The organism is Candidatus Accumulibacter similis (assembly GCA_013347225.1).
Taxonomy (GTDB): Bacteria; Pseudomonadota; Gammaproteobacteria; order Burkholderiales; family Rhodocyclaceae; genus Accumulibacter; species Accumulibacter similis.
This window is the reverse complement of record CP054595.1, coordinates 2,764,703-3,226,075: the sequence shown is the minus strand read 5'-3', so window position 1 is coordinate 3,226,075 and position 461,373 is coordinate 2,764,703. Positions and strand designations below refer to the sequence as shown.

Below are 461,373 nucleotides of genomic sequence, written 5' to 3'. Positions count from 1 at the left end.
TCGCGGCGATGTCGTCGGCGAGGTCGGCGACGAAATCCGCCGGCAACTCGTAGGCGACGAACTTCGCCACGACCGCCGGGTCGGCGAGTTCGCGCGCAAAGGCATCGGCGGCGGTGAGCAGCGCCTGCTGGGTCGGGGTGGGGGGGTTGCGGAAGCGGTCGGCGAAGCCGGGTTCGCCCGCGTCGATGGCGCGCGCCGTGCGGGCGATTGCCTGCAGATCGAGGCGCAGCGAATCGAACAGGACCTCCTTCGCCGTCGCGGAACCGCCGTTCTGTCGCGCCTTCTCGACATCGAGATCCGCGACGATCTGCGCCAAGCGCGCAAAATGCCCGGCCGCCTTGCTGCCGGCGGCAAAGTCCGCGGCATTCGCGTTGCCGAAAGTCTGCACACGGCCGAACATGTCGTGACGGCGAGCTTCCCGGTCATTCATGGTTGAATCTCCTGTAAAGGGTCATTGGCACGATTGCGGAATGGAAATTAGCGCGCCGCAGGCTTTCTGGCAAGACGAAAGAGCCAAGAAAAGCGCGGGCTCGGGTCGGGATGGTCCTGGTCACGGTGCCGACAGCGACGCGCACGCAGAATGACGGCTGCCGCCTGCGGTGGAAGCCCGCGGCGCAGCGCAAACGCCAGGGCTCGACTCCCGTGCCGAGTCACAACAGGACGCCGGAACTCTGGCCGCGCTCGGCAACCGCTCCGGCCCTCGCTCGGCTTCACCGACCGCGCGTATTCACGTGCGGAGCTTCGACATCCCTCTACCGCCAACCGAGCTGGTCGGCATCGGGGCGGGTGTGTTGCATCCGGATGCTGGTCCGGCCCTCAGACAACTTGCCCGATGTCTTGAGGCGCTGGCGCAGTTTGAACCGGTACCGGTCAAACGCCCCGCCCGGAAACATTGAGTCGCGTAGCGCGTGGAGATCACTGAATCACAGGCCTGTACAGGGCCAGAGTGCCGCTCGATGCGCTCTTCGGGCACACTCCGTTGTCGCCGCGGTCCCCTCCTGGTGGCGAAGCCTGCACATGGGAGTGTCAGCAAATTGCCGGAATCAATCCGACGATACCTGACGTGAGAGTGGCGACAGCCCCTCTGGTTGCGGCTCTTTGCGGGGCTGAGCTATAGTGTCGTCATTGGCGCTCGCCGGGCTGATTGCTCAGCCAAGGGGATTGCGAAGCGGGGAGGGCGCTGACGCAATTGCCGGAATTCTTAGTGGAGGGGCGCATGGCTTACCGCATTGTTCTGTCGAGTAATTTCGCTGTTTTTGTGCATGCGGGCAGAATGCCGATGCAAAGCTTTGCGTCGAATAGGCCTGCTACATCAGGTTAGAGCGAATCATGCACGATGACCCAGCGCTGACTACGCCGATTGGCCTTGCTCGATACGCCCATGATTTCTTTGATTCGTCGCGTGCCGTTGATGACCACTTTGCGAAGAAAGATGGTTTTGAGCTCGTTTCGCCAATGCCTGCTCTATATCTCATCGGGCATTCAATTGAGTTAGCGTTTAAGTCCTATTTGCTTCATCGCGGCGTAACTCTTCGCGAGCTTCGATCTAAGAGGTTTGGTCACGATCTGCACGCCTGTCAGAGAAAAGCAAGAGAGCTTCAACTTTTGAGCTTGGTGTCTTTCCACTCGGCGGAAGAGGCCGCGGTAGAGATACTCAACGATCTTTACTCAACCAAGCAGTTGAATTACATAGTTACGGGCATGAAAACCATTCCCGCATATGGCCTGCTAGAGTCGTTCTCCGAGAAATTGATCCGCGCTGTATCTAAAGAGGTTGGTTACACGGGGTTCAACAGATGATGGGTCGGCTTCGCTCTAACAATTCCGTCGAGAGGGACCGCCGACAAGCTGCGCTTGTGGGTTCCCTTCGCGGCTTCGCCGCTACGGCGGCCCCTCACGTCAAACGTTCGGCGTCTTGGCAGCAAAGGGGCAACCGATGACAGCAAGTGAATTTCTGGCTGACGCCAAAAAGCTGATTCTGATGTCTTGCGGGGACATCAATGCTCAAATGAATGAGCGGGAGGTTATTCACGCAACGACGTTTTTTTCTCTCGGTGTTGAGCGGCTGTTGAAGTTTGTCCTAGCCGAAGTGAACCCGGTTTTTGTCTTAACGAGCGGAGATTTCAAGAACGCTGCCCCGTGTCTCTACAAGCACCAGTTCGTAAATGGCGATCAGCATGGTGTGACATCAAGCAAACCAGATACCGACGTTGTGTCTTTTAGGGTTGCAATGCAGCGTGCGCTGATTTTTTCCGCTGGCGTAAAGGAAAACAGCCAGCTGTTGTTTTCGCTTGCAAACTATCGAGACATTCTTGCCCATCGCCCGCTGTCCGAACTAGACATCGTCAAGGCTAACCGCCTCTTAGCCAAGGACGGTTACAAGTTGCTGAACGACATTTGCTCTGAGCGGTCGTTATCGGTTCAAGAATTTTTTGGAACAGACCATGACCGACTTCGTGATCTAAGTCGGAAGATACAAAGCGAAGAAGATTTTTCGAGAGCGATGGCAAGTCGTATCGAGCAGCATAAAGCGCTTTGGCTTGGGAGAGAGTCGCAGCCAGAGTTCATAAAGCAAGCGAACGACATAACACGGTCCTTACTTGCCAGCTCTGGCCACGATTTCAGTTACGTTCCGTTTACATGCCCCGCATGTGCTCAAGAGGCCGTCGCCAGGATTGAGCCAGACTACGACTACGACCCTGCCGAAAAGACGTCTTACGTCACGGGAGTCTTCGTGGATAGCATCAACTGCTATTTCTGCGGCCTCAAACTGCAGGACTACGAGGAGTTGAACTACGTCGACGCCAATTCAATTTTTGAGGATGGCCGTGACCTCGTTTAGTTGTCGTAGACGCCGAACCCATCATTCCACCGGACCTACGCGAAAAGCCGCGCAGGCCGGTGAATTCAGACGTGTGCGCCGGGCATGGCGCGTTACTTCATAGGTGCAAGTCCTATGGCCAGGTTTTCGCAGAGCCGAAGGCAAGGAGAAGGGCAAGTGCGTCGCCGCGAGGCGGGGTGCGGAGGAAGCCCAATCCAAAGCTGCGGGGCGATGAACAAAAACCGGATATGAGGCGTGATGCATCCGGGGCGAGCGGGCACGTGACCGCGAAGCCCTCCATCTGCGGCTGGGGTGCATTTTGTAAATCCGGCGTCCATGCAGCGAAGGTAACGAGTCTTACCCCGGGAGGTCTCCCCGGTGCCTCAGAGCAACGAGGCTGGGCGTTGGGTGACTGGCGCTGAATGCCGTGGAGAAGTCAGCAGAGGGCATAGTAGGTGGCGCTTCCCACCGAAGGCCCGAACGATGAAAGACGAAGGACCGTGACGAAGAGAGACGGGATCGCATCTGACCACCTGCCCCTGCAGGCTGCGGCTACCCCGCAGGATGAACTCGTCGCTGGTTTGTCAGGGAAACCCGAGTCGATTCCTTCCCAAGCGTTGCTGGCCCAGGTACTGGATCGGGCCAATTTGCGACGCGCCCTGAAGCAAGTGCGCCAGAACAAGGGTGCGCCGGGTCTCGACGGCATGACCGTTGAGGCACTTCCGGACTACCTCCGACACCACTGGCCGGAAATCCGCGAGCAACTGGAAGCGGGCCGCTACCGTCCGCAACCGGTCAAGCGCGTGGAAATCGACAAGGCCGACGGGAAGAAACGCCCGCTGGGCATCCCGACGGTGTTGGACCGTTTCATACAGCAAGCCATCGCGCAAGTTATCTCGGCGCTATGGGAACCGCACTTTCACCCCCAGAGCTACGGATTTGTGCGGCTGCGCCGCATTCCGCTGCGCGGAACCAGCCTTCGGCTGTCCTGCGCCCTTCGGGCTGGTCGCCCGAAGCGCTCGGCCCACCAAGCCGTCCGCATCGTGCAGGCGAACATCCGTGGTGGCTTCAACTGGGTGGTGGATATGGACCTGCAAGCCTTCTTTGACCGGGTGAATCATGACCGGCTGATGACGCGCCTGAAGAGCCGCTGTCCGGACGCCGACCTGCTCCGCCTGATCAATCGCTTCCTGAAGGCTGGCGTGAGCATCGAGGGTCAGATACACCCCACGACGCTTGGCGTGCCGCAAGGCGGCCCGCTCTCGCCGGTGCTGGCTAACGCGGTGCTGGATGAACTGGATTGGGAACTGGAGCGGCGCGGCCACCGCTTTGCCCGTTACGCCGACGACTGCAACATCCTCGTCAAGAGCAAGCGTGCGGGTGAGCGGGTGATGGCCAGCGTGACACGCTTTGTCAGTGACTCGCTGCGGCTCACAGTGAATCCGCTGAAGAGCGCGGTCGATCGGCCCATGAACCGCAAGTTCCTGGGCTTCACGGTCAGTCGCAACGGTGCCAAGCTCAAGGTGGCCGACAAGGCCCTCGACAAGCTCAAGGACCGCGTGCGGGAACTGACCCGTCGGACGAGAGGCACCACCTTCGCCGCCGTCGTCGCAGAGCTTAGAGAAACCCTGCTTGGTTGGAAAGCGTACTTCGGAATCGCCGAAGTGCTGAGCCCTCTGCGCGACCTCGACAAGTGGGTACGACGCAAGTTACGCTGCTATCTCTGGAAGCAATGGGGTCGAGCGGGCTATCGGGAACTGCGCAAACGCGGCGTGTCTGTGCGTGAAGCGTGGCATACCAGCAAGTCCGCACACGGTCCATGGCGGGTGTCGCAGACGCCGGCCCTGTCGATCGCGCTCCCGTTGCGCTTCTTCGAACAAATGGGACTACCGAGCCTTGCGCCGCGGTAGGAATTTGCTTCATCGAACCGCCGGATACGTGACCCGTTCGTCCGGTGGTGTGGGAGGGGGAGGCCGCGAGGCTTTCTCCTATCCCGATTAAGCCGCACAAGGAATACCATGGCACGCCTCCCCTGCTTCGAGTCCTCCCACCTGGAGGCGGCTTGTCGAGTCCTCGCGGACACAACGCAAGGACTGACAGGCGGCGATATCGAACGCATCTTGCAGGAGATCGGTGTCGCTGATCCAACACCCTCCATGACCAAGTGGAAGCGCTTGTTCAATGCGCTGGCTCAAGCGCAGAACGAACATCAAGTTGGAAATTATCTGATCCAATTCATAAACAAGGCACTCTCACCCGCGCGCTACACGTCGAAGCCTGAACAGTTCCTCTGGCTTCAGGACGGGCTCAATGTTGCCCTCGCCTTTGCTGGCTACGGCGTCAACGATAAGGGTCAAGTCATTCGCACTACGCCAGAGGCCACGGTTGATGGCGCGCGGGCGAGAGCAACCCGCCTACACGCTTCCCTTGCGAAACGAGGAACGCACCCAGAAGTCTTCAAGTACTGCAGGGCCGAACTTCTCGAAGAGAACTACTTTCACGCGGTGCTCGAAGCGGTCAAGGGAGTAGCGGAGCGGCTTCGGCAGCTTTCCGGTCTCGCCACCGACGGGGCGGAGCTGGTCAACACAGCGCTTTCAACTAAGACTCCAATACTCGCGCTGAACTCCCTCAGCTCCGAAACCGAGATTAGCGAGCAAAAGGGCATTGCCAACCTCCTCGTTGGAGTGTTTGGCGCCATCCGTAACCCCACGGCCCACGCGCCCAAGGTCGTGTGGGCCATGCCGGAGCAAGACGCTCTCGACGTTTTCGCCATGCTTTCATATGTGCATCGCAAATTGGACGTCGCAACTAAAGTGTGAGAGTGCGGCCTAACCCACGCTTACACTGGACCGCCAACGGCGTGCTTCGCCCGCCGTCGTCGTCCGGTGAAGCTCCTCGTTATGCGTCATACCCCATTTGACGGTGAGTACGGCAAATTGCGCAAACCCGAGATAGGCGAAATGAATCAAGTAACAACAGAACAAGGCGAAAGAGAAGTACTGCGCGTACTGACACTCGACGGCGGTGGTGCCAAGGGTTTCTACACGCTCGGTGTGCTAAAAGAAGTCGAGGCCATGATCGGGTGCCCGCTGTACCAAAAGTTCGACCTGGTTTTCGGCACGAGCACCGGTGCCATTATCGCGTCACTGATTGCGCTCGGCCACAGCGTCGACTCCATCCTAGAGCTGTACCGCAAGCATGTGCCCACCGTGATGTCGCAGAAGACCGCTCCAGCCAGGTCGGCGGCGTTGAAGAAGTTGGCAAGCGAGGTCTTTGGCGATGCGGCCTTCAGCGATGTCAGGACCGGCATCGGGATCGTTACCGCCAAGTGGCTCACTGAGCGCCCGATGATCTTCAAGGGCAGCGTCGCCCAGGCGCACGGTCGGCTCGGAACATTTGTGCCGGGCTTCGGCGTGAGCATCGCTGATGCCGTCAAGGCGTCTTGCTCGGCCTATCCCTTCTTCGAGCGCACGATCGTCCGGACCTCCATGGGCGAGGAGATCGAGCTAATCGACGGCGGCTACTGCGCGAACAACCCGACGTTATATGCGATTGCGGATGCCGTGCAGGCCCTGAAGCGCGAGCGCAACGACATGCGGCTGGTGAGCGTCGGCGTGGGGATCTACCCGGACCCAAAGCCGAGCCTACTGATGTGGCTGGCAAAGAAGTACCTCGTCAGCGTCCAGTTACTGCAGAAGACCCTAGAGATCAACACGCAATCGATGGACCAGTTGCGTCAGATTCTGTTCCATGACGTGCCCACCATCCGGATCAGCGACTCCTACGTCACGCCAGAGATGGCCACCGATCTGCTTGAGCACGACCTCAAGAAGCTGGGCGTCCTGTTCCAGCGCGGACGGGAGTCGTTTGCTTCGCGCGAGAAGCAGCTTCGCGAGTATTTGATGTAGCCAAGGAGAGAAGATGGCAATACCAGAGTCGCAACTCGAAGCGTGGTCACACCAAGGGTCGATCACCCAGTCGAGCAACACTTACAACACGATCAAGAACGTCCTGGAGGCGAACACCACGCCCTACGCCGGCAAGAACTTCAAAGTGTTCCTCCAAGGCTCGTACGGCAACGACACGAACATCTATGCAGAGAGCGATGTGGACATCGTCATCCGGCTTGATGACTGCTTCCAGAGCGACCTGACCCAACTGACCGAAGAGGAGAAGGTAGCGTACAAGTCGGCGTTTCGTGACGCAACCTACACGCACGTCGACTTCAAGAAGGATGTCCTGTCAGTGCTCACACAGCAGTACGGGGATGCTGTCACGGCCGGCGACAAGGCCATTGCTATCGATGCGAATGGTTCGCGCCGCAAAGCAGACGTTATTGTGGCCATCCAGTTTCGCCGTTACTTCAAGTTTCGCTCATCGAACGACTCCGAGTACGTCGAAGGCATCTGTTTTTGGAACGGCAAGGGCGAACGGATCGCGAACTATCCGAAGCAGCACTCGGCCAACCTTACGACGAAGCACCAGAACACTTCGAAGTGGTTCAAGCCGATGGCACGTGTGTTCAAGAACATGCGCAGCCGAATGGTCAACGATGGCTTGATCAAGTCGGGCATCGCGCCTTCGTACTACATTGAAGGCCTGCTCTACAACCTGCCGAACGAGAAGCTCACGTCCAGCTACCAGGACTGCGTGGCAAACGCTTTGAACTGGTATAGGCAGGACGCGTCGAAGTCCGATCTCGTGTGTGCCAACGAGCAGTATTACCTTCTGCGCGATGGCCACCACACTTGCTGGACGCAGGCGAACTGCGATGCATTTGTCGAGGCCTCGATTAAGCTGTGGAATGAGTGGTAAGCAATCAGAGCTACCACTGTCTATGCGTCCGTTCCCTATGCCGCATAACAAGTCATTCCAGCCGACCATCAAAAAGCTGCGCTTTTTGCCGTCGGCTGAATTCCAACGTTGGGCATCAAAAGGAGTACGCATTGCTTAGTCTCGAAAGTTCACGATGGTCTGAGTTACAGCATGCCTATGGGGAAGCCTCCGACATTCCTGCTTTGCTGAAGCAACTCGCCAGTGTCCCTGACTCATCGGATGACAAAGAGCCTTGGTTCACCTTGTGGAGTTCTCTCGCTCATCAAGGCGATGTTTACCCAGCCTCATTCGCTGCGGTTCCGCATGTAGTTCAGGCGCTTGCTTCTTCCCCCATAAAAGCCGACTTCACCTATTTTCAGTTTCCCGCATGGGTAGAGATATGCCGCAAAAAGAATGGCGTGCCCCTTCCAGAAGATATTGCACCTTCGTACTTCGAGGCGCTGTCGCGGCTGCCTGCTTTAGTTGCAGCCGCCTCTGCCCGTGAATGGGATGCAACCTTTTTGTCTTGTGCACTTTCGGCCATCGCTGCATCAAAAGGTCAAGTCGCAGTTGCTGAGGCAGTTCAGGAGTTATCGCCGGAAGTCGCCGAGGAGTTTATGCAATGGTTCTTCGAGCAATAAGCCTCCCAACCCGACAGTTGAGTGGGACGCTCCGCCTATCGGCGTCGCGCCCCTCACTTTTACGTTGGGCATCTCTGGCGCGATGACACTCGTTGTGACTACCGCATCAGCAGTCGGGATCACTGTTGTTGGTGATCGCGCAGTCACTCGCCGATCAGTTCGTGGTGTCGAAATACTTGCGGCAAAGAAGGTTTGGTACGCGCCACAAGCGAATGTGGCTCTCGCCTTCTGGGGTAATGCAAACCTCCCCGGCGATGAATCACTTGAGGACTGGGCACGTCGCTTTGTTGCGAAAATCCAGCCCCACGACTCGGTTGCCGCAGTTTGTGAACGTTTGGTCAGCACTCTCAACCCTGAACTCGAATCGCTCGGAAAGCCATGGTCGTATCTGCGGCGAGGAATTCACGTGTCAGGGTACGAAAATGATTTACCAGTCATCTTTCACGTGCATACCGGCGATCCGCGTGCATTTTATCATTCACTCGAAGTACATCGCGATTACCCAGACCTCCATGGGGGCGGACCTGAGAAGTACCGCCATCACCTCGATAGCGGCGGTCTAGTTCAGCTTCGAAACGGTTACTACGATCTGTTCGCCACACTCGCTCAAGCGGTTTTTGAGTCGCGCGCAGACCTCTCGGCCCTCCTTGAACGACAAGTCCCTGCACCCTCGCTTAACGGACAGGCTGCGTTCGACGAGGCGTTAGTGCGGTTAGCGGCGGGAATCCTGAAGTCGGCCCAGCTACCTCAGAGTGTCAGCATAGACCTTGACGTCGTATCCTTTACGTCACGAGGATTGGCGTTCCAGTGACAAAGGTGCCCAACAACGCCATCGAGGGGACGTGCCCGCATAGAGCCGCGGCCCGCCCCTCATGCCGAACGTGTGCGCCGGGCATGGCGCGTTACTTCATAGGTGCAAGTCCTATGGCCAGGTTTTCGCAGAGCCGAAGGCAAGGAGAAGGGCAAGTGCGTCGTCGTGAGGCGAGGTGCGGAGGAAGCCCAATCCAAAGCTGCGGGGCGATGAACAAAAACCGGATATGAGGCGTGATGCATCCGGGGCGAGCGGGCACGTGACCGCGAAGCCCTCCATCTGCGGCTGGGGTGCATTTTGTAAATCCGGCGTCCATGCAGCGAAGGTAACGAGTCTTACCCCGGGAGGTCTCCCCGGTGCCTCAGAGCAACGAGGCTGGGCGTTGGGTGACTGGCGCTGAATGCCGTGGAGAAGTCAGCAGAGGGCATAGTAGGTGGCGCTTCCCACCGAAGGCCCGAACGATGAAAGACGAAGGACCGTGACGAAGAGAGACGGGATCGCATCTGACCACCTGCCCCTGCAGGCTGCGGCTACCCCGCAGGATGAACTCGCCGCTGGGTTGTCAGGGAGTCCCGAGTCGATTCCTTCCCAAGCGTTGCTGGCCCAAGTGCTGGATCGGGCCAATTTGCGACGCGCCCTGAAGCAAGTGCGCTAGAACAAGGGCGCGCCGGGTCTCGACGGCATGACCGTTGAGGCACTTCCGGACTACCTCCGACACCACTGGCCGGAAATCCGCGAGCAACTGGAAGCGGGCCGCTACCGTCCGCAACCGGTCAAGCGCGTGGAAATCGACAAGGCCGACGGGAAGAAACGCCCGCTGGGCATCCCGACGGTGTTGGACCGTTTCATACAGCAAGCCATCGCGCAAGTTATCTCGGCGCTATGGGAACCGCACTTTCACCCCCAGAGCTACGGATTCCGCCCGAAGCGCTCGGCCCACCAAGCCGTCCGCATCGTGCAGGCGAACATCCGTGGTGGCTTCAACTGGGTGGTGGATATGGACCTGCAAGCCTTCTTTGACCGGGTGAATCATGACCGGCTGATGACGCGCCTGAAAAGTCGCTGCCCGGACGCTGACCTGCTGCGCCTGATCAATCGCTTCCTGAAGGCTGGCGTGAGCATCGAGGGTCAGATACACCCCACGACGCTTGGCGTGCCGCAAGGCGGCCCGCTCTCGCCGGTGCTGGCTAACGCGGTGCTGGATGAACTGGATTGGGAACTGGAGCGGCGCGGCCACCGCTTTGCCCGTTACGCCGACGACTGCAACATCCTCGTCAAGAGCAAGCGTGCGGGTGAGCGGGTGATGGCCAGCGTGACACGCTTTGTCAGTGACTCGCTGCGGCTCACAGTGAATCCGCTGAAGAGCGCGGTCGATCGGCCCATGAACCGCAAGTTCCTGGGCTTCACGGTCAGTCGCAACGGTGCCAAGCTCAAGGTGGCCGACAAGGCCCTCGACAAGCTCAAGGACCGCGTGCGGGAACTGACCCGTCGGACGAGAGGCACCACCGTCGCCGCCGTCGTCGCAGAGCTTAGAGAAACCCTGCTTGGTTGGAAAGCGTACTTCGGAATCGCCGAAGTGCTGAGCCCTCTGCGCGACCTCGACAAGTGGGTACGACGCAAGTTACGCTGCTATCTCTGGAAGCAATGGGGTCGAGCGGGCTATCGGGAACTGCGCAAACGCGGCGTGTCTGTGCGTGAAGCGTGGCATACCAGCAAGTCCGCACACGGTCCATGGCGGGTGTCGCAGACGCCGGCCCTGTCGATCGCGCTCCCGTTGCGCTTCTTCGAACAAATGGGACTACCGAGCCTTGCGCCGCGGTAGGAATTTGCTTCATCGAACCGCCGGATACGTGACCCGTTCGTCCGGTGGTGTGGGAGGGGGAGGCCGCGAGGCTTTCTCCTATCCCGATTGGGCGTCTCAGTCCGAAGGCTACTTGGCGCCTTGCTTTTTCAACGCAGTGCCTGACTCTACGCTTACCATCACTATGGAGAATAACAATGGCTGATCAGCTCTACCGTGTCTATTTGCATACACAGGGCGATGAAAGTGTTCGGGAATATATTGTTACCGCCACCAGCGAACAGCAGGCGAAGGATAGGGCATTGAATCATGTCAAGGCCGCCAACTTAGGAAAGGGAGAGCGGAGCCAAGCAACCTCCAAGAGCTTGACGGAGATATTGGCGATTACTCCAACCAGTAAGCCCCACTGCCTAATGATCCATAGCATCCCTGCAACGGTCATCGCTCATCTATGACCGGTTGAGGCTAAATCATGACCCTGCGCTGTTGCGGCCGAAGGCCTTGCGCGCAAGCTGGCGCGTTGCCGGGCGCGGCGAACCAATAGGGGACAGACCACGGTTTTCTGAACGAGGGTTGAAGTCATGAAGCGAAAGGTATACGTTGAAACCTCGGTCATCAGCTACCTGACGGCTCGTCCCAGCAAGACCATTCTCGGGGCAGCTCATCAGCAAATTACTCTTGCTTGGTGGGAAACCCGCAGTCAGTACGAACTGCTGGTGTCGGAGGCGGTATTGCGTGAGTGCGGCGCTGGTGACCCAGATGCAGCCGAGAAACGGCTGGCTGTGTTGACTGATGTGCCTTTGCTCTTGATCACTGAGCAGGCACTCCATATCGCGGAGTCGTTGGTAGGACATGGAATTCTGCCGGTCAAGGCTGCCGAAGATGCGCTGCACATCGCGGTCGCCACGGTCAGCGGTATGGATTATCTGCTGACATGGAACTGTCGGCATATCGCAAACCCTGAGATACAAAGATGCATTGCGGAGTACTTTGAGCAGATTGGGCTATTTCTACCCTTCATTTGTACACCGGAAGAACTTCTTGGAGAAGCCAATGCTGAATGACGAAGTGATCGATGAAGTGCGGGCCATTCGTGACGCCCATGCCGCTCGGTTTGCTTACGACCTGCGCGCGATTTATGCAGACCTGAAAAGGTCGGAGGCTGAGCGTATTGCCGCCGGCCACCCCTTTGTTTCTCCTCCATCTGAAGTCCCTACGCCTAACTCTGCTTTGCAGCGGACTCGCTTCGCGCACCGTTGAATTTGAACGTTCGGCGTCATATTCCGCGCAGCCATCACAAGGTCACTTAACCATGCCCAATCTCAGCTGGCGCGACGCAATAACGGCAGTACTCGGCAGCAGCATCGAGGCAATGCACTATACGGAAGACAATAGGGTGCAAGACAATAGAAAGGGCTGGTTGCTTCAGGCATCGTGCCGATCAAGGCGAGCGAGGATGCCATGCATATTTCGATCGCCACAGTTCATTTCGTGGACTGTCTGCTGACGTGGAACTGCCGGCACATTGCCAACCCGGAAGTTCAAGCGCGAATCGCCGAGCATTTCCGACCGCTGGGCTTGTTGTTGCCTTTCATTTGTACACTTGACGAACTCTTGGGAGATGAAGATGACTAATAGCATCATCCACGAAGTACGAGCGATTCGCGAACAACACGCCGCTAGTTTTGGCTTCGATCTCGATCGCATTTTTGCCGATCTCCAGGCGCGCCAAAACAAACACGCAGCCGAGGGGTGGACGGTCATTCCTGCCCCTGTCAGCCCACCACCGGAGACTGACTTGGCATTGCAGCGGACTCGCTTCGCTCACCGCTGAATTTCAACTTTGGGCAACACACGAAGGTAGGCGTCCAGGAGCCGTTTGAACGGAGGTATCACCAGCATGAAGCACCCCCTTGAAGAGACCATTGCGGCTTACGAAGCGGCATGGAATAGCCACGACGTGGAGGCCATTCTCGCGATGCACACAGAGGATTCGGTCTTTGAGAACCACACGAGCGGAGGAAGAGGCGTCGGCAAGAGCGCCATACGCGAGATCGTGAAAGGGGTCTTCGCGGCGTTCCCGGATATCCACTTTCATGCTCGTCGCACGTATGTGCGTGATGATTTCGTCACGCAGGAGTGGACGGCGACGGGTACGTTGGCGATTCCTTACACCCGGGGCTCCATCACCGTGCAACCAACTGGAAAGAAGGTTTCATGGAACGGTGTCGATGTAATTCCCTTCATTGGCGGCCTCGTGGCACGCAAGGACGTCTATGTCGACTCGATTGGCTTGTTGCGGGCGCTGGGCTTCACGCAGATCGCGCTCTGACAGGAGTGTCGCCCCAAAATCGGTTCGAGCGGACGCACCGCCTTCGCCGGTGCGTCCGATCGACCTGAACGTTGGACCGCCAACCACCGAGGCCTTGGCACCGCGCGAGGATGGCTCAATTCAAAGTCTAGATGGACTAGCACCATGACACCCGTCGCAAAGAACACGATTTGCATCTGGTACGACCGTGAGGCCGAGGAAGCCGCACGCTTCTATGCTTCGGCCTTTCCCGACAGCGAGGTGACGGCGGTGCTCCGCTCGCCGACGGACAGTCCCGGCAACAAGGCAGGCGACGTACTGGTTGTCCATTTCACCGTCTTCGGCATTCCCTGCATCGGGCTGAACGGCGGGCCACTCTTCCCGCAAACGGAGGCCTTCTCATTCCAGATCGCCACCGACACGCAGGAGGAGACCGACCGCTACTGGAACACCATTGTCGGCAACGGCGGACGGGAGAGCGAATGCGGCTGGTGCAAGGACCGCTGGGGCGTCAACTGGCAGATCACCCCGCGCACCCTGACCGAGGCCCTCGCCGCCGGCGGCGACCAAGCGCGTCGCGCCTTCGCGGCGATGATGACGATGCGCAAAATCGACGTCGCCGCCATCGATGCCGCGCGGCGGGGGTGAGAAGGTGGCGGTCCAACAACCGGTTGCAGCGGACGGTCGGCTACGCGGCCCGCGGCTCGACCCAAACGTGTGCGCCGGGCGTGGCGCGTTACTTCATGGGTGCAAGTCCCGTGGCCAGGTTTTGCCGCACCTGCGGTGCGTCCAACCCCACTGCGCCGAGCCGAAGGCAAGGAGAAGGGCAACTTGATGCTGAAACGGTCACGAACTCGTCATCCACACGCGGCAGGATGACGGCGCCGGTTTCAAGCAAGCCTCGCCGGTCGCTCTGACGCTGGCCAGGCGAGTCCGCCAGCCGGCGTCCTCCGAACTCACGAAGGGATAGTTGATATGATGATCAGAAAAGGATATCTCGCCATCGCCCTGATGGTGGTCGGCAACGTCCACGCCGCCGACCTCACTCGGTTCGACAACTTTACGCCGCTGAGCGGCAATCCGGCTGCCGGAAGCCTGCCGGAGAGCGCGCCGTTCAGGCTGTCGTCACCGGCTTTCAGCCAGGTCGTCCTGGCCAATCGCAGCAACCAGAACCGGTTGGTTCCGGGTTCGAACTCCGGCAGCTGGGACATGATCACGACCAACGAAACCGGCGCCAATGCCGGCCGCTATCTGTTCATGCCCTTCGAAGCCGGATCCGCCGGCGTACAGCGGGTCGACCTGCGCGACGGCAATTACGACACCCGCACGGTGACCATCATCGCTCCGGGGACACAGGGTTTCGCGTCTGGCGATGCTTCCCGGTGGACCCCCTGGGGCAGCTATCTGACTGCCGAGGAATCGTGGGGAACCGGCAGCAGCAAGGGTCGCCTGTTCGAGGTGACCAACGCGACCACCGCCGGGGCGAATGGCGGCAACCTCGTCCAGCGCTCGATCATCCCCCGCGTCTCGCATGAAGGCCTGGCCTTTGACAAGGACAACAACCTGTACTTCATCGACGAGTTGAACGGAGGCTCCCTGTACAAGTACGTTTCCGCCAAACCCGGTGCCGCCACCGGCGCCGACTTCTTCGCCAAAGGCCAGACCTTCGTCCTGAAGGTCGGCGCGGGCGGCCAGTCCGAGGGCAACAACGGCCCTGCGATTACCGGTAGCGCCAGTTGGGTGGCGATCACCGACGCGAATGGAGGCCCGCTGGCGGGCATTTCCACCGTTCTGGCCGACGGTACCATCGATGGCCGGGCGACCGCCGACCATGCTGCCGTCTTGGGCACCGGCTACAATCGCCCAGAGGATCTGGAGATTCAAACGGCACCCAGCGGTAGGCAGATTCTCTACTTCACCACCACCGACTCCGACAGCGACGGCAACAGCGCCAATGGGCGCGGTCGGATCTATTCGCTCGATCTGGCCTCGAACGACGTCAGGCTGGCTGCTGATGGCGGCACTCCGGACATGGCGACCGGGCTCGCGGTCGGCGGCACGTGGAGCAATCCGGACAACCTTGCCATCGATGCCAACGGCAACATCTACGGCATCGAGGACCAGGACGGCGGCCGAGCGGACATCTGGTTCCTGCAGGACATCGACAGGGATGGGGTCGCCGAGGCAGTCGGCAAGTGGGCCTCGCTGAGCACCCCCGGCGCCGAGCCGACCGGGCTGTACTTCGACCCCTTCAACCCCGACGTGGCGTACGTGAATGTCCAGCACCCGACAAGTGGCAACGACCTGCTGGTCCGGATCACTGCCGTTCCGGAGCCGGAGACCAGCAGCATGGTGCTGGCAGGTCTGGGCCTGCTGGGTGCGACGGCACGACGCCGCAGGCGCGCCTGAGCGGCCTTCCGCAAACCGCATGGCGTTGAGCTCGATCGTGTACGAGGAGCTGTTGTTCCGCGGCGTGCTGTATGGCTGCGTGGAGCGGTGGTTCGGGAGTTGGACAGCGCTGGTGATGTCTTCGCCCGTGTTCGGCCTGACCCACCTGTTGAACCCGCAGGGCACGCTTGAGGGAGCGCTGTTCATCGCCGTGGAGGCCGGCATCCTGCTGGCTGCGGCTTACATGCCGACGCGCCGGCTCTGGTTGTGCATCGGCTTCCATCTGGCGTGGAACTGCACGCAGTCGGCCGTTTTCTCAGGCATTGTCTCCGGCAACGATGCCCAGCAGGGCCTGATCCGGTCCACCATCAACGGCCCCGACTGGCTGACTGGCGGCCGCTTCGGTGTTGAATCGTCCGTGCTCGCACTGCTTTCATCCACCACTGCCGGCATCGTGATGTTGGTCATGGCGGCAAGGCGCGGACGCGTAGTCCCCCCTGTTTGGCAGCGCCCGGGCTGATTGGTGATGGCGATCCAGATGGATGAGGCCCGGCCCGCCGCTGTCAACCGATCGGCGAACGACGACCGACTGCTGAGACTGGCAGGCGGGCCGGGCCAGCGGCTGTGGAAGGCGCCTGGATCCCTGCCCGGAAGACCCTGACCAGATCCCTGCGGTTGAACGGATGGCCGCCCCTGACCTTGCCTGGTCGCTTCGTCTGCCGCTGCCGGCGCACGGCATCGCTCGCGGCGGCCGAGTGTGGTTGTTGAGCTGGAACGCTGGTACCATCGGGCGCTGCACCCTGACGGATTGCGGTGGGTCGGCCGGGCGCAGGGCGGGCGGCGCCTGCCGGCTGCAGCCGCGGCCGGGTTTCCGCGAACGATTTTCGTCGAGGTGGCTGCACGATGCGCGATCGCTGGTTGTTTCGTTTTTCTCTCATCCTTTCCCGTTCGCATTGACGCGACTCGTTCGGCGGTCGGCAATTCGGCCCTCATGCACCGTTTCCTCTCCCTCGCAGCGATGCTGCTCTCCCTGCCTGCTCTGGCTGTCGTGCCCACCTTGCGCGCACCGGAGGACGTACGTGCGCTGCTCGAGACCCACCTCGAGATCGGCGACGTCACCGATCAGCCGGCCGAGGTGGCTTTCGCGCGCCGCATGCAGCGCGAGGTGGAGAAGCTGCTGGCCACCGAGGGTTACTTCTCGCCGCGCGTCAACCTGCGCCGCGATGGCGACGAGCTTCTGCTCGAGGTCGATCCCGGAGCACGGGCGCTGATCGGCAGCGTGCGTATCGACATCAGCGATGAGGTCGACGCGGCACGGCGGCAGGAACTGGTCGACGGCTGGAAGCTGACGGTTGGACGGCCCTTCCGCCAGGCCGACTGGGACGAAGCCAAGGATTCGCTGCTCGCCGGCCTGCTGGCGGTCGACCATGCCGGTGCGCGCCTGCAGCAGACCCGTGCCGACGTCGATCCGGAGGCGCTGCGCGTCGACCTGCTGGTGGTCGCCGAAGCGGGACCGCGCTATCGCTTCGGCGAGCTGCAGATCAGCGGCCTGCAGCGCTACCGGCCCGAGCTGGTGGCGCGCTTCAACCGCAGTGTCAGGCCGGGCGATGCGTATCGCGAGGATCAGTTGCTGGCGCTGCAGGCTGCGCTGCAGAGCACGCCGTACTTCTCGTCGGTCAGCGTCGCGCTGCAGCGCAGCGAGGCCGATGGCGAAACCGCCGCCGCGAACGATGGCTGGGTCAGCGCTCCGGTACTCGTGCGGGTGCGCGAGCGCGCGCCGTACCAGATCACCCTCGGCGTCGGTTACAGCACCAACACCGGTGCGCGCGTCGAGGCCGGCTACCGCAGCAGCGATTTCCTCGGCCGTGCCTGGCAGTTGCAGACCGGGGTCCGCATCGAGCAGTTGCGGCAGTCCGCCTTCGCTGACGTCTTCTTCCCGCCGGACGAGCAGCAGCGGCGGGACGGCGTCGGCACGGTCATCGAGCACTCGGACATCGAGAACCTCGATATCGACCGCTTTGCCGTCGGCGTGATGCGCTTGCAGAAGCTGGGCAGCATCGAGCAGCAGCTCGGCATCAACTGGCAGAACGAACGCCAGGCGCCGCAGGGCGCCGTCGCGACGACCAACCGGGCACTGACGGCGCAGGCCGGCTGGACCTGGCGGCATGCCGTCGATCCGCTCGACCCGGCCGAGGGACTGTCGCTGCAGTTCCAGATCGGCGGTGGCAGCAAGCATCTCCTGTCCGACCAGAGCTTCGTGCGCACCTATCTGCGCTACAGCCAGGGCGTACCGCTCGGGGCCAGCGATGCGCTGCTGTTTCGTGGCGAGCTCGGGGTGACCTTCGCCGAGTCGTCGCAGGGGATTCCGCAGGATTTCCTCTTCCGCACCGGTGGCAGCAACTCGGTGCGCGGCTACCCGTACCTCAGCCTCGGTGTGCCGCAGGGGTCGGCGATCGTCGGCGGCCGCTACCTGGTGACGCTGAGTGGCGAGTACACGCACTGGCTAACGCCCACCTGGGGGGCGGCCGTCTTCGTCGATGCCGGCAACGCCGTCGACGATCTGCAGGAGATGAGCCTGGCGGTCGGCTACGGGGTCGGTGCGCGCTGGCGCAGCCCGGCCGGCCCGCTCGGCATCGATGTCGCCTACGGCCAGCGTGACGGCACGCTGCGACTCGATTTTTCGCTGGCGATCCCGTTTTGAACGGCCGCTGCGAGGAGATGCGCCGATGAACCGGGACAGCAGCCCGCCGCCGCCTGCCGCGGCGGCAGCGACGGACGCACTGCCGCCGCGCCGGCGGCGGCGCTGGCTGGCGCTGCTGGCCGTGTCGCTGCTCGTGCTGACGGCGGGCGGCGCCGCGCTGCTGGGCAGCGAGGGCGGGCTGCGCTTGGGCTGCCTGCTGCTCGAGCGGCTCGCTGCCGGGCAGCTCGTCATCGCCGCGCCCAGCGGCACCCTGGCTTCATCGTTCTCGCTGCAGTCGCTGCATTGGCGCAGCGCGACGCTCGATGTCCAGGTGCATGAACTGCAGTTCGACTGGCGCCCGGCCGAGTTGCTGCGGGGTCGTCTGGCGGTCGGCCGCATCGCGGCCGACCGGCTGCGCGTCTCGCAGGTGGCGAACGATGAGCCGGTGGTCCTGCCGGAGAGCCTCGATCTGCCGCTGGCGGTGGCCATCGAGCGACTCGAGATCGCTGTCGTCGAGGTTGGCGACCATGCCCATCCCGATGGCGCGGCGGCAACGATCGCCGAGTCGCTGGCGGCCGGGCTGGCGAGCGACGGTGCGCTGCATCGTCTGCTCGAGCTGCGTGCCCGGGTCGGCGGTTTGGCGCTGAGCGGCGACGCTTCGCTGGCGGCGGCGAAACCGTTCGCACTCGTCGCCCGGGCGGCGATCGAGGGTGAAGCGGGCGGCCGCGCCCTCGCTTTCGACCTCGTCGCCGAGGGCCGGCTGGAGGAGATTGCCGTGCACGGCGGGGCGCGGCCGCTGGCAGCGGCGCCGGCCGACGGCTTCGTCGGCGAAGTCGATGCCCGCATCCTGCCCTTCGCGCGGCAGGTGCTCGGCGAGGCGGTGGCGCGGCTGTCCGGCGTCGATCCGGCGGCGTGGGTGGCGGGCGCGCCGCGTGCCGACCTCGAGCTGCGTCTCGAACTGCGGCCGCTGGGCGACTCGCCGGCCGCGCTGAGCGGCCGCCTGCAGGCGGTGAACCATCGCCCGGGGACGATCGATCGCCAGCTGCTGCCGGTCGAGTCGCTGACCGCCGGCCTGGCACTGGCTGCCGACACACTGGAACTTGGCGACATCGATCTGCACCTCGCTGGCGGCGGCCGCCTGCGCGGCAGCGGCGCGCTGCGTGCGTCCGAGCTTTCGCTGCGACTCGCGGCCAGCGCGGTCGATGCCGGCGCGTTGTACGCCGGCCTGCAGCGAACGCGCCTGGCCGGTCCGTTGCGTGCCACGCTCGGGCTGCACCGGCAGGTGCTCGAGGGCGAGCTGCGCGATCCGCGCTTCGTGCTCGAGAGCAGCCTGGCGATCGACCCCGGGCAGGTGGCCGTCGATCGGCTGCGCCTCGCCAGCGGCGACGCAGAGCTCGTTGCCAGCGGCAAGCTGGCGCTCACCGGCAATGGCAGGTTCGAACTCAAGGGGCAGCTCAGGGACTTCGATCCCCACCGCTTCCTCACCAGCCTGCCGGCTGCCCGTCTCAATGCCGAAGTCTCTGCCAACGGCAGCAGCAGGCCGCAGCTGAGCCTCGGGCTTGCCTTCCAGTTGCGCAACAGTCGCCTGGCCGGCGAGTCGCTGGCCGGCGGCGGCGAGATCGACCTGGCGCCGGACCACCTGCGCCGGGCCGATGTCGAGCTGAGTGCCGGTGGCAACCGGCTGCTGGCGAAGGGCGCTTTCGGGGCGCCGGGCGAGCGCCTGCGGCTGAGCATCGCGGCGCCGCGGCTCGATCCGCTGGGTCCGACCGGCGACCTTGCGGGCGAGATCGTCGTCGGCGGCAGCTTTCGCGCGCCGGAAGTCGCCGCGACGCTGCAGTCGACGCGCCTGGCGCTGCGCGGTTTCGGCCAGTTGCGCGGGCTCGACCTCGCTGCCCGCGTCGCCGGCGGCGACCAGGGTGCCGTCAACGCGAAGCTGCGACTGGCCGGCCTCGACCTCGCCGGCGGCGACACCGTCATCACCGCGCTGCAGCTCGAGGCCGACGGTGTGCGCAGCCGGCATCAGCTGCGCGGAGGTTTCGAGCTTGCCGGCCGGCGCACCGTCGAGCTGTTGCTCGCCGGCGGCTTCAAGCCGCAGAGCCCGCTACCGGTATGGGTCGGCGCGCTGCAGGAGGCCAGCCTGTCGCAGGCGGCCGGCCGGCAGCCGCCCTTCGTCCGTCTCGCTGCGGCGATGCCGTTGCAGCTCGCGGCGGGCCGCGTCGCTGCCGGGCCGGCCGATTTCGTCGGCGCCGACTGGTCGGCACGGCTGCAGCGCGCGAGCTACGACGCTGGCGTCTGGCAGACAGCCGGCAGCCTGCGGGCCCTGCCAGTGGCGGCGACGCTGGCCGAGTTCCCGGAGCTGTTTGCCGCCGTGGCGGCGGTGCTCAAGGGCAACGGCGAGCCGCTGCGGATCAACGGCGAGTGGGATCTCGGCAACGCCGGTCGTGCGCCGACTGCGTCGGCGACGGGCAGGCGCCTGCCGGGCGGCAGCCTGCGCTTGTGGCGCGACCGCGGCGACCTCGCGGTCGGCACCCTGCCGCTCGGCCTCGAGGAGGGCAGCCTCAGCCTGCAGGCGGCTGACGGCAAGCTGGACGGGCGCCTGCAACTGCGCGGCAAGCGGTTGGGCGAGGTGAGTGGCGAACTCAGCGCGACGAGTTCCGCCGACACGCTGATCAGCCGGCTGGCGCCCTGGCGCGGCCGTCTGCGCCTGAACATGCCGGATGTGGCGTGGGCGGGCCCGCTGCTCGGCGCCGGCTGGCAGCTCGGCGGCCGGTTGGCGGGCGAGGCGCGGCTCGACGGCAGCCCGGCGCAGCCGCGCGTCAGCGGTGACTGGCGTGGCGACGGCCTGGCGGTGCGGGCGCTCGACCAGGGAATGCGTCTCGAGCGCGGCAAGCTGTGGCTCGAGCTGGCGGTCGGTGCCGATGGCGAGCAGCGGTTCCTGCTCCGGGAACTGGGCTTCGACAGCGAGTTTCAGCCGCTGCCGCGCGTGCTGGCCGTCGCCCCGGGGACCGACATCGCGGCCCTGGTCGGCCGGCCGGGACGGCTCGAGGCCAGCGGCGAACTGCGCTTCGGCAGCAATTCCGGCGTCCTCGAGGTCCGCGCCGAGCGCCTCGGCGTGACGCAGCGCGCCGACCAGTGGACCCTGCTGTCGGGTACCGCCGAGATGAAGCTGGCTGCCGGCGTGCTCGACATCGTCGGCAGCCTCCGTTTCGACGCCGGCTACTGGCAACTGGCGAAGACCGGCACGCCGCAGCTGTCCGACGACGTCGTCATCCGGCGCGGCGGTGCCCCGGCCAGGAAGGACGAGGCGGCAATCCGGCTGCTGTCGGTCGACGTCGAGGCCGACCTCGGGCGCAACTTCCATTTTCGCGGTGCGGGTGTCGAGAGCCGGCTGGTCGGCGCCGTGCGGATTCGCTCGGATGGCACGGGGATGCCGCGCGCGACCGGGTCGATCCGCACCCGCGACGGGCTTTTCGACGCCTACGGGCAGAAGCTCGAGATCGAGCGCGGCATCCTCAACTTCCACGGCCTGATCGACAACCCCGGCCTCAACATCCGCGCGGTGCGGGCCAACCTGCCGGTCGAGGCCGGCGTCGAGGTGACCGGCACCGCCAGGCGACCGATCGTCCGCCTGGTTTCCGACCCGGAGGTGCCGGACGCCGAGAAGCTCTCCTGGCTGGTCCTCGGCCAGGGTCCGGACCAGCAGGGAGGCAAGGATTCGTCGGTCCTGCTGGCGGCGGCGCAGACCATCCTCGGTGGGCAGGACGGCGGACCGCTGAAGGCGCTGCAGCGCGAACTGGGAATCGACGAGTTCGGCATCAGTTCGGGGACGCTGAGTGGCTCGGGGCGTCCGCTGAACAGCCGCATCGCCAGCAACTCCGGCTTCAGCGCCAGCGACACGACCACCGACCAGATCGTCAGCATCGGCAAGCGGCTGTCGTCGACGATGATGATCAGCTACGACCAGTCGTTGAGCAACGCTGGCAGCGTCGTCAAGCTGACCGTAAACCTGGGGAGGAACCTGTCGCTGGTCGGCCGTGCCGGTACCGACACCGGCCTCGACCTGCTCTGGAACTATCGCTTCGGGCATTAGCCGCCGCCATCTCCCGCTCGCCGCGCCGCCGGCGGTCGGCGATGCCCCCCCCAGGCTGGGTGTCGGCCCAGTGGCCGTGGCCGGCAGTCGGGAGAGAGACCGTCAAGCCGGGTCCGGGCGCTCGCCGAGGTGTCGGAAATCTTTACACGCGTCCTTTACCGGCTCGTGTCGTGCAGCTGGCAGTCCAGCCGAGTGGACTGAAAAGTCGACCAAAAAAACCTGCTGCCCGGTTGATGGTACGGAACTTGCTCGGTGCGCCGGCGCGTTCGCGCAGACGGTCGGCACGATTGGCGTTCTCGACCCCGGGCGAGCGAAACTGTCATCAACAGGATGGGAAAGGGTTTTCGGTGAAAAAGAGTTCATGGGCCGCCGTCGCGCGCGGGGCAGCGGCAGCGACACTTCTGTGGTCTTCGGCCGCCAGCGCGGTGCTGGTCATCAACTCCGGCGTCGATACGGTCAGCAAGCGCTACTCCATCACTTCGGGCAGCAGCGTGAGTTATCTGGCCGGTTTCTTTGGTGGCGGTGACGTGGGGCCATTGCCGATTTCCGGTCAGTTCGATGCGGTGTATTCCCGCCACTGGTGGACGTACTACCAGGACTTCGATCCGCAGGGACTGCAGGGAACCTTTCTTGCGGAGTCCGATTGGGTCCAGTTCACGAACGTCGATCTCGTGCTGGACGGTTCGCTGGGCGGTTTCGTCTTCCCCGGCTACTTCCTGCGGCGGACCGGCGACCAGTTGTCGGGCGACGACCATCCGTGCAGCTTTCCCTTCGGGCCGGACACTTTCTGCAGCGGTACCGTGCTTGGAGCGCTATCCTCTTTGGGGGGGCAGATTGCCCCCGATGGCCGATTGGCGTTCGGTGGCTTCCAGCCAACGGGTTTCTTCTTCGAGGGATTCAGTTACCAGGTGAACGCCGCGGAGGTGAACGCCGCGGCAGTTCCGTTGCCGGCCAGCCCCTGGCTCCTCGCAGCTGGACTCGGGCTGCTCTGGCGGCAACAGGCCCGGCGGCGTACTCGCTCGTCATCCTGAGTTGCGACCCGGCGCCGAACAGCGGACGGCGCCCGTGCTCTGGCGGGCAGGTTCGAGCGACGGGCTCTTCGCGCTGCCGCCGGCACCGCTGGCGGCGCGCTGCAGGCGGTCGGCGATCGCCGACCAGGCAGCGGTCGCTGGCACGTCCTCGACGAGGATCAGGTCGGCACTCGACTGGTCGAGCTCGCGCAGGGCAGCGTAGAGTTCGTGCGCGTAGTGCGCGGGGTCGGCCGGCAGGCGGCGAACGAGCAGCACCGCCTCTGCGGCCGCCATCTGGCTGTGGCAGAGCACGGCGTGGCACCGGCCAGCCGCCGGCGTGCCGGCGAGGCGGGCGATCTCGGTCGCCGGCAGCAGCCGCATCGGCGTCGCTGGTGCATAGTGTGCCGCCAGCGCGCCGGGTACGCGCGGCACGGCCTCGGCGCCCGCGCCCCGCGGCTCGCAGCCGACCGCGGGCAGCCGGCCGATGACGGTGGCGATCTGCTCCGGCGTGATCGCTCCCGGGCGCAGCAGGCGCGGCGCTTCGCCCGCGCCGCGGCTGAGGTCGATGATCGTCGACTCGATGCCGACCGCACAGCGGCCGCCGTCGAGGATGAGTCGCACCGACTCGCCGAGTTCGGCGCGCACGTGCGCCGCCTCGGTGGGGCTGATGCGCCCGAAGCGGTTGGCCGACGGCGCGGCGACGCCGCAGAGGCCGCCAAGGCCGCCGCCGGCTTCGGCAAAGGCCCGCAGCAGCGTGAGCGCCAGCGGGTGCGCCGGCACCCGCAGACCGATCGTCTCCTGGCCGCCCGTGACGACGCCCGGTACGCCGCGGCCGCGCCTGAGAATCAGCGTCAGCGGCCCGGGCCAGAAGGCTTCGGTCAGCTCCCAGGCCTGTCGCGGGATGTCGCTTGCCCAGTTGTCGAGGTAGCCGTCGGCCGGTAGATGGACGATCAGCGGGTGGTCGGCGGGGCGCCCCTTGGCAGCGAAGATGCGGCCGACGGCGGCCGGGTTGGCTGCATCGGCACCGAGGCCGTAGACCGTCTCGGTCGGGAAGGCCACCAGTTCGCCGGCCTGCAGCAGCGCGACGGCGTGGTCGATGACCGTGGCTTCAGGCGGCATCGCCGATGCCGATCGCTGCCCGCGCCGCCATGGCGATGCTGCGGGCACTTTCCGCGTCGCTGCCGAGCACGGTGAAGTGGCCCATCTTGCGCCCGGGCCGGGCGTGATGCTTGCCGTAGAGGTGCAGCTTGAGGCCCGGGCAGGCGTACAGCGGCGACCAGTCGGGCTCGCGGTAGTGCTGGCCGGCGAAGCCGTTCTCGTACCAGAGGTCGCCGAGCAGGTTGACCATCGCCGCCGCCGAATGCGCGCGCGGGTCGCCGAGCGGCAGGCCGCAGAGCGCGCGCACCTGCTGCTCGAACTGGCTGGTGATGCAGGCGTCGAGCGTGTAGTGACCGCTGTTGTGGGGGCGGGGCGCCATCTCGTTGATCAGCAGTTCGCCGCCGACGACGAAGAACTCGACCGCCAGCGTGCCGACGTAGCCCAGACGATCGGCGATCGTCGCCGCCAGCGCGGCGGCACGCGCGTGCAGGGCAGCGGCGGCGCGTGCCGGCACCAGCGTGACGTCGAGGATGCCGTGGCGGTGGCTGTTCTCGGCGGTCGGGAAGCTTTGCACCAGCCCGGCCTCGTCGCGCGCCAGCACCACCGACACCTCGCAGTCGAGCGACAGCCTTTCTTCCAGCACACAGCTCTCGCCGTGGAAACGCTGGAAGGCGGCGATCGCCTGCTGGCGGTCGGCGACGACCGCCTGCCCCTTGCCGTCATAGCCGAAGCGGGCGACCTTGAGGATTCCCGGGAACAGCTCGTCGCCCACCTGCCGCAACTGCTGCTCGTTGTGCACCGTCACGCAGCGCGCGTGCGGCAGTCCGTTGTCGCGCAGGAAGTCCTTTTCGGCGCTGCGGTTCTGGCAGACGCCGACCGCTGCCGCCGACGGGCGGACGACGACGAACTTGTCGAGGTAGTCGAGCGTGCCCGCGGGGACGTTCTCGAATTCGGTGCTGACGGCGGCACAGCCCTGCGCCAACTCGTCGAGCGCGGCATAGTCGTCGTAGGCGGTGCACAGGTGGCGGTCGGCGAGCAGTGCCGCCGGGCTGTGCGCGTCGGGGTCGAGAACCCAGACGCGGTAGCCCATTTCGTGCGCCGCAGCGACGAAAAAGCGGCCGAGCTGGCCGCCACCGAGCATGCCGAGCGTTGCGGGCGGGAGAATCATCGTCGGGGAAGCGGGCCGCGGCAGCGGCTCACACCTCCGGCAGTTTCATTGCCATGACCTTGTCGGCCTGGGCGCGGCGGAAGTCGGCGAGGCGCTGCGCCAGCGCGGCGTCGCCGGTGGCCAGCATGGCGACGGCGAACAGGGCGGCGTTGGCGGCGCCGGCCTCGCCGATGGCGAAGGTGGCGACCGGGACGCCTTTCGGCATCTGCACGATCGACAGCAGCGAATCCTGTCCCGACAGTGCCTTCGACTGCACCGGCACGCCGAGCACGGGAACCGTCGTTTTCGCGGCCAGCATGCCGGGCAGGTGGGCGGCGCCGCCGGCGCCGGCGATGATCGCCCGCAGGCCGCGTGCTGCCGCCGCGGCGGCGTACTCGAAGAGCATGTCGGGGGTGCGGTGCGCCGAAACGACGCGCGCCTCGAAAGGCACGGCGAATTCCTTGAGCAGCACGGCGGCCGCCTGCATCGTCGGCCAGTCGGAATCGGAGCCCATGACGACGCCGACGAGGGGCTCGCGGTCGGGCATCAGCGGAGCTCCCGCTCGGCCGCCTCGAGGGTGTTGGCGAGCAGCATGGTGATCGTCATCGGGCCGACGCCGCCGGGTACCGGGGTGATCGCCGAGGCGACCTCGCTGACCGCGGCAAAATCGACATCGCCGCAGAGCTTGCCGTCCGGCAGGCGGTTGATGCCGACATCGATGACCACCGCGCCCGGCTTGACCATGTCGGCGGTGACGAAACGGGCCTTGCCGAGCGCGGCGACGAGGATGTCGGCGCGGCGGGTGTGGAAGGCGAGGTCGCGCGTCTGCGAGTGACAGACGGTGACCGTGGCGCTGGCCTGCAGCAGCAGCATCGCCATCGGCTTGCCGACGATGTTCGAGCGGCCGAGGATCACCGCTTCCTTGCCACGCGGGTCGATGCCGGCATCGGCGAAGAACTTCATGACGCCATAGGGGGTGCACGGGATGAAGCGCGGATGACCCTGCATCAGGGCGCCGACGTTCTCGGCGTGGAAGCCATCGACGTCCTTGGCGGGGGCGATCGCCTTCAGCACGGCGTCGCTGTCGAAGTGCTTCGGCAGCGGCAACTGCACCAGGATGCCATGGATCGCCGGGTCGGCATTGAGTTCGGCCAGCTTGTCGAAGACCACCTGCGGTGCGACGTCCGGCGGGTAGCTGATCCTCTCCGAGTGGAAGCCGGCCTGCGCACAGGCGTTGACCTTGTTGCGCACGTAGACCTGCGACGCCGGGTCTTCGCCGACGAGGATCACCGCCAGTCCCGGGCGGGTACCGCGCGCCGCCAGCGCTTCGGCACGGGTCTTGAAATCGGCGCGCAGCCTTTGCGCCAGCGCGTTGCCGTCGAGGATTGTTGCGGTCACGTGGATTCTTCCGATGAGGCCGGGGAACGGGGGGAGGGGGCGCGAAACGGAACGGCTGCGATTCTAGCGCAAATCAGGCGGCATCAGGCGCGGTACGCAGCGCGGCGGCGGCAGCCGCGCGGCCGGCGGCGAAGGCGCGCCGGTTCAGGTCGACGATCTCCGGCTTCTTGCGCGCGAAGCGCTGCAGGATGCAGCTCTCGAGCACCTCGGCGGGGAAGGGCAGGTGATCGGCGATGGCGCCGAGCATGACGGTGTTGCCGAGCCGCATGTCGCCGAGTTCGAGGGCGATCGCCGAGGCGTCGAAGGACACCACCTGCGTGCCGGCAGCACGCATCTCCGCCACCGGGTCGTCGGGGTAGTCGTAGAGGCCGAGTTCGACGATCGGCGGCACGAGGCGGCCGGTGTTCATCAGCACCAGGCCGTCGGGCCGCAACATGTGGCGCCAGCGCATCGCCTCGGCGGCCTCGAAGCCGAGCAGCAGATCGGCCGAACCCGGGCTGATCTGCGGCGACAGCACCTTCTGGCCGAAGCGCAGGTGCGACGAGACGACGCCGCCGCGTTGCGCCATGCCGGCGACCTCGGTCTTCTTGGCGTCGTGGCCGAGGGCGATCGCCGCCTCGGCGAGGATCTCGGTGGCGGTCATGACGCCCTGGCCACCGGTGCCGACGACTAGAATGTTGGTGGTGTCATACTTGCATCTGGCAGGCATCGGATTCGGAACCTCTCGGCAGGGGCGGGCAGGCGGCCGCCGGCGGCATGGCCCGGCGTGGCCGATGACTGCGCCGTCTAGGCGTTCTGGACGGGCGCGGTGTTCTTGCGGACGACCTTGATCGGCATCGCCAGCGTGTCGACATGGACGATCGCGTCGGGCGCGCAGGGTTTCAGGCACAGCCCGCAGCCGGTGCAGGCGGCGCTCTCGATGCGCACGAAGGCGAGGTCGACCTCGCGGCCGCTGGCCTTGGTCACGCGGTCGCGGCGCGTGACGTGGATCGCCGGACAGCCGACGTCGATGCAGTTGCCGCAGCCGGTGCAGCGCTCGTCGATCACCATGTAGGGCTTCAGCGCATGGTAGTCCGGGATCAGGACGCAGGGCTGGCTGGTGATGATCACCGACGGTTCGGGGATCTTCGTTTCCTCGCGCAGGGTCTTCAGCAACACCGGCAGTTCATAGGCGTTGACCAGGTGCACGCGTTCGTCGCGCACACCGAGGGCCTTGACGAGGCGGACGAAATCGACCCGCGGCGCCTCGTTGCCGTGGATGTCGCGACCGCTGCCGGGATTGTCCTGGCCGCCGGTCATGCCGACCGCGCGATTGTCGAGCAGCAGGACGGTGACGTTGCCCTGGTTGTACACGATGTCGAGCAGGCCCTGCATGCCCATGTGCAGGAAGGTCGAGTCGCCGATCACGGCGACGATCTTGCGCTCCTTCTCGTTGTCGCCGCGGCCCTTGTCGAGACCGAGCGCCATGCCCATCGAGGCGCCCATCGAGATGCAGGCGTCGAGGGCGTTCCAGGGCTGGCCGAAGCCGAGGGTGTAGCAGCCGATGTCGCCCGAGATGGTGACGTTGCGCAACTGCGAGAGCGTGTAGTAGACCCCCAGGTGCGGGCAGGCGACGCACATCGTCGGCGGCCGCGGAAAGACCTTCATCGGTCCGGCCGTGCTGTCCTCCGGCACCGGTTCGCCGAGCAGACGGGCGATCGCCGGCCGCAGCACCTGCGGCGACAACTCGCCCGACAGCGGCAGGATCTGCTTGCCGGTGACGGCGATTCCCTGTGCCTGCATCTCGGTCTCGATCAGCGGCTCGACTTCCTCGACGACAACGACCCGCTCGCAGCCGGCGGCGAAGCTGCGCAGGCTGTCGAAGGGCAGCGGGAAAGAAAGGCCGAGCTTGAACACCGGCGCCTCCGGAAAGCTCTCGCGGACGTGCATGTAGGTGGGGCCCGAGGTGATGAAGCCGACCCGCCGGTCGCTGCCCGGTTCGGCAAAGTTCAGGGGCGAGACCTCGGCTTCGGCGCGCAGCCGGCGCTCCCGGTCGAACATCATCGGCAGCCGGCGGCCGGCGGCATTCGGCACCATCACCCAGCGTCCGACGTCCTTGGTGAAGCCGGCGGCGCCGTGGGCGCTGCGTTCGCCGGTCCGGACAACGCCCTTGACGTGGCAGATGCGGGTCGTCAGGCGCAGGATCACCGGCACCTCGAAACGCTCGGAGAGCTCGAAGGCGGCGAGCGTCAGGTCGTGCGCTTCCTGCGAGTCGGCCGGTTCGAGCACGGGCACATGCGCGAAGCGGCCCCAGTAGCGCGAGTCCTGCTCGTTCTGCGACGAGGAGAGGCCGACATCGTCGGCGACGGCGATCACCAGGCCACCCCGGACGCCGGTCAGCGTCATCGTCATCAGTGCGTCGGAGGCGACGTTCAGGCCGACATGCTTCATCGCGCAGAAGCTGCGCGAACCCGCCATGGCGGCGCCGAACGCGACTTCGAGCGAGACCTTCTCATTCACCGACCACTCGCTGTAGAGGTCCGGATAGCCTGCCAGGCACTCGAGGATCTCGGTCGATGGCGTGCCGGGGTAGGCCGCCGCGACGCGTGTTCCGGCCTCCCAGACGGCGCGGGCGACCGCCTCGTTGCCCGACATCAGGAGCCTGCTGCCGGCTGCAGCCGGCGGCGTCGACATCACTGCGTGTGCGCTCATTGCCTCTCCTGCGGATAAGGGTTTCCTGCGACAAAGGCAGAACCTTAGCGGCCACCGGCGCTTTCGTGGTTGACGCAGGTCAACTTCTCCCGGTCGGCGCTGTCAACCGAAGACGGCGCCGGCAACGCCGACCTTGCATTGCAACGAGCCGTGTTGCACGATGTAAAAGAACGTTTTACAATCCGGGATGATGTCATTGCTGCGCTGCGGTACCGCGCGGTCGCGCAAGGTATTACATTCATCGTCGTCGTCGCTTCCGGCGTGCAGACACGCATCATTCATTCCACGATTCCGTAAATCAGGAGACATATTCATGGCAGCTCTGCCCGAAAACGCGCTGTCGGCCAGCTCCGGCGATGCCGACCCGCAGGAAACCCAGGAGTGGCAAGACGCGCTGCGCGGCGTCATCGAGCAGGAGGGGCCCGAGCGTGCCCACTTCCTGATCCAGGGCCTGATTGCCCAGGCGCGTCAGGAAGGGATCGACATCCCCTACAGCGCGACCACCGAATACGTGAACACGATTCCCGTAGACCGGCAGCCGAAGTACCCGGGCAACGCCGACCTGGAGATCCGCATCCACAACTACATCCGCTGGAATTCGATGGCGATGGTGGTGCGCGCCAACCGGCACAGCAACGTCGGTGGCCATATCGCTTCGTTCGCCTCGGCGGCGGCGCTGTACGACGTCGGCTTCTCGTGGTTCTGGCACGCCCCCTCGGAAACGCACGGCGGCGACCTGATCTTCTTCCAGGGCCATTCGGTTCCCGGCGTCTACGCGCGCGCGCACCTGCTCGGCCGGCTGACCGACGAACAGATGGACTGCTTCCGGCAGGAAGTCGATGGCAAGGGCGTCTCGTCGTATCCGCACCCGTGGCTGATGCCGGGCTTCTGGCAGTTCCCGACGGTGTCGATGGGCCTCGGGCCGATCCAGGCGATCTATCAGGCGCGCTTCATGAAGTATCTCGACAGCCGTGGCTTCATCAAGGCTGCCGATCGCAAGGTCTGGGCCTTCCTCGGCGACGGCGAGACCGACGAGGTCGAATCGCTCGGCGCCATCGGCCTGGCGGCGCGCGAGCGGCTCGACAACCTGATCTTCGTCATCAACTGCAACCTGCAGCGGCTCGATGGGCCTGTGCGCGGCAACGGCAAGATCATCCAGGAACTGGAGGGCACCTTCCGCGGTGCCGGCTGGAACGTCATCAAGCTGATCTGGGGAACCAACTGGGACGCGCTGTTCCTGCGCGACCGGAAGGGCATCCTGAAGAAGCGGATGATGGAGATCGTCGACGGCGAATACCAGACCTTCAAGGCAAAGAACGGTGCCTACGTCCGCGAGCACTTCTTCAACACGCCGGAGCTGAAGGAACTGGTCGCCGACTGGACCGACGACCAGGTCTGGGCGCTCAACCGCGGTGGCCACGACATCTTCAAGATCTACAGCGCCTACAAGGCGGCCGTCGAGCACCAGGGGCAGCCGACACTGATCCTCGCCAAGACGATCAAGGGTTACGGCATGGGGCAGGCGGGCGAGGGGATGAACATCTCGCACCAGCAGAAGAAGCTCGACTTCGACGCGATCAAGCGCTTCCGCGACCGCTTCAGCCTGCCGGTCAGCGACGACCAGCTCTACGAGCTGCCGTACCTCAAGTTCGCCGAGGGATCGGCCGAACTCAGCTACATGCGGCAGCGCCGCATGGATCTCGGCGGTTACCTGCCGAAGCGCCGCGGCAGCGCGGCGCCGCTCGAAATTCCCGACCTCGCGGCGTTCGACGCCCTGCTCAAGGCATCCGGCGAAGGGCGTGAGGTGTCGACGACGATGGCCATCGTCCGTCTGCTCAACATCCTCCTCAAGGACAAGAAGGTCGGCCGGCACGTCGTCCCGATCGTCCCCGACGAGTCGCGCACCTTCGGCATGGAGGGGCTCTTCCGCCAGGTCGGCATCTGGAACCAGGAAGGACAGAAATACGTTCCCGAAGACCACGACCAGCTGATGTTCTACAAGGAGTCGAAGGACGGTCAGGTATTGCAGGAAGGCATCAACGAGGCCGGCGCGATGAGCGACTGGATCGCCGCCGCGACCGCGTACTCGGTGCACGGCGTGCAGATGATCCCGTTCTACATCTGCTACTCGATGTTCGGGCTGCAACGCACCATGGACCTCTGCTGGGCGGCGGCCGACCAGCGCGCGCGTGGCTTCCTGATCGGCGGGACCGCCGGCCGCACGACGCTCAACGGCGAAGGCCTGCAACACGAGGACGGCCATTCGCTGGTGCTCTCGAGCCTGATCCCGAACTGCCTCAGCTACGACCCGACCTTCTCCTTCGAGATCGCCGTCATCATGCGCGAAGGCCTGCGGCGGATGTACCAGGAGCAGCAAGACATCTTCTACTACATCACGGTGATGAACGAGAACTACGAGCATCCCGAGATGCCCGCCGGCGCCGAGGCCGACATCCTCAAGGGAATGTACCTGCTGCGTCGCGGCCAGTCGTCGGACACCCGCCCGGTGACGCCGCGCGTGCAACTCCTCGGCTCGGGAACGATCTTCCGCGAAGTCATCGCCGCCGCCGAGCTGCTGAAGACCGACTGGGGAGTCGATGCCGACCTCTGGGGTTGCCCGAGCTTCACCGAGCTGGCACGCGACGGCGTCGACGTGCAGCGCTGGAACATGCTCAACCCGCTGGCGAAGCCGCGCGTCTCGCACGTCGAGAGCTGCCTCGGCGATACCCGTGGCCCGATCGTCGCCGCCACCGACTATGTGCGCATGTTCGCCGAGCAGATCCGCCCGTTCATCAACCGCCGCTACGTGACCCTCGGTACCGATGGCTTCGGCCGCTCCGACACGCGCGAGAAGCTGCGCCATTTCTTCGAGGTCGATCGTCGCTGGGTCACCGTGGCGGCGCTCAAGGCGCTGGCTGACGACGGCACCATCGAGCGCGACAAGGTCGCGCATGCGATCGCCCGCTATGGCATCGACCTCAACAAACCCAACCCGACGACGGTCTAAGGGAGCCAGCGATGAGTCAACTGATCGAAGTAAGAGTCCCCGACATCGGCGACTACCATGATGTGCCGGTGATCGACCTCTGCGTCATCGTCGGCGACGTCGTCAAGGTCGACGATGCGCTGGTGACCCTCGAATCCGACAAGGCGACGATGGACGTTCCATCGCCGGTGGCCGGCGTCGTGCGCGAGATGCGCGTCGCGCTCGGCGAGAAGGTTTCGGAGGGTGCCGTGGTCGCGCTGCTCGAGGCGGTGGAAGTGGCCACCACGACTGCCGCGACCGCCAGTCCGGCCGCTCCTGCAGCTCCTCCGGCGGCGGCCGCCGCGGCGCCTGCCGCCGCCGTCGCCACCGCCGCGGCGCCGGTCGAGGTGCAGGTGCCGGACATCGGCGACTATCACGACGTGCCGGTGATCGACGTCTGCGTCAAGGTCGGCGACACGATCAAGGTCGATGATCCGCTGGTGACGCTCGAGTCCGACAAGGCGACGATGGATGTTCCGTCGCCGGTTGCCGGCGTCGTGCGCGCGATCCGCGTCGCCCTTGGCGACAAGGTCTCGGCCGGCAGCGTCGTCGCCCTGGTCGACCCGGGCAGCCCGGCTGTCGCTGGCGCAGCCGCGGCGGCCGTGGCCGCTGCTCCGGCCGCCGCGAGTGTGGCCGCCGCTGCCGCACCGACACCGGTCGCCGCGGTGGCCGCGCCTGCCGCTGCGCCGCTGCCCGGTCTGGCCCTCGGTTCACGGTCGCACGCGAGCCCGTCGGTGCGCCTGCTGGCGCGCGAACTCGGCGTCGATCTGACGAAGGTCACGCCCAGCGGTCCGAAATCGCGCATCCTCAAGGAAGACGTCACCGCCTACGTCAAGGGCGTCCTGACGGCGCCGGCACGGGCAGCGGCGGCCGCTGCCCCGCTCGGCGGCGGCCTCGACCTGCTGCCGTGGCCGAAGGTCGATTTCGCCAAGTTCGGCGCCATCGAAGTCAAGCCGCTGTCGCGCATCAAGAAGATCTCGGCGCAGAACCTGGCCCGCAACTGGGTGATGATCCCGGCGGTGACCTACCACGAGGACGCCGACATCACCGACCTCGAAGCCTTCCGGGTCGCCATCAACCGCGAGAACGAGAAGTCGGGACTGAAGATCACCATGCTCGCCTTCCTGATCAAGGCCTGCGCGGTGGCCCTGAAGAAGTACCCGGAGTTCAACAGCTCGCTCGACGGCGACAACCTCGTTCTCAAGCAGTACTGCCACATCGCTTTCGCCGCCGACACGCCGAATGGCCTCGTCGTGCCGGTGATCCGCAATGCCGACCAGAAATCGGTCGCCGAACTCGCCAGCGAGAGCGGCGAGCTGGCGAAGAAGGCGCGCGACGGGAAGCTCACTCCGGGCGAGATGTCCGGCGCCTGTTTCACCATCTCCAGCCTCGGCGGCATCGGCGGCACGATGTTCTCGCCGATCATCAACGCGCCCGAGGTGGCGATCCTCGGCGTCAACAAATCGGTCATGAAGCCGGTCTGGAACGGCCGCGAGTTTGCTCCCCGGCTCATCCTGCCGATGTCGCTGACCGCCGACCACCGCGTCATCGATGGCGCCGCGGCGACGCGCTTCAACGTCCATCTCGCCCGGCTGCTCGCCGACATGCGGCGCGTGCTGCTCTGACCGGGGAGATGACGATGAGCCAGATCATTGAAGCGACAGTCCCCGACATCGGCGATTACCACGACGTGCCGGTCATCGACGTCTGCGTCGCCATCGGCGACACGGTCCGGGTCGACGACGCGCTCGTCACCCTCGAATCCGACAAGGCGACGATGGACGTGCCGAGCAGCGTCGCCGGCACGATCCGCGAAATCCGCGTCGCCGTCGGCGACAAGGTCTCGGCCGGCGCGCTGGTGGCGCTGATCGAGACCTCCGCCGCGCCGGCGACGACATCGCCGCCGGCGGAGGCGGCGCCGGCGGCGACCGTCACCCCGGCGCCACAGGCGGCGCCGCCGGTCAGCGGCAAGGCCGACCTCGAATGCGAGATGCTGGTCCTGGGCGCCGGACCGGGCGGCTATTCGGCGGCCTTTCGCAGCGCCGACCTCGGCATGCGGACCGTCCTCGTCGAGCGCTACCCGACGCTTGGCGGCGTCTGTCTCAACGTCGGCTGCATCCCGTCGAAAGCGCTGCTGCATGTCGCCGCGGTCATGGACGAGGCGCAGCACATGGGCGACTGCGGCGTCAGCTTCGGCGCGCCGAGCATCGACCTCGACCGGCTGCGCGCGCACAAGGACAAGGTCGTCGGCAAGCTGACCGGCGGTCTTGCCGGCATGGCGAAGGGGCGCAAGGTCGAGGTCGTGCAGGGCGTCGGCCAGTTCGTCGACGCCAACCATCTCGAGGTCGCGCTGGCCGCCGGCGGCAGCAGGCTGATCCGCTTCCAGAAGGCGATCATCGCTGCCGGTTCGCAGCCGATCGCGCTGCCCTTCATGCCCGACGACCCGCGCGTCGTCGACTCGACCGGCGCCCTGGAACTGCGGCAGATTCCGCAACGCATGCTGGTCGTCGGCGGCGGCATCATCGGCCTGGAAATGGCGAGCGTCTATTCCGCGCTCGGGTCGCGCATCACCGTCGTCGAGCTTGGCGGCGTGCTGATGCCCGGGGCCGACCGGGATCTGGTCAAGGTCTGGGAGAAGAGGAACGCCCACCGCTTCGACCGCATCCTGCTCAATACCGGCGTCGTCGCCGCCGCAGCGACCCCCGAAGGCATCGATGTCAGCTACAGCAGCGGCGAAAGCGAGCGCTTCGACCTCGTCCTCGTCGCCGTCGGCCGCGCGCCGAACGGCCGCAAGCTCGCCGCCGAGAAGGCCGGCGTCGCCGTCAGTGACCGTGGTTTCATCCCGGTCGACGCGCAGCAGCGGACCAACGTCGCCCACATCTTCGCCATCGGCGACATCGTCGGCCAACCGATGCTGGCGCACAAGGGCGTGCACGAAGGGCACGTCGCCGCCGAGGCCGCGCACGGCAGCAAGCGCTGTTTCGATGCGCTGCAGATCCCGTCGGTCGCGTACACCGATCCCGAGATCGCCTGGGCCGGCAAGACCGAGGAGCAATGCCGCGTCGAAGGGATCACTTACGGCAAGAGCGTGTTCCCGTGGGCGGCGTCCGGGCGCGCGCTGGCGAACGGCCGCGAGGAGGGTTTCACCAAGCTGATCTTCGACGAGGCGACGCACCGCATCATCGGCGGCAGCATCGTCGGCACCGAAGCCGGCGACATGATCGGCGAAGTCTGCCTTGCCATCGAGATGGGCTGCGACGCCGCCGACATCGCGCACACGATCCACCCGCACCCGACGCTGGGCGAATCGATCGGCATGGCGGCAGAAGTCCATGAGGGCGTGTGCACCGATCTGCCCGCGGTGAAGAAGAGGTAGGGGCAACGGGTTCCTGAAGGATGATCGGGCCGCCGCACGACACTGCGGCGGCCCGGTGCCTTCGTGTCCGGTTGCTCGCCGACCGGCGGCGCGTGCGGCTCTGGCCGGAAGGGGACGGTGAGCCGGAACATTGAAGCGACAGCGCCGGGCATCAGCGACGGACCGGCCGGCCGTCCGACAGACTTTCCAGTACTGTCACCGAGAGTGGCAGCAGAGGAAGCTGTACCCGGACTCGCGTGCTGACAAGCGGGAGCACCGACAGCGCAGCCGTCGCACCGGCAGCATGGTTGCCCAACTGCGGGGCCGGGGCCTGATTGCCCAGGTCGGGAATTCTCGTATCCATCGCATCACCCACCACGGCGCAACAACCATCGGCGCTGCCGTCGGTGTCCGCTGCATGGATTTTCCCTCTTCCTTCAACATTCCGAAGGCCTTTGCGCAACAGAGACGAATCTTGTGGAGGAATTTCATCGGGTTTCGCCGGAATCGCTTGATTTCCCACGTTCCCTGCAGGTTCTTCATGCCCTACAATGCGCGCTACCGTTGGCTCCACGGCAGCCCACCGCTGCCCGACGAGCTGACGGGGTGCTGCAGATCCGCCCAACCTGTTGCCCCGAGGTCAGCTCAATGTTCAAACACCTTTCCGTCGCCGGGCGGATGACCGTGTCGTTCGCATTCCTGCTGGGCCTGTTGATCATGGTCTCCCTCGCCGCGACGCTGTCGATCCGCGGCCTTGGACGCGACCTCCAGAACGTCGCTGAGCGCGACATGCAGATCCTGCAACGCGCCGGCGTGCTCCAGGTCGCGGTCCTGCAGATCGGCACGGGGATTCGTGACGTCGTCGGACAGGAAAGCCTGAAGGTCCAGAGGGCATCGCTCAAGCTGATCGCGGAGAACCGCAAGGTCGCGGAAACGGCGCAGGCGGACCTGCTCAAGCTGGTCGACTCAGGCAAGGCGGAGGACGCAGCGGCATTGCAGGCGACGGCAAGGGACCTCCCGGTGTTTGTCCAGGAGGTCGCCAAGGGCGCCGAACTGATCGACGTCGCCGATTACGATGGCGCGCGGCGGCACATCCTGGAGGCGATCCGGCCGGTCCAGCTGCGGCTCGATACCGGTATTGCAGAGTTCTTCCGCAGCAAGACGGAGGCTGCGAACGCTACGGCGACGGCCGCCGGGAAGTACGTCGCGTCCACGCAGACGATTCTGCTGGCCCTGACGCTGATCGGTGTCGCCGCGGGCGTCGCGATGGCCTGGTTGATCCTCCGCAGCGTCGTCGTCCCGCTCAGGTCGGCGCTGGAATTTGCGCGCCGGGTCGCTGACGGCGACCTGTCCGGCTCGATCCGTGCCAGCGGCCAGGACGAGGTCGGCACGCTGGTCGTGGCCCTGGAGTCCATGCGCCAGAGCCTGGCCGAACTGATCGGCCGGATTCGCGCCGAGGGCGACCGGGTGTCGCAACTCGCGGTCGACCTGTCGAGCCGGACGGCAGCGGCGACCGAACACGCCAACGTCCAGAATGAACGCATCGTGTCGGTCAGCGCAGCGATGGAGGAGATTTCGGTGTCGGTCAGTGCCGTATCCGAAAACGCCGAGGGCGTCAGCCAGGCGTCGCGCCAGGCGCAGTCCCTGACCCGAGCAGGCAACGAGGTCATGCAGAGCACGTTGCACGAACTCGACTCGTTGCTGGGGGCAGTCGGCCAGTCGGATGCGCTGATCCGCGAATTGGCGTCGTCGGTCGAGAACATTCGTGGCATAGCCCATGTCATCAAGGAGATTGCCGACCAGACCAACCTGCTGGCACTCAACGCGGCCATTGAAGCGGCGCGTGCCGGTGAACAGGGCCGCGGTTTCGCGGTGGTGGCCGACGAGGTCAGGAAGCTGGCCGAGCGCACCGCGATGAGCACGGCCGACATCGCGAGCAAGGTAAGCGAGATCAGTCATCGTACGACCGGCGCGGTGAGCGCGATGGAAAGCGTTCGCGTGGGTATGGAGGCGGACGCGGAACATTCGCGTCAGGTCGGCGAGCAGTTGCGGCAGATCCTGGGTGCCGCCGAGGCGGTGACTTCGCTGGCGAAGCAAATCGCCGATGCGTCGCGCGAGCAGGCCACCGGCAGTCAGCAGGTGGCCCACAACATCGAGGACATCGCTCGGATCTCGGAAGAGACGCGTGATGCCGTCGTCGAGGCGGGGAACTCCGCCACGCGGATGTCGCAGACGGCCGAGACACTGCAGCAACTGGTTGCACGCTTCCGTTTGAGTTGACCCGACCGGGCGGCGGTTGCCGTTCGCCGTGTGTCGGGTCGCCCGTTTTTCCACTGACCGCTGGAGGATTTTCGTGAAACAAGACCTGCTTGCCCTGACCCTTGCCACCGCCGTCGCCGGCCTGATCGCAGCACCTGCGTTTGCCGTCGAACTCATCATTTCGGGCTCGACCACGGTCCAGAAGCGCATCGTCGAGCCAGGTGCCGTGAAGCTGAAGGAAGTCACGGGCATCGACGCCAAGTTCCAGGGTGTCGGAACGGGCAAGGGCATGATGGCGCTCGCCGATGGCAAGGTCACCGTCGCCGCGGCGTCGGAAACACTCGCCGAAGCGATCGATAGCGCCAAGAAGCAGGCGGCCGACGCGGGCGCCACGTTCACCGCTCCGGCCGACCTGAAGTTCTACGAACTGGCCAGGGACTCGATCGTCGTCATCGTCCACAAGGACAACCCAGTCGCCAGCCTGAGCAAGGAGCAACTGAAGGCGATCCACACCGGCAAAGCCAAGAACTGGAAGGACGTCGGCGGACCCGATCTGCCGGTCAAGGTGGTGACCAGTCATGCCGGCAGCGCGACGCGCAACGTCTTTGCTAAACAGATGATGGACGGCGCTGATTACGTCGGCGACGCCGTCGAAGTGCGGACGACCCGAGAGGAGATCAACGAGGTTTCGAAGGACAAGGGAGCGATCGGCGCGGTCAGTGGCGGCTTCTTTGCGCAGAACAGGGGTAATGCGAAGACGGTCAAGGCGCCGCAGATCTCGCGCCCCCTCGGGCTGATCACCAAAGGTGACGCCTCGCCCGACGTGCAAAAAGTCGTCGAGTTCTTCACCAAGGGCCCGGGCAAGGAACTGATCCAGTAAGCAGGCCATTGCGGCAGGTCTGAGCGCCTCGGCCAGGCAAACTGCGCCCTCCGGAGGGGCACTTTTCCGGCGCCTCGGCCCGTACCCCGGGCATGCGTCCGTTCGTGCCCTGCGGGCAAGGTCTGCCGGCACGCCATGCGGTGCGCACGAGTGCGAAGCGGTCGGGGGCCGCAGGGCGTCCCCGCGGCCGCAACTTGTGACGTCCGGAAGGCGATCATCGCCGCCGGTTCCCAGCCGATCGCGCTGCCCTTCATGCCCGACGACCCCGCGCGTCGTCGACTCGACCGGCGCCGTGGAACTGCGGCATCGAGATGGGCTGCGACGCCGCCGACATCGCGCACACCATCCAGCCGCATTCCACCTGGGCGAGTCGCCCGGCATGGCGGCCGAGGTCCATGAGGGCGTCTGCAGCGATCTGCCGGCGGCGAAGAAGAGGCAGGTGGCACGTTCCAGGCAGAGTACTGCGCCTGCGTGCCGTCCGACCCGCGTGCTGGCCTGGGGAGAGCAGATCAGCTCTTCGCAGCGGATTTGCGCAGCGTACGCGCGGCGATCAGCGACGTGCTCGTGGCGTAGCATCGGGCATGGAGACCAGCAGGCAAAGGCTCATTGAACAGCACCGCGAAGAAGTTGTCGCTCTTTGCCGCCGCGCCGGTGTGCGCCGACTCGACGCCTTGGGCTCGGCGATTCGCGTTGATCTCGCCCCTGCCAGCAGCGACGTCGATTTCTTGAGGCCCGCTGTCGTGTCGTCGATATTGCCACTCTCGAAGCGTTCTAGAGCACGCGGGATCATGCCTGTCAATCCCGTCGGCCTGGTCTGCTGGTTGGCAGGACGCTCGTCGCGCCGCACGGCGAAGTGGAGAGACTGGCGCGTCGCCATCGGATCCGCCGCCTGGCGCTGTTCGGTCCTGCGGCACGGGGCAAACGGGGGCCGGACAGTGAATTGACCTGCTGCTGGAATTCGGGCCCGGCAAGGCTGTTTCGCCGTGGGCGGAGCAGAACCCGGAGCGAAGCTCCTGCCGCCGGTTCGGCGGTCGGCGCAGCGACATCGCGCCGACCGGGATCCTGCGGAATCCATACCGCCGACAGCCAATCGAGGTGGAGATGAGGGCGTTGCATGAAGCCGCCTGTTATGGGGACAGTGTGTGCAATTTCCGGTGCTGCCCGTCCAGGCCGGCCAACTTTGCCTCCGCGACGTTCCAGGACGTGAAGTCTGGTTTGCCGTCACCCAGAATCACGCCCTGCCGACGCAACGGCCGCCCGACGCAACCAACCGTGACGTCGTCCGCAGCAGGCGCTTGCCATGTTGCCTATAATGTCGTGCGGGATTTTCGTGGCGGCAGCCGCAATCCCGCATCCTTGCCGGTGCACCTCCATCCATCCTTCCTGCCTGTCCATTCGAGGAATTGACAATGCCCACCAGTTCAGGTGTCCGATCCTACAGCCTGGTCACCGCTCCCGCCTACGGCGTCACAGGAACCGGTCTCGACCAGATCGTTGAATACATCCATCGTGACCCCGGTCTGGCAGGGGCGACCGATGGGAAGGACATCAAGGCGGGCGCCCAGGCAGCCAACAGCTTGAACCAACTGATCGTGCAGGCGGCGAAGGCGACGGGTGCTGCGGCCGACAAGGTGTTCACGGCTGCCGAAGTCAGCGCGATGAACGCCTACCTGCGGAGCAATTTCCAGATGCAATGGACGTTGCTGCACGGCGATGACGAGGCGGGTTCGGAGACCGGTTTTCACCGGGTTCAGGACGATGGTGGAAGCACCCGGTATCGCGGCGAGAAACTGATCGACACGGTAGCCGACGGCCTCTACCACATGGGTTTCGAAATTCGCGATGCTCGTTTCCTCAACGAGGACGGCGATCCGAATGCCTCGGTCGGGCAGGTGGCGGAATGGCTGACGCAGTTCTTCACCGATCACTCGACGAGTGCTACCGGCCTCGACAGGATCACCGACCTGATCATGGCCGATGCCGGACTCGATCGCCGGATCAGCGACGCGCAGATCGCTGCCGGCGCCGATGCGGCCAATGGCCTCAACCTGATGCTGCGTGACGCCCTGTCAGCGACCGGCGTCGCCCGCGATGAGTGGATTTCCGTTCAGGATGTCGTCGCCCTGAACAGGTACCTGCGGGCGGACGCCGGGCGTCTCGCCGACTGGACGCGCCTGCACGGGGACGACGAGAAGTGCCTGGAGACCGGTTTCCACAAGGTTCAGAACGATGGCGCGACGACGACCTTTTTTGGCGAGAACCTGGCGAACACCGTTGCCGACGGCATCTATCACCTCGGCTTCAAGATCCGGGACGGCCATCTCCTCAACGAGGACGGCGATCGCAACGCTTCGCTTTCGGATGTCGCCGACTGGCTCAACTATTTCCTCACGGACGCATCCACTACGGGCACCGGCCTCGACCGCATCGTCGACCTGATCAAGAGCGATCGGGGCCTCGCGCGCCAAACCGAGGCGGGCGACATCAACCAGGGGGCGAAGGCCGCCGACGCGATGAACAAAATCATCGTCGACCTGATCGGTCGAACCGGCGCCCATGCCGACGGCTGGATCACGGTCGAAGAGCTGTCCGAGATCAACCGCCTGCTTCGGGGCAACACGGCCCTGCTCAAGCGCTGGACCGATCTGCACGGCGATGACGAAGGCGATCAGGTGAGCGGCTATCACTTTGTCCAGGGCAATGGCGCCACGACCAACTTCTTCGGCCGCAACCTCGTCGATACCGTTGGCGACGGCATCTACCACCTGGGTTTCGAGATCCGCGACGGTCGCTTCCTGAACGAGGATGGGGATGCCAATGCCTCGCTGTCGGATGTCGCCACCTGGCTCAATTTCTTCTACGGGCAGGCGCCGATCATACTTGGTGACGAGGCAGCCAACACGATCGATGGCGACGAGCGCGGTGAGCAGATCAACGCCGGCGGCGGCAACGACAGCATCTCCGCTGGCGCCGGCAACGATCTCGTCTACGGCGGCTGGGGAAGCGACCGCGTCCGGGGCGGTGACGGCAACGACCTCATCTACGGCGGTTCGGGTAACGACAGCCTGGAGGGTGGCTCTGGTGAAGACATCTTTCGGGTCACCGGATCCGCCGGCTGTGGTCTTGAAGGCTACGACCGCTACGATGGTGGCGCCGGCACGGACCGCATCGTCGCCTACGGCGGCAAGGTCGATATCGGTCTGGCGGCGTTCGGGCCGGCAAACGGTGTCGAGATCGTCGATGCCTCGGGCGCGAGCGGCGCGGTGCGCCTGCTCGGCGACTGGAACGACAACCTGCTCGACTTCAGTGCCACGTCCTTCGTCGGCAAGCTGAGCATCGACGGCGGCGGCGGCCGGGACACGATCATCGGCAGTGCCGGCGACGACCGCATCGACGGCGGCAGTTGGGGTGACCAGACGCTGTCGGGCGGCGAAGGCAACGACGTCCTGCACGGCGGGACGGGCACCGACAGGCTCTCGGGCGGTGGCGGCGGCGACACCTTCCAGGTCACCGGCAACGTCGGCAGCGGTTTCGAAGGCTACGACCGCTACGATGGTGGCGCCGGCACGGACCGCATCGTCGCCTACGGCGGCAAGGTCGATATCGGTCTGGCGGCGTTCGGGCCGGCAAACGGTGTCGAGATCGTCGATGCCTCGGGCGCGAGCGGCGCGGTGCGCCTGCTCGGCGACTGGAACGACAACCTGCTCGACTTCAGTGCCACGTCCTTCGTCGGCAAGCTGAGCATCGACGGCGGCGGCGGCCGGGACACGATCATCGGCAGTGCCGGCGACGACCGCATCGACGGCGGCAGTTGGGGTGACCAGACGCTGTCGGGCGGCGAAGGCAACGACGTCCTGCACGGCGGGACGGGCACCGACAGGCTCTCGGGCGGTGGCGGCGGCGACACCTTCCAGGTCACCGGCAACGTCGGCAGCGGTTTCGAAGGTTACGACCGCTACGATGGTGGCGCCGGCACGGACCGCATCGTCGCCTACGGCGGCAAGGTCGATATCGGTCTGGCGGCGTTCGGGCCGGCAAACGGTGTCGAGATCGTCGATGCCTCGGGCGCGAGCGGCGCGGTGCGCCTGCTCGGCGACTGGAACGACAACCTGCTCGACTTCAGTGCCACGTCCTTCGTCGGCAAGCTGAGCATCGACGGCGGCGGCGGCCGGGACACGATCATCGGCAGTGCCGGCGACGACCGTATCGACGGCGGCAGTTGGGGTGACCAGACGCTGTCGGGCGGCGAAGGCAACGACGTCCTGCGCGGCGGGACAGGCACCGACAGGCTCTCGGGCGGTGGCGGCGGAGACACATTCCAGGTCACCGGCAACGTCGGCAGCGGTTTTGAAGGTTACGACCGCTACGATGGTGGCGCCGGCACGGACCGCATCGTCGCCTACGGCGGCAAGGTCGATATCGGTCTGGCAGCGTTCGCGCCGGCAAACGGTGTCGAGATCGTCGATGCCTCGGGCGCGAGCGGTGCGGTGCGCCTGCTCGGCGACTGGAACGACAACCTGCTCGACTTCAGTGCCACGTCCTTCGTCGGCAAGCTGAGCATCGACGGCGGCGGCGGCCGGGACACGATCGTCGGCACGGCTGCCGGTGATGTGATCTTCGGCGGTCATGGCGCGGACGTTGTCGACGGTCGAGGTGGCAACGACACGATCACCGGCGGCAGTGGGGCGGATACCTTCGTCTTCGGAAGCGCCTGGGGTCGTGATGTCGTCAACGACTTCCAGGACGGGCTCGACCGCCTCGACTTTCGCGGTACGGTTCCTGGCGGTTTCAAGAGCCTGAAGATCGTCGCCACGGACCATGGTGCGTCTATCAGCTGGGCTGGCAACGAGGTGTTGCTGGTGGGAGTCAAGGCCGCCGACGTGGGCGCCGCCGATTTCATCTTCTGATTCCATCGAGCCGGGGCGCATGCGGCGTCGCCATGAACCGGATGGCCGGAAACTGCCGGCGAGCAGTGCATCGGTCGCATCCGCTCTTCCCCGCTACCTTTTTCGGCGACCACTGAATCTGGAGATCACATCATGGACATGAGCATCACCTCGAGTGCATTTGCACACAACGGATCGATTCCGAAACTCCATACCTGCGAGGGCAGGAACGTTTCCCCGCCGCTGGCCTGGAACGGCGTACCGGGGGGAACGAAGAGCCTCGTCCTGATCGTCGACGATCCGGATGCGCCGGATCCGGCTGCGCCGCGCAGGACCTGGGTCCACTGGCTGCTGTACAACCTGCCGGCAAGCACCTCCGGCTTGCCGGAAGCCGTGGAATCGCTCCCTGCCGGGACTCTGGACGGGCTGAACGACTGGCAGCGCGCCGGCTACGGTGGCCCCTGTCCGCCGATCGGACGGCACCGCTACTTCCATAAGCTGTACGCGCTGGACGTCGTACTGCCCGACTTGCAGAGACCGAACAGGAAGAGCCTGGAGCAGGCGATGCAGGGGCATGTTCTGGCAGAAGCACAGTTGGTCGGCACCTATGAGAAGGGGCGTTGATCGGCTTGCGCACGGGCAGCGAGGCGCTCCTTCCGGCGGGTGACGCGGCACCACGCTCGGGCCTTTGCGAGCCAGGGCCAAGAGCTGCTGCAAGGGGTGCTGTTGCCACCTTTCTTGACGAACTCATGGTAGAGGCGCTCGTTGAGCAGGGGCAAATCGCGAGACCGCTGTGACCCTGCGGTCTGGATGATGCGATTCGCGTCGGCGTCGCGTGGCACGTCATCGCCAGAGACTTCGATGAGCCCGGGCATCACGGCAGGGACCACGCGCCTTCTTCAGATTCGGTGCTGATTCGGTGGCAGTACATTAAACTTCAGCGCGCGCCCGGTCCCCGCGCTGCAGGCACACTCACAGGAGAGGATGTTGCACGAACTCGTGAAGGACTATTACGGCAAGCAACTGTCAGGCTCTGCCGACCTGAAGACCTCTGCCTGCTGCGATGCTTCCAGCGTGCCGGCGTGGCTCAGGCCATTGCTGGCAAACATTCAGCCGGAGGTGCTGCAGCGCTATTACGGCTGCGGCCTGGTCAGTCCGCCGCTGCTTGAAAGCTGCCGCGTGCTCGATCTCGGCTGCGGCTCCGGGCGCGATGTCTATACGCTGGCGCAGCTCGTCGGAGCTCGGGGCGAGGTGGTCGGTGTGGACATGACCGAGGAACAGCTTGCCGTCGCCGAGCAGCATCGCGCCTGGCATGCCGAGCGCTTCGGTTTTGCCAATGTGCGTTTTCTGCACGGCTACATCGAGCGCCTCGACGAACTCGATCTGGAACCGGACAGCTTCGACGTCATCGTCTCCAATTGTGTCGTCAACCTGTCGCCCGACAAGGCGGCTGTGCTGCGTGGCGTCCGTCGTCTGCTCAAAGCGGGCGGCGAGTTCTACTTTTCCGACGTCTATGCCGACCGGCGCGTGCCCGAATCCGTCCGGAACGACCCGGTGCTGTACGGCGAATGCCTGGGCGGCGCGCTTTACTGGAACGATTTCCTGCGCCTTGCCCACGCGAGGGGTTTCAATGATCCCCGGCTGGTCGAGGATCGGCCGCTCGCGGTCACCGATCCGGAACTCCTGTCGCGCACGCAGGGGGTGCGATTCTTCTCGGCGACCTATCGGCTGTTCAGACTCGAAGGGCTGGAAAGCGCCTGCGAGGACTACGGTCAGGCGGTGGTCTATCGCGGCACGATCGACGCGCATCCGCACCGCTTTGTTCTGGACAAGCATCACGACATCGGCACGGGAAGGGTGTTCCCCGTCTGCGGCAACACCTGGCGCATGCTGAACGAGACCCGGTTCGCGCCGCATTTCGACTTCATCGGCAACTTTGACCGCCACTTCGGCCTGTTCGAAGGGTGCGGCGGCAACCTGCCCTTTGGCGCAGGCGCCCAGACCGCGGCATGCTGCTGATGCATAGGGACGGTACATGAAATTCAGTGTAGCCAACTGGCTGGCGGCGCCGGACGGCCCGATCCATCTCGTGATGCGCCCGTACTGGCCGAAGACCGAGGCGCCGATCCTGCCCGCGGGTGAAGGGACGGGGAACCCGCCGGCGCCGGTCAAGGCGGACTGAGCGCCGTGCAGCCAGCCAGCGCCTGATTTTCGGCAAGCGCTTACCGGGAAAGGTCCTGGCCCTGTCTTCCTGGCTTGCCGGGCCGGCGTTGGCGGCCCGAAGCCGGAAACGCGCTGTTGGGTGCTTCCGCGTGATGAGCGCGTGCGCTGGCGACGTCGGGAAATTCCCTTCGACCGCGTTGCACGGCGAGGGGCAGATCCGGCCCAGCCTGAAGGCGAAGCTCGGGAAGCTACCTGGCCAGCATCGCGACACGACGCTAGGCGCCGTCGCCGCCGCGGGCGGCGCGAGAGACGGCGCAGGTGTCGGCCAAATCCGCGGGAAACCGCAACCGTCCCCCGCGGCCGGCACTGCCGGCCGTCAGCGCGGCGGGCCGGTGTGTTACGATCACCGGCGTCATGGATTCGCTTCTGGCTGGGGGGGGCGTGGGGCAGGCAGAACAGGATGCACGGCGCCGGATCGACGCGCTGCTCGTCGCCGCCGGTTGGCAGGTCTGCGACGCTTCCGCCGCCGACATTCGCGCGGCGCGCGGGGTGGCGATCCGCGAGTTCCCGCTGGCATCCGGCCACGGCTTCGCCGACTACCTGCTGTACCTCGACGGCAGGGCCGGCGGCGTGATTGAAGCCAAGAAGCAGTGCGCGACGCTCAGCGGCGTCGAGGCCCAATCGGCACGCTACGCACAGGGTCTGCCCGCGGCGCTGCCAGCATGGCGGCGGCCAATGCCTTTCCTCTACGAATCGACCGGGCTGGAAACGCACTTCACCAACGGCCTCGACCCGGAGCCGCGCGCCCGTGGCGTGTTCGCGTTCCACCGACCCGAGACGCTGGCCGAGTTCCTCGACGCTGCCCCGGCGGAAGGCGGCACCCCCAGCGGTGTTGCCGAAGCCCCGGCGGGCTACGACCTCGGCACCTTCCGCGCCCGCGTCCGCGCCATGCCCGAACTCGTCACCGAGTGGTCCGACTGCAAACTCTGGCCGGCGCAGATCACCGCCATCCGCAACCTGGAGAAGAGCCTCGCGCAGAACAAGCCGCGCGCGCTGATCCAGATGGCGACAGGCTCCGGCAAGACCTTCACCGCCATCAGCTTCATCTACCGGCTGATCAAGTTCGCGGGCGCGCGGCGCGTGCTGTTCCTGGTGGACCGCGGCAACCTTGGCCGGCAGACCAAGAAGGAGTTCGACCAGTACGTCTCGCCCGTCAACAACTACAAGTTCGGCGAGGAGTTCATCGTCCAGCACCTCACCAGCAACAACCTCGACAAGACCGCCCGTGTCTGCATCAGCACGATCCAGCGCATGTTCTCGATGCTCAAGGGCCGCGAGCTCCCGGAAGAAGCCGACGAGGAATCCACCGAGCGCGTGGAAAGCCTGTTCAAGGAACCGGAGCCCATCGACTACAACCCCGCGTTCCCGATCGAGACCTTCGACGTCATCGTCACCGACGAGGCGCACCGCTCCATCTACAACCTGTGGCGCCAGGTGCTGGAGTACTTCGACGCCTCGCTGATCGGCCTGACCGCCACGCCCAACAAGCAGACCTTCGGCTTCTTCAACCAGAACCTGGTCATGGAGTACGGCCACCCGCAGGCAGTGGCCGACGGCGTGAACGTCAACTACGACGTCTACCGCATCAGGACCGAGGTCACCGAGGCCGGCAGCAAGGTGGAGGCCGGCTACTGGCTGCAGGTGCTGGACAAGCCCACTCGCGCCCGGCGCGACTGGCAGCTGGACGACGACTTCGAGTACGCGCCCGAGGAGCTGGACCGCAGCGTGCAGACGCCCGACCAGATCCGCACCATCGCCCGCACGCTGCGCGACCGCTGGCAGACCGACCTTTTTCCGCAGCGGCAGGAACTGCCCAAGACGCTGGTCTTCGCCAGGGACGACAACCACGCCGAGGCCATCGTCGGCATCCTGCGCGAGGAGTGGGGCCGCGGCAACGAGTTCGCGCAGAAGATCACCTACCGCACCACCGGCGACACGCCCGAGAACCTGATCAAGGCCTTCCGCACCAGCTACTACCCGCGCATTGCCGTCACGGTGGACATGATCGCCACCGGTACCGACATCAAGCCGGTGGAGATCGTGGTCTTCATGCGCAGCGTGAAGAGCCGCAGCTTCTTCGAGCAGATGAAGGGCCGCGGCGTACGCGTCATCAGGGACGATGACCTGCGCGGCGTGAACCCCGGCGAGCACGTGCACAAGGACCACTTCGTCATCGTCGACTGCGTGGGCGTGTGCGAGCGCGACAAGACCGACAGCCGGCCGATGGACCAGAAGAAGAGCGTGCCGCTGGCGGCGCTGCTGCAGGCCGTGAGCCTGGGCAACGTGGAGCCCGAGGTGCTCTCCAGCGTGGCCGTGCGCCTGGCGCGGCTGGACGCGCAGCTCAGCGACGCCGAGCGCGCCAGGGTGGTGAGCGAAGCCGGCGGGCTGGGCCTGAAGGAACTCTCGCGCGGCATCGTGCAGGCGCTGGACCCGCGCGAGGACCGCTCGCCGCAGGAGACCGAGGCCGCGCTGCGTCATGCCGTCGAGTCGCTCTCCAACCCCGCGCTGCGCACGCTGATCCTGACGCTGAAGCAGCAGAAGGAGCTGGTGATCGACACCGTCACCCAGGACCGCGTGCTCGAAGCCGGCTTCTCCGAGGCCGCGCGCGAGCGCGCGCAGGGCATCGTGCAGAGCTTCGAAGCCTTCATTGAGCTTCATCGCGACGAGATCACCGCGCTGCAGATCCTCTACAAGCGCCCCACCAAGGCGCCGCTGAAGTTCGAAGACCTGCAGGCGCTGGCCGATACGCTGCAGGCCCCGCCGCACCTGTGGACCGAAAGCCAGCTCTGGCAGGCCTATGCCGCGCTGGACCAGAGCACGGGAGAGGGGAAAGTGCGGGGCGCGAGCCGCCGCCGCATCCTGACCGACCTCGTCTCACTGGTGCGCTACGCCATGCACCAGGAGAACGAGCTGGTGCCGTACCCGGAACGGGTGGCCGCCAACTTCAGGGCCTGGCTGGCGCAACAGCAAGCGGCGGGCAAAGCCTTCACCGACGAGCAGCGCTGGTGGCTGGAGAAGATGGCCGAGCACATCGCCGGCAACCTCGGCATCGAGGCCGAGGATTTCGGCTATGCGCCGTTCGACCAGCGTGGCGGGCTGGGGCGGGTGCATCAGCTCTTCGGGGCGAAGTTGCCGCGAGTGATCGATGAGTTGAATCGGGAGTGCGCCGCATGAGCTACCCGGCGAGGGGCTCCGGCTTGCCAGGGATCGACGGCAAACCGAATGCGAGCGAGCCCAGAGGGCTGGTGACGTACCCATGGCGCTGACCGTATCAGTGGACGAGATCGTCCACGGCAGCCGCAACTCGCTGCTGGGTGTTCGCCCGCACTGGAAGCGCATCCGCCTGCGCGAGATCGCTTCCGTGTTGAATGGCGGCGCCTTTAAGTCCACGCAATTCACCAAAGGCGACGGCGTGCCCTTGATCCGCATTCGCGACGTCGGCAGCGACGTGACCGATACGAACTACGTTGGTGAGTTTGACGAGCGATACATCGTCGAGCCAGGTGACCTGTTAATTGGCATGGACGGTGACTTCAACTGCGCCCGTTGGCGTGGTCCGCGAGGGTTGCTGAATCAGCGGGTCTGCAAGGTCACACTGCACGGCGACCAGTACCACCCGCGCTACCTGGATTTCGCGCTCCCGGGCTACTTGAAGGCGATCAACGACGCGACATCGTCGGTGACAGTCAAGCATCTCTCCTCGCGTACGGTCGAGGACATTCCGCTACCGTTCCCGTCGCTGCACGAGCAGGACGAGATCGTCGCCGAACTCGAAAAGCAGTTCTCCCGCCTCGATGAAGCCGTCGCCAACCTCAAGCGGGTCAAGGCCAACCTCAAGCGTCAAGCCGCCGCGATCCTTTCGGCTGCGATAGGCGGGGAACTACTCGAGCGCACCGTTCTCCCGGCCAACACGGAGCGACCGGAGTTCGCACCGGCCATCGACTTGCCCTCCGGTTGGTCGTGGGCGTCTACCGCGGAGGTTTGCGAAGTCGTTGCCAGTGGTTCCACGCCGAAGCCAGAAGAGATGGCGAGCGGAGCCGGCGAGGTTCCGTTCATCAAGGTCTACAACCTCGGTTTCGACGGGTCGCTGGACTTCACCTTGAAGCCCACGTTCATCCGCCGAGCGATCCATGACGGACAACTTGCCCGCTCACGTTGCCTGGCGGGCGATGTGCTGATGAACATCGTCGGCCCGCCGCTCGGGAAGGTGTCGCTCGTCCCCGATTCCTTCCCGGAATGGAACATCAATCAGGCCATAGTGACCTTCCGAGTCGGCCCACGCATCCTGAACCACCTGCTCGCGTACTGGCTGATGGCCCCGCCTGTCCAGCGCCGGATCGAGAGAACTTCCAAAGCAACGGCAGGCCAGTTCAATGTCCAGGTCTCAACCTGCCGCAAGCTTGTCTTGCCTCTTCCGCCACTCGGTGAACAGGCACGCATCGTTGCCGAAGTCGACCGCCGCCTCTCCATCGTCCGCGAGGTCGAGGCCGAGGTCGACGCGAACCTCAAGCGCGCGCAGGCGCTGCGGCAGGCGGTGCTGACGCGCGCGTTTTCGGGTGCGCCGCCGGATGGCAGTGGAACAACAGGCCCACGAGCGATGGCGACTGCGGGCGCCGCCTAGAATTACCAGAGGAAGCACCAGATGGCCGGCACCACGTTCCAGACCAACCCCTACGACCTGCACAAGCTGCTGGAGGACTGCCACCGCGGCGCGCTGCAGTTGCCCGACTTCCAGCGCAGCTGGGTGTGGGACGAAGACCGCATCAAGAGCCTGATCGCCTCGGTGTCGCGTGCGTTCCCGGTGGGCGCGCTGATGACGCTGGACAGCGGCGGCCAGGTGAACTTCAAGCCCCGGCCGGTCGAAGGGGCGCCGCCAGAGGCGCGGCAGGCCACGCCGCAGTCGCTGCTGCTGGACGGCCAGCAGCGCATGACCTCGCTCTACCAGGTCACGCTGCGGGGCAAGGTGGTCGAGACGGTCACGCCCAAGAACAAGAAAGTCAGGCGCTGGTTCTACATCGACATCCGCAAGGCGCTGGACGCCGCGGTCGACCGCGAGGAGTGCATCGTCGGCGTGCCCGAGGACCGTGTGATCCGCACGGACTTCGGCCGCGAGGTGGTGACCGACCTCTCGTCGCCCGAGAAGGAGTACGCCGAGCTGATGTACCCGGTGTCACAGGTGTTCGACTGGGACCGCTGGCAGGACGGTTTCGACAAGTACTGGCGCGGCGACGAGAACGAGGCAGTGCGCGAGACCTTCCGCAGCTTCAAGCGTCAGGTGCTGGAGAACTTCAAGTACTACCGCGTGCCGTTGATCTCGCTCGACCGCTCGACGTCCAAGGAGGCGGTGTGCGTGGTGTTCGAGAAGGTCAACACCGGCGGCAAGCCGCTCGACGCGTTCGAGTTGGTGACGGCCATGTACGCGGCCGACGGGCACGAACTGCGCAAGGACTGGTACGGCGACGAAACCGCCAAAGGGCGGCACCGCCGATTCGTGGACACGATGCGGCCCGCGGACTCCGAGGCCGGCATCATCGCCGGCGTCGGCAACACGGATTTCCTGCAGGCTATCTCGCTCTTCCATACGCGCGAACGGCGGCGCGAGGCAGAGCAGGCGGGCAAGCAGGGCAAGGAGCTGCCGGCCGTCACCGGTAACCGGCAGGCGCTGCTGAACCTGCCGCTGGCGGCCTACAAGCAGTACGAGAAGCAGGTGGAGCACGGCTTCGTGCAGGCGGCGAAGTTCCTGCACATGTTGCACATCTACCGCATCTTCGACGTGCCCTACCAGTCGCAGATCGTGCCGCTAGCGATTGTCATTGCCGACATCGGCGATGCCTGGGAACACGATGCGTACCGGGCCAAGCTCGTGCGCTGGTACTGGAACGGCGTGTTCGGCGAGCTTTACGGCGCAGCGGTGGAGTCGCGCATCGCGCGCGACTTCATGGAAGTGCCTGCGTGGTTGAAGGGCGGCCCCGAGCCCTCGACCGTGAGCGAGACCATCTTCCGCGCCGACCGGCTGAAGACGATGCGCATGCGCCTCTCAGCCGCCTATAAGGGCATCAACGCGCTGTTGATGAAGGAAGGGGCGCAGGACTTCCGATCCGGCCAGAAGTTCGACCACACGGTGTTTTTCGGCGAAAACGTCGACATTCACCACATCTTTCCGCAGGACTGGTGCAAGAAGGAAGGCATCAAGCCGGCGGTGTACGACTCGATCATCAACAAGACGCCGCTGTCGTTCCGCACGAACCGGATCATTGGTGGTGTGGCGCCGTCCCAGTACCTGGCGAAGCTGGAAAAGGGCGACAGCGCGACGCCGGCCATCGACCCCACGAGGCTGGACGGTTTTCTGCGCTCACATCTCATAGACCCGGCTACCGTGCGACGCAATCGCTTCGATGCCTTCATGGCCGATCGGCAGAAGCAGCTGCTGCGCCTGATCGAGCAGGCGACTGGCAAGCCCGCGTATGCCGGCGAGGTGGCCGAAGAAGGCGAGGACGTCCAGGGCGATGAGGAATCGGTCGAGGCCGAGATGACGATCGCCAGATGAGCAGCACTTTGCTCGTCCAGAAACTCTGGAACTACTGCAACGTCCTGCGCGACGACGGCATGAGCTACGGCGACTACGTCGAGCAGCTCACCTACCTGCTGTTCCTGAAGATGGCGGACGAGCGCAGCAGCCCGCCGTACCACCAGCCGAGCCCCATCCCCGCGGCTTACTCCTGGCCCGCGCTGCTCGCCAGGGACGGCGATGCGCTGTTTGACCACGACCGCCACACGCTGGAAGAGCTGGGCAGGCAGCCGGGCACGCTGGCGCTGATCTTCGGCAAGGCGCAGAACAAGCTCCAGGACCCGGCCAAGCTGCGGCGCGTGGGGCCGCCTGGGGCCGGTGCCTCGTATTTCGGGAGCCTGATCGGATGGTGACTCGGAAGGCTACTAGCAGCAAGTCCGCCAAGGCTGACTCGGTCGGCAATGCGCTGATCGCCGATATCCGCCGCCTCGTCGCCGATGCGCGATCGCATGTGGCCGCAACGGCCAATGCGACGCTGACGCTGCTCTACTGGCGCATCGGCCGCCGTATTCATGCCGATGTGCTGACCGGAGACCGCGCCGCCTACGGCGAGCACATTGTCGTATCGCTGTCGCGACAATTGGAGACTGAGTATGGCAGCAGCTTTGGCGAGAAGAACCTGCGCCGGATGATCCAGTTTGCGCAGGTCTTCCCAGACGAGAAGATGGTCGTATCGCTGATACGAGAATTGAGCTGGTCGCACTTCCTCGCGCTGCTGCCGCTGAAGGAGCCGCTGCAACGCGAGTTCTACGCCGAGATGTGCCGCGCCCAGCGCTGGAGCGTGCGCACGCTGCGCGACAAGATCGGCGGCATGCTCTACGAGCGCACGGCGCTGTCGCGCAAGCCAGCCGATCTGGCGCGCATGGAGCTGGCCGCGCTGCGCGACGAAGACCGTGTCTCCACCGATCTGGTGCTGCGCGATCCCTACCTGCTCGACTTCCTCGGCCTGAAGGACACCTACCAGGAGAAGGATCTCGAGGCCGCCATCCTGCGTGAGATGGAGCGCTTCATCCTGGAGCTGGGCAGCGGCTTCGCGTTTCTGGCTCGGCAGAAGCGCATCACGGTCGACGACGAGGACTTCTACCTCGACCTGCTGTTCTACCAGCGCGACCTTAGGCGGTTGGTGGTGGTGGAACTGAAGCTCGATCGCTTTCGCCCCGAACACAAGGGACAGATGGAGCTGTACCTGCGCTGGCTGGACAAGTACGAACGCAAGGCGGGCGAGGAGCCTCCCATCGGCATCATCCTGTGCACCGGGAAGGACCGCGGACGCATCGAGCTTCTGGAACTCGACAAGACCGGCATCCACGTTGCCGAATACCTGACCGTGCTGCCGCCCAAGGAGGTGCTGCAACGCAAGCTGCGGGAAGCCGCAGCGGTATCACGGGCGCACCTCGAGAACCAGCGCACCGAAGACGAATGAACACTTCCACCCTCGTCCAGAAGCTCTGGAACCACTGCAACGGCCCACGGCTCGGACAGAGCATCGCCGGTGCGACGGCACGCGAGCAAGCAGGTGCTCGCGAGCAATCCCGGCTCACCCTGCGCCGCGACGACAAATGAACTCCGCGACTCTGGTTCAGAAACTGTGGAACTACTGCAACGTCCTGCGCGACGACGGGATGAGCTATGGCGACTACGTCGAGCAGCTCACCTACCTGCTGTTCCTCAAGATGGCAGACGAGCGTAGCCGTTCGCCGTACCACCAGCCCAGCCCCATCCCCACGCCCTACGCCTGGCCCGCGCTGCTGGCCCGCGACGGCGATGCGTTGTTCGACCACTACCGCCACACGCTGGAAGAGCTAAGCAGGCAGCCGGGGACGCTGGCACTGATCTTCGGCAAGGCGCAGAACAAGTTCCAGGATCCGGCCAAGCTGCGGCGGGTGATCGTCGACCTGATCGACGCCGAGGACTGGTCGGCGATGGGGGCCGACGTGAAGGGCGACGCCTACGAGGGCCTGCTGGAGAAGAACGCGCAGGACACCAAGTCCGGCGCCGGCCAGTACTTCACGCCGCGCGCGCTGATCCAGGCGATGGTGGACTGCATCGCGCCCAGGCCCGGCGAGCTGATCTGCGACCCGGCCTGCGGCACCGGCGGCTTTCTGTTCACCGCGCACCAGTACCTCGCGCACCATTACCCCAACCTCACCCGCGACGAGAAGCGCCATCTCAAGGAAGGCGCCTTCCGCGGCTGGGAGCTGGTGCAGGCGACCGCGCGCGTGTGTGCGATGAACCTGATGCTGCACGGCATCGGCTCGGAGAAGAGTGTCCCCGTCAGGGTGGCCGACGCGCTGGCGGCCGACCCCGGCGAGCGCTTCGACGTGGTGCTGGCCAACCCACCCTTCGGCAAGAAGTCCAGCACGATGATCGTCGGCGAGGACGGCAGGACCTCCACCGAGAAGGACATCGTCGAGCGCGATGACTTCTGGGCCACCACCAGCAACAAGCAGCTCAACTTCGTGCAGCACATCAAGACGCTGCTCAAGCCCCACGGCCGCGCCGCCGTGGTGGTGCCCGACAACGTGCTGTTCGAAGGCGGCGCCGGCGAGACCATCCGCCGCAAGCTGATGCACGAGTGCGATGTGCACACCCTGCTGCGCCTGCCCACGGGCCTGTTCTACGCGCAGGGCGTGAAGGCCAACGTGATCTTCTTCGACAAGAAGCCGGCCAGCGAGACGCCGTGGACCCGAAAGCTCTGGATCTACGACCTGCGCACCAACAAGCACTTCACGCTGAAGACCAACCCGCTGAAGCGGGCGGATCTCGACGAGTTCGTGGCGCTCTACAACCCGGCCAACCGGCACCGGCGCCAGGCGACGTGGAGTGCCGAGAACCCGGCCGGGCGCTGGCGCGTGTACGAGCACGACGAGCTGGTGGCGCGCGACAAGGTGAGCCTCGACATCTTCTGGCTCAAGGACGAGAGCCTCGCCGACAGCGACAACCTGCCGCCGCCGGAGGTCATCGCGCAGGAGATCGTGGACGATCTGGAGGCTGCGCTGGAGCAGTTCCGGCTGATCGCCGCCGACCTGAACGGGGCTCGCCCGGAGGAGCAATGATCGGCTTCGAAGCCGGCTACTTCAGTCCACCGCTCACTTCCGCCGAAATGAAGCTAGCTTCGCGCGAGGGATGGATACTCGGGGTGCGCTGAGGGGGAACCTTGCTGGCCGATATGCGAGGATAGCGGTGCTGATGCCGGGGAACAACACAGAAAAATGAACATCCGCCTGCTTCTCTTGCCGCTCTTCGCCTGCCTCGTCCCGGCGGCCGGTGGCACGTGGGCGACCCCGGTGCCGGTGCCCGAAGCGCGCACGCCGCATGCCAGCGTGGCCCTCGTCGCCGAACAGGTGACGGCGGCCCGTGGCATGACGACTTGGGTGGGCCTGCGCTTCCGCCTGCAGCCGCGCTGGCACATCTACTGGCAAGACCCCGGCGATTCGGGATGCCCGCCGAGCATTGCCCGGGAACTCCCCGGTGGTGTTGGCGCCGGCGACATCCGCTGGCCGACCCCCAAGCGTCTGCCCGTCGGTCCGCTGACCAACTTCGGCCATACGGGCGAGGTGACGCTGGCGGTACCGATCAGCGTTCCCGCGGCCTTCGCGGCCGGCGAACTGCGGCTGCTGGCGCGCGCGCTGGCTGGTCTGCGAGGAAGTGTGCATTCTCGAATCGGCGACGCTCGCGCTCCCGCTGCCGGTGTCGGCCGTCCCCCGCCCCGACCCGGCGCGGGTCGCCGCCTCTTCGCCGAAGCGCGGGCGCGCTGGCCGGCGGTCGCAGCGCCCGCCGGCTGGCGGCTGTCGGCGGCGCGACACAACAGCGGCGTCAGCCTGCGCCTCGAGACGCCGTCGGCGGTCGTCATCGACGCGGCGAGCTTCTTTCCCTTCGACGAAGAACTGATGGATGCGGCAGCGGAGCAGACGCTGCAGCGGCAGGGCCAGGCGCAGGTGCTCGAGCTGCGCGCGGCCGCCGTGCCGGTCGCGCCCTGGACCCGCCTTGCGGGCGTGCTGGTCGTGCAGGCTGCGGGAGCAGGCAGCGGCGGGCCTGGCCAGTCGTTCGTCGTCGAGCTGCCGCTGGCCGCCGCGGTGACGGCCCGCTCATCTCCGGCCTTGTCGGCCGGTCAGGCGCCCGCCGGGGTTGAACGGGCTTCGCCAGCGGGCCGGTCGAAGCCGGGGTCGATACAAACCTGAAGCGCGCGCAGGCGCTGCGGCAGGGCGTTCTGGCCATGGCGTTCAGGGTCCCATGACGCCCGTGCCGCGGCTGGCCAGGGAACCGGCACGCGAATGCCCAATTCGGGTATGATCATGCCCATTATGGGTATGAGCAAGAAGGCGGCGACGCCCCCGGGAAATCTGCGCTCGACCAGCCTCGCCGACGCACTGTTCTCCGGCACGCAGCAGCGCGTGCTGGCGTGGCTGTTCGGCCAGCCCGAGCGCAGCTTCTACGCCACCGAGTTGATCGGCCTGGCGGGCGCCGGCTCCGGTGCCGTGCAGCGCGAGTTGGCACGTCTGGCGCAGAGCGGTCTCGTGACCGTGCGCACCGTGGGCAACCAGAAGCACTACCAGGCCAATTCCAAGGCGCCGATCTACGCCGAGTTGTGCGGCATCGTGAAGAAGACGGTGGGACTGGCCGGGCCCCTGGGCGATGCGCTGGCGCCGATCGCCGCGCGCATCCGGGCAGCCTTCGTGTACGGGTCGATCGCCAGGCGCGAAGACACGGCGTCCAGCGACATCGACCTGATGTTGGTCAGCGACGACCTTGCCTACTCCGACCTGTACGCGGAGTTGGAGGCCGTGGGTAGCCGGCTCGGCCGCACCGTCAACCCGACGATCTACACGCCGCAGGAACTGGCCAGGCGCGTCGAGCGCAAGGATGCGTTCGTGACGCGTGTGCTCGCGCAACCCAAGTTGTGGCTGATCGGAGGCGAAGATGCCCTCGGCCGTTGAAAGCCTCTGCGGTCCCGGCAAGCCGCTGAAGGCGGAGCCGCCCGACGCCAACGAGTTTGCCGGCCTCAAGCGCTCGGGTCTGGCGCGGCTGAGGGACGCGGGCATCCCCACGCTATCGCTCGAGAGCCGCTTCGACCTCGGCTACAACGCGGCGCATGCGTTGTGGTCGGCCGCGCTGCGCTGGCACGGCTATCGCTCCAGCAACCGTTACATCGTCTTCCAGTTGCTGCCACACGCGCTGGAGCTGGGCCCGGAGGTCTGGCGCGTGCTCTCCAAGTGCCACGAACTGCGCAACCTGGGCGAGTACGAAGGCGATCTCAACATCGACGAGCGCATCGTGACCGACCTGCTCGCCGCGTGCCGGATCGTGGCGGAGAAGGTCAAGGCCCTGTCGCCGATTGCCGCGCCATGAATGCGGCCATCCTCGCCCGCCAGCTCTGGAACGACTACCACGGCCCACGGCCCGGACGGCGCCTCGCCGGTTCGCCGGCACGCGAGCACGCAGGTGCCCGCGTCAAACGCCCGGCACCGGGAACCTGCTGACCGACCCGCTCGCCGATGGAACCACGGCGACGACCCGATGGTCGATCGGCAACGCTGCACCGAACAAGACAGGAAAATGACCCTCCGCCTGCTTCTCTTGCTGCTCTTCGCCTGTCTCGTCCCGCCGGCTGGCGGCGCGTGGGCGACCACGGCGCCGGCGGCCGAAGCGCGCACGCCGCATGCCAGCGTGGTCCTCGTCGCCGAACAGGCGACGGCGGCCCGTGGTGCGACGACATGGGTGGGCCTGCGTTTCCGCCTGCAGCCGAACTGGCACATCTATTGGCAAAACCCCGGCGATTCCGGGTACCCGCCGAGCATTGCCTGGGAACTGCCCCGCGGTGTCAGCGCCGGCGACATCCGCTGGCCGACCCCCGAGCGTCTGCCCGTCGGTCCGCTGACCAACTTCGGGCATACGGGTGAGGTGACGCTGGCCGTACCGATCAGCGTTCCCGCAGCCTACGCGGCCGGCGAGCTGCCGTTGCTGGCGCGCGTGCGCTGGCTGGTCTGCGAGGACGTGTGCATTCCCGAGTCGGCGACGCTCGCGCTCACGCTGCCGGTGTCGGCCGTCGCCCGCCCCGACCCGGCGCGGGTCGCCGCCTTCGCCGAAGCGCGGGCGCGCTGGCCGGCGGTCGCAGCGCCCGCCGGCTGGCGGCTGTCGGCGGCGCGACACGACAGCGGCGCCAGCCTGCGCCTCGAGACGCCGTCGGCGGTCGTCATCGACGCGGCGAGCTTCTTTCCCTTCGACGAAGGCCTGATGGACGCGGCAGCGGAACAGAAACTGCATCGGCAGGGGGAGGAGCAGGTGCTCGAGCTGCGCGCGGCGGCCGTGCCGGTCGCGCCCTGGAGTCGCCTTGCGGGCGTGCTGGTCGTGCAGGCTGCGGGAGCAGGCACCGGGCCCCGCCAGTCGTTCGTCGTCGACCTGCCGCTGGCCACGGCGGCGGCGTCCCGCTCATCTCCGGCCTCGGCGGCCGGGCGGGCGCCCGCCGGGGTTGGCACGGCCTCGGCAGCGGACGGGTCGCTGCCGTTTCTCGTCGTCGTCCTGCTGGCGCTTGCCGGCGGCGCTCTGCTCAACCTGATGCCGTGCGTCTTCCCGGTGCTGTCGATCAAGCTGCTGGCGCTGATGCAGCACGAGGACGAGCCGTTTCCGGCGCGCCAGCATGCGCTGCTGTACAGCGCGGGAGTCGTTGGCTCGTTCCTCGCGCTCGCCGCACTGCTGCTCGCGCTGCGTGCCGCCGGTGCGTCGCTGGGTTGGGGGTTCCAGTTGCAGTCGCCGGTCGTCATCGGCCTGCTGGCGATGCTGTTCTTCGCTCTTGGCCTGTCGCTGTCCGGAGCGCTGCCGATCGGCAGCATCGCGGCAGACGTTCCGGGCACCTGGCGCCGCCGCCATCCGAAGGTCGACGCCCTGGCCTCGGGCGGCCTGGCGGTGCTCGTCGCCTCGCCGTGTACCGGGCCGTTCATGGGCGCGGCGCTCGGCGCCGCACTGACGCTGCCGGCGGCGCAGACGCTGCTCGTCTTCGCCGCGCTCGGAATCGGCATGGCGCTGCCTTTCGCGCTGCTCGTCCGCCATCCGGCGCTGCGTCGCTGGCTGCCTCGACCCGGGCCGTGGATGGAGCGGCTGAAGGAGTTTCTCGCGCTGCCGCTCTACGCCACCGTCGTCTGGCTCGGCTGGGTGCTCGCCGAGCAGATCGGCACGACGGCCGTGCTCACCCTGGGTTGCGGGCTGCTCGCCGTCGGCTTGCTCGCCTGGTCGCTGCGGCTTGCCGGCTGGCGGCGCCGCGGCGTCGCGACGCTGGCGCTGCTGGCGGCGCTGGCCGCCGCCTTGTGGCCGGCATTGCCGGTTGGCGACGGCGTTGCGCCGGGCGCCCGCCAGACGCATACGGGCGACACCTGGCAGCCGTGGACGCCAGCGGCCCTGGCGACCGCGCGGGCCAGCCAGCGACCGGTGTTCGTCGATTTCACCGCCGCCTGGTGCGTCACCTGTCAGCTCAACAAGCGGCTCGTCCTCGAGCGCAGCGAGGTGCTCGCCGCCTTCGCCAGCGCCGATGCCGTGCTGCTGCGCGCCGACTGGACCCGTCAGGATCCGGCGATCACCGCCGAACTCGCCCGCCTGGAGCGAGGTGGCGTTCCCGTCTATGCCCTGTACCCGCCGTCGGGCGAGGTCACGCTGATGCCGGAGATCCTCTCACCGACAATGGTGATCGACGCCCTCCGACCGTATCGCCGACCAGCCGGCGACACCTGAGATGCGCGGAGAACTGGCGAGGAAGACGTGGCGGGTGGATGCGGATGCACGGCGCGGGCGGGCAAGGTGCAGAGCGGCCGCGCCGACGATATATCATGTGCAACCCCTGACCCTCTGGAGACCTCGATGAAAACACGCGCGTTTCTCCCCCTTCTCGGACTGGGCTTCGCGCTCGCCGCGCACGCCGTCGCTCCCGGCGACACGGCGCCCGGCTTCACGGTCGTCGAGCTTGGCGGCAAGACGCTGACGCTCGATTCGCTCAAGGGTCGCTGGGTCGTCCTCGAGTGGACCAACCCCGAGTGCCCGTTCGTCCAGAAGCACTACGGATCCGGCAACATGCAGGCGACCCAGAAGTTCGCCGCCGACAACCGGATCGTCTGGGTGCAGCTCAACTCGACCAGCCCGCGGCACAAGGATCACCATTCGCCAGCGCGGATGCGCGACTGGAACGTGGCGATGAAGGCGGTGCCCGCGAGCGCGGCGCTCGACGAGAGCGGTTCCGCCGGACAGGCCTACGGTGCGAAGACGACACCGCATCTGTACCTGATCGATCCGGCCGGCAAGGTGGTCTACAACGGCGCCATCGACGACCGGCGCTCGGCCGACCCGGCGGACATTCCCGGTGCACGCAACCACATCCGCATGGCGATGGCCGAGGTACTCGCCGGCAAACCGGTGTCGGTCGCCGCGACGACGCCGTACGGTTGTTCGATCAAGTACTGAGCGCCCCGCGGCATGCACTCGCGGTTCCCGGGATCAGCGCGAGACGCGATGGGCCGATTCGCATGCGGCTCCCCCTGTGGTCAGAACACGCTGTCGAAAAATCTTACACCGCGCCTGTTCGAGTCAATGCAAGCGATTGAAGCGTAAAGGAAACGATTTGTGGCATGAAATGTGCTTTTCGACAGTTACGAAACCAACCATCCGGAGCTTTTCATGAAACTGAACCGCATTTTGCTTGCCGCCATGCTGGCTCTCAGCGCCACGGCCACCCAGGCCAGCGTCCTCCTGTACTCGCAGAATTTCGAGAACCCGGACCTGGTCGCTTTCAATGCCAATACCGGGTTCGGCGGCAAGGATGCCAGCTTCTCCAGCGTCAACGACATTTACGCCAACCAGCCAGCCGGCTTCACCTTCGCGCAGCAGTGGACGGTGGAGACCCTGCGTGTCGGTGGCAGCCAGGCTTGGGGCGGCGCGGGCTTCCAGGATCCACAGAGCAGGGCAGGCAGCTACGTGATTGGCATGCTCTCGAGCGCCAACGATGATCGTCTGGGCCTGTCCTTCAACATCGGAGCTTACAAGTTCTTCAACTTCCAGCTCGACATTTCGTCGATCGACCTGGACTTCTGGGGTGGCCCTTTCGTGCCGACGGGTGGGCTGGCGCCTTCCTTCCGCCTGTCGCTGTATGACAATCCGACCGGCGTTGCCAATGTGGGCACCGCGACCCTGCTCGATTCCGTCGACATCACCGGCGTGCTGTCCTCGGCACCGAACGTGTTCAACTGGACCAACCACATCGTCGGCCTGAATACGACCGGCAACACCAACGGCAACGTCACCCTGGTCATCGACGAACTGGTTGGCGGCTACTCCGCGCTCGACAACTTCAGGATCGTCGCCTCCGATACGCAGGGCGATGTCGGGCAGGTGCCGGAACCGGCTGCTCTGGCGTTGCTCGGTATGGGTATGGCCGCTCTCGGGCTTTCCCGCCGCCGTCGCCACGCCTGACAAGCGCTCCCGTCCAACGACGACGGCGACCTTGGTCGCCGTCGTCGCTTCAGGACCTGGTTTCACGCGTGATCCGGATTGCCGGCAAGTGGCGGTGGCGAGACGGAGATCCAGCGCGCGAAGGAGCAGGAAGGTCTCGCTGAAACGCGCGAGGGTGAAGGCGGCGCCGGGCGCGACGATGTCACCCGCCGGGCGGGCGACCCGCGTCGGTGGCATTGGCCAGCGGGCCGTCAGGCGCTGGCCGACCTGTCGACTCAGGGATCGATGCGCGTTCCCAGCACCTGCACGACCATGAGGGTCTCCTTGGTTGGGGTGGCGCCGCTGTGATCGGGCGCTGCGGCGGGACCCGGCGCAGTCCGGCTGCGAGGCCCCGCGCGATCGATCGTTGCGGCCTGGCCAAGCATAAAGGATAGTCGCGAGGCGGTCGACGGCCCGACGACAATGTGCCGCTCATGCGCCGTGCAAGCCGGCGACTGCCGGCGATGTCGCCGCCTTGGTCATCGCCGGGACCTGCAGATGCTCGCTGCACGGTTCGCCAGGGAAACGCCTGCGGAACGGCACCAGACCGTCGTGATCGGGATGGATTCCGGTGGCGACATGGCGCACGGCAAGGGCATCGGTGCTCATGCGCGTCCGCTTCGACAGGCCAAGGCGGCCAATCACCTCGACGGATCGCCGTCGTTGCCGGCTGAATCGCGCCGGAAGTGGCGCGAGGCCATCCATGCCGGGCAAGCGGGAGTTGATCGGCAGCAGGTCCGACACGGCCGGCCCGGCGGAAGTTGCCGGCGCACGCCACCACATCCGCACGGCGATGACCGATGTGCCCGCCGGCAAACCGGTGTCAATCGCCGCGGCGACGCCGTACGGTTGCTCGCTCAAGTACTGGGTGTCGACGGCAGCACTACGCGGGTCCGGCGGCGGCAGAGCCCTGCGGACGGTAGAGCAGCACCCCGAGCGCCGCTACGGCGGCGAACGCGCCGCCGGCGCTGAAGGTTGCCGCGGCACCGAAGGTGCTCCACAGCCATCCGGCGACGACGCTCGCCAGCAGCAGTGCGCCGCCCGTCACCATATTGAAGATGCCGAACGCCGTTGCCCGCAGTGACTCGGGCGCCGCATCGGCGACGAGTTTGGCGAGCAGCCCCTGCGTCAGCGCCATGTGCAGTCCCCAGAGCGCCGCGCCGACGAAAACGGTGGCGGGCGATTCGGCGAGCGCCAGAACGACGTCGGCGGCCACCAGGACGCCGAGTCCCGGCACGAGCAGCGTGCGCGCCGGCAGCCGGTCGGCGATGTCGCCGGCCGGGTAGGCAAGCGCGGCGTAGACGGCGTTCATCGCGATCAGGATTGCCGGCACGTGGGCGGCGGCGAGACCGAGATCATGCGCGCGGAGAAGCAGGAAGGCCTCGCTGAAGCGCGCGAGGGTGAAGACCGCGCCGAGCGTGACGATCAGCCAGAAGTGCCGGGGCAGGCTCCTGCCGAGTTGCAGCCGCAGGCGGTCGCGGGGCGCGCTCGTGGCGGGTGGCGATCGTGGCTCGCGCAGCGCGAGCGCCAGCAGCACCGCGACGAACGCGGGTACGACCGCCATCCAGAGCACGCGACGGATGTCGCTTGCCAGCGAGAGCATGAAGACGATCGCGAGCAGCGGACCGAGAAAGGCACCGGCGGAGTCGAGGGCCTGGCGCAGGCCGTAGGCGGCGCCCCTTTGCCGTGCCGGCACGAGATCGGCGACGAGCGCGTCGCGCGGAGCGCCCCGGATTCCCTTGCCGATGCGATCGACGAAGCGCGCCGCGAAGACCAGGTCGATCGTCGAGGCGAGCGGGAACGCCGGTTTGCTGACGGCACCGAGGCCGTAGCCGAGCACGACGAGCAGCTTGCGCTTGCGGAAACGGTCACTGATGGCGCCCGAAAAGACCTTGGCGATTGCCGCCGTCGCTTCGGCGATGCCTTCGACGATGCCGATCGCCAGCATCGACGTGCCGAGGACGCCTGCCATGAAGATCGGCAGCAGACAATGGACCAGCTCGGACGAGATGTCCATGAACATCGAAACCATCCCGAGCAGCCAGATGCTCTTCGGCAACGAGCGATAGCGGCCGCCGGTGGCTGCAGCCGCCGCGGGCTTGCTGGCGTCCGGTCCGGTCATGACTCCGCTCCCTGCGGTTCGCCTGCCGGCAGCCCGGCGATCAATGCTTGCCGGGCGCAGCCGGCGGCTCTGCTGCGAGCGCCGGTTGCGGTCTCCTGACCGGAACCTCCAGCTGCTGCGTGCTGCCGTCGTCGAAGCGCAGCGTCAGCGGCACGTGTTCTCCCTCCCGCAGCGGCTGCCTGAGGCCGATCAGCATGACGTGCTGGCCGCCGGAGCGGAGCTCGGCGCGACCGCCGGCCGGGATGTCGATCGCCGCGATCTGCCGCATGCGCATGACGCCGTGGTCGTCGATGTGGGTGTGCAGCTCGACCGTCCGCGCCATCGGGCTTGCCGCCTGCAGCAGCCGGCGGTCACTGCCGCTGCGGTTGCTGATGCTCATGAAGGCCAGCGAGTTGGGTGTGCCCGGCGGCATCAGCCGGACGTGGGCGTCGCTGACGACGAGGCCGCTGTCGGCGGCAGTGGCGCCGACGGGCAACAGCAGCAGCGCGGCGAGGGCGAGGACTGCAGGGTGCGAAGGCATTTGCGGCATCTCCTGTCGATCGTGCGGGCGGTGCTGCCGACGGCGGCGGCCGATGGGGCGGTTTCAGCGGGCGTCGCCTGCCGACAGTTGCTGGCGGACGAAAGCGACGATCTGCGCCGGCGACGAGGCGTGCGGCAGGCTGCCGGCGAGCCGCCCCCGCTGGTCGACGACGTAGGTCGCCGACGAATGGTCGACGGCGTAGTTGCCCTCGGCGTGCGCCGGCTGCTTCTGGTAGCTCGAGCCGTAGGCGGTGGCGACGGCGGCGATCTGCTCGCGTGAGCCGCTGAGGCCGATCAGCGCCGGGTGGAAGAAGGGCGCGTATTCCTTGAGCCGCGCCGGCGTGTCGCGCTCCGGGTCAACCGAGATGAAGATCGCCTGCACGCGCTCGCGCTCGGCCGCTTCGAGATCGGCGAGCGCCTGCGCCAGCAACGACAGCGAGGTCGGGCAGACGTCGGGGCACCAGGTGTAGCCGAAGTAGATCAGCACCACCTTGCCGCGGTAGTCGGCGAGCGCCACCGGCCCCTGGGGCCCCTGCAGGACGAAATCGCCGCCCGTCGGTGCGATGGCGGGCGGCAGCTGCCCGTGCGGCACGATCTTCTCGACCGGGCGCTGCGGTACCGGCTCCCAGAACACGGCGAGATACAGCAGGGCGGCGGCGAGCAGCGCGATGAGGGCGATCAGGAATCCTCTGGTCCGCATGCCCGCTGCGACTCCTTCAGTTGCCGCTGACGAAGCGGAAGGGGACGGCGACCAGCGCCTTGCCGTCATCGACGAGGACGGTCGCCTCCCACTCCATGCTGCCGGTGATGCACACCGGCAGGCTGGCCTGGCCGGTGAAGCGGGCGCTGTTGCCAGCCTGCGCTGCGAGCAGCGGCCGGTTGTAGCCCATCTTCATCGCGGTACCCGCGAGATCGACCTCGACGCGGCGCACAGCGATGCCGCGGAAGCTCGCCTGCAGTTGCAGCGGCCGCAACGCCGGAATCGGCCGTGGCTCGATCGAGAACTCCATCTGGCCGCCGTCGGGCAGCGTCGCGACGCAGGGGTTGTGGTTGAGGTTGCAGCTCGACAGCGGCAGCACGATGTCGGTCTTCGGCTGCAGCAGTGGCGCCAGCTTGTAGGCGACGACGCCGAGAACGGCGAGGGCGAGCAGGATGGCGATGTCGAGCAGCAGGTTCTTGGTCATCAGCAGCGGGCAGGGTGGGGCATGCGGCCGGGTCGCGGGCGGGGCTGCATTATCGCTCACCGGCGGGCATCGGGGTGCGCAGTACGCGCTCGACGTTCGATGCTGCCACGCGGCAGGATGGTCGAAATTTAACCCAGCTCAAATTATCGGGCGGCGCCAGTGGCCACAATGTGCGACATATTGCCGCAGCGGCAGCCGGACGCACGACGGTCGATGTGGGCAAGAGTGGCACCCATCTGATCAAAGGGAGAGTGATAATGAAAATGCGTACCAGGCAAGTCGCGCCGATGCTGATCGCAGCGGGGCTCGGCTGTGCGGCGGTCGGCAGCCTGCAGGCGGCCGAGTCGCTGCAGGATGTGATGAAGCGTCGCAGCCTTTCGCAGCAGGACATCCTGGCTGCGGCCAAGACCTACGTACCCACCGGCAAGCGCGACGAGTTCGTCGCCTTCTCGTCCGGCGGCCAGTCCGGGCAGGTGATCGTCTATGGCATCCCCTCGATGCGCATTCTCAAGTACATCGGTGTGTTCACTCCCGAGCCCTGGCAGGGCTACGGCTTCGACGAAAGCTCGAAAGCCATCCTGGCGCAGGGCCGGATCGACGGCAAGGAAATCACCTGGGGCGACACGCACCACCCGGCGATCTCGGAGACGCAGGGCAAGTACGACGGCCAGTTCCTGTTCATCAACGACAAGGCGAACCCGCGGCTGGCGGTGATCGACCTGCGCGACTTCGAGACCAAGCAGATCGTCGTCAACCCGATCTTCAAGTCCGAACACGGTGGTGCCTTCGTCACGCCGAACACCGAGTACGTGATCGAGGCGGCGCAGTATGCGGCACCGCTGGAGAACAAGAAGTTCTTCCCGCTCGAGGAGTTCAACGAGAAGTACCGCGGCGGCGTCACCTACTGGAAGTTCGACCGCAAGGAGGGCCGCATCAATCCGAAGCAGTCGTTCTCGATCGAACTGCCGCCCTACAGCCAGGACCTGTCCGACGCCGGCAAGGGGCCGTCCGACGGCTGGTCGTTCACCAACTCGTTCTGCAGCGAGCGTTACGTCGGCGGCATCGAGAAGGGCCGGCCGCCCTATGAAGCCGGCTGCTCGGCGAAGGACACCGACTACCTGCATGTGATCAACTGGAAGAAGGCTGCCGAGCTGGTTGCCGCCGGCAGGGCGAAGAAGATCAACGGTCACGACGTGTTGATGATGGACACGGCGGTGAAGGAGGGCGTGCTCTTCCTGGTGCCCGAACCGAAGTCGCCGCACGGCGTCGATGTCACTCCCGACGGCAAGTTCATCACCGTTTCCGGCAAGCTCGACACGCACGTCTCGGTCTACTCGTTCGAGAAGATCCAGGCGGCGATCAAGGCCGGCAAGTTCGAATCGACGGATCCCTACGGCATCCCGGTGATCGGCATGAAGGATGCGCTGCACACGCAGGTACAGCTCGGCCTCGGCCCGCTGCACACGCAGTACGACGCGAAACCGTGCGTCGCCTACACTTCGCTCTACGTCGACTCGCAGGTCGTCAAGTGGAACTTCTGCGAAGGCAAGGTGCTCGACAAGATCAGCGTGCACTACAACATCGGCCACCTGATGACGATGGAGGGTGACTCGGTCGATCCCAAGGGCCGTTACCTGGTGGCGCTGAACAAGCTGGCGATCGACCGCTTCGTGCCGGTCGGCCCGCTGCATCCGCAGAACCACCAGCTGATCGACATCAGCGAAGACAAGATGCAACTCCTCTACGACATGCCGCTGCCGCTCGGCGAGCCGCACTACGTCGTCGCCATCGAAGCCAGCAAGCTGAAGCCCGGCGTTCGCTACAAGGTCGGTACCGACAGCCGTACCGACAAGCCGCACCCGGGTGCCGTCCGTGCCGGCGAGGAGAAGATCGTCAAGAAGGGCAACAGGGTCGAAGTCTTCGGTACGTTGATCCGCTCGCACATCACGCCGGAAACGATCGAGGTGGACGTCGGTGACGAGGTGATCATCAACCTCACCAACCTCGAACGGGCGCAGGACGAGACGCACGGCTTCACGGTATCGACCTACAACGTCCATGCCTCGGTCGAGCCGGGCAAGACCGTGCAGGTGAAGTTCAAGGCCGACAAGGAAGGCGTCTATCCGTACTACTGCACCGAGTTCTGCTCGGCGCTGCACCTCGAGATGCAGGGTTACCTGCTGGTCAAGCCGAAGGGCTGGAAGCCGACCAAGACCTCGACCGCGGCCGGCGCGAACTACACCGAGGCGGACTACAAGACGCAGTTGAAGAAGGTTGCCGACACGCAGGCGGTGATCGACTCGGTGGTCGGCTACATCACCAGCGTCAACTACAAGGACTTCCCGGACGTCGTCGCGATGATGGATGATGCGGTCGACCAACTCGGGAAGATCAAGGAAGCCAAGGCGAAGGCCGACGAGGCGGCGGCGAAGAAGGACTGGAACAACGCCGCGTTGTGGACCGAGCAGATCTGGCAGTACCAGGTCAAGGCGGCCGACCTCGGGCTGCGGGCGAAGACCTACCTCGAGCAGAACGGCGCCAAGAAGATCAAGTAGTCGGCCTCGTTGATCGGACTCAAGGCAACTCGACGGGGAGCAGGCTTGGGCTGTTCCCCGTTTTCACATCAGGAAGGAACCATCATGAAGAATGCGATGCCTCTGCTGCTGCTGGCCGTTCTGGCAACGCCGGCGATGGCGGCCGACGGCGCCAAGCTGTACACCGAGAAGACCTGCAACGCCTGCCACGGTCCGGCCGGCAACAAGCCGCTGATGCCCGACTACCCGAAGATCGCCGGGCAGAACGCGAAGTACGCCGAACGGCAGATGCTCGACATCAAGAGCGGTGCGCGCGCCAACGGCAATTCGGCGGCGATGAAGGGCGTCATGCATCTGGTCAACGACGAGGAGATCAAGGCGCTGGCCGAGTACATCTCGAAGCTGAAGCCCTGATCCGCGACGCCGGCCCGACTTGACAATTATCAACGCCAGGGCGCGGGCCGGTTGCTAGATTGGCGGCATCGTTTCGCAACCAACAGGGAGTTCGCAATGAAGAAGCTGATCCTGGCAGTGTCACTGGCGGTGGTCGCCACGGCTGCCGTGCATGCCGGCCCGCCGGCGCCGAAGACGCAGGGTATCGAGAGCAAGGACTACAAGTGGAACGCCCAGGAAGGCGAAAAGATCGAGGCGCTGAAGCTCAAGGGCGACCGCAAGCGTGGCGAGGAAGCCTACGAGGTCTGTGGTGCGTGCCATCTTCCTTCCGGTGCCGGTCGTCCGGACGGCACCTTCCCGCAACTCGCCGGCCAGCACACCACCGTGCTGATCAAGCAGATGGCGGACATCCGCGCCGGCCTGCGCGACAACCCGACGATGTATCCGTTCGCGGCGACGCTCACCGATCCACAGGAGCTGGCCGACGTCGCCGCCTACATCGAGCAGCTCTGCATTCCGCTCGAGCACGGCAAGTACGACGGCAAGGATCTCGACAAGCAGCTGGCGACCGGCAAGGAACTCTACGAGAAGGAGTGCAAGGAGTGCCACGGAGCCAATGGCGAGGGAGTCAAGGACAAGTTCTACCCGGTGATCGCCGGCCAGCATTACAAGTATCTGCTGCGCCAGATGACCGAGATCCGCGACGGGCACCGGCGCAACGCCAACCCGGACATGGTGCGGATCATCAAGAAGTACAGCAACGACCAGCTCGTCGCCATCTCGGCCTATCAGGCAAGCCTGGTGATGCCGGGCAACATGTGCAAGGCCAAGGCAGCGCCGGCGAAGAAGAAGTAGCCCTGGCGCCGGGCGCTTGTGGCGGACTTGCCCGCGCAAGCGACCCCCGGCCTGCCGACAGCACATGCGGCGGGCCGGGCTGCGACGGGCAGACCAGCAACGAATCACATGCTGCGGGCGGCCGGCTGGTGTCCGCCGGCCGCAGCCGGGACCGTGTCCCCGCACGAGGATGGAGAGCATGTCGGCAGTACCAGGCAGCAGGCAGAATCTGATCGTCGCGGCGCTGACGGCGCTGGCGACGGCGCTGATGATCGTCGCCTATTTCGCGCCGATCTGGTGGGTGTCGCTGACGGCACCAAACTATCCGCCGGATGCCTTTCCCGACGGCATCCGCATCCATTTCCACTTCAATGGCGTCTTCAACGGCTGCAAGGCGGCCGGCAGGGGGACGCGGATGGCGAGCGAGATCATCCAGAAGGATCTCTCGCACGAGGACGAGCGCTACAACCCGATCACCGACCAGGGGAAGGACATCGACAGGGGCGCGCAGGGTCTCGACTGCGTGCATGAGATGAACACCATCAACCACTATGTCGGCATGTTCCCGATCGCCACCGGCGCGCCGGTCGAGAAGCCGCTGGCGAAGTTCTTCTTCGCCTTCTTTGCCGTCATGCTGCTCGCCTTCATGCTGCCGCGGCGCAAGCCGCGGGTGATCGTGCTGGCGATCGGTTGCACCCTCGTCGCCGGCTGGATGCTGCTCGACCAGTACGTCTTCGGCGCCCTGGCGGCGCATGTCGCGAATTACGTCAGCGAGACGGCGACCTTCTTCAACGAACCGGAGAAGATCCAGGTCTGGGGCGACAACGTCACGCGCATCACGCACCTCGTGATCGCCGGCACGATCGTCGCCATGGTCGTCCTCGTCCTCGGCGTCGCCCGGCTGCGCATCTTCTCGCTGCTGCTGGCGCTGGTGCCGGCGCTGCTGCCGGTCTACTTCGTCATCACCTATGCCGGCTGGCTGTGGTTCTTCGGCCACAACCTGCATCCGTGGGGTGCCTTCACCGTCAAGCCCTTCATGCCGACGGTTTTTGGCGAAGGCAAGGTGGCGCAGTTCTCGACCTATTCCTACCCCTACTGGGGTTACGCGCTGCTGCTCGGCGTCATGCTCTGCCTCCTGCTGGCGCTGCTGATCCGCCGCAAGCAGGTGCGCGAAGGAACGGCGGAGTAGCGGATGTTCGGCCGCCTGCTCGCCGCCGGCCTGGCCTGCGGCCTGCTCCTGGTCGTCGTGCCGACGCCCGGTGGTGCCGAGGATGCGCTGACGGCGCTGCGGCGCAGCGGCGCCGGTCGCGCCGAGACGGGCGATGCCGGCGAGCGGCGCTTCGGCGACATGGCGGCGCCGGTGGCAGCCGGTTGGGGCAGCATCGACGAAAGGATCACGCTGCCGACCACCGGTCGCGTTGCCGGTCTGCAGTTCCTGCAGGAACTCGTCAATGCCGCGCCGGCCGGTTCGGTCCTGCGACCGCCTCCGGGCATCTACTCGGGGCCGCTGGTGGTCGACAAGCCGCTGACGATCGATGGCGGCGGCGCGGTGACGATCGACGGCGGCGGCAAGGGGACCGTCGCCATGCTGGCTGCCAGCGATTCCGTCCTGCGTGGCCTGCGGCTCGTCAATTCGGGTTCCTCGCACGATTCCGACGACGCCTGCCTGAACGTCCGCGGCGACCGCAACCGCATCGAGAACCTGCAGATCGACGACTGCCTGTTCGGCATCGATCTCAAGAAGGCCAACGACAACCTCGTGCGCGGCAACCGCATCCGCTCCAAGCCCTTCGATCTCGGCACGCGGGGCGACAGCCTGCGCCTCTGGTACAGCCACCGCAACCTGATCGCCGACAACCTGATCGAGGATGCGCGCGACATGGTCGCCTGGTACTCGAACGACAACCGCTACCTCGACAACGTGGCGCGGCGCAGCCGCTACTCGATCCACTTCATGTTCGCCAGCAACAACCTGGTCGAGGGCAACCGCTTCTACGACAACGCCGTCGGCGTCTACGTCATGTACTCGGGCGGCGGCGCCATCCGCAACAACCTCTTCTCGCGCGCCAACGGGCCGACCGGCATGGCGGTCGGCTTCAAGGAGGCCTCGGACGTGGTCGTCGAGGGCAACGAGATCATCTACTGCGCAATCGGCGTCGGCCTCGACATGTCACCTTTCGAACCCGACAGCACGATCAGCATCCGCGGCAACCGCATTGCCTACAACGGTGTCGGCATCAGCTTTCTTGCCGACAGGGAAGGCACCCTCGTCGACGGCAACATCTTTGAGGGCAACCTGTCGCAGGTGGCGATGGGTGATGCCGGCAGCGCACGCAACAACGTCTGGCGCGGCAACTACTGGGACGACTACCAGGGTTTCGACCGCGACGACGACGGGCAGGGCGACCGGCCGCACGAGCTGCATGCCTATGCCGACCAACTCTGGATGGCCGTCCCCTACGCGCGCTTCTTCCGCAATGCGCCGGTGATGGAGATGCTCGACTTCCTCGAGCGCCTGGCACCGTTCTCGGCCCCCGTCCTGCTGCTGCGTGACCAGCAGCCGGTTTTCGACAGGTCGCGGATGAACGAACGGAAGCCTGCTGCCTGAAGGCGAAGCCAGGCGCCTGCAGCGTCGCGCCGGCGCCAGAGCCGCCTGCGTCCGTTCTCAGGCAGCGCGAGACACCGCCCGCTGAAGTCGGCGTGGCGCGCACAGCCGTGCCAGAGCAAGCCCGACGAGGGGCAGCGAGGCGGGCGAGGGGATGCTTGCTGCCTGGCTGGACTTCGACGCGGGCGCTGCCTGGCGTCCCACTCGGTGGCTTCTTGATCAGCGAGGCCAGCAGGGTGATCGCGTAGGGAGGCAGTCCCAACTCGGGTTCATCGACCAGAATGACCGACGGTAGACAACTCTCCGGCTGCAGGAAGAGCGTCGCCAGGGCGATGAAGCGGAGGTGCCATCGGACAGCGAAGATGCATCGAAATACGCGTCCGATCCCTGGTGGCGCCACTCCAGGCGAATCTTGCCCGGGTTCAGTTCCTGAGGCGCCAACGGGAAATCGTCAAAGAACGTCGCCATCCGCTGCGCCGTCCGACGGATCAGGCTATGCGAGGCCTCATGCCTGTCGCGCAGGAAGTAGGGAAAGGCCTCCAGATTCGAAGCGTCGGGTCGCAGATAGCGATTGTCATTGACGTCCGCCGTCCTCTTCATGGGCGACGTGGAACTGGTGTCGTGGAAGTGATACAGACGCCAGCGTTCAAGGTGGTCGCGCACGTAACCCGCCACCTGGGTGCCTTTCGGCGCCCCGATGCCGGCCTCCTTGCCGGCCCGCTCGATCACCTCGTCATAGGGCTGCGAGTTTTCGACCTGTCCCAAAAGTAAACGACTTCCAGGCTGGGAACGAGTTCGTCGCCATCGGTCGGTTCAAGGTCGATGGCGTACTGGTTGCGCTCGTTCCGGAAGACGATCCCGATCTCTATCTTCCGAGCCTGCTTGGCGCCGAAATGCAGCACGCTGTCGGCGCCGCCCGCCTTGCGAGTTCAGGCATGGGTCGATTCCTGCTGGGCAACGCCGCTGGATCCAGCCACCCGGACGACCAGGCGCTCGTTGGCGACAGACAAGATGCCGCCGCTCCCGCAGGCCGGGTCGTAGATGAAATGTGCCTGACCGGGGCCGGGATGGCGAGCCCTTCGATCATCGGTCGGATCGCTTCGGCGCCAGCTCGGCCTTGCCGCTCCCGGGTGGCTTCGCCAGCACCGCGGCGCTCCCGGCCTGACGCCAGGCCACCAGCACACGTTCGTCCGGGAATGTACCGTAAAGGTCGGCGGATGCCAAACGAACCGGGGGCGCCCCCGGTATTTCACCAGGCTGCTGCAGCGGCAAGCATGTTGCCCCGCAGCACGATCACGGGAATTTAATCCAGCTCAAAACATCGTTCTGCGCATGTGCCGACAATGTGCGACGGGTTGCCGCAATGCTCCTCGGGAGCGAAGGCGTCGGCGTGGAACCCGGTTCAAGGAGATTCGGGACGAACGGATGGGGATGGTGTTGCAACTGCCGGGCTGTTGTCGCGCATCGCCGGTCGAACTGCGGGCGGCGGCGTCGGCGCTGAACCAGCGGCTTTGCGGCCTGCGGCCGCGTGCCGGCGGGTCGCGCGGCATCGCGGGCAGGGAGCCTGCCGGATGAGCGGGAAGACCGGCGAAGAACGCCCTGCGGCAACACCGCAGCCGCCGGCCGAGGCAGGCCTGCCTGCGGCCGCTGGCGGCCGGCCAAAGGCGCCGGTGCGCCGGCAGTCGAGCCGGCGCCGCTTCCTGCGCTCGGCGTTCCTCGTCGGCGGCGTGCTCGGCCTGGCGATGCTCGGCTACGTTCCCGTTGCCGGTGCCCGGCGCACCCGCCTGCGGCCGCCCGGTGCGCTCGAGGAGAACGATTTCCTCTCGTCGTGCATCAAGTGCGGGCAGTGCGTGCAGGTCTGCCCGGTGGCGGCGATCCGGCTCGACGACATCGACAGCGGCTTCGGCATCGGCGTCCCCTTGATCGACGCCCGCGCACAGGCCTGCGACTTTTCGTGCGATGCGGTGCAGTGCATCCTCGCCTGCCCGACGGGATCGCTGACCTACCGCAAGCCGGCCTCGCTGGCCACCCGCCCGGGGATGCCGTTGGCGCGGGCGCCGCTGCTCAAGGCGAAGGAGAAGGACGCCGAGCCGACGCTGAATCTCGCCGAGCGCATGGGGATTGCCCGCCTGGCGCGGCCCGACTCCTGTCTGGCGGTGCTCGGCAAGGGTTTTCGCGGCCAGGCGCGCGGCGCCGATTTCCGCGGCAGGCTGCGCTACGTCGAACGCGACCGCTGGCGCCCGGTCGCCGTTCGCGACCACCCCTACGAGCGCGATCTGTGCAACCTGTGCGTCACCGAGTGCCCGATCGGCGACGCCATCACCATGCAGGTCAGGGTGGCTGCCGACGGCAGCCGGCAGCACCGGCCGCAGGTACTCGAGCAGTGTGTCGGTTGCGGCGTCTGCGAGATGATCTGCCCGGTCGATCCGGCAGCGATCGTCATCGCGGCCCGCCAGCCGTGGGCGATCTGATGAGCGCCAGCGAACGCCTGCGCGTCATGTTCGGCGCCGCGCCGCTGAAACCGGAGCGGATCACGCCGGAAGCGCAGCAGGTGCACAGGCTGAAGCGGATGAGCAAGGCCGACTTCGCAGCCCTGAAGCAGCATGCGCGCGACCATCAACTGGTCAACCACAAGTGGCGCAACCGCCGCTGGGCGGTGCTGATCCTCGTCAACCTCCTGTTCACCTTCTCCTTCTGGCTCGACATCCAGATGCTCGAGGGGTCGCTGACCGCGTCGCGCTTCGTCGGCTTCCACCTGATCGACCTCAACTCGGCGCTGCAGGTGATGCTGGCGCACCGGCACGTGATCGTCAATCTGTTCATCGGCACGGCGACGGTCTTCGTCCTCTGGGTGGCGCTCGGCGGCCGCTCGTTCTGTTCCTGGGTCTGCCCCTATCACCTCGTCGCCGAATGGTTCGAGTGGCTGCACCTGCGGCTGGTGGCGAAGCGGCTGGTCAGCGATCACGAGTTCCATCGTGGCGCACGCAGCATCTTCTGGCTCACCTTTGCCCTGCTTGCCGTGCTCAGCGGCTACACCGTCTTCGAGACCATCTCGCCGACCGGCATCCTGTCGCGGGCGCTGATCTACGGCCCGTCGCTGGCGCTTGGATGGGTCCTGCTGCTGCTGCTCTTCGAGGTGCTCTACTCGCGCCGTGCGTGGTGCCGCTACGTCTGCCCGATCGGTCTGACCTATGGTATGGTGGGCGCCATTTCGCCGCTGCGCGTCGAGTACCGACTCGAGCACTGCTTCCACGAAGGCGATTGCCGCAAGGTCTGCATGGTGCCGCATGTCCTCGATGTCGTCATCAAGGGTCGCGCCGCCGACCTGAAAACGCCGATCGGACCGGACTGTACCCGCTGTGGGCTGTGTGTCGATGTCTGCCCGAGCGGTGCTCTGGTCTTCGACATCAAGGGCCTCGACAGGCTGCTCTGAACAGGGTTGCGAATGATCCGTTTCAGCGACGTCGGCAAGGACTTCCGGAAGCACCGCGTGCTCGACGCGGTCAACCTGGAGATCGTTCCCGGCGAGCGGCTCGCCCTGATCGGATCGAACGGTGCCGGCAAGACGACGCTGATCCGCTGCCTGCTCGGCGAATACACGCATCAGGGTGCGGTGACGATCGGCGGGCTGGCGCCGCGCAGCGCACGCACACAGGTGCTCGGCAAGGTCGGTTTCGTGCCGCAACTGCCGCCGCCGCTGAAGATGCCGGTCGGCCAGTTGCTCGCCTTCGCCGCTGCCGTCTGCAGCAGCGACGCCGAGCGCATGCACGCACTGTCGCGGCGTCTCGGCCTGGACGTCGGCAGCATCCTGGCGCGACCGTTCAATCGCCTCTCCGGCGGCATGAAGCAGAAACTGCTGATCGCCATCGCCCTCGGCCGCGATACCGAGCTGCTGGTGATGGACGAGCCGGCGGCGAATCTCGACCCCGAGGCGCGCCACATCTTCTTCAACCTGCTCGCCGAACGACTCGGCAGCACGACGATGATCATCTCCAGCCACCGCCTCGACGAAGTCGCGCCGCTGGTGAATCGGGTCGTCGAGATGGATACCGGGCGCATCGTCCTCGACGACCGCGTCGCCGAGGAGTCCCGCTTCTCCACCCTGTTCGAGGTGCATCTGACGCTCGCTCGCGCCGACGCGGCGATCGCCCGCACCCTCGGCAGCTGGCAGTTCGCCGACCGGCGGGCGGGCGTCGAATGGCACGGAACGGTGTCCGGAGCCGATCGTCTGCGTTTTCTCGGCATGGTCGCGCGCTACGTCGGCCTGCTGTCGCGCATCGAGATGCACGAAGTCGACGCCGCGGTCGTCCTGCAATGAGGCTGCCGGCGCGATGAAGCGACGCCGCTTCCTCGAGATCGCCCGGCTCGCCGTCGCCGGCGGCTGTTGCCGGGTGGCGCTCGGCGGCGGCCTGGCGGCAGCGCTCGGCGGCTGCATCGGCGAGTCGACCAGCGGCCCGGTCGACATCAGGTGGGACCGCGACGTCGACGCGCGCTGCGGCATGGTGATCAGCGACCGGCGCTTCGCAGCGCAGATCCGCGCGCCCGGCGGCAAGGTGGCGAAGTTCGACGACATCGGCTGCGCCATCTTCTGGCTGGCGCAGCAGGCGTTCACCGAGGAGACGCCGCAGCTCGAGTACTGGGTCGCCGACTACCGCGGCGGCGCCTGGATCGATGCGCGGCACGCGCACTACCTGGCGGGCAGGAAGAGTCCGATGGGCTATCATTTCGCGGCGCTCGCCGCCGCCGAGGACGGGACGATCGCCTACCCCGAGCTGAAGGCGCGCATCGTCGCGCGCGGCAAGTGACGGACCGGCGATGAAGCCGCTCCTCCTCACCGCCCGCCTCGACATCGTCGAGTCGCTGCGTGCGCGCTGGTTCCTGATCTACAGCCTGGTTTTCGGCGGCATCGTCGCGCTGCTCTTCGCCTTCGGGCTGACCGAATCGCGCGTCCTCGGCTTCATCGGCCTGTCGCGACTGCTGGTGACCTATATCCAGCTGACGATGGCGATCCTGCCGGTCTTCGTCCTCATCACCACCGTCCGATCGGTTGCCGGCGACCGCGAGGCCGGCGTCTTCGAATACCTGCTGTCGCTGCCGGTCTCGCTGTCGGCGTGGTTCTGGGGCAAGATCCTCGGACGCTACGTGACCATCTTCCTGCCGGTGTTCGTCGCCATGCTGGCCGCCGTCCTCTGGTCGCTGTTGCGCTCGATCGAGGTGCCGTGGTCGATGTTCTTCTACTACACCGGACTGCTGGCAGCGATGGCGTGGTGCTTCCTGGGGATCGGCATGCTCATCTCGACGCTGGCGCGCGGCACCGACGTCGCCCAGGGAGCGGCGTTCATGGTCTGGCTGACGATGCTGCTGTTCCTCGACCTGATCCTCCTCGGGGTGATGATCCAGGGGCGGGTGACGCCCGAGGTGGCGGTCGGCATCGCCCTGCTGAACCCGCTGCAGGTCTTCCGCACCGCGGCGCTGGCGATGTTCGACCCGCAACTGATCGTCCTCGGTCCTTCGGCCTACGTCATCCTCGATCTCTTCGGCAGCAGCGGTTACCGCGTCTATGCGCTGCTCTATCCGCTCGCCGTCGGCACGCTCGCTGCCGTTGCCGGGTACCTCAGCTTCCGTCGCAGTGACCTGCCGTAGCACCATCTTGCGCCCGCTGTTGCGCCTCCTCATCGCCGCCCTCGTCGTGCTGCCCCTGGCGGCGGCGAGCGCCGCCGAGCCGCCGTCGACGGCGGCGCTCTTCGCGCTGACGCTCGCCGACGCCGACGATCGGCCACTGTCACTGGAGTCGCTGCGCGGCCGGCCGCTGCTGGTCAATTTCTGGGCCCGCTGGTGCGCGCCGTGTCGCAAGGAGATTCCCGAACTGGCCGCGCTGCAGAGACGCCACGCCGGCCGCGGGCTGGTCGTCGTCGGCATTGCCGTCGAGGAGGCGGACAGGCGCGCGGCGCTGGCCGACTTCGCGCGTGCGCATGACCTGGACTATCGCTGGCTGGTCGGTGGCACCGAGCGCAGCATCGAACTGATGCGGGCACTCGGCAACGCGAAGTCCGGGCTGCCGTTCACCGTTTTCGTCGACCGTGACGGCCGCCTGCGGCAGGCGAAACTGGGAGCCATGAGCGGGGCCGAGATGGACGCCGCCGTGCGCGCGCTGTTCTGAGCGGCGGCCATGGCGACAACTGCCGCGAGGGGCTCCCGCGCTCGTTGCCAGAGGCTGCCCGCTCTGGCGATAATGGACGACCGCGGCCGTGGACCGGCGTTCCCGGGCGCGGCCGCGGCAGCACCCCGTGAAGGATGAAGATGAGAAGAATGCTGTTCCTGCTGTCGCTCCTGCTGCTCGCCGGCTGTGCGGCGCCGAACCTGCGCGGCACCGGCGACCTCGGTGTCGTCATCGAGCGCGGCAGCGGCCACGTGACCCTGGTCGATACCACGCGGCGGCAGCCTTATGCGCGCATCGGCGGCCTCGGCGACCTGTCGCACGCATCGGTGGTGTTCTCGCGCGACGGCCGTCATGCCTACGTCTTCGGCCGTGACGGCGGTCTGACGAAGATCGACCTGCTGCAGGCGACGATCGTCCGCCGCGTCCTGCAGTCGGGCAACGCCATCGGCGGTTCGATCTCGCAGGACGGACGCATCGTCGTCGCGCAGAACTACGCCCCGGGCGGCATCAAGGCCTTCGACGCCGGCACGCTCGAGCTGCTGTCGGAGGTTCCCGCCGAGTACGCACCGGGCAGCTTCTCGAAGGTTGTCGGCCTCGTCGACCTCAGCGGCAACCGCTTCGCGTATGCGCTGTTCGAGGGCGGCGAGATCTGGGTCAGCGATCTCTCCGACCCGCACAGGCCGCAGACGCAGCGCTTTCCCGCCGGCCTGCAGCCCTACGATGGGCTGGTGACGCCCGACGGCCGCTTCTACCTCGCCGGGCTGTTCGGCGAGGACGGCGTCGCGCTGCTCGATACCTGGCTGCCGGAGCAGGGCAGTCGCCGCATCCTGCAGGGCTACGGTCGCGGCCAGGAGAAGCTGCCGGTGTTCAAGATGCCGCACCTGCGCGGCTGGTCGATGGCGCAGGGTCGCGCCTACCTGCCGGCGATCGGCCGGCACGAGGTGCTGGTGGTCGATGGCAGCAACTGGCAGGAGGTCGGCCGCATCCCGGTCAAGGGGCAGCCGGTGTTCGTCATGGCACGCCCCGACGGGCGCCAGGTCTGGGTCAACTACGCCTTCCCCGACAATGGCTGGGTGGAGGTGATCGACACGCTGAGCGGCAAGGTGGTGCAGACCCTCGAGCCCGGCCGGGCGATCCTGCACATGGAGTTCACGCCGCGCGGTGAACATGTCTGGATCTCCGCGCGCGACGACGACAAGGTGGTGATCTACGATACCGCGCGCTTCGAGAAGATCGCCGAGTTCCCGGCGCAGGCGCCGAGCGGCATCTTCTTCACCAGCCGTGCCGCGCGCACCGGATTCTGACCGCGATGATCGACAGCGGCGCCCTCGACTTCCGCCTGCTCAACGAGTTCCAGCGCGATTTCCCGCTCTGTCCGGCACCCTTTGCCGAACTGGCGTCGCGTCTCGGCGTCGCCGAAGCGAAGGTGCTGCAGGGACTCGAAGCGCTGCGTCGCGAGGGCAAGGTCGCGCGCGTCGGCGCGGTCTTCGCTCCGAAGCGGATCGGTGCCAGCACGCTGGCGGCACTGGCGGTCCCGCCGGCGCAACTGGCGGCGGTGGCCGAGGCGGTGAATCGCTTTCCCGAGGTCAATCACAACTACGAGCGCGAGCACCGCTACAACCTCTGGTTCGTCGTCACCGCCGGTTCCGAAGGGCGGCTGCAGGCCACCCTGGGAGCGATCGAGCAACTGGCCGGAGTGCCGTTGCTGCGGCTGCCGATGCTGCAGGAGTACCACATCGACCTCGGCTTCGCGCTCGGCGGCGACGCCGCGGCGACGCGCCGGTGCGTGCCGGTGCGGCAAGCCCTGGTGCCGCCGCGGGCGCTCGACGAGCAGGAGCGGCGGCTGGTCATCGCCCTGCAGGAGGGCTTGCCACTCTTCATCCGGCCGTTCTGGATCCTCGCCAGCCGCATCGGCTGCGACGAGGGCGAAGTGCTCGAGCGGATCCGGCGCTGGTGCGCCGAAGGCATCATCAAGCGCTTCGGGGTCATTGTCCGGCACCACGAACTCGGCTATACCGCCAACGCGATGCTGGTGCACGACGTTCCCGACAGCGATGTCGACGAGGTCGGCGAACGGCTGGCGTGCGCCGACGGCGTCAATCTGTGCTATCGCCGGCCGCGGGTCCCGCCGCAGTGGCGCTACAACCTGTTCTGCATGATCCATGGCCAGGCCCGCAGCGAAGTGGCGGCGAGCATCGCCAGCCTGCGGCAGCGGCTCGGGCTCGCCGACTACGCGCACGAGGTCCTCTTCTCGCTGACCCGCTTCAAGCAGAGCGGTGCGCGCTATGCATGAGCCGGCAGTGATCGATGCCGTCGATCGGGCGCTGATCGACCGCCTGCAGGGCGGTTTTCCGATCTGCGAACGACCCTATGCCGAGGTCGCCGGCTGGCTGGGAATCGACGAGGCGGAACTGCTCGAGCGTCTCGGGCGCCTGCTCGCGACGCGCGTCCTGACCCGCTTCGGGCCGATGTTCCAGGTCGAGCAGATGGGTGGCGCCTTCGTCCTGGCGGCGATGGCGGTGCCCGAGGCCGACTGGCAGCGGGTGCGCGCGCTCGTCGATGCGCTGCCCGAAGTCGCCCACAACTACCGCCGCGAGAGCGACCGGCACTCGGCCTTCAACATGTGGTTCGTCCTCGCCACCGAGAGCGAGGCGGGAATCGCCGCCGCCATCCGCCGCATCGAGGAGGGCAGTGGCCTGCCGGTCTTCGCCTTCCCGAAGCTCAGGGAATACTTCGTCGAGATGAAGCTGGCGGTGCGCACATGAGCCTGCGGCTCGACGACATCGATCGGCGCCTGGTGCTGGCGACGCAGGACGGCCTGCCGCTGGTGCCGCGCCCGTATCACCAACTGGCGACACAGCTCGGCATCGGCCCGTCCGAGGTGATGGAGCGGCTTCTGCGGATGCTCGCACGCGGAGTCATCCGGCGCATCGGCGCCGTCCCCAACCACTACGCGATCGGCTACACTGCCAACGGCATGAGCGTCTGGGACGTACCGGACGAGGCGATCGACGAACTCGGCGTGCGCGTCGGCGAGCTCGAGTTCGTCACCCACTGCTACCACCGGCCGCGCCGGCTGCCGGAGTGGCCGTACAATCTGTTCGCCATGGTGCATGGGGGTTCGCGTGACGAGGTGCTGCACAAGGTGTCGGAGATTGCCCGCCTGCTCGGCCCTGCCTGCCGCGCGCACGACGTGCTCTTCTCGACCGAAATCCTGAAGAAGACCGGCTTGCGCATCGGCGGCTGAGGCGGCGCGCCCGCCGCCATCCGGCTGCTGCAGGCGATTGACCGCGCGGTGCGCCGGCGTTGGACTTGCCGCCGGCTGGTCGCTGGCGGCAGAGGAGGGAGGCATGACGTCGATAGAGACGCGCAGGCGCAGCATCATCCGTCATCCGGCGGACATCCCGGTCGATATCGCCGTCGGCGGTGTGAATCGCCGTGTGGCGCCGCGGACGAAGGAAGTCAGCGTGGGCGGTGTGGCCTGCCTTGGCCGACGGCCGCTGCGCGTCGGGGCGACGGTGGTGCTGTCGATTCCGCTCGTGCGGCCGCCGTTTCGCGCCGCCGGGGTGGTGGTCTGGTGCCAACGGCAGCGGACCGCCTACGAGATCGGCATCCGTTTCGCCGACGCCGCCGACCTCTTCGCCGCCCGCATGGTCGAGCAGATGTGGCAGATCGAGCATTACCGGCAGCGGGTCCGGCGCGAAGAGGGGAGGGTGCTCGACGCCGAGGCCGCCGCCCGCGAATGGATCGACCGGCACGCGGCGAGCTTCCCCGTCTTCGGCAACGGCAGTACCCACTGACGGACGGGTGGAGCGAATGGCGAGCAACCGCCTGCCCGTGTCGCCGGCGATCCGCTTCCTGCGCGCTGCCGGCGTCACCTTCTCCGATCATCCCTACCCCTGGGAGCAGCACGGCGGAACGGCCGCCAGCAGCCGCGAACTCGGGGTCGACGAACACGCGGTGATCAAGACGCTGATCATGGAGGACGAGCGCCGGCAGCCGCTGATCGTCCTCATGCACGGCGACCGCGAGGTGTCGACGCAGAAGCTCGCGCGCCGGCTGGGGGTGAAGTCAATCGTGCCCTGCCGGCCAGAGGTCGCCAACCGTCACTCTGGCTATCTCGTCGGCGGCACCAGTCCCTTCGCCACACGCCGGGCGATGCCCGTGTACCTCGAGCGCAGCGTTCTCGAGCTCGAACGAATCTTCATCAACGCCGGCAGGCGGGGTTACCTCGTCGGCATCGCGCCGTCGGTGCTCGTCGACCTGTTGCACCCCGAACTGGTCGAGGTTGCTGCCTGAGGCTGTCCGGTCGCAACCGGTACACAGGCGGCGCGGCCTGCGCTCAGAGGTTGTGAATAAATCTACTGCGCGACCGATCTGCGGCGTTGCCCACTCGCTCACTCCTCGCCTATCTATCTGATATGTCTCGTCGTTCGCTCGCTCGCGCCTTGCATCTCGGCCTGCTCGCGACGACTTCTTCACAACCTCTCAGGCCGCGCCGGGATTGCCGGGCGCTTCCCTCTGCGGCGCGATGCTGACGGCCAGCGGTCGCGAGGTATCGAGGTGCAGGTCCCGCTGCGGGAACGGGATGGCGATGCCGGCGGCTCCCAGTCGTTTCTCGATCGCGTAACGCAGGTCGCTGTCGACCCGGCGTCCCGGCGGCCGCTGTGCTCCGAGTTCGACCCAGAAGACGAGCACGAGCAGCAGCGCGCTGTCGGAGAAGTCCTCGAAGAAGACCTCCGGCGGTGGATCCCTGAGCACCTCGCCGTGATCCGCGGCGCAGCCGGCGATGATCTCGGCGGCACGGTGGATCGGCGAGCCGTAGGCGATGCCGATGCGGATCTCGCGCCGGATGCGCGGGTTCGAGTAGGTCCAGTTGACCACCTGGTTCTCGAGAAAACTGGAATTCGGAATCAGTGCCTCGACACCGTCGAAGCCGCGCACCGTCGACGCGCGCAGGTCGACGGCGACGACGTGGCCGGTCATGCCGCCGAGCTGGATGATGTCACCGACGCGGACCTTGCGCTCGAAGAGGACGATGATGCCGCTGATGACGTTCTTGATGATCGTCTGCGTGCCGAAACCGACACCGATCGCCAGCGCGCCGCCGAGAAAGGCGAAGACCGTCAGCGGGATGCGCGCCAGGTTGAGGATGAAGACCACCAGCAACACGCCGAGCGCGATCATCGCCCAGCGGCGGATGACGCTGGCGAGCTGCTGGTCGACGCCGAAACGCTGCACCATCACCCGCTGCAAGCGCCGCGACAGCGCCGCGAACAGCCAGTAACCGAGCAGGAACAGAAGGATTGCGCCGATGCTCTTGCCGACGGTGACGCCGTAGCTGACGGTGACGCTCTTGCCGTCGATCAACGTCGATTCGTCGACGGCGAACATCTCGAAGTTCCAGATCCCCTTCAGCGTTTCGGTCACCTGCGCGGTGGCGAACTTCCAGTCGCCGGAGCGAGCACCGCTGCCGCTGAAACCGAAGTCAGCCAGCCAGCGCTCGATCTGCCGCAGCAGTCCGGTCCCCATCCGCTCGACGCGCTCGAAGGCCTGGCTCCGCTCGCGCAGCGCAGCGAGCATCTCCGCCTGCTGCGCCGCCGTTGCGGCACCGGCAGTGCCTGCCGCGATGCGCGCTTCCTCCTCCCGGACCTCGGCGCGCGCTTCCTGCGCGAGCTGCTGCACGAGCTGGCGGCGGCTCGCGAGTTCGTCGCGGGTACGCGTCAGCCAGGCGACGACGCCCTGCCGGGTCGTCGCGTCCTGTGACTGGAAGCCGACGTAACGCTGCGCCCAGGCGTCGATGCTCGCCTGTGCCAGCGTCTGGGCCCAGTTCAGCGCCAGCAGGCGTACACGGTCGCTCTCCAGTCGCGCATCGAGCAGCTGCAGGCGCCCTGCCGACTGTGCGTTGCCACGGCCGGCCTCGGCATCGGCGAGAAGGCGTTCGCGCTCCGCCGCGCGGCGGCTGTTGTCGACGATCAGCCGCTCGGCTTCCGAGTTGAGCTGCTTCAGTTCCCGGCGCAGCAGCGCCTGCTGCTGCTCGAGTTCGTCCTTGCTCAGTTCCTGGGCCGGCAGGACCCGTGTCAGAAGCCGTTCCATCTCGGTGTCGCGCGCCTGCAGCGCCCTCGTCTCGGCGGCGATCCTCTCCTTCGCCAGGCTGATGTTGAAGAGCTGTGTTTCCGCCAGCTTCCGGCGCAGCAGGGTCGCGTCACGGTTGTCCCGTTCCCGCTCGGTCTCCTCCTTGCCGCGCGCGCGGCTCAGCCGGTCATCGGCGAGACGAACCGCCTCGCTCGCCTTGCGTTGCTCATCGAGCTGCCCAGTCTGCAGGGTGTCGAGGGCGCGGTCGGCGGCCGCCAGTCGCTGCATGAGGTTGCGCACGGCCTGCTGCGCGTCGCGCAGCGCATCGACGCGCAAGGCCGAGTACGGTCCGGGGCCGCCGAAGCCGGCGAGCAGCTCCTGCTGCTGCAGGTCGGGCGGGCGCGGCCGGTCGAGGTTCTCGAGGTCGTCGATGAGCTTGATCTGCTCGCCGTAGGCGACGACGAGGCGGTCCAGCAGCCGACGCCTCTCGCTGACCAGCGGATCCTCGGTTGGCCGCGCAACGCCTTCCTCGACCCTGAACGCCTCCTGCTGCCGGCGCGCCTCGGCGAGGTTGCGCGCCGCCTTTTCGCGCGGCTTCTCCGCCGGCTCGGCGCTCGCCGCGGGTGGCGCGCTCTTCTCCTTCGACCAGGGGAACTGCGCCGCTGCCGGCGTGCCGAGCAGCAGCAGGAGCAGGGCGAGCAACGCTCGCCAGGCGAGCGACCGGCTCCGCCGGGCAGCAACTGCGGCAGGCACGGGGAGGCGGCGGAGCCCGTTGCTACCGGACAGGGGGACAGGTCGGCGGTCTGCGAATGTTCTCATCATGGTGCGGCCGATGGTAGCGCAAAGCGGCCGCTCCGTGCTGGCACGCTGCGCTTGCCGGTGAGTCCTGCGGCTCATCGATCTGGGCCATGCCCAATGGCCGACGCCTCTCGGCTCTTGCCTGCATGGAGCACCGGCGTTGCTGCAGGAAACCGCAGCGATCGGCGCCGATCACTCGCCCGAGCGTCTGGCGAAGGAATGTCGCGATGGCTTGAATTGCCGACCATACGGATGCTTGAATTCTGCAATTCGTCGGATCACCTTGCCGGGAGGCAAGCATGCGAGGCACGCTCACCAAAGGTGCGCAGAGGGTGGTTGCGGCCGAGATTCACCGGCACCACCGCGAACGGTGCGAGGTTTCGGCGGTTGCATCTACCAGCGATTGCCCCGCACCGACTCGCGTATCGGAACGAGGGGAACCAAGTCGGCTGCCATGACTCCCGCCACGCCTGCGACGACGCACCTTTCCGGACGGATGGGCTTGCTTTTCCTCAGAATTATTGCTAAGGATGATGCGAACGACTGTATGATGCTTCCAGAAACAACAAGAAACAAGACGTTCGCAGTGTCCGATCCGCGGAGTGGAGCAACGATCCCAAAAAAAGCCGGCACCCGTCGCGGCGGAAGCCGGTGCAAGGATTGTCCTTCCGTATTGGCTCAACGATGTTGCCAAGAGAAAGAGTCATGATGCTTTCGTTCAGGAAGAAGATCGTTCTCTCGCTTCTCGTCACGTTCGTCGCCATGTTGGTGACGGCGGCCGCGCTGATTTACGTGACCCACGTCAGCCAGTTGCGGGAGGCGCTGGAGGCCCGCATGCGCGGTGACGAGCGGGTCTTTCTGACCCAGATTGCCAGTGACGCCGAGGGCCTGGGGCGCGCGTTGACGGCAACGATACGCATCGACGGTCTGCTCGACGCATTCGAACGTGGCAGTCGCGATGAGCTCCTCCAGCGTGCGAAGCCGCTGTTCGAGGAACTCAAGGCGCAGTCGAGAATCACCCATTTCTACTTCTTCTCGCCGGACGGGACGACCTTCCTGCGTGTCCACAAGCCGCAACAGCACGGCGACCGGAACACGCGCAACAGCTTCCGCATGGCGGCGAGCGCCGACAAACTGGCGACCAGCCTGGACATGGGCAAGAACTTCTTCTCCTTGCGCGCGGTGCGCCCGGTTTACCGTGATGGCAGGAGGATCGGTTACTGGGAGCTTGCCCAGGAGATCGACCACGTTCTGCCGGCGACGAAAGAGATCACCGGCGATGACGTCGCCGTGTTGCTGAACGACGAGTACATGCGCAAGAAGGGCACCGAGATCAAGGGCGAACAGTTCCGCGGACTGACTCTGCTCGACGCAACGAACCGCGAGGGCGTGCTCGACCGACTGCGCGAGTTCGGGGTCGGCGCCGACGCTGCCGATGCCGGTTTGCGCATGGGCAGCAGCCACGCGCTGATGATTTTCCCGTTCAAGGATGGTGCCGGCGAGAACGCCGGAGTGCTCGTGTTCACCCGCGACATCCGGTCGGAGCACCGCGCGGTGCATTCAGGCATGCTGCGCAGCCTGCTGTTCATCGGTGTGATCATGTTGCTTGGTGGGGCAGTCGTCGTTGCCGTGGTCGGCCGTGCGGTTGCGCAACTGGGTGGTGATCCGGCCTATGCCGTCGCCGTGACGAGGGAAATCGCCGCTGGCAACCTGGGCGTCGAGGTCCGTTGCGAAAGGTCGCACCACGACACGCTGCTGGCTGCCGTCAGGGAGATGCAGACGGCGCTACGCGAGATGGTCGGGGAGATTCAGCGCAGTGCGTCATTGCTCGCCGAGGATGCGTCGACCCTCGCCCGGTCGGTCGGCGAGGCAGCAGGCGCCCTGGTTGACGAAGCGGGCTCGGCTCGCGCGATCGCTTCGACGGTTGCCGCAGTGACCGACCGTATTGGCCAGTTGAGCAGCAGCGCGGGTGAGGCACGGGCGACGGCTCTGGAGTCGGGTGAACTTTCGCGGCAGGGCGGACAGGTCATCGACAGCTCTGTGGCCGAGGTGTCGCGGATCGCCGAAACGGTTCAGCGATCGGCCGCAATGATCGACGAACTCGTTCGTCAGTCGGACCGAATCTCTGCAGTGACTGCGGTGATCAAAGAGATCGCCGATCAGACCAACCTGTTGGCGCTGAATGCCGCGATCGAGGCGGCGCGGGCGGGCGAGGCCGGCCGTGGTTTCGCGGTCGTCGCCGACGAGGTGCGCAAACTCGCGGAGCGTACCGGCAAGTCGACCCAGGAGATCAGCAGCATCATCTCTCTGGTGCAGCAGAGCACGCAGTCGGCGCTCGAGTCGATGCACCGGGAGGTTGAACAGGTCGACCGGGGCGTTGCGCTGGCGCACCGGGCAAGCGCCTCGATCCGTCAGATCGAGACCGGGACGGCCCGGGTCGCCGAGGCCATCGCCAGCATTTCCGATCTCCTGCGTGAACAGGCCGCAGCCAGCGACGAGGTCGCTGCCGGCGTGCAGGAGGTGGCGGGGGTGAGCGAACGCAACGGTGAGTCCTTGCGCAAGGTCACGAGCGCTGCCGGCGAGGTCGCCGCCGTCGCCGGCCGGTTGCAGGAAGCGGTCCGGCGCTTCAGGACCTGATTGCCCGCGGGCCGTGGCCTGCGTGGCGGCGGGCGACGACGACAGCGTTCGGGTTACCCTGCCTACTGCCCCGGATTCTGCAGCCGATCGCCGAAGAGGCCGGCGATGCTCTCGTAGTGGCTGAGCACCGTCTTCTCGAAGAGTTCCGGCCGGACCCGGCATTCGTACTCGCTGGTCGCCGAGAAGCCGCCGGTGTAGCCGGTGTTGATCCCGCCGAGGCGCGCCGCCAGGCTGGCGACGTTGAGCGCGACGAGCGCGACGTTCTTCGCCGTGTCGGTCGCCTTGCTGCCGTCGCTGGTGGTATTGACCAGTTCGCCGATCTCGTCGGTGGCGACCGTCTCCTGCAGCGAGATGCGCGCCTTGTTGCCGTCCGGGGTGATGAAGGCGTAGCGGGTGACGGTGTCCACGAAGCTCGCCGCCGCCCGCGTGCTGACCTTGCCGCTGCTCCAGAAACTGTTGTCCGGCGTGAGCTGGCCGCCGAGAACCGTGAGGCGGACCTTGAGAATCGTCGCGCCGAGGCTGGTCGCGATCCGGTTCTCGATCTGCTGCGTCTGCGCGGCGGCAAAACCACCCGAGAAACGCGTGCCGAAGGTGAGGAAGTCGTCCTGCTTCTTCCTGCCGAAGGAGAAGCTCGGCATGAACTGCGTCTCGTCGATCAGGTGCAGCGGCAGTCCCTGCGCCGTGAAGAACAGTCCCTTGCCGGCTTTCGCATCCTGTTCGCTCGGCAGCGGCTTCAGCCCGGAGGCGGCGAGCTCGGCGAACTCGGGCAGCGCAGCGAGTTCGGCGTGCTCGACCACCTCGATCCCGCGCGCGCGCAACTGCGCGACCGTCTGCTCGTAGAAGGCTTCGGTCATCGCCTGGAACTGCTCGTTGCTGCTGCCGACGAGCCGGATCGAGACGTCCGAGTCGGCGCCGATCATCGCCTCGAGGCCGCTCAGCGACTTGCTGTAGCGCAGCTCGCTGACGAAATCGGCCATGAAGCTGGTGATCACGACACGCTTCACCGACGGCAGCACATCTGGATTCTCGACCCGGACGAGTTTCGCCGCCTGCGCCCTGAGCGCGGCCGCCTGGTCTGGCTCGGCCGCGCTGACGGGCGCCAGGGCGAGGAGGAGGGCGGTGGCAACGAACAGATGCTGGCGCAGGCTTTTCACGACGGGACTCCCGGCTGATGGTCAAGGGGCGGCATTCTAGCGTGTCTGCCGCCGCTGCGGCGACTGCCTGTGCCCGCTGCTCCAGTCTTCTAGCAACGCCTGCTGACCGATGGCAAGACCACGCTGGCCGCAGTCCCCGCCACCATGCGCAAAGTCGTCCCCGTCGCCCTCGGAGTCTTCGTTCCGGACAGGCGGTCGACCCCCTCCATCTCGAAAGATCGGCCGCCACAGCCTTCCTGCAGCCCTGGTTGCAACCCCTTCTGCCGACGTTCCTCCGGTAGGTGGCGGAAGCACTTCTCCTGCCACTGGCTGGTCCATTCCTCGCATGCTTCGGCAAGCATGGTGTCGATCTCCCGTAGTTCGCTCTCTTCGAGTATCTGCTGTCCGGGCATCAGGCGCTGCAGGACCACCCGATTGACCGAGACGACGAAGACGCGCCGGTCGCTGGCGCATTCGGTGCCCTGCCGGTGCGCCGCGAGGCGTGACACGGCACGCTGCTGGTTATGAGTTCGCCGTCGGCCAAGGATGGCGACCGTTGTGGAGCACGACCGGGAAGCCGGCCGGCAGGCTCTGGCCGGACCGGACCTCGCCGGTCTTGATCAGAGCCTGACACAGCAGGCCCGTGTTGACCAGAATGCGCAGCGCCGTTCCGGGGCTCGACCTGACTCTGGAATTCGAGCCGCAGGTGGGCGTAGAGCCACGCATCCTGGCGCCGGACCCATCAGATGAGGTCTTCCTTGCGGTCGCGCAGGCAGTCGATGACATGCCTGCCGCCGAACTTCTCGAGGGTGCTGTAGTCCAGGTCGTCGCCCCATTCTTCGCCGACGAAACCGCTCAGCAGGACCTCGACGACCTGGGCGTGCGAGAAGAGAAGCTTGTGGCCCGAGTAGTGGTTCGATGGAGCTTGCGGTGCGGCTTCGGTGATCATCGTCTGCTGGGTGGTCGCCGGCCACCCGAGGCGCGCGGCCCCGCGCTCAGCGAGCCGCCGGTGGTCACCGACCGTCCGCAGCCTGAACGATGACCAGCGGCGCGCTGCGAGCGGCGCCGCCTGGTTGCAGAGGATCGCTCTGCCTCTATACTTCGGTCATCGCCGCTGCAGCCCCGATGTGCCGACCGCCAGGGACGGAGAAGCGGTCGGCGAAGCCACCCCGGCGGGTGCGCCGCCCGCCGGACTTCGCGCCTGGCCGCCCAGATCGTCGAGGAGTCAACTTGATCGCCCTGATCTACGCCCATCCGCATCCGGCGCGCTCGCGCGCCAACCGCGTGCTGCTGGACGCGGCGCGCCGAGTGCCGTCGGTGACGGTTCGCTCGCTCTACGATACGTACCCGGATTTCGCCATCGACGTCGCCGCCGAACGCCAACTGCTGGTCGAGTCGCAGCTGATCGTCTGGCAACACCCGTTGATGTGGTATTCGTCACCGGCGCTGCAGAAGCTCTGGTTCGACACGGTGCTCGGCGACGGCTGGGCCACCGGCGAAGGCGGCACGGCGCTGGTCGGCAAGTCGTGTCTCTGGGTGACGACCACCGGCGCGCCGGCCGCCGGCTACACGCCGGAGGGCGCTCACAGGTTCCCGTTCGCGGCCTTCGTGCCGGTGATGGAGATGACCGCACGCTACTGCGGCATGATCTGGCTGCCGCCGCTGGTGCTGCACGGCGCGCATCAGGTCGATGACGACGTGCTGCACCGGCATGCGGCGGAGTACCGCCAGCGCTTGCTGGCGTTTGCGGCGGATGCGGAGGTGGTACGTGGCTGACCTGTTGGGCAATGCCCTGGTGTACCTCGCGGCCGCCGTGGTCTGCGTGCCGATCGCCAAGCGCAGCGGCCTCGGCTCGGTGTTGGGCTACCTGATTGCCGGTTGGCTGATCGGCCCGTGGGGCCTGAAGCTGGTCGGCGACGTCGAGTCGACGTTGCACTTCGCCGAGTTCGGCGTCGTGCTGATGCTGTTCCTGATCGGCCTCGAACTCGAGCTGAAGCGTCTGATCGAGATGCGTCGCGCCGTGTTCGGTGGCGGCAGCCTGCAGATGGCCGCATGCGGCGCGGTGCTCGCGCTCGGCCTCATCGCCCTCGGCCTGACGTGGCAGGCCGCCGTCGCCGCCGGACTGGCGCTGGCGCTCTCGTCGACGGCCATCGCCGTGCAGACGATGAACGAACGCAACCTGATGACGGCACCTGTCGGCCGCAGCAGCTTTGCGGTGCTGCTGTTCCAGGACATCGCGGCGATACCGTTGATTGCCCTGGTGCCGTTCCTCGGTGCCGCCGGCGGCGAAGCAGGCGACGGCTGGCTGGGTGCGGCAAAGGCGATTGGCGCGATCGTCGGCGTCGTGATCATCGGCCGCTTTCTCACGCGACCGCTGATGCGGCTGATCGCCAAGTCGGAAGTGCGGGAAATCTTCACCGCTTTCGCCCTGCTTCTGGTGATCGGCATCGCCCAATTGATGGCCGGGGCCGGCCTGTCGATGGCGCTGGGAGCCTTCCTGGCCGGCGTGCTGCTGGCCAGCTCGGAATACCGGCACGCGCTGGAAAGCGACATCGCGCCGTTCAAGGGGTTGCTGCTCGGGCTCTTCTTCATCGCCGTGGGCATGTCGATCGACTTCGGCCAGGTGATCGCGCGGCCCGGCCTGCTGGCGGCTCTGGTCATTGGCCTGCTGCTGGTCAAGGGGACGATGCTGGCGTTGATCGCGCCGCGCCTCGAGGTTCCGCGCGCCGAGCGCTGGCTGTTCGCGGCCCTGCTCGCGCAGGCCGGCGAGTTTGCCTTCGTCGTCTTCGGCGTGGCGCGTGCGGCGCAGGTCCTGCCGCGCGACTGGGAAGGCCTGCTGACGGCCGCCGTGGCGCTGTCGATGGCCGCGACGCCGCTGCTGCTGATCGCTTTCGATCGCCTGACGGCGAGCCGCGCCCGCACGCAGCGTGCGGCGGACGCGATCGACGACCAGAATGCGCCGGCGATCATCGCCGGCATGGGGCGTTACGGGCAGATAGTCGGCCGCGTGCTGTTGGCGCAGGGCATCCCGATCACCGTCCTCGATCACGACCCGGACCAGATCGATACGCTGCGCAAGTTCGGCTACCATGTGTTCTATGGTGACGCCACGCGCCTCGATCTGCTGACGGCGGCCGGCGCTGCGCAGGCCAGGCTGCTGGTCGTGGCGATCGACGACGTGGCCGACAGCCTCGCCGTCGTTGACCTGGCGAGAGCGAGCTTTCCGAAGCTCACGATCGTCGCGCGCGCCCGCAATGTGCGGCACTGGCTGGAACTTGCCGATCGCGGCGTGACGGCGATCGAGCGCGAGACCTTCGAGTCGTCGTTGAGGAGCGCCCGCACGGCATTGACCGTCCTGGGCATCGAGCCCTACGAGGCGCGTTCGATCGCCGAGGCCTTTCGCCGCCAGAACATGATCACGCTCAACGCGATGCTGCCGCATTTTCGCGACGAGGCGAAAACCGTGGCGATTGCCAAGAGCGGCCGTGAGGAACTGGAGGAAAACCTGCGCCGCGACCGCGAGGCGCGCGAGCAGGCCGGCGCCGGCGGCTGGCTTTGAGTGCCGCCTACCGGCCCCGCTCCCGCGCCCGTTGCCGCCCGCCCGCACGGCGACAAGCCGGGACGGCCGCCGCACGAAAGCCCGAAACCTCGCTCCGTCCCGCAGCAAGCGATTGAAAAATACAATAAATCAGTATCCTATTGTGCAATGTTCAGAACCGACTCAAAGTATAATGCATAATTCGGATTGATGAATGAGCTGCGCCCGTAGCCGGGAGCGATATCGAAAGCACATGATGTTCAGTGCGCAAGCAATTGTTGCAAAGTACATGCGGCCGTCACGCTTGCTGCCGGATCGGACCCTCGACAGGTTACTGCATAAACGATGCAAATGATGAAGGATGCAGCGCCTGCCGCGCCGCCCGGCCCGGTATCCGAAATCCGTCTGCCAATCAGTCAGTTGCTCGCGCTCGCAGCAATCGTGGCAGCCGCCGTTGCCGGCGCGGAGCGCGTGGCCGCGTCGCAGCGCGCTGCTTTATAAAAAGAATTGGGTTGCGATCGGCTGGCGCACCCAATAGAGTAGGTTCATCCGTTTCCGCATCCGCCGCGTGGACATGTGCCAGCCAGATGGTGGCGGTTGCCCTGCGTGGCAAGGTGGAATCGGCAATCGCTGCAGCGCATGGCCTGCTGTTGGTGGTGCAGGCGCAACGGCTGCTTTTCCGGAGGAGGCTGATGGCAAACGTGTTCGCGGTGCACGCAGTCGGCAGTTCGATCGTGACCTTCCTCCGCAACACCTATCCGACCGAGATCGGCGGCCGCCCCTTGCCCGAGTGCGACTTCGAGCTCGTGAGCGGCGGCCAGATGGCCAGCGAGGGCGAGGAACGCAACCGCATCACGCTGTTCCTCTATCGCCTGACGGTGAACGAACACTCGCGCCAGAGCGCCCACCTGCGCGGCTCCGCCAGCGGCGTCGGGCCACTCGGGCTCGACCTGCACTACCTGATGAGCAGTTGGGGAATGGCGGCACAGGATGAGCAGGTGGCGTTGACCTGGGCGCTGCGCCAACTGCACGAGTACCCGGTGCTCGACGCCTCGTCGCTGACTCCCGATGCCGGCTGGGCGAGCGACGAGGTGATCCAGATCATCCCGGCCGAGCTGGCGACCGAGGACGTGATGCGCATCTGGGATGCGCTGACGCCTTCGTACCGGCTGTCGGTCTCCTACGTCGCGCGACTCGTGCGCATCGATCCCGACAGCGACGCCGCGCAGTTCCGCCCGGTGGTCAGCGGGCGCTTCGCCTACGGCAGCGGGGCGGCGTGAGCAACCAGGAGCTGCACGAACTCGAACGTGTCGAATGGCGCGTCCTCGGCGCGCTGCGGCCGGTCGACGGCACCACCGGCATGGTCCTGCGCGGCCCGATCGAGGTCTCCGCCAGTGGTGCGCGCATCGTTCGCAATCGCAGCGGTCTCTACGTCATCCATGAATGGACGCGGCTCGCCAGCCATGCGGCCGCATTCGCGGCGCCGCCGGCGTTGCCGGCGCCCGGCAGCGAGCGGCTCGAGGTCGCCCTGCGCGACCCCGCGGGACGCTACCTGCCGCGGCTGGCGTCGATCGATCTGCCGCGTGATCCGCTGGCGGTGGGTGCCGATTCGCTCTTCGCCGCGGTCGATGTGCCACTCTACCCCAGCGCGATCGCCGGCCTGGGCACCAACTGGACCGAGCTGCGCGCGCGCGTCAGCGACAACGCCGACGGTGCCGCGCTCGGTGGCGCGTTGCTGCGCGTCGTCGCCGGCGGCACGGTGCTCGCGCGGGGCATGAGCGACTGGCGCGGCGAGGCGCTGGTGCCGGTCGTCGGTGTGCCGGTCACCACCTGGTCGGAGGACGAGAACGCGGTGGTGGTGAGCAGCATCGCTGCCACCGTCGAGGTCCATTTCGATCCGGCACTCGGCAGTCGCACGTCGTCTGCCGAGGTGCGTGTCGGCCGCCAGCCGGCGGTTCGGCGTCTGGTCGATCCGGCCGACATCGAAGCGCGTCGCGCGTCCCTGCCGACGACGCAGCAGAACGTCAGCCTCGCTGCGCGAGGCGCCCTGAATCTCAACCTGGGGCTCGATCTGCCATAGGCAGCGGGTCCGTCATCCGGGCAGTCCATCGCCCGGCACGCTCGATCGAAGGAGACCTGCCATGCCCGAGTACCTAGCTCCCGGCGTCTATGTCGAGGAAACCAGCTTCCGCGCCAAGTCAATCGAGGGCGTCGGTACCAGTACCACCGCGTTCGTCGGGCCGACCCGCAAGGGCCCGTTCCGCGCCACGACCGATGCCCAGGAAGTGCCCGAAATGCTCACCAGCTTCGGTGACTTCGAGCGCATCTACGGCGGCATCTCGGACCTGGCGCTGTCCGGCGCCTCGCCCGATACCAACTACCTGGCGCACGCCGTGCGCGCCTTCTTCAACGAGGGCGGCTCGCGACTCTACGTCTCGCGCGTCGTCGGCGCCGGCGCGGCGGCGGCAAGCGGCGCGATCACTCCCGCCGGTACCGCTGCGGCCGAGGCCGCGGCCTTCGTGGCGCGCTTCCCGGGCAGCCTTGGCAACGGGCTGGTGGTCGTGCGCGAGGTGCTGACGCCGGTCGCCGCGACGGCGATGGCCAACGCCCCGACCGGAACGCTGCTGGTCACCGGCGCCGGTGGCACGACCGCCTTCCACCTGAAGGTCGGCAACGACTGGCACCCTGCGACCGACCCGGCTGCCGCCGCCGAGGTGGCGGCGACGCTCGCCGCCGACACGCCGCGCATCGTCAGCCTGCTGGTGGTGGCGATCGACGCCGACGGCGAGGATCTGAGCTTCGAGGGGCTGGGCTTCGACCGCAGTCATCCGGCCTGGGTCGGTCACGTGATGTCGGCGACGCCGGCACGGCGCGCCGATCACCTGCAGAACATGTTCGCCATCACCATCGGCGGCAACGTCAGCGCACTCGAACTGCACACGGCGCTGTTCACCGGTGCCGTGACCAATGCAGCCGGCCAGCTCGAACGCGCCATCCCGCTTGCCGGCGGCGTCGACGGCGGCGAGCCGGCCGCGACGAACTACGCGCTGGCGCTCGGCGAGCTGTCGGGTCTCGAGGACATCTCGATCGTCGCCGCGCCGGGCTCGTCCGCCTACGCCGAGACGCAGGCGATCAACAACCTGCTGATCGCGCACGCCGAATCCCGTCGCGCCTACCGCATCGCCGTCCTCGACCTGCCGCGCGACCAGACGCCGGGCCAGGCGCGCACGCTGCGCGGCCTGATCGACTCGCGCTACGCTGCCGTGTACTACCCGTGGGTGGTGGTGCCGAACCCGCTGGCGCGGCCCGGTCGCGAGGACATCCCGCGCGAACTCGCGCTGCCGCCGTCGGGCTTCGTCACCGGCATCTACGCCCGCAACGACGTCGAGCGCGGCGTCTGGAAGGCGCCGGCGAACGAAGTGGTGCGCGGTGCGCTGCGCTTCGAACTCGACGTCAACTTCGCGCAGCAGGAGATGCTCAACCCGCTCGGCGTGAACTGCCTGCGCTATCTCTCCGGTCGCGGCTTCCGCGTCTGGGGAGCGCGCCTCGCTTCGTCCGACCCGGAGTGGAAGTACGTCAACGTGCGCCGCTACTTCAACTACCTCGAGTCGTCGATCGACCGCGGCACGCAGTGGGCGGTGTTCGAGCCCAACGGCGAGCGGCTGTGGGCGAACGTGCGGCAGACGATCTCCGACTTCCTCTACAACGAGTGGCGCAACGGCGCGCTCCTCGGCAGCAAGACCGAGGAAGCCTACTTCGTTCGCTGCGACCGCAGCACCATGACCCAGAACGACCTCGACAACGGTCGTCTGGTCTGTCTGATCGGCGTGGCGGTGATCAAGCCGGCCGAATTCGTCATCTTCCGCATCGGCCAGAAGACCGCCGATGCCCGTGCCTGATCGAGAGGGACTGAACCATGGCTGAGCGAATCACACCCTACGGCGCCTTCAACTTCGTCGTCAGTTTCGATGGCGGCGAGGAGTTCGGCGGCTTCTCCGACGTCTCGGGAATCGGCACCGAGGTCACCGTTGCCGAGTACCGTGCCGGCAACGACAAGGAAAACCACGTGCGCAAGGTGGCCGGGGTGCACAAGGTGAGCGACGTGACGCTGAAGCGGGGCATCGTCAACTTCGACAGCCTCTGGGCGTGGATCGACGAGACGCGCACCGCCGGCCCGGCGGCGCAGAAGACGGTCGCCATCGCGCTCCTCGACGAGGCGCACAACCCGGTGCGCACCTGGCTGCTGCGCGGCTGCATCCCGATGAAGTACACCGGGCCGACGCTGGCCGGCAAGGGCGGCGGCGACGTCGCCCTCGAGGAGGTCGTGCTGGCCGCCGAGGGCTTCGAGATCCAGGCCTGAGCCGGACCCGGCACAGACGATGAACGGGCTCTCCTTCGAACTCGCGCCGCCGGCGGTGGCCGCCGACCCGAACCGGGTCGACGTCGCCTGCTTCGTCGGCTACGTCGGGCGGCGGTCGACGCCGCTCCCGGCCAGCGTGCGCGCGGCGCTGGCCGCTGCCGGCTGGATCGGCGGGCCGTGGGCGCGGCCGGCGACGGAGATCGAAGCCTTGTTGCAGGTGCCGGTGGTGGTCGAGAGCTGGAACGCCTTCGCCGCGCTCTACGCTTGGGATATGCGGCCAGTCGGCAGCGGTACTCGCTCGTGCGCCAGCTATCTCGGCGCCGCCGTGCGCAGCTTCTTCGCCAACGGTGGGCGGCGGGCGGTGATCGTCCGCTGCGGCGATCCCTGGCCCTACCTCGAGGCGGCCGGCGTCCGTGCGGCCGGGCGGGCGGCACGGCTGGCGGCACTTCTGGCACCGGCGTCGACACCGCTCGACCCGGCGACCTGGCGCGGCATCGGCCATCTCGCCGGGGTGCCCGAGGTGACCTTCGTCTGCCTGCCGGACCTGGCCGACATCTGCGCAGCCGAGCCGGCGATCGTCGAGGTGGCGGTGGAGCCGCCGGACTCGCCCGAGGTCTTCGTCGAGTGCTCGCTCGATACGGCACCGGCAGTCGAGGAGGACGTCGGGCTGCGCGACCTGGCGCCGCCGCGCGCCGACGACGACGGTTTCAGCGCCTGGCGCGATGCCATCGGCAGCGCCCGCGAGCAACTGGCGCGCCGCCACCGCGAGATGCTGTTGCTGGCGGCGCTGCCGCTGCCGCTTGGCGACGCGCGCAACGCCGGCGCCTGGGCGCAGGCCGACTTCCTGGCCTATCTCGACGCGGCCGGCATCCTCGCCGCGCCCGACAGCAGCAACGGTGGCCGCGCGGTCGGCAGCGCCTTCGTCCAGCTCGTCTGGCCGTGGCTGCGAACCCGCTGCAGCGCCGACCTGCCGGGGACGCTCGAAGCGCCCGAGGGGCTGTTCGCCGGTCTGCTGGCGGCGAACGCGCTCGCCCGCGGCACCTTCCGCTCGGTCGCCGGCAGCCGCCTGGCGGCGGTTCGCGGCAGCGAGCCGGTCCTCTCCTGCAGCGGCCTGGCGGCGACGCCCTCCGACCGCCTGGCACAGCGGGTCTGCCTCGTCGCTCCGTCGCTCGATGGCTGGGTGCTGCATGCCGACGTCAGCGCCAGTAGCGACCCCGCCTGGCGCGCCGGCGGCGTCACCCGCCTGCTCGGCGCGCTGCTGCGCGCGGCGCGGCGGAGTGGCGAGGCGGCGCTCTTCGAGGGCAGCGGACCGCTGCTGTGGCGGCGCGTCGAGCAGAGCCTCGCGCAGTTGCTGACCGCCTTCTGGCGTGAAGGCGGCCTCGGCGGCGCGTCGCCGCAGGAGGCGTTCAGCGTCCGCTGCGATCGCAGCACGATGAGCCAGAACGATCTCGACAACGGCCGCCTGCGCGCCGAAGTCAGCATCCTGCCAGTGGCGGCGGTCGAGCGCATCACGGTGGTCCTCGATCTCACTGGCGGCGGCGTCGCCGCACCGCTGGCCGAGCCCCTGCCGGAGGTGGCGTGATGAACGACCAGCCGCTGCACGTCTTCCGCTTCCATGTCAGCTTCAGCCAGCAGTCGCTGGCCAATCCCAGCGGTGAGGCCGTGCCGCTCTGCCAGGGCGCGTTCTCGGAGTGCACGGGGCTGGAAGCGACGATGGAGCCGAAGGTGATCAAGGTCGGCGGCAGCAACTACGGCGCCGTACAGCGAGCCGGCCCGGTGAGTTTTGCCACCGTCGTCCTGAAGCGCGGCATCAGCGACACGCGCGACCTCTGGAACTGGTTTGCCAAGGTGGGGGCGGGTGCCTACGCCTATCGCCTGCAGGTCGAGATCGAGATGCGCAACAGCGCCGACGAGCCGGTGGTGCGCTGGGCACTGCGCCGCGCCATCCCGGTCAAGTTCAAGGCCGCCGACCTCAATGCCAAGGGCAGCGAGATCGGCATCGAGGAACTGCACCTGGCCCACGAGGGCCTGGTGCTCGTGAGCTGAGGCCAGCGATGCCCGAGTTCCCGAACGACCTCAGCGACACCCCCGCCAGCTTCGAGACGATGACCGGACCGAAGGTTACGGTGCCGGTTCATTTCAACCCGGCGAGCCTGCAGCACACGGTGTCGAACACGCTCAAGGAAGAAGGCCAGGGGGCGAAGAAGAAGCAGTACGTCAGCCAGACGACCGCCAAGCTGACGATGGACGTCGTTTTCGACACCACCGACACCGGCGAGGACGTGCGCATCACGACCAACAAGATGGCGCAGTTGCTGCAGCCCGTGCCCGAAGGACAGAGCAAGAAGGTGCCGCCGCTGGTGAAGTTCAGTTGGGGCGCCTACTCCTTCACCGGCATGGTCGAGCAGTTCAAGGAGACGATCGATTTCTTCGCCGCCGGCGGTCTGCCGCTGCGTTCGTCGATCAACCTGACTCTGTCGAGCCAGGATGTCTCGTTCGAGGGTGGAACGAGCAGCGATCAGGCTTCGGTCGACGGCGACCTCGCCGCCGAGCCGGTCGTCGTGCCGGACGACGAGGGTCCGCTCGGTGGGCCGCAGGGTGCGGCGAACCAGGCCGGTGACCCGCGTGCGGCGCGCGGCATCGCTGCTGCCAACGGCGCCACGAGTCTGCGCTTCGGCGGTGGCGGCGGGCTCGCCATCGGCGCTTCGGCCAGCGTCGGCTTCGCTGCCGGGGCGTCGGTCGGGGTGGGGTTCTCGGCCGGCATCGGCGCATCGGCGGGCGCTGGCTTCTCGGCCGCGGCGACCGCCGGGGCCGGCGGTGGCGTCAGCCTGCTGCCGGCGGCAGCCTTCGCCGCTGGCGGCGGCGCCGGACTCGGTGTCGGTGGCGGCGCCGGTTTGAGCGTCGGCGGCGGTGTCGGACTGGGTGTCGGCGGCGGTGTCGGGCTAGGCGTCGGAGTCGCCGCCGGCGGCGGCCTGGGAATCGGTGCCGGAGCCGGGGTCGGCGTCGGCATCGGCGGTGGCGTCGCCGCCGGCGGCGCTGCGGCCGGCGGTTCCTTTGCCGGGCTGCGGGTCGAGAGCAAACCGACGACGCGGGCGCTGTCGCCGAGCAGGCTGCTGCAGGATTCGGCGAGCATTTCGAGCGCCGGCAAAGTGGCGGTCGGCGGACGTCTGCTCGACGGCGGCGGCAGCGGTCTGAAGGCTGATGTCAGCGGCGACGCCGAGTTCGTCATCGGCGCGCGCCCGTAACGGAGAGCGAAGCGATGCCCATCAGGATCGACGAGATGCAGGCCGAGGTCCAGCCGGAGCGGCAGGAAGCGCCGGCGGACAGCGGCGCGCCGACGGCCGACGCGGCCCGCGAGCGCGCCGTGCTGCCGGGCGTGTTGCGCGAACTGGCGCTGCGCGACGAGCGCCGGCAACGCTGGCTGGCGGATTAGGGGGCCGATCGCGATGCCGGTCGAGACCTCGGTCAGTCGCGCTGCCGTCTATCGTGCCCGGCCGACCCTGCGGCTGGCCGGGCAGGAGGATCTGCGCGTTTCCGAACTGCTGATCGGCATGCGCATCGAGGAGTCCGAGGGTGGCATGACGCGGGCCGAACTGCGTTTCTCGAACTGGGCGAGCACGACCGGTGGCAATGCCGAGCACGCCTTCGAGGACGGCTCGCGGCTGACGCTCGGGACGGCGATCGAGGTCTACAGCGGCGACGAAAGCCAGCCGCGCGAACTCTTCCGCGGTGTCGTCAGCGGCCTCGAAGCGGAGTTCGCGCAGGGTGCCCCGCCGGAACTGGTGGTGCTCGCCGAAGACGCGCTCGGGCGGGCGCGCATGGCGCGCCGCAGCAAGGTTTACAGCGACATGTCGCCGGCTGACGTCGTCAATGCGGTCGCCAGCGAACTGGGGCTGCGGCCGTCGGTGCAGGGACTGGGCACTCCGATCGGTACCTGGGCGCAGCTCAACGAGAGTGATCTCGCCTTCCTGCGACGCCTGCTCGGCCGTTTCGACGGCGATCTGCAGATCGTCGGCGACGAGTTGCAGGTGGCGGCGCGCGGCGACGTCCGTCGCGGCGAACTGAACCTCGAACTGCACGGCCAGCTGGCGCGCGCGCGCGTGGTGGCCGATCTGGCGCAGCAGGTGACGAGCGTCAGCACCGCCGGCTGGGATCCGGTCGGCGGCAGCGCGGTGAGCGGCGCGGCCAGCAGTCTGGCGCATGGCGGGCCGGGCCGTGGCAGCAGCGGCGCCGACTGGCTCGGACGTGCGCTGGAGCCGCGCCACGAGCACATCGCCAACCTGGCGCTGGCGACCGCTGCCGAGGCGCAGGCGGTGGCCGAGGCGGCATTCGATCAGCGGGCGCGGCGCTTCGTCCGTCTCGACGGCGTTGCCGAGGGCAACGCGCAGTTGCGGGTCGGCACGACGGTCACCGTCAGCGGCCTCTCTGGTCGCTGGGACAACAGCTACTACGTCGTCGAGGCGCGCCACCTCTACGACGTGCACGCCGGCTATCGTACCGAGTTCGTCGGCGAGTGCGCCTGGCTCGGAGACGGCTGATGGACCGCGCCTGCCATTTCCAGCCTGCCGCTGGCTGGCTCAACGGGGCGCAGCTGGCGCGCGTCGTCGATCTCTCCGACCCCGAGCGGCGCAACCGGGTGCAGGTCCGACTGCTCGCCTTCGACGGCGTCGAGGGGCAGGACGCGCCGCTCTGGGCGCGGGTCGTCTGTCCCTTTGCCGGCGCCGACCGCGGTGCCTTCCTCATGCCGGACGTCGATGACGAGGTGCTGGTGGTCTTCGTGCAGGGCGACGCGCGCCATCCGCTGGTGCTCGGCGGGCTGTGGAACGGCAGCAGCGCGCCGCCGGCGGATCTCGGCGACGAGGGCAATCGCTACAAGCGCATCCGCTCGAAGAATGGCGTCACGATCACCCTCGACGACCAGCAGGGTCAGGAAAAGCTGCAACTCGAGACGCCCGGTGGGCAGAAATTCACCCTCTCGGACGGGCCCGGCAAGATCACGCTCGAGGACTCGAACGGCAACAAGGTGGTGATGGAGGCGGCGCGGATCAGCATCACCGCCAGCGCCGAGGTCAAGGTCGACGCGCCGCAGGTCAAGGTCAGCGCCGGCATGGTGACGGTCGATGCCGCGCTCGCCAAGTTCTCCGGCATCGTCAAGTGCGAGGTGCTGCAGGCGACCTCGGTCATTTCCACCAGCTACACACCCGGAGCGGGGAACATATGGTGAAGCATCACGAGGTGATCCTGTCGGCGCCGCGAGACCTCGCCGACGGCGGCGCGCCGGCCATCCTGCAGCGCAGCGACGATGACTTCATCGCAGCGGTACTGGCTGGCCTGCGCGATGCCGGCGGGCGCGTCGCACTGCGCGCCAGCCTGGCGCGCGCCGCCAGCGTCGCCAGCGGCATCGACTCGCGGCCGTCCGGCAGGCTGACGAGCGGTCGCGAACTGTTCAACCGGCTGCGCCGTGCGAGCGCCAAGCTGGGGCTCGCCGGTGGCCGGGTCGCGCCCGTGCCGGCAGGCGGTAGCCAGCCGCCTGCGCAGACGCTGCTCGCAGGCGTCCGCAGCGCGGCGACGGGCGAGCCGGTGCTGAAGCTGTTCCAGCCGATCCAGCGCCAGTTCCACCTGGCGGTGATGGAAGCGCGCTGCGACACGCCGGGTCAGCCGCGCATCGATCCGCAACGCGTCGATGGTGCCGGCCTGGTGATCCGTCGCCTGCTGCGCGACGCCGCCGGGCGCGAGCTGAAGCAGGGCTGGATGCGTGCCGGCGACAGCCTCAAGGGCTGGGCGCGCATCGCCGCCACGGCCGACGGCGCAGCCAGCGGCAACCGGCACGACCCCGACGCGCTGCGTCGCCTGAGCCGGCCGACCACCGGCCAGCCGGTGCTCGACGATGAGGTGCGCCTGCTGCTCGCAGCGCAGGCGGATGCGCTGCTCGACGAGGCGGTGGTGCCGATGTTCCTCGCTCCGCCCGACGTCTGCGAGGCTGCCGGCGCGACGCTGTTCTACGGCCTGGTGCCGACCACCAGCAGCGAGAGGGCCGAGGGCGGTGCACCGCTGTTCGACGAGCAGGCCTTCGGGCCGGCCAGCGCCGACTTCAAGGCGCATCTGGTCGGCCCGCTGCGCGGTCTCGCCGACAGCCTGCCGCGCCCCGGGCACTCGCTGACGCCGGACCTGGCGGCGATCGCCGGCAATCCGTCGGACAGCGACCAGAGCAGCATGAAACGCCTGCTGCTGCTGCTGCGCCAGTTGGCGGTGGAATTCGACGCGTTTGGCGACAATGCCGAGGCCGACGCGCTGCTGGCGCTGCTGAACGGCATCGGCCTGCCGCTCGCCGACGCCGACGGCAAGCCGGCCCCGGGCAGCACGCCGGCGGGGGATTTTCTCGCGGCGGCGAGCCGCATCCTGCTCGACGGCGAGTCGATCTCGCCGGCGCCGACGGTTCCGGCCGCCTGGCCGGCACTCGACAACCCGACCAGCGCGGCGCTGGCGACTGCACTGTCGGCCTGCCTGCAGCGGCGCTTCGATGCCGTGTCGGGAGTCGCCGGCCGCTTCGACGACCCGGAAGCCCGCTACGTCCTGCGCGCCTTCGTTCGCCTGAAGCCCGAAGGGCATTGCCCGGAACGCACGGTCTGGAGCGACTACAGCCCGGCGTTCGTCATCGCGCCGTGGTACGAGGGCGGTGGCGCACCGCCGGTACAGGTGCCGCTGCCCGACCCGAGCGACCGCGAGATGTTGAAGAAGCTCGTGCCCAACATCGCATTCACCGTGCCGGCTTCGCTGCAGAGCCTGCTCGCGGGCGATCCGCTCGATCTCATGGAGGGCAAGAAGCCGGCCGACAGCGGCCTCAAACTGGGCTGGATCTGCAGCTTCAACATTCCGATCATCACCATCTGCGCCTTCATCGTGCTGAACATCTTCCTCTCGCTGTTCGACCTCTTCTTCCGCTGGATGATGTTCATCAAGATTTGCATTCCGTTCCCGAAAAAGGGAGGAGGTGAGTGATGGACAGCAACCGGATGCCGCGTCCGCTGCTCGGCTGGCCGCTGTTCCCGCTGCCGGACGAGCATGGACGCCTCGACTGGCCCGATCTGGAAGCCAGCGTGCGCCAGTCGATCCGCGTCATTCTGAGTACCCGACCGGGCGAGCAGCTGATGCGCCCGGAATTCGGTGCCGGGCTCGACCGCCTGCTGCACGCACCGAACAACCTGGCGACGCGGCGCCAGATCCGCGACTGGGTGATGGACTCGCTCGGTCGCTGGGAGCGCCGCATCCTGCTCGATCGGGTCGAGGTCTTCGAAGTACCCCTGCAGCCCGCCGACCTGCGGCTGGAGATCGCCTATCGACTGGCACGCTCCGGCACGCCCGGGGCGCTGGCCGTCACCGTTCGCCTGGAGGAGGGCTGATGCCGATCCTGCCACCCCGTCTCGACGACCGCAGCTTCGACGATCTGCTCGAGGATCTGCTGGCACGCATCCCGGCGCACACGCCGGAGTGGACCAACCCGCGCCTCGGCGATCCCGGCCGCACGCTGCTCGAGCTGTTCGCCTGGCTCGGCGATGCGCTGCTGTATCGCGTCAACCTCATTCCCGAGCGGCAGCGGCTGGTGTTCCTCAAGCTCCTCGGCCAGGGTCTGCGGCCGGCGCGGCCGGCCGCAACGATCGTCAGCCTGGCGTTCGCGCAGCCGAGCGAACTGAGCGCGCTGACCCTCGCTGCAGGCGCCCGCATCAAGGCGCCGCTGCCTTTCGAGACGCTGGCCGAGACGACCCTGCTGCCGGTGGTCGCCGAGGCCTGGTACAAGCAGCCGCTGGCAGACGGCGAGGCGGCGCGCCTGGAGGCGGTGATCGCCGGCCTGCAGAAGGTGCACCGCATCGACACCGTCGCCAAGGGTTACTTGGCGACGCCGCTCTTCGTCGGCGGCCAGGCGGCAAGCGGCGACGGCGTCGATGTCTTTGCCGCGAGCGTCGACCGCGCCCTGTGGCTGGCGCTGCTGGCGCCGGTCGCGCAGCGTCCGGAGCAGCAGGCGGCGACCAACACCGCCGCCCGGGCGGCGCTCGGCGGCGGCGACAGCGGTGCGACGGCGCTGTTGTCGATCGGCGTCGTGCCGGCCATCGCCGCGCCGGCGCTGTTCGAGGAAGTCGGGCCGCGTGCCCGCGTGCCGGTGCTGTGGGAGGTGGTGACGCGCGCTGCCGACGGCATCAACGCCGATTACCTGAGCGTCGAGCCGCTGTCCGGCGAGGCCGGCGACACGACCGCGGGACTGACGCGGCCGGGGGTGCTGCGCCTGCCGATGCCCGACGAGTCGCTGATCTGGGCACCCGCCAACGACGTCGGCGAGAACCCGCGCGCCGGTGTCGGCGACAATCCGCCGCGCATCGACGATCCCGAGAAGGCGGCACGTCTCGTCGGCTGGCTGCGCCTGCGGCCGCAGCCCGGCAGCGGCGTCGCCAGCCTCAGGCTTGCCTGGGTCGGCGTCAATGCCGTCGCCGTCGATCAGCGGAGCACGATCGACGGCCGCGTGCTCGGTGTGTCCACGGGTGCCGCCGACCAGGTCTTCCGGCTGCCGACCGGGTCGGTCGATGTCGACACGCTGCAGATCCAGGTCGAGGAGCCGGGCCGCGGCTACCAGCCGTGGCAGCGCGTCGATGATCTCGCCGCGATCGCTGCTGACCCGGTGGTGGCGCGCGAGGCGACCGTGTTCGAAGTCGATGCGGAAGCCGGCAGCCTGCGTTTTGGCGACGGCGTGCGCGGCCGCGTCCCCGAACGGCAGATGCGGGTCCGTCTCGCGCATGGCCGCTTCGGTGGCGGCCGCGCCGGCAACCTGCCGCCGGCGAGCCTGAGCGAGGTGACGACGGCGCGCCTCGTCGGCACGCAGCGGTCGCTGCCGGCGATCAAGGTCCTGCAGCCGCTCGCCAGCGAGGGCGGCGAAGACGCCGAAACGCTGGCACGGGCCGAACAGCGCATCCCGTCGCTGTTGCGCCATGGCGAGCGGGCGGTCACCGCCGACGACTACCGCCGCCTGGCGCAGGAGGTGCCGGGGACCGACGTCGCGCGCGTCGAGGTGATGCCGCGCTTCAAGCCGCGCGAACGGCGCTTCGGCGTCGCCGGCGTCGTCAGCGTCATGGTCCTGCCGGCGCGGCCCTTCGGCAAGGCGCCGAACCCGCGCCCCGACCGCCCGTTCATCGAGCGCGTGCATGCCCACCTGTCGCTGCGCACGCCGCTCGCCACCGAACTCTACGTCATCGGTTGCGAATACGTGCCGCTGGGTGTCGCGGTCGGGGTGACGATCCGCGACGGCTTCGGTCGTGAGGAGGTGCTGTTCGAAGTGCGCGAGGCCCTGCGCCGACTGCTGTGGCCGCTGCCACCGTATGGCGCTGGCGGCAGCGGCTGGCCGCTCGGGCGCATGGTGCGCGAGCGCGAGCTCGAGGTCGAGGTGTCGCGCGTCGCCGGTGTCGCCGAAGTCGGCGGCATCAACCTCTTCGAACGGGCCGAGATCGATGGTCGCGGCGAATGGCGGCTGCTCAACCGCAACACCGCCGACGGCAGCCAGGCGCTGCCGTTGACGGCGTGGCAGTTGCCCGAGTTGCTGAGCGTCGTCGCGGTCGACAACGCGGCGGCTGGCGGCGGCGCGCCCGCCAACCTGTCGGCGACGGCGAATCCCTTCGCCGACGAGAGCGCCGTGGCGGTGCCGGTCGTTCCCGAGGTGTGCTGATGGACGCCAACGGACAGCGCTTCTGGTTGCTGGCCGACCACCGGCACTGGCCGGGGCGCAGTCACGTCGATTATCGCCTCGGCTGCCGTGCGTTGCGGCTGGCGAGCGAGCGCAGCCTGGGCGCAGGCGTCACCGATGCGGCAACGATCGCCGCCGCAGCGCTCGAACGTCTGCCGCGCGCAGTCGACCGGCACGGCGCCAGCGCGCACTGGGACGAGACGGCGATGGCGATCGTCGCGCGCAGCCACCTGCCGGATGCGGCGACCATGCTGGTGCTCGGCGAGCGGCCGCAGGACTTCGCCGCCGGTGCCGACGATGTGCTCTACGTCGCGCTCGGCGAGCGCCTGCTGCTGCACGACCTGCGCGGCCGCTGGCGCGACGTCGTACTGCCGACGCCCGGCTTCCAGCCTTGGCGGATCGCCGCTGCGGCGGGCGGCGGCGTCTGGCTGCTCGAGCGCGCGAGCGGCCGCATCGGCCGGCTCACCGGCTGCGTGCAGCCGGAGCGACCGGCGGCGGACTATGCGACGACGACCTTTCGGCCGCAACCGGAGAACCCGGCGCCGCCAGCCCTGACCCTGCTCGACGGCGTGGCGTGGCCGGTCGGCGAGCGGCCGCAGGCCTTCGCCGCCGCTGTCGACGGCACGCTCGTCATCCTTTCCTGGGTCGGCGACGGCGAGAGCCGCCTGCGCCTGCTCGACCCGCGGCTTGGCACCCTCGGTGCGGCGCAGACGCTGGCCGGGGCGGCGTTCGCCTATGCCATCGACTGGCTCGCCGACGGCCGCGTGGCGGTGCGGCTGCCGGGCCGGCGCGACGTGCCGGTGTGGGTGCCGGAGCCGACACCGGTCGCCGGCAGCGTCCTCAACCCGACTGGCGACATCTATCCGCTGGCCGCCGATGCCGACGAGGCCGCTTTTGCCCACCGCCTCGACGACCCGCCACGCTACCCGCTGCAGGGTGGCGGTGTCGAGCCGCTGCACCGGTTGTCGGTCGCGAATCTGGCGCGGCGCGGCGAGGCGGCGAACTTCTCCGCCGTCGACCTGCACCTGCTCGACAGCGGCGATCAACAGACCGTCTGGCACCGGCTGTTCGCCGAGGTGCGACTGCCGGCGGGTTGCGGCCTCGTCGTCTGGCTGGCGGCAACCGCCGAACCGAGCCCGACGACGGCGGTCGATTGGCATCCGCACGTCTTCGGCGAGGTGGCGGCAGAGGCGCTGCCCGGCGGGCCGCTGCCGCACGCCGCGTGGGAGCGGCAGCCATCCGAATTGCCCGGTCATCCGGGACTCGGCGCCTGGGGCGCCCCGCAGGCCGGGCGCGCCGGACTGTGGACGGTGCTCGTCCAGTGTGCGCAGCGGCGGGTGCGGGCGCTGTCCGGCCGCTACCTGTGGCTGCGGGTCGAACTGCATGGCGATGGACGCGACTCGCCGGAACTGGCGGCACTGCGCGCCTACGCTTCGCGCTTCTCGTACCGCGACCATTACCTGCCGCGGCTCTACCGCGAAACCGAGTACGGCACGGCAGCCGAGCTTCCCGGGCTGCAGGTGGCGAGCTTCGACACGCTGCTCGCCGCCGACCTCGATGCGGCGGCGCTTCCCGCCGCCCTGCGCGCTGCGCTGGCGCTGGGCGAGGCGGCGCGCGTGGAGGTCGTCGCCGCCGCCAGCCTCTGGCAGCTGCGCGATGGTCCGGCGAGCTGGACGCTGCGCCGCGAGGCGGCGGCGATCGTCGCCTACCGGCCGCAGGCGACGCCGGCGGACTTTCTCGAGCGTCTGCTGGGCAATGTCGAGGGTGTCCTGACGGCACTCGAGGACCGTGTCGCGGCCGCACACCTGTGCAGCGATCCGGCGGTGGTGCCGGAGGGCTCGCTCGAGTGGCTCGCCGGCTGGATGGGTTTGGCCTTCGATGCGGCGCTGCCGCCAGCGCGGCGGCGTGAATGGCTGGCGCGGGCGAGCGAGCTGGCGCGTCATCACGGCACCCGCCGCGGCTTGCGGCTGGCGCTCGACATCGCCAGTGACGGCGGTGTGCGCGGCGGCGAGATCGTTGTCCTCGAGGGCTTTCGCATGCGCCGCCTGATGAGCACGTTGCTCGGCGTGAACCTCGAGGTCGCCGATGATCCGCTGCTGCCCGGGTTGGTCATCAGCGGCAATTCGGTGGTCGGCGACACGCTGGTCCTTGGCGAGGCGGAGCGCGTCGAGCTGCTGTCGCTGTTCCGCGCCGAGGTCGGCTCGCTGGCCGAGCAGGAAGCGGTTCTCGCCTTTTACGACCAGCTTGCGTACCGTGTCCTGGTGCTGGTCCACCAGACGGTCGAGGCACAGGATCTCGGCCTGATCCGCCGCATCGTCGAGCTCGAGTCGCCGGCGCACGTCGAGGTGCAGGTGGCATCGGCCACCTGGCCGCTGCTGCTCGGCATCGCCAGCCTGGTCGGCGTCGACACCTACCTTGGCCCGCCGCCGCAGCGTGTGCCGGCACGGGCCGGGATCAGCAGCCTCGGCAACGGCGATCGCGTTCTCGGTGTCGGCAGCCTCGATCCGCGGCTGTCCGGTGCCACCGGCGAGCTTGCCGGACCCGCTGCCGCGCGACCGGTGGCCGCCGCCGGACCGGACATGACTGTCCCGCACGGCAGTTCCTTCGTTCTCGACGGCGGTGGCTCGACGGCGGCGCCCGGCCGACGGATCACAGAGTATCGCTGGCGCCTCACCGAGTAGGCACCCGGATCGCCGTACCTCAACCTCACCCCAGGAGCCCGACATGGCCGATTTCATCATCAACACAGAAGTCAAGACCGACACCCCGACGGTCGAGGTCACGATTTCACCGAGCAACCCGCTGCCGCTTGGTCGCCACAGCTTTCGCCTGGTGGTGGTCGATGACTCGGGCAACAGCTCGATACCGGACGAGGTCGTCGTCATCGTCGCCGATTCGCAGAATCCGACCGCCGTCCTCTCGGCGCCGCGCAGCGTCGGTTTCGGCAGCAGCTTCAACCTCGACGGCACGCGTTCCTTCGACGCCGGCGGCGGTCGCGTGGTCAGCTACCTGTGGACCTACCTCGGGCAGCCGTGAGTTCCGCTCCGGAGTCGATGCCATGACGACCTTCGTCCGCGGCCGCACGCTCCGGACCAGCGACGCGACCGTGGTCGTCGACGCCGGTCTGGCCGTCGGCACCCACCGCTTCCAGCTCGAAGTCATGACCAGCGACGGGCGCCGCAGCGTGCCGGACATCGTGGACATCGCCATCGCGCGGGTACCCGTCGGTCCCGTTCGGCCGTCGCTGACGGGCGTTGCCGGTGGACTCGTGACGCCGGTCGTCACCCCTGCCGTCACGCCGATCCGTGTGCCCGGTCGACCACGCGCCAGCAAGCCGCGCAAGTCGGCCAAAGACAGGAGCGAAACATGAACAGCCCTCTGCGCCCGCCATCAGACGATGCGCTCTACGCGCTGCCCGACGCGACGCGTCCGCACTACGCCACCGGCATGCTGCTCGACGCGGTCGATTTCGCCGACGAGCAGACCTATCACCGAAACCGCCTGGCGCGGGCGCTGGCCTTTGCCAGCGGCGCAGGGGCGCGGCGGCTGCCACCGGGCGTGGACCCGGCGACCGCCGGCGCCAGCGGCCTCTTCGCCGGCGGTACCCTGGCGGGGCTGCGCGTGCGGCAGGCGCCGGCAACGGCGACGACCGTCGAGGAGATCCGCATTGCCCCGGGTCTCGCGGTGGATCGCCTCGGGCGTCTGGTGGAAGTGCCGCGCGCGGTGTGCCTGCGCGTCGACCGCTGGTTCGCTGGCGAACTGGCGCGCGACGGCGGCGACGCGTTGCGCCTGGCGGCGCTCGACGACCCGGGACGTTTCGCCAGCGCGCGGCTGCTCGCCGACGGACCGGCACTGGCGGCGCGGGCGGTGATCGCCGACGTCTTCGTCCGTTTCGTCACCTGCCGGCAGGCGCTGACGCCGGCCTTCGCCGCCGGCCCCTTCGATGCGCTCGACGCCGTGCAGACGGCGCGCCTGCGCGATGCCTACGAAGTCCATCTCGTGCTGCGCGGCGACGGCCTCGACGACGGCTTCAACGGCCTGCCGCAACAGGACCGTGACCTCTCGGCGCTTGATGCCGCAGCACGTCGTGATGCCCTGCACGACGCAGTCCTCGACGCCTGGCCCGAACTCGGCGGCGGCAGCGCGGTGGCGGGCGAGCTGGCACCACCGCCTGGCCATCCGCCGCGCCTCGATCCGACCGCCGTCTTTCTGGCACGGGTCTTTCTCGCGGTCGCGGCCGGTGATCCGCCGGCGCGCAATGGCGATGCCGTGGTCGACAACGGCGGCCGACGCGTGCTGCCGCACCTCGGCATGCTCGCCGGCGCACTCGGGCTGGGCGGATGAACAGCAATCACACTGGCGCGGCAAGTGGCGCCCTGGAGGACGAGTCATGAACCTGAGCACTGGCGAAAGCCGCGTAAATCTGGCACCCGACCAGGTGGCGTCACTGAGGACTGCCGGCGTGCTGATCGAGGACCCGCGCCGCGAACGGCCACGCTACTTCGACGGCCGCTTCCTGGCGGCACGCGATCTCACCCGCGACCAGGAGTACATCCTCACGCGCGAGGCTGATCTCGGCCAGGCGGCGGGCAGCGGCGTCGCCCGCGGCCTCGATGTCGACCGCGGCAGCGCCGGTGACCGGCTGACCATCGCCGCTGGCCACGGGGTCACGCCGGCTGGCGAGCTGGTCCTGCTGCCGCGCCCGCTCGAGGTGCGCCTGGCCGATGTGCCGCGCGCGCAGCAACTGACGGCGCGCTTCGGTCTCGGCAGGCGGCCGCAGCCGCCGTTGCGCAACCGCACCGGGCTGTTCGTGCTGGCGCTGCGGCCGGTCGAGTTCACCGACAATCCGATCGGTGCCTACCCGACGTCGATCACCGGCCAGCGCACCGTCGAGGATGGCGATGTCGTCGAAGCCACCGCCATCGTCCTCGTTCCGTGGCAGGACGATGGCGCCGCCGATGCCCTGCCGGCCCGTCGCGGGCGGGCAGCAGCGGCGATCTTCGCCGGCGACGGCGTCCGCGGCGTGTCGGCCAACGTCCTGCCGCTGGCCATGCTGGCGCTGATGAACAACGTCCTCGTCTGGGTCGACGAGGCGATGGTGCGACGCGAACTCGGTGCCGACCGTGCCGACCTGCCGGGCCTCGGCTATGCGCCGCGGGCGCTGCGGCTGGCACATCTGGTGCAGCATCAGGTGCACCTGGCAGACATCCTGGCGGCAAGCGGCGGTCGCGGCTTCGCCGCGCGCGAGAACTTCCCGCTGCTGCCGCCGGCGGGACCGATCCCGGCCGGCATGATCGACAGCCGCGATTTCACGCAGCGCTACTTTCCGCCCGAAATGGCGGTCGATTTCTCGATCATTCCGGAAGACGAGCTGCCGGCACTGGTCGAGGAGTCGCTGAGCCTGCCGCCGATCGACCTCGAGGCCTCTGCGGCGACACTCGAATCGACCTCGGTGCTGATCCTGGCGCCGGTTGCGCGGAATGAATGGCGCGCCGTCACGAACCGGCTGAGCAGCCGCATCCTGGCGCTGCGACCGGCAGCGATCAATCTCGTCGCGACGCGCAAGCCGCTCGAGATCCTGCAGCAACTGCGCATTCCGCGGCTGCCGCCGGTGATCTCGCCGGTCGACCCGGCGCAGGCCGAATGGGCGCGGCTGGCGGCGTTGCCGAACCTCTGGTTCGTGCGCCGGCGCAATCTCGCCTATCGCGACGACCTGGCCGGCGAAGCCATCCGTGTCGCCGGTCGCGACACGCTCGACCGGGCAGCGCCGCGGCTCGCGGCGCTGGGGCTCGAGACGGCGCTCGGGCGGCTGCTCGAACGGGCGACGCCGCGCGCCGCGCTGGAGATCGAGAGCCTCCTGGCGAGTCCGCGCTTCGTCGAATCGCCGACTCTGACCGCGGCTGCGCTCGGCGAACTCGGTCAGGCGCAGGCACTCGACCAGGCCGCCGTGCTGCGGGTGGCGGCCGATCTTTCAGCGCCCGGCGTCGGCGATGGCCTCAGTCGCCTCGAGCGTGCGCGGCCGGACACCTTGCCGAGCAAGGCGGCGCTGAAGGAGCTGGCGGAGGGCGGCGACTGGCGCACCGCCGATGCCGATGGCGCGCGGGCGCGCGGCTCGCAACTGGCTGCCATGGCGCGCAGCGTGCTGCGGCCGCAACCGGTACGCGGCGCCGAAGGCGAAGCGCCGGCAGCAGCGCCGGCGGCCGCTCGCCGGCGGCCGCCCGAAGCCGCCACCACGGCGGCCGGCGAGAAGGCCGCAACTACGCCGTCCGGCAAGCGCCGCCAGGCGGCCGCTGCTGCCGGCACGAGCGAGTCGACCGGCAAGACCGATGGCGGCGGGCAATGACTGAAGGAGGTGGACCGTGAGCATCACACCGATTGCCAGGCCCCTGTCGGGCGAGCACCTCGTCGGCCTCGCGCCGGAGGATGGCGCCGACGCCAGCCGCTGGTGGCTGCGCCGGCCGAACCTGTTTGCCGGCCGCACCCTCACCGCTCCGACGCTGTCCGGTCGCCAGGACTGGGCGGCGCGCCACATCGCGCTGCGCGGGCAGGCCTTCACTCCCGGGGTCGTGCGCGGGCTGGAGAGCGCATTGTTCAACACTGCCGGCGGTCTGGCGGGTACCCGCCTGGCGCTGATGCAGGGGCAGGGGCTGGCGGTCGACGGCGAGGATGTGCGCGTGCCGCAGGCGCTCGAGGTGGCGCTCGCCGATCTGCCGGTGGTCGCCGATCCGTCGGTCTTCGCCGGCATGGGCGGGGCGGGCGGCGGCGCGGGCAGCGTCGCCAGCAAGGCCGTTGGTCCGGCGCTCGGTGCAGTCGTCAGTGCGGCGCCGGCGGCGCTGCCGCGGGTCGGCATCCTCATTCTGCAGCCGGTGTCGGCGGACCGCATCGGCGAGTTCGATGCCACCGATCCCTGCGCCCTCGACGGCTGCGGCAACGACAGCGTCGTTGCCTTCGAGGACTGGCGGATCGGCGACGCGGCGCGGCTGCTGTGGTACGCCTGGCCGGAAGAATTCGTCAGCCTGCCGGCGATGCCGGCGGGCATGCCCGGGCGCTGGCGCAACGACCTCGCCTGGCGCGTGTTCGATGCCGAGGCGGCGCTCGCAGCCGACGCGTCGCTGCCGTGGGAGCTTTTCGGGGTGCCGCTCGGGCTGGTCGCCTGCGCTGACGACTGGACGCCACTGTTCCTCGACCGGGCCAGCGTCGTGCGCAGCGGCGGGCACGCGCGCTATGGGCGGATCGCTGGCGCCGCTGGCGGTCTGGCGATCCACTGGCGGTTGCCGGCATTGTGGCAGGCTCGCCTCGAGCAGCTCGCCGAGCAGATTGCCGCCGCGGGTGAGACGGCAGCGGATGCGGCGACGCTGGCGGCGGATTATGCGCGTTTGCCTCCCTTTGGCCTGTTGCCGGCGAACGTGGTCGATCTCAGCACCTTGTCGAGCGGCTTCTTTCCGGGCAGTTTCATCCTCGATGCGGCACCGTTGCCGAGCGAGCAACTCGACGCCGCACTGGCGGAAGCCGCCTCTCTGGCGCCTCTCGACCTCGGGCTCGGCGAGCGCGTCCGCCTGCTGGTACCGGTGCCGCAGTCGGTATTCGAGCCGCGCCTGCTGATCCGCGAAGTGATCGATCCCGAGTTCGCCGCCACCCTCGCCGAGTTCGTCCTGCGGCGCGCGCGTGCGCTCGGCGGCAGGCAGGGGCTGCGCACGCGCGCTTCGGTACTGGCGCGGGCGATCAGCGGCAACGCTCTCGTCGTGCCGGCGATCGGCGAAGATGCCGAAGCCCTCGAGGCCGAGTCGCTGGCGCCGTGGGGGCCGCCGCCGGCCGGCGGCGGCCATCGCTCGTCGCTGCGCGGCGGCACGCACCAGCATTTCTTCGAGGCGGCGACCGAGACCCTGGCGGTGGCAACCGGCGACCGGCTCTTCGCCTGGGTCCATCTCGACCCGGAGAACCCGCCGCGGACGCTGATGCTGCAGTGGCATGCCGGCAACTGGGAGCATCGTGCCTACTGGGGCGAGAACCTGATCGCCTGGGGTGCCGATGGCAGCGCCGGGCGCATGCGCGCCGGTGACCTGCCGACCGCGGGCGAGTGGGTGCAGCTCGCGCTGCCGGCGTCGCTGGTCGCCCTCGAGGGGCAGGTCGTTGACGGCATGGCATTCACCCTGCAGGACGGCCGTGCCGCGTTTGCGATGAGTGGTGCCGTTGCCGCCAGCGGCGCGGTGAAGAAATGGTTCTGCAGCGTCCTGCCGGCGGGGGCGATCCAGAATGGCGACGAGCGCTGGGAGTTCATGACCCACAACGACCTCTGGGCGCCGTTCGAAGTCTCGACAACGGTGCTGCCGGTCGACGGCAGCGGTGCGCCCGCAGGCGGTGGACATGTCGAGCCGCCGATGCCGGGGCTGCACCAGCACTTCTTCGAGAATGCCGGCGCTGCGTTCACCGCTGCGGCCGGTGAGCGGCTCTACGTCTGGGTCTACGTGGACCCGAACAACCCGCCGACACAACTGATGCTGCAGTGGCGCAGCGGCACGAGCTGGGAGCACCGCGCCTACTGGGGTCTCGACCGCATTGCCTGGGGCAGTGCAGGAACGCCGTCACGGCGGCGAATCGGTACGCTGCCACGCCCGGGCCGCTGGGGGAGGCTGGAGGTGCCGGTCGATGCAGGCAGTGGTGTCGACGTCGCAGGCGTTGCCCTCAACGGCATGGCGTTCACCTTCTTCGATGGCACCGCAGCCTTCGGCGCGGCGGGTGCGCTGAGTACGGCCGGAGTCGAACGACCCTGGTTCTCGGGCTCGCTGCCGGCCGGCGCCGCGGCGCGCGGCGTCTGGCGCTTCCTGCAGCCGCGCGACCTGCGCGCGCCGACGACGGCGGGGGTGAACGGGCAGGTTGCGGCAGCGCTCGCACTCTACGACGATCCGGCGCTCGGCCACCTGTCGGCGCAGGAGCGCTACCAGATCTTTGCGCGCGGCCTCGAGGGCTTCATCGCCTACCTCAAGAGTCGCGCGGACCGCGCCGACGATCTCGTCGACTACAGCTTCGTCAAGGTGCAGACCGATATCTACCGCGTCCGCCAGTTGGTGCTCGGCACCACCGCGGCGACCCGGCTGGCGATCTCGCCGGCTCTTGCCAGCATCTCGCGCGCCGAGACGGCAGTCGCCTCGAGCGAGCGCATCGCCGGCTTCTTCGAGGAGCTGAAGGGCGCTTCGCTGCAGCCCCGGGGGGAGATCGCCGGTGCCGGTGGCGGACCGGCGCCGACGGCCGCGTTTGGCGGTGCCGGCGCGTTCGGTTCGACCGGCAGCATCTCGACCGCGACCGCGCCGGGCGGCGACGCCAGGCGACTGGGCGGTCAAGGCTTCAGCCTCGCCGCCGGTGAGGCACAGGAACTGCGTCTCGGTGGTGGCCGCCAGGACATCCTGCTTGGCGGTGGCGGCAGCGAGAACCTGCAACTGGGCGAATCGGCGAACCTGCGCCTGGCCGAGACGACGCAACTGGACAACAACACGATCGCGCGCAAGACGACGCAGGCCGAGCTGTTCTCGAGCGGCAGCAGTTTCATGCCCTACGACATCACGCATGCCGCGCCGCTGGTTGGCAAGGCCGAGGTGCGCACGCTGAGCATCGCCGAACGGCTCGAGGCACCGAAGGCGAACGAGGCCAAGGACTACACGACGTCCACGCGGTACGAGGCGGTGCGCAGCCTGATCGCGCTGGCCGACACGCTCGAGGGCGAGGACGGCGGCGACAGCGCGGGGCTCTTCGACGGCATCCAGTTCAATGGCGTCCGCGGTGACCCGGCGCTGTTCTTCGAAGCGGAAAGCGAGCTGAGTGGCCCGAACGCCCGCCCGCTGCCCATCGTCGACAGCGACGATGCGCAGGAGCAGGCGACGATCAACGGCCTGCGTCGCAGCCTGCCGCTCGCCACCGTCCTGCGCCAGCGCTGGCGGCTGCCGCTGATGCTGCAGGCGCCGCGGCGCAGCAAGATCGACGAATCGGCGTATTTCGCCGACGGCGCCGATCTCTCCGACAACACGGTCGCGCTGATGCGGCAGCTCGAAGGACGCATCAAGCTCTACCGCGACGCCATCGGCCGCAGCCAGGCAGTCCTTGACGGCCTGCGGCTGCAGGCGGTGGCGCTGGAGCAGCGGTTGCAGGCGGTCGGCGAGACGCTTGCCGAGGCGCGCCACGACGTTTCGGTGACGCGGGCGCTGATGGCCGAGGAAGAGGCACGCCTGGCGGCGATCAACGATCGCCGGGCGCAGGTCCTGCGCGAGCACGTCCACTTCATCGCGTACCAGCGGCCGCGTGAGGCCGAGCTGATCGTCCAGGCACCGCTGCGGCAGCTCGACCCCGGCCTGCTCGAAGCGCCCGTGCCGGCCTGCCTCAAGGCGCACCAGGAGGCGCCGGACGAACTCGCCGACCTGCTGGCGCTGGTGCGCGAGGCACCGGCGCGCTGGTTCGTCGCGCTGCCGGCGCTGCTCGACCGGCTCGATCGCGTCGACCTGTTGCTGAAGACCATGCAGTCGGCGCAGTTGCGCAGCCAGATCATGGGACTGCGCGTCGCCGCGCAGCCGCTTGCCGCCACCACGGCGCGCGGCGTCGCCGCCGCGATCGGTGCGCTGCAACGGCGGCAGCTCGCCTCGGTGCAGCAACTGCGGGCGGCGGCAACGCGCATCGACCCGGTGCTGATCGGCCGCATGGGTTGGCAGGGGGCGCGTGCCGAGGCCGAAAAGGTGGTGTCGCTCGGCGACCTGATCGACGGCGAACATGGCAGCGGCGCGGTGGCGAGCCAGGCAGCGACGCTCTTCGAGCAGATTTCGCGCATTGCCGCCTGCCTGCACGAGGCCTTCTCGGAGGTGCTGCCGTCGATCCGTCTCGACTGGGCCGAGCGCCTGTCGCAGTTCGACGCCGCGCCGCGGTTGCGCAACCTCGCCGGCCTGCCGCGCTGGGGCGAACTCGAGTACGAGACGCGGCGGCAACTGCAGGGTTACGCCGACTGGCTCTTCGGTCAGATGAAGCTGGGTGAGCAGGATGGAGAGGGGCTGATCAACGACCTCGTGCACATGTGCCTGCTGCTCGCCAGTCACGCGCCGGTAAACCGCATCATTGCCGGCCGCCTGCCGGCGCCGGTGACGGCCGCGCCCGGGGTGCGGCTGCCGGTGCGCGTCAGCGATGGCCTCAAGCTCCGCGTCGGCATGCAGGCGCTGCTCTACCAGGCCGACCGGGTGGTGGCGCGGGCGCGGGTAGACGACCTCGGCAGCGGCGAGGTGCAGACCACCGTCCTGCAGGTCGATGGCAACCGGCTCGAGCTGGCGGCCGAGACACGGGTGCAGTTCGTCGCCGCCGACAGCCCGGTGGCGATGAGTACGGCGCGCCTCGCCAGTGTCAAGATGAGGTAGGTCGATGCTCGCCGAGCGCAGCGTCCGTCGCCTGTCGATCCGTGCGCCCGACGCTGCGCTGGCACGGCGCGGCGCCTTCCTCATCGAGGACGCGCTGCGCACTGCCAGCCTGCCCGGTGAAGGCGGCGAGCTGGTGCTGCTGCGGCGGCTGCGGCTGCCGCCCTTTGCCGGCACGGCATCACCGCAGCAGGTGGCGGGGCAACTCGCGGCTGCCTGCCGGACGGCGGTGGCGATCGATGGCGCGCTGCTCGGAGATGCCCGTCTGGCGGCGGCAGAGGCCGTTCGTTTTGCCGATGCGCTGACGGCGCATCTGCTGCTGACCCGACTGATCCTGACGCGGGCCGCGCGTGCGGCCTGGTGCTGGCCGCTGCTGGTCAGCGGCTACCGTCCGGCGCTGGACGGTGCTCAGGCCTTGCGGGCAGTGGCGCTGTCGCTGGCGGCGCTGCCCGAAGCCCCGGCTGCCTTGCCGCGCTGGCTGGCGCTGCTGTTGACGCACGACGACGGCGCCTGCGCGCGCCTGCTGCTCGCACTCTCGCCCGGCGACGTCGCGATTCTCGACGCGGCCTGCGGCGAGGCCGTGGCGCCGGCAAGCGACGCGTCGCCGCAGGCCTGGCAGGCGGCGCTCGATTGGTCGCTGCGGCAGCTCGGCAGCGACGATCAACGCCACCTCTGGCTGGCACGATTGGCACGGCGCTGCGGCAGCCCGTCGGCGTCGCGGCCGGCGACGGACGCGCTGCCGGATGCCGGGCAGCGAGCAGCGGCTCCGGGTGTCGCCGCAGCGATCGAGGGCGCCGCGGCACGCCGGGACGCAGATGACGCCGTTGCCGCCACCGTGTGCGGTCTGCCCACCGGCACGAGGAGCGAGACGACCGCCAGCAGCACCGCCGGTGACACCATCGCCGGTAGCGGCGATGATCGCCGGGATGACGGCGACGGCGACGGCGGTGCGGTCGCCCGTCGCGAGCGGCCGCGATCGCCACGCCGGCCGGCAGCAATCGGCGGCGCCGACAGTGGGACTGCGGCTACCGGTGGCGGGCCGGAACGCGCTCGGACCGATCGCGTGCAGCCGCCGCTGGCGGACGCGCCCGGCTTCACCGCGCGTCCGACGAGCGCGGCCGCAATCTCCGCCACGAGCCGGACGCCGGCCGCCAGCCGGCCGGTAGCGTCGCCGCCGGCAGCAGGGCCGTTGGCTCCCGCGGCTGCCGCCTTGATTGCGGGCGGTGAAGGAATCGCCCGCCGACAACCCACTGCCGCCGGTGGCCTGCTGTTCCTGGTGCCCGTGCTGCGCGGTCTCGGTTTCGCCGGCTGGCTGGCGGAGGACGCCGCACGACGCGACATGCCGCAACGGATCTTCGTCCTGCTGCTGCGGCGGCTGTCGGTCGACGGCGACGACCCGATCTGGCTGTTGTTCGGGCAAGCGCTCGATCCGGACGTTGCGGCGGATGGCGAGGCCGCGCGCTGGCTGTGCAATTGCCGCGGGCATCTGCGCCGGCGCGTCGGCATCGGCCTCTGCAGTCTCGTCTGCCGGCCGGCGCGGCTGTCGCTGACGCCGACGCACGCCGATGTCTGGCAGGATCTGGATGCGGTCGACCTGCGCCTGCGGCGCGCCGGTCTCGACCTCGACCCGGGCTGGGTGCCGTGGCTGGGACGCGTGCTCCGCTTCCATTACGGGCGGGACGCCTGGTGAACCGGCCGCCGACAGTGGACAGCGACACGCAGCGGTCACCGACGCTGGCGGAAATCGCCTTCGCGCTGCTCGCCGACGGCGGTGGCGGCGAGGACTCACCGGAGGCCGTCTGGCTGGCGGGCCACGCCGCTGCGCTGGCGATGCGGCAGGGTGTTGGCGAGCCGCGGGCGGCGGTGTCGGCGTGGAACGGCGCGCCGCCCGCCGTGGACCGCCGGCTGCATGCGCTGGCGGTGCAGCAGCGACTGGGCCTTGCCGAGACCCTGGCGCTGGCGCTGGCACGCGAGTCGGAACTGCTGCCGATGGCGGCGCGGGCGCTGATCTGGTTGCAGCATCCGGTTGGCGAGGCGCGTCCGACGGTCGGACTGATCGCCAGCCTGTGCCAGCGAGTCGGCGTGCCGGACGCGCTGTCGGCGCTGGCCGACGGGCCGGCACGCAGGCATGGGTTGCTGCAGTTGCAGCCCGACGAGCGTCCGCTGTGCGAACGCAGCGTGCGCGTCGCGCTGCCGCTGCTGTTTGCGATCGACGGTCGGGACGGACATTTCGACGGCGTCGATACCGATACCGCGGCGCTGCCGCCGTTGCCGCCGTCAGCCGTCGCCGAGGCGCGGCGACACGCGGCCGGACTGATCCGCGACGGGGTGCGGACGCTGTTGATCCGCAGCGGGCAGCCACTCGAGGCGCGCGCTGCGGCGGCGCAGGTGGTCGGCGCGATGGGCGCCCGCGTCGCGTTCTTCGAGGGCGAGGCGGCGCCGGGTTTCGCTGCCTGGCTGTGGCTCGGTGGCCGCCTGCCGGTGTGGTGCGTGTCGCTGGCGCCGGGCGAGCGGCGGCGGGCGCCGCGCATTCCCGGGCACGACGGGCCGCTGCTCGTCGCCTGTGGCGCGGACGGCAGCGTCGAGGCGGGCGCGGCCGTCGCACAGTGGCGACTGCCGGTGCCGGCGGCGGCCGAGCGCAGCCAGCTCTGGCGTGCCGCGCTCGGCACGGGACCGGCAGTGGAGACGATCGCCGCACTCGCCGCGCACCACCGCCACGCTGCCGGGCGCATCGCCGAGCTGGGGCAGGCGGCCCGCTCGGCAGCGGCGCGCCTCGACGAAGAGGTGGCGATCAGCCATGTCACGCAGGTGGCGCGCAGCGGTGTCGGCGCCGACCTCGGCGCACTGGCCGAACTCCTCGCCGACGACATTCCGGACGAGGCGTTGATCCTGACGCCGCTGCTGCGCAACTCGCTCGACGCCCTGCTGGCCCGTTGCCGGCAGCGCGACACGCTTGCCGAAGGTCTCGGCGCGGCGGCACGGACGCGTTACCGGCCTGGGGTGCGGGCGCTGCTGGTCGGACCGTCGGGGACCGGCAAGACGCTCGCCGCGAGCTGGGTGGCGACCCGCCTCGGACTGCCGCTCTACCGCGTCGATCTTGCCTCGGTGACAAGCAAGTACATCGGCGAGACCGAGAAGAACCTGTCCGAACTGTTCGCCCGCGCCGAGCACGCCGAGGTCGTCCTGCTCTTCGACGAAGCGGATTCGCTGTTCGGCAAGCGCACCGACGTCAAGGACGCCAACGACCGCTTCGCCAACCAGCAGACCAACTACCTGCTGCAGCGGATCGAGAGCTTCGAGGGAATCGTCCTGCTGACCAGCAACAGCCGCGCGCGCTTTGACTCGGCATTCACGCGACGGCTCGACGCGATCATCGAGTTCCCCGCGCCCGGTCCCGAGGAGCGGCGCGCGCTGTGGCTGGCGCATCTCGGTGAACAGCACGGGCTCGACGCCGCCACGCTGAATCGTCTCGCCGCCGCCTGTGACCTTGCCGGCGGCCACATCCGCAATGTCGTTCTCGCCGCCGCCGCGCTGGCGCGCCAGCGCGGCACGGCGCTGGATGAGGTGGCATTGCTGGTGGCAGTGGCGGCGGAGTATCGCAAGCTCGGCAAGTCGCTGCCGAGCGCGATGTCGGTGGCAGGATGAACGGCCTGCAGACGGTGCTGCGCAAGGCCGGCAGCGAGTCCGCCGGCGTACTGCCCGGCAGCGGCCGCGAACGCTCGCCTGAGCAGCGCGAGCAGGCGGGAATGCCGCGATTTCTTGCGCATCCCGCGCTGCAGGCGAAACTCGAGGTCGGGCCCGAAGATGATCCGCTCGAGCGCGAGGCGGATGCGGTCGCCGAGTCCGTCCTGCACGACGCGTCGGCGCTGCCCCGTTTTCTCTCGTCGGCGCCAGCGAACACCGGCGCGGCTGCGCAGCCGCTCGGCCAGCCGGCCGTGCGGCGCAAGAGCCTGCGCGCCGACCCGCCGGACGATCGGCCGGGGGAGGCGAGTGCCGACCGGGGCGATAGCGTGCAGCCCCTGCTGCCGTCACTGCAGACCCGCATCGAGGCAACGCTCGGTACGGACCTGGGTGAGGTCCGCGTCCATCAGGGGACGACGGCGGCCGACGCCAGTGCACGGCTCGGCGCCCGTGCCTTCACCCACGGCCGTGACGTCTGGCTGGGGGAGCGGCAGCGCCCGGACGACATCTCCCTGATGGCGCACGAGGCGGCGCACGTCGTGCAGCAGCGGCGAGGCGATACGGCGATACGCCGCGCCCCGGACCAGACCGCCGGTGCCGGCGCGACGCCGGCGCACGCGGCAGGGCAGTCCTTCGCCTTCTCCGAGGACGAGATGGCGTCGCGACTGGCGGCAACGCCGGCGGCAGGTGCCGATGCGGCGGCAACGACCGTCGAGTTGAACCCGGGGACCCGCTCGACGCTGACCGAGGTTGCCGACGCTGGGCAGCGCGACGAGGGCGAACCGGTGCCGGAGGAAGCGGCAGAGGCGGATACGGCCGACGCCGGCGATGGCGACGGGGGCGCAACCGGTAGCGGCGGTGAAGACGCGGGCGCTGCGGGAGACGGCGACGGGGCGCTGCGCGCGGGCGCCGCGATGGCGGACGCCGCGCCGCGCCGGCCTGTCGAGCGGCCCGGTCCGGCGGCCGAGTTCGAGAGCCTCGTCGGCGAAGAGGTCGCCGCCTATCTCGAGGGAAATCTCTCCGACGAGCGCATTGCCGCGCTCGACCCGCAGACGCGCGCGCTGCTCGATGCGACCGACGCGCTCGGCGACCGCCAGCTCACCGACCCCGAGGCAAGTGCCCTGCAGGGACTTGCCGGCGAGGGGCTGCAGGCGGGTCCACCGCGCACGGGCTACGAGGCCGAGCCGTTGTGGTTGCGCACGCTGGCGACGATCCGCGACGTCACCGGCCAGCTTGGCGGCATCGTCGGCATCATCGGGCTGGTCGCCACCGTCAGCGGTTTCATCCTCAGCCTGCTGCTGCCGCCGGTCGGCGCCTTCCTGCTCACCGTCGGCCGCTTCTGCGACGTGGCGGCACTGATTCTCGACGGCATCAGCCTCGTCCTCGGCATCATCCTGACCGGCTACAACTACTATCGGCTGAAGAACGAGACCGATCCCGAGGAGCGCCGGCGCCTCCTCGGGATGGTCCGCCAGGATGCGATGGGGACGGTGATGAGTGCCGTCGCCGTCGCCACCGCAGTGGCACCCGGAGCGGCACGGCTGCTTGGCCGCAGCCGCGTCGGGCGGCTCGTCGGCCGCGCCGCGCGCGGCGCGGGCAGCCGCGTCGCCGGCGCCGCCGGTCGCCTGGCGGCGCAACCCGGCCGCATCGGGCGGGCGGCAGCGGCGGTGGGTCGCGCCGGCAGCGGCGCCGCGGGCGCGGCGCGCCGTGCCGGTGCCGGTGTCTCCGGGCGTTTCCACACCTTCATGGGGCGGACGCGCGATTTCGGGCTGCGCACCGCGCTGTCCACGACCGCCGCCGGGCGGGCGGCGCGGGCAATCGGCCGCACCGGTTTCGGCCGCGTCGCCGGGGGCGCTCTGGGCGCGGTCGGCGCGCGCGCACGGGCACTCCTCGGCAGCGCGCCTGGCCGCCTGCTGGGCGGGGCCGCGACCGCCACTGCCGGCGGGCTGCGTCGTTTCGGTCGCGGCGTCGCCGGTTCCGCCGTCGGACGCTGGGTCGCCGGTTCGCGACTGGGGCGCCACGCCGGTCGCGTTTACGGTGAGAACCTCGATCTGGCACGGCTGTTGTTCGCCCGTTCGGAGCGCGCACACCACGGCTTCGTCGGCGGGCGGCTGCGCGCCGAGCTGGCCGGGGCGCAGAGCACCGGCGCGCTGACCGAGGCCGCCGCCCGCGCCCGTCTCCAGTCGAGCATGCCGGCTGCCGACTTTCCGGAGATCAACTTCAACGATCTGGTGTTGCGTACCGACCCGGCGACCAACCGCCTGCTCTTCGGACGGCCGGGTGACCGCCTGCAGCGCTTCCTCGATGGTCTGCGCCGCAACGAGGCGAGCACGATCAACAACGCGATGGCAGCCAATCCGTCGCTGAGCGACGCCGACCTCGCGCGACAGCTGAATGCGCGACCGAACGCGCCGGCGCAATGGACCGAGGCCGAGATCGCGGCCTTCCGCCAGCAGGCGACACGCAGCACGGTATACAAGACGCCGCATCACACCATCTCGGTCCTCGACGCGCCGCATGTCGCCTACGATCCGCGCTACATCCAGCTCGCCAATGCACCGCTCGTGACGCCGCGCGGTACGACACGGGCGACTTCGCCGTGGACGGAGTTCGGAACACGCTCGGCACGCCGGCCGCCCGGCGGCAGCGGTGCGCCGCTCGACGTTCCGTTCATCCGCACCACCGCCGAGGCCGAGGCGCTCGCCCGCGGCGGCCCGGCTTTCGGTGCCGGCGGCCCGGCGCCGGCACCGCTGACCGGAACTTTCGACCCCGACTATTTCCGCAGCGAGGCCTTCTTCGAAGCGCTGCGCCGCGAAGGCAATACCGGTATCTGGGTGAACCCGAACGATCCCTCGCAGCGTCTCCTGTTCGACGCCCATTTCGTCGCTGGCCATCGCTGGCAGACCGGCGAGGCGGGTGCGCGTGCCGTCTTTGGTCCGACGGTCGACTTCGCCGACCGTTTTGCCGGTGCCGTGCCGCGCACGCTGCTCGACCGCTCGGTCGCCGGCATCGGCAGGCTCGCCGTTCGCGGCTCGGAGGACGTACAGACGCAGAGTCTGGCGGTCGGCGACTGGATGCTGGCGCAACTCGGCTTGCCATCGGCGCCCGGCGCAGCCGGTGAAGAGGCGGCGGCGCGCAGCGCCACCGATTCCGGATCCGCGGGCCGTGAGGAAGCTGCTGCGGCGATCCCCAGTGCCGCCGCCGACGAGGCTCCGGCGGCAGGCAGCGGCGACGGGTCGCCGGTGCTCGACGACTCGCTCGTCGCTGCGGACGGCAGCGGCGGCACCGGGGCGCCCGGCGCAGCGTCAGCATCACCCGCACAACCGCCGGCGCCGGTACCCTGGAGTCCGTCGGCACTGGTGTCGATCCGCGAGCAGCGAACCGACATCGCCAGTGCGATGGAAGCGGTGAACGACTACGTCGCCGAGACCGTTGCCGCCGAGCAGCACAATGTCGCGGCGCGCGCCGCTGCCGCAACGCTGCAGGAGCGCAATGCCGGGCAGGCGGGCTTTGCCGGTGCCGAGCGCGAGACGGTGGCGACGGAGCAGGGCAAGCTCGAGCAGGCTTCGGCCTCGCAGCAGGAGATGTCGGCGCAGGGCGCCGAAGCCTCGGGAGATGCGGCACGCGGCCAGCAGCAGGCGGATGCGGTCCAGTCCGAGGGGCAGGGGGTCAGTGTCGAGGCCAAGCCCGAGGAGCCGCGTTCGCGCAGCTGGCTCGAGCGCGCCTGGGATGCGACCGCCGGTGCGCTCTGGGATGGCCTCGTGGCGCCGGCAGTGCGGGCAGTGCGACGCAAGGTCAATCAGGTGATGCAGTCGATCAACGAGTTCATCATGGGCATGATCAATCAGGCACTCGGCCTGGATGAGATCGAGGCGGAACTCGACGGCGGCGGGCAGGATATCGCTGCGCGGAGCGGCAGCCTCGACGAAACCGATGCCGGTCTGCAGGCGGTCGGCGAGCAGGCGAGCGAGGAACAGGAACGCAATCGCCAGTCGATGGAGCAGGCGGAGGCGAACATCGACGATTCGCGCGCGACGCGCGCCGATGCGCTTGCCCTGCAGGACGATCTGGCCGCCCACGATGGCGTGCTGGAGGCCGAGGAAATGGCGGGACAGGGCTACATCGTCGACTTCGCGGCGACCTACCGGCCGTACTTCGTCGCGACCGGCGAAGGCGTCACGGCGTTGCCGCCGGGCGAAGGGTCGGCCAGCGAGTCCGGTGGCGCAGGCGTGGCCGATGAAGGTGAGCGCGATGAAACAGCCCTCGTCGCCTGATCTCGAGCAGTCGACCGCTCGCCTGCTGGGCGATCGCCTGCTGGACGTGCCGATCACGCGCGCCCGTGGCTCGGCCCGACTCCGCCTGGCGGCCCTGCTGCGAGCGGCATGCGCGCACCCGGTGTTCGCGGGCTGGCCGACGCCGGTCGACGACTGGCTCGACGAGGCCGCGCTGCTGGCGGATGAGGTGGCCGACGCCGATGCCCGCGGCCGCGTCCTGCTGCGCCGCGCGGTCGTCCGCATGCGCCGGCTCGATCTCGATGCCGCGCTCGACCTGGTGCAGCAGGCGAGCGACGCCAGCGACGCGCCTGCCGGCGAACTCGCCGCCTGCTGCGCGATCAGCCGCGTGCGCGTCCTGCTCCGCCAGCAGCGGCTGGACGACGCCTGCCAGGCGCTGCAGGCCATCCCGCTGGCACCGCCGGGTGACGCGTCCGGTGCGCTCAGGCAACTGGCACTGGGCGAGTACCACATCGAGGCAAACGAGGTGGCCGCCGCGCGCGCGCCGCTGACGCAGGCGCTGTCGCGCCTGCCGCCGGAACTCGTCGAAGAGCGCATCCAGGCGAGCCAGTCGCTTGCCTTCGTCTTCATCAGCCTGGTCGATCTGCCGCGTGCCTTGCGGCGCCTGCAAGAGGCGCGGGCGATGCTCAGGGGCGCCGCAGCCTGGCGCGAGGTGATCCAGATGGATGTGACGCTGGCCAGCCTGCTGGCGGCGCGCGGTGAGCACGCCGCCGCGCAGGCGCTGTTCACCGAGGCCGCCGAGCTGTGCCGGGTGCATCCGCAGCCCGAACTCGCCATCCTGATCGATCTCGGCAGGGCGCGATCGAGCGCCGCGCAGCAGCAGGGCGACGAGGCGGTCGCCGCCTGCCTGCGGGCGGCGAGAGGCTATGCCGAACAGGGGAACCTCCTCGGACTGGTGAGCATGGTGCTCTTCATGGCCGGCATCCAGACTGCGGGCCAGGCCTTCCCCGAAGCCTACCGGACGCTGGCGACCGGTCTCGCGATCGCCCGGCACCGCCGCTGGCCGGCGGCCGAGGCGGTGTTCCGTGCGCACATCGATCGCCTGCGCGATGAACTCCTCGGGCCGCAGCGTTTCGACGAGATGGTGGCACGCATGGTGCGCGCGATGAGGGAGCGATAGATGACCAGGACTTACCGCCGCAGCGGTGGCGAGGCGGTCCGGCGGAGCGCGTCCACCGCGGCACCGCCGGCTGTCGTTGCGCCTGCGCGGCAGCCGATGGTGCCGGCGGCGCACGAGGGCGTCCCGCGATTTCTTGCCGCGCGCGGGGTTCCCGTCTCGCAGCCCGGCGACGCGGGCGAGCGGCGGGCCGAGGCACTCGCCGCGGCGGTGATGGCGCCGGCAGGATGTGCCGGCTGTGCGCCGCTCGCGCCTTGCGCCAGTTGCGCCGCGGGCGTGCAGCGCTCGGCCGAGGGCAGCGGCCCGCAGTCGGCGTCGTTGCCCGGCCTGGATGCGGGGCGGCCGCTCGATGGCGCCACGCGCGACTTCTTCGAACCGCGTTTCGGCCGCGATCTCGGCGCGGTGCGCGTACACAGCGGTGCGCCGGCGGCGACGGCGGCACGCGCGCTGTCGGCGCGTGCCTTCAGCTTCGGCAACGATATCGGTTTTGCCGCCGGTCGTTACGAACCCGGGTCGGATTCGGGGCGGCGGCTGCTTGCGCACGAGCTGGCGCATGTGGTGAGTGGCGATGCCACCCGGACCGTTGCCCGTACTCCGGACGCCGGCGCCGCCGCTGCAGCTGCCGCATCCATTCCGGATGCGGCAGCTGCAGCGGCCACGGGCGGACCGACCGATGCCGGCGTGCCGCTGCCGGGCGGCGTACCGGCAGCGCCGACGCCGCTCTTCGATCGCCTGTTCGGCTCCTGCCTGACGCCCGAGGAGGGCGCTCGCCGCGATGCCTTCGCGCTGCGCCGCATGCACCTCGAGCGCTACATTCCCTCGACCACCTTCGGCATGTTCGACGCCGATTACTTCCCGCTGTTCGGACTGATGCCGGTGACGGTGAAGATGAAGTTCAATTTCGTCGCCGCCGACAATGCGCCGGGGGTGTTCGACGTCCTGCGGCGGGCGCTGGCCGGCGAAGACATGAGCCGCTTCTTCTGGAGCGACAGCGAGAAGGCCGATTTCAAGCGCGATTACATCGGCCGCGTCAGCGCGCGCTGGAGCGCGCAGCATGTCCTCTGGTCGAGCAAGCCGTGCTGGGATTTCCGGGCGATCCCGCTGGTGACACCGGTGGAAGTCGATGACGACGCGGCGGCGCACTACGTGACGACGGTGCACAAGAGCCCGGGGCCGGGGATCGACTACAAGTCGGCCACCAGCGACCCCGACCCGGCGCATCCGGAACGGCCGGCGACCGCCGACCTCTACCAGTCCGACGTCCGCGAGGAGCCGGACTTCAACAGCGGCAGCGTCGCCACCACCGAGCGGCAGCGGCTGGAGACGGCGCTGGCGGCAGCGGCAGCGTCGCCGGTGCTCTTCGCCAACGATTCGGACGTCATCGAACCGGCAGTACGCCCGGCGCTGACCGCCTTCGCCAATGCGGCGCGGCAGAAGAACCCGTCGGACCCGCTGATTCCGCTCAAGGTCGACGGCTTCGCCAGTCGCGACGGAGAAGCGACGCACAACCAGGGCCTCTCGGACCGGCGTGCCGCCGCGGTCCGCAGTTTCCTCGCCGGCCTCGGCGTGCCGCAGCCGATCGGTGTTCTTGGCCACGGCGCCGTCGGTAGCGCCGGCGATGCCGGCAACCGTCGTGCGGACATCTCGGTCGACCACAGCTTCGAGACGACCTATGCCGCCAACCGCTACTCGGTCGGCGAGCACGAGTTCGGCCACATGCTCGGCCTGCCCGACGAGTACCAGAACAACACCAGCGGCACGCTCGGCACGCAGCAGACCCTCTATTCCGGCCTGGTCACGGCGGCCGGGGTACCGGGGCCGGCGGTCTGGGGGGTGAGGACCTCGAGCCAGATGTCGAACGGCATCGATGTGCTGCCGCGCCACTACGTCACCCTCTGGGAAGCGCTCGGTCGCATGACGGCGCCCGACATCGCGCAGTCCGAGTGGCGCATCGGATGAACACGACCGCTGTTGACGGCCCGCCGCTGCGTCTCGAGTTCCGGCGCATCCAGGCGATCTCGAGCCGCGGCAACCAGCGCATCCGGGTGACTCCCGCCGGCGAGCTGTTCGCCTATCTGGAGCAGCGCGACTGTCCGTGCGGCGAGGACTGGAGCGCTCCCTGGCCGGACGAACCGCTGCGGCGGCTGTCGCCGGCCGAGCGGCGGCAACTCGCCAGCACGCTCATCGGCAGCGGCTTCCTCGAGTTGCCGCGGCAGATCGTCGCCGCCGGCCGCGACGGCTTTCGCGACGAGATCGATGCCGCTCTCGGCGCGCGGCGCCATTCGGTGAGCATCGAGCGCGCGCCAGCGCCCGCCGCCTTCGCCTGCCTGCGTGCCGCCCTGCTGGCGCTCGCCGGACCGCCCTTCAGCGCCTGAGGGGAGGATAATGGATCATCGCGTCGGGGCCGCGCGGCAGGGTTCGAGGCAGAGAGCGATCGCAACCCCGGCACGGCGGTCGGCGACGCGAGACGAGATTCCATTCCACCCGCAGACTGGAGCATGATCATGAAGACCAAACCTTGTCGCAGGCGTGTCGGCGCCATCCTGATCGCCGCCCTGTTGCCCTTCCAGGTTGCCCAGGCGCAGCTTGGCGATCTCCTCAAACAGGGGCAGGGGAGCGGCCTGCCCGCCGGCGTCGGCAGTGTCGGCGGGATGGGCGGCGTGCTGCCGGGGCAGTCGCTCACTTCGGGCAGCCTCGGCAACGTCGCCGGGCTGCTCGAGTTCTGCATCCGCAACAACTACCTCGGTGGCAAGACGGCGGCGTCCGTCAAGGACTCGCTCACCGGCAGGCTTCCGGGCGGGTCGCCGAAGGCCGACCCGGGTTACGACAGCGGCAGCCGGGGAATCCTCCACAGCAGTGATGGCGGCCAACTCGATCTCGCCGGCGGCGGCTTGAAGAAGCAGGTGACGAAACAGATCTGCGACCAGGTCCTCGCGCAGGGCAAGTCGCTGCTGTGAGCGGCGGTGTCCGGCGTGCCTGTGTATAAGTTGGGGACAGCCGCAGGCTCTCCCCAGCAGTTGCTGACAACCCTGTGGGCAAGGGCTGCACAGCCTGTGGAAAACCGCCGCGCAGCCCCTTCCGGCAAGGAGCTTCGCCGGCTGCTGAAAATCCGGGCGGTTGCCGTGCTCAGCCGGGCTGCGCCGCCAGCCGCCGATCGTGGAACCAGGCCGGTCTGACCCGGAACGGCGACTGCTGCTGTCGGCCGACTGGCGGCGATGTCGCCACATCGTGGACAAGGAGGCGTCATGACTTTCAAATCGCGAGCCAGGGGTCTGACGGGCGTCAAGCCTGTCAGCAGCGATGCGGGCGGTGGCGCGGCACGCAGCGGCATGCCGCGTTTCCTCGCGCGGCAGCGAGGCGCCGAGCGCGGCGTCGCTGCCCCGCAGTCGGTGGCACGGACCGCGATGGGCGGCGTCCCCGCCTGCGTGCCGCGGGCACTGCCCGTGGCGACCGTGCCGCTTGCTGTGCCGGGCGATGATCACGAGCTCGAGGCAGACCGGGCGGCGCAGCAGGTCGCGACGGCGACGACGAGCGCGCCGGTGTCGGCCGCGGGCACGCCGTCGCACCGCGGCGTGGCGCCCGCGCACGGGCCGGCCGCGCTGCTCGGCAACCAGGGGCGGGCGCTCGACGGCGCGACCCGCAGCTTCATGGAGCAGCGCTTCGGCGCCGACTTCGGGCATGTGCGGGTGCATACCGACTGGCAGGCGGCACAACTGAATCGCGACCTGCGGGCCAATGCCTTCACCCAGGGCAGCGACATCTTCTATGGCGCGGGCCGTGGACCGGGACGTGACCAGTTGACCGCGCACGAACTGGCACACGTTGTCCAGCAGTCGGGCGGTTCACGCGCCGGCAGCGCCATTCCGCTGACGGCGCGCACTGGTCCGGCGCCGATCCAGTGCAGCTTCGCCGGCACCTACATGATTCCCGGCAGCAGCAGCCTCTTCGAGATCGATCTGCAGACACGCGAGGGCGCACTGGCTGCCTCGCCGACGAAGAGCGGACTAGACGGCTACCTGCGCTTCGTCCCCGGAATCGGCGAGCCCAACTCGAGCGTGATCGGCATCTGGCAGGTCAACAGCACGATCGACGCCAGTGGCGCCGACGTCAATGCGGCGTCGATGCCGGCGGCGCAGGCGCCGCGCGGCGCGCTCGGCGATCCGGGATTGCGCACCGAGGAGGATCCGCTGCGTGGCATCGAGGGCGGTTTCAAGACCGATGTGCTGCACCGGCCGAACGCAGCCAGTCCGGGGGTGCCGGCGGGATCGGCGCTGTCGCCCCGCTATGCCTGGGGCGCGGCTGCCCCCGGGACGGTCGGCTTCGGCGGCACGACGCAGCAGCCGGCGTCGCGCGGCGGCGGCATCGGCGCGAATCCGCTCGGGCAGGTGCCGGGCTACAAGCGCTCGGACGATCCGGCCGACATCCGCACGGCGTCGCTGTACGATTTTCCGGGCACCAGCAGTCCGACCGACGTCATCACCTGGACCTTCGAGAGCGCTGCGATCGGTGAGGACACGATGGTCACCTACGGCGCGGTGAACTGGGGCTTCACGGTCGATGCCGGGCACGTGACGAACGAGCACCTGCACGTCGATGCCGGGACCTCGGCAACGTTCGACGAGGCGCTCGAGCGCCATCGCGACTTCTACGTCCATGAACCGGTGACCTTCTACTTCGACTTCAACGACGATGTCCTGAACGCGACCGAGCAAGCCAAGATCGACGGCTTCCTGCCCTACCTGACACGCAATCCGGACGTCGAGCTGGCTCTCGAAGGCTTCGCCGACCAGGTCGGCGGCGCCAGCCAGTACAACCGCGACCTGTCGCTGCGGCGCGCGCACGCGGTCGAGGCGGCGCTGCTGGCGAAGGGGATCGCCGCGGCGCGGATCAACGGCATCATCATCGGTCACGGCGCGTCGACGGCCGCCACCGCCGATGCCGGCACCGGCGACGAGGGCGGCGACGCCGCGGTGGGTGCCGACCAGAGCCGCGAGGCCAACCGCTGGGCCAACCGGCGCGTCATCGTGACATTCAGTCATGTCGCCGCGGCCCCCTGACGGGCGCAATGCGCGGGAACTGATCGCCGCCCTGTCGGCGAGCCATTTCAACGACCGGGCGCTGGCGCTGGCCGAACTGGTGCGCCGTGGCCCGGCGAGTACCGCGGCGCTGGTCGACGCGCTGCCGACCGCGGGCGGCGAGCTGCGCGCCCGGATCGCCCAGGGGCTGGCGGAGATCGGCGACCCCGCCAGCGCCGAGGTGTTCGCGGCGATGCTCGGCGACGCCGACGAGCAGGTACGGGCGCGGGGTGCGCAGGGTCTCGCGCGCATCGGCGACGCGCGCGCCGTCGATGCCCTCTTGCAAACCATCGACGCCTATCCGGACATCCTGCGCGAGCCCGACACGCTGTCCACCGACGGCCTGACCGACTTCGGGCCGGCGGTCCTGCCGCGCGTCGTGCCGCTGCTCAAGGCGCCGGGACTGATGACCAGGGCGCGGGCATTCCTCGTCCTGCGGCGGATCTTCCCCCGGCTGGCTGGTGGCGGCGACTGGCAGTCGCTGTGGGTCGAATTCGGGCGCTATCTGCCTGCCGCCGAACAGCCGCAGCGGGATGCGGCGGCCGATCGGTGGATCGCCTGGGTCGAGCGGCAGGCCCTTTGAGCGGCGAGGCAACCCGGCGACGACGCTGCGGGTGCTGGCCAGACTGCGGCCGCTGCTGCGGTGCAGCGCCGGGGTTGCGGCAGGCTGAACTGAAGCGCGGTGAAGGCCGCGGCGGCCCGGCGGTCGCCGCGGCACGTGCCGGCCCCGGCTTTGACCGGGGGCCGGCAGAGTTTCCCCGCGATCCGCTGGAAAGACTGTGGACAAGCGCTGTACAGGCGGTGGACAAGCCCCGCCGAGCGGCTTCCGGCAAGGGACGTGCTACAGTGCCGAACATTTGGGCGGCAGGGTCTGTTGCCGGTGGCGATGCGGCGCGCGGCAACGACTTCGCGGCACGACCGGCACCCGCCGCTGCCGCGATTGCCGTGGAGACTGCCTGATGGATACCGAACTGCTCTTTCGTGACGACGCCTACCTGCAAACGGCCAGCGCGCGGGTCACTGCGGTGCACGCGCAGGGGATCGAGCTCGAGCGGACGATCTTCTACCCACTGGGTGGCGGGCAGGTGGGGGACACCGGTTTCCTGGTGCGCGGCAGTGGCGAGCGCGTCGCCATCGTCGATACCCGCCGCGATGCCGCGCTCGATGCCGTCCTTCACCGGACGGCCGCCGGGGCGCCGTCGCCGGAAGTGGGCGAGCTGCTGACGCTGGCGATCGACTGGCCGCGCCGGCATCGGCTGATGCGCCTGCACACGGCGCTGCACCTGATGTCGTGCGTCGTCGTCGCGCCGGTCACCGGCGGCAACATCGCCCCCGATCGTGCCCGCCTCGACTTCGACATCGACATGAACCTGCTCGACGCGCAGCGCATCGAGCGCGAGATGAACGCGCTGATCGGCCGCGGCATCGATACCGAGACGGTCTGGATCAGCGACGACGAACTCGCTGCGCGGCCCGATCTCGTCAAGACGATGAGCGTGCAGCCGCCACGCGGCAGCGGACGGGTCCGGCTGCTGCGCATTGCCGGCATCGACCTGCAGCCCTGCGGCGGCACGCACGTGCGCAACATCGCCGAGATCGGCGGCATCCGCGTCCTGCGCATCCGCAACGAGGGCCGACGCAACCGGCGCGTCGAGATCGCACTCGCCGACTGAAGGAACCGGCGGGGCAGGGCGGCGTCGGCTGCGGCTGCACCGGACCGCCCGGATCTGCTATCGTCGCACCGATGCAGACCATCATCTCGGTTTCCGGACTGGCCAAGACCTATGCGACGGGGTTCCAGGCGCTGAAGAGCGTCAGCCTGGACATCCGTCGCGGCGAGATCTTCGCCCTGCTGGGCCCCAACGGCGCCGGCAAGACGACGCTGATCAGCATCATCTGCGGCATCGTCAAGGCCAGCGCGGGCAGCGTGCGGGTCGGCGGGCACGACATCGTCGCCGATTACCGCGCCGCCCGCTCGCTGATCGGGCTGGTGCCGCAGGAGCTCACCACCGACGCCTTCGAATCGGTCTGGGCGACGGTATCGTTCAGCCGCGGCCTGTTCGGCAAGCGGGCCAACCCGCAGTACCTCGAGAAGGTGCTGCGCGATCTCTCGCTCTGGGAGCGCCGGGACAGCCGCATCCTCACCCTCTCCGGCGGCATGAAGCGCCGCCTGCTGATCGCCAAGGCGCTGTCGCACGAGCCGCAGGTACTCTTCCTCGACGAGCCGACCGCCGGCGTCGACGTGAACCTGCGGCGTGACATGTGGCAGCTGGTGCGCGGGCTGCAGGCCACCGGCGTCACGATCATCCTCACCACGCACTACATCGACGAGGCCGAGGAAATGGCGGACCGCATCGGCGTCATCAGCAAGGGCGAACTGATCGTCGTCGAGGAGAAGGCCGAGCTGATGCGCCAGCTCGGCAGGAAGCGGCTGACGCTGCAACTGCAGCAGCCGCTGCAGGAGATTCCGGCGGCGCTGGCTGCGCACCGGCTCGACCTGTCGCGCGACGGCAGCGAGCTGACCTATACCTATGACACCCGCGGGGAGGGCAGCGGCATCCTCGCGCTGCTCGAGGATGTGAGCGCTGCCGGCATCGCCTTCCGGGATTTGCAGACGACGCAGAGTTCGCTCGAGGAGATCTTCGTCAGCCTGGTGAAGGACGGACCATGAACCTGCCGGCAATGCGGGCGATCTACCTCTTCGAGATGGCGCGGACCCGCCGCACGCTGCTGCAGAGCATCGTCTCGCCGGTGATCTCGACCTCGCTCTACTTCGTCGTCTTCGGCGCCGCCATCGGCTCGCGCATCGACGAGATCGATGGCGTCAGTTATGGTGCCTTCATCGTTCCCGGGCTGATCATGCTGTCGATCCTGACGCAGAGCGTCGCCAACGCCTCCTTCGGGATTTTCTTCCCGCGTTTCACGGGAACCATCTACGAGTTGCTCTCGGCACCGCTCTCCTATCTCGAGATCGCTGCCAGCTACGTCGGCGCGGCGGCAACGAAGTCGATCTTTCTCGGCCTGATCATCCTCGCGACCGCCGCGCTGTTCGTGCCGCTGCGCATCGAGCATCCATTCTGGATGCTGCTCTTCCTGCTGCTGACGGCGTTGAGCTTCAGCCTGCTCGGCTTCATCATCGGCATCTGGGCGGACAATTTCGAGAAGCTGCAGCTCGTACCGATGCTGATCATCACGCCGCTGACCTTCCTTGGTGGCAGCTTCTACTCGATCGGCATGCTGCCGCCACTGTGGCAGACGATCAGCCTGTTCAACCCCGTCGTCTACCTGGTCAGTGGTTTCCGCTGGAGCTTCCACGGCGTTGCCGACGTCAGTGTCGCGGTCAGCCTGGCGATGACGATCGCCTTCCTGGCGATCTTCCTTGTCATCGTCGCCTGGATCTTCAGGACCGGCTATCGGCTGAAAAGCTAGTCGAGAAAAAAGACTGTACAGATATACAGTCATGCGCTATTCTTCGTTCCGCTGTCGCAGGTTGTGATCGATTCATCCCGACGAAGGAGTGCGCGAACATGAATACCATCCAGAAGTGGTTCGAACAGGTTGCCGGCGTGACACGCAGCGAGCGTGCCCGCTGGGTTCTTGCGCAGCAGGTCTATGGCACGCGTGGGCTCGATGTCGCCGCCCTGCAGAAGCCCGCATGCTGGCGGCGCAAGGCGATCGCCTGCCGGCTGCAGGGTCAGTGAGGGCCAGAGCCGATCGCGCATGGCTCGATCATCGCGTCGCTCGCGGCTCGAGGCTGCTGTCGATGACAGCCTGTGATGGCGCCAGCAACTCTGTGGGCGGGGAGTCCGCCGGGTATCGCCCGCGCCACGGGAGCACCCCTCTGGCGTGGCGATTCGTGGTGCGCGCGATGATCGATCCTGGTGTATGGACGGCGGGGCGTGAGCTGTCATCGTGGTCACCGCCGCGGGCACCAGGGAACTGCCTTCCTGATGTCCGAGACCCAGGCGCAATTCGCCCTGGCCGGTTCGAACTGCCGGTTGAGCAGGTTGTCGGCGATCGGCAGGGCATGGCGGCCATCGGTGGTGTGCACGAACCTGTGCTTCCAGACCGGCCGTAGGCCATTGATTCGCATCAGCGATCGGACAAGACTGGCGGTCGGCGCCGCGCCCACGGCAGCCGTGCAGGGTGCAGCCCGGGCTGACGGCGGTCAGCGGCAGACCGCGCCGACGAAGTCGCAGACTGCGTCAACGGCTTTGCACCAGTTCTCCGCCTGCGTGCGTCCGGATGCGACGCGCGGCGTGAAACCGTGGTCGCCATCCGGCAGCCAGCGCAGTCGGACTTGCGGCGACAGTGGGTAGCCGCCCACTTCGTGCACGCTGCCGAAGGGATCGCGCTCGCCCTGCACGATGAGCGTCGGCGTCCGCATGACCCGCAGGTGGTCGATTCGCAACACATCGGGCTTGCCGACCGGGTGGAACGGGTAGCCCAGGCAGACCAGCCCGGCGACGTCCAACTCGTCGGCAACCAGGCTGGCGACGCGGCCGCCGAGCGACTTGCCGCCGATGAACGGTCTTGCCGCCGCCGTCAACGCCAGCACGTCGAGCCAGGCTTGGCGCAGGACCGCAGGGCGGTCAGGGGGACGGCGCATGCCGCTGCGGCGACTTGCCGCCATGTACGGAAACTCGAAGCGGATGACCCGCAGACCACGCGCCGCGATCCCGAGAGCGACGGCCTGCATGAACGGCGAGTCCATGCCGGCGCCGGCACCGTGCGCGAGGATGAGCGTCGTCGCTGCCTCGTCTGGTCCGTCGATCAGCCGCTGACTGCCTTGTCCGGCTGCGGGGCGAAGCGTGTCCTCGTTCATCGCCTGTCTGGTGTCATCTTCTGGTCCCGCAGCGGCGGGGAGCGGCGCCCGCTCCGCCCTCGGTCGGCCGAGCCGTGGCGCGTGGCGGCACGGTCGCATCCGCCGACCGGTTCCGGACCGTCGCTGCGCACATCACTGCGGACGGGTCAGGTGCGCGGGGACGACGCACCTGATCGTCCACTGGTCGGCGTCGCGGACCAGTCCGACGAGGCAGGCGTAGCGAAAGCCGATCAGCGACCGTTCACTGTCGCCGCTGAGGAGCAGGGCTGCCAGACGCGCGAGGAAGGGCAGGTGGCCGACCAGCATCAGCGAGCCGGCCTCACCGGCCAACGTCTTCGCCACTGGCCGGACGTCGTCGTTGGGCGCCATGCCGCTCTGCGCGACAACGCCGCGCGGGGGCTGCAGCCGGGCGGCGAGGATGCTGGCGGTCTGTTCGGCGCGCAGCTTGCCGCTGTGGCGGACCTGGTCCACGGCCAAGCCGTGCCGGGCTGCCCAGGTGGCAACCTGATCGACGGTGGCGCGGCCCGCTTCGCTCAGCGGCCGCCGGGCATCGACCGACTCGGCGACGGCCTCGCCGTGCTGGACGAGATAGAGGGTGTTCTGGCTGTGGTGATCGGACATGGGCGCACCTCCTGCGTGCTCGATGATGGTCGCTCCGGCTCTGGCGCCAGTTGGCGCGGGCCCGCCATTCCGCCGCGCCCGTTGCGCTGCCGGTGATCGCCGTTGGCCATGGGTTCCGGGCCGGGTGAGCGGCGATCATAGCACCCGGCAGCGCGCCGCCGGATCCACCTTCGTCCCGGCTGGGCCGGACCGGGGCTGGCGGCAGCAGTCCGACTTCAGCCAGGATTCGACAGTTCGTCGGCTTGGCCTGCAAGACGATGCCGGGGTCGGTGGATCGCGGACCGCCAACTCCCGGCTGGGTTGGCCCTGCGCCGTCCCGGCGACGCGTTGATCCGGTGGCTGGGCGGCGGCAGATCCCGGGATCGCTGCGACCCGGAATCACCAGCCGCTGAGTTCGGGGCAGCGGCGATACGGCGGCGCCGGCTGCTGCGTCGGGCTGCACGGCAGCTGGCGCCCATCGTGCCATGGCTCGCTGCGCGGCGGGCGGGACCACGGGTCCTGCCATTCCAGGCGCTGCGAATGGCCGGCGGCGAACGGCAATACGAGCTGCGGCTGCAGGTAGCTGCGCAGCCACCGCTGCTCGCTGCGCGCCCGCTCTCGCTGCGCAAACAGCTCGAGGACCTCGTGCGTCGGTACGCTGCGCGTGGCCGGCTCCGCTGCCACGGCGACGATCGCTTGCAGGAGCATGGCGAAGAGCACTTTGCTGTCGTTGCGGGGCGTTCGCATGGGCGTTGCCGGTGTGGCGGCTACTCGTGCCGAAAGTACTTCCTCGGCGTGCTGCTGGTGATGTATTCGCTGGCCTTTTGCACACAGTCGCGGATCGCGGCTTCCATCGGTGTGTTGCGAAAGCCGCCGAGGCTGACCGGGATGGCGGTGCCGCGGCGCGACAGCGTGCCGCCGATGCTGGTCTGCGAGGCGCTCGCCTTGCCCTCGATCCTCTTCGCACCGAGCACCCGGCCGGTCGCGATGTCGATGACGCGGACATCGATCGCCAGGTGGGCATTGCGGGACTGATGACCGAAGGTGAGCGGGATCTTCGGTACGCCGAGCTCGAGCCCGGAACCTGAGGCTTCGAGCTCGAACTCGGTGACCGCCGCGGAGACCATGATCTCCGCGACATCCATCTGCCGTTCGGCAATCACCGCGTCCGGGCGCGCCAGCGGCGATCGCGAGAGCGCCTGTTCGGCGGCAAGACCCTGCAGATCGAGTCGTTCGACGACGATGAAGCGGCCATTCTCGTGCATCGTGGTCATCATCATTTCACGCAGGCCGTCGCCGACGAACTGCCCCGCGCCCGCTGCCTTCACCATGAATTCGCCGATGGCGATCATCGCCTTCCTGCCCGCCGGCACGGCTTCGGCGGCGGCAGGGCTGTTGGCCTGGACGGCCGGGCGCGCTGCCGGCCCGACCTCGTCCGCCTCGGGCGCTGCCGCCAACCGTGCCGCCGCGGTGCCGGGCCGTGGCGCAGCCGGGTCCGCTGTCGTCGGGCTGATGGGAGCGGCCTCGCCCTGCCGCTGCCGGGCCGCATCGAGCATCTGGCGGTGGCCGCCATTGCCGGGATCACGCTCGAGAGCCAGGCGGTAATATTTCTCGGCCTCGCTCCAGTCCTGGCGTGTGAAGTGGACGCGGGCAAGACCGGCGTAGGGCAGCGGCCACTCCGGGGCAGTCTCGATGGCCTTGAGATAGGCGTCGCGCGCTTGCGCCAGCGCTCCGAGTTCGAAGTACGCGAGGGCCAGATTGTTGAGAGTCTCGGCACGTGGCCCGCCGAGATCGAGAGCCCTTCGGCAGGCACGTACGGCATCCGCATGACGCTGCTGCATCAGCAGGGTGTGACCCAGCCGGGCCCAGCTCTGCACTTCACTGGGGACGCGCGCAAGCGCCTGCCGATAGTAGCGTTCGGCTTCCTGCCATTGGCCACTCTCGTAGCGGGCGTCGGCCACCTCGAGGTCGGCCTTGTAGGTCCGGTAGCTGGCGTCGTCCATCGCCAGCAGTTCGGCGCGCGCCTGCGCCGACACCGGCGGATCGGTGACCGGCACGCCCGCTGCCACGTCTGCCGGCGCCTTGTTCGTTGTGGCGGCGGCAGCCGGCAGCGCAGCCCCTGCCAGTCGATCGGCATCGCTCCACTCGGCGGCGGTGAGCCCGGCCGCCATCGGGCCGGCGCGGAGCAGTACCTCCTTCTCCCAGCCGTCGCGGGTGACGACGAGACGCAAAGGGCGATTGGCAGTGGCGGCCTCCTGGAGTTGACGGACAAGCTGGCTTGCGCCTTCGGGGGACTGTCCGTCGACGCGCGTCACGATGTCGCCCGTCTGCAGGCCGGCGTGGGCGGCCGCCGTGTTGGCGAGGACGGCGGCGATCGCGACGCTGCCGGCGGGGTGGCCAGCTGCAGGCGCATCGCCGAGGCGGAGACCGAATCTCGGCGCTGGCGCGAGTTGCGCCGCGGTCGCCGGCAGCAGGACGTCGCGCTCCCAGCCCTGGCGCGCGATGCGCAGCGTCACGGGTCTGTCGGCAGGCAGTCTGCGGGAAACGAGGGAAAACTGGGCGGCACCGGTGATCGACGTCTGGTCCAGACGGAGGACGATGTCGCCGGGCTGGACGCCGGCTGTCGCGGCGCTGCTGCCATCGGCCACCGCCGAGACCACGGCGCCGCGCGCGTCACCGGCGTCGCGCAGCTGGAGACCGAAATCGGCTGCCGCGGCGAGGGTCGCCGCCGACAGCAGCAGTGCCAGCAAGAGGCCGAGGCAGCGCACCAGGTACGTGCCATGGGCGTCGGTGCCTTGCCTGCCGGTGGTTGCTGTCGCCAGGGGGGGCGGGCACGGCGGAGCCCCCCGACGAGTGGTCGGCGCGTGTGCAGCGGTGTGCATCGTGGTCCTTTCCGGTCGTCGGCTGTCTGCCTTCAGATTGCGTGCGTGATCGCTCGCTCAGCGGCACTCGCAGCGGTGGCGGGCACCGCCGAGGACCGCCACGCCCTTGCGGCCGTCCTCGGTGCAGCGCGCCTGGCATGTCTGCTGCACCCAGGCGTCCCGGCCCTCGTCGAGCTTGCGTTGCGCCCTGCGCTGACATTCGCCGCCCCGTTCGCGTCGTCCGGGTTTGCCGTCACCCAGAAACTGCGTGATGCAGGTGCCGATCTCGTCCACGAAGCTCGTCAGGCCGGCCGTTACCCTGGCTTGGTAGCTGGGGTGCAGGGTGCACCAGGCGATGTAGTTGCCGAAGTAACCGCCGCAGCCCGGACAATCGAGGGCACAGCCGGAGTAGCCACCGCCCGAACAGTTGCGGCGGTTGCAGTCCTCGGACGTCTGACGACAACGCGCTTCCATCTGCTGCCCGACCTGCAGGCAGGGCTGGCCGGTTCCCTTGGGTTCGTAGATTCCGGCCGGTGTGGCCGCCGGCAGACTGCCGCTCGCAGCCGGCTTGATGGCCGCTGTGGGAGACGCTGCGGTGGTCGCGCCGGGGGCCGGACTCGAGACGCTGCCCGATCGGCCGGTGGCGTTGCCAGGCGTCGCGCCGCCCTGCTGCTGACCGTCGCTTGCCGTCGCCGGCAGACAGTGGCCAGCTTCGCAGCGATAACCGGCGGCGCACGCGGAGTCGCTGGAACAGTGGCCCTCCACGGAGTCGGTGCGACCATCGCCGTCGCGCACCGCCGGTTGTGCTTGCGGGTCACGCGCCATCTGCTGCCGCAGCGTGTCCGACGAGAAGCGTCCACCAGGACCCCAGTATGGTCCAAGGTTGCCCGTGCCGGCTCCCTGGCGCGAACTCTCGCGCTGTCCGTAAAGCTCGAGCACGGTGCCCGCCGGCACCTCGACGGGCTGCTGTTGAGCGGCCAGGGCAGCAGCCTGGTTGCCGGGCAGGCAGCGACCATTCCGGTCGCAGCGCTCGCCTGGGCAATTCCTGGCAATCCAGTTGCGGGCGTCGCCGTCGCTCAGCAGATGCTCGACCCAGACCCAGCTGTCGACCAGGTTCGGGTATTCGGTGAAACCGACGCCACCGTGTTGCCGGCTGCAGACGACTGCCCAGCGACCGCCGGTACGAATCGCGCCGGCGCGGCTGCAGGCTCCGCCGGACGTGCAGGTCCACGATGGGCAGTTCTGTTCGATCCACCAGCGGGCACCGGTCTCGCCAACCAGTGCCGGCGACATCAGGGCGTGCCCGGGCAGGCTGCTGGACCGGCCGATGACGACACGCCCGGTCGGATCGCAAAGGGCATGGTAGGTGTTGTCGCCACCGGTCGCCGCCACGGGCGGCTCGCGGGCGCAAAGGCCGCGTGTCCCTTCGATCGTGCACACGGTTCGCGGACAGTTCTCCCGGATCCACTGTTCGGCTCGCCGCGGGCCCATGAACGGGCCATCGATGATGCCGAACAGCGCCGGGCTGGTGTCTTCGCCGTACACGACGCGGCCACTCCGGTCGCAGAGGACATACCACGTCGGACGCCAGGGTTCAGTTCCCGGCTGGCCCGGTCGGCGATCGTCGGCGTGGCTCAGTGGTGGCGTCCACGCGGGTGCCTGCAGGTCGACGGTGGCCTTCCCCTCGCAGTGGTCCCAGCGTGCGGTGACGATGACGCGCTCGTTGAATCGCACCTCGAGCGGCGCGGAGTAGGTGTTCGCCGGCCCCGGCTGCCAGCTCGCCAGGCGCGTCACATCGGTCTCGGAACCGTCGCTGAAGACGGCAATGGCGCTGAAGCCGAGCTGACGGCCCGGGCCGATCTGGACCGCGTCCGGACTCAGCCGCAGGTGGCGGCAGTCCTTGTGATCGGCAGGCTGCGCCGCGTCCGGGCGATTGCTTTCACTCGTTCCGCCCGCTGCCGTGCCCGGCCGGGAACCTCCGGCAAGCGCCTGCCCGGGAGCCGCCGGCGCTGCTCGCTGCAGGTTCACGGTCACCGTTGCAGGGCGGACGATCTGGGCACCACCGGACGGATTGGCCAGCGTGACGGTGAAGCTCGCCGCCGCTCCGACGCCGGACCCGGCAACGATCGGAACGTCGATGCTGCGGATGGCCGTGTCGCTCTCGGCCCAGGTGAGCTTGCCGGCGACCGATGTATAGTCGATCCCCGGTCGCGCGCTGCCAGCCTGCGACTGATACTCGACCGTCACTTCTCCCTTGCTGAAGCCGTCGCGGGTGACGATGAGCCGGACCTGGCGGTCGCCCGGGGCGGCGTTGACCACGTCCTCGACGAAGCTGATCTCGCCGCCCATCTGGTCGCGGTCGCGCCTGGCAGGCGCACGGTTGATCACGAGGGTAGTCTCCGGCCAGCGATCCGGGCGGGCATTGCCGCTCCTGACGGCAACACCGAGCATGAGTCCGAGGTCGCCGGGTTCGGCGTCGCTGTTCAGGATCTCGACTTCGACCGACCGTGTGCCCAGTTCGCCGTCGGCCCAGTTGAGCGTGTCGCTGGCGAGCCGGTAGCTGACACCGGCCGATGCCGTCCCGAAAGGCGGCAAGCCGCCGCGGGAAACGATCTGCACGCTGACGGCACCCTTGCCGCTGCCTGCCCTGCGAACGGCGAGGCTCACCTGCCCGACGTCCTTGGTGACCTGGCCCCAGGACTCGACGAACCCGACCGTGTCGGGCTCGCGCTTGCGCCAGATCTCGATCTGGTCTTCGCGGTAGTTCCGGTGCTCCTTCAGGATGCGTTCGACGGTCCAACCCTTGAGAAAGGTCTTCTGATAGTCGAGGTCGCTTGGATCGACCACCTCGCTCTTGCGTGGCAGGCTGTTGCCGACGAAGCTCTGGAAGTAGTGATCGATCGTTCCCGCCGTGTTGACGAAGCCGGAATGACCGTCGCCGAAGAGGAGCACGTCGCCCGGGCGATAGCGCTGCTTCTCGTCGACCCGGCCGACGGCGGCCGACGCACTGTACCTGTACCGCGTGTAACCCCGCGCGGCGAGGCGGCTGCGCAGTTCGCCGGCACTCAGCATGTTGCCGTCCTCGCCGGTCAGCGCGTAGTAGGTGTAGTCGTGGCAGTTCTGGATGGCGCTCGCGACGCCGGGCCAGGCCATGGCCAGCAGCGACAGGACGAACAGCGCGAGGATGGCGAAAGCGCGCTGTCGCATTTCGTGCCCGCAACGATCCGGTGGCAACCGTTGTCGCGCCAGCGAATTCATGGCAATCCTGTCCCGTCACCTCGTTGGCGAGCGTCGCAGCCGGCTGCGTAGCGCTGACGGCAGGGGGGTAGACGCCCTGCAGCCGATCCGGACGCGACACACCCTGATCCCGCCAGCACTCGCTGCGACGGCTGCCGGCCAGCAGCGGCGCCGCGACCTGAAGGCGCGGGCGGGACCGATCCATGGACAGTATAGGTGAGCGCATGGCGAAAAGTGGCAATAGTTGCCGCTGGGCAACCTGCCTTCGAACAGCCGGTGCACGAGGGCCCAGTCCGGCCGAACGGCGGCGCGGCCGTTGCCGGCCTGGCGCGGACACGGACAATCGTTGCCGGCAGCCGGGCATCCGCCCTCGCTGCGCGCGAGGCCCTGTGGGCGCTGTGCACCGCCCCTGTGGCGGGTTTCCTGGTCGGCCGGCCGCCTGCTGACGCTGCACGCAGGCAACCTGCTCACTGGCTGCTGGCCAGTACCTGCGCCAGCGGCAGCCGCGTCGCCTGGCTCGCGGCCTGCCGGCTGGCGAGGACGGCTGCGGCCAGCGTGCCCGCGGCGCCGGCGAGAAGTGCCAGCCAGGGCAGGTCGAGCGGCATCCGCCAGTGGAAAGCCTGCGGATTGACGACGTGCGTCAGGATGGCGCCGATGGCGATGCCGCAGGCGAGGCCGAGCAGCAGGCCGACGCTGGCGATCAGAGCGCCTTCAAGCATCAGCGCGTGGCGCAGCATGCGCTGGTCGAAGCCAAGCGCCGCCAGGGTTGCCAGCTCGCGCGCCCGCAGCCAGACGCTGGCGGTGAGCGTGACGGCGAGTCCGAAGACGCCGATGACCATCGCCGCCGCCTCGAGGGCGTAGGTGACGGCGAAGCTCTTGTCGAAGATCGACAGGCTCAAACGGCGGATGCTGGCGCTTTCGGCGACTTCCAGCGCGTAGGCGGCGACGTGCGGTGCCAGCCATTGGCCGGCGGCGGCTTCGGCGCCCGGGCGCGGCCAAAGCGCGAGGTCGCTCGGGCGGAATTCGCCACCGAGACGCTGGTAGTCGTCGCGGCTGATCACCAGGGCGCCGAACTGCCGTGCGTAGTCGCGCCAGACGCCGCCGACGAAGGCGTCGACGTCACCGCCGAGCAAGGGCAGGCGCAGTGACTGCCCGGGCACGATGCGGTAGATCTCCTGCATCGCTTCGCTGATCCAGACCACCGGCATCTCCGCCGGCGGGACCAGCACCGCTCCCGTGAAAGGCAGGCGGGCAGCCGGGTCGCGGCGATCGATCTCGCGCACCAGCAAGGCCACTGGCGGTCGCCGCGGGTCGAGCGTCAGGCTGGCGTAGGCGCTCCGCTCGACTCGCAGGAAGGGCGTATCGGCGCGTTCCAGGGAATTCAGCAACTCCTGCGGCAGTGGGCTGGCCTTGCTGCGCAGGTAGAGCGGTGCCGGCAGGACATGGTCGAGCCAGTGGTCCACCGCGACGCGAAAGCTCGACACCATGATCACCATGCTGGCGGTCAGCGCGAAGCTGACGATCAGGCCGCTGGCCGCCACCTGCGCCATCAGCGGTGCCTGCGCGACGTTCTGCAGGGCGATCCGCTGCGTCGCCGGCAGCCGCAGGCGGGCGGCGCGGCCGAAGATCTCCTGCGTCAGCAGCGGCGCGCTGGTGACGCCAATCAGCAGGACGAGGGCGATCGCAGCGTAAGCGGCCAGCGGCAAGCCGGACAGCGGTGGCAACTGCAACAGCCCGCCCGCCAGAAGTGCCAGCGATGCCGGCAGCAGGAGCTGCCGGTGCCGGTTGCGCACGACTTGCGGGCGGGCGGTGAAACCGTTGTTGAGTGCTTCGACCAGGGGCTGCCGCAGGTTGAGACAGGCCGGGTAGGCGGCACCGGCCAGACTGGCGGCGCAGCCGAGGAACAGGAAGCCGGATGCCGGCAGGAACTGCGGCACGATCAGCGGTACCTTGCCGGAGAAGTAGCCGCCACCGAGGTCGCCGCCGAGGAACTGGGTGAAGGCGAGCGCCAGCGCGTAGCCGAGGACGAGGCCAAGCAGCGCTCCCGGCAGCCCGATCGCCAGCCCTTCGAGCAGCACCTGCAGCAGGCGCATGCGCGGCGGCAGGCCGAGAACGCCGAGCAGCGCAAACTGCGTCGAGCGCTGCGCGACGGCGGTCAGCTGCGTCGCGAAGACCAGGAAGGCGCCGGTCAGCAGGGCGACCAGGGCCAGCACGTTGAGGTTTACGCGGTAGGCGCGGGAGAGGTTGGCGGCGCGCTCGCTGTCGTCCTCCGCCACGCGCAGCAGCAGCGCCGGCGGCAGACGCGCCGCGACGCCTGCCCGCCAGCCTGCCGGATCGCTGTCGGGAGCAAGCCGGACGCGGATCTCGCTGACCGCGCCGGCTGGCCCGAAGTGCTCCTGCACCCAGCCAATGTCGGCCACCAGCAGAAGATCGTCGGCTCCGGCGGCGGGCAGGTCACCGCCGATCGTCGCCGACCAGCGCTGGTCGCCGCGCAGCAGCGTCAGCGTCGCGCCGGCCTGCCGGCCGAGTTCGGCGAGCAAGGCTGGCGAGGCGTACAGCGCGCCATCGAGGATGCCTCCCGTCGCCGCTCGCTCGGCGTCGCGCGGCAGCAGTCCGGGCATCATCGCCGCCGCCGTGAACACGTCGATGCCGATCAGGCGAACCGGCGTGCGCAGGTCGCCAATGCGCACGCGGGTTTCGATCACCGCTGCGGCGACGAGGACTGCCGGGTCGCCCGCGATCTCGTCGACCAGTGGCAGCGGCACGCTGCCGGCACTGTCGCGGGCGGCGATGACGGCGTCCGGCTCGCCCTGGACGGTTTTCATCGCCCGCGAGAAGTCGGCGAGCGCCGCGTCGTTGATCAGATGGACCGAGTAGCCCAGCGCCACGCCGAGGGCGATCGCCAGCATCGACAGCAGCGTTGCCGCCCGCCGGCTACGGAACTGGGCACGGATCAGCCAGGCGGCGAGGGTCCTCATTCGAGTCCCTGCGGCGTCAGCGTCAGGATGCGGTCGCACGACTCGGCAACGTGCCGCGAATGGGTGACGATCAGCGCGCTCGCCCGTTGTTCACGGACCCGCTCGAGCAACAGTGTCAGCACCTGGCCGGCGGTTCGCGGGTCGAGGTTGCCGGTCGGCTCATCGGCGAGGATCAGCAGTGGGCGGTGCACCAGCGCGCGCGCGATCGCCACCCGCTGCAGCTCGCCGCCCGACAGCGACGCCGGCCAGCGGTCGCCGAAACCCGGCAGGCCGACGCCGGTCAGCAGCGCCTGCGTGCGCGACGCGTGTTCGGCCGGCGGCACGCCGGCGAGCAGCAGCGGCACGCCGATGTTCTGGGCGACCGTCAGCGTCGGCAGGACGTGAAAGGCCTGGAAGACGAAGCCGATGCTGCGTGCCCGCAGCGCGGCCCGCGCCGCTTCGCCGAGGCGGACGATGTCCACCGCCGGCGAGCCGATCTCGATCGCGCCACCGTCCGGCGTGTCGAGGCCGGCGATGCAGTTGAGCAGGGTGCTCTTGCCGATCCCCGATTCACCGACCAGCGCGACGATCTCGCCGGCCGCGACGGTGAAGGCGAGACCGCTGAACAGGGCCCGGCTGGCCTCGCGGTGTCGCTTGGCCAGGCCGGTGACCGTCAGCATCGTCGCTCTGCCAGGTGCGACCAGCTGATCTTGCGTCGCGGCAGAAGATAGTCGAGTTCCTCCAGGCTTCGTTCCTGCAGACGCAAGGCACGCTCGACGCCAAGGTCGTCGGTCTGTGCCAGATCGAGGATGATCGACTGCTGGCGAGGAACCTCCGGGGCGTACACCATGACCGTCGGCAGGAGCGGCCTGTCGGCCGCTGCCGCGGCGACCACCGCGGCGATCCGGCCATCCGTGAGCCGGACGATCGAGCCTGGTGGGTAGACGCCCATGCCGCGTATGAAGAGCTCAAGCAGTTGCTGGTCGCAGGCCGTGCGCTCGCGGGTCCACAGGACCGACAATGCCTCCGAGGGCGACAGCGCGCGCCGGGGGTCGAGCGGATTGACGAGGTTGTCGAAGCGGTTGGCGATGGCGACGATGCGTGCCGTGAGCGGAATCGCGCTGCCGCTGAGTCGATCCGGGAAGCCGCGCCCGTCGAAGCGCTCGTGGTGGTGCCGAATCGCCTCGAGCACGGGTGGCGAAAGGGTACCGGCGCGCCTTGCGGCAGCGTAGCCGCTCTGGCAGTGTGACTGGTAGAGCGCTTCCTCGTGCCGGTTGCGCTCGCTGCTGCGCAGGATCGACGGACTGATCTGCAGCTTGCCGATGTCGTGCAGCAGAGCGCCGCTGGCGATCGCCGGCAGTGCTGCTGGAGGTAGCTGCGCCTGCTTGCCGATCAGCAGCGCCAGCGTCATCACCGCCAGCGAGTGCGCGGCGAGCCCTTCGTCTTGCGCTTTTTCGGCGATCAGGACGAGCACGCTGTCGGCGTCGCCGAGCACCGCTGCCGTTGACTCTGCGCCGACCCGGAGCACCTCCGCGACCGACGCCTGCGGGCGTGCCGAAAAATTCCGCAGCGCACCCGACATTGCCGTCGCCGCCCCGGCGTAAAGCCTGTGCGCCTTGTGGAGCCCCTCCCGGAGCCGCTGCATGGCGCGGCTCCGTTCCTGCTTCTCGGCCAGGCGTGCCGCCGTCAGGGCGGCAAGGCGGGCCTGCTCGGCATCGCTGTCAACAGTTGTCGCCGGGTCGACTGCGAGATCGGGTCGTCGCGGCAGCGGGGCGACCCGACAGCGCCGCGGATCGCAGAACAGTTCCGGCAGCCGCATGGCGGCAATCAGTCGAACCTGCTCCTCGTCGGCAATCACAAAGGAACTGAACAGGAACTGGTGCTCCATCCAGGGGATCGGCAGGCGCACGTGGACGCCGGGGCGCAACTGTGCCGCCACGATGGCGATCTCGCCCTCCTGAATGTGGCTGTCGCCACGCGCTGGATCGGTCGCCATGTGTCGGCTGTCAGCCGGCAGCCGCGGCGATCGGCGCCCGCGGTGGCCCGGCAGCCATGGCGCTACGGCTCATCGGTTGCCAGTGCCGGAAGGAAGCGCCGCATCCGGTCCGGAAGCCGCCGGCGAACGCAGCGCGCGCAACAGTTTCTGCCCGGCACCACCATCCGCAGGCATGCCGAGGCGCTTCTGCTCGGCCTGGATGGCCTGCCGGGAATTGGCACCGATCATGCCGTCGATCTCGCCGATCGGGTGGCCGCGGGCGGCGAGCAGCGTCTGCAGCTCGCGCCGCTCGCGGCGCGAGAGTCCGGGGTCGTCGGTCGGCCAGGGCGTGACGAAGGGTTTGCCGCCGTTGATGCGGTCGGCAAGGTGGGCGATCGCCAGGGCGTAGCTCTCGGCGGCGTTGTAACCGTAGATGATGTCGAAGTTGCGCAGGACGAGGAAGGCCGGGCCGCGCGGGCCGGCCGGCAGCAGCAGTCCGGCCGGGGTGGCCGCTGCCGTCAGCGGCTGCCCGTCGGCACGGCGCAGCCCGCGCTCGCTCCAGTAGGACAGCGGCCGCTTGTTGGTCCTGCCGGCGACGCCGGCATCGAAGCCGGCTGGCAGGAGGACCTCGTAGCCCCAGGGCTCGCCCTGGCGCCAGCCGGCCTTGTTGAGGAAGTTGGCGGTCGAGGCGAGGGCATCGGGGACGCTGTCGATCAGATCCCGCCTGCCGTCGCCGTCACCATCGACGGCCAGCCGCAGGAAGGTCGAGGGCATGAACTGGGTGTGGCCGAAGGCGCCGGCCCACGAACCGACCAGACGCTCGGGCGCGATGTCGCCGGCGTCGAGGATCTTCAGCGTACTGATGAACTCGCCGCGGAAGAACGCCTGCCGCCTTCCGTAGCAGGAGAGGGTGGCGAGCGAGGTGAGCAACGGCCGCTTGCCGAAGTTGCGTCCGAAGTTGCTCTCGACGCCCCAGACGGCGATCACCGTGTCGGCATCGACGCGGTAGCGCTCGGCCGCCGCGGCGAGCGGCGCCGCCCACTGCTGCCGCATCGCAAGGGCGTCGGCGACCCGCTCATCGTCGACCAGGCCGGCGAGGTAGTCCCAGATCGGTGTCCGGAACTCGGGTTGGTAATCGAGCAGTTCGAGCACGCTCATGTCGGGTGTAAGCCCCTTCGTCAGGCTATCGAAGCTTGCCGTCGGCACGCCTTTCGTCGCTGCGTCGGCGCGCAGTCCCGCGAGGCAGGGGGCGAAGCGGTCGCCGGCAGGGACGGTTTCGGCGGCGATCTGGCCAGCGACGAGGCTGAGGCTGGCGAGGAGGGCAAGGCGAGCAGTCATCATGGCCGGACGGTGGAGCACGAGAGAGGTTGGGGGGAAGGGCAGGGCCGCGGGTGGTCAGCGCGCCCGCTCGCCGCCTGCGCCGTCGCCGGGGCGGTCGTCATCGGGTGCTGGCAGGCGTCCGTCTGCGGGCGTCGCGGCGGGCGGAACGGGACGAGCGTCGTAGTCGGCGCCGCCGAGCACTTCCCCCTCGATCACCCGCCCGTCGCGTTGCTCGCGCTGCCGCATCGCCTCCTGCATCCGCTCTTCGACATGCCGGCGCAGGTGGCGGGTCTTCCAGCGCAGATAGGCATAGACGAGCACACCGCCGAGCACGAGGACGCCGAGCGCGACGAGCGAGAACATGAAGGCGGCGATCAACAGCACGGCGCCGGCGATCATGGTCAGGATGCGGCCGAGCAGCCCGCCACCGGGTGTCGTCTGGGGGGAGCCTGTGGGACTGGGATTCATCGATGTCCTTGTGGTGGTGTCACGACAGTGACCCTGAGCCGGCATTGTAGACGATCCCTGCCGGGCGTCGGGCGGCCAGCACCGGCACCTGGCTTCGTTCCCAGTCCGCCTAGTATCGGACAAGCGTCACCACTTTCCTGGCTCGCGTCATGGCCACGTACTGAAGACGCTGAAGATCATCCGGACGCGCTTTCAGGCCGCGGCAATCCCGGGGGCTCAACAAGACCACTTCATCGAATTCAAGACCCTTGGCACGATGCATCGTCGAAATGCGCACTGACCTCGAATCTGGGTTGTCACGCTCGTCCGGACCCAGGAGCGTTGTCGGTAACTCTGCAGCCCTCAAGGCCCCCTGGACCGCCACGGCATCGTGCCGGGTAGGCACAATCACACAAACGGAACGTGCTTCGGCCAGGCCTGCCTGAACCATCGGGAGCAAGCTGGAGAGCGCGTCTTCCAGATGCTGGAAAGCAAGCGTCCTCGGGATCGGCCCGTGGGAAAGCGACTTGTAGCGCCTGACCTCATCGGAGCCTTCGTCGAGATCATCGACCCCACAACCTTCCAGCGTGGCAACCGCCAGACGACGGATTTCCTCCGTGGTCCGATAGTTGAGGTACAGCTTGCGCGACCGGCCTCGGATATTGATGCCTGAGGCACTCATTGAAGCGCGATTCCGGGGGTAGATGCGCTGATGGCCATCGCCGACAAACAGGAGATCGTTGGGCGCTGCCGGCACCATCGCACGTAGCAGCCGCAGCGCCTGCGGTCCGAAATCCTGCGTTTCATCAGCGATGACCGCAGAGTACGCTGGTGGTTTGTCCCTTAGCAGGGCCGCTGCATCGCGATAGGCGTCATCGACCTCCTTCAGCTTGCGACTGGCCAGTTGCGCCCGGTATTCTTCAAAGACGGGCCAGATCGCATCACGCTTGCCACGCGTCAGCACCACACCTCGCCCCGTCCTCCTGGCCTGGCGATAGTCATCACGCGAGTTGATCCCCTGCGCGAGAACGACGCGCTCAAGCTCATCCTCGTAAAAGTCTGGCGGCAAGGCAAGGCTGGTGTCCTGGAGCGCCAGCGCGCGTTGCCAGGCTTCCGCCGCTTCCCCTTGCTTGCGGTTGTAGATGATTTGATGATCGTACTTGTAGCGTCGAAGAAAGCCATGCACCCAGGCATCGAGATTCTTCACCTCGATCTTCTGCATCACACCAGGACTGCAGAAGGTCTTCAGGTTTTCCTCGATGTCTGCCGCCAGATTGCGCGTGAAGGTCGTGAAGAAGACCTTCTTCTCGGCCGTGGCCCGATTCTCGGCCAGCCATTTCGCCCGATGCATCGCCAGAACCGTCTTGCCGGTCCCCGCGCCGCCCAGTACCCGCATGGGGCCGCCACGATCGCCTTGCGCCAGCTTGCGTTGGGTCGGATGCAGGAAAACCCGCCACTGCGCAAGCGGCGAATTCAACATGGCCGCCATCGTCTCCTCATCCGCGACCACCACGAAGCGGGATTGCGATTCGGCTGTCTCGATGGCCGTTGCGAAGTCCTCCGTATCGATTGGGCGGTCGACACGAGTTTCCCGCGAAATCAGCACATCGGACACGCTATCGCCAGCCGCAATCAGGAACAAACCCTCATAGGCCTCAACCGGCAGCAAGTCTTGCACGGCATCCAGCTCGAACTCGGTGCGAATCGATCTGACTTGCCCGAGGAGTTCCTCCGGAGTGCCGATGCTCAGCAGGTCCGCGTCCGACAGAGCTGCAAACATCGGCGTCTGCGCTTGTTCCAACGGCTGCGCTTGCAGCTCAACGCCCGGTCTGGGCGCCGCTGTCAGACGTGCCTGCTCCAACGCGGGCTCGACCAGGCTTTCGACCGCAAACACCTGCAGCGCACCGGTCGTCGGGTTCACCGCGACGCGTCGTCCCTCCGCCCACCGGTACGCATCGTCATGGTGATCCACGTACATCAGCACGTAAACGTCCCCGGCTGGGGGTTTGAAGACAATGCCGCGCCAGTCCTGGTCGATACGGACAGACTTCAGGTTCCTGTCACGGGCACCGTTGATGGGCTCGTAGTTGATGCCACTGGCCGTGGGATCACTCTGAAAACGCAAGGCCCATTTCAGCACCTTCCCCTGCACGGCGGCGGCCAGCGTGGCCAGATTGGCCAGAAAATCCTGCGCCAGCGCCACCTTTGGTTTGAAAGTCATTCCTGGCTCTCCTGCTGTGTGTCTTCCTGCACGCCATGTTGACCGAGTACATCAGCCAACTGCTGAGGCCACTGACCATCGGCCATCCATGTCTGCCATCCGTTGGCCTGCCAGACGGCTGCACTGTCCGCCTGGGCTGGCATCAAGAGTACCCGCTTCTGCGCAACCCAGGCCAGTTCGGCTTCGGCGACCACATCGCCAGCTTGTTCCAGTTCGTAACCCACCTCGTCAGGGGGTGACAAACCGGCATCCATCAAGACCAGCAATCCCTCGGCCAGCGAACTCATGGCCTGTTCGATGACCGCAGCCCAGGCGGCCGCGTGCGCTGCCCCCTGCGCGCTGGACGCAGGAGAGGCACTCGTGGCAAAGCCGAGCACGCGATGATCAGCGGCGTCCAGCCCCGCCTGTGTGGCGAGCAGAAAACCCGGCAGCGTCTGGAAGATATTGAACAACCACAACCAGCGCCGCCAGACCAGATGCCGCTCCGGCTCATCTTGGAGACGCGAGTCGTCGAAGATGACGAACCCGGGGCTGACCGGAATGGCAACCGACAGGTTCGCCAGCTCACCCGGCCACCAGTAGCGCAGTTTCAAGGAAACATCACTCACATTGCCACAGGGAACACTCCGGGCGGGATGCTCACAGGGCAGGTTATCCAGCCCGTTCCAGAAGTTCAGTAACTGGTTTCGCGCTTCTTCGAGAAGAGCGTCCTGTGGGTGGGGGACCATGCGGAAGGCAGTGGCGCCCGCATGCCGGGCCAATCTGCCGACCTGTTGATCCCCTCCCTCTCCAGCTGGCTTGCCCAACCACTGCATCAGGACAGCCACGGCGTGCCGCGTCCAGAGGTCGTCGTCGAGCAGTGAACGCAGTGGGGGCGGAAGGGCTCCCTTTTCGTTGAAGCACATCGCCTCCAGGCAGTCCGCCAGGCTCGTATCCAGCGTCCCGTCAATCGCGGCCTGGACATCCTCCCAGGTCAGCGACCAGACCCAGAATCTGCCGCTCGCGACCAGGGCACTGCGCTTGTGGGCATCTTCTCGGGTCGAGGCCTGATGGTGGGCCCAGCCGTCACAAAAAACGGCGATCGGGCGCCTCGGCGATTTGCTCTGCGTCGGCCAGAGCACGAAGTCGGGCCGACAGGCCGCCTTGATCCCCTCGTTGGCCCCCAGATCAACCTGCGGCTCGACCCAATAGCGCTGCTCGCCGACCTCGAGCAAATAGCCCGACTTGCCCTGAACAATATCCTGCACCAGCTTCACGAACGGCAGCCCACCCACCCCGCTCAGGCGGCGCAGGCTCTCGATGAAACGCGCCTCGAGTTCCGAGTCAAAGTTGGGATTGATGTAGATGTCGGCAACCGAGGCAACGCGCTCAAGCTGCCCGAGTCTTTCGACCAACTCCTCGAGCAGCAATCGCGCGCGATCGCGCGAGACCAGCGCCATCGCACGCCCCAGCCGGTACTGATACACGCATCGGTAGCAGCCATCCTTCTCGGCATCGGCATTGCAGGAACACGCGGCGAGGTGGGCCAGCGCCAGGCGCAGCAACTCGACCAACGTTTGTGCCTCATTGGCCAGCAATTCGTGCAGGTAGCCCGTTCCGCCCGGCACCGAGTCGTAAAGCAGCACGTACTGCCGATTCGCGGCGCCTTCCTGACCCTTCTCCTCCTGCGTCAACATCCGCAGGTGATCGACCTTGCCGCCAAATCGCTTCCTGAGACCAATCCGCAGGGCTGCCATGAAGGACTGAACGGAGGCTTCATCGACCCCCGAACGGGTGTAGGGTACGAGAATCCGCAACGCTTCCGACGAGAACTCACGGTACAGGTAGAGGCAGTCGATGAGGTTGTCGGGGTCATCGCTACCCCGTTTCTCGCAGTCAAAGGCATGGAACTGAGCCAGCTCGCGTTCGCGGGCATTGCGCGGCGCCCTCTGGATCTGCCCACAATGCTTGCAGAGCTTGAACCCCGGGCGCGGCCTCTGTTGTCCGGCGACGGCGTAAGACTCGCCGGGTTTGGTGGGCTCGCCAAAATTCACATCCCGGAAGACCACCCGCTCGATGAACTCGAAACCGAAAGGCAGGTCCGGCGCAGCCAGCCGATACGCCTCCCTGATATCCCTGATCTCGAAATCGGCCAGCATCTGGCGTACGTAGAACTTCGGCTCACGATCTTCAGCGCTGTCGTCGATCCGCACTTCGGTATCGTTGCTGTTGGCAATCGCCTGCCTGAACCGAAGCAACTGACGTTGCTGGGAAACATTCGCCCACATCGGGTCGCCGCAGCGCGGACACGAGGCATGGCTGTCGGCATGGATCTCCAGATTCTCCATGTGCTGGCAGGTTGGGCACATACGCCACGTCTCGAGCGACGAAAGACCGACGTTGATCTGGTCGATCTCGACCCGGCGCTGGTTGGCATAGAAGACGTTCTCCGGTGCAAATTCCGAGAGTGCCGATTGTGCCGGTCGTTCATAGCGTTCGGCCGGCAATGAAATGTACGTCGTCGAGCCTTCCGGATCGTCGCTTCCCTTCTTCCGCCAAAGTAGCGACTTCAACTCGACCCCTGCCTCGGGGAAAGCGTAGTTCGGGATCAGTCCCGCATCGGTGAGGGTGTTCAGCAAGTCACGCTGATTGATCTCCTTGACCAGTTCCAGGGCTTTCTGCCGCTCGCGCTCGAGATGGGCGATCTCATCCCGGCTGGCCTCATCCTGCGGACGTGCCTTGAGTGACTTGATCTGCTTCCTGATCGACACCCCGCGATCACGGTGCGTCTTGCGTTCCCTGGCCAGCTCCTCGAGCAGCTTGCTCAGGCGAAGACGCAGGGCATCGTCTTCGTCGTTGCCCTGCAGGAAGCCGCGCAGGCGAACCGCGACGCGATCATCGAGGTCTGCCCCGAGCAGCGCCATGAAACCGCTCAGCAGGCGCTCTTCGTGCGCAAGGATGTACTCCAGAAAGGTGTAGGGAAAACGCGTCTGGTCGAGGCTGTCGCGCGCATTGAGCGCGTCCCGGGTCTTGTCTGGCAGCGCGCTATCGGCAATGCCGGAGCCGACCCAGTCATCGAGACAAAAGGCAAACATCTGCCGGCGCAGCACTTCGGCAGCCTTCAGGAAAATACCCGGCGGAGCCACCTCGCCCTGCAACATCTCGTCGGTGTCGGCAAAGAAATACAGGTCGTGCGGACTCGCGCCATCGGCCAGGGTAGCCGTGAAGGCATTGCCATCGCGCCGCCCGGCGCGGCCGATGCGCTGCAGGTAGCTGGCCTGGTTCGGCGGGACGGAACAGAGCAACACCGACGACAGATCGCCGATATCGACCCCCATCTCGAGCGTGGGCGTTGCCGACAACAGGTTTTCGTACCAGGGGAGCGGATGCCTGGCCTTGAACCGGCGTTCCAGGTCCTCGCGTTGCCCCCCTGGCAGCAGGCCGGTATGTTCGGCTGAAAACACCCGGCGCAGGTCACCGCGGCTGAAGTGCCGGGCCAGCCAGCCGCCGGCGTCGAGGCGTTCGGCATAGGTCTCCTGCGCTGCATCCAGGCAGGGCATGCCCAGAAGAGCCGCCGCAGCATCGTCGGGAACGGTCAGCGCACGCTTTCCCTGCGCCGAAACCAGCCGCGCCAGCCGGGTTTCGATCACCAGTGCCGCCGGATTCAGGGCCACCACATCGACGGGTTGTGCCACGATGCGCAGCACGACGCCTTCCTGAACCAGTGCATCGATCGCCCGAGCGTAGATGGCCTCGTCCGCTTTGCCTGGCAGCAACCCGTCCGCCCCCAGGGTGGCCAACAGCCAGGTCTGAAAGAAGGTCGGCGCCTGCGGATTCACCAGGTGGTCAAATCCGCGCTCCCGCCCCAGCGACAGGAAAACCGGGCGCGGCGTACGCTCGCCCATGCCCGGCAGCCACTCGCCACGTCCCTGCGTGCGCGTGAAGGCGAATAGATTGCCGTCGCGTGCATAGGCCATCAATTCCGGCATGGCCACCGCGCCACGCTGTCGCAAGTGACAGACAAAGCCCCAAAGCCACTGCACGACGGTCCGCCGGACGGCATGGCGAATGCCAAAGACTTCCTGCAGAACCGGCAACAGCGCATCGGCTGCCCGATCGATATCGTCGAGACGGGGAGCCAGCGTCGCCTTGCCAATCGCGTCCAGATTGCGTCCCCGCCGACTGAGGTAGGTGAATTCGGCAAACGCCTGCCAGCGCAAACGCTTCCTGACCCGCTCTGGCAAGTGGCTGTCCTTTGGCAAATGGTCATGCGCCTGCATCGATACCGCCCAATCGCGCTGCCACATCATGTTCGGACCGATGAACTCCGCGACGAATCGCTCCACAGGCATCGCCAGTGGTGAGTCCGTCTCCTGCCACAGGCTGGCCGCCCGGTCGAGAAACGTATTCCAGGAACACTGCGGCGTGGCAAGCTGGTCGATGACCTGCGCCAGACCCGTTCGCACCGTGTTGAGGTAGGTGCGCGCAGTGAAGAAGCCCGCCCGATGCGCGGCATCCTGCACCGAATCAGAGAACGCGATCAGCTTCTTGTCGTCATTGAACGGGCTGGCCCAGGTCTGCTCGATCGTCACCGCACCCAGCGTCGCGTTGCGCGCGCCGAGCAGGAGTTGCCGGAACTTGCTGCCACAGGCCGGACACGCCGGATCGTGCCAGGTGTGCGAGACACCCGCCTTCGTCGTCGTCGTCCGACTTGCCGTCACCCGGAAGACCTCCACCAGATCACCGTGGCCGCAGGCAGCGCATTCCCCGGGGCCACCCTGCAGATGGCCGCACTGCGTACAAACGCGCTGCACGATGCCGTCGCACAGGGGCCGGCGCAGGCCCGCAGCGCAATACAGGCGCAAGGCCTCTGGCTGCCCGGAGAACCAGGTGTTGTAAATCTCGTCAAGATCGGTCGACAGCCTGGACTGGCCGTTTGGCAGACGGCTCAACCAGCCGGTGGTGTGGCAATCGGCACATTGCAGCAGTGGCAGATAGAGCTTGCCGGGCTCGCGTCTGACGTCGCTTTCGGCGCGCAGCTCGATCTTGTTCGGGTCACTGCGAAGCTGCGTGACCATGCGCCGCAGTTCGCGCATCCACAGTTGCACGCGCAATGTGACCAGCGGCTGGCCGTCCGGATGGCGGGCCCAGGCGACGAGCACCAGCAGGGCATCGAGCACCCTGCCAATGTGCGGTCGTGCCACCTCGGGCAGGGGACCCTGCATCTGCGCCTGAAGCTCGCTCAGCGAGACGATGCGGCCTCTGATCAGCTTCAGCAGGTTGATGAACAACAGGTGCTTCTTGAGTGCAGCGCCGAGTGCGCTGCGCCAGGCGAGGTCGTTGACGTCGACCGGCGGCGTCACGCCGGGGAAGAACAGGCGGAACCAGGCGTCGACCGCCGCCGCTTGCGATCGATAGCGATCGGCATCGAGCAGCGCAGCAAAGTCGGGGCGGGGATGGAGCACATGCTCGATGACGCTGTTTCCCAGGAACTCGATCTCGTCCAGGCGATTTTCCGTCACCACCGACTCGGGCGGAAAATCCACCCCGAAAATCTGCCGGGCGTACTCGCGCAAGGGCGCGGTATCGGAGTTGCCGCCCAGGGTCGCCGAAGTCCCGGCACAGATCAGATGCCCGGCGGGGGTCTTCAGGCGGGCGCGCAGGCGGCGCAGCAGCAAGGCCAGGTCGGTCCCCTGGGCACCGTCGAAGGTGTGCAGCTCATCGACCACCACATAGCGCAGGGTCTCGGCCGTGTTCCTGGCCCACAGCAGCCGATCCCTGGGCCGAATCAACAGGTAGTCGAGCATCTTGTAGTTGGTCAGCAGGATGTCGGGCGGATCCTGGCGCAGCGTTTCCCGGTCGGTGATGACGCTGGTCGCGGTCATGGCCGGCAGGCCCTGCCCGTCCTTGCCCGGCCGCCCGCCGATGAACAGGCCCACCCGCAGCCCCTTGAATGCCGGTGTGCGGGCAATCACCTGCGCAAAACGCCGCGCCTGGTCAGTCGCCAGCGCGTTCATCGGGTAGATCACCAGTGCCTTGATACCCGCAGCGCCGTCACTGCAGGCACGCGCGCAGTGATCAAGCAACGGGTACAGGAAACACTCGGTCTTGCCGCTGCCGGTGCCGGTGGCGATGAGCGTCCCGGCCGCGTCGAGCCGACTCGCCAGTCGTTGCCACGCCGCTTCCTGATGGACGTGGCCGGGATGCTCCGTCTCGAAACTCCCGAAAAAGCTCCTGCCCCGAGTGCCGGTTCGGAACGGCAGCCCGATCTGGATATAGGGGCCTTTCAGCCAGCGGCTCTCGTCGTCGGTGAATCGCTGCATGATGCCGGCGAAGAGGCGGTCGGAAGGTTCGAACCCTGTCGTCAGGAAGTGCTTCAGGCCATTCTGGATCTCGCGCGCGAGCAGTGAGGGCAACATGGGGGTGACTATCTCTGGCTGGCGGCAAGCACGTTTTCAAGATGGCTGATCAGCGCATCCAGCCGTTCTGATCGGGCGGCGTTCCTGCAGCGGTTGTAGTGATACGACAACTCACCAATGACCTCGGACACCACCAATGGGTTGAAGCGGATCCATTTCTTCCGGGGGTTCCTGAGATCCGCCAGGCTCGTTTCGTCCGTCACCCAAAAACAGGCCAGATCGAGGATGAGCTTCTTCTCGTCGGCGTGCAAATCGATTTCGATGAATTCGGTCTTGACGTTCATGGACATTGCTTCGCTGTATTCGGGAACCCCCCATGCGTGGCGTCAACGCCGGCTGTTACCCCCACTATTGCCCCTACCAGGGAGTAGTTACCCTTTCTTTCACCTGTTACCGAGCCTGAACACGGGTCGGTCACCGCCTGTCCCGCTCGCGCGTTTCGCCCACGGTCGCCCCGATCAGTCGCGCGACGGTGCCGAGCAACTGCTGCACCTCGTCGATCACGGCCCTCCGGTCGATCGGCGCCTCGGTCTCCATCAGGCCAGCTTCGTAGCGGGCCTGCACGGCGAAGACCGTGTACTGAACGAGTGGCCAGAACGTACTGACGTCGCTCCCGTTCTCTTCCAGCAGGCCGAGCAGGCGCGACAGGTCATGGGTCAGCGGGAACGACACCGACCGGGCGGCCAACCACGCCTTGAGCGACTTCTCGATCGCCTGCTGCGCGTGAAAGCCGAAAATCTCGTCGGCGAACAGCGGATGGTCGAGCATGCCGCGCAGGGCATCGAAATCCTTGCGCGCCATGCGCAGCAAGTCCTGCGCGTGATCAGCCGCGTGCATGCAGGACCTTTCCTTCACGTTGGGCACGGCCGACGATGTGGTGCGGAGAATCCTTGAGTCGCTCGAACTCGTCGCGGCTATAGAGCAGCAAGTCCTTGGCGATCGCCAGCCTGCGCACGGCCAGGTACAGGCGCGCCGTTTCCCGGCGGCGACTGCGCTGTGGGCTGAAGGGCTCACGCTCGACGATCAGGAGATCGACGTCGGAACCCGGTCGGGCGTCCCCACGTGCTCGCGAACCAAACAGGATCACGGCATCGGGATCGGCTTCGCGAACGATCGTATCGACCATCTCGCGGATCAGCCTATCCTCTTCGCTTGGCATGCCAAATACCTCCTTCATCCAGCACCGAACCGGTCTGTCCCCGCAGCGCCCCGGGGGATCAGCGAAGACTCGCGCTGACACGATCAGGCCGCGATTCATTGGCGGCTATTGTGCTCGAAAAATGCCCACGCGATGCGGTAATCGGCTTCGCGGCTGGCGAGGGCGAAGGGGGCGGTGTAGCTGCGGGCTCGGGTTTGCGGGCCGCCGGGCTGTGTGTCGTCGAGAAGGCTGGTCGTGACGGTGCTGCCGGCGGGCAGGGTACCGGCTTGCTGCAGGGCGTGGATATCGTCCCAGCCATACTTGCCGGTCTGGCTGCGGCCATCGGGGGTGGTGAATGTGACGTCGGCGGTAGCTCGACCGCCCTTGCGCGGCAGGCCGACGCCGACCAGGCCCTTGCTGTTGGTGAACACGATGCGGCCGGCCAGGTCGTACCAGGTGTCGCGCTCGTAGCCCTGCATCACCGGGAACTGGACGCGGTAGATCAGCAGCAGTTCGTCGAGGGTGAGGCCAAGGGCCTGGGCGACCAGTACGTCGATTTCGACCAGCGCCATGCGGCGGGCGTAGTCGGTACGCAGGGCGCACTGGCGTTGCCATTCGGGTGTGAGCCTGGTGAAGAAATCCTGCGGCAGGCGCGGGTTGTCGGGTTGGCTCCAGCGCTGGGTGCTGAAGGCGGGGGTGAAGACTTCGGCCCAGAGCGGGGCGTAGTGGGTGGTGAGGCAGTTGAGGGCGAGGGCACGAACTTTGATCGAATCAACTTCAAGAAACGGCAACCGATCTAAGGTGGTAGACCACAAATCTGGCAAGCCTGTTGATTTGACGAAAAAATCGAACACGCAACTGGCGGTGAGACCAGCAAGGGTTACCAAGCGCCCAGGATCGCGAAAGGCCAGGGAAATAACAGTATTGATATGTCCAGCATCTGGCGGAATTAGCGTCGAACTGAGCGTTCGCTCCGATGAAGGGCCAATTCGACGCCGATGCATATACCGAAAATACTCCGTCACCCGCTTCTGCCGCCAGCGTTGCACGGCAACCGGTTGGCCTTGCTCGCTGGCGTGTTGGGCTTGTTCTTCCGCAGTGAGTTGATCCCACGGCAAGGTCAGCTTTTCGGCTTCGCTCCAGCTTACGCGAGGAGTGCGGCAGGCGTACTCGGCGCGGTCGGCCATCGGCCGGTAGTTGCTGCGCGGCAGGTAGTCGTCGGGCAGGGTTTCGAGGTCGAGCGGATCGTAGTGGCCGTTGGCGCTGCAAACGGCGCGCGGCGTCTTGTTGAACGGGTTGGCGAGGAAGAAATGTGGACCGGAGAGCACCCATTCTTCTGGCGTCGCGGCAAAGGGTGCGCTGCGGTCGGCATTGCGGATGATGGTGCCGTCGTTCTGCTGCATGGTTTCGTGCCACATTTCAGTCGAGAAATACTCGTCGCCCAAGTCAGCCAAGCGGCGTGGATAGGCCGCAAGCTTGGCGAGCACGCTGGAAAGCTGGCCCGCATGCAGCGCCGGCAATCGCGCGCGGCGCGGCAATGTGCCGGGTTCGTCGTACAGCCGGGCGAAAACCGCCAGTTGCTCGTCGGCGACGCGGACGATGCGATCGGCGTGGCCGGCAGTATTCCATTTGCCCTCTTCGTTCTTGTAGCCACCGACCGCACCGACGCCATCGTGCGCGTAACAGGCATCCACCGTGGCAGGGGAGAACAGATTGGCGAGCTGGTCAAAACGCGGCTGCGCTTGCGGCGGACCATAGACGTTGATGCTGTACTTCGTGTGGTGATCAACTTCAGCGAAAAGCTGCAATTCGTTGGTAAACTGCAAATGCGCCCGCAACCGCGCATACACGGCTTCCCTTAGCGCCCCACCCCGCGGATCGTCATACGGCCCCTCTGGATGCAGGTAGCCCACCACGCCGCGCTGCCCGGCGAGCATCCAGCCAACGGGCAGGAAGCACTTGTAGAGATTGGTCTGCACGCCCTTGAGCAGCGGATAGTTCTGCTGCGCGTTGAGGTAGTTCTGCGTTGCTTCGGCCTCCTCGAGTTCGGCCGTCCACTCCGCCTGCAGGCCGGGAAACTCGTCGAAGGCGGCGCTGCGCTGCTGCGCCAGTTCGGTGGCGCTCAGCTTGCGGATCGCGACCAGCGGGTTGCGCTCGCCGAGTATCCCCGCTTCGTTCCATTCGACCTTGAGCCACGGCGGATTGCCGACGACCAGGTCGAAGCCGCCACGCTTGGCGAAGACATCGGCAAACGTCAGTTCCCAATGCAGAAAGCGCCTTTGCCGGGCAACGGCCTCGACCGTCGCCACCCGCGAAAAATGGGTTCGCAGCCTGCTGATCCGCAGTTGGCCAAATTTGTCGTGCAGTTGAGGCTGCGGCGGCGCGGTTGCCAGCATCGGCTGCACCGCGCCAAACAGCGTCGCCTGGACTTCCGGCAGGAATGGTTTCGCCTCCGGCGCGGCGCTGAAGTCCATCGGGATCTGCGGCGACAGGTCGACGATGTTGCCTTCGAGGATGGCGCCGACCTCCAGCCACCACTGCTCGCGGCTCGGCAGCTCGGCGCTGCGGGTGATCGGCCAGAACCACAGCGCGCACCAGTAATCCATCACCAGCTTGAGGCGGCGGTACGGCGTGGCGTGGTCGTCGTCACGATTGAGCAGGCCTTTGCTGCGAATGGCTTCCTTTTGCGCGCGTGAGGTGAAGGTGCGTTTGCCCTCGCCCCAGCCCTCTCCCGGAGGCTGAGGGCGCGAATCGTGCGGCCAGAGCGCCAGCGGGTCTTCGGTGCGCGCGCGATCCGCCTCGACGAGCTTGACGTGCTCCGACCACAACTGGTCGATGGCTTCGGAAAGCTGCAGCAGGCGCCGGATCTCGTGCGCTTCGAGCGGCTTGTTCATCGCCGTGCGCCAGGTCTTGAGTCGCGCGAAGTCCGCCGGGTAGAGCTGCCTGGCCACCTTGTCGGTGTAACTCGCCATGCCGGGGTCGGGCAGCAGGAAGTGGTAGACCTCGTCGGGGCGGCGAACTTCGCCCTCTCCCCCGGCCCCTCTCCCGCTGGCGGGAGAGGGGAGAAAGGCGCAGCGGCGCGGCGGGGTGTCGTGCCAGGCGGGTTTGCTCCCCTTTTGCAGGAGGGCCGCGGCGAAGACCTCGCGCCTTGCGCCGATCAGGCTGTTGCCGGAAAAGAGCTGGTAGCCGAACCACGGGACGCGGGCGGCCCTGGGCGGCTGGCCGGGCTCGGCCGGTTCGCCGTAGATGGCATTGAGCCAGAGGCTGACTTCGGCGAGTTCGGTGGCGATGGGGTTCAGGTCGACGCCATGGACATTGCGGTCGGCCAGGTACATTCGCGTCTTCTGCAGCTCGACGGTGTATTGCTCGTGCGGGATGCGGCGCTTGAGCTCGGCCTGCTTGCGCTCGAGGTACGCTTCCGCCAACTGATTGACCGCTTCGTTGAGGAACGCGGCGCTGCCCATCGCCGGTTCGACGACGGTGAGGGCAAGGATGTCGTCGGCGGTCTTGTCCTTGAGCAGTTCCTTGAGCGCGTACTTCACCAGGCAACGGGTAAGCGCCTGCGGCGTGTAGTAGCTGGCGCTCTTCTGCCGGTCCCGCCCGGCCAGGCGATAGATGAAGGTGTCGCGCGGGTAGACGCGCAGCTTCCTGTGCCCCCGCTCGTCGAGGTCATGGACGCGTTCGCCGGGTTTGTACTGGTCGATGCGGCTGGCCGGTACGAACCAGGCGCTGTCCATCAGGTCGGTGCTGCCGCCGCCCTGCTGTTCACCCTCACGGTCGCCCTCTTCGTCGTCCTCGTCGCTGGTGCTGGCTGACGCCTTCTTGGGTTCCGGCTGAACCTCGTAGAGGTCTTCCGGGGCAAAGAAGCCGCGATAGGAGAGCAGCGCTTCATAGACGGCGCCCAACTGGTTGATCGACAGCAGTTGATAGCTGACCCGGCCGCTCTTGTGCCCCTTGCCCTTGCCGCTCGACAGCGACATCAGGCGAATGACGCGTTGCCAGACGTGGTTGGGGAAACGCACCTGGTTGAGCAGCGGCGTTGCCTCGGGATCAAACAGCTTGCTGTCGAGCGGCGCCAGCGCAAAGGCTTCCTTGGCGCTGCCGGCGAGGACGCTCTGCTGGGCGACTGCGCCACAGCCCTGGCCGATCAGCGAGAACAGGCGGCGCAGCGTGGCGTCGAAAAAGAGGCCGTCGCGGGCAGCGGCGGTATTGAGCGGCGTCAGTTCGAGATCGCGCAGGGACTCGAGGCTGTAGCCCCGGGCGTAGATCTCGCTCTTCTGGATCGGCACATAGCCGAGGTCGGGACGCGCTTCGATGTAGAACAGGAACAGCAGGCGATACACCAGGCGCAGGCATTCGAGGCTCAGCTCGCCGGCGTCGACGGCGTCCTTTCCTGTGTAGAAGCCTTGCTTGCCGGCCTGCGCCTTTTCGCGCAGTTGTCGCACCGCTTCATTGCCGAGCGCCTCGATCGCTTCGCGCAGCGCGTACTTGAGGTCCTCGCTGACGCCGAAGGCGTGCTTGTGGGCGTTTTCATCGAGGCCATCGAGCAGGCTGGCGCCCTGATTCGGCGCGAGGCTGTCGTGGTGCAGCAGGGCGGCAGCCGCCTGCAGGGTGTGGTTTTCCTTACGGTCGAGGATTTCGCTCCAGTCGAAGCGCAGCAGGCGATTGTTCGGCCACTTGTAGCGGTCGAGCAGCAGCCATTCCCTGAAGCCGACCAGAATGACGTAGCGCGGCGGCTGGTCGGTGCCGAACAGCGCTTCGGTGAGGATCTCCAGCCAGGAGAGTCTGCTGAACGCCGGCGGGATTTCCTGCCCGCCATAGTGGGCCGCAGTCAGACGATGATCGAGCGGGTCTTCGTCTTCGCGACCCGGCTGGTAGGCCGGCACGATCAGCAACTGCGGCGCCTGATGCGCTTCGCCGAAGGCGGCCCAGATGGGCACCGGCATGCCTGCCTGCAACTCGATCTGCCGGGGGTTGAGCGGGTAAGCGAGGGCCTCGATCAAGGGGGCGTGCAGTTGCTGGTGGGCCTGCAGCCGGTCGCGGTCTTCGCGCAGGCGTGCCTGAGTGGCGAGCGCGGCAAACCACTTGCCGCCGAGACCGGCGAGGCGTTTGTGCGGCGCCCGGCTGTCGGCACGAACCTCCGCAGCGGCTTCGCCGGCGGCGGGCGATTGGGCGGCGGCTTCCTCGGCGGCCTGCCAGCTCTCGATCCGGGCGCGGATGTCGCCCTTGAAGACTTCGGCCAGGTAGTGGTGGCCATAGAACTCGTTCTCGTTGGCGATGCCGGCGAAGCTCTGGACGGTCTGGGCGACGGACATGTGGCAATCTCGGCAGGGGTTCAGTCAAACGGCGCGGCTAACTCGCCTCTCCGGCACTCGGGAGAGGAGTTGGGGGAGAGGGCCGCCCTTCATTGCACGGCGGCCGCCAGCACCTGGATGAAGGGCTGTGGCTCGGTGGTCATGCTGTCCTGCACCCACTGCCGGTATTCATCGAAGACCTTGCGGATGTGCTGCGTGCGCTGCTCGCGTCGGGTCTTCTTGAACTGCTCGGCCTGCTGGTTGGCGGCCAGGCGCAATTCAAGCTGCTCGATCTGCCTGGCTTGCAGTCGTTGCAGATCGGCCAGTGTTCCCGACAGGCGGGCGGTCATGTCCGCAGCAAAGCGGCGCTGCAGGGCGACCATGTGATGCCTCATCGCGGCGACCGCACCCGGCAGGTTGGCCTGCAGCGCGCCGGTGTCAAGCCCCCGGTTGCGGTTGGCCAGGGTACCGGCCTTGAGCCGTGTGCGGGCGACGAAATCGGGGAAGGCCTGCAATGTCCAGGCGCCAGCGTTGCATACCGCGACCTGCCACTCGATCAGCAAGGGCTGGCCCTTGCGGTTGGGGATCAGGCCCATGAGCACGAAGGCCTGTTCGCCTTCGATCATTTGCGGACACTGGATGACCGGGGCGCGATGTCGGCCGAAGGCGGTGAGCACCCGGTCCGACAGCCAGTCCATGATCGGATGCTGTTGCCAGAGGTAGTGCAGCGCTGGCCAGCTCTCCTCATCCGCCCTGGCCTGACGGGCCTGCTCGATGGCCTGGGCCATGCGTGTCTTGTGGGCGCACAGGGCATAGCGATGGTGCTCGTCGCGGACTTCCAGCGGCAGGGTGACGCGCAGGCGTTCCTGCAGGTCACGCGGCGCATTCAGCGTGATCGTCTGGCTGGCGTCGTCGTGGCTGAAGGAGGCAATCGGTGTCGGAATGCAGAGTTGCTCCAGCGCCGTCCTGGCAAAGGCGTAGTCGCTGCTGAGTTCGCCATCGCCGAACAGGGAAATGCCCTCACGGATGAAATCGGTGCTGGGCCTGGGCGTGGCCGCCGCCTCGCCTGTTGGTTCGGCCTGGGCGAACAGCTTGAGCAGCCAGTCGCCATTGGCGTCGGCATCATCATCCGCGGCGGCCCGTCCGGTTGACGCCTGCGCCGCATCGATCGCTGCTTCAAATTGCTGCGGACTGGTGCCCGCGGCCATGATCTCTGCGACCTTGGCGGCTTCCCTTTCGGGATCGAACACATGCAGGAACGACGCCGGGTCGCCGAGGTTCCGGTTGGCCTGCTCATCCTTGGTTTGCAGGATTTCGAGAATGCGCAGGTCGCCCTTGATGCGGTCGACGCCGGTTTCCGTGAACAGGTAGACGATGCGCGGTTGCCTCGCCTGGCCGTAACGATCGACCCGGCCATTGCGCTGCTGGAATACCATCAGCGACCACGGCAGATCGAAATGCACCAGTCGATGGCAGAAGTAATGCAGGTTGAGACCTTCCGAGGCGACATCGGAGCACAGCAGGACCCGCACGGAGTCGTCCCGGCGACCGAAGCGATCGACCAGTTCCTGCTGTTCGGTGTCGGTCATGCCGCCGTGCAGGATTTCGAAGTGGGCAGGCTTCAGGCCAGCCACCCCGGTCAGGTTCTCCCGCAACCAGTGCAGCGTTTCGATCCGCTCCGAGAAAATGACCAGACGGTCTGACGGGTCGGCCGCTTGCCAGGTGAACGAGGGGTCCTGGAGACGCTGTACCAGGCGCTGAAACTTGCTGAAACTCGCGGCATCGATCTGGCGCAGGGCGGCGGCAAACTCCTCCAGAGCGGCGACCTCGGCTCGTTCATCGTCGCTGATGGCTGGCTTGTCCCGCAGCAGAGCGATTCGCCGCCCGGTGGAATCGAGCGCGGCGAATGGGCTGGAGAACATGGCTTTCTGCATGCCGACCCGTTGCAACTCCTGCTGCTTTCCGGCATGGTGCTCGCCCTTCTGGGTAAACGGGATCGCCAGCAGAGCTCGGTAGGCCGCTTCTTCCTGCGGGCTGGCAGGCTGTTTCAACTGCTCGGTGATACGTTCCTGGAAATCGGCGCTGACTTGATCGCGAATGTCTTTCTTGAAGCGGCGGACGACCAGCCCCTTGCTGCGAAAATCCTCCGGCGTGTAGTCATCCGGGTCGCTGATGGCTGTGGGGTCGAGCAGGCTCATCAGCGAAGCGAAGCTGCGCGCCGATCCATCGTGTGGGGTGGCCGACAGCAGCATCATGGTATCCGAACGACCGGCGAGCAGGCGGGCCAGCCGGGCACGCCGCGATAGCCCATCCTCGTTGCCGCGCGCCGCGACGTTGTGGCACTCGTCGATGATGATGATGTCCCACCAGGCGTTTTCCAGGAAATTGCGGTACTCGAGATTGTTCTTGAGCGTATCGATCGAGATGATCGTGCGGTCGTAGTAGTTGAACGGGTTGTGATTGCTGGGAATGTTGTTGCGCACCCGCTGCAATCCAACCGAATCCAGGCGCACCAGAGGAATCGAGAAGCGGCTCCAGAACTCCTTCTGGAACTGGGTCAGCATGCTCTTCAGCGTGATGACGAGGATACGCTGCCCGCGCCCGCGCTGGATCAACTCGGATGTGAGAATGCCCGCCTCGAGCGTTTTCCCCAGGCCGACGGCATCGGCAATCAGGATCCGCTGACGCGGCTGTCTGAGGGCCTGCAGCGCGGGATCGAGCTGATAGGGCACGAGATTCATGACCGCGCGATGACCCAGATGGATCTGCTGATCGTTGGGCGTGCTGCGGCGTAGCTGCGCTTCGAGATACAGGAAGGTGCTGTCGAAATGGGAACTCGTATCCGCCACGAGCTCGGTGCGGGCCGGGTCCAGAACCAGGATTTCATCCTCCAGTTGCGTCAGAAACTGGGCAGAACGGCCGCGCACCAGTTCGGATACGCCATCGCAACTGAGCAGGTGTCCGCCATCGCTCGATGGATCGACGCGGCGAACCAGCCACTCTTCATCGCGAACGACGACGCGCGCGCCAGGAGCGTAAGGAAGCATTGATGTCTTTCTCTTGTTGTTCGGGCGCTCCCGGATGAAGCAGACAGCTCCCACTTGCCTGAATCTCCTCAGCCTTGCCAAATCGGGGCTACATGGCATGTGCGCCCTTCCCGCGGGATGGCCACTGCGCCGAAGGTGCTGCAGCAATGCCGTCGAATGGTAACGCAGACGACCGAGGGATTGGCGAGGAATCACCACCCTGCGAATCGAATGCTGCGTTACGCTGGCCCAGCCGACTGCAGCGACGGCGCGATGGACGGAGAGCGGGCCTCGGAATTTCGGACAGCCGGAGAAGTGGTCGCCTTGCCGCATCGAACGGCTGCGGAGGCCGCCCCAACAGGGGCGGAAGCGTGATGAGAAGGGCGAGGCAGAAACACAGGCCGGCATCCAGGAAGCATGACCGGACGCCAATTCCAAACACGTGATTTGATGGGGCGATGTACGGGATTCGAACCCGTGACCACTGGAATCACAATCCAGTGCTCTACCAACTGAGCTAACACCGCCGTCATTCTGGCGCGCCCGGCGAGACTCGAACTCACGACCCCCGGCTTAGAAGGCCGGTGCTCTATCCGGTTGAGCTACGGGCGCGAGAGTGCGAGACCTGCTTGTTGCCTGCATTTTCGCCGGGTACCGCATCCTGCTGCTACTGGCAATTGCTGCCTGTCCAACTGGTCGGGGCGGTGGGATTCGAACTCACGACCCTCTGCTCCCAAAGCAGATGCGCTACCAGGCTGCGCTACGCCCCGAGAAAGGCGGCATTCTACAAGCTGGCCCGAGCACGGTCAATGCGCAGCGGGAGCTTTTCCCCGGTGGGTCCTGGCGCATGCCGCTGTCCGCCTCCTTGCTGCCGCCGGACTGGCATGCCCGGTCGAGGATACGGTCGAGGATACGGGTTGACCGCGGGCGCGGCAGGCGGCATGCTGGCAGTCGACTCGGGAGTCGAGCCCAGCGCCCGGCTGCTGCCGGCGGCAGCCGCGGTCCCGTGATCATCACTTGCGCTGCAGAGGAGAATCAGATGGCGGAAGATCCCCGAAATGAAGAAGTGGCTGTCGCTGGTGACGGCGCAGCCGGTCTGCGTTATTGCTGCCAGCCGATCGTCGAGCCGCGCCAGTTCGATCCGGCGGTGGCGCCGGAGCGGGTGCGGGCGATCGTCGCCGGCGGCAAGAAGTGGGTCAACGGCACGCAGCTGAGCTATCACTGCTTTCAGGCTGGCGACGATGTGGTCGATGGCTGGAAGGGCACGGCCAGTGACATCGAAGCCGTCCGCCAGGCCTTTGCCAACTGGTTCGGGTTGGGGATCGGCATCAGCTTCCGCGAGGTCGCGCAGCTGGCCGACGCCAGCCTGCGGATCGGCTTCGATCAGGCTGGCGGATCGTGGTCCTACGTCGGCCGTGACAATCTGACGATTCGCGATCCGCGGCAGCGGACGATGAACTTCGGCTGGCCGCTCGATACGCCCTACGGCCGCGACACGGCAATGCACGAGATTGGCCATGCGCTCGGCCTCGAGCATGAGCACCAGAACCCGTTTGCCGGCATCACCTGGGATATCGATGCGGTGCGGCGCTACTTCCGGGGTCCGCCAAACAGGTGGGACGACAAGTACATCGACTTCAACATCCTGCGCAAGATCAGCCCGGCGGAGGTCAAGGGAAGCACCTGGGATCCCGATTCGGTGATGGAGTATGCCTTCGGCGCCGGCCTGATCATCGAGCCGGCCGCCTATCGCGCCGGACTGCAGCCGAAGGGAGGGCTGTCTGCGGCCGACCGGGACTGGATCCGGCAGACCTATCCCGGCTCGGCTGCGCAGCCGGCGGCGCCGGCCCTGACGGTCGGGGTGGCGCAGAACCTGGCGCTGGGAAGTGGCGAAACACGCGTCTTCGAGTTCCGGCCGCCGGTGACGCGCAGTTACCGCTTGCAGACCAGCGGCAGCTCGGACACGGTCATGGTGCTGTTCGAGGTGATCGCAGCCGGCAACGTGCAGATCGCCGCCGACGACGACAGCGGTACCGACGTCAACGCGCGCATCGACCGGGTGTTGCAGACCGGGCGCCTCTACCGGGTCGGCGTTCGCCTCTATTACGCCGCTGCCAGCGCGCAGACGTCGCTGATGATCATCTGAGCCGTCGCGGCCGGTCCGGGTTGCCGGCAACTCCTGCCGGCGGGGGCCGAGGTGAAGGCTCAGTTGAGGTCGATCGCGTGCCGCTTGAGGTCGTCGAGGCCGACGATCAGCAGGCAGGCCTCGTTGGTCGCGTTGAGGACGACGCGCGGTGCCTTGCCAGCCTGCAGCGCTTCACGCCAGCGGGCGGCACAGAGGCACCAGCGGTCACCGGCCTTGAGGCCGGGGAAGGCGAACTCGGGCCTTGGTGTCGACAGATCGTTGCCGCGCCGTTTCGAGAACTCGAGGAAGTCGGCGGTCAGCACGACGCAGACGGTGTGGCTGCCGAGGTCCTCGTCACTGGTATTGCAGCAGCCGTCGCGGAAGAAACCCGTCAGCGGCTCTTCGCTGCATGAGCCCAGCGGACCGCCGAGGACGTTGCGCTGGCTGCCGCCGAAGTCGTCCGGTTTCATGCCAGCTCGTCGATCCAGGCCTGCTGGATCGCCTCGAGGATCTTCTCGCCACAGTGGCGCGAGTCGTCCTCGAAGCCGGGCAGGGCGAGCACCCAGTTCATCAGGTCGACGAAGTTGATCCGCAGCGGGTCGACTCCGGGATGTGCTTCGGCCAGTTCGACGGCCACTTCATTGATGTCGGTCCATTTCATCGCTTGCCCTCCTTGACCATGTTGATCGAGTAACGCGGGATCTCGATGACCAGCGGCGTCCGACCGACGATCGCCTGGCACGAGAGGCGCGAGTTGGGTTCGAGTCCCCAGGCCTTGTCGAGGAGGTCGTCCTCCACCTCGTCGGAGGGTTCGAGCGACGCGAAACCTTCGCGAACGATGACGTGGCAGGTCGTGCAGGCGCACGACATCTCGCAGGCGTGCTCGATGGCGATGCCGTTCTCGAGCAGATTCTGGCAGATCGACTCGCCGGCCCGGGCATCGAAAAGCGCCCCGTCGGGACAGAGTTCGACATGCGGCAGGACGATGATCTGGGTCATTGCATGTCCCCACTGTGCGCCGGCAAGGCGGCCTCGATGTCACTGATGTTGCGCCCGGCAAAGGCCTGCCGGATCGACTTGTCCATGCGCCGCGCGGCGAACTCCTTGGTGTCGGCCTCGAGGTCGTCCATCGCCAGCATGATCTGCCGCCGGTTGTCGCCGCCGGCGGCATCCTCGAGCCGAAGAATGTCCGCCTCGACGCGCGCGCGCTCGCCTTCGGACAGCAGTTCGCCGTCGCTCGCCAGCGCCGTTCGCACGGCTTCGAGCAGGCGCTGCGCATCGACCTGCGATTCCTTCAGCGCCCGCACGGCAGCATCTTCGCGCACATGCAGCAGCGAGTCCTTGAGCATCAGGGCGATCTCGTCGTCGGACAGGCCGTACGAGGGCTTGACGACGATGCTCGCTTCAGCGCCCGCGGTCTGCTCGCGCGCGCTGACCGCCAGCAGCCCGTCGGCGTCGACCTGGAAGCTGACGCGAATGCGCGCTGCGCCGGCAACCAGCGGCGGAATTCCATGCAGCTCGAAGCGCGCCAGCGAACGGCAGTCGCTGACCAGTTCGCGCTCGCCCTGGACGACGTGCACGGCGAGTGCGGTCTGGCCGTCGCGAAAGGTCGTGAACTCCTGTGCCCGGGCCGTCGGGATCGTCGAGTTGCGGGGAATGATCTTCTCGACCAGCCCGCCCATCGTCTCGATCCCGAGCGACAGCGGAATCACGTCGAGCAGCAGCCAGTCGTCGCCGGCGCGGCCGTTGCCGGCCAGCAGGTTGGCCTGCATGGCTGCACCGATCGCCACCACCTTGTCCGGGTCGAGGTTGTTCAGCGGCTCCTGACGGAAGAAGTCGCCGACCGCCCGTTGCACCTGCGGCATGCGTGTCGCGCCGCCGACCATCACGACCCCCTTGACATCGCTGATCGACAGGCCGGCGTCGCGCAGCGCCTTCTTGACCGGCTGCATCGTCTTGGCGAGCAGCGTGCGCGTGATCTCGGCAAAGGTTTCGGTGCTGAGCGTCAGATCGACCACCTCGCCGCTGTTCAGGCGGGCGCTGATCGGCGCCATGCCATGGAAGCTCAGATACTCCTTGGCTTCGCGCGCCCGCGTCAGCAGCATGCGCGCATCCTCGACCGAAAGCGGCCGCAGTCCGGCGGTTTCGAGAATCCAGCAGAAGATGCGGTGGTCGAAGTCATCGCCGCCCAGCGCCGAGTCGCCGCCGGTGGCGAGAACCTCGAAGACGCCGCGCGTCAGCCTGAGGATGGAGATGTCGAAGGTGCCGCCGCCCAGGTCATAGACCGCGTAGATGCCTTCGGCGGCGTTGTCGAGTCCGTAGGCGATCGCCGCTGCGGTCGGCTCGTTGAGCAGCCGGATCAGTGGCAGCCCGGCCAGCCGGGCCGCGTCCTTCGTTGCCTGCCGCTGTGCATCGTCGAAGTAGGCAGGCACCGTGATCACCGCAGCGACCAGCGGTCCGGCGAGCGATGTCTCGGCACGTTGCCGCAGGACGCGCAGGATGTCGGCAGAGACCTCGACCGGGCTCTTGCTTCCGGCCACCGTGTGCACACGGAGCATGCCGGGGCGGTCGTCGAAGACGTAGGGCAGGACTTCATGATTGGCGATGTCGCGCAGCCCGCGGCCCATGAAACGCTTGACCGAGACGATCGTGTTGCGCGGATCATCGGCCTGTCTCGCCTGCGCCTCGTAGCCGACCTCGGCGCGTCCGTCGGCCAGGTAGCGGACGACCGAGGGCAGCAGTGGTCGACCCAGTTCATCGCTGAGGACGACCGCCAGGCCGCTGCGGACGGTCGCGACCAGTGAGTTGGTGGTGCCGAGGTCGATGCCGACGGCTAGCCGGTGCTGGTGCGGCAGAGTCGACTCGCCGGGTTCCGCTATCTGTAGCAGTGCCATGAAGAGGGAAGGTCCTGAGGCTGGTTGCGGTTGCCGGCGGCTGCCGACGCGGCTGCGGTCATTCTTCGCCGGCGGCGATCGCGTCGTCGATCTCCGACAGCAGTTTTTCCTGGAACATCAGGCGCCGTACGCGATCCGCCGCCTGTTCGAGGTCGTGCTGGTCGTCGAGCAGCGCGGCGATCTCCTCCTGGCGTGCTGCCAGTTCGCGCTGCAGGCGATGATGCAGATGTTCGAGCTCGTGGTGGTTGCCGGCAGCCCGTGCTTCGGCAACGGCTTCGCGCCATTCCATCTGATCGACGAGAAAATCGGCCGGCATCGCGGTATTGTTCTCGCTGCCGATGTCGTGCTGCGCGAGGTGGAGCAGGTACCTGGCTCGCGGCAGTGGCCTGCGTAGTGTCTGGTAGGCCTCATTGACCCTTGTCGCCCATTGCTGCGACAGACGTCGCGCTGCCTCGCCGGCAGTGGCAAAGCGATCGGGATGAACCTGCGACAGCAACTCGAGATAGCGCCGGTCGAGCAGCGCCGAATCGATCCGGAAGGCAGCCGGCAGGTCGAAGAGCGAAAAATGATCGCCGGCGAAGTCCATCCGTCTGCTCGTCAGGCGTGCCGGAGATCAGCCCTGGCAGCGCCCGCCGGGTATCTCCCGGACGAGCGTGCCGCGGCGGCGCCAGACAACCGGCGTCATACGTTGAAGCTCTCGCCGCAGCCGCAGGCATCCTTGACGTTCGGGTTGTTGAAACGGAATCCTTCGTTGAGCCCCTCACGCGCATAGTCGAGTTCGGTGCCGTCGAGGTAGGGCAGGCTCTTCGGGTCGATCAGGACCTTCACGCCGTGCGATTCGAACTCGATGTCGTCGGGCCGGGCGACATCGGCGAACTCGAGTTTGTAGGCCATCCCCGAGCAACCACTGGTGCGTACGCCGAGGCGCAGCCCGATTCCCTTGCCGCGCTTCACCATGTAGCTCGCGACGTGCGTCGCCGCCCGCTCAGAAAGCGTCACTGCCATGAAAGCCATCTCCTTTCGTAGCTGTCCCAGAACTGTCAGGCCTGCTCGCCGTGCTTCTTCCGGTAATCGGCCACCGCCGCCTTGATCGCATCCTCGGCAAGGATCGAGCAATGAATCTTCACTGGCGGCAGCGCCAGTTCTTCGGCGATCTGTGTATTGCGGATGTCCATCGCCTGGTCGATCGTCCTGCCCTTGACCCATTCGGTGACCAGCGACGACGATGCGATCGCCGAGCCACAGCCATAGGTCTTGAACTTCGCGTCCTCGATGATGCCGCCCTTGCCGACCTTGATCTGCAGCTTCATCACGTCGCCACAGGCGGGAGCTCCGACCATTCCCGTTGCCACGCCTTCCTCGTCCTTGGCGAAGGACCCGACGTTGCGCGGATTCTCGTAGTGATCCAGAACCTTGACACTGTATGCCATCGCGTTGCTCCTTCAGTATTCAATCAATGAGCGGCCCACTGGACCGTACTCAGGTCAACCCCTTCCTGAACCATCTCCCAGAGCGGTGAGAGTTCGCGCAGGCGGCTGATCTTGTCGTGCAGCAGGCGGATTGCGTAGTCCACCTCCTCTTCGGTCGTGAAGCGGCCGAGGGTGAAGCGGATCGAGCTGTGCGCCAGTTCATCGTTGCGACCAAGCGCACGCAGAACATACGAGGGCTCGAGCGAGGCCGAGGTGCAGGCCGATCCCGACGACACCGCCAGTTCCTTGATCGCCATCAGCAGCGACTCGCCTTCGACATAGGCGAAGCTGAGGTTGAGGTTGTGCGGCACGCGGTGATCCATGTCGCCGTTGACGTAGACTTCCTCGATGTCTTCAAGGCCTCGCAGCAGGCGATCGCGCAGCATGCGGATGCGTTCCTTCTCGGCGCCCATTTCCAGCCGCGCGAGGCGAAACGCCTCGCCCATGCCGACGATCTGATGCGTCGGCAGCGTACCGGAGCGAAAACCACGCTCATGCCCGCCGCCATGCATCTGCGCGTTCAGGCGGACGCGCGGCTTGCGCCGCACGTAGAGGGCGCCGACGCCCTTCGGACCATAGGTCTTGTGGGCGGAAAAGCTCATCAGGTCGACTTTCAGCGTCTCCAGATCGATGGCCACCTTGCCGGTGGCCTGCGCCGCGTCGACGTGCAGCAGGATGCCGCGGCTGCGGCAGATCTCGCCAATTTCGGCGATCGGCTGGATGACGCCGATCTCGTTGTTGACGAACATCACCGAGGCGAGGATCGTGTCGGGGCGCAAGGCCGCGGTGAAGGCTTCGAGGTCCAGCAGGCCGTTCTCCTGCACATCGAGGTAGGTGACGGCGAAACCCTGTCGCTCGAGTTCGCGACAGGTGTCGAGGATCGCCTTGTGCTCGGTCTTGACGGTGACCAGGTGCCTGCCCTTGCCGGAGTAGAACTGCGCCGCGCCTTTCAGCGCCAGGTTGTTCGACTCGGTGGCGCCGGAGGTCCAGACGATCTCCTTCGGGTCGGCATGGACCAGTTTCGCCACTTCCTCGCGCGCCTCCTCGACCGCCGCCTCGGCCTCCCAGCCGAATGAATGCGAGCGCGAGGCCGGGTTGCCGAACTTCTCGACCAGATAGGGAATCATCTTTTCCGCCACTCGCGGATCCACCGGTGTGGTGGCCGAGTAGTCGAGGTAGATGGGCAGCTTCAACATTGCTCTTGCTCCGGGTTGTGGAAATCAGCTTGGGGCTTGCAGCCGCTGCAGTCGTCGCTCGGCAGGCTGCGGCAGCCTCACTCGCCGCTCAGACAGCCATCGCCGTCAATCGTTGCAGCCGGTCGACGGTCATTTTCAGGGCGGCGAGAAAGCCTGCGACCTGTTCTTCGGTGTTTCCGCGGCCAAGGCTGACGCGTACCGCGCCGCGCGCCAGTTCGTCGTCAACGCCCATCGCCCGCAGCACATGTGACGGTTCCGGACTGGCGCTCGAGCAGGCGGCGCCGCTTGCCACAGCGTAGCCGGCGCGGTCGAGGTGGCCGACGAGTGTTTCGCCGTCGACGCCGGCGAAGGCGAAGTAAACCGTGTTCGGCAACCGTTCCACCTGCTTCCCGAACAGCGTCGCGCCGAGCGCGAGCAATCCCTGTTCGAGCTGCGTCCGCAGCCGGGTGAGCAGCGCTGCAAGCGCCGCGCGTCGCTCGACCGCCAACTGGCAGGCGACACCGAAGCCGACGATGGCCGCGACGTTCTCGGTTCCCGAGCGCAGGCCGCGCTCGTGGCCGCCACCGGCGATCAGCGGCTCGAGTTCGAGCCGCTTGTCGACGACCAGCGCCGCGGCTCCCTTGGGCCCGCCCATCTTGTGCGCCGACAGCGTCAGCGCGTGCACGCCGGCGCCGTTGAGTCGCCGAAAGTCGACCGGCAGCTTGCCGAAAGCCTGTACCGCATCACTGTGAAACCAGGCACCGGCAGCCCGCGCGCGCTCGGCCAGGGGCTCGATGTCCTCGATGACGCCGGTCTCGTTGTTGGCGAGCAGCAGCGAAACGATCTTTGGCTTGCGCGCCATCACGGCTTCGTACCGCTCGCGAACGATCCGTCCGTCGCCGTCCATCGGCAGTTTCTCGAGTGTCCAGCCGCGCCGCGCAAGCTGTTCGGCCGGTTTGAGGACGCACGGGTGCTCGGCTGCACCGATCGCCAGCAGGCCCGGCCTGAGGCAGGCAGCGCCGCCCTTGAGCAGCAGGTTGTTGGCTTCCGATCCACCGCTGGTGAACACCACTTCCGTGGCATGCGCGCCGACCGCCGCCGCCACTTGGGCGCGCGCATCATCGATTGCCCGTCGCGCCGCACGCCCGTACTCGTGACGGCTCGAGGCATTGCCGAACTGTGTCGAGAAGTAGGGCAGCATCGCCTCGAGCACCGCCGGGTCTGCCGGAGTCGTGGCGTTGTGGTCGAGATAGACGGGCGCGAACATGGTGTTGCGAGCCTTCAGCCGCCCACAGCCATAGCCTTGACGTTGCGGGGCTTGTTCCGGCTGCGCCGGACGTCCTGCAGGATCGCGACGTGGCCGCTCTTGCGGATCTGCTGTTCGACGAGTTCGGCCAGGTTGACCGAGCTGAGATACTCGTACATCTTGTCATTGAGCGTGGACCACAGTTCATGCGTCATGCAGCGCTCATCGTCATGGCAGTTCTCGCGGCCACCGCACTGCGTCGCATCGAGCGGTTCATCGACGGCACGGATGATGTCGGTGACCGTCATCTGGCTGGTGGGGCGAGCGAGGCAGTAGCCGCCGCCCGGGCCGCGCACGCTCTCGACCAGGCCGTGGCGGCGCAGCTTGCCGAAAAGCTGCTCGAGATAGGAGAGCGAGATCTTCTGCCGGTCGCTGATTCCAGCCAGGGAAACCGGGCCTTCGCTGCAGCGCAGCGCGAGATCAATCATCGCGGTGACCGCGAAACGTCCTTTTGTTGTCAGTCGCATGGCTCCTCCTTGGAGAGTGGTTGTTAGGACAGTTGAATCATAGGGGCTGCTTGCCAATTAGTCAACTATTTTACTCAGGTATTGTGGGTCGAACGGGTCGCTGCGCAGCAGTTCGCCATCGATGGCGACCCCCGCTGCCTCGATCCGCTTCAGCAACAGGGCAAAACGGCGGTCCACCTCGACCGCATGGTCGAGCAGACCGTGAATCGCCTTCGCCAGCGGGTCGTCCTGATCGGCGGCGAGGGCATAGGCTGAAAAACCGAGTTGCCCGGCCATCTCCTCGCGCTTCTGCGCCTGCGCCGGGTCGATGATGCGGGCCGGGTTGCCGACTGCAGTGGCGCCCGGGGGAACGCTCTTGACGACCACGGCATTCGAACCCACCTTCGCCGAGGCACCGACCGTGATCGGTCCGAGGACCTTCGCACCGGCGCCAATGACGACGCCACTCTCGAGTGTCGGATGCCGTCTGCCCTTGTTCCACGAGGTCCCGCCGAGGGTCACTCCGTGGTAGAGGGTGACGTCGTCGCCGATCACTGCCGTCTCGCCGATGACGACACCCATGCCGTGATCGATGAACAGGCGGCGCCCGATCACCGCTCCGGGGTGAATCTCGATACCGGTGACGAAGCGTCCGAAATGCGAGACCAGGCGGCCGAGCCAGCGCAGACGATGCACCCACAGCCAGTGCGCCAGACGATGCGAGGCCATGGCATGGACGCCGGGGTAACAGGTCAGCACCTCCCAGAAGGTCCGGGCAGCAGGATCGCGGTCGAATACCGACTGGATGTCTTCGCGCAGGTGGCTGAACATGAGGTGAACGTCCTTGGGCTGGGGGGGGCGGGCGGGAAGACCCAGTGTCATTCTACAATGGTTGACTGATTCAGTCGCCTACGGTTTCGCTGCGGTGGTCGATCTGCCGTCCGGCGCTCTGCCGCTCGATCGCATCGAGCAGGCCGCGCAGGATGTTGATCTCGTCATGCTCCAGTCCGGCGCGCCCGAACAGGCGCCGCAGCTTGGGCAGCAGCCGGCGCGGGCGCTGCGGGTCGAGGAAGCCGCTGCCGATCATCACCCGTTCGAGGTGCTGGTAGAAACGCTCGATATCCTGGTGATTTGCCGGCGGCGAAGCGAAGGCGATGGTCTTGCTGTACAGCGGCGGCTGGCTGTCGAAGGCGGCGAGGCGCAACTCATAGGCCACGATCTGCACCGCCGCCGCGAGGTTGAGCGAACCATAGCCGGGATTCGCCGGGATGAACACCGTCCGCTGGCAGCGTTGCACCTCGGCATTCGACAGGCCCGCGCTCTCGTTGCCAAAAAGCAGCGCCACCTCGCCGTCGCCGGTCCTGGCCAGGATCTCTGCCGCCGCCGCGCGCGCCGCCAGCGGCGGTGGTCCGAGATTCCTCTGTCGCGCCGTGACGGCACAGGCGAACCGTGTATCCGCCAGGGCCTCGTCGACGCTGGAGCATACCCGCGCGTCGGCGAGCAGATCATCGGCGCCGGCCGAGCGGGCGACTGCTTCGTCGTCGGGAAAGCGCTTCGGGTTGACCAGCAGCAGGCGCGTCAGACCCATCGTCTTCATCGCGCGGGCGGCGGCGCCGATGTTGCCCGGATGGCTGGTGTGGGAGAGGACGAAGCGGACGCGGTCGAGCGGCAGGCGCGAACGATCGGCCCCGGCAGCGCGGTTCATATTAGAATCGGGGCTCCTCCACACCAATCGGGCGGCCAAAGCCGCCCGTCAGGTTCGCCAACAAACATGCATCCAGCTCTGAACATCATCGTCAAGGCGGCGCGGCGCGCCAGCCAGATCATCAATCGTGCGTCCCTGGACATCGAGCACCTGCAGGTGACCAGCAAGCGCCAGAACGACTTCGTCACGGAAGTGGACAAGGCGGCCGAGGCAGCGATCATCGACGTCCTGCGCGAGGCCTATCCGGAGTACGGGATTCTAGCAGAAGAGTCGGGTCAGGTCGCCGGCAGCGCTGCCGGCAGCGAGTACCAGTGGATCATCGATCCGCTTGACGGCACGACCAACTTCATCCACGGCTTCCCGCAGTACGCCATTTCGATCGCGCTGGCGCATCGCGGGCAGGTGACGCAGGCGGTCGTCTATGACACGGTGCGCAACGAGATGTTCAGCGCCAGCAGGGGGGGCGGCGCCTTCCTCAACGATCGCCGCATCCGGGTCAGCAAGTGTCTGCGCCTGGAGGACGCCCTGATCGGCACCGGTTTCCCCTATCGGGTGTATGAGCACATCGACGCCTATCTCGCCATCTTCAAGGACCTGGCGCGCAGGTCGGCGGGGATCCGGCGGCCGGGCGCCGCGTCGCTCGATCTCGCGTACGTCGCCTGCGGGCGCTTCGACGGCTTCTGGGAATTCGGGCTGTCGCCCTGGGACATCGCCGGCGGGGCGCTGCTGATCACCGAAGCGGGGGGCCTGATCGGCGATCTGGTCGGCAACGAGACCTACCTGCAGACGGGCAATCTGGTCGCCGGCACGCCGAAGGTCTTCGCCCAGTTGCTGCAGGTGATCGACGCCCATCGGACGCCGGGCCTGCCGGCCTGAGTACTTTGACGCAGGCGTCGCGCGCAGCATGCTGCGCGCTCCAACGTGCCCCGTACGACGCGTCGGTCAGCCCCCGTAACCACCCCAGGTTCCCGGGAACGGTGGCGGGGACCCCGGTTGCTGCGGCGGCGTCATCGGCGGGCGGACATCGGCGGGACGACGGTAATCGTAGGAACGGCGCTGGTCCTCGTATTGCCGCCGCTCGTCCCGCGCCTCGCGCTGCCGGCGCTCCTCCTTGGCGGCGCGCTTGCTTTCGCGCTCCGCTTCCTGTCGGCCACGCTCGTAACCGCGCTCGTACTCATGCCCGCCGTAGCGGTTGTAGCCCTGCTGCCTTTGCGCGTCGCGGTAACCGCGTTCGTAGGCGTCATTGCGATCGTACGACGGCTGTCCGTACGATGGCTGGCGACCGTAGGAGGAACCGTCGTAGGGTCGATCGTATTGATCGTAATGGGAATTGGAGTCGCAGCCGGCGACCAGGAACAGGCTGCCGACCGCGGCGGCCAGTGACAGGCGTCTGAGGCAGGTGTACATGCTGGAGTTCCTCCGGGATCGCGGATCAGTTTTGGGCATTCGGCGCGAGGGAAGGTTCGCCATCGTCGACTCCCGGTGGCCAGTCACGTTCTGCGGCCAACTCGCCAGCAGCAGGCATGGAGCCATGTCGCATGGCTGCAAGCATAAACCATCTGCCGCTTGCGGTGGGGGCGCGGGGAGATGGCAGCCAGCTGCGGCCGGGAATGTTTCGGCGTCGGCGGCGAGCGCTCAGGCGCTGCGCAGCCGGCACAGGCGCGTCAGCCAGATGGCGGCGAACGGCAGCACCAGCCCGAGGACGATCGCAGTCAGGAAAAGGCTGCCGAGCTGGCCATAGTCGGCCGCCACCTTGATGGCGTTGCTCGCCGGGTCGCGTACCTCGCGGCTGACGTGGTACATCTGGTTCAGGTATTTGGTGCCGAGCTGCGAGGCCGACAGCGCGAGGTTGGTGAACGAGGCCATCACCGCGAAGTAGGTCGCCTTGAGTCCGGCCGGCGCCGAATTGGCAATCCATGCCAGCATCGGCACCATCGCGATCTGCCCGAGAGGGGACTCGAGTGCGGTATCGATCAGTGCGATGAAGCGCGCGTCGACGATACCGCCGGTGTGCGCGGCCGTCCATTCGTGCAGTCCATGGTACATTCCGAGCGTCGGCAGGCTGAGCAGCGTCCCGGCGACGGTGAGGAAGGCGACGATGTGGGCGATCGATCGTTCGCCCATGAAGCGGCGGAAAAGGAAGAGCCCGAACAGCGTCAGCACGCTGGAGAGAAGCGACAGCCTGGCGAGGAACGACTGGTCGAAACCAAGAACGTCGATCATCCACCAGGTCGATCCGGCACCGGGACCGGGAATGGCGCGGAAGACGAAGATGATGATCGCCGTCCCGAGCAGCGTCCGTCGCGACTCCTCGTCGAGTTCGCGTAGCAGCCTTGCCATCAGGAAGCTGATGATGGCGAAGGAGCCGACGAAGATGATCTCCTGGCCGAACTCGATCTGCGCCAGCCCGACGCTCAGGCTGAAGGCGACGAAGAGCGCACTGCCACCGAGGATCCACCAGTTCGGTCGCAACGGCAGCAGCGGCGGTTCGAGCAACTCCCGCAACTGCGCTTCAGCGAAGCCGCGTGCGCGCAGCCGTCGCTCCTCACGCCGTCGCAGCAGCGAGGCAAGCAGCACGCCGGCCACCGAGACCAGCGGGATCAGCAGGGCCATGCCATAGACCTGGGCATAGACCGCGACCTTCGCCGCTTGCGGCAGCGTTTCGACGCCCTGGAACATGCCGACGTTGACCACCGACACGAGCACGCCGCCGCCTATGATCGCCACTCGGCCGAGCGTCTGCAGCGTCGTGTTCATCAGCCGCCGCGTCTCGGCGGGCAGCGCCTGTCCGTGCTCGTCGACGCGCGGCACCGCCTCGACGGTCATGGCATCGGCGACCACGTCCTGGATGACATAGCCGACCGGCGACAGCAGTGCCGAGAGGACGAACCATGCTTCGAGCGATATCACGCTGCCCATGCGCAGCGGCTCGCTCACCAGCCCGTACATGATCAGCAGGCTGGCGGCGATCAGCGCCGCGCCGAGCCAGACCAGCGCCGCCTTGCGGCGCCAGGTCAGGTCTACCAGATGGCCGATCGGCATCTTCAGTGCCCATGGGATTCCCGCCCAGAAGCCCAGTGCTGCGAGGAAGGCAGCCGACAGTCCGAGGTGCTCCTTGACGAAGAAGGTGCCGACGATGCCGGTCAGCCCGGACACGCCAGCCGCCAGGTAGACCATCAGCGGCGGCAGGAAGGAAAGCCGCATCTCGCGGCCAAGTTCGAGGATGTTGCGATCGAGCCAGTGGCGGATGGAAGTGAGCAAGGCTGGACTCCGGATAGTCTCGCGCGTCGGGCGACGCAGCAGGCGGCGCTGGGTGGCGGCCCCGCAACGGCGGCGTCCGGCCACCGGGCAGCGCCATTGTGCCCCAAGCCGGCGCCGCGCGGCGCGCGATGCGAACCGCCGGCGGATGGCAGCCGTGTCGCGTCGCCATCCGCCGGCGCCCGGGAGCGGCCTCGATGCTGTGCTTCACCTGCGGTTCGATTGGCCCTAGACTAGGGTGCGCGCGCAGTGCCGACCCCGTCCTGATGCCTGGCGGGGCCGGCTGGACGGCACGAAGCCGGCGCGCAACGGGTGCGGAGGCGCAGATGTGGTTTCTCGGGGCAGTACTCGGTGCGTTGCTGGTCGGCGAGCTTCACTCCGGACTGTGGGTGGCTGGTGCGCTCCTCGGCGGCATCCTCGGGTGGTCCGTCGGCAGTCGCGCGCGACAGCGTCAGGAAGACCGTTACCGCCTGTTCGACGAGCGCCTGCGGCGGCTCGAAGGCGCGCTCGAACGCCTGCAGCAGTCGTCATCGACGCTGCCGCAGGCAGAGCCGCCGCCAGCGGCGGTTCTGCCCGTCCCGGCGGCAGCGCGGCCCGCGGCCGCAGCGACGCGGCTCGCCGGCACCGTCGGCGCGGCCGCGGACGAGCCACCGGCCGTTGCCGCAGCGGAGGTCCCGGCCGCTGCGGACGCGTCGTTGCCGGCAGCGGCGGCAGCACCGTTCGCCGTTGCGCGACCGGCCACAAGCCAGGCAGCGGCGGCGTCGCCACCACCGTCAGGCCCGGCCGGCATGGCATTGCCCGACGGCCAGCCGGCGCCGCCGCGCGGTCGGGCAGCGGCGGTCCTTGACTGGCTGCTGCGCGGCAACCTGATGGCCCGCGCCGGCGTCATCGTCCTCTTCCTCGGCGTTGCCTTCCTGCTCAAGTACAGCTACCAGCACCTGCAGGTGCCGCTCGAGCTGCGCCTGATGGGCGTGGCGCTGGCGGCGGTGGTCCTGCTGCTGCTCGGCTGGCGGCTGCGAATGACCCGCGAGGCCTATGCGCTGGCGCTGCAGGGGTGTGGCATCGGCCTCCTCTACCTGACGATCTTCGGGGCGCTGCGGCTGTTCGGACTGCTCGACGCGGCGCCGGCCTTCGTCATGCTGCTGGCGGTGGCGGCGCTGGCGGCGATCCTGGCGGTGCTGCAGGATGCACTGGTCCTGGCGGTGCTCGGCGCCGCTGGCGGCTTCCTGGCGCCGATCATCGCCGCGACCGGTGCCGGCAGTCACGTGACGCTGTTCGGCTATTACAGCGTCCTCAACTTCGGCATCCTGGCGATCGCCTTCTTCAAGGCCTGGCGGCTGCTCAACCTGGTGGGTTTCGTCTTCACCTTCGCCATCGCGACCTTCTGGGGTGCGCTGCGCTACCGGCCGGAACATTTCGCGTCGACCGAGCCTTTCCTGATCCTCTTCTTCCTCATCTACGCCGCGATGCCAGTGCTGTTCGCGCTGCGCGCTGCCGGACCGCGCGCCAGCCGCCTCGACACGACGCTGGTCTTCGCCCTGCCATTGGTCGCCTTCGGACTGCAGGTCGGGCTGGTGCGCGACTTCGCCTACGGTGCCGCGTGGAGTGCCCTGGCGCTCGGCGCCTTCTACCTGCTGCTGGCGCGTGCCCTGTGGGCGCGTCGCGGCGAGGGGCAGCGGTTGCTGGTGGAAGCCTTCCTCGCTCTCGGCGTCGGCTTCACGACGCTGGCCATCCCGCTTGCCTTCGACGGGCGCTGGACCGCCGCCGCCTGGGCGATCGAGGGGGCGGCATTGGTCTGGGTCGGCGTCCGCCAGCAGCGGCTGCCTGCACGGCTGTTCGGCATCCTGCTGCAGCTGCTCGCCGGCCTGTTCCAGCTCGGCGAGTCGTCGGCCCGGGCGGGCGCCTGGCCGCTGCTCAACAGCGTCTTCCTCGGCGGCCTGCTGCTGACGCTGGCCGGGCTGTTCTGCGCCTGGCTGCTGCAGCGCGAGTGGCGACAGGAGCCGCGGCGACTGCGCTCCGCCGAGCGCCTCCTGGCGCCGCTGCTCTTCGTCTGGGGCGCCGTCTGGTGGACCGGCAGCGGCCTGCACGAGATCGACCGCCACCTGCCGCCGTCGCTGCACGTCAACGCCGCCATCGTCTTCTTCACCGCCTCCTGTCTTCTCTTCTCGTGGCTCGAGCGGCGCCTCGCCTGGCCGGCGGCGCGCCACGCGGCGCTCGCCCTGCTGCCGCTGCTGCTGCTGTCCGGCTTGCTGAGCGTCGGGCGCGTGGCGCATCCCTTCGCCGACCTGGGTTACCTGGCTTGGCCAGCCGCCTTCGCCGCGCACTTCTTCCTCCTGCAGCGGCACGAGGTGGACCGGCCGTGGCAGGGCGACTGGCTGCATGCTGCCGGGCTGTGGCTGCTGGCGGCGATCGGCGCGTGGGAGCTGGCGTGGAGCATCGACCGCTGGGTCGCCGGGCGGGCCGCCTGGCCGCTGCTCGGCTGGGCGCTGTGGCCGGGGGCACTGCTGGCCGTGCTGGCGCTGCGCGGCGAGCGCCTGCGCTGGCCGGTGGCGGCGCACCGTGAGGCGTATTTCGTGCTCGGGGCGACGCCGCTGGCGGTCTTCCTCGCCCTCTGGTTCGCCGCCGGCAACGTCCTTTCCGACGGCAACCCGTGGCCCTTGCCCTATCTGCCGCTGCTCAACCCGCTCGACCTGGCACAGGCCGGCGTCCTCCTGCTGCTCGCCACCTGGTTCAGCGAAGTGCGCCGCCTGCGCCTGCCGCCGTACGCGACGGCGCCGCTGCCGCCGGCCTGGACAATCCTCGGTGCCGCCGCCTTCGTCTGGGCCAACGCCGTCCTCCTGCGTGCGTTGCATCACTGGGCCGGCGTGCCGCTGCAACTGGCGGTGATGCTGCGGTCGGAACTCGTGCAGGCCTCGCTGTCGCTGTTCTGGACGCTGCTGGCGCTGGCGGCGATGGTCGTCGCCACGCGTCGCCGCTGGCGGTCGTTGTGGCTGGCGGGAGCCGGCCTGATGGCGGTCGTCGTCGGCAAGCTGCTGCTGATCGATCTGTCGAACGCCGGCACCATCGAAAGGATCGTCTCGTTCCTCGGCGTCGGCCTGCTGATGCTGGTGATCGGCTATCTCGCGCCGGCGCCACCAAAGGAGGAAGCGTCATGAAGAAGAGCCTCGCCGGCTGGCTGTGGCTGCTGTGGTCCCTTCTGGCGCTGGCCGAGTCGCCGGGCGACTTCGCCTTCGGCATGCTGTTGCGGCCGGACGGGCCGCAGCCGCTTCTTCGTGTCGATCTGCCGGCGGCCGTCCATGCCGGCGTCAGCCGCGCCGATCTCGGCGACCTGCGGGTGTTCAACGCCGCCGGGGAAGCGGTGCCGCATGCCTGGCTGCCGCCGCCGTCGGCGCCCCGTGCCAGGCCGGCGCTTCTGCCGCTGCGGTATTTCGCTTTGCGTGGCGAGGCCGCCGCCGGCGTCGATGGTGTCGAGGTCCGCATCGAAAGGCAGGGCGGCAGGGCGGTGCTGCGGATGAACGATCGGGCAGGGGTGCCGGCGATGCTGCTCGGTTACCTCGTCGACGCCAGCACCGTCGAGCAGCCGTTGCAGGCCTTCGCGCTCGAGTTGCCGGCGACTGCCGATGACCTCGTCGCGCGCGTGCGGGTCGAGGCGAGTGACGATCTCGTCCGCTGGACGACGCTCGTCAGCGAGGCGCCGGTGCTGCGGCTGGCGGCGGGCGGGCAGCGGCTCGAGCGCCTGCGGATCGAGTTCGCCCCGCGGCGGGCGAAATACTTCCGCCTGAGCTGGGCGGCCGGCAGCCCGGCGCTGCAACTGGCAGCGGTCGGCGGCGAGCCGGCAGCGACGCTGCTCGAGGTGCCGCGGCAATGGCAGCAGGTGGCCGGCAGCGCCGAGCGCGACGCGGCCGGCAGCTACCGCTTCGACCTCGGTGGCCAGTTCCCGGCCGACCGCCTGCGTCTCCTGTTGCCGCAGGCCAATAGCGTCGCCGTCGTCGAACTGCTGTCGCGAGCGAACGACAGGGATGCCTGGCGGCGGGTGACGACGGCGACCGTCTACCGGCTCGGCGCTGCCGGGCAGGAAGTCGTCAGTCCGGAGATCGCCATCGTGCCGAACGGCGACCGCTACTGGCTGCTGCGCGTCGACCAGCGCGGCGGTGGTCTCGGCGCCGGCGTTCCCGAACTGGCCGCCGGCTGGCTGACACGCAGCCTCGTCTTTGCCGCGCGCGGGCCGACACCGTTCCAGCTCGCCTTCGGCAGCAGCAGCGCGCAGCCGACTGCCTACCCCATCACGACCCTGGTACCCGGCCATCGCATCGCCGACGACGGGCAGCCGGTTGCCGGCGCGGCGGCCGCCGCCAGCGTGGAGATCGGCCGGGCGACGACCGCTGCCGTGCACACGCTGGCCGGCGAGGGCGCCCGTCGCGCCGGCATCGACTGGCAGCGCTGGGGGCTTTGGGCGAGCCTGCTGCTCGGCGTCGCGTTGCTCGCCTGGATGGCGTGGCGGCTTGCGCGGCAGCTCGCGCGCCCGTCGCAGGACGACGGGCCCGGCGCCTGAGAACCCGCGACAGCGGCAGTCGGCGAGCCGCCGGCAGCCGCTGCCGCGGGCCGGGAACGATCCGCGGCCGCGCCCTGTCGACACCCTGCGTGTGGCGACGATTCGCAAGCGCGGCGGCGATGGCGCATGTGCATGGCACTGACTGGAGGAGAGATGAAAAGGATCATCGTACCGCTGCTGTGCATCGCGGCGCTGCTCGGCAGCGGGAGCGTGCTGGGCAATGCCGACGTCGACCGGGCGGTGCAGGCGCTTGGCGGCCGCGACGCGCTGGCTGCCGTCCGGAGCGTGCAGATCCGTGGCACGGTGAAGCACTGGGAGCCCGACCAGTCGGTGGTGCCGGGTGGCGAGAAACGCTTTGCCGGTGAGTCGGGCTTCACCCTGACACGCGACTTCACCAGCGGCGCCGTACGCATCGACTGGCAGCGGCGGCTGGCATACCCGGCGGCGCGCGAGTATCGCTTCAGCGAAGTGATGGTCGGCGACGCGGGCTACGTCTCCGGCATCGACAGCAGCGCCCGCACGAGCCAGAGCCGGGCTGCCGACCCGCCCCGCCATGCGATGTCGGGCGTGCGGCTGCGGGCGGCGATGCGCGAACTCGAGCGCAGCTCGCTGCTGCTGGCGCTCGACCTGCAGCGCCACGCGACGCAGACCCGGGCGCTGCCGCCGGTCAGGGTCGGCGGGCGGAGCCTGCCGGCGGTCCGCTACGCCGCTGCCGGGCGCGACTTCATCGTCCTCTTCGACCCCGAGAGCGGCCTGCCGGCCCGCGTGCGCAGCCTCGATTACGATTTCGTCCGCGGCGACCTCGATTTCGACCTGGTCCTCTCCGACTGGCGTCCGGTCGGCGGCATCAAGGTCGCGCACCGGCAGGTCTACGAACTGGCGGGAGAGGTCGTCGCCGATACCGCTGTCGCCGCGGTGACGATCGACCCGCCGCCGGTCGCCGGGCAGTTCGACCTGCCGCCCGGCCTGCGGCCGGCAATGTTCGCCGGCGTGCCGGGCATGCCCGCCTACCAGTGGGTGCTGCGCCGGCAGTACATCGGCGTCTTCCTCGATTCCGACATGCTCGCCTGGGACGCCGGCGCTTCCCGTGGCCTGGCGCTGCAGGAGATCGCTCCCGGGGTCCTGCTCGTCCAGGGGGGCTCGCACAACAGCATGGTCGTCGAGCTGCCGGGCTCGCTCGTCGTCTTCGACGCGCCGATCAGCGATGCGCAGGCACAATGGACGCTCGACGCGCTGCGGCAGAAGTTCCCGCACAAGCGCGTTCGCCATCTGGTGCTGACGCACCACCACATGGACCACATCGCCGGCGCGCGCAGCTTCATTGCCGCCGGTGCGACGCTGGTCGTCGGTGCCGGTGCGGGCGATCACTACCGGCGGATGGCGCTGGCGCCGCACCGCCGCAACCCGCTGCTCCCGGGGGCCGTTGGCGAGCCGCGCATCATCGAGGTGCCTGACCGCCTGCTGATCAGCGATGGCGCGCGCGAGGTGCAGGTCCTCGACGCCGAGAACCCGCACGCCACGGCGACGCTCATCGGCTATGTTGCCGATGCCCGGCTGGGCTTCGTCACCGACCTCTGGAGCCCGGGTCGCGAACCGCTCGGCAGCCGGATCGGCGCCGGCCAGGCAGCGGTGGTGGCGGCGGTGGCGCGGCACGGCATCGACCCCGAGCGCTTCGCCGGCGGTCACGGCAGTGTCGCGCCGTATGCGCCGCTGGCGCAACTGGCAGGCAACTGAGCGGTCGTGCGACCGTTGCCCGCCGGCGACGGTCGCTCAGCAGCCGTCCGGCTGTGGCGTTGCTGGCGTGCCGCCGGACCCGGGCAGGCGGAGCGCGTTGCGCAGCTCACCGGCCGCCGGCGCCTGCCGGGCAGCGCTGGAGCGCAGGCGGCGGATCTGCAGGTGGCCGTCGACATGGGCGGCGCTCAGGGCGAAGTCGAAGCGGTCGGCCTGCGCGCATAGCTGGAGATCGCGCGCAGGCAGGTTGGGGTTGTCATCGGCAAGGAACCGGCGGCCGAAATCGGAGTCCCGAACGCGCGCCGCGTAGTGCTCGGGATCCGGCTGCTCGCCTTGCAGCAGGGCATCGATGTAGTCGGCGCAGGCGATGTCCTCGTCGCCGTCCCGGTCCACCCACTCGCCGGTGATGACGAAGCAGACCTCCGCCGGTTGCAGCTCGAGCAGTGCCGTCGCCGTCGCCCGTGCCACCACCAGGCTGCCGGCGAAGAGCGCCCGCGCGTGGCGGAAGCGGGTCAGCCCGCGCACGCCGGCGGCCGTGGTCTGGATCAGTGGCCGGCCCGCCAGGTGGACGTGCTGCAGTTCGGCAGGCGAGTTGCCGAAATCGAAGCCCGGTATCGGGTCGCCGCCGCCGACGGCGCCGGTCGTCACGGCATCGGGCAGTTGCCGCTGCAGGCGGAAGGCACCGGCGATCGTCTCCACCGGGTAGATCGTTCCGGCGCCGGCCACGAAGGCGTAAGCGGCGGTGGTGAAGGAGCGCAGGACGTCGATCACCACCACCGCGTCCACCGGTTCGCGGATCGGATCGAGGCGATTCAGGAAGACGCGGCGGGTACGCATGGCGGCGTGCAATTTCTCTGCTGATTGCGGGTGGGAGCTGGCGCGCGGAGTATCACCGATGTCCGGCGAGCGGTCAAACGTCGCAACGCGGCCACGCCACGGGCGCCACTCAGGGGCTGCGGAGCTCGTTCTCCAACCACCAGCGGAGTTGGGAAACCTTGCCGCTGTCCTGCAGGATCGACTCGATCGCCGTCGCCAGCCGCTCGACCGTCGGCGCGTTCGGCAGCTTGCGGAACCACTTGCGGACGTATGGCTTCGCCGGCTCGATGAAGCACAGGAAACCGTTCTCGTACGCTTCGTAGTTGCCGCAGCCGACCCACAACGGGTAGGCCGGATTCTGCAGGCCGATGCGGACACCCCATTGCTCGACCGTCACCGACTCCACCGGAAAACCGTGCGCCGGCAGCTCCTGCGCCAGCAACTCGGCGAGGCGGATGCCGTAGCGCCCGGGGTTGAGGTCGTGTTCCTCGCCGGGGTAGGGCGGAAAGTCGGCGGAAACGAACTCCACCTGCGTGCGCATCGACAATCGATCGACTCCTTCGGCAACGTTCATGAAAAGCGGCGTCCGGCACGGCGCGCCGGCAGACCGGTCGTCGTCGCGACTCGCCATGCCCGGGCCGGCGGGCAGCAGTCAGTCATGCTGCGCCCGCGCCCTGCCGGCGGGCGGCGGCGCAGCGCCTTCGCTGCCGCTACCCGCCGCCCGCCTGGGCGCCAGCCGCAGCCAGAGTTGCGCATCGTAAGGCAGTGCGCGCCCGCTGTCAGCAGGCGCCGGCGCGATGCCCGCAGGCGGGCCGAGCAGCACCTTCTCGACGGTGATGCCCTCGACCCGGTAGGCGGTGCCCGCGAAGGGCGCATCGAGGCGCGGCAGAAAGTCCGGCGCGGCGAGTACCTGGGCGACGAAGCGGTTGTGTGCGGCGGTCGTTGCGCGCGCCAGGCGCGGCGTCCATTCACTGCTCCGGGCGGCCGCCGCCAGCAGGTGGCGTGCGATCCACGGGTGGTCCATGGCACGGCCGAGGGCGAGCGACGAGAGCGCGGCGGCCGCGTCGTCACGGCTCGCCAGCCACTCGCCGACGACCCGTCGGTAGTCTGCCTCGCCGAGCGTACAGCGCGTCAGGGCCGAGCGGTCGACGCGCAGTGCGGCACGCGCCGGATCGCGCAATTGCTCGACATGCGGTTCGCAGGCCGCTGCCGGCTGCGTCGCGGCGAGCAGCAGCGCCAGCATCCGGCCGCAGCGCCAACTGGACAGCCGACGGCGCTGCGCTTGCCGGCTGGCGGCGAGCCCTTGCCCTTCGCGGGCGAGCTGCCCGATCGGTGCCGGCGCGGCAGCCAGCACCGGCGAGCTGCAGATTCCGCCGATGAGCTGCCGCCGCGCCACGCCGCGCGGACTGCCGCCGGCGCTCCTGGGCCGCGTCGCGCTGCCGTCGGTGACGAGGTGTTGCCCAATCTTCACGCTGACCTTCCGTCTCGCGATTCCGTGTCGCAGGATCCGGTGCTGCTTCCGGACGGGGGGAAGGGCCCTTCTCCGACGGCCCTCGCTGATCGGGATGCCTGCCGCCGGCCCGTTGTCGTCACGGCGAATCGGCTCGCCGCAGCGCGGGCGATGGGCAGGGATTATCGACGGCGCCCTGCAGGCTGTCAAAGCGCTCGCCACGCACCGCGAGCAAACGCCCAGGGGCAGCCGCATCGGCGCCACCTGTCGATGTCGAGCGGCAACGCCGCACGTGCTAACATTGCCGGCGTCACTCTTCCTTCAGGGGCAAAAGATGCAGCGAGCAAAGGTTATTCATGCGGCGGGCCGCCGCCGCATCATCGGGGCGATCACTCTTGCCGGTTGCGCACTCCTTGCGGGTTGCGCCAGCGACGGCAACCTGCTGGGCGGAGGTACGACGGTCGTCGCCTCGGATACGGCGCGGCTGACGCGCAGCGGCTTTCTCTCGGACTACGCGCGTTTGCGGCCGACCGCTTGGGGGCATGGGATCGAGTGCTGGCGCGATCCGAGTCTCGATGCCTCGCGCTACGGCGCGATCCTGGTGTCGCGGATCGACGTCTCGCTCCGGCCCCGCGACGGCGGGCAGCAGACCTTCGATCCGAAGGACCTGGCGACGCTCACCGACTACTTCCACCACGCCCTGGTCAAGGCGCTGCAGCCGCAGATGCAGATCGCCAAACAGCCGGGAGCGGGGGTCATCGTGCTGCGCGTCGCACTCACCGATCTGGTGCCGACGAAGGTCACCGACAGCTTGGCGGGGACGCTGATTCCCTACGCCTTCGTCGCCGAGGCTGGCTCCGGTGTCGCCACCGGCCGGCCGGCCGGGTCGACCCCGTACATGGGCGAGACCGGCATGGAGATGCAGTTCCGCGATGGCGCCACGGGCAGGATCCTCGGCGAGTGCCGCGATACCGAAATCGGCCGCAAGTACGCGGTCGACACCAATTCGTCGGCGGCCGGAGCGGCGCAGACCTGGGCGAACGGCTACCTCAGTTCGTTCGAGGCGTGGACCTATGCCCGCGATGCCTTCGACAAGTGGTCGCTGCTGGTGGCACAACGCATCGCGAAGCTGCGCGCCGGGCAGCCCTAGCGTTCATTCGCGCCGCGGGCGTGTGACGCCGGCTTGGCTCCGGTCGCTGGCGTCGTCGCCAGGCGGCGTCCGCGGTCGGTGACCGCGCAAGCAAGGCGTTGCTTCAGGAGACCATGCCGAAGCCGATCGAGCGGACCCTTTCGCGGAACTTGGCGAGCTGGTTGGTGCGAACCACCAGCGTCCTGGGTCCGGCGCGCAGACACAGCGAGGACGTTTCCGGCCGGGCGGCAATCTGCGCCGCGGTTTCCGCGTCGCGGCGCTCGATCAGCAGGGCGCTGCACAGCGTCTTCAGCGCCTTGCCGTTGTGCTCGCAGAGCGCGATGAACGATTCGATCGGCTCGGGCAGCGGCGAGCCACCGGTGCTTTCGAGAAAGCCCTTCAGTTCGGCGATGTCGTGGCCTCTTTCGATAGCGGCCAGCGAATTCTCGCCTCGTCAACACGGCTGAATTCGTCGAACAGGGTCGTCTTCAGCCACTTCTGCCAAAGCCCGCGCAGCACTTGTGCCGGCGGCATGCCGAGAGCCTTGAGCTGGCGGTGCAGGGGGCGGCACGAACGCCTGCAGGTGGGGCCGCAGGTCGGTCGGCACGTGGCGCCCCTCATCCGGCGCGTACTGGATGAACAGGCACCAGGCAGTCCTCTTGCCTGCCGAATAGCTGTACGATTTCGCCGCGGCGACCTGAAAGGCCGGTGCGCGCTGATACTTGGCGCGAAACCTCCAATCGGAATACTCGCCGAGCGGGTGGTGCGCCGCTTCGGCGACGGCAGCCTGCTGCGTCTCGTCGAGCAGCGTCCAGGCTGTCTCCAGGTCAGATCCGAGCATGGCGACGAGGATTCGCTCGATCCGGTCGTCCTTGCGTGCGCTGCTTGCGCCGCCCCGCAGGTAGCCCACCAGATCCTTCAACTCGGGTACGGTGAGGCATCCCGGCGTTTCTTTCAGAGTCATCGACATGCTCAGTTCTCTGGTAACGGAGACGAGATCCTTGGCTGAGTCACAACCGCGCTGCGGACGAGGCGCGGTGCGCGCGAAGTCGGTAGGTGCCCGGCTGTTGCACAGCCAGGTGTCTCGGCATGAACCGCCGCTTCAGCCGCGGAGGGGCGGAAGCCCCGCGTGGCGTCGGCGCGACGGCACGGCTCGCCAGCCATTCGCCGACGACACGACTCGTCGGAAGTTTGACGCGTTGAGCGTACAACGCGCAAGGGCCGAGCGGTTGGTGCGCAACGCCGCATGCGCCGGATCGCGCAAGTACTCGACACGCGCTTCGCCAGCGGGCGCCGGCTGTGCACGGTCCGCGCAGCTGCGAGCATGGCGCGGACCGTGCCGACCGTCAACGCAGCCGGCATCGGCGGTCGGCTGCGGCTGTGGTGCCGGCGCCTGGCCATTGAACCAAGGGCGGTGGTCAGCGAAGGGCACGCTGCGACCTGTCGGCAGAATTTACAGTTGCCATCAGCGGCAGCCGATTGGACAGCGCCCGACTGCTGAATTGAAAAGCTTTATTCGCATGTGGCACAGTTCTTGCTTTGACGACGGCACGAGCGGGCAAGCGACAAGGAAGGATTGCCCCGGAGTTGCTGTGGCGGACGCTCGCCTTTTTCATTCATCAGGAGGTAGGGAAAATGAAACATTGTCTGCGCAACATGGCGGCAGCCGTTGCCCTGAGCGTTGCCGCTGCCGGCGCGGCGCACGCGGCGAGCGTGAGCGTCCAGTTTCCGACGAGTTCGGCCACTGTCGTGGGGTCGGTTGGCTTTATCAACCCGACGCAGATCGGCTACTTCTGGTCGGTTTCCCGGGGTGACCTCGTCTCGCAGGCGTACTTCGGCACGGGATTGTTCAACCCCAGTTCGCTGTCGATGGATCTCGACGTGGCCTCCAACAACCTGGCGCCGGGGCGGTCTGTGGACTGGGACGTACTGGTGAATAACGTCGATGTCGGTGACTGGAGCTGGTCGTCGACCGACGGCACGGGTCTGACCAATATCGCGCTCGCCTTCGCGCCGATCGCCGGCGAGTTCAGCTCGCTCGCGCTGGTCGTCAAGAATCAGGTTCCCGGCGGCGACGGCTCGATCTCGCTGCGGCTCGGCACGACAACGACCGTGTCGAACGAAGCTCCCGAACCCGGCACGCTGCTGCTGCTGGGCCTGACGCTGGCCGGCCTCGCCAGCACGCGTCGTCGGTAGGGTAGTCTTCGCCAAACGCAGGAAGCGCGCAGGAAGAGGGCGGGTCGCTTGCGGCCCGCCCTCTGCGTTGTGCGCCCAGCATGGGCGCGATCTTGGAGGTGGAAGTCCTCCCGTAAGTTGGCCACAGCAAACGAAGCGAAGCGCAACTGCATGAGGGCGACCGAGTGTGGGGAGGAAGCGTGGAGCGAAACCGCGAGCCGATGGACAAGAACCAGATATGAGGCGTAGCCGAGCAGGGCGAGCGGGCAACGTTCCGCGAAGCTCTTGTGGCCAAGGCTCAGGCGGCGTAAATCTGGCGGCTGTGCGGGGAAGGATCGTGTTCTTACCTGGGGAGACCTCGCCTCATGGCTGAAAGGTCGACGCGGAAACGCGGAGCGAGGAGTCAGCAGAGGCCATAGTAGCTGCCTGCGTGGAGTGAAGGGCCGAACGAGAAGGAGAGCCGACAACCATGTCTCTTGGACGTGCAGTGCATCAGCAGCCTGGGCAACCGGGGCGAACCGAAAGAGGGCTGGGTGAAGCCTTGCCGGGAATCGGACGCGATGAAGCACGGCTGGCGGGACAGGGAAGCGAAGGCTTGGGGCGAAGCGACCTGCTGACGCAGGCGCTCGCGAGAGGGAATATGGTTCTGGCGTGGAAGCGCGTCAGGGCCAATCGCGGCAGTGCTGGGGTAGATGGACTGACGATCGAAGCCACCTCGGAGTACCTCAAGACGCACTGGCTCCGGATCAGGGAAGACCTGCAAACGGGACGCTACCGGCCGCGGCCGGTACGCCGGGTGCAGATACCCAAATCCGGAGGCGGGGTGCGGGAACTGGGGATACCCACCGTGATCGACCGGCTGATCCAGCAAGCCCTGCTGCAAGTTCTGCAACCAGTGATCGATCCGACGTTTTCCGATCACAGCTACGGCTTTCGACCGGGCCGACGTGCGCATGATGCGGTGCGGCAAGCGCAGAGCCATGTGCAAGCAGGCTGGAAGGTGGTGGTAGATGTTGATTTGGAGAAGTTCTTTGATCGGGTCAGTCACGACGTACTCATGGATCGGCTCGCCAAGCGGATCGACGACAAAGCTGTTCTTCGGCTGATTCGGCGCTACCTTGCGGCGGGCATCATGGACGGCGGCGTGGTCATGGAGCGATACGAGGGCACCCCGCAAGGCGGACCGCTATCGCCGCTTCTGGCCAACGTGTTGCTGGACGAAGTGGATCGGGAACTGGTGCGACGTGGCCATCGGTTCGTGCGCTATGCTGACGACTGCAATGTCTATGTGCGCAGTCGGAAAGCGGGCGAGCGAGTGCTGGACGGGCTGCGAAAACTCTATGACCGACTTCACCTGAAGGTGAATGAAGCCAAGACTGCCGTTGCTCGCGCGACGGGCCGCAAGTTCCTCGGATATGCTCTGTGGCGTGCCGCAGGGGGTGAGGTCAAGCGGTCAGTGGCAGCCAAGGCCATCGACACCTTCAAGCAGCGCATCCGGCAAATCACTCGCCGGACGTGCGGACGCAGCCTCGACGAAGTCGCGCAAGAACTGCGGCGTTACCTGCCCGGTTGGAAAGCGTATTTCCAATTGGCGCAGACGCCCGGGGTCTTTCGTGGCCTGGACGAATGGCTGCGACACCGCCTGCGTGCTTTGCAGCTCAAGCATTGGCGACGGGGAACGACGATCTATCGGGAATTGCGGGTATTGGGTGCCAGTTCAGACCAAGCGGCGAGGGTGGCGGGCAATGCCACTCGCTGGTGGCACAACAGCCGGCTTGAGTTGAACAGGCTCATGCCCATCGCCTACTTCGACCGACTCGGCGTACCCCGACTCTCATGACCTCAACTACTCGAACCGCCCGGTGCGGACCCGCATGCCGGGTGGTGTGGGAGGGGTCGGTCAGGAAAACCGACCGCCCCTATCCCGATTACAGTCGTGTGGTGCGCGCCGGCCCCTTCGCCCTGACGCTGCCATGGCGCAGCGTCAGGGCGAAGGGGCGGCAGCGGAACTCAGTCGCCGGCGCCGGCGCGCACGTCGAACTCGACCTTCCAGCGCTGCGCCCCGTCGTGCGGCAGCGCCTCGAGTTCGAGGGTGCCCGCTTCGGTGACGCGCGCGTGCAGGCGGACGCGCACGACTTCGCCGGCGACGCGGCCGTCGGCTGGCAGTGTCGTCTGGATTTCGTCGAGTTCCTGCATTTCGTCGGGCTCCCATTCCTCGAGCAGCGTTCCGACCTGGTCCTGACGGCGCACCGACGAGCCGAAGAAGCGGAAGCGCACCTGCTCGCCGACGACCAGCCCGAACTCCATTGCCGGCAGCGCCGCCTCGCTCCCTTCCTCCATGCCGAATGGCGCCAGGCAGAGTGCCTGCACCGGCGGTTCCATGCCGGGAACGGCGGGCATCACCGATTCGACGGCGACATAGTAGGCGCGTGCCGTGCCGCCGCGGATGCGGACTCCCTGGCCGCGCCGGACGTAGCCGTAGTAGGCGGCGCCGCGGGCGACGGCAAGGTCGAGGTCCGCGCCGGCAAGCAGGCGTGCCGCTGCTGCGCCCTCGGCGGCGAGCCAGGAGTTGATGGTCGCCAGGGTGCGTTCGGCGAGCAGCGCCGACTTGAAGACGCCGCCGTTGAAGAGGACGGCGGTCGGATGCAGGAAGCTGGCATCGGCCGGCAAGCGGCTGCTGAAGCCCTCGAGTTCGGCGGTTGCCGCCACCTGCCGGGCGAGGAAGGCGGCGAGGTGGCGGGTGACGGCGGCATCCTGCGCGTACGGCAGGCCAAGCTGCGTCAGGCCGCCACGGCCGCGACCCTGCGGCCGGTCGCCGATCGCCGCCGGCGGGAAGAAGCCGTCGATCAGGGTGGCCGTCAGCTCGTCCCGCGTCAGCTCGCTGCGCAGCGAACCGCCGATCAGCCGTGCGCCACGGCTGGCGATGACCAGCGGCACCGACGCCAGTTCGGGATCGCCGAGCAGCGCTTCCTTGGCTGCGCGGCAGGCGTGCGTCAGGGCGCGCAACTGCCAGGCGTCGAGCTTGCTGCCCTGTGCCGCCAGCTTGCCGGCAACGGCGTAGGCGAGCGCCAGGTCCATGTTGTCGCCGCCGAGCAGGATGTGTTCGCCGACCGCAACCCGGTGCAGCTCGAGGTTGCCCGCACGCTCGAGGACGGCGATCAGCGAGAAGTCGCTGGTGCCGCCGCCGACATCGACGACGAGGATGATGTCGCCGGGCTGCACCTGCTTGCGCCAGTTGCCGCCGCTCTTCTCGATCCAGCTGTAGAGCGCCGCCTGCGGTTCCTCGAGCAGGATCATCCGCTCGCAGCCGGCGGCGCGGGCCGCTTCGGCAGTCAGCTCGCGGGCTGCGGGATCGAACGAGGCAGGGATGGTGACGACGATCTCCTGCTCGACGAAGGGCGCTTGCGGCTGTGCCGTGTCCCACGCGGCGCGCAGGTGCGAGAGATAGCGCAGAGAGGCTTCGAGCGGCGACAGCCGGGCGACCTCGGGTGGCGCATCGTGCGGCAGGATGGCGGCGCGGCGGTCGACGCCGGCGTGGCACAACCAGCTCTTGGCGCTGGCAACGAGGCGGATCGGCGTCGCCGCGCCGCGGCTGCGCGCCATCTCGCCGACGGCGTAGTCCTGTTCGGTCGTCCACGGCAGGCTGAGATCACCGCTGGCGAGTTCGCTCGCGTGCGGCAGGTAGATGAAGGAGGGCAGCAGTCCGAGTGACTCCACCGAGCCGGGCGCGGTGAGTTGCGGGATCGGCAGCACGTGCTGGCTGACCTGCTCGCCGTCACAGCCTGCGAGGTCCACATAGGACAGGGCGCAGTGGGTGGTGCCGAGGTCGATGCCGATCGAGAAGGCGGGTTCGTTCACAGTTCCACCTCCGCCGCAGCAACGATGTGCAGGTCGTGGCCGCTCGCCAGGCGCGGCAGGCGGGTTTCCCGCACCCGCCAGCCCCGATGCGTCAGGCTGCCGGTGAACGGCGGTTCACCGACGACGTTGCCGGTGACGCGGATCGCCGCGGCGTCGAATCCCGCCGGCAGCGTCAGACGGCTGCCTTCGGGCTCGTCGCGCACCGGCTCGATGCTGAAATTCTCGCGCAGTACCTTGCGGCAGCCTTCATGGACGACGCGTGCGGCGGCGCCGATGTCGGCGTCACCGTAGGCGGCGACATCCTCCTGGATGAAGTCGATGAAGCGCGCTTCGCGCTGCAGCAGTCCGAGGAGTTGCAGCGCACCGTCGGGCGCCGCCGCGAGCAGCGGCGGCGGCGTCGGCCCGGTCGCAGGGGCAGGCGGGGCCGTCGGCGCTGCAGGTTCGCGGCGCTCGTCGCCGTTGCGCAAGGCCTGGATGCGTGCCGCGAGGTCGCCGTCGGCAAGGATGGCGAAGAAGGTGCCGAAGGCAATCGAGATTCTGCTCAACAGGGATGGGTTGGCTGCTTTCATGGATGGTTCCTGGTGTCTGCCGCGCTGGCGGGTGTTCTCGGGTCCGGTCACGGCCTTGCCGTGGCTGCCGGGCGGCTCCGGCGCCGCCCGGCTGACGACGGGGCGGGGTCAGGAGGCCGCAGGCGCGCGCATGGTAGCGATGGCCGGGGTGAGACGCAACGCCGGCCGGCGGGCGGCTGCAAGCCTGGTGGCAAGCCGCCGGTGCTGCGACGGGCGCGTCTGTTGCGGCGCAATATAAACCATTTTGCCGGTTTCCGGTAGCGCGGCAGCGCTCCGGATGGCTGCCGCGCGCACGACGTTGCCGGCACGGTGCGAGCCCGGTAGCGGTGCGTGCGAGTTGGAGCCAAGGGTGTGCGAGTTCGAGCCAGGGGCGTACGGACCGTAGCCAGATGCGCGCGTGTTGCAGCCAGCGGCATGCACGTTGCCGTGAGGGCGTGCCCGCCGGGTCCTGGAGCGCTTCGCCGTGCGACTGGCGGGTATGCGCGAAACCCTGTGCCTTGCGGCCAGCGAGCCAGCACCGAAGTGCCTGGTGCTGTTCCAGGCGCACACCTTGTCGGGGTTGCCGGCGTCCTTGTTGTCCTTGGAAAAGGCAAGCGCGCGTCAAATTGCGAAATGCCATGGCGGTGATGTCCAACCGGAGCATGTCGAGCAGTGTTCCGGTCCCCTTGAGAGCCCCGGACTGCAACCCTCCCGGATCCAGTCGTGCAATTCCGGCAAATGCAGGGATACCTCAGGAAATGCCTATCCGGACAAGGGGAACGGCCGCTACATCCGATGGGGCGGAGAGCTCTGTAGAATGCAGGGTGCAACAATTTTGCATTGGCGCCACATTCGACGCGGACTTCAACGCAAAGGCCGCGCGCTGCGGGTCAATCCGTCGGGTATCAGGTCGGATCCGCCACAGGGGGTGGAAGCTGCCAATTTCCCGAAGGCGCCCATGATGAACGACGACGCTGGCGGTTGGTTCGCATGGGTCGAGGCATCGATTGGGGGGCGATTGACGAAGCCATCAGTGGGGGAGGTCTTTTGGCGCGACGAGCCTCTGGCGAGAGCCCGACGTCAGGCCGCGTTGAGGAAATGGTTGAAGTCGGGATCGTAGGATCTGCCGGGAGAGGAGTCGAGATGGCGGTCGCACTGAGTGACGTGTTTGTCGAAGTGCCTGGTGGCCGAATCTTCGTTCGCCACTGGCAGCCCGATGGCGCCACGAATGCGCCGATCGTCCTGTTGCACGACTCCCTGGGTTCTGTGGAACAGTGGCGCAGCTTCCCGCAGACTCTGGCCATCCGGACCGGTCGCCCCGTCATGGCCTATGACCGTCTCGGATTTGGCCAGTCCAGCAGGCGGACGGCACCTGCAGAGCCGGGGTTCATCGACGACGAGGCACTGGTCTATTGGCCCGCCATCGCCGGCGTTCTTGGGCTCGGCCAGTACGTGCTGTTTGGGCACAGTGTGGGTGGCGGAATGGCGTTGGCCGCTGCCGCCGTCGCCGGAGATCGCTGTCTGGCGGTGATTGCCGAGTCCGCCCAGGCATTCGTCGAGGATCGAACCCTGTCCGGTATCCGGGAGGCGAGGAATTCCTTCGTCGACGGCGCCCAGTTTTCCAGGATCGCCAGGTGGCACGGTGAGCGAGCCAAGTGGGTATTGGATGCCTGGACCGAGGTCTGGCTGTCTGCCCGGTTTCGCGAGTGGTCGCTGGATCCCTACCTAGGGCAGGTGCATTGCCCGGTTCTCGCGATGCACGGGGACTCGGATGAATTCGGATCCTGTGCGTTCCCTCGCCGCATCGTGGAAGGTGTCGCCGGGCCGGCAAGAATGGAGATTCTCGCTGCGTGTGGTCACGTTCCCCACCGCGAGAGGGAAGGCGAGGTACTCAAGCTCGTCGGCTCGTTCCTTGCCGAAAGCGGCGTTCCGTAGGGCGGATGAACGCGCCTCTTCAAGGAGAAGTTCGATGCCAGGGTGGGGTCGAAAGCTCGCGGTTCATAGCTCAGGACTGGATGACGCTGGGTACTCACGAGTCCGGAATCCAAATGCGGCCTTGTTCTTCCTCGCCGTCGTTCCGCAGTTCATCGAACCCTCCGCTCCAGACAAACCGCTCGCTTTCATGTTCCGTGGCACGATCTTCAGGTTCGACGGAACGCTCTGGTGCCTCATCCCGGCGTTGCTGTCGGCGCGCCTCGGGTCACTGGGCATTGGCACGCGGGCTGGGAAGCGGATTGGCCGTCTGGTTGGATCACTGGTGGCCGTCCCGGGAGTCCGTCTTGCCTGTGCGATGGAGGACTGGCTATGATGTGGCTGAAGTGCCGCGACCGTTGCCGTCTTGACGAACATCGAAGTCACGGCGCCGGCCGTCACGTCGGCACTGCCTTCAGGGGAGGAGGAGCATGCGGTTGAATCGTCGCATCCCGTCGTGGGTGCTGCTGTGGGCGGCCATGGCGGTCGCCGGTCTGCCGCCGGTACAGGCGCAGGAGTATCGCCGTGATGGCTCGGTGCGTCCGGACCGGGTGCTGTCGCCCGATGAAAGCGTCGGCGAGCCGGCGCTCTCGCCGGGGGCAGTCCGTCCGGACACGGCATTGGCACCCGATCAGACCGATGCCGGCCCGGTGTGGTCGCCGGGCGCGGTGCGGCCCGACAGGGCGCTCGCGCCCGACGAGACCGACGCATCACCGGTGCTCTCTCCCGACGCGGTGCCGCCGGATCCGGCGTTGCCGCCCGACTAGCCGGCCGCCGGCGTCACGGCCGCGGTTGCCTGGCTGGCGGCCGGCAGGCGGTCGATGAACCAGCGCGCGGTGGCGCGCGCGACCAGCTCGAAAGCCGCTGCCGAAGTGGGCGAGTCGGTTTGGGCGGCCAGGGTTCGCAGCTCGTGCGGGCAGTCCAGTTCGCGCAGCGCGCGGCGGTTGCTCGTCGTGCCGAGTTCGTCGTCTTCATCGACGAGGACCAGCAGCGGTGAGGCCAGCGAGCGCAGATAGAGGACGCCGGCGAGATCGATCAGCCCGCCGCGGCAGACGACTGCGTAGATGTCTTGGTCGCGCAGCGCGGCAACGCGCAACACCACCGGCGAGCAGTCGCCGCCGGCACTGAGGCCGATCGGCAGCGTCGGCAGTTCGCCCAGAAGCATCCGTTGCTTGAGCAGCGCGAGGCCGTCGAGCAGACGATGGGCGAGCAGCGAGACGTTGTGCTGCAGATCCGCGAAGCGCTCCTCCGCCGGCGTCAGCAGATCCAGCGTCAGCGTGCCGATGCCGGCGTGCTGCAGGATCACGGCGAGGGCGTCGTCGCGCGCTGCCGGAGCCGGCCCGGCGTGCGTCAGGACGACCAGCGCCGCCAGCCGCTCCGGCAGCGTCAGCAATCCCTGCAGCGATCCGTGACCGGCGGCAAGCGCAATCGGCGTCTGCCTCGGGAAGGCGAGGGCGCCGGTCAAGGACGCTGCAGCCTGACCGGCACCCGGCGTGGCCCGAACGGCTTGCCGAAGCGGGCAAAGCGACCGGCGATCTGTGTGCCGCAGTGCGGGCAGCGGCCATCGGCGGGCAGATCGTGGTGGCGGATGTGGTACCAGTCGCGCTCGATCAGCGCCGCCTGGCAGCCAGGACAGAAGGTGGTGCCGCCTTCGCTGTCATGGACGTTGCCGGTGTAGACGTAATGCAGGCCGGCATCAATGGCGATCCGCCGCGCCCGCATCAGCGTCGATGCGGGGGTCGGCGGCAGATCGTCCATCTTCCAATCGGGATGGAAGGCGGTGAAATGCAGGGGCACCTGTGGTCCGAGTTCGCGCGCCACCCAGTCGGCGAGGGCCTTGATCTCGGCCGGCGAATCGTTCCTGCCGGGGATCAGCAGCGTCGTGATCTCGAGCCAGCAACTGGTCTCGTGGTGGATGTAGGCGAGGATGTCGAGCACCGGCTGCAGGTGGCCGCCGCAGAGACGGAAATAGAAGTCGTCGGTGAAAGCCTTCAGGTCGACGTTGGCGCCGTCCATGACGGCGAAGAACTCGCGTGCCGGCTCGGCGTGGATGTAGCCGGCGGTGACGGCGACGGTGCGGATGCCGCGCTCGTGGCAGGCGACGGCGGTGTCGATCGCGTACTCGGCAAAGATCACCGGGTCGTTGTAGGTGAACGCGACCGACTGCGCGCCGTAGGCCACCGCCGCGTTGGCAATGCCCTGCGGGCTGGCGGCGTCGAGCAGCCGGTCCATGTCCTTCGACTTCGAGATGTCCCAGTTCTGGCAGAACTTGCACGCCAGGTTGCAACCTGCGGTGCCGAACGAGAGAATCGCCGATCCGGGATGGAAGTGGTTGAGCGGCTTCTTCTCGATCGGGTCGATGCAGAAGCCGGATGAACGGCCGTAGGTCGTCAGGATCATCCGGCCGTCGACGTTCTGGCGGACGAAGCAGGCGCCGCGCTGGCCGGCGTGCAGCCTGCAGTCACGCGGACAGAGGTCGCACTGGATGCGACCGTCTTCGATGGCGTGCCACCAGCGACCGGGGTGAGCCGATTCGGGTACCTTCGGCGAGTGCGTCAGGTCTCTTTCCATTTGCGTACTCCGTAGCGGGCAAGGCGGATGTCCGGATGCCAGAAGTCGGCCGGCAGCCCCGCCTTGAGCTTCAGTTGGGCGAGGAACTGGCGCGGGTCGGGGAGTGACTCCCAGACCTGCGGCAGGAAGGTGGCGCGCCGCTGCCGATAGGCCAGGACGAGGCCATCGACCGCTGGCTGCAGGCGGGCGATCGCGTCAACCTCGTCGACCACCGGGAAGGCTTCGGCGGCCGTCAGCAGCGAGACCTCGACCCGTGTCGTGGCAAACTCGTCGGCGGTCAACGGCGCAAAGCGGTGGTCGCGGAAGGCAGCGGCGAGGGCGTTCTCGCCGACATCGACCAGGAGCGGCCGGTGCGCTTCAAGGCTGCCGATGCAACCGCGCAACTGGCCACTGCGGGTGAGCGTGACGAAGGTGGCGCCCGGTTCGCCGAGTTCGGGCAGTACGCCGAGCGGCCGTGTCGGCAGGCCGAAGTGCTGCGCGATGGCGTTGCGGGCGGCGACCAGCAGCGCCATGCCGAGGCGGTCGCCGACATCACCGGGCACTGGCGTCCTCCTCGCTGAAGCTGAAGGCGCCGTAACCGACGACCCGCGAGCGATCACCGGCGGTGTCGCCGGAGTTGCGCAGGTCGATCAGTTGTGCCTGCAGTCCGTGCCGCCGGGCTGCCAGCAGCAGGCCGTTTACCGGTGTCGCACCACACGCCTGCTGATGGTCGATATGCGCGTCGAGGGCGACGATGTGGCCGGCGGTCTCGCCATCGGTCGCCCGCGCGGCGTCGTAGGGCAGGTAGTGCGACAGATCCGAGCTGATCACGAAGAGCGTCTCGTCGCCGCCCCAGAGGCATTCGAGCACCTCCGCCACCTGAGCCGGTGAGGCGCGGCCGACGGCGAGCGGCAGCAGGCCAAAGTCGCCGAGAACCGTCTGCAGGAACGGCAGTTGCACTTCCAGCGAGTGCTCGGCCGCGTGCGCGGCGTCGCTGACGACGACCTGCGGCAGGTGGGCGATCGCCGCCACCGCCTGCTGGTCGACGGCAACGACGCCGAGTGGGGTGGCAAAGGCGCCGGCGGCCGGCAGTGCCAGACCGTTGACCGCCACCCGGTGCGTCGGCCCGAGCAGGATGACGCGCCGGATGCCCGCGCCCACTTTCGCCAGCGGCGCGTAGACGCTGGCAGCGATCGGCCCGGAGTAGATGTAACCGGCATGGGGGGCGATGATCGCCTTCACGCGCTGGCCGCGGGTCGTCGCCGGCGGTGCGCTGGCGGCCAGCATCTGCCGGATGTCGCGGGCGAGGGCGGTCGCCGAGCCAGGATAGAACATGCCGGCGACCGCTGCCGGGCGGGTATGCGCTGTCGCGTGCATCACGTTGATCCTCCTGCGCGGGTGTCTGGCTGCGCCGGGCCGGCGCGATAGCTTAAAATTAGCCCATGTCAGCTCACTACGCAATCGTTCCCGCCGCCGGCAGCGGTTCCCGCCTCGGCGGCGAGGCGCCAAAACAGTATCAGCTGCTCGCCGGGCTGCCGCTGCTCCATCACAGTCTCGCGACACTCTGCCGCTGTCGCTCGATCGAGCGGGTCTGGGTCGTCCTCGCGCCAGATGACGGCTGGTGGCGCCAGTACGACTGGACGAGTCTCGGCCACAAGCTGGAGACCGTCTTCTGTGGCGGCGCGACGCGTGCCGAGAGCGTCGCCAACGGGCTGCGCGCAGCGGCCACCGTCGCACACGATGACGACTGGGTGCTGGTGCACGACGCTGCGCGGCCGTGCCTGTCGCCGGCGATGCTTACCGCGCTGTGCGACGAACTGGCCGACGATGCCATCGGCGGCCTGCTGGCGGTGCCGGTGGCCGACACGCTGAAGCGTGCCGACGGCGACCAGCGCGTCGCCCGCAGCGAGTGTCGCGACGGCCTCTGGCAGGCGCAGACGCCGCAGATGTTCCGCTACGGTCTGCTGGTCCGGGTCCTCGCCGAACACCCGGGCGGCACCGACGAGGCGTCGGCGGTCGAGGCCGCCGGCCTGCGGCCGCGGCTGGTGCGCGGCGACGCCAGCAACCTCAAGGTGACCTTCGCCGGTGACCTGCGGCTGGCGGAAATGATCCTGCAGGCGCAGGCGAGGTGGGGCGAATGATCCGCGTTGGCCAGGGTTGCGACATCCACGCGCTGGTGCCCGGCCGCCGGTTGCTGCTGGGTGGCGTCGAGATTGCCCATCATTCCGGGCTGCTCGGTCACTCCGACGCCGATGTGCTGCTGCACGCGATCACCGATGCCCTGCTCGGCGCCGCCGCGCTCGGCGACATCGGCCGCCACTTCCCGGACAGCGACGAGCGTCATCGCGGCGCCGACAGCCGGCAACTGCTGCGCGCCACGGCAGCGCTGCTGGCGCAGGCCGGCTGGCGCGTCGGCAACGTCGACGCGACGATCATCGCCCAGCAGCCGCGGCTGGCGCCGTATCTGCCGCAGATGGTCGGCAACATCGCCGCCGATCTGCAGTTGCCGCCCGACTGCGTCAACGTCAAGGCGAAGACGGCCGAGCGTCTCGGTTTCGTCGGTCGCGGCGAGGGCATTGCCGGCGAAGCGGTGGTGCTGATCAGCCGCGAGAGCTGAGACGGTGCCGCGTCGGCCGCCGGACGGCGAACGCGACAGCCGCACTGGCGCGGCCTGCAGGCTGTTCAACCCGAGCTGGCGGTCGACGGGCAATGCGAACGAACCGCGCCGCCCGCTGTGCGAGCGGTCGACCAAGCGGTTCCACGCCGGGTGTGAACATGAGCGTCACGGCGTCTGCGATCTCGTGTTCGAGCCGGTCGGAGCCACGTTGCTCGGGTGATCCCGGGCGCCGCGGACAGACTGTCGGAATTCCTTACAGTTAAAGCCCTGAAGGCCGCCGACGCCCCAATCCATGAATCACCAATGAGCTGAATTCATGCTGTATTTCAGACGTTGTCGATGCCTGGCATCAATTTTGCTTTTTTGTCTTGGGGAGTGAGTCAAGCGTGCACTCGTTCGCCAGTCATCGATCCAGACAGGAGAGTCACATGAAAATCAAGATGCGTTTCGTGGCAGCGTTAGGTGCCGCGGCGACCTGTGCCATCGCACAGGCCGCACCGATCAATCAAGTCGCCTACGCTTCCCTGACCGGGACGCAAGTCGTCACCTTCGACGACGTTGCCGGCGGCGCGGCGCCCGGAACCAATTACAACGGCGTCTTCGTTTCGAGCGGCGCGAGCTTTGCCGAGCGCTTCGCCGGACAGACGAATACGCCGTCAGGCGGCTTCGATGTTCTCAGCGGGGCTCCGACTGCATCGCTGTCACTCGCCGTCGGCGCCCCGAATCAGAACCTGAACGTCTTCATCAACGCTGGAAGTCAAGTCCTCACCGGACTGGGTCCGTCGGGTTTCCCGGACTTCAACGCGATCGGTGAGGGGTCGTTCGCCGTCCTGTTCTCGACCGATCAATCGGAGTTCGGCTTTCAGCTGGTCGGCGGAAACGCTGGGTCGGCCACCATCGACTTCTTCCGCCGCGACGGATCGCTTATCGACCGCATCGTCGTGGGCGGACTGGCTGACGCGTTTTACGGTTTCAGCCGCGATGGCGGCACTTTCGATATCGCCGGCATTTCGATTTTCAACGATGACGGCGCCGGCATTGGCTTCGACAACCTGAAGCACGACGTGAAATCCGATGGAACCGTCCCCGAGCCGGGTACGCTGTTGCTGGTTGGCGCTGCGCTTGCTTCGCTCGCCGGTCGCCGGCGCTTCTTCCCGAGCTGAACTCCATCGGGCGGTCTGCCGTTCTGGCGACCGCACAAGACATCGCGACGCGATTTGCGCGTCGCGATGTTTTTTTTTTCGATGGTTCGCGGCGCAGAGCGTCGCCGGACGCCTGGCGTTTGCAGTTGCCAACCGACTGCGACAACGTCAAGGCGAAAACGCTCGAGCGTCTCGGCTTCGTCGGTCGCGGCGAGGGCATTGCCGGCGCAGCGGTGGTGCTGATCAGCCGCGAGAGCTGAGACGGCGCCGCGTCAGCCGCCCGCCGGCGAACGCGACAGCCGCACTGGCCGCGCGGCCTGCAGGCTGTTCAACCAGAGCTGGCAGTCGAGGAAGGCACCATCGGCGGCGAGCGTGCAACGCAGGTTGCCGCTGTCGATCAGCGTTTCGCCCGGGCTGCTGACCACTTCCAGGGCGATGCCGAACATCGTGCTGCCGTCGGCGCCACGGTGACCGCTGCCGCGGCCGCGGTAGGCGATGGCGTCGAGCGCAGTCGGCGACTGCTCGCGCCAGAACTTGCGATAGTCTTCCCAGTCCGGCCGTCGACGGATGTCGACCGGCGCGCTGGCGAGCGCGACCTCGTTGCCCGACTGGCGCAGCGACAGCGGCAGGCGCTCGCCCGGCACCAGCTCGCCGAGCCAGCTGCCGTCGAGGGCCGGTGCAGCGGGTTCCACGGCGCCGGGCCCCGCGGCGGCGGTCGCGGGCGCCGGCCGACGGGTGGCGTACCAGCCGGCGGCAACGCTCAGCAGCAGGCAGGCGGCGAGCAGCGTCGCGATGGCCAGCGGGCCCCGCTGTCGCCTGCGGCCGCCGGTCGCCGGTGTGGACGTGTTCGCGACGGGCGCTCCTGTCGTCGCCGCGGTGACGCCCAGCGCACGCAGATCGGCGACCAGGCGCTGCAGGTCGTTCTTCCAGTCGTAGGCCCGCAACTGCCGCCAGCTGAACTCGCCGAGGCGGTCGAACGGTGGCGGCAGGTGGCTGCAGTCGGGGGGTACCGGCAGATCGTCGCAGAGCAGGGGAACGATCTGCGCGCCGACCGCCAGTGCGCTCTCGACTTCCTGCCGCACCGGGTCGTCGCTGTCGCCGACGCGCAAGGCACCGTTTTCGTCCGTGGCCGCCAGCAGTTGCGGGGTCAGCAACAGCAGGAGTACCGGCCGCTCGGCGATCGCCGCGCTGATGGCCTCGCGCCAGCGCACACCTCCGCGCAGATCCTCCTTGTCGAGGAACACCTGCGCATCACCGAACAACTCGCCGAGGTCGCGCGCCAGCGCCGTCGCCTTGTCGCGCCCGTCCGCCGCGCGGTAGCTGATGAACAGTCGTGCCACGGCGCGCTAACCCGGCCGCTGCCGGTACCGGGCCGCGACGCTGCGGGCAGCGTCAGGCATCCTTCGCTCGGCGGTGTTTCTTTGCCTGCCGTGCCTTCTTCTCCGCAGGCGCCTCGGTCACTGACCGGGTTGATCGGCTGCTTGCCGGCTCGCCTGTGGTCGCCGCCAACGGGCTGGCCGGGGCCGATCGGGAAGCGGTCAGCGGGGCGATGAAGGAGTTGCTCACCCAGCCCTCGACCTCGGCGTTGCTCACCACCTCGACCAGGCTCCAGCGGTCCCGCGCCTCGAGCAGGAAGACTTCGGTGCCTTTCCTGAGCGCCGCCGCCACCGGCTCGAAGCTGGCGTCCGGCCCCTTGCGGATGTTGAGGTTGCTGGCGGTGACGACGTAACGCGGTGGCGAATCCTCCTCGCGGCCGAGGACGCGGCTCTTCAGCGCGGCGAGCGGGAAGGCGGGACCGGGGTCGCTCTTGCGGCCGGGAGCGATGTCCTCGTGCCCGAGAACGTCCTTCAGTCCGTAGTGCTCGACCAGCAGGTCGGCGAGTTCAATCGCGCGCTCGATCTGCACTTCGCTGTAGCTGTGCCAGGGCGAAACGGGGCCACCATTGCGATGCGCGGCCAGCAGGACTTCATCCTCGGGGTAGGCCTTGCCGAACCAGGCCTGATACTGGCTGCCGACCCGCTTCAGCAAGCCGGCGTTGTCCATCTCGACGCCGATCGAGTGGCTGTTGAGACCGACCAGTCCGGCCCACTGGCTGACGCCGGCGTGCCAGGTGACGATGTTGAAGGGCGCGAGCTGGACGATGCGCCCGTCACGGCCGAGGACGAGGTGCGCCGAAGCGTTGCCCTGCGGCTTCCGGGTGCACAGCGATTCGACCGAGCTTTCGAGCGAGCGGCCGGCGGTGTAGTGCAGTACCAGATAGCTGGGGGTCATGACGCCACCCCGGTTCGGGGTGTCGCGATGGCTGACCTGGTCGCCGACCAGTTTGTGGTTTTCGATTCTCAGGGTCATGGGTGTCTCCTCGGCGGTTTCGATGGGCCGCGATGCCGGGCATCGCGGGGACGCCCGCGGGACGCCAGGCGGGCAGCGGCCAATGCTAGCACCAATGCCGTCGCCGGCCAGCATTCGCGTCGCCCTGGATCTGCTCCGACAGACTGTGGAAGCGCTGCGGGTTGCCCTCCGCACGGACCAGGAAGAGATCGCCGACAGCACGCCCGATGCGGCCGTTGCCATCATCGAACGGCCCGGCGCGAAATCCCGCCGAGTTTCCGTCGCCTTCGGCGATAATGCGCGCGCCGCCGGCTTCGCGGGCAAGGCCGCAACCGCCGGGCGTCGGCGGCACGTCGTGACCGGGCACGGGCGGCAGCCGATTCCTCCGCCACTGGAGCTGCTATGGACCCATTGACGCACGCCCTGCTCGGCGCGACGGCCGCGCAGGCGATACTCGGCCGCCGCCTCGGTCGCCAGGCGTGGCTGCCCGGCGCCGTCGGAGGCCTCCTGCCCGACGCCGACATCCTCATCCGCAGCACCGCCGATCCGCTGCTGGCGATCGAGTATCACCGCCATTTCACGCACGCCTTCGCCTTCATCCCCGTCGGCGGCGTCGTCGCCGCGTCACCCTGGCTCGTGCAGCGGCGCCATCGTTCCGACTGGCGACCGCTGCTGGCCGCAGCGACCATCGGTTGCGCGACGCACGGGCTGCTCGACGCCTGCACGAACTACGGGACGCACCTGCTCTGGCCATTCTCGCCGCTGCGCGTCGCCTGGCACTGGCTGACGACGATCGGGCCCTTGCTGACGCTGGCGCTGCTCGCCGGGCTGTTCGTCGCCGTGCGTCGGCAATCGCGCCTGCCGGCGGTACTGTCGTTGCTGTTCGCTCTCGCCTATGTCGGCGTCGCGGCCTGGCAGCGCGAGCGTGCGTTCGATCTGCAGGCGCTGATCGCTGCCGCGCGCGGCCACCCGGTGACGCGCGCCGAGATGTTTCCCACTGTCGGCAATCCGTTTGTCTGGCGGTCTGTCTATCAGTCGGGGACGACCCTGCACAGCGACCGGCTGCGCGTTCTCGGCAGCGCGGGCAGCCTGTGGAAACCCGGCGGCAAGCTGCAACTGCTGCTCGCCGCCGACCTGCCAGCGGCGGCAGCGGCCGATGCGCGCGTGCGGCGTGACTTCGCCCGCTTCAGCCATTTTTCCGACGGCTGGACCGCACCTTCCGACAGCGATGCGAGCGTGATCGGTGACGCTCGCTACTCGCTCTCGCGCGATTCCTTCGAGCCGATCTGGGGAATCCGTTTCCACCCAGGCACGGCGGCACCGACCGAGTGGGTCGACCAGACGGTGCGCAATCGTGTGCCGGTCGGCGAACTCTGGCGGGAGATCAGCGGCACCGCTGCGGGTTATCGCCGCCTGCCGACGGCGGCGGCGTTGTGACTGCGCAGCAGGACCCGGAGCGCCGGCAGCTGCAGCGTTGGTGGCAGTCCGCAGGGCACGGCGAGGGCCACCGGCACCAGTGGCGGCACCTCTCCTGTCTTCATGGCCCGCCGCGGCGCGTGCGCCATTCGCGCCAGGCGACGATGCCCAGCGTCACCGCCGTCAGCGGCAGGGCGAAGCCAAGCATGACGCTGCCGTAGGTGGCGGTTGCCGCGTGCTGCTGCGCCGCGAGCAACAGCCAGGTGGTGTAGGCGACGTAATAGGCGAGGAAGAGCGCGCCTTCCCAGCGGGCGATCAGGTGGCCGCTGAAGAAGATCGGCAGGCAGGCGAGGGCGACGGCGATCATCACCGGCAGGTCGAAGGCAATCATTGCCGGACCCACCGGCAGCCCCGCCGGCGCCAGCAGGCCCGAAAGTCCGAGGACGCCGAGGAGGTTGAAGGTGTTGCTGCCGATGACGTTGCCGACCGCGATGTCCCGCTCGCCGCGCAGGGTGGCGACGAGCGACGTCGCGACTTCGGGCAACGACGTGCCGGCGGCGACGATGGTCAGGCCGATGACCATTTCGCTCAGACCGAGGATGCGGGCAAAGCTCACCGCGGCATCGACGAGCCAGCCGGCACCCACGACCAGCAGCGCCAGCCCGCCGGCGATCAGCAGCAGTTGCACGCTCCAGTGCCGGTCCCAGTCGGACGCGTCGCCGGCAACCGTCTGCTCGCCGTAGCCCGCCTGCGTCTCGCGACTCTCGCGGCGACTCTGCCGCACCAGGAACACCGTGTACCCCAGCAGCAGGCCGAAGAGCAACCCGCCATCGAGGCGCCCGACCTGGCCGTCGAGCGCCAGCGCCAGGACCAGCAGCGAGGCGCCGATCATGATCGGCACTTCCTGCCGGATCAGTTGCGGCGCAACCACCAGCGGCGTCATCAGCGCCGACACGCCGAGGATGAAGAGGACATTGAAGATGTTGCTGCCGACGACGTTGCCGAGCGCGATGTCCACCTGGCCGGCCAAGGACGAGCGCAGCGATACGGCCAGCTCCGGGGCACTGGTACCGAAGGCGACGACCGTGAGGCCGACGACGAGCGGCGAGATACCGAACGACAGCGCCAGCTTCGAGGCGCCACGGACCAGGAACTGGGCGCCGGCGATCAGCGCCGCAAGGCCGAGGACGAAGAACAGAAGCATCATGTGCGGATTTCCATATTGTTGCGGGTCTGTCGTCGGCCACATGGCCGCGGGCTTCGGTGGCGCTCGCGTCTGCCGCCCAGGTGACGCCGCGAGGCTGCTCGCCGACGAGCGGATGGTACGCACACTGACGGCCTCCGTGAAGCAAGGTTCCGTCTTTCGCGGCCGATCCGCGACCCGCCCCGGCAACGTCGAGTCTGGCGATCAGCCGCTGCGCGCGCAGCATCCGGTACGATCCGGAAGCCGGTCGGGCCGACCCTTTCCGCAATGAATCAGGCCGCGCATTGTAGACTGTGCGCGGGATGGGGTGTCCGGCGCCGATACCAGGGGGCGGCTGCGGCCGTCCGCCGCGACACAACGATCGATGAATCGATATCGGGCTGTGACTTAGCGCACGGCCTTGCAAAGGGGAACCATGGAAGATATGCGGCATTGGATCTACAGGCAGCACCTTTTTGCGAGGGCTTGCCAAGGCCTGATTCCCGGCAGCGTGGACAGGGTGGCGAGCAATCGGTACCGGTCCGGGGAACGTGAGCCCGGCCGCAATCTCGAGAGCCTCTCGCGGAACAGGTGGCATGCATTGATGATGATTTCTTGTGGAAAGCTTCTGACCATGGTTTCCTGCTGCGCCCTGATCCAGCCGTCACTGTCGTGGGCGGATGCGGGCGATGTGTTCAATCTGAGTGCGGGTGTCTCCGTGTTGTCGGATGACAACCTCTTCCGCGTGCCATCGTCGGCCGACCCGAAGTCGGAGACGATCACGACGACGACCGTTGGCCTCAACCTAGACAAGTCGATCGGTCTGCAGCGCGTGCTTGCCAACGTCAAGATGATCGATTATCGCTACAGCCGCAACGATTACCTCGACTTTCTCGCCTTCAACTACGACGCCAAATGGCTGTGGGCCGCGGGCACCCGGTGGACGGGCGAGTTCGCATTCCAGCGCAGCCAGTTGCCGAACGATTACGCCAACGACCGCACGCTGGGCCGGAGAAACGTGCAGACCTACCAGCTCAACCGCTTCGAGGCCAATTACTGGTTCCATTCGAGCTGGGCGGCTCTCGCCGGCGTCTTGCGGACCAGCCTCGACAATCAGGTCCCCACGGGCGTCGACGGGGACTACGAGGCGGATGGCTACAATTTCGGCCTGCGCTATCTGGGCGCCTCCGGCAACTCGCTGACCGCGCGTGCCATCCATCTCGAGGGCAATTACTTGAAGCGGCCTTTCGACAGTTTCTTCCAGTTCGACAACGGTTTCACACAGGACAATTACCAGCTCGATCTTTCGTGGCGTGTCAGCGGCCTCAGCCAGATTCGCGGGCGCATCGAGTATCTCGACCGTGAGTATCAGCATTTTTCGCAACGCGATTACTCAGGAGTGGCGGCCAACCTGCAGTACGCCTATGCGATCAGTGGCAAGACCACCCTGACGCTGGCCTATATCCGGGCTCTCGAGGCTTATCAGCAGCTCACCACCAGCTATTACGTCCTTGACGATGTGGCGTTGTCGGCGCAGTGGCTGGCGACGAACAAGATCACCGTCAATGGTCTGCTCGGTTATGGGCGCCAGGATTATCGTGGTGCGATCATCCCGCTGCCGGCCGGTGTCCCGCAGCGCGAAGACAACACCGCACGACTCGCTGTCGATGTCGCGTACCAGGCAGCGCGCTGGCTCCAGTTCAAGGCCGGTGTGACCCTGCAGAAGCGCGACTCGAATTACGACATCTATGAGTACAGGGACCGCACCGCTTTCGTGTCCGCCACGCTGCAGTATTGAAGCCAGTCGACACCTTCCATCATCAGTTCAGAAAGGATGCACGTGAACGCCCCGAAAACGATCCTCACCCTGCTTGTCTCGGCGCTCGCCATCACTGCCTGCGGCGACGGTTCATCGGAAAAGAAAGCCGCCACCCAGGTCGCGGCCAAGGTCAATGGCGGCGAGGTTTCCGTGCACCAGATCAACTTCGTCCTGCAGCACACGCCGTCGATTCCGGCGGACCAGGTTGACAGCGCCAGACGACAGGTTCTGGAAGGGCTGATCGACCAGGAACTGGCGGTGCAGCAGGCGGTCGAGGCGAAGCTCGATCGCACGCCGAACGTCATGCAGATGCTCGAGGCATCGCGGCGCGAGGTCTTGGCGCGCGCCTATCTCGAGCAGGCTGGCGGGGGTGGGGTCAAGCCTGCGGCAGCGGAAATCCGGGCCTACTACAACGACCATCCCGATCTCTTCGCCAAGCGCAAGGTCTATCGCCTGGAGGAGATCAACTTCGCCGGCACGCCGGAACTCGTCGGCAGGGTGAAGGAACAGCTGGCCAGGGGCAAGACCTCGGCCGAGGTGCTCGCCGCTCTGCGGGCCGACAACGTCGTCGTCAGCGGCGGCGTCGCGGTCAAGGCGGCCGAGCAGATATCCCTGGACGCGCTGCCACGGCTGGCAACGGCGAAGGAGGGGCAGCCGCAGCTCTTCGAGGACGCTGGCAAGGCGGCGATCGTCACGGTGCTGGCGACGAAACCGGAGCCGATGGACGAAACGAAGGCATCGTCCTACATCGAAAGCTACCTCATCAACAAGCAGAAGTCCGAACGTGCAACCGAGGCCATGAAGCAGTTGCGCGCCAAGGCGAAGATCGAGTACGCCGGTGACTTCGCCGGCAGCAAGCCGGCGGCGCCGGTTGCCGAGAAAGCCGCGCCGACCGCCAGCGAAGCGGTCATCAACAAGGGCGTTGCCGGCCTCAAGTGAGAAGTGAGACGACCATGAACCATTGCAAGAAACTGCTGCTGGGAATTCTCTTCACGCTGAACCTGATCATCGCGGTCCAGGCACAGGCGCAGGACAGAGGGGCCGATTATCGCCTGGGCGCTGGCGACGCGATCAAGATCAGCGTCTTCCAGAACCCGGACCTGACCGTCGAGACACGGGTTGCCGACAGCGGCATCATCACCTATCCGCTGATCGGCGCTGTCCAGCTCGGCGGCAACACCATTCCGGAAGCGGAGAAGGCGATCGCCGACAAGCTGCGCGAAGGCGGTTTCGTCCAGAAGCCGCAAGTCAACATCCTGCTGATCCAGGTCCGTGGCAACCAGGTGTCGGTGTTGGGACTGGTGAGCCGCCCCGGACGCTACCCGATCGAGACCGGCAACACGCGTCTGTCCGACATGCTGGCGACCGCCGGCGGGGCGGTGCCGGGTGGTTCCGACGTCGTCATCCTGTCGGGCATCCGCGAAGGCAGGCCGTTTCGCCGCGAGATCGATGTCCCCGCGCTGTTCGGCCCCGACCGGAGCAATGAGGATGTCCTCGTCGCCGGTGGCGACGTCATCTACGTCCATCGTGCACCGGTGTTCTACATCTACGGCGAGGTGCAGCGCCCCGGTCCCTACCGCATCGAGCGCGACATGACGGTGCTGCAGGCGCTGGTCCAGGGCGGTGGCCTGACGGTGCGCGGCACCGAGCGCAGCATGCGCATCCATCGCCGCGGAGCGGACGGCAGGGTGAGCGAGATCACTCCCGAGAAATCCGACCTGGTGCGCGCCGATGACGTCATCCAGGTGCAGGAAAGCCTCTTCTGATCAAATCGGCGACAGAAAGATTACCATGACGCTGCATCAACTCCTCCTGATTCTCTGGGCGCGACGCAAGCCGGCGCTGGCCATTCTGGGTCTGACGGTCCTGGCGACGCTGGTCGTCAGCCTGTTGCTGCCGAAGCAATACAAGGCCTCGACGGCGGTGGTCGTCGATGTCAAGTCGCCGGATCCGATCGCCGGCATGGTGCTGCCGGGAATGATGGCGCCGGGCTACATGGCGACGCAGGTCGACATCGTCAACAGCGACCGGACTGCACAGCGGGTGGTGAAGCTGCTACGCATGGATGAGAGCCCGCTGATCCGGGAGCAGTGGCTGCAGGCGACGGAGGGCAGGGGGGAGATCACCCACTGGCTGGCGGAGCTGCTGCAGAAGAAGCTCAGCGTCCAGCCGTCGCGCGAAAGCAACGTCATCAACATCGCTTTCACCGGTCAGGAGCCGGCCTTCACGGCGGCGGTTGCCAATGCCTTCGCACAGGCGTACATCGACACGACGATCGAGCTGCGTGTCGAACCGGCAAGGCAGTACGCAACTTGGTTCGACAGCCAGGTGAAGGCGCAACGCGAGCGTCTCGAGGCTGCGCAGAAGGCGCTGTCCGATTTTCAGCAGGAAAGCGGCATCATCGCCACCGATGAGCGGCTGGACTACGAAATGCAGAAGTACAACGAGCTTTCGTCACAGCTCACGCAGGCCGAGTCGCAGGGGGCCGATTCCGCCAGCAAGCAGAAGTTCGGCAGCTCGGACACGCTGCAGGAGGTCATGACCAACCCGCTGATCAACCAGCTCAAGGCCGATGTCGCGCGTCTCGAGTCACGTCTCAAGGAGCTTTCGGGCAACCTCGGCGAGAACCATCCGCAGTACCAGCGCACGCTGGCGGAGGTCAACGAACTCAAGGCGCGGCTGAAGAGCGAGACGGTGAAGGTCACCAGCTCCATCGGTACCGCCGGCCGCGTCAGCCAGGCCAAGGAGGTCGAACTCCAGGCGGCCATCGAGGCACAGCGGAAGAAGGTGCTCGACCTGAAGAGACAGCGCGACGAGATCAGCGTGCTGGCACGCGAGGTGGAGACGGCGCAACGCGGTTTCGACGCGATCGGCCAGCGGATGACGCAGAGCACGCTCGAAGCGCAGTCGCTGCAGACCAACGTCTCGGTCTTGACGCCGGCTTTCGAGCCACTCAGTCCGTCCGGCCCGAAGGTCTTCCTCAACGTGCTCGTCGCCTTTGCCGCTGGCCTGGTGCTGGCCGTGGCGGTGGCGCTGGGCATCGAGCTGGCGCAGCCGCGAATCCGTTCGGCTGCTGATCTGGCGCTGGCGATGTCCGTTCCCGTCCTCGCCACACTCGACCCCGCGACCACGCCACAGGCCGACGACAAGTGGCGTCTCTGGCGTCGTCTCCGGGCCCGGCGCAACGGACGGGGTGTGCAACTGAAGGTTTCCGAGGCTTGATGCGCAATGAACGCCATGACCGAAAAACTCCACACCGGTGCCGGGCCGTCGATCGGTGCCATCCTGATCGACAGTGGCCGGCTGACGATCGACGCGGCCGAGCGGATCGTGCGCCTGCAGCAGGAACAGGGCATCCGCTTCGGTGACGCGGCGCTGCAGCTCGGGCTGCTCGGCGAAGACGACATCCAGCAGGTGCTTTCCCGCCAGTATGACTACACCTACCTGATGCCGGACGACGACAGCGTCAGCAAGGAGGTCGTGGCGGCCTTCAAGCCGTTCAGTCCGGTCGTCGAGCAACTGCGCATTCTGCGCAGCCAGTTGCTGCTGCGCTGGTTCGACGTCGACGCCGGCGGCCGCGCGTTGGCGGTACTCAGTCCCGACGCGGGCGAGGGCCGCAGCTTTGTCGCCGCCAACCTGGCGGTGGTCTTCTCCCAGCTCGGCCAGCGCACGCTGCTGGTCGACGCCGATCTGCGCCGTCCCTGCCAGCACCGGCTGTTCCGGACTCCCGACAAGCTCGGCCTCTCGAGCATACTCGCCGGCCGTGCCGAACTGCCCGAGTGCATCAGCCGCATCCCCCGCCTGAACGAGCTTTCGGTCCTGCCGGCCGGCGCCGTGCCGCCCAATCCACAGGAGCTGTTGAGCCGACCGCAGTTCGGCGCGCTGATCGGCATCCTGTGCGGGCGTTACGATGTGGTCATCGTAGACACACCACCGGCCGCCAAGAGCGCTGATCACCAGCCCATCGCCAGCCGGACCCGCGGGGCGATCGTCGTTGCCCGCAAGCATCTCAGCTCGGCGCAGCGCCTGCAGGCACTCCTCCGTTCATTGCAGGACGGCGGCACGGTGGTCGTCGGCTCGGTCCTCAACCAGGGATAGATCAAATGTCTGCCTGGAAATTCCTGCCCAACGGCAGCGACAAGCTTGCACCAGTGCCCACCCGGCTGCGTTGCAGCGGGCTGCGGCCGCAGGCGTACGGGGAGTAGCGCCGGCATGGCCCTTGGCACGCGGGCGATCGCGCCGACGACAGTCCCCTCGACCGGGCAGTGGCTGGCGTGGCTGCCGATCATCGCCGGCCTGCTGGTGCTCTACGTGCCCAGCCTGCTGGACCTGTCTCGCACGACCTGGGCGAGCGACGAGCAGAGGCATGGCCCGATCGTGTTGTCGATCGCCTGCTGGCTCGCCTGGCGGAAATGGCCGGGAATGTGGCAGGCGAGTGAAGGCGCCAGTCCCAGTTCGTGGGGCTGGGGTACCCTGAGTGTTGGCCTGCTGCTCTACATCGTCGGCCGCTCGCAGGACATCGTGCTCTTCGAGATCGCCTCGATCATCTGGCTGCTGGCTGCCATCCTGTTGCTCACGCGTGGGGCGCCAGCTCTCAGGGCACAGTGGTTTCCGCTGTTCTTCATGCTGTTCATGATTCCCCTGCCCGGTTCGATCGTCGAGACGCTGACGATGCCGATGAAGGCGGCTGTTTCCTACGTCGCCGAGCACATTCTCTTCTGGGCCGGCTATCCCATCTCGCGCATGGGCGTGATCCTGCAGATCGGCCAGTACAAGCTGCTCGTGGCTGACGCATGTGCCGGCCTGCACACGCTGTTTACGCTTGAGGCGCTCGGCTTGCTCTATCTCAACATCGTCCGTCGCGACTCGCTGTTGCGCAACGTGACACTGGCCGTGCTGATCGTACCGATCTCCTTTACCGCCAACGTCATTCGCGTCATGGTGCTGACGCTGATCACCTACCATTTCGGTGACGAGGCGGGACAGGGGTTCCTGCACAGCTTCGCCGGCATGGTGTTGTTCCTCTCGGCGCTGCTGCTGATCATTGGCGTCGATTCGCTGATTCACTGGGTTGTGCGCCGAATCGAAGGTGCCGCGGTGCCTACGCCTGGGGTGACGCCATGAAGCCTTGCCTGCGCCATGTCGTTCTGCTGCTGCTCATGCTCGCCGCGTCCGGGCTGGCCATCGCGCTCAAGCCGACACAGCGGATTGCCGACCATGGGCCGCGGATCGATCTCGAAAAGGCGATTCCGCAACGCTTTGGTGACTGGAAGATCGACCCCCTGCTCGTTCCGGTATCGGTAAGCCCTGACGTCCAGCAAAGGTTGGACGCCATCTACGACCAGACCCTGGGGCGGACCTACGTCAACAGCCGCGGGCAGCGCGTCATGCTCTCGATTGCTTATGGGGGAGACCAGGGGAGCGACAAGACGCAGGTTCACCGTCCGGAGTTCTGTTACACCGCGCAGGGTTTTCATCTCTCGAAGAGTTTCGAGAGTGAATTGGCGATGTCCACCGGCGTCCTTCCCGTCCGCCGACTCGTCGCCGCGCAGGGAAGGAGAACCGAGCCGATCACCTACTGGATAACGGTTGGCGACCAGGTCGCCCTGCCGGGGCTCAGCCGCAAGCTGCTGCAACTGCGCTACGGCATCACGGGCAAGGTTCCGGACGGAATGCTCGTGCGCGTGTCGTCGATCAGTGAGCAGGACGCCGGTGCCTACGCACTTCACGACGAGTTCATCAGCGACATGCTCGCGGCAACCACGGCCGAGGACCGGATCCGGCTGGCTGGGCGCACGACACGCTAGCGCTGCCGATCGACCATGAGCATCAGCGCATCCCGAGCAACGATCGCCGGCCAGGGCACTGTCGGCCGGCAGCGGTTGCCTCCCCGGGACGCCGATGGCGCGCAGGACGGGGAGCGGATCTCCGGTCTGCCGCCGGCAACATTCAGCAAAGCCATTGACGCGAGTGATCCATGCCACTGCAGTTCATAACCTATCACCGTACCGAAGCGGTAACCACTGGCAAGGATGTCTACGTGCTGACGCACGACGAATTCGGCCATCAGGTCGACCTCATCGTCCAGTCCGGGCTAGGCGTCCTGCGTTCGCACAGGCTGGATTTCGCCGACGACGGGTACCGGATCGGCATCAGCTTCGACGACGGTTACAGGAGTGACCTCATCAACGCGGAGTGCCTGGCCAGGAAGGGTTTCACCGGCTGGTTCTTCATCTCCACGGCCAACATCGGCAGCACGGGCTATCTCGATCGGCATGAGGTTCGTGAACTCGAGCGCCTCGGGATGAAGGTGGGTTCGCATTCGCACGATCACGTCAAACTGGACATCCTGAGCAGCGACGAATCGCGTCGGCAGATCTTCCGCAGCAAGGAGATTCTCGAAGACATCCTCGGGCATCGCGTCGATGCACTCGCCTTTCCCGGCGGCGGCTATCACCATGAGGTGGTGCGCGCAGCACTTGATGCCCGCTTTGAATACCTGCTGACGACCGACTGGGGCGTCAACCGCCCGCCCTTCCAGGCCTCAAAACTGCTCCGACGCAACAACATTTTGCGTGGAACGTCCGACAAGGATTTTCTTCGGCTGATCCGATCGGATTACGCGCGCCAGATCAAGTTCACCAGGAACCAAGTCGCCAGGGCACTTCTTCCGGAAGCGGCCTACCGCGGCCTCCGGCAATGGCTTCGCTGATGGTGGAGAGAGCATTTGATGAGATACGGGGCGAAAGGGAAGACGTTGAAGGAGAACCAGGAATGAGTACTGCAGTCGCTGCCGATCTTGATCAGGCAGGAAGCGTATCGCCCAGACCAAGCCGCCTTGACGCCGTCCGCAAGCAGATGTTCATCGAGTTCTGTGCTGCACTGGAATCGCATGACATTCCGTACGTGATCCTCGCCGGCCATCGGGATTATCCGGAAAGGATCGCTTCCGATATCGACTTCATGGTCTGCGAGCGTGATTTCGCCAGACTCCCGGCGATCCTCAGCGCGCCGGAGTGCGTCAGCGGTGCGCAGATCGTCCAGATTCTCGAACATGAAATATCGGCACGTTACTTCGTCCTCGCACGCCAGGAGGGCGGGCGGATTGCCTACCTGCACCCGGATTCGGCGGCCAGCTATCGCTTCGACGCCCGGTTGTGGTTGCGCAGCGAGTCTGTTCTCGCGACGCGACGGCGCTCACCCGGGGGTTTCTGGATCCCGGCAGCGGCAGTCGAGTTTGAATACTATCTCTTCAAGCGGGTGGAAAAGAAGTGCGTGGAACTGCGTCACCTGCAGCAGCTTGGCAACCTGTTGAACGAGGATGCCAGCGGTTGCCGCGAGTCGCTGCGGCGAATGTTTCCCGCCGAACTCGTGCAGGAGGTCGCCAGCGCGGTTGCGAGAACGGATGTCGACTGGTTCCGCACGCGGCAGGATGCGCTCGCCAGATGGCTGCGCGCGGGGGTACCGAGGGAGTCGATGCCGTGCCGGATGCGCAGCAGGGCTCAGGAGTGCCTGCGGATCTTCCGGCGCGTTACCAATCCCACCGGCTTCATCGTTGCCATCCTGGGACCCGACGGCAGTGGCAAGACGACGGTGATCGAGCACATCGAGAAGGAGTTTGCATGCGCTTTCCGTGGCGTCAGGCGCTTCCACCTGCGCCCGCACTTCGGGCGAACGGCAGGCGGAACGACGGTCAGCGATCCGCACGCGCAGGAGCCTCGCGGCCGACTCGCCAGTTGCCTGAAGATCGGCATGTTTGTCGCGGATTACTGGTCGAGCTGGCTGCGCCAAGTGATGCCGTCGAAGATCCGCTCAACGCTGATCGTCTTCGACCGCTACTACCATGACCTGCTCGTCGATCGGCGGCGTTACCGGTTGCCCGAACGCTTTGCCCTGCCGCGGTGGATATCGCCTCTGATACCGCAACCGGACCTGTGGCTGGTGCTGGACGCTCCGGCGGAGAAGCTCGTCGCACGCAAGGGCGAGATATCGCTGGAGTCGGCCCGTTCCCTGACCGCGGCCTACGCAGCGCTGGCGCATCGACTGCCGAACGCCGTGATCATCGATTCGGGCACCTCGGTCGAGCAGACCATGCAAGCGGCCGTCTGTGCCGTGCGCGAGCGACTCGGGGTCCGTGCGCAGAGCACCTTGCGGCGGTTGCTCTGATGTGGCATGGGAGCGACCTGCCGCTACGCGAGCCAGCCATGACGCTGCGGCAGCGCCCGGGTGCAGCGACACCGGCACACAGCGGCACCAGGATGTGGCCATGAGCGGCTGGCTGCAGCGACTGCTGCCGCGGACAAGGCATGTGCACTGGGTGCTCGCCGACCAGATCCTGGTCAGCGGCTGCAACTTCGTTCTCGCCATCATCTATGCCCGCACCCTCGGGCCAACGGCTTTCGGCATTTATGCTCTGATCACCGTTGCGCAGCAGTACTTCGTCAGTGTCAGCGTATCGCTGGTCGCCAACCCAATGGTGACCCGGGCACCGCATGTCGAGGACCACGAAGAGAGAGCACGGCTGATCGCGGGCAGCCTGTCGGCCCAGTTCGTAATCAGTGGCGCCCTGGCGCTGGTCGCGGCCGGGGGCCTGTCGCTCTGCTTGGCAAGCGGTGCTGCCGGCATCTCTGGATGGGCCGTACTCGGCTTGGCGGCTTCGTCCTTCGCGCTCCCCCTGCTGGGGTGGTGCCGGCAGCTCTGCTTTCTCAACCGGGACGGCGCGGCCCTGCTCACGTTCGACGCGCTGACCTATCTGCCGATCCTGATCGTGGCCTTCCTGCTGGCGAATTCGGGGTTGATGACGCTCGACCTGGGCGTCCTGCTCTGGGGCGCGGCAAGCGTCCCGGTTGCAATTGGTGCTGCCGTGCGCCTGCGGATGCCCTGCGTGTTCTCCGCTGCGCGTTCGTTCATGACCCAGAACTGGCGACTCGCGCGGGACTTCATTGTGCCATTCCAGGCGCAATGGCTCGGTTCGCAGGGCATGGTCTATCTGGCCGTGCCGGTGGTCGGGGCGGCCGGCGTCGGGGCGTATCGCTCGATCGCCGGCCTGCTCGGTTTCACCAACGCCATCGGCACAACGCTCGACAACATGATGCCGATCCGTTTCGCCGAGGTCTATCGAACGGGGGGCAGCGCCGCGTTGCGCCAGTACGCCGCCCGTCTCTCTGCCGCGGTGCTCGGCATACCGGCCCTGGTGCTGCCGCCGCTGGCCTACTTCGCCGAACCGATCGTTCGCCTCCTGCTGGGAGATGCCTACAGCGCCTACGCAGAGATCCTCTGGGGACAGGCACTCTACGTCTTCGTCCTCTACGCCAGCAGAGTCGCCAACTACCATGAGCGTGCGCGTTTGCAGACAAAGCGCATCGCCGTCTCGGCATTGCTCGGAACCGCTGTCTCGACGCTCCTGGTGATCGTCATGGCGAGCGAGTTCGGGGCCATCGGGCTGGTCTGGAGCACCGTCCTCGGAGCGCTGACCGCGTTGCTCTACCTGGTCTTCGGCATGATTGACGACGTTCGGCGAGGCTGAAATGAAGAACCTTTCCAACATGATCATCAAGCGCCGCGCCTACTTCGGGAGCGGAACGCACGTCAAGCTTGGCCACGGCTCGCAACTTGGGCATGGGTGCCGCATCGACCATGATGTCGAGATTGGTGACGACGTGATGATGGGGCCGGATGTGGTCGTCATGTCGAACTCGCACGAGGTCAGCCGCCTGGACCTTCCGATGATTGCCCAGGGAGCGGCGCCGTGCCGGCCGGTGCGCATCGGCAACGACGTATGGATCGGTACCCGTGCCATCATCCTGCCCGGTGTTCACATCGATGACGGGGCGATCATTGCTGCCGGCAGCGTCGTCACTCGCAGCGTCCCGCAGTACGCCGTGGTCGCCGGTGTTCCGGCGCGCGTCGTCAAGTTTCGCAATGGCCAGCAGGACGATGAACACGGGCCGCGACCCACTTGCCAATGACCTGTCGCATGGAGCACTGATGACCCAGATGTCCTCTTTTCCGACGCGAACTGCTGTTGCGGCAGTGCGCAGGCCGTCGATCGACTTCACCGATGGCTTGTTGGTCTTCGCCATCGCCCTGCAGGTGCTGTGGGCGGTCGATCCCTTCGCCATCGAACTCTGGCGACGCGCGCTCACCCGTCATTTGCCGACCACCCTGGCGATCGCAGCGACGCTTCTGTGCGTTGCGGGTCGCCTGCTGTTCCGGCCCGACCTGCGTCCAGAACTCGGCGCCGTCGTGCGCACCTACCGCGGCTTGCTCCTCTTCGCCGTCTTCGTGACCGGCGGCAGCATGTATGCCAGGTTCGCCCTCGCGATCGACAGTTCCTTCCTCCTCATGGGGATGTCCCTGATTCTCGGCGGCCCGGTCAACCTGTGGCTGATCAGGACATCGCGCGCGCCGGCGATTCTCGTGCGCAACGTCACGATTGCCCTGATCGGTGTTTCATTGCTTGGTGTGCTCATGAACACGATCCATTTTGGCGCCATCATCTATCACGCGATGGAGCATGTGGTCCTGGTCGCCGTTGCCATGCCACTCATTGCTGGCCGCAAGCCTCTTGTCCGCCTGGCCGGTGCACTGTTGTGCATACTGGCAGCGGTGGCGCCAAACAAGATCACTGGATACATCGTCCTGGTGATGGTCTTCGCCTGGGTATTCGTCGACGAACTGATGATCCGGACTGCCAGGGACCCAGACCGCGTTCGCGCCGGCTTGCGGCGGATCCTGGGTGCTCTGCTCGGCATGTGCTGCATACTGGGAGTGGTATTCCTGTATCAGGCGACGAAATCGCACCTGCCCGACGGCAACACGGTCTACCGCCTGCACACTTACCAGATGGCAATCGACCGTTTTCTGGATTCATGGTTATGGGGACGCGCCTTTGCCGCGTCGGCGGTCGACCATTTCGATCTGTTCGTCGTCAATTCAAGTACCCAGTCATTGCCGACGCACTCCGATCCACTGGACATACTGGCCAACGGCGGTTTGCTGGCCGCCATTCCTTTCGTTCTCGGATTGCTTTCGATCCTCCTTGCGGCCTGGAAGGTGCTGGCAAGGAACTGGGTTTCCGGCGAGCAGGAGCCAAGCTTCGCCCGAGCACAGCTGGCCATGTACTTTCTGATCATCACCAGCGGCCTGACGGTCATGGCATTCAATCCCGTCTTGAACAGTGCGAGCAGCAGTTACGTTTACTGGCTCTGTTCCGCATTGATGTGCGCGCTGGTGTGCCCGGAGAAGGAATCTGCAGGGTCGTCCCAGGCGACGGGTTCGCAACTGGTGGGACGAAGCGATGCACGGGCCGACGTCGGCATCGCCTAGTCCGGCTGCGGACGTGGTAGTCAACGAGTACGGCACGGGCGGATTGCCCGCCGCTCCCGGCAGCCCGCCGACATGGAGCATGACCGCGGCGACGGCATGTGCGGGACGAGGAAATGGCATGGGAAAAGAGAAGATCTACATTGATTCGCCACCGGCTTTCATGTCTCGCCCATCTGCGGCAACCTGGCTGCCAGCAGAGCGCCATCTGGTGAGCTTTCACTCGGGTCATCCCTTTTCGCTGGCCGCCGAACGTCTCGGTCGCCAGGCTCGGGCGACGGGCTGGTTCGATACCGTCACCATCCTGCACCCGGCCGCCGATCATCCGGCGATGTCGGCCTTTGCCAGCCAGCAGGCGGAATTTGCGCGCAGCCATCCTCGGGGCTACGGCTACTGGCGATGGAAACCCCTGCTGGTGCAGGCCATGCTCTCTGCACTTCCGGAGGGCGCACACCTTTACTACCTGGATGCCGGCTGCGAACTGTCCAGCATCGGTGCCGAGCGGTTCGCCGCACTGGACCGCGAACTGAGCGCGCGCGGCGTCCTGTGTTTCGAGATTGATTTTCCCGAACTCGGATGGTGCAAGCGCGAGGCCGCCGAGGCGATAATCGGGCATTGGCAGGACCCGGTGATGGCGTCGCGGCAGATCCAGGCCACTTGGTTCGGCCTGCGCAACTCGGCATCCGTGCGTGAGCAAATCGCCGAATGGGCATCGTGGGCAACCGAGGGCGAGTTGATCACTGACGCGCATGTGCCGGAACGGCAGCATGCGCTCTTTCGTGGTCACCGTCACGACCAGGCGTTGTGGAGTCTGGTCCTGAAGAAGCGGGGGATCGTACCCATGCCACAGGAAGACTGCTTCGAACGCTGGCTCTACGTTCCCAACTCGTGGGTCCTGCTGGCTCCGGTGCACGGCCTGCGGTCGCGCGGAAGCCGCTCGAGGATCGATGCGATTGCTGCAACATCGAGCAGGGAAAGCTGCGTGGCCAATCTCGAATCGCCCTCGGTTCAGTTCACGAGTAGACTGGCCGCTTCACGGCTGCAAGCGCGAACCGTCGGCTGGTTGAGCAGGATCCGTTCGCGACTGTATGCCGCATGGCGCTGAGGCGGTGCTCTCCCATTTCGCCCGCGCTGCCATCCGCAGACCTCGCGCCCGCGTCTGCAGCCGATGCCGGACCGGTGGTGCAGCGACGCCCCTTGCACCGGATGCTGCGGGCTGTCGTGTGGAGAGTGATGCTGGGATTGGGTGTTCCTGCCATCTTCCCCAACTCGGGCCTGGCTGCGACTCTGGTGGTCAACCCGCGGCACCCTGATGCTTCCGATGTCGGCGCTGCCAGCAGGTCGCAACCGCTGATGACGATTGCCGAAGCGATGAGGCGCCTGCAACCCGGTGACCATGTCTTCATCGCCGCCGGTGTCTATCGGGAGCCGATGCTCTTTCCGGCCCGGTCATGGGCAGGAAACCCGCGCACAGTGATTGAGGGAGACTCGCAAGGGCGAACCCTGATCAAGGGATCGATCGTCGTGGGCCTTTGGCAGCCAGCGGGTCCGGGTCGCTTCATCGCCCCGATAGGCCACGAACCTGCACAGGTGTTCGTCGATGACCAGCCGCTGCAGCAGATCGGAGGCAGCGTGTTCGACGGCTATCCCGGCCGCCCGGACCACCCGTTGGCGGCCCTGCACGCGAGCAATGGCGGCATCTGGCCCGGGCGCGTCGACGGCAACCGCGCGAGCATGCCCATGAACAGCTTCCACTACGACAGGGCGCTGGGCAACGTGATGATCCGCGTGGCGGTCGACAGCCTCGCCGGTCGTACCGTCGAGGTGGCCTCCCTGCAACGGCTTGTTCTTGCGACGGGTGTCGAGCGCCTATCTTTGAAGAACCTCAGCTTCGAGCATTCGAATACCACCGCCATCACCCGTGGCGGTGCCGTTCAACTTGAAGGCAGGAGCATCCGCATCGAGAACGTTCGCATTCGTCGCGCCGACGGCACCTGCATGGGACTCAATGGAGCCGATCACGAAATCGTCGCCAGCACCTTCAGCGAATGCGGCCAGACCGGACTGGGTGGCAGAGGTTCGGGCTGGAAGATTGTCGACGTGACCGTCAGTCACAACAATACCCGCGGCTTCAACAAATGGTGGGAAGCCGGTGGTGCCAAGTTTGTCGGTGACGGTGGTCTGAACAACTCGATGATCACACGCTTCAAGGCAACGGACAATCAGGGCGATGGTCTCTGGTTTGACTGGAAGAACCGCAACAACCGGGTCACCGACTCGTTGTTGGCGTTCAACTCCGGTTTCGGGTTGCACCTGGAGATGTGCCAGGGCTTCCTGGTGGACAACAACGTGGTCGTTGGCAATCGCCAGCGGGGAATCTACCTGCGCCAGACCTCACTCAGTACCCTGGCGTTCAACCTGGTCGCCAGCAACGGGCTCGACGGCATAGCGATAGTCGATGAGGGACAGCGTGATCCGCGCGGCGAGATGGATTTCTCGGTTAGGAACAACTGGGTGACGGGCAACGTGATCGCGGGGAATGCGATCGCCCTGACGATGCCGGCGCCACTGGCGGACAACCGGAGCGATGGCAACTTGTTCGCCGGCGACGGCGAGGCAAACGCCTTGCGCATCGGCTGGAACCGCAAGCTGGGCACGGCCGAGTGGATCGAGACCGGTCTCGATGCCCACAGCGAATGGCTCGCGCTGCCCACGGGGAAACGTCGCGAGGCCGATGCCCGCCTGCCGCTGGCAGACCAACTCGCATGGTACAGCGCGCTGCGTGGCAGGATGGGCGCTGTCGCAGCGCGCCCGCTGGCTGCACTGGCGCAGCGGGTGCCAGCGTTGAACGTGGGTGCTGGCGCGCGCCCAGGGCCCGCCGCGAGCACCTGGCTGTCGCGATGAACGCCGCCGAGTCGCCGCACTCCTCTACCGCGTTTGGCGGGCAACGGCGCTAGCCGCTGCCGCAAACGCCGGCGACCTGTGACTTAGCACACGCGCCGGGAGAGAAAAAGGATGGATGATCCGTTCGATTGAAACGACCGCCAGGTTTGGCCCGCGATGACCGGCCCCTGGCCTCTCCTCGCAGGTGTCAGCTTGAAGCCCCAACCAATACTGCGCTTCCTGTCCTGCTGCTCCCGGCGCAGCCGGACGCCGTTGCCGGCAGCCCGGCGGACCGCCTTGGTGAACTCAGGCGGCAAGGGGGGGACCGTTGCTCGCTCTCGCAACGTCTCTGACGCGGTCACGCCGTGCATCGATGAGTCGGGTGAGATCAGGAGACGGACTGCACCCAGGACCCGCACGGCGGACGCGACCGGCAGGCAGGGGCGTGGCCCTGGCCCACGAACGCTGCCGCACTGGCCATGAGGATGACCAATGAGGCCATACGACCGGGGCTCCTGGCGCTGGCGGACCAGGTGGTCGTTTCCGGCTGCAATTTCCTGACGGCGTTGTTCCTGGCACGCACGCTGGACAGCGACTCGTTCGGCCACTACAGCCTGGCATTTCTGGTGTGCCTTTTCCTGTCGGGCCTGCATCGAGCGGTGTTCACGCAGCCGATGGCGGTGCTGCAGGATCGGGACAGGCCTTGGCTGCAGCTGGCACGCGCCCGCGCGCTTCTCGAGGCACACTGGGTGGCGATTCCGGTGGCCGGTTCGCTGGTGGCCGTCTGCGGCCTCTTTCTCGATGCCGATGTCTGCCTGGTCGCCTCGGCGATCATCTTCCTGGCCTGCATGTTCCTGCAGGAAACGGCGCGCCGCTTCTTCTATGCGTCCGGTGCCCACGAACTGGCGCTCTGGAATGACATCATCAGCTATATCGGACAACTGGTTGTGCTGCTGCCACTCGGGGTTCTCGGTTACCTGAGCCCGGCGAGCGCATTCCTGGCCATGGCCGCATCGTCGCTGCTTGCCTTCCTGCTGGCGTTGCGCTGGATCGAGCGGACGCACCCGGAGCCGGCAGCCGATTTGTCCGTCACGGAAGTGATCGAGGAGCAGTGGCCGCTGTCCAAATGGCTGCTGGCGACTGTGCTCGCCATCTGGGGAGCCGGGCAGCTGTACCCGTTCCTACTCGTCCCGCTTGGCCCCGTGGCCGTCGCCAGTTTCTCGGTCTGCCTCAACCTGCTGAACCTGTTGGGCCTGATCACCCAGAGCGTGGCGAACTGTGTACCCGGCAATGCGGCGACCATCCTGCAACGGGATGGCAGCGCCGCCTTTCGCCGTGACCTCCTGCGCACGAGCCTGCTTGCCGGATGCGCCGGCGGCCTCTTTGTCGTCGCGGTTCGCTGGTTCGCCGAGCCCGTGCTGCATTTCCTCTACGGCGGTCGCTATGACTCGGCCGCCGACATTCTCGGCACGCTTTCGATCGGCGCTGCGTGTTCGCTCATGGGAACCGTATTCGGGGCCTATGCGCTGGCACTCCACGACTCGCGATCCGGTCTGTTCAGCAATCTGGGGGCGACCGTGATGACGTTCACCGTCGGTCTGTGGCTGATCGGCAACCATGCAATGCAGGGCGCAGCGCTGGGAACATCGCTCAGCCTGGCGACGGCGATGACGCTGCAGGCAATGTTCGTCCTGCATCGACTGCGGAGGATGAACGCATGATGGATGTCAGCGGCTCGCTGGCCGCCAACCGGGTGAGCCAGACCATGCGCGCGGCGGCGCGCATCCTGTTTCCGGAACCCGATGGCCGTCACGGTGGCGGTCGGGGACCCTTTGCGGCGCTGGATGTCCAGTTCAGGCCGATCACTCTTCTGGTCGCAAGTCCATGACTATTTCCATCTCGATCGTCACCTGTTCCTATCAGCAGGGCGCGTACCTCGACGCGACACTGCGCTCGGTCCTCGATCAGCGTTACCCCGGACTCGAATACATCGTCATCGACGGTGGTTCGACCGATGGCAGCGTAGCCGTGATCGAGCGGCATCAGCAGTCGCTCGCCCACTGGGTCAGCGAACGCGACCACGGCCAGACCGACGCGCTGATCAAGGGATTCGCGCACGCACGCGGCGAAGTGCAGGGTTGGTTGTGTTCGGACGATCTGTTGTTGCCCGGCGCCCTGCACCGCGTCGGAGCGTTCTTTGCCACCCATCCGGGCGTGCAGGCGGTGTACGGCGATTCGCTGTGGATTGATGCGAACGGCCACTTCCTGCGGCCGAAGAAGGAGGGCGCCTTTTTCCGCCACGCCTTCCTCTTCGATCACAACTTCATTCCACAACCTTCGATGTTCTGGCGGCGGAGCCTCTACGAGCAGGTGGGCGGCCTCGATCCGCGCTTCAATCTGGCGATGGACAGTGATCTCTGGGAGCGATTCTCACGCCATACGCGGATCGCGCATATACCGCAGTACCTCTCCTGCATGCGCTTCTATCCGCAGCAGAAGACGCGTTCGCTGCGACCGCAGGGACGCCTGGAGGACGAAGAGATTCGCAGCCGCTGCCGATTGGCCGCGTGGCCGGGACTGCAGCCGCTGAACCGACTGACCGGAACGGCACTGCGGGTCGGCGCGAAGCTCGTCGCCGGCGGCTATGGTGCGGTCGTCGATGAATCCGTCGTCGCCGCGCTCAAACCCTACCACCTGGCGTCGGCAGCAGAATGAGCGATGCACGCGAATGGCGCGACTGGCTCGCGCTCTCGCTCCAGCAGCAGCCTGCAGGCCCGCCGGATGGGATGGGCTGGCAGCCGCTGTTGCCCGTCAGTGCCCGGCAGCTCTATTGCCGGGGTGATCTGGAGCATTTGCCCGAGCTGGCTTATCTGCTGCGCTCTCGAGCGCGGCGATGGCTGGCGCGGACCGCCTGGCACGCCGCTCGCTTTGGTCTGGCGTGGCCGCATGGCGCGGTCCTCATGGCTCGCGGAGAGGCCGACCTGCTGCAGCAGGTTCTACCGGCAGACAGCGGCGCATCGCCGGTGCTGATCCAGTTTGGCTCGCCCGGGCCCTTCCAGAAGGTCGTCGTACTCAGCGTCTCGCCGGCGGGCCGGGCCTGGGTGAGCAAGGTCGCGTTCCGTCCGGGGGCGGATGAACTGCTGGCCGGTGAAGCATCGTGGCTGGCCCGCCTCGGGCAGATCGCCGAGTTGAAGGCTTACGTCCCTGAACTTGCACGCGCCGGTTGCCTCACCAGCGGGCGACGCTTCCTGACGATGCCCGCTGCCAGCGTGCTGCCATCGCCAGCTCAACTGGGACCCCGGCATCGCCGATTTCTCGAGCACTTGTGCCGGGCCAGCAGCAGCGAGTGGTTGTGGGATGAGGCGCCGTTGCGCCAGCGCCTGCATGGTCGCTTTCTCCGCCTTTCCGAAAGCGTTGCCTCGCCGCTACTGGCAGGCCCGCTCGAGGCTTGGCAGCGGATCGACTCGGAGTTGCGCGGGCGGGTGATTCCGACCTGCATTGGCCATGGCGACTTCGCACCCTGGAACATCAACCGGGACGCAGGGGCGATCACCGTCTTCGACTGGGAGTACGCGCAGGACAGTGCGACGCCGCTGCACGACTTCTTCCACTTCCACTGCATCCAGCGCGTCCTGGTGCGGCGATCCAGGCTGCGGCCGCGGCCCCTCATGGCCCTGCTGCAGGCTGGGCGCTCCCACCTGCAGGCGGTCCTGCCCGCGGTCGATGCGTCTCTCGCCCAAGTCGCCCAGATGTTCCGGCTCTATCTTCTGGACACCTTGAGCATGTACGTCGAGGCCAGCGGCGGGGTCGACGCCCGCGACCAGGTCGTGGCGGACTGCGCCGACTGCCTGGGCACGCTTCGTCTGCTGCACGAGCCCCTGGCGGAGCGGGCGGCAGGAGTCATCCGGGACAACGGCCGCTGGCCGCTGCGCCGTGCCGCAAACGGCGACGCCACGGTATCGATCAGGCCGCGCTGACATGCCTTCCCCTTCACCCGACAACCATGGTTCCGAGATGCGCATACTGATTGTCCACAACGCCTACCAGCAACGAGGCGGTGAAGATAGCGTGGTCGAGGCGGAAACCGAGTTGCTGCGTGCGTACGGGCACGCGGTCGAGCTTTATCAGAAGGACAACCGCGACATTGCCGGCATCTCGCGCCTGCGCCTGCTGACCGGGACCATCTGGTCGCAGCAGACGATTTCCGAGATGGGCGGGATCCTGGCGCACGCCCGCCCGGATGTCATCCACGTCCACAATACGTTCCCGCTGATTTCCCCGTCGCTCTATTGGGCGGCGGAAAGGGCCGGGATCCCGGTGGTGCAGACGTTGCACAACTTCCGCCTGTTCTGCCCACAGGCCATGTTCCTGCGCCATGAGAGCGTCTGTGAGGACTGTCTCGGGCATGTGCCGTGGCGCGGCGTCACCAGGGCCTGTTATCGCGGGTCCATGGGGCAGAGTGCCGTCCTGGCGGGAATGCTGACGACGCACCGGGCGCTCGGTACGTGGCGCAACAAGGTGGCACGATACATCGCCTTGAACGAGTTCTGCCGCCGGAAGTTTGTCGAAGGTGGTTTGCCAGCCGAGCGGGTTCTGGTCAAACCGAATTTCGTTGACTTCGCACCGCCGCCAGCCGGCGAGCGCAGCGGGTTCCTCTTCGTCGGCCGTCTGTCGGCCGAGAAGGGGATCCGGACCCTCGTCGATGCCGCGTCGAAAGTTCCCGATGCACGCATCGCGGTCGCCGGTTCCGGCCCGGAGGCGAGCCTGCTGACTTCTGTGGCCAACATTGACGGGCTCGGCGCCCTGCAGTCGGCGGCGGTTCGGGAACGGATGGTTGCTGCCAGCGCGCTCGTCCTGCCCAGTATCTGGTACGAGAATTTCCCGCGCACTCTGGTCGAAGCATTCGGCTGCGGATTGCCGGTGATCGCGAGCCGTATCGGAGCACTGGCCGAACTCATCGACGACGGAGTGACCGGCTTCCTTTTCGAACCGCGCGATGCGGATGACCTGGCCAGCAAGCTGCGCTGGGCGAATGCGCACCCGGCAGAAATGGCGCGCATGGGTCGCGCCGCGCGTTCGCATTACGAAGCGCACTTCACTGCAGACGGCAATTACCACCAGTTGATGGCCATCTACAAGGAAGCCATTGCGCAGGCGAAAGGGGACGTCACATGAAAGCAGCAGTTGCGCGCAGGACCGGGCGGGTCCTTGCGGCGACGGTCGACGCCGTCGACTGGGATGAGGCGATCAATCGCATCCAGACTTGGGCTGACGCCAGGGAGAGCCGCTATGTCTGCATAACCAACGTTCACTCGGTGGTCATGACGACCCAGTCGCCGGACTTCGAACGGGTCGTCAGTGGTGCCGACATGGCGACGCCCGATGGCGCGCCAGTGGCGTGGATGTTGCGCCAGACCGGTCATCGCGGCCAGGCACGCATCAACGGGCCGGACCTGATGTGGAAGTATTGCCAGCAGGCAGCACAGCGTGATGAAGCCATCTTCCTCTACGGCGGTACCAACCAAACCCTCGATGCACTGGAGGGGCGCCTGCTCGCCACCTTTCCCGGACTGCGCATTGCGGGCGCGTTCTCGCCCCCGTTCCGGACGCTGTCTGCGACCGAAGACTCGGCGATAGTCGACATGATCAATGCTGCCGGGGCCGGTACCGTATGGGTCAGTCTCGGCTGCCCGAAGCAGGAGCGGTGGATGGCCGCGCACCGCGGCAAGATCAATGCCGTGATGATCGGCGTCGGTGCCGCCTTCGACTACCACGCCGGAACGACCAGGCGCGCACCGCTCTGGATGCAGCGATCGGGTCTCGAGTGGCTGCATCGGCTGCTCTCGGAACCGCGCCGACTGTGGCGGCGTTATCTGGTGACCAATTCGGTCTTCCTCGTGCGTGCATTCTGGCAACTCGCCTGCCACCGCTGACGATCTGCTGCAGCCTGCGGAATTGCTCACGGTCGCCAGCCGGCAGCCGGCCTAAGATGTTCCTATGACGGTCGCAGACGGTGTGGAGGGGAACCTGGTGGTGCAGCACAGATCGGTACAGTCGGGCGCAAGCGCATGAGGTACGCGGCGTGAAGGTCCTCCTTTCCGCTTACGCCTGTGAGCCTGCCAAGGGTTCCGAGCCGGGAGTCGGCTGGAACTGGGCCCTCGCCCTCGTCCGACGCGGGCACGAGGTATGGGTGCTGACGCGGAGCAACAACCGCGCGGCGATCCGCGAAGCGCTTGGCCACGTTGGCGAGCCTTACCTCTCGCGGCTTCACTTTCTCTACTACGATCTGCCGCGCTGGGCGGCGTGGTGGAAACGCGGGGGGCGCGGCGTTCATCTGTACTACGCCTTGTGGCAACGCGGCGTCGTCGGGGTCGCTCGTGCCGCCCATCTGCGGCAACGCTTTGACGTTGCACATCACCTGACCTTCGGCGTCTGGAGACAGCCAACCTTGCTCCATCGCCTGGGCATTCCGTTTATTTTCGGTCCTGTCGGAGGCGGTGAGACGGCTCCCTGGCCGCTGGTTCTCGGAATGCCGAACCTGTGGTCGCGCGTCAGCGAGTTCCTGCGCTACGCGGTGAATCTCGCGTCACTCTGGAATCCGGCGTTGCGCCGCTGTCTCAGGGAGTCGCCCTGGGTCATTGCCAAGACGCGCGAGACGGCCGCCTGGGTCGCCAGGGCTGGCGGCAGCGCGACCGTCTCGCTCGAGATCGGCATCGGTCGCGAGCGCATCGCGAAAGGCTCGCGGCCGCCGGTGTCGGGCCAGCTCAGCTGCCTCTACGCTGGTCGGCTGATCGGTCTGAAAGGGGTTCACCTGGCACTCGCAGCAGTGGCCAGAGCCGCGGCTGCCGGCGTCGACATCCACTTTGCGATCGTTGGCAGCGGGCCGCTTCTCGGGAAGCTGGAGACGATGGCGGCGACGCTCGGCATTGCCTCGCGGGTCACCTTCTGCGGGCAGTTGAGGCAGGCGGAGCTTCTTGCACGGTATCGCGAGCACGACCTGCTCCTCTTTCCCAGCCTGCATGACTCGAGTGGCAACGTCGTTCTCGAGGCCTTTGCCAGCGGTCTGCCGGTGCTGTGCCTGGACCTTGGCGGTCCCGCCGAGATGGTGGATGGGAGTTGTGGTCGGGCGATCGCGGCGCGGGGTGTCGATCAGCAAGGTGTGGTCGAGAAACTTGCCGCCTCCCTGGTCGACTTCTCCAGGTCCCCGGAGTTGCTGGCCCGCTTGCGCGAAGGGGCACGCGACAGGGCGCTTGCGGCCTCGTGGGACGACAGGGTGGAAACCGTGTACGCGCCAGTCGAGGCGCGCATTGGGCGAACAGTGGCGATGAGCCGAGCAGTGTCCCAGGAGCAGGCTCTTTCGTTGGGCAAGTTATCCGGCATGGCGCGTCGCGAGCTTCGCGGAGCGGGTGCCTGCGGACGAACAGTCAGAGGAGATGAATGATGGAGGTCGAAAACCCGGCTGCGGCCAAACTGCTCATCTGGGCCACCAGGGGAAAGAGGAGTCGCCCACGATTGCACCGGCTGGTGTGCGTCTTCCTCAACAGCGACGTTTACTGCGATCTTCCCGACGGCATCATGTTTCCGCATCCGTACGGGATCATGATCCACAGTCAGGCGGTCATCGGCGAGAACACCACCGTCATGCAGCAGGTCACCATCGGCGGCAAGAGCCTGACCGAGCCGGACGGGGCCCCGACTCTCGGGCGGGGCTGCTATGTCGGTGCGGGTGCCAGGATTCTCGGGCCGGTCAGGATAGGCGACAACGTCACGATCGGTGCCAACGCGGTCGTCACCCGCGATGCGCCGGACGGCTGCGTGGTCGTTGGAGCGAACCAGATCCTGATCCGCTGATGATCGCTGCCGTGGCCCACCGCCGGCGTCCCGGCCCAGCTCCTGGCCACGGACATTACGCCAGAAGCGACGGAGTGCAGCCGCTGCAGCACCCCGTCAAGTCATCCGCGCCGGACGGGCGCTGGCCCGGTGCCGTGCATCCTCGCGCGGATTCCGGCGTTGCTCAAGGCCGACGCCGACACTAGCGCTGTCGGCGTCCGTTGAACCCCATCCAGTTGGCCGTCCAGTTGTTGTCCGTTGCCTTTACCTCAGGCGCCTGCTGATCTCCCCGCCCCAGCGCAGTGCCGGCACCTCGACGGCCCGATGGAGGATCGAGGCGAGCAGTAGCGTTGCCGCCCAGACGACGACCAACAGCAACGGCTGGCGCACGATCCAGTCGCGTATCGAGCCCACTCCCAGCAGGGAGTTGATCACGAAGCCGTGCGTCAGGTAGAGCGAATAGGAGATGTCCCCGATCCACGTCAACCCGCCTTGCCACGGAAGCCGCAGGCGGTCATGGCGCTCGAGCCCGATGAGCCCGAGGATCGCCACGGCGGCGGGCAGGCCGAAGCAGTAGACCGCCTGTTCGAGGACAGCGTTGCCCCGCAACTCGGCCACGTCGTGCGCGCTGAGTCCGATCTGGCCAATGAGCGACTGGCTGATCCGGGTTCCCAGCACGGCCGCGACGCCGAAGGCGGCCACGCCGGCTACGGCCAACGTGGCGCTGACAGCCGCCGAGGGAGGACCGAAGCGTCGCAACAGGCCATACACCAGGACGCCGAACGCGAACTCCAGGAGGTGGTTGTTGAACAGGAAACGCGCCGCCTGCTGCAGCGCCGGGCTATCGGCCGGCCCTGCCAGCGACAGCATTGGCAGCACGAGCAGGGCGAGAAGGGGGAGCGCCGCGCAGCGGCGCCACGGCAGCAGAATGCAGCCGAAGAACAGCGTGTAGAAGAGCAGTTCGTACGACAGGGTCCAGGCGACGGTGATGTAGGGCCGTGGCACCGGCACCAGAAGGACGGCGCCCAGGAGCGTAACGAGCGGCACGGTGGCGCCATCCTTGAGCACCTTCATCGCCACCACCAGCCAGTAGACCGGCAGGAGCCGGAAGCTGCGCCGGGCGGCGAAACGAAGCGCACGCTGCGGCCTGCCGATGTCCTGGGCGTGGGCGCAGCAGATCACCACCCCACTGAGCACGAAGAAGACGTCGACGCCGGCGAACCCAGCCCGGAAGGCGTTCTGCCACAGCACTTGGCCGGTATGTACGGCGTAGAGTGTCCCCGTGTGGTAGAGCACCACCAGCAGCGCAGCGATCCCGCGCAGGGCCTGCAGGCTCTGCAGGCGCGCGTACTCCGGAAGCTGGGCAGTCGTGGGAGAAGGAATCAAGTAAGCCGCCCAAGATATTGCTAAATATGATTCTTCATGAATATGCTCAGAATCATCTTTACAGCATAGCGCGCCCACGGGCTGCAATCCGAGAATTATTTGGCAGTTCGCTCATCCATTGGGACTAGTCCGATCGGGCCATTGTCGGGGGAGGAGTGCGCCGGTAGATTGGGAACCGTGGAATAGGGACTGAAGAACCAGTTTCCTGATCACAAGCCATGATTTTATGAATAAATAAGGAAAGGAAACCAACCATGGAACTGAAAAAAATCGCCAGGGGTATTGCCGCCCTGGGCCTGGCAGCCTCGTTTGCTGCTCCAGCCGCCGCGTCAACGGTCTTTATGACTGGTTACACCAATGGCGGACCATCCAGTGTCAGCGTCGTTTCGCCGAGTTATAGCGGTGGAGCCGGACAGTTCTCGGGCACCCTCGACGGCAACGCCTTCACCACCTTCTGCGCCGAACTGACGCAGAGCTTCAGCTTCAATACGAGCTACACGTATTCGATCGTTTCTGGTACCACGGCCTGGACCAACCCCGTTTATCTGGGGCTGAGCCGGCTGCTTACTTGGCTCGCCGCCAACCCCACCTTCAACAACTCGGCAGACAAATCGGCAGCCATGCAATCGGCGGTGTGGGAAGTAATTTACGAGACGGGCGGTACGTACAATCTCGCGAGCGGTACGTTCAAGGCCACCAGTGGAAATGCCGGCACGCAAACCGCCATCAACAACCTGAATGCGCAATGGGGCAACATCAATTCGACCTTGCCGACCCTCTTCGCCGACAAGCTGACCAACGCGAATCATCAGGACTTCCTGCTGACGACTCAGGTTCCGGAGCCCGAGGCCTTTGCGATGATGCTCGCTGGACTTGGTCTGGTGGGAGCGATCGCCCGTCGCCGCAGCCGCTCTGGCGTCTGAGCCGCTGACTGAGTGGTGTTCCGCGTCATCATGCGAGGCGACTCGCAAACATAATGACGCGGATCCGGGCGTTGGATCCGGGCCTTCCTTGCGGTACCGCCTGCGAGCTGGATCAGGATCATTTGGTTCCGACTGGGTCGCTGACTGAACCGGGATCAGGTAGGTACGACTTGATGGCAGAAAGCTTCCTGTGCCGACCACGGAACAGGAAGCTTTTCCGTTGACCCGTGTGGTTTGCGTGCGCGGACGGTGGCGAATTCAGACCTTATTCACCTGCCGCCTTGCCGCTCGCGATGGCGGTTTCTTGTTTCTTGCGTCGGATCGCGAAGGCCGCAATGTCACGCCCCGGCCTCTCAAATCTGGAACCAGCGTCGCCTGACGACTGCAGGCGGCGCGACAGCGCTTCCGGCCCTATGTGGCTGCCACGAGGGATGGTGGCGGAGCGCTGAGCGGTATGCTTGCCTGTGCGGCCGACGACCGTTCAGCCGGTGACGAGGGAGCGGCTGCTGGAAGTGTTCAGCGCTTCAAGCTTGCCCACCGCTTGCGCCCGGTTGCTGACATTGATCTTCTGGAAGATGCTCTTCAGGTGGTTCTTGACCGTGAAGCCACTGATGCCGAGGATCATGCCGATCTCGACATTGGTCTTGCCGCGGCGGACCCATTCCAGGATCTCGCGCTCACGGTTGCTGAGGCTGCTGACACCGAGCGAGTCGAGCACGCTCGTATAGCCGGGACGGCTCCTTGCCAGGACCGGAAGGGCTTCGATCTTGCTGAACGCGGCGTCGACGTGCGGCAACAGCAGCTCGAACAGGCGCCGTTCCTGGCTGCTGAATCCCTCTCGCTGCCGCAGCAGGATGTACAGGTGATCGACCCTGACACGCGTATCCGGGATGGCGTGGCAGAGGGCGTGTTTCATCGTCGCCAGGGCGGCGTGCGGTTCTGCATCCGCAAGGTAGCGTGCGAAGTCACGGGAGAGCGCGGCCGGACCGGCATTGTTCGCGGCCGCAGCCCAGTCCTCGTGAATCCGCTCGGCGAATATCTGCACCGTGCGCGGAGGCACCAGCGAGGTGCGCAGTCCCGGAATCGCCGAAACAATATCGTAGTGATAGGCTTCACTACCGAGCGACCCGTTGCAGGAGACAAGCACGTCGTGCGGAATCATGCGGCGGACGTCCCCCTGCAACCACAGCAGAAGGCTCAGGTGACTTTCCACCGCCAGCGAGGCGCGCATCGTCCTCACCAGCAGGGCGCTGTCGAAGTCGTTTGCCGATGAAGTCAGGATCATCTGGTTTCTCTGTTGGTGAAACTCGCCTGCCTGTCGGTAGCCGCGATCACCGATTATCGTTATCGGCCGCCCTGCGGACGCCCCGGCAGGCCCTCTCGTGCTGCCAAGTGCTCTGCCGCCTTGGCTTGCCAGCAGCTTGTTTCGTCCGCGAGCGCCATCGTCCGATGCGGATGTCTGACCGCGATCGACAGCCTGATGTTGCCTGGCGCCGATTACGTCTTTTCCGCATTTCCGACGCTGCGAAGCTTGCCATGCGGTCGATTTCCCCGGTGAGAACTACGTCACGGTGGCGGCGCTTTCAGTCTATAGAATGGCCGTGTGATGACAGACTCATCGACCCGGCCGGCTGGCGCGGGGCGAAACGCGTCTGGGAGATTAAACAGACGTGCATTTTCTTGCGGGAAGCGATTGCGATGGCCAGAAACAGACCATTTTTCGGCGTCAATAGGGTAGGCGGATCATTGTTCCAGTTCGTCGAGTCGCTGGTTGACCCAGCGGCGCAGATCGTTGCTCTTGTCCTGCTGATGTACTGGTCCGGTGATGATGCCTACAACCATTATCTGGTATTCGGCGTTCTTCTCTTTGCCGTCGGTTTCCCGGGAAAAAGCCTGATTCAGCTGCGGCTGCGGCACGTTGTCCGTGAAGTGTTCCTCAATTGGCTGGCAAACGCTTCGTTGCTCGTTTTCTTCGGCTGGGCGACCAGTCTCTACAAGGTTTTCCCACCGGAAGTCCTGCTTGGCCTGCTGTGGCTGACGCCGCTGTTGCAGCTGAGTGGTCATCTGTTCCTGCGGCAGGTGATGCCCCTGCTGCTGCGCGCCAGCGGGCCGGCGCGGCGGGGAGTCATCGTCGGCTGCAACGGGTTGGGCAAACACCTGGCGGCGCAGATTGCGGCGCATCCGATGTTGGGGATCAAACTGGACGGCTATTTTGATGATCGCGAAGTCGAGCGCCTCGGCATTGCCGCCGATCAGCTCAAGGGGCGCCTTGCCGACGTCGCCGATTACGCGAAGAAGCAGGCCGTCGATGCGATTTACCTGGCGCTGCCGATGGCGACGCAGCCACGCATCCTGTCGTTGCTCGACGCGCTGCGCGACACGACCGCTTCGGTCTACTTCGTTCCCGATGTCTTCGTTACCGACCTCATCCAGGCGCGCATGGACGCGGTCGGGCGCGTACCGGTGATGGTTGTGCGCGACACTCCTTTCGCCGGGCTCAACGGGATCGTCAAGCGGTGCAGCGACATCGTCATCTCGCTGCTGATCCTCGTCCTCATCTCGCCGATCCTTCTCCTGGTGGCGCTGCTGGTGAAGCTCGACTCACCCGGCTCGGTGATCTTCAAGCAGCGCCGCTACGGGCTCGACGGCAAGGAGATCATCGTCTACAAATTCCGCTCGATGTCGGTCTGCGAGGACGGGCCGCTGGTGGCACAGGCGTGCCGCGGCGATCCCCGCGTGACGCGAGCGGGAGCCATCCTGCGCAAGACATCGCTCGACGAGTTGCCGCAGTTCTTCAACGTCCTGCAGGGCAGGATGAGCATCGTCGGCCCACGGCCGCACGCGGTTGCGCACAACGAGACCTACCGCAAGCTGATCAAGGGTTACATGGTGCGGCACAAGGTGAAGCCGGGAATCACCGGCTGGGCGCAGGTCAACGGCTATCGCGGCGAGACGCAGACGCTCGACAAGATGGAAGGGCGAGTCGCCTATGACCTCGAGTACCTGCGCAACTGGTCGCTGAAGCTCGACCTGTACATCATCTTCCGCACCGTCGCCCTCGTCTTCAAGGATGCCGGTGCGTATTGACGGTCGGCGCCTGCGGCTGCGCGCACTCTGGTCGGCGGCGCTGCTGCTCGCGGCGCCGCCGCTGCCGGCTGCGCCGTCAGCTGCCGAGTTGCGACCCCCGGTTCCGTCGGCCAGGGTGGCGAGCGAACCTGGCCCCTTCCGCTTGAGCATCCAGCGCTCGGAGTACGTGCTGCAGGGCACCGCGGGCCGGCCCGTCGGCAGCGGCAGTGGCAGTGGCGCAGCGCAGCGGCTGCGGGTGACGAACCCGTTCTCGCCGCTGATCGAACGGCAGGCGCGCGCCAGGGGCGTCGATCCGGGGCTGGTCCATGCGGTGATCCGCGCCGAGTCGGGCTATCGGCCGGACGCCGTCTCGCCCAAGGGCGCAGTCGGCCTGATGCAACTGATGCCCGCCACCGCCAGTCGCTTCGGCGTCGCCGACCGCGAGCACCCGGAGAGCAATGTCAGTGCCGGTACGGCCTACCTGCGGCTGCTGCTCGACCGCTTCAACAGCGTGCCGCTGGCGCTGGCGGCGTACAACGCCGGCGAAGGGGCCGTCATGCGCCACGGCAACCAGATTCCGCCCTATGCCGAGACCCGCGGCTACGTGGCGCGGGTTCTCCGCGACTACGGCGACGCAGCGATCGCGCCGGCTCCGCTGCCGCCTGTCTATGGCGCGGGGCTGCGGCTGGCCGATAGCGATCTGTCGCCCTATCGGCTCATCTCCGCTGCACCGCCGCATCGCCACGACTTCCGACAGCCTGCACGCTCGATTCCTCGATCTTTCATGGGATTGATGCACGTGCCCTGACTACCTGCGAATGTGCCGTTGGATCTCCCATCCTTCTTGAACCTTTCTAGTGAGCGCAGTGATGACACAGCATCTCCCGAAAAGCCCGCTGAGCGACCGCCCGCCCCAGCGGGTTCGCGACCTGCCCGAGGTCCTTCTTCGGAAGTCTCTCGAGGAGTATTTTCAAGAACCACCGCCTGCGACAGCTGTGGAGTGTGACTACTCGCTTTGGCGCTGTGTCGAAACAGACTTTGAATTTGCCTGGCCGCCAAGGGCGGGTTCGGAGGTGTTCTACCAGTGGATCGGCGGGTTCCCGTTCTATTACCCGGGGACGCGCTGGGAGTATCGCGAGGTGGCGGATCGCTTGCGTGCTGAATCCGCAGGCCGAACCGACGGGTTCACGGTGTTGGATGTGGGGTGCGGATCGGGACGGTTCCTGTCCTCCTTGAACTTTCTTCCCATCAAGGCCCGCCACGCCCTGGATTTCAGCCCATTGGCCATTCGCGAATGCGAGGCGAAGGGGCTGCCCAGCCATTGCGGCAGCATCGAGTCCGCCCTGGGCGCGGGATTCGTGGCTATGCAGTCCTTGGACGCCGTGACCTCTTTCCACTGCTTGGAACATGTCGAGCAGCCGGTGGAGTTCGTGGAGCAGATGCTCTCGCTCTTGAAGCCCGGAGGATCGCTATGGGTCAGCACGCCCAACTCCCCGATGTCGTTCGAGTCGGAGTGGTTCGATGTGCTGAACCATCCACCGCACCACTTGGGCCGGTGGAATCCGACAGCCTACCGCGCGCTGGCCAGGAGGTTGGACTGTGAATGTGATCTGTTTTCGCCCCCGGCCTCGCCGCTGCGCTTTGCCATGGGCGCCTTCAAGCTGGTGTCTTATGGCCCAAGCCGCCGCGTGGGCAGGGTGAAACGCCTCGCGGATCTGGTGGCGGGCGTGGGGCGCTTCGCGGGGATCTGGCGGCGGCAGCGTCGGCGCGTTGCGGCGGCCGGCGTGCTGGCCGGGGACGCGATCCTGGTCCGGCTGACCAAGTGACTGGCTGGTGGTCATCGCCCAGCTCACGACTGGCAGGCGCGAACATTTCTCATGGCAGAGAGCCACGTCGTTGCGGCCCTGATCACCAAACGCGCGGAACTGACGGGGCTGATCGAGCATCACCGGAAGGAAATGGGACGTCTGGCCGATGACTTGGCCCACCTCGACGCGACCCTCAGGCTGTCTTCCCCGGAAATCGACCTGCGGACGATCTGGATCAAGGCCCGTCGGGTGCGAAACCGCTTGTTCCGGCCGGGTGAATGCCGGCGCATGGTCCTCGAGATTTTCGGCGAGGCGCAAGATGCGGCGCTGAGCAGCCGCCAGATCGGCGATGCGCTGACGGCCCGCCGGGGACTGGAGGCGACCACCGTCATGATCAAGCAGATGCGGAACAACGCCATTGACGTGCTGCGTGGCCTGCAGCGTAGCGGGACCTTGGTCCCGGCCGGCCGTGACGGACATGTACGCCCCGTCGACGTGAACCTCACCCGACAGTGCGCATTCGTCCCGGCGCACCAGCAGGCTCTCGCGAATCTTGTGCAGCAGAACGTAATCGGTCTTGTACGATACGCCCAAGTCGCGGCCCACGTGCAGGACAGAAATGCCCTTGACGGGGTTGGTGAACAGGATCGCCGCCGCCAGGTACAGCCGCAGGGACAGCTTGTGGAAGGCGAAGATCGTTCCGGAGTGACCGAGAAATCATCCTGGCAGCCCGCACAGCGCCAGATCTTGCGGGTCGGCCGGAAGTAGTGCCGGTGCGCCATGCCGTAGTGCGGGCAGACCACCTACTCCCCTTTGCCCCAGCGCAGCTGGCGGATCAGGGCCTCATCGTCACTCACGGCCAGAACCCGGACCACGAACAGGCTACGGGCTTCGGCTTTCAGCAGGAAATGCAAACTCGCCGCACAGGCTCATGATGCTGCGTCATGGAGATCAGTGTTGGGCTCTACGGGCTCACAGAATGCGCCCGACAAGAAGGAAAAGTCGTCGCCGGCGCGGCGCCCGGCAGAGGCGTGGGGTGGTTGCTCCACAATGCCGGTCGGCCGTTTGTCGAAGGTCCCGCCTGCAAAGCACGGCAGAAAAAGAAACGGCCCGCCAGGGGGGGACTGAGCGGGCCGGGTGAAGCAGTCGCCGGACCACTTTGGGGGAGGGGGAGGGGAGGGGTGTGCCCCGGCGACAGAACGAATGCTACAGACTTGAACCCGCGGGATCTGTGAAGTAGTTGGCCTTTTGTGTCACAACGTGTAGCGGACGATCAGACGAAGGGATCGGCGACCGCGGCGAACAGCCGCGCGAGCAGCGCACGCTCCTTGCCGTCGATCGATTCGAGGAACTCGTCGGCCCGGCCCATGCAGCGAAAGGCGTTGAAGCCGCGGTCGAGAAAGTCGTGCAGCTCGCCGAGTCCGGCGAGCTGCGCCGGGCCGCGCATCAGCCGCAACATGGTGCTGAGCAGCGGCTTGCGGGCGAGGCGGTCAAGGGCTTCGCCGGTCTGCCGGATCAGCGTCACCTGCCGTTCCCGCTCCGCGCGACAGCCGACGGCGCGGTAGGCGGCGGCATAGGCGTCCTCGTCGATGTGCTCGAGCATCCCGGCACGCTCGAGTTCCGCCACCATCGCCGAGTCCAGCTCCTCGGACAGCGCGTCGACCTCGACCGCCAGGGCGACGGTCCGCAGCGCCGAGACCGGCAGCATGCGGATCAGCAGCGGCAGGATGCGCTCGACCTCTTCGTCGCGGCTGCTGAAATCCTTCGGGCCGTAGAGATCGGAGAGAAAGAATTGCGCCGCGACGCCGAAACGGGGGCTCGCCAGCAGATCGGCATGGGTGCGCGCGAGACGTCCGGCCTGCCACTCGCGCAGGCGCAGGCGCTTCGCCGCGGCTGCCGGCTCGCTGTTCGCCTGCAGTCGCAGCCGCTTGGCCGTCTGCAGGTGCTGCCGGAGCGCTGCTGCGCACTCCTGCTTCTCGGTCGAGACTGTTGCATCGTCCATGGGGGCGGATTATGCGCCGCCCGCTCCGCCCTGTTTAGAGGCCGTCGCCTAACCGGGGGCAGCGGCAGCGTCTACACTGGCTGCTGACCGAACCTCTGCCAGGAGCAGCGCATGCCTCATCCCGAGTCGTTGGCCAACCGCTTTGCCCGCCTGCAGGCGGCGGCACGCAGCGAGCCGAACCCGCCGCGCGCGCTGCGCGAGCGTCGCCTGCAGGCACTCGGCCGCCTGCTGCTCGACAACGAGGCGGCGATCGCCGACGCCCTGCGGCAGGATTTCGGTCACCGCTCGCCGGCCGAGACGCGGCTGCTCGAGATCTTCCCGAGCCACGAGGCCGTTCGCCACGCCCGCCGCCACCTGCGGCGCTGGCTGCGGCCGCGGGCGCGGCCGGTGTCGCTGTGGTTCCAGCCCGGCAGGGCGGAAGTGCGTTACCAGCCGCTCGGCGCGGTCGGCATCATCGTCCCCTGGAACTACCCGATCTTCCTCGCCGCGGCGCCGCTGGCGGCGGCTCTGGCGGCCGGCAACCGGGCGCTGGTGAAGATGTCGGAGATCACGCCGGCAACCGCAGCGCTCTTCGCCACGCTCGTCGGCCGTTACTTCGCCGACGACGAGCTGTCGGTCGTCGAGGGTGACGTGACGGTGGCGCGCGAGTTCGCTGCGCTGCCCTTCGACCACCTGCTGTTCACCGGCTCGACGCCGGTCGGGAGGCAGGTGATGCATGCGGCGGCCGACAACCTGACGCCGGTCACCCTCGAACTCGGCGGCAAGTCGCCGGCGATCATCGGTCCGACGCTGGCCGGCAGCCCCGCCTTCGTGCACGCCGTCGAAAGGATCGTCATCGGCAAGTGCCTGAATGCCGGCCAGACCTGCATAGCGCCCGACTACGTGTTGCTGCCGGCCGGGCTGGAGCACTCCTTCGTGCACCACGCGCGCCAGATTCTCGCCCGCTGCTACCCGGACATCGATCACAACGGCGACTACTCGGCGATCGTCGATCAGCGCCAGTACGCGCGCCTCGTCGGCTACGTCGACGAAGCGCGCGCCGCCGGCGCGAAGGTCGTCGACCTCGTGCCGGGCGCGACCGCCGATCCGCTGCGACGCCACCTGCCGCCGCTGGCGCTGCTCGACCTCGACGACGGATTGCGCGTCATGCATGAGGAGATCTTCGGGCCGCTGCTGCCGGTCATCCCCTACCGCGACCTCGGCCAGGCGATCCGCCGCGTCAACGAGCGGCCGCGGCCACTGGCGCTGTACTACTTCGACAGCGACCAGGGCAACATCGAACGGGTCCTCGACGAAACCGTCTCCGGCGGCGTCACGGTCAATGACACGATCCTGCACATCGCGCAGGAGGAACTGCCCTTCGGTGGTGTCGGTCCGAGCGGCATGGGCTGCTACCACGGCTTCGCCGGCTTCGAGACCTTCTCCGTCCGCAAGGCGGTCTTCCGGCAGTCGCGGCTGTCGGCGATCGGTCTCTTCAAGCCGCCCTACGGTGTGCTCTTCGACCGCCTGACGCGGATCCTGCTGCGATGATCGTCAGCCGCCGCCAGTTCATCCGGACCGGCGTCGCCGGCGGCCTGCTGCTTGCCTTCTCCGGCTGGCTCAACGCCGCCGGCGGACGGCAGCTCAGCGTGGGCGAGCGCGAGATGCTGGCGGCGCTGTGCGGCGCGCTGCTCGACGGCGCGCTGCCGCCCGCCGGCGAGGAAAGGCGCCGGCTGATCGCGCTGACCGTCGATGGGATCGCGACGACGATCGCCGGCCTGTCGCTCGCCAGCCAGCGCGAGATCGGCGAACTGTTCGGGCTGCTGGTCCTTGCGCCCGGGCGGCTGGTCCTCGCCGGCGTCAGCAAGCCGTGGCGCGAGGCGACGCTCGGCGAGGTCAGCGACTTCCTGCAGTCCTGGCGGACGAGCCGCCTCGCCCTGCTGCAGGGGGCCTACGGAGCACTGCACGACCTGACCTTCGGCGCCTGGTACGCGCGTCCCGATACCTGGGAGGCGATTGCCTACCCCGGCCCTCCGCGAGGCTACTTCTGATGCAGGATCCGATCCGCGCCGGTCTCGCTGCCGGCTGGAAGCACATCGACGCTTCGACCCTCGGCAAGGGCCAGACGGTCGAGGCCGATGTCGTCATCGTCGGCAGCGGCGCCGGCGGCGGCGTCACCGCCGACATCCTCAGCGACGCCGGCCTGCGCGTCATCCTCGTCGAGGAAGGCCCGCTGCGCTCGTCGACCGACTTCCGCATGCGCGAGTCCGACGCCTACCCGGAGCTGTACCAGGATTCGGCGGCGCGCAAGACCACCGACAAGGCGATCAACATCCTGCAGGGGCGCTGCGTCGGTGGCTCGACGACCGTCAACTGGACCAGCAGCTTCCGCACGCCGCCGGAGGTCTTCGCCTTCTGGCAGCGTCACTTCGGTCTGCGTCAGCTGAGTGTCGAATCGATGAGTTCGTGGTTCGCGGTGATGGAGCACAAGCTGTGGGTGCGGCCCTGGGAGACGCCGCCGAACCAGAACAACAAGGTTCTCGCCGCCGGCGCGGAAAAGCTCGGCATCCCGATCGGCGCCATCAAGCGCAACGTCAAGGGCTGCTGGAACCTCGGCTATTGCGGCATGGGCTGCCCGACCAATGCCAAGCAGTCGATGTTGCTGACGACCATCCCGGCGGCGCTGAACCGTGGCGCGACGCTGTACACGCGGCTGCGGGCCGAGCGCCTGCGCTTCAGTGGCGGCCGCATCAGCGCCCTCGACTGCCAGGCGCTGCGACCCGACGGCATCCATCCATCGGGCAAGCGCGTGCAACTGCGCGCGCGGCATTTCGTCGTCGCCGCCGGCGCCATCGGCAGCCCGGCGCTGCTGCTGCGCAGCGGCGTTCCCGACCCGCATCGGCTGCTCGGCACGCGCACCTTCCTGCATCCGGTGGTGATCTCTTCGGCCTTGATGCCGGAGCGCGTCGACGCCTATGCCGGCGCGCCGCAGACGCTGTACTCGGACTTCTTCCTGCAGCAGGCGGCGATCGACGGTCCGCTCGGCTTCAAGCTGGAAACGCCGCCGCTGCACCCGGTTCTCTACGCGACGACCCTGCAGGGTTTCGGCGCTGCCCATGTCGCGCTGATGCGCGAGTTCACCCGCGTCAATGTGATCCTGGCGCTGCTGCGCGACGGCTTTCATCCCGACAGCCAGGGCGGCCAGGTGCGTCTCGGTGGCGATGGCCTGCCGCTGCTCGACTACCCGCTCGGCGAGGTGATCTGGGAGGCCGCGCGGCGGGCGCTGCTGGCGATGGCCGAGATCCAGTTCGCTGCCGGCGCGCGCGCGGTGACGCCGGTGCACGAGACCGCCCCGCTCTATTCGAGTTGGGCACAGGCGAAGAAGGGGATCGCCGAACTGCCGCTGAAGCCGCTGCTCTGCCGCATCGTCAGCGCGCACGTGATGGGTGGTTGCGGCATGGCCGACACGCCACAGCGCGGCGTCGTCGATCACCGCGGCCGGCACTTCTGGCTCGGCAACCTGTCGGTGCACGACGGATCGCTGTTTCCGACCAGTCTCGGCGCCAATCCGCAGCTGTCGATCTACGGCCTCGTTGCCCGCAACGCCGCCCTGCTCGCCGCCGAGCTGTCGGGCCGGCCGCCACCGCTGATTCCCTGACCGGGAGTGCCTGCCGTGCTGGCGCGTGCCCTCTGCCTGTCGCTGCTGCTCGAAGCCGCGCTCTATGTCGCCGTCGCGACGCTGGCCTTCGACGCGTCGCCGGCGCGCGCCGCCGCGGCGGCACTGGTGGGCGTCCTCGGGCTGCGCGCCGTGCTCGTCGCGACCAGCTACGCCTGCGCGTTCGCCTGGCGCTCGCCGGCGCCGCGGCTGCGCGCGACGCAGGCGCTGCGCATGGTCCTTGCCGAATACGCCGCCTTCGTCGTCAGCTTCGTCATCATCTTTCCCGTCGAACGCTGCTGGATGGGTGCCGACCGCCTGCCGCGGGTCGCCGGCGGCGCTGCCCGGCGGCGCCTGCCGGTCCTGCTGGTGCACGGCTACGGCTGCTCGCGCGGCGCCTGGTGGTGGCTGCGGCGGCGGCTCGAGGCCGCCGGCTGGACGGTGGCGACGATCAGCCTCGAACCGGTCTGCGCGAGCATCGACGACTACGTCGAACCGCTCGCGCGGCGGATCGACGCCGTGCTGGCGCAAACCGGCGCCGACCGCTTGCTGCTCGTCGGCCACAGCATGGGCGGGCTGGCGGCGCGCCGCTACCTGCAGCGCTGCGGCAGTGCCCGGGTGGCCAGGCTGGTGACGCTCGGCACGCCGCATCAGGGCAGCCGGCTCGCGCACATCGGCGCCGGCGAGAACGCGCGCCAGATGCGGCCGCACAGCGACTGGCTGCGGGCTCTTGCCAACCCGGCGCCGCTGCTCGATACTGTGGTCATCTACAGCCCGCATGACAATTTCGTGATGCCGCAAGCCAACCTCGAGCTGCCCGGAGCCACCGCGCGGGCGATTGACGGTCTCGGTCACCTCGCCATGCTCTTCTCGCCACGCGTCGCCATCGCGCTCCTGGCCGCGCTCGCCGCCGCCGACGGGGCCGCGGACAGCCGGCGATGAAGGCAAGGCTGCTGCTCGCCGGCTGCTGTCTGCTGCTCGCGGCGCCGGCAGCGCTGCCGGCCGACGAGGTCTTCGTGACCCGTGGCGCCGGTGGCCCGGTGTTCTCCGACAAGCCACAGCCGGGCTCGAAGCCGGTGCAGTTGCCGCCGCCCAACGTCATGGACCCGGTACCGGTCGGCCGGCCGCCGACGCCGGCGGGCGGCACGCCCGGCGACGCCGCCGGCCGGGGCGAAGCGGCGGCGGCAAGCTACCGCCGCCTGGCGATCCTCTTCCCCGAGGATGGCGGCGCCGTCGTCGCCAACACCGCGCTGTTCGAGGTCCGCCTGGCGGTCGATCCGCCGCTGCGGCTCGGCGAGGGCCACGCCTTCGTCGTCGCCATCAACGGCCGGCCGGTCGAACAGCGCTTCACCGCCAGCGAGTTCATGATCCCGCCGGAATTCTGGGGCGACACGCTGCCGCCTCCCAACCAGTTCCACCAGCTCGACGCGGCGATCGTCGACGGCGCCGACCGGGTTCTGCTGCGCGCCCGGCCGGTGACCTTCCAGATGCGCCATGCGTTCATCGAGCGGCGCCGGCCCTGGCATCGGCCACCCGCCGCAGTGCCGCCACGGCCACCGGCGGGGCTGCAGCCGTCGCCCGCCGTGCCGTCGCCGGTGGTGCATCCCGGCCTGCCGCAGCCGATGCCGTCAGCGCCGCCGCTCGGTGCCACGCCGGCGCCACCACCGCCAGCGCCGCTGCTGCATCCCGGCCTGCCGCTACCGCTGCCGCAGGCCGGCTCGCAATCGCGATGACCAGCACTGACCAAGCAGCGCGCGACGACTGCGCGCGGGCCGTCAGGGCGGCACTCGCCGGCGACTGGCAGCAGGCGCACGCCATCGTCCAGGAACTCGACGACCCGCTGGCGAGCTGGATCCACGCCATCCTGCACAAGGTCGAGGGCGACCCCTGGAACAGCCGCTACTGGTACCGGCGCAGCGCCGGCCGCCACTACGAGGACTACGCCGACAGCGACGGCGAACTGCTCGCCGCCCTTGCCGAAACCGAGAGGAAATAGCCAGCCGATGGGACCACAGACGCGCTTCATCACTTCCGAGATCTGCCAGGTCGGCGGACCGGGGCAGACCGACCAGAGCGACGCGGCGATCTATCTCGTCCACTTCGCCGATGCCGCCGTGCTCATCGACGCCGGCAGCGGCCGCGCCAGCGACCGCGTGCTGATGAACATCGAAGCCGCCGGCGTGCTGCCGCAACAGATCGAGCACCTGCTGCTGACGCACTGCCACTACGACCACAGCGGTGGCGCGGCAAGCTTCCGGCAGCGCTTCGGCTGGCGGGTGGCGATCCACGAACGCGAGGCCGCCTGGCTGGAAGCCGGCGACAGCCAGGTCAGCGCCGCCTGCTGGTACGGCGACCACCTGAACCCGTGTCCGGTCGACCGGCGCCTCGCCGGTGGCGACCGCATCCCGCTCGCCGGCCGCGAACTGGAGGTGGTCCACATCCCCGGCCACTCGCCCGGATCGGTCGCCTTCGTCGTCGACTCCGACGATCGCCGCGTCGTCTTCGCGCAGGACGTGCACGGTCCGATCCATGCCGCGCTGCGCTCGAACGTCCGCGACTACCGGGCCTCGCTGCGCAAGCTGCTGGCACTCGAGGCCGACATCCTCTGCGAAGGGCATTACGGCATCTTCGTCGGCAAGGCGAGAGTCGCCGCCTTCATCGAACGCTTCATCGATGACTGACCGAGCGTGACGCAGAACCGCCAGATCCTGCTGATCGGGCCGCAGAGCGGCGAGACGATCGTCGTCTCCGCCGCCAGCGGCGCCGTCGGCAGCGTCGTCGGCCAGCTCGCCCGGATGCGCGGTTGCCGCGTCGTCGGCATCGCCGGCGGGCCGGAGAAATGCCGCGCCGTCGTCGAGGAGTTCGGCTTCGACGCCTGCATCGACCACCGGCAGCACGGCGACACCCGCGCGCTCGCCGCTGCCATCGCCGACGCCTGCCCGGATGGCGTCGATGGCCACTTCGAGAACGTCGGCGGCAGAATCCTCGACGCCGTCATGCGGCGCTGCAATGCCTTTGCCCGCATCGCCATCTGCGGCCTGATCGCCGGCTACGACGGCGCGGCGATCCCGCTCCACGAAACGCCGTCGATCCTGCTGCGGCGACTGAAGCTGCAGGGCTTCATCGTCAGCGAGCACATGGAATTCTGGCCGCCGGCGCTGCGCGAACTCGGCGGCCTCGTCGCCAGCGGCCGCCTGCGCTATCGCGAGAGCATCGCGCAGGGACTCGAGAACGCGCCGGCGGCATTCATCGGCCTGCTGCACGGGCAGAATTTCGCCAAGCAACTCGTCCGCCTGGTCTGAGCGCCGCTCGCTGCGGCAGACGCCGTGGCTGGCGCTTCACTGCGCACCTTGGCCCGAGCCGAAGCTGCGGGACGAGCATGGCCGGCAGCAGGAGGACACCGCGGTGACCGGTGCCGTGGATGATCACGAGTGTGGCAAGCCGCGCAACCGCCGCCAGGCGCGCGCGCCATGTTGGCGATCGGACCGCGCCAGCGAAGACACGCAGGTCGACCTTCCCGCAGGCTGGAGTCTGTCGAAAAACTTTACAGGGTGATGCCGAACGGTCGCTCGCTCGCGCCCCGCAGACCGGCGCACAATCCAATTGCAGCAAGCACTTGAAGCTGCTCTGCAGCTACTGGCACGGAAACTGCTTTGGGTCTTGCGCCGCGATCCGGACGCGATCGCCCACTCAACCACCAAGGAGAAGAAAATGATGTCCTTCCGCAAGACCATCCTGGCTGCAGCGCTGCTCACCGTCGCCGGAGCGGCGACCGCGGCGAGTGTAACCGTCCAGTTCCCGACGAGTTCGGCTACGGTCGTGGGCTCGGTTGGCTCCATCAGTGCGACGGAGATCGGCTACTTCTGGTCGGTTGCACGCGGCGACCTCGTCTCGGAGAACTACTTCGCTACGGGCCTGTTCAACCCCAGTTCGCTGTCGATGAATCTCAACGTGACCCAGAATGTGCTGTCGCCGGGTCAGTCGGTAGACTGGGACGTACTGGTGAACAACGTCGACGTCGGTGACTGGAGCTGGTCGTCTGCCGACGGCACGGGCCTGACCAACATCGCACTGGCCTTTGCTCCGATCGCCGGCGAGTTCAGCTCGCTCGCGCTGGTCGTCAAGAACGAGGTTCCCGGCGGCCTGGGATCGATCGCACTCGGCCTCGACACGAGGACGACCGTATCGGGCGAACTCCCCGAGCCCGGCACCATGCTCCTGCTGGGCCTGACGATGGCCGGTCTTGCCGCCACCCGTCGTCGCCAGTAAACGTCCTTCTGCGCCGCGATTGAGCAGGCCGGGTCGGCTTCCGACCCGGCCGCTTTCGTCTTGGGGCGTCCACCGCGAATGGCCGTCGCCGAGGCGGCAGCGCCAGAGCCAGCAATGAGCAATGGGCACGAAGCTGCGCCGGACGCCCGGCCCGCGCCGGCGTCAGCGCGGAAGAATGCCCGTAGCGCGGCCGGTCCGACTGCGCGAGACCGCGCCGCGCAGCCGGCAGCCCGGCGCCGACGAGGATGCCGATGTCGGTCAGCAGGCTGCGCTGGTCGGCGAAATGGCTGTGCCCGAGCCCGGGGACGCTCGTATCGACCGCCGTCGCGTCGATGGTCTCGAGGCCGTCGGTGGTGAAGGGTATGCCGTCGATGGCGCCGACGCGCTCGGCCCGGTGCAGCAGCGCGGAGAAGAAGAGCGCCCGGTCGCGTTGCGAAGCGTAGGAGGCGTCGTTCGCGCCGGCGTCGCGGATGCGCGGAAACTGCTGCCGGAAGAGATCGACCTGGACGTCGGCGGCGACCAAGAGGACCTGTGCCAGCTTGCGGTTCGGCCAGGCGCCGCCGGCCAGCCCGTGCAGCAGGACGCGGTTGCCCCTGCTGTGCGCCAGCAGGTGCACCTGGCTCCAGGGGCCGCCGGCGAGCGACTCGATGAAGCCGCGGAAGGAGACCCGGAACCTCGCCGCCGCCCCTCTGTATCAGACCAGTTGTCGCCTCGGCAGGATCTGAGACGAGGGGGCGAAAGGGAGAAGATACGGATGGCGAGATACGGACAGGCGATGAAGGATCGTGTGTTGGGGAGGCTGCTGCCACCGGAGGGCGCGGCGATCGAAGAGGTGTCGCGAGAGGTTGGCATTTCGGTGGACACGCTCGAGCGTTGGCGAGCAGAGGCGCTGTCCAGGCACGCTCGCGAGCGGGCCTGGACAGCGGCGGCGCGGCTGCAGGTGGTGATTGCGACAGCGGCGATGGACGAGGCGCAGTGCAGCGCCTGGTGCCGGGAGCACGGGTTGTATCCGAGCGAGCTGGCGCGCTGGCGGGATGAGGCGACGCAGGCACTGGCCGATCCGGGAGAGTCGCGCGCACGGCCGGCCGAGACGCGCGCCGACAAGGAGCGCATCAAGGAACTGGAACGGGAACTGAAGCGCAAGGAGAAGGCTCTGGCGGAAACGGCCGCCTTGCTGGTCCTCTGAAAAAAGCTCTCGGCGATCTTCCACGGGGCCGCGGACGAATGATCCGCCAGCAGGATCGCCAGACGCTGATGGCCCAGGTCGAAGCGGTTCTGCAGGCGGGAGCGCGCAAGGCGCCGGCCTGCGTGCTGGCGGGTATCGATGCGCGCAACTACCGGCGCTGGCAGGCCGACGCCGATGGCCGCGGTGACGGCCGACCGCTCGCCGGGCGGCCGAAGCCGGCGCATGCGCTCAGCGAGGTCGAGCACGCCGGGATCCTCGCCGTGGCCAATGAACCGCGCCTTGCCGAACTGCCCCCGGCCCGCATCGTTCCGGCCCTGGCCGACGAGGGCCGATACATTGCCAGCGAATCAGGCTTCTACCGCGTTCTGCGCGCGCATCACCGGCTCCGCCATCGCGGTCGCGCGCTTGCCCCGACGGCAGCGCCAAAGCCCCCGACAACGCAGCAGGCGACGCGACCGCGCCAGGTCTGGTGCTGGGACATGACCCATCTGCCCGCTGCGGTCCCCGGACAATGGTTCCTTCTCCACCTGATCCTCGACATCCACAGCCGCGAGATCGTCGGCTTCACCGTCGAGGCGACCGACCACTCCGACCACGCCGCCGATCTGCTCCGCCGCAGCGCGCTCGCCGAAGGCACCGATGCCCTGGCCAACAAGCCCGTGCTTGATGGCGACAACGGCGCCACCCTGAAAGCCACCCCCGGCACAGCGCCACGATGGCCAGGATCACGCCATTCTCGCTGCGCGCCGACAGCTCTGCCACGCGGCGCGCAACGCCAATCCTGCTCGCTGGAGCGGACACTCTTGCAGCTGGGCCCCCGCCGGCTCTGTCACCCCCAACCCCGACCGGAATCCAGCCAACCCGGATGCCTCCACCTGCACCAAGAGCATGCCGATGGCCGCATGAGTTCACGCGGCAACTGGCTTGACATTCACCGCGGTCTTCAGGGCGGCCGGCTGGGGCGCCGGTGTGGTGACCCGAGCCCGGCGGACAGGTCAAGGCGCTGTTGGTGTGCCCTCCGGCGATTTGCGGAGCGCGACTTCCGCCCAAAGGGCTTTGCCAAACGCCTTCCAGGCTGGACCTCCGTGGCATTCGAATCCCACACCAGCACATTCCTCCATCGTCTTGAGCATGATGCCGGCAAGACCGAAGAGATCAACCTTGGCCATGAGCTTGCGGTCGATCGGGCTGGTAGAGGCAAGTCTGATCTCGGCAGCGGACTGGTCAAGCGCTTCCCTTGCCAGAGCACGCACCTGGACGTCATCCGTCCAGTCGATGCCGAGAATGATTCCCTTCCGTTCAATCTCGAGCTCAATCTCCCTGGTCTGTGCAGTGTAATTCTCGAAACCGGCCATCGTATCCTCCTTCGCTCGTGGTACTCGACTCTACCAGGATAGAGGATAGCCGCAACGAAGGCAGTCGGGCGGGAAGGATGGCATGGACGTCAGCCGGAAGAATGGTTTGATTCGATGATCGGCATCGTGGAGCTGGCGAGCTTGATCTGTGGTCTGTCGAGCCAGGGCGCTGGGTCTTCAACTGGATCGAGAAGAACCGGGATGCCGCGATCGATGAGGTGGCGAAGGAAGTCAAGGAGGTGCTGTGAAGGAGGCGTGACACGGGTGCCGTGGGCCACGACCGTGCCCCGTGCCGAAACCTTTCTGGTTGCTGTCGGTCGGACTGCTGAAGCCTGGGCGGGAGCGCTGCAGGTCCTTCGCCAGGAATCGTGGTTTGACGGCGATTGCCAGGCACGAGGCACTTCCGAAAGTGCCATCGAAGTTCTTGCTGTCATTCTTCAATCTCTTCCGCATGCCGTGGCGGACGTGCCAACGGCGGCGGAGCCCCGACAAGGAGAGCCAGGCATGAGCACAGTGGCGCTGACCATCGACTACAGCAACGGAGCTCACAAGCATTTCTCGAGCATTCCCTGGAAAGAGGGCTTGACGATCCTTGGAGCCATACAGGCGAGCGAGGAAATTGTCCCGGGAGTCAAAATCAGTTTCGGATCCGACCGGGTCGGGCACGTCCTCAAGCTCGTCATCGACGGATCTCCCCGGGAGGACGGACCGGCATCCGAATGGGTGGTCTGGGTCAACGCGAAGCCCTTCCAGGGTCGTCTCGGCACGGAAACGAGCTTCGGCTTCAAGCCCGATGAGCGCGAGGACAACCTGCTCAAACCGGGAGATCACGTCCTGATCAAACAGGTCTTGGTGCCCTGAGACTCGGTGCAAGGCGAAACGGGTGTGCCTGGGCGCTGCTGGTGGCTCGGATCGACGAGGCTCTTCCGCTCGCCTGACCACGGTGCCGCAGCGAGATGCGAATCATCGCCATCACCGCCTTCACTGAAATGTACGTCCATGTTCAGAGGAATGGTCGAGGGGCCCAGCATCTACCATGATCCCCACCGCAATTCGCTGACATTGTCGCCATCTTGCGGTTCGTCGTCCACACGCCCCCCTTGTGGTCGCCAGCGGGCCGTGCGTGCACGCGGCTTCGATCGTCAGAGCAGCGCGTGCCGGAAGTCATCGACCGGCAGACCGCGACCGAGCGACAGCGCGTCGCGCTGGTCTGCCGACGCCAGCACGTAGAGAGCGACGCGGTCGCTGCTGGCGTCGATCGCCGCCGCCAGCCGGGCGCGCAGCGCGCGGCGCTCGCCGCGGTCGAGCCAGCCTTCGAAGACACTCTCCTGCGCGCGGCTGGCGAAGGCTTCGAGAACGCGCACGACACGCCGCCGCCGGCGTGCGTCGGCGATGTCGAAGCAGACGACGGTGAAGCCGGGCGGAGCGTCGTCCATCAGCCGATCCAGTACGCCGCCGGCCGCGGCGCAGGCGGCTGATCGCCGAGCGTCTCGCGCCGCGAACGATCGCGCAGCGCCAGCGGATACGCGCGTACGGCGTCGGCCGCCGGCTCGATGACCGCCGCCACCTCGGCGAGCAGCGCGTGCAGCTCGGCGCCGCTCAGCCAGGCCTCGAAGACGCTCTCCTGCACGCGCTCGGCGCGCCGTCCGAGAACCCCCGCCAGCCGCCGCCGGCGGCGGTCGTCGGCGACGTCGTAGACGAGCACCCAGAGGCGCATCGTCAGCGCGCCATGAACGGGCGATAGGCCGGCGCCTCGCCGCGCAGCACCTCGATCCAGTGCGCCACCTGCGCCCGCATCGCCCGCCGGTAGTCGCCGTCGGGGCCGCCGAGGGGATGCCCGACGGCGCTCTGCAGCTTGGCTTCCAGCGCAGCGATGAAGGCCTTGCGCAGCGGCAGCCCGATGCGGCAACCGGCGTCCACGCCGATGAGAAGACGTCCCACATGCTGCCGGAGGTGCCGACGAGGATCAGCCGCTGCGGATTGAGGTGTTCGGCGAGGGCGAGACCGAACCAGGCGACGCTGCGCGCGAAGTCGGCGCTGAAGCGGTAGGTGGTCTCCTGGTAGCCGGTCCGCTGGGCGTCGAGTCGGCCTTTGCCGAGGAAGCTTATGAGGGTGGTCATGGGGATTCTCCGGTGGTTGCCTCAGTCTTCGGCGTGGGCGCCGGCGGCGTCGATCTCGCCGTAGCCCACCGCCGACGGTGGTAGGGTGAGGCAGTAGCGGGGCGGCCGCTTGCTGCCGTTGCTGATCCGGTAAGGTGCTGCGGCGGGGCCAAGCTGGCGGTTGAGAGTCTCGTTCAACTTCGAGAGCCGGCTCGAGAAATAGCGGCCGTCCATGCCGTCGCGCAGGGCTTTTTCGGTGCGCTCGCTTTCGCCGAGGAGGCCGTTGATCCAGTGCAGCTCGACGCGATAGCGCTTGCGCCATTCGGCGTCGGGAACTTCCTTCGGCGGCGCCGGCAGCGGCGGCTCGCCGCGCAGCGCCCGCCGGGCGAAGACGCTGAGCAGCGCGAGTTCTGCCGGCGGCAGCGCGAAGACCTTGCCGGCGGCGCGGATGCGGCGCCCGGCGAGGTCGATCGTCAGTTGTGGCGGTGCCAGCGCCAGGCGCGCGGCGGCAACCGCCTCGCTGTAGCTGGCGCGGCCGGTCAGCAGCGCTTCCGGCAGCCCGTGGCGCAGGCTGACGATCGGCAGGTCGGCGAGGGTGATCTGCGCGCTGGCGGCGTCGGCGAGGCGGCCGCCGGCGAGTTCGATGACCTGGCTGGCCGGCGTCGGGTAGTAGAAGGCGCTGCTCGACTCGAATGGCTCGGCGACGAGGACGTGTGACAGCCTGTCCTGCGGCCGCCCGTAGAGCGACAGCGCGTAGCCGAGGAAGAAGCCCATCGTCTTGCGGCCACCGGCTATCGAGACGTGCAGCGCGCAGTCGGGATCGGCGGTGAAGTCGCGCACGAGTTCGGTGATGCCGTCGGCGGCGCAGCGGTTGTCGTCGGGCGAGCGGATGTCTTCGAGCGGATCGCCGGCGGCGTCCGTCAGGACGTGGATGTGCCCGGCCGCGAAGTCGATCGGCGGCAGCGCGTAGTCGCGGCAGAGGCGGTGGAACCAGCCCGGCTCGTCCGAGAGCAGCGCCAGGCGCGCCTTCTCGGCGCCGCTGCGGGTGGTGATGAGGTGGATTTCGCTGGGGACGAAGGCGCTGGCGCCCTGCGCGGGGGCGATGGCGAGCGCATACAGGGTCTCGGTGACGATCTGCGGCGACAGGCCGGTGACGGCGACGAGGATTCGTCGCGGGTAGGCGTTGGGGTTGTCGCGGGCGTAGGGCATTTCTTGACGGTGCGGTGACGGGGTGAGCCGCATTGTCGCCGTTTTCTGGCGTCAGCAGGGTCTTTGGCAAGCTTGCGATGCATGCCCTGCAGCCCATCGGCACGCGCCGCTGCGTGCTGCTGCGCGCGGCGATCGATAGGCCCGATTCTTCTCCTCCCCGTGGCGATGACGGCGCCGCCTCCGGACGGCTGCGCCGGACGCCCGGCCGGCGCAGCCGTCAGCGCGGAGAAGAACAGCGCCCGGTCGCGTTGCGAAGCGTAGGAGGTGTAGTTCGCGCCGGCGTCGCGGATGCGCGGAGACTGCTGCCGGAAGAGATCGACCTGGACGTCGGCGGCGACGAAGAGGACCTGTGCCAGCTTGCGGTTCGGCCAGGCGCCGCCGGCCAGCCCGTGCAGCAGGACGCGGTTGCCCATGCTGTGCGCCAGCAGGTGCACCTGGCTCCAGGGGCCGCCGGCGAGCGACTCGAGGAAGCCGCGGAAGGTGTGCGCCGAGAGCAGCGCGCGCTCCTCGTCGGCGCCGTAGCCGAGCAGCGAGCCGCACGATGGCCAACTGAAGAGCACCACGCGGCCGCGAAAGTTGAGATCGAAAGCCAGTTGCGCGGCCCGCCGCGCGGCTTCCTCGAAGCTGACGTTGTAGCCGTGCGTGAACACCGGCATGTGCACGCTGTCCCAGTTGCCGATCAGTGCGTCGCGCAACGCCAGTTGCTGCAGGTCGTCAGCCATTTCTCATTCCCTTCCGTTGAGCGCGCGGTACGCCGCGGCAGCAGCCGGCGGGTCGACCTCTTCCGACAGCGAAGCGTAGCGGCTGCGAAACGCCGCCCAGCGGCGCGGCTCCGCCGCCCGGTCGAGCAGCTGCTCCCCCCCGGCCAGCAACCCGCGCGCCCGCTCCGCGTCGCGCTGCTTGCCGAGCGCCGCCAGCTCGGCAAGCAGCGACTGCAGCCGCCGCTACATCATCCATTCTCTGCCCGCCCCGACAAACAGCGACCCGACACGGCAGGTTCAGCAGGCGCGCATGAATGCTGCGTTTCGGCGCGACCGGAGGAGGCTCACCCTCGAGCGGCAAGAGGAACTGCGGCAAATCCATGCCGGTCGGGTTGCAGCTCTCGCGCCCCTTCTCCGAGGCGCTCATTGTTTACAACATAAGTATCTTAAATTTACAATGAAACTCTCTTGGGTTTACGACCGAGGCAATGGCAAAGCCCTCAAGATTCGCAGATCTGCTCTGGACCGTCACCACGGACGTTGCCGAGCACCCGCGCGACCTCACCCGGCACTACGCCGATCGCCTGGGCGTATCGCGAGTCGCCGCAAACAAGTACATCCAGCGTCTCGAGCGCGAGGGGTGGATCGCTCGCAGCGGGCCGTCGACTCATCCTGTCTTCAGCCCCGGATACAAGCGAAAAGTCGCGCGTAGATACCTGCTCTCGGGTCTCGAGGAACATGTCGTCTGGGAGAAGGATTTCAGACCCCACTTCAGCCTGGCCCGAAACATCCAGAGCATCGCGAGCCACGGGTTCACTGAAATGGTCAACAACGCCATTGATCACTCGGCCGGGAAGTCGGTCTTCATCGGGACCAGCCAGGATGAAAGCACGCTTCGCGTGATCATTTCTGACGATGGCGTCGGAATCTTCGCGAAGATTGCCGCGGCACTGGGTCTGCCTGACATGAGACAGGCGCTCTTCGAGCTGGCGAAGGGGAAGCTGACGACGGATCCAGGCAAACACACCGGCGAAGGGGTCTTCTTCACCTCGCGCATGTTTGACTCGTTCGAGATCAGTGCGAACGGTCTGCAGTTCAATCACGACGCAAGCTCGCGTCACGATTGGCTGCAGGAAGCGCCGGGCGTCTTCGCGAATGGGACGGCGGTTTTCATGCGGATTGCACTCGACTCCAGTCGAACCACCGCGGAAGTCTATTCCCAGTTCACCGCTGCTCCTGAAGACTACGACTTCTCGAAGACCATCGTTCCAATGAGGCTTGCAAGATTCGGTGACGAACAACTGGTGTCACGTTCTCAAGCGAAGCGACTGATCGCCAGATTTGATCGCTTCCGGACGGTGATTCTTGACTTCGCGGATGTCCAGGAGATTGGCCAGGCTTTCGCCGACGAACTGTTCAGAGTCTATGGGGACAGCCATCGAGAAGTTGAGTTGCTGCCACGGAACATGACGGAACAAGTCGAGAAGATGTGGCTTCGTGCTGTTGCACCGCGGAGCAGCTAGCGACGAGGTCCAATGTACAAGGATGGATCGTGCGAAGCCGACGCGTCGGCACGGCACCACGGCTCACCATGCCGTCGCGGATGGCCTCGACAAGTCCGATCTGCTCATCGATGTCGAGCGCGCGCGGCTGCTGCAAGACTTGTGTCTTCATGATCCGGGCCCCATTCGGGACCGGTGCGTTGATTCCAGCGCCAGCGAGTCAAGGCGTCCCCAGGAACAGGTAGAGGTTCTGGTAGCCGCCGACATCGCCGGAACTGGAATAGCCATAGCCGAGGAAGACCGGTCCGAGCGGCGTCTCGCCGCCGAAGTAGATCGCCGTCGAGTTGAGCCAGCCGTTGAGCCGCGTTTCGGTGTACGGCGTGCCGATGCGCGCGGTCTCGAGCAGCAGGCCCATGCGCAGGTCGCCGCGCAGGCCGAGCGGCAGGCGCCCGACGATGCGTTCGGCGCGCAGGTTGCCGTAGGTGATGTCGTCGCCCCTGAGCTGACCGATGCCGAAAGCGGTCATGTTGAACATGCCGCCGAGCGAGCCGGCGTCGTAGATCGGCAGTTGGCCGACGGGCGATCCCTGGTAGGTCGCGCGGCCGCCGAGGACCCAGTCGCCGATGCTGTGATAGATGCCGGCACGGGCGTCGAGGCGGCTGTAGTTCTCGGCCGGCGAGTCGAAGTAGCGCGCGCCGGAATACCAGCCGCTCGTCGGGAAGTAGAGGCGGTCGGTCTGGTCGAGGTCGATCTGGCCGAACCAGCCGCCGTAGATCTTGGATTCCTGCGGCAGGAACGGCGAGCCGATGCTGAGCTTCGGATCCCAGAGGTTGTGTTCCCAACCCGCGCGCATCTGCCCGACGGTACCGAGATTGATGCCGCCGACGAGCTTCGCGTTGCCGCGCATGACGCGGTACTGGGCGATCTGGTTGTTGTCCTGGTAGAGCGTGGTCAACTGGCTGCCGTAGCGCAGGTTGGTCTCGACGAAATAGCGCTGCGCGGGGTCGAGCGGCTGGTAGTAGTCGAAGTCGAGGTAGTTCGCCGAACCGATTTCCGCGCCGAACACGAGTTCGCCGCCAAGCTTGTTGATCAGCGTCTTCTGGTAGGCGGCGCGCAGCGTGTATGTCGAATCGCTCCTGAAGTTGGTGTCGAGGTTGATGCCGTAGCGCAGGTAGTCGGGCCCCCAGCTCTTCTCTTGCGGCGTCAGGCGCAGGATGTTGCGCTCGCGCAGCGTGGTGATCAGCGAGTAATCGACGTTCTCGTAGTAGCCGTCGCCGTAGGCCTTGTTCAGCGAGTCGTTGAGCCTGGCCGTGTCGAGGACCTCGCCTGGCCCGAGGCGCATGTGCTTCTCGAGCATCACCGGGTTGACGCGCTGCAGGCCGACGATCTCGATTTCGTCGACGCGCGGCAGCGGGCCGGGCGCGACCCGCTTCTGCGCCACCCAGGCGGCGTAATCGGCTTCGCTGACCGACAGCCGGCGGAGCTGTGCGGCGACGGCTTCGCCGGCGGCAACGCCGCGATCGGCGGTCTCGGATGTGCGCTTGAAATCGCCGGCGCTGATGCCTTCGAGGTCGGGCTTGATGTAGACGTCGGTGGGCTTCAGTGTCGCCAGCGAGCGGACGACGTTCTGCTCGGTGAGGATGTTGACCATCTGCGCCGCGACGCTGAGCAGGCTGCCGATCTCTTCCGCCTTGAGCAGCGGCGAGCCGACGTTGACGGCGATGACGACATCGGCCTGGCAGCGATCGCGCACTTCGTCGATCGGCACGTTGTCGACGAGGCCGCCATCGACCAGCTTCTGGCCGTCGATGTCGACCGGCGACATCAGCCCGGGGACCGACATGCTGGCGCGCATCGCCGATGACAGCGAGCCGCTGCGGAAGACCACCCGCTTGCCATGCACGATGTCGGTGGCGATGATCGACAGCGGCAGCGAGAGGTGCTCGATGCGTCGCAGGCCACGATCGTCGCCGACGAGCTGATTGAAGAAGAGCTTGATCTTCTGGCCGGTGACGATTCCGGTCTGGTAGCGCAGGCCGCCGGCGCCGACGCCGGTCTCGGATGCCGGCAGGAAGCGTTTGTCCTGCACCTTGTTGCGGAAGTTGCGGTCGGCGAACGGTGGGTCGTCCTGGAAGAGGTCGTCCCAGTCGGCGCGCGCCAGCTCGGCGCGCATCTCTGCCGGCGCCATGCCGCTGGCGTAGACGCCGGCGACGAGTGCGCCCATGCTGGTGCCGGCGACGCAGTCGACGGGCACGCGCAGTCTGTCGAGCACCTCGAGGACGCCGATGTGCGCTGCGCCGCGCGCGCCGCCGCCGCCGAGGACGAGGCCGACGCGCGGCCGCGTCGGCGGCTCGCCGGCGAGGGTGGCGCCGCTGACGGCGAGCAGCACGAGCAGGAACAGTCGTTGCCCGAGCGATCGTTTCATGGTCTGGGTCTTTCTGTCAGCAAGAGGGTGGGCGCACCGCCGCTGGTCACCGGCGCGCGCGGCCGCCCCTCGCGGCGCGCGCGGCCACGCCGCTACGCGCGCGGTCTTCCCCTCAACCGGTGGTCGGTGAGGGCAGCGAGGTGAGGATGGTCAGTGCGGCCTGCACATGCTCGACGGCGTCGCGGCCGAGGCTGGTCAGATAGCCACCATCGACCTGCGTCACCAGGCCCTTGGCATGCAGCCGCCTGGTGGCGGCGATGATCGCCGGATCGGCCGTGCTGTGGATCTTGATTCCCTGCTGGGTGCTGTCGAGGTCGAAATGGATCAGCGTGTTGAGTTCGGCGACGAGGTCGGCGGTGAAGGGCATGGCGGGTCCTTGGCGGCAGGCAACCGTGGTGGGCGACGGCCGCCATTCTAGCGCGCCTGGCGCTGCCGTCACCTTCAGGAGCTGCACGACAGCATCGAACAGCCGGCACGGTGGCGCGCCCAGTCCGGTCGTCTGGCGCTGAAGGCTGCGCACCCGGGTTGCTCGTCGTACGGCCGGCGCAGGACCTCGAGCAGTTGATGGATCATCTGCATGTCGCCCTGCTCGGCGCGGTCGATCGCCTGCTGCGCGAGGTAGTTGCGCAGGACGAAGCGCGGGTTGGCGGCGTTCATGGCGGCGAGGCGCCGTTCGGGCGGCTGGCCGTCGAGTCGCAGGCGGGCGGCATAGCGCTGCAGCCAGCGTTCGAGCCGGGCGGCGTGCCGCTGCCGCAGGTCGGCGCGGTAGAAGGCGTCGTCGAGCGCTTGCGGCTGCGGGCGCTCGCTGTCGAGCAGCGCGAGGGCGCGGAAGAACCCGGTCATGTCGATCTCGGCCGCGTGCATCAGTGCGAAGAGGTCCTCGAGCAGTTCGGCATCGTCGTGCCGCCACTCGCGCAGGCCGAGCTTGGCGGCGTAGGCGGTACAGAAGTCGGCGGCATAGGTCTCGTCGTAGCGTTCGAGGCCGTCGGCCAGCTCGGCGGGTCGCGGCAGCAGCGGCGCCAGGGCATCGGCGAGCCGTTCGAGGTTCCAGCGCGCGATGGCGGGCTGGCGGGCAAAGCAGTAGCGGCGGCTGGAAGCGTCGGTGGTGTTCGGCGTCCAGCCGGGGTCGAAGTTGTCCACCCAACCGTAGGGGCCGTAGTCGATCGTCAGGCCGAGGATCGACATGTTGTCGGTGTTCATCACGCCGTGCACGAAGCCGACGCGCATCCAGTGGGCGATCAGCCGCCCGGTCCGCTCGCAGACCTCGGTGAACCAGGGGACGAGCGTCGCGGCCAGGTCGCCGGCGAAGCCGGGGAAGTCGCGGTCGATGGTGAAGGCGACGAGTTGCCGCAGCAGTCCGAGATCGTTGCGCGCGGCCGGCAGCTCGAAGTGGCCGAAGCGGATGAACGAGGGGGCGACGCGGCAGACGACGGCGCCCGGCTCGGCGACCGGATGGCCGTCGTAGAACATGTCGCGGACGACGGTCTCGCCGGTGCCGACGAGGCTGAGCGCGCGCGTCGTCGGTACGCCGAGGTGGTGCATCGCCTCGCTGCAGAGGAACTCGCGGATCGACGAGCGCAGGACGGCGCGGCCGTCGGCGCGGCGCGCATACGGCGTCGGCCCGGCGCCCTTGAGCTGCAGCTCGTAACGCTCGCCGCGGTGGTTGATCGCCTCGCCAAGCAGGATCGCCCGACCATCGCCGAGCTGCCCGGCCCACTGGCCGAACTGATGCCCGCCATAGCAACTGGCGTAGCCGGCCATCCCCGGCAGAAGGCGGTTGCCGGCGAGGGCTGCGAGCAGCGCCGGCGATGCCATCGCCTCGTCGTCGAGGTCGAGCGCCGCCGCCACCTCGCGCGAATGGGCGAGCAGGCGCGGTGCCGCCACCGGCGTCGGGTCGACCGGCGACCAGAGGGCACCGAAGACCTGCCGCGGCAGCGGGCTGCGCAGCGGCTCGCCGGGCAGTTCGCGGAGGTAGCGGTTGTCGAAGTTCAGCATCGGTCGCGCCGGCAGGCGGGGGGACGCCGGGGCGGGCCGCCGCTGCTGGCGGGGGAACGGGCGATCGGGCTCAGCCGCGCCGCACCAGGTCGACGATCTGCGCCGTGTCGAGGGTTCTCGCCCGCGCCTGGATCTCCGGCAGGTAACGGGTCTGCAGCCCTTTTGCCTCGCCGAGGACGCGGTCGAAGCTGTCGCGCAGCATCTGCGCCGAGAAGCTGCGGCCACCGGCATAGTAGCGCCTGGCGACGTGGCCGAGGGCATAGGTGCTGGCGAAGCTCATTCCCGAGCTGACCGCCTGCTTGCCGATGCTGCCGAGCAGCTTGCCGCCAGCCTTGCCGAGCAGCCCGCCGAGCAGCTTGCGGCCGGCCTGCTCGAGATACTGCGAGGTCAGCCCGACGCCGAGCGTGGCGAGAAAATCCTTGATGTGCGTGCGATCGAGTTCGAAGCCGTAGGACTTGCCGATGCGGTAGACGAGCTTCATCTGCAGCGGGATGATCGCCATCGTCGATAGCGACTCGGGGAGCAGCTCGAGTGCGCCGTTGAGGATCGCCGCGTTGAGGATCGCCCTGTCGATCTCGTCTTCGCTCATCGTCGAGGCGTAGCCGGCAGCGGCCGCCGCCGGCGTTGCCGCCGTGGGCGCTGCCGGCGGCGGGCTCGCCGCTTCGCTGTCGGCGCTGCGGCCCCAGGCCACCGGCAGCGCGGCAATCGCCTCGGCCTGCTGCGAATACGCGACCGACTGCTGCACGTCGAGCGCCAGCGCGTCGCGCAGGTCGGCGAGGAACTGCTTCTCGGGTGGCGACTGGACGCCGTCGGCGTCGCAGACGCAGACCGCCATCTCGAAGGCGAGCTGGCGGGCTTCGGGGCTCGTCAGCATGGCGACGGCCGCGGCCATCGAGACGCGCTTGAGCAGCACGTCCTGGTACAGTGCCGCGAGGTTGATCGATCCTTCGCCGGCCAGCGCGTCGGCGATCCGCCTCACTTCCGCCCGTTCGGATTCGTCCTTGCTGCCATCGGCGAAGGCAGCCATCAGGCTGAGGGTGAGGATGCCCTTCTGTTCCTGCTCATTCATGCTGTACGTCTCCTGTCGTCTGGACCGCCCTTGGTCCGCTGCCGCCGGCGGCAAGTTCCGCAGGATACAGGGCCGCGGGCGACGGGCATAGGACCTCGCACGGCATCTCCGCATGGCCGGCATCGATGCCGCTGCCGCAGGCGGGGCAGGGTCCTCCTGTCGACGGCCGTTGCTGAAATCGCGGGCATCGCAGCATCGGCGCAGCGACGGCCGCTGCCGGCACCCGGAGCCGTGTCCCGCCCAGGGAAGCGGCGGAACCTGCGGATCGCCGGTGCGACGCCCGCATCATGCGGCCGGCAGCCTGACGACGACCAGCAGCCCGCCGCCGGTCGCCTCTTCGAGTCGCAGCTCGCCGCCGCAGCCGGCAGCGATGCGGCGGACGATCGCCAGTCCGAGGCCGCAACTGCCATCGGTGGCGCGCGCCGCCTCGAGCTGTGCGAAGGGTTCGAGCGCGCGCTGGCGGTCGGCTTCGGCGATTCCGGGACCGTGATCGCGCACGCTGAGGATCGCCGCGCCGCCGTCGGTGATCGCCAGTCCCACTTCGACCGGCGGTGCGCCATGCTGCAGTGCGTTGTCGATCAGGTTGTCGAACAGTCGCCGCAGGTTGCCGCTGCTGACCGCGACCTGACAGCGCTCGGCGGCGTCGCTGATCGCCAGCGCCACCGGCCGGCCGAGTTCGCGCTGATGGCCGACCTCCTCGCGCAGCAGGGCAGCCAGGCCGACCGGTAGGCCCGCCGCTTCGCTGTGCTCGCTGCGCAGGAAGGCCAGGCACTGGCCGACGATGCGCTCCATGTCGTCGACGTCGCGCGCGAGTCCGGCACGCTCGCCATCGCTGGCGAGCAGTTCGAGACGCAGGCGCAGGCGGGTCAGCGGTGCGCGCAGGTCGTGCGTCAGGCCGGCGATCATCTCGCGCCGTTCGGCGGCGGCGCTGGCGAGCTGGGCGAGCATCGCGTTGTGGCGCTCGGCCAGCCGCCGCACTTCGCGCGGTCCCTGCGGCGTCACCGTGCGAGCCGTACCGTCGCCGGTCGCGGTGACTGCCTCGCCGAGGCGCGCCAATGGGCCGACGATGTTGCGCACGAAGAGTCCGGCGATGAGCAGGACGGCGGCGAGCGTCGCCGCCAGGAACGGCCAGAGGTCGGTCGGCAGCTCCTGCGGTTCGAAACGCGGCGGTGGCAACACCAGCCACCAGCGTTCGCCGGCGGCGATGAAGCCGACCCAGAGGCCGCTGCGCTGCCCCGGTCCACCGTGGCGCAGCAGTACCGGCTCGGCCAGGCGCTGCGCCAGCTCGACGGCGAGGCGGCGGGCGAAGGGAAAGCGCGGCTCGTGCCGCGGCACGCCGGCACCGTCGGCGCGCAACTGCAGTTCGCCGGCATCGCCCGCCCCGAGCGCTGCGCGGGCGTCGGCGTCGAGTGCCGGCAGGACGACCTGCATCAGACGCACCTGGCCGGCGAGCAGATGCACCGTCTGGTTGACGTGCGCGCCGCGGCGGAAGTGTGCGAGGAGCGAGAAGGTGGCGATCTCGGCAACGGCGATGACGGCGATCACCAGCAGCACGGTCCTGCCGGCGAGCGATGCCGGGAAGAGGCGCAGCTTCATCCGGCCGCTTCGCCAGCCGCTGCGCCGTTCGCGTCGGGAACGAAGACGTAGCCGACACCCCAGACCGTCTGCAGATAACGCGGGTGCGCGGGGTCGACCTCGAGCAGGCGGCGCAGGCGGTGGATCTGGACATCGATCGCGCGGTCGAACGCTTCACTGTTGTCGCCGCGCGTCAGTTCGAGCAGCCGCTCGCGTTTCATCGGCCGGTTGGCGTTCGCCACCAGCGTGTTGAGCAGCGCGAACTCGCCGCTGGTCAGCGGCACCGGCTCGGCTCCCTTCGACAGCTGCCGCGCAGCGCGGTCGAACAGCCAGTCGCCGAAGCGGACGACGCCGCCTTCCGGGTCGGGCGCCGCCGGCGGCCGGACGGCGCGGCGCAGCACCGCCTCGATGCGGGCGACCAGCTCGCGCGGGTCGAACGGCTTGCCGAGGTAATCGTCGGCGCCCATCTCGAGTCCGATGACGCGGTCGACCGGCTCGTCGCGCGCCGTCAGCATGATCACCGGTCGCGCCTCGCCGCGGGCGCGCAGGCGCCGACAGGCGGCCAGCCCGTCCTCACCCGGCAACATCAGGTCGAGGATCAGCAGTTGCGGCTGGAAGCGTTCGATGAAGGCGTCGAGCTGGCGGGTGTCCGGCAGCAGCAGCGTGTCGAAGCCGTGGCGGCCGAGATAGGTGGCGAGCAACTGGCGCAGTTCGGCGTCGTCGTCGATCAGCAGGATCTTCTTCATGGGCGTGGCCGTGGTGGCGATGACAGGCATTCTATGCCAGCGTCGCCGGGCGGCCGTCGGGCGGCAACATTTTGCAACCAACCACCACTGCCGGCGCAATTCTTTGCAACCGGTCGCGCGGCAGAATGGCTCCATCGCCAGCGGGCCGCAGCAGCGTATCCCGCATCCCGGCGATCGATCATCAACCCGAGGAAGAAGGAGTACCGACATGAAATCGAGATTCACACCCCCTCTCATCGTTGCCGCGCTGGTTCTCTCGCTCGGTGCCGCCGGCACCGCGCTGGCGGTCAAGCCCGAGTTCTGCGGCGCCGGCGCCGGCCGCATGGAGCAGCGGATGGGCCAGCACCTGCAGGACATGTCGCGGTTGCACGGTGAACTCAAGCTCGACGCCCGGCAGGAGGCGCTCTGGCAGGAGGCGGAACAGTTCACCCGCAGCAGCATGCGCGAGATGGGCGAGCAGATGCGCCGGCAGCGCGCCGAGATGCTGGCGGCGGTCAGCAAGCCAGGGGCCGATCTGCGCGCGCTGCTGACGCAGATGGACGATCTGCGGGAGGGAGCCCGCAAGCAGCGTGAGGCAGGCCGCGAGCGCTGGTTGACGCTGTACGACAGTCTCGACGCGAGCCAGAAGGAGAAAGCGCGGCTGTTCATCCAGAGCCGGCTCGAGCGGATGGGACCGGGCGGTCGCTTCGGTCCGGGCGGCCCGGGCGGCCCGGGCGGCCCGGGCGGACGCGGCGGGCCGGCTGCCGGCTAGCCTGCCGCGGGTCTTGGCGCCGCTGTGGCCGGCGGCAGCGGCCTGCAGCAGCCGTTGCCGGGCGGTCCGGATGCGTCTTGACCACAATCTCGCCGGACGTGGCACACTGGCGGCCTGGTCAGGGGCCGGACAGGCCGTCCCGGGACGGCGCGCGGCGAAACAGGAAGCCGGCAGCCGGACGGCGGACCGTGCCGCGACCGGCGTCGGCGCGGTCCGCGCGGGCGTGGGCCAGGTGGCCGCCTGGCGCAAACCTGGAGACAATGCCGCTGCGGCGGCGCCTTGCCGACAACACCGCGATGACCGTCCGCAACCTCGAATACCTTTTCCGCCCGGCGTCGGTGGCGGTCGTCGCCGAGCCCGACGAGGCCAGCCGTTACGCCGAAGTGGTGCTGGCCAACCTCGCCGCCGGCGGCTTCAGTGGCCCGGTGATGTCGGTCGTTGCCCGGCAGCGCAGGCTGTTCCTGCTGAGCACCGGGGTGCACCTCGGCAAGCTGGAGGCGGTCCCCGACCTCGCCGTCATCTGTGCGTCGCTCGACAAGGTGCCGTCGATCATCGAACAGCTCGGCAGCCTCGGCACGCGCGCGGTGGTGGTCGGACCGTGGCTGTGGCACCGCATGCGCCACGGCGAGATCGCCGCGGCGCAGCGCGGGATCCTGTTCGCCGCGCGCCCCTTCCTGATGCGCGTTCTCGGACCGGGAAGTGGCGGTCTCGTCGTGCCGGCGCACGGTCTCAATGCCAGTGCCGCGCCGGTGTCGGTGGCGGCGGGCAAGATCGCGCTGGTGACGCACTCGACCGCGGTCACGGCGGCCGTACTCGATCGCGCCTGCAGCAAGGAGATCGGCTTCTCCACCGTCCTGCATCTCGGCTCCGGGCTCGACGTCGATCTCGCCGATGTCCTCGACTGGCTCGCCGGCGACGACGAGACGAAGTCGATCCTGGTGCAGTTCGACACCGTGCCGGCCGGGCGCAAGTTCATGTCGGCGGCGCGCGCGGCCGCGCGCCACAAGCCGGTGGTCGCCATCCGCGGGCGACCGCCGGCTGATGGCGGCGGCGCCGTGTCGTTCTCCGCCGACGAGGTCTATGCGGCGGCGCTGCAGCGCGCCGGCTGGGTGAGCGTCGATACCCTCGGCGGCGTTTTCGAGGCGGTCGAAGGCATGGCCCGCATGCGTCCGCTGCGCGGTGAGCGCCTGACGATCCTCGCCAACGGCCATGGCCTCGGGCGGATCGCCGGCGAGACGCTGCAGCGCGCGGGTGGCAAGCTCGGCAAACTGTCTCTGGAGACGACCAGGCGGCTCGAGGGGCTGTTGCAGACGCGCTCGAGTCTTGCCAATCCGATCGCCCTGCCGGCCGACGTGACGGTGCGGCAATGGGCCGCGGCACTGGCCTGCGTGCTGGCCGACAGTGGCACGCAGAACGTGTTGACCGTCTGTTCGCCGTCGCCCTTTGCGCCGGGTCCGCAGGTGGCCGAGGCGATCTGCGACGTGTCGCGCGAGAGTGGCCGCAACGTGTTCACCTGCTGGGTCGGCGGCAGCTCGATGCTCGAGGCGCAGCGGGTGGCTGCCGGCAAGGGCGTGATCAGCCACGAGTCGCCGGAACGGGCGATCGCGGTCTTTCTCGGAGTGCTGAGCTATCTCCACAACCGCCGCCTGTTGCTGCAGTTGCCACCGTCGCGGGCCGAGAACTTCACGCCCGATCTCGCCGCTGCCCGCAGCGTCATCGCTGCGGCGGTCGCCGCCCGGGCCGACAGCCTGCCGGCAGCGCAGGCAGGCCGGCTGCTCGCCGCCTACGGGATGGCGCTCGCCGCGCACCCGGTGAGCGGCAGCATCGATGCGGCGATCATCGCTGCCGACGCGGTCGGCTACCCGGTTGACCTCAGCCTCGTCACCGCCAGCGGCAGCGACTGCGCCGGGCCGTCCCGGAACCTGCGTTCGCCGGCCGACATCCGGCTCGCCGCGCGTGTGCTGCGCGGCACGCTGCGAACGCAGTCGGCGACCGTGCGCGTCAGCGGTTACCGGGTGCGGCCAAGCGCCGCGCGCAGTGGGGCGCCACCGCTGCGCCTCGGCGTCGCCAGCGATACCGTCTTCGGGCCGCTGATCGTGCTCGGGCCGGCACGTGGCGGCGGCCGCGTCGTCGTCGCGTTGCCGCCGCTCAACCTGGTGCTGGCGCGAGATCTGGTGGCGCGCAGCGGCGTCCTCGCGACACTGGCGGAGGAGTCGCGCGGCGAACTGCAGACGGTGGCGAGCGAAGCGCTGGTCCGGCTGTCGCAACTGCTCACCGACCTCGACGAGGTGGTGGCCGTCGAACTCGATCCGCTGCACGTCGAAACGACGGGCGTCGTCGCCATCGATGCGCAGATCGCCATCGGGTCGCCGGAGTCCAGGGGTGTCGGACACCGCTTTGCCATACGTCCGTACCCCAAGGAACTCGAGCAGCCGCTCGCGTGGCAGGGCCGCCAGCTGCTGCTGCGGCCGATCCGACCGGAGGACGAGACGCTGCTCGGCGAACTGCTCAACTCGCTGGCGCCCGAGGATTCGCGCATGCGCTTCTTCGACTCGATCCGGAACCTGCCGCGAGTGCGCCTGGCGCGCTTCGCGCAGATCGATTACGACCGCGAGATGGCACTGGTGGCGATCGAGACGGACGACGGCGGCGAACGCGTACTGGGCGAGGTGCGTGCCGTCAGCGAGCCGGGCAACGCCTCCGCCGACTTTGCCATCGTCGTTGCCTCCGAGATCAAGGGCATGGGCCTCGGCGCCGCGCTGCTGCAGAGCCTCATTCGCTACTGTCGCAACGAGGGCATCGGCGAATTGCGCGGCGAGACGCTGGATGGCAACCTGCGCATGCAGGGTCTGGCGCGCAAGCTCGGATTCGTCCTCAGCAGCGGCGCCGATCGCGGCACGGTGGATCTCCGACTGGCTCTGGGCAGCCGTGCCGGCGGCTGAGCGGCGGCAGGAGATCGAGTTCGCCCTGTTGCGGGCGTTGCCGGGTGTCGGCCGGGTCGGCAGTGGTCAGCGTGCTGACGCGCACGCCGAGGAGCCGCAGCCGGTCCTCGAGCGCCACGCGACGCAGGCACTCGCGGCTGGCGCGCAGGATGTCGGCTTCCTCGGCGATCGCCTGGGCGATCGTCAGGTCGCGCGTGACGACGCGGAAGTCGGCAAAGCGCAGCTTGACGCCGATCGTCCGGCCGCGGCAGCCCTTGCGCTGCAGATCCTCGGCCAGCCTGCGGCAGAGCCCGACGAGGACGCCGCTGAGCGTCTCACGGTCGTCGCGCGGATGCAGGTCGCGCTCGAAGGTCGTCTCGCGGCTGATCGACTTCGCAGCCGCGGCGGTGACCAGCGGGCGCTCGTCGATGCCGTGTGCGGCGGCGAGCAGCCAGGTGCCGTAGCCGTGTCCGAAGTGCTGCCGCAGCAGCGCGCCATCGGCCCGTGCCAGCTCGCCGATGCTGTGGATGCCGAGCAGCGCCAGTCGCTCGCCCGCCTTCGGGCCGATGCCGTTGATCTTGCGTACCGGCAGCGGCCAGATGCGGATTCGCAGATCGTCGCTGGAGAGGAGCGTCAGCCCGTCCGGCTTGTCGAGGTCGGAGGCGATCTTGGCCAGCAGCTTGTTGGGTGCGACGCCGATCGAACACGACAGACCGGTCGCCTGTCGCACCGCGTCCTTGATGCGTTGCGCGAGCGACCGGGAGTCCTCGGCAAGGCCGCTCAGGTCGAGGTAGATTTCGTCGATGCCGCGGTCTTCGCACTCGGGTGCGATGCGCGCGACGGCGGCCTTGAAGAGCCGCGAGTGATGACGATAGGCGGGGAAATCGACCGGCAGCAGGATCGCGTCAGGCGCCAGGCGAGCCGCCTTCATCAGGCCCATCGCCGACGCAACGCCCAGCGCACGTGCTTCGTAGGTGGCGGTGGTGATGACGCCGCGGCCGACGTAGTCGCGCAGGCGTGCGAACTGCCGGCTGCCGTCGGCCAGCAGCAACGGTTGCTGCGCACTGCTGCCACCGATCACCAGCGGCTGGCCACGCAGTTCCGGGTAGCGCAGAAGATCGACCGAAGCGTAGAAGGCGTCCATGTCGAGATGTGCGATGCGGCGCGGCGGCGTGCCCAAGGTTCTCTCCGTGTCGCGGTTTTCCAGGCGGAATGCCTGCTGGCGGCGATCCGCCAGGATCGGCGGGATTATGAACCATTCTGCCGGCTGGCTTCCTGAGGTAGCATGCGGCAGATCACGTCGTCGCAGGTCGCGCCCTGTTCCGGCGCCGGAATGGAACCGCCATGACCAGTCGCTTGCTCCAGCATGTTGCGCCGGACGGCCACTTCGCCGACTGCCTGCCGCCGGCGCGCCCCGACGTTGCCGCCGGCAGCGCCGCCCGGGGCGGCCGATGACGATGCGTGCGGCCGCCTGGGTCGGGCGTTGCCGGCGACTCGCTGGCTGCCGCGTCGGCGAGGGCAGGGCACTGTTCTGGTCGTTCTGCGGCTTCTTCCTCCTGCTGGCGGGATACTACGTGCTGCGCCCGGTGCGCGAGGAGATGGGGGTGGTGATCGGCCCGGAGAAACTGCAATGGGCCTTCAGCCTGACCTTGGGCGGCATGCTGGCGATCGTCCCGCTGTATGGCTGGGCGGCTGCCCGCCTGTCACGCCACGGGCTGCTGTTGACGGTCTTCGGCTGCACGACGATGGTACTGGCCGCTTTCCAGGCGTGGATCGCCGGCACCGTCTCGTTGCCCGCGGCACTGGCGCTGTTCGTCTGGATCAGCGTTTTCAACCTGGTCGTCGTCTCGCTCTTCTGGACGGTCATGGCCGACAGCTTCGAGCATGGGCAGGCGCGCCGGCTGTTCGGCATGATCGCCGCCGGCGGCAGCACCGGTGCCCTGATCGGGCCGACGATCACCGCCCTTTCCGTCCACGCGGTCGGCGTTCACGGGCTGCTGCTCGTCGCCGCGGCACTGATCCTGTCGTCGCTGCTGTGCGTCCTGCGGGTCAGCGACCCGAAAGCGCACGGCAGCACCGGCCAGCCGGTCGGCGGCAGCGTCCTCGCCGGTCTCGCCGAGGTGGTCGGCTCGCCCTACCTGGCGATGATCGCGCTGCTGGCCATCGTGCAGAGCGTCGTCGGCACCTTCGTCTATTTCGAACAGGCGCGCCTCGTCAAGGCAGCCGCGCTGACGGCCGAGTCGCGCACGCAACTCTTCGCGATGCTCGACCTGGGAGTGAATCTGCTCGCACTCGCGCTGCAGGCGCTGGTCGCCGGCCGGCTGATGCAACGGCTGGGGCTCGGCATCACGCTGGCGGTGGTGCCTCTGCTGCTGACGCTGCCGCTGGCGGCACTGACGGCACTGCCGGCACTGGCCACCGTGCTCTGCATCCAGGTCATCGCCCGGGCGGGTGGCCATGGTCTGCTGCGGCCGGCACGCGAGGCGCTGTTCACGGCGGTCGACCGCGAGCCGCGGTACAAGGCGAAGAACGTCATCGACACGCTGCTCTCGCGCGCCGGCGACGCGCTCGGCGGCTGGCTGTACGCGATCGCCGGCCTTGCCACCACGGGTGTCGCCCTGGCGGCCATTCCCGGCGTCCTGACACTGGCCTGGCTGGGGCTGCAACTGGGCAGTCGCTACCGACGGCTGGTGTCGGCTCCGATTGGCGACGGCGGCACGGGGAGACCGGCGGGCGATTCACCGACCGCGGGTTGAAGGGCCACCAGTCATGCTGTGCGACCCGGACGGGTGGGGCGCGGCAGGACCGGCGAAAGCCCGAGCGAGCCCGTACAATGGGTCAGCGTGGCAACGCGCCGTCCGGACGCAGGCCGGCGGCGCAGCCAACTCGTTGCCGCAGCTTCCGGAAGGAGGAAGTGATGCGTCTGGAACCGACAGAGGTGCCGTGCGATGGCCGGCGCATGGCCTTGAAGATCATTGCCGCGACCGGGCTTGCCCTGGCTGGCGGCGCGCCGCCCACCGCCGCCGACGGCAACGTCCTCAGGAGACGCATCCCGGCGTCGGGCGAGCGGATTGCCGCCATCGGACTCGGCACCTACGAGACCTTCGATGTCGCGGACGCAGCGCTGCCGGCACTGCAGCAGGTGCTGGCACGCTTCGTCGCGCTCGGCGGGCAGGTCGTAGACAGTTCGCCGATGTACGGCCGTGCCGAATCCGTGCTCGGCCATCTCGCCGACACGCTCGGCACGCGCGACAGACTGTTCCTCGCGACCAAGGTGTGGACCAGCGGCGCCGCCGAGGGGATCCGCCAGATGGAGACCTCGTTCATCCGGCTGCGCACCCGGCAACTGGATCTGATGCAGGTGCACAATCTCGTCGACTGGCAGGTCCATCTGGCGACGATGCGTGATTGGCAACGGGAGGGACGGATTCGTTATCTCGGCGTCACGCATTACCATGCCAGCGCCCATCGCCAGGTCGAAACGGTTCTGCGTTCGGCACGGCCGGACTTCGTACAGATCAACTACAGCATGGCCGAACGCGACGCCGAAAGCCGGCTGCTGCCGCTGGCGCAGGATCTGGGGATCGCCGTCGTCATCAACCGACCATTCGCACAGGGGGCCTTGTTCACGCGCGTACGCGGCCGGCCGCTGCCGGCATGGACGGCCGAGTTCGACTGCACCAGCTGGGCGCAGTTCTTCCTCAAGTTCATTCTCGCGCAGCCGACAGTGACCTGCGTCATTCCGGCGACGAACAAGGTGCAGCATCTGGAAGACAATCTCGCCGCGGCGCGGGGCCGCTTGCCGGATGGACGGCAGCGGACGAGGATGGCCGAGCATCTGCGCGATTCATGAGGCGGACGGTCACGCGATGACGACAGCGAGCGCGGCTGCGGCTGCTGATCGCCAGCCATTCAATTGCGTGGCTGTCATCGCGGACTGTCGGAAAATTTTACATTTCGGGTGGACGAAGGCGCACCGGGAAGGAAAGAAAATCACTAAATCGGTGAGATGGGCAACCAGGCACGATTCTTGCTTGTGCTCTGTCGAGCAATGCTCAGGTAGTGGGGGTGGTCGTTCATCGATTTTCGCGAGGAGGAGGTTCCCATGCGCGCTCTGCCGTTGCTTGCGTTTCTGTTGTCCGTTTCCGCACCCGCGTTGGCGGTCGCCAACACCGTTCCCGAGCCGGAGTCGTTGAGCCTGCTCGCGCTGGCGGCTGCCGCCATGTGGCTGGCCCGGGGTCGCAAGCCCTGACCTGTGGTGCGGGAGGTCGGGTGGGCGAAGCCCTGTGGCTCCGCCCACCCGGTCTGCGCTGCGCGTCGGCAAGGTACGGGTCCTGCCGGCGAGGACGGTGCCGGTTCGCTTTGTGACCGTCGTCAGCGCTGCAGCGACCGCTGATCAGCCGCGCGGGCTGCCTGCTCCCGCGCGGCCCGTCAGTCTGCCGTCGCCCAGTCGCGACTGCGCTCGACCGCGCGTCGCCACCCCTTGAGCAGCATCGTGCGCTGGTCGGCGGACATGCCGGGCTCGAAACGCCGGTCGGCCTGCCACAACGCAGCCAGCTCAGCCTCGTCGTGCCAGAACTCGACCGCCAGTCCGGCGAGGTAGGCAGCGCCGAGGGCCGTGGTTTCGATGATGCGTGGGCGGACCACGGGTACGCCGAGCAGGTCGGACTGGAACTGCAGCAACAGGTCGTTGGCAGCCGCCCCACCGTCGACCCGCAGTTCACGCAGCCGTCGACCGCAATCGAGTTCCATCGCGCCGAGGACCTCGGCGCTCTGGAAGGCGATCGCTTCGAGTGCCGCGCGCGCGACATGGGCGCGGCTGGTGCCGCGAGTCATGCCAAGCAGCGCACCGCGCGCGTACGGATCCCAGTACGGCGCACCGAGACCGGTGTGTGCCGGGACGAGGTAGATGCCACCACTGTCGGGGACCGACGACGCCAGCGCTTCGATCTCGTCGGCGCGGGCAATCATCCCGAGACCATCGCGCAGCCACTGCACGACGGCACCGCCCATGAACACGCTGCCTTCGAGGAGATAGGTCGTCTGGTCGCGCAGCCGCCAGCCGACTGTCGCCAGCATGCGGTGGCGCGAGTTCATCGCCTCGCCGCCGGTGTTCAGCAGCAGGAAGCAGCCCGTGCCATAGGTATTCTTTGCCATGCCGTGGGCGAGGCAGGCCTGGCCGAAGGTCGCCGCCTGCTGGTCGCCGGCGATGCCGGCAAGTGGTACCTCGGCGCCGAGAAGGTCGCCGGCGATCATCGTCATGACGCCACTGCTGTCCACCACCTGCGGCAGGACTGCCGGCGGGATGTCGAGCAGGGCGAGAAGCTCGTCATCCCAGCAGCCGCGGCGAATGTCGAAGAGGAGGGTACGCGAGGCGTTCGATGGATCGGTGACGTGCACCCGGCCGGCGGACAGCTTCCACGCCAGCCAGCAGTCGATCGTGCCAAAGGCAAGCTCGCCACGCTCGGCACGCGCGCGGGCACCGGGGATGTGGTCGAGCAGCCATTTCAGCTTGGTGCCGGAAAAATAGGCATCGACCACCAGCCCAGTCCGCTCGCGAAAGGTCTCGGCATGGCCGGCCGCACGCAGCGAATCGCACAGCCCGGCGGTCCGCCGGTCCTGCCAGACGATCGCCCGGTACAGCGGTTCGCCGCTCGCGCGGTCCCAGAGGACGGTCGTCTCGCGCTGGTTGGTGATGCCGACGGCGGCGAGCCGGCTGGCGGCGACGCCGTGCTCGCGCAGGACGCTGCGGGCGACGGCGAGCTGCGTCCGCCAGATGTCGTTGGCGTCGTGCTCGACCCAGCCGGGCTGCGGGTAGTGCTGCGGGTACTCCTGCTGCGCGACGCCGTGGATCGTCGCGTCACGCGCGAAGAGGATCGCGCGTGAGCTGGTCGTTCCCTGGTCGAGCGCGAGGATCAACTGCTGGGTGTTTCTGGCTTGCGGCATCGGGCAACCTCGGGCAACGAAGAATGGCAGGCGGTGTTGTCAGGTGGCGGCGCCAGGCTGTTCCTGCCGCTGGCGAACGATCAGCTCGGCGATCCAGCGCTTGAACTCGGCGATTCGCGGATCATAGTTCTCACAGGCCATCAGGCTCTGCCCGAAAACGTAGGCGTAGAGGAGCAGGCTGCGGCTCTTGGCGACCTCCTCCGACGATCCGAGGGCGACAAAAAGCTTGCGCGTCGCCTCGAGGCGCCAGGTGTCGACCTCGGCGACGATCGCCGCCGCCTGCGCGTCGCGCCGTGCCCATTCACGCACCGCCAGTTCGATCGACATGCCCTTGCGGTTGCGGGTGGCAGAGTAGATCTCGATCAGATGCAGCAGTTGCTGCTCCTCGGCACCCGGAGTGGCGATCGTCTGCTTCTCGATGTCCTGGATGCGGCCATCACGCCAGGCTTGCAGAACGGCCTCGACGAGGTCGTTGCGATCCTTGAAATGCCAGTAGAAACTGCCCTTGGTGACACCAAAGGTCTTCGCCAGGACTTCGACCCGCATGCCGTTGACGCCCTGCTCGGCAAGCTTGTCGATCGCCGCCTGAATCCACTCGTCGCGGCCAAGAGCAGCACGCGGTCGGATGTTCCGGTGCTTCATCGTCATCTGGTCCTTTCCTCAAACGCGCGCCTCAGGCAATATTATCAGCCTGAGCCCCAAGCTGCCGGCCGCAGTCTTGACAGCCTGCCGCCCATACGGTACCGTACGCTCTCCATACGATGCGGTATGGCGCATTGTCTGGTCAGAATTCGGGAATGTCAAATGCCGCCTGCGGGATGACGTCTGACATTGCATTGCATTGCGTGTAGTGATCAAGGAGAAGAAAGTGAAGATCCTCGTTCCAGTCAAACGGGTGGTGGATTACAACGTCAAGGTTCGAGTCAAGCCGGATGGGAGCGACGTCGATCTGGCCAACGTCAAGATGTCCATGAATCCCTTCGACGAGATCGCCGTCGAAGAGGCGGTCCGTCTCAAGGAGGCAGGCATCGCAACCGAAGTCGTGGTGGTTTCGGCAGGCGTTGCCAACTGTCAGGAAACCTTGCGCACGGCGATGGCGATTGGCGCCGATCGCGGCATCCTGATCCAGACGGATGTCGAACTGCAGCCGCTGGCTGTCGCCAAGCTGCTGCAGGCGGTGTGCGCCAAGGAGCAGCCACAGATCGTCCTCTGCGGCAAGCAGGCGATCGACGACGACGCCAACCAGACCGGCCAGATGCTCGCGGGTCTGCTGGGCTGGCCACAGGCGACCTTCGCATCGAAAATCGTCGTCTCCGGCCAGACGGCCACGGTGACGCGGGAAATCGACGGTGGCCTGGAAACCGTCGAGGTCGGCCTGCCGGCTGTCGTCACCAGCGATCTGCGCCTCAACGAACCGCGTTACGCGACCCTGCCGAACATCATGAAGGCCAAGAAGAAGCCGCTCGAGACGACCAACCCGGCAGCGCTGGGGGTCGACGTCGCGCCGCGACTGAAGACCCTCAAGGCGGCGGAGCCGCCCAAGCGGTCCGCCGGCATCAAGGTGGCGGATGCCGCCGATCTGGTACTAAAACTCAAGACTGAAGCAAAGGTGATCTGACCATGGCCATTCTCGTTATTGCTGAGCACGACAATAGCTCGATCAAGGCGGCAACCCTCAATGCCGTGACCGCGGCGACGAAGCTGGGTGGCGAGATCCACCTGCTGGTGGCCGGCAGCAACTGCGCCGATGCGGCCGCGGCAGCGGCGCGGATCAGCGGCGTCGGCAAGGTGCTGGTGGTAGACGCGCCGCATTACGCGACCCAGTCGCCGGAGAACGTCGCGGCACTGGTGGTCGGCATGGCCGCTGCCTACTCGCATCTCCTGGCGGCCGCGACGACGATTGGCAAGAACTGCATGCCGCGCGTCGCGGCATTGCTCGACGTCGCGCAGATCTCGGAGATCTCGGGAATCGAATCGGCTGACACCTTCGTTCGCCCGATCTACGCCGGCAACGTCGTCGCCACCGTGCAGTCGGCCGATCCGGTGAAGGTCGTCACGGTGCGCGCGACGGCTTTCGAGGCGGCAGGCGAGGGCGGCAGCGCGGCCATCGAGACGGTGCCTGCCGGCGCCGATCTCGGTCTCAGCCGGCTCCTGGGGCGCGAATTGACCAAGTCCGAGCGACCCGAACTGACGGCTGCGAAAGTGATCGTATCGGGTGGCCGCGGCATGGGCAACGGCGAGAATTTCCACCGCCTGCTCGAACCGCTGGCGGACAGGCTCGGGGCAGCGCTCGGCGCTTCGCGGGCTGCGGTCGACGCCGGTTTCGTGCCGAACGATTATCAGGTCGGCCAGACGGGCAAGATCGTCGCGCCACAGCTCTACATTGCCGTCGGCATTTCGGGCGCCATCCAGCATCTCGCCGGAATGAAGGACAGCAAGATAATCGTCGCCATCAACAAGGATGCCGAAGCGCCGATCTTCCAGGTTGCCGATTATGGCCTGGTGGCCGATCTCTTCGAAGTCGTGCCGGCACTGCAGGCGGAACTCGGCTGAATGCCGGCAACCAGGGCAGGCAGCATGAACTTGCCGGACGGTCTGCTGGGCACGGCCTGGACGGTCCTCGCCTGGTTCGTCTACGCCGCTGCGGTGGTGCTGGCTGCCCGGCGGGCACCGTGGCGCCTGCTGGCGGACAGTGGGCGTCTGAATGCCTTCCTGGCGATGATCGTCGCGCTCATCCTGCTCTGGCAGCTGCAGGCCGGGGTGAAGCCTGGCCTGTCGCTGCACCTGCTCGGGGCGACGGTGTTCACCCTCTGCTTTGGCTGGCCGCTGGCTTTCTTGGGTCTGAGCGCGGTTCTGCTCGGTGTCACGCTGAACGGTGCAGCCGGCTGGCAGGTTTTCGCGGTCAATGCCCTCCTCATGGCGGGCGTCGGTGTCGCCGTCAGTCACGCTGCCCACCGCCTGGTCGACCGCCTGCTGCCGGGCCACCTTTTCGTCTTCATTTTCTGCAAGGGTTTCTTCACCGCCGCGCTGGCGGTGATCGCCGTCGGCCTGGCATCCAGCCTGCTGTTCGCGCTGGCGGGCTCCTACGCCGGCCACTACCTGGCGGACGAGTACCTGCCGTACTTCCTCCTGCTCGGCTTCTCCGAGGCCTGGCTGTCGGGAATGCTGAGCACCCTCCTGGCTGTCTATCGACCGCACTTGCTTGTGGACAGCGGCGAAGCCCTGTTTCCTGGACGCAAATGAGCCCACCGAACGACGCGTCTCAGTGCCGGTGCGAGCCTTCCTGATGCATGCCGGCATGCGGCGCTTCGCGCCGATTCTCTTCCTGCTGCTGCTTTCCCTCGGTATTCCCGGGGCACGTGCGGTCGTCCTCGGGGAACTGCGCAGTTCGGCGCGCGTTGGCCAGGTGCTGCAGGCCGAGATCGAAGTCAGCGAGCATCCGGCCGAGCGTTTCGACCCCGCGTGCCTGAAGCTCTTCCGGCCGCAAGCTGCGAGCGACGGCCTGCCGTGGATCACAGAGGCGCGCCTGAGTTATCGGCGCGAGGGAGGCCACGGTCGGTTGACCGTTGTCTCCCGGGCAGCGATCGCCGACCCGGCAGTGCATCTGGGTGTTCGTTCCGAATGTGCCGCTGGTGCCAGCAGACAATACACGATCCTGCTTGCCGACCCGGCGGCCGTGGTCGCGTCGCCGCGCGGACCCGGCGCGGCTTCGGCGGCGGCCTTGGACAAGACCGACAGCAGGCCGGCAGCGACCGATGCGCCGCGGCCGCCGGTGGCGGCCGTTCCACCGCCGCAGCGGGCGCCGGCTGCCCTCGCCGAGAGCGTACGCGGCGGCCGCGCGGCAGCGGCGAAGGGAGAAGCCGCGCCGCTGAGCACGAGCGACGAGTTGTCGGAGCCGGCAACGACGAGCGGGCTGGGGCGTGAATTGCTGCGTCTCGAACAAAGGGCGCTCGGGATGCTCAACGACCCGGCCGACGATCAGGAAGCGATGAGCAACAAGCTGGCCTGGCTGGAAGCCAACGTCGCCGAACTCAAGCGAGCGACGGAAAGACTGCAGGGTGGGGCAGCGGCCCTGCCTGGCGGCAATCCGGCCGGCGAGTCGCGGCTGCCGGCAGCAGCCGGCGCGGCGAGTACGCCAGCGGCCGCGGCCGCCCAGGGTGGTGCGCCACTGGCCGTGGCCAACGTGCCGTCGCCGGCGCTGCCGGTGAGCAGCGAGCCGCCTCCCAGCGTGCGCTCGCAGCCGGCAACCCCGGCCGCGGCTGGCGAATCCGGTTCCTGGCTGATTTACGGGGCGGGGGCGGCGGCCCTGCTTCTGCTGCTGTCGCTGTTGCTCGTTCGTCGCCGTCGCGCTGCAGCAGCCATCGAGCCGCTGCAGCCGGCGACGGCGCAAGCGCCTGCGCGGACAGCGTTCGGCGACTCGCAGTTTTCGCTGACGCCGGATGCGGCGGCGGCAGTTCCGATCGAGCAGATGCGACCCCGTGCCAGCGCGTCCTCCATCGTATCCTCCGGCACACCCTCGGGCACACCCGCAGCCGCTGTGCCGTCAGCCGCGGCAGCACGCGAATCGACGCCTTCGGCAGCGGCGGCAACGCCGGCGCCGGTCGATTACGGCGTGGGAGGCGCCGCGCCGGCGATGGAGTTGGCGGAGATCATGCTCTCCTTCGGACGGGTCACCGGTGCAGCGAGAACGCTCGAGGAGTACATCGCGGCCCTGCCGCAGGAATCGGCCAGGCCATGGATCAGACTGCTTCATCTCTACAGGCGCAATGGCATGCGCAAGGAGTTCGAGGCGCTGACAGTGAAGCTCAACCGCAATTTCAACGTCGAGATCCTGGCCTGGGAGACCGGGAAGGCAAGCGGCGAGCTGGAACTGGTACCGCTATCGGGCGCCGCGACCAAAGCCGAAACGCTCGAGGATATCCCGCGCCTGCGCGACGAGATCGTCGCCCTGTGGGGAAAACCCGAGTGCCAGGACTATCTCGAGAAGCTTCTGCGCGACAACCGGCAGGGCAAGCGCAAGGGTTTTCCGTTGGCGATTGCCGAGGAAGTCCTGTTCCTGATCGACCTCGCCGCGGCCCGCGACGCCGCGCGCTGAATACCTCAAACCGCCACGACAGATACCCCAGAAACAGCCATGAAAGGAGAAGCACATGAGTGAATACATTGCCCCGATACGCGACATGCAGTTCGTCCTCAGGGAACTCGCCGGACTCGAACAGGTGGCGCAGCTACCCGGATGTGAGGAAGCGACTCCAGACCTTGTCGACGCGGTCCTCGAGGAAGCAGCGCGTTTTGCCGAGGAGGTTCTGTCGCCGCTGAACTGGTCCGGAGACCAGGAAGGCGCACGCTGGCACGACAAGACGGTGACGATGCCGGCCGGCTTCAAGGAGGCCTACAAACTGTTCGCCGAGAGCGGCTGGACGGCACTTGGCAGCGAGCCCGAGTGGGGAGGGCAGGGGCTGCCCAAGGTCGTCGCCGCCGCCGTCGGCGAGATGTGGAAATCGGCCAATCACTCCTTTTCCCTGTGTCCGTTGCTGACCAGCGGGGCGATCGAGGCTCTGGTCCTTTCCGGCAGCGACGAACTGAAGCAAACCTACGTCGAGAAGATGGTCAGCGGCGTCTGGACCGGGACGATGAACCTGACCGAGCCCAATGCCGGTTCCGACCTCGCTGCCGTCCGCACGCGAGCCGAACCGCAGGCCGACGGCAGCTACCGCATCTTCGGGCAGAAGATCTTCATCACCTACGGCGAGCACGACATGGCGGAGAACATCATCCATCTCGTACTGGCGCGGACACCGACCGCTCCGGAAGGGGTGAAGGGGATATCGCTGTTCGTCGTGCCGAAGTTCATGGTCAACGAGGACGGCAGCCTGGGCGGGCGCAACGATGCGTATTGCGTATCGATCGAGCACAAGCTCGGGATCCATGCCAGCCCGACGGCGATCATGGCCTTTGGCGACCATGCGGGCGCCGTGGGCCATCTGGTCGGGGAGGAGAATCGCGGTCTCGAGTACATGTTCATCATGATGAATGCCGCACGCTTCGGCGTCGGCCTCGAAGGTGTTGCCGCTTGCGAACGAGCCTACCAGCGTGCACGCGATTACGCTCGCGATCGCATCCAGTGCACCGACATCGGTGTCCGTGGCGGAGCGAAAGTGCCGATCATCCGGCATCCTGATGTCCGCCGCATGTTGATGACCATGAAATCGCGTGCCGAGGCGACGCGCGCACTTGCCTATGTGGTGGCGGCAGCGCACGACGCCGCCGTACACCATCCGGATGCCGGTGAGCGCAAGCGCAACCAGGCTTTCGTCGACCTGATGATCCCGGTTGTAAAGGGCTGGAGTACCGAATCCGGGGTCAGCATGGCTTCGATCGGCATCCAGGTACACGGTGGCATGGGCTATGTCGAGGAGACCGGCGCCGCGCAGCACCTGCGCGACGCGCAGATTTCGACGATCTACGAGGGCACTACCGGCATCCAGGCGAACGACCTCATTGGCCGCAAGATGGCGCGTGAGGGCGGTGCGACGCTGCAAGCGGTCATCGGGCTGATGCGTGGCGTTGCCGGCGAACTCGGCGGACGCTCGGGTGACGACTTCGTTGCGCTGCAGCGGCGTTTGTCGGAGGCGATCGATGCCCTCGCCAACGCGGGCGAATGGCTCGTCGCCAACTTCGGCAACGATGTCCGCGCCGCGTCTGCCGGTGCGGTGCCTTTCCTGATGCTGTTTGGTGTCGTTGCCGGGGGCTGGCAGATGGCGCGTGCCGCGCTGGTCGCGCAAGCGAAGATCGACGCCGGTGATGCCGATCCGTTCTACCCGGCGAAAATCGGCACCGCCCGCTTCTATGCCGACCACGTTCTGTCGCAGGCCGCCGCTCTGGCCAGCAGCATTACTGATGGTGCCGCCGGCGTGCTGACGCTGCCGGAAGACATGTTCTGACAGGTTGCGCAGCACGGGGGCGCAGCCAGTCGCCTAGCCGGTGAGCGGCCAGCCACCGGCCAGGCCATCGGAACCCTGGAGAACCAATGATGCAGAGTCAGAGAAAGCTCGTCCAGACGTGCCTGATCCCCATCCGGTGGGGCGACATGGATGCCTACGGGCACGTCAACAACACGATCTATTTTCGCTACATGGAGCAGGCCCGCGTCGAGTTCCTCGAGCGGCTTGGCTTCCGGGTCATGCCGCAGGGCTCGGCACCCGTGATCATCAACGCCGGTTGCACCTTCCTGGTGCCGCTGAACTATCCCGGCGTGGTCGAGGTGAGGATGTACTGCGGGCATCCGGGTCGCAGCAGCGTGCCAACGCACTACGAGATCAGCCTGCAGGGATCGTCGACCATCTACGCCACCGGTGATTCGAAGATCGTCTGGATGGATGTCGCGAGCGGCAAATCGGTACCAATTCCCGAGACCCTGCGGGCCGAGCTGCCGGGCTGAAGGGAGAGGAGGGGGCATGACGGGGGAGACGCCACTCTGGCAGCCGGGCGCCGAGCGGATCGCCAGCGCACGGCTCGCCTCCTTCACCACCGCGGTGCGGCGGCGCTGGCAGGTGGACTGCGGCGACTACGCCAGCCTCTGGCGGTGGTCGGTCGAGCAGCCCGAGGCGTTCTGGACTTCGGTCTGGGAGGAGTGCGGGGTGCTCGGTGAAGCTGGTCCAACGGTCGTCGAAGACAGGGACCGCATGCCCGGAGCACGCTGGTTTCCGCAGGCCCGGCTGAACTACGCGGAAAACCTGCTGCGACGCCGTGACGACGGTGACGCGCTCGTGTTCTGGGGTGAGAACCGGCTTCGTCGCCGCCTCTCGCATGGCGAGCTCTACGCCCAGGTTTCGCGCTGCGCGCAAGCCTTGCGCGCGGCAGGCGTCGGACCCGGTGACCGGGTCGCCGGCTACCTGCCGAACATGCCGGAAGCGCTGATCGCCATGCTCGCCACCGCTTCGCTCGGGGCCGTCTGGTCGTCGGCTTCGCCGGACTTTGGCGTGCAGGGAGTGCTCGACCGCTTCGGACAGATCGAGCCAAAGGTCCTGTTCTGTGTCGACGGCTACTGGTACAACGGCAAGCCGGCAGGCTGCATGACGCGCAACGTCGAGGTCGCGGCGCGCATGCCGAGCCTCGCACAGGCCGTCATAGTCCCCTACGTCGACGCGGAGCCGCGAGCAGACCTGATCCACAACGGCGTCCGCTATGCCGACTTCGTGGCCCCGTTCGTTGCCGGCGAGATCGCCTTTCGACCGCTGCCATTCGATCACCCGTTGTTCATCATGTTTTCGTCCGGCACCACCGGTGTACCGAAGTGCATTGTCCATTGTCACGGCGGCGCCTTGCTGCAGCACCTGAAGGAACACCAGTTGCACGGTGACTTGCGGCCTGACGACCGCATCTTCTACTTCACGACCTGCGGCTGGATGATGTGGAACTGGCTGGTCTCCGCTCTGGCGTCGGGCGCGACGCTGCTGCTGTACGACGGGTCGCCCTTTGCCCGCAATGGCGCCGGCGCGGCCGGGGAGATTCTCTTCGACTATGCCGACGCCGAACGCATGACGCACTTCGGTACATCGGCCAAGTTCATCGACGCGATTGCCAAGGCCGGCCTGCAACCGCGGGCGACGCACTCGCTGCGGGCGCTGCGGACGATGTTCTCGACGGGCAGCCCACTGGCACCGGAAAGCTTCGACTACGTCTACCGCGAGATCAAGCAGGATCTGCTTCTCGCGTCGATTTCGGGTGGCACGGACATCCTCTCGTGCTTTGCCCTTGGCAATCCGCTGCTACCGGTTTACCGTGGCGAGCTGCAATGTCGAGGCCTGGGAATGGCGGTCAGTGTCTTCGACGACGACGGGCGGCCCCTTGCTGCGGGGAGCGGCGAACGCGGCGAGCTGGTGTGTACGGCGCCGTTTCCAGCGATGCCCACCGGCTTTTGGAACGACCCCGACGGCGTCAGGTATCATGCGGCGTACTTCGACCGCTTTCCGAATGTGTGGTGCCACGGAGACTACGTCGAGCTGACGGCACACAACGGCCTGATCATCTACGGCCGTTCGGATGCCGTGCTCAACCCGGGCGGCGTCCGCATCGGTACCGCCGAGATCTACCGCGAGGTGGAGAAGCTGCCGGAGATCGTCGAATCGCTCGTCATCGCGCAGGACTGGCGCGGCGACGTGCGGATCGTGCTCTTTGTCCGGTTGCGCGACGGCCTCGTCCTCGACGGAGCGTTGGTCGACCGTGTCAAGCAGCAGATTCGCGACAACACCACGGCTCGCCATGTCCCCGCCAAGGTGCTGCAGGTGGCCGACATTCCTCGCACCAAGAGCGGCAAGATCGTCGAGCTCGCCGTGCGCCATGTCGTCCACGGCCGGCCGGTCAGGAACATCGAGGCGCTTGCCAATCCGGAAGCACTCGAGTACTTTCGCGACCGGCCGGAACTTCAGCCCTGAGACCAACTGCAGCTTGCCACGGTGGGACGCCCAACGGCAGTCGGGCGTCCGGCAGGAAGGCGCACCGCGGACACAAGGCGGCCACAACGACACCCGGCGCCAAGTAAGTTGGACAACGGTGGAGCAGCCGGCCCAAACGCAGCAAGTAGCGAGATCCGCCGCCAGTGCCCTGATGGATGGAGTTGACATAATACAAATTATACGCAATCACTGACAGCTTCGCATTCGCTGGCGGGTTCGCCGGTTGCGTCGCGTTCCTTGCGCAGTCGGCAGCGACTCGTGCGACACCGTCGTCCCGTGGTCAGCCGGCACTTGCTGCTGCGTCGCCGGCCGTCCGGTTCGCTTCCGTTCGAATCAGTGGTAGATTCGCCTTCCATCGACTTTCTTGCCAGACCCGCTTGCGGGGACTCTTGCCATGCCCACAGTGACTGCCAACAAGCTGCAGATCGAGTACGAATCCTTCGGCAGCGATGCCGCCCCGGTGATCCTGCTGATCATGGGACTGGGTGCCCAACTCAACCGCTGGAACATCGAACTCTGTGATGCACTGGTTGACCGCGGTTTTCGCGTGCTCCGTTTCGACAACCGCGACTGCGGCCTTTCGAGCAAGCTTGACGAGGCAGGAGTTCCGGACATTGGCCGAGCGTTGCGCAGCGGCGTGCCACCGGACGCGCCCTATTCGCTCGAGGACATGGCGGCAGACTGCATCGGCCTGCTCGACGCCCTGGGAATCAAGGCAGCGCACGTGGTCGGCGCGTCGATGGGTGGTGCGATCGCGCAGATCGTCGCGGCCCGCTACCCGGAGCGCAGCCTGTCGCTGACCAGCATCATGTCGACCAGCAGCCATCCGGACCTGCCACCGCCCAGTTCAGGGGCTGCGCAGGCACTCCTCGCACCACTGCCTGCGACGCGTGACAGGGAAAGCCTGATCGAGGATGCGATCAGGCGCCAACTGGCGGTTGCCAGCCCGGAGTATCCGACTTGCCCCAATCGCCTGCGCAATCAGTTTGTCGAAGAGCACGAGCGCAGCTTTCATCCGCGCGGCGTCACCCGGCAGCTGGCGGCCTTTCTTGCCAGCGGCGACCGCCGCGCGCTTCTGGCGACGATCACGATCCCGGCGCTCGTCCTGCACGGTGCTGACGACCCGCTGATCCCGCTTGCCTGCGGTGAGGACGTGGCAGCACACATTCCTGGTGCCGAGTTGCGCGTCATCGAGGGAATGGCGCACGATTTCCCGCTCGCCCTGACCGATGTCTTCGCCGACGCCATTGCCGCGGTCGCCTGCCGCAGCCAGCGCTGAGTGGCCCCTTTGATCCCGGCCGACAACTCCTGTCTTCTCGCGACGGAGCCAATGGTTTTCGTCGATCTCGAGACGAGCGGCGCAAATTTCGCCAACGATAGAATCATCGAGGTCGGCCTGGTCGAGGTCGATTCGAATGGTGTTCGCGAGTGGAGCGTCCTGGTCAATCCGGAGATGCCGCTGTCCCCGTTCATCACCAGCCTTACCGGCATCAATGAAGCCATGTTGCGCCCGGCGCCAACCTTTCGCCAGATCGCCCAGGAACTGCTCGATCGCCTGCGCGGGAAACTCTTCGTCGCGCACAACGCCCGCTTCGATTATGGTTTCCTGAAGGGCGAGTTTGGCCGGCTCGGGGTCGACTTTCGTCTGCCCAGCCTGTGCACCGTCAAGCTGTCGCGCAAGCTGTACCCCGAGCATCACCGGCACAACCTCGATGCCCTCGTCGCGCGGCATGGTTTGACTGCCGCCGACGGGCGTCATCGGGCGCTGGCCGATGCCCGCCTGCTCTGGCGCCTCTGGCAGTGCTGGCACCTTCACCTGCCGGCGGCGACGATACGCGACGCAGTCGGAGCGATCCTCGGCCGTCCGGAACTGCCGCCGCAACTGGACCCGGCCGCGCTCGACGAACTGCCCGAGGAAGCGGGCGCCTACGCATTCTATGCCGAGGACGGCGGCCTCCTGCTCACGCGTCGCAGCGGCAACCTGCGGCGCGAGGTGCTCGGTCACTTCGCTGCCGGCAGCCGGGACAAGGCGCTTCGCCGCGAGACTTGGCGAATAGAATGGCGCGAAGCGGCCGGCGAACTGGGCGCCCGTTTGCACGAACTGCGCTTCAAGCGCTCGGCGCCACCGTCGGCGTCGGCGAAAGGGGCGACACCGGGGCGCCTGCCGGTCGATGAGCTCTGTTCCTGGCAACTGCAGCCGCACGCGCCCGGCGACTACAGACCGCGGCTGGTTTTTGCCGAGGATCTGGACTTCGCCGTCGCCGACGATCTCTTCGGGATATACAGGAACCGCCGCGAGGCGCAGCGCTCGCTGCGCGTTCTGGCCGACGCGCACCAGCTCTGTCACAAGCACCTGGGCATCGAGCAGGCGGTCGCTGCGTGCAGTGCCTACCGGCAGAAGAACTGTCGCGGCGCCTGCATCGGCAAGGAGTTGGCAATGCAGCATGGCGCGCGCCTGTTGAGCGCGCTCGCCCGCGTGAGAATAAGGAGCTGGCCCTACCGGGGCACGGTTGCGGTGATCGAACGCGACGATTTCGGCATGCGCCAGGACATCCACCTGATCGACCGCTGGCGGCTTCTCGGCACGGTGCAGAACGAAGAGAACCTGCACGAGCTGCTTGCTGCCGGACCCAGCCCGGAGGACTTCGATCCCGAGGTTTATCGGATCGTCAGCCGTTTCCTGAACGCGGGCAAGGTGGTCGTCCGCCCCCTGAACGCTTTTTCACTTTGAAGCTGCGTCTGCCGACGGCGTGCCGGCGCGGCCGCCAGCCTTGCGCAGCAGATCGGCGATGTCGGTGTTGTCGGACTTCAGCGCCCAGTCGATTGGCGTTGCCCCGCGGTCATTGGCCAAGTTTGCATCGGCCTTGTTGCGCAGCAGGAGTTCAACGACTTCGAGGTGTCCGAAGCGCGCGGCGAACAACAGCGCCGTTGAGCCGTTCGGGGTCGTCGCGTTGACTTCAGCGCCCTTGGTCAGAAGGTATTCGACGACTGCCGTACGGCCGCCGAACGCCGCGTAGACCAGTGGCGACCAGCCGTAGAGGTTGACATCGGCACCCGCCTCGACGAGACGCTTGACGAAAGGCAGCAGGCCCTTGTATGCGGCCAGGCTGAGGGCGGTCTCACCATTGCGGTTGCGCGTGTTCAGCCGTGCCCTCTTTTGCACGAGATAGTCGAGGAAGTTCAAGTTCTCGCGCTGGACGCACTGCATCAGCAGCGTGTTGCCGGCGGCATCGACCGAATTCACGTCCATGCCGCGGTTGATCAACTGGATGGCCCAAGCCGTATTGCCGGAAATCAGGGCCTCCTCCATGTCTTCGTAGGCACCGGCCGCGGCCATCGTCGGGATCCACAAGGCGAACAACAGGGCAAGGATTTTCATTGGGCAACCTTCGTGCGGGCTTCAGGAAAGAGATTGAAGAAATTGGCCGTCGTGGCGTCGGCGACCTGCTGGTAGCTGAGGCCGCGCAGGCGCGCGACCTCTTCTGCGACATGGCGGACGTAGGCAGGCTGATTGATCCTGCCACGGTAAGGTACCGGCGCCAGATAGGGTGAGTCGGTCTCGATCAGCAAACGATCCAGCGGCACGCGCCCGGCGACCTCCCTGACCGTCAGCGCCTTCTTGAACGTGACGATGCCGGAGAGCGAAATATGGAAGCCGAGGTCGAGTGCCGACTTGGCAACCGGCCAGCTTTCGGTGAAACAGTGCATGACTCCGCCAACTTCCGCGGCACCCTCCTCCACCATCAGCCGCAGCGTGTCGGCGGCCGCCTCGCGGCTGTGGATCACCAGTGGCCTGCGCGTTGCACGGGCAGCCCGGATGTGCGTACGAAAACGCTCACGCTGCCACTCCGGAGAATCCTTGTGCCAGTAATAGTCGAGTCCGGTCTCGCCGATCGCCACCACTCGCGGGTGTGCGGCGAGGTCCACCAGGTCCTCGACCGTTGGCTCGCGAACCCCCGTTTCCTCCGGATGCACGCCGACCGTTGCCAGCAGCATCGGCCAGGTTTCGGCGAGTTGCAGAACCCCGGGCAGGCCTTCCAGGGTGACTCCGATACACAGCGCGCAGCCGACGTCATTGGTCCGCATCAGGGCGATGATCTGCCCGATACCGTCGGCAAGCTGCGGAAAATCGAGATGGCAATGCGAGTCAACCAGCATCAGGCCGCCATCAGATGGTATGCGTTGGACGGCCGGATTGCATGACGCCACCGAGCAGACTCTCGATGCGCCGGCGCGCTTCGGCGCCGCTCTCGTCATTCTTGAACTGCACGCCGATTCCCTGCGCCTTGCTGTTCTGGGCACCTGCCGGAGTGATCCAAACCACCGTACCGGCTATCGGCAGCTTGGCGGGATCATCCATCAGCGACAACAGCATGAAGACATCGTCGCCGATCGAGTAGTTGCGGGTGGTCGGAATCAAGATTCCGCCGTGGCGCAGCAGTGGCATGTACGCAGCATAAAGGGCCGATTTCGAGTTTATGTTCAGCGACAGCACGCTCGGGCGCGGTGGCGCCGCCGGCGCTGGCTTGCCGATGTCTGTCTCTGCCATCTTCAATCGGAACCGATCGATCGCCCAATTGAGCGAAGGCCGTTGCTCACTCGCTGATACCTCACTCGTTCATCACCCAAAATGGGAAGTCACGCCGCCGTACCAGCGACAACCGGTAGCCGGGGCAGTGTGCACGCCCTGCCGCCGCGCACCTCCCCTGCCCTCAGGTGCTCCGGAAAACCCGCGCGTAGCCGAGGAAGAAGTCCTCCAGAAACAAACGGCTGTTCAAGGGCTGCTCACACTGGGCCTTGTATTGTAGCGCCATTCGGCTGAATGCCAAGATCCTGCGGCTGTCGGTCCCTTTCGCGAGTTCCCGCAGCAGCAACGCCTGGCGAAGGAAGTAGCGCGGTGGGAGAGCCTCCGCCGCCAGATGCAGGTCGAACAGCCACTTCTGTGCCCACTCGAGCAGTCTCTTCAGAGGTGCCGGCCGCTTCTCGGCCTTGACGACCCGCTCGAGAGCGGCTGCGGATGCAAGCGGATCAACGCCACCGCCACCGCTCACCTCGGCCAGGAGCGCTTCGAGCAAGGTCCGCTCGCCACTGCTGCTCAGGGCGAGCGCCAGAAGCGGCGCACCAGCAGCCAGGGCCAACCAGTCGTCAGGCTCGGCGACGCCCGCGTCGTGCAGCCAGGTGGTGGCGATTGCTCGCGGCGGCAGCGGCACGCTGACCGTCTGGCAGCGACTCCGAATCGTCGGCAGCAAGCGATGTGGATCACTTGAAACCAATAGGAACAATGTACCTACGATTGGCTCTTCAAGTGACTTGAGAAGAGCGTTCGCCGTTGCGCGATTCATCGCCTCGGCCGGGTTGAGGAGGACGACGCGCGCGCCGTGACGGTGGGTGCCGACGCGCAGGAAGTCGTCGAGTGCCCGTACCTGGTCGATGGTGACCTGCTGGCTCGGCTTTTTCGTTCCTGCCGGGTCGTCTCCATCGCCGGCATCACCGGCCGTGGAGGCGAGAGACTGCGGTTGCAGCAGGCGCAGGTCGGGGTGGTTCCCTTGCCTCAGCCAGCCACAGGCGATGCACTGACCGCAAGCCTCGCCCGCATCCCGGGGCATCTCGCAAAGCAGGGAAGCGGCAAAGGCGAGCGCTAGGTCGAACTTCCCGATCCCCTGCTGGCCACACAGCAGGAGCGCGTGTGGCAGCCGTGTGCGCTGCGCCAGGAGTTGCTGCCAGACCGTGTCGTGCAGCTCAATAGTCTTCATGAACAGAGCCTTGCAACGGCTTCTTGGAGCTGTCTGGAAACTGTCTCCGGGGATTGATCGGCGTCGATGACCGTGATTCGCTGCGGCGCCGACCGCGCCCGCTCGAGGTAGGCGCGTCGGACCCGCTCGTGAAAATCGAGGCGCTCCTGCTCGAAGCGATCGCGCGCGCGCGCCTGGCCAGCAATGCGCCCGGCAGCCACCGCGGCCGGCAGATCGAAGAGCAGGCTCAGGTCGGGTTGCAGCAGGGGGTGCACCCAGCTCTCGAGTTGCGCGAACTTTGCCGGGTCGAGGCCGCGGCCACCGCTCTGGTAGGCGTAGGTTGCGTCGCTGAAGCGGTCGCAGACCACCCAGTCGCCGCGCGCCAGTGCGGGCTCGATGACACGTGCGATGTGCTCGCGGCGGGCAGCGAACATCAGCAGCGCCTCGGTCTCAAGATGCATGGCTTCGTTCAGGAGCAACGTACGCAGCTTCTCACCGAGCGGTGTGCCCCCCGGTTCCCGGGTGCTGACGACAGCCAGTCCGCGTCGGCGCAGAAACTCGCCAATGCCCGCGATGTGGCTGCTCTTGCCAGCGCCGTCGATGCCCTCGCAGGTGATGAAACGGCCGCGCCACCGGGCCTGTTCGTGGTTCAAGGTCGGCCACCTCTCTGGAAACGCAGCACCGCCTGATTGTGTTCCGCCAGCGTGCGCGAGAAGTGGCTGCTGCCGTCGCCGCGAGATACGAAGTAGAGCGCGTCGCTTGCCGCCGGGTGCAGCGCCGCCTGCAGCGATGCGAGCCCGGGCATGGCAATCGGGGTGGGTGGCAGGCCGCGACGCGTATAGGTGTTGTATGGCGTGTCGGCGAGCAGGTCGCGCTTGCGCAGGTTGCCGTCGAACCCGTCACCAAGGCCGTAGATCACAGTGGGATCGGTCTGCAAGGGCATCCCGAGCCGCAGGCGGTTGATGAACACTGCGGCCACTTGCGAGCGGTCCTGATCACGCCCGGTCTCCTTCTCGATGATCGAAGCCAGGATCAGCGCCTGTTGCGCGTCGCGCAACGGCAGACCATCCGCCCTCGCCTGCCATTGCTGCTGCAGGTGTCGCTGCATCGCACGGTGGGCGCGCGCCAGCAGTTCGAGATCGCTGCTGCGCTTGGCAAAGAGATAGGTGTCGGGAAAGAAGGCTCCTTCGGCAGCGACTTCCGGAGAACCGAGCAGGCGCATGATCTCGCCATCCGGCAAAGCGCTCGTCTCGTGACGCAGATCCGGATGGGCATCGATTCGCTGGCGCATCTGGCGGAAGGTCCAGCCTTCGATGAAAGCCAGTTCGGCCTGCGTGAAGTCGCCGCGCGTCAGTTTGCGCAGCAGTTCGAGGGGCGTCGTGCCGCGGCTGATCTGATAGCTTCCGGCCTTGATGGAAGCCTCGACGCCCATCAGTCTCGCCAGAGCGATCAGAACCCACGGCTCGACCCCGACCTCGCTGGCGGCGATCTCGTGAGCCGATGCGCGCAGGCTGCTGCCGGGCGTGAGCGTGAACTCGACCTGCTCGCGCGGCAGGCTGATCGGCACCAGCGCGACGTAGGCTGCGGCAACTGCGACCACAATCAGCGTCAGGAAGGCGAGAGCGAGGAGCAGGCGAAATGTCTTGCGCATTGGGCCTGGGCAGCCGGCGGGCTGCTGGGCGGGCGGTGGATTGGCTGGCAGGTCGGGCGTCGAGTCGTCCTATAATAGCCGAAACTCGCTCCGCCGAGCGGGACCACGAATGCATGGCGCGCCGGCAGCCGCTGCCGACCGTGCTCCGCGGCGAATCGACCGCCGGCCAACCAGATGAGAAGACGATGAACGCGAACTGGCAGGAATTCCTGCGTGCCTCGGGTGCACGAATCGACCAGGATCAGGTCACTGACTTTGGCGACGCCGCGGGCGAACTGGCCGCCGCACGCGACGCGACGATCGTTGCACCGCTGAGCCATCTCGGCCTGCTCGAACTGAACGGGCCCGATGCGGCGAGCTTCCTGCACAATCAACTGACGAGCGATGTCAGGCACCTTGCCGAAGGAAGCGCGCAGCATTCGGCCTGGTGCTCGGCCAAGGGCCGGATGCTGGCGAGCTTCCTGCTCCTTCATTGCGGCCCCGACTACGTCCTGCAGTTGTCTGGCGACCTGTTGCCGTTCATTCACAAGCGCCTGTCGATGTTCGTCCTGCGCAGCAGGCTGAGCATCAACGACCGCTCGGGCGAGCACCAGGTGATCGGTGTCGCGGGTCCGCAGGCCGAAAGCGCGCTGCGCACGGCCGGTCTGCCGGTACCTGCAGCCCCGCTGACCATCGCTGCCACTGGAACCGGCTTGGTCGTTCGCCTCGACGACCGTCGCTTCGAGCTCATCGCCAGCCTTGATGCCACGCCGGATTGGTGGCGGCAGTTGCAGGGGCAGGCGCGTCCGGCCGGAACGGCAGCCTGGCAGTGGCTCGACATCCAGGCCGGCGTGCCACTGATCACCGAGCAGACGAAGGAAGAGTTTGTCCCGCAAATGGCAGGCCTCGAGCAACTCGGGGCAGTCAGTTTCCGCAAGGGCTGCTATCCCGGTCAGGAGATCGTCGCCCGTACCCAATACCTTGGCAAGGTGAAGCGCCATCTCTACCGCGCCCACTGTGCCAGCCCGATGACGGCCGGCCAGACGATCCACTCGGCCGGCAGTCCGCAGCAGCCCTGCGGCATGGTCGCCAACGCGGCGCCCGCACCGGCCGGCGGCCATGATGCCCTGGCCATCATCCAGGAGAGTTTCGCTGCGGCCGGCGGCCTGCGCCTGGGCAACCCGGGTGGCGCAGCGATCGACGTCGAGCCGGTCGTGGCGCCGGCGGCGACCCTCTGACCACGGGCGCCGATGTGCCTGATCCTGCTCGCTTGGCAGGCGCACCCGGACTACCCGCTGATCGTCGCCGCCAACCGTGACGAGTTCTTCACGCGCCCGTCCGCAGCCGCAGCGTTCTGGCCGGATGCACCACAAGTGCTCGCCGGCCGCGATCTGGAAGCGGGCGGCACCTGGCTCGGGGTCAGTCGCGAGCAGCGTTTTGCCGCCTTGACCAACTATCGGGAGGGTGCCGGGCAGCGCCCGGGCGCACGCTCGCGCGGCGCACTGGTGGCCGACTTCCTCGTCGGCCGCGAGACGCCGGAAGCCTACCTGGAGGACGTCGCGGTCCTGGCCAGCGAGTACAACGGCTTCAACCTCTTCGTCGGCGACGCCGACCACCTTGGTTACTGCAGCAACCGTGACCCAGGCGGGATGCGCTGGCTGCAGCCCGGCATCTACGGTCTGTCGAATCACCTGCTCGACACGCCCTGGCCGAAGCTGGCAAGCGCCAGAGCCGCCTTTGCCGCGGCACTGCAGACTCTGCCGCAAGCTGCACCGTTTTTCGACCTGCTTGCCGACCGGGAAGTCGTTCCGGATTCCCACTTGCCGGAGACGGGTGTTCCGCTCGAGTGGGAACGTATCCTCTCGGCCGTCTTCGTCAGCTCCGAGCACTACGGGACGCGTGCCTCGACGCTGCTGGCGCGACGGGGCGACGGCCTGATCACCCTCCACGAACGCAGCTACGGCGCTGGCGCAAAGCCCATCGGCGAGGTTTGCGCGAGTTTTCAGTCCTCGCAGATGTTGACCGGCGTATAAGGGGGCACGAGGTCGAAGAGCTCGATGATGTCCGCATTGTGCATGCGAATGCAGCCGATCGATCCGGGCCGACCCATCGGCGCCGCATCGGGACTGCCGTGGATGTAGATGTAACGACGCATCGTATCGACTTCGCCCAGCCGGTTGTGGCCCGGCTCGCAGCCCGACAACCAGAGGATTCGCGTCAGGATCCAGTCGCGCTGCGGAAAGCGTTCGGCGAGTTCAGGCGAATAGACTTCACCACTCGGCCGGCGGCCGATGAACACCGTGTTCGGTGGCTGCTGCGAACCGATCTTGGCGCGGATCAGATGCCTGCCGCGCGGCGTGCAGAAACTCCCTTTCCGCTCACCCACGCCGCGTGTCGCAGTCGACACCGAATAGCTGCGAACGGTCATCCCCGCATCGTCGAGGAGACTCAGCGTCTGCCTAGCGATCGAGATCTCGATGCGCACGTCCACCCTCCCCAGCAACTGCGCTGCGGCCACGTCGTTCGGCAAAGAAGGCCGACAGCAGTTGTCCGCACTCTGCAGCCAGCACGCCGCCGACCACTTCGGTGTGATGATTCAGCCGCTCGACGGCAAACAGGTCGACGACGCTGCCATGCACGCCGGTCTTCGGATCGCGCGCGCCGTACACCAGGCGGGCAAGACGTGCCTGCAGAACCGCACCTGCACACATCGCACAGGGTTCGAGCGTGACGAACAGTGCGCACCCGGGCAGCCGATAGTTGCGCAGGTTGCGCGCTGCGTCACGCAAGGCCGCGATCTCCGCATGCGCCGTCGGATCATGGTCGCCGATCGGCGAATTGAAGCCGCGCCCAACGATGCTACCCGCCTGCACGACGATCGCGCCGACCGGCACCTCGCCCAGACACTCGGCAGCCAGAGCGAGCGAGATCGCCTCGCGCATGAAAAATTCATCGTTCATCGGCCGCGATTGTACTGCAAGGAGGCCGCCGGCCGGGCCCCGGAACCTGCTGCGTCGTGACCGCCGGACAGCGGCCGGGGCTGCGGAAGAAGCCGCGCGCGAATGGGCACCCGCCCGACGATGATTGCCGCGAACGCACCGGCGAATGTTCTCTTGGCGGTTGAGCGCCTGACGCCAGGCCAATACGGTAACATTCGCACCCCACACGTTTGACTCCCAGGCCCATTGGCGACCAGCAATGCGAATCCTCTTCGTCCACCAGAATTTTCCAGGCCAGTACCGCCACCTGGCGCCTGCCCTCGCCGATTCACCGGCGAACGAGGTCCTCGCCATCGGCGAGGAAGCCAACATCCGGCGCATGCAGGGCTTTCATCCGCGTGTGCGCCTGCTTGGCTACCCGCAGCCGCAGGGTGCCTCGCCGCAAACACACCACTACCTTCGCAGCAGCGAGGCGGCCGTCCGTCGCGGCCAATCGGTCGCGCGGCTGGCACTCGAACTGCGCCGCCAGGGCTTTCTCCCGGACGTGATCTGTGCCCATCCCGCCTGGGGCGAAGCCCTTTTCCTCAAGGACGTCTTCCCCGTCGCACGCCTGTTGCTCTATCTCGAATTCTTCTATCGCGGCAGCGGCTCGGACGTCGGCTTTGACCCCGAGTTCCCCAGTTCCTTCGACGACCGCTGCCGCGTACGCGCCCGGAACACGACACAACTGATCAGCCTCGAAGCGTGCGAGGCGGGCGTCAGCCCGACGCACTGGCAGCGCGAGCAGTACCCGGACGCTTATCGGCAGAGCATCCAGGTGATTCACGACGGCATCCGCAGCGACCTCGCCTGCCCGGGAGAAGTGGCAGGATTCGTCCTTCCCGAGGGCCGCGGCACCTTGCGCTCGGGCGACGAGGTGTTGACCTACGTCGCCCGCAACCTCGAGCCTTATCGTGGCTTTCACACCTTCATGCGGGCGCTGCCGACAGTCCTCGCTGCCAGACCCGGACTGCAGGTGCTGATCGTCGGCGGTGACGAGGTCAGCTACGGGCGCCCGTTGCCCGACGGCGGCACCTACCGCGAGCATTACCTGCGCGAGGTTGGTGGCGGCATCGATGGCGGCCGTGTCCATTTTCTCGGCAGGGTCCCGTACCCACGCTTCATCGATGTCCTGCGCCTGTCGACTGCGCACGTGTACCTCACCTACCCTTTCGTTCTCTCCTGGTCCCTGCTCGAGGCAATGTCCTGCGGCTGTGCGCTGATCGCCTCCGACACCGCGCCGGTGCGCGAAGTGCTGCAGGACGGGCACAACGGACTGCTGGTCGATTTCTTCTCACCCGCCGCACTCGCGGCGACGATCATCGGCGTACTGAGCGACCCGGGGTCGGCGCAGCCCCTGCGCGCGCAGGCACGGCGTGACATCCTCGACCGATTCGATCTCGCCACCCGCAGCCTGCCGCGGCTGGTGACACTGGTCAGCGACCTCGCGGCACAGGGTCCGGACGGCCTCTGACTTCCGAAATGACCGTCGTGGCGTGCCGCTGCCGGCACGCGCTGGCCTCTTCCTTGCCGGCCGGGCGGCGCCCGTGCAAGCGACCCCTGCGGCGTAACTCTTCTGTTCCGCGGTCGGTGGCTGCAAAATACGCTTCCGACTCTTGGCGACGGAGAAAGCAATGGAAACGGTCGGATTCCTGCAGGATCAGCCGCTGTTCGGCGGCGTCAGCGACGCTGCGATGCAGGCGATCATGCGATTGATGCGACCGCAGGAGTTCGCGGCCGGCGCGGTGATCGTGCGCGAGGATGAGGACGGCGACTCGCTCTTTGTCATTTGCAACGGCACGGTCGAAGTGCTCAAGGCGTGCCCGACGACGGCCGATCCCCTCGGCCAGCGAATCGCAATCCTGCACGTCGGGGACGTCTTCGGAGAAATGGAGCTGATCGACATGCAGCGCCGCTCGGCCAGCATCCGCGCGCTCGAACCGGTGCGCGTACTGGCACTCGACAACGGCAGCCTCTTCCACCTGTACGAGTCGGACCTGGCGACCTTCACGCTGATCGTCATGAATCTCGCCCGGGAGTTGAGCCGTCGCCTGCGCTGTATCGATGATGTGGCAGTGCGCTCACCGGGTGTCCCCGCACGCGACACTGCCGCTTGAAGCATGGAAGCGGGGCGCCCATCGCAGCCTGCACGAGGCGAAGTCGCTCGTCGCGCTGTGGTCGCTGCCCGACTGCCGCCGCGTGGACGGCGCCCGGTGTGCGCCAGGTCCGGCTTCAGCCATCACGCTGCAGTGGGAGCTACGCGTCGCGGACCATGTCCTGCAGCAGACACGCCTGCCACGCCCGCATGGCAAGCGCCAGCCGCCCGGACAGCGTCACGTACTCGCCATAGAGCAGGGTGTAGGCCCCCGCAGCCCCACCGGCGGCAGCCCGTTCGACGACATCGGCAGCGAGTTGATGAAATTCCGCATGCAGACGGCGGACTTCCTCGTAACTGTTGGTTGCACGGTCCTCGTCCGACAGGCGCGGGCCATACAACCACTGCCCGAATTCACAGCGGTCATCGGCCCGGATCGCTTCCACGTCCACGCCGGCGCGCGCGTCGAGAATGGCCTGCCGGAGCTCCGACATCCAGCGCGCGTGGGCGCCAATTGCTTCCTCGATGTCCCGCACCCTGTCCATACGACCACCCCCAAGCATCCGCACTGCCGTCGAGCAGCAAATTCTACCTGAACGGCTTTCGTCGTGCCGGCTGCCGACCCACTGCCAATGCCGGGACACGGCATGCAACCCGGCCCGTTTGCCGGCCCGCAACGTACGCGAACCCGCCTTGTTCGGCCATCACCTACGGAATGAACGGCCACTCGATCCGGTCGCTCCGCTCGACGCCAGCGGTCAGCGAGCGGCACAGGCCAACAAACTCGCGCATGCCCGCAGTCTGGAACTTGCGCCGTTGCCAGAGGAAGTGGAAGTGGCGTCGCAGATCGAGTTCCGGGGTGGCGATCGGCACCAGGCTGCCACGGCGGAACGCCTCGAGCAATGCCAGGCGCGAAATGCAGCCGATGCCAAGGCCGAACTCGACCGCGCGCTTGATGGCTTCGGTGTGCTCGAGCTCGAGCCGGATCTGCAGCTTTGAGCAATCGTCGCGCAGCGCACGGTCCAGCGTTTCGCGGGTACCCGACCCGCTTTCGCGCAGGATCCACGGCTGTTGCATCAACTCGGCGATCGTCGCGCTGCCCTGGGCCGCAAGAGGGTGTGCGGGCGAACAGAAGACCACCAGCTCGTCGGCCACCCATGGCTCGACGACCAGGTCGGGATGGCGGCAACTCCCCTCGATCAGTCCGACGTCGAGTTCGTGTTGTGCCAATTGATCGATGATCGTCGCCGTGTTGTGCACCTTCAGTTGCACGCTGCTTTCTGGGTGTCTGCGGAGAAACTCGGTGACGATCAGCGTCGCGAGGTAGTTGCCGATGGTCAGCGTCGCGCCAATCCGCAGCCTGCCGTACCCAGCCCTGCCCTCGAGAACGCTGTCGATCGCCGCCGCCCGCTCGAGCAACTCGACTGACAGGGGCAGCAGCGCCTGCCCGCGTTCGTTGAGCCGCAGGCTCCTGCCGAACCTGTCGAAAAGTTGCGTGTCATAGAGACGTTCGAGCTCGGCGAGCGCCGTACTGGTGGCTGACTGTGACAGGGACACGTCGCTGGCCGCACGCGAAACATTCTCATGCCGGGCCACGGCGACGAAGACCGCAATCTGCCGCAAGGTGAAACGCATATCTATTCAATCGATAACACTTATACAAACAATCTGTTTTACAAATATACCATGACGGAGCACGATGGCTTCGTCACGAACACACGATGGGCAACATGATGAGCACCTACTCCGCACAGCGCGTCCTCTCCGTTCACCACTGGACCGATCGCCTGTTCAGCTTCCGCACCACGCGCGATCCGGCCCTGCGCTTCCTCAACGGTCAGTTCGTCATGCTCGGGCTGCCGCAGGAGGGGCGCCCGCTGACTCGTGCCTACAGCATCGCCAGTGCGAACCACGACGAGTTCCTCGAGTTTTTCAGCATCAAGGTGCCGGACGGGCCGCTGACTTCCAGGCTGCAGCATCTGGCCGTCGGCGACGAGGTCGTCGTCAGCCGCAAGCCGACCGGTACGCTGGTGCTGCGCGACCTGCGTCCGGGCCAGCACCTCTACCTGCTGGCGACTGGCACAGGGCTGGCACCCTTCATCAGCCTGATCCAGGATCCGGAGACCTACGAGCGCTTCGAAAAGGTCGTGCTGATCCATGGCGTGCGCTGGATCGACGACCTCGCCTACAACCAGTTCATCAGCGAGGATCTGCCGCAGCACGAGTTGTTCGGCGAGATGCTGCGCGACAAGCTGATCTATTACCCTGCCGTCACCCGCGAAGCCTTCCACCATCAGGGCCGGATCACGCAGCTGATCGACAGCGGCCGCCTCTTCGCCGACATCGGCCTGCCGCCGCTCGATCCGGCGCGCGACCGCGCGATGGTCTGCGGCAGCCCGGCGATGATCAGGGATTGCTGCGCGCTGCTCGACGCGCGTGGCTTCCGTGTTTCGCCACATATCGGCGCGCAGGGCGACTATGTGATCGAGCGCGCTTTCGTCGACAAGTAGCGCTGCCCGGCTCATTGCCGCAAGCACGGTGCCGGCGGCCGCTCAGGCGCCGCCGGCAGCCGACTGCGCGGCCTCGAGGACACGCAGCAGCGAGGCCGTGTCGCATCGCCCCCAGCCCATCGCCATGAGCGCGTTGAGTTGCTGGCAGACCTGCGTCGAGACCGGCAGCGGCAGGCCCAGACGATGCGCTTCGGCGATCAGCACCGCGTAGTCCTTGTGATGCAGGCGCGCCTCGACGCCGGCAGCGAAATCGCGCGCGACCATCCGGCCGCCCATCAACTGCAGCACGCGACTGCCGGCCGAACCACCGGCCAGAGCCGCGCTCACCCTTGCCGGATCGACACCGGCGGCGCGGCTCAGATGCAGCGCCTCGGCAACCGCCTGGATCGTCGCCACCATCAGCAGCTGGTTGCAGGCCTTGGCAACCTGCCCGGCACCATGATCGCCGACGTGCACGATCGTGCTGCCAAGGAGCCCGAGCAGTGGCCGCACGCGATCCAGGACCGCCGCTTTGCCTCCGACCATTATCGACAGGCTGGCTGCGGTCGCACCCTGCCCGCCACCGGAAACCGGCGCGTCGAGCATCTCCACGCCCAGCGCCGCCAGCCGGCCGGCGATCGAGCGGGCCGTCTGCGGTGCGATGGTGCTCATGTCGACCAGGATCGAGCCGGCAGCGAATCCTTCGCTCAGCCCCCCGGCAGCGAAGGCTATCTGCTCGACATCGGCGTCGGCAGTGACGATTGTGAACACCACATCGGCCGCGGATGCCACTGCCGCCGGGCTGGCGCAGGCCACCGCGCCGGCCGCCAGCAGCGGCTGCGCGGCCTCCTGCCGGCGCGCCCACACGGCGAGCCGGTGACCACCGCGCAGCAGGTGCAGCGCCATCGGTCGCCCCATCACGCCGCAGCCGATGAAGCCGAGCCGCATCAGCCCTCGCCCCCCGACAGGCGTTCCAGCAGTTTGAGAATGGCGATCGAATCCTCCTCGCCAAGCCCCGAGCCGACCATGGCATTGAACATCTGCGCCGTCGCTGCCGATACCGGCAGACACAGGCCCAGTTCGTGCGCACTCTGCATGACGATGTTCATGTCCTTCTGGTGCATCCACGACTTGAAGCCGGGTTTGAAGTTGCGGTCGAGCATCCGCTGTCCGTGGTTCTCGAGGATCTTCGAGTAGGCGAAGCCACCGAGCAGTGCCTCGCGCACACGCGCCGGATCGACACCACTCCGGGCAGCGAAGTTCAGTGCCTCGGCAACGGTCAGGACGCCAACCCCGGTGACGATCTGGTTGGCCGCCTTGGCCACTTGACCGGCACCCGAATCGCCGACATGGACGATGTTGCTTCCCATGCACGCGAAGGCCGGCTGCGCCGTGCCGAACGCGGCGCGGCTGCCGCCGACCATGATCGACAGCGTGCCGGCAACCGCACCGACCTCGCCGCCGGAAACCGGCGCGTCGAGAAAGTCGATTCCGCTTGTCAGCAAGCGGCTGGCGATCGCGCGGGCTGCAGCCGGCCGGATCGTGCTCATGTCGACGGCTACCAGTCCCGTCCGACCGCTGCCTGCGACGCCGTTTTCGCCCAGCATCACCTGCTCGACATCAGGCGCATCGGCCACCATCGAGATCACCAGCTCGGCCTGCGCCGCCAGTGCCGCCGGATTGGCTGCGCCGCTGGCACCGGCATCGAGCAGGGGCTGCATCGATTCCGCCCGGCGCGCCCAGACTGTCAGCTGATGCCCGCCGCGCAGCAGGTTGAGCGCCATCGGACGCCCCATGATGCCGAGGCCGATGAATCCAATTCTCATTGACTTCCCTTCCATGTGTTGGCGGTCTCTGCAGCGACCGGCAGAGCGTCCTCTTCCGCGGGTGGGGCGGGCGCCGGCCGTAGGGGGCAAACGTTGCTGGGGACCGCCGCTTGCCCGTTCCACGCACCACGCCGCCTGACCGCGAACCACCGCGGCGCCGAGTCTAGCAAGAATCCGGCAGCCCTGCTGCCGCCGCTCTCAACATGTCCTCGTCAGCCGACGATGGTGACGACGACCCGCCGTCGATGGGCGATCGTCCGGTGCTCCCAGAAGTAGATTCCCTGCCAGGTTCCCAGGCGCAGTGTGCCGTTGCTCACCGGCACCGTCACCGATACGCCGGCGACGATGCTGCGCCCGTGTGCGGCCATGTCGTCGTCACCCTCGCAATCGTGCTGATACGCCGGATCGGCGTCGGGTGCCCAGCGCGCAGCCAGGGTTTCGAGGTCACGGCGCACCGAGGGATCGGCGTTCTCCGTCAGCACCAGCGAGCAACTCGTGTGCAGCACGAAAACGTGCGCGACGCCGGTCGCCACTGCTGCAGCGCGGGCGATACGCCCCACATCCGCGGTGATCTCGATCGTGCCGCGACCGCGGCTGTGGATGTCGAAGCTGTCCTGATAAGCCATTGACTCTCTCCTGCAGCCGCCTAGAACGAAGACCCGGGTGTCCGGAGGAAATCGATCTCGGCCGCCGTGGACTGTCGACCGAGGATCGCGTTGCGATGCGGATAGCGGCCGAAGCGCTCGATGATGGCCTGATGCCGCAGTTCGAAGTCGAGGTTTGCCTGCATTCCGGGCGCGGCGAACAAGCTGACCGCAAGCGAATGGATCAGCGCTGACTCGCTGTGCATGTAGGGCATGTAGAGAAAGGCGCGCCGAACGGGCTCGAGCTGCTGGTCAATGCCTGCTGCGACCGCCTCCTGGGCCAGGACCAGCGCCATCGCATCGGCGGCAAAGGCCTGCGGGCGATCGCGAAAGATGTTGCGCGAGAACTGGTCGAGGACGATGATCTCCGCCAGCCGTCCGCCGGGTCCGTTGCGCCACCCGTAGAGTTCGCCGCGCACCGCCGCCGCGTGCAGTTGAGCGAAACGCGCTGCGATGTGGCGATCGAAATCGGCCGACTTGGCCCACCATTGCGCCGGCTGCGTCTCTTCAAACCAGAAGTGCAGAATCTCGGCCGCGGTCATCGATGCCTCCACTACCGCTCATCGCTGACCGGCGCGCGCAGCAGCTTCACGAGACCGCGTTGCCGCTTGCTGTCGAGTCGCCGCTTCTGCGAACTCCGAGTGGGCCGCGTGGGCCGCCGCGGCGGCGCAACGGACGCTGCGCGGGCTATCAGCTCGCGCAGACGGCACAGCGCATCCTGCCGATTGCGCTCCAGGCTGCGGTGCTCCTGCGCCTTGATGATCACCACGCCGTCGCCGCTGATCCGCTGGTCGCACCAGAGTCGCAAGCGCTGCTTCAGGTCGTCGGGCAGCGACGAGGCAGCGATGTCGAAACGCAAATGGACCGCATTCGACACCTTGTTCACGTTCTGGCCGCCGGCGCCCTGCGCCCGCACGGCGATGATCTCGACCTCCTCCTCGCGCAGTTCGACGCGTGCCGGCAGCTCGCGCATCGCCCTGTTACTCCTTCACCACCGGCGCGACTGCAGTCTGGAGTGCCCGCCAGCCGTCGTTCCCAAGCTGCCGCAGCGTCCGCAGGTTGCGTTCATAGATCGTCGCCGCGTCGGGGAAAGCCGCCACCGCGCGGTCGAGGCTGGCCTCGCGCAGCAGGTGCAGCGTCGGAAACGGCGAGCGATTGGTGCAGTTGGTGATGTCGTCGGCCGCGCTGTCGGCGAACACGTAGTTGGGGTGGAAGCTGGCTACCTGCAGCACCCCTTGCAGGCGATGCGTTTGCAGGACGACTTCGGCGAGATCGAGAAAGCGCAGGAAGTCGGCGAAATCGGTCAAGGCCCAGGGGTGGATCAGCAACGTCGTATCGACCTGCTCGGCCGGAGTCGAGCGCAACGTCAGCAGTTCGCGCTGCAGATCGTCGAGCAGCGACTCATCGTCGTGCGCCGGACTCACCACGTAGCGGACCTGCCCCTTGGCATGAACCCCCTTGGCAAAAGGGCAGAGGTTGAGCCCGATCACCGCGCGCTCGAGCCAGTGCCGGGTCCTGGCGATGACCTGGTCGTGGCTGGGGCTGGTTTGACCTTGCATGTCTGACGATCCAACGAGGGCGGTTGCAACGCGGATGAGATGATGACCGCCAGTGTAACGAGTGGTGACGAAGGAGGCAAAGCCCCTGTCCGCCCGGGATCTGCCGAAGCCAGCCTGCCAGTGGCGTATAGAATGCGTCTTTTGCCGGCGGGGTGAACATGGAACGGATTGGCGCAGCGGTGATCGGCGCTGGGGTCATCGGCCTCGCCTGCGCCCGGGAGCTGGCGCGGCGAGGAATCGAAACGCTGATTCTCGAACGGAACGAAAACTTCGGATGCGAGATCAGCTCGCGCAACAGCGAGGTGATTCACGCCGGGCTCTACTATCCCGCTGGCTCGCTGAAGGCGACGCTCTGCGTCGCGGGGCGCCACCAGCTTCATGACTTCTGCCGTTCGCACGCCATCCGTCACCGCCGCTGCGGCAAGCTGATCGTCGCCACTGCGAGCGCCGACGAGGAACGGCTGGCAGCGCTGCAGGCGCAGGGCGAGGCGAACGGCGTCGACGACCTGTGCTGGCTCAGCGCCGCGCAGGCCCGCGCTCTCGAGCCCGAACTGGCCTGTACCGCCGCCCTGCTGTCGCCGTCCACCGGCATCATCGACAGTCATGGCCTGATGCTCGCCCTCCTCGGCGATGCCGAGCGCGCCGGTGCCGTTATGGCCCGCCGCAGCCCGCTGCGTGGCGGCGTCATCGCGCCGGGAGGTATCGTCCTCGAATGCGGCGGTGACAACAGCCTGCTCCTGAACTGCGACCTGGTGATCAACGCTGCCGGCCCCTGGGCTGCCGATGTCGCCGCGTCGCTCACCGGCTTTCCGCCGGCGGCGTTGCCGGCGATGCACTACGCCAAAGGCAACTACTGCGCCCTCACGGGCCGCGTTCCGTTCTTGCGGCTGGTCTACCCGCTGCCGGAGGTTGGCGGCCTCGGCATCCATCTGACCCTCGACCTGGCTGGACAGGCACGCTTCGGCCCCGACGTCGAGTGGCTGCCAGACCCGCTGCCCGGAGTGCGGCTCGGCGCCTTCGACTACCGCGTCAGCAACGGGCTGGCGAACGCCTTTGCGAAGGAGATTCGCCGCTACTGGCCTGGGCTGACGGCCGCAAGCCTGCAGCCCGCCTACGCCGGCGTGCGGCCGAAGCTCGCTGGCCCGGCCGAGCCCGCCGCCGATTTCCTCATCCAGGGTCCGGCACAGCACGGCATCCCCGGACTGGTCAACCTGTTCGGTATCGAGTCCCCGGGCCTGACCGCCTGCCTGGCGATTGCCGACCGCGTCGCCAGCGAACTGCAGGTGGATTGAGGCGTGCGGGCAGTCCTCGACACCAACATCGTCCTCGACCTCCTGCACTTCCGGGATCCGCTCCTGCGCCGCCTGCAGCAAGCGATCGACGGCAGCCGGCTGCAGTGCTTCACCGATCGCGACTGCCTGGCGGAACTGCAGCGGGTAACCGCCTATCCTCATTTTCGCCTGACGGCAGCGGCGCAGTCGGCGCTGCTCGACTGCTATCGGCGTTTCGTCGTCGCCTGCGAGATGGAAGGCGGAGTCGACGGCAGCGCGGATGACCCGCCGCTGCCACAATGCCGTGATGCCGATGACCAGAAGTTCCTGCTGCTTGCCCGGCGCTGTCGCGCGGATCTGCTGTTGACGCGCGACCGCCGCCTGTTGCAGCTCGGCCGTCGCTGCGCACGGCACCTGCCGTGCCCGATCCTGACCGGCAGTGCCGCCGCCATTCTGCTTGCCAGCGGGCCACCGCAAGCGGACAACGGCGGTGGCGACGAATACGGGCAGCTCCTTGCGCGCCGACGCTAGGCGCTGGCAGACAGCGCGTGCAACTGCGGTTGCCCATGGGCCAACGGCAGGCGATCCATCAGGTAGCACAGGCAATCCTGGCGAACCACCTTTTCGTCGAGGGTCAACATCGCCGGGGTCGCCGCCCGCAGCAGGGTGATGCGACCGTCGTCACAGGCGAAGAAGTCGTTGGCGACATCGCTGCCGCTTTCGTCGACGACGCCGATCGGCATCGCCAGGCTGGTCTGACCGAAGACGGTCCCGGGTTCGAGCGAGCGGAAGTTCATGTGGTCCAGGTGCGGATCGAAGTCGATGTCTGCCAACGAATTACCGAAGCCGAACGAGACCGAGGTCGGCACGCGGACGGTGGCCAGTGTGTGATAGAGGTCGATGTCGTGCTCGTGCACGCCGTGCGACGGAAACTGCGACAGATGCAGGCAGGCCTCGACGAAGCGTGCCGCGTGTTCGGCATTGGCCTCACTGCCCGGCTTGCCGCATTCCACCGTCAGCGCCGGACAGAGTGACGAAAACGAGGTGGTCTGCGTGCCGGCCAGCCCGCGAAACCAGACTACGGTGCGCGAGAACAGCAGGGCGAGATGCAGGACCGCCTGGTCCAACCGATTGACAACACAATAGTGCGGGTTCAGCCCGGTGTTGTTGTGGATGTCGATGCTGGCGAAGACGCCTCGTTCCTGCATCACGCGATGCACCTCGCCCATGGCTGCGGCTTCCGGCGAATGGCCGTGTCCCTGCCCTCCGGGCCAGACGCGGTTGTAGTCGGGTTGCCCGTCGAGCCGCCGCAATCCGTCGCGCGCCGCAGTGACATTGCCGACGAGGATCGACAGCGCACGCGGCAGCGTTCGCTTGCCATTGCGGCGCAGCAGCCGCTGCAGGGCGACGACGCCACTGTCTTCGTTGCCGTGCAGCAGGACGGAGACGAACACTGCCGGCTGCCGGCGTCCCGAGAGGTGGATCAGTGTCGGGCCGGAAAAGATCTGATGCAGTTCGCGGGCTGGGGTATCGAGGAAGCGTTCGGGCAGGGTTTCGAGAACGGTCAGCATCAGCTTTGCAGCTCAAATCGGCCACTCATGCACCGGCATGAGTTGGCGCTGGTAATCAAGATAGTCGGCGGTCAGCCGGGCGAAGTCGCGGTGTCGGGCATGGTGTGCCAACTGCCAGGCGGCACCGTTGCGCCGGCTGCGCAGCCGGCGGGCGATCACCTCCATGTAACGCGCGACATCGGCAGTGGACAGATCGAGTTGCTCGAGTCCGGCGCGTGCCAGCGGCAGCAACTGCTGCTCGAGCAGTTCGCCCGCCGACACGCGCTGTCCGCCGAACCACCGCAACTGCGCCTCGAGCCCGTAGCGGGCGGCAAGGTAGAAGTTCTCGCGCGCCTGGGCAAAGGAGAGCTGCGCCTCGGGTGCCAGCGTCTGCCTCGTCAGCATGCAGACGCTACCGTAGTAGAAGGCGGCGTTGGCAATCATGTCGATGATGCTCGGGCCGGCGGGCATCACCCGCTGCTCGACGCGCAGGTGCGGCCGAGCACCGTCATCGAAGCCGATGAGCATGCGGTTCCAGCGCCAGATGGTGCCGTTGTGCAGGCGCAGGTGTGCGTAGGATTCGATCGGACCGGGGATCTCGAAGGGCAACAGCACGGCATAGTTGGCGAGATTCTCGGCGAAACAGGCGGTCGGGTCGCCGCTCAGGTAACCGGAGCCGAAGGTGACCCGCATGTGCTGAGGGCAGCCCGGGTCGCAGCAGTCGACGGCCTGTTCGAAGAGCGGCACGCGCGTTTCGTGCCACAGCGCACGCCCGAACAGGAAAGGTGAGTTGGCAGACAGGGCAACCAATGGCGCGGCGAGGATCTGCGAGGCGTTGTAGGCACGCGCGGCCTCGCCTGCAGGCACCTGCAGATGAACCTGGAAGGAGGTCGTCGCCGCTTCCAGCATGACGTCGCTGTGGGTCGTGGAAAGGGTTTCGATGCCGGCGATGTTCAGGCTCAGCGCGCTCCCGCCACGCAGCCGGAAGATCTGCTCGTTGAGCACCGCGTAGCGCCGCGAGGGCGACATGTTGCTCAGCGAAAGATCATCCTCGCGCAGCGTCGGCAGGGTGCCGATGGCAATCAGCGCGCTATCGTCGGCGGCGGCGACGCGCTGGCAACGCTGCCAGGTTGCGGTGAGTTCGCTCTCGAGTCGAGAAAGCGCAGTCCCATGCAGCGGTTGCGGCGTACCATTCAGTTCGACGTTGAAGCGCGACAGTTCGGGCACCACCAGAGGGCTGTCCAGACGCGCCAGGAACGAAACATTGCGCGGCACCGGCAGAAGGTCGCCGCCGAGGAGCCAGGCCTCGAGTTCGAAGCCCGCAACCAGCGCGTCGTTGGCGAAGGCGCCGCGAAAGTATGCTGCCTGCGCGTGCCGGGTCTCCTCTTCCAGCAGCCGCAGAAAACGCTCGAAGTCATCGGCCGTGCAACCGCTGCCTGCCACTTCCTTTCCCATTGGCATCTCCCCCGGAACAGTCAGTCGATCAAATCCGGACAACGTTCGGAGCCCGTGCCGGGCGGCACCCGCCTAGCCGTCGCCGTAGCACTGCGTCGGGCTGACGACCACCGGCACGTAATGACTGCACAGGCGCTGACCTGGCCGCCAGTCGTGCAGCAGAAAAGCACCGGGTTCGAGCGTGTAGGCCAGTTGCCCATCCTGTAGCGCAATCTGGTGCGCCGGCGACGGCGCGACGATCGCCGGCCGGCCGGCGAAAGTGGTGCTGACGAAACGGTGTACGTGCCCGAACAGCAGGGCCTCCACCTGTTCGTGCCGTGCCAGCCAGGCCGCCAGCGGCGCATCGCCGCGGCAGCGAATCCGGTCCATTCCGGCAATGCCGACGCAGAATGGCGGATGGTGCAATGCCAGCAGCACCGGCCGGCGGTGCGGGCACGCGCTCTCGAGCCAGTCGATCTGGCGCGCCGCCACTTCACCCCACTCCTCGCCGGGAACGATGCAGTCGAGCAGCAGCAGCGTGCCCTCGGCGAGGTCTATCCGCTGGCAGCACAGCGGCGGCGGCGCCCACGCCTGCTCGGGAAACGCTGTGCGCAGGTTGTCACGATCGTCATGATTGCCGGGCAGCAGCGCGCACGGCACCGACAACCCGGCGAGCAGCGAGCGCAGCAAGGCGTACTCGTCGCGTCGGCCCGCGCTCGTCAGGTCGCCGCTGAGCAGCAGCAGATCCGGTGCAGGAAGCGTCGCCAGACGCTGCAGCGCCAGCTCGAGCGCGGCCAGCGTATCGACCACCCCGTACAGCGGCTGGCTGCTCAAATGGAGATCCGAGAGCTGGACGATGCGCATCTTGGAAGCTTACCAAAAAACGGGCCGCTCAAACGTTCAGGCTGCCTGCTTCCAGAACCGCATCGGCGGCAGCGCCGACAACCGGGACCCATCGCGAATCAGTTGCCCCTCGCGCATCGCCACGATGACGTTGCGGCATCCGGTCGCTGCCTCCGCCAGCTGGTGATCCGCAGGGTGATCGTCGCCTGGCTCGCTGTAGGCGATGTCGAGTCCGATCGCGGCCGGCCCGGTCCGCACAGAGCAGTCGCAGCAACCGGGTGTGCCGATCTCGCGGCCCCAGCCAACGACTGAACTGATCGAGCCTGTCCTCGTCGATGGCTGCCCGCTCGGGTGCAACACCTGCGCTGCCACGAGCGGCGTTCACACCGGCGCTGCGGAGATTCGGCTTCGGCGGAGCGCCGGGCTCGCCCTGATTTCGCGCTGGCCGCTCTGCAGGCGCAGCCGTGAATCGACCATCAGCCCACCAGCAGGGACGCTGCGAACGTCGAGAACGAGTTGCGAGTTCGCCGAAAGAAGGATCCTGCCAGGCAATCCTCATGACGCAGCCTCCCTAGCTGCATCGCGCGCCGGCGGCCGCCGGGCGCACGCCCGCTGTTCGCCCGCTTGGCGACGCGGGCGACGTCAGTTGCGCCGACTCGCACGCTGGACGTAGAAACGCACCGGCGCAGCGACCAGCAGCGCGTTCCCCGCCCGATCGACGACCGCCACCTCGACCGAATGCTCGACCTGGTCGCGTGCCGCCATCTGCCACTCATCGGCCGTGACATCGAACTGCAGCGTCGTCCGCCTTTGCGCCAGGACGGTCCCGTCGAGGCGGACAGCCACGGCATCACCCCGTTCGAGCTGCAGTGGCGGCTCGAGGACCAGTGCAATGGAAAACTGACCGGTATTCGAATGGACCGTGCCACCGTCTTCGGGCTGCATGATCTGCAGTCTGGCGTAGGCTGACGCTGCTGCCGCCGGCGGCCCGGACGGCGCCGGCGGCAGCGCCGGTGTTCGATCCATCACGTCGACCGGCGGCAAATGCATCTCCCGGGCGCCCGGGCTCGGCGTGTCGGAGAAGACCGGACCGTCCCGGTCACGGCTTTCGTAGACCGGCTGGGCTGCGGCCAGGGTCGCGATCAGCATGATGCCGGGAAGGAAGTGACGTCTGTGCATGATCCGCTTCGCCAGGCTCCAGCCCGTCCGCTTCAGCCCTCGCCACCTGCAGAAGTCTGCGCGTTGTCGAGAACGGCCTGCAGCTTGGTTTCCTCCTCGTGCGTCAGCGAGGTCTTGATGACCTTGCCACCGGTGCCCTGCAATTCTTCGAGGACCTTGTCGGGAGTTGCCTTGCGGACGAGGACGAAGAGCACCGAACTGCCATTCTTGAAGGTGGCAGCCAGATCCTTCATGAAGTCATCGTTGATGCCGACGTCGGCCAAGGCACCGCTGACGGCGCCGGCGCCGGCGCCGACGGCCAGACCCAGCAGCGGATTCATGAAGATGAGACCGACCAGCGTTCCCCAGAAACCACCGCTCAGAGCGCCGCTCGCAGTCAGGTTGTACATCTGGTGCAGCTTGACCTTTCCATTCCCGTCCTTGACCGCCACCACGGCGTCCTCGAGGTCGATCAGGTAGTCCTGCTGCAGCCTGCGCAGCTTCGTGCGGACTTCCTCTGCCTGGAACTGGTCATCATAAGCGACTACGATCAGGTTGCTCATCAGCGTTCTCTCCTGTTTGAGTGTGGTATGAAAATCCTCGGCGGCGCTCGACCCGGTGCCGCAGCGCCGTTGTCTGCGCCGGCAGCGGTGGCTAACCCCCGTGATGCTTGTGACCGTTATGCCCGTGCCCGCCGTGCTCTGCGTGCCCGTCATGTCCCTCGTCGCTGCCGCGGCGGTGATGCTCGGCCGAGGTGTCGTGCGGCGCTTCGAGGGCCAGCATTTCCGCCACGTCGGGCTCGTCCTCGGCAAGGTCGGCGAGCAGTCCTTCGTCCGAGAGATCGAGCGGCCGCGAGTTGTGCCAGTCCCGATCGACCACCTCCCTGAGCCGCTTGACGACCGCCTCGTCGTGCACATCGATGGCCAGTTCGCGGCGGCTGTCGAAGCTGCCGGGAGCCAGGTTGATCGAGCCGATGATCGCCCGCTTGCCATCGGCGAGCATCATCTTCGCATGCAGCTTGAGTCCCTTGAGGCGGTGCACCTTGGCCCCGAGGTCCTCGAGGATGCGCAATCCCTCGACCCCCTCGACCAGTTTGCCGGCCTTCAGAAAATGCATCGGTCGCGCCAGAACATGCAGCTTGACGCCGCGGCGGGTGGCGCGCACCAGCCGCTCGATGATCACCTCGTCCTGATAGCGCTCGTTCTGCAGGAAGAGCGACTCGCTGGCGGCGTCGATGAAACGCGCGATGCGGTTGCGACCGTTGGTGTTGCACCAGATCAGGTGCGACTCCTCGCCCGGATCGAATTTTTCGCGCGCCCAGTCGGCATCGAAGCACTGGGCGATCTCATCCACCTCGTGCCGGTGCGAAGTCACGACGGCGTAGTCGCGCGTCACTGTGAGGTTTTTCGTTTCCCAGTTGAGTGAGTGCACGAAGGCCGTCTCGTCGTCGACGACCAGCGACTTCTCGTGCGTGATGTCGAAGGCGGGATTGCTGTCGGCCACCTCGACGCCAGCGTCCTCGAGCATCTTGCGGCTCGCCTTGTTTTCCGCTTCGCCGCTGCGGCGTGCCGGGTTCAGCATCACCCGTACCCTGACGCCACGCTGCTGCGCAGCGACCACCGCCGCCAGCAGCGACGGGTCTGAAAAGAGGAACATCTTGATTCGAATCGACTGCCGGGCCGCGTCGATGGCGTCAACGATCGGTTGGCCCGTGTCATCCGGCAGAACGATGAGGGCACGATGCATTTGCACTGGGCTCCAGAGGTTGGGCGCCACCGCGGCGGCGCGGGTTGATTGCTGGTTCCGAGAGGACGCAGTTTAGCGACATGCGGCACGATCGCCAAGCGCTGCAGCACCGCACGACGGCCAACAGCGCCAGCAACTCGGGCCCTGCCAGCGGCGAAACCTCCGGGCGGCAAGCCAGCGCACCCGGGTCGTGCGGAGCACGCGCCACCAGCACCCGCCCGCATCGCGGACGGTTTCCCGGCCGGGCTTTGACTGCACCCTCGACACCGTTCGTCGGTCGTCCGCCAGTTGCATCCGCGATTGCTCGCGACGACCGCTGCACCAGTGCTTCAGGCGCCGTGATGGGCAGGAAGTCGCAGCGCGAAAGTCGTCACCCCGTTTTCGGAGGAGACGCCGACGTCTCCCTGGTGTGCCCGCGCGATCGAGCGCGTGATCGCCAGCCCGAGACCGGCGCCTTCCCCCCCATGCTGGCGGGAGCTGTCGACTCGCCAGAAGCGGTCGAACAGACGCGGCAACTGTTCGGCGGCAATCGTCTCGCCGCCATTGACGACGCTGACAACGGCCTCGCCCGCGGCCGCATCTTCGAGACGGACCGTGACCCGCCCACCCGGCGGTGTGTGGCGAACGGCATTGGACAGCAGGTTGCCGATGGCGCGCCGGAGCATCAGCCGGTCGCCACAGACGACGGCCGATCCGGAGACCTGCAGATGCAGCCCCTTGTCCTCCGCCAGAGCCTCATAGAAGTCGAACAGGCTCGCCACTTCGTCAGCGAGATCGATCATTTCGCGATGCGGCACCAACAGATCGTTGTCCGCCCTGGCGAGAAACAGCATGTCGGCGACGGTCCGCGCCAGTCGCTCGAGCTCCTCGGCATTCGACGCCAGGACATCCTGGTACTCGTCTGCCGAGCGCTCCCTCGCCAACGTCACCTGCGTCTGCGTCAGCAGGTTCGAGACCGGTGTGCGCAGTTCGTGTGCGAGGTCTGAAGAGAAGTTGGCAAGGCGGCGAAACGACTCCTCCAGGCGTGCCAGCATCTCGTTGAGCGTCTGCACCACTTCCGCCAGCTCCTGCGGAATCGCCGCCGCCGTCAGCCGCTGATCCAGCCGGTTGGCCGTGATGCCGGCGGCAACGCTGCAGATGTCGCGCAGCGGTGCCAGCCCGCGCCGTGCCACCATCCAGCCGAGGAAGCCGGACAGCAGCGCCGCCAGAGCGACCATCGTCCACAGCGCCCGGCGGAACGAGCGCATGAAGTGTTCATGGTGGCTGAGGTCGATCGCCACCGCCACCGTCGCGCCTGCGTCACCGGCCATCGCCGGCGCAACGACTCCGCTGATGCCCCGATAGCGGCGGCCGTCGGCCGCTTGCCAGCCGAGCGCCTCGGCGCCGTCAGCGCGTGGCGCCAGCAGGAGTGGCGGCACGGCAGCGTCACCCGAGGAATAGAGGAGCGTCCCGTCGCCGCGCCGGACCTCGACGGCCAGATCATGGTGCCCCACCAGCGCGGCGTCGAGGCGCTGGCCGAGGTCGCCGCCGGCAAGCGGCGCAGGCGCGTGCGCGAACGCATGGCGGACCAGTTCGAGTTTGCCCTGCAGCAGCACCAGATCCATCTCGACGAAGTGACGCTCGACGAGGATGCCGACCAGCAGGCCAAGCAGCAGCAGGACCACCGTCGAAACGCTGGCGAACAGCAGCGTCAGCCGGGTGGTCAGGGATCTGCCGGCGAGCTGGATCATGGCGGCGCCTCCAGAACGTAACCCATGCCACGCGCCGTGCGGATCAGCTTCGGCTCGAAACCGTCATCAACCTTCGCCCGCAGACGGCGAATAGCCACCTCGATGACGTTGCTGTCGCTGTCGAAGTTCATGTCCCAGACCTGCGAGGCGATCAGCGACCGGGGAAGCACCTCCCCCTGGCGGCGCAGCAGCAGTTCGAGCAGGGCGAATTCCTTCGCCGTCAGGTCGATCCGCTGACCAGCCCGCGTCACACGGCGGCGCAGCAGGTCAAGTTCGAGGTCGGCGGCACGCAGCGTTTCGGCCTCCTTCGCCTTGCCACCGCGGCGCAACAGGGTACGCACGCGGGCCAGCAGCTCGGCGAAGGCAAAGGGTTTGACGAGATAGTCGTCCGCCCCGAGTTCGAGCCCCTTGACCCGGTCATCCACCGAGTCGCGGGCGCTCAGAAACAGCACCGGCATTTCCATGCCGGCGCGGCGAATTCCCTGCAGTACCTGCCAGCCGTCGATGCCGGGCAGCATGACGTCTATGATGGCCAGATCGTAGTCTTCACTCAGCGCCAAATGCAGCCCATCCACCCCGTCGCGCGCCAGATCGACGACGAAGCCCGCCTCGGTCAGCCCCTGCCGCTGGTAGTTGCCGGTCTTGACCTCGTCCTCGACGATCAGGATCTTCATGGCGCTGCTCAGGGAAACGCGCAGCTGCCATCCCTGGCGACGAAATGGAAGTCGGCGAAGCCGGCGCGCGCGGACTCGCCAGTATTGTCTGTATCACTGGCGATCGCCAGCCCGGTCAGTCTCGCTGGCAGGTCACCGAAGGCGCGACGGAAATCGTCGGCGACGTCGCGCCTTTCGCTGACCCAGCGACCGGCGTGCGCGGCACCGCTTTCGAGCACCAGGATCCGTGCGCGCTCCGTATAGGCGTTGGCTCGCAGCGTGCCGACAGGGTGCTTGTTGTCCCACACATAATTGATCGCGGCATCGGGCACCGAGGCACCCCAGAGCCCGCGCGCGATCGCCAGCTTGCTGCGCGTTGCCAGATCGAGTGCCGCCGGTGGCACGCTGAAGCTGAGGTAGACGCGCGCCGCGTAATCGTCACCTGCCTTGCTGCCGAGATCGGCGGTGAGCAGCGGTGCGTCGATACGCCAGCGCCAGCAGAGGACCGGCGTGCTCTCGAGTTCGACCGTCAGTTGGCGCACGAGCAGGGCCATGCTCTTCACCGCCGTCGTCTCGACCGCGGCAACGCCATCCCACAACCGCTGGCGATACTCGGTCGGCGGCACCCGCGGATTCAGGTGCTCGATCGTCCAGCCGGCGGGCAGGCCTCCGGCACCGCCATCGAAGCGGCCGACCCACAACGGTGTCGCGGCGACGGCAGCACCGGCGAGCAGCAGCAAGGGGAGCATCGCTGGCAGCAACCACCACCGGACAGGTGCCGCCGCCCGAGGCCGCACCGAGCCGCGGTGCCGCGGCAGCTGGTGCCCCGCCAGGCGATTGCCAGCGGGCGCTGGCGGCGTTTTCAGACGCTCCGCCCGGCATGGCAGCTCCGAGGGTGGCAGCTGGCAGCCATCTGCGGCGGCAGCGGCGCGCAGTGGCGCAGTCTCCCGAATGGCGCCGGCGAGGCCGACGGCTTGCCGGTGGCTTCGGCTGGTGGCCACTTCTCAGTCGGCCCCGTCGCCTGCCAGCGGCAGGGTCGCTGCGCGCCAACTGCCGTCGAGGTCGTCGCTGACGACGGCGACGAGATCGCCGTCGAGGACGCCCTGGCGAACGAAGTCGTCTAGGAAACGCGGGATCTCTTCGGCCTGCTGCCGGCCCCGGTACGGGCGCTCCTGCGCCAGCGCCTGAAACACGTCGGCAACCGCAACGATCCGCGCCTCGGTGGACAACCTCCCGGCGTCGCGCCGGAAGGGGTAGCCGTGGCCATTCAACGCCTCGTGGTGAAAGGCCGCCCATTCGGCGACCTGCTCGAGGCCGGGGATATGCCTCAGGATCTGGTAGGTCTCGAAGGCGTGCCTTTCCATGACCGAGAACTCGAGTGGCGTCAGGCTCGTCGGCTTGTCGACGATCTCGTCCGGCACGCAGAGTTTGCCGACATCGTGCATCAGGCCGGCAACCTCGATCTTCGCGAGGACGTCGCCGTCGAAGCCGACCCGCTCGCCGAGGTGGCGTGCGAGTTGCGCGACGCCGACCGAGTGGGCAGCGGTGAACGGACTCTTGGCATCGACGATGCTCGAGATCAACCGCGCAACGTGGCCGAACTGCGGAAAGTCGATGGTCATGTGCCATTCGCTGAGCGCCAGGTCGCCGAGATAGCGCAGGACATGACGTGGCGCCAGCGCGATCCAGAACGCCTCGCGCGCGGCTGCCACGGCGAAGGCCCGCACCACCTCCGGCGACAGGACACTGCCCGCAAGCGCGCTGATCGCATCGATGATGCCAACATTGTTGAACAATGGATTGTCGAGGCCACGCCGCAACAGCATGCCGTCCACCCGGTCGGCGAGCTGGATCAGGTTGCTGTCGAGCGCATCCGACTCAGCGAGTTCGGCCGGCAGTTCGCACCACGGCGTGTGATGGTGGCGCACGGCGTTGGCGAGCCGCGACAGGTGGGCAAAGGGGCGCAGCAGGCGGTAGCCGGTTTCGCAATGCGCGTTGCGATCGTCCCAGTCGGTCTGGCGCAGCAGGCGCCGATGAACGGCCGTCGAAGAGACGCCGAGATCGTGCAGCAGGCCGGCGCAGACGATGCGGTCGAGTCGCTGCTCGGGCAGGCCCAGCACGAGCGCCGTTTCGCGTGCGATCATTGCCACCCGCTTGCCATGCTGGAAATCGTTGACGCCAACCAGGTCGAGTGCGTCGGAAAGCGCCAGGATGGCGCCCTTGAGATCGAACGTCAGCGTCATGGCGGGCAACCCCCGTGGAGGTGGAACGAAATTCCCGACGACAACATCGGAACCGGCCCCAGTGCCAGCCGACCCGGATCAATCCGCATCCAGTGCCGCCACAGCAGCGCGCGGGCCGCGGCGAGAGCCGTTCCAGGCGCCGCTGGTTGCGGCCGCTCGATGGGCGCCACGCCGGCTCGTGGCGTTCCGCTGCCGCCTCGGCGCGGCTGTCGCGAAAAGAGGACGCCCCGCGAGGCGCCACGGCTGCAGACACGCAGCCTGGCGTCGCGCGGGGCGTCCGCTCCGGTCATTTCCGGCCCCCCGGTCAGAGACGGGGGCTCGTGGGGCTCAGGCGCCGCGTTCGCGCATCCAGCTGGCGACCTTGGGTGCCAGGACCTTCTGCGCCAGACCACCGGTGTAGATGCCGATGTGGCCGGTGTTGATGGCGAACTCGGTGTAATCCTCGCTGCCGACATGTTTGCCGAGGGCGACGGTACACGGCGGCGGAACGATGTGGTCCTTCTCGGCGAAGATGTTGAGGATCGGCATCGTCAGCTGCTTGAGGTCCACCTTGCGACCGCCGACCTCCAGCGTTCCCTTGACGAGCTTGTTGCCTTTCAGGAAGTCGCGGATGAACTCCTTGAAGGTCTGGCCGACGGCGTCGGGACCACCGAACAGCCACTTCTCCATGCGCAGGAAGTTCTGCAAGGCCGCCCGGTCGTCGAGGATGTCGATCACGTCGGCATACTTGCCATAGTTCAGGATGAACGGCGAAGCCATCATGAACGATTCGTTCAGCACCGATGCCGGCACGTTGCCATGCACGGCAACCATCTTCTCGACGTCGGCGTCGGCACCCATGGTGAACATCAGGCCCTCGTGCGGCTTGTGGTTGGCCTTGTAGGCGTCGAAGTCGATCGGCGATACGGTCAGCGTGAGGTGGCTGATCTTGTCAGGATTGAGCGCCGAGTAGGTGGTTGACATCGTCCCACCCTGGCAGATGCCGAAGAGGGCGATCTTGTCGACGCCGTGGCGCTTGCGGATGAACTCGACCGTGTCGTCAAGGTAGCCATTGATGTAATCGTCGACCGTGCGGTACTTGTCGACCTGACGCGGGTAGCCCCAGTCGTTGAGGTAGACGTCGAGGCCCTGGTTCAACAGGTTGCGCACCACTGATCGGTCGGGCTGCAGGTCGGCGACCTCGTAGCCGTTGATCAACGGCGGGACGATCAACAACGGCGTCTTCATGATCGTCGACTCATCGACGAGCGGATGATAGTGATAGACCTTGATTCCGTCCTGCGCGAAGGCGACATCCTTCGGCGTGCTGCCGATGTCGATATCGTCGTCGGTCAGGTTGGTGAGATTGCTGATGCCCTTGGCGAGCTTCGCGTTCAAGGCTGCGGCTTCCTCCGCCACGTCGGCGGGGAGAATCTGGATCGGGAATGAAAACATCGGTAGCACCCTCCTAAAGGTCTATTGGCTTATCAGCCGGCAAACAGCTTCGGGCTGCCGGCTCATTCGCTCTTGGCACGCGCTGCCGCAGCCTTGCGCGGCGCAGTGCTGGCCTTGGCCGCTGCCGCCGGTGCTGCTGGAAGCAGTGCCTTCTTGAGAGCCCGGATCTCCATCTTGAGTTCGTGGATGACCTGATAGGCTTCATCGAGCTCGCTGCGGGTCGGCATGTCGAGGCCGCGGAAGATGTCCTCGACGACTGAGCGCTGAGCAAGCTTGAACTGCTGCTGCGACCTCGTGAAGGCGTTCTGCTTGTCGAGGAACTCCTGCGTGTTGAACGTCACCAGCAGCGACTTGTCGGCCGTGCGATACCAGAGGCCCATCACCTGCCGCACCGAACTGATCTTCTCGCCCTTGGCAGCCACCTTGGCGAGTTCCTCGACGGTCGCTTCGACGGCCCTCGCCAGCGCTTCGGCAAAAGCGGTGTGGAAGCTGAGGCTGTCCTTGCGCAGATCAACGACCGCGTCGACCAGACGCAACAGCTTGGCGTTCTTCTCGCGTGACGCGCCAAAAAGCGGAATCTCGCCAACGCCGGCCAGTGCGCTGGTATCGCCTTCCATCGACAGCAGGCGATTGAGCCCGGCGGTGCCGCCGAGCATCGCTTCGCCGACGTGACCGGACGAAGCGGCCTGCATCAGGAAAGACAGCCAGGGCCCAAAGGCCTCCGGCAGATCCTTGCCCAGCGTTCCGCTCAGGGTACCGATGTGCGAACCGAGGCCAAAGCTGCGCTCGAGCATGGCCGTCGACTCCTTGGCCCACTGTTCTGCAAAGCCCTTGAGGTCCGGACGCCAGTCCTTGCCGGCATCCATGTTGGGCGCAACGACCTTCATCGACTTGAAGAAGAAATCCATGACGCGGTTCATCGCCGTCTGGCTGCTGTTCATGCGATCCATCAGCATGCGGGCGGCTTCGTTCGTGCCCTTGGTCGCGGCCGCGACGCCTTTCTTGACCGCTTCGGCTGGGCCGCCCTCGGCGCCCGGGAGATTCTGCAGCAGCGAGGCCCAGTCGCCCCACATCCGCTTCTGCATGTCGGCCCAAGCGTTGACGACGCCGCCCAGTTGGTCATTCGGATTGTTGTTTTCCACTCCTGTGATCTCCTTTCAGTGTGTCGGACACGCCTGCCGGCACGGCAGGCGGATGCCCGGCGGTAGACTGAGTGCACTCTACAACCAAACTGCGGCCGTCTGACGACGGCCGCGATCATGCAGCTTCGCCCGCCCGTGATGTATCAGGCGAGCGCCACCACTGCATCTGCCTTGTGCTTCGCCTCGCCCTGCTCATTGGCGCAGGTCAACTCGAGGCGCACACATTTCTCACCCGCCTGCTCCAGCTTTTCCACCACCTTGCCGGTGCACACGAGACGCTCGCCGACCTGTGTGATGGCAGTGAAACGGACGCCGAAGCTGCGAATCGCCGCCTGCGGCATCCACTGCGTCAGCAGCCGGCCGAGGTAGGCCATGCCGAGCATGCCATGCGCGAAGACGTCAGGGATTCCCTTCGAACGGACATAGTCCTGGTCGAGATGCAGCGGGTGGTGATCACCCGAGCCCGTGGCATACAGCGCGAGGGTCAGCCGCGACACCGGCTCGGTGGTGAACGACGGGATCGCATCGCCAACGTTCAGCGCATCATAATTCGGTTTTGTCATCGACCTTCCCCTATGCCCGAATGACCATCACTGAGTGCACGTCGCACACCAGTTCGCCCTGGCGCAGCACCTTGACATCCTTGACGACGAACTGCAGGGCGCCGTTCTTCTTGTCGTAGATGTCGGTGATCACGCCTTCGAAGTCCAGCTTCTCTCCCGAATGGACCGGCTTGTGGTAGACGAACGATTGCTCGCCGTGCAGCATCTTGCCGAGATCGCAGCCCATCGTCTCGAGGTAGTCGAAAGGATGGTCCTTGTCCATGTCCATGCAGAAGAAGAAGGTCGGTGGTACGAGCACGCCAGGCAGTCCCGCCTGCGCCGCTGCCGCCTCATCGAAGTAGATCGGGTTGGTCTCCCCGGTCGCCTTCGCGAACCACTTGAGTTGCCACGCCGTCGGGGTTACCGAGTGTGGCGGCACTTTCATGCCGATATGTTTCTTGTCGATCAACATCGGATTCACTCCTGGCCCACCCCGGCGCGCGGGGTGGGAGCATGGGTTGGCGACTGGATCAGAGGACTTCGATGGCGATGGCGGTTGCCTCGCCACCGCCGGCGCACAGCCCAGCGATGCCGCGCTTGAGTCCGCGCGCCTGCAGCGCGTAGAGCAGCGTCACCAGAATCCGCGAACCCGTGGCACCGATCGGATGGCCGAGCGCACAGGCGCCGCCATTGACGTTCACCTTGTCGTGCGGCAGACCGAGGTCACGCATCGAGGCCATCGTCACTGCAGCGAACGCCTCGTTGATCTCCCAGAGATCGACGTCGGTGGTCTGCCAGCCGACCTTCTTCAGCAGGTTCTGAAAGGCGAAGACGGGCGCGGTGGTAAACCATGCCGGATCGTGGGCAAAGGTCGCGTGCCCGACGATCCGCGCCAGCGGCGTGATGCCCCGGCTGCGGGCGTCGGATTCGCGCATCAGCACGAAAGCCGCCGCGCCGTCGGAAATCGACGACGAATTGGCCGGCGTCACGGCGCCATCCTTCTTGAAGGCCGGCTTCAGCTTGCTGATCTTCGACGCGTCGCACTTCATCGGTGTCTCGTCGAGCGCGATCACTTCCTCGCCCTTGCGCGTCGTGAGCGTGACCGGGGCGATCTCCGCACTGAAGACGCCCGCGGTGACCGCCTTCTGCGCCCGCGTCACCGATTCGACGGCGAAGGCATCCATCTCCTCACGCGAGAAGCTGTACTTGTCGACACACAGCTCGGCAAAGGCGCCCATCAGCTTGCCCTGCTCGTAGGCATCCTCGAGGCCGTCGAGGAACATGTGGTCGTGCAGGACACCATTGCCCAGCCGGTAACCCGAACGGGCGGTGGTCAATACGTGCGGTGCGTTGGTCATCGACTCCATGCCGCCGGCTACGGCGACGTTGACCGAGCCCGCCAGCAGCTCGTCATGGGCGATCATGACCGACTTCTGCGCCGAGCTGCACATCTTGGTCAACGTGGTGCAGGGTACCGACTTCGGCAGACCGGCCCCGAGCACCGCCTGCCGTGCCGGCGCCTGGCGAACGCCGGCCATCAGGCAGCAGCCCATCAGGGCCTCATCGATATCCTCACCCTTGACACCGGACTGCTCGACGGCGGCCTTGATCGCGACGGCGGCGAGTTGCGGCGCGGTCAGGGCGGCGAACTGGCCCTGAAAGGATCCCACCGGCGTGCGTTTCGCACCAACAATGACAACTGACTCACTCATCAGATACTCCTTGGAAACGGCGGGTCATACCCGCCTGGTTCATCTTGTGCCTGTCCCTGTTACTTCGGCGCCATCCGGATCGAGCCGTCGAGGCGGATGACTTCGCCATTCAGATAGCCGTTCTCGCAGATGTGACGTACCAGCGCCGCGTATTCGGCCGGCTTGCCCAGCCGTGACGGGAACGGCACCATCTTGCCCAGAGAATCCTGTGCCGCCTGCGGCAGGCCCTTGAGCATCGGTGTCTCGAAGATGCCGGGGGCGATGGTGACGACGCGGATGCCATGTGCCGCCAGTTCACGTGCAACCGGCAGCGTCAGACCCACCACGCCAGCCTTCGACGAGGCATAGGCGGCCTGGCCGATCTGGCCATCGTAAGCGGCAACCGATGCCGTGTTGACGATCACGCCGCGCTCACCCCCTTCGTTGGGCTCGTTGCGTGACATCGCCTCGGCAGCCAGGCGAATCATGTTGAACGTACCGACGAGGTTGATGCTGACCACGCGTGCGAAGGTCGCCAGGTCGTGCGGACCTTCCCGGCCAAGCACCTTCTTGGGCGGCGCGACACCGGCGCAGTTGACCAGGCCGTGCAACCCGCCGAATTCGCTGACGGCAAGGTCGATGGCGGCGCGTGCGCTCGCCTCGTCGGTGACGTCGGTCTTGGCGAAGCGCGCGTTCGCACCCAGCGCGGCGGCCTGCGCCTCACCGGCGCCGGCGTCAACGTCGACGATCACCACCTTTCCACCAGCGCTGACCAGGCCGTTCGCCGTTTCCGCTCCGAGACCCGAGCCTGCTCCCGTTACCACAAACACACTGCCATTGATTTGCATGTTAACCCCCAAAAAAATATCGCGACATCACGCGATGCCGCGCTCCTGGCCTGTGCCGACAACGACTCCGAGGAGCCTGGAAGCTGCCTGTCGTCACAGGAAATTGCGTGCCTCGTCTGCTTGCCTGATTTGCCTGCCCCGCCATCCTTCGCGGGGTGCGGCGTCGTGGCGACGGAAAGCCGCGTGGACATGCTGCCCCGCAACAGCGAGCCCGACGTCGCGCGCCCCGGACCTGCCATCGGCCCTACCCCTGGCGGACGTTGCTGCTGCCAATTGGAGCAATTTCGGCATTGTCGAACGTTGAGTACCGTCGAGTCAAGCCTCGGGCGCACTGCAACACGGTTGCCGGGCAGAGCAGTCGATCGCCGACCGGCCAGCCGCCCCGACAACGTGCCGGCAACCCGCCACCAGACGTCCGGCGGCGAAGGGAAGCGACTGCGGCAGCAGCAGTTGACCTGGATCAGCACGGCTCGCCATCGATGGCTTAGGATAGCCTGTCACGCGCGCACCGGCGCACGATCGACGTTTGTTACAGCGCACAACGGAGAGTCCCCATGGTCCAGACTGTTGAACAACTTCCGTCCGGCAACGCCGCAGAGGCAGAGCCCGGCACATCAGGCGCCGCGCCGGCGAAGCGGCGCAGCCGCTCGACTGCGGCCAGCCGCAAGAAGCCCGCTGCCCCGCCGGCGAACGCGACCACCACTCCGATACTGGCGGCAGCACCCGTGGCGCCTGCCCCGGGCACGCCACCCGCGCCGACTGCCGCCGCGCCGCGGCCGGCCGCGGGCGAGCTCTCCCGGCGACTGGGGGACCGCCACCTGCTCGACTCCGACGCGCTCGAGAACATCGATCGCATGACGAACATCGCCCTCGGCCAGATGAGCGGCGGCATCTCGCCGGCGTCGCTGGCAATGGCCTATCTGGACTGGACGGTGCACCTCGCATCGTCGCCCGGCAAGCAGTTCCAGCTCGGCGCCAAGGCGTTGCGCAAGGCGATGCGCCTCGGTGCCTATGCCCTGTCGTCGGCGGTCACCGGCAATGCCGAACGGTGCATCAAGCCCCTCCCTGGTGACCACCGCTTCGATCATCCGGGCTGGGAGCGCTATCCCTACAACGTCGTCTCGCAGGGCTTCCTGCTCAACCAGCAATGGTGGCACAACGCCACCACCGGCATCCGCGGCGTCTCCAAGCATGCCGAGGCAGCGGTCTGGTTCACCGCCAAGCAGATTCTCGACATGACGGCCCCCTGCAACATCCCGTTCCTCAATCCGGAGATCGCCGAGGCAACCATCCAGGAGCGCGGTGCCAATCTCGCGCGCGGCGCCGAGTTCTATCGGGAAGACATGCGCCGCTCGCTGCGTGACGAGAAGCCGGCCGGCATCGAGGACTTCCACGTCGGCGAGAACCTCGCCGTCACTCCCGGCAAGGTCGTCTACCGCAACCTGCTGATGGAACTGATCCAGTATTCGCCGACCACCGACACCGTGCAGCGCGAACCGGTCCTGATGCAGTCGGCGTGGATGATGAAGTACTACATCCTCGACCTGTCGCCGCACAACTCACTGGTCAAGTACCTGGTCGACCGCGGCCACACGGTGTTCATGATCTCGTGGATGAACCCGCGCGCCGAGCACCGCAACCTCGGCATGGAGGACTACCGCAAGCTGGGTACGATGGCCGCCATCGACGCCATCTCGGAGATCCTTCCCGGACGGAAGATTCACACCGTCGGCTATTGCCTCGGTGGCATCCTCCTCACCATCGCCGCTGCCGCGATGGCGCGCGAGGGCGACGACCGCCTGGCCAGCATCACGCTGTTCACCACCATGACCGACTTCACCGATGTCGGCGAGATCAACGTCTTCATGGACGCCAGTGAGGTCACCCTGCTCGAGGACATGATGTGGGAGAAGGGCTATCTCGGTCACAAGCAGGTCTCCGGCGGCTTCCAGCTCCTCAAGTCGGCCGACCTGATCTGGTCGAAGATGGTGCGCGAGTATTACCTCGGGCACCGCGAGCCGATGTTCGATCTCATGGCGTGGAACGCCGACGGCACGCGCATGCCGTATCGCCAGCATTCGGAGGTCCTGCGTCGCCTGTACGTGGACAACGAACTGTTCGAGGGCAAGTACATGGTCGGCGGCCGCGCCATCTCGATCAGCAGCATCCACGTGCCGATGTTTGCCGTCGCCGCAGTTGCCGATCATGTCGCACCCTGGCACTCGGTCTATAAGATGCACCTGCAAAGCGACGCCACCGAACTGACCTTCGTCCTCACCAGCGGTGGCCACAACGTCGGCATCGTCAACGAACCCGGACGCCCGCGCCGCTCCTACCAGCTCAGCGTCTGCCGTGAAGGCGAACGCTTCCTCGACGCAACGACCTGGAAGGAGAAGACGCCGAGCTATCAGGGGTCGTGGTGGCCGGCATGGCAGCAGTGGCTCGTCGACCACTCGACCGGGAGCGAACCGGCACCGGCAATGGGTGCCCCGGAGAAAGGCTACGAGCCACTCTGCGACGCGCCCGGAACCTACGTCCTGCAGCAGTAGCAGGCAAGCCCTGCAGCGCACCGTCTCGCCCTGGCGCGAGACGGTGCCAGCGGCCCGCTGCAGCGTGCAGCGGTCCTTGTCGGCCGACCGCGGGTGCCTTTGCAGGCAGTGCCGGCAGCCCCCCCTCTGGACGCCGGAACCAGTCGATTCCCCGGCTGGCTGAATGGCGCGGGGAAGAAGCCTGCCTCGACGGGTGGCGATGACGCTGGTGGGCAAGGCTGCGACGACGCCACTTCGCCCCTGCCGCCCGCTCCCGGCGGCGCGTTAGAATGCGGACTCACCGTGCCCGGAGCCCCACCTCATGAACGTCTCCCTGGTCCTTACCGTCATCGGCGATGATCGCCCTGGTCTCGTCGAGCAGCTTGCCACCGCCATCAGCCGGCACCACGGCAACTGGCTGGAATCATCGATGTCGAACCTGTCCGGCAAGTTCGCCGGCATCGTCTGCGTCAGCGTCGCCGAGGAGCACCTGACAGCGCTCGAAGCCGCCCTCGCCGCGCTGCCCGGTTTGCGCGTCAGCGCCGAGGTTTCGCGGCCACCGGCAGCGCCCGCTGCCACCCGGCGGCTCAAGCTGTCGCTGGTCGGTCACGACCGCATCGGCATCGTCCGTGAAGTGTCGCAGGTGCTCGCGCGGCACGCGATCAACGTCGAGGATCTCAGCACCTACACCGCCAGCGCGCCGATGTCGGCCGGCATCCTCTTTCACGCGACTGCCGAACTGACCGCTGCGCCGACGCTCGACGTCCGGCAACTGACCGGCGATCTCGAGCATCTGTCGAACGACCTGATGGTCGACATCACGCTCGACGAGGCGATCCGGGCCTGAGGGCACGCGCGTTCCCGACAGCCGTGGCCGCCGGCCGCGCTGCGCCACCGCGGCGGGGCCCGGCGCCGCTACAATCCCGCCCATCGACAGAAGCACCCGTTTCAATCCACGGAGGTCAGCATGCAGGTCACCCTCGTCCATGTCCGCGTCAGGCCGGAGTCGGTCGACGCCTTCATCGCCGCCACGCGGGCGAATCACGAAGCCTCGGTCGCCGAGCCGGGCAACCGGCGTTTCGACGTCCTGCAGGCGCCCGAAGACGCGACGCGCTTCATCCTCTACGAAGCCTACGCCTCGGCCGCCGACGCCGCCGCGCACAAGCAGACGGCGCACTACCTCGCCTGGCGGGACGCCGTCGCCGCGATGATGGCCGAGCCGCGTCGCGGTGAGCCGATGCAAGGACTGTTTCCCGCGTGAGCGACTCCTTCCTGCCCTTCTCGATCTCCCGCCTGCCGCGCATCGAGTTCGGCAGCGGCGCCGTGGACCGGCTGCCCGCGATTGCCGCCGGCTATGGGCAGCGTGTGCTGCTGGTCAGCGGCCAGCGTTCGTTCGTTGCATCGGCTGCCGCCAGCCGTGTCTTCGCGCAGTTCCGCCAACGCGGCCTGTACTGGGAGCAGTTGCGGGTGTCGGGCGAGCCGTCGCCGGAATTCGTCGACGGCAGCGTCGCCGCACTGCGCGACACCGCCTGGGATTGCGTCGTCGGCATCGGCGGCGGCAGTGCCCTCGACGCGGCGAAGGCGATCGCAGGGCTGCTGCGGCCGGGCAATTCGGTCCTCGACCACCTCGAAGGCGTCGGGCCCGAACTGCCCTATTGCGGACCGGCAACGCCATTCATCGCCGTCCCGACGACCGCCGGCACCGGCTCGGAGGCAACGCGCAACGCCGTCCTGACGGCGCCCGGCGGCTTCAAGAAGTCGTTCCGCGACGAGCGGCTGGTGGCGGAATGGGCGATCGTCGATCCCGACCTGCTGGCCACCTGCCCGCCGCCGCTGATCGCCGCCGATGGCCTCGATGCCTTCACCCAGCTCCTCGAGGCCTTCGTCGCGACGCGCGCCAACCCGCTGACCGACGCCCTCGCCCGTTCCGGGATCATGGCCGCACGCGATTCGCTGCTCGCGCTCCATCGCGAGCAGTCGGCGAGCGCCCGCGCGCAGATGGCCTATGCCTCGCTGTGCTCGGGGATCTGCCTCGCGCAGACCGGGCTCGGCGCCGTGCATGGCCTCGCCTCGCCGCTCGGCGCCTTCTTCCCGATCCCGCACGGCGTCGTCTGCGGCACGCTGGTGGCGAGCGCGACGGCCTGCAACATCGCCGCGCTCGAAGCGCGCGAGCCGAACAGCCCGGCGCTGCCGAAATACGCCGAGATCGGCCGCCGCTTTGCCATGCAGAAGGGCCTCAACGGCCCTGACGCCCGCCGCTTCCTCGTCGACACGCTGCGGCGCTGGGAAGTCGAACTCGAGCTGCCGCGCCTTGCCGCCTACGGCATCGGCGAGGACGATCTGCCACGCATCATCGCCGCCAGCCGGGGTGGCAGCATGAAGACCAATCCGCTCGTCCTCAGCGACGGCGAACTGCGGCAGATCCTCGTCGCGCGGCTCTGAGCGCGGCTGCGCGGACCGCCTTGGCCAATCGACAGTGGCCGCGGGTGCAGGCAGGCGCTGCCGCCCGGCTGCACCCGCGCCCCCGGCTTGCATTGCCCATAACACTGTTAAATAATGGAGCGAAAGGAAGCGCCAGCACCCGCGAGCGCGCCCGTCGCAGCGGTCCGGGCAACGTGGAGCAGGAGTCCGACATCGCCTGCCGGCGACCCCTTGTCAGGAGCGGATCAACGATGAGCTACGACGCTTTCCTGAGCTACAGCAGGGAGGACGAGGACGAGGTGACGCGGATCGCCGAGCGCCTGCGCGACGAGGCCAACCTGCAGGTGTGGTTCGACCGCTGGGAACTCGTTCCCGGCGACCCGTGGCAGGAGAAGCTCGAGGAGGCGCTGCGCCAGCTCAACACCAGCGTCGTCTTCATCGGCCGCAAGGGGCTCGGCAACTGGCAGGCGCCGGAGGTGCGGGCGGCGCTGAACCGCAATGCCGAACGCAGGATGCGCGTCGTCCCCGTTGCGTTGCCCGGCGTCGACGTCAAGGACGAGCGCATCCCGCTGTTCCTCAAGAACCTCGACTTCTGCCTCCTGCGCTCGCTCGACGACCAGCCGAACTTCGAGCGCCTGGTCGCCGGCATCACCGGCGTGCATCCACGCTTCGCCCGCGCGGCACCGGCGGCGCGTCCGGCCGCTGCGGCTCCCCAGCCGATGGACCCGAACCACGAGGCGATCGGCTATCTGCAGGGACACCTCGAGAACGATGCCATCTCGTTCTTCGTCGGTCGTGGACTGATGTCGGCGCTCACCCCCTGCGACATCACCGAAAAGCTGTTGCGATCGCTCGAGCTGATCGGAGCGGATCCACCAGCGTTGCTCCCCTCGCTCGATCTCGCAGCCAACTACTACGCCGTCAAGAGCGACGACAACCGGCTGCAGGCCGATGTCGCGAGCATCCTGCGCCAGGGTCACCTGCAGATTCCCGAAGCCTATGGCGAACTCGCGCTGCTGCTCAGGGACCTCTGCGCCCGCCCCGCCGGCCGCGGCCGCCGGCGCTACCGCCACCTCGTCATCACCTCGGTACTCGATACGACGATCGAACAGGCCTTCCTGCGCGCCGGCGTGGGTTTCACGCGTTTCGTCCAGTCGGCCTCCGGCAAGCGGCTCGACATCAACCTCTACGACCAGGTCGAGCTGGGCGACAGCGGCTTCATCCGCGTCACCGAGCGCAGCGGCTACCACCACTCGTTCCCGCTCGACAGCGGTGACGACATGGACCGCGTCATCGAAGAGTGCGACGCGCGCAGCCTCAACCTCGGCCAGGCCGCCGGCTCGCCCGATGCCACGCAACTGGCAACCATCTTCAGCGAGTTGCGCGAACCGATCCTCTACAAGCTGCACGGTTCGCTCGACGTGCGCGACAGCTTCACGCTGTCGACCGAGCAGTACTACGAAGCCGTGTCGCGCTCGCCGTCGCACAAGGCGGTGCCGGAACAGATCGCGCAGATCCTCTCCAACACGCCGATCGTCTGCCTTGGCAGCCGCATCCTCGACCCGGATTTTCGCCTCAGCTACTATCTGCTGCGCGAGTGCCTCGACGTCCGCCGCGGGCAGATCCGGCGCTTTGCCGTGCACCCACGCGATCTCGGCGACCAGCGCGACTGCAGCCACCAGATGGGGCTGCGTGCCTGGAGCCGTCTCGCCAACTGGGCGACGACCCGCTACGGAGTCGAGATGCTCGACATGCGCAGCGAGCTGTTCCTCAGGCAACTCCGCGGAGGTTCACGGTGACGACGCCGACGCTCGACCAGTACAAACCCTACAAGGGCCCGGAGAGCTACCAGGTCGAGGACGCGGCATTCTTTTTCGGCCGCCGCGAAGCGGCCGACGAAGTCGTCGCGCATGTCCTCTCGGCCCACATGAGCCTGCTGCACGCCCAGTCGGGCGCCGGCAAGACCTCGCTGCTGAACGCGCTGGTGATCCCGCAACTAGAGGAGCGCGGCTGGACGCCGGTGCGCATCCTGCCGCAGAACGACCCCGTCCGCGCGACGCGAATCGCCTGCCTGCAGTATGTCGTGCCGCCACCGGAAGCCGAGGCACTGGCCCTGCGCCGCGCGCTCGACGGCCTCTTCAGCGCCGCCGACGATCCCACTCTCGACGAGCTGCTGGCGCGTTACGACGACCCTGGCATCCTGCCGGCACGCGACCCGCGCAAGCGCTGCCTGATCTCGCCGGTGCTGCTCGATGAACTCGCTGCCCGTTACCCGGGGCTCGACGGCGGCAAGGTGACGCCCTACGTCTGCCGCCTGCTGCGCTCCAGTCTCGACCTGGCAAGCTTCGCCGACCATCTGGCGGCAATCGGCACCGCCTGCGGTACCGGCAGCGAATCCTGGCAGCCGGTCCGCGGCGACACGCGCGTGCGGCAGCTGCTGCAGACGCTGGAGGGCCGCGCCTGTCGTGCGGCCTACACGGCGACGCTCGACTACCTCGACCTGCCGGTGCGCGAACTGCGACCCTTCATCGAGAACCTGCTGCGCATCTATGGCTCGGTGCGACCCGGTTTCTGCCTCGTCCTCCTCTTCGACCAGTTCGAGGAGTTGTTCACCCGCTTCGTCGATCCCGGATCGCTGCACGCGCCGGGCAGTCACGAGATGCCCGACTGGCGGCTGCGCGTCGAGTTCATCGACGAACTGCGTACCCTGTGTCGCGAGCCGCCGGCGGAAGGCGGGCGACGTCGTGGCAGCCGCCGGTCGGTGCTGCCGGTGCGCTACCTGATCTCGATGCGCAGCGAATACATCGCCCAGTTGCGGCCCATCCGCGAGTTCGTTCCCGAGATCGACCGCTCGGTCTGCCAGCTCGAACTGCTGACCCAGGCGAGCGCGCGGCGGGCGATCGAGGAGCCGGCGGTGCTCTATGGCTACACCTACGAAGAGGAGTGCTTCAACCAGATCCTCGCCGACCTCCTCAAGGAAGAGCGCTACATCGAACCCGCCCACCTGTCGCTGGTCTGCGAGAAACTCTGGCTCGAGTCCGGTCGCGACCTCGTCCGCCAGCATCCCCCGGCTGCTGCCGGCGAGCTGCCGACGGTGCCACTCGCCACCTACGCCGAACGCCTGCACGGCGCGAAAGGGATCCTGCGCGACTTCCTGCAGGATTTCCTTGTCGCTCTGGCCGACGACGACGAGAGGCGCGAAGCGCTCGAGCTGATCGAACCGCTGATCACCGGCAGCGGCACGCGCAACATCGTCGAACGTCGGCAACTGATACACGTCCCCTTCCGCGACGCGACACGGCGAACGGCGCTGCTCGACAAGTTGGTCAACCGTACGCTGGTGCGCATCGAGCCGCGCCTCGGCGGCCAGTTCATCGAGATCACGCACGAGTTCCTGATCCAGGCGGTGCAGGAAGCCTTGCAGAAGTATCTCTACGGCAACGTCGAGTATCAGCAGTTTCGCGTCGCGCTGCGCGCCCTCGCCGAGAGCCAGCGCGATCCCGCCGCTTCCGCCACCGACTCGGTGATCAACCGCGCCGAGTTCGGCATCCTCGACCGCAACCGGCAGCGCGTGCAATGGAACGGCTGGGCGGTCGAGCAGATGCTGCGTGCCTGGCTCTGCCACGGTACCGGCAGCGAGCAGCGGGCGACCCTGCGCTACTGGCTGGATGCCGCCAGCGGCTTGGCCGCGGTCGCCGACCTCGGCACCATCCGCGAGCGCCTCGCCGGCTGCGGCGCCGGCCAGGGCTTCCTGTCGCGACCCGAACTGCAGCAGATCAACGCCAACCGTGACCGACAACCATTCACCCCCACCGAGCGACGGGCGATCCTGCGCAGCGAACTCCTGCGCGCCACCGCCGAAGAGCACGCCGACGTCCGCTACTGGACCCAGCAGGTGACGCCATGAGCCATCCCGCCTTTCAGATCATCGACGAGTTCCTGCAAGCCACAGACAGCAGCGCGCAGGCGCGGCGCAACGCCGCCGTCGCGCTCGCCACCATTGCCGACGACGAAGCGCTGCCGCGATTGCTGCGGATCGCCATCAGCGACGGCGATGCCAGCGTGCGCGCCACCGCCGAAGCCGAACTGCAGACCCTCTGCGGGCAATCGCCGGCGGCGCTCGGACCGGCGATCGCGACGATGCTCGCCGGCAGCGAGCAGGCACCGGCAGCCTATGCACTGATCGGGCGCCTGCAGGCGCAGGGCGCCACCCTGCCGCCGCTGCCCGCATCGCTGCCGTGGCTGCGCCTCGCGCTGTCGCTCTTCCGCGACGCGCGCGGTGCCACGGGGTGGTGGTCGCGGGCGGTGCGCGCGATGGTGCCGGGACTCTTCACAGCCCTCGTCGGTGTCCTGGCTGCGCACGCCTACATGCAGTTTCTTGCCGAAATCAGCATGCGCAGCGAGCACGACGTCGTCGGCCCGCTGGCCGCCAGCCTGCTGTTCATCGCCGGCCCGCTGATCGCCTTCGGTACGTGGCGAACGACGCCATACCGCCTGCATCCGCGCCGCGGCAGCGGGGCGCTGGCCGAAATCGCCTGGGCCTGCCTGCATACGGCCGCACCGGGAGTCGTCTGCGTCGCCGCGATCCTCCTCGACGATTCCCGGGGCGCCCTCGCCGACGCGGAAGACTGGGTCATCGCCGGCATGCTGCTCCTGCTGCCGCCGATCGTTGCCGGCGCCATCCGCGCCGGCACAGTCGCCGCCGACGGCGCCCTCGGCAACGTCCGGCGTCTCGTCGGTGGCGGCTTCGCCAGCATCGTCGGCGCCGCCGCCGGACTGGTCTGCGTCACCCTCGCCACCGGCCTCTTCCATGGCGTCAGCGCCAGCGTCTGTTCGCAGGTGTGGATCTGGTGGCTGCCGATCTGCGTCGGACTCGCCGGAGCCTATGCCTGGATCGACGCCCGCGTCCCCTGCGCTGTGGGTGCAACAGCGGACAGCCAGCGGTTGACGATCTGCGCCGTCGTCCTCGGCGTCTTCTTTCTCGGCGCGGCGATGCCGATCCTGCGCGCCAGCGGCAGCACCCTCGGACTCGGCACGCCGATCGCGAGCGTCGATGTCGCTGCGCTCGAGACCAGACCGACGAACATCCCGCTTGGCTCGCTGCCGGCGCGAATCGACCTCACCCTCAGGAGCAGCGGCCGCTGGAACCTCATCATCGACATCGAACCGCCACCGCCGACGGGCGAATCCGGTGCCTATCTCTGGCGCTCCAGCGCGCGGCTACGGCTGCAGGAACTGACTCCCGGGGCCATCCACGAAATCGATGGCCAGGGCAGCTCGACCCTCCTCTTCTTCGACCGCAATCTCGATCACCTGCTGCGCGACTCGCATGCCCTCGGCGCCTTCCTCGACGCCTGGTGGGGCCGCCAGCACGTGCCCCCGTCTGCGCCCGGTGCCGAGGCCAGAGAAACGCCGCCGGAGCCGCGTGTCGTCAAGCTGTCGGCCTTCCCGGTGGCCCCGACGATCCGCTTCGGCGTCCAGCAATAGCCAAGCAAGAAGGAAACGGCGGTTGCGCAGGCGCCGACCGAGTGCACCGGGAGAACCACCAGCCGTACCGCGACGATGCAGGCGATCGCCAGGCGACGATGAGGTACGTGTACGGCAACCGGGGCAGGCACCCGGCGCGCCCGGCGCCATCGTTGCGGCGTGTTCCGCGGTTCCGGGATCAGCGCCATCGAAGCGGCATGCTGCCGGCCTGCGCCACCCTATTGCTTCGGCAACTCGGTCAATTTCACCATCAACCGCGTTGCCGGGTTGATCAGCGCAGCGCCCATCGGGTCCTTGGCCAGCGTTGCAAAATCGCCGTAGCCGAAATGCAACCCACTCGGCGTGAGCATGTTCAGGCGCACGTTGCCGTTGCTCGGCACATCGGGGCGCTCCTTGTCCCACGGACCGATCAGCTTCGCCACCTCCCGCCCGGCAGCCAGCAAGGCCTCGATCTCGGCGTCCAGCGAATCGTCGGCTCGTTCCCAGAACACGCCAGCGCCGCTGAAGTTCAAATAGCGCGCGCTGCCATCGCCATACGCGGCAACGATATCCGCGCCGTTCTCCATGCCGACCTCCACCACCACGCCATGAACGATCTTCGCCTGGTCGGCAGGTGGGTTGACGCCCAGGCCGCGCAGAAAGTGCCACGCCTGCACGTAATGCCGCGATTCAAGCCCCGGCATGTCGGTGATCTGCCGCAAGGTCTTGATTGCCGCTGCGGTCTCCCGGGCTTCGAGACTCTTGCGCGCCTGCACGAAAGACGACCATGGTTCCAGGTGCGCATTCTCCTCCTTCGCCCATTCTTCGATGGGCAGATCGCCAAAGCACATGTCGCGAAGCGTGACCCGCCTTGCGGGCTTCCCTTTCTTCAACCAGTTGAACATGAGGACTCCTGATCAATTGAACCCCGGCAGCGCTCTGGCGCTGCCGGCCGTAGCGCAGCTTGCCGGGCAGGAATCGTCCGCAACGGAGCCCTCCCGGTCGCAGAAAGCACACGCAGTGTCGACCTTATCCATATGATTCCATAAAAGCCACCAATGGTTTTCCGCCATCGCCCCTGGGGGCGTCCGAAGACCTGGTGAAAACGCCGCGCTACGCGTCCGTCGGCAGCACCGGCAGAAACGCGCCGCCGCATTCAGGGCAGGAGACGCTGAGTCGCGACGGATCGCTGACATCGACGTTCGTCGTGGCGAAGTGCAGCAGGTCGAGAAACAGGTAGGCGCCCAACGGCAGTTGGTCGATCTCCTGCGGCGTCGCCTGCCGGCCATCGGCCCAGGACAGACCCTGGCTCAGGCGCAGGATCGCGCGGAAGCCGGTGTTGCGCCGCGTCCAGTGCCAGTGGTCGTCGTCGCGCTCGATCGCCGCCAATGCCCGCCAAGCCGACGCCGCCGCCGCCAGGCTCTGTGGTCCGACGAGTGGCCGCAGGCGGCCGCATAGCGTCGGTTCCGCCGGATAGCGGAAACGGATCAGCCGCGCCAGTGGCCGGCCCGCCGGGCGGCTGCCGCCGGGCAAGGGATCGGCGAGCGCCGGGTGCCCCATGAGGACACCCTGGTCGAACAGCCGGTAGGGGGGCAGGCGCAGCGTCAGCCAGTAGAACAGCAGATCGAGTTCCACCTCGCCCGCCGGGCAATGCGGACAGTCCGCGAGGGCCCGGCCGCTGGCGATCAGGGCGTCGTAGAAGGCGTTGCGCGCCTGGCAGACCGCCGCCAGGGCGGGCGGCGAGGCGACGATGGCCTGCGCCTGCTCTTCCGTCGGCACCTCGCCGTCGATGCTGTCGATCAGCGCCGCCATTTCCAGCGCCAGGCGCCCCTCGACGACCGCCGGAAAGCGCTGCTCCGGGTCGAGGACCAGGGGCAGGATCTCGGCGGTCTCGGCCTCGCGCAGCACCAGCTCGCGGAGGCAGCCCGCCAGCTCGATGCGCAGCCGGGGTCTTGGCACCACGTGCATCAGGGAACCGCCGCGGCGGGCGCTGACCCCACTGGCGGCGACGGCACGGCGGCCGCCGTCACCGCAGGCGCGGCGAGATCGCGCAGGCGGACCGGTCTCAGGCTGTAGTCCGGAAGACTGCGGATGCCCGCGCCACCCAGTCGATCGACCGCCGCCGCGTTCAAGGGCACGACCCGCACCATGTCGAAATGCCCCCTGGGGGAGACGGCTTCCATCGATCCTCCTGCCCGACCGACGAGCACGTTTTCGTCTTCCCTGATCGTCGTCAGCGGAATCTCCGTGATCAGCAACGGTAGCGATTCGATCGTGCCGACGACGCGGAAGACGCCGCCGATGGTCTCGTCTTCCGACGTCGGGATGCGCAGGCCCTGGACTTGATCCAGCCGGTTGCTGACGGTAGTGATGCCCGCCGCCCGCTCCTCCAGGCTGCCGCCGGACAATGCCGCAAGTTCCTCGGCGGTCAGCGGCCGGGTCCCCGCTGCCTCGCCCAGACGTGGCGCGAGGCGGCGGGTCTCGGTGGCGCGGACCCGCGCCGCCACGGGATCGATCTCATCCAGGAACAGCAGCCCGTCGCGATCCCGGCGTTCGCTCACCGCTGCGCGCACCCGCAGCGCGAGATCCCGCGCCGTGCCGGCCGACGCACCCGCCGGCTCGCCGCCGCTCCCGCTCAGCGCCCGCTCGGCAAGCCGCAGCAAGGACGCCTCCACGGTCTGCAACCGTTGCAGGTAGCTGGCGTAGTCGCCGTGCTCGGCAACGAAGCGGCGGTAGGTCACCGCGACCGCCTCGGACTCGCGATGCAACAGGGCCGCGTCCGGATGCGTCGGCGCGCGTGCCAGTAGCGCCCGGTAGGCGCGCAGGGCGTCCTCCACCGCGCTCAGGGTGACATCGGCGCTCGGCGTCGGCGCCGCACCCGGCGGCCGCGACGGCATGGTCATCGTCGCCGGTGGCCGGCCCACCGACGCCGACAGCGCCGCACGCGGCGACTCGGCGATCAGGGCCAGCTCGTCGCGGTTGAGCCTCGCCTCGGCAGTGGCCAGCAGGCGGTCGTAAGTGGACCGTCCGGGGGCCGCGGCCGCCATCAACGGCGCGGCGCGCAGGCCGAAGGCGGCGGGATCGACCCGGTAGCGCGCGTTGCGCAGCATCTGCTGCACCTCGACGTGCTTTTCACGCACATCCTCCCAATCGATCTCCGCGGCGCGCAGCAGGCTTTCCAGCTCATCGAAGCCCTCGTCGAGGTGCGACCACTGCGGCATCTCGCGTACCTGCTCCTCGCTCATCGTCGCGGTCGCCTGGCCGAGCTGGCGGTCGATCTCGTCGAACCGGCGGGTGACCCTGGCGGCCGCTTCCTCGCCGCCCTCCTCGCCGCGATGGACCTGCTCGCGCAACTGGAGGAACTGCGCCCGCAGCGTATCGAGTTCGAACAGCCCGGCGTACTCGGTGCGGGCACGCCCGTAGGCGCGCTCGAACGCCGCCAGCAGTTCGCTCTCCTTCGCGCGCGCGGACGCGCGGTTGCTGTTGATATCCATCGCCGCGCTGCGGCGCAGCGCCTCCGGGTCGCTGACGCCGACCGCGCGCAGTTGTGCGTCGCTGCGCTGGCCAAGCTCGATGGCGCCGACGATGGCGCGGTACTCGGTCATCAGATCCCGGAGTTCCTGGTTGGCTGCGGTGACCTCGGAGGGCAGGAAGGCGGATGCCCGCTCGATGGCGTCGAACAGTCCGAGGTAGTCGAGGAAGGAGACGATGGGGCCGCCGAGGAGCATGATGGCGAAACCGGCGGCGACGACATAGGGGTTCCCCGAGCGCATCATCGCCTGGCTCAGGACCATCAGGAAGAGGTTGATGCCCTCCGTGATCGCGACGCGGCTGATTGCGACGGCGGCCTCCTCGCGGCTGGCATAGTCGGCGGAGACCGCCTGCGTGAAGCTGAGCGCCGACATGACGACGAACTCGCCGGGGTGCACGTGGATGCCGGACATCATCCGCAGACCGATCGTCAGCCCCTGGAAATTGCGCGTCGTTCCCGCCACGCCCTCGACGACGGTGGTGCGGCCGCTGCGGGCCCGTTCCTCCAGCTCGTGCTGCTCGCGGATGGTCTGGATCACCATCACCGCCCCGAGGACGCGCCCGGCCCGCTCGGCGCCGGTGCGGACGCGGTCGGCGGCCGTCCGCTCGGCCGCCGGCTCGTAGACCACGCGGTTCTCGATCAGCCGTCCGGTGCCCGGTTCGCGACTGAACAGCACCTGCCCTTCCTCGGAGCGAACCAGCGACTCCAACTCGCGCTGCGTATGCACCAGTTCCTCGGCGAGCACCGTGCGGCTCGCCTCGGGGCTCGTCGCCAGTTGCTCGCTGATGGCGGCGCGCAGTTCGTTGAGTGCCGCCGTCAGCTCGACGCGCGTCTCCGCCGGCCGCTCACCGGCGTGCAGGCGCTGGCGCAGGATGTCGGCGCGCTGGTTCGCCTCCATCACCCGGCGCGCCGCGGGGTCGAGCGGCGCCTCGCCGCTGCGCCGCAGCAGGACCAGGGCGGTATCGCTGATCACCGGTACCCTGCCCGGCTCGGGCGCCGTGAAATCGCCCAGCTCCGGCGCGCGCAGGGCGTTGCGCAAGGCCTGCTCGGCGCTCGCCATCGTCGCCGGCATCGGCCGCGACGCGTCGGGAGCCACGGCCGGCCGGCCGGATTCGTGCGCGCCACGCCAGATCTCTTCGCTCACCGTGCGGACATAGGCCTCGCGCGCGCTGCGGACGGCGTCCCGGGCACGGGTCAAAGCCTCTTCGCGCGCCCGCGAATCCGCCGCCAGAGCGTCGTACTCGGCGCGCGTCCGACCGCGCCGCGCCGACCGCGAACGGCGCCCCTGCTGCGTCTCGATCTGCGCTTCGAGATGGCGCAACGCCGCCTCGGACTGGCTCAGCAGCGGGTCGGCCGGGCGCAGCCCTTCGGCCGGCAGCCCGGCGACGCCTTCGACGCGAGTGCCCGCCGCGGTGGTCGCCTCGATCAGCCGCACGTCGCGCCCGGAGGCGGCGAGGAAGACCTCGAAGCCGCAGGCGCGCAGGAACCATACCATGGCCGGGTTCACCAGGCTGCGTCCGAGCGCTTCGTGCTGCGCCGAGACCACCACCATGTCCGCCGGCGCCGCCGTCCCCGGCGGCCGCGCCGCCGCCTGCGCCTGCCGGATGTCGTGCAGCAGCGAGACGAATCCGTCGAGCTGGCTGGCACGCACCAGATTCGGCTGGCCACCCTCGACCCACCCCGACTGCATGTGGTGCGTCATGTTCCAGACCTGGAAGCGCGCCGGGCTGCCGAGGCGTCCCAGCTCCGCTTCGAGGTTGGCGCGGCTGGCGCCGCTGCGGTCGGTCGCCGGCCGCGTCAGGTCGGTGGTGCGCACGTCCGGGACGACGATCAACCGGTTGCCCGCCGGCAGGTCGATGATGTAACTGGTCGAGGTGGTATCGACGAGCGTGTCCGGGATCGGCGCCCGCGGGTCGACGGCAGCGCGCGCCCGCCTGGCCGCCAGGTGCTCGCCGGTGGCGGGATCGACCAGCGCCGTGTCGGCGATGTCGCCAGGCACGCCGGCACGGCGTATGCCCTCGACCACCGGGTCGGAGGTCGCGGTGCTGAGGTCGCGCAGGGAGCCCAGGGGCGCCGCGGCGGCGACCAGGCGACCACCCTCGGGCACCAGCAGTTCGACCTGCGTCGGTGTGTCGGCGAGCCGCCGCAGGGCCTCGCTGACATGCTGCGCGCGCGCGCGGCGGAAGGCCTCCTCGCGCATGGCCGCGTCGCCGACACGGCTGCCTTCGCTCGCCTCCCAGGCACTGCGCCGCGCGTCGAACTCGGCCTCGGCGCGATTCCGCACCCCCCGCGTCTGCGCCTCGGCGATGTCGCGCAGGAGATCCTGGAAGCGCGGGTCGGCGAACTGCAGCGCGTTCACCCGCAGGCGGCCGATGGGGAAGCGCTCGGCCAGCGCGGGCAGCAGATTGGTGTGGTCGGCGTGCAGATGGGTGATCATCACCTCCAGGATGGGCCGCCCGCGCAAGCTGCGACCGACCCGATCGACCATCGCCGCGGCCAGTTCGGCGCGCCCGTCGGTGCCCACCCCGGCGTCGATCAGGCGCACGCCCTGGGCGGTCTCGAGCACGGTCAGCGCGCCGGCGCCGACCGCGAGGTGGTGATACTCGCTGACGATGACGTAGGCGTCGGTGACCCGTTCAACGGCCAGGGTCCGACCGCCGGCGCTGACCGACGAGGGCGTGACCGGCGGTACGCCGGGGAAGGGGAAGGTGCCCGGAACGATTCCCGGCGAGCGCTCGCCCTCGGCCGGTGGCGCGGCCTCACAGCTCGCCGCCTCCGCCCCGCCGAGGCTGGTGAGCGCGATCGGGATCGCATAGAGGACGATCGGGACCGCGGCATCGAAGGGCTCGAAGACCTCCACCGTCTCGCTCACGGCCGGCGCCCCGCCAACCCCCGGCAGTGCGACGCTCACCCGGCTCGGCGCCGGCGCCGCGGCGTCCGGCGCGGCCTCGGGGCCAATGAAATCGTAAGGCCCACCGCCACCACAGCGCGGCGCCACTCCGCCCGCCCCGCCGTGGCGGCGCAGTGCCTCGGCGCGCAACACCCGCTGGTTCGCCTCGGCGGTCTGGCGCTCTGTCGATCCGGCGATGAGCCCGGGCATTTCCCGGCGCAGGATGTCCAACTGTTCGTCGAGTTCCGTGTCGTTCAGCGCCTCCGCCCAGGCGGGGCTGATCGACATGCTGCGCACGTCTCCGTCCACCCGGCGCGCCAGCCGCCGTTCGCCGGCGCCGTGCTGCAGCACGTGGGCCAGTTCGTGCGCCAGGAGTCGCCGGCCTTCGGGTGCCTCAGGCGCGAACTCGCCCGCGCCGAACACCACGTCTCTGCCGCTGGTGTAGGCCCGCGCCCGCACGGAGCGGGCCGCGGCGGCCGCCTGCGGGCCGACATGCAGCCGTACCTGTCCGAGATCGGCGCCGAAGCGCGGTTCGAAGTAGCCCCGCTCGCCGTCCGAAAGCGGCCGGCCAGCGCCGGGAACGCCGCGCTCCGCCGCCGTCGGAGCCGGACGCGTCGCCGCCTTGCGCCAGGTCTTGCCGGGTGAATCGTCGGCACCCGCGGGCGGCGATGCGGCACCGGCGGGCGGTGGCGCACTCGCAGGCGGCGCGCCTGCCGCGGCGGCCGGCGCCGCCGACAGGGCCCGCTCGGCCACCCGGTCCGCCTCCAGTTCCTGCGGATCGCCGGGCTGGCTCAGCCGCGCGTCGTCAGCGAGCGGTCCGGCCGACGCACTCGCGCGGCGCAGGTAACGCGGCAACTTCGGCGCCGGATGGCTGGCGGGCACCGACGGCGCCGGCTGGTTGCCGGGCGCGGGCCGCTCCGGGCCGATGGCATCGTGGCTGCCGCCGCGCCGGGCGAATTGCATCGCCATCGCTCACAGCCCCGCGCGCACTTGCCGCCGTGGCGAGCGGTGGCCGCCGCTGGAGGCCACGCGCGGCGCGAAACGATCGCTGGCGCCGCCACGGCCGCCGGCGACGAGCTTCCTGCCGCTACCCGATCGCGCGCAGAGGAGCGCGCGCTCGCCGCGCCGAACGCGGTCGCGACTGGCCCGCCCCGGTTCCACGCCGAGTCGCTCGCGGGTCCGGCAAGGATGGGAGATCGAACGCATGCCCAGAGTCTAGGAGGCTCGACGAACGGCTGTCAATGCGGCAACCGATTCCGGCAGCCGATTGCCGCGTCCGGCCATGAACAGCTGCCGACGCGTACGTTCGAACCGGCGGCGGATCAGATCGAGCCGGACGCGTCGAAAACCACCGATACGCGCCAGGTGTCGTGTGCCATCAGCTAGAATTGACGGCATCGGATTCGCAGCAGGGAGGCGTGCCAGCCCTGCGCGGGACGGCGGACCCTGGTCGCTTGCCGGCCATCAGCCCTCGCCTCGCCGGCTCGGCCCGCGATCACGTTCAGGAGGCCTCAATCATGTCGGCGCATGCCTATCTCTCGCAGTTGCAACTCGCGCCCGTCGCCGTGCGCGCCAGGACGGACGATTCGACGACGGATGCGCTGCGTTCCGTTGCGGTCACTGCCAAGACCGCAGCAGACACGGTCGGGATACCGCTCGCCGATGTGCGTGCCGCCGTCGATGTCGGCAGCGTGGTGAGCTTCGTCGACGGACTCGACGCGCAGAGCAAGGACGACGTGCTCGATTCCCTGCAGCTCGCCCAGCGTGCCGCAAACGCCGCCGCCGACCGCTTTGCCGATGTGCGCAACTGGTACCACCAGTACCTCGACGTACTCAGCCAGATTGGCTGGGTGACCGGGCAGTTCGCCTTCCTCGAACGTGAGCAGAGCGAAGGCGACCTGCGCATGGACCAAGCCGCGCTGTCCGTCCTGATGGCGATCGCGACGCAGAACCAGTTGGCCATCCTGAAGGAGGCGGTGGCCGCGCTCGGCTCGCTGGCCAGCAGCGACGGCACCATCAGCCTGTTTGCGCAGATGAGCGCCCACGAGGGGCTCGGCAACTTCCAGATGGGCGCCGCGCAGCGTGCCGGCAACGGCGTGGTCGAGCTGGCGATGGGCGCCTACCACTTCCGGGCTGTGGACAGCACCGACCGGATCGTCTTCCTCAAGCGCACCACCCGGGCGCTGCGGCTGTGGACGGCTGCCCAGCGGATGACGCTGAACACGGCGAGCTATGCGGAAAACCGGGCGCAAATCCGGCAGATGCTCGGCGAGGAGCGCCAGCGCGCGATCGCGGCGATCCGGCTCAAGCCGCTCTGATCGGCCCGGCGGGGGCATCGGTTGCCGCCGCGCCGCCGGCGTGGTGCGCGGCCGATCTGGTTGACGACGCAGTCGCCGCCGCCGCGCCGCGTGGTTCCGACAGACCGTAGCACCAGACATCGATCAACACCGACAGGAGACGCACCGCCATGGCGACTGCAACCGCTCAAGCCCTCGTCATCGCCAGCGCTGATGGCTTGCGTGCCCGCGTGGAAGGCGCGGCCGGCGCGGGCGCCGATTGGACCGCCAGCAACGACAAGGCTGCGCGACGGCTGCGCGGCTGGGCCGAACGCCATGAGCGGCTGGCCCGCTCGGACGACGCGGACAGCGAGCTGCTCGAGATCGGCCGCGAAATGGCGCACTGGCTCGATGATTCCGGCTGGCTGAGCGGCTGGCTGCGCCGTCCCGGAGCGCGCCGGCTGATCGTGCAATCGCCCGCGGTCGAGCACGACCTCGGGCGCCTGTTGCACGACGCCCCGTGGGAACTGCTGGCCGGGCCGGACGCCGGGTCCGGCCACTTGGCGGGCGACCCGCTGCGGCCTCTCGAGGTGGCACGCCGCCTCGGTGCCCCGGAGGACCCGCAGCAGCCCGTGCACGGCGATCTCTGCCTGCTGTTCATGGCGGCCGCGCCGCAGGGTGAAACGGTGCTCGACTTCGAGGCCGAGGAATCCAGCATCCTCGATGCCACCAGGAGCCTGCATCAACTGCTGCTGACCGTCGAGGAAAGCGGCTCGCTCGCCGGTCTGCAGCAGCGCCTGGGCGCCAGCGAAGGCGTCGCGCCGGACATCGTCCACCTCAGCTGCCACGGCGGCGTGGACGATGGGTTGCCCGTGGTGTACCTCGAAGACGAACGCGGCCAGCGGCAACCGGTGCCCGCGGCAGAACTCGCCGCGGCCTTGTCCGCGTCCGCCAGCGCGCAGTTGCGGCTGGTCGTTCTCTCCGCCTGTGGCACGGCGGCGCAGACCAGCGACGGCGAAGGGCGACGCAGCACGCTGGTGACCGACCTGATCTGCAGCGGCGTCGATCAGGTGCTCGGCTGGGACGGATCGGTGGCCGACCGCGACGCGACGCAGTTCGCCGCCGGGTTCTACAAGGCGCTGACCGCGCGGCACGATGTCGTGTCTGCCGCGGCCAAGGCACGGCTGCGGCTGCACCGCGAACATGCACAGGAACCACGCTGCGGCCGGCACTGGCACATGGCACGGGTCTACCTCGGGCCGCGTGGCGGGCAGCCGCTGCTCGCTCAGGGCGGGCAGCGGCGGGCGCTGCGCAGCGCCGTTGGCGAAGAGCATTTTCTCGACAAGGCACGCGCCGCGGTGCCGGTGGCGACGCGCAGCCACTTCGTCGGCCGGCGGCGCGCGATCCAGCAGGTGCTCGGCGCCTTCCAGGACGGCCGGGCGGTGCTGGTGCACGGCATGGGAAACCTCGGCAAGTCGAGCCTGGCCGCGCGCATCGCCCACGACCGCCTGCCGCAGCTCGCCTGTGTGGTGGTGTTCGGCCGCTACGACGCGCTGGAAGTCTGGGACCGCCTGCTGGACGCCTGCACGCCCGCCGAGCGGCCGCCATTCAGGGACCGCTGGCGCAGCCGGATCGCGGCCGACGAGCGAGAACTGGCCGACGCGCTCGACGACCTCCTCGCCGGCCCACTGGCCGCGCAGCCGGTGCTGCTGATCATCGATGACCTCGAGCGCGTGCTCGAGGAACCGCGGCCCGACCAGCCGAGCGTCCGGGTCCAGTCCGAGCGGCGGCCGATGCTCGCCGCGGTGCTCAGGGCCTTCGGTCGGCAGCAACGCAGCAAGCTGCTGCTGACCGGCCGCTACACCTTCAGCCTGCCCGACTCGAGTGGGCGCGATCTCGCTGCCGACCTAGTCCTCGTGCCGCTGCGCGCCATGGACGAGAGCGACCGCCGCAAGCAGCAGCGTGCGTTGCTGCGCGACTTGCCGGCGCGGCAGGTCGCGCGTCTCGACCCCGCCCTGCTGCAGCGCGCCGGCGAGCTGGCCGACGGCAACCCCGGACTGCAGGCGCTGCTCAGCCAGCCGGTGCTCGCCGGCGAGGCGCAGGCCGCCAAGCAGGCGTTTGCCATCATCGAGCACTACCAGCAGCGCGGCGTGCCGCCGACGGCGATCCAGAACGAACTGGCATCCGGCCACGCTGCCGACGAGCGAAACGCCGTGCTCGCCTTCTTCCGGCGGATGGCCTTCGACACCTACCGCAACGCGCTGAGCAGCCAACAGCTGCGCGCGCTGCAGGCCGGCTGCCTGTTCGCCAGCGGCTTGCCGCTGCCGCTGCCCGCGCTGCAAGCCGCTGCCGACGCCGCTGGCGTCCGCGATCCCGCCGCGGCCGTGCAGCGCCTGCTCGGGCTCGGCCTGCTCGACGACCACGGGCAACTGGCCGACATCGCGCACGCCGCCGTCAACCCGCTCGCCCGCCCGCTGGTCGATGCCATCCCGGACGACGACGCCCGGCACTGGGCGGCTGCCGCGCTGCCCACGCTCGCAGACGCGTGGATCGACGGCGACACCTTCCGCTGGCCGGTCGCCTTTGCCGCCGAGGCCTGGCGCCTGATCGAGCTGGCAGGGTCGCCGGCGCCGGCCCGGCTGATCGACGCCGCCACTGCCGTGCTCACCCGCCATCGCCACGAGCGGGGCGACCGGGCCCAGGCCATCCTCGATCAACTGGTCCTGCCGGCGCGGCAGGCGCTCGCTGCGCAAGGCCACGCCCCGTCCCGCCACTTCTGGTCTGCCGTCCATGACGTGGCGGAGCGCGCCGGCGACACCGGGTTGCGCATGGCGAGCGTCGCGGGACTCAAGAACCACGCCACCTCGCCCTTCGAGCGTGGTTCGGCGCTGCTGCGAGAAGCATGGGCCGCCCAGTCCAGCGGTGATCCCGACGGCGCCGATGGCTGCTTTGCGGAGGCGGCGGCGCTTTTCCGTTCCGCAGGTGCAGACCGGGATGTCGCGATTGCGCGCGGGGGCCAGGCCGACATCCTGCAGGCGCGCGGGCAGCTCGACGAGGCGCTGCGCATCCGGCTGGAAGAAGAGCTGCCGGTCTATGAAAAGCTCGGCGATGTGCGCTCGAAGGCGGTGACGCAGGGCCAGATTGCCGACATCCTGCAGGCGCGCGGGCAGCTCGACGAGGCGCTGCGCATCCGGCTGGAAGAAGAGCTGCCGGTCTATGAAAAGCTCGGCGATGTGCGCTCGAAGGCGGTGACGCAGGGCAAGATTGCCGACATCCTGCAGGCGCGCGGGCAGCTCGACGAGGCGCTGCGCATCCGGCTGGAAGAAGAGCTGCCGGTCTATGAAAAGCTCGGCGATGTGCGCTCGAAGGCGGTGACGCAGGGCCAGATTGCCGACATCCTGCAGGCGCGCGGGCAGCTCGACGAGGCGCTGCGCATCCGGCTGGAAGAACAGCTGCCGGTCTATGAAAAGCTCGGCGATGTGCGCTCGAAGGCGGTGACGCAGGGCCAGATTGCCGACATCCTGCAGGCGCGCGGGCAGCTCGACGAGGCGCTGCGCATCCGGCTGGAAGAACAGCTGCCGGTCTATGAAAAGCTCGGCGATGTGCGCTCGAAGGCGGTGACGCAGGGCCAGATTGCCGACATCCTGCAGGCGCGCGGGCAGCTCGACGAGGCGCTGCGCATCCGGCTGGAAGAACAGCTGCCGGTCTATGAAAAGCTCGGCGATGTGCGCTCGAAGGCGGTGACGCAGGGCCAGATTGCCGACATCCTGCAGGCGCGCGGGCAGCTCGACGAGGCGCTGCGCATCCGGCTGGAAGAAGAGCTGCCGGTCTATGAAAAGCTCGGCGATGTGCGCTCGAAGGCGGTGACGCAGGGCTACATTGCCGACATCCTGCAGGCGCGCGGGCAGCTCGACGAGGCGCTGCGCATCCGGCTGGAAGAAGAGCTGCCGGTCTATGAAAAGCTCGGCGATGTGCGCGAGAAGGCGGTGACGCAGGGCCAGATTGCCGACATCCTGCAGGCGCGCGGGCAGCTCGACGAGGCGCTGCGCATCCGGCTGGAAGAACAGCTGCCGGTCTATGAAAAGCTCGGCGATGTGCGCGAGAAGGCGGTGACGCAGGGCCAGATTGCCGACATCCTGCAGGCGCGCGGGCAGCTCGACGAGGCGCTGCGCATCCGGCTGGAAGAACAGCTGCCGGTCTATGAAAAGCTCGGCGATGTGCGCGAGAAGGCGGTGACGCAGGGCCAGATTGCCGACATCCTGCAGGCGCGCGGGCAGCTCGACGAGGCGCTGCGCATCCGGCTGGAAGAACAGCTGCCGGTCTATGAAAAGCTCGGCGATGTGCGCTCGAAGGCGGTGACGCAGGGCAAGATTGCCGACATCCTGCAGGCGCGCGGGCAGCTCGACGAGGCGCTGCGCATCCGGCTGGAAGAACAGCTGCCGGTCTATGAAAAGCTCGGCGATGTGCGCGAGAAGGCGGTGACGCAGGGCAGGATTGCCGACATCCTGCAGGCGCGCGGGCAGCTCGACGAGGCGCTGCGCATCCGGCTGGAAGAAGAGCTGCCGGTCTATGAAAAGCTCGGCGATGTGCGCGGGAAGGCGGTGACGCAGGGCCAGATTGCCGACATCCTGCAGGCGCGCGGGCAGCTCGACGAGGCGCTGCGCATCCGGCTGGAAGAAGAGCTGCCGGTCTATGAAAAGCTCGGCGATGTGCGCGGGAAATCGGTAGCGCAGTTCCAGATCGCTTCATTGCGTCTGGAGAGGAACGAGCAGCAGACGGAGGAAGGTTTCCTCGCCATTTTCGAGAGCCTCCGCCAAGCCTACGACATCGCTGCGCAGATGCGCATTGCCGACGGGATCTCGGCCGTCGGGCCGCTCTATGCGCAGTTTCTGGCAGCGGCGCGGGCTTTCACGCCGGCGCTCGAGGTGCTGGCGGCGGTGGACGAAGCCTGTGCGGTGCTCGGCGACGAGGCCGGGCGGCAGCAGGCGGCTGATCTGCGGCAGCAGATCGAGGCGATGTTGGGCGGGCAGACCTGACGACCGCGAAGCGCGTTTGGCACGGGCGGGAACATCATGTCAGAACCTGCCCAGGGCAGCGCGCGAAGCACTGCCATCTGCCCTGCACGACAGGCCCTGACACCACTCCGCCGACCGACCCGGCAGCCAGCCCTCGCGCCGCACCTCAAGGCGAGTTCGTCACTTCCCCCCAGGCAGCCGGCGGCGAAGGACGGCGCGCCGCGGAATCGAGGTCAGCCGGCGGCCGATCGCGGCGATCCGGCTCAAGCCGCTCTGATCGGCGCGGCACGGGCATCGATTGCCGCCGTGCCGCCGGCGTGGTGCGCGGCCGAGCTGGTTGGTCATCGCCTCCAGCCGGCCGCGATCGAGGTCGCGTGCCAGGTGTTGCCAGGCATCCGCCCGCACCGGCAGCGGCGCCTTGATACTGTCGATGCCATAGAGCGTCACGCCGCAAGAAACGGGACGTTGACATCTCCCGGCCGCGGGGCACCGCACGGTGAGCGTGCTGCGTGCTCGCTCCGCCTTGTGCCCATGCACTGGCGACAGCAGCGGGATCAGCCGCCTTGGCCAGCCCCAGAAACCCGTACTATCATTGGCCCCCTGCAAGGGCGCTGCCGCGCCCCAGGGGAGATTCTTCGTGAAGGAGCAGCCTGTCGCCCCCAGTTTCGCCCGCGCTCCCGCTCTGCGCGGGCGGGCGGAATGGCACAGCCCGAATGCGGCACCGGCATCCCTGCGCTCCAGCCACAGCGACGACATCGACTTCATTGACGAGTCCGAGACCGACGAACAACACCCGCAGCTTGCCGCGGCGCGCCGCGTCACTCTCGTCGCCGACAGCCACATGACGAAGTCCCGAGCACCGCGCTGCGCGCTGATCGACGCCATCGCCGATCTCCTCGTCCCCCCCCCGGTCGCACTGATGGCGCTGGAGGCTGCGGGAATCGACCGCCTGTTCGCCATCGGCCTGCGCGCGGGACGACCCGGGTGGACAGCATGACACCTGACGCGGGCGCAGCCGCGGTCCGCATCCGGCTTGCCGCGCGCCAACTGGCGCGGATGAGCGTGGCCGGCATGCGCGTCCTGAACGGCATCCGCATGCTCGGCTTGGCAGCGCTCCTGGCGACCTTCCTGATCGCGACCGACGATGTCCAGGCTGCTCCCGATCGCCAGGCGGTTCTCGTACTGAGCTCGTACCACCTGGGTTTTGCGTGGACCGACGCCCAGGTCGAGGGAATCACGTCGGTACTCAAGGAGAGCCACCTGCATCCGGAGATCTTCCTGGAGTACATGGATGTCCTGCGACTGCCGGATCCCTACGACGAGCGCGGCTTCGCAGACCACCTCGGGCGCCGCTACTCCTCACAGCGCTTCGACCTGATCATCGCCACCGATGACGCGGCCGTTTCCTTCCTCACCAGGAACCAGCCGTCGCTGTTCGCCGGCACGCCGGTCGTTTTCAGCGATGCCGCGGCCTTCGACGCGACAGTCTTTCCGCCGGAGATCGCGATCACGGGAGTGATCGAACGGATCGACATCGCGTCCACCCTGCAGGCGGCACAGCGCGTGCGACCCAAGGCCGCGCAAGTCGTGGTGTATGCGAACCGGGCCGACTCCGGTACGGGCTTCGACCATGCCCGTGACGTCCTCGGCACGCTGAAGACGAACGTGCCGATCCGGATCAAGCGCGATCTCAAGCTCGAGGAGATCGTCGCCAGCGCCGCCGCGCTGTCGGCGGAGGACATCGTCTTCGCCCTGGCCTCCGCCCATGACGCGGCGGGCAAGTGGCACAGTCCGGCGGAAGTCATCGGCCGGGTAAGCGCCGTGTCTCCGGCGCCGCTGTTCGACATCACAAGCCATCGTGTTCGCGGCGGCCTGACCCTCGGCGGCAAGGTCGAGGACGGCACCGACATCGGCCGGCTCGCCGCACGGATGGCGCTGCGCATCCTCGCGGGCGAGGACGCGCGCAGCATTCCGGTGCAACAGGCGCCGCTCGCCTACGTCTTCAATCATGACCAGATGCAGCGCCACGGCATCCACGAGTCTGAACTTCCCGAAGGAAGCGTCGTCGTCGGCAAGCCGCCGACGCTGTACGATCAGCATCGCGGCACCGTCTGGGTGGTGGCGACCGTGCTCCTCGCCCTGAGCCTGGCCGTGCTCCTGCTCATCAACAGCATCCGGCGGCGCAAGGGCGCGGAGAGCTCCTTGCGCACCTCCAACACCCTGATCAACGCCGTCAGCCAGACGCAGGCTCTGTACATCGCTGGCGCAGATACCCGCGAGGTCTTCGAGCGCATGTTGGCCTCACTGCTGGAGATGACCGAAAGCGAGTACGGCTTCATCGGCGAGGTATGCCGCAACGAAGACGGATCGCCCTTCCTGCGCACGCAGGCGATCACCAACATCGCCTGGAACGACGAAACGCGGGCGTTCTACGCGACACATGCGCCACGGGGCCTGGAGTTCCGCAACCTGGACACGCTCTTCGGCGCCGTGATGACCACCGCAAGGCCGGTGATCGCCAACGATCCCGACAACGATCCGCGCCGACACGGCTGTCCGTCCGGCCATCCCCCGCTGAACGCGTTCATGGGACTGCCCTTCTTCCGGGGCGCCGAGCTGGTGGGAATGGTCGGCGTCGCCAACCGCAGGGGGGTTACGGCGAGCAACTGGCGACGCAGCTCGCACCCCTCCTCAACAACTGCGCGAGTCTCACCGAGGCCGTGCGCGAAAACCGCAGACGTCGCGACGCCGAAACGGCACTCCGGAACAACGAGGAGCGACTGCGCCTTGCCCTGGTCGCGGGGAACCTCGGCTTCTACGATCTCGACCTCGGCACCGGCGAGGCGCTGATCAGCGCCGAGTATGCCGGCATGCTCGGTTACGCAGCCGGCGAACTGGAATTGTATGCGGCGAACTGGCTCGAGCGCGTGCACCCGGACGACCGCGACGTCGCCGGGCGGACATTGCACGAGTGCATCGCCGGCACGCGCACCGAATATGAGCTGGAGTACCGGCTGCAGACCAGGTCGGGCGAATGGCGATGGATTCAATCGGTCGGCAGGGTGGTCGCCTGCGACGGGCAGGGGCGGCCGCTCAGGCTGCTCGGCACGCATGCCGACATCAGCGCCCGCAAGCAGTCGGAGGAGATGCTGGAGCTGACCAGCCTCTCGGTGGAGCACGCGTCGGACGCCATCTTCTGGCTGGACCGGGACGGCGGTTTCGTCCATGCCAACGACCAGGCGTGCCGCTCGCTCGGCTACACGCGCGAACAGCTGTTGCGGCTGCACCTCTGGGATGTCGATCCGGACACCAGCGAAGCCGGCTGGCGCGAATCGGCGCAAGGCTCCGAACTGGCCGGCTCGCTGCGCAACGGAACGCGCCACCGGCGCAAGGACGGCAGCATCTTCCCGGTCGAGGCATCGTCGCGATCCATCGCTTTCGGCGGCCGGGTCTACGGGTTCGCCTTCGTCCGCGACGTCTCCGAGCGCAGGCGCGCCGAAGAAGCGGTGCAACAGAGCGAGGAGCGCCTGCGGCAGGCGATCCGCGTCTCGGGGATCGGCATCTTCGACCACGATCACCGGGCCGACACGATCTACTGGTCGCCCGAGTTGCGCGCGATGTTCGGCTGGGGGGCCGACGAGCCCCGAAGCATCGATTCGTTCATCGAGCTCATTCATCCCGACGACCGCGAGGCGGTCCTGGCTGCCATCCAGCGGACCCACGGCGCGAACGGCGACGGTCAGTACGAGGCCGAATACCGCATCGCTGACCCCTCCGGCGTCGTCCGCTGGGTGCTGGCGATGGGGCAGACGTCCTTCGCCGGCGAGGGTGGCTCGCGTCAGCCACTGCGCACGGTCGGGGCCACACTCGAGATCACGGCCCGCAAGCAGGCCGAGGAGGCCCTTCGGCGCGCAAACGAGGAACTCGACGAGCGCGTCAGGCTGCGCACCGAAGAACTCGCCACCTCCAACGCGCAGTTGCGGGAAACGCTGGACACCTTGCGTCGCGCCCAGGAAGAGCTCATCCGCAGCGAGAAGCTGGCCTCGCTGGGTTCGCTGGTAGCCGGCGTGGCGCACGAGATGGGAACGCCGTTGGGCAACAGCCTGATGGTGGCCACCACCCTGTCCGACAGGACCCGCAAGTTCTCGCAACTGGCGGAGGGGGCGAGCCTGTCGCGCACGGCGCTGCGGGACTATGTCGCCGTGGCGATGCAGGCCAGCACCTTCTCGAGCGCAACCTCCTGCAGGCGAACGACCTGATCGGACACTTCAAGCAGGTCGCCGTCGACCAGACCAGCGCGCAGCGCCGGCAGTTCGACCTCGCGGCGACGATCGGCGAGATCGTCGCCACACTGCAACCGCAGTACCGGAAGACCCCGCATCGCCTCCGCGTCGACGTCCCGGACGGCATCGTCATGGACAGCTTCCCCTGCCCCTTGGGCCAGGTCATCACCAACCTGGCAACCAACGCGCTCGTGCATGGCTTTGCACAGTCCGAAGCAGGCCTCCTCGAGATCGAGGTGAGCCAGCCCCGCAACGGACGCCTCACCATGCGGGTCAGCGACAACGGTTGCGGCATTGCCGCCGAACACCTGCCGCGCATCTTCGGTCCGTTCTTCACGACCCGCCTCGGCCAGGGCGGCAGCGGCCTCGGCCTGCACATCGTCTACAGCATCGCCACCCGGGTGCTCGGCGGCCGCATCGAGGCGCGCAGCACACCCGGCACGGGAACCACCTTCGTCCTCGAGCTGCCACTGCAGGCCCCAGACGCGCAGCCCGCCGCAGCCACCTGGGGCGCCGTGCCGCGTTGAGATGGCGCTTGCCCGACGCCTGTTGCCGGTACGCGGACCGCCGCAGCCGCAGATTCCGGTCGACTGCCACATCGCAAGCGATTGATTCGGCGATCGGCTTGACGGGGGTCGACAAGCGTGGGCCGACATCGTCCAGGTCATTCGCCGTCGTGCAGCCGAGCAGGTAGCGGCAGTCAAGGACAAACGGCCCACCCTGTCGCCGTCGATCGAGGCTGTCGTCAGCACCTTTGACGGCACATCCGTCGCACGACGGCTCCTGACACCAATCCGCCGCCGAACGCTGCAGCCAGCCCGCGCGCCACAGCTCAAGGCGAGTTCCTCATCTCCCCCCGGCAGGCGGCGGCGAAGAACGGCGCGCCGCGGGAACGAGGTCAGCCGGCGGCTGCTCGAGGCGATAGAAGCGGACTCGTCCGGCAGGCGGCAGATCGGCGGACTCCGGCTCGCCAATGAAACGCAGGCCGGGGCTTCCTTCCCACGGGGCGAGCGGACCGCGCGCCTGTGCCGATCGCGGATAGTAGAAATTGACCACCAGCGAAAGGCCGTGGCGCCGCTCCCACGCTGTGTCGAGCAGTGGATTGTCGTGTCCGCGCAGCGCCATGCCAGCGGCTTCGACGGCGAGCCGCCACGCCGCCGCGTCCTGCGGACAGAGGAAGTCGGCGGCGAAGGGAGAACGTCGCGATACCGCCGGGTTGAACTGCTGCGGCTGGAAGACCACCCCGGCGACCCCGCTGCCGTATCGCCGGCGCGCGCTTGCCGACACCTCGGCCAGACGCACCCGGTTCATCGCGCCCCAGGCTATGGCGCGCGCCACCCGCGGATCGTCGGCGAAGCCGGTCGACCGCGCCTCGGCGTACACCAGCCGGGCAAGCAGTTCCTCGTCGCTCGGCCGGACGGCGAGAAGCACGTCCCGCGGCGCCTGCTCCGCCGCGCGTCGCAGACACGCCGGCAGATCGCCAGCGACGGCTGCGCGCGCCGCCAGCAAGCCGCAGGCCAGCGCCGCGAAGGCGGCGACTTGCAGCGCTCCGGCAGCGGCCAGCGTCCCTCGTGTCGAGCTGCCCGGCCGTTGCCAGCCCGCGTGCTCCGTGCCGGCGCCGCGTCGGCAACTCGCCGCGAACGCCAGGGCAACGACGGCCAGGACGACGATGAGCATGATGATCGGCACAGTGTGGTCCACCATTCATTCCTTCCTTCTGAAGCGCAAGGCGAGCCACGGTGCCGACGCGGCAGGCGGCGGCAAGCCTGCCACACCACGCCATTCCTCGAGCGGTGTGCGGGCTGCGCTGGCCACGGCTCTGTTCCGAGACGGCAATCTTTCGCTCGGCCGCGCCGCGCGGTTGGCGGAGATGAGCCTGCCGGCATTCCCGCAGCATCTTTCCCGCTTGGGGATCCCCGCCATCGGCGGGTCGGCCGAGGAAGCCAACCGCGACATGGAAACCCTCGCCGCAGGGCTCGGCCCGTCCTCGCCGACGCCAGCCCGCTGATCGCCTTGGCGCACCTGGGAGGGCTCCGCAGGCTCCCGGTGCTTTTCGGCACGCTCGTTCTGCCGGAATCCGTGCGCGCCGAGATTCTCGACCAGGGCACGAAGTGATTCAGGCGATGCTGCAGCGGGTCGGCGGGATCGGTCAAGCCTGAACCTGCTCGGCACCATCATCCCATTCGTCTGCATCGAGCTTGCCGGGCGTCGGCCGGATGCAGAGCGGCACGCCGGCAGCCGCGGGGCGGCAGCAGCCCCGCCGTCCCCTGCCCCACCCACAAACTAGCGATTCACATCGACCACCACCCGCCCGCGCACCTTGCCCGCCAGCAGGTCTCCGGCCACCGCCACCGCCTCGCCGAGGCCGATCTCGCTGGTCATCGCTTCCAGCCGGCCGGGATCGAGGTCACGTGCCAGGCGCTGCCAGGCTTCCGCCCGCACCGGCAACGGCGCCATGACGCTGTCGATGCCGTAGAGCGTCACGCCGCGCAGGATGAACGGCGCCACCGTCGCCGGAAAATCCATCCCGCCGGCGAGGCCGCAGGCAGCGACCGCACCGCGATAGCGCGTCGTCGCGCAGGCGTTGGCGAGCGTGTGGCTGCCGACGGTATCGACCACCCCGGCCCAGCGTTCCCTGCCGATCGGCTTGCCGGGCGCCGACAGCTCGGCGCGATCGATCACCGCCGTCGCGCCGAGCGCCCGCAGGTGGTCGGCGTCGCCGAGGCGACCGGTCGAGGCGACCACCTGGTGACCGAGTCCGGCGAGCAGCGCGATCGCCACGCTGCCGACGCCGCCGTTGGCGCCGGTCACCAGGATCTCGCCGTCGCCCGGCTGCAGCCCGTGCTTCTCGAGCGCCAGCACGCAGAGCATCGCCGTGTAGCCGGCGGTGCCGATCGCCATCGCCTGCCGCGGCGTGAACTCCGGCGGCAGCGGCAGCAGCCACTCGCCGCGCAGGCGCGCCTTCTCCGCCAGGCCGCCGCAATGCGTCTCGCCGACGCCCCAGCCGTTCAGCAGCACCTGGTCGCCGACCTGCCAGCGCGGATCCGCACTCTCGGTGACGCTGCCGGCGAGATCGATCCCCGGCACCATCGGAAAGCGGCGGACGACCGGCGCCTTGCCGGTGATCGCCAGGCCATCCTTGTAATTGAGCGTCGACCAGGCGACGCGCACCGTGACATCGCCGGCCGGCAGGACGGCATCGTCGATCTCCTGCAGGCGCGCCTGGTAGCCCGCCTCGTCCTTGTTGATGAGGATTCCCCTGAACATGCTGACTCCCTCCTGGCTGAAAAAAGAAACCTGTCGATGGCGGCCGCTTGCCGCCGTCCGGCCCTGCCGGCTGGCGCAGCGGCTGCCGCGGCCGCGTGCGCTAGTCGCCGCCGGCCGGCCCGGCGTCCGGATCGGGCCCGATTGCCCGCTGATAAAGATCGACCGCCAACTCCGCGAGCTGTTGCGGACTGGCCTGCGCGCCCTGCGCCTCGAGCACCGCCTGCAGGATGCTGGCCAGCACCGGCGCGTCGATCGCCGTGCCACCGCCCGCCACCGCGGCGCTGCGCGTGGCGTAGGCGGCGCGCGTCTCGCCGGCCGCCGGCGCGCCACCGGCCAGCCAGTCGAGGCTGACGCCGGCCGCGGCAGCGATCGCCGCCGCCTTGTCCAGCGGCGGCATGCGGCCATCCTTGAGGTAGGTGCGCAGGACCGATTCGGAAAGGCCGCAGCGGCGGCCGAAAGCCGCCACCGATTCCCTGCCGATCAGCGACCGCAGGCGTGCCGGCAGCAAAGCGGCTGCGGCTGCCGAAACACGGGCCGGGTCGTCCGTCGCGCCCGCGAAGTGCTCACTTTCAATCATCGTCGCGTAATCAAAAAATTTGTTCGCAAGAAATATTGACAGACCGTAACATCTTGTCGAGAATGGCCGCCAACAGCATAGCAGGAAACAGCCGGCCTGCGCATTTCGCAGTGGCGAGTGTCGTCATCCGCCCGCTGCCGGCATCGGCGGCGGACAGCGGTCCCGAGCGGTCCCGGACAGAGCGCCGGTACGGCGAGAGAGGCGGCTGTGATCCGCTGACAGTGAGCGTTGCGATCAGGGGGAAATCGCCATGCGCCGGTCTGCAAGACAGCACCAATCCGGGCTACACGTGCAGTGGCCGCCACTGCGGCCCCTGCTCGCTGCCATCCGCCGAGCCTGGCGCGGCTGCGTGGCGACGCCGACCGCCAGCAGCCGGGCGGTCACCGCGAATTGGCGCCCCCCGCCCGCAACACTCGAGTCCCGCCTGCATTGCGAGCCGCTCGAACCGCGGTTGCTGCTTGCGGGCGACCTGCCAATCGCCGCCGATACCCTGGCTGCCACCGCGGTGGCGACCGAGCGGCCGAACAGCGGCGAAACGCGGCCGGCAGCCGCCCGCGTCGTCATCGCCACCCCAGCGGCCGGCCCTGGCGGTGCCCCGGCACCGGCCAGCTCCGATGTCGCAGACATCCTGCTCGAAGCCGATGTCAACGCCGATGGCCGCGGCGACCTGCTGCAGATCAGCCCACGCGGCGACGGCATGGCCATCGCCCGAACGTGGCTCGCCAGCGGCAGCGGCTTTGCCGGTGGTGAAGCGGTCGTCCTCGGCCCCTGGCTGACCGGCAACCGCTACCTGGTCGGCGACATCGACGGCGATGGCCGCAGCGACCTCGGCGAGATCCGCCAGGCAAGCGGCAGCCTGGCCACCGTCCACACCTGGCTGACGAGCGACCACGGCCTGCAGCATGCTGGCCAGACCGAGTTGCCCGCCTACCCCGCCGACGCCCACTACGGCCTCGGCGACAGCAATGGCGATGGCCTCGCCGACCTCGGCGTGCACGAGGTCCTCGCTGACGGCGGCAACCGGTTCAGTGTCTGGCGAGGAGACGGCGGCGCCTTCCAGCGATGGATCTCCCAGGATACCGCCTGGCAGGGCCTGGCCGACGCACAATGGCTGGCGGTCGACGCCGACGGCGACCGGCGCAGCGACCTCGTCGTCGTGCAGCGCGATCCGTCGCAGGACGCGCACAGCAGCGACTCGAGCACCTGGCTGAGCATCCGCGACGGCGGCAGCGGCGGCATCGCCGGCCACGCGCTCGGGCCGTGGGCGCGGCACGTCGCGCTGCTCGCCGGCAGCCGAGGCAGCGGTCGCAGCGACCTCCTCCACATCGCGCACGACCACCAGGGTGAACTGCAGGTGACACTCTGGCGGGACGATGGCAGCGGTCTCGCGGCGGCGCGCACGAGCCCGCTCGGCCCCTCGCGGCCGGCGCAGCAGTTCCTCGCCGGCGACGTGGACGGCGACCTGCGCGGCGACATCGTCCAGCTCTGGCGGGACGCTGGCGGCGAGACCATGGCCACTGCCTGGCGCGCCGTGGCCGCCACCGAGGGCACCGGGTACCGCCCACTCGCCGAGACGAACCTCGGCCGCACCAGCGGCCAAGCCGACTGGCGACTGCGCGATCACGACGGCGATGGCCGCGCCGACCTGCTCGCCGGCACACGCGGTGCCGACGGGAAGATGCAGGTCGAGCTGTGGCTGTCGGACGGCCGGGATTTCGCCGCCGAGCAGGGCCGGCAGGGCGATCTCGCGTGGTTCGACGCCGACTTCGACGGCGACGGCCGGCGCGACCTGCTGCAGATCAGCCATCGCGCAGACGGCCAGACGATCGCCCGTCAGTGGCTGGCAACGAGCGGCGCCTTTGCCGAGGGTGACGCGATCGAACTGGGAGCCTGGCGGGCGGCAACGCGCTACCTGAGCGGCGACCTCGACAGCGACGGTCGCAGCGATCTGACGCTGATCCGCCAATCCGCCGACGGCCGCGTGGTCGCCGACACCTGGCTGACGATCGGCGACCGCCTGTCGTACTCGGCGCGCAGCGAACTCGGCACTTACCCACCGGGCGGCGACCATCGCCTGCTCGATGCCACCGGCGATGGCCTCGCTGACCTCCTGCTGGCCTGGCAACCGGACGAGGGCGACAGCACGCTGACGCTCTGGCAAGGAGACGGGCGGCGCTTCGCGCCGCGCAGCGAGACCAGCGAGTACGGCCAGGACCTGCTGCCGGCAACCCGACTGTCGCTCGACCTGAACGGCGACGGCCGCAGCGATTTCGCGAGCGTGCGACGCAACCCCTGGCCCGGTGCCCACGCCACCGACCAGAGCACCTGGCTGAGCACCTGGCAGGCCGGCGACGATGGTTCCTGGGCGGTTGCCCGGCAGGGAATCGGCATCTGGGAGCAGCACGTTGCGCTCCTCGTCGTCAACGCCGCCGGCGACGGCCGCGACGATCTCCTGCGCCTCTGGCAGGACGACCGGGGCAATCTGCAGGCCACCGTCTGGCGCAGCAACGGCGCCAGTTTCGACGACGCCGGCACGAGTCCGCTCGGCAGTGCAGACCCGGGACAACCGTTCCACGCTGCCGACGTCGACGGCGATGGCGACAGCGACCTCGTCCAGATCGGGCGCGACCCGCAAGGGCGGAGCGTCGCCACCACCTGGCGGGCGGCGCAGGTTGGCGAGCGCTTTCATTACCAGCAGCAGATCGCGGTGCTCCTGGGCGTCACCGGCGATGCCATCAACTGGAGCCTGCACGACCACGACGGCGATGGGCGGGCCGATCTCGTCGGCACTTGGCACGAAGCCGATGGCCAGGCGCAGGTCGCCGTCTGGCATGCCGACGGCGCGAGCTTCATCGGCCGGAACGGCTGGCTCGCCGATATCGCCTGGTTCGCTGCCGACTTCAACGGCGATGGCGACGATGACCTGTTCGAGGTCGGCCATCGCGGCGACGGCATGGCGATCGGCCGGCAGTGGTTCGCCACTGGCGGCGGCCTCGCGGCAGGCGAGACGATCGAGCTCGGCACCTGGCGCGCAGACACCCGCCACCTGGTCGGCGATCTCGATGCCGACGGCTGGAGCGACCTTTGCGTCATCGGCCGGGAGCCCGACGGCACGGTCGCCGCCACCTTCTGGCTAAGCCAGGGCGACCGCCTGCTGTGGTCTGGCCGCAGCGTCCTCGACAACCCTCCGGCGGGCAGCGACTACTCGCTCGGCGACGCCGACGGCGATGGTCGCGCCGACCTGCTCGTGCACTGGCTGCCGGGCAATGGCCAGACCCGCTTCACCCTCTGGTCGAGCGATGGCAGCGGCCTGCAGCGCGGCATCTCGCAGGATGGCGACGGCGAAGACCTGGCCGGCTCGCTCCGGCTGTCGCTCGAGATGAGCGGCGACGGGCGCAGCGACCTCGCCATGCTGCAGCTTCTCCCCTGGGCGGACGCGCAGACCAGCGACTACAGTGCCTGGCTCAGCACCTGGATTGCGCGCGATGACGGCTCCTGGGATGTCTCGCAGCAGGGGCTCGGCGTCTGGGCGCAGCAGGTCGCGCTGCTCGCCGGCAACGCCGACGGCGACGGCCGACAGGACCTGCTGCGCATCTGGCGGGATGATCAGGGCGAACTGCAGCTCAGCCGCTGGCTGAGTCGGGGTGGCGACTTTGCCGCCGAGGAGACGATCCCGCTCGGCAGTTCCCGGTCCGGGCAGCAGTTCCTCGCTGCCGACGTGGACCACGACGGCCGCGACGATCTGTTGCAGATCTGGCGCGACGCCGGCGACCGGGCGGTCGCCACCACCTGGCACTGGGACGGTGCCGGCGGCTACCGGTCGACGGACAGCGTTCTCGGGCCCTGGAACGACGACGCCCGTCACCTGCCGCTGCGGCGCGCATCGGGGCCATCCGACCTGCTGCGCAGCACCGTCGATGCGGGCGGCGTCGCGACGGTCGAAGTGTGGACCTACGGCAACGGCTTCGTCCTCGGCAGCCGGACCAGTCTGCCGGCGACCACCGGCGACCCACCGCCACTGCACTTCGTGCAGGCGGCGCAGCAGGCCGGCGACACGCCTGCCGCCACCCACTTCCAGCAAGTCCTTGCCGACGACGACGCTGACGCCAGCCAACTGCTGCCCGACCTCGTTCTCAGCGACGTGGCAATCACCCCGGGCGCGAACTGGGCGGCGGCCAGTCCGGTGACGGTCGCGTGGACGACGTCCAACCAGGGCCAGGCCGCCGCCAGCGGCACCTGGCGTGAAGACCTCGAAGTGCGCAACGAGACGACCGGCGAGACCATCCTGCGGCAGCAGATCGTCGCCGGTCCCGGCCCCGGCAGGAGCAGCCTCGGAGTCGGCGAGTCCGTCCGGCGCTCGCTCTCCCTTCCCTGGCCGGCGGGAAGTCTCGGCATCGGCAACATCAGCTTCCGCATCCTGGCCGATCCGCAGCGCACGGTCGCCGAAGGCAATCCCCAGGGCACGGCCGACGACAACAACGAACTCGTCCGCTTGATCGCCAACGGCCCCGACCTCATCGTCGCCAACCTGCGCGCGCAGCCCGATCCCGTCGCCGCCGGCGAGGAACTGACGGTCCTGTGGGACGATCGCAATGCCGGCGGCGTCGCCACGGCGAAGGACTGGACCGATCGCCTGCAGGTCAGGAACCTCGACACCGGCGAACTGCTCGCCGACGTCGTGCTTCCCGGCGATTCCCCGCCAGCCGGCCAGCAGCCGCTGGCCGCCGGCGCCTCGCGCCAGCGCAGCCACAAGCTGCGGCTCCCGGACGGCCTCCGCGGCAGCGGGCGGATCGAAGTCCGTATCGGCATCGACGAAGACCTCGACGGCCAGGGCCTGCTGTTCGAAGCCAACGGCATCGGTGATGCCGAGACCAACAATCGGTCGCAGGTCGTCATCGCCTCGCTCCTCACCTACCAGCCCGACCTGCTGCCGGTCAGTCTGCGAGTGCCCGCCACAGCCTGGAGCGGCGACGGCATCGTCGTCCAATGGCAGGTGCTCAACCAGGGCAACACCGCCACCGATCAGGGCCAGTGGAACGATCGCCTGCTCCTCTCGCTGGACCGGCTGCCGAGTGCCGACGACATCGTCCTCGCCGCCGCCGTGCCGCACTCGGGAATCCTCGCTGCCGGCGAGGGCTACGGCGGCGGCAGCACGCTCCTCCTGCCGCGTGACCTCGGCGGCGAGTATTTCGTGCTGCTGCAGGTCGACGCCGGCGGCAGCGTCGACGAAAAGGCGGCGCGCGACCCGCGGCGCCTCGAGAACAATCTGCTCGTCAGCACCGAGCGCCTGCGGATCGACCTGAAGCCGACCGCCGACCTGGTTCCCGGCGACCTGGTCGCGCCGGCGACCCTGCGGCCCGGCGATGCCGCGACGCTGCACTACACGTTGCGCAACACCGGACTCGCCGCCAGCCCGACAGGCTGGTGGGACCGCATCTACGTCGATCGCGGCGCGGCCGGCGGGCTGCTCGAGGTCGCCGCCGTGCACCACGAACCCGGCCTGGCAGCGCAGGATGGCATCACCCACGACCTCGCCATCGCGCTGCCCGGCTGGCTCGCCGACGGCGATTACCGCTGGCTGGTGCGCAGCGATGCCGACGACGCCGTCCACGAACGCAACGCCGAGGACAACAACGAGACCGGCTCGCCGCTGCGCGTCCAGCGTCCCGACCTGCGCATCGCCAGCCTGCTGGCGCCGCTGCTCGCCCGTTCCGGCGACCGCGTGCGCGTCGAATGGCGGGTCGAAAACCGCGGCGCGGTCGTTACCGGCGACTGGCTCGACAGCGTCCATCTCGTCCAGGGGACGAGCAGCCGACTGCTCGCCACCTTGCCCCATCAGCAGGGGCTCGCGCCCGGCGCCAGCTATTCCGCCAGCGCCGAATTCGTCCTGCCGCTCGAGTTGAGCGGCGACCATCAGCTCGTCGTCACCACCGACTCCGAGCGCCGCGTCGACGACCGCGATCGACAGGACAACCAGCAGGCGCAGGCGACCCGCGTCGACCAGTTGCCATGGGCCGACCTGGCGATCACCGCGGTCAGCGCACCGCAGCAGGTCATCGGCGATCCCGTCCGGTTCACGGTCGACTGGACGATCGCCAATCAGGGCACCGGACCCGGCGTCGGCAGCGCCTGGAGCGAGCAGGTCGTCCTCTCGACCGACGACGTGATCGGCAACGGCGACGATCGCGTCATCGGCGAACATCGGCAGCAGGGGCTGCTCGCCGCCGGCGAGACGGCGAGCCGCTCGCTCGACATCGTCATGCCCGCCGGGACCTCGGGTCGCCATCGGCTGTTCGTCGTCGCCGACGCGCGCGGCGAGGTCTTCGAGAATTTCTCCGAGGCCAACAACGCTGGCCGCGTCCCGCAGGCGATCGACCTCATGCCGCGTCCGTATGCCGACCTGCAGGTCGTCGCCGTCGCCAGTCACGGCGCCGCGGCGAGCGGGCAGCCGCTGCGCGTCGAGTGGGAGGTGGCCAACCGCGGCATCGGCCCGACCGACAGCGGCGACTGGCGCGACGAAATCTGGCTCAGCCGCAACGCCGACGGCAGCGATCGCGTCGCCAGTTTCGGCTGGGCGCAGCACATCGGCCAGCTCGCCGCCGGCGAGAGCTACCGCCGCCGCCTCGAGCTGACGCTCCCCGATGGCATCGTCGGCGACCATTACCTCAACGTGCGCACCGGCGGCCCCTTCGAGTTCATCTTCGGCGACAACAACCGGGGCAGCTCGCCGGCAATACCGGTCACCCTCTCCAACTCGGCCGATCTCGTCGTCGACAGCATCAGCCTGCCGCAGTCGGCTGTCGAGGGTGAATTGGCCGACTTCGCCTGGACGGTCGTCAACCAGGGCCTGGCTGCCGCCACGGGAGCATGGCGCGACTCGCTCCGGTTGCTTCCGGCGGGCGGCGGCGCGCCGATCGAACTCGGCAGTTTCAGTTACGACCGCGGACTGGCAGCCGGACAGAGCTACACCCGCAGCGAGCAGCTTCGCCTGCCCGCACGCAGCGAAGGACCGCATCGCCTGCAGGTGGTGAGCAACGCCGGGCCGGACGCGCAAGGGCGCCGGCTCTACGAGCACGGCAGCGCCGCCAGCAACAACGCCGCGCTGTCCTCCGGGTTGCTCGACATCAGCCTGCAGCAGCGGCCAGACCTGCGGCTGACGCGGGTCGAGGTCGCCGAGCACGTCCCCGCCGGCGGCACGACGGCAATCCGCTACACGACGGGCAACTTCGGCAGCTCCGCGACCAGCGGCACGTGGACCGACAAGGTTTACCTCTCGCTCGACGCCACCCTCGGCAGCGATGACGCCTTGGTCGGCGAGATCGCCAGCCCGGGTGCACTCGCACCGGGCGAGTTCCACGCCGCCACGACGGCCTCCATCCACGTCCCGCTGCGCCTGCGCGGCGATGCCTTCCTGATCGTCGTCGCCGACGGCAACGGCGAGGTCGACGAGTATCCGGACGAGGCCAACAACGTCCTGGCCGTCCCGTTCACGATCGATCCGCTGCCCTTCGCCGACCTGGTCACCAGCGACATCGTGGCCCCCAGCCAGGGTGTGCACGGCGCCAGCGTCGAAGTCCGCTACCGCGTTGCCAACCTCGGCAGCGCACGTACGCGTGGCGAGGCCGACGCGACCGAGAGCTGGACCGACAGCGTCTGGCTGGCACGTGATCAACGCCGCCCCGGCGCATTCAAGGGCGACATCCTCCTCGGCACCTTCGAGCACGTCGGCAAACTCGATGCAGGCGAAGACTATCGCCGCAGCGTCCAGGTCGTGCTGCCCGAAGGCCTGTCGTCGGGACAGTACTACCTCAGCGTCTGGACCGACACCCACGACGTGATCCTCGAGGACACGCTGGCGAGCCAGATCAACCCCGAGGATCCGCAACAGATCGACGGCAACAACCATCGCGCGCGGCCGATCAGCATCCTCGGTGCGACACCGCCCGATCTCGTGCTCGGTGAGGTCGTGGCGCAGGACACCGCGACGGCCGGCGGCAGCTACCATTACACCTACAGCGTCGTCAACCGCGGCGAGCGCTTCACTGGCGACTGGGTCGATTCCGTCTACCTCGCAGACAACCCGGACTGGAACCTCGCGCGCGAGGTCTGGCACCTCGGCGACCACAGCGCGAACCGGACGCTCGCCGACGGCGAGGGATACACCGTCAGCCAATCGCTGCAGCTGGCACCTGGGCACCTTCGAGTTGCTTTATTCTTGAAATGTCAAGCTCTTGCAGTCCCACGCCAGAGTCGGCATTTAACTCGATCCCGCCCCCTTCTTAATTGCCGCTCTAATCTCCCGCTTCAATTGCCCTGTTCATCACCCTCCAGATGTGGTTTGGGCTTCCTCCAGCCCCATCCCGGCGACGTCCTTGCGCTCCTCCTTGCCCTCGGCTCTGCGAAAGCCTCGCCACACGGCTTACACCTAGGAAGCAACACGCTATGCCCGCCGCACACCAATCTCGACTAAGCTGTGGGCGGAGTCCATCAGCTTCAGTTTCGGGTTGGGCTCCCCCGCAACGCTACGCTGGTTTAGACAGGCGCGCCACCAAACGCTCTGGAACTACCCCGGTATCAGAAAGCAATACATCCGAGTAGTCAGCAAAGACGTCGCGTACTACCCAACCAGCTGCGCTTGCCAACTCAACCACACGCTGCACGTTGTATTGTTCCAAACAGAATGCAATTATCACATCCTCTTGGCCCGACTGAACATACCGCCACTCGCATTCGACACGAGCACCACTGCCGGAGCATCGGTAATCTTCGATTAGCCGGAAACGTCCACAATCCTTTGACCTTTTGACGTGGTGGTTTTGTATAAACCAATCGCCATTAAACGAATCTACAATCATAGACGCCCCAGGTGAGGCCACCATAGAGCACTGCTTGAGCATCTCGACCTCGCTGTCCCAGCAAAAGTACCCGAGACTCGTATAGTTCCGAAGAACAAGATCAAATCTTTCACGTGGAAGCGAGTCAATGAGATGTCTAGCATCACAGTGTAAGAAACTTGCGTTCGGAAGGCGCTTGTAGCGGCGGAGCGCCAGTTCAAGTAGCTCTGTCGACACATCGACTCCAACGTAGGACTGTGCAATCTTGCACAACTCTGGAGCAAGTCGGCCGTTCCCGCAACACAAATCTAGAACTTGCCGGACCTCACCAAAGCCAAGGTGTCGCAACAGAGCAAATACCTCCTGCGTAGACTTCAGACCGGAAAGGGCATCGAAGAATGCCGCATGCGTGCCGAACATCTGGTCACGCCAGCCATCCGACTCATCGAACGCCATCTGGCATCCCCCCGAATAGGCGCAGATTCTTGACGCCGTCTGCCCAGATCTCATCCAGCGCCCCCTCCACCTCCTTCGGGATGTCCCCTGGATTCAGTGTGGCAATTCCTTCGGGAAGAAGCACTCTGCTCATAATGCACTCCGTGAGGATTTCGTTGCCATCCCAGTCCTCCATGAGACTAAAACCCGCGCTGGTGAACAAATGGCGAGCTAGCAGTCTCGGGAACACCTGTATTACCGTTCTTTCAGTGCTTTGTAAGGCGCGCTGCGCAATAACTACTCTTTCCCCACGAGCAAATGCCTCCAAGCGGTAAGCGTGCCAACTGTCATGCGGTCCATCAACTTCGATGTCGTGCTCAATAACTCCCGGAGCGTTATGGCCGGAAAAGTCATACAACTTATATCGCCAAACCCTGCAACCTTTCCTGTAGGTCACGTGATAGTGATGCCACGCTCTGCGAAGGCTGCCAACCGCTCTTTCGTCAGAGGTAAGGACTGGCCGCTCTGTCAATGCTGCGCGGTTGCCCCTGATCCAGCCGTCAAACGAGTGTTTGCGTTGGAAATCCTGGAGTGTCTCGTGGATCGCCGCCTGAATACCGCCAAGGTCGTGGACGATTCGACACATCCTAGACAGCACGCGACGTCGAAACTTTTTGAGTTCCTGTGTTGCAACGCCTTCGATCATCTCTGATCCGCCGTCGCGAACCTTTTTTTCAATGTAGTCCTCATGCAACACAACAGCGAAGAGCTTTTTCCCAGTTGCTAGAGCACGCTCATACTCCAGTTCAGTGTATGACTTCTTGGTGATCGGCTCTACCGTTCCGTATCGGCCGCCAAGAATTAGCATGAACACGTCGGACTCTTCGATCCACGCATTGATGACATCAATTTGGCTTTCGTGGCCCGCTGCGAATAGCTCCATGCCGGCTGGTATGTGTCCTGCACGCATTATTGTCTCAACCGCCGCCCGACGCTCATTGACTAGGTCAGCGTAGGTTGACGATACGAAGATCTGGATTTTCCGACTCATAGTTGACCTGCCTAACCTTGCCAGTCTCCAAAATCGTAGCCCTAGGGAGCTTCATAGATACAGGATAACGGCAAAGACTGCGAATGAAAATAGGCGAGTATTTGCCCAGATTGCTCCGCCCAATCCGGAGAGGAGAAAGGCTCGCCGCCTCCCCCTCCCGCACCATCGCAAAAACGGCTCACGTAGCCGGGGTTTCGATGAAGCCAATTCCTACCGGCATGCGAGGCGTGGTGCTTGTCGAGTGCCTTGGTGCCCACGTTGAGCTTGGCACCGTTCCGACTGACCATAAAGCCCACGAAATTGCAGTTCATGGGCCGATCGACCGCGCTTTTGCGCCATCTGCGGTGCCTCCTACCGCACACTAGGCTCACGCTGAGTCCCAGCGAGCCACTGTCAAAGCGTGTCGCTCTGGCCATTACTCGCCCCGATAAACCGTGGTCTGTCCTCAATTCGCTGCCCAATTTCCCTTGCTTGCTGAGACAGTATTCGAACAAGCTTTTCAGAGAGTGCCGCTTTGTCTTTTGTTTCACACTCCCAAACTACAAGAACGCTCCAGCCAAGTGCATCTAGATCGGAAATTTGTCTTTTGTCCCTCTCAATATTCCGTGCCAATTTCGGGAGCCAATAGTCTTGGCGAGTACTGGGCTTGGATGCCTTTTTGCACCCAGGATGCTGATGCCAAAAACAGCCGTGCACGAAAATAACCGTGCGATATTTTGAAAGCGCAACATCTGGCTTGCCGGGAAGGTCGTTTCGGTACAGCCGAAAGCGAAACCCCGCCTTATGTAATAACCTCCTCACTATAAGTTCCGGCGTGGTATTCCGTCCCTTTACTGCCGCCATGGTTCGTCGGCGTTGCTCGGGGCTAAGAGTGTCCACGACCTTTATCTTGCTCTTCGTACGGCAGTCCAATCACTTTGGTGTAATTGATTTCCGCCAGCGGTGTAGGTTGTACGGCGCTTGACATCCGCCCCGTGCATACGCGCTTCAATACGAACCTCTACAGCCTCCTCTTCTGGCGTGTGAAAAGTGCTGGCAATAGCGTCCAGAAACCGGATATCGCTCAAGGCCCAAGGGCGCGGATTTGGATTGTTTCTCGCGTCTGGAATAGTGCGCGGAAAAATATAAATGCAAGGAGGCGGCACAGGTTTCCCTGAAAGCCGGGTAAAACGATTAGGCTGGGCTTGCAACTTCGGACATGGCCTCGCCAAAGTACCGCATAACATGTCCCAAATGATTAGGCCATCCACTCGTTCACGACGAGCAACAATCTCTGCGCTTAGACGGGTATGGATTCCACTCCAAGCATTATGTCGCGGATCAGAGCCGGGATTTTGGCAAAGCGACCAAACGACGAATTCATCGGCATTCTGTGGCCTTACATAAATGTTGGTGTTGTTCCCATCAAGACAGCCCTTTGCCTCAACGCAACAAAGTCTGCCATCCTCAAAATATACCTCAAAGTCATGACGCTCGCGCGTGCCAACAAATTCATAACGTTGGATCAAGCCGCCGGTCTGCAAGAACATCAGGACGGCCTCGATGAATGCGTACTTTACATTTGTTGTTGCAGCCTGCTGTCCGCGAATCCGCTCAATAGCGCTCTTGAACAATCCTGATTCTTGGAAAGATTCACGATCTAAGCCGTGCGTACCAATAGTGTGCGCAGCGGCTTTTAGTGCATCAGAGTACTCGTCAACAACCTGTGCCCAATCATCGCGGCGTGAGCAAGGAATTATCGGATGATTAGGCAAACTCCACCTCCAGCGTTCGTTTGTGCACTTTGGGTCGGCAGGCTGATATTGCTATTGGTCGAATGACGTGTTGCTCTATCCATTCAACCGCCGGAACGACAACACCATCGCCTGTAAGGTGGTAAGTATCGTTGTAACGATTAGGCAGCGAATAGCTCTCTGGTAACCCCATCAGGCGGGCGGTTTCTCGCGGAGAAATGAGGCGAGAACGAATGCGTTGCCCTTCAACGACCATGATGATTTGACGGCTCGAGCCACCAGCAGGTGTGCGCAGGCATCCGCTAACGCCGTCGAAGCGAACTTCTGCCCGTTGGATATTCTTCCGTGTACGTTTGTAGATGGTGCCAATCTGTCTAATGCCTGAGTTTTGTGCCTCTCGAACTTTCTCGATGTTTGCGGGAGCCATCATTAAAAGCAACTTTGTCGTTTCTGCTACGGAATGCCATACAACACCCTCCGGTATATCTTCAATGATGTCGGAGAGGTGGGGTGCCTCATGCGTTGGCGTTGGTATTTTCCACCAGATCCACGCTTTACGTGCATTAGGTGGTAAACCGTCAACCACGTCTTGCAGTGATTGCGGATGCCACGATGGATTGGGAACGCGGCCAGAAATACCCTTTGGGATGGCTACTCCGCGAGCGAGAGCAACGATAAACAGGCGCGGACGGGATTGAGGAACGAAGTAGGCTCCATCAACCAGCAGTGCGCCAACACGATAGTCCGCTGCAGCGAAGGACGAGATGAGGTTGGTTAGGTCTTGGCCATTGTGTGATGTGATTAATCCGGCAACGTTTTCGAGCGCAATTATGGGGGGATTTCGGCCTTCCCTCTTTAACGACAACATCAAGTTCCAGAATGGCCAAAAAACCCCGCTACGCTCACCAGCTAGACCAGCACCAGAACCGGCTAGGCTCAAGTCTTGGCATGGGAATGATGCCCACGCCAGCGTTGCCCTGCCGGGTAGTTGGGCGCTAGAGATACCCCGCACGTCGCCATGGAAAAGCTCAGGGGCACCACTAAAGTTGGCACGATACGAAGTAACTTTTTTGGCATCAAAATCATTTGCAAAGAGGCAGTTCCACGCATCACCAAGCCCAAGCCGTGCCATTCCGCCGCCAGCGAAGAACTCGTAAAAGCTAAACGGGCGCAAGGAATCAAAGTTCATACGCAAAACCTCCGTTGCTGAATGATACGCGAAGCTGCTGCTGACGCTCAACGTTCAAGCCCAGGGGCTTGGCGCGGCTTTATACGCCAAGCCCCTGCACCGCAAGGTTAGCGCTCATAGGCGCAGAGTGTCTAGAAAGCCATCGAGGGGGATGAACTTGGTTGCTGCGTCCTTCAATTCCTGTGCGGCATGATTCCAAAATACGACCTCCACGTTGTAACCGTCAGCCCGGAGTTCGTTGAGCGTGGGCACGTAATCCTTATCGCCAGCGACCAAGACAAAGACATCCTCGGCTGCTTTGCCGTGCTTGTATGCGTCCTTAGTCATTAGCGTGGCAATGCCGGTATCGATCTTCTTCTCTTTGTTGGCGTAGTTGCGATCCTCGAGGTGCAGCTCGAAACCCGCCTTCATTGCGTATTGCCAAATTGAGTCGTTCGGCGGTGGGCGCGATCCATAAAGCGCCGCGCGTTTGATCTTTGAAAGATCATTGCCGGTAAGAAACTCATGCAGCTTGCCGAAGCTGATGGTGTACCCATGGTCGAGAATGCCGAGGTTCATTGCCTGGATGATGTTTGACGCCAAGCCAGACGCGACAGCACTGACGCGGCGGCCTTCGATATAGAGGTTGGAGTTGTCAACGTAAATGTAATCCATGTGGATTGCCTATGAGCGATAGCGGATGTAGCGAGCCGATTCGACGCAAAGCTTTGCGTCAGTATTCTGATCTGATCGCCCCCACAAGAACAGCGAAATTTCTGGACACAACAATGGGGTAAGCCATGCGCCCGTCCACCAAAAATTCCGGCAATTGCGTCAGCGCCCTCCCCGCTTCGCAAGCCCCTTGGCTGAGCGATCAGCCCGGCGAGCGAGACTATAGCTCAGCCGCGCCGAGAGCTGCAACCAGGGGGGGCAATCGCCACTCGCAGGTCAGGTATCGTCGGCCTGATTCCGGCGATCCGCTGACACTCCCACTGGCAGGCTTCGCCACGAGCAGGGGACGGCGGCGACAACGACGTGTGCCCGAAGAGCGCATCGAGCGGCACTCTGGCCCACCTCAAGCCTTTGATTGAGTGATCTCCACGTGCTGCGCGACTTATGTTTCCGGGCCGCGCGTCTGACTGGTATCGGTTCAAACGGTGCCATCGCCTCGAGGCATCGGGCAAGTTGTCTGAGAACAAAACCAGGATCGGGATCCAACACGCCCGCCCCGATGCCAAACCACTCGGTTGACCGTAGAGCTATGTCGAAGCTCCCCACGCGAATGCTCGCGGTCGGTGAAGCGGAGCGACGGCCGGAGCGGTTGCCGAGAACGGCCAGAGTTCCGGCGGCCTGCTGTGAATCGGCACGCGAGTCGAGCCCTGGCGTTCGCTCGGGGCGCAGGCTTCCACGGCAGGCGGCGGCTCGCGGTCATTCGGTGTGCGCGCCGACGGCCGCACCGTGTTCAGTAGCACCTCGACCCGAGCCCGTCCATTTCTTGCCTCATTGGTCTTGCCAGAAAGCCCGCAGCGCGCTAATTTCCTCCAGCAATCCTGCCAATGACCCTTTACAGGAGATTCAACGATGAATGACCGGGAAGCTCGCCGTCACGACATGTTCGGCCGTGTGCAGACTTTCGGCAACGCGAATGCCGCGGACTTCGCCGCCGACAGCAAGGCTGCCGGGCATTTTGCGCGCCTGGCGCAGATCGTCCGCGATCTCGACGTCGAAAAGGCGCGGCAGGATGGCGGCTCGGCGACGGCGAAGGAGGTTCTATTCGATTCGCTGCGCCTCGATCTGCAGGGAATCGCCCGCACGGCGCGCGCCATCGATGCCGGCGAACCGGGCTTCGCCGACCGCTTCCGCAGCCCAGCCGGCGTGAACCAGAAGGCGCTGCTCACCGCCGCCGACGCCTTTGCGCGCGAACTCGCAGACCCGGCGGTCGCGGCGAGGTTCGTCGCCTACGAATTGCCGGCGGATTTCGTCGCCGACCTCGCCGACGACATCGCGGCGATCCGCTCGGCCGACGCCGACATGCAGTCGGACGACCAGACCGGCGTCGCCAGTACCGCCGCCGTCGGCCGCCTGATCCGCGAAGGAATGGCCGAGGTGATGCAGCTCGACGCGATCATGAACAACAAGTACGCCCGCAACCCCGACAGGATGCGCGCCTGGGACAGCGCGAGCCACATCGACCGCGCCCCGCGACGCGCGAAGAATCCCGCCGGCGGGACGCCGCCCGCTTCGGCGAAAGCGGCCGGGTAACCGCTCCGCGCGCCGGTGAGGTTCCGCCGGCGCCCCTTTGCCACTCGCCACGGCAATTCGCCCCGGTCGGCCGGCTGCGGGTTGGCGGCGAGGCACGCCGTTGTTGTAGCGAAGCAAGGCGACGAGCGGACGTCCGGCAGTGCTGTGCAGGGTTTTGGCGTCGCGATGTGGTCATGCGTGGCTGATCGACCGTGCCGCGATGTGGCGGCTACGAGCGGGTTTCGCTCGTAGCCGCCGGTCTCACGCCAACAGTCCAGGACCCCACGGGGATACCCTGCATGAAGCCTGCACGCTGCCGGCCTGGATTCGCGCGTCCCTGGCTTCGACTCGCACGCCCCGCACCACGACTCGCACGCGTCTGACTCCAACTCGCACGCCCCTCGCTCCAACTCGCACGCCCCTCGCTTCAACTCGCACGCCCCTCGCTCCAACTCGCACGCCCCTGGCTCCAACTCGCACGCCCCTCGCCTCAACTCGCACGCTCCTCGCTCCAAGTCGCACGCCCCTCGCTTCAACTCGCACGCCCCTGGCATCGCATCCCGCTGACGCTGACCGCCACCTGGACCACGACCGACGGCAGCAGCGCGCAGGCGCGCTCCAGTGCCGAGCTGATCCTCGACGTCGCCAACGCCAACGCGGCTCCGGTCCTGCCGCAGGCGGAAAGCCTGCACATCCGCGAAGGGCAGCCGTTGCGCTTCAGCATCCTCGCCTTCGACCCGGACAATCCGGACTTTCAGCCAGCACTTCGTCTGCGGCCCGGTGCCACTGCCGTCGGCCCGGCCGGTGTCGCGCCGACGGTCAGCTACCGGGTCAGCACCCTGCCCGCCGGCGCCCGCTTCGATGCCGAGACGCTGGAGATCATCTGGACACCCGGCTACGATCAGGCGGGGAGCTACACGATCGACGTCACCGCCAGCGACGACGGTGACGGCAGCGGCATCGCGTTGAGCGGCATGCTGACGCTGCCGATTATCGTCGCCAACGCCAACCGCGCGCCGGTGGTCGACGACATCGCCACCACCACCGTCGACCGTGGCGGCAGCATCGATATCCCGGTCACGGCACACGATATCGACTCGCGGCGCAGCGGCTCGCCGATCAGCCTCGGCTTCGCCGGTCTGCCGCCATTCGCCCGCTTCATCGCCAATGCCGCCAGCGCAAGCGGCGAGGCTTCCGGCTGGCTGCGCGTTGCCCCGGGCGAAGGCGACCGCGGTGACTACCTGATCACCGTCACCGCCAGCGACGACGGCGACGGTGACCCGCAGCAGATTCTCGCCAGCAGCCGCAGCTTCGTCCTCAGCGCCCGCAGTACGACCGAAGCGCCGCGGATCGACAGCCCGCGGCAGGTCGTCGCCATCGTCGGGCAGCCCTTCTTGCTCGCCCTGCGGGCGCGTGACCTCGATCAGGATCCCCTGCACTGGGCTGCCAGCGGGCTGCCCGCCGGAGCCAGCCTGTCTGCGGGACCGCGCTATGGAGAGGCTTCGTTGAGCTGGACGCCGGACGCCGGCGACAGCGGCAACCACGACATCGAACTGCTGGTCAGCGACAGCGGCCTGCCACCGCAAGGCAGCGGCCATCCGGTGCCGCAGCAGCCGCAGCCGAACCTCAGCCGGCAGGCATTGCGCATCGTCGTGCGCGACGACAACAGCGCACCGCAGCTGACGGCGATCCGCGTCGATGCCGCGGACGTCGCCGACACGGGCGACCCCCTGCGCCTGACGGCGACCGAGGGCGTCCCCCTGGCGATCGAGGTCGGCGCCAGCGATGCCGACGCCGACCCGGTGCATTGGCAGTTCGACAGCCTGCCGCCGGGGATGTCGGTGACGCCGGATGATCACCGTGTCACGCTCTCCTGGACCCCCGACCTGTTCGCTGCCCAGGAGGGAAACAGCGGCAGCGCCGGGCTGTGGCGCTTTTCGCTTCGTGGCAGCGACGGCAGCGCATACTTCACGCGCGACATCGAGCTGCAGGTGGGCAACCGCAACCAGCCGCCGCGCCTCGCGCCCATTCCGCTGCAGCTGGTCAGCGAAGGGGAGACGCTGGCTTTCGGCGTGCACGCGAGCGATGCCGACGGCGACGCCGTCCGCATCGCGCTGCTGCACGAGCCGACGACGCCGAACGGGGTCAGCTTCGATCCCGCCACCGGTCACTTCGACTGGCAGCCCGGGCACGCGGTCGTCGACAACGCGACCGCCGACGACCGCAGCTTCGTCTTCACCTTCCGTGCCAGCGACGGACAGGCGATCAGCACCCAGTCGGTACGGGTACTGGTCCTCGACAGCAACCGCCGGCCGCAGGTGGTCGCCCGCAACCACGCCGTGGTCGTCGGCGACACGCTGCGCATACCGGTCGTCGCCGACAGCGCGGGCCAACCGGCGAGCGACGGGATTGCCGTCGCCGATCCTGACGGGGCGGCGCAGACGCAGGGCCTGACGCTGAGCTTTGCCAACCTGCCGGCAGGCGCGACCTACGACAGCCAGAGCCGCGAACTGCGCTGGACGCCGGCTCCGGGCCAGATCGGCGACCATCTGCTGACGGTCGCGGTCGCCGATGGCCGGCCCGGCCAGAACGCATGCGGCGAGCACAGCTTCGTTGTGCGCGTCTTGGCCAGTGCCGCAGCGAACGCGCCCGACATCGTCGTCTCGACCACCCCGGAGCTGTCGGCGAGGCCCGGGCAGTTGGTGATCGCCAGCGCCCGTGCCGAGGCCTGGAGCGGCATCGCCGACCTGGCGGTCGAAGTGCGCGGCAACGAGAGGGAGCCCTGGCGGCGCGTCGCGGTGGACGTTGCCGGCCGCTTCCGCTTCAATCCGGAGAAGCCCGGGCTGATGGAACTGCGGGTCACGGCCACCGACCGCGACGGCTTCAGCGCCCAGCGCATCCACGCACTGCCGGTGCTCGATCCCGCCGATTCCGCTGCCCCACGACTCGCCTGGAGCGGCGCACTCACCGGCATGACGGATGGCGCGGCACCACTGCGGATCGCCGCGCCGCTGGCGATCGCTGCCGATCTGTCGGAGGCCCAGTTGATGCGCTGGCAGCTGCTGCTGGCACCGGCAGGAGCGGACGACTGGTCGACGCTCGCCGAACAGGTGAGTCGAGCGACGGCAATCGACGAGACCCTGCCGCTGGCCACCCTCGACCCGGGGCTGCTGGCCAACGGCGTCTGGCACCTGCGTCTGCTGGCCCGCGATCTCGCCGGCCGCAGCAGCCAGATCGAGGCAACCGTCGTCATCGACAGCTCGCTCAAGTCGTCGCCGGCCGCCATCGCCAGCGACGCCCTGTACCGTATGGGCGGTCACTCGCTGGCGTTGACGCGCGTGCTGCCAGCCCAGTGCCTGCCCGCCCACCCGACGGGCGATGACAGGGCCGCTGCCGCAGGAGATTTCGGCAACTGGGAATTGCCGATCCTCACGCCGCGCCTGCTGAGCGACCAGCCGGCCACGCTCCCATCGGGAGCGATCGCCGGCTGGCGGGATGGCGCCCGGGTCTGGGTCAGCGTCCCGCGCGACCTGGCGGACGCGGCAGCGGGCGAACTGTCGTTGCGCTTCAGCCTGGCCGCAGTCGGCGAGCGGCTTGCCGGCGACGCGGCGGCGCCGCTGGTCTGGCACCCGGCGTTCAGCAGCGACCGCGGCTGGCAACTGCAGGCGCAGGCGTCGGCTGACGGCTCGCGCCCGGACAGCCTCGTCCGTCTCGGCGACACGCTGTACGACCAGGTCAGCGGCCTGCCCTGGGTGCCGCAACGGTACACGCTGGTCTCGCCCGGCGGCGATCGCTATCACCTCGATTCGCACGGCCGTCTGCAACAGCTCGAATTCGGCGATGGCGCGCAGTGGCTGGTCTCGGATGCGGGTATCGCCGCTGTCGCCGCGGATGGCAGCCCGGCCGGGCGGCTCGATCTGTTGCGCGACAGTCATGGGCGGATCGCCCGCATCAGCGGCACCGTCACGGGAGAGGCGGAATCGGCAGGCACGGTCTATCTCTACGACCCTGCCGGCAACCTGCGCCTCGTTCGCGAGATCGGCAGCGCCGGCAGCGGAATGGCCTACACCCACGATGCGACGGGTGAACTGCTCAGTAGCGACCCGACGGTGGACCTGGGTACGCCGGCGACCTGGAACGGGCTGACGGGCAACTGGCAGGGAGACATCGGCAACGGCGCCACGCTGACCTTCACGGTCCGCGACAGCGAGATCGCCTCCGTCACGCATCCGCCGGGTGGCAGCGGATCGCTCCTCATCGCCGTCGAAAGCACGACGGTTGACGCGGGCGCGACGATCGATTTCGTCGGCGGGGAGGTACTCGGCAGCCACGAGTACGGCGGCACGAGGACGGCGCTGCTGCAGATCAGCCATGGTGGTCCGAAGCTCCTGCGCTTGTCGGGCAGTGGCGCCGCGAGCGTCAGGCTGCGCGTCGCCGGCGATTTCGATCGCGACGGCCGCGTCGATGCCGCCGACGCGATGGCCTGGGAAACGGCGCAACGGGGCGGCCACGGCGCGGGCGATGTCGACGGTGACGGAAACAGCAATGCGGTCGATCGGCAGATCGTCTTCGCCAACAGCGGCTTCAGCGCCAACCGGGCTCCGGCCAGCGCCGGCCAGCCGCCACTGCGCACCCACACCGGGCTGTCGACGACCATCGCCCTGCAGGGCATCGCGCGCGATGCCGAAGGCGACGCGCTGTTCTGGCACGTCGTGCAGGCGACGAACGGCAGTGCGCGTCTGGGCACCGACGGACAGACCCTGTCCTTCACGCCGCAGGCGGGCTTTGCCGGCCGCGCCATCGTCAGCCTGCAGGCCGACGATGGCTACAACGCGTGCCAGCCCTTCGACCTGACGATCGACGTCAGCGACGCCCGCCTGCAGCAGATTCACCTGGCAGCGCTGGACCGCCTCCTGACCGGTCAGACGCAGGAGATCGAGGCGACCCTCGATTTTGCCGACGAACTCGGCGTCGCTCTGCAGGACCCCTCCTACCTCAGCGTGCAGGCGGTGGATCTCGCCGGCATGGGTGACGCCGGAATCGGCCGCATCGTCGTGGACGACGCCAGCGACCGGCTGCGCGCGATCGTTGTCGGGCCGGCGCTGCTCGTCGTCAGCCGGCCCGACTCGAGCGGACAGGCGGTGCAGGCTGTGGTCGCGCTCAACGCCGTCACCGCATCGGCGCTGACGGACGCCGGGCCGGACGACGGCGACGCGGGCGATGCGCTGCCGGGCGTCGAACCCGACGTCTACCCGGGAACACTGAGCCTCGTGCCCGGCGCCACGCGACAGCTCCGGGTGCATCGACTCGATCCGGCGACCGGCGAGCGGCTCGACATCCACGGCGCCAGCCAGATCAGCTTCCCGGGCTCGCCCGAAGTCGTGGAAGTCGGCCGGGACCCATGGACGCAGGAAGCGCTGCGCGACCCGGGCACCGGCGAGGTGCTGATCGATCCGGCGACCGGCGCTGTCGTCCTCGATCCGAACACCGGCGACGTCATCGTTTCGGTGACCCCGGCGATCGCCGAGGTGCGCAATGGCACGCGCTACTTCTCGAGCGACGGGACGATCGCCAGCGTCAGTCCGGACGGCCTGATCAGCGCCCACCGTCCGGGGCGGGTGACGCTGTCGGTCGTCCACCTGGCGAACGAGGTGGACGACAGCGGCCAGATCACGATGTCTGCGATCGGCCAGGCAGACATAGCGTTGCTGGTCGGGATGCCGCAGGCCATCGACGACGATCCGGCAACACCGACCCCGGCTGCAGGCGTGATCGCTGCCGCCCGGGGCGGCGTCGTCCAGGCTGCCACTGGCGAGCTGTTGCTGATCGGCGCTGGCGCCCTGGGCAGCGACACGCCGGTGTCGGTCCGCCGCATCGACCTCGCCCGACTGCAGGTCGAAACCGGCCTCGCCGCGCCCGAGCCGGGACTGCTGCAGACGCTGGCGGCTGTCCACCTCGAACTAGGCGACCAGGCGACGGCAACGCCCGTGCAAATCTCGATCCCTCTGCAGGACACGACCGGCGTGCGCGAGGGCGACGAGGTGCTCTTCCTGCGCCGCGGCCTGGCTCCCGCCAGCGATGGACGATGGCAGGATGTCTGGTGGATCGTGGACAACGGTTTCGTCGCCAGCGACCCATCCACCGGGCTGGTCGCCAGGACCGCCAGCCCGCCCTACAGCGGCATCAGCGGTTCCGGTGACGTCATCTGCGTCAGGACCACCTTCGATCGGCAGAACGGCGCGCTGACGCTCACGGGTTTCGGCGCCGATGCGACGGCACTGCGGGTGAACGACCTGGTCCTCGGCCTCGCCGCCGACCTCGGCAACGGTAGCCTGAGCGGCGTCGCGGCGGCCGGTGACCTGATCGGAGCGCTGGCGGCAGCGACCGACGTGTACGCGATCAGGCGGACGCACGCAGGCGTCTACCAGACCGTGCCCGTGCAGAAGGATCTGGCGAGCGGCATGCTGACGCTGCCCAGCGACGGCAGCAGTGTCAGCATGCCGGCCCGTGACGGCAACGACAGCGCACCGCGCGTGCTGCGCGCCGGGATGCTGGCCTCCGGCAAGCTCGGACTGACGCTGGACCGGCTGCAGCCGCCGGTCGCGTCCGCGCAGGCACCGGAAGTCGCCCTGCGCATCTGGATGACGCCCGAGGTACCGGGCATCGACAGCACAGGGCATGCCACGGCCGGCTCATGGCGCGACGACCAGGGCGTGCAGCGCGATCGCTTGCTCGTCTGGCAACGGCTGGTCGACCTCCATCCGGTTGCCGGCGACGCGCCGATGGTCACGCTCGAACTCGACCTGCCGCCCGGCATCGCCAGCGGGCTGCACGTCATCAGCATCCAACGCATGCTGCAGACCCTCGACCCCAGCGACCCGGGCAAGACCCGCTGGGTCACCGATGGCGAGGCAGCCAGCCTGACACTGCCGGCACCAACCGGCTTCAGCCTCGTCGCCGGCGAGGGCACGATGCGCGTCTTCCGCGGCGACGTCCAGATCGGCGAGATCGCCTACACGGGCACCGCCAGGGCGCCCGCGCCAGCCACCGGCGGCAAGACCGACCCGATCGCCTTCAGCCTCGACAACCGGTTGGCATTCGTTGCCCGCGCCGGCGGTCAGATTCACATCCTCGACACGGCGACGATGACGCTCGCCGACACCCTCGACATCGGCACCGCCAACATCAGCAGCCTCGCCGTCTCGGGGCAGTGGCTGTACATCGCCGAAGGTGGCTCGCACGATCCGGCCGGCGGCCATCGGCTGCTGCGCGCGAACATCGACCCGGCTGACAGCCGCTTCCTCGCGCTGCAGCAGATCGACCTGCCACAGGCGGTCAGCGGTGCGAACGCCCCCTACGGCTACGTCGACCTGGCGATCAACCACGGCCTGCACAGCTATCTCGCGGTGACCGCCAGCCGGCAGGGTTTGGGCATCGGCAGCAGCCGCGGCACTGCCGATGGCGGCGCGATCTTCATCGTCGATCTCGATGTGGCACGTGAGTCGGCCGGGCGCCTCGACGCAACGCTGACCAGCGCCTTCGCGCCGGTCAGCGTGCCCGATGGCCAGGGCCAGGCACCGCAGTTCATTGCCGCGGCGGGAATCAGCGACAACACGCTGCGCTTCCTGTTGAGTGACGCACAGGACGAGAACGCGGGCCTCGCCACGGTCACCGTTGCGCTCGGCGCTGACGGGCGGCTGCAGGGATCGCCCGCCTTCAGGCGGCTGCCGCTGCTCGGTTCGTCCGCCGGGCACAGCCGCACCGAGGGCGAGTACCAGTTGAACATCCAGCGCGCCCAGTCGCCGGTGCTGGTCGAGACGGGTGATGGCAGGGAGTACGCACTGGTTGCCGACTACTTCTTCGACTTCCTCGACCCACTCCACGGCAACGGAGAAGACGCAGGCGGCGCCCGGCAGTTGGGTGGCAAGGTCGGCATCATCCGCGACCCATTCGGTCCGCGGCCCGAATACCTTGGTGCCACCTCGCCGCTCGCCGGCGCCAACATCTCCCGCCTCGCCGTCGGCGATGACGGCAGCACACTCTGGGCGGACCTGCGCTACTGGCCAACGCTCGATTCCTCGCCGCCTCCCGCCGGACTGCTGAAATGGGACCTCGGCCAGCTCATCGCAGCGGCCGAACGCAACTCGCTCGCCGCGCAGGCATCGGCACGCCCGCTGCCGATCGACCGCCAAGTCGTCAGCGGCACGGAGCAGCAGGTCGTGACACCGCTGCGCTACGAGCTCGGCGATGGCAGCCGGCTGACCTCGGGCTGGGTTTTCGGGATGGCGGCGAGCCCGTTGCGACGCCCCGACTCGATCAGCTTCACCGACCCGGTCGATGGCGGGCACTTCCTGAAGACGATCGAAGCCGACAAGGATCTCAAGGTTCCCAGCTTCAACTACGGCGACATCGCCCGCGTCGACCTCTTCAAGCTGATCCGCAGCCAGTACGCCAGCACGCTCGCGCATTTGCCGGATGCCGATCTCAACATCAACTGGTCGAACATCGAGGTCAGGGGTGCCGCCACCCTGCTCCGCGACGACAAGGGGCATCTCCTGACGGCCGAGCGCGAGGACGGCATGCAGTCGGTCGAAGCAGCGGGCCGGCGCAGCTACCAGGGGCTGCAGACGGTCAGCAGCGACGCCGGCAAGAAGACCTTGAGTACGAGCGGCGTCGTCTTCCTGGTACCGACCCTCGACGTCGAGCGCCTGCGCAAGGGCGAGGTGTTGCAACCCGGAGAAATCACGATTCACCTCGCCGGATTCGACCGCGGCCGGCCCGACGAGCGGCTCAGCCTGAAGCTGCGGGTCGTCGATTACGCCCGTGCCGCCGACACAACCTTCTTTGGCGACCGGCCGCTGAACAACCCGGGCTACCACGACTTCGCGCTCGACGGTTCCGTCGGCGGCGACGCCCACAGCGACAACCGCCTGTTCGACGTCGCACGGGTCGAGCAGCGGTTAAGGTACCTCGGCTACGGTCTTTCGGCGATTCCGAAGAGCGGCGAAGTCCGGGTCGATGGCAAGCTCGAAGCAGCCGAGATGATCACGCTGCGGCAGTTCGAGCAGATCGTGCAAAACGCGGCGGACTACCAGGACAGCGCCAGCGAAACCGTCAAGGACCGGAGGGGCAAGAGCACGACCGTCGTCAAGCCGCTGCGCCCAATCACCCTGTCGGCCGCCAGCGTGAGCTGGCTCAGCGCCTACAACGCCCCGCACTGGATGCAGTACCGCTTCGGTAACGGGAGCCCGCTGTCCGGCTGGAGCGACCGGACCGACCCGAAGAGGCCGGTCGAAGCGATGGGCACGAGTTGGGTCCATGACCTGATGGTCGCCAGCCAGGGCGCCAACAGGACCTCCGACGGCAAGGCACGCCAGGCGCTGTGGTTTGCGGGAACGAACCTGCTCGGCAACCGGCTGCACCTCGGGATCAATACGGCCTACATCTCGCTCCAGAATCAGAGGGGCATCTACGGCGACGAGTGGCTACTTGGCCTGAGCAGTCCCGACAGCGTCGATCTGCGGGCCGCGACCGCCAGCAACGACCGTGCGGCGACACCCCAGCAGAAGCTCAAGTACCTGCTCGAAGAGCTTGCACGGTTGCGGCAGCAGCCCGGCAACGGCACCTGGGATCCTCAGCGGGCGCAGAGACTCGCCGACCTTCTGCAGTACATCAATCGCGTGCAACCGGCCGCGGCATCCCCCAACAACCAGGCTGAAGCGCTCAAGGACTTCCTGGCTGTCTATACGGCGACTCAGAACGACACGTTAGCGGGGAACGGGTCGCTTGACGAGCAGTTGGCGGCAATCAAATCGGGAGAATCCGACGACGCCAGACGGGCGATTCAGACTACATTGTTTGGAGACGGAAGCCAATCGTCGGGTCTGATCGCCCCCGACAAGCTGTTGCTGGGCGGTGTGGGGGACAAGGGTGCGGGGTTCGATTCGCACCTGACCGCCGCAGGGCTCGCAGCCATAATGGAGTCCTCTTCGGAACGTGTCAGGGACTGGGTGGAACCACTGAACTCCGCGCTCGCGAAATTCGATATCAATACGGCGAAGAGAGTCTCCGCTTTCTTGGTCAATGCACGATTCGAAGCCTTTTTTGACTCTGACTTGGTCGAGAATCGTAGTGATCGGTCGGCGGAGTTGGCTTACGGTAATAGGTATGGCAATGATAGACCAGGCGATGGTGCGCGGTACAAGGGGCGTGGCATCATGCAGATCACTTTCAAATGGGGCTATGAGGTCCTTGCCGAAGGCGGATATCGCGGTTGGACCCACAAGGGTCCGCGTCCCTATGAACCAGAGGCCAACAAGGTACCTGGTTTGAACGACATCCTTGGCACACGCTATGACTTTGTCCAGAATCCTGACGATATGATCGCGGATAAGGGCATTGCAGCCTTGTCTGGTGCTTGGTATTGGCGATACGGAGCACAGCCGATTGATGGCGACCTGAACAAGATCATCGATCGCTCGACCAAGGTCGACCAGAAGAATTTTGAAGATGCCACGAAGGGAATAAAAGGTCACGGCGATTCTCCCGAACACCTGCGGAACCGTGACGCTCGCTTGTCCTACTGGAACAAGGTGGGTACCGAAACTATCAGGAACCAGAATGCCTTAGGAAACGTCAAGGATGTCTTGATTGATCTGGGCTTTTCTCCCGAGAACCGTCGGGATTACAATGTCAAATTCGGAGTATCGCTGGCGAGCAAGTCGCCGCTCGCCATAGACCGTGTTCGCCACCTTGCAGATCGGTCTTCCAGCATTCCAACCTTTGATGCTGTAGCCGCGGAACACCTCCCAGGTGATCCTTCACTCGCACAAGGAGAACTTGGCATGTTTGCTGTCGACTACCTTTTTCAAGACGCGCATTTGCCCACGACGACAGCATTCATCGTGGCGGACGCGCAGCGAACTGGGCAAGCTCAAGAAACAGTACCGAGAATTGGCATCTGTGTGATTTCACCCACTCATGAGCAAATACGGGATCTGGAGAGCCGTCATTCAATCAGCAGAGTGATCGACCCGAGAATGGACGCTGAAAACCACTTCGCCCCAAAGGATAACAAGTGGAGAGGATTCGAGCCTCGGTTCATCGATGAGAATCGGTTGGCAACAGCCAGCGTTCTGGAGATGCCGAAACACGGACAGCTCGTTGCTTTCCGCGGTGAGCTGGGGAACGATTTCGCCCCAGGTACATCAGTCGAGTACATTCCAAAAGCAGGATACACGGGCAAGGACAGATTGACGGTTTTGGTTACCAGCCAAGATGGCCTCTCGATTATCTTTTCCTATTATATTCACGTGACGCCGGCAGCTGGCAAGTTTGATCTGTACAATGACTCGGCCTACAAGAAATACTGCCCCGGAGGGCGTCTCATCTGGAAGATGGCCGAGACTTCCAGCTCAGGACCATCCGTTGGCGCATTCTCGGTCGAGCCCGCGGGCGCATGGATTGCCATCGATGAACGCCCTGCCAGTGGGTTTTCCTTCGCCAACCTCCCCGACTTCGCCCTCGGCCACACCACCGGCACCGTTCCCACCCCCAAGATCACTCTCGACACCGATGCCGCCGGCCACGGCTGGTTCGTGGACGACACGCCCTGGGGCAACGAGGAGTTCCTGCCGACCAGCAACCCCGGCGAGTGGGTCGCACGGCCCGGGTCGGCAGCCGACGGCCGCATCGACCTGCTGACCGTCCTCCTGCACGAGCAGGGGCACGCGTTCGGTCTCGAGCACAGTGCGGATCCGCACCACCTCATGGCGGCGACGCTGACCCCGGGAATTCGCCGGACGCTCTCCGCCGCCGACCAGGTGGCGCTGCTGCAACTCGCCGGCTACCTGCCGCCGCCCGACAGCTCGGGCGACCCCGATCCGGCCTTCTCCTGGGGCGTTCCCCTCCCCTTCACCCGCGTCACCAGCCTGGCACGCGACGCCATCCCGAGTCGCGCCGCCGGAATTGAACCGGCGGCGAAGCGTCCGCAACTGCACATCGCCGCCAACCCGCGCCTCGAGAACCCGGCCTTCACCGATGGTCGCGGCTGGAGCACGGCCGGCGACGTCCGCTTCAGCGATGGCGCCGCCACGCTGCTCGAATCGGCCGACGACCAGGCTCGCCTGAACCAGGTCTTCGTCCTCGGCGACGACGACCACTTCCTTTCCTTCACGCTCGCCGATGTCGGCATCGGCGACCAGCTTCGCGGCCCCGACGACGCGTTCGAACTGGCGCTGATCGACGCCGGCACCGGGCTTGCCGTGCTGCGCGCCGGCGGCCTGACGCGCAGCGACGCCGCGCTCAACCGCCAGGCCGACGGCAGCGAAGCGCGGGCGGGCGAGATCAGCGTCGTGCGCAACGCCGACGGCAGCGTCCGCTACCTCGTGGACCTGCGCGGCATCGCCGCCGGCACCGCCATCAACCTCGCCTTCGACCTGGTCGGCTTCGGCCCGACTGCCGGCGATGGCCCGGAAGCGCGCAACAGCCGCGTCACGATCCGCGACCTGCACCTCGGCGCCGCTCCGCAGGTGCCGCGCGCGCAGGACGATGCCGCCACCACCGCCGAGGATGTGCCGCTGCGCATCGACGTGCTCGCCAACGATTCCGGCGTTGCCGGCGGCAGCGCCGTCGAGCTGGTCGCCGCGCCGGCGAACGGCACCGTGGTGGCGAATGCCGACGGCAGCCTGCTCTACCAGCCGGCGCCCGACTGGCATGGCGACGATCGCTTCAGCTACCGGCTGCGCGGCGCATCGGGCATGGCGGCGCAGGCGGAGGTGCGGCTGACGGTGACGCCGGTCAATGACCCGCCGCGGCTGGCCGCGCTGGCCTTCAGCCTGCCCGAGGACGGAACGATCGTTCTCGACCTGCCGGCCATGGCGGTCGATGCCGACGGCGACCCGCTGACGATCACCGCCGGCGCGCCGCGGCACGGCAGCCTGGTGGCGATGGACGACGGCCGCCACGCCTATCGCCCGGCAGCCGACTACCATGGCGACGATGCCTTCGCGATCCGCGTCAGCGACGGCGCGACCGCCGTCGACGGCCGCGTCGGCCTGACGATCACCGCGGTCAATGACGCACCGCTGGCACGCGACCACGTTGCCGAACTCGACGAGGACGGCCAGCTCACGCTCGACCTGCCGGCGCTGGGTTTCGACGCCGATGGCGATCCGCTGACGCTGGCCTTCACCAGCCAGCCGGCGAACGGCACGCTGCACCGCGACGCGCAGGGACGTCTCGTCTACACGCCGGCGGCCGACTGGGGTGGTCACGACCGCTTCAGCTATACGCTCAGCGACGGATCTGCCGAATCGCAGCCGGCGACCGTCCTCCTCGGCGTCACGCCGTTGGGTGATGCGCCGGATCTGCTGCTCGGCGGCGTTCCCGGCGGCGAGCGCGAGATCTTCCGCACCGCCTGGGAGGGCGTCGCCAATCCGGATGCCTGCGCCACCGTGCTGCACGTGGCCGAACTCGAAGCCTGGCGACCGGTCGGCCCGGCTGGCGATCGCGCGGATGCCGGCACCGGCTTCCGGATCTGGAGCAACGGCGATCACTTTGCTGACGTGTCGGGCAGCGAGCCGGCCATGCGCGGCGGGGCCGGCAACGGCAGCAACTGGCTCGAACTCGGCGGCGGCGATGGAGACGAGCGGCACGCCGTCGCCATCGAGCGCGCGATCGAGACCATCGCCGGCGCGCGCTACACGCTGGCGCTCGACCTCGCCGGCCGGCCGGGGCACGGCGCCGACCAGAGCCACATCACGCTCAGTGTCGATGGCAATGAAATCGGCACCGCCGCGGCAGGCAGCCCGGCCGAATCGCTGGCCTGGCAACCGCAGCGTTTCGACTTCGTCGGCAGCGGCGGTCACCAACTGATCCGCCTCGCCCGCGCCGGCAGCGGCGGCAGCGGCGTGGCGATGGTCGACGACATCGTCCTCGGTGAATCCGCACCGGTGGCCAGCGGCCGTGCCGACACGGCGATCCGCTTGCCGGTGCTGCATGCCGCCCTGACCGACCGCGACGGCTCCGAGACGCTGCGCCTGGCGATCGCCGGCATCCCGCCCGGCGCGACGCTGAGCGACGGCGAGCACCACTTCGGCGCCACCGTCAGCGATCGCGTGGCGGACGTTGGCGGCTGGGACCTCGCCCGCCTCTCGCTGCGGCCGCCACGCGACTGCGTCGGCACCCTGCTCCTCGAACTCATCGCCACCGCCCACGAGCAGAGCAATCGCAGCGAGGCGACGAGCCGCGCGCGCATCGAGGTGCAGGTGCAGCCGGCCAACGCCGCGCCGACCGCCCGCGACGCGAGCTTCGCCGTCGCCGCCGGCGGTCGCGTGCGCATCGACCTGCGCGCGCTGGTCGCCGACGGCGATGGCGATGCACTGGCGCTCGCCCTCACCGATCCCGCGCACGGCGAGCTGATCGACGACGGCGATGGCTCGTGGACCTACCTCGCAGGCACGCGCTTCGCCGGCAGTGACAGTTTCCGCTACACGGTTGCCGATGGCAGCGCTGCGGCATCGGCAACGATCAGCCTGATGCTGGCGCCGACCCCGGCCGTGCCGCAACCGCCGGCGGCTGCCGGCGGCGGCTTCGATCGGGAAGCCAGGGCGGGTGCCGCCGCCCGGCAGCCAGGCCCGTTGTTGCAGGAGGAGCCGGCGCCCGTGTCGCCGGCAGCGACGGCGCCCGGAATAGCGCCCGGCACCCCGCCGGGCGAGGCCCTGTGCCAGCTGCCGGCCGCGGCCAGCATGCCGCCACGCGCCGATCGCGCCGCCGCGCCTGCCGCGGCGGCGGCAGCGGAATCGCCGCCCGGGCGCGCCAGTGCGACCGCTGCCGGGGCGCTGGCGCCATGGTCGCCGGCGGCAGGCAGTCGCGCAGCCTCGTGCTTCATCGGCAGCGCCGACGACTCGCCTTGCCGCAGCGGCGGAACGAGCGGCAACACCGCTGTCGTCGCTGCCGAGTGCGCCGGCAACCCCAGGAGCGACTCGCCGCAAGGCTCGTCGACGGCGCGCACGCCGGTCGGTGCGGATGCGCCGGCTGCTCGGCATGACGGCCGGCTCGACGAGCAGCAGCGAAAGGTCGTTGCTGCCGTCCTGCCGCTCGCCGGCGCGGTCGGCGTGCAGGCTGCAGCGAACGGCGCGCATGCCCCGACCATGCCAGCCCAGGTCTCGCGGCGGCGGACAGGCGGCGGCGAACAGGATGCGGACGCGTACCACCGCGCCGCGTCGAGGGCAGCAGGCACGCTACCCGCCGCCCTGGAACCGCCCTCCCGGGGAACGCCGCCGCGCGGAACGTTCTCTTTCGCGCCACTCGTTGCCGGGTGCGGCGACGCCGCCGCCGCGCCGATCCTCTCTGCGGCTCGTCGCGCCGCTGCAGCAGTACCGAACGCGGAGGCGCGCGAGGCGCCACCGCCGCCAGCGTCGGCGCCCGCTGCGGCAGTGCCAGGAATCGACTGGAGCGCTTCGCACCTCCGCTTCGCCGCGCCACACCGCTCCCCGCCGGCTTGGCTGCCGGCGTTTCTCGGCACCCGGCCGAGCGCATCCATCCTGCCCGACGTCGCCGCGCTGACGATCCGTATCGATGCCTGAGCATGCCGGGTCGGGTGCCCGTCAGCGCTCCGGGTCGTTCGGCCCACGCCCTCGCTCAGGTGCCGGCCGGCACCATCCCGCGATTGCCGCCGGTCGGGCAGCGCGTCGGCCACAGGCCGTGGCGATGCCCGTCCCACCGGTCAACGCCGATCAGCCGCAGCGGCGATGCTCGCCAGGGTATACGGTGCGCCACACACGTCACCTGTGCGGCCCGCTGCTGCCGCCGCGAACGGCAACGCCGATGCGCGCATCGTGTCCGCGCGTCGGACAGACGTGCACACGTGGAAAGCGGTCACCGGCATTCGACGGCAAGGCTGACTGGCCGAGGACCCTGAGCGCATGCGCATCGAATCAGGCACGGACGCAAAACGCTCGCATCAGCAGGGCGTGGTCGGTCCGAAAAGGTCGTCCAGGCTCCCGGCATCGAGGACCTGATCGAGCCAGATGTCGATCTGCTCAACAGTTGCTGAAGTCTTCGGTGACGTAGCTGCCGGGCACTCTCTCGAGAGTGCTGTAGTCGAGCCGATGCAACCATTCTGCCCGACGTCGCCGCGCTGACGATCCGTATCGATGCCTGAGCATGCCGGGTCGGGTGCCCGTCAGCGCTCCGGGTCGTTCGGCCCACGCCCTCGCTCAGGTGCCGGCCGGCACCATCCCGCGATTGCCGCCGGTCGGGCAGCGCGTCGGCCACAGGCCGTGGCGATGCCCGTCCCACCGGTCAACGCCGATCAGCCGCAGCGGCGATGCTCGCCAGGGTATACGGTGCGCCACACACGTCACCTGTGCGGCCCGCTGCTGCCGCCGCGAACGGCAACGCCGATGCGCGCATCGTGTCCGCGCGTCGGACAGACGTGCACACGTGGAAAGCGGTCACCGGCATTCGACGGCAAGGCTGACTGGCCGAGGACCCTGAGCGCATGCGCATCGAATCAGGCACGGACGCAAAACGCTCGCATCAGCAGGGCGTGGTCGGTCCGAAAAGGTCGTCCAGGCTCCCGGCATCGAGGACCTGATCGAGCCAGATGTCGATCTGCTCAACAGTTGCTGAAGTCTTCGGTGACGTAGCTGCCGGGCACTCTCTCGAGAGTGCTGTAGTCGAGCCGATGCAACCATTCGTCCGGCACGAACCCGAGAATCAGGTCGCGCACCAGTTCCGGACTCGAAAAGAGGAGCTTGTAGCCCGTGTCGTGAGGGTTGGCAACAGGTCCGCCGCTGCCGGCGGGCGGCTCTGGCTGGAAAAATGGCAGCACGCCCGGCGAGGCGGCCATCCGTTTTGTCGCCAAGGGCGACCTACGAGCCGCCGCTTCGCGAGATTGGAGCCTGTCTGCCGAATCGGCAGGCAGGCGATGACCCGACAAAAGAAAAAAGCCCCGGTCGGGGCTTTTTTCTTGTGGTGGAGCAGGCTTCAGCAGCGACGGCGGCGCAGGCCAGCCATGCCAACCAGGCCGAGTGCCAGGAGACCCAGCGACGCCGGCTCGGGTATGGCATGGCCGCCCGTGTCAAAGTTCACGTCGGTGATGATAACCCCTCCGCTACGGCCCAATACGCCGGGAAGGACGCCGGAGTTGGCCGGGTCGAAGACAATGTGGCCAATCAGGCCCAGGCCCGATACGGTGAGGGTGTACCACTCAGGCTCGTTGGCACCACCGAAGACGGGGCTATTGAACGTTCCGAGGAAGGTGCCGGAACCCAAGGCATACGCACTGATCGAGAACGCATCGTTATCACCCGCACCGTCGCCCGCGCGCACGGAAACCGAAGTGACTCCGCCGGCGAAACTCACCACGATGTCGCTGTCTCCTGCGGGGAGATTGGCAATCCCTGCTCCATATGCGTTGGTGTAGGTCAGGTTGCCCTGCTGCGAAGTGAAGGTTGCGCCACTGAAGGTCGATCCTTCCACGCTTTGACCTTCGGCCAGGCCGAGGGCGCTGAAGTCGATGTTGACCGGCGCAGCCTGGGTGGCAGCTGTACAAGCCATGGCGGCAATGAATGCGAGATTTCTGGCGATGCGGTTCACGGGAACCTCCCTGTTGGAGTTGATTGTTGAATGACGGCCTGCAAGTAAAAGCACAGATCGTGCCAGAAAATACAAGAAACGGATATAAAGCCATATTTTCGCAATGGCAGGATGCCGGGACCAGCGAAGTGTCAATTCGGCCGACAGGTTTTTGGCGTGCCTGGAAGGAAAGCGGATGCAAGGCTGCCTGCGCACGTGGCGCCAGAAAACACGAAGCCCCGCCGCAGCGGGGCTTGTCGTCGTCGCGACGGACTCCTCTAGCGGCGCCTGGCCAGGGCGAGACCCGTCATTCCCAGGCCAAGCAGGGCCAGGATGCCCGGCTCCGGCAGTGGCGCGTCGCCCGCCTGTCCGTCGAAGGATACCTCGCTGACGAAGACCCACTGGTTGTTGCGGATGAACTGGATGTCCAGGTCGGAAACGTTCAGGTTGAGGTTGCTCACGACGAACTGGAAGGGCGCGCTGCCGATCGGGTCAGCGATGGCGTGGCTCGTGCCGCCGATCACCACGCTCTGCGGTGTGCTGACGCCGCCAGCGCCATTGGCGTCGTCAAGACTGAAAGTGATCTGGTTGATGGTGACCGGCCCGGCAAAATGGAAGTGGATGACCGGGTTGATCGTCCAGCCGACATACGGACCAGGTCCGGCTGGCGCCTCGGTAATGAACCAGTTGGCGGCAGCGATGATGCCGTCGGTCAGATCGCCCTTGCCGCCGCTGAGGGGCGCGCCATCGACGAACTTCGAGCCGCTGCCCGAGTAGGACTCGTCCCAGTAGTTGTACGAACCGGTATTGCCGTTGAGCATGTCGTAACTCGACACCGTCAGGGGTGCTGCAGAGACCGGACCGATCGCCGACAGCGCCAGCGCGGCAAGAGCGAACGGGACCAGCTTGGTGGCTTTCATCTTCATCTCCTGGAACGAACAGATCACTTGATTCACAACAAGCATGATCCGTACCAGATCGCGACACAAGCATAAAAGAATCCAATAAACCATGTGGTTATGGTGGACAGACAGGGCAACTGCGGTGCCGGGAAGCCACTGCCGGCAAGCTGGTGTAAAAGTTTTCGACAGTGTCGTGCGGTGATGCGACGCTGGCAACGGCATCGGCCAGTGGCGCGCGACGCACCGCTGCACCGGCTACAGCGGCTGCACGGCTGCCCGGCAGCCAGGAGCAGCGGCGCGGACGCACCGCTGCCCCGCCGCCGAGCCGGCCGACTGCCCCCTGCGCGCAGGTGCGCGGGCCAGGATTCGCGTGTTGGGGAAGCGCATTCCGACATGCGGACGCCGGCGGGCAACCTGTCAGCACGGCCTCCTGCGCAGGCTCACTCCGGCACCGTGGTGGCGAAGCGGTCGCTCTCGATGCTCCCATCAACCAGTTCGATCACCCGGTCGCAGCGGGCGGCCAGGCGCGGGTCGTGGGTGACGACCAGGAAAGAGGTCTGCAGCTCGGCGTGCATGCGCCGCAGCAGCACGAAGACCTCGTCCGACGCGGCGCGGTCGAGGTTGCCGGTCGGCTCGTCGGCCAGCACCAGTGGTGGTTCGAGGACCAGCGCGCGGGCGATCGCCACGCGCTGCTGCATGCCGCCCGAGAGTTCGCCGGGGCGCTTGTGCATGTCGTTCCCGAGTCCGACGGCGGCGAGCATGGCGCGCGCCCGCTCGTGTTGCGCCGGCGTGACACGCCCTTCGCGCATCAGCGCCGGCAGGGTGACATTCTCCAGCGCCGAGAAGGCGGGCAGCAGATGGTGGAACTGGAAGACGAAGCCGAGCACGGCCCGCCGGCGCAAGGTGAGACCGGCATCGTCGAGCCCGCTGGTCTCTTCGCCCTGGATGCGGTAGCTGCCGGCCGTCAGTCGTTCGAGCAGGCCGACGATGTTGAGCAGCGTGCTCTTGCCCGAGCCCGACGGGCCGATCAGCGCGACGAACTCGCCGCGGCCGATGGCGAAGGAGACGCCATGCAGCACTTCCGCCTCGTTGGGCATGCCCAGGTTGTAGCTCTTGCGGACGCCGGCGAGTTCGATCAGCGGCGAAGCGTTCGTCCTCATGTCCGGCCCCTGGCCGCCACGCGCTCGCCCGCCGCCCCGCTGGCGGCGCTGCCGGTGCGCGATCGCCGCCTCATCGCCGCCGCCTCACATGCGGATCGCCTGTGCCGGGTCGAGCGCGGCGGCGCGGCGGGCCGGCGCCACTGCAGCGAGCACGCCGCAGACGGTGGCGATGCCGGCGACGCCCAGTGCCAGGCTCGGCGCCAGGGTGATGGCGAACAGCGGCAGGCCGTCGCTGCCGCGGACGAAGGTGGTGAAGGCCTTGATCAGGCCCACCGCAAGCAGGACGCCGAGGGTCGAGCCGAGCGCGCCGACGATCGCCCCCTGCAGCAGGAAGACCCGCAGCATCTGCCCACGCGTGGCGCCGATGGCGCGCAGGATGCCGATCTCGCGCTGCTTCTGCACCACCGAAACCACGAGTACGCTGGCGATGCCGAGCACCACCACGACCATCACCACGCCGCGGATCAGCGCCGTGCTCACCGACTGCGCGTTCAGCGCCGAAACCAGTTGCGAGTTCGCCTCCTGCCAGCTCTCGATCTTGTACGGGAAACGCTGCGACAGGTCGCTGGCGAGGCGTTGCGCGACCCACACATCGACCAGGGCCAGATCCAGGCCGGTGGCACCGCCGGGCAGGCCAACCAGGCTTTGTGCGGCGCGCAGCGGGACGATGACGGTGCGCCGGTTGAGCTCGCGCACGCCGAGGTCGACCAGCGCGGTGACGCGCACTGACTCGCTGATGCTGCCGGTGACCAGACTGATGCGGTCGCCGACGCGCACCCCGAGGTCTTCGGCGAGTTCGCGGCCGATGATGCCCTCCCCCGGCTCGAGGCGCGCTTCACCCTGCACGACCTTGGAGCGCAGGCGCACGATGCGGTCGTAACGGTCGAGGTCGACGCCCATCAGCGCGATCGACTTCGAAGCCTCGCCGCGCTGCGCGAGGCCGGCGCCGGAAACCATCGGCGACACCGCTGCCACCGCTGGCATCGCCTCGAGCACCGGCACCAGCGACTGCCAGTTGGCAATGCTGCGCGGTCGCTGCACGCGTGGCTGCGTCTGCACCAGCGCGGTGCTGCCTGCCACCGGCGGGCGCGCCGGGAGAACCACATCGTCGAGGGCGCTGACCGTGACGTGCGCCTGGGCACCCAGCGTCTTCTCCAGGGTGTTCCTCTGCAGACCGGTGATCAGCGCCGAGATGTAGGCGACGACCGCCACACCGGCGGCGACGCCGACGATGATCAGCACGGTCTGCATGCGTCCCTCGCGCAGAAAACGCACCGCCACGCGGCGTTCGAAGCCGAGCCAGTTGAGCATATGGGTGGAAGTCTCAGCGACCCATCGCGTTGCTCATCGCCGCGCCGGCATCCTCGCGCGTGCCCTTGTGCAGCCCGGGATCGGTCGCAGCCGGCAGCGGCGTGTCGGCAATCGCCGGGCGCACCCGGCTGCCCGGCTTGAGCACGCTGCCGCGCAGGACCGTCTCGCCTGCGTTCAGCCCAGCGAGAATCTCGGCCGCTTCGAGGGTGCGCAGGCCCACCTGCACCTGCCGCTCTTCGACCCGGCCGTCGCGTTCGACCAGGACGACGGCGCTGGCCGCCGCCTGGTCGCCACGCAGGGCGTCAACCGGCACCACCAGCGCCGCTTCGCGGCGAGCCGTCTCGACCTCCACCGACAGCGTCATGTCTTCCCGCAGGAAGGGCGGAGCGGCCTGCGGCAGCGAGAACTTGACCTCGATCGCTCCGCGCTGGGCATCGACCAGCGGCGAAATGGACAGCACCTGCGCCGTGAAGGCTTGGCTGGGGAAGGCGTCTGCCAGGACGCTGGCCATCTGGCCGACCTGCAACTGTCCGAGATAGCGCTCGTCGACCTGCGCCACCAGTTGCAGCGGGCCAGCCAGTGCCAGTCGCAACAGCGCATGTCCGGGTTGTACGATCTGGCCGGGCTCGACCAGGCGAGCCAGCACGGTGGCATCGGCGGGTGCCAGCAACACCGCTTGCGCCAGGCGCGCACTGGCGGCGGCGGTGGCGGAACTGGCCAGTGCGAGCTGCGCCTGCGCCTGCAGCACCTCGGTGCCCTGCTCGGCGTTGGCCACGCTCTGGGCACGCGCGCTGGCCTGCTGCGCTTGCGCGACGGTAGCCGCCCGGCGTGCCTCGTCGAGTCGCGCGTCACTGAGGAAACCCCTGGCCACCAGCGCCTGCGTCCGTTGCAGGTCGGCCTGCGCAGCCGCCAGGACCGAATCCGCCTGCGCCACGGCGGCTTGGGCCGTGCGGCGCCCGGTGCTGCGCAGCCCCGCCAGGCGCGCAGCGGCCTGGCGCTCGCTGGCCTGCGCCTGCGCCAGCGCGGCCTGCAGTTCGTCGCTTTCCATGCGCACCAACTCGTCACCCTTCCTGACCTGTGCGCCTTCATCCACCAGCACCTGCAGCACGCGGCCGGTCAGCGTGCTGCCCACATCGACGCGGGAGAAGGTGGCCACGCGTGCCGAGAACTGCAGCGTTCGCACCAGGGGAGCGACGCGCAGGCTCACCGCAGGCACGGTCGGCGCGCGGGTGGACCACCAGGCGAACAGGCCGGCGGCAAGGGTGGCGACAGCGGCCAGGACGAGGATCGAGCGGCGGGGCATCTGGGAAATGGTTGCGCTGCGGTATTGACAGGCGCCTCGGTCGGCAAGCATGTGGGGGGTGGCGTCTTGGCGTTTGGCGGTGTTGTCCGCTGTCGGCCGTGCATCATCCCATACTCGGCGCAGTTTCGGCACAGCGACAGGCCAGGCACCCCACGAGCGGGCCGGGCAGCGATCGGCCAGGAGGTTGCGGGCCCTGTCGGTCCCGTCGTTGCCGGGTGAGACCGCTGTCGACGTACCGTTGAGCCAGAGGCAGGCCCACATCGGGAAAGCCAGCCGTCCGTTGCCATTGACGCAGGGCTGGTTGTTCGCCGGACCGACGCCATGGGCCGCCGCCAGGCCGGTCTTCTGACTGAGCATGGCCGTTGCCGCTGGTGCCGCGCTCCGCCGGCGCCGGCGAACGCGCGTCGGTCATCGCGTCGCGCCCTTGTCGGCGATCGCTTTTGCCGTCACCATGGCGGCAATGCGTTTCGTCCTGTCTGCCGCCGAGGCAAGATACGATTCGCTGGTCGCCAGACGACCGGCAGGCGCCACCAACTTCAGCAAGGAAGTCGAGCCATGAGCCAAGAAAGAACGCCGCCACCGCGAGGGCCGCTGGACTGGTCAGCGCTTCTGGCACCTGAAAACGCCGCCGAGCTGCGTCCGTTTGCGCGCACGGTCACCGCCCATCCGGACGACATCGCGACGGTCTGGCCGACCGGTACACCGGGAGCCCTGCAGACGAAAGCGAGCACTGGCCAGGGCAAGGATGTCAGGCGCGCGCGATCGCAGTTGGCGGCGCGCGGCTACGTTCCCGTTCTGCTGTGCGGCCAGCAGGTCGAAAGGCAGCGGCAGCGCGTCCGTGCCTCGGCCAGCCCCGGCGCGGGTAATCCGGTGACGCACCGGCACCGGAGGCACTGGCGCAATCAGGCGCATGGTCCCGGCAGGTCGCTGCGCAAGTTGGTCTGGGTGATGCCGATGCTGGTTGGCCACCATCAGTCTGGGGCACCCGAGTCGGGCCACCTCTACCGCATGTCGCCGGAGGACTCGTGAACCGGGCCGAGGGTGCACCGGCAATGGCTGCCACAGGCGGGTGTCGGGCAGGCCGGGGCCTGCCGCAGCCCTTGGCACCGTTGCCTCGACGCACGGCCGCGCGGTTCATGAGCCTGCGCATTTTCGTATTGGCCGCTTTGCTTCTCTTGTCTTTGCCAACCGTGGCGCAAACCGCCCTGCGCGCAACGCAGCTCGCCGAGTTCGCGGACGGACTGGCGCAACCGCACGATGCGGCCCTTTCTCCGGACGGCAGACTGATCTACCTGACCGACATGCGCAACAGCCGCATCCAGGTTCTCGAAGCCATGACGCTGAAACCGGTCGGCAGCTTCGGTACCGCTGAGTTGTCCCATCCGCACGATGCCGAGTTCGACCGATCCGGACGACTGCTCGTCGCCGACACCGGCAACGACCGCGTGGCGATCTACGAGATCAAGGGCGCGCAAGCCAGGCTGGTCGGCGAGCTGACGGGTCTCGCCGGCCCGGAAGGGGTGGCGATCATGCCGGACGGACGGGTCCTCGTCAGCAACACGCGCAGCGCGACGCTGAGCATGTTTCGCGACGGCAGGCTGGTGCAAACGGCCGGCGACCCGGGCAGCAGCGACGGCGAACTGCGCAATCCGCATGACGTCGAAGTCGCGAGCGACGGCACGGTGTATGTCGTCGATTCGGGCAACAACCGCGTCCAGGTCTTCGACGCCGCCTTGCGGCATCGGGCCAGCTTCGGCGCTGCGCTTGGCCTGAGCGGGCCGAAGTACCTCGCCATCGACGGCGATCGCCTCTGGCTGGCGGACGAGTACAACCATCGCATCCTGCTCCTCGATCGCAGCCATCGACTCCTCGGTGTACTCGGCAGCGGCCGACGCGGCCGCGCCGCCGATGCCTTCCACAAGCCCGAGGCAGTTCTTGCCCGCGCGCCCTACGTCTGGGTCATCGATACCTACAACGATCGCGTCGTGCTGCTGCGGGTCGACTGAGGCGCGACCCGGGCGCCGTCGACAGTCGCCTTGGCGCGGTCGAACTCGAGCGGGATTGCGTGGTGCCGCCGGAATCACGGCTTCCCGTGTGGGTCGTGGCGCGCCCGCATCGACTCGCCATGGGCAAGCAGCCCAGGATCCTGGCCTTCGACCAGTCAGGCATGAGGAAGGTGCCGGCCCGGCACGATGACCACGCATCACGGCGTCCATTGCCTGCCGACCAACGAACTCTGTGGCGCCCACCAGCTGTCTCGGCTCAGTGTGACAGCGCGTCACGGTCGGTTGCTTCGATAGACGCCAGGCGCGCTGCCCGAGGCGGAATGCCCCACAAGAGGACGTCTGTGGACTTCGGCTTGGCGGCGTGGTCGTTCAGTTCTCGCGCATGCCGTCCAGTAGCGCCATGCAGTTGTGTCCGAGCACCCGATGGTTGTAACCGCCTTCGAGGATGGCGAAGAATCCGGCTCCGGTCTTGCGTGCAGTTGCGCGGACCATCCGTCCGATGTCAGTGTAGTCGGACTCCCCGAGCAAGCCCCCCCAGTCCTCGCGGGCATAGTCGAAACCGGCGGAAACTCCGATGATGTCGTAGGTCTCCGAGTCCAAGGCTACGCCCACCTGCCGGATGAAGTCCGCCGGCGAGTTCGACGCGGGGTTGACGATGGTCGCGTAACCCTTGTCCGCCAGGATATCGACCGTCCCATCACCGAAGTGCAGGTCGATGTCGAGCACAAGGGCCTTGGCGACCTTGCCCTCGTACCTCAGCCTTTCCAGAGCGATCGCCATATTGTTGAAGTAGCAGAAGCCCCAGCAACTGTCCGCCGAAGCGTGATGACCCGGGGGGCGGATGAGGCCGAAGCAGGGCTCGTTCATTCCGATCTCCGCAGCTTGGATGGCGGCACCCGCCGACAGCGCAGCGATGTCGTATATGCCAATCCGCCGGACATGCTCAATATGAGACTTTGTGTGGCAGCGGGCGATATCCTCTTCGCTTGCCGGTCGGGCAGCCACGAAAGTCACCGCATTCCGAATGACATCACGAATGGCCTCCATGCGTCCGGGTTCCGCTGCCGGATCGACCGCATAGGAATCGGTGAACTCCTCGCTCCAGATAACCTTCATTGACTCGCCTCCTTCAGCACGGACGCCAGGAGCCTGACTACTCTCCCGCCGCCAAAGTGTACGCGGCGAGCGGTTACTGGACGAGGCACTACGCCGGGACACCGCCCGGTGAATGCGCAAGACCCGCCCTTGGTGCGCCTGCCCGTGGGACCGCATTCCTTCGTGCAAGGCTGCGTGTGGGTTTGGTGGCATCCAAGCCCAAGGCCAGGAAGAGCCTGGGACAACTGCGCGCAGCTATCCTGGCCTGAAACTTTCCTCCCCTTTGCCGTCCGAGCCCTGACTACTCGCCAAAGTGGCGTTCGCTCTCCAACCACTCAGGCGCCTCTCGGAGGCGAATCAGGAAGTGCCTTCGCAGGACTCGCTGCCTTGATCGCCGACCGAGAATCAGTACTCCCAGAACATCCGCTGCAACTCCTTGCTGTCCTGGGTCTTGGTCAGAGCCACCGAGGCAAGAATCTTCGCCTTTTGCGGATTGAGGTCATGCGCCACCACCCAGTCATACTTGTCATCGGGTTGCTCGGCATTGCGCAACACAAAGCCGCCAGCATTGACGTGCGATGAACGAATGATCTGGACCCCTTTACCCCGGAGTTCCTGCAGAGTGGGCACTACCGCACTGCTCACCGAACCATTGCCCGTCCCGGCATGAATGATGGCCTTGGCACCACTCGCTGCAAAGGCGCGGTAAGCGGTATCCGTAGCGTTGCCTGAACCGTACGCGATTTCAACCGACGGCAGTGTCTCGATCCTGTCAATGTCGAATTCGGAGCCATTGGTGTGCCGCTTTGCGGGTAGACGGAACCAGTAGTTCTTGCCCTCGACAACCATTCCCAGCGGCCCCCACGGACTCTTGAAGGCTTCGGTCCTGATATTGACCATCTTCGAGACGTCGCGGCCACTGCTGATCTCGTCGTTCATCGCCACCAACACGCCTTTGCCACGGGCATCGCTGCTGGCCGCCACGCTGACCGCGTTGTACAGATTGAGCATTCCGTCGGCCGACATCGCCGTCCCCGGTCGCATCGAACCGACAAGCACGATGGGCTTGTCGGTACGCACCACCAGAGTGAGAAAGTAGGCGGTTTCCTCAAGCGTATCGGTGCCGTGCGTAATGACCACGCCATCGACGTCGCTTTGCTTGACCAAGGCCGAAACGCGCTTCCCCAACGTCAGCAGATTGGCATTGGTCAGGCTTTCGGAAGCAATCTGAAAAACCTGTTCGCCACGCACTGCGGCGATCCCGCTCAGTTGCGGAATGCCGGCGATCAGCTTCTCGACCGGCACCTTTGCCGCTTGATATGTGGCGCTGTTGGTGACATCGGCGCCTGCCCCTGCAATCGTGCCGCCGGTGGCCAGAATGACGACGTGCGGCTTGTCGGCAGCCAAGACGGCACTGACCACGAGACTTGATACCATTGCGATCAACCAGTGTCTTGAAGTGGCGTTGAACATGGTTCCTCCTGTGCGTGCAGTTGTGTACAGGGACTAGGCTGTCCCTGAAGCAGGACACCAGCTTGCTCGAACGCCGGGTCGTACTTTGCTTTGTACAGATTTCTTCCGGCTTGTCAACGCCGATTGAAGGCGCCCACGTTCTTCCCGCACACACCGATTGCGTACTGGTACCCCCCACAAGTCATGGCCCTTGCGCCAGACGACCGCCTGGAGGCCGGTCTGGAAGAATGGTTACCGGCGCGCCGCGCTCAATTTCAGGGGCTCGCTCCGCTTCTGGCGTTGACGATGTCGGCTTGGCGCTGATGCTTCAAGCGGTAGCGTTCTCCGGCGAGCGGCACGATATGCGAGCGGGGCATGAGGCGATCCACCAGACACGAAGCCAATCCTCGAAGCTTGGCACAAGGTCACATCCGCTTGCATGCGTGATAACGGCGGGAATTGGGGTGCCTGTTTTGGAGGTCGGGAGCAATGGCGAATGCGCTTCTGGAGGTTGAGGACGAGTTCTTCCACGAGCACCCTGAGGCGGCACGGCGGTGCGGTGGCGGCGAGAGACCAGCGTCTGAAGTGGCGTGTGATGCTGTCAATCGCCTGGACCCGGTTGCTCTCTTGCGGCGAGCCGGGGTTGCTGAATTGTAACCGGTAACCAGCCGGCGTTGTTCCCCACACTCGTCGTCCTGACGAGAATGCCTTCCCTGGATCACGGAATGGAGGTGAGGCATGGAGACGACGGCCAGGAGGTTGCGGGTGAAGCGCGGCGCGGAGCAGTGGCGGGTCCTGCTGTCGCGCTTTGACGGCAGCGGTTTGAGCGTCGCTGAATTCTGCGCGCGGGAAGGAATCAGCGATACCAGCTTCCATCGCTGGCGAAGCCGCCTGCAGGCCGGCGGCAGCAGCAAGCCCGACCGGGCGGCGCCGGGCGCCTTCCTTGACGCCGGCGTCCTGCGCCGCGAGCACCCGTCAGCTGCGCGTCTTGAACTGACCCTCGACCTCGGCCAAGGTCTGCAGCTGTCCCTTGTTCGCGGCTGATGTTCTTCCCGGAAGCGCGAATTCGCGTGCAGGTCTATGGTTGCCCGGTCGATCTGCGTCAATCCTTCGACGGGCTGATTGCGCTGACGCGCCACGCGCTGCGCGAGGACCCCGTGAGCGGACAACTCTTCGTCTTCTTCAACCGGCGCTCGACGCTGGTCAAGGTGCTCTACTGGGACCGCAGTGGTTTCTGCGTCTGGGCCAAGCGTCTCGAGGCTGGCCGTTTCATTTCCGACTGGTCCAAGGCGAGCACGCGTGAAACCGACTGGACCGGGTTGAAACTCCTCCTCGAAGGCATCGAGCCGGGGCGCATCCGGAAGCGCCACCGCCCGCCAGAGCGCCGTGAAAATGGCTTGTAAACATGGACTTGGCGTCTGGTTTCGGGTACCATCCGCACATGAACCCAGCCCCCTGGTCCGCCCTTTCCAGCCTCGAAGACGCCGCGACCTTGAGCCCGCAGAACGTCCTCGATCTCGCCGCAGCCTGGCGGGAATGGGAAAGGACCGGCGCCGTCCTGCGCCAGGAAATCGCCGGGCTCAGGCAGCAGATCGACTGGTTCAAGCGACAGCTCTTCGGCCAGAAGAGCGAACGCCGCATCGACATCGGCAGTCCCGGCCAGATGAGTCTGGGCGAATGGCCGAGTGAGCCGGCAGCGCCGGAAGCCAAAGGCCGTCCCGTCGTCGCCCATACCCGCAAGGCGGCAAGCCGGCGCAACGACGACGAGTCCGTACCCTTCTTCGACGAGACCCGCGTGCCGGTCGAGGTCATCGAACTGTCGGCACCGGAAACCGATGGCCTCTCGCCCGAAGACTACGAGATCATCAGTCACAAGGAGAGCTACCGTCTGGCGCAGCAGCCGGGGAGTTACGTCCTCATCAAGTATCGGCGGCCCGTGGTGAAGATCAGGGCCAGCCAGGCGCTCGTCTGCGCGCCGGCGCCGAGCACCGTCATCGACGGCAGCCGGGCGGACGTGAGCTTCGTCGCCGGCCTGTTGATCGACAAGTTCGCCTACCACCTGCCGCTGTATCGCCAGCACCAACGCCTCACCGATGCGGGTTTCACCGTCAGCCGGCCGTGGCTGACGCAGATCGCCCAGCAAGGAGCGGCCCTGCTCGAGGCGATCCACGAGGCGCAGTTGGCGTCGATTCGCGAGTCCAGGGTCAAGGCGATGGATGAAACGCCGATCAAGGCCGGACAGGGCGGGCCCGGGAAGCTGAAGCGAGGCTATTTCTGGCCCGTCTATGGAGAACGCGACGAGATCTGTTTCCCCTTCTTCGAGAGCCGCGAGATCAAGCACGTCGAGGCAGCGCTGGGGCTGACGCCTGGCGAGCGAGCGGTGCTGCTGTCGGATGGCTACCACGCCTATGCCCACTATGCGGCGAAGACCGGGATCACGCATGCCCAGTGCTGGACGCACACCCGTCGTGGCTTCTTCGAGGCGCAGGCCGCCGAACCGGAAGCCGGAGCCGAGGCGCTGGCGCTGATCGGCGAGTTGTATCAGGTCGAGGAAGACATCCGCCAGGCCGGGCTGAGTGGCGAGCGCAAGAAGGATCATCGGCTGGCGCATGCCAGGCCGGTCGTCGAGCGCTTCTTCGCCTGGATCGACGAACGGTTCGCGGCGCAGGGTCTGCTGCCGAGCAATCCGCTGACCAAGGCGCTGGCCTATGCCCGCGACCGCCGCTTTGGACTGGAAGTGTTTCTCACCGACCCGGACGTGCCGATCGATACGAATCATCTCGAGCGGGCCCTGCGCGTGATTCCGATGGGTCGCCGCAACTGGATGTTCTGCTGGACCGAACTCGGTGCCCGCCACGTCGGCATCCTGCAGAGCCTGATCGTCACCTGCCGGCTGCACGACATCAACCCGTATGACTACCTGGTCGATGTCCTGCAGCGCGTCGGACAGCACCCGGCAGACCGGGTCCACGAGCTCACGCCCCGCTGCTGGAAAGACCTCTTCGCCGCCAACCCGCTGCGCTCGCCCTTGCACCGGCAGGCTCCATAGGCGGGGCCAACGCCGCAGGGTTACCGGTTACGCTGAATTGATCGGCGGCGACATAGGCCGCGAGCGCATTGAGGTTGTCGAACGCTGGGCTTGGCGCCGTGCTCCTGTCGGGCAGAGAACCTTGACTACGTGGATTCCGAGAACCGGCCACTGGCATGTCCGCAGCGCTCGGTCATGTGCGGATGGATCGATTTCGGTGCTCCGGCCCGGGGCAGTGGATAGTCAAGGCACGCCGCCACTCATCACGCGGTGAAGGAGCCGCGATGCGGGAGGTTTTCGAGGCTTTCCCGCGCGAGATCGGCGATTGACAGCTGCGGCCACAGTCAAGGATGCCCCAGGTCGTCGCGTTGGATTTCCTATCCTTCGACCTTTCGGTGATGCGCCGCCGGAGGCAGCGGTGATTGTTCGGCCGCGTCACCAGCGCCGTTCAGATGATCATGGCAGGGCAATGATGCTGCCTACCCCGGCGCGGTCGAAACGGTCCTTGTAGCGATCGAGCAGTATCGAGAATCCCAGCTCGCTGGTGCAGTGTCCCGGCGCGATGCGCTCGACCTTAAGCGCGTTCTGTAGTGCATCGGCCACCCGGACCACTTCCTCGCGCGGGGACATGACGAGATGGAAACCCCCCGTCACCGTGTAGATCTGCGGGTCGATCTTCGCAGCCGCCTGGAGGATCACCTCGACGCCCGGATGCGAGCATCCGACCACGACAGCGAGCCCCTGCTGGGTTTTCAGGGCCAGCGAGAGCTCGTTCATTTCCATCGTGCCGGGCTTCTGCGAGCGCGTGGAAAGCACGTACATGCCGGGAAAGATCTCCTTCATGCCCTGGACAATTTCGAAGTTTCCCTTTTCCCAGGGCGTGCCTGTCGGAAGGCTGTCGGGAGCCTGTCCGTCGAAATAGCGCAGTTCGGGCGGAAGGCCGGTTTCGGTTTTCAGGAAGCCGCGCGGCACCTCTCCCTTGAAGAAGGCGCCTTCCTGCGGGGCGTAGATGCGTACGCCGGGATTGACTTCGAGCAGATGGGTCAGGCCGCTGGTATGGTCTCCGTGCCGGTGCGAGATCACCACCGCGTCCAGACGCGTGAGGTCGATACCCAGCAACTTGACGTTGTGGGCAAAGACGGCGGCGTTGTTGCCAGTGTCAAAGAGAATGCGCTTGCCGGCGTATTCGACGAAAGAAGCATAGCCCCAGTCGCGGCGCAGCGTGGACATGCTGCCGAAGGCATCCGAGATAGTGGTGATGCGCTTGGCATCCTGGGCGGAGCCGGTTGCCGGAAGCAGGAGCAGCACGGCAACGGCCGCAAGCAGTGACTTCATTGTGTCTCCTCGGGTGTTGTAATCGGTAACCCTGCGGCGTTGGCCCCGCCTATGGAGCCTGCCGGTGCAAGGGAGAGCGCAGCGGGTTGGCGGCGAAGAGATCTTTCGTCAGCCCGGCTGCCGTCGATGACGGTGCTCGGCGCCGGCGCGCAGACGAGCGCCTGGCTGGCCCTGATCTTCACCACGGGCCGCCGATACTTGATGAGGACGTAACTCCCCGGCTGCTGCGCCAGACGGTAGCTCTCCTTGTGACTGATGATCTCGTAGTCTTCGGGCGAGAGGCCATCGGTTTCCGGTGCCGACAGTTCGATGACCTCGACCGGCACGCGGGTCTCGTCGAAGAAGGGTACGGACTCGTCGTCGTTGCGCCGGCTTGCCGCCTTGCGGGTATGGGCGACGACGGGACGGCCTTTGGCTTCCGGCGCTGCCGGCTCACTCGGCCATTCGCCCAGACTCATCTGGCCGGGACTGCCGATGTCGATGCGGCGTTCGCTCTTCTGGCCGAAGAGCTGTCGCTTGAACCAGTCGATCTGCTGCCTGAGCCCGGCGATTTCCTGGCGCAGGACGGCGCCGGTCCTTTCCCATTCCCGCCAGGCTGCGGCGAGATCGAGGACGTTCTGCGGGCTCAAGGTCGCGGCGTCTTCGAGGCTGGAAAGGGCGGACCAGGGGGCTGGGTTCATGTGCGGATGGTACCCGAAACCAGACGCCAAGTCCATGTTTACAAGCCATTTTCACGGCGCTCTGGCGGGCGGTGGCGCTTCCGGATGCGCCCCGGCTCGATGCCTTCGAGGAGGAGTTTCAACCCGGTCCAGTCGGTTTCACGCGTGCTCGCCTTGGACCAGTCGGAAATAAAACGGCCAGCCTCGAGACGCTTGGCCCAGACGCAGAAACCACTGCGGTCCCAGTAGAGCACCTTGACCAGTGTCGAGCGCCGGTTGAAGAAGACGAAGAGTTGTCCGCTCACGGGGTCCTCGCGCAGCGCGTGGCGCGTCAGCGCAATCAGCCCGTCGAAGGATTGACGCAGATCGACCGGGCAACCATAGACCTGCACGCGAATTCGCGCTTCCGGGAAGAACATCAGCCGCGAACAAGGGACAGCTGCAGACCTTGGCCGAGGTCGAGGGTCAGTTCAAGACGCGCAGCCGACGGGTGCTCACGGCGCAGGACGCCGGCGTCAAGGAAGGCGCCCGGCGCCGCCTGGTCGGGCTTGCTGCTGCCGCCGGCCTGCAGGCGGCTTCGCCAGCGATGGAAGCTGGTATCGCTGATTCCTTCCCGCGCGCAGAATTCAGCGACGCTCAAGCCGCTGCCGTCAAAGCGCGACAGCAGGACCCGCCACTGCTCCGCGCCACGCTTCACCCGCAACCTCCTGGCCGTCGTCTCCATGCCTCACCTCCATTCCGTGATCCAGGGAAGGCATTCTCGTCAGGACGACGAGTGTGGGGAAGAACGCCGGCTGGTTACCGGTTACTCCAAAGGTGCATCATCCACCTATCGAGGTGTCCAGCGAAATTAGACCACTTCAGCTGAATTCTTGGGACCAGAGGGACGAGGGGAACACTTCTTGCTTCCCGCAGGTCTCCATTCCCCACTCCTTCCCGACACGCAGCGGGTGTCACTGCGGAACGACAACTGACCGATGATTCATTCAGCAGCCCCTCGCCTCCTCCGCCCGCCGGTCACTTTCCCGAATGGAATGGAGGTCATGGATACTCCGCCTGGCACGTCAGAGGGACTCGTTGAAGGACGCCCTTATTGTGGGTCATCTTGTCTGTCAGAAGCGAGCAAATTACTACTTTTCATTCGCAATCAAGCAATTAGATACATATACTGGCGGAGAGAGCGGGATTCGAACCCGCGTTAGGATATTATCCTAAACACGCTTTCCAGGCGTGCGACTTAAACCACTCATCCATCTCTCCGGAAGGCCGGGAATTCTAGCAGAAGGCCGGGGGAACACCAAACCGGACGTGCGCAGGCAGCGGGCGCACGTCCTGCAAGGTCACCCCGGGGGCTGGCGCGGAACCTCGGCCGGCCGGGAGTCTCTGCCCAAAGGACAAGTCATGCCCAAGAACCCCGTCGCCCATGAGTCACAGGCGGCCGCCCGTCTCGCCGAGCTGACGGCCGAGGCGATGTACAGCCGCGATGCTGCAAGTCGGCTGATCGGCCTGCAGATCATCAGCGTTCGCCCCGGTTACTCGCGAATGTCGATGGTCGTCCGGCCGGACATGGTCAACGGCCACCACATCTGCCATGGCGGCTATCTGTTTACCCTTGCCGACTCGGCTTTCGCCTACGCCTGCAACGCCTACAACCGCAACACGGTTGCCTCGGCGTGCCACATCGACTTCCTGGCGCCGGCGGCGGAGGGGGAGGTCCTCGAGGCCGAGTGCGAGGAGCGCTCGCGAGCGGGGCGCACCGGCGTTTACGACACGACGATCCGCAATCACAACGGCAAGGTCATCGCCCTTTTTCGCGGCAAGTCCTATCGGATTGCCGGCGAGGTGATCGCCGGACTGGAAGCCGAAGAAGCCCGCCCGGCATCGGCCAGCCCAGCGATCAGCCGGGTCGAGGGCAATCCACAGTGAGGCGCACCAGCAACGGGCGGCGAGCCGGGGCTGACAGGCAGGCTGACGGTGCCACGCCTTGAACGTGCCGTCCACGATTGCTGGGACCCGTGACGGCGCCAGCGCTTGGTCCGGCGACCGCCCACGCAGGCGGCGATCACCGCAGGAAGCGCATCAGCCAGGCCGCGCCGTGACCGGTGGCCGTCGCCCAGTCCGCCGCCGGCATCAGGTGTGGCGCACCCGCCAGTTCGCGGTAGCTCAGCCGCTCTGGCTGCAGGCGGTAGCGGCCGGCGAGCAGCGCGTGCAGCTCGCGTGCAGCCGCTGGCGGCACGACGCTGTCGCGGGCGGCGGTGATCGACAGCAGCGCAGTCGGATGGAAAGCGTCGAGCCAGGCGCCATCGTCTGCGGGCCGCGCCCATTCGGGCGAACCGAGCAGCGCCACGGCTGCTGCGTAGCGGCGATCGGCGGCAACGGCGCCATAGACGATGCAGCCCCCCATCGACACGCCGGCGATGGCGAGCCGGCCCGGCGCGCTCAGACCGAGCGCGAGCAGTTCGTCGACCAGCGGCGGCAATCCGGCAACGGTGTCGCCGACGATCTGGCGGAAGACCGCCGCGTCCTCTCGTGGCGAGCCCGTGACCCGGTGTTCGAAGCCGGCAGGGCGCCGCCGGCCATGGGCGACGGCATCGATGCCGACGGCCAGCAGGCCGAGGTCCGCCAGGCGGAGCAGTTCGGCAAGGTGCGTCTCCTTGCTGGCGCCGTAGCCGTGCACCCACAGCACGGTCGGCAGCGCGCGGACGCTGCCGGACGGCCGTACGAGCAGCAGCGGCACCCCTGCCAACAGAGATTCTTCGACCTCAGCCATCAGCGGTGACCGCGCCGGCCGGCAGCCATGCACGCGGCAGCGTTGCCGTCCACTGCAGCCGCTCGACGAGGCGCAGGAACTCCCCCGCCAGCGGTGCCACGACGGTCAGTGGCATGCCGCTGACAGGGTGCGGGAAACGCAGTTCGGTGCACGCCAGCAGCATTCTCTGGCAGCCCAGCAGCGCGCGGAAGACGCGGTTGTGCGCCGCCTTGCCGTAGGTCGTGTCGCCGATGATCGGATGCGCGATGTGCTTCAGATGGCGACGCAACTGGTGACGACGGCCGCTCAGCGGCGCCAGTTCGAGCAGCGCGTAGCGGCTGTGCGGATAGGGGTCGACGGCGTGCGGCAGCTCGATCGTCGCCAGTCGGCGATAGCGGGTGATGGCCTGCTGGGCGGTCGGAGTGGCCGCTTCGTCGTCAGCCTCGTCGTCGCCGAAGCAGCGGCGCAATGCATGGTCGATCTCGCCCTGCAGTGGCGGATATCCTCGGACGACCGCGAGATAGTGCTTTTCGACCTGTCGCTGCGTGAACATCTTGTTCATCACCCGCGCCACCTCGCTGCTCAGGGCGAACAGGAGGACACCCGAGGTGCCCCGGTCGAGCCGGTGGATGGCGTAAACGTGGCAGCCGAGCTGGTCGCGCAGCATCTGCAGGGCGAAGCGGCGCTCGTGCGCGTCGAGCACGGTGCGATGCACCAGCAACCCGGCCGGCTTGTCGATGGCCACCAGATGTTCGTCACGAAAGAGGATCGGCAGCACGGCCCGGTCGCCTGACGCTGTCGAGGCCACTAGCCGCCGGCAGCCGGCGACGCCGCGCGGCCGTCAGCCGCAGGCGCTGGAAACTCGCCGTCGAGGTAATACCAGCGACCATCCTCGCGGACGAATCGACTGATCTCGTGCAGCCGCCCGCCGCGCCCGGCAAGGCGATAGCGGGCAACGAACTCGACTGTCGCAGCATCCGGCGCAGCCGGCAAGTGTCTTCGAATCTGCAGACCGAGCCAGTGAGTCGCGGCAGCGTCGTCGAGCCCAAGCGGCCGTGTCGACGGGTGCCAAGTCGCCAGCAGGTAGTCGTTGCGGCCGCGAACGTAGGCGCTGTAGCGCGAGCGCATCAGCGCCGCCGCGTCGGCAGCGCTGGCGACGCCGGCGTGCAGGGGAGCACAGCATCCGCCATACGGACGCTGGCTGCCGCAAGGGCAGGCCGCTGCGTCGCCGCCGCCTTCCGTCCGGGTCGTGCCGACTTCCGTTCTCCGCTTCATCCTCGTCCGCCGCTGCCTGCGCTGAGCGGCAAAGGATGCCACAGCCTGCCAGCCGGCGCCAGGCGAATCGACTGCCAACACCGCATCGGAGTGCTCGCCGGTAGCAGCTGGCGGCCGCGAATGGCCACTGCAGACGGCTGCGTGCTGCCGCAAAAAACACTCTCTGCTACAATCCCATGCTTGTTTTCCGGAGGTCCGCGGACCCTCGCCGAAGCGCCAACCCTGCTTTCCCTTTTCCGAGACAGAGGCAACCATGCAACCCACAGTCAAACCCCGCAATCCCAATTTCTCGTCGGGACCATGCAGCAAGCGCCCCGGTTATGATGTCAGCGCGCTGCAGCTCGACACGCTGGGCCGCTCGCATCGCTCGGCACTGGGCAAGAAGGCACTGGCGCTCGCCTGCAGCGAGACGGCCCGCATCCTCGGGCTGCCGGAGGGCTATCGGGTGGGTGTCGTGCCCGGTTCGGATACCGGCGCGGTGGAGATGGCGATGTGGTCGCTGCTCGGTCAGCGTGGCGTCGACGTCCTCGCCTGGGAGTCCTTCGGCTCGGGCTGGGCGACCGATGTCGTCAAGCAGCTGAAACTCGCCGACGCACGCGTTCTCAAGGCTGACTATGGCGACATCGTCGATCTGTCGCAGGTCAACTTCGACAACGACGTGGTCTTCACCTGGAACGGAACGACTTCCGGGGTGAAGGTGCCGAATGGCGACTGGATCGCCGACGATCGTGCCGGGCTGACGATATGCGACGCGACCTCGGCCGTCTTCGCGATGGATCTGCCGTGGGAGAAGCTGGACGTGGTGACCTTCTCGTGGCAGAAGGTCCTCGGTGGTGAAGGTGCGCACGGCATGCTGATCCTCGGCCCGCGCGCCGTCGCTCGGCTCGAGAGCTACGCGCCGCCGTGGCCGCTGCCGAAGGTCTTCCGCCTGACCTCGGGCGGCAAGCTGAGCGAGGGCATCTTCCGCGGCGAGACGATCAACACGCCGTCGATGCTCTGCGTCGCCGATTACCTCGACGCACTGCAGTGGATCGAGAGCATCGGCGGCGTCAGCGCGGCGATTGCGCGCAGCGAGGCCAACCTCGGCGTCGTCGCCGACTTCGTCGCCGCCAACGACTGGATCTCCTTCCTCGCCCGCGACCGGGCAACGCGCTCGAATACCAGCGTCTGCCTGAGCGTCACGCTGGCAGCCGAGCAGGTGAAGAAGATGGTCAAGCTGCTCGAAGGCGAGGGCGTCGCTTACGACATCGGTTCCTACAAGGACGCACCGGCGGGAATCCGCATCTGGTGCGGCGCGACGATCGACAGCGCCGATCTGCAGGCACTGATGCCTTGGCTGGCTTGGGCCTACGCGCAGGTCGCCGCCTGACGCCGCCAGGTATCACCCCCCAACAAACAGCTTCGGATGACATAGCCATGTTCAAGGTCAGAACCTATAACACAATTTCAATCAAGGGGTTGGAACGTTTTCCCCGGAAGTCGTATGAAGTTGGCAGCGACATCGCCCATCCCGATGCCTTCCTTCTGCGCAGTCAGAAGCTGCAGGGAATCGAGGTCCCCGCGACCCTGCTCGCGGTCGCCCGCGCCGGTGCCGGCGTCAACAACGTACCCGTCGCCGAGTATGGCAAGCAGGGGATAGTCGTCTTCAACACTCCCGGCGCCAACGCCAACGCCGTCAAGGAGCTGGTGATGGCGGGCATGCTCCTCAGCGCGCGCGGCATCATCGACGGCATGAATTACGTCCAGTCGCTGTCGGCGATCAATGACTCCGCCGAAATGTCGGCGCTGGTGGAGAAGGCGAAGTCGCGCTTCGCCGGCAGCGAGCTGCGCGGCAAGACGCTCGGCATCGTCGGTCTGGGTGCCATCGGCTCGATGGTCGCCGACATGGCTCTGGCGATGGGCATGACGGTCGTCGGTTTCGACCCGGTGCTGTCGATCGACGCGGCCTGGAGGCTGTCGAACGAAGTCAGCAGAATGGAGAACCTGCAGTCGCTCCTTGCACGCTCCGACTACATCTCGCTGCATGTGCCGGCGGTCGACACGACGCGACACATGATCAATGACGATACGCTGGCGGTGATCAAGCCGGGCGCCGTCCTGCTCAACTTCGCCCGCGACGCGATCGTCGATGCGGCCGCGGTGCTGCGTAGCCTCGACGCCGGCCGGCTCGGCAGGTATGTCTGCGACTTCCCGGAGCCGGCGCTGCTCGGCAAACCGAAGATCATCGCCATGCCGCACATCGGCGCCAGCACCGAGGAATCCGAGGAAAACTGCGCGGTGATGGCCGCCGACCAACTCGTCGATTATCTAGAGAACGGCAACATCACCAACTCGGTGAACTATCCGAAGATCGCCATGGAGCGAAGCCCCGGAACGGTGCGCATCACCTTCGCCAACGAGAACGTCGCGGGCGTCCTCGGGCACGTGCTGTCGATCCTGGCCGACCACAAGGTGAATGTCGTCGACATGGTTAACAAGAGTCGTGGCGAGCTCGCCTTCAACCTCATGGACGTCGAAAGCGAGCCGGATGCGGCGGTGATCGACGCCATCCGCGGAGTGGCGCACGTGATCCGCGTGCGCGTGATCTGAGTCCAGCGGGGATCTGCCGCCCGCCGGCCGACGCCGGCTCGTGCCGGTGGCCGGCGGAACAGGCCGCCCCCTGCGACAAGGGAACCGCGGGCGGCCACCGCCGGTCCGACAAGAGGATGCTGGCGGCCGGCGACGGCGGCGACCTCGACAATCAGCGGAGGAGACGATGACCGGGCAACTGTTTGTGACTCCAGGCTGGCACGAGCTTCCCTTGCTGCTCTTCGCGCTGGCGCTGGCGCTGGTCTTCTTCCTCGTCATCCGCCAGAACGCCAGGGACTATCGCGAAATCGAGGCCTGGCTGGCCGAGGAGGAAATCGGCAGCTAGCTCTCGTGCGGGCACTGCGTCAGCCCTTGCGGATGCCCTTTTCGAGTTTGCCGACCATTTTCTGCAGTGCGCGTTCGTCGAGCAGGCGTTGTGCCTCCTGCGGCTCGACCCACCGCCGTTCGCGGTGGCTCTCTTCCCACTCTTCTTCGGGAATGCTCTCGGTCACTTCCATTGGAAAGACGGTGACGGCGCAGACACCGCCCCACTTCCTGTACTCGTACTGGCCGATCGGCTCGGCGGCGACATTGCCCCGCACGCCGCCTTCTTCCAGCGCCTCCTTGGCGGCGGAATCGCGCAGCGACAGTTCCTGCTCCTTGACGCCCTTCGGTACGACCCAGCGGGTGCCCTTGCGCGAGGCGATCAGCATGATCTCGAGCCGGCCATCGACCAGCCGGTACGGAAGGACCGCAGACTGGGTGAAGAAGTAATCCGGCACCGGTCCCCGGTTCGTCTCATCATCGACCTCGCTCACGGGCGGTTCCGGTACCTGACCCGGGCGGGTCAACGAGATCAGGTGGCCACAGCCGCGCTTCAGGTCCGTCCAGCTCTCGACCATCTCGAGCCGCGCCAGCGCCGAGGTCGGCAGCAACTTGCCGTCATCCGGAATTGCCAGCTGCTCGTGGCTGAGATACTCCACCAAATCCTCGAGCCCCGGATTGTGTCCGACGACCATCACCCGCCGCGCACTCTTCGGACAATCGGCGAGCGCCGCCAGCAGATCCTCGACCGGCGCCGCGTAAAGCCGCTCGTCCCAACGCACCGTCTTCAGTGGCAGCCCCATCGCCTTGCACGCAGCCACCGTCGTCGCGCGGGCACGCTCGGCCATCGAGCTGACGACGAGATCCGGAACCAGTTTGTGGTGCTTGATCCAGGCACCCATCTTCTGGCTGCCCAGCCGGCCGCGATCGACCAGCGGCCGGTGGAAATCCTCGTGACCGGTACTCCAGTCGGACTTTCCGTGCCGCAATACCAGCAGTGTCTTCTCGGTCATGGCGCAACTCCCCTCCCCTCAAAATGGTTCGACAAACGAGGCGGAACGCAGCAGCGATCATCTGCCAGAGCGACCCGTCACAGCCGATATGATACCGGATGCCCGTTCGCCAGCGGCAGCCCCGCGGTACGCCGGCAGCATCCCGGACCGCAGTACGACGGCTAGCTGCTGCCGGCGCGCAGCGCCTCCAGCGGCGCGCTCTGCAGCAGGCGCGCAGCCGCGAACCAGCCGGCGGCGGTGACCAGCAGGGCACCACCGCCGATCGCCAGCGGCAACAGCCATAAGTTGATCGCGACCTCGAAGCGGAACACCTGCTGCGCCAGGAACTGTCCCACGGCAATCGCCCCGACGGCGGCGATCAGCCCGGCAAAGGAGCCGATGGCGGCGAATTCGGCAAGCAATGTTCGCCGCAACTGTTCTCGCCGGGCACCCAGAGCGCGCATGACCGCCAGTTCGTAGCGCCGCTCCTCGGCCGCCGAAGCGAGCGCGGCGTGCAGGACGATGACGCCTGCCGCGAGCGTGAACAGGAAGACGAACTGTACCGCACGGGCCACCTGCTCCATGATCGACTGCAGTTGACGCAGGATCGCCGCGACGTCGATCACCGTCAGGTTCGGGAAATCCCGCACCAGGCGGTTGATCACGTCGGCTCTTTCCGGTGGCAGGTGAAAACTGGTGATCCAGCTTGCCGGGTAACCTTCGAGAACAACCGGCGGCGTGAGGACGAAGAAGTTGACGCGCATGGTGTCCCAATTCACCTTGCGCAGGCCGACGATCTTCATGCCGATCCGTTCGCCGGCGACGACGAACTCGATGCGGTCGCCGACCACCAGCCCGAGAGTCCGCGCCAGCCCCTCCTCGACCGAGGCGGCCGCGTCGTCCGCTTGGCCCGCGAGTTCGCCGGGCAGGAACCAGCGACCCGCACCGACACTGTTGCCGGCAGGCAGGTCTGGCCGCATCGACAGGTTGAACTCGCGCTCGATCAGTCGCTGCGCACGGTCGTCGGTGTAGTTGCCGGCGCCCACCTCGGCGCCGTTGATGCGCGTCAGGCGCCCGCGCACCATCGGTGCCAGCTCGGTCGGCACCCCCTGCGCCAGCAGCGCTGCGCGCACCGGTCCGACCTGCTCGGGCTGGATGTTCACCACGAAGCGGTTCGGTGCATCCACCGGCACCGCCCGCCGCCAGGCATCGAGCAGGTCGCCACGAACCACCGTCAGCAGCAGCAGCGCCATGAAGCCGAGCGCCAGCGCGACGATCTGCACGACGCTGGCGTGGGCGCGCCGCTCGAGGCTGGCCAGCCCGTAACGCCAGCCGATCCCAGCCCCGCCAACCGCACGGCTGCCACCGCGCAGCGCCGCCGCCAGCCGGATGGCGCTGCGCGCCGCGACGGCGAAAAGCAGCATCGCCAGGCTGAATCCGGCGAGCACCCAGGCACCGAGCTCGACTTCGCCGGCAACCCAGAACATCAGGCCGGCAAGGGCGAGAAAGCCGAGCAGATAGCCGGCGACGGTACCGCCCTGTGGATTGCCGAGTTCGCGCCGCAGGACGCGCAGCGTCGGCACCCGGTTGAGCTGCAGCAATGGCGGTACGGCGAAGCCGAAGAGCAGCAGCAGACCGACGGCGATGCCCTGCAGCGCCGGCAGCAGCCCGGGCGGCGGCAACGGTGTCGCCAGCAGCTGCGCCAGCCAGGCGTGCAGGGCGAAATGTGCGGCGTAGCCGAGAACACAGCCGGCCAGCGCGGCCAGCAGGCCGAGCGCGGCGAACTGGCCAAGATGCAGACGCAGCAGCAGCGCCTGTGTCGCCCCGAGGCAACGCATCACGGCGCAGGGGTCGAGGTGGCGCTGCACGTAACGGCGGGAGGCCAGTGCCACCGCCACGGCCGCCAGCACCACTGTCAGCAGAGCGGCGAGGCCGAGGAACTTCTGCGCCCGTTCGAGCGCGCTGCGAATTTCCGGCCGCCCGTTCTGCGGGTCCTCGATCCGCTGCCCGCGCTCCAGCCGCCGTTCGATCTCGCGCTGGAAGCGCTTGACCAGCGGCAGGTCGCCGGCCAGCAGCAGGCGGTACGCGACACGACTGCCGACCTGCAGCAGCGCCGTCGCCGGCAGATCGTCGAGATGCATGAGAAGCCGCGGTGCGACGCTGAAGAAGTTGATGCCGCGATCGGGCTCCAGCGTCAGCACTGCGCCAACCAGCAGCGTGCTTTGCCCGACGGCGATGCGGTCACCGACCCCGGCGCCCAGCGCCGACGCCAGGCGCTCGTCGATCCAGGTCGTGCCGCGCGGCGGGATACCCGCTGCCGGCGCATCGACTGCATTCGGCGCCGGCGCGACACGCAGCGAGCCGCGCAATGGATAACCGGCGGCGACGGCCTTGATCTCCGCCAGCTGTGCCCGCAGATCGTCGCCCGCGCCGTGCGTCACCATGCTCGGAAAGGTAACCGTCGCGACCACCTGCAAACCATGCGCGCGCGCCTGGTCGACGACGCTCGTCGACCACGGCTGATCGGCGGTCAGCAGGAGATCGGCACCGAGCAGCTGGTGTGACTCGCGGTCGAGCGCCTGCCGCACCCGGTCGGCGAAGAAGCCGACGGCGGTCAGCGCGGCCACCGCCACCGCCAACGCCGTTGCCAGCAGGCGCAACTCGCCGCCGCGCGCATCACGGCGCAGCATCCGCCAGGAAAAAGAGATCAGTTGCACTTCGTTGCTGGATTCCGGTGATTCCGATGCTGCGGCGAGCGGCCGGCGCATGCACGATGCTGCGCTTGCTGGCCAGCCGGCTTCCGTGCGCCGCCCGCAACGTCCGTGGCCGCGCCACGACCGACACCCGCGGCGGCGCACGGCGAGGAACTCTGACAGTCGCAGGATACTCCAGTTCAGGGGCGGCGCGATTGCGTCGCCGGCGACGCTCGTGGCTGCTACAATGATCAGGGGAGTCTGGTGGAAGCGGTGGTGCAGGATGGGGTTCCTGCCGCCTGCTCCGGCGCCGGACAGCAAGTGGAGAGAACGTCGCAGGAATCGCTGCCGGCAGGGAGCCGGCTGGACGGAGCGACACGGATCGTCCGGCAGACGGCCTGGCGGACGCAAACGGGAGGATTGGTGATGGTCAGCAAGCGATTCGGCAGTGTGCTCGGGATGGCGCTTCTCGCTTCCGCCCTGTCGTTGGCGCCGCCGGTATCGGCGGGTCTGAGCTACAGTGGCGTGTTCAGCGCGCCGGGCTCGGGCGGGCTCAACGGCAGCTACTACGCGATCGGCCAGGAAGCTCACCAGTCGTTCGCGGCAGCGTGGCTGACGCAGGTCAACTCGCTGCAACTCACGCTCAACCTGATGCCCCCCTCGCCGTGGTATTCGAACAACCTCAAGGAGCCGCTCGAGTTCAGCTTCGAGCTCAACGGAACAACGGTCGGCAGTACCCGCTATCTGCCCAACACCGTGCCCGGGCAGTGGCAACCCCGCGACCTCGACTTCGACTTCGCGCCACTGTTCGACGCCGCCGGCAAGTGGACGCTGCGGATGGTGGTGAGCGACGCTGCGACCCCATGCGTCGCCTGCGGCAGCATCATGCTGTCGGCGAACAACCCGTTCGAGATCTCGATCCCGGAGCCGAACGGACTCGCCCTGGTCGCACTCGGCCTCGTCGCCGCCGGCCTGCTCTACCGCCGCCGCTGATCCCTCAGCTGCCGCCGGTTGTCCGCAGCGGCTGGCGGCAGCGGCCCCCGGACGCCAGTTCATTCGAGTTCGCGCAGACGGCCCGCAGCTTCCTCGACCCGCCGCACGGGAATGACCTCGATACCGGCAATCGCCTGCCGCGGCCGGTTCGCCTCGGGAACCAGGGCGCGCGTGAAGCCGAGCTTCGCGGCCTCACGGAGGCGTTCCTGACCGCGTGGCGCCGGCCGGATCTCGCCCGCCAGACCGACCTCGCCGAACACCACGAGTTTCTCCGGCAACGCCCTGTTCTTGAGTGAAGAAACGATCGCCAGGAGGACCGCGAGATCGGCTGCCGGCTCGCTGATCCTGACGCCGCCTACGGCGTTCACGAAGACATCCTGGTCGAAGCAGACGATGCCGGCATGGCGGTGCAGGACCGCCAGCAGCATCGACAGCCGTTGCGCATCGAGGCCGACCGTCAACCGCCGCGGGTTGCCGTGCGCCTGGTCGACCAGTGCCTGCACCTCGACGAGCAGCGGCCGCGTCCCCTCCTGGGTGACCAGCACGCATGACCCGGCGACCTCGGCGCCGTGCTGCGAGAGAAAGATTGCCGAGGGGTTGCTCACCGCCTTCAGACCGCGGTCGGTCATGGCGAAGACGCCGATCTCGTTGACCGCGCCGTAGCGATTCTTCACCGCACGGATCAGGCGGAAGCTCGAATGGGTGTCGCCCTCGAAGTAGAGCACGCTGTCGACGATGTGCTCGAGCACGCGCGGTCCGGCAATGGCGCCCTCCTTGGTGACGTGTCCGACGAGGATCACCGTGATGCCGGTCCGCTTGGCCAGGCGTGTCAGTTGCGCCGCGCATTCGCGTACCTGACTGACCGAGCCCGGCGCCGAACTGAGCTCCTCCGACCACAGCGTCTGGATCGAGTCGATCACCGCCACCCGTGGCGGCGCGGACTGCAGCGCCGCCAGGATCTGCTCGAGATTGATCTCGGCCAGCAGCCGCAGCCTGCCGGTTGCCAGCGCCAGTCGCCGCGCACGCAGTGCGATCTGCTGTCCGGATTCCTCACCGCTGACGTAGAGAACGTTTTCCTTTGCCGCCAGGCCGGCTAGTGCCTGCAGCAGCAACGTGCTCTTGCCGATTCCCGGGTCACCACCGATCAGGATGACGCCACCGCTGACCAGTCCGCCGCCGAGCGCACGGTCGAACTCGCCGATGCCGGTGGAGAGTCGTTCCTCTTCACGCGCTTCGATGTCGGCCAGCGTCTGCACCTCGCTGCAGCCTGCCAGACCGGCGAAGCGACGCTGTCCGGCCGCCGGCGCAGCGCTGGCGACGGTCTCGACCAGCGTGTTCCACAGACCACAGCCCGGGCACTGCCCCTGCCATTTGCCAACGCTGCTTCCGCATTCGCTGCAGGAGAAGTGGCTCTTCTGCTGGCTGCCGCCGGCGCGCGCCACGGTCAGACGGTGCGCACGGGTACGCGCCGGGCAAGCGCACAGAAGAGCTCGTAGCTGATGGTGCCGGCAGCCGTCGCGACTTCGTCGGCCGGCATGCCCTCGCCCCACAGCACGACCGGACTGCCGACGCCGCTGGCCGGCAGGTCGGTCAGATCACAGGCGAGCATGTCCATCGACACCCGCCCGATGGTCTGCGTCCGCTGCCCGCCGACAAGGATCGGCGTTCCCCCGGGTGCATGCCGCGGATAGCCGTCGGCGTAGCCGCAGGCAACGATGCCGACGCGCGTCGGCCGCGTGGCGACGAAGGTACCGCCATAGCCGACACGCTCGCCGGCGGCGATGTCCTGTACCGCCAGAATCCGGCTGCGCAGCGTCATCACCGGCCGCAGGCCGAGGCTCTCCGCATCCTCGCTGGCAAAGGGGCTGCCGCCATAGAGCATGATTCCCGGGCGCACCCAGTCGCGCGCGGTGCTCGGGTAACGCAGGATGGCTGCCGAATTGGCGAGCGAGACAGGCAGCGAGGCGGACTGCGGCCAGTCGTCGAGCATGCGGTCAAAGCGTTCGAGCTGCCAGCGAAGGCACGCCTCGCCACCGTCGGCGTCAGCCTCGGCGAAGTGCGTCATCAGCGTCAGGCCGCCGTCGCCATCGCCAAGCAGCGCTGCCAGGTGCTCGCGCGCCGCCGGCAGTTGCCGCGCCACCAACCCGAGTCGGTTCATGCCGCTGTTCAGTTTGAGATAGATCGGCAGGCGGCGCGACAACCCCGCCTGTCGCAGCATCTGCAACTGATCGAGGCAGTGAATGACAACGCTCAGCTCATGTTCGCAGCATGCAGCCAGATCGGCCGCAGTGAAGAAGCCCTCGAGAAGGAGGATCGGCTGGCGAATCCCGGCTTGGCGCAGGCGCACCGCCTCGTCGATGTCGAGCAGGGCAAAACCGTCCGCCACATCGCCGAGCGCCGTGGCGGCCAGCAGCAGTCCATGACCGTAGGCGTTCGCCTTCACCACCGCCCAGGCCCTCGCCGCGCTGCCACCCCGCGCCGCATGGCGGCGGGCGAGCAGATAGTTGTGCCGCAGCGCCGCCAGATCGACGTCTGCTTCGATCGGGCGCGGCATCAGGCCGTCAGCTCGTGCAGTTTCGCCTTGGCAAAGTCGACGAAAGTCAGCACGACGCGGGAACGGAAGCGCTCCTTCGGGTAGACCAGCGACAGGGTCCGCCGCAATGGCGGCCGCAGCGGAATGGCGATGAGGCTGCCGAGCTGCCTTTCCTTCTCGAAGCTGGCGCGCGAGACGATCGAGCAGCCAAGGCCGGTGGCGACCACGCCCTTGAGCGCTTCCGGGCTGCTGAGTTCCATCAGCGTCTTGAGCTTCCCGGGGTCGATCCCGCACGCGCGCAGGTAATCGTCGGTCACCTCGCGCGTCCCCGATCCCGGCTCGCGGGCGATGAAGTCGTGCGCCAGCAGACTCCGTGCGTCCACCTCCGACCGGCTGGCGAGTGGATGACCCGGCGTGCATACCACCTGCAACTCATCGTCACCACACACCTCGCACTGCAGGGCGGGATGGGTGACCTTCGACTCGATCAGCCCGATATCCAGCGTGTGTGCGGCGACCGCATTGCCGATCGCGTCCGAATTGGCAACCGTCAGGCGGGCGCGGACCTGCGGGTAACGGACGTTGAACTCGCCGAGGATCGGCGGCAGCATGAACTCGGCGATCGTCGTACTGGCACCGACCAACAGGCTGCCGCTCATTTGTCCGGTCATCTCGGCGATCCGGATGTCGAGTTCGTTCGAGAGACCGAGAATCCGTTCGGCGTAATCGAGGACCACCTCACCCGCGGCAGTCAGCGAGACGCGCGCGCCGCCTCGTTCGAAAAGGCGGGTATTGAAGCGTTCCTCCAGTTGCTTGATCTGGAAGGTGACAGCCGGCTGGGTCATGTGCAGGGCCTCGCCAGCCTTGGTAAAGGAAAGATGCTTCGCCACCGCGTGGAACACCTGCAATCGACGATCAGCCACCGGTCATCCCCCCTTTTCCCGCAAACCGAATTCAAACACAAAAGCGCCCTCCCGGCCAGAGCCGCGCCTGCTTGCCCGCCGAGCGACGCCGGAACGCGCAGCGCCGCGGCACGCAGGCCAACAAACTAACAAAGTGCGTCCGTTCATGGTATAAGGCGGACACTCAAGGAACGGCTCCATCAATAATATCTGATGCCCCTCGGTTTTTACATCATCATGGCAGCGCAGTTCTTTTCGGCGCTGGCCGACAACGCGCTGCTGATCGTTGCCATCGCGGCGCTGCGCGAGATGCAGGCGCCTGCCGCGTACGAACCGCTGCTGAAGACCTTCTTCACCGTCTCCTACGTCGTCCTCGCCGCTTTCGTCGGCGCGTTCGCCGACTCGATGCCGAAGTGGCGCGTCATGTTCATCAGCAACGGCATCAAGATCCTGGGCTGCGCCATGATGTATTGGGACGTGCACCCCCTGCTCGCCTACGCGGTCGTCGGGCTTGGTGCCGCCGCCTACTCGCCGGCCAAGTACGGCATCCTGACCGAGTATCTGCCGCACCGCCTGCTGGTGGTTGCCAACGGCTGGATCGAGGGGCTGACGGTCAGCGCGATCATTCTCGGCGTGGTCATCGGTGGCATGCTGATCCAGCCGGACGTGGCGCAGCGGCTGCTCGGCTGCAACCTGCCGCTGATCGATACCGGGGTCGACACCGTCGGCGAAATGGCCCTGTGCTTCGTCGCCACGTTCTATCTGTTGGCCGCCCTGTTCAATCTCCGCGTCCCCGATACCGGTGTCGATCACCGGGCGCTGCACAAGAACCCGTGGTACCTGCTGCGCGAGTTCAACCATTGCCTGCTGCTCCTCTGGCGTGATCGCCTGGGACAGGTTTCGCTGGCGGTGACGACGCTGTTCTGGGGCGCCGGCGCCACCCTCCAGTTCATCGTCATCAGTTGGGCCGAGACCGCGCTGCAGCTCGATCTCTCGAAATCGAGCATGCTGCAGGGCGTGGTGGCGATTGGCGTGGCGCTCGGCGCAATTGGCGCAGCGCGGATGATCACGCTGCGCAAGGCGGTGCGAGTCATCCCGCTCGGCATCGCGATGGGCGGCATCGTCCTGATCATGAACTTCGTCCAGCATACCTGGCTGGCGGTGCCGCTGCTGGTCCTGATCGGCGCCTTCTCCGGCTTCTTCGTCGTGCCGATGAATGCACTGCTGCAGCACCGTGGCCACATCCTGATGGGTGCAGGCCACTCGATCGCCGTCCAGAACTTCAACGAGAACCTGTCGATCCTGGCGATGACCGGCCTCTACTTCCTGATGATCCGCGGACAGTGGTCGATCTACCTGGTGATCACCCTCTTCGGCCTTTTCGTCAGCGGTGCGATGTGGCTCGTCAAGCGGCGACACGAAGCGAACCAGCGCCTGCGCGACGACGTCATCCATCTCGACGACGGCAAACTCTGAGCAACCGTTTCCCGCCCGGCTGACTGACTGCCGCCTGGCAATCGCCGCCCGCAGGGCAGGCCCGGCGCCCGCCGGCGAATTCTGGCGCTTGCGAAGCAGCATGTTTTCCCTATACTGGGCATATTTATTGCACTCAAGAGCCCATTCATGTCCAAAATAACCATCGATCGCTACGATCTTGCGTTGCTTGATGCATTGCAGCGAAAGGGAAACGCGACCAACGCGACGCTCGGCGAACAGATCCGGCTTTCCCCATCGCAGATCAGCCGCCGCATCCAGCGTCTGGAGGAAGACGGGGTCATTGCCGGTTACGTCGCCCTCCTCGCCCCTGGCGCACTCGGCCTGTCGATCACGGCGTTCGCACAGGTGAGCCTGGAGCCGACCGGCGAGTCGGCCTGCGAAGCGTTCGAGGACGCCGTTTCGGCGATTCCGGAAGTGCTCGAGTGCTACTCCGTCAGCGGTGATGCCGACTACATGTTGCGCATCGTCGTCGCCGATCTGGCCGCCTTTGGCGAGCTGACCATGAAGCGCCTGCTCGGCCTGCCGGGAGTGGGTCGCATCCGGACGAGCATTGCGCTGCAGACGGTCAAGCAGACGCACGCCCTGCCGCTCGACCACCTGACGCAGCCCAGCAAACCGCGGCAGCGGGTGCGCTACGCGGAAAGTTAGAGCGCCGTCGCAGCGCCCGGATCGGCTCCGGGACCGAACCCGGCAGCGGCAGCCTTGGCGGCGCGCATCAGCGCGCGCGCGCGGCACAGATCCTCCCAGGCACGCGCCTTGTCGGGTAGTGTCCGCAGCAGATAGGCGGGATGGTAGCTGACGATCACCGGGATGTTCCCGCCACCCGCGGACGTGCCGTACGAGAATGATTGCCCGCGCATGCTGGCGAGCGAGCCGACCCCACCGAGCAGGGCATGCGCCGCCGCACGGCCCAGCAACACGATCAGACGCGGCTGCAGGAGCGCAATCTGTCGCCGCAGATAGGGCGCGCAGGCAGCGATCTCGCCGGCCTCCGGGGTGCGGTTGCCGGGTGGGCGGCACTTGACAGCATTGGCAATGTAGACGTCGTCGCCGCGCTGCAGATCGATCGCTGCCAGCATCGCATCGAGGAGCTTGCCGGCCGGACCGACGAAGGGCTCGCCGCGCGCATCCTCCTCGGCCCCAGGGCCTTCGCCGATGAACAGCCAGTCGGCCTTGAGGTCGCCGACACCAAGCACCGCCTGCCGGCGCGCCTGGCAGAGACTGCAGGCGCGGCAGTCGGCGACACTCTGCCGCAACTCCTCCCACCCCATGGCGGCGATCTCCACGCTGCGATCACCAACGGCTGCCGCCAACGGCCCCTGCGGCACGGCAGCATGAGCCTCGCCAGGCTCATGCTGGTCGAGGCCGGACACCGCTGTCACCCCGCCCTGCGGCAGCGGCGAAGCGGGCGCGCGCAGTCGCCACAGCGGCGACAGGCCCATCTCGCGCAGAATCTGCGGCCGCGTCAGCGGCGGGCGAAGGCGGTCGCCGCCGCTCATGCCAGGAATCTGGCCAGCTCGCACCGCAAGACGAGCGCGTCTTCGCGTCCCTCCGCCGCTGGGTAGTAGCCGCGTCGCAAGCCGATCTGGCGAAAGCCGAACCGTCGGTACAGCGCCAGCGCACCTCGGTTGGACGGTCGCACCTCGAGCAATAGGCTGCTCGCGCCCGCCTGCCGCGCCGTACTCATCGCCCACTCCAGCAGACGGGCGCCAAAGCCCATCCGCTGGCGCTTTCCGGCGACGCTGATGTTGAGCAGGTGTGCCTCATCGACTGCGACCATCAGTACGAAGTAGCCGACCAGCTCGCCGGCGACCCGGCAACCCCAGGCGCTGTAGCCACTGGCGATCGAATCGACGAAGTTGCCGCACGTCCACGGGTGCGGGAAGATGCAGTTCTCGATCGCGACCATCTCGTCGATGTCGCCATCGCCGAGTGGCAACATCTCGACGCGCGGCAGCAACACGGCGCTCAAGCCTTTCCCCCGGTCGCCAGGCGTTCGGCGGTCGTCAGTGCCACCTTGTTGCGCACATAAAGCGGCGCCACCGCCGCCGCATCGACCCCTTCACCACGCGCCAGCCGCGGTGCCGCCAGGCTAGCGACCGCGCCGGCATCGGGCAGGAGATCCGGCAACCAGTCGCGTACCCACTGCGACAGCCGCTGTCGCAGCAACGGATGGGCGGCGAGCCCGTTGCCACAGGCGAGCCAGCCCTCCGTATCGGGCACTGGCAGCGCGTCGGGGCGGCAGACCGCCGGCGGCAGGGCCTCGGTACCGGCGACGACACGGCTGTGATAGACCTCGCCCATGCGCGCGTCGAGCAGGACGATGACGCGCTCGCCGCCACTGGCCAGCGCCATCGCCTCGAGCGTACCCACCGCAATCACCGGCAAGGAATGGGCAACAGCCAGTCCCTGCGCCACGCCACAGGCGATGCGGAGTCCGGTGAAGGATCCCGGACCGGCGGCGAAGGCAATCCCGTGCAGATCGCCATAGCCGAGGCCGGCTTCCTGCAAGGCGCTGCCGAGCAGCGGCAGCAGGGTTTGCGAATGCGCCGCACCGGCCGGGCAGCTGCGACGCAGCAGACGGCCGTCGCACCACAGGGCGATGGAGCCCGACTCGGTGGAAGTCTCGATGGCCAGCAGATTCATCGCCCGTATTCTACCCGTCCTGACCTCCGGCGTCGCCTGCAGCCGCCCACGCGCCCGCTCGCCGCGCCGCAACCGCGCGCACGCCAGGCCCTGTTGCGCCGCAACAAAAGCGGTGCCGATTCTGGCCGGCCACTGCCTTTCCCGATACAATGTCAGGGCTTTCGAAGGACGCGCCGGCGGCGCGCCAAACCCTCAAATCAACAACGGAAAGTACCGCGATGAAAGTACTGCTATTGACGCGAGAGTACCCTCCATACGTTTACGGCGGAGCCGGTGTTCACGTCGAATATCTGTCTGGCGAGCTGGCCAAACTGATGCATGTCGAAGTTCGCTCCTTTGGTGACCAGGACACTGTGGTCGACGGCGTGCGAGTCAAGGGCTTCCCGTTCGGCAACGGCAGCTTTGCCCACGTCGACCGGAAGCTCAGCGGCGCTCTCGATACCTTCGAGGCGAATCTCGAGACGCTCAGCGAACAGGTGGATGCCGACATCGTGCATGTGCATACGTGGTACGCCCACCTCGGAGGCATCCTGGCGAAAACCCTCTACGGCATCCCGCTGGTGCACACGGTGCATTCGCTCGAACCATTGCGACCCTGGAAACGCGAACAGCTCGGCTGCGGCTACGACATGTCGTCGTGGATCGAAAAGACCTCGTTGAGCATGGCCGACGCGGTGATCGCCGTCTCCGAGGGAACCAAGCAGGACATCCTCGAACACTTCGACATCGATCCGGCCAAAATCTCGGTGATCTACAACGGCATCAACGTCGACCAGTACCACCCGACCGACGAGACCGCGGCGCTGGAAAAGTATGGCGTCGATCCCGGCAAGCCGATCGTCCTCTTCGTTGGCCGCATCACCCGCCAGAAGGGCATCGTCCATCTGGTGAACGCGATCCAATACATCAACCGCGAGGCACAGATCGTCCTCTGCGCCGGCGCCGCCGACACCAGGGAAGTGCTGCACGAGATGGAGACGGCGGTCAAGCGGGTCCGGCAGGAGGGTTTCACCAACGTCATCTGGATCCAGGAGATGGTCAGCAAGGCCGAGGCGATCGAGCTTTACTCGCATGCCACCGTCTTCTGCTGCCCGTCGATCTACGAGCCGTTCGGCATCATCAATCTCGAGGCGATGGCCTGCCGGACGGCGGTCGTCGCGAGTGCCGTCGGCGGCATCAAGGAGGTCGTCATCGACGGCGTCACAGGCTTCCTGGTGCCGCTCGAGCAGTTGCATGTCGCCCCCTTCGAGCCGGTCAATCCGGACATCTTCTCGCGCGACCTGGCAGCGGCGATCAACAAGATCCTCGACAACCCGGAACTCGCGGATTCGATGGCTGCTGCAGGCCAGAAGCGCGCGCGCGATGTCTTCAGCTGGACGAGCATCGCCCAGCAGACGAAGCGACTTTACGATTCGCTGCTGAAATGATCTTCGCTCCGGGCGGAAGCATCGCCGCGAGAGACCGCGAGCCGGTCGTTCCGCGACGCCGTTCCCGACCCGGCGGCCGGCGCGCCCGCGCGCCGACATGGATGGGCGGGCCGGCAGCGCCCGTCCGCTTTTTGATTCTTTTCCTGCCGGCACGGCCGGTTCAGGATTCAGGAGCAGCATGATGGTTCCCGAGAACTACCCCCGCGTGATCATCGAAGCGGTCGAGCCGCAAATCCAGGGCGGCCGCTTTCCCATCAAACGTGTCATCGGCGAGACGGTCGCCGTCAGCGCGGATATCTACAAGGAGGGCCACGACAAGCTGGCGGCAGTGCTCAAGGTGCGCAAGGTCGGCGAGAAGAGGTGGCATGAGAGCCCGATGGCCCAGGGCGACAACGACCGCTGGTATGGCGACTTCACCGTCGGCGCGATCGGCTGCTGGGAGTACACGATCGAAGCCTACGCCGAACGCTACCTGTCATGGGCCGACGAAATCACCAAGAAGAACGTCCCCGGCGCCAACCTCAACAGCGAACTCCTCGAAGGATTGCAGATCATCCGCACCTCAGCCGCACTCGCACCAACGCCTGCACGATCCCGCATCAACGGCCTCCTCGCGGCAATGGAGGGTGCACTCGCCGTCGGCGAGCAGCAGGGCGCGATCGACCTCGGCATCGGTGCCGTCATGCGCAGCCTGATGGCGAGTTGTCCCGACCGCAGCGAGGGCCATGAGATGAGCCCGCCGCTGGCGATCATGGTCAATCGTCCGGTGACCCGCTTCGCCGCCTGGTACGAGTTCTTTCCCCGCTCGCAGGGCAGCATGCCCTACCGTCATGGCACGCTGCAGGACAGCATCCGTCGCCTGCGCGAGATCAGGGCGATGGGCTTCGATGTCGTTTACCTGCCACCAATCCATCCGATCGGCCACAGCTTCCGCAAGGGCAAGAACAACAGCCTGGTCGCCGTTCCGGGCGACGTCGGCAGCCCGTGGGCAATCGGCAACGAGCACGGCGGGCACATGGCGCTCGAGCCGCAGCTCGGTACCTGGGCCGACTGGGATCAGTTCGTCGCCACCTGCCGCGAACTCGGAATCGAGATCGCCCTCGACTACGTCATGAACTGCTCCCCCGACCATCCGTACGTCGCCGAGCACCCCGAGTGGTTCTTCCATCGGCCGGATGGCTCGATCAAGTACGCCGAGAACCCGCCGAAGAAATACCAGGACGTCTACCCGCTGAACTTCGGTACCGCCGACCGTTCCGGACTGTGGCAGGAGATGCTGAAGATCTTCCTCTTCTGGGTCGACAAGGGCGTCACCACGTTCCGGGTCGATAACCCGCACACCAAGCCGGTACCATTCTGGGAATGGGTGATCGCCGAAGTGCACCGCAAGCATCCTGAGGTCATCTTCCTCGCCGAAGCCTTCACCAAACCAAAGATGATGCGCTTGCTGGCAAAGGTTGGTTTCGCCCAGTCCTACACCTACTTCACCTGGCGCAACCACAAGCACGACCTGACCGAATACGTCACCGAGCTGACCTGCAGCGAGATGAAGGAGTATTTCACCGGCAACTTCTTCGCCAACACGCCCGACATCCTGCCGCCCATCCTGCAGTTCGGCGGCCGGCCGGCGTTCATCATGCGCGTCGTCCTGGCGGCGACGCTATCGAGTGTTTACGGCATCTACAGCGGCTACGAGCTGTGCGAGAACGACGCGCTGCCGGGCAAGGAGGAGTACCTCGACTCGGAGAAGTACGAGATCCGGGTACGCGACTGGAGGGCGCCGGGCAACATCGTCGATATCATCACCCGGATCAACCGGATCCGCCGCGAGTCGCCGGCCCTGCAGACCTACAACAACGTCCTCTTCCTGGGCGCCGACAACCCGCAGATCCTCGCTTACGCCAAGATGACCGAGGACCGCTCGGACATCATCGTCTGCGTCGTCAACCTCGACCCCTTCCACAAGCATGGATCGGTGTTGCACATACCGCTGGCCACCTTCGGCATCGACGCTGGCGAGCAGTACCAGGCGCACGATCTGCTGTCGGACGAGCGCTACCGCTGGAGTGGCCCGACCGCTTACGTCGAGCTCTCTCCCGAGACCAAGATGGCGCACATCATCAAGATCCGCCGCTGGTAGGCAAGGCCGGCGGGCAGCCGCCAGGCTGCCCGCCGGCTGCAACGGTGGAAGAGCGGCGGGCCGACGGTCGGCGGCCCGGGCGTTCCGCGGTAGGTCAGCCCGGCAACGCGCCCACCCTGTGTCAGTCGGCGCCGGCTGTCGCGCGCTTGAACTGCAGGTCCTCTCCCGAGAGATCTCTCAGCTCGATACGCACCGGCTGCACCTTCCAGATCTCGTCGCAATACTCCTGAATCGCACGATCTGAGGAGAAGAAGCCCGACCGCGCGACGTTGAGGATCGACATCCGCGACCAGCGTTCGGCATCCAGATAGCTCGCCGAAACACGCTCCTGGCAGTCGATGTACGACTGGAAATCGGCCAGCAACATGTACTCGTCGTGGTGCAGGAGGTTGTCGACCAGCGGCTTGAAGATTTCGCGGTCGCCACGGGTGAAGAAGCCGCCGGCAATCAGGTCGATCACTTCCTGCAGGTGCGGATTGGCTTCGTACCACGCGCGCGGCCGATAGCCCGTCCGGCGCAGTTCCCTGACTTGCGGCACGTCCATGCCAAAGAGAAAGAAGTTCTCCTCGCCGACCTGCTCGCGGATCTCGACGTTGGCCCCGTCGAGCGTGCCGATCGTCAGCGCACCGTTCATCTGGAACTTCATGTTGCCGGTACCGGAAGCCTCCTTGCCGGCGAGCGAGATCTGCTCCGACAGGTCGGCTGCGGGAAAGATGGCATGCGCGTTCTTGACGTTGTAGTTGGGGTAGAAGACGACCTGCAACCTGCCGCGCATCGCCGGGTCGCGACCGATCAGGTCGGCGACTGCGGTGATCAGCCGGATCATCAGCTTCGCCAGGAAGTAGCCCGGCGCTGCCTTGCCGCCGAAAATGACCGTCCGCGGTGCCACCTCGAGGTTCGGATCATCCTTCAACCGCTTGTACAGCGAGACGACGTGCAGCAGGTTGAGATGCTGCCGCTTGTATTCATGGATGCGCTTCACCTGCACGTCGAACATCGTCTCGAGATCGACCTCGACACCGGCCGAGCGCGCGATCTCGCGCGCCAGCCGTTGCTTGTTCACCGCCTTGATTCGCCGCCACTCGGCACGAAACGCCGGATCATCCGCATGCCTTTCCAGCTCGCGCAGGCGGGTCATGTCGGTAACCCAGCCCTTGCCGATGGTCTCGTCGATCAGGCCCGACATTGCCGGATTGGCCAGCAGGACGAAACGGCGCGGAGTGACGCCGTTGGTCTTGTTGCTGAACTTCGCTGGCCACATCTCGTGGAAGTCCCGCAGCACGTCGGATTTCAGCAACTCAGAATGCAGTGCGGCGACGCCGTTCACCGCAAAGCTGCCGACCACCGCCAGATGCGCCATGCGAACGTAGCGCGCGCCGTCCTCGTCGATCAGCGACATCCGGCGCAGCCGGTCGTGGTCGAACGGAAAATGGATGCGGACTTCGTCGAGGAAGCGCTCGTTGATTTCGCAGATGATCTCGAAATGCCGCGGCAGAACGCGCTTGAAGAGGTCGAGCCGCCACTTCTCGAGCGCTTCCGGCAGCAGGGTGTGATTCGTGTAGGCAAAGGTGCGGCGGGTGATCGACCAGGCCTGGTCCCACTCCATCGCATACTCGTCAACCAGCAGGCGCATCAGCTCGGCGACGGCGATCGACGGATGCGTATCGTTGAGCTGTACGACGAACTTCTCGTCGAAGTGGTCGAGGTTCTGCTCGCGCTGCAACTGCAGCCGGATCATGTCCTGCAGCGAGCAGGAAACGAAGAAATACTGCTGCTCGAGGCGCAACTGCTGGCCGGCTTCCGTCTCGTCGTTCGGATAGAGCACCTTGGTGATCGTCTCCGAAGAAATCTGGGCATCGACCGCCTGATAGTAGTTGCCAGCGTTGAAGGCCGCGAAGTCGAAGGATTCGGGTGCCTCGGCGCTCCAAAGCCGCAGCCGGTTGGGCGTGTTCACACCATAGCCGAGAACCGGCATGTCCCACGCGGTGCCGCGCACGAGCTTGCCGGGAACCCACTGCACGCGCAGGCGGCGGTTGCCGCTGGCTTCATACTGGTGCTCGGTACGGCCGCCGAGCTTGATCTCGAAAGCGATGTTCGGCCGGTGAATGAGCCAGGGGCTGCCCGAACGCAACCATTTGTCGGTCAGCTCGACCTGCCAGCCATCGCGAATCGCCTGCGTGAAAATCCCGAACTCGTAGCGGATGCCATAGCCGATCGCGGGAATCTCGAGCGTCGCCAGGGAATCGAGATAACACGCCGCCAGCCGACCGAGGCCGCCGTTGCCCAGCCCCGGTTCCTCCTCTTCCTCGAGCAGCAGTTCCAGATCGAGCCCGAACTCCTTCATTGCCTGCCACGCGTTGTCGTAGATTCCCAGATTGATCAGGTTGTTGCCCAACTGCGGACCGATCAGGAATTCGGCCGACATGTAGCAGACAGTCCGGCTACCGCGGTCACGGTAGGTCCGCGCCGTCTGCACCCAGCGCTGCAGCAGGCGGTCGCGCACCGCCTGTGCGAGCGCGACGAAACAGTCGTGGCGGGTCGCCACCTGCGGAAAGCGCGCCTGCACATACACCAGCTTGTCCAGCAGCGCCCGTTTCAGCGCATCCACCCCGAGTCCGGTCCGCCGATCCTCGCGCCCTGTCAGGAAGCCGGGATCCACCGCGGCACCCCGCCCTCCTTCGGCCTTGGTCTTGTCGTTCATGTCGATACCCCCGCAACATCGTTCTTCAGCCATTGGTGACAAATTGTGAAACACCCTCTATGGGGTTCACGCCAGCGGCGAGTCTATAGTATTGTTCGAGGCTGTGCACGTGCGCCCGCTTTTTGCCTCGCAGTTGCGCGGTGGGCGGCCGCATCTTCGCGCCGAGGTGGATCCCTGCCCGCGCGGCGGCCCGCAGACGGATGCTGCGCCTGGCGTGCGGCAGATCTCCTCTGCCATCGAGCGCGCAGGGGATCAGTCACCGACGCGCCGTCGCTTGGCGGCCAGGAAACCCGCAAGAACTCACGAGAGACCTTCTCGATGCCCTACCCGTTGCTGCTCGCCTCACTCGCGCTACTCGCCCTGGTGGGCTGTGCCGGCACTGCCACGACGCCGCCAGCGACGCCGGCGGCGCAACCGGCACGGTCGGCGAAACTTGGCCTGGCGCTCGGTGGCGGCGCGGCGCGCGGCTTCGCCCATGTCGGCGTGATCAAGGTTCTCGAGAGCCAGGGAATCGTTCCCGACATCGTCGTCGGCAGCAGTGCCGGCGCCGTGGTGGGCGCGCTCTACGCCGCCGGCCACAACGGCTTCGAGCTGCAGAAACTCGCCCACAGGCTCGACGAAAGCCGCATCAGCGACTGGTCACTGCCGGCGCGCGGCGTTCTCAAAGGCGAATCGCTGCAGCAGTTCGTCAACGAGGCGGTCGGGCAGCGTCCGCTGGAAGGGCTGAAAAGGCCATTCGGAGCGGTCGCGACCGATCTCCACAGCGGCGAGAGCATCGTCTTCCGCAGCGGCAACACCGGCATGGCGGTGCGCGCCTCGGCTGCCGTCCCCGGCGTCTTCCAGCCGGTGAAGGTGAGCGGCCGCGAGTACGTCGACGGTGGCCTTTCGAGCCTGATCCCGGTACGGGCGGCACGCCAGATGGGCAGCGACGTGGTGATCGCCGTCGACATCTCGGCACGCCCCGCCGGTCAGCCAGTACGCAGCACCTTCGACATCCTGCTGCAGACGTTCACGATCATGGGGCAAAGCCTCGCACGGTATGAACTGCGCGAGGCCGACGTGGTGATCCAGCCGCAGGTCGGCAACATCGGCTCGACCGACTTCCAGGCCCGCCACGACTCGATCCTCGAAGGCGAGCGAGCAGCGCAGGCGGCATTGCCGAAGATTCGTGAAACCTTGCGCAGGCTTGGCCGCCAGTGACGCACCGCCGCTGCCGCCCGCAAGAGCCGACCGCCCCGCCATGAGGCTGCTGAAGGACTGCTCGCTGACAGCCCTGACGGCCGGCTTCGTCGCCGTCCTCGTCGGCTTCACCAGCTCCGCGGTGATCGTCTTTCAGGCGGCTTGGACGCTGCAGGCGAGTACAGCGGAGATCGCCTCTTGGATGCTGGCGCTCGGTCTCGGGATGGGGCTGACCAGCATTTCCCTCTCGCTCAGATACCGCGTGCCGGTGCTGACCGCATGGTCGACCCCCGGTGCGGCGATGCTGATCACGGGCGCCGCCGGTGTCTCGCTGCCCGAGGCGACGGGCGCCTTTCTCGTCTCGGCAGGACTGATCACCGTCGCCGGCTTCTCCGGCTACTTCGAGAGACTGATGGGCCGTCTGCCGATCTCGATCGCGTCCGGCATGCTTGCCGGCGTCCTGCTGCGTTTCGGGCTCGACGCCTTCGGCGCGATGACGAGCCAGTTTGCGCTGGTCTTTCCGATGTTCTGCGCCTATCTCCTGTGCCGCCGGCTGCTGCCGCGCTATGCGATCGTCGTCACCCTGCTGCTTGGAATCGGCATTGCCGGGGCGCGGGATCAGTTGCGCCTGGACGGTCTGCAACTCGAACTGGCGGTGCCGGTGTTCATCGCCCCGCAGTTCTCCTGGACGGCGCTGGTCGGCGTCGCCCTGCCGCTGTTCATCGTCACCATGGCATCGCAGAACGTTCCCGGCGTGGCGGTCATCCGCGCCTCCGGCTATCGGGTTCCGATCTCGCCGCTGATCTGCTGGACCGGTGCCGCCAACCTGCTGCTCGCCCCCTTCGGTGGCTTCGCCCTCAATCTCGCCGCCATCACCGCCGCCATCTGCATGGGCCGCGAGGCACACGAGGACCCCGGCCGGCGCTACGTCGCCGCCATCGCCGCCGGCGGGTTCTACGTCCTCATCGGCATCTACGGCGCGACCGTCGGCGCGCTCTTTCTCGCCCTGCCGCGGGAACTCGTTCTCGCCATCGCCGGCTTCGCCCTGCTCGGCACGATCGGCAACGGGCTCGCCAGCGCGCTTGCCGAGGCAAGCGAGCGCGAGCCGGCACTGTTGACCTTCCTCGTCACCGCCTCCGGAATCTCCCTCGCCAGCATCGGTTCGGCGTTCTGGGGCCTGCTCGCCGGGCTGGCCGCGCTGCTCGTTCTGCGGACGACGCCGACGCACCTGCAGCACCTGCGCACGCCCGCCAAGGAGGCTGCGGCTGCCGTCAGCGAGCGGCCGCCGGCAGGCAATCAGGAGCGACGCAGCGGCTAGCTTTCCAGAGCCTCCCAGCGCTCGAGCAGCGCCAGCAACTCCTCGTCGATCGCCTGCAGCCGCACGGCCAGCCGCTGTGCCTCCTGCGGCGACGACTGGTACAGCGTCGGGTCGGCAAGGCGCTCGCCGATCGCCTGCTGCTCGGCCTCAAGGACCGCGATCCGCTCTGGCAAGGCAGCCAGTTCACGGCTTTCCTTCCATGACAGCCTGCCACCCGCCGTTGCCTTGGCCAGCGCCCTCCCCTTGTCGCCACCGGCAGCCCCCGTCGCGTGCGCGTCGCGGGAACGCTGCTCGGCGATCAACGGTGCTTCGTTCCGACGCCGGGCGGCCTGATGGTCGGCCCAGTCCTGGTAGCCACCGGCGTACTCGCGCCAGACGCCCTCCCCTTCGGCGGCGATCGTCTGCGTCACAACGTTGTCGAGGAAGGCGCGATCGTGGCTGACGAGGAACAGCGTGCCGCTGTAATCCTGCAGCAACTCCTCGAGCAGTTCGAGCGTTTCAATGTCGAGGTCGTTGGTCGGCTCGTCGAGAACGAGGACGTTCGCCGGGCGCGCGAAAAGGCGCGCCAGCAGCAGCCGGTTGCGCTCGCCACCCGACAGCGAACTGACCTGCGAGCGGGCCCGCTGCGGGGCAAAGAGAAAATCGCCGAGGTAGCTGATCACGTGCTTCTTCTGGTTGCCGATGTCGACGAAGTCCGATCCCGGCGAGATGACCTCGATCAACGTCGCCTGCTCGTCAAGCTGGCTGCGGAACTGGTCGAAGTACGCCACCTGCACCTTCGTGCCCAGGGTCACCCGGCCTGTATCGGGCGCCAGATCACCGAGGATCAACCGCAGCAGCGTCGTCTTGCCGGCACCATTCGGACCGATGATGCCGATCTTGTCACCACGCTGCACACGGCACGAGAAGTCCCGCACCACGACCTTGTCGGCAAAGCTCTTGCCGACGCCTTCGAGCGCTGCCACCAGTTTGCCGCTGCGGTCGCCGGCATCCAGCGCCAGCTCCACCTTCCCCTGGCGCTCGCGGCGCGCCAGCCGCTCGCGTCGCAGGCGCTCGAGCCGCAGCACCCGACCTTCGTTGCGGGTCCGCCGCGCCTTGATGCCCTGCCTGATCCACACTTCCTCCTGCGCCAGGAACTTGTCGAAGCGGGCGTTGGCCAGCGCCTCGTCGTGCAGCAGCGCTTCCTTGCGCGCCTGGTACCCGGTGAAGCTGCCGGGGAACGACAGCAGGCTGCCGCGATCGAGTTCGACGATGCGCGTCGCGACGCGCTCGAGAAAGCGGCGGTCGTGGGTGATGAAGACGAGCGTCATCGCCGAGTGCAGCAGCATCTCCTCCAGCCATTCGATGGCCGCCACGTCGAGGTGGTTGGTCGGCTCGTCGAGCAGCAGCAGGTCGGGCGACACCGCCAGCGCCTGTGCCAGCGCCAGGCGCTTCTTCTGGCCACCCGAAAGCGTACCGACAACGCGGTCGGCGTCCAGGGAGAAGCGCTGGATGACCCGCTCCGCCTGCGCTTCGAAGGACCACGCCTGGCGCGCCTCGAGTTCCGTCTGCAGCGCGTGCATGCGCTCCAGCAAGCCATCCTGATCGGCACCTGCCTCAGCCAGGGCGTGCGAAACGCTATGGTACTCGGCAAGCAGGCTCGAGACTTCACCCATGCCGGCAACCACGGCCTCGAACACGGTCTGCCCGGTAGCAAACGGGGGTTCCTGCGGTACGTAGCCGATGCGCAACCCCGGCTGCACCCAGACCTTCCCCTCGTCAAGCCCGCCGCAACCGGCCAGAGCGGCAAGAAGCGACGACTTGCCGGTGCCGTTGCGGCCGATCAGCGCCACCCTTTCGCCCGCATCGAGTTGCAGGTCGGCATGGTCGAGCAGCGGCACGTGGCCAAAGGCGAGCGAGGCGTCGGAGAGAATGATGTGCGGCATGGGCTGGGATCGTTGCGCCGGAGAATGAACGGGTCGAGTGCTGCGGCAACGGTGGTGAGAGCCCGTCAGCCGCACCGTCAGCCGACGGCAGCCGCCTATTCTACCCCGAGCCGGCCGGCCGCAGTCCGCCTGGTCGTGCGGTCGCTGTTGCGGCCTCCAGGGATATCGGGCGATCGCCAGCATCCGTGCTGCCACGGCGGCAACGAACGCCGCGACCGGGCGCGGCTTGGCGGAAGCCTGAGCCAGCGGCTACAATACGCGCCCGCCTCCTCGTAGCACAATGGACAGTGCACACGCCTCCTAAGCGTGGGATACAGGTTCGATTCCTGTCGAGGGGACTCTCCGGGCGTCAGCCGAAGTCCGCAGAAATCCAAAACATCAATATATTCAGTCGATCAGGCAACATTTCCGGTCCATCTCGATCTCGGAAAGTCCACCCATACCCGCGCCCGGCAGGGGTATGACTTGGGGTACGCGAACAGCTGTCGGGGTACGATGCCACTATCAGATGCAGCGCTGTGAGCCGCCAAGACCAGCGAGCGACCAGTAAAGCTGTCCGACGGCCGCGGCTTGTTCCTCCTCGTAAGGCCGGCCGGCGGCAAGCTCCGGCGCTTCAAGTACCGGTTTGCGGTCACGGAACAGCTCCCTGCCGTTGGAAAGTCCCCGACATCACGCTCAAGGAGGCGCGGATGCGCAGCGACGACGCGCACAAACTGCTGGCGCGGGAGATAGACCCAGGCGAGCAGCGAAGGGTCGGCGAAGATACGTCCAAGGTGGTGGCGCGGCGGTGGTATACCTTCAAGAGGCATCGCTGGTGGAGAGCCTTGCAATCACGTTGATCCGTTCGTCTGAAAGCGATGCTTTCCCCGCAATCCGTGGCCGACCAATCAATGCAGTGCAACGTCTGTCGGCATCAAACGTCGCTGATCCTTGTCGCTCTCTGACATGGGCCCGGATTTCGCTCATCAACCTGACCCACGACAGTGTTTGACAAGACCCTACTGGACAGGCACTCGGAGCCTTCGCAGACGATCGGGATCGATGCCTGAGAATACAGGCCTGGTTGCTCGTAGACGGCTCGGATCGCTCCGAACCCCACGTTGCCAGTTGCGCGCCGGCTCGCCCCAAGGAGCCTGCAAGACCGCAGCGCTGACCGGTTCTTCTTTGCGAAACACAAGGAACACACGCCAACCGAATCGAATCGCCGTCGACCTTCGGCGCAGGAACCCGCAACCAGCAACCGCCAAGGTGACGAGCGCGAGACTCCCGGGTTCTGGAGCCGGTATCAATGCCCCGCCATGACGGAGGCTGTATGTCCCGCCGCGGAGGTAGTCGTTTTCGGGTCTCTTCGCGTAGTAGTAGATGTTGAACCCATTACCCGTGATGCTGTCGGCAATGAACGCAGAAAGATCACCGTCACGAAAGCCGTCGAGCCTGAGGACATCCACATAGAGCGCGCCGGAGCCCTCAGACCAGTTCATCTCGTCATCGAGAAGGCTTAGCGTCTGCCCGACGTCAAGCTCGAGCACGCCCCAACTGAAGTTGTCTTCGAACAGGCTCCTGATCGACTGGCCGTCGCCCACCGAACCTCGATCGATGCCCGACAACTCCAGGTTGTGCGCGTTATCCGCTCCAGAGACGAACTTGAGGATGGCTAGACTCGTATCCCACCCCGTGTTGTTTCGAGTGCCACCTTTGAGATCATTGGAGATGGCGAAGACGGCCCCGGCACTGGCCACGATTTCGCCAGAGTCACTGTTTTCAAGATCAGTGGCGTGCAGATTGCTCGAGAAACTGGTGAGCCTGCCCGCGTTCACAAGTCCGGCGTCGAAGTACCCCGTCGAGTTGATGAGGTGGGCGCTGCCCCTGTTGAACACGTTGTCATGAAAGCGCACGGCACCGTCCCGGAGGTTCACCGTGGCACCCACGAGGTTGCTGACCGCGCCGAAAACATCCGAGGCTCCAGCAGTCAGGGTGATCGTTCCGGCATTGATCAGGCCGCCCGTCCTCACCGTTCCGTTGCCGACGATACTGCCCGAGTTCGCATTGCCGATGCCGAAACCGTTGTTGTCGAAGGTACCGCCCTTCAGTTGAATGAGGCCTGAATTCGAGGCGAGCCCGCTTTCGTAGAAGACCGTCGCCCCGGCATGGGCGATGACGGAGCCGCCCGCCACATTGGTGGCGCCTCGACCCGTCAGCATCAGCGCGCCGCCCTGCGCCTGGATCGTGCCCGTGTTGGCCAAGCCAGCGGTCTTCACCATGCCGTTACCCAGGATGCTGCCCGCGGGCGCGTTGGTCATGCCGAACCCATTGTTGTCGAAGGTACCGCCGGTCAGCTGAAGGAGTCCGGAATTCAAGGCAAGCCCGCTTTCGTAGAGGACCCGGGTTCCGGAACCCGCCAGAATCGAGGCGCCCTCAACATTGGTGGCGCCCGTACCCGTCAGGACCAGCGTGCCGTGCAGCGCCCGGATCGTCCCCATGTTGGCGACGCCACCGGTCTTCACCATGCCGTTTCCGACGATACTGCCCGATGCGGCATTGGTGACACTCAAGCCGTTGTTGTCGAACGTGCCACCTCCCATTTGGATGAGGCCCGAGTTCGAAGCGAGTCCGTTTTGGTAGAGGACAGTGGCCCCGGCGTTGGCCAGAATCCAGGCTCCCGCTCCATTGGCGGCGCCCGCAGCGATCAGCGTCAAAGTACCGCCGTGCGCTTCGATCGTGCCCATGTTGCCGAGAGCACCCGTCTTCACCATGCCGTTGCCCATGATGCTGCCCGACGCCGCGTTGGTCATGCCCATGGCGTTGTTGTCGAATGTGCCGCCGCCCAGCTGGATCAGGCCCGAGTTCGAGGCGAGTCCGTTTTGGTAGAGGACCGTGGCCCCGGCATCGGCCAGAATCGAGCCTTGGGAAACGTTGCTGTTGCCAGCGGCGGTAAGCGACAGCGTGCCCCCCAGAGCCTCGATCTTGCCGCGATTGATCACGAGCTTCGACACGGTGCCAATGCCGACGATGGCCCCGCTGTTCGTCACCTCTCCCGATCCGGAAAGAACGGCACCCGCGCCTCCCAGGGCAATGACACCAAGGTTGTCGTAGGTTCCATTCGTCTGCAGGGTCGTGGCGTCAGATGCGACGATTTGCCCGCCCAATGCGTTGCTGCTGAGGTGGTCAATCATCAGCAGGCTACCGGCCGCGCCGGTGGTGACGTACCCGCCGCCCAGGTTGGCGAAGGACCCAAGGATGGTCCCGTTTCCATGGACGACCCCAATGTTATTGACACCTCCCGTGGCGTCGAGCGTGTTGCCATTCAGATTGACCGTTCCGAAGTTGTTGGCGCCGCCGGTGAGTTGCAGTACCCCCCGGACTTCAACGGTCCCGACGTTGTAGAGAAACGCGTTGACCGTACCGCGCGCGCTCATCTCGAAACCGTTGTGCAGGGTGCCGCCGGAGATCACACCGTCCTGCAGCGATAGCGAACCATGATTGTCGAACCCGGCTGACGTGGTGAGGGTTCCACCCGCCACGACCGTGGTGGCGAAATTGGTCACCCGTGCCACGCTCTGCGACGTTGCGCCGACGTTGAGTTTGCCAGCAAAGGTCGTCACTCCACCGGAGCCCAGGGCGCCATCCGCCGTCGCGTCGAGCGTACCGCCTCCCACCGTGATGCCACCTGTGAAGGTGCTCGCCGCGCCCAAGTCGAGCGTGCCTTCGCCATTCTTGACGATCGCCCAGCTCCCCGTGTTCGTACCCGTGCCGCCGGATCCCGTCTGGTCCGCGATACTGTTGGACACGGTTTGCGTTTGGCCCGCATGAGGGCTGAAAGCGAGGCTGCCGCTGCCCTGCAGGAAGAAGCCGGCTCCGAACGCAGAGCCGTTCCCGAGACTTGCTCCAGTTCCAGCGACGACCGAGTTACCGTCGAGCTTGAGTGTGCCCGTGATCGCGAGCGTGCCGCCCTGCATGACGAACACGGCGCCGCCCATGCCTCCGCCTCCACCCCCTCCTCCCGCCCCACCGGCACCTGCCCCGAATCCGGCTGCCCCGCGGTCGCCGCCACCCCCGCCAAACCCACCAGAGCCGCCACCGCCACCACCACCACCGCCAAACCCGCCGGCACCGCCGGCGCCACCACCTCCACCACCGAAGCCACCGCTACCGCCGCTGCCGCCGACGGCGTCGCCCCCGCCGATGCCACCACCGCCACCCGCGGGAACCACGCTACCGCCCCCGCCACCGCCGCCGTTCGGGCCGCCCGGTCCGCCTGGGATGTTGGTGAAGACGGTAGAACCGCGCCCGCCGGGTGCCGCGCCCAAGGCGATGCCGGGTCCTCCGGGAAGACCTACCGCAGACGAGATACCACCGAACGCTCCGGATCCCAGGCCACCACCACCGCCAAAGACGGCACCGAATCCCCCCATGCCGCCGCCACCACCAGCCCCGCCGCCAGGGAGGCCGTTGCCGCCGATTGCTGTGCTGGTCCTCAGCTGGACATTGCTGACGCTGACGTCTGCGCCGCTCGCCACGAAGAGCGCACCGCCCAAGCCCGCACCGCCCCCGCCGCCCAAGAACCCCCCGTCACCCCCTCGGGCACGAGCGTTCTGGATCGTCAGGTCTCGGATCGAGACGACGCCGGAATAGACGAACAGTCCGCGACGGGCGTTCGCGCCATCCAGTGAAAAGCCGTTGCCCTCGATCATGAGATTCTTCTGGATCACAGGGAGGTCGTCACCCGCAACGACCACGTTGCCGGCAAAACTGAGGACGTCACCATTGCCGGCAGCGGTGAGCGCTGCACGCAACGAGGCATCGTCGGTCACGTCGAAGGTCGTGGCGACGGCCGGTGCAGCAAACAGCGCCAAGAGGACGGCCACGCAGGCGAGAACATCGGATTGAGTTCGAAGAATCATTGGGGCTTTGGCCTGGTTGGCGATTCCTGAAGAACGATCGACGGCTTCGGTGGCGCTCCGACCTGGCTACGGAAACCTCGCGCGTCGTCCTCAGTGTCGAAGGTGAAGAGGAAAGGGCGCGGGAGCAACTTGAGCTGCACGTGCAGTTGGAAGCGCTCCCCCACCTTGTTGAATGGACGCCATGAGAGCGATTCTACTCGCCCACACGCCCTGCACGATCCGTCTTTTGGGTAGCGCTGCTACCATTTTGAGGTGGCATGAACCGGATTCTCGCCGGATTGAACCGTCCAACAAGCCGACCGAGCCGATCGGCTGGATTGCATCTAACTGATTACAATGAGATTTGTTGGAGGCGCGAGCGGGAGTCGAACCCACCTACACGGATTTGCAATCGGAAGAAGCAACGGCAAAACATATACTTATCAGACCGCTGCGAAATCTGCTGATTTTCATGCGATTTCCTGCATCCTGCACACGACGCGTGGCTCGCGGAAAGGGCGACGGGATTGAGGTAAGCGTGCGTGGCGGAGCAAGCGGCGACGATCTCGGGGGGCTGGTAATGCTCGAGAAGACGGTTCTGTCCATCGAGCATCTGCCGCATCAGCCGACGGCAGAACTGGCCACCTGCCCCGATCAATAGGCATGCTTCCTGGACTAGCGCTGGTCTGACACGCGTAGCATGGGGAGAGCAGCCCAACCGTGGCGGGCTACTCCTGAAATGATTCCCTGTCGTCCGTCGTTGCTGCCTGGGCTTGCCGCCCCGTCGACCGCCCCGAAAGCCCCCGCCCCGCCGCCTCGAACTCACCCCCCTCACTCGGCGGTTGCCCGTCACGACACAGATTGAGTTCATAGCGAACGGCCAACGCAACCCGCTTGCCCTCTCGCGTCGGCACCTCGTCCTGCAACAGGGTCGCCTGCAAGCGAGCACACCCCGCCTGCGCCGACCTCCTTAGCGTCCGCACCTGGACCCGCACTGGCCCGGACGATCGCGTCTGCGCCTGGAACAGCGCCGCCATCGGCCCGCTCAGTTCTCCGTCGGACCGCCCTGCGGGCGCATCGAGCGCCGCGAGCAGGTGCGCCTTCAGGTCCGCCGCAGGCAGATCCGCGCTGCCCAGCAGGACAGCGCAGCCCAAGGCCATGGCGCACCCGCTTGCCAGCCGCTTCATCGCCGGTAGTAGCTCTCGACGCGCTGCTGAACGGTGCCCTGCACGTTCCGGCCGATCGCCGAAGCGTCCGGCAGGCGCACGCTTGCCACCACCTCGGCGATGAACTCGCTCAGGTCGATGCGCGAGAAGTCGATCCGCTCGAACTCTTCCGGGGTGAAGCCCGAACAGTCAGGATGCTTGCCGCTGCCCCAGCCCATGCCCAACTGTCCCCTGCCCTGCTCGTTGATGATGCGCGCCAGGCGAGAGTTGAAACAGCAGTACGACTGCGTCTGTTCGATGCAGGTCCGGATGATCGGCACACGCCGCGAGCAGAAGGAACCGACCGCCACGCAGAGCTTGGCTTCGCGGTGCATTGCCAGCAGCTTCTCGGCTTCCTCGCACGAGAGCAGCTCCGAGATCAGCTGGATCGCCACGGCGATCGCGAGCGAGTACGGATCGAAGTAGAAATTGAACGGACCCACCGTCCCGAGCGAATAGATCGGTCCGCCAAGGACGCCGGTCGTCATCGTCCCGGTCGACAGGGTCAGACCGTAGAAGCTGAACGAGGGCTGGAAGTTCGTCGGCGTGAACGGCACCTCCGACGAGATCAGCGCCTGCGCACCGGCCTCGACATAGCCGGCGTACTGCGGATACATGAAATCGAAGACATACTTGCTGCCCGCATTGACGGCAAGCTGGCCCGCCGCCGAGGCACCCTGCAGCGCCGCCGACATCAGCGCGTTGTTGCTGCGAGCCGTGCCGCCACCGCCCTTCCGGCAGCAGTTGACCAGGCCGAATAGCTTCTTCCGGCACTGCTCGGCGACACCCGTGAACAGCCTCTGATCGCCCCCGTACACGCCGGCTTCGCGGGCCGCCTCGAGCGTCGCGACGACCCGCCCGAAATCCTCATCAGCCGGGTGACTGCTGTCGAAGCAGCCGGCGCCACCGGGACAGACGGAAGGCCGGTCGCACACCGTTCGCTGCGTCGTCGTCGCGGCCAACGCCTGGCACGCGTAGCGACGCTCGCTCATCTCACAGACACCCGAAACGGCCCGGTCGAGGCATTCGCTTCCCACCTGCGTACAGCCGCGGTCGATCAGTTCCTGGCAGTCATTGCCCAGCGTCGTCGCGGCACAGCTGTAATCCTCCGACCAGCTCCAGCAGGAATCCCCGGCAGTCTGCGCACCGGCCGGCAGGGGCGACACCATGTTCAGGCAGACCTGCAGGCCGTTGATCGTCTTGCAGGGCGTGTCGTCGGTGCAGGTGTGCGCCGCGTGGACGCAGTTGCTGCTTTGCGCCAATGACGTGCAGGCACTGGTATCGAGGGTGTTCGAGGCGATGGTATAGGAGGTGTCGAGCGCCACCACCGTCGGCGGGCTGGTCGCAACCGTCGCGTTGGTGCACTGGTAGGTGCGCGTGTACTGGTTGCAGGAGCCGTCGAAGGCCGTGCCGTCACATTGCGAGCCCACCGCCGCGCAGCCGTCGGTCGCCCGGATCGCCGCGCAGTAGTCGATCGGGTCATCGGCAATGCAGGCATGGTCGTCGCGATACTGCCAGCAGGTCGCCGTCGAATTCAGGCCGCCCGGCGGTGGCGTGACACCGGCCAGGCACACCGTCGCCCCGCTGCCATCGAGCCGGCACGGCGTCGAATCGACACAGGTGTGCGCCGCCAGCCGGCAACGACTGTTCTGCGCGTAACTGCTGCAGGCCCGAGCATCGGTGACGTCCGTCGTCAGCGTATGGCTGTCGCTCAGGCGGATCGTGTCGCTCGGCACCCCCTGGTCGACCGCGCATTGAAAGGTCTTCGTGTAGGTGTTGCAGCTGCCATTGAACGCTGTGTCGCTGCAGGTCGACGCGATCTGCCCACAGCCGGCCGTCGACAGTGCCGAACAGTAATCGATCGCCTCCGGCTTGAGGCAGGTGTAGGTGTCCTCATACTCCCAGCAGCCACCGACATCGGCGAGGGTCACCGTGACGCCGGAGATCGTCTTGCTCGACGTCGTGTCGACGCAGACCGAGGTCGCGAGCTGACAGTCCCCGGCGAACGCCCGACCACCGACGAGCAGGGCGAACAGGATCGAGAGCCCGGGCTTCATCACTGTGCCCGCTGCTGCAGGGTGGCGCATTCGCTGGATCGCCAGTTGCCGACCGTCGTCGCGAGCGGCAGTTGCAGCGGCGACCCGCTGCCGCTGCCGCCGGAAGAACTGCAGCCGGCGCTCACATTGCGGACCGACGGCGTGCACGTGGTCGCGCTGCAGCTGACGCTGAAATAGACGTGGAGATTGCATCCGAAGCCGAGATCGCTGACGTAGTGATCGGTCACCGACTGACCCGGTGCGACGGCGACCGGAAAGCGTCCATAGCTGCCGTCCCAGGGATAGCCGATCGATCGGTAGTCGAAGCGGCTGACGCCGTCGGCGGATCGATAGGGCTCGACCTCGTACGATCGACCGTCGGCGCCACAATGGACGTTCATCGCCATGTACGGGTCGATGCAGTGGCCGCAATCGACGAAGGCCGCGCGACCGAGCCAGGAGCCGGCGGCGCAGCGACCGAAGCCAATGGCCACCGAAACCCCACGCCGGCAGCGCAGCGACTCGGTCGTCTGGACGCTCTGCTGGCACTGGTAATTGAACCGGGTACCGACGACGATCTGCTGGCCGATGAAGCAGGACGCGTCCCGAACGGTCTGCTTCTGCTCGACACACTGGTAGCCCTCATGTCGATCGACGACGATCTGGCGACCGGTCGCGCAGAGCTGGCTGCTGACCGGACGATACTCGCTGCACGTCTCCTCTGTGAAGGTTGCGGAGGTGCTCTCGGTCAGCACCCGGCAGTTCGCGGCACCCCGGTCTACCCCGACGCCGGTCGAAGCCAGCGTCGGCTGGCGCGCCAGCGTGTTGGCCCGCGTGATCAGGGGATCGTTGGCGCGATCGATCGAGAAGGCCGGCCGCAGCGACGGATTGCGCGCGACGAAATTGACTGCTTCGCACTCCTGCCGGCGATAGGCATCAACCTCGGGCGGCAGGGTGGCGCACTCGGTGACCCGGACCACACCCGGCCCCGACAGCTGCCCCTGTCCAGCCTGGAAGTGCTGCGACTGCGCGGCGCTGGCACCGAAGCCCGGAATGGTCGCAGCGGCCGTACCGCGGCCGATGCCCTGGAAAGCGGGATCGAGCGAAGCGCCACCCAGTGCCTTGCCGTCGGCAAAGGCGGTCGCCGGGTCGTAGCCCTGCGCCCACACCGGGCTGGCCACCAGCAGCGCCAGGAACAGACCGGGCCGGCAGGTCATGGTCGCGGTCCCGCAAGCCGCGCCGCAAGACGACGGGCGATGTCCGCCCAAGCCGGTGCCTGGCGCTCGATCAGCTCGAGTGCATAATCCTGGCCGACGTCGCCGTCGACCCGGATGAAGCTCGCTGCGGGTGCGCAGCCGTCTTCGTCGATCTGCACCGCCGACTCCGACCGGGCCAGCACCAGCGAGGGCACCTGTCGCACCTGGAACTGCTGGAAGGCTGGCGGGTGAATGAGGACCATGACGTTCCGCTCGCCGATGAGGCGCGCGATCTCCTCGCCCGTTTGCGTCAGGGAATGGCCCGTGAGACCGCGCAGGATCAGCACGGCGCCCGATCGCTCGGACTGGCGCACGATGCGCTGCAGGGTCTTGCGCGGCAGCGAGAAGGAGACGAACACCATCAGCTCGGGAACGTCCGCGTTCGCCGCCGGACGCCCACTCGGGCCGGTCGGGCCCTGCCCCGGCGCGAGCCCACCCAGATTGGGCGCCTTCGCGGCCGGTTGCGGCAGGTTGCGCAGTTCGGGCACCGCCGCAGGGCCCCGATCCCCTGCCCCGGCGATGGCGTTCAGCGTGGCAGCCATTCGCTCACGCGCCGCCTGCACGTCGGCCTGCGGGACCGGCGCGACCTGGGCGAATGCCGGCGTCAGCGCCAGACCCCAGGCCGTCGCCAGAAGGGTTGCCCGGAAACCGGCCCGCAGCAAGGAATTGCCCATGGCCTCAGAACGCCCCCTGACAACAGTTGCGCTTGCGGAAGACCATGTACGCGAAATCCTCACCCTCGAACGGAAACTCCCGCCCGGCGCCCCAGCGGATCGTCGATCGGCCGAGCGGCTGGCAGCACTTGCCGTCGATGCGCGCGGTCTGGGGAACCGGATACAGCATGTGGTACTTGTAGCCGGTCTTGTCCATGATCGGCTGCGGGTAGTAGCCACAGAGACCGTCCTCGCCGGCAGCCGCCCACATCAGTCCCTCGCGGTGCATCTTGGCGATCAGGCGGGTCATTTCCAGGCTCGATGCCTGGACGCCGCCGATGTGTGCCTGGACATTCCCGTTGAGCGGATAGAGACTGCCTTGGCAGCCGGCACACCAGAACAGGCTGTTCAGCGGGAAGCCGGCGCTGGCTGCCACGCAGTCGGCGGCACAGGCGGCACGCGCCGGCAGGTTGCCGAAGAGCGCGACCTCGGGATTGAGCAGGAAGGTCAGCTCGTCGTCGTGCCACAGTGGGTCGAGTTCGGTGAGATAGGCGATATCGAAGCCGCCCGGCTCCAGGCAGGCATTGTCGAAGATCGCTTCGAGCCAGATCAGGACCGGATCGACGTACCAGTGCGCGTGATAGAAGGACGAGGTCGCGGTGCTGTCCTGGCTGAAACGCGAGCCGCGCGGCGCGTCGAAGCCGGGATCGAGTTCGAGCCCGCCGAGGCTGCTCAGGCAGAACGGACGGCGAACGACATCGACGCGCCGCACCGGCTCCCAGAAGCTCACCTTGAAGCCGATGCGCCCCTTCGACGGACAGGTGCAGATCGGCGAGCCGCCGGGATTCGGCGTGTCTTCCTGTCCCATCGACAACAGGGCCGCGCCGCCGAAGCGGATCGGCAGCATGCAGCGCCAGCAGATGTCGGTGATCGGGTTGGCGAAGCGACCGGTGCAGGTTGGCGTCGCCGCGACGAAGCCGGGACCGCCGAGGCAAAGGAGCAGCAGGCCGAGCGCCAGTTCACGGACGGATTTCATCGATCCGCAGTTTCTGGCCGTCCTGACTGACCACTGCCGGCACCTGTCGGATGCCCAGGCGACGCGTCAGGGCCCCACCCTGATCGTAGAAGACCCGGCGCTTCCACGAGCGCATCAGTCGCAGCGGCTCGCCGGCGACCAGGATCGGCTTCCCGCCGCCCGCAGAGCGCTGCAGCATCTCTCGCGCCAGGGCGACCTGCCGCCGGTCGCGGCCATCGAAAACGATCAGGCGTTCGCGCAGGGCAACGTGATCGAGGGGATTGACCCTCTGGCCGCGGGCGAACAGGAGCGCCCCGTCGCCAGGCCGGATGTCGCGATCGAGAACCCAACTCGGATCGAGGAAGAAATGGCGCGGCGTCACCGTCGTCTCCAGACCGGCGACCGGTCGCGGCTTCTCGACGGACGCGACGACGCGATCACGGTGTTCGCGCTGCTTTCGGGCGAGTTCGCCGGTCTGTTGCATGCGCTTCAGACGCGACTCGATGACCGCCAGCAGGTCGGGTTCGGCAATCTCCCAGGTCGGGCCGACGACCCCGAGTTCATCGCCCCGGACGGACGGCATCCAGCCGAACAGGAGCAGTGCGAGGAGCGGAAGAAGCGTCGACATGGGGACCGATTCTGGTCCGCCGCTGCACGCGACGGCCGCCGAAAAGCACCGCGCGCGGGCGCATCTCGGCGCATCGACGCCCCCATGCTGCGAAGCTGCTACGCCGGGTCGCGCCCGCCGCGTTCGCCAGCGGGAGCGGCCGGAATTCGATAGCAGTGCACCCTGTTGCGCGTCTGGCAGAGGAAGACATCCGGGACAACGGCGCCCAGACGCAGGATCTTCGTCCTCTCCAGTTGCAGTCGCTCGGTCAGCAGCGACTCGGCCTTCCGGGAGGGAAGCCAGACGAAGGGACCATCCGCTTCCGGCGTCAGTAGGCCCTCCTGGATCGCAGCCCGCAAGGTGGCGACGATCCTCCGGATCAGTGCCAGCCGTTCGTCTGCGCCAGCGGCATCGGTCTCGTGCGGCACTGGGCGCGGCTGCCGTGGCGGTTTGAAGGGTTCGGCGATTGGTGTCGGTCCGACCGGGCGCGCGGGCTTGCCGATCGCCATCAACCGACTGACTGCCGGCTGCAGCCGAACGACCCGCCATTTCTCGCCGCTTGCGACCGCGATCTCGGTCACCTTGCGAAACGGCGACAGCGGGTCGAGCGCCAGCCAGCCGTGGTGCGACAACTCTTCGAGGATCGCCTTGCTCTGCAAACCGCAGCCATCGAACGCGTCCGGCCATTTGAGGCAAAGGATGCCGGTGGGGTCGACATGGGTCAGTGTGGCGGCGGATCGTTTGCCGGACTGGAGATCCCGGGCCAGAGCCTGCAGCGCTTCACCGACCGCGCCATCGAGGCGATCGAGCGGTTGCGCTGGCGGTTGCCGGTCGGGCGGTTGCTGGGGATTCCCATCCGGATCGGGTGGTCCGCCAAGGGCGACTGGAGGAAGCGGCTCAGGCACCGTGCCAAGCGGTTCGGGGATTTGAGGTACCGTCGCAGCCGGATCCTTGTCACCGAGCAGCCTGCCGGGAACCGATGGCGGTGGCGGCTCGATCAGTCGAGCCGAATCACCCAACCGGATCGTCGTCAGGCGGATGTTCGGAATCTTCTCGGCCAGAACCGCCGGGGCGATCTGCCAGTAGCCCTCGCCGCCGCCACGATCCTCCCGGACACTGGCCAGGCTGCGGTCGACGAGCATCTCGAGCAGGCTGTCCGGGGTTCTCGGCAAGCCGGGGATGGCTTCCTGATGGATCAGTGCCGCGAGTTCCTCGCCGGCGGCTGGCCAGACCAGATAAAGCTGCCCGTCGATGCACCACAGGCGCGCACCCGGGCGATTGATGGTCCACGTCCCCTCGCGGACCAGCCGGCGCATGAGGTCGAGCAGGAAGCGCTCGACGGGCAGGCCGATCTCGTAGCCGGTGAAGGCGACGCCGAGACTGCGCAGGTCCCGCTCGACGCTGACCTGATCGGATCGGACGACGAGATCGTGCATCGGGTTCTCGGCGCTGGGGGAGCCGTTGATGCTTTCCATCATCCAGAGCACGAGGTCGGTATCGCCCTCGGCAAGCCACGCGAGGCCCTGCGCTCCGATGATCCGTTCGGCGATGAGGGCGGAAACGGCCTGGTGCTTCCGACCGCGATTGTCGCGCCAGTGCAGGAAGTAGCGATCGACACGATGCCTGGTCGCCCAGGCGTGGAGATCCTCGATGAAGGGGTTCCAGATCTCGGCACCGTCTCGGCTGGTGACGACGAGGTCGGTCACCGGCTTGCCCAGGTCGTGGCACAGCGCGGACAGGAAGACCGCCAGGTGCCAGCGCGGTTCGAGTTCGCGGCGTCTGCGCGGGGTCTGCTCACCGGGCAGCAGCAAGCGATCGCCGGACTGCAGCGACCACAGGGCGACTTCGGTCGCGTGGCGAAGCAGCCCGCCGGCACCGCGGTGATGATGCGTCTGGCTGGCCGGCAGCAGGTGGGCGTAGGAGGCGAAGCGGCGCAGTGCGGCAAGATGGAATTGCGCGAAGATCTCCGGCGTGGCGACGCCGGTTTCGCGGATCTGGCCGATGAGTTCGCGCTGCGTCTCGATGAGCTTGTCCGGATGGGTGGCCGGCAAGCCTTTCATGAACGGGGGATAGCGCGGGATCTCGTCATCGAGGAGCGCTTCCGCAGGGGTGTTCGCCGGGAGGCTGGTGACGGGCGGCGGGTTCGACGGTTCGGAGCGAACCGTCCTCTTGAGAAAGCCAAACACCGGTCAGTCCCCTCACCCGCTGCGTCGGCGTCGCGCGCGGGCGAGCCCGCGGCGAATCGCCGGGTGCAACCGCAGGCGCTCGCGCGCCCGGTCGGGATCGATGTCGAGGAGGTCGCAGATCGAGTGGAAGGAGTTGGCAAGCGGCACACGGTCCAGAAAGATCCAGCGCAGCGCCTCGCGCTGGATGCTTTCGATCTCCTCGGGCGGGCCGGGCGCAAAGCTGGCCCGACCCATGGCATCGTCGATCGCCTGCTGGACGACGGCGATCCACAGGCGCTTCGATCGCTGCGCGAGGACCCGTGCCGCGTGCTCGTGTCGCATCCCCGGTGCCCGGCCGTGCGCCCCTCAGAAAATCCGGTGCGCCGTTCCGACGATCTGCTGGCGGGTGATCCAGCCGGTCAGCCGATAGCGGGAATCGAGGCTGTCGGGATGTTCTCCGGCGACGTAGTAGTGCGCCTCGGGGATCGTGCCGACCGAACCGCTTTCCAGGGATTCACCGGTTCTGGCGCGTTCCTTGGCGTGGCCGACCGGGCGACCATCGACGAAGAAATCCCGTCCAATGGCGCTGACGACCGAGCCGGGCACACCGATCAGGCGTTTGACGAAGAGGCTGCCCTTGGGATACGGCCAGTTGGCTTGCCAGCGGAAGGCCACGAGTTCGCCGCGGTCTGGCAGGGTGCCTCTCTCGATGAGGAAGACCGTGCCGGGAAGGCTGTTGGTGAGATTGAAGGCGATCAGGTAGGCGCGGCCGAAGGCGAGGTACGCGGCGGCGATCCAGAGTGCCAGGGGAAACCAGAGGCGACGGAGATTGCGGCGGTGGATCGGCATAGCCCGACTCTATCGGGGCGGTCGGGCTCCGGTGCTGGAAATGTGGCCGGCGGTGGTGCATTTCGGCCGGCAGTCTGCCGGGAGGGTGTTCCGGTTGCAGAGGGCGGCGGGCGCGGCCGAGGTATTGCATTTTTGGCGACCTGTGCAATGCTGGACTGAAAACTCTCTGGAGGGTAAGCGTCCGACACAGCCACCCCTCCGGGGCGACGCGCTCAGCCTGTCGTCTTCAGTGGCAGCAGTTCGTCGATGCGGCTGTTCGGCCAATTTGGAAGCTTTTCGAGGGTCTCGGTGAGCCAGGCCATCGGTTCGATCCCGTTCAGGCGAGCCGTCTCGAGCAGCGACTGGATCGCGGTAGCGCGTTGGCCGGCGGGCTCGGAACCCGCGAACAGCCAGTTCTTCTTCCCGAGTGCGATCGGACGAATCGCATTCTCCACGGGGTTATTGTCGATCGGGTAGAACCCGTTGCCCGCATAACGAGCCAGCGCCGGCCAGCGCCGCAGGCTGTAGTCGATCGCCTTTGCCAGAGCACCTCCGTCGGCGACCGACCGACGGCTACTCAGCAGCCACAAATGCAGGGCCTCGAGGAGCGGCTGACTCGTTTCTCGTCGCCGTCGAGCCCGTTCCTCAACCGTCGCTTCCTTGTTCGCCGCCTCGATGGCATACAGTTCGCCGATTCGGCGCAGTGCTTCGGCGGCGATCGGATGCTGATTGGCCTGGTGGAGGTCGAAGAACTTCCGCCGGGCATGCGCCATGCAGGCGAGTTCGATCACCTCGCCGCGAAACAGGGCCTGGTAGCCCGCGAATTCATCGACCATCAGCGCGCCTTGCCAGTCGCGCAGGAACTCCGCCACATACTTCCCGCCCCGGCCGGGCTGGTAGTCGAAGACGGCGATCGGCGGATCGCTTGCCAAGGCATTGCTGCGATACGCCCAGAGATAGGCCCGCCTGGTCTTTCCATTGCCCGGATCGAGTTGCTGCACCGGGGTTTCATCGGCATGCAACACCGCGCCCTGGCGGAGCAGTTCGGCGAGGCGCAGCCAGAGCGGTTCCAGGGCGACACCGGTACGGCCGACCCAGTCGGCCAGCGTCGAACGCGAGAGGGTCACCCCCGACCGGGCGGCCTGCCGTTCGAGACGATACAGTGGCAGTCGAGTGGCGCGGGGGAATCTCACCCCCACGCTCTCCCAGAACCGGACGTGAACCTCTCGGCTCATCCGGCTCCTATCGTCCAACCACTGCCGCAAGGTTCCAGTGCGGGAACAGGGATGGATGCCGCGATTGCAGCCGCGCCAGCCAATCCCAGGCTCTCGATTTGTGCCCCTTGAGGCGTTTGTATTTGCGTTGTGCCCAACGTATCAGGTAGGCATCCAAGGTATGCAGCGCCCGCTGAAGGGCGGACGGGTAGAAACGACCGTAGTAGAGGACCCACCCGTGAATCACGGAACGGGTCCAACGCACGAGATCGTCCAGGCCAAGATCACCACGATGATGCAGCCGCCAGCGACGCATCGTTTCCCGCATCGCTTTAGCCGCCTTGTCGCTCACTGCCGGAGAGAAGCTGACGAATAGCCGCCCTTTGCGATTCATCGACCGACGGGGACGAAACGTGTAGCCCAGAAAGTCGAAGCGCTGCTCAGAGTAGCTACCGCATCGATTCGCATCGTTGCAGTAGGCAATCTTGGTCTTCTGCGGGTGCAGTTCCAGCTTGCACGCCGCAAACCGTTGCTCAAGCGCTTGCCGCAACGCAATCGCCTGAGCCTCGCTGTGACAGTGGCAGATAACATCATCAGCATAACGCTCGAACTGAATTTCCGGATGATGCTTCTTCATCCAGTTATCGAACGTGTAGTGCAAGAAGAGGTTACTCAAGATGGGACTGACGACTCCCCCTTGTGGCGTCCCCTTCTCACGGCTGGCCAGCGTGCCATCCGGCATGCGCACGGGAGCTTGCAGCCATCGCTCGATGTACAGCAGCACCCACTTGCAGTCGGTATGTTTGCGCAGCGCCCGCATCAATAAGGTCCAATCGAGGTTGTCGAAGAACCCCTTGATGTCGAGATCGAGCACCCAGTCATGACTCCAGCATCTCCGCCGCGCCACAGCCAATGCATCGTGCGCAGAACGCCCGGGCCGATACCCATAGGAGTCCTTATGAAACACGGGCTCCAAAATGGGTTCCAGGTGGCGTTTGACGACCATCTGGGCTACGCGGTCTGCTACCGTGGGAATTCCCAACGGTCGCATCTTGCCATCGCCCTTCGGTATCTCGACCCGGAGGACCGGCGGCGGCATGTAGCTACCGGATGACATCCGATTCCAGAGCCGGTAGAGGTTGTTACTCAGATCCCCCTCGAACTCCGCAATCGACTGTCCATCAACACCCGCCGATCCATGGTTTGCCTTCACCCGCTTATATGCCTCCCAAACTTCCCGCTTGGCAATACAAAACGGCTTTGCTTTATCCACGTAGGTCCTCCCCGGTTGGGTTGCCCACGTAACAAAGCTGAACGACGTCGCCCCTTCGGTCCAGTCCCATTACAGGACCTTCATCCCTACTACGGACGACTCCGTCCCTGTGCCCCGCATCGGTACTCTGACCCTTGCGGAGGCTATCCGCTGGGGCTTCTCCCTTAACATCAGGACGACAGGTTCCTACGTTCCTTACCAAAGCCTGGATCAAAGTCACGCCGCCTTCATGCCGGACGCCGGTTGGGCAGTAATCAGGTTTCCCCCAACCTTGTCCCGGGCCAATCACTCCCTCCCGGTTTCGACGTCGGTTATATACATTTCGACACGTCATCAGCGGTTCACTTGCGTTCGTCTCCTTGACCCTTACCTGACGGAGTCTCGCTCCGCCTTTTCCAGCAACGCTCACCACGGGAACTCTTAATTCCCGCAGCTTGTGGCGGTTTGAAGCCTGCTCCTGCAAGCCGACTTCGAGGGGCCTACCCTCATCTTTGGTAAAGCATCGCTTCCACCTCAACAACGGCGGTCGCGTTCGTAGCACACGGTGATCGGCGTACTTGCTGACCATCACCCAAGCCAGCAAGGCCGGTGCCGCCAAACCGCCATCGATGACCGAAGCGATGGCCGGTGCGGCGATGACGGTCTCGCAGGGCCGGCAGGCGTACTTGGGATAGATGTGGCGCTCGACGAAGAACTCGGCGGGGACGATGCTGAGCTTCTCGGTCACGTCCTCGCCGATCCGCACCAGCGCCTGACCACATTGTCCGCAGGTGCAGGTTTCGGGCTCGTGCAGGTGCTCGACGCGCGGCAGTTGCTCGGGCAAGGGCTGACGGCCGGCGCGTTCGCGTTTGGCTTTCTCGGGGAGCGGCAGATGCGGCCCCATCGCGGCCGCCTGGCGCTGTTCGGCGAGGCGCGCTTCGCAGGCGGCGACGTCGGCAGCCAGGGTTTCGTCGAAGAGGTCGCGTTCGCTGGCGGTCAGGGATTCGCTCTTGACGCCGAATTTCATCCGCCGCAGATGGGCCAGTTCGAGGGTCAGTTTCTCGATCTTGGCGTCACGCCAATGAATCTCCGTGGCGCGGGTATCGAGCTGCTCAAGCAGGCCACTGACCCGCTTCTCGACCCAGGACAGCAGTTCCGAAGAGGGAGAGAAAGGGGCAAGTTCGCTGGCCAAATCCATGCTGGATGATACCATGAAGATGTGCGCCAGGAATCCGGAAACCACTGATTTGGCGTTATTTTGCCAGGAACTTCAGTGCTCTAGACTTGCCAGTGGGCGGGCGCCGGGGCGTCGCGGCGCTGCCAGTCGACGCCGGCGACGAGCCAGCGCCATTGCGCTGCCGAAAGGGCAAAAACGGGGTCACTGGCGCTGGGCCAAATGAAGGCGCCGCGGTGCAACCGGCGTTGCGACAGCCAGACGCCGGTGCCGTCCCAGACCAGGAGCTTGAGCCGGTTCCGGCGCCGGTTGGTGAAGGCATAGGCAGTACCGTCACAGGGCGTGCGCCCGAGGCTGGCCTGGATGCGGGCCGACAGGCCATCGATACCCGAGCGCATATCGACCGCTTCGACTGCCAGCCAGATGCGCTCCGGCGTGGGCCCGGGCGGAACCGTCATCGGCGCTCTGCGCACAGCGCACGCAGCCAGTCGGCTGCCGGAAGCGCCGCGAATTCGAGTCGCCAGCCGCCAGGCATGCTCAACGACAGGCTTGGCCCCGAATGGGTTGCAACGGGCGCCATCGTCGCGGGAACGAGAGTCACCGGCGCGGCGGCAACGACCGTTCCGCTTTCCTTCGCCAAACGCCGGTGCCAGTAACTCAGCGATCCAGCCCTCAGCCCGTTCCGCGCACAATAGGCCTTCTGGCTCTCCCCACTCGCGCGCCAACCTGCTACATGCCCTCGCCAGTACGCTGCCACTTCGCCAGCCTTGCCCATCGCACTCTCCCGTGAAAACCTCGAGAGGGTGCGGCAACTGGCACTGGATTGGTAGGTGGGCCCGATGGACGCTTACTCTGGAGGTTCCCATGCCCATCGCTGCTTCTACTCAGACAAGTTCCGTCTTCTGGTTCCTGCCGGTGCTCGGCCTGTTGCTGATCGGGGTCGTGATGTTCCGCTGGAGTCGCCGGGACAAGACCACGACGACTCGGCGGCTGGAGGAAGTAGAGCGTGAACTCGCCACGGTCCAAAGCCAGATCCTGCTGGTCACCACCAGCGCGGTGCCTGGCGGCAGGACGGTACGGACCCTGGGTTACGTGGAAGCCCTGTCGGATACTGAAGCCGCCTCGGATTGGGAGTATCGCCTGGCGGAAAAACAGGCACTGCTCGGTCTCGCTCGCCAGGGGCTTGGCATAGGGGCCAACGCCATCGTCGGCGTGCGCAAGAGCAACGCCCACTACGATCAGGCCGGGTCCAACTGGCGGGTGGCGAGAGTGACGTACGCGGGGACGGCTGTGATCCTCAGTCAGGGGCCATAGCGCGCAGCCTCCGTGCAGCCGTAGTCCTGATACGCTGCCGGCCGCAGTGCCGTCTGGCATATCGGCAACCGCTACAGTACCCGCGGCGAGGCAGCAGGAGCAGGCGGCATCCCTGCAACACTCTTCGGCAGACTACAACGGCCGCGCCGGCGGTGTCGCCCTCGGCGGAGCCGCCGCCGGCTGGCGCGCCACGCCCGCGGCACCCGCCGGGCGCCCACCGACGCCGGCGATGCTCGCCTTGCACTTGATCCCCGCCGGCAGCTTCAAGCCCGGATTGGCCATCTCGAGGCGGACGCCGAAGGTACCGCTGGCGGCGTCGTGGACGCGGTCGATGACCTTCACCTTCGCGACATGGCGGCCGCCGACCGGCGGCTCGGGCAGCACCTCGACGTTCTGCTCGAGCGCCAGCTTGCCGAAGGCCTCGATCGGCATCAGCACCTCGACGAACAGCGTGCCGATGTCGGCCAGGCGCAGGATCGGCTTGCGCAGGTCGCGGTTGTCGGCCAGTTCGCCGGCACTCAGCAGGCGATCGACGACGACGCCATCGACCGGGCTCCTGATCGTCCGCAGGCGCAACTGTTCGGACAGGCGGCGGTACTCGATCTCGGCCAGCCGGCGATCGTCGCGCGCCTCGACCAGCTCGGACTCGGCGAGCCGCTTCTCGGTCAGCGCCTCGTCGCGGTCGTGCAGCGAGATGAACGACTGGCCGGCGAGCTTCTCGCGCCGGTTGTACTTGGCGGTCGCGAACTCGACCCGGCTCTCGCCGGTCCGCACGCGCCCCTGCATCGTCGACCGGTAACGCGCCGCCTCGGTCGCCGCACGTTCGACGCCCGAATCGAGCGTCACCAGAACCTGCCCCGCCTTCACCATGTCGCCGCGGTCGACCCAGATCTTCTCGATCAACCCCTCGCTCGCCGCCCGCACGTCGACCGTCCGGCTCGGCTCGATGATGCAGTCGAACTCGCCGGCCAGCGCCGGCCCGGACAGAAACGCCAGCAGCACGCTGCCGCCGATCCGCATCACCCCGTTCATCGCCTACTCCCCTCTTCCGGCAAAGGCCAGGGACTTCTCGACCCGCTGGTCCTGTTCCATCGTCTGCCGCCGGATGCGCGCATTCTGCCGCTCGGCGGCCCCCTGCGCCAGCCGCCGCAGCAGCCGTCCGAGCAGCGGCGGCAGCAGGCCGTCGGCCGCCGCTTGCGCGCGCAGCCAGCCGAGCCACGGCGCGGCATGCGCCAGGAAGAGCTCGTCATCGAGCGCGACGATCGCCTCGCAGGAACCCGGGTCACCCTGCCGCCCGGCGCGGCCGAAGAGCTGCCGGTCGATGCGCGCCGCGTCATGGAACTCCGACAGGATGACGTGCAGGCCGCCGGCCGCCCGCACTTCTTCGCTGAGGACGATGTCGGTGCCCCGCCCCGCCATGTTGGTCGCCACCGTGATCCGCCCGGGCGTCCCCGCCTGCCTGATGATCTCGGCCTCGTGCGCGTCCTGGCGGGCATTGAGCACCTCGTGCGGCAGCCCGGCCGCCAGCAGCCGCTGACTGGCGACCTCTGAGGCCGCCACCGAACGCGTGCCGATCAGCACCGCCCGCCCTTCGGTGCGCATCTCGCCGGCGCGTTCGACGACCGCCGCCCAGCGCCGCTCGCTGTCGCGATACACGCGCTGTCCGAGGTCGCGGCGGATCATCGGCTCGTTGGTCGGGATGGCGACGACGTCGAGCGCATACACCGAACGCATTTCCGGCGCCACCTCGGTGGCGGTGCCGGTCATCCCGGCGAGACAGAGGTAGCGGCGGAAGAAGCGCTGGTAGGTGATGCGCGAGATGGTGTCGCGCCGCTTCGAGAGGTCGATTCCCTCCTTGACCTCGAGCATCTGGTGCAGGCCACGCTCCCACGAGCGGTCGGGCAGCACGCGCCCGGTGTATTCATCGACGATCTGCAGCTTGCCCTCGACGATCAGGTAGTGCCGGTCGAGCTGGAACAGGTGCAGCGCCGACAGCGCCTGCTCGACGAGTTCCTCGCGCGCGCGTGCGATTCCCCACAGTCCGGGCAGGCCGCGGGCGAAATCGCCGACCACGCCACGCCCGGCGTCGCTCAGCTCGATGCTGCGCTCGTCGGGTCGCAGCCGGTAGTGCTCCTTCGCCGCCAGTCCGGCGGCGAGCGCCAGCGCCTGCTCATAAAGTGCCCGCCCCTGCGGGTCTTCGGTATCGCTGGAGATGATCAACGGCGTGCGCGCCTCGTCGATCAGCACGCTGTCGGCTTCGTCGACGATGGCGTAGAACAGCCCGCGCAGCAGCGCCGGTGCGGCACGCTGCGGCGTTCCGGCGAGCCAGCCGTCGACGCGGGCGCGACTGGCGCTGCGGCTGCGCTTCTGGCTGATGCGGTCGCGCAGGTAATCGAACACCAGATCCTTGTTGACGCAGTAGCTGACTTCACAGGCGTAGGCGGCAGCGCGCTCGTCGCGCTCCTGGCCGGGGACGACGAGGCCGACACGCAGGCCGAAGAAGGCGTAGACCGGCGCCAGCAGTTCGGCATCGCGCCGCGCCAGGTAGTCGTTGACGGTGATCACATGCACCGGCACGCCGGCGAGGGCGACGGTCACCGCCGGCAATACGGCGGTCAGCGTCTTGCCCTCGCCGGTCTGCATCTCGGCCAGCTTGCCGTACAGCAGCGCATGCCCGCCGATGAGCTGCACGGGGTAGTGACGCAGGCCGAGCAGCCGCGTGCACACTTCGCGCACGAGCGCGAAACACTCGACGACCGGCGCCGCGGCGAGACCGTCGCTCGCCAGCGTCAGGCGGACGGCGGCGGCGCGGCGGCCGAGTTCGCCCTCGCCGAGCGCGGCGAGCGCATCGGCCAGCGCTTCGACCTCTGCCACGAAGCGCCGCCCGCGCTGCCGGCGCAGCGGCACGCCGCGCTGCGCCCAGCGCCCGCCGAGGCGACCGAGCAGGCGGTCGAAGCGACTGTCGCGCAGGTCGCCGCGCTCGGGGTAGAGTCCGGGGGCGAAGGCATGGACCTGCCAGCCGGCGAGCAGCGCCCTAGACATCGAAGCGGGCGAGGAAGAGCTGCCGCAGGCGGCGTCCCCACTGCGTGGCGAGCGGCTCGGCGTGGTGATGGAAGCGGACGAAGACGCGCGTGCCGATCTCCGGGCTGCCGGCTTCCGGCGGCAGCTCGAGGTCGAACTGGAACAGCCGCTGCAGCGTCCTGAGGCCCTCGGTGTCGCGCGGATCGGTGGCGTGCGGGCCGCCGCCGGCGAGCGACAACGCCCTGCTCGGCAATTGCTCGTGGCCGCCCGGGACTTCGCGCAGCAGGCGTGCGTCAGCGGTCCGGTCGAGGCGGTCGGCGAGCTTGAACTCGACCCGGGTGCGCCGCTCGCGAACGAGGGCGATGTCGTCCTGGCCGACGACGACCCGTACCAGGCGCGGCGGCCCGCTGTCGATGTAGCCGAGGAGTTCTCCCTGACGGAGGTATCGCCCCGGCAGATCCGCGGCGCGCGCCAGCTTCAGCCGCCCCGGCATGCCGGCGACGACGAGCAGCAGCTCGAGTTTCTCCTCGGCACGCGCCAGCGCCACGCGCTCGCGCTGCAGGTCTTCCTGGATCGCCGCCGCCTGCGCGCGGTCGTCGAACATCAGCGCCGCGTACTGCACCACGTACTGGCGGACGCGCGCGCGGCTCTCGTCGGCCTGCGCGGCGAGCGCCGGGTCGCGCATCGCCAGCAGCACGTCGCCGCTGGCGACCATCGCCTCGGGCGCGGCGAAGAGATGCTCGACGAAGCCGCTGCCGGCAGCGCGCACCTCGGCGTTCTCGGGCACCCAGACGACGCCTTCGGCGTGCGTGCGCAGCGGCAGCGGCACGGCGAACAACAGGAGCGCGAGCAGCGCCAGGCCGCCGCAGGTGACGAGGCGTGCACGGCTGCGCGTGCGCTGCACTTCCGGGCTCGAGAGAACGTACGACAGTCCCTTGGCGAGCGGCCGCAGGAACATCGTCACCGCTGCCCAGATCGCCAGGACGACGCCGATGAAGAAGAACTCGCCGGCGATGAAGAGGATGATGGCGATCATCACCAGCGTGCGGTAGATGAACGAGGCGGCGCCGTAGAAGAGGAACCAGCGGCGCTCGCCCGGGCTCGCCAGCGGCCGCTCGAGGTGCCTGACGCCGAGGAGGTATCGCTTGGCGAGCCACTGCCAGTACTGGTTCGAGCGGTTGCCGAGGTTGGGAATCTCGATCAGGTCGGCGAGGACGTAGTAGCCGTCGTAGCGCAGCAGCGGGTTGCCGTTGAAGAGCAGCGTCGAGGCGCCGGCGACGACGACGACGTTGAAGGCGACCGAGCGCAGCAGGCCGGGTTCGATGGTGACCCAGACGAGCATCGCGATGCCGGCGAGGAAGAGTTCGACGAGGATGCCGGCGGCGCCGACCAGCGCGCGCCGCCACTTGCTGCGGAAGGCGCCGGCGGCGCTGGCCTCGACGTAGGGGATCGGCGCCAGCACGAGGAGCATGATCCCCATCTCGTGCACTTCGCCGCCGCCGGCCTTGACGGCGTAGCCATGTCCGAGTTCGTGCAGGCCCTTGAGCAGCGGATAGACCAGCCAGAGCAGCAGCAGGTTGTCGGTGGCCAGCAACTGGTCGCTGAGGTTGCCGGTCAGTTCGGACCAATGGACGCCGGCGAGGACCGCCGCCGGCAGGACGACGAGGAGCCAGAGGGCGACGCCGGGACGGCCGGCGAGCGGCTGCAGCAGCGGCCAGCTGCGCGCCAGGAAGGCGTCGGGATCCCACAGCGGGATGCGGATCGACATCGGGTTGATGACGCTCTGCAGGAGTTTCTGGCGTTTCTGCTGGCGGCCGCGTTCGCCGAGTTCGTCGATGTCGGGCGGCAGGTCGGCCTGCAGCAGGTCGCCGGCGTGCAGTTGCGCGAGCAGGCGGATCACTTCGTCCTGCGTCGGTGCGTCGGCGCCGGCTTCGGCGGCGACCTGGTGCCAGATGGCGTCGATCGTCCGCTCGCCGTCGAGCAGGCGGACGACGCGATGGGCGCCGGGGCTGAAGCGGTGCAGCTTGCCGGCGGCGCTGTCGTGCAGGACGTACCACAACTGGCCGCGGAAGCGCTGCCGCTGGATGCGGGCGTGCGCGCGCAGCGCCGGCCGCAGGGCGGCGACGCGGTACCACGAGGCGCTGAGGAAGGGGCCCGCCATGCCGCGCCTACGGCAGCCAGGTCCAGGCCTGCAGGCGCAGCCAGTCGCTCAGGCGGTGCGTCCAGATCCAGGCGTAGCTCTGCGCGCCGGCGTCGATCTTGCCGACGCCTTCCATTCCCGGGCGCAGCTTGAGGTCGCTGCGCGCCAGCCGCGCTTCGACGCGAAAGACGTTCCTGCCGTCCTCGGCTTCGGCGGTGGCGATGTTCTGCACCTCGAAGTCGAGGGCTTCGCCGGCCATGCCGGCGAGGACGAGGCGGCCGCTCTGGCCGGGACGGACGTCGCGGATGTCGCGATCCTCGACCTTGAGAATGACCCGCCAGGCGTCGAGCGGGGCGATCTCGAAGAGCAGCTTGCCCTGCTCGACCGGCGAGCCGAGGAGCTGGCTGAGGTCGCCGGAGACGACGACGCCGTCGAACGGGGCGACGATGCTGGCGCGTGCGAGCTTCTCCTCGACCAGCGCGAGTTGCGACTCGGCCTGCTGCATCTGCGCCAGCGCGACGTTGGCGTTGGCGCGCTCGTGCCGGGCCAGGGCGTCGCGGTAGCGGCCTTCGTGCTGGCCGCGTTCGGAGCGCCAGCGCTGCCGTTCGACGAGGAGGTCGCGCTCGTCGAGCGTCGCCAGCACCTGCCCCTGGCGGACGATGAAGCCGGCGCGCACGGGTGCCTCGCGCAGGAAGCCGTCGAAGGGGGCGACGGCGGCGCGCTGCACTTCGCCTTCGACGACGGCGCGGGCGTTGACGCGGTAGTCGCCGTCGAGGAAGAGGATGCCGAGGAGGACGAGGGCGGCGGCGGCGAGCCCGACGCGCAGGCCCGGCCGGCGGCGGTCCCGGAGGTGGCGCCAGGTGTCGCGCAGGCGGTACGCGAGGCGCCCGGCGAACCAGCGGTGCAGTTCGATGCGGCTGGCGAGGAGCGGCGCGAGCAGCGTGCCGACGGCCTCGCAGCTGCGCACTTCGTCGCTGGTGAAGGGGTTCGCGCGCGCGAAGCTGAGGACGCCGATGCCGAGACCCCGGTGTTCGAGGACGACCGAGCAGACGGCGCGCGCGCCGGCGAGGTCGCGGTGGGCGATGGCGATGCCGCCGTCCGCTTCGTCGAGCGGCGGCTGGACGATGCTGCGGCGCTGGTCGAGCGCCTCATCCATGGCGTTTTCGAGGGCGGTGACGAACTGGCTCTTCCTTTCGAAGAAGGCGGAGTGCGAGAGGGCAAGCAGGCGCGCCTGGCCGCGACGGTCGATGCCGAGCGCGACGCGGTCGCAGGCGAAGCGGCTGGCGAGGTCGTTGACCACCGCCAGCGCCAGGTCCGGCAGGCGTTCGTGTTCGGCGGCGACGGCGAGGACGTCGAGTGCGCTGCGCGCGCGCTCGACGCTTTCGGCGTCGGCGAGGCTCTGCCGGCG

At 67.3% G+C, this 461,373-nt stretch carries 367 protein-coding genes, 5 tRNA genes and 8 pseudogenes (2 of these 380 only partly in view); 208 read left to right on the top strand and 172 right to left on the bottom strand.

The window, feature by feature from the left end:
• Window positions 1-430 carry the 5' portion of a hypothetical protein gene (locus tag HT579_14140; protein ID QKS29954.1) on the bottom strand. 251 nt of this gene lie to the left of the window's left edge, so 430 of the gene's 681 nt are visible here — the first part of the coding sequence; the start codon lies at window positions 428-430; its stop codon lies off the left edge, out of view.
• An 899-nt stretch (window positions 431-1,329) separates the two neighbouring features.
• Between HT579_14140 and HT579_14135 the strand changes: the two genes are divergently transcribed.
• The 20 genes and pseudogenes from HT579_14135 (at window position 1,330) to HT579_14040 (ending at window position 23,389) form a co-directional block, all read left to right on the top strand.
• Window positions 1,330-1,800: a hypothetical protein gene (locus HT579_14135; GenBank protein QKS29953.1), complete on the top strand. Its 471-nt coding sequence runs from the start codon at window positions 1,330-1,332 to the stop codon at window positions 1,798-1,800.
• 136 nt (window positions 1,801-1,936) lie between these two features.
• Window positions 1,937-2,842, top strand: coding sequence for a hypothetical protein (locus tag HT579_14130; protein ID QKS29952.1), 906 nt, complete (start codon window positions 1,937-1,939; stop codon window positions 2,840-2,842).
• A gap of 479 nt (window positions 2,843-3,321) precedes the next feature.
• Window positions 3,322-4,731 carry a group II intron reverse transcriptase/maturase gene (locus HT579_14125; GenBank protein QKS29951.1) on the top strand — a complete coding sequence of 470 codons (1,410 nt, stop codon included), beginning with the start codon at window positions 3,322-3,324 and terminating at the stop codon, window positions 4,729-4,731.
• A 108-nt stretch (window positions 4,732-4,839) separates the two neighbouring features.
• Entirely contained in the window at window positions 4,840-5,640 is an 801-nt protein-coding gene (locus HT579_14120) for a TIGR02391 family protein (GenBank protein QKS29950.1), read from the top strand.
• A 141-nt stretch (window positions 5,641-5,781) separates the two neighbouring features.
• On the top strand, window positions 5,782-6,729 hold the full coding sequence (locus HT579_14115) for a patatin-like phospholipase family protein (GenBank protein ID QKS29949.1): 948 nt from the start codon (window positions 5,782-5,784) through the stop codon (window positions 6,727-6,729).
• A gap of 13 nt (window positions 6,730-6,742) precedes the next feature.
• Entirely contained in the window at window positions 6,743-7,636 is an 894-nt protein-coding gene (locus HT579_14110) for a nucleotidyltransferase (GenBank protein QKS29948.1), read from the top strand.
• 131 nt (window positions 7,637-7,767) lie between these two features.
• Window positions 7,768-8,277 (top strand): hypothetical protein, encoded by a 510-nt coding sequence (locus HT579_14105; GenBank protein ID QKS29947.1) that lies wholly within the window; start codon window positions 7,768-7,770, stop codon window positions 8,275-8,277.
• A 94-nt stretch (window positions 8,278-8,371) separates the two neighbouring features.
• Entirely contained in the window at window positions 8,372-9,088 is a 717-nt protein-coding gene (locus HT579_14100; GenBank protein ID QKS29946.1) for a hypothetical protein, read from the top strand.
• Window positions 9,089-9,584: 496 nt separating this feature from the next.
• Window positions 9,585-10,910: pseudogene (ltrA, locus tag HT579_14095) on the top strand (group II intron reverse transcriptase/maturase).
• A gap of 176 nt (window positions 10,911-11,086) precedes the next feature.
• Complete coding sequence (locus HT579_14090) at window positions 11,087-11,344, top strand: hypothetical protein (protein ID QKS29945.1); 258 nt, start codon at window positions 11,087-11,089, stop codon at window positions 11,342-11,344.
• A 126-nt stretch (window positions 11,345-11,470) separates the two neighbouring features.
• A complete protein-coding gene (locus tag HT579_14085) occupies window positions 11,471-11,953 on the top strand; it encodes a type II toxin-antitoxin system VapC family toxin (GenBank protein QKS29944.1) in 483 nt (160 codons plus the stop codon).
• Window positions 11,946-12,149: a hypothetical protein gene (locus HT579_14080; GenBank protein ID QKS31649.1), complete on the top strand. Its 204-nt coding sequence runs from the start codon at window positions 11,946-11,948 to the stop codon at window positions 12,147-12,149. Before HT579_14085 ends, HT579_14080 begins: the two co-directional genes overlap by 8 nt.
• A gap of 367 nt (window positions 12,150-12,516) precedes the next feature.
• Window positions 12,517-12,723 (top strand): hypothetical protein, encoded by a 207-nt coding sequence (locus HT579_14075; protein ID QKS29943.1) that lies wholly within the window; start codon window positions 12,517-12,519, stop codon window positions 12,721-12,723.
• A gap of 66 nt (window positions 12,724-12,789) precedes the next feature.
• Window positions 12,790-13,221, top strand: coding sequence for an ester cyclase (locus tag HT579_14070; protein QKS29942.1), 432 nt, complete (start codon window positions 12,790-12,792; stop codon window positions 13,219-13,221).
• Window positions 13,222-13,365: 144 nt separating this feature from the next.
• On the top strand, window positions 13,366-13,848 hold the full coding sequence (locus HT579_14065) for a VOC family protein (protein ID QKS29941.1): 483 nt from the start codon (window positions 13,366-13,368) through the stop codon (window positions 13,846-13,848).
• 327 nt (window positions 13,849-14,175) lie between these two features.
• A complete protein-coding gene (locus HT579_14060; GenBank protein ID QKS29940.1) occupies window positions 14,176-15,609 on the top strand; it encodes a DUF839 domain-containing protein in 1,434 nt (477 codons plus the stop codon).
• 19 nt (window positions 15,610-15,628) lie between these two features.
• Window positions 15,629-16,108: a CPBP family intramembrane metalloprotease gene (locus tag HT579_14055; protein QKS29939.1), complete on the top strand. Its 480-nt coding sequence runs from the start codon at window positions 15,629-15,631 to the stop codon at window positions 16,106-16,108.
• Window positions 16,109-16,579: 471 nt separating this feature from the next.
• Complete coding sequence (locus HT579_14050; protein QKS29938.1) at window positions 16,580-18,289, top strand: outer membrane protein assembly factor; 1,710 nt, start codon at window positions 16,580-16,582, stop codon at window positions 18,287-18,289.
• A gap of 25 nt (window positions 18,290-18,314) precedes the next feature.
• Entirely contained in the window at window positions 18,315-22,358 is a 4,044-nt protein-coding gene (locus HT579_14045; protein ID QKS29937.1) for a translocation/assembly module TamB domain-containing protein, read from the top strand.
• Between the two features lie 347 nt (window positions 22,359-22,705).
• Window positions 22,706-23,389, top strand: coding sequence for a hypothetical protein (locus HT579_14040; GenBank protein ID QKS29936.1), 684 nt, complete (start codon window positions 22,706-22,708; stop codon window positions 23,387-23,389).
• Here the strand turns inward: HT579_14040 and HT579_14035 are convergent.
• The 6 genes from HT579_14035 to HT579_14010 form a co-directional block, all read right to left on the bottom strand.
• A complete protein-coding gene (locus tag HT579_14035; GenBank protein ID QKS29935.1) occupies window positions 23,381-24,487 on the bottom strand; it encodes a threonylcarbamoyl-AMP synthase in 1,107 nt (368 codons plus the stop codon). The two genes, HT579_14040 and HT579_14035, sit on opposite strands and share 9 nt — an antisense overlap.
• Complete coding sequence (locus HT579_14030; protein QKS29934.1) at window positions 24,477-25,634, bottom strand: 5-(carboxyamino)imidazole ribonucleotide synthase; 1,158 nt, start codon at window positions 25,632-25,634, stop codon at window positions 24,477-24,479. The genes HT579_14035 and HT579_14030 overlap by 11 nt, the downstream gene beginning before the upstream one ends.
• Before the next feature lie 28 nt (window positions 25,635-25,662).
• Complete coding sequence (gene purE / locus HT579_14025) at window positions 25,663-26,160, bottom strand: 5-(carboxyamino)imidazole ribonucleotide mutase (GenBank protein ID QKS29933.1); 498 nt, start codon at window positions 26,158-26,160, stop codon at window positions 25,663-25,665.
• A complete protein-coding gene (gene folD, locus HT579_14020; protein ID QKS29932.1) occupies window positions 26,160-27,011 on the bottom strand; it encodes a bifunctional methylenetetrahydrofolate dehydrogenase/methenyltetrahydrofolate cyclohydrolase FolD in 852 nt (283 codons plus the stop codon). Before folD ends, purE begins: the two co-directional genes overlap by 1 nt.
• 73 nt (window positions 27,012-27,084) lie before the next feature.
• On the bottom strand, window positions 27,085-27,720 hold the full coding sequence (locus tag HT579_14015; protein ID QKS29931.1) for an indolepyruvate oxidoreductase subunit beta: 636 nt from the start codon (window positions 27,718-27,720) through the stop codon (window positions 27,085-27,087).
• A 77-nt stretch (window positions 27,721-27,797) separates the two neighbouring features.
• The gene (locus tag HT579_14010; GenBank protein QKS29930.1) at window positions 27,798-29,702 is read right to left on the bottom strand and encodes a 4Fe-4S dicluster domain-containing protein; all 1,905 of its coding nucleotides are present in this window, start codon (window positions 29,700-29,702) and stop codon (window positions 27,798-27,800) included.
• A 69-nt stretch (window positions 29,703-29,771) separates the two neighbouring features.
• On the opposite strand from HT579_14010, the gene HT579_14005 reads away from it, so the two are divergent.
• From HT579_14005 to lpdA, 4 genes are read left to right on the top strand one after another with little or no spacing between them, the layout of a single operon-like run.
• The gene (locus HT579_14005) at window positions 29,772-29,999 is read left to right on the top strand and encodes a hypothetical protein (protein ID QKS29929.1); all 228 of its coding nucleotides are present in this window, start codon (window positions 29,772-29,774) and stop codon (window positions 29,997-29,999) included.
• A 16-nt stretch (window positions 30,000-30,015) separates the two neighbouring features.
• Window positions 30,016-32,709, top strand: a complete 2,694-nt coding sequence (gene aceE, locus HT579_14000) for a pyruvate dehydrogenase (acetyl-transferring), homodimeric type (GenBank protein QKS29928.1) — start codon at window positions 30,016-30,018, stop codon at window positions 32,707-32,709.
• Window positions 32,710-32,720: 11 nt separating this feature from the next.
• Window positions 32,721-34,352 carry a dihydrolipoyllysine-residue acetyltransferase gene (gene aceF / locus HT579_13995; protein QKS29927.1) on the top strand — a complete coding sequence of 544 codons (1,632 nt, stop codon included), beginning with the start codon at window positions 32,721-32,723 and terminating at the stop codon, window positions 34,350-34,352.
• A 14-nt stretch (window positions 34,353-34,366) separates the two neighbouring features.
• Entirely contained in the window at window positions 34,367-36,103 is a 1,737-nt protein-coding gene (gene lpdA / locus HT579_13990) for a dihydrolipoyl dehydrogenase (GenBank protein ID QKS29926.1), read from the top strand.
• 151 nt (window positions 36,104-36,254) lie between these two features.
• Here lpdA and HT579_13985 read toward each other — a convergent pair whose 3' ends face one another.
• A complete protein-coding gene (locus HT579_13985; protein ID QKS29925.1) occupies window positions 36,255-36,605 on the bottom strand; it encodes a hypothetical protein in 351 nt (116 codons plus the stop codon).
• 125 nt (window positions 36,606-36,730) lie between these two features.
• On the opposite strand from HT579_13985, the gene HT579_13980 reads away from it, so the two are divergent.
• From HT579_13980 to HT579_13890, 19 genes are all read left to right on the top strand, one after another.
• Window positions 36,731-38,362, top strand: coding sequence for a methyl-accepting chemotaxis protein (locus tag HT579_13980; protein QKS29924.1), 1,632 nt, complete (start codon window positions 36,731-36,733; stop codon window positions 38,360-38,362).
• Between the two features lie 67 nt (window positions 38,363-38,429).
• Window positions 38,430-39,221 (top strand): substrate-binding domain-containing protein, encoded by a 792-nt coding sequence (locus HT579_13975; GenBank protein QKS31648.1) that lies wholly within the window; start codon window positions 38,430-38,432, stop codon window positions 39,219-39,221.
• A 1,409-nt stretch (window positions 39,222-40,630) separates the two neighbouring features.
• Window positions 40,631-44,128 (top strand): hypothetical protein, encoded by a 3,498-nt coding sequence (locus HT579_13970; protein ID QKS29923.1) that lies wholly within the window; start codon window positions 40,631-40,633, stop codon window positions 44,126-44,128.
• Between the two features lie 132 nt (window positions 44,129-44,260).
• Window positions 44,261-44,731, top strand: a complete 471-nt coding sequence (locus HT579_13965) for a YbhB/YbcL family Raf kinase inhibitor-like protein (GenBank protein ID QKS29922.1) — start codon at window positions 44,261-44,263, stop codon at window positions 44,729-44,731.
• Window positions 44,732-45,094: 363 nt separating this feature from the next.
• On the top strand, window positions 45,095-46,126 hold the full coding sequence (locus HT579_13960) for a methyltransferase domain-containing protein (GenBank protein QKS31647.1): 1,032 nt from the start codon (window positions 45,095-45,097) through the stop codon (window positions 46,124-46,126).
• A 16-nt stretch (window positions 46,127-46,142) separates the two neighbouring features.
• Window positions 46,143-46,289, top strand: a complete 147-nt coding sequence (locus HT579_13955; GenBank protein QKS27484.1) for a hypothetical protein — start codon at window positions 46,143-46,145, stop codon at window positions 46,287-46,289.
• Window positions 46,290-46,684: 395 nt separating this feature from the next.
• Window positions 46,685-49,504, top strand: a complete 2,820-nt coding sequence (locus tag HT579_13950) for a DEAD/DEAH box helicase family protein (GenBank protein QKS29921.1) — start codon at window positions 46,685-46,687, stop codon at window positions 49,502-49,504.
• 82 nt (window positions 49,505-49,586) lie between these two features.
• A complete protein-coding gene (locus HT579_13945) occupies window positions 49,587-50,951 on the top strand; it encodes a restriction endonuclease subunit S (GenBank protein ID QKS29920.1) in 1,365 nt (454 codons plus the stop codon).
• Between the two features lie 21 nt (window positions 50,952-50,972).
• On the top strand, window positions 50,973-52,877 hold the full coding sequence (locus HT579_13940) for a DUF262 domain-containing protein (protein QKS29919.1): 1,905 nt from the start codon (window positions 50,973-50,975) through the stop codon (window positions 52,875-52,877).
• A complete protein-coding gene (locus tag HT579_13935; protein ID QKS29918.1) occupies window positions 52,874-53,251 on the top strand; it encodes a type I restriction-modification system subunit M N-terminal domain-containing protein in 378 nt (125 codons plus the stop codon). The genes HT579_13940 and HT579_13935 overlap by 4 nt, the downstream gene beginning before the upstream one ends.
• Window positions 53,245-54,321: a DUF1016 domain-containing protein gene (locus HT579_13930; GenBank protein ID QKS29917.1), complete on the top strand. Its 1,077-nt coding sequence runs from the start codon at window positions 53,245-53,247 to the stop codon at window positions 54,319-54,321. Before HT579_13935 ends, HT579_13930 begins: the two co-directional genes overlap by 7 nt.
• The gene (locus HT579_13925; protein ID QKS29916.1) at window positions 54,318-54,461 is read left to right on the top strand and encodes a hypothetical protein; all 144 of its coding nucleotides are present in this window, start codon (window positions 54,318-54,320) and stop codon (window positions 54,459-54,461) included. Before HT579_13930 ends, HT579_13925 begins: the two co-directional genes overlap by 4 nt.
• Entirely contained in the window at window positions 54,458-55,954 is a 1,497-nt protein-coding gene (locus HT579_13920; GenBank protein QKS29915.1) for an SAM-dependent DNA methyltransferase, read from the top strand. The genes HT579_13925 and HT579_13920 overlap by 4 nt, the downstream gene beginning before the upstream one ends.
• Before the next feature lie 156 nt (window positions 55,955-56,110).
• Window positions 56,111-57,079 (top strand): hypothetical protein, encoded by a 969-nt coding sequence (locus HT579_13915; GenBank protein ID QKS29914.1) that lies wholly within the window; start codon window positions 56,111-56,113, stop codon window positions 57,077-57,079.
• Between the two features lie 93 nt (window positions 57,080-57,172).
• The gene (locus HT579_13910; protein ID QKS29913.1) at window positions 57,173-57,835 is read left to right on the top strand and encodes a transcriptional regulator; all 663 of its coding nucleotides are present in this window, start codon (window positions 57,173-57,175) and stop codon (window positions 57,833-57,835) included.
• The gene (locus tag HT579_13905; protein QKS29912.1) at window positions 57,819-58,247 is read left to right on the top strand and encodes a hypothetical protein; all 429 of its coding nucleotides are present in this window, start codon (window positions 57,819-57,821) and stop codon (window positions 58,245-58,247) included. The genes HT579_13910 and HT579_13905 overlap by 17 nt, the downstream gene beginning before the upstream one ends.
• A 207-nt stretch (window positions 58,248-58,454) precedes the next feature.
• On the top strand, window positions 58,455-60,620 hold the full coding sequence (locus HT579_13900) for a thioredoxin family protein (protein ID QKS29911.1): 2,166 nt from the start codon (window positions 58,455-58,457) through the stop codon (window positions 60,618-60,620).
• A 126-nt stretch (window positions 60,621-60,746) separates the two neighbouring features.
• Entirely contained in the window at window positions 60,747-61,343 is a 597-nt protein-coding gene (locus HT579_13895) for a redoxin domain-containing protein (protein ID QKS29910.1), read from the top strand.
• Window positions 61,344-61,556: 213 nt separating this feature from the next.
• Window positions 61,557-62,348, top strand: a complete 792-nt coding sequence (locus tag HT579_13890; protein QKS29909.1) for a PEP-CTERM sorting domain-containing protein — start codon at window positions 61,557-61,559, stop codon at window positions 62,346-62,348.
• A gap of 450 nt (window positions 62,349-62,798) precedes the next feature.
• On the opposite strand, the gene HT579_13885 is transcribed toward HT579_13890, so the two are convergent.
• The 5 genes from HT579_13885 to HT579_13865 all read right to left on the bottom strand — a co-directional run bounded on the left by HT579_13885 (window position 62,799) and on the right by HT579_13865 (window position 66,191).
• Window positions 62,799-63,227, bottom strand: a complete 429-nt coding sequence (locus HT579_13885) for a hypothetical protein (protein QKS29908.1) — start codon at window positions 63,225-63,227, stop codon at window positions 62,799-62,801.
• Between the two features lie 22 nt (window positions 63,228-63,249).
• A complete protein-coding gene (locus HT579_13880) occupies window positions 63,250-64,488 on the bottom strand; it encodes an MFS transporter (GenBank protein ID QKS29907.1) in 1,239 nt (412 codons plus the stop codon).
• Between the two features lie 40 nt (window positions 64,489-64,528).
• Window positions 64,529-65,008: a copper chaperone PCu(A)C gene (locus HT579_13875; GenBank protein QKS29906.1), complete on the bottom strand. Its 480-nt coding sequence runs from the start codon at window positions 65,006-65,008 to the stop codon at window positions 64,529-64,531.
• Window positions 65,009-65,071: 63 nt separating this feature from the next.
• Window positions 65,072-65,707, bottom strand: coding sequence for an SCO family protein (locus tag HT579_13870; protein QKS29905.1), 636 nt, complete (start codon window positions 65,705-65,707; stop codon window positions 65,072-65,074).
• Between the two features lie 16 nt (window positions 65,708-65,723).
• Window positions 65,724-66,191 carry a hypothetical protein gene (locus HT579_13865; protein ID QKS29904.1) on the bottom strand — a complete coding sequence of 156 codons (468 nt, stop codon included), beginning with the start codon at window positions 66,189-66,191 and terminating at the stop codon, window positions 65,724-65,726.
• Between the two features lie 257 nt (window positions 66,192-66,448).
• Between HT579_13865 and nosZ the strand changes: the two genes are divergently transcribed.
• The 5 genes from nosZ (at window position 66,449) to nosD (ending at window position 72,560) form a co-directional block, all read left to right on the top strand.
• Window positions 66,449-68,746: a Sec-dependent nitrous-oxide reductase gene (nosZ, locus tag HT579_13860; protein QKS29903.1), complete on the top strand. Its 2,298-nt coding sequence runs from the start codon at window positions 66,449-66,451 to the stop codon at window positions 68,744-68,746.
• An 84-nt stretch (window positions 68,747-68,830) separates the two neighbouring features.
• Window positions 68,831-69,139, top strand: coding sequence for a c-type cytochrome (locus tag HT579_13855; protein QKS29902.1), 309 nt, complete (start codon window positions 68,831-68,833; stop codon window positions 69,137-69,139).
• A 96-nt stretch (window positions 69,140-69,235) separates the two neighbouring features.
• The gene (locus HT579_13850; GenBank protein ID QKS29901.1) at window positions 69,236-69,973 is read left to right on the top strand and encodes a c-type cytochrome; all 738 of its coding nucleotides are present in this window, start codon (window positions 69,236-69,238) and stop codon (window positions 69,971-69,973) included.
• Between the two features lie 178 nt (window positions 69,974-70,151).
• Entirely contained in the window at window positions 70,152-71,141 is a 990-nt protein-coding gene (locus HT579_13845) for a hypothetical protein (protein ID QKS29900.1), read from the top strand.
• Between the two features lie 3 nt (window positions 71,142-71,144).
• Entirely contained in the window at window positions 71,145-72,560 is a 1,416-nt protein-coding gene (nosD, locus tag HT579_13840) for a nitrous oxide reductase family maturation protein NosD (GenBank protein QKS29899.1), read from the top strand.
• Between the two features lie 216 nt (window positions 72,561-72,776).
• Here nosD and HT579_13835 read toward each other — a convergent pair whose 3' ends face one another.
• Window positions 72,777-73,322 (bottom strand): hypothetical protein, encoded by a 546-nt coding sequence (locus HT579_13835; protein QKS29898.1) that lies wholly within the window; start codon window positions 73,320-73,322, stop codon window positions 72,777-72,779.
• 806 nt (window positions 73,323-74,128) lie between these two features.
• On the opposite strand from HT579_13835, the gene HT579_13830 reads away from it, so the two are divergent.
• The 12 genes from HT579_13830 to HT579_13775 all read left to right on the top strand — a co-directional run bounded on the left by HT579_13830 (window position 74,129) and on the right by HT579_13775 (window position 83,016).
• Window positions 74,129-75,028 (top strand): 4Fe-4S binding protein, encoded by a 900-nt coding sequence (locus tag HT579_13830; protein ID QKS29897.1) that lies wholly within the window; start codon window positions 74,129-74,131, stop codon window positions 75,026-75,028.
• A complete protein-coding gene (locus HT579_13825) occupies window positions 75,028-75,990 on the top strand; it encodes a NapH/MauN family ferredoxin-type protein (protein QKS29896.1) in 963 nt (320 codons plus the stop codon). Before HT579_13830 ends, HT579_13825 begins: the two co-directional genes overlap by 1 nt.
• A 12-nt stretch (window positions 75,991-76,002) precedes the next feature.
• Window positions 76,003-76,875, top strand: a complete 873-nt coding sequence (locus HT579_13820; GenBank protein ID QKS29895.1) for an ABC transporter ATP-binding protein — start codon at window positions 76,003-76,005, stop codon at window positions 76,873-76,875.
• 13 nt (window positions 76,876-76,888) lie between these two features.
• Window positions 76,889-77,362: a nitrous oxide reductase accessory protein NosL gene (locus HT579_13815; protein ID QKS29894.1), complete on the top strand. Its 474-nt coding sequence runs from the start codon at window positions 76,889-76,891 to the stop codon at window positions 77,360-77,362.
• 10 nt (window positions 77,363-77,372) lie between these two features.
• Window positions 77,373-78,200: an ABC transporter permease subunit gene (locus HT579_13810; GenBank protein QKS29893.1), complete on the top strand. Its 828-nt coding sequence runs from the start codon at window positions 77,373-77,375 to the stop codon at window positions 78,198-78,200.
• Window positions 78,118-78,717, top strand: coding sequence for a TlpA family protein disulfide reductase (locus tag HT579_13805; GenBank protein ID QKS29892.1), 600 nt, complete (start codon window positions 78,118-78,120; stop codon window positions 78,715-78,717). The genes HT579_13810 and HT579_13805 overlap by 83 nt, the downstream gene beginning before the upstream one ends.
• 140 nt (window positions 78,718-78,857) lie before the next feature.
• Window positions 78,858-80,021, top strand: coding sequence for a protein nirF (locus HT579_13800; GenBank protein QKS29891.1), 1,164 nt, complete (start codon window positions 78,858-78,860; stop codon window positions 80,019-80,021).
• 5 nt (window positions 80,022-80,026) lie between these two features.
• Complete coding sequence (locus HT579_13795) at window positions 80,027-81,010, top strand: Lrp/AsnC family transcriptional regulator (protein QKS29890.1); 984 nt, start codon at window positions 80,027-80,029, stop codon at window positions 81,008-81,010.
• The gene (locus HT579_13790) at window positions 81,003-81,482 is read left to right on the top strand and encodes an Lrp/AsnC family transcriptional regulator (protein QKS29889.1); all 480 of its coding nucleotides are present in this window, start codon (window positions 81,003-81,005) and stop codon (window positions 81,480-81,482) included. The genes HT579_13795 and HT579_13790 overlap by 8 nt, the downstream gene beginning before the upstream one ends.
• A complete protein-coding gene (locus HT579_13785; GenBank protein ID QKS29888.1) occupies window positions 81,479-81,964 on the top strand; it encodes an Lrp/AsnC family transcriptional regulator in 486 nt (161 codons plus the stop codon). Before HT579_13790 ends, HT579_13785 begins: the two co-directional genes overlap by 4 nt.
• Window positions 81,965-82,067: 103 nt before the next feature.
• Window positions 82,068-82,517, top strand: coding sequence for a PilZ domain-containing protein (locus HT579_13780; protein ID QKS29887.1), 450 nt, complete (start codon window positions 82,068-82,070; stop codon window positions 82,515-82,517).
• 16 nt (window positions 82,518-82,533) lie between these two features.
• A complete protein-coding gene (locus tag HT579_13775) occupies window positions 82,534-83,016 on the top strand; it encodes an aminoacyl-tRNA deacylase (GenBank protein QKS29886.1) in 483 nt (160 codons plus the stop codon).
• Between the two features lie 189 nt (window positions 83,017-83,205).
• Here HT579_13775 and HT579_13770 read toward each other — a convergent pair whose 3' ends face one another.
• Entirely contained in the window at window positions 83,206-85,494 is a 2,289-nt protein-coding gene (locus HT579_13770; protein ID QKS29885.1) for a mechanosensitive ion channel, read from the bottom strand.
• 801 nt (window positions 85,495-86,295) lie between these two features.
• Here HT579_13770 and HT579_13765 point away from each other — a divergent pair.
• Window positions 86,296-88,227, top strand: a complete 1,932-nt coding sequence (locus HT579_13765; GenBank protein QKS29884.1) for a hypothetical protein — start codon at window positions 86,296-86,298, stop codon at window positions 88,225-88,227.
• A gap of 62 nt (window positions 88,228-88,289) precedes the next feature.
• Here the strand turns inward: HT579_13765 and HT579_13760 are convergent, their stop codons facing one another.
• From HT579_13760 to HT579_13750, 3 genes are all read right to left on the bottom strand, one after another.
• Entirely contained in the window at window positions 88,290-89,381 is a 1,092-nt protein-coding gene (locus HT579_13760) for a hypothetical protein (GenBank protein QKS29883.1), read from the bottom strand.
• An 89-nt stretch (window positions 89,382-89,470) separates the two neighbouring features.
• Window positions 89,471-89,869 (bottom strand): hypothetical protein, encoded by a 399-nt coding sequence (locus tag HT579_13755; GenBank protein QKS29882.1) that lies wholly within the window; start codon window positions 89,867-89,869, stop codon window positions 89,471-89,473.
• 233 nt (window positions 89,870-90,102) lie between these two features.
• Window positions 90,103-90,309 carry a hypothetical protein gene (locus tag HT579_13750; GenBank protein QKS29881.1) on the bottom strand — a complete coding sequence of 69 codons (207 nt, stop codon included), beginning with the start codon at window positions 90,307-90,309 and terminating at the stop codon, window positions 90,103-90,105.
• 176 nt (window positions 90,310-90,485) lie between these two features.
• On the opposite strand from HT579_13750, the gene HT579_13745 reads away from it, so the two are divergent.
• From HT579_13745 to HT579_13580, 34 genes are all read left to right on the top strand, one after another.
• The gene (locus HT579_13745; GenBank protein QKS29880.1) at window positions 90,486-91,136 is read left to right on the top strand and encodes an NAD(P)H-dependent oxidoreductase; all 651 of its coding nucleotides are present in this window, start codon (window positions 90,486-90,488) and stop codon (window positions 91,134-91,136) included.
• A complete protein-coding gene (gene kefC, locus HT579_13740; GenBank protein ID QKS29879.1) occupies window positions 91,114-92,919 on the top strand; it encodes a glutathione-regulated potassium-efflux system protein KefC in 1,806 nt (601 codons plus the stop codon). Before HT579_13745 ends, kefC begins: the two co-directional genes overlap by 23 nt.
• Before the next feature lie 671 nt (window positions 92,920-93,590).
• A complete protein-coding gene (locus HT579_13735; protein ID QKS29878.1) occupies window positions 93,591-94,178 on the top strand; it encodes a DUF4255 domain-containing protein in 588 nt (195 codons plus the stop codon).
• Window positions 94,175-94,978: a hypothetical protein gene (locus tag HT579_13730; GenBank protein QKS29877.1), complete on the top strand. Its 804-nt coding sequence runs from the start codon at window positions 94,175-94,177 to the stop codon at window positions 94,976-94,978. Before HT579_13735 ends, HT579_13730 begins: the two co-directional genes overlap by 4 nt.
• Before the next feature lie 61 nt (window positions 94,979-95,039).
• Window positions 95,040-96,797, top strand: coding sequence for a phage tail sheath family protein (locus HT579_13725; protein ID QKS29876.1), 1,758 nt, complete (start codon window positions 95,040-95,042; stop codon window positions 96,795-96,797).
• A gap of 17 nt (window positions 96,798-96,814) precedes the next feature.
• Entirely contained in the window at window positions 96,815-97,258 is a 444-nt protein-coding gene (locus HT579_13720) for a phage tail protein (GenBank protein ID QKS29875.1), read from the top strand.
• Between the two features lie 19 nt (window positions 97,259-97,277).
• The gene (locus HT579_13715) at window positions 97,278-98,840 is read left to right on the top strand and encodes a phage tail protein (protein ID QKS29874.1); all 1,563 of its coding nucleotides are present in this window, start codon (window positions 97,278-97,280) and stop codon (window positions 98,838-98,840) included.
• Complete coding sequence (locus HT579_13710; GenBank protein QKS29873.1) at window positions 98,840-99,304, top strand: phage tail protein; 465 nt, start codon at window positions 98,840-98,842, stop codon at window positions 99,302-99,304. Before HT579_13715 ends, HT579_13710 begins: the two co-directional genes overlap by 1 nt.
• 8 nt (window positions 99,305-99,312) lie before the next feature.
• A complete protein-coding gene (locus tag HT579_13705; GenBank protein ID QKS29872.1) occupies window positions 99,313-100,503 on the top strand; it encodes a hypothetical protein in 1,191 nt (396 codons plus the stop codon).
• Between the two features lie 14 nt (window positions 100,504-100,517).
• Window positions 100,518-100,691: a hypothetical protein gene (locus HT579_13700; GenBank protein QKS29871.1), complete on the top strand. Its 174-nt coding sequence runs from the start codon at window positions 100,518-100,520 to the stop codon at window positions 100,689-100,691.
• Between the two features lie 13 nt (window positions 100,692-100,704).
• On the top strand, window positions 100,705-101,796 hold the full coding sequence (locus HT579_13695) for a hypothetical protein (GenBank protein QKS29870.1): 1,092 nt from the start codon (window positions 100,705-100,707) through the stop codon (window positions 101,794-101,796).
• Window positions 101,796-102,482, top strand: a complete 687-nt coding sequence (locus HT579_13690) for a type IV secretion protein Rhs (protein ID QKS29869.1) — start codon at window positions 101,796-101,798, stop codon at window positions 102,480-102,482. Before HT579_13695 ends, HT579_13690 begins: the two co-directional genes overlap by 1 nt.
• Window positions 102,476-104,257, top strand: coding sequence for a hypothetical protein (locus HT579_13685; protein QKS29868.1), 1,782 nt, complete (start codon window positions 102,476-102,478; stop codon window positions 104,255-104,257). Before HT579_13690 ends, HT579_13685 begins: the two co-directional genes overlap by 7 nt.
• Window positions 104,257-104,658: a GPW/gp25 family protein gene (locus HT579_13680; protein ID QKS29867.1), complete on the top strand. Its 402-nt coding sequence runs from the start codon at window positions 104,257-104,259 to the stop codon at window positions 104,656-104,658. Before HT579_13685 ends, HT579_13680 begins: the two co-directional genes overlap by 1 nt.
• The gene (locus HT579_13675; GenBank protein QKS29866.1) at window positions 104,658-106,964 is read left to right on the top strand and encodes a baseplate J/gp47 family protein; all 2,307 of its coding nucleotides are present in this window, start codon (window positions 104,658-104,660) and stop codon (window positions 106,962-106,964) included. Before HT579_13680 ends, HT579_13675 begins: the two co-directional genes overlap by 1 nt.
• Window positions 106,964-109,663, top strand: a complete 2,700-nt coding sequence (locus HT579_13670) for a phage tail protein (protein ID QKS29865.1) — start codon at window positions 106,964-106,966, stop codon at window positions 109,661-109,663. Before HT579_13675 ends, HT579_13670 begins: the two co-directional genes overlap by 1 nt.
• A gap of 43 nt (window positions 109,664-109,706) precedes the next feature.
• Window positions 109,707-110,018, top strand: coding sequence for a hypothetical protein (locus HT579_13665; protein QKS29864.1), 312 nt, complete (start codon window positions 109,707-109,709; stop codon window positions 110,016-110,018).
• Between the two features lie 22 nt (window positions 110,019-110,040).
• Window positions 110,041-110,352, top strand: a complete 312-nt coding sequence (locus HT579_13660; GenBank protein ID QKS29863.1) for a hypothetical protein — start codon at window positions 110,041-110,043, stop codon at window positions 110,350-110,352.
• Complete coding sequence (locus HT579_13655) at window positions 110,349-111,326, top strand: hypothetical protein (GenBank protein ID QKS29862.1); 978 nt, start codon at window positions 110,349-110,351, stop codon at window positions 111,324-111,326. Before HT579_13660 ends, HT579_13655 begins: the two co-directional genes overlap by 4 nt.
• A gap of 46 nt (window positions 111,327-111,372) precedes the next feature.
• Complete coding sequence (locus HT579_13650) at window positions 111,373-113,325, top strand: hypothetical protein (protein ID QKS29861.1); 1,953 nt, start codon at window positions 111,373-111,375, stop codon at window positions 113,323-113,325.
• Window positions 113,326-113,341: 16 nt separating this feature from the next.
• Window positions 113,342-118,366 (top strand): hypothetical protein, encoded by a 5,025-nt coding sequence (locus tag HT579_13645; GenBank protein ID QKS29860.1) that lies wholly within the window; start codon window positions 113,342-113,344, stop codon window positions 118,364-118,366.
• 4 nt (window positions 118,367-118,370) lie between these two features.
• Window positions 118,371-120,053: a hypothetical protein gene (locus HT579_13640; GenBank protein ID QKS29859.1), complete on the top strand. Its 1,683-nt coding sequence runs from the start codon at window positions 118,371-118,373 to the stop codon at window positions 120,051-120,053.
• On the top strand, window positions 120,050-122,008 hold the full coding sequence (locus tag HT579_13635) for an ATP-binding protein (GenBank protein ID QKS29858.1): 1,959 nt from the start codon (window positions 120,050-120,052) through the stop codon (window positions 122,006-122,008). Before HT579_13640 ends, HT579_13635 begins: the two co-directional genes overlap by 4 nt.
• Complete coding sequence (locus tag HT579_13630; protein QKS29857.1) at window positions 122,005-126,318, top strand: DUF4157 domain-containing protein; 4,314 nt, start codon at window positions 122,005-122,007, stop codon at window positions 126,316-126,318. The genes HT579_13635 and HT579_13630 overlap by 4 nt, the downstream gene beginning before the upstream one ends.
• Window positions 126,296-127,456, top strand: coding sequence for a hypothetical protein (locus tag HT579_13625; protein ID QKS29856.1), 1,161 nt, complete (start codon window positions 126,296-126,298; stop codon window positions 127,454-127,456). Before HT579_13630 ends, HT579_13625 begins: the two co-directional genes overlap by 23 nt.
• Entirely contained in the window at window positions 127,457-129,412 is a 1,956-nt protein-coding gene (locus tag HT579_13620) for a DUF4157 domain-containing protein (protein QKS29855.1), read from the top strand.
• Window positions 129,409-129,828 carry a hypothetical protein gene (locus tag HT579_13615; GenBank protein ID QKS29854.1) on the top strand — a complete coding sequence of 140 codons (420 nt, stop codon included), beginning with the start codon at window positions 129,409-129,411 and terminating at the stop codon, window positions 129,826-129,828. Before HT579_13620 ends, HT579_13615 begins: the two co-directional genes overlap by 4 nt.
• 129 nt (window positions 129,829-129,957) lie before the next feature.
• Window positions 129,958-130,410 carry a DUF2501 domain-containing protein gene (locus HT579_13610; protein ID QKS29853.1) on the top strand — a complete coding sequence of 151 codons (453 nt, stop codon included), beginning with the start codon at window positions 129,958-129,960 and terminating at the stop codon, window positions 130,408-130,410.
• 288 nt (window positions 130,411-130,698) lie between these two features.
• A complete protein-coding gene (locus HT579_13605) occupies window positions 130,699-132,510 on the top strand; it encodes a DUF4157 domain-containing protein (protein QKS29852.1) in 1,812 nt (603 codons plus the stop codon).
• A complete protein-coding gene (locus HT579_13600; GenBank protein QKS29851.1) occupies window positions 132,491-133,111 on the top strand; it encodes a HEAT repeat domain-containing protein in 621 nt (206 codons plus the stop codon). The genes HT579_13605 and HT579_13600 overlap by 20 nt, the downstream gene beginning before the upstream one ends.
• A gap of 376 nt (window positions 133,112-133,487) precedes the next feature.
• Window positions 133,488-134,201, top strand: coding sequence for an alanyl-tRNA editing protein (locus HT579_13595; GenBank protein ID QKS29850.1), 714 nt, complete (start codon window positions 133,488-133,490; stop codon window positions 134,199-134,201).
• A 71-nt stretch (window positions 134,202-134,272) separates the two neighbouring features.
• Window positions 134,273-135,199 carry an ABC transporter ATP-binding protein gene (locus tag HT579_13590; protein QKS29849.1) on the top strand — a complete coding sequence of 309 codons (927 nt, stop codon included), beginning with the start codon at window positions 134,273-134,275 and terminating at the stop codon, window positions 135,197-135,199.
• A complete protein-coding gene (locus tag HT579_13585; protein ID QKS29848.1) occupies window positions 135,196-135,957 on the top strand; it encodes an ABC transporter permease in 762 nt (253 codons plus the stop codon). The genes HT579_13590 and HT579_13585 overlap by 4 nt, the downstream gene beginning before the upstream one ends.
• A gap of 98 nt (window positions 135,958-136,055) precedes the next feature.
• Entirely contained in the window at window positions 136,056-136,229 is a 174-nt protein-coding gene (locus tag HT579_13580; GenBank protein ID QKS29847.1) for a hypothetical protein, read from the top strand.
• Window positions 136,230-136,696: 467 nt separating this feature from the next.
• Here HT579_13580 and HT579_13575 read toward each other — a convergent pair whose 3' ends face one another.
• From HT579_13575 to HT579_13480, 20 genes are all read right to left on the bottom strand, one after another.
• On the bottom strand, window positions 136,697-137,353 hold the full coding sequence (locus tag HT579_13575; GenBank protein QKS29846.1) for an alpha/beta hydrolase: 657 nt from the start codon (window positions 137,351-137,353) through the stop codon (window positions 136,697-136,699).
• 132 nt (window positions 137,354-137,485) lie between these two features.
• Entirely contained in the window at window positions 137,486-137,974 is a 489-nt protein-coding gene (gene sixA / locus HT579_13570; GenBank protein QKS29845.1) for a phosphohistidine phosphatase SixA, read from the bottom strand.
• Between the two features lie 378 nt (window positions 137,975-138,352).
• A complete protein-coding gene (locus HT579_13565) occupies window positions 138,353-138,700 on the bottom strand; it encodes a hypothetical protein (GenBank protein QKS29844.1) in 348 nt (115 codons plus the stop codon).
• A 20-nt stretch (window positions 138,701-138,720) separates the two neighbouring features.
• Entirely contained in the window at window positions 138,721-140,721 is a 2,001-nt protein-coding gene (locus tag HT579_13560; protein ID QKS29843.1) for a tetratricopeptide repeat protein, read from the bottom strand.
• 171 nt (window positions 140,722-140,892) lie between these two features.
• Window positions 140,893-144,072, bottom strand: coding sequence for a hypothetical protein (locus tag HT579_13555; GenBank protein QKS29842.1), 3,180 nt, complete (start codon window positions 144,070-144,072; stop codon window positions 140,893-140,895).
• Between the two features lie 446 nt (window positions 144,073-144,518).
• Entirely contained in the window at window positions 144,519-147,029 is a 2,511-nt protein-coding gene (locus tag HT579_13550) for an ABC transporter permease (protein ID QKS29841.1), read from the bottom strand.
• The gene (locus HT579_13545) at window positions 147,026-147,688 is read right to left on the bottom strand and encodes an ABC transporter ATP-binding protein (GenBank protein QKS29840.1); all 663 of its coding nucleotides are present in this window, start codon (window positions 147,686-147,688) and stop codon (window positions 147,026-147,028) included. Before HT579_13545 ends, HT579_13550 begins: the two co-directional genes overlap by 4 nt.
• A complete protein-coding gene (locus HT579_13540; GenBank protein QKS29839.1) occupies window positions 147,682-149,004 on the bottom strand; it encodes a DUF3391 domain-containing protein in 1,323 nt (440 codons plus the stop codon). The genes HT579_13545 and HT579_13540 overlap by 7 nt, the downstream gene beginning before the upstream one ends.
• Window positions 149,005-149,073: 69 nt before the next feature.
• On the bottom strand, window positions 149,074-150,321 hold the full coding sequence (locus HT579_13535) for a lytic murein transglycosylase (GenBank protein ID QKS31646.1): 1,248 nt from the start codon (window positions 150,319-150,321) through the stop codon (window positions 149,074-149,076).
• 57 nt (window positions 150,322-150,378) lie between these two features.
• Entirely contained in the window at window positions 150,379-150,771 is a 393-nt protein-coding gene (locus HT579_13530; GenBank protein QKS29838.1) for a hypothetical protein, read from the bottom strand.
• Between the two features lie 109 nt (window positions 150,772-150,880).
• The gene (locus HT579_13525) at window positions 150,881-152,971 is read right to left on the bottom strand and encodes a DEAD/DEAH box helicase (protein QKS29837.1); all 2,091 of its coding nucleotides are present in this window, start codon (window positions 152,969-152,971) and stop codon (window positions 150,881-150,883) included.
• Window positions 152,968-159,369 carry a DEAD/DEAH box helicase gene (locus HT579_13520; GenBank protein ID QKS29836.1) on the bottom strand — a complete coding sequence of 2,134 codons (6,402 nt, stop codon included), beginning with the start codon at window positions 159,367-159,369 and terminating at the stop codon, window positions 152,968-152,970. Before HT579_13520 ends, HT579_13525 begins: the two co-directional genes overlap by 4 nt.
• 8 nt (window positions 159,370-159,377) lie before the next feature.
• On the bottom strand, window positions 159,378-159,653 hold the full coding sequence (locus HT579_13515; GenBank protein QKS29835.1) for a hypothetical protein: 276 nt from the start codon (window positions 159,651-159,653) through the stop codon (window positions 159,378-159,380).
• Between the two features lie 130 nt (window positions 159,654-159,783).
• A complete protein-coding gene (locus HT579_13510) occupies window positions 159,784-160,206 on the bottom strand; it encodes a HEPN domain-containing protein (GenBank protein QKS29834.1) in 423 nt (140 codons plus the stop codon).
• Window positions 160,193-160,528 carry a nucleotidyltransferase domain-containing protein gene (locus tag HT579_13505; protein ID QKS29833.1) on the bottom strand — a complete coding sequence of 112 codons (336 nt, stop codon included), beginning with the start codon at window positions 160,526-160,528 and terminating at the stop codon, window positions 160,193-160,195. Before HT579_13505 ends, HT579_13510 begins: the two co-directional genes overlap by 14 nt.
• Before the next feature lie 95 nt (window positions 160,529-160,623).
• A complete protein-coding gene (locus HT579_13500; GenBank protein QKS29832.1) occupies window positions 160,624-165,822 on the bottom strand; it encodes a class I SAM-dependent DNA methyltransferase in 5,199 nt (1,732 codons plus the stop codon).
• An 89-nt stretch (window positions 165,823-165,911) separates the two neighbouring features.
• Complete coding sequence (locus tag HT579_13495) at window positions 165,912-168,848, bottom strand: DEAD/DEAH box helicase (protein QKS31645.1); 2,937 nt, start codon at window positions 168,846-168,848, stop codon at window positions 165,912-165,914.
• 430 nt (window positions 168,849-169,278) lie between these two features.
• Window positions 169,279-169,354 (bottom strand) — tRNA-His (locus tag HT579_13490).
• 8 nt (window positions 169,355-169,362) lie between these two features.
• Window positions 169,363-169,439: transfer RNA gene (locus HT579_13485), tRNA-Arg, on the bottom strand.
• 81 nt (window positions 169,440-169,520) lie between these two features.
• Window positions 169,521-169,597, bottom strand: a tRNA-Pro gene (locus HT579_13480).
• Window positions 169,598-169,866: 269 nt separating this feature from the next.
• Between HT579_13480 and HT579_13475 the strand changes: the two genes are divergently transcribed.
• A complete protein-coding gene (locus HT579_13475) occupies window positions 169,867-170,973 on the top strand; it encodes a hypothetical protein (GenBank protein QKS29831.1) in 1,107 nt (368 codons plus the stop codon).
• A gap of 59 nt (window positions 170,974-171,032) precedes the next feature.
• Here the strand turns inward: HT579_13475 and HT579_13470 are convergent, their stop codons facing one another.
• The 12 genes from HT579_13470 to HT579_13415 form a co-directional block, all read right to left on the bottom strand.
• Window positions 171,033-171,422: a DUF2237 domain-containing protein gene (locus tag HT579_13470; protein ID QKS29830.1), complete on the bottom strand. Its 390-nt coding sequence runs from the start codon at window positions 171,420-171,422 to the stop codon at window positions 171,033-171,035.
• Complete coding sequence (gene iscX / locus HT579_13465; GenBank protein QKS29829.1) at window positions 171,419-171,613, bottom strand: Fe-S cluster assembly protein IscX; 195 nt, start codon at window positions 171,611-171,613, stop codon at window positions 171,419-171,421. The genes HT579_13470 and iscX overlap by 4 nt, the downstream gene beginning before the upstream one ends.
• Window positions 171,610-171,951 (bottom strand): ISC system 2Fe-2S type ferredoxin, encoded by a 342-nt coding sequence (gene fdx / locus HT579_13460; GenBank protein ID QKS29828.1) that lies wholly within the window; start codon window positions 171,949-171,951, stop codon window positions 171,610-171,612. Before fdx ends, iscX begins: the two co-directional genes overlap by 4 nt.
• A complete protein-coding gene (gene hscA / locus HT579_13455) occupies window positions 171,948-173,846 on the bottom strand; it encodes a Fe-S protein assembly chaperone HscA (GenBank protein QKS29827.1) in 1,899 nt (632 codons plus the stop codon). The genes fdx and hscA overlap by 4 nt, the downstream gene beginning before the upstream one ends.
• A gap of 58 nt (window positions 173,847-173,904) precedes the next feature.
• Entirely contained in the window at window positions 173,905-174,432 is a 528-nt protein-coding gene (gene hscB / locus HT579_13450) for a Fe-S protein assembly co-chaperone HscB (GenBank protein ID QKS29826.1), read from the bottom strand.
• A gap of 95 nt (window positions 174,433-174,527) precedes the next feature.
• A complete protein-coding gene (gene iscA / locus HT579_13445; protein QKS29825.1) occupies window positions 174,528-174,851 on the bottom strand; it encodes an iron-sulfur cluster assembly protein IscA in 324 nt (107 codons plus the stop codon).
• Between the two features lie 35 nt (window positions 174,852-174,886).
• Window positions 174,887-175,276, bottom strand: a complete 390-nt coding sequence (gene iscU / locus HT579_13440; protein QKS29824.1) for a Fe-S cluster assembly scaffold IscU — start codon at window positions 175,274-175,276, stop codon at window positions 174,887-174,889.
• A gap of 23 nt (window positions 175,277-175,299) precedes the next feature.
• The gene (locus HT579_13435) at window positions 175,300-176,511 is read right to left on the bottom strand and encodes an IscS subfamily cysteine desulfurase (protein ID QKS29823.1); all 1,212 of its coding nucleotides are present in this window, start codon (window positions 176,509-176,511) and stop codon (window positions 175,300-175,302) included.
• Between the two features lie 88 nt (window positions 176,512-176,599).
• Entirely contained in the window at window positions 176,600-177,757 is a 1,158-nt protein-coding gene (locus HT579_13430; protein QKS29822.1) for a cysteine desulfurase, read from the bottom strand.
• Between the two features lie 14 nt (window positions 177,758-177,771).
• Window positions 177,772-178,263: a Fe-S cluster assembly transcriptional regulator IscR gene (gene iscR / locus HT579_13425; protein QKS29821.1), complete on the bottom strand. Its 492-nt coding sequence runs from the start codon at window positions 178,261-178,263 to the stop codon at window positions 177,772-177,774.
• A gap of 57 nt (window positions 178,264-178,320) precedes the next feature.
• On the bottom strand, window positions 178,321-179,073 hold the full coding sequence (gene cysE, locus HT579_13420; protein ID QKS29820.1) for a serine O-acetyltransferase: 753 nt from the start codon (window positions 179,071-179,073) through the stop codon (window positions 178,321-178,323).
• A gap of 70 nt (window positions 179,074-179,143) precedes the next feature.
• Window positions 179,144-179,947: an RNA methyltransferase gene (locus tag HT579_13415; GenBank protein QKS29819.1), complete on the bottom strand. Its 804-nt coding sequence runs from the start codon at window positions 179,945-179,947 to the stop codon at window positions 179,144-179,146.
• Window positions 179,948-180,013: 66 nt separating this feature from the next.
• Between HT579_13415 and HT579_13410 the strand changes: the two genes are divergently transcribed.
• Window positions 180,014-180,823: an inositol monophosphatase gene (locus tag HT579_13410; GenBank protein ID QKS29818.1), complete on the top strand. Its 810-nt coding sequence runs from the start codon at window positions 180,014-180,016 to the stop codon at window positions 180,821-180,823.
• A 66-nt stretch (window positions 180,824-180,889) separates the two neighbouring features.
• On the opposite strand, the gene HT579_13405 is transcribed toward HT579_13410, so the two are convergent.
• On the bottom strand, window positions 180,890-181,354 hold the full coding sequence (locus HT579_13405; protein ID QKS29817.1) for a hypothetical protein: 465 nt from the start codon (window positions 181,352-181,354) through the stop codon (window positions 180,890-180,892).
• A 228-nt stretch (window positions 181,355-181,582) separates the two neighbouring features.
• Complete coding sequence (locus HT579_13400; GenBank protein QKS29816.1) at window positions 181,583-183,208, bottom strand: hypothetical protein; 1,626 nt, start codon at window positions 183,206-183,208, stop codon at window positions 181,583-181,585.
• A 323-nt stretch (window positions 183,209-183,531) separates the two neighbouring features.
• On the opposite strand from HT579_13400, the gene HT579_13395 reads away from it, so the two are divergent.
• The 3 genes from HT579_13395 (at window position 183,532) to HT579_13385 (ending at window position 189,491) form a co-directional block, all read left to right on the top strand.
• Complete coding sequence (locus HT579_13395) at window positions 183,532-186,360, top strand: DUF2339 domain-containing protein (protein QKS29815.1); 2,829 nt, start codon at window positions 183,532-183,534, stop codon at window positions 186,358-186,360.
• Window positions 186,357-187,757, top strand: coding sequence for a DUF3999 domain-containing protein (locus HT579_13390; protein ID QKS29814.1), 1,401 nt, complete (start codon window positions 186,357-186,359; stop codon window positions 187,755-187,757). The genes HT579_13395 and HT579_13390 overlap by 4 nt, the downstream gene beginning before the upstream one ends.
• A 153-nt stretch (window positions 187,758-187,910) precedes the next feature.
• Complete coding sequence (locus HT579_13385) at window positions 187,911-189,491, top strand: MBL fold metallo-hydrolase (GenBank protein ID QKS29813.1); 1,581 nt, start codon at window positions 187,911-187,913, stop codon at window positions 189,489-189,491.
• Between the two features lie 36 nt (window positions 189,492-189,527).
• Here HT579_13385 and HT579_13380 read toward each other — a convergent pair whose 3' ends face one another.
• The 3 genes from HT579_13380 to HT579_13370 all read right to left on the bottom strand — a co-directional run bounded on the left by HT579_13380 (window position 189,528) and on the right by HT579_13370 (window position 191,775).
• Window positions 189,528-190,325 carry a 2-phosphosulfolactate phosphatase gene (locus tag HT579_13380; protein QKS29812.1) on the bottom strand — a complete coding sequence of 266 codons (798 nt, stop codon included), beginning with the start codon at window positions 190,323-190,325 and terminating at the stop codon, window positions 189,528-189,530.
• Window positions 190,326-190,434: 109 nt separating this feature from the next.
• Window positions 190,435-190,878: a hypothetical protein gene (locus tag HT579_13375; protein QKS29811.1), complete on the bottom strand. Its 444-nt coding sequence runs from the start codon at window positions 190,876-190,878 to the stop codon at window positions 190,435-190,437.
• Between the two features lie 78 nt (window positions 190,879-190,956).
• Window positions 190,957-191,775: a hypothetical protein gene (locus HT579_13370; protein ID QKS29810.1), complete on the bottom strand. Its 819-nt coding sequence runs from the start codon at window positions 191,773-191,775 to the stop codon at window positions 190,957-190,959.
• A gap of 313 nt (window positions 191,776-192,088) precedes the next feature.
• Here HT579_13370 and HT579_13365 point away from each other — a divergent pair, with 313 nt between their 5' ends.
• The gene (locus HT579_13365) at window positions 192,089-192,904 is read left to right on the top strand and encodes a DUF3313 domain-containing protein (GenBank protein ID QKS31644.1); all 816 of its coding nucleotides are present in this window, start codon (window positions 192,089-192,091) and stop codon (window positions 192,902-192,904) included.
• 103 nt (window positions 192,905-193,007) lie between these two features.
• Here HT579_13365 and HT579_13360 read toward each other — a convergent pair.
• Window positions 193,008-193,925: pseudogene (locus HT579_13360) on the bottom strand (hypothetical protein).
• Window positions 193,926-194,539: 614 nt separating this feature from the next.
• On the opposite strand from HT579_13360, the gene HT579_13355 reads away from it, so the two are divergent.
• Both HT579_13355 and ltrA (HT579_13350) read left to right on the top strand, forming a co-directional pair.
• Window positions 194,540-195,079, top strand: a complete 540-nt coding sequence (locus HT579_13355) for a PEP-CTERM sorting domain-containing protein (protein ID QKS31643.1) — start codon at window positions 194,540-194,542, stop codon at window positions 195,077-195,079.
• 448 nt (window positions 195,080-195,527) lie between these two features.
• Entirely contained in the window at window positions 195,528-196,898 is a 1,371-nt protein-coding gene (gene ltrA, locus HT579_13350; GenBank protein QKS29809.1) for a group II intron reverse transcriptase/maturase, read from the top strand.
• A gap of 170 nt (window positions 196,899-197,068) precedes the next feature.
• Here the strand turns inward: ltrA (HT579_13350) and HT579_13345 are convergent, their stop codons facing one another.
• Entirely contained in the window at window positions 197,069-198,916 is a 1,848-nt protein-coding gene (locus HT579_13345; protein ID QKS29808.1) for an Hsp70 family protein, read from the bottom strand.
• Window positions 198,913-199,485 carry a DUF2760 domain-containing protein gene (locus HT579_13340; GenBank protein QKS29807.1) on the bottom strand — a complete coding sequence of 191 codons (573 nt, stop codon included), beginning with the start codon at window positions 199,483-199,485 and terminating at the stop codon, window positions 198,913-198,915. Before HT579_13340 ends, HT579_13345 begins: the two co-directional genes overlap by 4 nt.
• A gap of 1,122 nt (window positions 199,486-200,607) precedes the next feature.
• Here HT579_13340 and HT579_13335 point away from each other — a divergent pair.
• Window positions 200,608-201,399: an alpha/beta hydrolase gene (locus HT579_13335; GenBank protein QKS29806.1), complete on the top strand. Its 792-nt coding sequence runs from the start codon at window positions 200,608-200,610 to the stop codon at window positions 201,397-201,399.
• 467 nt (window positions 201,400-201,866) lie between these two features.
• Window positions 201,867-202,202, top strand: coding sequence for a hypothetical protein (locus HT579_13330; protein QKS29805.1), 336 nt, complete (start codon window positions 201,867-201,869; stop codon window positions 202,200-202,202).
• Here the strand turns inward: HT579_13330 and HT579_13325 are convergent.
• Genes HT579_13325 through amrB form a run of 4 tightly spaced genes read right to left on the bottom strand, consistent with a single transcriptional unit; the run spans window position 202,199 to window position 205,362 of the window.
• Window positions 202,199-202,900 carry a hypothetical protein gene (locus HT579_13325; GenBank protein QKS29804.1) on the bottom strand — a complete coding sequence of 234 codons (702 nt, stop codon included), beginning with the start codon at window positions 202,898-202,900 and terminating at the stop codon, window positions 202,199-202,201. The genes HT579_13330 and HT579_13325 overlap by 4 nt on opposite strands.
• Complete coding sequence (gene amrS, locus HT579_13320) at window positions 202,897-204,006, bottom strand: AmmeMemoRadiSam system radical SAM enzyme (protein QKS29803.1); 1,110 nt, start codon at window positions 204,004-204,006, stop codon at window positions 202,897-202,899. Before amrS ends, HT579_13325 begins: the two co-directional genes overlap by 4 nt.
• Window positions 203,991-204,518, bottom strand: a complete 528-nt coding sequence (gene amrA / locus HT579_13315; protein QKS31641.1) for an AmmeMemoRadiSam system protein A — start codon at window positions 204,516-204,518, stop codon at window positions 203,991-203,993. The genes amrS and amrA overlap by 16 nt, the downstream gene beginning before the upstream one ends.
• A gap of 19 nt (window positions 204,519-204,537) precedes the next feature.
• A complete protein-coding gene (amrB, locus tag HT579_13310; protein ID QKS31642.1) occupies window positions 204,538-205,362 on the bottom strand; it encodes an AmmeMemoRadiSam system protein B in 825 nt (274 codons plus the stop codon).
• Between the two features lie 65 nt (window positions 205,363-205,427).
• Between amrB and HT579_13305 the strand changes: the two genes are divergently transcribed.
• The 4 genes and pseudogenes from HT579_13305 to HT579_13290 all read left to right on the top strand — a co-directional run bounded on the left by HT579_13305 (window position 205,428) and on the right by HT579_13290 (window position 208,004).
• Window positions 205,428-206,126: a 2-C-methyl-D-erythritol 4-phosphate cytidylyltransferase gene (locus tag HT579_13305; protein ID QKS29802.1), complete on the top strand. Its 699-nt coding sequence runs from the start codon at window positions 205,428-205,430 to the stop codon at window positions 206,124-206,126.
• Window positions 206,123-206,602, top strand: coding sequence for a 2-C-methyl-D-erythritol 2,4-cyclodiphosphate synthase (locus HT579_13300; protein QKS29801.1), 480 nt, complete (start codon window positions 206,123-206,125; stop codon window positions 206,600-206,602). Before HT579_13305 ends, HT579_13300 begins: the two co-directional genes overlap by 4 nt.
• Before the next feature lie 386 nt (window positions 206,603-206,988).
• Entirely contained in the window at window positions 206,989-207,765 is a 777-nt protein-coding gene (locus HT579_13295; protein QKS29800.1) for a PEP-CTERM sorting domain-containing protein, read from the top strand.
• Between the two features lie 134 nt (window positions 207,766-207,899).
• Window positions 207,900-208,004, top strand: a pseudogene (locus tag HT579_13290) (2-C-methyl-D-erythritol 2,4-cyclodiphosphate synthase).
• 12 nt (window positions 208,005-208,016) lie between these two features.
• On the opposite strand, the gene HT579_13285 reads toward HT579_13290, so the two are convergent.
• On the bottom strand, window positions 208,017-209,084 hold the full coding sequence (locus tag HT579_13285; GenBank protein ID QKS29799.1) for a toll/interleukin-1 receptor domain-containing protein: 1,068 nt from the start codon (window positions 209,082-209,084) through the stop codon (window positions 208,017-208,019).
• 52 nt (window positions 209,085-209,136) lie between these two features.
• Window positions 209,137-210,093: an N-acetylmuramoyl-L-alanine amidase gene (locus HT579_13280; GenBank protein ID QKS29798.1), complete on the bottom strand. Its 957-nt coding sequence runs from the start codon at window positions 210,091-210,093 to the stop codon at window positions 209,137-209,139.
• A 94-nt stretch (window positions 210,094-210,187) separates the two neighbouring features.
• Between HT579_13280 and HT579_13275 the strand changes: the two genes are divergently transcribed.
• Together HT579_13275 and HT579_13270 are read left to right on the top strand one after the other, a co-directional pair.
• Window positions 210,188-210,487 (top strand): hypothetical protein, encoded by a 300-nt coding sequence (locus HT579_13275; GenBank protein ID QKS29797.1) that lies wholly within the window; start codon window positions 210,188-210,190, stop codon window positions 210,485-210,487.
• On the top strand, window positions 210,475-211,509 hold the full coding sequence (locus HT579_13270) for a metal-dependent hydrolase (GenBank protein QKS29796.1): 1,035 nt from the start codon (window positions 210,475-210,477) through the stop codon (window positions 211,507-211,509). The genes HT579_13275 and HT579_13270 overlap by 13 nt, the downstream gene beginning before the upstream one ends.
• Before the next feature lie 100 nt (window positions 211,510-211,609).
• On the opposite strand, the gene HT579_13265 is transcribed toward HT579_13270, so the two are convergent.
• A complete protein-coding gene (locus tag HT579_13265) occupies window positions 211,610-212,695 on the bottom strand; it encodes a calcium/sodium antiporter (protein QKS29795.1) in 1,086 nt (361 codons plus the stop codon).
• Window positions 212,696-213,305: 610 nt separating this feature from the next.
• On the opposite strand from HT579_13265, the gene epsL reads away from it, so the two are divergent.
• The 22 genes from epsL to HT579_13155 all read left to right on the top strand — a co-directional run bounded on the left by epsL (window position 213,306) and on the right by HT579_13155 (window position 236,549).
• Entirely contained in the window at window positions 213,306-214,469 is a 1,164-nt protein-coding gene (gene epsL, locus HT579_13260) for a putative exosortase B-associated extracellular polysaccharide biosynthesis transporter EpsL (protein QKS29794.1), read from the top strand.
• A gap of 42 nt (window positions 214,470-214,511) precedes the next feature.
• Window positions 214,512-215,429 (top strand): peptidyl-prolyl cis-trans isomerase, EpsD family, encoded by a 918-nt coding sequence (gene epsD / locus HT579_13255; protein ID QKS29793.1) that lies wholly within the window; start codon window positions 214,512-214,514, stop codon window positions 215,427-215,429.
• Window positions 215,430-215,443: 14 nt separating this feature from the next.
• Window positions 215,444-216,256, top strand: coding sequence for a polysaccharide export protein EpsE (gene epsE / locus HT579_13250; protein ID QKS29792.1), 813 nt, complete (start codon window positions 215,444-215,446; stop codon window positions 216,254-216,256).
• Window positions 216,257-216,281: 25 nt separating this feature from the next.
• The gene (gene epsF / locus HT579_13245) at window positions 216,282-217,712 is read left to right on the top strand and encodes a chain length determinant protein EpsF (GenBank protein QKS29791.1); all 1,431 of its coding nucleotides are present in this window, start codon (window positions 216,282-216,284) and stop codon (window positions 217,710-217,712) included.
• Window positions 217,713-217,718: 6 nt separating this feature from the next.
• Entirely contained in the window at window positions 217,719-218,588 is an 870-nt protein-coding gene (gene epsG / locus HT579_13240) for a chain length determinant protein tyrosine kinase EpsG (GenBank protein ID QKS29790.1), read from the top strand.
• A 114-nt stretch (window positions 218,589-218,702) separates the two neighbouring features.
• Window positions 218,703-219,614 (top strand): exosortase B, encoded by a 912-nt coding sequence (gene xrtB / locus HT579_13235; GenBank protein ID QKS29789.1) that lies wholly within the window; start codon window positions 218,703-218,705, stop codon window positions 219,612-219,614.
• Complete coding sequence (gene epsI, locus HT579_13230) at window positions 219,611-220,297, top strand: EpsI family protein (GenBank protein QKS29788.1); 687 nt, start codon at window positions 219,611-219,613, stop codon at window positions 220,295-220,297. The genes xrtB and epsI overlap by 4 nt, the downstream gene beginning before the upstream one ends.
• 170 nt (window positions 220,298-220,467) lie before the next feature.
• Window positions 220,468-221,202, top strand: a complete 735-nt coding sequence (locus HT579_13225; protein ID QKS29787.1) for a polysaccharide deacetylase family protein — start codon at window positions 220,468-220,470, stop codon at window positions 221,200-221,202.
• A 62-nt stretch (window positions 221,203-221,264) separates the two neighbouring features.
• Window positions 221,265-222,656, top strand: coding sequence for a hypothetical protein (locus HT579_13220; protein ID QKS29786.1), 1,392 nt, complete (start codon window positions 221,265-221,267; stop codon window positions 222,654-222,656).
• 100 nt (window positions 222,657-222,756) lie between these two features.
• Window positions 222,757-224,016, top strand: coding sequence for an oligosaccharide flippase family protein (locus tag HT579_13215; GenBank protein ID QKS29785.1), 1,260 nt, complete (start codon window positions 222,757-222,759; stop codon window positions 224,014-224,016).
• A 1-nt stretch (window position 224,017) separates the two neighbouring features.
• Window positions 224,018-224,458: an acyltransferase gene (locus HT579_13210; protein ID QKS29784.1), complete on the top strand. Its 441-nt coding sequence runs from the start codon at window positions 224,018-224,020 to the stop codon at window positions 224,456-224,458.
• 19 nt (window positions 224,459-224,477) lie between these two features.
• Window positions 224,478-225,818, top strand: coding sequence for an O-antigen ligase family protein (locus HT579_13205; GenBank protein ID QKS29783.1), 1,341 nt, complete (start codon window positions 224,478-224,480; stop codon window positions 225,816-225,818).
• 118 nt (window positions 225,819-225,936) lie between these two features.
• A complete protein-coding gene (locus tag HT579_13200; protein ID QKS29782.1) occupies window positions 225,937-226,920 on the top strand; it encodes a hypothetical protein in 984 nt (327 codons plus the stop codon).
• Window positions 226,921-227,048: 128 nt separating this feature from the next.
• The gene (locus HT579_13195; GenBank protein ID QKS29781.1) at window positions 227,049-228,719 is read left to right on the top strand and encodes a right-handed parallel beta-helix repeat-containing protein; all 1,671 of its coding nucleotides are present in this window, start codon (window positions 227,049-227,051) and stop codon (window positions 228,717-228,719) included.
• A gap of 464 nt (window positions 228,720-229,183) precedes the next feature.
• The gene (locus HT579_13190; GenBank protein QKS29780.1) at window positions 229,184-230,419 is read left to right on the top strand and encodes a hypothetical protein; all 1,236 of its coding nucleotides are present in this window, start codon (window positions 229,184-229,186) and stop codon (window positions 230,417-230,419) included.
• Entirely contained in the window at window positions 230,416-230,586 is a 171-nt protein-coding gene (locus HT579_13185; GenBank protein QKS29779.1) for a hypothetical protein, read from the top strand. The genes HT579_13190 and HT579_13185 overlap by 4 nt, the downstream gene beginning before the upstream one ends.
• A complete protein-coding gene (locus HT579_13180) occupies window positions 230,583-231,413 on the top strand; it encodes a glycosyltransferase (protein QKS29778.1) in 831 nt (276 codons plus the stop codon). Before HT579_13185 ends, HT579_13180 begins: the two co-directional genes overlap by 4 nt.
• Window positions 231,410-232,675 carry a hypothetical protein gene (locus tag HT579_13175; GenBank protein QKS29777.1) on the top strand — a complete coding sequence of 422 codons (1,266 nt, stop codon included), beginning with the start codon at window positions 231,410-231,412 and terminating at the stop codon, window positions 232,673-232,675. The genes HT579_13180 and HT579_13175 overlap by 4 nt, the downstream gene beginning before the upstream one ends.
• A 37-nt stretch (window positions 232,676-232,712) precedes the next feature.
• Window positions 232,713-233,873, top strand: coding sequence for a glycosyltransferase family 4 protein (locus tag HT579_13170; protein ID QKS29776.1), 1,161 nt, complete (start codon window positions 232,713-232,715; stop codon window positions 233,871-233,873).
• Window positions 233,870-234,631 (top strand): WecB/TagA/CpsF family glycosyltransferase, encoded by a 762-nt coding sequence (locus tag HT579_13165; GenBank protein ID QKS29775.1) that lies wholly within the window; start codon window positions 233,870-233,872, stop codon window positions 234,629-234,631. The genes HT579_13170 and HT579_13165 overlap by 4 nt, the downstream gene beginning before the upstream one ends.
• A gap of 149 nt (window positions 234,632-234,780) precedes the next feature.
• Window positions 234,781-236,139 carry a glycosyltransferase gene (locus HT579_13160; protein QKS29774.1) on the top strand — a complete coding sequence of 453 codons (1,359 nt, stop codon included), beginning with the start codon at window positions 234,781-234,783 and terminating at the stop codon, window positions 236,137-236,139.
• Window positions 236,136-236,549 (top strand): serine acetyltransferase, encoded by a 414-nt coding sequence (locus HT579_13155; GenBank protein QKS29773.1) that lies wholly within the window; start codon window positions 236,136-236,138, stop codon window positions 236,547-236,549. Before HT579_13160 ends, HT579_13155 begins: the two co-directional genes overlap by 4 nt.
• A 243-nt stretch (window positions 236,550-236,792) precedes the next feature.
• Here HT579_13155 and HT579_13150 read toward each other — a convergent pair whose 3' ends face one another.
• Window positions 236,793-237,914, bottom strand: coding sequence for an acyltransferase (locus HT579_13150; protein QKS29772.1), 1,122 nt, complete (start codon window positions 237,912-237,914; stop codon window positions 236,793-236,795).
• Between the two features lie 254 nt (window positions 237,915-238,168).
• On the opposite strand from HT579_13150, the gene HT579_13145 reads away from it, so the two are divergent.
• Complete coding sequence (locus HT579_13145) at window positions 238,169-238,837, top strand: PEP-CTERM sorting domain-containing protein (GenBank protein QKS29771.1); 669 nt, start codon at window positions 238,169-238,171, stop codon at window positions 238,835-238,837.
• Between the two features lie 481 nt (window positions 238,838-239,318).
• On the opposite strand, the gene HT579_13140 is transcribed toward HT579_13145, so the two are convergent.
• Complete coding sequence (locus HT579_13140) at window positions 239,319-240,122, bottom strand: hypothetical protein (GenBank protein ID QKS29770.1); 804 nt, start codon at window positions 240,120-240,122, stop codon at window positions 239,319-239,321.
• A gap of 524 nt (window positions 240,123-240,646) precedes the next feature.
• On the opposite strand from HT579_13140, the gene HT579_13135 reads away from it, so the two are divergent.
• The 4 genes and pseudogenes from HT579_13135 to HT579_13120 all read left to right on the top strand — a co-directional run bounded on the left by HT579_13135 (window position 240,647) and on the right by HT579_13120 (window position 244,191).
• Window positions 240,647-241,924: an undecaprenyl-phosphate glucose phosphotransferase gene (locus HT579_13135; protein ID QKS31640.1), complete on the top strand. Its 1,278-nt coding sequence runs from the start codon at window positions 240,647-240,649 to the stop codon at window positions 241,922-241,924.
• A complete protein-coding gene (locus HT579_13130; protein QKS29769.1) occupies window positions 241,908-242,711 on the top strand; it encodes a lytic transglycosylase domain-containing protein in 804 nt (267 codons plus the stop codon). Before HT579_13135 ends, HT579_13130 begins: the two co-directional genes overlap by 17 nt.
• A 61-nt stretch (window positions 242,712-242,772) precedes the next feature.
• On the top strand, window positions 242,773-243,729 hold the full coding sequence (locus HT579_13125; GenBank protein QKS29768.1) for a methyltransferase domain-containing protein: 957 nt from the start codon (window positions 242,773-242,775) through the stop codon (window positions 243,727-243,729).
• 51 nt (window positions 243,730-243,780) lie between these two features.
• Window positions 243,781-244,191, top strand: a pseudogene (locus tag HT579_13120) (hypothetical protein).
• 793 nt (window positions 244,192-244,984) lie between these two features.
• Here the strand turns inward: HT579_13120 and HT579_13115 are convergent.
• The gene (locus HT579_13115) at window positions 244,985-245,713 is read right to left on the bottom strand and encodes a hypothetical protein (protein QKS29767.1); all 729 of its coding nucleotides are present in this window, start codon (window positions 245,711-245,713) and stop codon (window positions 244,985-244,987) included.
• Window positions 245,714-245,824: 111 nt separating this feature from the next.
• Between HT579_13115 and HT579_13110 the strand changes: the two genes are divergently transcribed.
• The 9 genes from HT579_13110 (at window position 245,825) to HT579_13070 (ending at window position 253,616) form a co-directional block, all read left to right on the top strand.
• On the top strand, window positions 245,825-247,243 hold the full coding sequence (locus HT579_13110) for a coniferyl aldehyde dehydrogenase (protein QKS29766.1): 1,419 nt from the start codon (window positions 245,825-245,827) through the stop codon (window positions 247,241-247,243).
• Complete coding sequence (locus HT579_13105) at window positions 247,240-247,743, top strand: hypothetical protein (GenBank protein ID QKS29765.1); 504 nt, start codon at window positions 247,240-247,242, stop codon at window positions 247,741-247,743. The genes HT579_13110 and HT579_13105 overlap by 4 nt, the downstream gene beginning before the upstream one ends.
• Complete coding sequence (locus HT579_13100) at window positions 247,743-249,350, top strand: GMC family oxidoreductase (protein QKS29764.1); 1,608 nt, start codon at window positions 247,743-247,745, stop codon at window positions 249,348-249,350. The genes HT579_13105 and HT579_13100 overlap by 1 nt, the downstream gene beginning before the upstream one ends.
• A 15-nt stretch (window positions 249,351-249,365) precedes the next feature.
• Window positions 249,366-250,289, top strand: a complete 924-nt coding sequence (locus HT579_13095; GenBank protein ID QKS29763.1) for an alpha/beta fold hydrolase — start codon at window positions 249,366-249,368, stop codon at window positions 250,287-250,289.
• Window positions 250,286-251,080: a hypothetical protein gene (locus HT579_13090; GenBank protein QKS29762.1), complete on the top strand. Its 795-nt coding sequence runs from the start codon at window positions 250,286-250,288 to the stop codon at window positions 251,078-251,080. Before HT579_13095 ends, HT579_13090 begins: the two co-directional genes overlap by 4 nt.
• A complete protein-coding gene (locus tag HT579_13085; GenBank protein ID QKS29761.1) occupies window positions 251,077-251,343 on the top strand; it encodes a hypothetical protein in 267 nt (88 codons plus the stop codon). The genes HT579_13090 and HT579_13085 overlap by 4 nt, the downstream gene beginning before the upstream one ends.
• A gap of 7 nt (window positions 251,344-251,350) precedes the next feature.
• On the top strand, window positions 251,351-252,028 hold the full coding sequence (locus tag HT579_13080) for an MBL fold metallo-hydrolase (protein QKS29760.1): 678 nt from the start codon (window positions 251,351-251,353) through the stop codon (window positions 252,026-252,028).
• 114 nt (window positions 252,029-252,142) lie between these two features.
• Entirely contained in the window at window positions 252,143-252,649 is a 507-nt protein-coding gene (locus HT579_13075) for an NADP-dependent oxidoreductase (protein QKS31639.1), read from the top strand.
• A gap of 409 nt (window positions 252,650-253,058) precedes the next feature.
• Window positions 253,059-253,616 (top strand): PEP-CTERM sorting domain-containing protein, encoded by a 558-nt coding sequence (locus HT579_13070; protein ID QKS29759.1) that lies wholly within the window; start codon window positions 253,059-253,061, stop codon window positions 253,614-253,616.
• Window positions 253,617-253,851: 235 nt separating this feature from the next.
• Here the strand turns inward: HT579_13070 and HT579_13065 are convergent.
• Window positions 253,852-254,265: pseudogene (locus HT579_13065) on the bottom strand (alpha/beta hydrolase).
• Window positions 254,266-254,370: 105 nt separating this feature from the next.
• Between HT579_13065 and HT579_13060 the strand changes: the two are divergent.
• Window positions 254,371-255,708, top strand: a pseudogene (locus HT579_13060) (transposase).
• An 89-nt stretch (window positions 255,709-255,797) separates the two neighbouring features.
• Here the strand turns inward: HT579_13060 and HT579_13055 are convergent.
• Window positions 255,798-256,157, bottom strand: coding sequence for a hypothetical protein (locus tag HT579_13055; GenBank protein ID QKS29758.1), 360 nt, complete (start codon window positions 256,155-256,157; stop codon window positions 255,798-255,800).
• 504 nt (window positions 256,158-256,661) lie between these two features.
• Here HT579_13055 and HT579_13050 point away from each other — a divergent pair.
• Window positions 256,662-257,018 (top strand): hypothetical protein, encoded by a 357-nt coding sequence (locus tag HT579_13050; protein QKS29757.1) that lies wholly within the window; start codon window positions 256,662-256,664, stop codon window positions 257,016-257,018.
• A 281-nt stretch (window positions 257,019-257,299) separates the two neighbouring features.
• Here HT579_13050 and cas2 (HT579_13045) read toward each other — a convergent pair whose 3' ends face one another.
• The 4 genes from cas2 (HT579_13045) to HT579_13030 all read right to left on the bottom strand — a co-directional run bounded on the left by cas2 (HT579_13045) (window position 257,300) and on the right by HT579_13030 (window position 259,465).
• Window positions 257,300-257,593 carry a CRISPR-associated endonuclease Cas2 gene (cas2, locus tag HT579_13045; protein ID QKS29756.1) on the bottom strand — a complete coding sequence of 98 codons (294 nt, stop codon included), beginning with the start codon at window positions 257,591-257,593 and terminating at the stop codon, window positions 257,300-257,302.
• The gene (gene cas2, locus HT579_13040; GenBank protein QKS29755.1) at window positions 257,593-257,874 is read right to left on the bottom strand and encodes a CRISPR-associated endonuclease Cas2; all 282 of its coding nucleotides are present in this window, start codon (window positions 257,872-257,874) and stop codon (window positions 257,593-257,595) included. Before cas2 (HT579_13040) ends, cas2 (HT579_13045) begins: the two co-directional genes overlap by 1 nt.
• A gap of 2 nt (window positions 257,875-257,876) precedes the next feature.
• A complete protein-coding gene (locus HT579_13035) occupies window positions 257,877-258,098 on the bottom strand; it encodes a hypothetical protein (protein ID QKS29754.1) in 222 nt (73 codons plus the stop codon).
• 200 nt (window positions 258,099-258,298) lie between these two features.
• The gene (locus tag HT579_13030) at window positions 258,299-259,465 is read right to left on the bottom strand and encodes a TIGR02584 family CRISPR-associated protein (GenBank protein ID QKS29753.1); all 1,167 of its coding nucleotides are present in this window, start codon (window positions 259,463-259,465) and stop codon (window positions 258,299-258,301) included.
• Between the two features lie 1,189 nt (window positions 259,466-260,654).
• On the opposite strand from HT579_13030, the gene HT579_13025 reads away from it, so the two are divergent.
• Entirely contained in the window at window positions 260,655-261,689 is a 1,035-nt protein-coding gene (locus HT579_13025) for a DUF4325 domain-containing protein (GenBank protein QKS29752.1), read from the top strand.
• A gap of 199 nt (window positions 261,690-261,888) precedes the next feature.
• Here the strand turns inward: HT579_13025 and HT579_13020 are convergent, their stop codons facing one another.
• The 6 genes from HT579_13020 to HT579_12995 all read right to left on the bottom strand — a co-directional run bounded on the left by HT579_13020 (window position 261,889) and on the right by HT579_12995 (window position 269,478).
• Window positions 261,889-264,093: a patatin-like phospholipase family protein gene (locus HT579_13020; protein QKS29751.1), complete on the bottom strand. Its 2,205-nt coding sequence runs from the start codon at window positions 264,091-264,093 to the stop codon at window positions 261,889-261,891.
• Between the two features lie 112 nt (window positions 264,094-264,205).
• Window positions 264,206-264,460, bottom strand: a complete 255-nt coding sequence (locus HT579_13015) for a TIGR02647 family protein (GenBank protein ID QKS29750.1) — start codon at window positions 264,458-264,460, stop codon at window positions 264,206-264,208.
• A 74-nt stretch (window positions 264,461-264,534) separates the two neighbouring features.
• The gene (locus tag HT579_13010) at window positions 264,535-266,088 is read right to left on the bottom strand and encodes a YdiU family protein (GenBank protein QKS29749.1); all 1,554 of its coding nucleotides are present in this window, start codon (window positions 266,086-266,088) and stop codon (window positions 264,535-264,537) included.
• A 70-nt stretch (window positions 266,089-266,158) separates the two neighbouring features.
• A complete protein-coding gene (locus HT579_13005) occupies window positions 266,159-267,157 on the bottom strand; it encodes a TerB family tellurite resistance protein (GenBank protein QKS29748.1) in 999 nt (332 codons plus the stop codon).
• A 285-nt stretch (window positions 267,158-267,442) separates the two neighbouring features.
• Window positions 267,443-268,753 (bottom strand): hypothetical protein, encoded by a 1,311-nt coding sequence (locus tag HT579_13000; protein ID QKS29747.1) that lies wholly within the window; start codon window positions 268,751-268,753, stop codon window positions 267,443-267,445.
• Window positions 268,750-269,478 (bottom strand): response regulator, encoded by a 729-nt coding sequence (locus HT579_12995; protein QKS29746.1) that lies wholly within the window; start codon window positions 269,476-269,478, stop codon window positions 268,750-268,752. Before HT579_12995 ends, HT579_13000 begins: the two co-directional genes overlap by 4 nt.
• A 208-nt stretch (window positions 269,479-269,686) precedes the next feature.
• Between HT579_12995 and HT579_12990 the strand changes: the two genes are divergently transcribed.
• Entirely contained in the window at window positions 269,687-270,229 is a 543-nt protein-coding gene (locus HT579_12990) for a periplasmic heavy metal sensor (GenBank protein ID QKS29745.1), read from the top strand.
• A gap of 260 nt (window positions 270,230-270,489) precedes the next feature.
• A complete protein-coding gene (locus HT579_12985; GenBank protein QKS29744.1) occupies window positions 270,490-273,171 on the top strand; it encodes a bifunctional acetate--CoA ligase family protein/GNAT family N-acetyltransferase in 2,682 nt (893 codons plus the stop codon).
• Here HT579_12985 and dinB read toward each other — a convergent pair.
• On the bottom strand, window positions 273,104-274,330 hold the full coding sequence (gene dinB, locus HT579_12980) for a DNA polymerase IV (GenBank protein QKS29743.1): 1,227 nt from the start codon (window positions 274,328-274,330) through the stop codon (window positions 273,104-273,106). The genes HT579_12985 and dinB overlap by 68 nt on opposite strands.
• Before the next feature lie 271 nt (window positions 274,331-274,601).
• Between dinB and HT579_12975 the strand changes: the two genes are divergently transcribed.
• The 3 genes from HT579_12975 (at window position 274,602) to HT579_12965 (ending at window position 277,402) form a co-directional block, all read left to right on the top strand.
• Window positions 274,602-275,906, top strand: coding sequence for an MFS transporter (locus HT579_12975; protein ID QKS29742.1), 1,305 nt, complete (start codon window positions 274,602-274,604; stop codon window positions 275,904-275,906).
• Window positions 275,907-276,067: 161 nt separating this feature from the next.
• A complete protein-coding gene (locus HT579_12970; protein QKS29741.1) occupies window positions 276,068-277,003 on the top strand; it encodes an aldo/keto reductase in 936 nt (311 codons plus the stop codon).
• Between the two features lie 252 nt (window positions 277,004-277,255).
• Window positions 277,256-277,402, top strand: coding sequence for a PEP-CTERM sorting domain-containing protein (locus HT579_12965; GenBank protein QKS29740.1), 147 nt, complete (start codon window positions 277,256-277,258; stop codon window positions 277,400-277,402).
• A 179-nt stretch (window positions 277,403-277,581) separates the two neighbouring features.
• Here HT579_12965 and glpK read toward each other — a convergent pair whose 3' ends face one another.
• Both glpK and HT579_12955 read right to left on the bottom strand, forming a co-directional pair.
• Window positions 277,582-279,096 (bottom strand): glycerol kinase GlpK, encoded by a 1,515-nt coding sequence (gene glpK / locus HT579_12960; protein ID QKS29739.1) that lies wholly within the window; start codon window positions 279,094-279,096, stop codon window positions 277,582-277,584.
• Between the two features lie 39 nt (window positions 279,097-279,135).
• The gene (locus tag HT579_12955; GenBank protein QKS31638.1) at window positions 279,136-279,738 is read right to left on the bottom strand and encodes a TetR/AcrR family transcriptional regulator; all 603 of its coding nucleotides are present in this window, start codon (window positions 279,736-279,738) and stop codon (window positions 279,136-279,138) included.
• Window positions 279,739-279,964: 226 nt separating this feature from the next.
• On the opposite strand from HT579_12955, the gene HT579_12950 reads away from it, so the two are divergent.
• The 9 genes from HT579_12950 (at window position 279,965) to HT579_12910 (ending at window position 291,285) form a co-directional block, all read left to right on the top strand.
• The gene (locus tag HT579_12950) at window positions 279,965-280,714 is read left to right on the top strand and encodes an electron transfer flavoprotein subunit beta/FixA family protein (protein ID QKS29738.1); all 750 of its coding nucleotides are present in this window, start codon (window positions 279,965-279,967) and stop codon (window positions 280,712-280,714) included.
• Window positions 280,715-280,716: 2 nt separating this feature from the next.
• Window positions 280,717-281,649, top strand: coding sequence for an electron transfer flavoprotein subunit alpha/FixB family protein (locus tag HT579_12945; GenBank protein QKS29737.1), 933 nt, complete (start codon window positions 280,717-280,719; stop codon window positions 281,647-281,649).
• 24 nt (window positions 281,650-281,673) lie between these two features.
• The gene (locus HT579_12940; protein ID QKS29736.1) at window positions 281,674-282,339 is read left to right on the top strand and encodes an energy-coupling factor ABC transporter permease; all 666 of its coding nucleotides are present in this window, start codon (window positions 281,674-281,676) and stop codon (window positions 282,337-282,339) included.
• Window positions 282,340-282,361: 22 nt separating this feature from the next.
• Entirely contained in the window at window positions 282,362-284,191 is a 1,830-nt protein-coding gene (locus tag HT579_12935; GenBank protein ID QKS29735.1) for a hypothetical protein, read from the top strand.
• Window positions 284,192-284,246: 55 nt separating this feature from the next.
• Window positions 284,247-286,040: an acyl-CoA dehydrogenase C-terminal domain-containing protein gene (locus HT579_12930; protein ID QKS29734.1), complete on the top strand. Its 1,794-nt coding sequence runs from the start codon at window positions 284,247-284,249 to the stop codon at window positions 286,038-286,040.
• A gap of 89 nt (window positions 286,041-286,129) precedes the next feature.
• Window positions 286,130-286,537, top strand: coding sequence for an acyl-CoA thioesterase (locus HT579_12925; protein QKS31637.1), 408 nt, complete (start codon window positions 286,130-286,132; stop codon window positions 286,535-286,537).
• 16 nt (window positions 286,538-286,553) lie between these two features.
• Window positions 286,554-288,533, top strand: a complete 1,980-nt coding sequence (locus HT579_12920; protein QKS29733.1) for an acetoacetate--CoA ligase — start codon at window positions 286,554-286,556, stop codon at window positions 288,531-288,533.
• 415 nt (window positions 288,534-288,948) lie between these two features.
• Window positions 288,949-289,833, top strand: a complete 885-nt coding sequence (locus HT579_12915; protein QKS29732.1) for an alpha/beta hydrolase — start codon at window positions 288,949-288,951, stop codon at window positions 289,831-289,833.
• A 51-nt stretch (window positions 289,834-289,884) separates the two neighbouring features.
• The gene (locus tag HT579_12910) at window positions 289,885-291,285 is read left to right on the top strand and encodes an ethanolamine utilization protein (protein ID QKS29731.1); all 1,401 of its coding nucleotides are present in this window, start codon (window positions 289,885-289,887) and stop codon (window positions 291,283-291,285) included.
• Here the strand turns inward: HT579_12910 and HT579_12905 are convergent.
• The 6 genes from HT579_12905 to mltG all read right to left on the bottom strand — a co-directional run bounded on the left by HT579_12905 (window position 291,277) and on the right by mltG (window position 295,937).
• Entirely contained in the window at window positions 291,277-291,933 is a 657-nt protein-coding gene (locus HT579_12905; GenBank protein QKS29730.1) for an ankyrin repeat domain-containing protein, read from the bottom strand. The genes HT579_12910 and HT579_12905 overlap by 9 nt on opposite strands.
• Window positions 291,930-292,712 (bottom strand): TatD family hydrolase, encoded by a 783-nt coding sequence (locus HT579_12900; GenBank protein ID QKS29729.1) that lies wholly within the window; start codon window positions 292,710-292,712, stop codon window positions 291,930-291,932. The genes HT579_12905 and HT579_12900 overlap by 4 nt, the downstream gene beginning before the upstream one ends.
• Before the next feature lie 10 nt (window positions 292,713-292,722).
• The gene (locus HT579_12895; GenBank protein QKS29728.1) at window positions 292,723-293,103 is read right to left on the bottom strand and encodes a PilZ domain-containing protein; all 381 of its coding nucleotides are present in this window, start codon (window positions 293,101-293,103) and stop codon (window positions 292,723-292,725) included.
• Between the two features lie 163 nt (window positions 293,104-293,266).
• The gene (gene holB, locus HT579_12890; protein ID QKS29727.1) at window positions 293,267-294,307 is read right to left on the bottom strand and encodes a DNA polymerase III subunit delta'; all 1,041 of its coding nucleotides are present in this window, start codon (window positions 294,305-294,307) and stop codon (window positions 293,267-293,269) included.
• Window positions 294,304-294,939 (bottom strand): dTMP kinase, encoded by a 636-nt coding sequence (locus tag HT579_12885; GenBank protein ID QKS29726.1) that lies wholly within the window; start codon window positions 294,937-294,939, stop codon window positions 294,304-294,306. Before HT579_12885 ends, holB begins: the two co-directional genes overlap by 4 nt.
• Window positions 294,936-295,937 (bottom strand): endolytic transglycosylase MltG, encoded by a 1,002-nt coding sequence (gene mltG, locus HT579_12880; protein ID QKS29725.1) that lies wholly within the window; start codon window positions 295,935-295,937, stop codon window positions 294,936-294,938. The genes HT579_12885 and mltG overlap by 4 nt, the downstream gene beginning before the upstream one ends.
• Before the next feature lie 185 nt (window positions 295,938-296,122).
• Here mltG and HT579_12875 point away from each other — a divergent pair, with 185 nt between their 5' ends.
• Together HT579_12875 and HT579_12870 are read left to right on the top strand one after the other, a co-directional pair.
• Complete coding sequence (locus HT579_12875) at window positions 296,123-297,154, top strand: folate-binding protein YgfZ (GenBank protein QKS31636.1); 1,032 nt, start codon at window positions 296,123-296,125, stop codon at window positions 297,152-297,154.
• Window positions 297,155-297,166: 12 nt separating this feature from the next.
• Complete coding sequence (locus HT579_12870) at window positions 297,167-297,949, top strand: NRDE family protein (protein QKS29724.1); 783 nt, start codon at window positions 297,167-297,169, stop codon at window positions 297,947-297,949.
• Here the strand turns inward: HT579_12870 and HT579_12865 are convergent.
• Together HT579_12865 and tadA are read right to left on the bottom strand one after the other, a co-directional pair.
• Window positions 297,919-298,401, bottom strand: coding sequence for a L,D-transpeptidase (locus tag HT579_12865; protein QKS29723.1), 483 nt, complete (start codon window positions 298,399-298,401; stop codon window positions 297,919-297,921). The two genes, HT579_12870 and HT579_12865, sit on opposite strands and share 31 nt — an antisense overlap.
• The gene (gene tadA, locus HT579_12860; protein QKS29722.1) at window positions 298,376-298,876 is read right to left on the bottom strand and encodes a tRNA adenosine(34) deaminase TadA; all 501 of its coding nucleotides are present in this window, start codon (window positions 298,874-298,876) and stop codon (window positions 298,376-298,378) included. The genes HT579_12865 and tadA overlap by 26 nt, the downstream gene beginning before the upstream one ends.
• Before the next feature lie 238 nt (window positions 298,877-299,114).
• Here tadA and HT579_12855 point away from each other — a divergent pair, with 238 nt between their 5' ends.
• Window positions 299,115-300,368, top strand: coding sequence for a glycosyltransferase (locus tag HT579_12855; protein QKS29721.1), 1,254 nt, complete (start codon window positions 299,115-299,117; stop codon window positions 300,366-300,368).
• Between the two features lie 160 nt (window positions 300,369-300,528).
• A complete protein-coding gene (locus tag HT579_12850; protein QKS29720.1) occupies window positions 300,529-301,011 on the top strand; it encodes a cyclic nucleotide-binding domain-containing protein in 483 nt (160 codons plus the stop codon).
• A 139-nt stretch (window positions 301,012-301,150) separates the two neighbouring features.
• Here the strand turns inward: HT579_12850 and HT579_12845 are convergent, their stop codons facing one another.
• Window positions 301,151-301,534 (bottom strand): CZB domain-containing protein, encoded by a 384-nt coding sequence (locus HT579_12845; protein QKS29719.1) that lies wholly within the window; start codon window positions 301,532-301,534, stop codon window positions 301,151-301,153.
• Window positions 301,535-301,697: 163 nt separating this feature from the next.
• Window positions 301,698-302,624, bottom strand: a complete 927-nt coding sequence (locus tag HT579_12840) for a LysR family transcriptional regulator (GenBank protein QKS29718.1) — start codon at window positions 302,622-302,624, stop codon at window positions 301,698-301,700.
• Window positions 302,625-302,722: 98 nt separating this feature from the next.
• Between HT579_12840 and HT579_12835 the strand changes: the two genes are divergently transcribed.
• Window positions 302,723-303,499, top strand: coding sequence for a ferredoxin--NADP reductase (locus HT579_12835; protein ID QKS31635.1), 777 nt, complete (start codon window positions 302,723-302,725; stop codon window positions 303,497-303,499).
• Window positions 303,500-303,541: 42 nt separating this feature from the next.
• On the opposite strand, the gene HT579_12830 is transcribed toward HT579_12835, so the two are convergent.
• The 6 genes from HT579_12830 to HT579_12805 form a co-directional block, all read right to left on the bottom strand.
• A complete protein-coding gene (locus HT579_12830) occupies window positions 303,542-304,426 on the bottom strand; it encodes an NAD(P)-dependent oxidoreductase (protein QKS29717.1) in 885 nt (294 codons plus the stop codon).
• Complete coding sequence (locus HT579_12825; GenBank protein QKS29716.1) at window positions 304,426-305,304, bottom strand: NAD(P)-dependent oxidoreductase; 879 nt, start codon at window positions 305,302-305,304, stop codon at window positions 304,426-304,428. The genes HT579_12830 and HT579_12825 overlap by 1 nt, the downstream gene beginning before the upstream one ends.
• 212 nt (window positions 305,305-305,516) lie before the next feature.
• Window positions 305,517-305,930, bottom strand: a complete 414-nt coding sequence (locus HT579_12820) for a YjbQ family protein (GenBank protein QKS29715.1) — start codon at window positions 305,928-305,930, stop codon at window positions 305,517-305,519.
• A 20-nt stretch (window positions 305,931-305,950) separates the two neighbouring features.
• Window positions 305,951-306,490 carry a DUF924 domain-containing protein gene (locus HT579_12815; GenBank protein ID QKS29714.1) on the bottom strand — a complete coding sequence of 180 codons (540 nt, stop codon included), beginning with the start codon at window positions 306,488-306,490 and terminating at the stop codon, window positions 305,951-305,953.
• Window positions 306,491-306,501: 11 nt separating this feature from the next.
• Window positions 306,502-306,921 (bottom strand): aminoacyl-tRNA hydrolase, encoded by a 420-nt coding sequence (gene arfB, locus HT579_12810; GenBank protein ID QKS29713.1) that lies wholly within the window; start codon window positions 306,919-306,921, stop codon window positions 306,502-306,504.
• A gap of 7 nt (window positions 306,922-306,928) precedes the next feature.
• Window positions 306,929-307,507, bottom strand: coding sequence for a DUF1415 domain-containing protein (locus tag HT579_12805; protein ID QKS29712.1), 579 nt, complete (start codon window positions 307,505-307,507; stop codon window positions 306,929-306,931).
• A gap of 158 nt (window positions 307,508-307,665) precedes the next feature.
• On the opposite strand from HT579_12805, the gene HT579_12800 reads away from it, so the two are divergent.
• Together HT579_12800 and HT579_12795 are read left to right on the top strand one after the other, a co-directional pair.
• Window positions 307,666-308,799 carry an NAD(P)/FAD-dependent oxidoreductase gene (locus tag HT579_12800; protein QKS29711.1) on the top strand — a complete coding sequence of 378 codons (1,134 nt, stop codon included), beginning with the start codon at window positions 307,666-307,668 and terminating at the stop codon, window positions 308,797-308,799.
• Between the two features lie 3 nt (window positions 308,800-308,802).
• Window positions 308,803-309,309, top strand: coding sequence for a putative toxin-antitoxin system toxin component, PIN family (locus HT579_12795; GenBank protein QKS29710.1), 507 nt, complete (start codon window positions 308,803-308,805; stop codon window positions 309,307-309,309).
• Here HT579_12795 and HT579_12790 read toward each other — a convergent pair.
• The 16 genes from HT579_12790 to HT579_12715 all read right to left on the bottom strand — a co-directional run bounded on the left by HT579_12790 (window position 309,306) and on the right by HT579_12715 (window position 325,792).
• Window positions 309,306-310,349 carry a succinylglutamate desuccinylase/aspartoacylase family protein gene (locus tag HT579_12790; GenBank protein QKS29709.1) on the bottom strand — a complete coding sequence of 348 codons (1,044 nt, stop codon included), beginning with the start codon at window positions 310,347-310,349 and terminating at the stop codon, window positions 309,306-309,308. The two genes, HT579_12795 and HT579_12790, sit on opposite strands and share 4 nt — an antisense overlap.
• Window positions 310,350-310,361: 12 nt before the next feature.
• Window positions 310,362-311,783, bottom strand: coding sequence for a glutamate--cysteine ligase (locus HT579_12785; protein ID QKS29708.1), 1,422 nt, complete (start codon window positions 311,781-311,783; stop codon window positions 310,362-310,364).
• A 72-nt stretch (window positions 311,784-311,855) separates the two neighbouring features.
• The gene (locus HT579_12780; protein ID QKS29707.1) at window positions 311,856-312,626 is read right to left on the bottom strand and encodes a phosphodiesterase; all 771 of its coding nucleotides are present in this window, start codon (window positions 312,624-312,626) and stop codon (window positions 311,856-311,858) included.
• A gap of 621 nt (window positions 312,627-313,247) precedes the next feature.
• Window positions 313,248-313,784, bottom strand: a complete 537-nt coding sequence (locus tag HT579_12775) for a DUF4124 domain-containing protein (protein QKS29706.1) — start codon at window positions 313,782-313,784, stop codon at window positions 313,248-313,250.
• A gap of 32 nt (window positions 313,785-313,816) precedes the next feature.
• Window positions 313,817-314,326, bottom strand: coding sequence for a DUF1269 domain-containing protein (locus HT579_12770; GenBank protein QKS29705.1), 510 nt, complete (start codon window positions 314,324-314,326; stop codon window positions 313,817-313,819).
• Window positions 314,327-314,417: 91 nt separating this feature from the next.
• Window positions 314,418-315,509, bottom strand: a complete 1,092-nt coding sequence (locus HT579_12765; GenBank protein ID QKS29704.1) for a phospholipase — start codon at window positions 315,507-315,509, stop codon at window positions 314,418-314,420.
• A gap of 329 nt (window positions 315,510-315,838) precedes the next feature.
• Entirely contained in the window at window positions 315,839-317,239 is a 1,401-nt protein-coding gene (locus tag HT579_12760; protein ID QKS29703.1) for a heavy metal sensor histidine kinase, read from the bottom strand.
• Complete coding sequence (locus tag HT579_12755; protein QKS29702.1) at window positions 317,236-317,913, bottom strand: heavy metal response regulator transcription factor; 678 nt, start codon at window positions 317,911-317,913, stop codon at window positions 317,236-317,238. The genes HT579_12760 and HT579_12755 overlap by 4 nt, the downstream gene beginning before the upstream one ends.
• 8 nt (window positions 317,914-317,921) lie before the next feature.
• Entirely contained in the window at window positions 317,922-318,641 is a 720-nt protein-coding gene (locus tag HT579_12750) for a DUF3047 domain-containing protein (protein ID QKS29701.1), read from the bottom strand.
• A 255-nt stretch (window positions 318,642-318,896) separates the two neighbouring features.
• A complete protein-coding gene (locus HT579_12745) occupies window positions 318,897-320,135 on the bottom strand; it encodes an HD domain-containing protein (GenBank protein ID QKS29700.1) in 1,239 nt (412 codons plus the stop codon).
• Window positions 320,136-320,462: 327 nt separating this feature from the next.
• Window positions 320,463-321,569, bottom strand: a complete 1,107-nt coding sequence (gene phaC, locus HT579_12740) for a class III poly(R)-hydroxyalkanoic acid synthase subunit PhaC (GenBank protein QKS29699.1) — start codon at window positions 321,567-321,569, stop codon at window positions 320,463-320,465.
• Between the two features lie 62 nt (window positions 321,570-321,631).
• Window positions 321,632-322,711, bottom strand: a complete 1,080-nt coding sequence (locus tag HT579_12735; protein QKS29698.1) for a hypothetical protein — start codon at window positions 322,709-322,711, stop codon at window positions 321,632-321,634.
• A gap of 143 nt (window positions 322,712-322,854) precedes the next feature.
• Window positions 322,855-323,274: a dehydratase gene (locus tag HT579_12730; GenBank protein QKS29697.1), complete on the bottom strand. Its 420-nt coding sequence runs from the start codon at window positions 323,272-323,274 to the stop codon at window positions 322,855-322,857.
• Window positions 323,275-323,284: 10 nt separating this feature from the next.
• The gene (locus HT579_12725) at window positions 323,285-323,725 is read right to left on the bottom strand and encodes a MaoC family dehydratase N-terminal domain-containing protein (protein QKS29696.1); all 441 of its coding nucleotides are present in this window, start codon (window positions 323,723-323,725) and stop codon (window positions 323,285-323,287) included.
• Between the two features lie 58 nt (window positions 323,726-323,783).
• Window positions 323,784-324,965: an acetyl-CoA C-acyltransferase gene (locus tag HT579_12720; protein QKS29695.1), complete on the bottom strand. Its 1,182-nt coding sequence runs from the start codon at window positions 324,963-324,965 to the stop codon at window positions 323,784-323,786.
• A gap of 59 nt (window positions 324,966-325,024) precedes the next feature.
• Entirely contained in the window at window positions 325,025-325,792 is a 768-nt protein-coding gene (locus HT579_12715; protein ID QKS29694.1) for a 3-hydroxyacyl-CoA dehydrogenase, read from the bottom strand.
• A gap of 707 nt (window positions 325,793-326,499) precedes the next feature.
• Between HT579_12715 and HT579_12710 the strand changes: the two genes are divergently transcribed.
• The 7 genes from HT579_12710 to HT579_12680 all read left to right on the top strand — a co-directional run bounded on the left by HT579_12710 (window position 326,500) and on the right by HT579_12680 (window position 336,228).
• Window positions 326,500-328,341, top strand: a complete 1,842-nt coding sequence (locus tag HT579_12710; GenBank protein QKS31634.1) for a polyhydroxyalkanoic acid synthase — start codon at window positions 326,500-326,502, stop codon at window positions 328,339-328,341.
• Between the two features lie 301 nt (window positions 328,342-328,642).
• On the top strand, window positions 328,643-329,167 hold the full coding sequence (locus HT579_12705; protein QKS29693.1) for a glycine cleavage system protein R: 525 nt from the start codon (window positions 328,643-328,645) through the stop codon (window positions 329,165-329,167).
• 120 nt (window positions 329,168-329,287) lie between these two features.
• Window positions 329,288-329,581, top strand: coding sequence for an antibiotic biosynthesis monooxygenase (locus HT579_12700; GenBank protein ID QKS29692.1), 294 nt, complete (start codon window positions 329,288-329,290; stop codon window positions 329,579-329,581).
• Entirely contained in the window at window positions 329,578-330,762 is a 1,185-nt protein-coding gene (locus tag HT579_12695; protein ID QKS29691.1) for an iron-containing alcohol dehydrogenase, read from the top strand. Before HT579_12700 ends, HT579_12695 begins: the two co-directional genes overlap by 4 nt.
• A 230-nt stretch (window positions 330,763-330,992) precedes the next feature.
• Entirely contained in the window at window positions 330,993-332,540 is a 1,548-nt protein-coding gene (locus HT579_12690) for a TIR domain-containing protein (GenBank protein ID QKS29690.1), read from the top strand.
• Window positions 332,537-334,648, top strand: a complete 2,112-nt coding sequence (locus HT579_12685; protein ID QKS29689.1) for a hypothetical protein — start codon at window positions 332,537-332,539, stop codon at window positions 334,646-334,648. Before HT579_12690 ends, HT579_12685 begins: the two co-directional genes overlap by 4 nt.
• Window positions 334,645-336,228 carry a HEAT repeat domain-containing protein gene (locus HT579_12680; protein ID QKS29688.1) on the top strand — a complete coding sequence of 528 codons (1,584 nt, stop codon included), beginning with the start codon at window positions 334,645-334,647 and terminating at the stop codon, window positions 336,226-336,228. Before HT579_12685 ends, HT579_12680 begins: the two co-directional genes overlap by 4 nt.
• Before the next feature lie 218 nt (window positions 336,229-336,446).
• Here HT579_12680 and HT579_12675 read toward each other — a convergent pair whose 3' ends face one another.
• The 3 genes from HT579_12675 to HT579_12665 all read right to left on the bottom strand — a co-directional run bounded on the left by HT579_12675 (window position 336,447) and on the right by HT579_12665 (window position 343,598).
• The gene (locus HT579_12675; protein QKS29687.1) at window positions 336,447-336,983 is read right to left on the bottom strand and encodes a hypothetical protein; all 537 of its coding nucleotides are present in this window, start codon (window positions 336,981-336,983) and stop codon (window positions 336,447-336,449) included.
• A gap of 337 nt (window positions 336,984-337,320) precedes the next feature.
• The gene (locus tag HT579_12670; protein ID QKS29686.1) at window positions 337,321-338,166 is read right to left on the bottom strand and encodes a hypothetical protein; all 846 of its coding nucleotides are present in this window, start codon (window positions 338,164-338,166) and stop codon (window positions 337,321-337,323) included.
• Window positions 338,167-338,174: 8 nt separating this feature from the next.
• Entirely contained in the window at window positions 338,175-343,598 is a 5,424-nt protein-coding gene (locus HT579_12665) for a DUF4157 domain-containing protein (protein ID QKS29685.1), read from the bottom strand.
• Window positions 343,599-344,146: 548 nt separating this feature from the next.
• On the opposite strand from HT579_12665, the gene HT579_12660 reads away from it, so the two are divergent.
• Complete coding sequence (locus tag HT579_12660; protein ID QKS29684.1) at window positions 344,147-344,947, top strand: hypothetical protein; 801 nt, start codon at window positions 344,147-344,149, stop codon at window positions 344,945-344,947.
• 149 nt (window positions 344,948-345,096) lie between these two features.
• A complete protein-coding gene (locus HT579_12655) occupies window positions 345,097-349,941 on the top strand; it encodes a CHAT domain-containing protein (protein ID QKS29683.1) in 4,845 nt (1,614 codons plus the stop codon).
• Between the two features lie 159 nt (window positions 349,942-350,100).
• Here the strand turns inward: HT579_12655 and HT579_12650 are convergent, their stop codons facing one another.
• Window positions 350,101-350,526 (bottom strand): hypothetical protein, encoded by a 426-nt coding sequence (locus HT579_12650; GenBank protein ID QKS29682.1) that lies wholly within the window; start codon window positions 350,524-350,526, stop codon window positions 350,101-350,103.
• Window positions 350,527-350,557: 31 nt separating this feature from the next.
• On the opposite strand from HT579_12650, the gene HT579_12645 reads away from it, so the two are divergent.
• Both HT579_12645 and HT579_12640 read left to right on the top strand, forming a co-directional pair.
• On the top strand, window positions 350,558-350,917 hold the full coding sequence (locus HT579_12645; protein ID QKS29681.1) for a hypothetical protein: 360 nt from the start codon (window positions 350,558-350,560) through the stop codon (window positions 350,915-350,917).
• 1,723 nt (window positions 350,918-352,640) lie between these two features.
• The gene (locus HT579_12640; GenBank protein QKS29680.1) at window positions 352,641-354,179 is read left to right on the top strand and encodes a PAS domain S-box protein; all 1,539 of its coding nucleotides are present in this window, start codon (window positions 352,641-352,643) and stop codon (window positions 354,177-354,179) included.
• On the opposite strand, the gene HT579_12635 is transcribed toward HT579_12640, so the two are convergent.
• Entirely contained in the window at window positions 354,113-354,301 is a 189-nt protein-coding gene (locus tag HT579_12635; GenBank protein QKS29679.1) for a hypothetical protein, read from the bottom strand. The genes HT579_12640 and HT579_12635 overlap by 67 nt on opposite strands.
• Window positions 354,302-354,334: 33 nt before the next feature.
• Between HT579_12635 and HT579_12630 the strand changes: the two genes are divergently transcribed.
• Complete coding sequence (locus HT579_12630) at window positions 354,335-354,730, top strand: ATP-binding protein (GenBank protein ID QKS29678.1); 396 nt, start codon at window positions 354,335-354,337, stop codon at window positions 354,728-354,730.
• A gap of 319 nt (window positions 354,731-355,049) precedes the next feature.
• Here the strand turns inward: HT579_12630 and HT579_12625 are convergent, their stop codons facing one another.
• Complete coding sequence (locus HT579_12625; protein ID QKS29677.1) at window positions 355,050-355,907, bottom strand: cell wall hydrolase; 858 nt, start codon at window positions 355,905-355,907, stop codon at window positions 355,050-355,052.
• On the opposite strand from HT579_12625, the gene HT579_12620 reads away from it, so the two are divergent.
• Entirely contained in the window at window positions 355,873-356,211 is a 339-nt protein-coding gene (locus HT579_12620; GenBank protein QKS29676.1) for a UPF0175 family protein, read from the top strand. The genes HT579_12625 and HT579_12620 overlap by 35 nt on opposite strands.
• Before the next feature lie 275 nt (window positions 356,212-356,486).
• Here the strand turns inward: HT579_12620 and HT579_12615 are convergent, their stop codons facing one another.
• Together HT579_12615 and HT579_12610 are read right to left on the bottom strand one after the other, a co-directional pair.
• Window positions 356,487-357,470, bottom strand: a complete 984-nt coding sequence (locus HT579_12615) for an oxidoreductase (GenBank protein ID QKS29675.1) — start codon at window positions 357,468-357,470, stop codon at window positions 356,487-356,489.
• 100 nt (window positions 357,471-357,570) lie between these two features.
• Complete coding sequence (locus HT579_12610; protein ID QKS29674.1) at window positions 357,571-358,047, bottom strand: helix-turn-helix domain-containing protein; 477 nt, start codon at window positions 358,045-358,047, stop codon at window positions 357,571-357,573.
• Between the two features lie 250 nt (window positions 358,048-358,297).
• On the opposite strand from HT579_12610, the pseudogene HT579_12605 reads away from it, so the two are divergent.
• Window positions 358,298-358,543, top strand: a pseudogene (locus tag HT579_12605) (LEPR-XLL domain-containing protein).
• Entirely contained in the window at window positions 358,499-366,517 is an 8,019-nt protein-coding gene (locus HT579_12600; GenBank protein ID QKS29673.1) for a VCBS repeat-containing protein, read from the top strand. Before HT579_12605 ends, HT579_12600 begins: the two are co-directional and overlap by 45 nt.
• A 52-nt stretch (window positions 366,518-366,569) precedes the next feature.
• On the opposite strand, the gene HT579_12595 is transcribed toward HT579_12600, so the two are convergent.
• The 6 genes from HT579_12595 to HT579_12570 all read right to left on the bottom strand — a co-directional run bounded on the left by HT579_12595 (window position 366,570) and on the right by HT579_12570 (window position 371,943).
• Window positions 366,570-367,337, bottom strand: coding sequence for a class I SAM-dependent methyltransferase (locus HT579_12595; protein ID QKS29672.1), 768 nt, complete (start codon window positions 367,335-367,337; stop codon window positions 366,570-366,572).
• Window positions 367,324-368,367, bottom strand: coding sequence for a DUF4062 domain-containing protein (locus HT579_12590; GenBank protein ID QKS29671.1), 1,044 nt, complete (start codon window positions 368,365-368,367; stop codon window positions 367,324-367,326). Before HT579_12590 ends, HT579_12595 begins: the two co-directional genes overlap by 14 nt.
• 393 nt (window positions 368,368-368,760) lie before the next feature.
• Entirely contained in the window at window positions 368,761-369,246 is a 486-nt protein-coding gene (gene vsr / locus HT579_12585; GenBank protein ID QKS29670.1) for a DNA mismatch endonuclease Vsr, read from the bottom strand.
• Window positions 369,247-369,251: 5 nt separating this feature from the next.
• Window positions 369,252-370,121 (bottom strand): hypothetical protein, encoded by an 870-nt coding sequence (locus HT579_12580; protein ID QKS29669.1) that lies wholly within the window; start codon window positions 370,119-370,121, stop codon window positions 369,252-369,254.
• Window positions 370,114-371,289, bottom strand: coding sequence for a DNA cytosine methyltransferase (locus tag HT579_12575; GenBank protein QKS29668.1), 1,176 nt, complete (start codon window positions 371,287-371,289; stop codon window positions 370,114-370,116). The genes HT579_12580 and HT579_12575 overlap by 8 nt, the downstream gene beginning before the upstream one ends.
• A 114-nt stretch (window positions 371,290-371,403) precedes the next feature.
• On the bottom strand, window positions 371,404-371,943 hold the full coding sequence (locus tag HT579_12570; GenBank protein ID QKS29667.1) for an NYN domain-containing protein: 540 nt from the start codon (window positions 371,941-371,943) through the stop codon (window positions 371,404-371,406).
• A 906-nt stretch (window positions 371,944-372,849) separates the two neighbouring features.
• Between HT579_12570 and HT579_12565 the strand changes: the two genes are divergently transcribed.
• Together HT579_12565 and HT579_12560 are read left to right on the top strand one after the other, a co-directional pair.
• Window positions 372,850-373,530, top strand: coding sequence for a hypothetical protein (locus tag HT579_12565; GenBank protein QKS29666.1), 681 nt, complete (start codon window positions 372,850-372,852; stop codon window positions 373,528-373,530).
• A gap of 689 nt (window positions 373,531-374,219) precedes the next feature.
• Window positions 374,220-389,096 (top strand): tandem-95 repeat protein, encoded by a 14,877-nt coding sequence (locus HT579_12560; GenBank protein QKS29665.1) that lies wholly within the window; start codon window positions 374,220-374,222, stop codon window positions 389,094-389,096.
• 1,040 nt (window positions 389,097-390,136) lie between these two features.
• On the opposite strand, the pseudogene HT579_12555 reads toward HT579_12560, so the two are convergent.
• The 6 genes and pseudogenes from HT579_12555 to HT579_12530 form a co-directional block, all read right to left on the bottom strand.
• Window positions 390,137-390,343, bottom strand: a pseudogene (locus HT579_12555) (Rpn family recombination-promoting nuclease/putative transposase).
• Between the two features lie 158 nt (window positions 390,344-390,501).
• Window positions 390,502-391,113 carry a PEP-CTERM sorting domain-containing protein gene (locus tag HT579_12550; GenBank protein ID QKS29664.1) on the bottom strand — a complete coding sequence of 204 codons (612 nt, stop codon included), beginning with the start codon at window positions 391,111-391,113 and terminating at the stop codon, window positions 390,502-390,504.
• Window positions 391,114-391,370: 257 nt separating this feature from the next.
• Window positions 391,371-392,012, bottom strand: a complete 642-nt coding sequence (locus HT579_12545) for a PEP-CTERM sorting domain-containing protein (GenBank protein ID QKS29663.1) — start codon at window positions 392,010-392,012, stop codon at window positions 391,371-391,373.
• 422 nt (window positions 392,013-392,434) lie between these two features.
• Entirely contained in the window at window positions 392,435-393,154 is a 720-nt protein-coding gene (locus HT579_12540; protein QKS29662.1) for an ABC transporter ATP-binding protein, read from the bottom strand.
• Window positions 393,155-393,238: 84 nt separating this feature from the next.
• Complete coding sequence (locus HT579_12535; GenBank protein ID QKS29661.1) at window positions 393,239-394,465, bottom strand: ABC transporter permease; 1,227 nt, start codon at window positions 394,463-394,465, stop codon at window positions 393,239-393,241.
• A 13-nt stretch (window positions 394,466-394,478) separates the two neighbouring features.
• Entirely contained in the window at window positions 394,479-395,768 is a 1,290-nt protein-coding gene (locus HT579_12530) for an efflux RND transporter periplasmic adaptor subunit (GenBank protein ID QKS31633.1), read from the bottom strand.
• A gap of 355 nt (window positions 395,769-396,123) precedes the next feature.
• Between HT579_12530 and HT579_12525 the strand changes: the two genes are divergently transcribed.
• The 3 genes from HT579_12525 (at window position 396,124) to HT579_12515 (ending at window position 397,774) form a co-directional block, all read left to right on the top strand.
• Entirely contained in the window at window positions 396,124-396,327 is a 204-nt protein-coding gene (locus tag HT579_12525) for a hypothetical protein (protein QKS29660.1), read from the top strand.
• A complete protein-coding gene (locus HT579_12520; protein ID QKS29659.1) occupies window positions 396,324-396,797 on the top strand; it encodes a hypothetical protein in 474 nt (157 codons plus the stop codon). The genes HT579_12525 and HT579_12520 overlap by 4 nt, the downstream gene beginning before the upstream one ends.
• Before the next feature lie 161 nt (window positions 396,798-396,958).
• Window positions 396,959-397,774, top strand: coding sequence for a beta-propeller fold lactonase family protein (locus HT579_12515; protein ID QKS29658.1), 816 nt, complete (start codon window positions 396,959-396,961; stop codon window positions 397,772-397,774).
• 369 nt (window positions 397,775-398,143) lie between these two features.
• Here the strand turns inward: HT579_12515 and HT579_12510 are convergent, their stop codons facing one another.
• On the bottom strand, window positions 398,144-398,890 hold the full coding sequence (locus tag HT579_12510; GenBank protein ID QKS29657.1) for a histone deacetylase family protein: 747 nt from the start codon (window positions 398,888-398,890) through the stop codon (window positions 398,144-398,146).
• A gap of 384 nt (window positions 398,891-399,274) precedes the next feature.
• On the bottom strand, window positions 399,275-400,342 hold the full coding sequence (locus tag HT579_12505) for an asparaginase (protein QKS29656.1): 1,068 nt from the start codon (window positions 400,340-400,342) through the stop codon (window positions 399,275-399,277).
• Window positions 400,343-401,059: 717 nt separating this feature from the next.
• On the opposite strand from HT579_12505, the gene HT579_12500 reads away from it, so the two are divergent.
• The 3 genes from HT579_12500 to HT579_12490 are packed head-to-tail and all read left to right on the top strand — an operon-like array spanning window position 401,060 to window position 403,370.
• Window positions 401,060-401,365 carry a transposase gene (locus HT579_12500; GenBank protein QKS29655.1) on the top strand — a complete coding sequence of 102 codons (306 nt, stop codon included), beginning with the start codon at window positions 401,060-401,062 and terminating at the stop codon, window positions 401,363-401,365.
• Complete coding sequence (tnpB, locus tag HT579_12495) at window positions 401,365-401,724, top strand: IS66 family insertion sequence element accessory protein TnpB (protein ID QKS29654.1); 360 nt, start codon at window positions 401,365-401,367, stop codon at window positions 401,722-401,724. The genes HT579_12500 and tnpB (HT579_12495) overlap by 1 nt, the downstream gene beginning before the upstream one ends.
• A 38-nt stretch (window positions 401,725-401,762) precedes the next feature.
• On the top strand, window positions 401,763-403,370 hold the full coding sequence (locus tag HT579_12490; GenBank protein QKS29653.1) for an IS66 family transposase: 1,608 nt from the start codon (window positions 401,763-401,765) through the stop codon (window positions 403,368-403,370).
• Between the two features lie 435 nt (window positions 403,371-403,805).
• Here HT579_12490 and HT579_12485 read toward each other — a convergent pair whose 3' ends face one another.
• The 5 genes from HT579_12485 to HT579_12465 all read right to left on the bottom strand — a co-directional run bounded on the left by HT579_12485 (window position 403,806) and on the right by HT579_12465 (window position 406,603).
• On the bottom strand, window positions 403,806-404,684 hold the full coding sequence (locus tag HT579_12485) for an MBL fold metallo-hydrolase (protein QKS29652.1): 879 nt from the start codon (window positions 404,682-404,684) through the stop codon (window positions 403,806-403,808).
• Window positions 404,681-405,364, bottom strand: coding sequence for a hypothetical protein (locus HT579_12480; GenBank protein ID QKS29651.1), 684 nt, complete (start codon window positions 405,362-405,364; stop codon window positions 404,681-404,683). The genes HT579_12485 and HT579_12480 overlap by 4 nt, the downstream gene beginning before the upstream one ends.
• A 38-nt stretch (window positions 405,365-405,402) precedes the next feature.
• Window positions 405,403-405,762: an IS66 family insertion sequence element accessory protein TnpB gene (gene tnpB / locus HT579_12475; protein ID QKS29650.1), complete on the bottom strand. Its 360-nt coding sequence runs from the start codon at window positions 405,760-405,762 to the stop codon at window positions 405,403-405,405.
• Complete coding sequence (locus HT579_12470; protein QKS29649.1) at window positions 405,762-406,067, bottom strand: IS66 family insertion sequence element accessory protein TnpB; 306 nt, start codon at window positions 406,065-406,067, stop codon at window positions 405,762-405,764. Before HT579_12470 ends, tnpB (HT579_12475) begins: the two co-directional genes overlap by 1 nt.
• 445 nt (window positions 406,068-406,512) lie before the next feature.
• A tRNA-Ser gene (locus HT579_12465) sits at window positions 406,513-406,603 on the bottom strand.
• 141 nt (window positions 406,604-406,744) lie between these two features.
• Between HT579_12465 and paaI the strand changes: the two genes are divergently transcribed.
• Entirely contained in the window at window positions 406,745-407,269 is a 525-nt protein-coding gene (gene paaI / locus HT579_12460) for a hydroxyphenylacetyl-CoA thioesterase PaaI (protein QKS29648.1), read from the top strand.
• A gap of 136 nt (window positions 407,270-407,405) precedes the next feature.
• On the opposite strand, the gene HT579_12455 is transcribed toward paaI, so the two are convergent.
• The 3 genes from HT579_12455 to HT579_12445 are packed head-to-tail and all read right to left on the bottom strand — an operon-like array spanning window position 407,406 to window position 409,367.
• The gene (locus HT579_12455) at window positions 407,406-408,113 is read right to left on the bottom strand and encodes a hypothetical protein (protein ID QKS29647.1); all 708 of its coding nucleotides are present in this window, start codon (window positions 408,111-408,113) and stop codon (window positions 407,406-407,408) included.
• On the bottom strand, window positions 408,106-408,870 hold the full coding sequence (locus HT579_12450; protein ID QKS29646.1) for a pseudouridylate synthase: 765 nt from the start codon (window positions 408,868-408,870) through the stop codon (window positions 408,106-408,108). The genes HT579_12455 and HT579_12450 overlap by 8 nt, the downstream gene beginning before the upstream one ends.
• A 29-nt stretch (window positions 408,871-408,899) precedes the next feature.
• Window positions 408,900-409,367, bottom strand: a complete 468-nt coding sequence (locus tag HT579_12445) for a YchJ family protein (GenBank protein ID QKS29645.1) — start codon at window positions 409,365-409,367, stop codon at window positions 408,900-408,902.
• Between the two features lie 253 nt (window positions 409,368-409,620).
• Between HT579_12445 and HT579_12440 the strand changes: the two genes are divergently transcribed.
• The 3 genes from HT579_12440 to HT579_12430 all read left to right on the top strand — a co-directional run bounded on the left by HT579_12440 (window position 409,621) and on the right by HT579_12430 (window position 412,281).
• Window positions 409,621-410,736, top strand: a complete 1,116-nt coding sequence (locus HT579_12440) for a phosphoserine transaminase (protein ID QKS29644.1) — start codon at window positions 409,621-409,623, stop codon at window positions 410,734-410,736.
• Between the two features lie 47 nt (window positions 410,737-410,783).
• Entirely contained in the window at window positions 410,784-411,956 is a 1,173-nt protein-coding gene (locus tag HT579_12435) for a phosphoglycerate dehydrogenase (GenBank protein QKS29643.1), read from the top strand.
• Window positions 411,957-412,122: 166 nt separating this feature from the next.
• On the top strand, window positions 412,123-412,281 hold the full coding sequence (locus tag HT579_12430) for a hypothetical protein (protein ID QKS29642.1): 159 nt from the start codon (window positions 412,123-412,125) through the stop codon (window positions 412,279-412,281).
• Between the two features lie 19 nt (window positions 412,282-412,300).
• Here the strand turns inward: HT579_12430 and HT579_12425 are convergent, their stop codons facing one another.
• The gene (locus tag HT579_12425) at window positions 412,301-413,272 is read right to left on the bottom strand and encodes a histidine phosphatase family protein (GenBank protein ID QKS29641.1); all 972 of its coding nucleotides are present in this window, start codon (window positions 413,270-413,272) and stop codon (window positions 412,301-412,303) included.
• A gap of 161 nt (window positions 413,273-413,433) precedes the next feature.
• Window positions 413,434-416,019, bottom strand: a complete 2,586-nt coding sequence (locus tag HT579_12420; protein QKS29640.1) for an FtsX-like permease family protein — start codon at window positions 416,017-416,019, stop codon at window positions 413,434-413,436.
• Window positions 416,020-416,370: 351 nt separating this feature from the next.
• Between HT579_12420 and HT579_12415 the strand changes: the two genes are divergently transcribed.
• The gene (locus HT579_12415) at window positions 416,371-416,937 is read left to right on the top strand and encodes a PEP-CTERM sorting domain-containing protein (protein QKS29639.1); all 567 of its coding nucleotides are present in this window, start codon (window positions 416,371-416,373) and stop codon (window positions 416,935-416,937) included.
• Window positions 416,938-416,996: 59 nt separating this feature from the next.
• Here the strand turns inward: HT579_12415 and radA are convergent, their stop codons facing one another.
• The 3 genes from radA to HT579_12400 are packed head-to-tail and all read right to left on the bottom strand — an operon-like array spanning window position 416,997 to window position 420,393.
• Window positions 416,997-418,379, bottom strand: a complete 1,383-nt coding sequence (radA, locus tag HT579_12410) for a DNA repair protein RadA (GenBank protein ID QKS29638.1) — start codon at window positions 418,377-418,379, stop codon at window positions 416,997-416,999.
• A gap of 2 nt (window positions 418,380-418,381) precedes the next feature.
• Window positions 418,382-419,491, bottom strand: a complete 1,110-nt coding sequence (gene alr / locus HT579_12405) for an alanine racemase (protein ID QKS29637.1) — start codon at window positions 419,489-419,491, stop codon at window positions 418,382-418,384.
• Window positions 419,491-420,393 carry a LysR family transcriptional regulator gene (locus HT579_12400; GenBank protein ID QKS29636.1) on the bottom strand — a complete coding sequence of 301 codons (903 nt, stop codon included), beginning with the start codon at window positions 420,391-420,393 and terminating at the stop codon, window positions 419,491-419,493. Before HT579_12400 ends, alr begins: the two co-directional genes overlap by 1 nt.
• Before the next feature lie 192 nt (window positions 420,394-420,585).
• On the opposite strand from HT579_12400, the gene lplT reads away from it, so the two are divergent.
• Window positions 420,586-421,848, top strand: coding sequence for a lysophospholipid transporter LplT (lplT, locus tag HT579_12395; protein ID QKS29635.1), 1,263 nt, complete (start codon window positions 420,586-420,588; stop codon window positions 421,846-421,848).
• A 147-nt stretch (window positions 421,849-421,995) separates the two neighbouring features.
• Window positions 421,996-422,517 (top strand): Lrp/AsnC family transcriptional regulator, encoded by a 522-nt coding sequence (locus tag HT579_12390; GenBank protein ID QKS29634.1) that lies wholly within the window; start codon window positions 421,996-421,998, stop codon window positions 422,515-422,517.
• Here HT579_12390 and HT579_12385 read toward each other — a convergent pair.
• Genes HT579_12385 through tsaB form a run of 3 tightly spaced genes read right to left on the bottom strand, consistent with a single transcriptional unit; the run spans window position 422,514 to window position 424,515 of the window.
• Complete coding sequence (locus HT579_12385) at window positions 422,514-423,311, bottom strand: uracil-DNA glycosylase (GenBank protein QKS31632.1); 798 nt, start codon at window positions 423,309-423,311, stop codon at window positions 422,514-422,516. The genes HT579_12390 and HT579_12385 overlap by 4 nt on opposite strands.
• Before the next feature lie 53 nt (window positions 423,312-423,364).
• On the bottom strand, window positions 423,365-423,811 hold the full coding sequence (gene rimI / locus HT579_12380; protein ID QKS31631.1) for a ribosomal protein S18-alanine N-acetyltransferase: 447 nt from the start codon (window positions 423,809-423,811) through the stop codon (window positions 423,365-423,367).
• 26 nt (window positions 423,812-423,837) lie between these two features.
• The gene (gene tsaB / locus HT579_12375) at window positions 423,838-424,515 is read right to left on the bottom strand and encodes a tRNA (adenosine(37)-N6)-threonylcarbamoyltransferase complex dimerization subunit type 1 TsaB (protein QKS29633.1); all 678 of its coding nucleotides are present in this window, start codon (window positions 424,513-424,515) and stop codon (window positions 423,838-423,840) included.
• Between the two features lie 218 nt (window positions 424,516-424,733).
• Between tsaB and glgA the strand changes: the two genes are divergently transcribed.
• Window positions 424,734-425,942 (top strand): glycogen synthase, encoded by a 1,209-nt coding sequence (gene glgA / locus HT579_12370; protein ID QKS29632.1) that lies wholly within the window; start codon window positions 424,734-424,736, stop codon window positions 425,940-425,942.
• 181 nt (window positions 425,943-426,123) lie between these two features.
• Window positions 426,124-428,082, top strand: a complete 1,959-nt coding sequence (locus tag HT579_12365) for an alpha-1,4-glucan--maltose-1-phosphate maltosyltransferase (GenBank protein ID QKS31630.1) — start codon at window positions 426,124-426,126, stop codon at window positions 428,080-428,082.
• 121 nt (window positions 428,083-428,203) lie between these two features.
• On the opposite strand, the gene HT579_12360 is transcribed toward HT579_12365, so the two are convergent.
• Window positions 428,204-430,783, bottom strand: coding sequence for a glycogen/starch/alpha-glucan phosphorylase (locus HT579_12360; protein ID QKS29631.1), 2,580 nt, complete (start codon window positions 430,781-430,783; stop codon window positions 428,204-428,206).
• A 318-nt stretch (window positions 430,784-431,101) separates the two neighbouring features.
• On the opposite strand from HT579_12360, the gene HT579_12355 reads away from it, so the two are divergent.
• Window positions 431,102-431,983, top strand: coding sequence for a patatin-like phospholipase family protein (locus HT579_12355; GenBank protein QKS29630.1), 882 nt, complete (start codon window positions 431,102-431,104; stop codon window positions 431,981-431,983).
• Between the two features lie 40 nt (window positions 431,984-432,023).
• The gene (locus tag HT579_12350; protein ID QKS29629.1) at window positions 432,024-433,280 is read left to right on the top strand and encodes a benzoate/H(+) symporter BenE family transporter; all 1,257 of its coding nucleotides are present in this window, start codon (window positions 432,024-432,026) and stop codon (window positions 433,278-433,280) included.
• Here HT579_12350 and HT579_12345 read toward each other — a convergent pair.
• Complete coding sequence (locus HT579_12345; GenBank protein QKS29628.1) at window positions 433,277-435,205, bottom strand: ATP-binding cassette domain-containing protein; 1,929 nt, start codon at window positions 435,203-435,205, stop codon at window positions 433,277-433,279. The two genes, HT579_12350 and HT579_12345, sit on opposite strands and share 4 nt — an antisense overlap.
• 266 nt (window positions 435,206-435,471) lie before the next feature.
• On the opposite strand from HT579_12345, the gene HT579_12340 reads away from it, so the two are divergent.
• Both HT579_12340 and HT579_12335 read left to right on the top strand, forming a co-directional pair.
• Window positions 435,472-435,543, top strand: a tRNA-Arg gene (locus tag HT579_12340).
• A 351-nt stretch (window positions 435,544-435,894) separates the two neighbouring features.
• A complete protein-coding gene (locus HT579_12335; protein ID QKS29627.1) occupies window positions 435,895-436,044 on the top strand; it encodes a hypothetical protein in 150 nt (49 codons plus the stop codon).
• A gap of 159 nt (window positions 436,045-436,203) precedes the next feature.
• Here HT579_12335 and HT579_12330 read toward each other — a convergent pair whose 3' ends face one another.
• From HT579_12330 to tnpB (HT579_12270), 13 genes are all read right to left on the bottom strand, one after another.
• Window positions 436,204-440,106: a PEP-CTERM sorting domain-containing protein gene (locus tag HT579_12330; GenBank protein QKS29626.1), complete on the bottom strand. Its 3,903-nt coding sequence runs from the start codon at window positions 440,104-440,106 to the stop codon at window positions 436,204-436,206.
• Window positions 440,107-441,268: 1,162 nt separating this feature from the next.
• A complete protein-coding gene (locus tag HT579_12325) occupies window positions 441,269-443,347 on the bottom strand; it encodes a conjugal transfer protein TraN (protein QKS29625.1) in 2,079 nt (692 codons plus the stop codon).
• On the bottom strand, window positions 443,347-444,543 hold the full coding sequence (locus HT579_12320) for a hypothetical protein (protein QKS29624.1): 1,197 nt from the start codon (window positions 444,541-444,543) through the stop codon (window positions 443,347-443,349). Before HT579_12320 ends, HT579_12325 begins: the two co-directional genes overlap by 1 nt.
• Entirely contained in the window at window positions 444,540-445,256 is a 717-nt protein-coding gene (gene trbC, locus HT579_12315; protein QKS29623.1) for a type-F conjugative transfer system pilin assembly protein TrbC, read from the bottom strand. Before trbC ends, HT579_12320 begins: the two co-directional genes overlap by 4 nt.
• A 4-nt stretch (window positions 445,257-445,260) precedes the next feature.
• Window positions 445,261-446,271: a TraU family protein gene (locus tag HT579_12310; protein ID QKS29622.1), complete on the bottom strand. Its 1,011-nt coding sequence runs from the start codon at window positions 446,269-446,271 to the stop codon at window positions 445,261-445,263.
• Window positions 446,255-446,878, bottom strand: coding sequence for a type-F conjugative transfer system protein TraW (gene traW, locus HT579_12305; protein ID QKS29621.1), 624 nt, complete (start codon window positions 446,876-446,878; stop codon window positions 446,255-446,257). The genes HT579_12310 and traW overlap by 17 nt, the downstream gene beginning before the upstream one ends.
• A gap of 98 nt (window positions 446,879-446,976) precedes the next feature.
• Window positions 446,977-449,043: a TraI domain-containing protein gene (locus HT579_12300; protein ID QKS29620.1), complete on the bottom strand. Its 2,067-nt coding sequence runs from the start codon at window positions 449,041-449,043 to the stop codon at window positions 446,977-446,979.
• 12 nt (window positions 449,044-449,055) lie between these two features.
• Window positions 449,056-449,364, bottom strand: a complete 309-nt coding sequence (locus HT579_12295) for a hypothetical protein (GenBank protein ID QKS29619.1) — start codon at window positions 449,362-449,364, stop codon at window positions 449,056-449,058.
• 24 nt (window positions 449,365-449,388) lie between these two features.
• The gene (locus HT579_12290; protein ID QKS29618.1) at window positions 449,389-449,871 is read right to left on the bottom strand and encodes a S26 family signal peptidase; all 483 of its coding nucleotides are present in this window, start codon (window positions 449,869-449,871) and stop codon (window positions 449,389-449,391) included.
• A gap of 212 nt (window positions 449,872-450,083) precedes the next feature.
• Window positions 450,084-451,043, bottom strand: a complete 960-nt coding sequence (locus tag HT579_12285) for an IS66 family transposase (GenBank protein ID QKS29617.1) — start codon at window positions 451,041-451,043, stop codon at window positions 450,084-450,086.
• 49 nt (window positions 451,044-451,092) lie between these two features.
• Window positions 451,093-452,337 carry a group II intron reverse transcriptase/maturase gene (ltrA, locus tag HT579_12280; GenBank protein ID QKS29616.1) on the bottom strand — a complete coding sequence of 415 codons (1,245 nt, stop codon included), beginning with the start codon at window positions 452,335-452,337 and terminating at the stop codon, window positions 451,093-451,095.
• On the bottom strand, window positions 452,330-453,559 hold the full coding sequence (locus tag HT579_12275; protein ID QKS29615.1) for an IS66 family transposase zinc-finger binding domain-containing protein: 1,230 nt from the start codon (window positions 453,557-453,559) through the stop codon (window positions 452,330-452,332). The genes ltrA (HT579_12280) and HT579_12275 overlap by 8 nt, the downstream gene beginning before the upstream one ends.
• Before the next feature lie 35 nt (window positions 453,560-453,594).
• Window positions 453,595-453,948: an IS66 family insertion sequence element accessory protein TnpB gene (gene tnpB, locus HT579_12270; GenBank protein QKS29614.1), complete on the bottom strand. Its 354-nt coding sequence runs from the start codon at window positions 453,946-453,948 to the stop codon at window positions 453,595-453,597.
• A gap of 406 nt (window positions 453,949-454,354) precedes the next feature.
• Here tnpB (HT579_12270) and HT579_12265 point away from each other — a divergent pair, with 406 nt between their 5' ends.
• On the top strand, window positions 454,355-454,804 hold the full coding sequence (locus HT579_12265; protein QKS29613.1) for a hypothetical protein: 450 nt from the start codon (window positions 454,355-454,357) through the stop codon (window positions 454,802-454,804).
• Between the two features lie 132 nt (window positions 454,805-454,936).
• Here the strand turns inward: HT579_12265 and HT579_12260 are convergent, their stop codons facing one another.
• The 4 genes in view from HT579_12260 to HT579_12245 are tightly spaced (at most 7 nt apart) and all read right to left on the bottom strand, a layout consistent with a single transcriptional unit that may run on beyond the window.
• Window positions 454,937-455,836 (bottom strand): efflux RND transporter periplasmic adaptor subunit, encoded by a 900-nt coding sequence (locus tag HT579_12260; protein QKS29612.1) that lies wholly within the window; start codon window positions 455,834-455,836, stop codon window positions 454,937-454,939.
• A gap of 3 nt (window positions 455,837-455,839) precedes the next feature.
• Window positions 455,840-457,846 carry a hypothetical protein gene (locus HT579_12255; GenBank protein ID QKS29611.1) on the bottom strand — a complete coding sequence of 669 codons (2,007 nt, stop codon included), beginning with the start codon at window positions 457,844-457,846 and terminating at the stop codon, window positions 455,840-455,842.
• Window positions 457,839-459,986 (bottom strand): PqqD family peptide modification chaperone, encoded by a 2,148-nt coding sequence (locus HT579_12250; protein QKS29610.1) that lies wholly within the window; start codon window positions 459,984-459,986, stop codon window positions 457,839-457,841. Before HT579_12250 ends, HT579_12255 begins: the two co-directional genes overlap by 8 nt.
• A 7-nt stretch (window positions 459,987-459,993) precedes the next feature.
• A protein-coding gene (locus tag HT579_12245) for an HlyD family efflux transporter periplasmic adaptor subunit (protein QKS29609.1) crosses the window boundary here: on the bottom strand, window positions 459,994-461,373 show its 3' portion. The gene runs 429 nt beyond the window's last position; only the last 1,380 of its 1,809 coding nucleotides appear in the window; its start codon lies beyond the right edge, outside the window; its stop codon occupies window positions 459,994-459,996.

Bases quoted from the DNA above. Each gene is read 5' to 3' on its own strand.
- HT579_14135 (QKS29953.1), top strand. From the start codon at position 1,330: ATGCACGATGACCCAGCGCTGACTACGCCGATTGGCCTTGCTCGATAC.
- HT579_14130 (QKS29952.1), top strand. From the start codon at position 1,937: ATGACAGCAAGTGAATTTCTGGCTGACGCCAAAAAGCTGATTCTGATG.
- HT579_14120 (QKS29950.1), top strand. From the start codon at position 4,840: ATGGCACGCCTCCCCTGCTTCGAGTCCTCCCACCTGGAGGCGGCTTGT.
- HT579_14115 (QKS29949.1), top strand. From the start codon at position 5,782: ATGAATCAAGTAACAACAGAACAAGGCGAAAGAGAAGTACTGCGCGTA.
- HT579_14110 (QKS29948.1), top strand. From the start codon at position 6,743: ATGGCAATACCAGAGTCGCAACTCGAAGCGTGGTCACACCAAGGGTCG.
- HT579_14090 (QKS29945.1), top strand. From the start codon at position 11,087: ATGGCTGATCAGCTCTACCGTGTCTATTTGCATACACAGGGCGATGAA.
- HT579_14085 (QKS29944.1), top strand. From the start codon at position 11,471: ATGAAGCGAAAGGTATACGTTGAAACCTCGGTCATCAGCTACCTGACG.
- HT579_14075 (QKS29943.1), top strand. From the start codon at position 12,517: ATGACTAATAGCATCATCCACGAAGTACGAGCGATTCGCGAACAACAC.
- HT579_14070 (QKS29942.1), top strand. From the start codon at position 12,790: ATGAAGCACCCCCTTGAAGAGACCATTGCGGCTTACGAAGCGGCATGG.
- HT579_14065 (QKS29941.1), top strand. From the start codon at position 13,366: ATGACACCCGTCGCAAAGAACACGATTTGCATCTGGTACGACCGTGAG.
- HT579_14060 (QKS29940.1), top strand. From the start codon at position 14,176: ATGATGATCAGAAAAGGATATCTCGCCATCGCCCTGATGGTGGTCGGC.
- HT579_14055 (QKS29939.1), top strand. From the start codon at position 15,629: ATGGCGTTGAGCTCGATCGTGTACGAGGAGCTGTTGTTCCGCGGCGTG.
- HT579_14050 (QKS29938.1), top strand. From the start codon at position 16,580: ATGCACCGTTTCCTCTCCCTCGCAGCGATGCTGCTCTCCCTGCCTGCT.
- HT579_14045 (QKS29937.1), top strand. From the start codon at position 18,315: ATGAACCGGGACAGCAGCCCGCCGCCGCCTGCCGCGGCGGCAGCGACG.
- HT579_14035 (QKS29935.1), bottom strand. From the start codon at position 24,487: ATGCCGCCTGAAGCCACGGTCATCGACCACGCCGTCGCGCTGCTGCAG.
- HT579_14030 (QKS29934.1), bottom strand. From the start codon at position 25,634: ATGATTCTCCCGCCCGCAACGCTCGGCATGCTCGGTGGCGGCCAGCTC.
- purE (QKS29933.1), bottom strand. From the start codon at position 26,160: ATGCCCGACCGCGAGCCCCTCGTCGGCGTCGTCATGGGCTCCGATTCC.
- HT579_14015 (QKS29931.1), bottom strand. From the start codon at position 27,720: ATGCCTGCCAGATGCAAGTATGACACCACCAACATTCTAGTCGTCGGC.
- HT579_14010 (QKS29930.1), bottom strand. From the start codon at position 29,702: ATGAGCGCACACGCAGTGATGTCGACGCCGCCGGCTGCAGCCGGCAGC.
- aceE (QKS29928.1), top strand. From the start codon at position 30,016: ATGGCAGCTCTGCCCGAAAACGCGCTGTCGGCCAGCTCCGGCGATGCC.
- aceF (QKS29927.1), top strand. From the start codon at position 32,721: ATGAGTCAACTGATCGAAGTAAGAGTCCCCGACATCGGCGACTACCAT.
- lpdA (QKS29926.1), top strand. From the start codon at position 34,367: ATGAGCCAGATCATTGAAGCGACAGTCCCCGACATCGGCGATTACCAC.
- HT579_13980 (QKS29924.1), top strand. From the start codon at position 36,731: ATGTTCAAACACCTTTCCGTCGCCGGGCGGATGACCGTGTCGTTCGCA.
- HT579_13970 (QKS29923.1), top strand. From the start codon at position 40,631: ATGCCCACCAGTTCAGGTGTCCGATCCTACAGCCTGGTCACCGCTCCC.
- HT579_13965 (QKS29922.1), top strand. From the start codon at position 44,261: ATGGACATGAGCATCACCTCGAGTGCATTTGCACACAACGGATCGATT.
- HT579_13955 (QKS27484.1), top strand. From the start codon at position 46,143: ATGAAATTCAGTGTAGCCAACTGGCTGGCGGCGCCGGACGGCCCGATC.
- HT579_13950 (QKS29921.1), top strand. From the start codon at position 46,685: ATGGATTCGCTTCTGGCTGGGGGGGGCGTGGGGCAGGCAGAACAGGAT.
- HT579_13945 (QKS29920.1), top strand. From the start codon at position 49,587: ATGGCGCTGACCGTATCAGTGGACGAGATCGTCCACGGCAGCCGCAAC.
- HT579_13940 (QKS29919.1), top strand. From the start codon at position 50,973: ATGGCCGGCACCACGTTCCAGACCAACCCCTACGACCTGCACAAGCTG.
- HT579_13935 (QKS29918.1), top strand. From the start codon at position 52,874: ATGAGCAGCACTTTGCTCGTCCAGAAACTCTGGAACTACTGCAACGTC.
- HT579_13930 (QKS29917.1), top strand. From the start codon at position 53,245: ATGGTGACTCGGAAGGCTACTAGCAGCAAGTCCGCCAAGGCTGACTCG.
- HT579_13925 (QKS29916.1), top strand. From the start codon at position 54,318: ATGAACACTTCCACCCTCGTCCAGAAGCTCTGGAACCACTGCAACGGC.
- HT579_13920 (QKS29915.1), top strand. From the start codon at position 54,458: ATGAACTCCGCGACTCTGGTTCAGAAACTGTGGAACTACTGCAACGTC.
- HT579_13915 (QKS29914.1), top strand. From the start codon at position 56,111: ATGAACATCCGCCTGCTTCTCTTGCCGCTCTTCGCCTGCCTCGTCCCG.
- HT579_13910 (QKS29913.1), top strand. From the start codon at position 57,173: ATGCCCAATTCGGGTATGATCATGCCCATTATGGGTATGAGCAAGAAG.
- HT579_13905 (QKS29912.1), top strand. From the start codon at position 57,819: ATGCCCTCGGCCGTTGAAAGCCTCTGCGGTCCCGGCAAGCCGCTGAAG.
- HT579_13900 (QKS29911.1), top strand. From the start codon at position 58,455: ATGACCCTCCGCCTGCTTCTCTTGCTGCTCTTCGCCTGTCTCGTCCCG.
- HT579_13895 (QKS29910.1), top strand. From the start codon at position 60,747: ATGAAAACACGCGCGTTTCTCCCCCTTCTCGGACTGGGCTTCGCGCTC.
- HT579_13890 (QKS29909.1), top strand. From the start codon at position 61,557: ATGAAACTGAACCGCATTTTGCTTGCCGCCATGCTGGCTCTCAGCGCC.
- HT579_13880 (QKS29907.1), bottom strand. From the start codon at position 64,488: ATGACCGGACCGGACGCCAGCAAGCCCGCGGCGGCTGCAGCCACCGGC.
- HT579_13875 (QKS29906.1), bottom strand. From the start codon at position 65,008: ATGCCTTCGCACCCTGCAGTCCTCGCCCTCGCCGCGCTGCTGCTGTTG.
- HT579_13870 (QKS29905.1), bottom strand. From the start codon at position 65,707: ATGCGGACCAGAGGATTCCTGATCGCCCTCATCGCGCTGCTCGCCGCC.
- HT579_13865 (QKS29904.1), bottom strand. From the start codon at position 66,191: ATGACCAAGAACCTGCTGCTCGACATCGCCATCCTGCTCGCCCTCGCC.
- nosZ (QKS29903.1), top strand. From the start codon at position 66,449: ATGAAAATGCGTACCAGGCAAGTCGCGCCGATGCTGATCGCAGCGGGG.
- HT579_13855 (QKS29902.1), top strand. From the start codon at position 68,831: ATGAAGAATGCGATGCCTCTGCTGCTGCTGGCCGTTCTGGCAACGCCG.
- HT579_13850 (QKS29901.1), top strand. From the start codon at position 69,236: ATGAAGAAGCTGATCCTGGCAGTGTCACTGGCGGTGGTCGCCACGGCT.
- HT579_13845 (QKS29900.1), top strand. From the start codon at position 70,152: ATGTCGGCAGTACCAGGCAGCAGGCAGAATCTGATCGTCGCGGCGCTG.
- nosD (QKS29899.1), top strand. From the start codon at position 71,145: ATGTTCGGCCGCCTGCTCGCCGCCGGCCTGGCCTGCGGCCTGCTCCTG.
- HT579_13830 (QKS29897.1), top strand. From the start codon at position 74,129: ATGAGCGGGAAGACCGGCGAAGAACGCCCTGCGGCAACACCGCAGCCG.
- HT579_13825 (QKS29896.1), top strand. From the start codon at position 75,028: ATGAGCGCCAGCGAACGCCTGCGCGTCATGTTCGGCGCCGCGCCGCTG.
- HT579_13820 (QKS29895.1), top strand. From the start codon at position 76,003: ATGATCCGTTTCAGCGACGTCGGCAAGGACTTCCGGAAGCACCGCGTG.
- HT579_13815 (QKS29894.1), top strand. From the start codon at position 76,889: ATGAAGCGACGCCGCTTCCTCGAGATCGCCCGGCTCGCCGTCGCCGGC.
- HT579_13810 (QKS29893.1), top strand. From the start codon at position 77,373: ATGAAGCCGCTCCTCCTCACCGCCCGCCTCGACATCGTCGAGTCGCTG.
- HT579_13805 (QKS29892.1), top strand. From the start codon at position 78,118: ATGCGCTGCTCTATCCGCTCGCCGTCGGCACGCTCGCTGCCGTTGCCG.
- HT579_13800 (QKS29891.1), top strand. From the start codon at position 78,858: ATGAGAAGAATGCTGTTCCTGCTGTCGCTCCTGCTGCTCGCCGGCTGT.
- HT579_13795 (QKS29890.1), top strand. From the start codon at position 80,027: ATGATCGACAGCGGCGCCCTCGACTTCCGCCTGCTCAACGAGTTCCAG.
- HT579_13790 (QKS29889.1), top strand. From the start codon at position 81,003: ATGCATGAGCCGGCAGTGATCGATGCCGTCGATCGGGCGCTGATCGAC.
- HT579_13785 (QKS29888.1), top strand. From the start codon at position 81,479: ATGAGCCTGCGGCTCGACGACATCGATCGGCGCCTGGTGCTGGCGACG.
- HT579_13780 (QKS29887.1), top strand. From the start codon at position 82,068: ATGACGTCGATAGAGACGCGCAGGCGCAGCATCATCCGTCATCCGGCG.
- HT579_13775 (QKS29886.1), top strand. From the start codon at position 82,534: ATGGCGAGCAACCGCCTGCCCGTGTCGCCGGCGATCCGCTTCCTGCGC.
- HT579_13765 (QKS29884.1), top strand. From the start codon at position 86,296: ATGATGCTTTCGTTCAGGAAGAAGATCGTTCTCTCGCTTCTCGTCACG.
- HT579_13750 (QKS29881.1), bottom strand. From the start codon at position 90,309: ATGATCACCGAAGCCGCACCGCAAGCTCCATCGAACCACTACTCGGGC.
- HT579_13745 (QKS29880.1), top strand. From the start codon at position 90,486: ATGTGCCGACCGCCAGGGACGGAGAAGCGGTCGGCGAAGCCACCCCGG.
- kefC (QKS29879.1), top strand. From the start codon at position 91,114: ATGCGGAGGTGGTACGTGGCTGACCTGTTGGGCAATGCCCTGGTGTAC.
- HT579_13735 (QKS29878.1), top strand. From the start codon at position 93,591: ATGGCAAACGTGTTCGCGGTGCACGCAGTCGGCAGTTCGATCGTGACC.
- HT579_13725 (QKS29876.1), top strand. From the start codon at position 95,040: ATGCCCGAGTACCTAGCTCCCGGCGTCTATGTCGAGGAAACCAGCTTC.
- HT579_13720 (QKS29875.1), top strand. From the start codon at position 96,815: ATGGCTGAGCGAATCACACCCTACGGCGCCTTCAACTTCGTCGTCAGT.
- HT579_13715 (QKS29874.1), top strand. From the start codon at position 97,278: ATGAACGGGCTCTCCTTCGAACTCGCGCCGCCGGCGGTGGCCGCCGAC.
- HT579_13710 (QKS29873.1), top strand. From the start codon at position 98,840: ATGAACGACCAGCCGCTGCACGTCTTCCGCTTCCATGTCAGCTTCAGC.
- HT579_13705 (QKS29872.1), top strand. From the start codon at position 99,313: ATGCCCGAGTTCCCGAACGACCTCAGCGACACCCCCGCCAGCTTCGAG.
- HT579_13700 (QKS29871.1), top strand. From the start codon at position 100,518: ATGCCCATCAGGATCGACGAGATGCAGGCCGAGGTCCAGCCGGAGCGG.
- HT579_13695 (QKS29870.1), top strand. From the start codon at position 100,705: ATGCCGGTCGAGACCTCGGTCAGTCGCGCTGCCGTCTATCGTGCCCGG.
- HT579_13690 (QKS29869.1), top strand. From the start codon at position 101,796: ATGGACCGCGCCTGCCATTTCCAGCCTGCCGCTGGCTGGCTCAACGGG.
- HT579_13685 (QKS29868.1), top strand. From the start codon at position 102,476: ATGGTGAAGCATCACGAGGTGATCCTGTCGGCGCCGCGAGACCTCGCC.
- HT579_13680 (QKS29867.1), top strand. From the start codon at position 104,257: ATGGACAGCAACCGGATGCCGCGTCCGCTGCTCGGCTGGCCGCTGTTC.
- HT579_13675 (QKS29866.1), top strand. From the start codon at position 104,658: ATGCCGATCCTGCCACCCCGTCTCGACGACCGCAGCTTCGACGATCTG.
- HT579_13670 (QKS29865.1), top strand. From the start codon at position 106,964: ATGGACGCCAACGGACAGCGCTTCTGGTTGCTGGCCGACCACCGGCAC.
- HT579_13665 (QKS29864.1), top strand. From the start codon at position 109,707: ATGGCCGATTTCATCATCAACACAGAAGTCAAGACCGACACCCCGACG.
- HT579_13660 (QKS29863.1), top strand. From the start codon at position 110,041: ATGACGACCTTCGTCCGCGGCCGCACGCTCCGGACCAGCGACGCGACC.
- HT579_13655 (QKS29862.1), top strand. From the start codon at position 110,349: ATGAACAGCCCTCTGCGCCCGCCATCAGACGATGCGCTCTACGCGCTG.
- HT579_13650 (QKS29861.1), top strand. From the start codon at position 111,373: ATGAACCTGAGCACTGGCGAAAGCCGCGTAAATCTGGCACCCGACCAG.
- HT579_13640 (QKS29859.1), top strand. From the start codon at position 118,371: ATGCTCGCCGAGCGCAGCGTCCGTCGCCTGTCGATCCGTGCGCCCGAC.
- HT579_13630 (QKS29857.1), top strand. From the start codon at position 122,005: ATGAACGGCCTGCAGACGGTGCTGCGCAAGGCCGGCAGCGAGTCCGCC.
- HT579_13625 (QKS29856.1), top strand. From the start codon at position 126,296: ATGAAACAGCCCTCGTCGCCTGATCTCGAGCAGTCGACCGCTCGCCTG.
- HT579_13620 (QKS29855.1), top strand. From the start codon at position 127,457: ATGACCAGGACTTACCGCCGCAGCGGTGGCGAGGCGGTCCGGCGGAGC.
- HT579_13615 (QKS29854.1), top strand. From the start codon at position 129,409: ATGAACACGACCGCTGTTGACGGCCCGCCGCTGCGTCTCGAGTTCCGG.
- HT579_13610 (QKS29853.1), top strand. From the start codon at position 129,958: ATGAAGACCAAACCTTGTCGCAGGCGTGTCGGCGCCATCCTGATCGCC.
- HT579_13605 (QKS29852.1), top strand. From the start codon at position 130,699: ATGACTTTCAAATCGCGAGCCAGGGGTCTGACGGGCGTCAAGCCTGTC.
- HT579_13600 (QKS29851.1), top strand. From the start codon at position 132,491: ATGTCGCCGCGGCCCCCTGACGGGCGCAATGCGCGGGAACTGATCGCC.
- HT579_13595 (QKS29850.1), top strand. From the start codon at position 133,488: ATGGATACCGAACTGCTCTTTCGTGACGACGCCTACCTGCAAACGGCC.
- HT579_13590 (QKS29849.1), top strand. From the start codon at position 134,273: ATGCAGACCATCATCTCGGTTTCCGGACTGGCCAAGACCTATGCGACG.
- HT579_13585 (QKS29848.1), top strand. From the start codon at position 135,196: ATGAACCTGCCGGCAATGCGGGCGATCTACCTCTTCGAGATGGCGCGG.
- HT579_13580 (QKS29847.1), top strand. From the start codon at position 136,056: ATGAATACCATCCAGAAGTGGTTCGAACAGGTTGCCGGCGTGACACGC.
- HT579_13575 (QKS29846.1), bottom strand. From the start codon at position 137,353: ATGAACGAGGACACGCTTCGCCCCGCAGCCGGACAAGGCAGTCAGCGG.
- sixA (QKS29845.1), bottom strand. From the start codon at position 137,974: ATGTCCGATCACCACAGCCAGAACACCCTCTATCTCGTCCAGCACGGC.
- HT579_13565 (QKS29844.1), bottom strand. From the start codon at position 138,700: ATGCGAACGCCCCGCAACGACAGCAAAGTGCTCTTCGCCATGCTCCTG.
- HT579_13555 (QKS29842.1), bottom strand. From the start codon at position 144,072: ATGAATTCGCTGGCGCGACAACGGTTGCCACCGGATCGTTGCGGGCAC.
- HT579_13550 (QKS29841.1), bottom strand. From the start codon at position 147,029: ATGAGGACCCTCGCCGCCTGGCTGATCCGTGCCCAGTTCCGTAGCCGG.
- HT579_13545 (QKS29840.1), bottom strand. From the start codon at position 147,688: ATGCTGACGGTCACCGGCCTGGCCAAGCGACACCGCGAGGCCAGCCGG.
- HT579_13540 (QKS29839.1), bottom strand. From the start codon at position 149,004: ATGGCGACCGATCCAGCGCGTGGCGACAGCCACATTCAGGAGGGCGAG.
- HT579_13535 (QKS31646.1), bottom strand. From the start codon at position 150,321: ATGACTGCTCGCCTTGCCCTCCTCGCCAGCCTCAGCCTCGTCGCTGGC.
- HT579_13530 (QKS29838.1), bottom strand. From the start codon at position 150,771: ATGAATCCCAGTCCCACAGGCTCCCCCCAGACGACACCCGGTGGCGGG.
- HT579_13525 (QKS29837.1), bottom strand. From the start codon at position 152,971: ATGACTTTCAAACCAAAGGTGGCGCTGGCGCAGGATTTTCTGGCCAAT.
- HT579_13520 (QKS29836.1), bottom strand. From the start codon at position 159,369: ATGTTGCCCTCACTGCTCGCGCGCGAGATCCAGAATGGCCTGAAGCAC.
- HT579_13515 (QKS29835.1), bottom strand. From the start codon at position 159,653: ATGAACGTCAAGACCGAATTCATCGAAATCGATTTGCACGCCGACGAG.
- HT579_13510 (QKS29834.1), bottom strand. From the start codon at position 160,206: ATGCACGCGGCTGATCACGCGCAGGACTTGCTGCGCATGGCGCGCAAG.
- HT579_13505 (QKS29833.1), bottom strand. From the start codon at position 160,528: ATGCCAAGCGAAGAGGATAGGCTGATCCGCGAGATGGTCGATACGATC.
- HT579_13500 (QKS29832.1), bottom strand. From the start codon at position 165,822: ATGTCCGTCGCCCAGACCGTCCAGAGCTTCGCCGGCATCGCCAACGAG.
- HT579_13495 (QKS31645.1), bottom strand. From the start codon at position 168,848: ATGCTTCCTTACGCTCCTGGCGCGCGCGTCGTCGTTCGCGATGAAGAG.
- HT579_13475 (QKS29831.1), top strand. From the start codon at position 169,867: ATGGCGGAAGATCCCCGAAATGAAGAAGTGGCTGTCGCTGGTGACGGC.
- HT579_13470 (QKS29830.1), bottom strand. From the start codon at position 171,422: ATGAAACCGGACGACTTCGGCGGCAGCCAGCGCAACGTCCTCGGCGGT.
- iscX (QKS29829.1), bottom strand. From the start codon at position 171,613: ATGAAATGGACCGACATCAATGAAGTGGCCGTCGAACTGGCCGAAGCA.
- fdx (QKS29828.1), bottom strand. From the start codon at position 171,951: ATGACCCAGATCATCGTCCTGCCGCATGTCGAACTCTGTCCCGACGGG.
- hscA (QKS29827.1), bottom strand. From the start codon at position 173,846: ATGGCACTGCTACAGATAGCGGAACCCGGCGAGTCGACTCTGCCGCAC.
- hscB (QKS29826.1), bottom strand. From the start codon at position 174,432: ATGGACTTCGCCGGCGATCATTTTTCGCTCTTCGACCTGCCGGCTGCC.
- iscA (QKS29825.1), bottom strand. From the start codon at position 174,851: ATGGCAGTGACGCTTTCTGAGCGGGCGGCGACGCACGTCGCGAGCTAC.
- iscU (QKS29824.1), bottom strand. From the start codon at position 175,276: ATGGCATACAGTGTCAAGGTTCTGGATCACTACGAGAATCCGCGCAAC.
- HT579_13435 (QKS29823.1), bottom strand. From the start codon at position 176,511: ATGTTGAAGCTGCCCATCTACCTCGACTACTCGGCCACCACACCGGTG.
- HT579_13430 (QKS29822.1), bottom strand. From the start codon at position 177,757: ATGTTCGCGCCCGTCTATCTCGACCACAACGCCACGACTCCGGCAGAC.
- iscR (QKS29821.1), bottom strand. From the start codon at position 178,263: ATGCGACTGACAACAAAAGGACGTTTCGCGGTCACCGCGATGATTGAT.
- cysE (QKS29820.1), bottom strand. From the start codon at position 179,073: ATGTTCAGCCACCTGCGCGAAGACATCCAGTCGGTATTCGACCGCGAT.
- HT579_13415 (QKS29819.1), bottom strand. From the start codon at position 179,947: ATGAACCGCGCTGCCGGGGCCGATCGTTCGCGCCTGCCGCTCGACCGC.
- HT579_13410 (QKS29818.1), top strand. From the start codon at position 180,014: ATGCATCCAGCTCTGAACATCATCGTCAAGGCGGCGCGGCGCGCCAGC.
- HT579_13405 (QKS29817.1), bottom strand. From the start codon at position 181,354: ATGTACACCTGCCTCAGACGCCTGTCACTGGCCGCCGCGGTCGGCAGC.
- HT579_13395 (QKS29815.1), top strand. From the start codon at position 183,532: ATGTGGTTTCTCGGGGCAGTACTCGGTGCGTTGCTGGTCGGCGAGCTT.
- HT579_13390 (QKS29814.1), top strand. From the start codon at position 186,357: ATGAAGAAGAGCCTCGCCGGCTGGCTGTGGCTGCTGTGGTCCCTTCTG.
- HT579_13385 (QKS29813.1), top strand. From the start codon at position 187,911: ATGAAAAGGATCATCGTACCGCTGCTGTGCATCGCGGCGCTGCTCGGC.
- HT579_13380 (QKS29812.1), bottom strand. From the start codon at position 190,325: ATGCGTACCCGCCGCGTCTTCCTGAATCGCCTCGATCCGATCCGCGAA.
- HT579_13375 (QKS29811.1), bottom strand. From the start codon at position 190,878: ATGAACGTTGCCGAAGGAGTCGATCGATTGTCGATGCGCACGCAGGTG.
- HT579_13365 (QKS31644.1), top strand. From the start codon at position 192,089: ATGCAGCGAGCAAAGGTTATTCATGCGGCGGGCCGCCGCCGCATCATC.
- HT579_13355 (QKS31643.1), top strand. From the start codon at position 194,540: ATGGCGGCAGCCGTTGCCCTGAGCGTTGCCGCTGCCGGCGCGGCGCAC.
- ltrA (QKS29809.1), top strand. From the start codon at position 195,528: ATGTCTCTTGGACGTGCAGTGCATCAGCAGCCTGGGCAACCGGGGCGA.
- HT579_13340 (QKS29807.1), bottom strand. From the start codon at position 199,485: ATGAAAGCAGCCAACCCATCCCTGTTGAGCAGAATCTCGATTGCCTTC.
- HT579_13335 (QKS29806.1), top strand. From the start codon at position 200,608: ATGGCGGTCGCACTGAGTGACGTGTTTGTCGAAGTGCCTGGTGGCCGA.
- HT579_13330 (QKS29805.1), top strand. From the start codon at position 201,867: ATGCGGTTGAATCGTCGCATCCCGTCGTGGGTGCTGCTGTGGGCGGCC.
- amrS (QKS29803.1), bottom strand. From the start codon at position 204,006: ATGGAAAGAGACCTGACGCACTCGCCGAAGGTACCCGAATCGGCTCAC.
- amrA (QKS31641.1), bottom strand. From the start codon at position 204,518: ATGGCGCTGCTGGTCGCCGCCCGCAACGCCATCGCGCAGCACTTCGGC.
- amrB (QKS31642.1), bottom strand. From the start codon at position 205,362: ATGCACGCGACAGCGCATACCCGCCCGGCAGCGGTCGCCGGCATGTTC.
- HT579_13305 (QKS29802.1), top strand. From the start codon at position 205,428: ATGTCAGCTCACTACGCAATCGTTCCCGCCGCCGGCAGCGGTTCCCGC.
- HT579_13300 (QKS29801.1), top strand. From the start codon at position 206,123: ATGATCCGCGTTGGCCAGGGTTGCGACATCCACGCGCTGGTGCCCGGC.
- HT579_13280 (QKS29798.1), bottom strand. From the start codon at position 210,093: ATGACCCTGAGAATCGAAAACCACAAACTGGTCGGCGACCAGGTCAGC.
- HT579_13275 (QKS29797.1), top strand. From the start codon at position 210,188: ATGCCGTCGCCGGCCAGCATTCGCGTCGCCCTGGATCTGCTCCGACAG.
- HT579_13270 (QKS29796.1), top strand. From the start codon at position 210,475: ATGGACCCATTGACGCACGCCCTGCTCGGCGCGACGGCCGCGCAGGCG.
- HT579_13265 (QKS29795.1), bottom strand. From the start codon at position 212,695: ATGATGCTTCTGTTCTTCGTCCTCGGCCTTGCGGCGCTGATCGCCGGC.
- epsL (QKS29794.1), top strand. From the start codon at position 213,306: ATGGTTTCCTGCTGCGCCCTGATCCAGCCGTCACTGTCGTGGGCGGAT.
- epsE (QKS29792.1), top strand. From the start codon at position 215,444: ATGAACCATTGCAAGAAACTGCTGCTGGGAATTCTCTTCACGCTGAAC.
- epsF (QKS29791.1), top strand. From the start codon at position 216,282: ATGACGCTGCATCAACTCCTCCTGATTCTCTGGGCGCGACGCAAGCCG.
- epsG (QKS29790.1), top strand. From the start codon at position 217,719: ATGAACGCCATGACCGAAAAACTCCACACCGGTGCCGGGCCGTCGATC.
- xrtB (QKS29789.1), top strand. From the start codon at position 218,703: ATGGCCCTTGGCACGCGGGCGATCGCGCCGACGACAGTCCCCTCGACC.
- epsI (QKS29788.1), top strand. From the start codon at position 219,611: ATGAAGCCTTGCCTGCGCCATGTCGTTCTGCTGCTGCTCATGCTCGCC.
- HT579_13225 (QKS29787.1), top strand. From the start codon at position 220,468: ATGCCACTGCAGTTCATAACCTATCACCGTACCGAAGCGGTAACCACT.
- HT579_13220 (QKS29786.1), top strand. From the start codon at position 221,265: ATGAGTACTGCAGTCGCTGCCGATCTTGATCAGGCAGGAAGCGTATCG.
- HT579_13215 (QKS29785.1), top strand. From the start codon at position 222,757: ATGAGCGGCTGGCTGCAGCGACTGCTGCCGCGGACAAGGCATGTGCAC.
- HT579_13210 (QKS29784.1), top strand. From the start codon at position 224,018: ATGAAGAACCTTTCCAACATGATCATCAAGCGCCGCGCCTACTTCGGG.
- HT579_13205 (QKS29783.1), top strand. From the start codon at position 224,478: ATGACCCAGATGTCCTCTTTTCCGACGCGAACTGCTGTTGCGGCAGTG.
- HT579_13200 (QKS29782.1), top strand. From the start codon at position 225,937: ATGGGAAAAGAGAAGATCTACATTGATTCGCCACCGGCTTTCATGTCT.
- HT579_13195 (QKS29781.1), top strand. From the start codon at position 227,049: ATGCTGGGATTGGGTGTTCCTGCCATCTTCCCCAACTCGGGCCTGGCT.
- HT579_13190 (QKS29780.1), top strand. From the start codon at position 229,184: ATGACCAATGAGGCCATACGACCGGGGCTCCTGGCGCTGGCGGACCAG.
- HT579_13185 (QKS29779.1), top strand. From the start codon at position 230,416: ATGATGGATGTCAGCGGCTCGCTGGCCGCCAACCGGGTGAGCCAGACC.
- HT579_13180 (QKS29778.1), top strand. From the start codon at position 230,583: ATGACTATTTCCATCTCGATCGTCACCTGTTCCTATCAGCAGGGCGCG.
- HT579_13175 (QKS29777.1), top strand. From the start codon at position 231,410: ATGAGCGATGCACGCGAATGGCGCGACTGGCTCGCGCTCTCGCTCCAG.
- HT579_13170 (QKS29776.1), top strand. From the start codon at position 232,713: ATGCGCATACTGATTGTCCACAACGCCTACCAGCAACGAGGCGGTGAA.
- HT579_13165 (QKS29775.1), top strand. From the start codon at position 233,870: ATGAAAGCAGCAGTTGCGCGCAGGACCGGGCGGGTCCTTGCGGCGACG.
- HT579_13155 (QKS29773.1), top strand. From the start codon at position 236,136: ATGATGGAGGTCGAAAACCCGGCTGCGGCCAAACTGCTCATCTGGGCC.
- HT579_13145 (QKS29771.1), top strand. From the start codon at position 238,169: ATGGAACTGAAAAAAATCGCCAGGGGTATTGCCGCCCTGGGCCTGGCA.
- HT579_13140 (QKS29770.1), bottom strand. From the start codon at position 240,122: ATGATCCTGACTTCATCGGCAAACGACTTCGACAGCGCCCTGCTGGTG.
- HT579_13135 (QKS31640.1), top strand. From the start codon at position 240,647: ATGTACTGGTCCGGTGATGATGCCTACAACCATTATCTGGTATTCGGC.
- HT579_13130 (QKS29769.1), top strand. From the start codon at position 241,908: ATGCCGGTGCGTATTGACGGTCGGCGCCTGCGGCTGCGCGCACTCTGG.
- HT579_13125 (QKS29768.1), top strand. From the start codon at position 242,773: ATGACACAGCATCTCCCGAAAAGCCCGCTGAGCGACCGCCCGCCCCAG.
- HT579_13115 (QKS29767.1), bottom strand. From the start codon at position 245,713: ATGGACGATGCAACAGTCTCGACCGAGAAGCAGGAGTGCGCAGCAGCG.
- HT579_13110 (QKS29766.1), top strand. From the start codon at position 245,825: ATGCCTCATCCCGAGTCGTTGGCCAACCGCTTTGCCCGCCTGCAGGCG.
- HT579_13105 (QKS29765.1), top strand. From the start codon at position 247,240: ATGATCGTCAGCCGCCGCCAGTTCATCCGGACCGGCGTCGCCGGCGGC.
- HT579_13100 (QKS29764.1), top strand. From the start codon at position 247,743: ATGCAGGATCCGATCCGCGCCGGTCTCGCTGCCGGCTGGAAGCACATC.
- HT579_13090 (QKS29762.1), top strand. From the start codon at position 250,286: ATGAAGGCAAGGCTGCTGCTCGCCGGCTGCTGTCTGCTGCTCGCGGCG.
- HT579_13085 (QKS29761.1), top strand. From the start codon at position 251,077: ATGACCAGCACTGACCAAGCAGCGCGCGACGACTGCGCGCGGGCCGTC.
- HT579_13080 (QKS29760.1), top strand. From the start codon at position 251,351: ATGGGACCACAGACGCGCTTCATCACTTCCGAGATCTGCCAGGTCGGC.
- HT579_13075 (QKS31639.1), top strand. From the start codon at position 252,143: ATGCGCGGTTGCCGCGTCGTCGGCATCGCCGGCGGGCCGGAGAAATGC.
- HT579_13070 (QKS29759.1), top strand. From the start codon at position 253,059: ATGATGTCCTTCCGCAAGACCATCCTGGCTGCAGCGCTGCTCACCGTC.
- HT579_13055 (QKS29758.1), bottom strand. From the start codon at position 256,157: ATGGCCGGTTTCGAGAATTACACTGCACAGACCAGGGAGATTGAGCTC.
- HT579_13050 (QKS29757.1), top strand. From the start codon at position 256,662: ATGAGCACAGTGGCGCTGACCATCGACTACAGCAACGGAGCTCACAAG.
- cas2 (QKS29756.1), bottom strand. From the start codon at position 257,593: ATGGACGACGCTCCGCCCGGCTTCACCGTCGTCTGCTTCGACATCGCC.
- cas2 (QKS29755.1), bottom strand. From the start codon at position 257,874: ATGCGCCTCTGGGTGCTCGTCTACGACGTCGCCGACGACCGCCGCCGG.
- HT579_13030 (QKS29753.1), bottom strand. From the start codon at position 259,465: ATGCCCTACGCCCGCGACAACCCCAACGCCTACCCGCGACGAATCCTC.
- HT579_13025 (QKS29752.1), top strand. From the start codon at position 260,655: ATGGCAAAGCCCTCAAGATTCGCAGATCTGCTCTGGACCGTCACCACG.
- HT579_13020 (QKS29751.1), bottom strand. From the start codon at position 264,093: ATGAAACGATCGCTCGGGCAACGACTGTTCCTGCTCGTGCTGCTCGCC.
- HT579_13015 (QKS29750.1), bottom strand. From the start codon at position 264,460: ATGCCCTTCACCGCCGACCTCGTCGCCGAACTCAACACGCTGATCCAT.
- HT579_13010 (QKS29749.1), bottom strand. From the start codon at position 266,088: ATGCTGAACTTCGACAACCGCTACCTCCGCGAACTGCCCGGCGAGCCG.
- HT579_13005 (QKS29748.1), bottom strand. From the start codon at position 267,157: ATGAATGAGCAGGAACAGAAGGGCATCCTCACCCTCAGCCTGATGGCT.
- HT579_13000 (QKS29747.1), bottom strand. From the start codon at position 268,753: ATGAAGCTGCGCCTCTTCCCGGCATCGCTCGCCGGCAGGACCGTGCTG.
- HT579_12995 (QKS29746.1), bottom strand. From the start codon at position 269,478: ATGAAGAAGATCCTGCTGATCGACGACGACGCCGAACTGCGCCAGTTG.
- HT579_12990 (QKS29745.1), top strand. From the start codon at position 269,687: ATGAAATCGAGATTCACACCCCCTCTCATCGTTGCCGCGCTGGTTCTC.
- HT579_12985 (QKS29744.1), top strand. From the start codon at position 270,490: ATGCCGCTGCGGCGGCGCCTTGCCGACAACACCGCGATGACCGTCCGC.
- HT579_12975 (QKS29742.1), top strand. From the start codon at position 274,602: ATGACGATGCGTGCGGCCGCCTGGGTCGGGCGTTGCCGGCGACTCGCT.
- HT579_12970 (QKS29741.1), top strand. From the start codon at position 276,068: ATGCGTCTGGAACCGACAGAGGTGCCGTGCGATGGCCGGCGCATGGCC.
- HT579_12965 (QKS29740.1), top strand. From the start codon at position 277,256: ATGCGCGCTCTGCCGTTGCTTGCGTTTCTGTTGTCCGTTTCCGCACCC.
- glpK (QKS29739.1), bottom strand. From the start codon at position 279,096: ATGCCGCAAGCCAGAAACACCCAGCAGTTGATCCTCGCGCTCGACCAG.
- HT579_12955 (QKS31638.1), bottom strand. From the start codon at position 279,738: ATGAAGCACCGGAACATCCGACCGCGTGCTGCTCTTGGCCGCGACGAG.
- HT579_12945 (QKS29737.1), top strand. From the start codon at position 280,717: ATGGCCATTCTCGTTATTGCTGAGCACGACAATAGCTCGATCAAGGCG.
- HT579_12940 (QKS29736.1), top strand. From the start codon at position 281,674: ATGAACTTGCCGGACGGTCTGCTGGGCACGGCCTGGACGGTCCTCGCC.
- HT579_12930 (QKS29734.1), top strand. From the start codon at position 284,247: ATGAGTGAATACATTGCCCCGATACGCGACATGCAGTTCGTCCTCAGG.
- HT579_12925 (QKS31637.1), top strand. From the start codon at position 286,130: ATGCAGAGTCAGAGAAAGCTCGTCCAGACGTGCCTGATCCCCATCCGG.
- HT579_12920 (QKS29733.1), top strand. From the start codon at position 286,554: ATGACGGGGGAGACGCCACTCTGGCAGCCGGGCGCCGAGCGGATCGCC.
- HT579_12915 (QKS29732.1), top strand. From the start codon at position 288,949: ATGCCCACAGTGACTGCCAACAAGCTGCAGATCGAGTACGAATCCTTC.
- HT579_12910 (QKS29731.1), top strand. From the start codon at position 289,885: ATGGTTTTCGTCGATCTCGAGACGAGCGGCGCAAATTTCGCCAACGAT.
- HT579_12905 (QKS29730.1), bottom strand. From the start codon at position 291,933: ATGAAAATCCTTGCCCTGTTGTTCGCCTTGTGGATCCCGACGATGGCC.
- HT579_12900 (QKS29729.1), bottom strand. From the start codon at position 292,712: ATGCTGGTTGACTCGCATTGCCATCTCGATTTTCCGCAGCTTGCCGAC.
- HT579_12895 (QKS29728.1), bottom strand. From the start codon at position 293,103: ATGGCAGAGACAGACATCGGCAAGCCAGCGCCGGCGGCGCCACCGCGC.
- holB (QKS29727.1), bottom strand. From the start codon at position 294,307: ATGAAGACTATTGAGCTGCACGACACGGTCTGGCAGCAACTCCTGGCG.
- mltG (QKS29725.1), bottom strand. From the start codon at position 295,937: ATGCGCAAGACATTTCGCCTGCTCCTCGCTCTCGCCTTCCTGACGCTG.
- HT579_12875 (QKS31636.1), top strand. From the start codon at position 296,123: ATGAACGCGAACTGGCAGGAATTCCTGCGTGCCTCGGGTGCACGAATC.
- HT579_12870 (QKS29724.1), top strand. From the start codon at position 297,167: ATGTGCCTGATCCTGCTCGCTTGGCAGGCGCACCCGGACTACCCGCTG.
- tadA (QKS29722.1), bottom strand. From the start codon at position 298,876: ATGAACGATGAATTTTTCATGCGCGAGGCGATCTCGCTCGCTCTGGCT.
- HT579_12855 (QKS29721.1), top strand. From the start codon at position 299,115: ATGCGAATCCTCTTCGTCCACCAGAATTTTCCAGGCCAGTACCGCCAC.
- HT579_12850 (QKS29720.1), top strand. From the start codon at position 300,529: ATGGAAACGGTCGGATTCCTGCAGGATCAGCCGCTGTTCGGCGGCGTC.
- HT579_12845 (QKS29719.1), bottom strand. From the start codon at position 301,534: ATGGACAGGGTGCGGGACATCGAGGAAGCAATTGGCGCCCACGCGCGC.
- HT579_12840 (QKS29718.1), bottom strand. From the start codon at position 302,624: ATGCGTTTCACCTTGCGGCAGATTGCGGTCTTCGTCGCCGTGGCCCGG.
- HT579_12835 (QKS31635.1), top strand. From the start codon at position 302,723: ATGAGCACCTACTCCGCACAGCGCGTCCTCTCCGTTCACCACTGGACC.
- HT579_12830 (QKS29717.1), bottom strand. From the start codon at position 304,426: ATGCGGCTCGGCTTCATCGGCTGCGGCGTGATGGGGCGACCGATGGCG.
- HT579_12825 (QKS29716.1), bottom strand. From the start codon at position 305,304: ATGAGAATTGGATTCATCGGCCTCGGCATCATGGGGCGTCCGATGGCG.
- HT579_12820 (QKS29715.1), bottom strand. From the start codon at position 305,930: ATGGCTTATCAGGACAGCTTCGACATCCACAGCCGCGGTCGCGGCACG.
- HT579_12815 (QKS29714.1), bottom strand. From the start codon at position 306,490: ATGACCGCGGCCGAGATTCTGCACTTCTGGTTTGAAGAGACGCAGCCG.
- arfB (QKS29713.1), bottom strand. From the start codon at position 306,921: ATGCGCGAGCTGCCGGCACGCGTCGAACTGCGCGAGGAGGAGGTCGAG.
- HT579_12805 (QKS29712.1), bottom strand. From the start codon at position 307,507: ATGCAAGGTCAAACCAGCCCCAGCCACGACCAGGTCATCGCCAGGACC.
- HT579_12800 (QKS29711.1), top strand. From the start codon at position 307,666: ATGGAACGGATTGGCGCAGCGGTGATCGGCGCTGGGGTCATCGGCCTC.
- HT579_12790 (QKS29709.1), bottom strand. From the start codon at position 310,349: ATGCTGACCGTTCTCGAAACCCTGCCCGAACGCTTCCTCGATACCCCA.
- HT579_12785 (QKS29708.1), bottom strand. From the start codon at position 311,783: ATGGGAAAGGAAGTGGCAGGCAGCGGTTGCACGGCCGATGACTTCGAG.
- HT579_12780 (QKS29707.1), bottom strand. From the start codon at position 312,626: ATGCGCATCGTCCAGCTCTCGGATCTCCATTTGAGCAGCCAGCCGCTG.
- HT579_12775 (QKS29706.1), bottom strand. From the start codon at position 313,784: ATGCACAGACGTCACTTCCTTCCCGGCATCATGCTGATCGCGACCCTG.
- HT579_12770 (QKS29705.1), bottom strand. From the start codon at position 314,326: ATGAGCAACCTGATCGTAGTCGCTTATGATGACCAGTTCCAGGCAGAG.
- HT579_12765 (QKS29704.1), bottom strand. From the start codon at position 315,509: ATGCATCGTGCCCTCATCGTTCTGCCGGATGACACGGGCCAACCGATC.
- HT579_12760 (QKS29703.1), bottom strand. From the start codon at position 317,239: ATGATCCAGCTCGCCGGCAGATCCCTGACCACCCGGCTGACGCTGCTG.
- HT579_12755 (QKS29702.1), bottom strand. From the start codon at position 317,913: ATGAAGATCCTGATCGTCGAGGACGAGGTCAAGACCGGCAACTACCAG.
- HT579_12750 (QKS29701.1), bottom strand. From the start codon at position 318,641: ATGCTCCCCTTGCTGCTGCTCGCCGGTGCTGCCGTCGCCGCGACACCG.
- HT579_12745 (QKS29700.1), bottom strand. From the start codon at position 320,135: ATGACGCTGACGTTCGATCTCAAGGGCGCCATCCTGGCGCTTTCCGAC.
- phaC (QKS29699.1), bottom strand. From the start codon at position 321,569: ATGTTTTCATTCCCGATCCAGATTCTCCCCGCCGACGTGGCGGAGGAA.
- HT579_12730 (QKS29697.1), bottom strand. From the start codon at position 323,274: ATGACAAAACCGAATTATGATGCGCTGAACGTTGGCGATGCGATCCCG.
- HT579_12725 (QKS29696.1), bottom strand. From the start codon at position 323,725: ATGTTGATCGACAAGAAACATATCGGCATGAAAGTGCCGCCACACTCG.
- HT579_12720 (QKS29695.1), bottom strand. From the start codon at position 324,965: ATGAGTGAGTCAGTTGTCATTGTTGGTGCGAAACGCACGCCGGTGGGA.
- HT579_12715 (QKS29694.1), bottom strand. From the start codon at position 325,792: ATGCAAATCAATGGCAGTGTGTTTGTGGTAACGGGAGCAGGCTCGGGT.
- HT579_12705 (QKS29693.1), top strand. From the start codon at position 328,643: ATGAACGTCTCCCTGGTCCTTACCGTCATCGGCGATGATCGCCCTGGT.
- HT579_12700 (QKS29692.1), top strand. From the start codon at position 329,288: ATGCAGGTCACCCTCGTCCATGTCCGCGTCAGGCCGGAGTCGGTCGAC.
- HT579_12690 (QKS29690.1), top strand. From the start codon at position 330,993: ATGAGCTACGACGCTTTCCTGAGCTACAGCAGGGAGGACGAGGACGAG.
- HT579_12680 (QKS29688.1), top strand. From the start codon at position 334,645: ATGAGCCATCCCGCCTTTCAGATCATCGACGAGTTCCTGCAAGCCACA.
- HT579_12665 (QKS29685.1), bottom strand. From the start codon at position 343,598: ATGGCGATGCAATTCGCCCGGCGCGGCGGCAGCCACGATGCCATCGGC.
- HT579_12660 (QKS29684.1), top strand. From the start codon at position 344,147: ATGTCGGCGCATGCCTATCTCTCGCAGTTGCAACTCGCGCCCGTCGCC.
- HT579_12655 (QKS29683.1), top strand. From the start codon at position 345,097: ATGGCGACTGCAACCGCTCAAGCCCTCGTCATCGCCAGCGCTGATGGC.
- HT579_12635 (QKS29679.1), bottom strand. From the start codon at position 354,301: ATGCGGGGTCTTCCGGTACTGCGGTTGCAGTGTGGCGACGATCTCGCC.
- HT579_12630 (QKS29678.1), top strand. From the start codon at position 354,335: ATGGACAGCTTCCCCTGCCCCTTGGGCCAGGTCATCACCAACCTGGCA.
- HT579_12620 (QKS29676.1), top strand. From the start codon at position 355,873: ATGAGCATGATGATCGGCACAGTGTGGTCCACCATTCATTCCTTCCTT.
- HT579_12625 (QKS29677.1), bottom strand. From the start codon at position 355,907: ATGGTGGACCACACTGTGCCGATCATCATGCTCATCGTCGTCCTGGCC.
- HT579_12615 (QKS29675.1), bottom strand. From the start codon at position 357,470: ATGTTCAGGGGAATCCTCATCAACAAGGACGAGGCGGGCTACCAGGCG.
- HT579_12610 (QKS29674.1), bottom strand. From the start codon at position 358,047: ATGATTGAAAGTGAGCACTTCGCGGGCGCGACGGACGACCCGGCCCGT.
- HT579_12595 (QKS29672.1), bottom strand. From the start codon at position 367,337: ATGGCGTTCGATGAGTCGGATGGCTGGCGTGACCAGATGTTCGGCACG.
- HT579_12590 (QKS29671.1), bottom strand. From the start codon at position 368,367: ATGAGTCGGAAAATCCAGATCTTCGTATCGTCAACCTACGCTGACCTA.
- HT579_12575 (QKS29668.1), bottom strand. From the start codon at position 371,289: ATGAACTTTGATTCCTTGCGCCCGTTTAGCTTTTACGAGTTCTTCGCT.
- HT579_12570 (QKS29667.1), bottom strand. From the start codon at position 371,943: ATGGATTACATTTACGTTGACAACTCCAACCTCTATATCGAAGGCCGC.
- HT579_12565 (QKS29666.1), top strand. From the start codon at position 372,850: ATGAATGACCGGGAAGCTCGCCGTCACGACATGTTCGGCCGTGTGCAG.
- HT579_12545 (QKS29663.1), bottom strand. From the start codon at position 392,012: ATGAAAGCCACCAAGCTGGTCCCGTTCGCTCTTGCCGCGCTGGCGCTG.
- HT579_12540 (QKS29662.1), bottom strand. From the start codon at position 393,154: ATGAGGACGAACGCTTCGCCGCTGATCGAACTCGCCGGCGTCCGCAAG.
- HT579_12535 (QKS29661.1), bottom strand. From the start codon at position 394,465: ATGCTCAACTGGCTCGGCTTCGAACGCCGCGTGGCGGTGCGTTTTCTG.
- HT579_12530 (QKS31633.1), bottom strand. From the start codon at position 395,768: ATGCCCCGCCGCTCGATCCTCGTCCTGGCCGCTGTCGCCACCCTTGCC.
- HT579_12525 (QKS29660.1), top strand. From the start codon at position 396,124: ATGGCCGTTGCCGCTGGTGCCGCGCTCCGCCGGCGCCGGCGAACGCGC.
- HT579_12520 (QKS29659.1), top strand. From the start codon at position 396,324: ATGAGCCAAGAAAGAACGCCGCCACCGCGAGGGCCGCTGGACTGGTCA.
- HT579_12510 (QKS29657.1), bottom strand. From the start codon at position 398,890: ATGAAGGTTATCTGGAGCGAGGAGTTCACCGATTCCTATGCGGTCGAT.
- HT579_12505 (QKS29656.1), bottom strand. From the start codon at position 400,342: ATGTTCAACGCCACTTCAAGACACTGGTTGATCGCAATGGTATCAAGT.
- HT579_12500 (QKS29655.1), top strand. From the start codon at position 401,060: ATGGAGACGACGGCCAGGAGGTTGCGGGTGAAGCGCGGCGCGGAGCAG.
- tnpB (QKS29654.1), top strand. From the start codon at position 401,365: ATGTTCTTCCCGGAAGCGCGAATTCGCGTGCAGGTCTATGGTTGCCCG.
- HT579_12490 (QKS29653.1), top strand. From the start codon at position 401,763: ATGAACCCAGCCCCCTGGTCCGCCCTTTCCAGCCTCGAAGACGCCGCG.
- HT579_12485 (QKS29652.1), bottom strand. From the start codon at position 404,684: ATGAAGTCACTGCTTGCGGCCGTTGCCGTGCTGCTCCTGCTTCCGGCA.
- HT579_12480 (QKS29651.1), bottom strand. From the start codon at position 405,364: ATGAACCCAGCCCCCTGGTCCGCCCTTTCCAGCCTCGAAGACGCCGCG.
- tnpB (QKS29650.1), bottom strand. From the start codon at position 405,762: ATGTTCTTCCCGGAAGCGCGAATTCGCGTGCAGGTCTATGGTTGCCCG.
- HT579_12470 (QKS29649.1), bottom strand. From the start codon at position 406,067: ATGGAGACGACGGCCAGGAGGTTGCGGGTGAAGCGTGGCGCGGAGCAG.
- paaI (QKS29648.1), top strand. From the start codon at position 406,745: ATGCCCAAGAACCCCGTCGCCCATGAGTCACAGGCGGCCGCCCGTCTC.
- HT579_12455 (QKS29647.1), bottom strand. From the start codon at position 408,113: ATGGCTGAGGTCGAAGAATCTCTGTTGGCAGGGGTGCCGCTGCTGCTC.
- HT579_12445 (QKS29645.1), bottom strand. From the start codon at position 409,367: ATGAAGCGGAGAACGGAAGTCGGCACGACCCGGACGGAAGGCGGCGGC.
- HT579_12440 (QKS29644.1), top strand. From the start codon at position 409,621: ATGCAACCCACAGTCAAACCCCGCAATCCCAATTTCTCGTCGGGACCA.
- HT579_12435 (QKS29643.1), top strand. From the start codon at position 410,784: ATGTTCAAGGTCAGAACCTATAACACAATTTCAATCAAGGGGTTGGAA.
- HT579_12430 (QKS29642.1), top strand. From the start codon at position 412,123: ATGACCGGGCAACTGTTTGTGACTCCAGGCTGGCACGAGCTTCCCTTG.
- HT579_12425 (QKS29641.1), bottom strand. From the start codon at position 413,272: ATGACCGAGAAGACACTGCTGGTATTGCGGCACGGAAAGTCCGACTGG.
- HT579_12420 (QKS29640.1), bottom strand. From the start codon at position 416,019: ATGCGCCGGCCGCTCGCCGCAGCATCGGAATCACCGGAATCCAGCAAC.
- HT579_12415 (QKS29639.1), top strand. From the start codon at position 416,371: ATGGTCAGCAAGCGATTCGGCAGTGTGCTCGGGATGGCGCTTCTCGCT.
- alr (QKS29637.1), bottom strand. From the start codon at position 419,491: ATGCCGCGCCCGATCGAAGCAGACGTCGATCTGGCGGCGCTGCGGCAC.
- lplT (QKS29635.1), top strand. From the start codon at position 420,586: ATGCCCCTCGGTTTTTACATCATCATGGCAGCGCAGTTCTTTTCGGCG.
- HT579_12390 (QKS29634.1), top strand. From the start codon at position 421,996: ATGTCCAAAATAACCATCGATCGCTACGATCTTGCGTTGCTTGATGCA.
- HT579_12385 (QKS31632.1), bottom strand. From the start codon at position 423,311: ATGGGCCTGTCGCCGCTGTGGCGACTGCGCGCGCCCGCTTCGCCGCTG.
- rimI (QKS31631.1), bottom strand. From the start codon at position 423,811: ATGTTGCCACTCGGCGATGGCGACATCGACGAGATGGTCGCGATCGAG.
- tsaB (QKS29633.1), bottom strand. From the start codon at position 424,515: ATGAATCTGCTGGCCATCGAGACTTCCACCGAGTCGGGCTCCATCGCC.
- glgA (QKS29632.1), top strand. From the start codon at position 424,734: ATGAAAGTACTGCTATTGACGCGAGAGTACCCTCCATACGTTTACGGC.
- HT579_12365 (QKS31630.1), top strand. From the start codon at position 426,124: ATGGTTCCCGAGAACTACCCCCGCGTGATCATCGAAGCGGTCGAGCCG.
- HT579_12360 (QKS29631.1), bottom strand. From the start codon at position 430,783: ATGAACGACAAGACCAAGGCCGAAGGAGGGCGGGGTGCCGCGGTGGAT.
- HT579_12355 (QKS29630.1), top strand. From the start codon at position 431,102: ATGCCCTACCCGTTGCTGCTCGCCTCACTCGCGCTACTCGCCCTGGTG.
- HT579_12350 (QKS29629.1), top strand. From the start codon at position 432,024: ATGAGGCTGCTGAAGGACTGCTCGCTGACAGCCCTGACGGCCGGCTTC.
- HT579_12345 (QKS29628.1), bottom strand. From the start codon at position 435,205: ATGCCGCACATCATTCTCTCCGACGCCTCGCTCGCCTTTGGCCACGTG.
- HT579_12335 (QKS29627.1), top strand. From the start codon at position 435,895: ATGCGCAGCGACGACGCGCACAAACTGCTGGCGCGGGAGATAGACCCA.
- HT579_12330 (QKS29626.1), bottom strand. From the start codon at position 440,106: ATGATTCTTCGAACTCAATCCGATGTTCTCGCCTGCGTGGCCGTCCTC.
- HT579_12325 (QKS29625.1), bottom strand. From the start codon at position 443,347: ATGAAGCCCGGGCTCTCGATCCTGTTCGCCCTGCTCGTCGGTGGTCGG.
- HT579_12320 (QKS29624.1), bottom strand. From the start codon at position 444,543: ATGACCTGCCGGCCCGGTCTGTTCCTGGCGCTGCTGGTGGCCAGCCCG.
- trbC (QKS29623.1), bottom strand. From the start codon at position 445,256: ATGGGCAATTCCTTGCTGCGGGCCGGTTTCCGGGCAACCCTTCTGGCG.
- HT579_12310 (QKS29622.1), bottom strand. From the start codon at position 446,271: ATGAAATCCGTCCGTGAACTGGCGCTCGGCCTGCTGCTCCTTTGCCTC.
- traW (QKS29621.1), bottom strand. From the start codon at position 446,878: ATGTCGACGCTTCTTCCGCTCCTCGCACTGCTCCTGTTCGGCTGGATG.
- HT579_12295 (QKS29619.1), bottom strand. From the start codon at position 449,364: ATGCGACACGAGCACGCGGCACGGGTCCTCGCGCAGCGATCGAAGCGC.
- HT579_12290 (QKS29618.1), bottom strand. From the start codon at position 449,871: ATGCCGATCCACCGCCGCAATCTCCGTCGCCTCTGGTTTCCCCTGGCA.
- tnpB (QKS29614.1), bottom strand. From the start codon at position 453,948: ATGACGGTTCCGCCCGGGCCCACGCCGGAGCGCATCTGGCTGGCAGTC.
- HT579_12265 (QKS29613.1), top strand. From the start codon at position 454,355: ATGCCCATCGCTGCTTCTACTCAGACAAGTTCCGTCTTCTGGTTCCTG.
- HT579_12260 (QKS29612.1), bottom strand. From the start codon at position 455,836: ATGAACGGGGTGATGCGGATCGGCGGCAGCGTGCTGCTGGCGTTTCTG.
- HT579_12255 (QKS29611.1), bottom strand. From the start codon at position 457,846: ATGTCTAGGGCGCTGCTCGCCGGCTGGCAGGTCCATGCCTTCGCCCCC.
- HT579_12250 (QKS29610.1), bottom strand. From the start codon at position 459,986: ATGGCGGGCCCCTTCCTCAGCGCCTCGTGGTACCGCGTCGCCGCCCTG.